The organism is Stenotrophomonas sp. SI-NJAU-1, from assembly GCF_020883215.1.
Lineage (GTDB): Bacteria > Pseudomonadota > Gammaproteobacteria > Xanthomonadales > Xanthomonadaceae > Stenotrophomonas > Stenotrophomonas indicatrix.
Genome location: NZ_CP086598.1, coordinates 3570809 through 4026393, shown reverse-complemented (window position 1 = coordinate 4026393; position 455585 = coordinate 3570809). Strand labels below are relative to the sequence as shown.

The 455585-nt window shown below is 66.3% G+C and carries 412 protein-coding genes, 1 tRNA gene, 1 other RNA gene, 2 pseudogenes and 3 riboswitches (1 of these 419 cut by a window edge); of the genes and pseudogenes, 232 read left to right on the top strand and 184 right to left on the bottom strand.

What is annotated here, in order from left to right; translation table 11 throughout:
- Nucleotides 1–323: the beginning of an efflux RND transporter permease subunit gene (locus tag LMF57_RS18315; protein ID WP_229290354.1), read on the bottom strand. It extends 2911 nt beyond the left edge of the window; only the first 323 of its 3234 coding nucleotides appear in the window; the start codon lies at nt 321–323; the stop codon falls past the left edge of the window.
- A 74-nt stretch (nt 324–397) separates the two neighbouring features.
- The gene (locus LMF57_RS18310) at nt 398–1636 is read right to left on the bottom strand and encodes an efflux RND transporter periplasmic adaptor subunit (RefSeq protein ID WP_032976663.1); all 1239 of its coding nucleotides are present in this window, start codon (nt 1634–1636) and stop codon (nt 398–400) included.
- 185 nt (nt 1637–1821) lie between these two features.
- Between LMF57_RS18310 and LMF57_RS18305 the strand changes: the two genes are divergently transcribed.
- The 13 genes from LMF57_RS18305 to LMF57_RS18245 all read left to right on the top strand — a co-directional run bounded on the left by LMF57_RS18305 (nt 1822) and on the right by LMF57_RS18245 (nt 16148).
- Nucleotides 1822–3141 carry a M20 family metallopeptidase gene (locus LMF57_RS18305; protein WP_025874644.1) on the top strand — a complete coding sequence of 440 codons (1320 nt, stop codon included), beginning with the start codon at nt 1822–1824 and terminating at the stop codon, nt 3139–3141.
- A gap of 685 nt (nt 3142–3826) precedes the next feature.
- Nucleotides 3827–4645, top strand: a complete 819-nt coding sequence (gene queF / locus LMF57_RS18300; protein ID WP_229290353.1) for an NADPH-dependent 7-cyano-7-deazaguanine reductase QueF — start codon at nt 3827–3829, stop codon at nt 4643–4645.
- A 248-nt stretch (nt 4646–4893) separates the two neighbouring features.
- Complete coding sequence (locus LMF57_RS18295; RefSeq protein WP_025878595.1) at nt 4894–5187, top strand: LysM peptidoglycan-binding domain-containing protein; 294 nt, start codon at nt 4894–4896, stop codon at nt 5185–5187.
- Nucleotides 5188–5234: 47 nt separating this feature from the next.
- On the top strand, nt 5235–5738 hold the full coding sequence (locus LMF57_RS18290) for a hypothetical protein (RefSeq protein WP_025878596.1): 504 nt from the start codon (nt 5235–5237) through the stop codon (nt 5736–5738).
- 133 nt (nt 5739–5871) lie between these two features.
- Nucleotides 5872–6741 (top strand): RHS repeat-associated core domain-containing protein, encoded by an 870-nt coding sequence (locus tag LMF57_RS18285; RefSeq protein ID WP_229290352.1) that lies wholly within the window; start codon nt 5872–5874, stop codon nt 6739–6741.
- A gap of 784 nt (nt 6742–7525) precedes the next feature.
- Nucleotides 7526–9748: an NADP-dependent isocitrate dehydrogenase gene (locus LMF57_RS18280; RefSeq protein ID WP_208081831.1), complete on the top strand. Its 2223-nt coding sequence runs from the start codon at nt 7526–7528 to the stop codon at nt 9746–9748.
- Between the two features lie 302 nt (nt 9749–10050).
- On the top strand, nt 10051–10998 hold the full coding sequence (locus LMF57_RS18275; protein WP_208081832.1) for a hypothetical protein: 948 nt from the start codon (nt 10051–10053) through the stop codon (nt 10996–10998).
- Nucleotides 10991–11539, top strand: coding sequence for an ATP/GTP-binding protein (locus LMF57_RS18270; RefSeq protein WP_025878599.1), 549 nt, complete (start codon nt 10991–10993; stop codon nt 11537–11539). Before LMF57_RS18275 ends, LMF57_RS18270 begins: the two co-directional genes overlap by 8 nt.
- Nucleotides 11532–11948 carry a roadblock/LC7 domain-containing protein gene (locus LMF57_RS18265; protein WP_229290351.1) on the top strand — a complete coding sequence of 139 codons (417 nt, stop codon included), beginning with the start codon at nt 11532–11534 and terminating at the stop codon, nt 11946–11948. The genes LMF57_RS18270 and LMF57_RS18265 overlap by 8 nt, the downstream gene beginning before the upstream one ends.
- Before the next feature lie 52 nt (nt 11949–12000).
- Nucleotides 12001–12360: a hypothetical protein gene (locus LMF57_RS18260; RefSeq protein ID WP_089237314.1), complete on the top strand. Its 360-nt coding sequence runs from the start codon at nt 12001–12003 to the stop codon at nt 12358–12360.
- Between the two features lie 145 nt (nt 12361–12505).
- The gene (gene aceK / locus LMF57_RS18255; protein ID WP_229290350.1) at nt 12506–14236 is read left to right on the top strand and encodes a bifunctional isocitrate dehydrogenase kinase/phosphatase; all 1731 of its coding nucleotides are present in this window, start codon (nt 12506–12508) and stop codon (nt 14234–14236) included.
- Between the two features lie 63 nt (nt 14237–14299).
- A complete protein-coding gene (locus tag LMF57_RS18250; protein WP_229290349.1) occupies nt 14300–15190 on the top strand; it encodes an energy transducer TonB in 891 nt (296 codons plus the stop codon).
- Nucleotides 15191–15272: 82 nt separating this feature from the next.
- A complete protein-coding gene (locus LMF57_RS18245) occupies nt 15273–16148 on the top strand; it encodes an energy transducer TonB (protein WP_324255950.1) in 876 nt (291 codons plus the stop codon).
- Between the two features lie 58 nt (nt 16149–16206).
- Here the strand turns inward: LMF57_RS18245 and LMF57_RS18240 are convergent, their stop codons facing one another.
- The 3 genes from LMF57_RS18240 to trxA all read right to left on the bottom strand — a co-directional run bounded on the left by LMF57_RS18240 (nt 16207) and on the right by trxA (nt 20369).
- Complete coding sequence (locus LMF57_RS18240) at nt 16207–17781, bottom strand: sensor domain-containing diguanylate cyclase (protein WP_229290347.1); 1575 nt, start codon at nt 17779–17781, stop codon at nt 16207–16209.
- A gap of 223 nt (nt 17782–18004) precedes the next feature.
- Nucleotides 18005–19810 (bottom strand): transcription termination factor Rho, encoded by a 1806-nt coding sequence (gene rho / locus LMF57_RS18235; protein WP_229290346.1) that lies wholly within the window; start codon nt 19808–19810, stop codon nt 18005–18007.
- A gap of 229 nt (nt 19811–20039) precedes the next feature.
- Nucleotides 20040–20369, bottom strand: coding sequence for a thioredoxin (gene trxA, locus LMF57_RS18230; RefSeq protein ID WP_025878607.1), 330 nt, complete (start codon nt 20367–20369; stop codon nt 20040–20042).
- A 512-nt stretch (nt 20370–20881) separates the two neighbouring features.
- Here trxA and rhlB point away from each other — a divergent pair.
- The 6 genes from rhlB (at nt 20882) to rpoH (ending at nt 27087) form a co-directional block, all read left to right on the top strand.
- A complete protein-coding gene (gene rhlB / locus LMF57_RS18225) occupies nt 20882–22609 on the top strand; it encodes an ATP-dependent RNA helicase RhlB (protein WP_117311562.1) in 1728 nt (575 codons plus the stop codon).
- Between the two features lie 126 nt (nt 22610–22735).
- On the top strand, nt 22736–23422 hold the full coding sequence (ftsE, locus tag LMF57_RS18220) for a cell division ATP-binding protein FtsE (protein WP_025878609.1): 687 nt from the start codon (nt 22736–22738) through the stop codon (nt 23420–23422).
- Between the two features lie 2 nt (nt 23423–23424).
- Nucleotides 23425–24372, top strand: coding sequence for a permease-like cell division protein FtsX (ftsX, locus tag LMF57_RS18215; RefSeq protein ID WP_025878610.1), 948 nt, complete (start codon nt 23425–23427; stop codon nt 24370–24372).
- A gap of 7 nt (nt 24373–24379) precedes the next feature.
- The gene (locus LMF57_RS18210) at nt 24380–25222 is read left to right on the top strand and encodes a response regulator (RefSeq protein WP_025878611.1); all 843 of its coding nucleotides are present in this window, start codon (nt 24380–24382) and stop codon (nt 25220–25222) included.
- A gap of 9 nt (nt 25223–25231) precedes the next feature.
- Nucleotides 25232–25957: a uracil-DNA glycosylase gene (gene ung, locus LMF57_RS18205; protein WP_229290345.1), complete on the top strand. Its 726-nt coding sequence runs from the start codon at nt 25232–25234 to the stop codon at nt 25955–25957.
- A gap of 254 nt (nt 25958–26211) precedes the next feature.
- Nucleotides 26212–27087, top strand: coding sequence for an RNA polymerase sigma factor RpoH (rpoH, locus tag LMF57_RS18200; RefSeq protein WP_025878613.1), 876 nt, complete (start codon nt 26212–26214; stop codon nt 27085–27087).
- A gap of 129 nt (nt 27088–27216) precedes the next feature.
- Here rpoH and purD read toward each other — a convergent pair whose 3' ends face one another.
- The 3 genes from purD to purH are packed head-to-tail and all read right to left on the bottom strand — an operon-like array spanning nt 27217 to nt 31038.
- Nucleotides 27217–28500 (bottom strand): phosphoribosylamine--glycine ligase, encoded by a 1284-nt coding sequence (gene purD / locus LMF57_RS18195; protein WP_229290344.1) that lies wholly within the window; start codon nt 28498–28500, stop codon nt 27217–27219.
- 58 nt (nt 28501–28558) lie between these two features.
- Nucleotides 28559–29437, bottom strand: coding sequence for a hypothetical protein (locus tag LMF57_RS18190; protein WP_229290343.1), 879 nt, complete (start codon nt 29435–29437; stop codon nt 28559–28561).
- Nucleotides 29438–29454: 17 nt separating this feature from the next.
- Complete coding sequence (purH, locus tag LMF57_RS18185; RefSeq protein ID WP_229290342.1) at nt 29455–31038, bottom strand: bifunctional phosphoribosylaminoimidazolecarboxamide formyltransferase/IMP cyclohydrolase; 1584 nt, start codon at nt 31036–31038, stop codon at nt 29455–29457.
- A gap of 213 nt (nt 31039–31251) precedes the next feature.
- Here purH and LMF57_RS18180 point away from each other — a divergent pair, with 213 nt between their 5' ends.
- From LMF57_RS18180 to LMF57_RS18155, 6 genes are read left to right on the top strand one after another with little or no spacing between them, the layout of a single operon-like run.
- Nucleotides 31252–31872 (top strand): CDP-alcohol phosphatidyltransferase family protein, encoded by a 621-nt coding sequence (locus tag LMF57_RS18180; protein WP_208081841.1) that lies wholly within the window; start codon nt 31252–31254, stop codon nt 31870–31872.
- Nucleotides 31873–31911: 39 nt separating this feature from the next.
- Nucleotides 31912–33663, top strand: a complete 1752-nt coding sequence (locus LMF57_RS18175; RefSeq protein WP_117311554.1) for a bifunctional alpha/beta hydrolase/class I SAM-dependent methyltransferase — start codon at nt 31912–31914, stop codon at nt 33661–33663.
- Nucleotides 33663–34997, top strand: a complete 1335-nt coding sequence (locus tag LMF57_RS18170) for a phosphatase PAP2/dual specificity phosphatase family protein (protein WP_117311553.1) — start codon at nt 33663–33665, stop codon at nt 34995–34997. Before LMF57_RS18175 ends, LMF57_RS18170 begins: the two co-directional genes overlap by 1 nt.
- Entirely contained in the window at nt 34994–35431 is a 438-nt protein-coding gene (locus LMF57_RS18165; RefSeq protein WP_117311552.1) for a hypothetical protein, read from the top strand. The genes LMF57_RS18170 and LMF57_RS18165 overlap by 4 nt, the downstream gene beginning before the upstream one ends.
- Nucleotides 35432–35443: 12 nt before the next feature.
- Complete coding sequence (locus LMF57_RS18160) at nt 35444–36073, top strand: lysophospholipid acyltransferase family protein (RefSeq protein WP_025878621.1); 630 nt, start codon at nt 35444–35446, stop codon at nt 36071–36073.
- Complete coding sequence (locus LMF57_RS18155) at nt 36070–37065, top strand: phosphatidate cytidylyltransferase (protein WP_025878622.1); 996 nt, start codon at nt 36070–36072, stop codon at nt 37063–37065. Before LMF57_RS18160 ends, LMF57_RS18155 begins: the two co-directional genes overlap by 4 nt.
- 133 nt (nt 37066–37198) lie before the next feature.
- Here LMF57_RS18155 and fis read toward each other — a convergent pair whose 3' ends face one another.
- From fis to prmA, 3 genes are all read right to left on the bottom strand, one after another.
- Nucleotides 37199–37474 (bottom strand): DNA-binding transcriptional regulator Fis, encoded by a 276-nt coding sequence (gene fis / locus LMF57_RS18150; RefSeq protein ID WP_006397198.1) that lies wholly within the window; start codon nt 37472–37474, stop codon nt 37199–37201.
- 115 nt (nt 37475–37589) lie between these two features.
- The gene (locus LMF57_RS18145) at nt 37590–38339 is read right to left on the bottom strand and encodes a DUF3426 domain-containing protein (protein WP_229290341.1); all 750 of its coding nucleotides are present in this window, start codon (nt 38337–38339) and stop codon (nt 37590–37592) included.
- 42 nt (nt 38340–38381) lie between these two features.
- On the bottom strand, nt 38382–39302 hold the full coding sequence (gene prmA / locus LMF57_RS18140; RefSeq protein WP_025878624.1) for a 50S ribosomal protein L11 methyltransferase: 921 nt from the start codon (nt 39300–39302) through the stop codon (nt 38382–38384).
- Between the two features lie 150 nt (nt 39303–39452).
- On the opposite strand from prmA, the gene LMF57_RS18135 reads away from it, so the two are divergent.
- Both LMF57_RS18135 and LMF57_RS18130 read left to right on the top strand, forming a co-directional pair.
- Nucleotides 39453–40418: a hypothetical protein gene (locus LMF57_RS18135; protein WP_117311550.1), complete on the top strand. Its 966-nt coding sequence runs from the start codon at nt 39453–39455 to the stop codon at nt 40416–40418.
- Nucleotides 40415–40789: a hypothetical protein gene (locus LMF57_RS18130; RefSeq protein WP_093818147.1), complete on the top strand. Its 375-nt coding sequence runs from the start codon at nt 40415–40417 to the stop codon at nt 40787–40789. Before LMF57_RS18135 ends, LMF57_RS18130 begins: the two co-directional genes overlap by 4 nt.
- A 145-nt stretch (nt 40790–40934) precedes the next feature.
- Here the strand turns inward: LMF57_RS18130 and accC are convergent, their stop codons facing one another.
- The 4 genes from accC to aroQ are packed head-to-tail and all read right to left on the bottom strand — an operon-like array spanning nt 40935 to nt 43732.
- A complete protein-coding gene (gene accC, locus LMF57_RS18125) occupies nt 40935–42302 on the bottom strand; it encodes an acetyl-CoA carboxylase biotin carboxylase subunit (RefSeq protein ID WP_025878627.1) in 1368 nt (455 codons plus the stop codon).
- A gap of 12 nt (nt 42303–42314) precedes the next feature.
- On the bottom strand, nt 42315–42806 hold the full coding sequence (gene accB / locus LMF57_RS18120; RefSeq protein ID WP_025878628.1) for an acetyl-CoA carboxylase biotin carboxyl carrier protein: 492 nt from the start codon (nt 42804–42806) through the stop codon (nt 42315–42317).
- A gap of 54 nt (nt 42807–42860) precedes the next feature.
- The gene (locus tag LMF57_RS18115) at nt 42861–43283 is read right to left on the bottom strand and encodes a lysozyme inhibitor LprI family protein (protein ID WP_117311549.1); all 423 of its coding nucleotides are present in this window, start codon (nt 43281–43283) and stop codon (nt 42861–42863) included.
- Nucleotides 43280–43732, bottom strand: a complete 453-nt coding sequence (gene aroQ, locus LMF57_RS18110; protein WP_117311548.1) for a type II 3-dehydroquinate dehydratase — start codon at nt 43730–43732, stop codon at nt 43280–43282. Before aroQ ends, LMF57_RS18115 begins: the two co-directional genes overlap by 4 nt.
- 388 nt (nt 43733–44120) lie before the next feature.
- Between aroQ and LMF57_RS18105 the strand changes: the two genes are divergently transcribed.
- Complete coding sequence (locus LMF57_RS18105; protein ID WP_229290340.1) at nt 44121–44948, top strand: isocitrate lyase/phosphoenolpyruvate mutase family protein; 828 nt, start codon at nt 44121–44123, stop codon at nt 44946–44948.
- 11 nt (nt 44949–44959) lie between these two features.
- Here the strand turns inward: LMF57_RS18105 and LMF57_RS18100 are convergent, their stop codons facing one another.
- The gene (locus tag LMF57_RS18100) at nt 44960–45361 is read right to left on the bottom strand and encodes a response regulator (RefSeq protein WP_117311546.1); all 402 of its coding nucleotides are present in this window, start codon (nt 45359–45361) and stop codon (nt 44960–44962) included.
- Nucleotides 45362–45551: 190 nt separating this feature from the next.
- Here LMF57_RS18100 and LMF57_RS18095 point away from each other — a divergent pair, with 190 nt between their 5' ends.
- The gene (locus tag LMF57_RS18095; protein ID WP_117311545.1) at nt 45552–46148 is read left to right on the top strand and encodes an NAD(P)H-dependent oxidoreductase; all 597 of its coding nucleotides are present in this window, start codon (nt 45552–45554) and stop codon (nt 46146–46148) included.
- Nucleotides 46149–46157: 9 nt separating this feature from the next.
- Nucleotides 46158–46760: a TetR/AcrR family transcriptional regulator gene (locus LMF57_RS18090; RefSeq protein ID WP_229290339.1), complete on the top strand. Its 603-nt coding sequence runs from the start codon at nt 46158–46160 to the stop codon at nt 46758–46760.
- 19 nt (nt 46761–46779) lie between these two features.
- On the opposite strand, the gene LMF57_RS18085 is transcribed toward LMF57_RS18090, so the two are convergent.
- Both LMF57_RS18085 and LMF57_RS18080 read right to left on the bottom strand, forming a co-directional pair.
- Nucleotides 46780–47313, bottom strand: coding sequence for a hypothetical protein (locus tag LMF57_RS18085; protein WP_229290338.1), 534 nt, complete (start codon nt 47311–47313; stop codon nt 46780–46782).
- 69 nt (nt 47314–47382) lie between these two features.
- The gene (locus LMF57_RS18080) at nt 47383–48180 is read right to left on the bottom strand and encodes a serine hydrolase (RefSeq protein ID WP_229290337.1); all 798 of its coding nucleotides are present in this window, start codon (nt 48178–48180) and stop codon (nt 47383–47385) included.
- Between the two features lie 83 nt (nt 48181–48263).
- Here LMF57_RS18080 and LMF57_RS18075 point away from each other — a divergent pair, with 83 nt between their 5' ends.
- Both LMF57_RS18075 and LMF57_RS18070 read left to right on the top strand, forming a co-directional pair.
- Complete coding sequence (locus tag LMF57_RS18075; RefSeq protein ID WP_229290336.1) at nt 48264–48818, top strand: GIY-YIG nuclease family protein; 555 nt, start codon at nt 48264–48266, stop codon at nt 48816–48818.
- 243 nt (nt 48819–49061) lie between these two features.
- On the top strand, nt 49062–49964 hold the full coding sequence (locus tag LMF57_RS18070) for a LysR substrate-binding domain-containing protein (protein WP_229290335.1): 903 nt from the start codon (nt 49062–49064) through the stop codon (nt 49962–49964).
- Nucleotides 49965–50000: 36 nt separating this feature from the next.
- On the opposite strand, the gene LMF57_RS18065 is transcribed toward LMF57_RS18070, so the two are convergent.
- Entirely contained in the window at nt 50001–50717 is a 717-nt protein-coding gene (locus LMF57_RS18065) for a transporter substrate-binding domain-containing protein (RefSeq protein ID WP_229290334.1), read from the bottom strand.
- Nucleotides 50718–50830: 113 nt separating this feature from the next.
- Here LMF57_RS18065 and LMF57_RS18060 point away from each other — a divergent pair, with 113 nt between their 5' ends.
- Complete coding sequence (locus tag LMF57_RS18060; RefSeq protein WP_229290333.1) at nt 50831–51262, top strand: VOC family protein; 432 nt, start codon at nt 50831–50833, stop codon at nt 51260–51262.
- Here LMF57_RS18060 and LMF57_RS18055 read toward each other — a convergent pair.
- Nucleotides 51242–52075, bottom strand: coding sequence for an arylamine N-acetyltransferase (locus LMF57_RS18055; protein ID WP_229290332.1), 834 nt, complete (start codon nt 52073–52075; stop codon nt 51242–51244). The two genes, LMF57_RS18060 and LMF57_RS18055, sit on opposite strands and share 21 nt — an antisense overlap.
- A gap of 202 nt (nt 52076–52277) precedes the next feature.
- On the opposite strand from LMF57_RS18055, the gene LMF57_RS18050 reads away from it, so the two are divergent.
- On the top strand, nt 52278–54815 hold the full coding sequence (locus tag LMF57_RS18050; protein ID WP_229290331.1) for a methyl-accepting chemotaxis protein: 2538 nt from the start codon (nt 52278–52280) through the stop codon (nt 54813–54815).
- An 86-nt stretch (nt 54816–54901) separates the two neighbouring features.
- Here the strand turns inward: LMF57_RS18050 and LMF57_RS18045 are convergent, their stop codons facing one another.
- From LMF57_RS18045 to LMF57_RS18025, 5 genes are all read right to left on the bottom strand, one after another.
- Nucleotides 54902–57427 carry a sulfite reductase flavoprotein subunit alpha gene (locus tag LMF57_RS18045; protein WP_229290330.1) on the bottom strand — a complete coding sequence of 842 codons (2526 nt, stop codon included), beginning with the start codon at nt 57425–57427 and terminating at the stop codon, nt 54902–54904.
- Between the two features lie 786 nt (nt 57428–58213).
- Complete coding sequence (locus LMF57_RS18040) at nt 58214–58771, bottom strand: TlpA disulfide reductase family protein (protein ID WP_229290329.1); 558 nt, start codon at nt 58769–58771, stop codon at nt 58214–58216.
- Nucleotides 58768–61158, bottom strand: coding sequence for a protein-disulfide reductase DsbD domain-containing protein (locus LMF57_RS18035; RefSeq protein ID WP_229290328.1), 2391 nt, complete (start codon nt 61156–61158; stop codon nt 58768–58770). The genes LMF57_RS18040 and LMF57_RS18035 overlap by 4 nt, the downstream gene beginning before the upstream one ends.
- Nucleotides 61155–61493: a divalent-cation tolerance protein CutA gene (gene cutA / locus LMF57_RS18030; protein ID WP_229290327.1), complete on the bottom strand. Its 339-nt coding sequence runs from the start codon at nt 61491–61493 to the stop codon at nt 61155–61157. Before cutA ends, LMF57_RS18035 begins: the two co-directional genes overlap by 4 nt.
- Before the next feature lie 68 nt (nt 61494–61561).
- Complete coding sequence (locus tag LMF57_RS18025) at nt 61562–63352, bottom strand: endonuclease (RefSeq protein WP_208082163.1); 1791 nt, start codon at nt 63350–63352, stop codon at nt 61562–61564.
- Between the two features lie 352 nt (nt 63353–63704).
- Between LMF57_RS18025 and LMF57_RS18020 the strand changes: the two genes are divergently transcribed.
- Together LMF57_RS18020 and groL are read left to right on the top strand one after the other, a co-directional pair.
- Nucleotides 63705–63992: a co-chaperone GroES gene (locus LMF57_RS18020; protein WP_025878649.1), complete on the top strand. Its 288-nt coding sequence runs from the start codon at nt 63705–63707 to the stop codon at nt 63990–63992.
- Between the two features lie 82 nt (nt 63993–64074).
- Complete coding sequence (gene groL, locus LMF57_RS18015) at nt 64075–65724, top strand: chaperonin GroEL (RefSeq protein WP_025878650.1); 1650 nt, start codon at nt 64075–64077, stop codon at nt 65722–65724.
- Nucleotides 65725–65881: 157 nt separating this feature from the next.
- Here groL and LMF57_RS18010 read toward each other — a convergent pair whose 3' ends face one another.
- Nucleotides 65882–67045 (bottom strand): beta-lactamase family protein, encoded by a 1164-nt coding sequence (locus tag LMF57_RS18010; RefSeq protein ID WP_229290326.1) that lies wholly within the window; start codon nt 67043–67045, stop codon nt 65882–65884.
- A 178-nt stretch (nt 67046–67223) separates the two neighbouring features.
- On the opposite strand from LMF57_RS18010, the gene LMF57_RS18005 reads away from it, so the two are divergent.
- From LMF57_RS18005 to LMF57_RS17985, 5 genes are all read left to right on the top strand, one after another.
- Nucleotides 67224–67724, top strand: a complete 501-nt coding sequence (locus tag LMF57_RS18005) for a MarR family transcriptional regulator (RefSeq protein ID WP_229290325.1) — start codon at nt 67224–67226, stop codon at nt 67722–67724.
- Nucleotides 67721–68458, top strand: coding sequence for a DNA alkylation repair protein (locus tag LMF57_RS18000; protein WP_229290324.1), 738 nt, complete (start codon nt 67721–67723; stop codon nt 68456–68458). Before LMF57_RS18005 ends, LMF57_RS18000 begins: the two co-directional genes overlap by 4 nt.
- Nucleotides 68459–68534: 76 nt before the next feature.
- On the top strand, nt 68535–68873 hold the full coding sequence (locus tag LMF57_RS17995) for a DUF6616 family protein (protein WP_140225405.1): 339 nt from the start codon (nt 68535–68537) through the stop codon (nt 68871–68873).
- An 84-nt stretch (nt 68874–68957) separates the two neighbouring features.
- Nucleotides 68958–69218 (top strand): hypothetical protein, encoded by a 261-nt coding sequence (locus tag LMF57_RS17990; protein WP_117311530.1) that lies wholly within the window; start codon nt 68958–68960, stop codon nt 69216–69218.
- A 252-nt stretch (nt 69219–69470) separates the two neighbouring features.
- The gene (locus LMF57_RS17985; protein WP_117311529.1) at nt 69471–70544 is read left to right on the top strand and encodes a 3-deoxy-7-phosphoheptulonate synthase; all 1074 of its coding nucleotides are present in this window, start codon (nt 69471–69473) and stop codon (nt 70542–70544) included.
- Between the two features lie 171 nt (nt 70545–70715).
- Here LMF57_RS17985 and LMF57_RS17980 read toward each other — a convergent pair whose 3' ends face one another.
- Nucleotides 70716–71333, bottom strand: coding sequence for a trimeric intracellular cation channel family protein (locus tag LMF57_RS17980; protein ID WP_229290323.1), 618 nt, complete (start codon nt 71331–71333; stop codon nt 70716–70718).
- Nucleotides 71334–71417: 84 nt separating this feature from the next.
- Nucleotides 71418–71521, bottom strand: a riboswitch (glycine riboswitch).
- Nucleotides 71522–71534: 13 nt separating this feature from the next.
- A riboswitch (glycine riboswitch) is annotated at nt 71535–71624 on the bottom strand.
- A 40-nt stretch (nt 71625–71664) separates the two neighbouring features.
- On the opposite strand from LMF57_RS17980, the gene LMF57_RS17975 reads away from it, so the two are divergent.
- Nucleotides 71665–71922 carry a GIY-YIG nuclease family protein gene (locus LMF57_RS17975; RefSeq protein WP_032952084.1) on the top strand — a complete coding sequence of 86 codons (258 nt, stop codon included), beginning with the start codon at nt 71665–71667 and terminating at the stop codon, nt 71920–71922.
- A gap of 72 nt (nt 71923–71994) precedes the next feature.
- The gene (locus tag LMF57_RS17970; RefSeq protein WP_229290322.1) at nt 71995–72420 is read left to right on the top strand and encodes a nuclear transport factor 2 family protein; all 426 of its coding nucleotides are present in this window, start codon (nt 71995–71997) and stop codon (nt 72418–72420) included.
- Between the two features lie 66 nt (nt 72421–72486).
- On the opposite strand, the gene LMF57_RS17965 is transcribed toward LMF57_RS17970, so the two are convergent.
- Entirely contained in the window at nt 72487–73767 is a 1281-nt protein-coding gene (locus LMF57_RS17965) for an NAD(P)/FAD-dependent oxidoreductase (RefSeq protein WP_117311526.1), read from the bottom strand.
- 121 nt (nt 73768–73888) lie between these two features.
- Here LMF57_RS17965 and LMF57_RS17960 point away from each other — a divergent pair, with 121 nt between their 5' ends.
- Entirely contained in the window at nt 73889–74683 is a 795-nt protein-coding gene (locus LMF57_RS17960; protein ID WP_117311525.1) for an NYN domain-containing protein, read from the top strand.
- A gap of 57 nt (nt 74684–74740) precedes the next feature.
- Here LMF57_RS17960 and LMF57_RS17955 read toward each other — a convergent pair whose 3' ends face one another.
- The gene (locus tag LMF57_RS17955; protein ID WP_229290321.1) at nt 74741–74932 is read right to left on the bottom strand and encodes a hypothetical protein; all 192 of its coding nucleotides are present in this window, start codon (nt 74930–74932) and stop codon (nt 74741–74743) included.
- Between the two features lie 78 nt (nt 74933–75010).
- Here LMF57_RS17955 and LMF57_RS17950 point away from each other — a divergent pair, with 78 nt between their 5' ends.
- Nucleotides 75011–75631 (top strand): glutathione S-transferase family protein, encoded by a 621-nt coding sequence (locus tag LMF57_RS17950; protein ID WP_025879392.1) that lies wholly within the window; start codon nt 75011–75013, stop codon nt 75629–75631.
- A 68-nt stretch (nt 75632–75699) separates the two neighbouring features.
- Here the strand turns inward: LMF57_RS17950 and LMF57_RS17945 are convergent, their stop codons facing one another.
- Nucleotides 75700–77889 (bottom strand): primosomal protein N', encoded by a 2190-nt coding sequence (locus LMF57_RS17945; RefSeq protein ID WP_162887704.1) that lies wholly within the window; start codon nt 77887–77889, stop codon nt 75700–75702.
- Between the two features lie 414 nt (nt 77890–78303).
- Here LMF57_RS17945 and LMF57_RS17940 point away from each other — a divergent pair, with 414 nt between their 5' ends.
- From LMF57_RS17940 to sppA, 4 genes are all read left to right on the top strand, one after another.
- Complete coding sequence (locus LMF57_RS17940; protein WP_117311522.1) at nt 78304–79305, top strand: hypothetical protein; 1002 nt, start codon at nt 78304–78306, stop codon at nt 79303–79305.
- On the top strand, nt 79298–79873 hold the full coding sequence (locus LMF57_RS17935; protein ID WP_117311521.1) for a DUF3106 domain-containing protein: 576 nt from the start codon (nt 79298–79300) through the stop codon (nt 79871–79873). The genes LMF57_RS17940 and LMF57_RS17935 overlap by 8 nt, the downstream gene beginning before the upstream one ends.
- A 181-nt stretch (nt 79874–80054) precedes the next feature.
- Complete coding sequence (locus LMF57_RS17930) at nt 80055–81419, top strand: MATE family efflux transporter (RefSeq protein WP_117311520.1); 1365 nt, start codon at nt 80055–80057, stop codon at nt 81417–81419.
- 114 nt (nt 81420–81533) lie between these two features.
- On the top strand, nt 81534–83456 hold the full coding sequence (gene sppA, locus LMF57_RS17925; RefSeq protein ID WP_117311519.1) for a signal peptide peptidase SppA: 1923 nt from the start codon (nt 81534–81536) through the stop codon (nt 83454–83456).
- Between the two features lie 167 nt (nt 83457–83623).
- Here sppA and LMF57_RS17920 read toward each other — a convergent pair whose 3' ends face one another.
- Entirely contained in the window at nt 83624–83827 is a 204-nt protein-coding gene (locus LMF57_RS17920) for a hypothetical protein (protein ID WP_117311518.1), read from the bottom strand.
- Between the two features lie 111 nt (nt 83828–83938).
- On the opposite strand from LMF57_RS17920, the gene LMF57_RS17915 reads away from it, so the two are divergent.
- Nucleotides 83939–84715 (top strand): SDR family oxidoreductase, encoded by a 777-nt coding sequence (locus LMF57_RS17915; protein ID WP_025879399.1) that lies wholly within the window; start codon nt 83939–83941, stop codon nt 84713–84715.
- 48 nt (nt 84716–84763) lie between these two features.
- Here the strand turns inward: LMF57_RS17915 and LMF57_RS17910 are convergent, their stop codons facing one another.
- The 9 genes from LMF57_RS17910 to LMF57_RS17870 form a co-directional block, all read right to left on the bottom strand.
- Nucleotides 84764–85480 (bottom strand): hypothetical protein, encoded by a 717-nt coding sequence (locus LMF57_RS17910; RefSeq protein ID WP_117311517.1) that lies wholly within the window; start codon nt 85478–85480, stop codon nt 84764–84766.
- A gap of 701 nt (nt 85481–86181) precedes the next feature.
- Nucleotides 86182–86889 (bottom strand): DUF4124 domain-containing protein, encoded by a 708-nt coding sequence (locus tag LMF57_RS17905; protein WP_117311516.1) that lies wholly within the window; start codon nt 86887–86889, stop codon nt 86182–86184.
- Nucleotides 86890–86932: 43 nt separating this feature from the next.
- The gene (locus LMF57_RS17900; protein ID WP_117311515.1) at nt 86933–87493 is read right to left on the bottom strand and encodes a Sua5/YciO/YrdC/YwlC family protein; all 561 of its coding nucleotides are present in this window, start codon (nt 87491–87493) and stop codon (nt 86933–86935) included.
- 121 nt (nt 87494–87614) lie between these two features.
- The gene (locus tag LMF57_RS17895) at nt 87615–90098 is read right to left on the bottom strand and encodes a DNA topoisomerase I (protein ID WP_117311514.1); all 2484 of its coding nucleotides are present in this window, start codon (nt 90096–90098) and stop codon (nt 87615–87617) included.
- Between the two features lie 222 nt (nt 90099–90320).
- Nucleotides 90321–91250 carry an RDD family protein gene (locus tag LMF57_RS17890; RefSeq protein ID WP_117311513.1) on the bottom strand — a complete coding sequence of 310 codons (930 nt, stop codon included), beginning with the start codon at nt 91248–91250 and terminating at the stop codon, nt 90321–90323.
- Nucleotides 91251–91298: 48 nt separating this feature from the next.
- On the bottom strand, nt 91299–92030 hold the full coding sequence (locus tag LMF57_RS17885) for a GYF domain-containing protein (RefSeq protein WP_117311512.1): 732 nt from the start codon (nt 92028–92030) through the stop codon (nt 91299–91301).
- A 40-nt stretch (nt 92031–92070) separates the two neighbouring features.
- On the bottom strand, nt 92071–92544 hold the full coding sequence (locus LMF57_RS17880) for a DUF494 family protein (protein WP_025879062.1): 474 nt from the start codon (nt 92542–92544) through the stop codon (nt 92071–92073).
- Between the two features lie 43 nt (nt 92545–92587).
- Nucleotides 92588–93715: a DNA-processing protein DprA gene (gene dprA / locus LMF57_RS17875; RefSeq protein ID WP_117311511.1), complete on the bottom strand. Its 1128-nt coding sequence runs from the start codon at nt 93713–93715 to the stop codon at nt 92588–92590.
- A 132-nt stretch (nt 93716–93847) separates the two neighbouring features.
- Complete coding sequence (locus LMF57_RS17870; RefSeq protein WP_117311510.1) at nt 93848–94975, bottom strand: LysM peptidoglycan-binding domain-containing protein; 1128 nt, start codon at nt 94973–94975, stop codon at nt 93848–93850.
- Between the two features lie 128 nt (nt 94976–95103).
- On the opposite strand from LMF57_RS17870, the gene def reads away from it, so the two are divergent.
- From def to LMF57_RS17845, 5 genes are all read left to right on the top strand, one after another.
- Nucleotides 95104–95616 carry a peptide deformylase gene (gene def / locus LMF57_RS17865; RefSeq protein ID WP_025879059.1) on the top strand — a complete coding sequence of 171 codons (513 nt, stop codon included), beginning with the start codon at nt 95104–95106 and terminating at the stop codon, nt 95614–95616.
- A gap of 121 nt (nt 95617–95737) precedes the next feature.
- Entirely contained in the window at nt 95738–96661 is a 924-nt protein-coding gene (gene fmt, locus LMF57_RS17860) for a methionyl-tRNA formyltransferase (protein WP_117311509.1), read from the top strand.
- Nucleotides 96662–96664: 3 nt separating this feature from the next.
- Nucleotides 96665–97996: a 16S rRNA (cytosine(967)-C(5))-methyltransferase RsmB gene (rsmB, locus tag LMF57_RS17855; RefSeq protein ID WP_117311508.1), complete on the top strand. Its 1332-nt coding sequence runs from the start codon at nt 96665–96667 to the stop codon at nt 97994–97996.
- A 22-nt stretch (nt 97997–98018) separates the two neighbouring features.
- Nucleotides 98019–99731 carry a glycosyltransferase family 39 protein gene (locus LMF57_RS17850; RefSeq protein WP_229290320.1) on the top strand — a complete coding sequence of 571 codons (1713 nt, stop codon included), beginning with the start codon at nt 98019–98021 and terminating at the stop codon, nt 99729–99731.
- Nucleotides 99732–99964: 233 nt separating this feature from the next.
- On the top strand, nt 99965–101140 hold the full coding sequence (locus LMF57_RS17845) for an O-antigen ligase (protein WP_229291409.1): 1176 nt from the start codon (nt 99965–99967) through the stop codon (nt 101138–101140).
- A gap of 25 nt (nt 101141–101165) precedes the next feature.
- Here the strand turns inward: LMF57_RS17845 and LMF57_RS17840 are convergent, their stop codons facing one another.
- A complete protein-coding gene (locus tag LMF57_RS17840; RefSeq protein ID WP_229290319.1) occupies nt 101166–101972 on the bottom strand; it encodes a glycosyltransferase family 2 protein in 807 nt (268 codons plus the stop codon).
- Here LMF57_RS17840 and LMF57_RS17835 point away from each other — a divergent pair.
- Nucleotides 101971–103029 carry a CDP-glycerol glycerophosphotransferase family protein gene (locus tag LMF57_RS17835; RefSeq protein WP_099785535.1) on the top strand — a complete coding sequence of 353 codons (1059 nt, stop codon included), beginning with the start codon at nt 101971–101973 and terminating at the stop codon, nt 103027–103029. The genes LMF57_RS17840 and LMF57_RS17835 overlap by 2 nt on opposite strands.
- Nucleotides 103030–103175: 146 nt before the next feature.
- Here LMF57_RS17835 and LMF57_RS17830 read toward each other — a convergent pair whose 3' ends face one another.
- The 4 genes from LMF57_RS17830 to LMF57_RS17815 form a co-directional block, all read right to left on the bottom strand.
- Nucleotides 103176–104717: a PH domain-containing protein gene (locus LMF57_RS17830; protein ID WP_117311504.1), complete on the bottom strand. Its 1542-nt coding sequence runs from the start codon at nt 104715–104717 to the stop codon at nt 103176–103178.
- Nucleotides 104714–105190: a PH domain-containing protein gene (locus tag LMF57_RS17825; RefSeq protein WP_117311987.1), complete on the bottom strand. Its 477-nt coding sequence runs from the start codon at nt 105188–105190 to the stop codon at nt 104714–104716. The genes LMF57_RS17830 and LMF57_RS17825 overlap by 4 nt, the downstream gene beginning before the upstream one ends.
- 112 nt (nt 105191–105302) lie before the next feature.
- Complete coding sequence (ribA, locus tag LMF57_RS17820) at nt 105303–106436, bottom strand: GTP cyclohydrolase II RibA (RefSeq protein ID WP_229290318.1); 1134 nt, start codon at nt 106434–106436, stop codon at nt 105303–105305.
- A gap of 75 nt (nt 106437–106511) precedes the next feature.
- Nucleotides 106512–107432 carry a lauroyl acyltransferase gene (locus tag LMF57_RS17815; RefSeq protein WP_229290317.1) on the bottom strand — a complete coding sequence of 307 codons (921 nt, stop codon included), beginning with the start codon at nt 107430–107432 and terminating at the stop codon, nt 106512–106514.
- Nucleotides 107433–107493: 61 nt separating this feature from the next.
- Between LMF57_RS17815 and dtd the strand changes: the two genes are divergently transcribed.
- The 4 genes from dtd (at nt 107494) to LMF57_RS17795 (ending at nt 110601) form a co-directional block, all read left to right on the top strand.
- Nucleotides 107494–107934: a D-aminoacyl-tRNA deacylase gene (gene dtd / locus LMF57_RS17810; RefSeq protein WP_117311501.1), complete on the top strand. Its 441-nt coding sequence runs from the start codon at nt 107494–107496 to the stop codon at nt 107932–107934.
- 90 nt (nt 107935–108024) lie between these two features.
- On the top strand, nt 108025–109875 hold the full coding sequence (gene rpoD, locus LMF57_RS17805; RefSeq protein ID WP_093818099.1) for an RNA polymerase sigma factor RpoD: 1851 nt from the start codon (nt 108025–108027) through the stop codon (nt 109873–109875).
- A 288-nt stretch (nt 109876–110163) separates the two neighbouring features.
- Nucleotides 110164–110481 (top strand): hypothetical protein, encoded by a 318-nt coding sequence (locus tag LMF57_RS17800; protein ID WP_229290316.1) that lies wholly within the window; start codon nt 110164–110166, stop codon nt 110479–110481.
- Between the two features lie 44 nt (nt 110482–110525).
- A tRNA-Ile gene (locus LMF57_RS17795) sits at nt 110526–110601 on the top strand.
- Nucleotides 110602–110678: 77 nt separating this feature from the next.
- Here the strand turns inward: LMF57_RS17795 and LMF57_RS17790 are convergent.
- The 11 genes from LMF57_RS17790 to LMF57_RS17740 form a co-directional block, all read right to left on the bottom strand.
- Nucleotides 110679–111032 (bottom strand): AlpA family phage regulatory protein, encoded by a 354-nt coding sequence (locus LMF57_RS17790; RefSeq protein ID WP_229290315.1) that lies wholly within the window; start codon nt 111030–111032, stop codon nt 110679–110681.
- 77 nt (nt 111033–111109) lie between these two features.
- Nucleotides 111110–111664 carry a hypothetical protein gene (locus LMF57_RS17785; protein WP_162887703.1) on the bottom strand — a complete coding sequence of 185 codons (555 nt, stop codon included), beginning with the start codon at nt 111662–111664 and terminating at the stop codon, nt 111110–111112.
- A 391-nt stretch (nt 111665–112055) separates the two neighbouring features.
- On the bottom strand, nt 112056–113003 hold the full coding sequence (locus LMF57_RS17780; protein ID WP_162887702.1) for a DUF6216 family protein: 948 nt from the start codon (nt 113001–113003) through the stop codon (nt 112056–112058).
- Nucleotides 113004–113266: 263 nt separating this feature from the next.
- Nucleotides 113267–114070, bottom strand: coding sequence for a type I restriction enzyme HsdR N-terminal domain-containing protein (locus tag LMF57_RS17775; protein WP_117311496.1), 804 nt, complete (start codon nt 114068–114070; stop codon nt 113267–113269).
- 214 nt (nt 114071–114284) lie between these two features.
- A complete protein-coding gene (locus tag LMF57_RS17770; protein ID WP_162887701.1) occupies nt 114285–115229 on the bottom strand; it encodes an aldo/keto reductase in 945 nt (314 codons plus the stop codon).
- Nucleotides 115230–115334: 105 nt separating this feature from the next.
- Complete coding sequence (locus LMF57_RS17765; RefSeq protein WP_117311494.1) at nt 115335–115520, bottom strand: hypothetical protein; 186 nt, start codon at nt 115518–115520, stop codon at nt 115335–115337.
- A 155-nt stretch (nt 115521–115675) separates the two neighbouring features.
- Complete coding sequence (locus tag LMF57_RS17760) at nt 115676–116911, bottom strand: radical SAM protein (protein WP_208083037.1); 1236 nt, start codon at nt 116909–116911, stop codon at nt 115676–115678.
- The gene (locus LMF57_RS17755) at nt 116908–118311 is read right to left on the bottom strand and encodes a hypothetical protein (RefSeq protein WP_162887700.1); all 1404 of its coding nucleotides are present in this window, start codon (nt 118309–118311) and stop codon (nt 116908–116910) included. The genes LMF57_RS17760 and LMF57_RS17755 overlap by 4 nt, the downstream gene beginning before the upstream one ends.
- Before the next feature lie 252 nt (nt 118312–118563).
- Nucleotides 118564–120708: a peptidase domain-containing ABC transporter gene (locus LMF57_RS17750; RefSeq protein ID WP_117311491.1), complete on the bottom strand. Its 2145-nt coding sequence runs from the start codon at nt 120706–120708 to the stop codon at nt 118564–118566.
- Nucleotides 120701–121984: an HlyD family efflux transporter periplasmic adaptor subunit gene (locus LMF57_RS17745; RefSeq protein WP_229290314.1), complete on the bottom strand. Its 1284-nt coding sequence runs from the start codon at nt 121982–121984 to the stop codon at nt 120701–120703. The genes LMF57_RS17750 and LMF57_RS17745 overlap by 8 nt, the downstream gene beginning before the upstream one ends.
- Before the next feature lie 554 nt (nt 121985–122538).
- A protein-coding gene (locus LMF57_RS17740; protein WP_229290313.1) for an IS3 family transposase occupies nt 122539–123698 on the bottom strand; the annotation gives its coding sequence in 2 pieces (ribosomal slippage) (nt 122539–123443 and nt 123443–123698; 1161 coding nt in all).
- 144 nt (nt 123699–123842) lie between these two features.
- On the opposite strand from LMF57_RS17740, the gene LMF57_RS17735 reads away from it, so the two are divergent.
- Together LMF57_RS17735 and LMF57_RS17730 are read left to right on the top strand one after the other, a co-directional pair.
- Complete coding sequence (locus tag LMF57_RS17735) at nt 123843–124349, top strand: hypothetical protein (RefSeq protein ID WP_229290312.1); 507 nt, start codon at nt 123843–123845, stop codon at nt 124347–124349.
- A gap of 954 nt (nt 124350–125303) precedes the next feature.
- Nucleotides 125304–125784, top strand: a pseudogene (locus tag LMF57_RS17730) (hypothetical protein).
- A gap of 590 nt (nt 125785–126374) precedes the next feature.
- On the opposite strand, the gene LMF57_RS17725 reads toward LMF57_RS17730, so the two are convergent.
- Nucleotides 126375–126722 carry a helix-turn-helix domain-containing protein gene (locus LMF57_RS17725; RefSeq protein ID WP_140225430.1) on the bottom strand — a complete coding sequence of 116 codons (348 nt, stop codon included), beginning with the start codon at nt 126720–126722 and terminating at the stop codon, nt 126375–126377.
- Between the two features lie 20 nt (nt 126723–126742).
- On the bottom strand, nt 126743–127084 hold the full coding sequence (locus tag LMF57_RS17720) for a hypothetical protein (protein ID WP_193600405.1): 342 nt from the start codon (nt 127082–127084) through the stop codon (nt 126743–126745).
- 637 nt (nt 127085–127721) lie between these two features.
- On the opposite strand from LMF57_RS17720, the gene LMF57_RS17715 reads away from it, so the two are divergent.
- Nucleotides 127722–128792, top strand: coding sequence for a hypothetical protein (locus tag LMF57_RS17715; protein ID WP_229290311.1), 1071 nt, complete (start codon nt 127722–127724; stop codon nt 128790–128792).
- 207 nt (nt 128793–128999) lie between these two features.
- On the opposite strand, the gene LMF57_RS17710 is transcribed toward LMF57_RS17715, so the two are convergent.
- The 4 genes from LMF57_RS17710 to LMF57_RS17695 all read right to left on the bottom strand — a co-directional run bounded on the left by LMF57_RS17710 (nt 129000) and on the right by LMF57_RS17695 (nt 134327).
- Nucleotides 129000–130163 carry a CfaE/CblD family pilus tip adhesin gene (locus tag LMF57_RS17710; protein ID WP_324255949.1) on the bottom strand — a complete coding sequence of 388 codons (1164 nt, stop codon included), beginning with the start codon at nt 130161–130163 and terminating at the stop codon, nt 129000–129002.
- 74 nt (nt 130164–130237) lie between these two features.
- A complete protein-coding gene (locus tag LMF57_RS17705; protein WP_279575233.1) occupies nt 130238–132880 on the bottom strand; it encodes a TcfC E-set like domain-containing protein in 2643 nt (880 codons plus the stop codon).
- Nucleotides 132881–133008: 128 nt separating this feature from the next.
- Nucleotides 133009–133515, bottom strand: a complete 507-nt coding sequence (cblA, locus tag LMF57_RS17700; RefSeq protein WP_117311483.1) for a cable pilus major pilin CblA — start codon at nt 133513–133515, stop codon at nt 133009–133011.
- 2 nt (nt 133516–133517) lie between these two features.
- Nucleotides 133518–134327, bottom strand: a complete 810-nt coding sequence (locus LMF57_RS17695; protein ID WP_229290310.1) for a fimbrial protein — start codon at nt 134325–134327, stop codon at nt 133518–133520.
- A 355-nt stretch (nt 134328–134682) separates the two neighbouring features.
- Between LMF57_RS17695 and LMF57_RS17690 the strand changes: the two genes are divergently transcribed.
- Nucleotides 134683–135408, top strand: a complete 726-nt coding sequence (locus LMF57_RS17690; protein WP_229290309.1) for a hypothetical protein — start codon at nt 134683–134685, stop codon at nt 135406–135408.
- Between the two features lie 18 nt (nt 135409–135426).
- On the opposite strand, the gene LMF57_RS17685 is transcribed toward LMF57_RS17690, so the two are convergent.
- Together LMF57_RS17685 and LMF57_RS17680 are read right to left on the bottom strand one after the other, a co-directional pair.
- On the bottom strand, nt 135427–135681 hold the full coding sequence (locus LMF57_RS17685; RefSeq protein ID WP_117311480.1) for a hypothetical protein: 255 nt from the start codon (nt 135679–135681) through the stop codon (nt 135427–135429).
- Nucleotides 135678–136022 (bottom strand): winged helix-turn-helix transcriptional regulator, encoded by a 345-nt coding sequence (locus LMF57_RS17680; protein ID WP_140225436.1) that lies wholly within the window; start codon nt 136020–136022, stop codon nt 135678–135680. The genes LMF57_RS17685 and LMF57_RS17680 overlap by 4 nt, the downstream gene beginning before the upstream one ends.
- Nucleotides 136023–136109: 87 nt before the next feature.
- On the opposite strand from LMF57_RS17680, the gene LMF57_RS17675 reads away from it, so the two are divergent.
- Nucleotides 136110–136436, top strand: a complete 327-nt coding sequence (locus LMF57_RS17675) for a nuclear transport factor 2 family protein (protein ID WP_229290308.1) — start codon at nt 136110–136112, stop codon at nt 136434–136436.
- A gap of 120 nt (nt 136437–136556) precedes the next feature.
- Here the strand turns inward: LMF57_RS17675 and LMF57_RS17670 are convergent, their stop codons facing one another.
- Nucleotides 136557–137198 carry a glutathione S-transferase family protein gene (locus tag LMF57_RS17670; RefSeq protein WP_229290307.1) on the bottom strand — a complete coding sequence of 214 codons (642 nt, stop codon included), beginning with the start codon at nt 137196–137198 and terminating at the stop codon, nt 136557–136559.
- Nucleotides 137199–137393: 195 nt separating this feature from the next.
- On the opposite strand from LMF57_RS17670, the gene LMF57_RS17665 reads away from it, so the two are divergent.
- Nucleotides 137394–137714 carry a hypothetical protein gene (locus LMF57_RS17665; RefSeq protein ID WP_117311477.1) on the top strand — a complete coding sequence of 107 codons (321 nt, stop codon included), beginning with the start codon at nt 137394–137396 and terminating at the stop codon, nt 137712–137714.
- Between the two features lie 17 nt (nt 137715–137731).
- On the opposite strand, the gene LMF57_RS17660 is transcribed toward LMF57_RS17665, so the two are convergent.
- Nucleotides 137732–138034 (bottom strand): hypothetical protein, encoded by a 303-nt coding sequence (locus LMF57_RS17660; RefSeq protein ID WP_117311476.1) that lies wholly within the window; start codon nt 138032–138034, stop codon nt 137732–137734.
- Between the two features lie 167 nt (nt 138035–138201).
- Between LMF57_RS17660 and LMF57_RS17655 the strand changes: the two genes are divergently transcribed.
- From LMF57_RS17655 to LMF57_RS17620, 8 genes are all read left to right on the top strand, one after another.
- Nucleotides 138202–138432, top strand: a complete 231-nt coding sequence (locus tag LMF57_RS17655; protein WP_162887697.1) for a hypothetical protein — start codon at nt 138202–138204, stop codon at nt 138430–138432.
- A 97-nt stretch (nt 138433–138529) separates the two neighbouring features.
- The gene (locus tag LMF57_RS17650; protein ID WP_229290306.1) at nt 138530–138787 is read left to right on the top strand and encodes a hypothetical protein; all 258 of its coding nucleotides are present in this window, start codon (nt 138530–138532) and stop codon (nt 138785–138787) included.
- A 43-nt stretch (nt 138788–138830) separates the two neighbouring features.
- Entirely contained in the window at nt 138831–139046 is a 216-nt protein-coding gene (locus LMF57_RS17645) for a hypothetical protein (RefSeq protein ID WP_117311982.1), read from the top strand.
- A complete protein-coding gene (locus tag LMF57_RS17640; RefSeq protein WP_117311473.1) occupies nt 139034–139333 on the top strand; it encodes a hypothetical protein in 300 nt (99 codons plus the stop codon). The genes LMF57_RS17645 and LMF57_RS17640 overlap by 13 nt, the downstream gene beginning before the upstream one ends.
- Before the next feature lie 77 nt (nt 139334–139410).
- Nucleotides 139411–140475, top strand: a complete 1065-nt coding sequence (locus LMF57_RS17635; protein WP_229290305.1) for a prolyl oligopeptidase family serine peptidase — start codon at nt 139411–139413, stop codon at nt 140473–140475.
- 14 nt (nt 140476–140489) lie between these two features.
- Nucleotides 140490–140906, top strand: a complete 417-nt coding sequence (locus LMF57_RS17630; RefSeq protein WP_208082826.1) for a hypothetical protein — start codon at nt 140490–140492, stop codon at nt 140904–140906.
- Between the two features lie 309 nt (nt 140907–141215).
- Nucleotides 141216–142136 (top strand): MBL fold metallo-hydrolase, encoded by a 921-nt coding sequence (locus LMF57_RS17625; protein WP_208082827.1) that lies wholly within the window; start codon nt 141216–141218, stop codon nt 142134–142136.
- Nucleotides 142137–142227: 91 nt separating this feature from the next.
- Nucleotides 142228–143181 carry an alpha/beta hydrolase gene (locus LMF57_RS17620; RefSeq protein ID WP_032976695.1) on the top strand — a complete coding sequence of 318 codons (954 nt, stop codon included), beginning with the start codon at nt 142228–142230 and terminating at the stop codon, nt 143179–143181.
- A gap of 100 nt (nt 143182–143281) precedes the next feature.
- Here LMF57_RS17620 and LMF57_RS17615 read toward each other — a convergent pair whose 3' ends face one another.
- The 3 genes from LMF57_RS17615 to LMF57_RS17605 form a co-directional block, all read right to left on the bottom strand.
- Nucleotides 143282–144163 carry an RNA polymerase sigma-70 factor gene (locus LMF57_RS17615; RefSeq protein WP_117311469.1) on the bottom strand — a complete coding sequence of 294 codons (882 nt, stop codon included), beginning with the start codon at nt 144161–144163 and terminating at the stop codon, nt 143282–143284.
- A gap of 83 nt (nt 144164–144246) precedes the next feature.
- Complete coding sequence (locus LMF57_RS17610) at nt 144247–144654, bottom strand: cupin domain-containing protein (protein WP_229290304.1); 408 nt, start codon at nt 144652–144654, stop codon at nt 144247–144249.
- A 35-nt stretch (nt 144655–144689) separates the two neighbouring features.
- Complete coding sequence (locus LMF57_RS17605; protein WP_080149780.1) at nt 144690–145169, bottom strand: carboxymuconolactone decarboxylase family protein; 480 nt, start codon at nt 145167–145169, stop codon at nt 144690–144692.
- 123 nt (nt 145170–145292) lie between these two features.
- Here LMF57_RS17605 and LMF57_RS17600 point away from each other — a divergent pair, with 123 nt between their 5' ends.
- The 8 genes from LMF57_RS17600 to LMF57_RS17565 all read left to right on the top strand — a co-directional run bounded on the left by LMF57_RS17600 (nt 145293) and on the right by LMF57_RS17565 (nt 151231).
- Nucleotides 145293–145571 carry a sigma factor-like helix-turn-helix DNA-binding protein gene (locus tag LMF57_RS17600; protein WP_229290303.1) on the top strand — a complete coding sequence of 93 codons (279 nt, stop codon included), beginning with the start codon at nt 145293–145295 and terminating at the stop codon, nt 145569–145571.
- Complete coding sequence (locus LMF57_RS17595) at nt 145568–146599, top strand: LysR family transcriptional regulator (RefSeq protein ID WP_162887696.1); 1032 nt, start codon at nt 145568–145570, stop codon at nt 146597–146599. The genes LMF57_RS17600 and LMF57_RS17595 overlap by 4 nt, the downstream gene beginning before the upstream one ends.
- A 115-nt stretch (nt 146600–146714) precedes the next feature.
- A complete protein-coding gene (locus LMF57_RS17590) occupies nt 146715–147482 on the top strand; it encodes an SDR family oxidoreductase (protein ID WP_117311467.1) in 768 nt (255 codons plus the stop codon).
- Between the two features lie 32 nt (nt 147483–147514).
- Complete coding sequence (locus tag LMF57_RS17585) at nt 147515–148012, top strand: Ohr family peroxiredoxin (RefSeq protein ID WP_117311466.1); 498 nt, start codon at nt 147515–147517, stop codon at nt 148010–148012.
- Between the two features lie 209 nt (nt 148013–148221).
- Nucleotides 148222–148674 (top strand): PA2169 family four-helix-bundle protein, encoded by a 453-nt coding sequence (locus LMF57_RS17580; RefSeq protein WP_117311465.1) that lies wholly within the window; start codon nt 148222–148224, stop codon nt 148672–148674.
- Between the two features lie 336 nt (nt 148675–149010).
- Complete coding sequence (gene cml / locus LMF57_RS17575; protein WP_117311464.1) at nt 149011–150192, top strand: CmlA/FloR family chloramphenicol efflux MFS transporter; 1182 nt, start codon at nt 149011–149013, stop codon at nt 150190–150192.
- A 36-nt stretch (nt 150193–150228) separates the two neighbouring features.
- Nucleotides 150229–150852: a Rossmann fold nucleotide-binding protein gene (locus LMF57_RS17570; RefSeq protein ID WP_229290302.1), complete on the top strand. Its 624-nt coding sequence runs from the start codon at nt 150229–150231 to the stop codon at nt 150850–150852.
- A gap of 28 nt (nt 150853–150880) precedes the next feature.
- Complete coding sequence (locus tag LMF57_RS17565; RefSeq protein ID WP_117311462.1) at nt 150881–151231, top strand: VOC family protein; 351 nt, start codon at nt 150881–150883, stop codon at nt 151229–151231.
- A 46-nt stretch (nt 151232–151277) separates the two neighbouring features.
- Here LMF57_RS17565 and LMF57_RS17560 read toward each other — a convergent pair whose 3' ends face one another.
- Nucleotides 151278–151601, bottom strand: a complete 324-nt coding sequence (locus LMF57_RS17560; protein WP_229290301.1) for a KGG domain-containing protein — start codon at nt 151599–151601, stop codon at nt 151278–151280.
- Between the two features lie 327 nt (nt 151602–151928).
- Here LMF57_RS17560 and LMF57_RS17555 point away from each other — a divergent pair, with 327 nt between their 5' ends.
- Together LMF57_RS17555 and LMF57_RS20185 are read left to right on the top strand one after the other, a co-directional pair.
- The gene (locus LMF57_RS17555; RefSeq protein ID WP_117311460.1) at nt 151929–152822 is read left to right on the top strand and encodes an NAD(P)-dependent oxidoreductase; all 894 of its coding nucleotides are present in this window, start codon (nt 151929–151931) and stop codon (nt 152820–152822) included.
- A gap of 222 nt (nt 152823–153044) precedes the next feature.
- Nucleotides 153045–155579 (top strand): methyl-accepting chemotaxis protein, encoded by a 2535-nt coding sequence (locus LMF57_RS20185; RefSeq protein WP_324255948.1) that lies wholly within the window; start codon nt 153045–153047, stop codon nt 155577–155579.
- Nucleotides 155580–155651: 72 nt separating this feature from the next.
- On the opposite strand, the gene LMF57_RS17540 is transcribed toward LMF57_RS20185, so the two are convergent.
- Nucleotides 155652–156038 carry a DUF2628 domain-containing protein gene (locus tag LMF57_RS17540; RefSeq protein ID WP_117311458.1) on the bottom strand — a complete coding sequence of 129 codons (387 nt, stop codon included), beginning with the start codon at nt 156036–156038 and terminating at the stop codon, nt 155652–155654.
- A 218-nt stretch (nt 156039–156256) separates the two neighbouring features.
- Here LMF57_RS17540 and LMF57_RS17535 point away from each other — a divergent pair, with 218 nt between their 5' ends.
- Complete coding sequence (locus LMF57_RS17535; RefSeq protein WP_229290300.1) at nt 156257–156427, top strand: hypothetical protein; 171 nt, start codon at nt 156257–156259, stop codon at nt 156425–156427.
- A gap of 57 nt (nt 156428–156484) precedes the next feature.
- Here the strand turns inward: LMF57_RS17535 and LMF57_RS17530 are convergent, their stop codons facing one another.
- Nucleotides 156485–158521, bottom strand: coding sequence for a TonB-dependent receptor (locus LMF57_RS17530; RefSeq protein ID WP_229290299.1), 2037 nt, complete (start codon nt 158519–158521; stop codon nt 156485–156487).
- Between the two features lie 494 nt (nt 158522–159015).
- Between LMF57_RS17530 and mdoH the strand changes: the two genes are divergently transcribed.
- Genes mdoH through LMF57_RS17510 form a run of 4 tightly spaced genes read left to right on the top strand, consistent with a single transcriptional unit; the run spans nt 159016 to nt 163437 of the window.
- On the top strand, nt 159016–160941 hold the full coding sequence (gene mdoH / locus LMF57_RS17525; protein WP_229290298.1) for a glucans biosynthesis glucosyltransferase MdoH: 1926 nt from the start codon (nt 159016–159018) through the stop codon (nt 160939–160941).
- A 50-nt stretch (nt 160942–160991) separates the two neighbouring features.
- Nucleotides 160992–161651 carry an alpha/beta hydrolase gene (locus LMF57_RS17520; protein ID WP_229290297.1) on the top strand — a complete coding sequence of 220 codons (660 nt, stop codon included), beginning with the start codon at nt 160992–160994 and terminating at the stop codon, nt 161649–161651.
- A 3-nt stretch (nt 161652–161654) separates the two neighbouring features.
- Nucleotides 161655–162698 (top strand): sensor histidine kinase, encoded by a 1044-nt coding sequence (locus LMF57_RS17515; RefSeq protein ID WP_229290296.1) that lies wholly within the window; start codon nt 161655–161657, stop codon nt 162696–162698.
- 10 nt (nt 162699–162708) lie between these two features.
- Nucleotides 162709–163437 carry a LytTR family DNA-binding domain-containing protein gene (locus tag LMF57_RS17510; RefSeq protein ID WP_025879008.1) on the top strand — a complete coding sequence of 243 codons (729 nt, stop codon included), beginning with the start codon at nt 162709–162711 and terminating at the stop codon, nt 163435–163437.
- Nucleotides 163438–163651: 214 nt separating this feature from the next.
- On the opposite strand, the gene LMF57_RS17505 is transcribed toward LMF57_RS17510, so the two are convergent.
- Both LMF57_RS17505 and LMF57_RS17500 read right to left on the bottom strand, forming a co-directional pair.
- Nucleotides 163652–164512: an IS3 family transposase gene (locus LMF57_RS17505; protein ID WP_229290295.1), complete on the bottom strand. Its 861-nt coding sequence runs from the start codon at nt 164510–164512 to the stop codon at nt 163652–163654.
- Entirely contained in the window at nt 164509–164802 is a 294-nt protein-coding gene (locus tag LMF57_RS17500) for a transposase (RefSeq protein ID WP_093818797.1), read from the bottom strand. Before LMF57_RS17500 ends, LMF57_RS17505 begins: the two co-directional genes overlap by 4 nt.
- Nucleotides 164803–165261: 459 nt before the next feature.
- Here LMF57_RS17500 and hemC point away from each other — a divergent pair, with 459 nt between their 5' ends.
- Complete coding sequence (hemC, locus tag LMF57_RS17495; RefSeq protein WP_033832280.1) at nt 165262–166173, top strand: hydroxymethylbilane synthase; 912 nt, start codon at nt 165262–165264, stop codon at nt 166171–166173.
- Between the two features lie 116 nt (nt 166174–166289).
- Here the strand turns inward: hemC and LMF57_RS17490 are convergent, their stop codons facing one another.
- Complete coding sequence (locus LMF57_RS17490; RefSeq protein WP_025877391.1) at nt 166290–167066, bottom strand: DUF481 domain-containing protein; 777 nt, start codon at nt 167064–167066, stop codon at nt 166290–166292.
- Nucleotides 167067–167173: 107 nt separating this feature from the next.
- Entirely contained in the window at nt 167174–167776 is a 603-nt protein-coding gene (locus LMF57_RS17485) for a hypothetical protein (protein WP_229290294.1), read from the bottom strand.
- 81 nt (nt 167777–167857) lie between these two features.
- Here LMF57_RS17485 and LMF57_RS17480 point away from each other — a divergent pair, with 81 nt between their 5' ends.
- A complete protein-coding gene (locus tag LMF57_RS17480; RefSeq protein ID WP_117311452.1) occupies nt 167858–168829 on the top strand; it encodes a YafY family protein in 972 nt (323 codons plus the stop codon).
- A 26-nt stretch (nt 168830–168855) separates the two neighbouring features.
- Nucleotides 168856–169650, top strand: coding sequence for a MetQ/NlpA family ABC transporter substrate-binding protein (locus LMF57_RS17475; protein WP_229290293.1), 795 nt, complete (start codon nt 168856–168858; stop codon nt 169648–169650).
- A gap of 69 nt (nt 169651–169719) precedes the next feature.
- On the opposite strand, the gene glpK is transcribed toward LMF57_RS17475, so the two are convergent.
- The 3 genes from glpK to LMF57_RS17460 form a co-directional block, all read right to left on the bottom strand.
- A complete protein-coding gene (glpK, locus tag LMF57_RS17470) occupies nt 169720–171219 on the bottom strand; it encodes a glycerol kinase GlpK (RefSeq protein WP_117311451.1) in 1500 nt (499 codons plus the stop codon).
- Between the two features lie 63 nt (nt 171220–171282).
- On the bottom strand, nt 171283–172767 hold the full coding sequence (gene glpD, locus LMF57_RS17465; RefSeq protein ID WP_229290292.1) for a glycerol-3-phosphate dehydrogenase: 1485 nt from the start codon (nt 172765–172767) through the stop codon (nt 171283–171285).
- A gap of 120 nt (nt 172768–172887) precedes the next feature.
- The gene (locus LMF57_RS17460; RefSeq protein WP_049464294.1) at nt 172888–173523 is read right to left on the bottom strand and encodes an OmpW family outer membrane protein; all 636 of its coding nucleotides are present in this window, start codon (nt 173521–173523) and stop codon (nt 172888–172890) included.
- Nucleotides 173524–173709: 186 nt separating this feature from the next.
- Here LMF57_RS17460 and LMF57_RS17455 point away from each other — a divergent pair, with 186 nt between their 5' ends.
- The 3 genes from LMF57_RS17455 (at nt 173710) to lpdA (ending at nt 178048) form a co-directional block, all read left to right on the top strand.
- A complete protein-coding gene (locus tag LMF57_RS17455; protein WP_025877378.1) occupies nt 173710–174279 on the top strand; it encodes a DNA-deoxyinosine glycosylase in 570 nt (189 codons plus the stop codon).
- Between the two features lie 113 nt (nt 174280–174392).
- Entirely contained in the window at nt 174393–176132 is a 1740-nt protein-coding gene (gene aceF, locus LMF57_RS17450; protein ID WP_208081801.1) for a dihydrolipoyllysine-residue acetyltransferase, read from the top strand.
- 107 nt (nt 176133–176239) lie between these two features.
- Nucleotides 176240–178048, top strand: a complete 1809-nt coding sequence (gene lpdA / locus LMF57_RS17445) for a dihydrolipoyl dehydrogenase (RefSeq protein ID WP_229290291.1) — start codon at nt 176240–176242, stop codon at nt 178046–178048.
- A gap of 459 nt (nt 178049–178507) precedes the next feature.
- Here lpdA and LMF57_RS17440 read toward each other — a convergent pair whose 3' ends face one another.
- The gene (locus tag LMF57_RS17440) at nt 178508–179326 is read right to left on the bottom strand and encodes a hypothetical protein (RefSeq protein ID WP_117311447.1); all 819 of its coding nucleotides are present in this window, start codon (nt 179324–179326) and stop codon (nt 178508–178510) included.
- Between the two features lie 496 nt (nt 179327–179822).
- On the opposite strand from LMF57_RS17440, the gene LMF57_RS17435 reads away from it, so the two are divergent.
- From LMF57_RS17435 to LMF57_RS17395, 9 genes are all read left to right on the top strand, one after another.
- Nucleotides 179823–180155: a hypothetical protein gene (locus LMF57_RS17435; protein ID WP_032952006.1), complete on the top strand. Its 333-nt coding sequence runs from the start codon at nt 179823–179825 to the stop codon at nt 180153–180155.
- 31 nt (nt 180156–180186) lie between these two features.
- The gene (atpB, locus tag LMF57_RS17430; RefSeq protein WP_025877369.1) at nt 180187–180975 is read left to right on the top strand and encodes a F0F1 ATP synthase subunit A; all 789 of its coding nucleotides are present in this window, start codon (nt 180187–180189) and stop codon (nt 180973–180975) included.
- 64 nt (nt 180976–181039) lie between these two features.
- Nucleotides 181040–181342, top strand: a complete 303-nt coding sequence (atpE, locus tag LMF57_RS17425; RefSeq protein WP_025877367.1) for a F0F1 ATP synthase subunit C — start codon at nt 181040–181042, stop codon at nt 181340–181342.
- Between the two features lie 114 nt (nt 181343–181456).
- Complete coding sequence (locus LMF57_RS17420) at nt 181457–181927, top strand: F0F1 ATP synthase subunit B (protein ID WP_025877365.1); 471 nt, start codon at nt 181457–181459, stop codon at nt 181925–181927.
- 2 nt (nt 181928–181929) lie between these two features.
- Nucleotides 181930–182457 carry a F0F1 ATP synthase subunit delta gene (locus tag LMF57_RS17415; protein WP_049464303.1) on the top strand — a complete coding sequence of 176 codons (528 nt, stop codon included), beginning with the start codon at nt 181930–181932 and terminating at the stop codon, nt 182455–182457.
- Nucleotides 182458–182501: 44 nt separating this feature from the next.
- Complete coding sequence (gene atpA / locus LMF57_RS17410) at nt 182502–184049, top strand: F0F1 ATP synthase subunit alpha (RefSeq protein WP_033832276.1); 1548 nt, start codon at nt 182502–182504, stop codon at nt 184047–184049.
- A gap of 95 nt (nt 184050–184144) precedes the next feature.
- Nucleotides 184145–185008, top strand: coding sequence for a F0F1 ATP synthase subunit gamma (atpG, locus tag LMF57_RS17405; RefSeq protein ID WP_025877359.1), 864 nt, complete (start codon nt 184145–184147; stop codon nt 185006–185008).
- A 38-nt stretch (nt 185009–185046) separates the two neighbouring features.
- The gene (gene atpD, locus LMF57_RS17400) at nt 185047–186453 is read left to right on the top strand and encodes a F0F1 ATP synthase subunit beta (RefSeq protein WP_025877357.1); all 1407 of its coding nucleotides are present in this window, start codon (nt 185047–185049) and stop codon (nt 186451–186453) included.
- Between the two features lie 112 nt (nt 186454–186565).
- Nucleotides 186566–186988 carry a F0F1 ATP synthase subunit epsilon gene (locus tag LMF57_RS17395; protein WP_025877355.1) on the top strand — a complete coding sequence of 141 codons (423 nt, stop codon included), beginning with the start codon at nt 186566–186568 and terminating at the stop codon, nt 186986–186988.
- A 100-nt stretch (nt 186989–187088) separates the two neighbouring features.
- On the opposite strand, the gene LMF57_RS17390 is transcribed toward LMF57_RS17395, so the two are convergent.
- Nucleotides 187089–187472: a GtrA family protein gene (locus tag LMF57_RS17390; RefSeq protein WP_229290290.1), complete on the bottom strand. Its 384-nt coding sequence runs from the start codon at nt 187470–187472 to the stop codon at nt 187089–187091.
- A 79-nt stretch (nt 187473–187551) separates the two neighbouring features.
- On the opposite strand from LMF57_RS17390, the gene glmU reads away from it, so the two are divergent.
- Together glmU and LMF57_RS17380 are read left to right on the top strand one after the other, a co-directional pair.
- Entirely contained in the window at nt 187552–188919 is a 1368-nt protein-coding gene (glmU, locus tag LMF57_RS17385; protein WP_229290289.1) for a bifunctional UDP-N-acetylglucosamine diphosphorylase/glucosamine-1-phosphate N-acetyltransferase GlmU, read from the top strand.
- On the top strand, nt 188888–189421 hold the full coding sequence (locus LMF57_RS17380; protein WP_229290288.1) for a GNAT family N-acetyltransferase: 534 nt from the start codon (nt 188888–188890) through the stop codon (nt 189419–189421). Before glmU ends, LMF57_RS17380 begins: the two co-directional genes overlap by 32 nt.
- A 553-nt stretch (nt 189422–189974) precedes the next feature.
- Here the strand turns inward: LMF57_RS17380 and LMF57_RS17375 are convergent.
- From LMF57_RS17375 to LMF57_RS17345, 7 genes and pseudogenes are all read right to left on the bottom strand, one after another.
- Nucleotides 189975–191336 (bottom strand): HAMP domain-containing sensor histidine kinase, encoded by a 1362-nt coding sequence (locus LMF57_RS17375; RefSeq protein WP_117311442.1) that lies wholly within the window; start codon nt 191334–191336, stop codon nt 189975–189977.
- On the bottom strand, nt 191333–192679 hold the full coding sequence (locus LMF57_RS17370; protein WP_117311441.1) for a sigma-54 dependent transcriptional regulator: 1347 nt from the start codon (nt 192677–192679) through the stop codon (nt 191333–191335). The genes LMF57_RS17375 and LMF57_RS17370 overlap by 4 nt, the downstream gene beginning before the upstream one ends.
- A 140-nt stretch (nt 192680–192819) precedes the next feature.
- Nucleotides 192820–193203, bottom strand: coding sequence for a PDZ domain-containing protein (locus LMF57_RS17365; RefSeq protein ID WP_117311440.1), 384 nt, complete (start codon nt 193201–193203; stop codon nt 192820–192822).
- Between the two features lies 1 nt (nt 193204).
- Nucleotides 193205–194419, bottom strand: coding sequence for an FtsX-like permease family protein (locus LMF57_RS17360; RefSeq protein WP_105164682.1), 1215 nt, complete (start codon nt 194417–194419; stop codon nt 193205–193207).
- A 21-nt stretch (nt 194420–194440) separates the two neighbouring features.
- Nucleotides 194441–195740, bottom strand: a pseudogene (locus tag LMF57_RS17355) (ABC transporter permease).
- Nucleotides 195741–195750: 10 nt separating this feature from the next.
- A complete protein-coding gene (locus LMF57_RS17350; protein WP_025877338.1) occupies nt 195751–196473 on the bottom strand; it encodes an ABC transporter ATP-binding protein in 723 nt (240 codons plus the stop codon).
- A gap of 31 nt (nt 196474–196504) precedes the next feature.
- Nucleotides 196505–197782 carry an efflux RND transporter periplasmic adaptor subunit gene (locus LMF57_RS17345; RefSeq protein ID WP_229290287.1) on the bottom strand — a complete coding sequence of 426 codons (1278 nt, stop codon included), beginning with the start codon at nt 197780–197782 and terminating at the stop codon, nt 196505–196507.
- A gap of 214 nt (nt 197783–197996) precedes the next feature.
- Between LMF57_RS17345 and glmS the strand changes: the two genes are divergently transcribed.
- Entirely contained in the window at nt 197997–199829 is a 1833-nt protein-coding gene (glmS, locus tag LMF57_RS17340) for a glutamine--fructose-6-phosphate transaminase (isomerizing) (RefSeq protein ID WP_229290286.1), read from the top strand.
- 442 nt (nt 199830–200271) lie between these two features.
- Entirely contained in the window at nt 200272–200703 is a 432-nt protein-coding gene (locus tag LMF57_RS17335) for a CBS domain-containing protein (RefSeq protein WP_049467102.1), read from the top strand.
- A 125-nt stretch (nt 200704–200828) separates the two neighbouring features.
- Here the strand turns inward: LMF57_RS17335 and LMF57_RS17330 are convergent, their stop codons facing one another.
- The gene (locus LMF57_RS17330) at nt 200829–201257 is read right to left on the bottom strand and encodes a VOC family protein (protein WP_117311436.1); all 429 of its coding nucleotides are present in this window, start codon (nt 201255–201257) and stop codon (nt 200829–200831) included.
- 123 nt (nt 201258–201380) lie between these two features.
- Nucleotides 201381–201899 carry a lactoylglutathione lyase gene (gloA, locus tag LMF57_RS17325; RefSeq protein ID WP_117311435.1) on the bottom strand — a complete coding sequence of 173 codons (519 nt, stop codon included), beginning with the start codon at nt 201897–201899 and terminating at the stop codon, nt 201381–201383.
- Between the two features lie 126 nt (nt 201900–202025).
- On the opposite strand from gloA, the gene LMF57_RS17320 reads away from it, so the two are divergent.
- Nucleotides 202026–203138, top strand: a complete 1113-nt coding sequence (locus tag LMF57_RS17320) for a PLP-dependent cysteine synthase family protein (RefSeq protein WP_025877326.1) — start codon at nt 202026–202028, stop codon at nt 203136–203138.
- 97 nt (nt 203139–203235) lie between these two features.
- Here LMF57_RS17320 and LMF57_RS17315 read toward each other — a convergent pair whose 3' ends face one another.
- Complete coding sequence (locus LMF57_RS17315) at nt 203236–203640, bottom strand: hypothetical protein (protein ID WP_223496636.1); 405 nt, start codon at nt 203638–203640, stop codon at nt 203236–203238.
- Between the two features lie 170 nt (nt 203641–203810).
- Between LMF57_RS17315 and LMF57_RS17310 the strand changes: the two genes are divergently transcribed.
- Nucleotides 203811–205841, top strand: a complete 2031-nt coding sequence (locus LMF57_RS17310; protein ID WP_229290285.1) for a M3 family metallopeptidase — start codon at nt 203811–203813, stop codon at nt 205839–205841.
- A gap of 168 nt (nt 205842–206009) precedes the next feature.
- Here LMF57_RS17310 and LMF57_RS17305 read toward each other — a convergent pair whose 3' ends face one another.
- Nucleotides 206010–206810, bottom strand: coding sequence for an SDR family oxidoreductase (locus tag LMF57_RS17305; RefSeq protein WP_229290284.1), 801 nt, complete (start codon nt 206808–206810; stop codon nt 206010–206012).
- Nucleotides 206807–207373 (bottom strand): DUF1415 domain-containing protein, encoded by a 567-nt coding sequence (locus LMF57_RS17300; RefSeq protein ID WP_025877318.1) that lies wholly within the window; start codon nt 207371–207373, stop codon nt 206807–206809. The genes LMF57_RS17305 and LMF57_RS17300 overlap by 4 nt, the downstream gene beginning before the upstream one ends.
- A gap of 195 nt (nt 207374–207568) precedes the next feature.
- Between LMF57_RS17300 and LMF57_RS17295 the strand changes: the two genes are divergently transcribed.
- The 3 genes from LMF57_RS17295 (at nt 207569) to LMF57_RS17285 (ending at nt 211753) form a co-directional block, all read left to right on the top strand.
- Nucleotides 207569–209035: a benzaldehyde dehydrogenase gene (locus tag LMF57_RS17295; protein WP_229290283.1), complete on the top strand. Its 1467-nt coding sequence runs from the start codon at nt 207569–207571 to the stop codon at nt 209033–209035.
- A gap of 17 nt (nt 209036–209052) precedes the next feature.
- Nucleotides 209053–210180, top strand: a complete 1128-nt coding sequence (locus LMF57_RS17290; protein WP_025877316.1) for an NAD(P)-dependent alcohol dehydrogenase — start codon at nt 209053–209055, stop codon at nt 210178–210180.
- A gap of 481 nt (nt 210181–210661) precedes the next feature.
- Nucleotides 210662–211753 (top strand): helix-turn-helix domain-containing protein, encoded by a 1092-nt coding sequence (locus tag LMF57_RS17285; RefSeq protein ID WP_229290282.1) that lies wholly within the window; start codon nt 210662–210664, stop codon nt 211751–211753.
- A gap of 38 nt (nt 211754–211791) precedes the next feature.
- Here the strand turns inward: LMF57_RS17285 and LMF57_RS17280 are convergent, their stop codons facing one another.
- The gene (locus LMF57_RS17280; RefSeq protein WP_229290281.1) at nt 211792–212274 is read right to left on the bottom strand and encodes a YajQ family cyclic di-GMP-binding protein; all 483 of its coding nucleotides are present in this window, start codon (nt 212272–212274) and stop codon (nt 211792–211794) included.
- Nucleotides 212275–212357: 83 nt separating this feature from the next.
- Between LMF57_RS17280 and LMF57_RS17275 the strand changes: the two genes are divergently transcribed.
- The 3 genes from LMF57_RS17275 to LMF57_RS17265 all read left to right on the top strand — a co-directional run bounded on the left by LMF57_RS17275 (nt 212358) and on the right by LMF57_RS17265 (nt 215109).
- Complete coding sequence (locus LMF57_RS17275; protein WP_025877311.1) at nt 212358–213254, top strand: DMT family transporter; 897 nt, start codon at nt 212358–212360, stop codon at nt 213252–213254.
- Between the two features lie 161 nt (nt 213255–213415).
- Nucleotides 213416–214423 carry a methionine ABC transporter ATP-binding protein gene (locus LMF57_RS17270; RefSeq protein WP_025877309.1) on the top strand — a complete coding sequence of 336 codons (1008 nt, stop codon included), beginning with the start codon at nt 213416–213418 and terminating at the stop codon, nt 214421–214423.
- Nucleotides 214420–215109, top strand: a complete 690-nt coding sequence (locus LMF57_RS17265; RefSeq protein WP_025877307.1) for a methionine ABC transporter permease — start codon at nt 214420–214422, stop codon at nt 215107–215109. Before LMF57_RS17270 ends, LMF57_RS17265 begins: the two co-directional genes overlap by 4 nt.
- A gap of 156 nt (nt 215110–215265) precedes the next feature.
- Here LMF57_RS17265 and LMF57_RS17260 read toward each other — a convergent pair whose 3' ends face one another.
- Nucleotides 215266–215865 carry a lipocalin family protein gene (locus LMF57_RS17260; RefSeq protein ID WP_025877305.1) on the bottom strand — a complete coding sequence of 200 codons (600 nt, stop codon included), beginning with the start codon at nt 215863–215865 and terminating at the stop codon, nt 215266–215268.
- A gap of 126 nt (nt 215866–215991) precedes the next feature.
- Between LMF57_RS17260 and LMF57_RS17255 the strand changes: the two genes are divergently transcribed.
- Complete coding sequence (locus LMF57_RS17255) at nt 215992–216309, top strand: hypothetical protein (RefSeq protein ID WP_117311426.1); 318 nt, start codon at nt 215992–215994, stop codon at nt 216307–216309.
- Nucleotides 216310–216378: 69 nt separating this feature from the next.
- The gene (locus LMF57_RS17250) at nt 216379–218475 is read left to right on the top strand and encodes a prolyl oligopeptidase family serine peptidase (RefSeq protein ID WP_117311425.1); all 2097 of its coding nucleotides are present in this window, start codon (nt 216379–216381) and stop codon (nt 218473–218475) included.
- Nucleotides 218476–218602: 127 nt separating this feature from the next.
- On the opposite strand, the gene LMF57_RS17245 is transcribed toward LMF57_RS17250, so the two are convergent.
- Nucleotides 218603–219787: a pyridoxal phosphate-dependent aminotransferase gene (locus LMF57_RS17245; protein WP_208081702.1), complete on the bottom strand. Its 1185-nt coding sequence runs from the start codon at nt 219785–219787 to the stop codon at nt 218603–218605.
- Nucleotides 219788–219987: 200 nt separating this feature from the next.
- On the opposite strand from LMF57_RS17245, the gene LMF57_RS17240 reads away from it, so the two are divergent.
- The 9 genes from LMF57_RS17240 (at nt 219988) to hslU (ending at nt 227702) form a co-directional block, all read left to right on the top strand.
- Nucleotides 219988–222120 carry a S9 family peptidase gene (locus tag LMF57_RS17240; protein ID WP_208082241.1) on the top strand — a complete coding sequence of 711 codons (2133 nt, stop codon included), beginning with the start codon at nt 219988–219990 and terminating at the stop codon, nt 222118–222120.
- 56 nt (nt 222121–222176) lie between these two features.
- Nucleotides 222177–222599 carry a YbaN family protein gene (locus tag LMF57_RS17235; protein WP_208082242.1) on the top strand — a complete coding sequence of 141 codons (423 nt, stop codon included), beginning with the start codon at nt 222177–222179 and terminating at the stop codon, nt 222597–222599.
- A 127-nt stretch (nt 222600–222726) separates the two neighbouring features.
- Nucleotides 222727–222966: a lipoprotein gene (locus LMF57_RS17230; protein ID WP_049465812.1), complete on the top strand. Its 240-nt coding sequence runs from the start codon at nt 222727–222729 to the stop codon at nt 222964–222966.
- Entirely contained in the window at nt 222959–223810 is an 852-nt protein-coding gene (gene dapF, locus LMF57_RS17225; RefSeq protein WP_117311421.1) for a diaminopimelate epimerase, read from the top strand. Before LMF57_RS17230 ends, dapF begins: the two co-directional genes overlap by 8 nt.
- Nucleotides 223807–224481: a DUF484 family protein gene (locus LMF57_RS17220; RefSeq protein WP_025877290.1), complete on the top strand. Its 675-nt coding sequence runs from the start codon at nt 223807–223809 to the stop codon at nt 224479–224481. The genes dapF and LMF57_RS17220 overlap by 4 nt, the downstream gene beginning before the upstream one ends.
- Before the next feature lie 16 nt (nt 224482–224497).
- Complete coding sequence (gene xerC, locus LMF57_RS17215) at nt 224498–225391, top strand: tyrosine recombinase XerC (RefSeq protein WP_208082947.1); 894 nt, start codon at nt 224498–224500, stop codon at nt 225389–225391.
- Nucleotides 225392–225467: 76 nt separating this feature from the next.
- Nucleotides 225468–225623, top strand: a complete 156-nt coding sequence (locus tag LMF57_RS17210) for a DUF3079 domain-containing protein (protein WP_324255972.1) — start codon at nt 225468–225470, stop codon at nt 225621–225623.
- 74 nt (nt 225624–225697) lie between these two features.
- A complete protein-coding gene (gene hslV, locus LMF57_RS17205) occupies nt 225698–226249 on the top strand; it encodes an ATP-dependent protease subunit HslV (protein ID WP_025877284.1) in 552 nt (183 codons plus the stop codon).
- A 76-nt stretch (nt 226250–226325) separates the two neighbouring features.
- Nucleotides 226326–227702, top strand: coding sequence for an ATP-dependent protease ATPase subunit HslU (hslU, locus tag LMF57_RS17200; protein WP_117311979.1), 1377 nt, complete (start codon nt 226326–226328; stop codon nt 227700–227702).
- Between the two features lie 92 nt (nt 227703–227794).
- Here the strand turns inward: hslU and smeT are convergent, their stop codons facing one another.
- Nucleotides 227795–228454 (bottom strand): efflux transporter SmeDEF transcriptional repressor SmeT, encoded by a 660-nt coding sequence (gene smeT / locus LMF57_RS17195; protein WP_025877280.1) that lies wholly within the window; start codon nt 228452–228454, stop codon nt 227795–227797.
- Between the two features lie 226 nt (nt 228455–228680).
- On the opposite strand from smeT, the gene smeD reads away from it, so the two are divergent.
- The 3 genes from smeD to smeF all read left to right on the top strand — a co-directional run bounded on the left by smeD (nt 228681) and on the right by smeF (nt 234511).
- Nucleotides 228681–229862: a multidrug efflux RND transporter periplasmic adaptor subunit SmeD gene (gene smeD, locus LMF57_RS17190; protein ID WP_117311418.1), complete on the top strand. Its 1182-nt coding sequence runs from the start codon at nt 228681–228683 to the stop codon at nt 229860–229862.
- 12 nt (nt 229863–229874) lie between these two features.
- Nucleotides 229875–233000, top strand: coding sequence for a multidrug efflux RND transporter permease subunit SmeE (gene smeE, locus LMF57_RS17185; protein ID WP_080149814.1), 3126 nt, complete (start codon nt 229875–229877; stop codon nt 232998–233000).
- 110 nt (nt 233001–233110) lie between these two features.
- Nucleotides 233111–234511, top strand: a complete 1401-nt coding sequence (smeF, locus tag LMF57_RS17180) for a multidrug efflux RND transporter outer membrane subunit SmeF (RefSeq protein WP_229290279.1) — start codon at nt 233111–233113, stop codon at nt 234509–234511.
- 376 nt (nt 234512–234887) lie between these two features.
- Here smeF and LMF57_RS17175 read toward each other — a convergent pair whose 3' ends face one another.
- The 5 genes from LMF57_RS17175 to LMF57_RS17155 form a co-directional block, all read right to left on the bottom strand.
- Nucleotides 234888–235364, bottom strand: coding sequence for a transposase (locus LMF57_RS17175; RefSeq protein WP_324255947.1), 477 nt, complete (start codon nt 235362–235364; stop codon nt 234888–234890).
- A gap of 239 nt (nt 235365–235603) precedes the next feature.
- Nucleotides 235604–236026: a low affinity iron permease family protein gene (locus LMF57_RS17170; RefSeq protein WP_025877275.1), complete on the bottom strand. Its 423-nt coding sequence runs from the start codon at nt 236024–236026 to the stop codon at nt 235604–235606.
- A gap of 72 nt (nt 236027–236098) precedes the next feature.
- Complete coding sequence (locus LMF57_RS17165; protein WP_025877273.1) at nt 236099–236425, bottom strand: hypothetical protein; 327 nt, start codon at nt 236423–236425, stop codon at nt 236099–236101.
- A 73-nt stretch (nt 236426–236498) separates the two neighbouring features.
- Nucleotides 236499–236759, bottom strand: coding sequence for a hypothetical protein (locus LMF57_RS17160; protein ID WP_080149816.1), 261 nt, complete (start codon nt 236757–236759; stop codon nt 236499–236501).
- Nucleotides 236760–236958: 199 nt separating this feature from the next.
- The gene (locus LMF57_RS17155) at nt 236959–237411 is read right to left on the bottom strand and encodes a nucleoside deaminase (RefSeq protein WP_049399252.1); all 453 of its coding nucleotides are present in this window, start codon (nt 237409–237411) and stop codon (nt 236959–236961) included.
- A gap of 80 nt (nt 237412–237491) precedes the next feature.
- Here LMF57_RS17155 and ubiE point away from each other — a divergent pair, with 80 nt between their 5' ends.
- The 5 genes from ubiE (at nt 237492) to LMF57_RS17130 (ending at nt 244246) form a co-directional block, all read left to right on the top strand.
- Nucleotides 237492–238253 carry a bifunctional demethylmenaquinone methyltransferase/2-methoxy-6-polyprenyl-1,4-benzoquinol methylase UbiE gene (ubiE, locus tag LMF57_RS17150; protein ID WP_032976541.1) on the top strand — a complete coding sequence of 254 codons (762 nt, stop codon included), beginning with the start codon at nt 237492–237494 and terminating at the stop codon, nt 238251–238253.
- Nucleotides 238254–238556: 303 nt separating this feature from the next.
- Nucleotides 238557–240485 (top strand): M1 family metallopeptidase, encoded by a 1929-nt coding sequence (locus tag LMF57_RS17145; RefSeq protein ID WP_229290278.1) that lies wholly within the window; start codon nt 238557–238559, stop codon nt 240483–240485.
- Nucleotides 240486–240611: 126 nt separating this feature from the next.
- On the top strand, nt 240612–241343 hold the full coding sequence (locus LMF57_RS17140; RefSeq protein ID WP_117311415.1) for a hypothetical protein: 732 nt from the start codon (nt 240612–240614) through the stop codon (nt 241341–241343).
- Nucleotides 241344–241402: 59 nt separating this feature from the next.
- Nucleotides 241403–241960: an HAD family hydrolase gene (locus tag LMF57_RS17135; RefSeq protein WP_229291406.1), complete on the top strand. Its 558-nt coding sequence runs from the start codon at nt 241403–241405 to the stop codon at nt 241958–241960.
- A gap of 312 nt (nt 241961–242272) precedes the next feature.
- Entirely contained in the window at nt 242273–244246 is a 1974-nt protein-coding gene (locus LMF57_RS17130; protein WP_229290277.1) for an LTA synthase family protein, read from the top strand.
- Nucleotides 244247–244428: 182 nt separating this feature from the next.
- Here the strand turns inward: LMF57_RS17130 and LMF57_RS17125 are convergent, their stop codons facing one another.
- Nucleotides 244429–245367, bottom strand: a complete 939-nt coding sequence (locus LMF57_RS17125; protein ID WP_059065157.1) for a carbohydrate kinase family protein — start codon at nt 245365–245367, stop codon at nt 244429–244431.
- A 282-nt stretch (nt 245368–245649) separates the two neighbouring features.
- On the opposite strand from LMF57_RS17125, the gene LMF57_RS17120 reads away from it, so the two are divergent.
- The 5 genes from LMF57_RS17120 to rodA (LMF57_RS17100) all read left to right on the top strand — a co-directional run bounded on the left by LMF57_RS17120 (nt 245650) and on the right by rodA (LMF57_RS17100) (nt 251645).
- A complete protein-coding gene (locus LMF57_RS17120; RefSeq protein WP_017355500.1) occupies nt 245650–246696 on the top strand; it encodes a rod shape-determining protein in 1047 nt (348 codons plus the stop codon).
- A gap of 121 nt (nt 246697–246817) precedes the next feature.
- Nucleotides 246818–247978, top strand: a complete 1161-nt coding sequence (gene mreC, locus LMF57_RS17115; protein ID WP_208081802.1) for a rod shape-determining protein MreC — start codon at nt 246818–246820, stop codon at nt 247976–247978.
- Complete coding sequence (mreD, locus tag LMF57_RS17110) at nt 247975–248460, top strand: rod shape-determining protein MreD (protein WP_117311411.1); 486 nt, start codon at nt 247975–247977, stop codon at nt 248458–248460. The genes mreC and mreD overlap by 4 nt, the downstream gene beginning before the upstream one ends.
- Nucleotides 248461–248463: 3 nt before the next feature.
- Nucleotides 248464–250536: a penicillin-binding protein 2 gene (mrdA, locus tag LMF57_RS17105; protein ID WP_229290276.1), complete on the top strand. Its 2073-nt coding sequence runs from the start codon at nt 248464–248466 to the stop codon at nt 250534–250536.
- A complete protein-coding gene (gene rodA / locus LMF57_RS17100) occupies nt 250533–251645 on the top strand; it encodes a rod shape-determining protein RodA (protein ID WP_229290275.1) in 1113 nt (370 codons plus the stop codon). The genes mrdA and rodA (LMF57_RS17100) overlap by 4 nt, the downstream gene beginning before the upstream one ends.
- A gap of 311 nt (nt 251646–251956) precedes the next feature.
- Here rodA (LMF57_RS17100) and LMF57_RS17095 read toward each other — a convergent pair whose 3' ends face one another.
- Complete coding sequence (locus LMF57_RS17095) at nt 251957–252367, bottom strand: hypothetical protein (protein WP_229290274.1); 411 nt, start codon at nt 252365–252367, stop codon at nt 251957–251959.
- A 423-nt stretch (nt 252368–252790) separates the two neighbouring features.
- Here LMF57_RS17095 and rodA (LMF57_RS17090) point away from each other — a divergent pair, with 423 nt between their 5' ends.
- From rodA (LMF57_RS17090) to LMF57_RS17070, 5 genes are all read left to right on the top strand, one after another.
- Nucleotides 252791–253867 (top strand): rod shape-determining protein RodA, encoded by a 1077-nt coding sequence (rodA, locus tag LMF57_RS17090; RefSeq protein WP_208082558.1) that lies wholly within the window; start codon nt 252791–252793, stop codon nt 253865–253867.
- Between the two features lie 191 nt (nt 253868–254058).
- Entirely contained in the window at nt 254059–254301 is a 243-nt protein-coding gene (locus LMF57_RS17085; protein WP_229290273.1) for a hypothetical protein, read from the top strand.
- 272 nt (nt 254302–254573) lie between these two features.
- On the top strand, nt 254574–255719 hold the full coding sequence (gene mltB / locus LMF57_RS17080; RefSeq protein ID WP_117311408.1) for a lytic murein transglycosylase B: 1146 nt from the start codon (nt 254574–254576) through the stop codon (nt 255717–255719).
- Entirely contained in the window at nt 255716–256960 is a 1245-nt protein-coding gene (locus tag LMF57_RS17075; protein WP_117311407.1) for a septal ring lytic transglycosylase RlpA family protein, read from the top strand. The genes mltB and LMF57_RS17075 overlap by 4 nt, the downstream gene beginning before the upstream one ends.
- A 102-nt stretch (nt 256961–257062) precedes the next feature.
- A complete protein-coding gene (locus LMF57_RS17070; RefSeq protein ID WP_032975369.1) occupies nt 257063–258280 on the top strand; it encodes a D-alanyl-D-alanine carboxypeptidase family protein in 1218 nt (405 codons plus the stop codon).
- Between the two features lie 132 nt (nt 258281–258412).
- Here the strand turns inward: LMF57_RS17070 and LMF57_RS17065 are convergent, their stop codons facing one another.
- A complete protein-coding gene (locus tag LMF57_RS17065; RefSeq protein WP_080149824.1) occupies nt 258413–259486 on the bottom strand; it encodes a lipid A deacylase LpxR family protein in 1074 nt (357 codons plus the stop codon).
- Nucleotides 259487–259766: 280 nt separating this feature from the next.
- Between LMF57_RS17065 and LMF57_RS17060 the strand changes: the two genes are divergently transcribed.
- From LMF57_RS17060 to gnd, 7 genes are all read left to right on the top strand, one after another.
- On the top strand, nt 259767–260045 hold the full coding sequence (locus tag LMF57_RS17060) for a YbeD family protein (RefSeq protein ID WP_117311406.1): 279 nt from the start codon (nt 259767–259769) through the stop codon (nt 260043–260045).
- Between the two features lie 56 nt (nt 260046–260101).
- The gene (gene lipB, locus LMF57_RS17055) at nt 260102–260746 is read left to right on the top strand and encodes a lipoyl(octanoyl) transferase LipB (protein WP_223483263.1); all 645 of its coding nucleotides are present in this window, start codon (nt 260102–260104) and stop codon (nt 260744–260746) included.
- A gap of 17 nt (nt 260747–260763) precedes the next feature.
- A complete protein-coding gene (lipA, locus tag LMF57_RS17050) occupies nt 260764–261774 on the top strand; it encodes a lipoyl synthase (protein ID WP_059065144.1) in 1011 nt (336 codons plus the stop codon).
- Nucleotides 261775–262013: 239 nt separating this feature from the next.
- Nucleotides 262014–264191 (top strand): carboxy terminal-processing peptidase, encoded by a 2178-nt coding sequence (locus LMF57_RS17045; RefSeq protein ID WP_117311404.1) that lies wholly within the window; start codon nt 262014–262016, stop codon nt 264189–264191.
- A gap of 174 nt (nt 264192–264365) precedes the next feature.
- A complete protein-coding gene (locus LMF57_RS17040; RefSeq protein WP_208081952.1) occupies nt 264366–264983 on the top strand; it encodes a DUF2242 domain-containing protein in 618 nt (205 codons plus the stop codon).
- Nucleotides 264984–265000: 17 nt separating this feature from the next.
- Entirely contained in the window at nt 265001–266239 is a 1239-nt protein-coding gene (locus LMF57_RS17035; protein ID WP_229290272.1) for a hypothetical protein, read from the top strand.
- 10 nt (nt 266240–266249) lie between these two features.
- Nucleotides 266250–267155, top strand: coding sequence for a phosphogluconate dehydrogenase (NAD(+)-dependent, decarboxylating) (gene gnd / locus LMF57_RS17030; protein WP_025878699.1), 906 nt, complete (start codon nt 266250–266252; stop codon nt 267153–267155).
- Nucleotides 267156–267488: 333 nt separating this feature from the next.
- Here the strand turns inward: gnd and LMF57_RS17025 are convergent, their stop codons facing one another.
- Entirely contained in the window at nt 267489–268532 is a 1044-nt protein-coding gene (locus LMF57_RS17025; protein WP_229290271.1) for an oxidoreductase, read from the bottom strand.
- A 188-nt stretch (nt 268533–268720) separates the two neighbouring features.
- Between LMF57_RS17025 and LMF57_RS17020 the strand changes: the two genes are divergently transcribed.
- The 4 genes from LMF57_RS17020 to LMF57_RS17005 all read left to right on the top strand — a co-directional run bounded on the left by LMF57_RS17020 (nt 268721) and on the right by LMF57_RS17005 (nt 273073).
- Nucleotides 268721–269104, top strand: a complete 384-nt coding sequence (locus tag LMF57_RS17020; protein ID WP_025878697.1) for a BON domain-containing protein — start codon at nt 268721–268723, stop codon at nt 269102–269104.
- Nucleotides 269105–269302: 198 nt separating this feature from the next.
- Nucleotides 269303–271120 carry an ATP-binding protein gene (locus LMF57_RS17015; RefSeq protein ID WP_117311400.1) on the top strand — a complete coding sequence of 606 codons (1818 nt, stop codon included), beginning with the start codon at nt 269303–269305 and terminating at the stop codon, nt 271118–271120.
- Nucleotides 271117–271557, top strand: a complete 441-nt coding sequence (locus tag LMF57_RS17010; RefSeq protein ID WP_208081819.1) for a response regulator — start codon at nt 271117–271119, stop codon at nt 271555–271557. Before LMF57_RS17015 ends, LMF57_RS17010 begins: the two co-directional genes overlap by 4 nt.
- A 4-nt stretch (nt 271558–271561) precedes the next feature.
- A complete protein-coding gene (locus LMF57_RS17005; protein WP_032975381.1) occupies nt 271562–273073 on the top strand; it encodes a hybrid sensor histidine kinase/response regulator in 1512 nt (503 codons plus the stop codon).
- 75 nt (nt 273074–273148) lie between these two features.
- Here LMF57_RS17005 and LMF57_RS17000 read toward each other — a convergent pair whose 3' ends face one another.
- The gene (locus tag LMF57_RS17000; RefSeq protein WP_229290270.1) at nt 273149–273892 is read right to left on the bottom strand and encodes a 20S proteasome subunit A/B; all 744 of its coding nucleotides are present in this window, start codon (nt 273890–273892) and stop codon (nt 273149–273151) included.
- 93 nt (nt 273893–273985) lie between these two features.
- Between LMF57_RS17000 and folK the strand changes: the two genes are divergently transcribed.
- On the top strand, nt 273986–274471 hold the full coding sequence (gene folK, locus LMF57_RS16995) for a 2-amino-4-hydroxy-6-hydroxymethyldihydropteridine diphosphokinase (protein ID WP_025878692.1): 486 nt from the start codon (nt 273986–273988) through the stop codon (nt 274469–274471).
- A 76-nt stretch (nt 274472–274547) separates the two neighbouring features.
- Here folK and LMF57_RS16990 read toward each other — a convergent pair whose 3' ends face one another.
- Nucleotides 274548–275285 (bottom strand): pteridine reductase, encoded by a 738-nt coding sequence (locus LMF57_RS16990; RefSeq protein ID WP_229290269.1) that lies wholly within the window; start codon nt 275283–275285, stop codon nt 274548–274550.
- A 59-nt stretch (nt 275286–275344) separates the two neighbouring features.
- On the opposite strand from LMF57_RS16990, the gene LMF57_RS16985 reads away from it, so the two are divergent.
- On the top strand, nt 275345–276529 hold the full coding sequence (locus LMF57_RS16985) for an SAM-dependent methyltransferase (RefSeq protein WP_229290268.1): 1185 nt from the start codon (nt 275345–275347) through the stop codon (nt 276527–276529).
- On the top strand, nt 276526–276918 hold the full coding sequence (locus LMF57_RS16980) for a VanZ family protein (RefSeq protein ID WP_229290267.1): 393 nt from the start codon (nt 276526–276528) through the stop codon (nt 276916–276918). Before LMF57_RS16985 ends, LMF57_RS16980 begins: the two co-directional genes overlap by 4 nt.
- A gap of 583 nt (nt 276919–277501) precedes the next feature.
- On the opposite strand, the gene LMF57_RS16975 is transcribed toward LMF57_RS16980, so the two are convergent.
- The 3 genes from LMF57_RS16975 to LMF57_RS16965 all read right to left on the bottom strand — a co-directional run bounded on the left by LMF57_RS16975 (nt 277502) and on the right by LMF57_RS16965 (nt 283711).
- On the bottom strand, nt 277502–279838 hold the full coding sequence (locus LMF57_RS16975; protein ID WP_229290266.1) for a family 20 glycosylhydrolase: 2337 nt from the start codon (nt 279836–279838) through the stop codon (nt 277502–277504).
- 125 nt (nt 279839–279963) lie between these two features.
- Nucleotides 279964–282588, bottom strand: coding sequence for a TonB-dependent receptor (locus LMF57_RS16970; protein WP_117311395.1), 2625 nt, complete (start codon nt 282586–282588; stop codon nt 279964–279966).
- Nucleotides 282589–282694: 106 nt separating this feature from the next.
- A complete protein-coding gene (locus tag LMF57_RS16965) occupies nt 282695–283711 on the bottom strand; it encodes a glucokinase family protein (RefSeq protein ID WP_208082321.1) in 1017 nt (338 codons plus the stop codon).
- A gap of 394 nt (nt 283712–284105) precedes the next feature.
- On the opposite strand from LMF57_RS16965, the gene LMF57_RS16960 reads away from it, so the two are divergent.
- The 6 genes from LMF57_RS16960 (at nt 284106) to LMF57_RS16935 (ending at nt 293111) form a co-directional block, all read left to right on the top strand.
- On the top strand, nt 284106–285398 hold the full coding sequence (locus tag LMF57_RS16960; RefSeq protein ID WP_229290265.1) for a sugar MFS transporter: 1293 nt from the start codon (nt 284106–284108) through the stop codon (nt 285396–285398).
- 39 nt (nt 285399–285437) lie between these two features.
- Nucleotides 285438–286505, top strand: coding sequence for a LacI family DNA-binding transcriptional regulator (locus tag LMF57_RS16955; RefSeq protein WP_025878684.1), 1068 nt, complete (start codon nt 285438–285440; stop codon nt 286503–286505).
- A 7-nt stretch (nt 286506–286512) separates the two neighbouring features.
- Complete coding sequence (locus LMF57_RS16950; protein WP_025878683.1) at nt 286513–287541, top strand: SIS domain-containing protein; 1029 nt, start codon at nt 286513–286515, stop codon at nt 287539–287541.
- Nucleotides 287541–288689: an N-acetylglucosamine-6-phosphate deacetylase gene (gene nagA / locus LMF57_RS16945; protein ID WP_229290264.1), complete on the top strand. Its 1149-nt coding sequence runs from the start codon at nt 287541–287543 to the stop codon at nt 288687–288689. Before LMF57_RS16950 ends, nagA begins: the two co-directional genes overlap by 1 nt.
- A gap of 2 nt (nt 288690–288691) precedes the next feature.
- The gene (locus tag LMF57_RS16940) at nt 288692–289759 is read left to right on the top strand and encodes a heparan-alpha-glucosaminide N-acetyltransferase domain-containing protein (protein ID WP_229290263.1); all 1068 of its coding nucleotides are present in this window, start codon (nt 288692–288694) and stop codon (nt 289757–289759) included.
- A 307-nt stretch (nt 289760–290066) separates the two neighbouring features.
- Nucleotides 290067–293111 carry an autotransporter outer membrane beta-barrel domain-containing protein gene (locus LMF57_RS16935; protein ID WP_229290262.1) on the top strand — a complete coding sequence of 1015 codons (3045 nt, stop codon included), beginning with the start codon at nt 290067–290069 and terminating at the stop codon, nt 293109–293111.
- Nucleotides 293112–293398: 287 nt separating this feature from the next.
- Here the strand turns inward: LMF57_RS16935 and LMF57_RS16930 are convergent, their stop codons facing one another.
- A complete protein-coding gene (locus LMF57_RS16930; protein ID WP_229290261.1) occupies nt 293399–293821 on the bottom strand; it encodes a hypothetical protein in 423 nt (140 codons plus the stop codon).
- A gap of 372 nt (nt 293822–294193) precedes the next feature.
- Here LMF57_RS16930 and LMF57_RS16925 point away from each other — a divergent pair, with 372 nt between their 5' ends.
- The 8 genes from LMF57_RS16925 to LMF57_RS16890 all read left to right on the top strand — a co-directional run bounded on the left by LMF57_RS16925 (nt 294194) and on the right by LMF57_RS16890 (nt 304656).
- Nucleotides 294194–295234, top strand: a complete 1041-nt coding sequence (locus LMF57_RS16925; RefSeq protein WP_117311977.1) for a S41 family peptidase — start codon at nt 294194–294196, stop codon at nt 295232–295234.
- A 3-nt stretch (nt 295235–295237) separates the two neighbouring features.
- Nucleotides 295238–295573 carry a hypothetical protein gene (locus LMF57_RS16920; protein ID WP_117311391.1) on the top strand — a complete coding sequence of 112 codons (336 nt, stop codon included), beginning with the start codon at nt 295238–295240 and terminating at the stop codon, nt 295571–295573.
- Nucleotides 295574–295623: 50 nt separating this feature from the next.
- On the top strand, nt 295624–296058 hold the full coding sequence (locus LMF57_RS16915; protein WP_025878675.1) for an SseB family protein: 435 nt from the start codon (nt 295624–295626) through the stop codon (nt 296056–296058).
- Between the two features lie 224 nt (nt 296059–296282).
- A complete protein-coding gene (gene tssI / locus LMF57_RS16910) occupies nt 296283–299039 on the top strand; it encodes a type VI secretion system Vgr family protein (protein ID WP_117311390.1) in 2757 nt (918 codons plus the stop codon).
- The gene (locus LMF57_RS16905) at nt 299029–299967 is read left to right on the top strand and encodes a DUF4123 domain-containing protein (RefSeq protein WP_117311389.1); all 939 of its coding nucleotides are present in this window, start codon (nt 299029–299031) and stop codon (nt 299965–299967) included. Before tssI ends, LMF57_RS16905 begins: the two co-directional genes overlap by 11 nt.
- On the top strand, nt 299957–302857 hold the full coding sequence (locus tag LMF57_RS16900) for a T6SS effector BTH_I2691 family protein (protein ID WP_229290260.1): 2901 nt from the start codon (nt 299957–299959) through the stop codon (nt 302855–302857). Before LMF57_RS16905 ends, LMF57_RS16900 begins: the two co-directional genes overlap by 11 nt.
- A complete protein-coding gene (locus LMF57_RS16895) occupies nt 302854–303585 on the top strand; it encodes a putative type VI secretion system effector (RefSeq protein ID WP_162887694.1) in 732 nt (243 codons plus the stop codon). Before LMF57_RS16900 ends, LMF57_RS16895 begins: the two co-directional genes overlap by 4 nt.
- Nucleotides 303586–303909: 324 nt before the next feature.
- Nucleotides 303910–304656 carry a putative type VI secretion system effector gene (locus tag LMF57_RS16890; protein WP_162887693.1) on the top strand — a complete coding sequence of 249 codons (747 nt, stop codon included), beginning with the start codon at nt 303910–303912 and terminating at the stop codon, nt 304654–304656.
- Between the two features lie 43 nt (nt 304657–304699).
- Here LMF57_RS16890 and LMF57_RS16885 read toward each other — a convergent pair whose 3' ends face one another.
- A complete protein-coding gene (locus LMF57_RS16885; protein WP_229290259.1) occupies nt 304700–305920 on the bottom strand; it encodes a multifunctional CCA addition/repair protein in 1221 nt (406 codons plus the stop codon).
- A gap of 91 nt (nt 305921–306011) precedes the next feature.
- Nucleotides 306012–307997: a transglycosylase SLT domain-containing protein gene (locus tag LMF57_RS16880; RefSeq protein WP_229290258.1), complete on the bottom strand. Its 1986-nt coding sequence runs from the start codon at nt 307995–307997 to the stop codon at nt 306012–306014.
- A 151-nt stretch (nt 307998–308148) separates the two neighbouring features.
- Between LMF57_RS16880 and LMF57_RS16875 the strand changes: the two genes are divergently transcribed.
- Nucleotides 308149–308556 (top strand): biopolymer transporter ExbD, encoded by a 408-nt coding sequence (locus LMF57_RS16875; RefSeq protein ID WP_025878672.1) that lies wholly within the window; start codon nt 308149–308151, stop codon nt 308554–308556.
- Nucleotides 308557–308927: 371 nt separating this feature from the next.
- Nucleotides 308928–311792, top strand: coding sequence for a TonB-dependent receptor (locus tag LMF57_RS16870; RefSeq protein WP_117311385.1), 2865 nt, complete (start codon nt 308928–308930; stop codon nt 311790–311792).
- A gap of 79 nt (nt 311793–311871) precedes the next feature.
- Here the strand turns inward: LMF57_RS16870 and fhuE are convergent, their stop codons facing one another.
- From fhuE to LMF57_RS16855, 3 genes are all read right to left on the bottom strand, one after another.
- Nucleotides 311872–314031, bottom strand: a complete 2160-nt coding sequence (fhuE, locus tag LMF57_RS16865; RefSeq protein ID WP_229290257.1) for a ferric-rhodotorulic acid/ferric-coprogen receptor FhuE — start codon at nt 314029–314031, stop codon at nt 311872–311874.
- A 182-nt stretch (nt 314032–314213) separates the two neighbouring features.
- Complete coding sequence (locus LMF57_RS16860; protein WP_229290256.1) at nt 314214–314783, bottom strand: M23 family metallopeptidase; 570 nt, start codon at nt 314781–314783, stop codon at nt 314214–314216.
- A gap of 43 nt (nt 314784–314826) precedes the next feature.
- Nucleotides 314827–315300, bottom strand: a complete 474-nt coding sequence (locus tag LMF57_RS16855; RefSeq protein ID WP_140225505.1) for an Lrp/AsnC family transcriptional regulator — start codon at nt 315298–315300, stop codon at nt 314827–314829.
- A gap of 72 nt (nt 315301–315372) precedes the next feature.
- On the opposite strand from LMF57_RS16855, the gene LMF57_RS16850 reads away from it, so the two are divergent.
- Nucleotides 315373–316248 carry an EamA family transporter gene (locus tag LMF57_RS16850; protein WP_025878667.1) on the top strand — a complete coding sequence of 292 codons (876 nt, stop codon included), beginning with the start codon at nt 315373–315375 and terminating at the stop codon, nt 316246–316248.
- A gap of 130 nt (nt 316249–316378) precedes the next feature.
- Here LMF57_RS16850 and LMF57_RS16845 read toward each other — a convergent pair whose 3' ends face one another.
- The 4 genes from LMF57_RS16845 to LMF57_RS16830 all read right to left on the bottom strand — a co-directional run bounded on the left by LMF57_RS16845 (nt 316379) and on the right by LMF57_RS16830 (nt 319645).
- Entirely contained in the window at nt 316379–317146 is a 768-nt protein-coding gene (locus LMF57_RS16845; RefSeq protein WP_032952088.1) for an endonuclease/exonuclease/phosphatase family protein, read from the bottom strand.
- A 22-nt stretch (nt 317147–317168) separates the two neighbouring features.
- The gene (locus LMF57_RS16840) at nt 317169–317984 is read right to left on the bottom strand and encodes a thiol:disulfide interchange protein DsbA/DsbL (protein ID WP_117311381.1); all 816 of its coding nucleotides are present in this window, start codon (nt 317982–317984) and stop codon (nt 317169–317171) included.
- A gap of 106 nt (nt 317985–318090) precedes the next feature.
- Nucleotides 318091–318741, bottom strand: a complete 651-nt coding sequence (locus tag LMF57_RS16835; RefSeq protein WP_093818001.1) for a thiol:disulfide interchange protein DsbA/DsbL — start codon at nt 318739–318741, stop codon at nt 318091–318093.
- Nucleotides 318742–318847: 106 nt separating this feature from the next.
- The gene (locus tag LMF57_RS16830; protein ID WP_229290255.1) at nt 318848–319645 is read right to left on the bottom strand and encodes a c-type cytochrome; all 798 of its coding nucleotides are present in this window, start codon (nt 319643–319645) and stop codon (nt 318848–318850) included.
- A 155-nt stretch (nt 319646–319800) separates the two neighbouring features.
- Between LMF57_RS16830 and yihA the strand changes: the two genes are divergently transcribed.
- The gene (yihA, locus tag LMF57_RS16825) at nt 319801–320403 is read left to right on the top strand and encodes a ribosome biogenesis GTP-binding protein YihA/YsxC (protein ID WP_025878662.1); all 603 of its coding nucleotides are present in this window, start codon (nt 319801–319803) and stop codon (nt 320401–320403) included.
- A 94-nt stretch (nt 320404–320497) separates the two neighbouring features.
- Here the strand turns inward: yihA and LMF57_RS16820 are convergent, their stop codons facing one another.
- The 3 genes from LMF57_RS16820 to LMF57_RS16810 all read right to left on the bottom strand — a co-directional run bounded on the left by LMF57_RS16820 (nt 320498) and on the right by LMF57_RS16810 (nt 323680).
- Nucleotides 320498–321472: an MBL fold metallo-hydrolase gene (locus LMF57_RS16820; protein ID WP_229290254.1), complete on the bottom strand. Its 975-nt coding sequence runs from the start codon at nt 321470–321472 to the stop codon at nt 320498–320500.
- A 682-nt stretch (nt 321473–322154) separates the two neighbouring features.
- Nucleotides 322155–322979, bottom strand: a complete 825-nt coding sequence (locus LMF57_RS16815; RefSeq protein ID WP_025874080.1) for a helix-turn-helix transcriptional regulator — start codon at nt 322977–322979, stop codon at nt 322155–322157.
- On the bottom strand, nt 322976–323680 hold the full coding sequence (locus tag LMF57_RS16810) for a VIT family protein (RefSeq protein WP_229290253.1): 705 nt from the start codon (nt 323678–323680) through the stop codon (nt 322976–322978). Before LMF57_RS16810 ends, LMF57_RS16815 begins: the two co-directional genes overlap by 4 nt.
- Nucleotides 323681–323833: 153 nt before the next feature.
- On the opposite strand from LMF57_RS16810, the gene LMF57_RS16805 reads away from it, so the two are divergent.
- Nucleotides 323834–325198: a glutamate--cysteine ligase gene (locus LMF57_RS16805; RefSeq protein ID WP_229290252.1), complete on the top strand. Its 1365-nt coding sequence runs from the start codon at nt 323834–323836 to the stop codon at nt 325196–325198.
- Nucleotides 325199–325327: 129 nt separating this feature from the next.
- Here LMF57_RS16805 and LMF57_RS16800 read toward each other — a convergent pair whose 3' ends face one another.
- Nucleotides 325328–326380 carry an NAD(P)-dependent alcohol dehydrogenase gene (locus LMF57_RS16800; RefSeq protein WP_093817996.1) on the bottom strand — a complete coding sequence of 351 codons (1053 nt, stop codon included), beginning with the start codon at nt 326378–326380 and terminating at the stop codon, nt 325328–325330.
- 107 nt (nt 326381–326487) lie between these two features.
- On the opposite strand from LMF57_RS16800, the gene LMF57_RS16795 reads away from it, so the two are divergent.
- Nucleotides 326488–327372, top strand: a complete 885-nt coding sequence (locus LMF57_RS16795) for a LysR family transcriptional regulator (RefSeq protein ID WP_208083207.1) — start codon at nt 326488–326490, stop codon at nt 327370–327372.
- Nucleotides 327373–327497: 125 nt separating this feature from the next.
- Here LMF57_RS16795 and LMF57_RS16790 read toward each other — a convergent pair whose 3' ends face one another.
- Nucleotides 327498–327914, bottom strand: coding sequence for a VOC family protein (locus tag LMF57_RS16790; RefSeq protein WP_229290251.1), 417 nt, complete (start codon nt 327912–327914; stop codon nt 327498–327500).
- A 112-nt stretch (nt 327915–328026) separates the two neighbouring features.
- Here LMF57_RS16790 and LMF57_RS16785 point away from each other — a divergent pair, with 112 nt between their 5' ends.
- Nucleotides 328027–328704, top strand: coding sequence for an SMI1/KNR4 family protein (locus LMF57_RS16785; RefSeq protein WP_117311373.1), 678 nt, complete (start codon nt 328027–328029; stop codon nt 328702–328704).
- A 51-nt stretch (nt 328705–328755) separates the two neighbouring features.
- Here the strand turns inward: LMF57_RS16785 and LMF57_RS16780 are convergent, their stop codons facing one another.
- Complete coding sequence (locus tag LMF57_RS16780; protein WP_208083209.1) at nt 328756–329859, bottom strand: alkene reductase; 1104 nt, start codon at nt 329857–329859, stop codon at nt 328756–328758.
- Between the two features lie 131 nt (nt 329860–329990).
- On the opposite strand from LMF57_RS16780, the gene LMF57_RS16775 reads away from it, so the two are divergent.
- The 5 genes from LMF57_RS16775 to LMF57_RS16755 all read left to right on the top strand — a co-directional run bounded on the left by LMF57_RS16775 (nt 329991) and on the right by LMF57_RS16755 (nt 334916).
- Complete coding sequence (locus LMF57_RS16775) at nt 329991–330899, top strand: LysR family transcriptional regulator (protein WP_208083210.1); 909 nt, start codon at nt 329991–329993, stop codon at nt 330897–330899.
- 56 nt (nt 330900–330955) lie between these two features.
- On the top strand, nt 330956–331231 hold the full coding sequence (gene frmR / locus LMF57_RS16770) for a formaldehyde-responsive transcriptional repressor FrmR (RefSeq protein WP_005411009.1): 276 nt from the start codon (nt 330956–330958) through the stop codon (nt 331229–331231).
- Between the two features lie 63 nt (nt 331232–331294).
- Complete coding sequence (locus tag LMF57_RS16765; RefSeq protein WP_025874089.1) at nt 331295–332404, top strand: S-(hydroxymethyl)glutathione dehydrogenase/class III alcohol dehydrogenase; 1110 nt, start codon at nt 331295–331297, stop codon at nt 332402–332404.
- Between the two features lie 50 nt (nt 332405–332454).
- On the top strand, nt 332455–333285 hold the full coding sequence (gene fghA / locus LMF57_RS16760) for an S-formylglutathione hydrolase (protein WP_229290250.1): 831 nt from the start codon (nt 332455–332457) through the stop codon (nt 333283–333285).
- A gap of 185 nt (nt 333286–333470) precedes the next feature.
- Nucleotides 333471–334916, top strand: a complete 1446-nt coding sequence (locus LMF57_RS16755; protein WP_208083212.1) for a GGDEF domain-containing protein — start codon at nt 333471–333473, stop codon at nt 334914–334916.
- A 39-nt stretch (nt 334917–334955) separates the two neighbouring features.
- On the opposite strand, the gene LMF57_RS16750 is transcribed toward LMF57_RS16755, so the two are convergent.
- Together LMF57_RS16750 and LMF57_RS16745 are read right to left on the bottom strand one after the other, a co-directional pair.
- On the bottom strand, nt 334956–335426 hold the full coding sequence (locus tag LMF57_RS16750; RefSeq protein ID WP_229290249.1) for a hypothetical protein: 471 nt from the start codon (nt 335424–335426) through the stop codon (nt 334956–334958).
- A gap of 10 nt (nt 335427–335436) precedes the next feature.
- A complete protein-coding gene (locus tag LMF57_RS16745) occupies nt 335437–335877 on the bottom strand; it encodes a universal stress protein (protein WP_229290248.1) in 441 nt (146 codons plus the stop codon).
- Between the two features lie 141 nt (nt 335878–336018).
- Here LMF57_RS16745 and LMF57_RS16740 point away from each other — a divergent pair, with 141 nt between their 5' ends.
- The 4 genes from LMF57_RS16740 (at nt 336019) to LMF57_RS16725 (ending at nt 341129) form a co-directional block, all read left to right on the top strand.
- A complete protein-coding gene (locus LMF57_RS16740; RefSeq protein WP_229290247.1) occupies nt 336019–336936 on the top strand; it encodes a LysR family transcriptional regulator in 918 nt (305 codons plus the stop codon).
- A gap of 154 nt (nt 336937–337090) precedes the next feature.
- A complete protein-coding gene (locus LMF57_RS16735) occupies nt 337091–338620 on the top strand; it encodes an MFS transporter (protein ID WP_324255946.1) in 1530 nt (509 codons plus the stop codon).
- A 20-nt stretch (nt 338621–338640) separates the two neighbouring features.
- Nucleotides 338641–339723, top strand: a complete 1083-nt coding sequence (locus LMF57_RS16730; protein ID WP_140225518.1) for an HlyD family secretion protein — start codon at nt 338641–338643, stop codon at nt 339721–339723.
- Complete coding sequence (locus LMF57_RS16725; protein ID WP_229290245.1) at nt 339720–341129, top strand: efflux transporter outer membrane subunit; 1410 nt, start codon at nt 339720–339722, stop codon at nt 341127–341129. Before LMF57_RS16730 ends, LMF57_RS16725 begins: the two co-directional genes overlap by 4 nt.
- 135 nt (nt 341130–341264) lie before the next feature.
- Here LMF57_RS16725 and LMF57_RS16720 read toward each other — a convergent pair whose 3' ends face one another.
- The 6 genes from LMF57_RS16720 to LMF57_RS16695 all read right to left on the bottom strand — a co-directional run bounded on the left by LMF57_RS16720 (nt 341265) and on the right by LMF57_RS16695 (nt 346525).
- Complete coding sequence (locus LMF57_RS16720; RefSeq protein WP_229290244.1) at nt 341265–341504, bottom strand: DUF3916 domain-containing protein; 240 nt, start codon at nt 341502–341504, stop codon at nt 341265–341267.
- A gap of 243 nt (nt 341505–341747) precedes the next feature.
- Entirely contained in the window at nt 341748–342086 is a 339-nt protein-coding gene (locus LMF57_RS16715; protein WP_093817988.1) for a hypothetical protein, read from the bottom strand.
- Nucleotides 342087–342164: 78 nt separating this feature from the next.
- The gene (locus LMF57_RS16710) at nt 342165–343106 is read right to left on the bottom strand and encodes a DegV family protein (RefSeq protein WP_025874100.1); all 942 of its coding nucleotides are present in this window, start codon (nt 343104–343106) and stop codon (nt 342165–342167) included.
- Nucleotides 343107–343201: 95 nt separating this feature from the next.
- Complete coding sequence (locus LMF57_RS16705) at nt 343202–343834, bottom strand: DsbA family protein (protein ID WP_229290243.1); 633 nt, start codon at nt 343832–343834, stop codon at nt 343202–343204.
- A 19-nt stretch (nt 343835–343853) separates the two neighbouring features.
- Nucleotides 343854–345116, bottom strand: a complete 1263-nt coding sequence (locus LMF57_RS16700) for an amidohydrolase family protein (protein ID WP_229290242.1) — start codon at nt 345114–345116, stop codon at nt 343854–343856.
- Entirely contained in the window at nt 345116–346525 is a 1410-nt protein-coding gene (locus LMF57_RS16695; RefSeq protein ID WP_140225524.1) for an amidohydrolase, read from the bottom strand. The genes LMF57_RS16700 and LMF57_RS16695 overlap by 1 nt, the downstream gene beginning before the upstream one ends.
- A 153-nt stretch (nt 346526–346678) precedes the next feature.
- Between LMF57_RS16695 and LMF57_RS16690 the strand changes: the two genes are divergently transcribed.
- A complete protein-coding gene (locus LMF57_RS16690; protein WP_093817982.1) occupies nt 346679–347455 on the top strand; it encodes an AMP nucleosidase in 777 nt (258 codons plus the stop codon).
- Nucleotides 347456–347498: 43 nt separating this feature from the next.
- The gene (locus tag LMF57_RS16685; protein WP_059065070.1) at nt 347499–348038 is read left to right on the top strand and encodes a DUF924 family protein; all 540 of its coding nucleotides are present in this window, start codon (nt 347499–347501) and stop codon (nt 348036–348038) included.
- A 120-nt stretch (nt 348039–348158) separates the two neighbouring features.
- Here the strand turns inward: LMF57_RS16685 and grxD are convergent, their stop codons facing one another.
- Complete coding sequence (gene grxD, locus LMF57_RS16680) at nt 348159–349085, bottom strand: Grx4 family monothiol glutaredoxin (RefSeq protein WP_025874107.1); 927 nt, start codon at nt 349083–349085, stop codon at nt 348159–348161.
- 60 nt (nt 349086–349145) lie between these two features.
- Between grxD and LMF57_RS16675 the strand changes: the two genes are divergently transcribed.
- Nucleotides 349146–349925, top strand: a complete 780-nt coding sequence (locus LMF57_RS16675; protein ID WP_229290241.1) for a polysaccharide deacetylase family protein — start codon at nt 349146–349148, stop codon at nt 349923–349925.
- A gap of 254 nt (nt 349926–350179) precedes the next feature.
- Here LMF57_RS16675 and LMF57_RS16670 read toward each other — a convergent pair whose 3' ends face one another.
- From LMF57_RS16670 to LMF57_RS16660, 3 genes are read right to left on the bottom strand one after another with little or no spacing between them, the layout of a single operon-like run.
- Entirely contained in the window at nt 350180–350911 is a 732-nt protein-coding gene (locus LMF57_RS16670; RefSeq protein WP_229290240.1) for a class I SAM-dependent methyltransferase, read from the bottom strand.
- Nucleotides 350912–350915: 4 nt separating this feature from the next.
- Nucleotides 350916–351533, bottom strand: coding sequence for an SGNH/GDSL hydrolase family protein (locus LMF57_RS16665; protein WP_229290239.1), 618 nt, complete (start codon nt 351531–351533; stop codon nt 350916–350918).
- A gap of 3 nt (nt 351534–351536) precedes the next feature.
- On the bottom strand, nt 351537–352811 hold the full coding sequence (locus tag LMF57_RS16660; RefSeq protein WP_117311357.1) for a pyridoxal phosphate-dependent aminotransferase: 1275 nt from the start codon (nt 352809–352811) through the stop codon (nt 351537–351539).
- Between the two features lie 121 nt (nt 352812–352932).
- Here LMF57_RS16660 and rsgA point away from each other — a divergent pair, with 121 nt between their 5' ends.
- Both rsgA and LMF57_RS16650 read left to right on the top strand, forming a co-directional pair.
- Nucleotides 352933–354033, top strand: a complete 1101-nt coding sequence (gene rsgA / locus LMF57_RS16655) for a ribosome small subunit-dependent GTPase A (protein ID WP_227416527.1) — start codon at nt 352933–352935, stop codon at nt 354031–354033.
- Nucleotides 354034–354167: 134 nt separating this feature from the next.
- Complete coding sequence (locus tag LMF57_RS16650) at nt 354168–355421, top strand: flavohemoglobin expression-modulating QEGLA motif protein (RefSeq protein ID WP_117311356.1); 1254 nt, start codon at nt 354168–354170, stop codon at nt 355419–355421.
- A 452-nt stretch (nt 355422–355873) separates the two neighbouring features.
- On the opposite strand, the gene LMF57_RS16645 is transcribed toward LMF57_RS16650, so the two are convergent.
- The 4 genes from LMF57_RS16645 to LMF57_RS16630 all read right to left on the bottom strand — a co-directional run bounded on the left by LMF57_RS16645 (nt 355874) and on the right by LMF57_RS16630 (nt 361645).
- Nucleotides 355874–358162 carry a TonB-dependent receptor gene (locus LMF57_RS16645; RefSeq protein ID WP_208083219.1) on the bottom strand — a complete coding sequence of 763 codons (2289 nt, stop codon included), beginning with the start codon at nt 358160–358162 and terminating at the stop codon, nt 355874–355876.
- Between the two features lie 176 nt (nt 358163–358338).
- Complete coding sequence (gene phbB / locus LMF57_RS16640) at nt 358339–359079, bottom strand: acetoacetyl-CoA reductase (protein WP_208083220.1); 741 nt, start codon at nt 359077–359079, stop codon at nt 358339–358341.
- Between the two features lie 25 nt (nt 359080–359104).
- The gene (locus LMF57_RS16635) at nt 359105–360433 is read right to left on the bottom strand and encodes a CitMHS family transporter (RefSeq protein WP_208083232.1); all 1329 of its coding nucleotides are present in this window, start codon (nt 360431–360433) and stop codon (nt 359105–359107) included.
- A gap of 75 nt (nt 360434–360508) precedes the next feature.
- Nucleotides 360509–361645, bottom strand: coding sequence for a porin (locus LMF57_RS16630; protein ID WP_025874117.1), 1137 nt, complete (start codon nt 361643–361645; stop codon nt 360509–360511).
- Between the two features lie 327 nt (nt 361646–361972).
- Between LMF57_RS16630 and LMF57_RS16625 the strand changes: the two genes are divergently transcribed.
- From LMF57_RS16625 to LMF57_RS16610, 4 genes are all read left to right on the top strand, one after another.
- Nucleotides 361973–362662, top strand: coding sequence for a response regulator transcription factor (locus LMF57_RS16625; RefSeq protein WP_025874118.1), 690 nt, complete (start codon nt 361973–361975; stop codon nt 362660–362662).
- The gene (locus tag LMF57_RS16620) at nt 362655–364046 is read left to right on the top strand and encodes a sensor histidine kinase (protein WP_208083221.1); all 1392 of its coding nucleotides are present in this window, start codon (nt 362655–362657) and stop codon (nt 364044–364046) included. Before LMF57_RS16625 ends, LMF57_RS16620 begins: the two co-directional genes overlap by 8 nt.
- On the top strand, nt 364043–365098 hold the full coding sequence (locus tag LMF57_RS16615; RefSeq protein ID WP_208083222.1) for an ABC transporter substrate-binding protein: 1056 nt from the start codon (nt 364043–364045) through the stop codon (nt 365096–365098). The genes LMF57_RS16620 and LMF57_RS16615 overlap by 4 nt, the downstream gene beginning before the upstream one ends.
- 72 nt (nt 365099–365170) lie before the next feature.
- Nucleotides 365171–365827: a response regulator transcription factor gene (locus tag LMF57_RS16610; protein WP_033831979.1), complete on the top strand. Its 657-nt coding sequence runs from the start codon at nt 365171–365173 to the stop codon at nt 365825–365827.
- Between the two features lie 59 nt (nt 365828–365886).
- Here LMF57_RS16610 and LMF57_RS16605 read toward each other — a convergent pair whose 3' ends face one another.
- The 3 genes from LMF57_RS16605 to LMF57_RS16595 all read right to left on the bottom strand — a co-directional run bounded on the left by LMF57_RS16605 (nt 365887) and on the right by LMF57_RS16595 (nt 370707).
- Nucleotides 365887–366498, bottom strand: coding sequence for a hypothetical protein (locus LMF57_RS16605; RefSeq protein WP_162887692.1), 612 nt, complete (start codon nt 366496–366498; stop codon nt 365887–365889).
- A gap of 319 nt (nt 366499–366817) precedes the next feature.
- Nucleotides 366818–369469 carry a PAS-domain containing protein gene (locus LMF57_RS16600; RefSeq protein ID WP_208083223.1) on the bottom strand — a complete coding sequence of 884 codons (2652 nt, stop codon included), beginning with the start codon at nt 369467–369469 and terminating at the stop codon, nt 366818–366820.
- A 68-nt stretch (nt 369470–369537) separates the two neighbouring features.
- The gene (locus LMF57_RS16595; RefSeq protein WP_208083224.1) at nt 369538–370707 is read right to left on the bottom strand and encodes a porin; all 1170 of its coding nucleotides are present in this window, start codon (nt 370705–370707) and stop codon (nt 369538–369540) included.
- Between the two features lie 331 nt (nt 370708–371038).
- On the opposite strand from LMF57_RS16595, the gene LMF57_RS16590 reads away from it, so the two are divergent.
- Both LMF57_RS16590 and LMF57_RS16585 read left to right on the top strand, forming a co-directional pair.
- Nucleotides 371039–372394, top strand: coding sequence for a dicarboxylate/amino acid:cation symporter (locus tag LMF57_RS16590; protein WP_117311350.1), 1356 nt, complete (start codon nt 371039–371041; stop codon nt 372392–372394).
- A 229-nt stretch (nt 372395–372623) separates the two neighbouring features.
- A complete protein-coding gene (locus tag LMF57_RS16585) occupies nt 372624–374915 on the top strand; it encodes an NADP-dependent malic enzyme (RefSeq protein ID WP_025874126.1) in 2292 nt (763 codons plus the stop codon).
- 491 nt (nt 374916–375406) lie between these two features.
- Here the strand turns inward: LMF57_RS16585 and LMF57_RS16580 are convergent, their stop codons facing one another.
- Entirely contained in the window at nt 375407–376153 is a 747-nt protein-coding gene (locus tag LMF57_RS16580) for a basic secretory protein-like protein (RefSeq protein WP_117311349.1), read from the bottom strand.
- Complete coding sequence (locus LMF57_RS16575) at nt 376150–379494, bottom strand: GH92 family glycosyl hydrolase (RefSeq protein ID WP_229290238.1); 3345 nt, start codon at nt 379492–379494, stop codon at nt 376150–376152. The genes LMF57_RS16580 and LMF57_RS16575 overlap by 4 nt, the downstream gene beginning before the upstream one ends.
- A gap of 437 nt (nt 379495–379931) precedes the next feature.
- Between LMF57_RS16575 and LMF57_RS16570 the strand changes: the two genes are divergently transcribed.
- The 4 genes from LMF57_RS16570 (at nt 379932) to LMF57_RS16555 (ending at nt 383387) form a co-directional block, all read left to right on the top strand.
- Nucleotides 379932–380129, top strand: coding sequence for a zinc-finger domain-containing protein (locus LMF57_RS16570; RefSeq protein ID WP_025874129.1), 198 nt, complete (start codon nt 379932–379934; stop codon nt 380127–380129).
- A gap of 15 nt (nt 380130–380144) precedes the next feature.
- Entirely contained in the window at nt 380145–381260 is a 1116-nt protein-coding gene (locus tag LMF57_RS16565; protein WP_117311347.1) for a glycosyltransferase, read from the top strand.
- Nucleotides 381241–382572: an O-antigen ligase gene (locus tag LMF57_RS16560; protein ID WP_229290237.1), complete on the top strand. Its 1332-nt coding sequence runs from the start codon at nt 381241–381243 to the stop codon at nt 382570–382572. Before LMF57_RS16565 ends, LMF57_RS16560 begins: the two co-directional genes overlap by 20 nt.
- 365 nt (nt 382573–382937) lie before the next feature.
- On the top strand, nt 382938–383387 hold the full coding sequence (locus LMF57_RS16555; RefSeq protein ID WP_117311345.1) for a transposase: 450 nt from the start codon (nt 382938–382940) through the stop codon (nt 383385–383387).
- A 103-nt stretch (nt 383388–383490) separates the two neighbouring features.
- Here LMF57_RS16555 and LMF57_RS16550 read toward each other — a convergent pair whose 3' ends face one another.
- Nucleotides 383491–384408 carry an LpxL/LpxP family Kdo(2)-lipid IV(A) lauroyl/palmitoleoyl acyltransferase gene (locus tag LMF57_RS16550; RefSeq protein ID WP_117311344.1) on the bottom strand — a complete coding sequence of 306 codons (918 nt, stop codon included), beginning with the start codon at nt 384406–384408 and terminating at the stop codon, nt 383491–383493.
- A 60-nt stretch (nt 384409–384468) separates the two neighbouring features.
- Here LMF57_RS16550 and waaA point away from each other — a divergent pair, with 60 nt between their 5' ends.
- A complete protein-coding gene (gene waaA / locus LMF57_RS16545) occupies nt 384469–385767 on the top strand; it encodes a lipid IV(A) 3-deoxy-D-manno-octulosonic acid transferase (protein WP_117311343.1) in 1299 nt (432 codons plus the stop codon).
- 233 nt (nt 385768–386000) lie between these two features.
- Nucleotides 386001–387314 (top strand): amino acid transporter, encoded by a 1314-nt coding sequence (locus LMF57_RS16540; RefSeq protein WP_229290236.1) that lies wholly within the window; start codon nt 386001–386003, stop codon nt 387312–387314.
- Between the two features lie 84 nt (nt 387315–387398).
- Here the strand turns inward: LMF57_RS16540 and LMF57_RS16535 are convergent, their stop codons facing one another.
- From LMF57_RS16535 to LMF57_RS16525, 3 genes are all read right to left on the bottom strand, one after another.
- On the bottom strand, nt 387399–388757 hold the full coding sequence (locus tag LMF57_RS16535) for a TolC family outer membrane protein (RefSeq protein WP_117311342.1): 1359 nt from the start codon (nt 388755–388757) through the stop codon (nt 387399–387401).
- 16 nt (nt 388758–388773) lie between these two features.
- On the bottom strand, nt 388774–389421 hold the full coding sequence (locus LMF57_RS16530) for a protein-L-isoaspartate O-methyltransferase (protein ID WP_032975442.1): 648 nt from the start codon (nt 389419–389421) through the stop codon (nt 388774–388776).
- Nucleotides 389422–389557: 136 nt separating this feature from the next.
- Nucleotides 389558–390238: a TetR/AcrR family transcriptional regulator gene (locus LMF57_RS16525; protein ID WP_117311341.1), complete on the bottom strand. Its 681-nt coding sequence runs from the start codon at nt 390236–390238 to the stop codon at nt 389558–389560.
- A gap of 124 nt (nt 390239–390362) precedes the next feature.
- Between LMF57_RS16525 and LMF57_RS16520 the strand changes: the two genes are divergently transcribed.
- Together LMF57_RS16520 and LMF57_RS16515 are read left to right on the top strand one after the other, a co-directional pair.
- On the top strand, nt 390363–391499 hold the full coding sequence (locus LMF57_RS16520) for an efflux RND transporter periplasmic adaptor subunit (protein ID WP_117311340.1): 1137 nt from the start codon (nt 390363–390365) through the stop codon (nt 391497–391499).
- 3 nt (nt 391500–391502) lie between these two features.
- Entirely contained in the window at nt 391503–394664 is a 3162-nt protein-coding gene (locus LMF57_RS16515) for an efflux RND transporter permease subunit (RefSeq protein WP_099589991.1), read from the top strand.
- A gap of 596 nt (nt 394665–395260) precedes the next feature.
- Here the strand turns inward: LMF57_RS16515 and LMF57_RS16510 are convergent.
- The gene (locus tag LMF57_RS16510) at nt 395261–396169 is read right to left on the bottom strand and encodes a LysR family transcriptional regulator (RefSeq protein ID WP_229290235.1); all 909 of its coding nucleotides are present in this window, start codon (nt 396167–396169) and stop codon (nt 395261–395263) included.
- Nucleotides 396170–396285: 116 nt separating this feature from the next.
- On the opposite strand from LMF57_RS16510, the gene LMF57_RS16505 reads away from it, so the two are divergent.
- Nucleotides 396286–397059 (top strand): SDR family oxidoreductase, encoded by a 774-nt coding sequence (locus LMF57_RS16505; RefSeq protein ID WP_049465737.1) that lies wholly within the window; start codon nt 396286–396288, stop codon nt 397057–397059.
- 117 nt (nt 397060–397176) lie between these two features.
- Nucleotides 397177–398256, top strand: a complete 1080-nt coding sequence (locus tag LMF57_RS16500) for a hypothetical protein (protein WP_117311338.1) — start codon at nt 397177–397179, stop codon at nt 398254–398256.
- Nucleotides 398257–398318: 62 nt separating this feature from the next.
- On the opposite strand, the gene leuB is transcribed toward LMF57_RS16500, so the two are convergent.
- The 9 genes from leuB to ilvC all read right to left on the bottom strand — a co-directional run bounded on the left by leuB (nt 398319) and on the right by ilvC (nt 407970).
- Nucleotides 398319–399380, bottom strand: a complete 1062-nt coding sequence (gene leuB, locus LMF57_RS16495; protein ID WP_117311337.1) for a 3-isopropylmalate dehydrogenase — start codon at nt 399378–399380, stop codon at nt 398319–398321.
- A complete protein-coding gene (leuD, locus tag LMF57_RS16490; protein ID WP_032977269.1) occupies nt 399370–399948 on the bottom strand; it encodes a 3-isopropylmalate dehydratase small subunit in 579 nt (192 codons plus the stop codon). Before leuD ends, leuB begins: the two co-directional genes overlap by 11 nt.
- Nucleotides 399948–401366: a 3-isopropylmalate dehydratase large subunit gene (gene leuC, locus LMF57_RS16485; protein WP_117311336.1), complete on the bottom strand. Its 1419-nt coding sequence runs from the start codon at nt 401364–401366 to the stop codon at nt 399948–399950. The genes leuD and leuC overlap by 1 nt, the downstream gene beginning before the upstream one ends.
- 59 nt (nt 401367–401425) lie before the next feature.
- Nucleotides 401426–402205 (bottom strand): class I SAM-dependent methyltransferase, encoded by a 780-nt coding sequence (locus LMF57_RS16480; protein ID WP_117311335.1) that lies wholly within the window; start codon nt 402203–402205, stop codon nt 401426–401428.
- Nucleotides 402206–402215: 10 nt separating this feature from the next.
- The gene (locus tag LMF57_RS16475; RefSeq protein ID WP_025874148.1) at nt 402216–403802 is read right to left on the bottom strand and encodes a 2-isopropylmalate synthase; all 1587 of its coding nucleotides are present in this window, start codon (nt 403800–403802) and stop codon (nt 402216–402218) included.
- Complete coding sequence (locus LMF57_RS16470) at nt 403799–404890, bottom strand: threonine dehydratase (protein WP_117311334.1); 1092 nt, start codon at nt 404888–404890, stop codon at nt 403799–403801. Before LMF57_RS16470 ends, LMF57_RS16475 begins: the two co-directional genes overlap by 4 nt.
- Before the next feature lie 96 nt (nt 404891–404986).
- The gene (locus LMF57_RS16465) at nt 404987–405238 is read right to left on the bottom strand and encodes an ACT domain-containing protein (RefSeq protein WP_025874150.1); all 252 of its coding nucleotides are present in this window, start codon (nt 405236–405238) and stop codon (nt 404987–404989) included.
- Complete coding sequence (gene ilvG / locus LMF57_RS16460) at nt 405222–406958, bottom strand: acetolactate synthase 2 catalytic subunit (RefSeq protein WP_059065039.1); 1737 nt, start codon at nt 406956–406958, stop codon at nt 405222–405224. The genes LMF57_RS16465 and ilvG overlap by 17 nt, the downstream gene beginning before the upstream one ends.
- Nucleotides 406959–406995: 37 nt before the next feature.
- Nucleotides 406996–407970: a ketol-acid reductoisomerase gene (gene ilvC, locus LMF57_RS16455; RefSeq protein WP_025874152.1), complete on the bottom strand. Its 975-nt coding sequence runs from the start codon at nt 407968–407970 to the stop codon at nt 406996–406998.
- Nucleotides 407971–408713: 743 nt separating this feature from the next.
- On the opposite strand from ilvC, the gene ggt reads away from it, so the two are divergent.
- On the top strand, nt 408714–410432 hold the full coding sequence (gene ggt, locus LMF57_RS16450) for a gamma-glutamyltransferase (RefSeq protein ID WP_229290234.1): 1719 nt from the start codon (nt 408714–408716) through the stop codon (nt 410430–410432).
- A gap of 552 nt (nt 410433–410984) precedes the next feature.
- Here the strand turns inward: ggt and LMF57_RS16445 are convergent.
- Entirely contained in the window at nt 410985–412562 is a 1578-nt protein-coding gene (locus LMF57_RS16445) for a BCCT family transporter (protein ID WP_229290233.1), read from the bottom strand.
- A gap of 247 nt (nt 412563–412809) precedes the next feature.
- Nucleotides 412810–412911, top strand: a riboswitch (TPP riboswitch).
- Between the two features lie 93 nt (nt 412912–413004).
- Between LMF57_RS16445 and thiC the strand changes: the two genes are divergently transcribed.
- The 5 genes from thiC to LMF57_RS16420 all read left to right on the top strand — a co-directional run bounded on the left by thiC (nt 413005) and on the right by LMF57_RS16420 (nt 422135).
- Entirely contained in the window at nt 413005–414849 is a 1845-nt protein-coding gene (thiC, locus tag LMF57_RS16440; protein WP_117311331.1) for a phosphomethylpyrimidine synthase ThiC, read from the top strand.
- A gap of 101 nt (nt 414850–414950) precedes the next feature.
- Complete coding sequence (locus LMF57_RS16435) at nt 414951–415622, top strand: ion channel (RefSeq protein ID WP_032976761.1); 672 nt, start codon at nt 414951–414953, stop codon at nt 415620–415622.
- 259 nt (nt 415623–415881) lie between these two features.
- Nucleotides 415882–418206: a winged helix-turn-helix domain-containing protein gene (locus tag LMF57_RS16430; RefSeq protein WP_117311330.1), complete on the top strand. Its 2325-nt coding sequence runs from the start codon at nt 415882–415884 to the stop codon at nt 418204–418206.
- A 115-nt stretch (nt 418207–418321) separates the two neighbouring features.
- The gene (locus LMF57_RS16425) at nt 418322–419221 is read left to right on the top strand and encodes a helix-turn-helix transcriptional regulator (RefSeq protein ID WP_025874158.1); all 900 of its coding nucleotides are present in this window, start codon (nt 418322–418324) and stop codon (nt 419219–419221) included.
- 49 nt (nt 419222–419270) lie between these two features.
- The gene (locus LMF57_RS16420; protein ID WP_180165907.1) at nt 419271–422135 is read left to right on the top strand and encodes a TonB-dependent receptor; all 2865 of its coding nucleotides are present in this window, start codon (nt 419271–419273) and stop codon (nt 422133–422135) included.
- Nucleotides 422136–422395: 260 nt separating this feature from the next.
- On the opposite strand, the gene LMF57_RS16415 is transcribed toward LMF57_RS16420, so the two are convergent.
- Nucleotides 422396–423517 (bottom strand): HDOD domain-containing protein, encoded by a 1122-nt coding sequence (locus LMF57_RS16415; RefSeq protein WP_117311328.1) that lies wholly within the window; start codon nt 423515–423517, stop codon nt 422396–422398.
- 151 nt (nt 423518–423668) lie between these two features.
- Entirely contained in the window at nt 423669–424205 is a 537-nt protein-coding gene (gene ppa, locus LMF57_RS16410) for an inorganic diphosphatase (protein ID WP_005410935.1), read from the bottom strand.
- A 182-nt stretch (nt 424206–424387) separates the two neighbouring features.
- On the opposite strand from ppa, the gene LMF57_RS16405 reads away from it, so the two are divergent.
- Together LMF57_RS16405 and LMF57_RS16400 are read left to right on the top strand one after the other, a co-directional pair.
- A complete protein-coding gene (locus LMF57_RS16405) occupies nt 424388–424879 on the top strand; it encodes a hypothetical protein (RefSeq protein ID WP_117311327.1) in 492 nt (163 codons plus the stop codon).
- Nucleotides 424879–425355 (top strand): hypothetical protein, encoded by a 477-nt coding sequence (locus tag LMF57_RS16400; RefSeq protein WP_229290232.1) that lies wholly within the window; start codon nt 424879–424881, stop codon nt 425353–425355. Before LMF57_RS16405 ends, LMF57_RS16400 begins: the two co-directional genes overlap by 1 nt.
- A gap of 154 nt (nt 425356–425509) precedes the next feature.
- Here the strand turns inward: LMF57_RS16400 and LMF57_RS16395 are convergent, their stop codons facing one another.
- Both LMF57_RS16395 and LMF57_RS16390 read right to left on the bottom strand, forming a co-directional pair.
- Nucleotides 425510–425764, bottom strand: a complete 255-nt coding sequence (locus tag LMF57_RS16395; protein ID WP_117311325.1) for a DUF2789 domain-containing protein — start codon at nt 425762–425764, stop codon at nt 425510–425512.
- A gap of 187 nt (nt 425765–425951) precedes the next feature.
- On the bottom strand, nt 425952–427979 hold the full coding sequence (locus tag LMF57_RS16390) for a sodium-translocating pyrophosphatase (protein ID WP_117311324.1): 2028 nt from the start codon (nt 427977–427979) through the stop codon (nt 425952–425954).
- A 305-nt stretch (nt 427980–428284) separates the two neighbouring features.
- Between LMF57_RS16390 and LMF57_RS16385 the strand changes: the two genes are divergently transcribed.
- Nucleotides 428285–428788 (top strand): hypothetical protein, encoded by a 504-nt coding sequence (locus LMF57_RS16385; protein ID WP_117311323.1) that lies wholly within the window; start codon nt 428285–428287, stop codon nt 428786–428788.
- A 93-nt stretch (nt 428789–428881) separates the two neighbouring features.
- On the opposite strand, the gene LMF57_RS16380 is transcribed toward LMF57_RS16385, so the two are convergent.
- From LMF57_RS16380 to LMF57_RS16370, 3 genes are all read right to left on the bottom strand, one after another.
- The gene (locus LMF57_RS16380) at nt 428882–429271 is read right to left on the bottom strand and encodes a DUF488 family protein (RefSeq protein ID WP_117311970.1); all 390 of its coding nucleotides are present in this window, start codon (nt 429269–429271) and stop codon (nt 428882–428884) included.
- 121 nt (nt 429272–429392) lie between these two features.
- Nucleotides 429393–430187, bottom strand: a complete 795-nt coding sequence (locus LMF57_RS16375; RefSeq protein WP_117311322.1) for a hypothetical protein — start codon at nt 430185–430187, stop codon at nt 429393–429395.
- A 165-nt stretch (nt 430188–430352) separates the two neighbouring features.
- Complete coding sequence (locus LMF57_RS16370) at nt 430353–431609, bottom strand: 6-phosphofructokinase (RefSeq protein ID WP_117311321.1); 1257 nt, start codon at nt 431607–431609, stop codon at nt 430353–430355.
- A 136-nt stretch (nt 431610–431745) separates the two neighbouring features.
- On the opposite strand from LMF57_RS16370, the gene LMF57_RS16365 reads away from it, so the two are divergent.
- The 3 genes from LMF57_RS16365 to LMF57_RS16355 all read left to right on the top strand — a co-directional run bounded on the left by LMF57_RS16365 (nt 431746) and on the right by LMF57_RS16355 (nt 434578).
- Nucleotides 431746–432309, top strand: a complete 564-nt coding sequence (locus tag LMF57_RS16365) for an adenylate kinase (RefSeq protein WP_117311320.1) — start codon at nt 431746–431748, stop codon at nt 432307–432309.
- A gap of 329 nt (nt 432310–432638) precedes the next feature.
- Entirely contained in the window at nt 432639–434003 is a 1365-nt protein-coding gene (gene mpl / locus LMF57_RS16360; protein ID WP_208082791.1) for a UDP-N-acetylmuramate:L-alanyl-gamma-D-glutamyl-meso-diaminopimelate ligase, read from the top strand.
- Entirely contained in the window at nt 434000–434578 is a 579-nt protein-coding gene (locus LMF57_RS16355; RefSeq protein ID WP_208082790.1) for an LON peptidase substrate-binding domain-containing protein, read from the top strand. The genes mpl and LMF57_RS16355 overlap by 4 nt, the downstream gene beginning before the upstream one ends.
- A gap of 144 nt (nt 434579–434722) precedes the next feature.
- Here LMF57_RS16355 and LMF57_RS16350 read toward each other — a convergent pair whose 3' ends face one another.
- On the bottom strand, nt 434723–436720 hold the full coding sequence (locus LMF57_RS16350) for a bifunctional DedA family/phosphatase PAP2 family protein (protein WP_208083048.1): 1998 nt from the start codon (nt 436718–436720) through the stop codon (nt 434723–434725).
- Between the two features lie 85 nt (nt 436721–436805).
- Between LMF57_RS16350 and LMF57_RS16345 the strand changes: the two genes are divergently transcribed.
- Together LMF57_RS16345 and LMF57_RS16340 are read left to right on the top strand one after the other, a co-directional pair.
- Complete coding sequence (locus LMF57_RS16345; RefSeq protein WP_025874181.1) at nt 436806–437468, top strand: serine/threonine-protein kinase; 663 nt, start codon at nt 436806–436808, stop codon at nt 437466–437468.
- A complete protein-coding gene (locus LMF57_RS16340) occupies nt 437465–437953 on the top strand; it encodes a DUF2867 domain-containing protein (RefSeq protein WP_229290231.1) in 489 nt (162 codons plus the stop codon). The genes LMF57_RS16345 and LMF57_RS16340 overlap by 4 nt, the downstream gene beginning before the upstream one ends.
- A gap of 47 nt (nt 437954–438000) precedes the next feature.
- Here the strand turns inward: LMF57_RS16340 and LMF57_RS16335 are convergent, their stop codons facing one another.
- On the bottom strand, nt 438001–438684 hold the full coding sequence (locus LMF57_RS16335) for a hypothetical protein (RefSeq protein WP_208083046.1): 684 nt from the start codon (nt 438682–438684) through the stop codon (nt 438001–438003).
- 107 nt (nt 438685–438791) lie between these two features.
- Here LMF57_RS16335 and LMF57_RS16330 point away from each other — a divergent pair, with 107 nt between their 5' ends.
- The 3 genes from LMF57_RS16330 (at nt 438792) to LMF57_RS16320 (ending at nt 441801) form a co-directional block, all read left to right on the top strand.
- Nucleotides 438792–439610 (top strand): NAD(P)-dependent oxidoreductase, encoded by an 819-nt coding sequence (locus LMF57_RS16330; RefSeq protein WP_229290230.1) that lies wholly within the window; start codon nt 438792–438794, stop codon nt 439608–439610.
- A gap of 93 nt (nt 439611–439703) precedes the next feature.
- A complete protein-coding gene (locus LMF57_RS16325) occupies nt 439704–440696 on the top strand; it encodes a YiiG family protein (protein WP_229290229.1) in 993 nt (330 codons plus the stop codon).
- Nucleotides 440697–440853: 157 nt separating this feature from the next.
- Nucleotides 440854–441801, top strand: a complete 948-nt coding sequence (locus tag LMF57_RS16320; protein WP_229290228.1) for a YiiG family protein — start codon at nt 440854–440856, stop codon at nt 441799–441801.
- 186 nt (nt 441802–441987) lie between these two features.
- On the opposite strand, the gene LMF57_RS16315 is transcribed toward LMF57_RS16320, so the two are convergent.
- Complete coding sequence (locus tag LMF57_RS16315; RefSeq protein ID WP_229290227.1) at nt 441988–442860, bottom strand: ion transporter; 873 nt, start codon at nt 442858–442860, stop codon at nt 441988–441990.
- Between the two features lie 63 nt (nt 442861–442923).
- Between LMF57_RS16315 and LMF57_RS16310 the strand changes: the two genes are divergently transcribed.
- Nucleotides 442924–444150 carry an acetylornithine transaminase gene (locus LMF57_RS16310; RefSeq protein WP_229290226.1) on the top strand — a complete coding sequence of 409 codons (1227 nt, stop codon included), beginning with the start codon at nt 442924–442926 and terminating at the stop codon, nt 444148–444150.
- A gap of 72 nt (nt 444151–444222) precedes the next feature.
- Here LMF57_RS16310 and LMF57_RS16305 read toward each other — a convergent pair whose 3' ends face one another.
- Nucleotides 444223–444825 carry an HAD-IA family hydrolase gene (locus LMF57_RS16305; protein WP_229290225.1) on the bottom strand — a complete coding sequence of 201 codons (603 nt, stop codon included), beginning with the start codon at nt 444823–444825 and terminating at the stop codon, nt 444223–444225.
- Nucleotides 444826–444947: 122 nt separating this feature from the next.
- Between LMF57_RS16305 and azu the strand changes: the two genes are divergently transcribed.
- Nucleotides 444948–445397, top strand: a complete 450-nt coding sequence (azu, locus tag LMF57_RS16300; protein WP_229290224.1) for an azurin — start codon at nt 444948–444950, stop codon at nt 445395–445397.
- 156 nt (nt 445398–445553) lie between these two features.
- Here azu and hemL read toward each other — a convergent pair whose 3' ends face one another.
- Together hemL and thiE are read right to left on the bottom strand one after the other, a co-directional pair.
- Nucleotides 445554–446843, bottom strand: coding sequence for a glutamate-1-semialdehyde 2,1-aminomutase (gene hemL / locus LMF57_RS16295; RefSeq protein ID WP_229290223.1), 1290 nt, complete (start codon nt 446841–446843; stop codon nt 445554–445556).
- Between the two features lie 15 nt (nt 446844–446858).
- The gene (gene thiE, locus LMF57_RS16290; protein WP_032976730.1) at nt 446859–447494 is read right to left on the bottom strand and encodes a thiamine phosphate synthase; all 636 of its coding nucleotides are present in this window, start codon (nt 447492–447494) and stop codon (nt 446859–446861) included.
- Between the two features lie 34 nt (nt 447495–447528).
- Here thiE and LMF57_RS16285 point away from each other — a divergent pair, with 34 nt between their 5' ends.
- Entirely contained in the window at nt 447529–447753 is a 225-nt protein-coding gene (locus tag LMF57_RS16285; RefSeq protein ID WP_025874193.1) for a rubredoxin, read from the top strand.
- A gap of 90 nt (nt 447754–447843) precedes the next feature.
- Here the strand turns inward: LMF57_RS16285 and LMF57_RS16280 are convergent, their stop codons facing one another.
- From LMF57_RS16280 to LMF57_RS16245, 8 genes are all read right to left on the bottom strand, one after another.
- Entirely contained in the window at nt 447844–448689 is an 846-nt protein-coding gene (locus LMF57_RS16280) for a SirB1 family protein (RefSeq protein WP_117311309.1), read from the bottom strand.
- A 232-nt stretch (nt 448690–448921) separates the two neighbouring features.
- The gene (locus LMF57_RS16275) at nt 448922–449368 is read right to left on the bottom strand and encodes a DUF192 domain-containing protein (RefSeq protein WP_127563996.1); all 447 of its coding nucleotides are present in this window, start codon (nt 449366–449368) and stop codon (nt 448922–448924) included.
- Nucleotides 449369–449389: 21 nt separating this feature from the next.
- Complete coding sequence (rpiA, locus tag LMF57_RS16270) at nt 449390–450037, bottom strand: ribose-5-phosphate isomerase RpiA (RefSeq protein ID WP_049469006.1); 648 nt, start codon at nt 450035–450037, stop codon at nt 449390–449392.
- A 24-nt stretch (nt 450038–450061) separates the two neighbouring features.
- Nucleotides 450062–450541: an EVE domain-containing protein gene (locus LMF57_RS16265; RefSeq protein WP_093817926.1), complete on the bottom strand. Its 480-nt coding sequence runs from the start codon at nt 450539–450541 to the stop codon at nt 450062–450064.
- Nucleotides 450538–451131 (bottom strand): 5-formyltetrahydrofolate cyclo-ligase, encoded by a 594-nt coding sequence (locus LMF57_RS16260; protein ID WP_229290222.1) that lies wholly within the window; start codon nt 451129–451131, stop codon nt 450538–450540. Before LMF57_RS16260 ends, LMF57_RS16265 begins: the two co-directional genes overlap by 4 nt.
- Nucleotides 451132–451214: 83 nt before the next feature.
- A non-coding RNA gene (gene ssrS / locus LMF57_RS16255) (6S RNA) lies at nt 451215–451400 on the bottom strand.
- A 97-nt stretch (nt 451401–451497) separates the two neighbouring features.
- The gene (locus tag LMF57_RS16250) at nt 451498–451794 is read right to left on the bottom strand and encodes a cell division protein ZapA (RefSeq protein WP_025874199.1); all 297 of its coding nucleotides are present in this window, start codon (nt 451792–451794) and stop codon (nt 451498–451500) included.
- A complete protein-coding gene (locus LMF57_RS16245; RefSeq protein WP_049469000.1) occupies nt 451791–452012 on the bottom strand; it encodes a TIGR02449 family protein in 222 nt (73 codons plus the stop codon). The genes LMF57_RS16250 and LMF57_RS16245 overlap by 4 nt, the downstream gene beginning before the upstream one ends.
- Nucleotides 452013–452162: 150 nt before the next feature.
- On the opposite strand from LMF57_RS16245, the gene LMF57_RS16240 reads away from it, so the two are divergent.
- The gene (locus tag LMF57_RS16240; protein WP_117311306.1) at nt 452163–452711 is read left to right on the top strand and encodes a YecA family protein; all 549 of its coding nucleotides are present in this window, start codon (nt 452163–452165) and stop codon (nt 452709–452711) included.
- Between the two features lie 5 nt (nt 452712–452716).
- On the top strand, nt 452717–454039 hold the full coding sequence (locus LMF57_RS16235) for an aminopeptidase P N-terminal domain-containing protein (protein ID WP_229291404.1): 1323 nt from the start codon (nt 452717–452719) through the stop codon (nt 454037–454039).
- Nucleotides 454040–455585 lie beyond the last annotated feature (1546 nt).

The window sequence follows — 455585 nt, the reverse complement described above, 5'->3', positions numbered from 1 at the left end:
ACGTCCTGTGCGGCGATGTCGATGTCGCGGTCCATCGAGAACTGCAGGATGATCGTCGACAACCCCGCCGAGGAATCGGAGGTCATCAGTTCCAGCCCGGAGATCTGCCCGAACTGGCGCTCCAGCGGCGTGGTCACCAGCGAGGCCATGGTGGTGGCGTTGGCACCGGGGTACTGCGTGGTCACCACCAGGCTGGGCGCATCGATTTCCGGCAGCGCCGACACCGGCAGCTTGCGGTAACCGAGGATGCCCAGCAGCAACAGACCCGCCATCAACAGCGAGGTGGCAATCGGGCGGCGGATGAAGATCGTCGAAAAGCCCACGGACTGATCCTTGCTGGCACTTCAATGGCAGCGCCGGCGGGATCGCCGGCGCGGGGAAGAGCAGGGGCCTGCGCTCAGCGCGGGCCACCACCGCGGCGGCCGCCGCCACTCTTCTGTTCGGCGGCCTTCAGTTCGGCCTCGGTCGGTGCGGCCGGGGTTTCACCCGGCTTCAGCGCGGTCACCTTGCTGCCCGGCTTCAGGCGGAACTGGCCTTCGCTGACCACGCGCTCGCCGCCCTTCAGGCCTTCGGCGATCTGCACCTGGCTGTCGCCCACTTCCACGCCACTGCGCACGGTCTGCATCTTCACCGTGTTGTCGCCCTGCACGACGTAGACGTACTCGCCGTCCGGGCCACGCAGCACTGCCTGGGTCGGGATCACCACGCCGCCGCCGATGGTGCGCAGCTGCATGCGCACATTGACGAACTGGCCCGGCCACAGGCCGTTGTCGGTGTTGTCGAACACCGCGCGTGCCTTGAAGGTGCCGCTGTCGGCGCTGATCAGGTTGTCGACCACGTCCAGCTTGCCGTCGCCGCTGAGCACGTGCGAATCGGCGCGGTCCAGCGCTGCGACCGGCACGCTGCCGGCGGCCTGCGCCTGGCGCACGTCGCCGAGCTGGCGTTCGGGCAGGTTGAACAGCACGTGGATCGGATGGATCTGGGTCAGGGTGACCAAGGCGGTACCGGCGTTGACCACGTTGCCGGCGTCGACCGCGCGGATGCCGGCGATACCGGTGATCGGCGCGGTGACCCGGGTGTACTGCAGCTGCACCTGCGCCGAACGCATGCTGGCTTCATTGGCCGCCACTGCGCTTTCGTACTGTGCCACCTGGTTTCGTTGTGTATCCAGATCGGTCTTGGCCACGAACTGGCGGTACTCCGGCGCGTTCGAACGCTGGTAGTTCGAACGTGCGGTGGCCAGCAGGGCTTCGTTCTGGCGCTTGGATGCAACGGCCTGGTCATAGCTGGCCTGGGCGGTGCGCGGGTCGATCACCGCCAGCACGTCGCCCTTCTTCACTTCCTGGCCTTCGCGGAAATTGAGGCTCATCAGCTGGCCGCCCACCTGCGGGCTGACCGTCACGGTGTTCATCGCGGTCACCGTGCCCAGTGCGCTGGCATACACCGGCACGTCCTGGCGCGCGGCATCGACCACGGTCACCGGCACCGGGCCGGCATCGGGATCTTCGCCCCCCTGGCCGGCGCCTGCCTGCTGCCCGGCAGCCTTGTCCTTGCCGCCACCGAGTACGCGCAGGCCCACCACGGCCAGCACCAGTACCGCCACGACCAGCAGCACGATCTTCCAAACACGTGACATTCAAGACTCCAAGAGGGCTGGCCGGGGCAGACCCCGGGTGACAATGCGCAAAGCATACCTGTGGCCCACCGGGTTTCCTGCATGACGGATGGGACGGGCGCTCAGACAGATGGACGACGCTGGAGGTTCCCGTAACGGCAAGGTTGCCCTACATTCAGGTGCAGACCCCTTCCGTGGAGATCGAGATGCGCCGTTCGTTGCTGCTGTCCGCCCTGCTGCTGGCCCTGCCGGCCCTTGCCCACGCCGAGGACGCACAGCGCCCGGAAGTGACTGCTGCCGCACAGCGCCTGCAGGCCAAGGTGGTTGAATGGCGCCGCGATTTCCATCAGCACCCGGAACTGTCCAACCGCGAGGAGCGCACCTCCGCCGAGGTCGCCAAGCGCCTGCGCGCGATGGGCCTGAAGCCGAAGACCGGCATTGCCCACCACGGCGTGGTGGCGATCATCGAAGGCGGCAAGCCGGGCCCGAAGATCGCCCTGCGCGCGGACATGGACGCACTGCCGGTGACCGAGCAGACCGGCCTGCCGTTCGCCTCCAAGGCCACCGCGCAGTACCGCGGGCAGACCGTGGGCGTGATGCACGCCTGTGGCCATGACGCGCACACTGCCACCCTGCTGGGCGTGGCCGAAGCGCTGGTGGCGATGAAGAAGGACCTGCCGGGCCAGGTGATGCTGATCTTCCAGCCGTCCGAGGAGGGTGCACCGCCGCCGGAAGAGGGCGGTGCGGCGCTGATGCTGAAGGAAGGTCTGTTTGCCGACTTCAAGCCCGAGGCGGTGTTCGGGCTGCATGTGTTCTCCAGCGTGCAGGCAGGGCAGATCGCGGTGCGCGGTGGCCCGCTGATGGCCGCGTCCGATCGTTTCGGCATCAAGGTGATCGGCCGCCAGACCCATGGCTCGGCACCGTGGAACGGCGTGGATCCGATCGTGGCCACTGCTGATCTGATCGGCACCGCGCAGACCATCGTCAGCCGCCGCGCCAACCTGTCCAAGCAGCCGGCGGTGCTGACCTTCGGCGCGATCAACGGCGGCATCCGCTACAACATCATTCCCGATGAAGTGGAGATGGTCGGCACCATCCGCACCTTCGACGAAGGCATGCGCCAGCAGATCTTCGCCGACCTGCGCAACGTGGCCGACCACACCGCTGCCGCGCATGGGGCCAAGGCGGTGACCGACATCTACGAATCGGAAGGCAACCCGGCCACGGTGAACGACCCGGCGCTGACCGCGAAGATGCTGCCGAGCCTGCAGGCGGTGGTGGGCAAGGACAACGTGTACGAGCCGCCGCTGCAGATGGGCGCGGAGGATTTCTCGCTGTATGCCAAGGAAGTGCCGGGCATGTTCTTCTTCGTCGGTTCCACCAGCGTGGGCATCGACCCGGCGACGGCGCCGGCCAACCATTCGCCGAAGTTCCTGCTGGATGAGAAGGCGCTGGATGTCGGATTCCGTGCGCTGCTGCAGGTGAGCCTGGATTATCTGCATGGTGCGGGCACCCCGGCGGGTTGAGGGTTGCCGGCAGGGCTGCGCCCTGCACCCGCCGAAGCGGTAGTGCCGGCCGCTGGCCAGCAACAGCAACAGCAACAGCAGAAGCGGGCTATCCGTGGGATGGCGGGGTGGGTCCGGTTGCGGGGGACGCCGTAAACCCATCCCTGGGGGCTTGGCCGCGGCATCCATGCCGCGGACACCCCCGCAACCGGACCCACCCCGCCTTCGACAGGTTTGCGCAATCTGTCGGAACGGCGTTCTGTGCGGCTGTTGGTGGGTGTCGACCTTGGTCGACACGGTAGATCCACGCCATGCGTGGATGGCAGATGCCATGAATGGCTGAAGGATCGGTTTTTGATCCTGTTTTTGATTTTGATTCTTTCCTGATCTTTCCCGTGGTGGCGCGGGAAATTGACCGTGGCCGGGAGGGTGGGTTGGCTGGGGGCGTAAGCGCCATGGGCCCGAGGCATGCCTCGGGCGGGTTGGGCAGGACGCCCAACCCCGGTCTTGCCGTGTGCGCAGGACAGCGCACACGAGCAAGGCGCGCCCGAGCCTACAGGGACGTATTCACGGCGTCCCCCCAGCCAACCCACCTTCCCGGCCAACCCGATAGACCGCTCTGCCGACCAACCCACCCACCACGGAGGGGCTCCGCCGTTGGCCGACCCGGCCGAAGGCCCGCTCTGCGCGCGATACAATAAGCACCATGAACACCCCACAGGATTCCAGCCTCGGTCGCGAGGTCAGTTACCCGTCGCAGTACGATCCCGGCCTGCTGTTTCCCATCCCGCGCGTCGGCGCCCGCGCCGAGATCGGTCTGGACGAGGCCGCGCTGCCCTTCGTCGGCCATGACCGCTGGCACGCCTTCGAACTGAGCTGGCTCGACCTGCGTGGCAAACCGCAGGTCGCCGTCGCCACCGTGCAGGTGCCGTGCACCTCGCCGCGGCTGATCGAGTCGAAGTCGTTCAAGCTGTACCTGAACTCCCTCAACAGCACCCGCATCGACAGTGCCCAAGCCCTGCGCGAGCGCCTCGTCGCCGACCTGTCGGCCTGCGCCGGCGCCCCGGTCCAGGTCACGTTCGGCCTGCCGGCGTTGCGCGAATCACCGCTGGGCGAGTTGATCGACGGCCTCGAGGTGGACATCGACTGCTATGGCCCGCCGCAGGCGGACTACCTGTCGGCCAACGCCGATGCGCTGGTGGAGGAGACCCTGGTCTCGGCCCTGCTGAAGTCCAACTGCCCGGTCACCGGCCAGCCGGACTGGGCCACCGTCAGCCTGCGCTACCGCGGCCCGCAGATCGATCGTGCCGGCCTGCTGCGCTACCTGGTCAGCTACCGCGAGCACGCCGAGTTCCATGAGCAGTGCGTTGAGCGCATCTTCAGTGAAGTGTCCGCGCGCTGCCGGCCGCAGTGGCTGGAAGTCGAAGCCCGCTATACCCGTCGCGGTGGCCTGGACATCAACCCGTGGCGCGCCAGCCCTGGCATTGCCGCCCCGGCCGCGACCTACCGCGAACTGCGGCAGTAACCGCCGCAGGCGGTTACAGGTAGCGCCGGGCCATGCCCGGCGAGCGCAGCGGCCCTTACAGGTAGCGCCGGGCCATGCCCGGCGAGCGCAGCGGCCATATGCAGAGCCGCCCGCCATGGCCCGGCGCTACCGGTTGGGCCCCGATTGTTCAGCCGCCCCGGGGGGCGGCTTCACATCGGCACCATCCCCATTTAACAACCTCTATGACACCGTGCCAGCCATGTAGTCATACAGACGGGAGTGTGTGGATGAGTACCGAGAAGAAAGCCGATTTCTCCGGCGTCAGTGGCAGCGTCGACAGTACCGCCCAGCAGGTCCCCAAGGCGGACTTTTCCGGCGTCAGCGCTTCGGTGGACAGTACCGCCGAGGTGGTCAGCGGTGGCACCTACACCGTGCAGAAGGGTGATTCGCTGTCGAAGATCGCCAAACAGCACTTGGGCGATGCCAACGCCTGGAAGAAGATCTTCGAAGCCAACCGCGATGTACTCGACGACCCGGACAAGATCTTCCCGGGCCAGACCCTGAAACTGCCGCCGAAGTAATACCGGCGATCCAATCGCCGTCCGAACAATCCTTGGAGGAACCCCGCATGATCAAGACGACCCCGCTTCAGAATGCCCTGCTGGCCGCGCTGCTGGGCAGCGTCGCCCTGGTGGGCTGCAAGAAGAAGGAAGAAACCGCTGACAACAACGCGGCTCCGGCGGCAACCACGCCGGCCGAGGCGCCCGCTCCGATGACCGGCGCCCCGCCGCCGATGGCTGCATCGGCCGTAGCGGTATCGGCGGTCACTGTCGGCAAGACTGCCGCAGCTGACAAGTCGGTGACCACCGCCGCCCTGTTCGCGCCGAAGGACGATGTCATCGTCTCGGTGAAGACCGATGGCGCGGCCAACAATGTCACCGTCGGCGCCAAGCTGACCTTCCAGGATGGCCAGGTGGCCGGCGAGCAGAACGCGACCCTGAACACCAGCGGTGCAGAGACCACCAACATCACCTTCAAGAATGCCAACGGCTGGCCGGCCGGCAAGTACCGCGCCGAAGTCATGGTCGATGGCAAGGCGGCCGGAACGCCGCAGGAGTTCGAGGTCAAGTAAGTCCCGCCGACTCTCTCCCGGTTGGACTCACGATGGACGCAGCCGCGAGGCTGCGTCTTTTTTGTTGGGCGATACTCGATCGAGGGGGACCTCGGGTACGCTGAACGGAATATGGAAACGTGGGAGGGATGGGATGCTCAACTGGATTGTTCTCACGCTGGCAATGGCGTCGACGGACGGTGAAGTAGTCACCTATGTTCATACGGATGCACTCGGGAGTCCGGTGGCTATTACGGACTCAGACGGGAAGGTGATCGAGAGATTCGCATACGAGCCTTATGGCTCTGTCGTTGGAATCGTCGCGGCAGATGGTCCTGGTTACTCAGGCCATGTGTTTGATTCCACGACAGGTCTCAATTACATGCAGCAACGATATTACTCTCCCGAAATAGGTGCCTTTCTCAGTGTAGATCCCGTCGCTGCCTATGGTGGGAAGTCTTCCCTCTTCAACAGGTACCGATACGCCAATAGCAGTCCTTACAACTTTGTCGATCCGGACGGCAGAGTTCCTGTAGTTACGCGGATGAAGGACGGTTCGGTGAAAATCAGCTTCCCAACAAAGTTTTCAGGGGATGGTGCGACACCCAAGAACATAGCGACCTTCAAAGAGCAGGTGGCGTCAATGTCAGGAACCTATGATATTGGCGGGAAGGAGACGCGCGTGACGGTCGAGGTCACTGACATTGAAAAAAGTACCCCGCGGGCCGCCCGTAATGAGATAAAGCTTGTCAACGGGGAAACCTCCCACCGCAGCGGACGGAGTTTCGCGGAGTTGGGCGGAAAGAAGGGCGAGATCAATGTCCTGGATAGATTTGACAAGGGTGTTGTTCCTCATGAAGTGTCACATCTTGGCGGTGTGGATGATCTCTATGACAAGACAACGGGGCTGCCCAATCCTGCACGCGGCGACGGAATCATGAATAGGGTTCCCGGTGTGGTTGACAGCCATACCATCGGTGGAATTGTGGACGGCGATTCGGCAGTTCAGGAACGGGAGCGTTGAGATGCTTGCACGCATTTTGGTTTTCTTCGCTTTCCTATTCCCGCTCACTTCGTGGGCCCAGGAATCTAGTCTGTGGAGCTACAGTTGCGACCACTTCCTATACGGCGCCTGTGTGCGTGTGCCGACAGACATGTCCGTGACCTACGAGGCACCTGTTGACTTTGGTCTGCACCGCATCAGGCGTGATGGTAGGGAAGTCGCCTTGATCTACGAGGGCGATGCCCCCGAAAAGCCTGTGCCAGGAAGCACGCCGGATCTGCGCTTCACGGATGGCGGATATGTCGTGTCGGGGTATGCAAGGGCGGAAGGACCTTCCACCCGGTACGACGTCTACGTTCGACCCGGATCATCTGGCGCCGGTTCGCTGCACATCCGAGGCTCTGCAGCGACGGCTGATGAACTCGCCAGTCTGGCCGCCGTCGTTGGGGGATTCCGAATCTGCAACTTCCAGCAAAGCAAGCGCTCGCAGACATTGATCTGTCCAAGGCGTGCCGAGTGGGGGCAGCGATTGTCGGAGTGGGTCATGCGTGCCTCAACGAGCGGGAAGTCGAATTAGCCATCAAGCCTCAGCTTCCTGACCGGAAGCGAGCCAAGGACGAAACACAGCGGTCCAGTACCGCCGCGTATGGCACGGCTTTGCCCCGCGCGGCTGAAAACGCGACAATGCAGGGGCTTCCCCGGCGCGCGCCCACCCTGACGGCGGCGGGGAAAGTGACACGGTTGCACGTGGCCCGGCGCTGGCGCCGGCCTTCCCCTGAGCACTGCTACAGAGTCCAAGTCCCCCATGTCCAAGATCCTCTACACGCTGACCGACGAAGCACCGTTCCTGGCCACCCAGTCGCTGCTGCCGATCGTCGACGCCTATACCTCCACCGCCGGCATCGCAGTGGAAACCCGTGACATCTCGCTGTCCGGCCGCATCCTGTCGCTGTTCCCGGAACTGCTGAGCGATGCGCAGAAGGTCAACGATGACCTGGCCGAGCTGGGCCAGCTGGCGACCACCCCCGACGCCAACATCATCAAGCTGCCGAACATCTCCGCCTCGGTGCCGCAGCTGAAGGCCGCCATCAAGGAACTGCAGGACCAGGGCTATCCGCTGCCCGATTACCCGGAAACCCCGGCCGACGACCAGCAGCGCGACTACAAGGCGCGCTACGACAAGGTCAAGGGCAGCGCAGTCAATCCGGTGCTGCGCGAAGGCAACTCCGACCGGCGCGCGCCGCTGTCGGTGAAGAACTACGCCCGCAAGCACCCGCACCGCATGGGCGCCTGGGCGTCCGATTCGAAGTCGCACGTTGCGCACATGGACGCGGGTGATTTCTACGGCAGCGAGAAGTCGGCCACCCTGGCCAACGCCGGCGCGCTGAAGATCACCCTGCACGGCAAGGACGGCAGCACCGTCGTGCTGAAGGAAAAGACAGCGGTCAAGGCCGGTGAGATCGTCGACGCGGCAGTGATGAGCCGCAAGGCGCTGGCCGCCTTCATCAATGCGCAGATCGAAGACGCCAGGTCGCAGGGCGTACTGTTCTCGCTGCACCTGAAGGCGACCATGATGAAGGTCTCCGACCCGATCATGTTCGGCGTGGTCGTCAACGAGTTCTACAAGGACGTGCTCGCCAAGCACGCCGACACGCTCAAGCAGGCCGGTTTCGATGCCAACAACGGCATCGGCGACCTGGTCGCGCGCCTGCCGTCGCTGCCCGAAGCCACCCGTGCCGCCATCGAAGCCGACCTGCAGGCCGAGTACGCGCAGCGTCCGGGCCTGGCCATGGTCAACTCGGACAAGGGCATCACCAACCTGCACGTGCCGAGCGACGTGATCGTCGACGCCTCGATGCCGGCGATGATCCGCGACTCCGGCAAGATGTGGAATGCCGAAGGCAAGCTGCAGGACACCAAGGCGGTCATTCCGGACCGCTGCTATGCCGGCGTGTACCAGGCTGTCATCGACGACTGCCGCAGCAACGGTGCCTTCAACCCGGCCACCATGGGCTCGGTGCCCAACGTCGGCCTGATGGCGCAGAAGGCTGAAGAGTACGGCTCGCACGACAAGACCTTCCAGATCGCTGCCGACGGCGTGGTAAAGGTCACTGATGACGCTGGCAACGTGGTGTTCGAACACGCCGTGGAAGCCGGCGACATCTGGCGCATGTGCCAGACCAAGGACGCGCCGATCCAGGACTGGGTCAAGCTGGCCGTCGAACGCGCGCGCCTGAGCAGCACCCCGGCCGTGTTCTGGCTGGACGCCGCCCGCGCCCACGATGCGCAGGTCATCGCCAAGGTCGAGACGTACCTGAAGGACCACGACACCACCGGCCTGGATATCCGCATCCTGCCGCCGGTGGAAGCGACCACCTTCTCGCTGGCCCGCATCCGCAAGGGCGAGGACACCATTTCGGTGACCGGCAACGTGCTGCGCGATTACCTCACCGATCTGTTCCCGATCATGGAGCTGGGCACCAGCGCCAAGATGCTGTCGATCGTGCCGCTGATGGCCGGTGGCGGCCTGTTCGAGACCGGTGCTGGCGGTTCGGCGCCGAAGCACGTGCAGCAGTTCGTCGAAGAGGACTACCTGCGCTGGGATTCGCTGGGTGAGTTCCTGGCCCTGGCCGCGTCGCTGGAGCATCTGGGCAACCGCTACGACAACGCTGCCGCCCGCGTGCTGGCCAAGGCGCTGGACGAGGCCAACGGCCAATTCCTGGACAACGACAAGTCGCCCTCGCGCAAGCTCGGTGGCATCGACAACCGTGGCAGCCACTTCTATATCGCCCTGTACTGGGCGCAGGCCCTGGCAGCGCAGAACGAAGATGCCGCACTGCAGGCACGCTTCGCTCCGCTGGCCAAGGCGCTGGCCGACAACGAGCAGAAGATCGTTGACGAGCTGATCGCGGTGCAGGGCAAGGCCGTGGACATCGGCGGCTACTACCGTCCGGACGTGGCCAAGGCCGCTGCCGCGATGCGTCCGAGCGCGACCTTCAATGCCGCGCTGGAGCAGCTGCGCGGCTGATTCATCGCCGCCCGGTTGAGACCTGGAAGGAACCCGCGCCTCGGCGCGGGTTTCTTTTTGCCCGTATGCGGCCGATGCCCGTCCACGCGCGGGCGGGAGCTGTACAAAACCGTTAAATCCATCGGCTGTCGGAATGCTGTCAACACGGCATGAAATTTGCCCGCGATGGCCGTCGCAGAACGGATGCATGCATGTTCACCACTGCCACCAATATGAGCAGTCGATCACGACGATGGCGGCAAGCCATGGCCTAGCCTTGGCGATGCGAGACCGCCGGGGAGGTGGTCGCACGGGGAACACGGATGGCACGCGTGCTCGTAGTGGGGACCGACATCCAGGGCGAACAGGCCCTGCTGCAGAGGCTGCGGCTGGCCTCGGCGCTGCCGGACGGGCAGATCCGCCGCAGCCAGGACCTGGACGACTGCGATCTGCTGGTGATCCGCGATACGCCGGCGCTGCGCAACGCGGCACTGCGCATGCGCCAGCAGCGCCCCCGCCTGCACTGCTGGATCGAGGACCTCGGCGGACAGTTGCGCGAAGGCGATGGCGGCCAGGACGTACTGGATGATGGCGCGATAGGACGGGCGCTGCGCGGCATGCAGACCGGCACCGAAGCGACACCAATCCGCCTGGCTGACGGCGCGCACGCCATCACCCGCCTGCTGCGCGAGCGGCTGCCATCGCGGCAGGGCCAGGCGCTGCTGGGCGAGGGTGGAGAACCGCTGCTGCTGCTGGATCTGGAACAGGACCAGGCGGTGCTGCTGCACGAGCCGGCTACGGTGCTGGTGGAACGGCTGGCGCAGGGCTTCGAGCACCTGTATCTGGATGCGCTGCTGCCAGCGCAGCTGCAGGCCCTGGCGGGTGACCGCACGCGACTGCCGTTGCGTCCGTTGCTGTGGCAATGGGCGCAGCGCAGCCGCCACTGGCAGGCATTGGATGAGCGCCTGCGCGGGGCGTCGGTGAAGCTGCTGCGCTGGCCGGACTTCCGCGTGCTCGGCCACGATCACGATGGCTTCCGTCTATGTTCGCTGCTGCTCAAGCGTGCCTGCACGGTGGACGAATGCGCGATGCTGCTGGATCTTCCCGCCGCCGCCGTGCGCGATTTCATCCATGCCGCCTACCTGTGCGGTTATGCGCAGCTGCAGGTCGCACCTGCAGTACCGCTGGCGGGTGCGCGTGCCAACACGGCTGACAACGGCCTGCTCGCACGCCTGTGGCGCACGCTGCGCGGGAGTGATCGCGATGCGTGAGCACAAGGTGGTGGTGCTCGGTGGCATGGGCAGCGGCAAGTCGACATTGGTACGCAGCATCGCCGCCGGTGCGGTGGTCGACACCGACGTAGCCAACAGCGACCGCGCGGGTGCCGACAAGGCTTCGACCACGGTGGCGCTGGACTACGCCGATATCGACCTGCCCAACGGCGAGAGGCTGCGCCTGTATGGCACGCCTGGCCAGCAGCGCTTTGATTTCCTGTGGCCGATCCTGCTGCAGGGTGCGCGCGGCGCGGTGTTGCTGCTGGACGCGCGCCGCGCCGGGGTGGCCGCTGAGCTGGACGCCTACCTGCAGGTGCTGCGCCCGTTCGGCCCTGCATTGGCCCTGGTGGTGGCGGTGACCCATCTTGACCAGGTGCCGGCAGCGGCACTGGATGACTGGGCCGAGCGTGCCCGGCTCGATGGCCAGCCGCTGCCGCTGCTGGCGGTGGATGCCCGTGATCGCGAACAAGGACTGCTGCTGATGGACGTACTGATGAGCGAAATGGAAGCGCATGCACTGGTGGCCGCACATGGCTGATGGACAAGGCACGCTGTTGCCGGACGCGCAGCAGCGCGAGCGCCTGCGGCCGTTGCTGCAGGACCTGCAGCAGCGGGTGGAAGGGGTGCGCACCGTGGTGCTGGCCAGCGTCGATGGCTTTGCCCTGGTCAGCGCAGGTGCGGAGGGGCGTGGCGAACGCCTGGCGGCGATGACCAGCGCGATGCTGGCCCTGGCCGCAGCAGTGGGGCGCGAACTGGCACTGGGCGATCTGCAGACACTGATGCTGGAGGCCGCCGGCGGCAAGGTGCTGATGCTGGCCATCCAGGCCGAGGCGCGCGCGCCGCTGCTGCTGATGGCCGCCTGCGACCAGCGCAGCGTGATCGGCCAGGTGCTGTGGCAGAGCAGGGAATGTGGCCAGGCGATCCTGGCCGAACTCAGCGGATCGTGAGCCCGGCCGCGGGGGAACGAGGGGCTCGAACCAACATTGAAAGGGGTGCAACGTGGCTGGATTGAATGATTCGTTGACTGCACTGATGGGTATCGATGGCGCGCAGGCCGTGGCGCTGGTCGACTACGAAAGCGGCATGCTGCTGGGCGAGGCCGGTTCGGGCATGGACATGGAAGTGGCGGCGGCCGGCAACACTGAAGTGATCCGCGCGAAGATGAAAACCGCCGCCTCGCTCAACCTCAACGATGGTATCGAGGACATCCTGATCTCGCTCGGCAAGGCGTACCACATCATGCGCCCGGTGGCGAAGAAGAAGGGCCTGTTCTTCTACATCGTACTGGACCGCGCCAAGTCCAACCTTGCCCTGGCGCGGCGCAAGGTGCAGGACGTGGAGGCCGAACTGGCGATCTGAAGGGTAGTGCCGGCCGCTTGCCGGCAACTGCCTGCATCCTCGGGGTGCCCAGACGGTGCCGGCCAGCGGCCGGCGCCGTCTGCACGCTCGACGACATCACACACGCCAGCGTATGGTGAGGTCGGTTCCCCCGGATACGTCGTGCATGTCCGATCCTGTCACCGCAACCGAACTCGCACCGCGCATCGCCGAGGCCATCCGCGATGGTTTCGAGCAGTATCACGCCCGCTTCGCCGCGATCACGGCGCGTGCCCGGGTGCGTTTCCAGCAGCGCGACTGGGCGGCGGCGCGCCACGATGCGGTCGAGCGCATTGCCCTGTACGACCAGTGCATCGCCGAGCAGATGGATGCGCTGCGGCGGCTGGCCGGTGATGCCATCAGCGAACGCGCGCTGTGGCTGCAGGTGCACGCGCACTTCAGTGCCCTGCTGCAGGGCCTGATCGACGCCGAGCTCTACAAGACCTTCTACAACACGCTGTCGCGGCGGCTGTTCGCCATCCGCGGTGTGGACCCGGAAGTGGAGTTCATCGCCTTCGATGTCGAGCCCTCCGATGCGATCACCCATCCGGTGGCGCGGCACACCTATGCGGTCCCGCCGACGCGGCCGGTAGAGGCGCTGCAACGGGTGCTGGCCGACTACCGCTTCGATGTTCCGTATGCGCACCAGCTGCGCTGTGCCGCCGCCATCGCCGTGCGCCTGCAGGATGATCTGGCGCACTGGGGCGACACGCCGGTACGCAGCATCGAACTGCTCGATACCGTGTTCTACCGCGAGCGTCGCGCCTATCTGGTCGGGCGCGTGTTCGGCGAACACCGTTTCTCGCCGTGCGTGATCGCGCTGGTCAACGACGACCAGGGCCTGCGCGCCGATGCCGTGCTGACCCGGCGTCGCGATGTGGCCCATCTGTTCGGCGTGTCGCGCAGCTATTTCCAGGCCGACCTGGGCACGGTTGGCGATGCGGTGGTGTTCCTGCGCAGCCTGCTGCCGGGCAAGCCGATCGACGAGATCTATACCGTGCTCGGACGCGCCAAACAGGGCAAGACCGAGCGCTACCGGACGTTCTTCCGCCACTTCAATGAACACTCCAACGAGCGTCTGGCGCATGCCGAAGGCACGCCGGGCATGGTCATGGCGGTGTTCACCCTGCCCAGCTACCCGCTGGTGTTCAAGCTGATCCGTGATCGTTTCGCTTGGCCCAAGACGATGTCGCGGCAGCAGGTGGAGGAGAAGTACGCCCTGGTGTTCAACCTCGACCGTGTCGGTCGCCTGCTTGATGCACAACCCTACCGGCACCTGCGTTTCCCGCGCGAACGCTTCGCTCCCGCGTTGCTGGACGAACTGCTGCAGCAGTGCGCGCAGAGCGTGCGCGTGGATGGCGACGAGGTGGAGATCGCGTTGTGCTACGTGCAGCGCCGCTTCCGGCCACTGAATCTCTATCTGCGCGAACAGGCTGGCGAGGCGGTGCGTGCAGCCGTACTCGACTACGCGCAGGCGATCACCGACATGGCGCGCAACAACATCTTCCCCGGTGACATGCTGCCGAAGAACTTCGGCGTGTCGCGCCACGGCCGTGCCGTGTTCTACGACTACGACGAGTTGTGCCTGGTCAGTGACTGCGTATTCCGGGCCTGGCCCAAGCCAAGCTCCGCAGAGGAAGCGATGGCCGATGAGCCCTGGTTCCATGTGGGGCCGCGCGATGTTTTCCCTGAGCGGTTCGGACCGTTCATGGGCTTGCCCGCGCAGGAACTGGCGGCGGTGCGCGAGCACTATCGCCACCTGTTCGATCCCGCCTGGTGGCAGGGGCTGCAGGCGCGCTTTGCGGCGGGCGACTATCCGGACACACCACCGTACTCGGCTGCGCAGCGATTGGCGTGATCGACCGCGCCGACGGCGAAGAACTCGGGTAATCTCGGTGCTTTCATCACCAAGGACTGGACAATGATGCGCTCCTCCCTGTTTCTCGCCTTCGCGCTGGTGATCGGTACGGCCGGTCCCCTGCCCAGCGCCGACGCCGCAGCGCAGACCGTGCGCGAGGTGCGTGCCACTGCCGAAGCCAGCATGGTCTTGACCGGTACCATCGATGTTGCCGCAGATGGTACGGTCAGCGGCTTGGTGCTTGACCAGCGGGCGTCGATCACACCGGCCATCGCCGTGTTCGTGGACGGCACCATCCGCAAGTGGCAGTTCGAACCCACCCTGGTGGATGGCAGGCCTGTGGCAAAACATGCACCATTGCGCGTACGCCTGCTGGGCAGGCCCGGCACCGATGGCAGCATGCAGGTGCGCATGACCAGCGTCGACTTCAGCGAGTATGACGACAAGGCCACCGACGCGGTAACCGCCAGCGGCATCAGGCCTCCGCGCTATCCGGAGGCAGCGTTCCGCATCGGCGCACAGGGCGAGGTGATGCTGCTGGTCAAGGTCGAGCGTGATGGTTCGGTCGGCGATGTCATTGCCGAGCAGGTGAACATGGGCGTGGTCGCACCCGAGCGGGACATGCAGAAGATGCGCGACATTCTGGCCAAGGCCAGCATCAACCAGGCGCGCAAGTGGACGTTCACGCCGCCGACCTCCGGGCAGGATGAAGGCGACCTGTTCTGGACCGTGCGCGTGCCGGTCACCTTCGCGCTGAGCAACAGCAGCAGGCTGCCCCCCACACCCTATGGTCGCTGGCAGGCCCATATTCCCGGCCCTCGCCAGCGGGCACCGTGGCGCACTGCGGAGGACGCCGCGCAGGTCGGCAGCGACCTGCTGCCGGCCGGTGGTGTGTACATGGTCGACAGCGCCAGCCGCGGGCTGCGCCTGTTGACGCCGCTTGCCGAGCAATGATGCCGGTCAACCGCCGCCACGTTTCATCGGCCCCCGCCCGGGGGGCAGACGTCATCATCTTCATGCACAAGGAGTGGCTGTGATGCGTTCTTCCCTTTTCATGGCACTGGCCTTTGCGGTGTCTGGCGGTGCCGCCCTGATCGATACCGCCGATGCGCAGACCGCGAGCGAGGTACGCAGGCAGGCCGAGGCCAGCATGACCCTCAGCGGTGTCATCGACATCGGCGGCGAAGGCCAGGTTGAAGGGTTCCAGCTTGATCGTCGCGAGAAAATCGACGCGGGTATTGCCGATTTCGTGGACAAGGCCGTGCGGGGCTGGCGTTTCGAACCGGTGCTGGTCAATGGCGCGCCCGTGCAGGCACGCACTGCGGTGCGCCTGCGGCTGATGGCCGACAATGCTGCCGAGGGGACCATGCGGGTCCGCCTGGTCGATGCCAGTTTCAGCAAGGTGGGTGGCGAGCGTGAGGTCAGCACCGACAGGGTGACCAGCAATGGACTGCGGGGACCGGATTACCCACCGCAGGCGGTGACCATGCAGGGGGAGGGCACGGTCATGCTGATGGTCAAGGTCGGCCGCGATGGCAGGGTGGCCGATGTGATCGCCGAGCAGACCAACCTGACCGTGATTGGCACCGCGCGCGCGATGAACCAGCTGCGCGATATCCTGGCCAAGGCCAGTGTCAATAGCGCCAAGCGTTGGACGTTCAACCCGCCCACTACCGGCGAGGACAAGGATCGGGATTTCTGGACCGTGCGCGTACCGGTGCGCTTCGCCTTCCAGGATTCGCGTGAGCGTTACGGCCGCTGGACCGCGTACATTCCCGGCCCGCGCCAGCAGGCGCCGTGGAAGACCGGTGAGGAAACCCAGGTCGCCGGAACCGATCTGCTGCCCGAAGGCGGGGTGTACATGGTCGGTCGTGCGCAGGAAGGCCCGCGCCTGCTGACCCCGCTGGGCTGATGCGTCATTGCGGGATGCGCCGGGCCTGCCCCGGCGCATCCCGATCGAATCGATGTGCTCAATCGGCGTGCGGGTACACCACCACCCGGTTGCGGCCCTGTTCCTTGGCCAGGTACAGGGCCTTGTCGGCCAAGCGCAGTGCCTGTTCCGGATCGGTATGGAAACTGGGGAAGTGGGCCACGCCCAGTGACACGGTGATGGTGCCCACCGGAGCGAACGGTTCGTCGGCGATGGCCTGGCGCAGGCGCTCGCCGGTCTGCCGGGCCGCTTCGATGCCAACGCCCGGCAACAGCACCAGGAACTCCTCGCCACCGGCGCGGCACAGCACGTCGGTCTCGCGCGAATGGCGGCGCATCTGTTCGGCGATGTGCACGATGGCCGCATCTCCGATGTCATGACCGTGGCCGTCATTGATCGACTTGAAACGGTCGATGTCCAGCGCCAGGATCGCGAACGGCAGGCCCTGCGCCTGCAGCACGTCGAGCGCCTGCTGCAACCCGCGGCGGTTGAGCAGTCCGGTCAGCGGATCGGTGCGGCTGGCGCGGTTGAGCGTGCCGATCCGGTCCTGCAGCGCATTGAAGCTGTACAGCACCGCCTGTTTCAGCTGCGCCACCTCGAAGTACCAGGCGCGGATGCCATTGACGTGGCTGATCGCGTTGCCGGTATCTTCGCCGTCCTGCACGTTGCGCGCCAGCTGCCACAGCGGCAACGAAATGCGGCGGGCGAACCACCAGGTGATCAGCAGCGACAACACGCCCAGCGGAATGGCATTCCAGATCACCGCCGACATCAGCCGTGACAGCGGCTGCAGCGTCGCCTCGGTCGGGCGCTGCGCGACGATGCCCCAGCCGGTTGCCGCGACGGGCGCGTAACCGGCCAGCATCGCTACCCGGTGGTTGTTGCGCACCTGCTGCGCACCACGCTGGCCGCGCATCACCGCTTTCACGGCCGGGTTGCTGAGCGCATACGTGCCCACTTCCTGGGGATTGATGTGGTAGATCAGGCGGCCATGGCGATCCACCACGTACAGGTAGGAACCGTCGCGGTAGTAGTGCGTACCCAGCAGGGTATTGAGCGCACTTCGCTGGCGCAGGTACAGCGTGCCGCTGACATAGCCGCGGTAGTGGCCGCTGCGGTCGAACACCGGGTGCGAGATCGAGATCAGCAGCTTGCCGGTGGCCGACTGGTAGGGATCGCTGATCATCGGCTGGCGCCGTTCCAATGCTGCCTGGTTGCCAGCGCTGCGCAGGATCTCGCCCTGCAGCTGCAGGCTCTGCGGCGAGGTCGCGATCACCCGCCCGTCATTGGCCACCACCAGCGAAGAGTTGAAACTGCTGGACTGCAGCTGCAGGCGACGGGCCTCATCCTGCGCCTGGGCCGGATCCATGTCGCTGTTGCCAAGCCGGGTGGCGGCGTAGGCAAGCTGCTGCTGCGCGGCCAGCAGAAAGTCCTGCGTGGTTTCGGCCAGTTTGGTGGCGTAAACGCGGTTGGCTTCCAGGGTGTTGCCCACCAGCTGGTCGCGCTGTACGCGATAGCTGGCAAGCAGCGTGTTGGCCAGGGCGATGACGGCGCTGAGCAGGGCCAGGGCAAGGATCAGCTTGCCCAGGTTGAGGCGGGGGGACAGCGTGCGCATGCGGTTGAAGAATCGTGCAGGGCTGGACCCGCCGGATCCTCCGGATGGGGCAACAGCGGAAATCGGCGGCCCGGCCAGCGCGGTCGGGACGGAGAGTCAGGCATTTGTCCCGCAGATTATCGCCAAATCAACGAGCCGCGAAGTGAAGCCGCTTGTCCTGCCGCCACCCAAAGAAAAAGCCCCGCACTGCGGGGCCTTTCCGTATTCCATCAATGCCGCGCGATCAGCGCTTCATCGAACCGAAGAACTCGTCGTTGGACTTGGTGTTCTTCATCTTGTCCAGCAGGAATTCCATCGCCGTCATCTCATCCATCGGATGCAGCAGCTTGCGCAGGATCCAGATCTTCTGCAGCAGCTCCGGCTCGATCAGCAGGTCTTCGCGACGGGTGCCGGAACGGTTGATGTCGATGGCCGGGAACACGCGCTTTTCAGCGATGCGACGGCTCAGGTGCACTTCGCTGTTGCCGGTGCCCTTGAACTCTTCGTAGATCACCTCGTCCATCTTCGAGCCGGTATCGACCAGCGCGGTGGCGATGATGGTCAGGCTGCCACCTTCTTCCACGTTGCGCGCGGCACCGAAGAAGCGCTTGGGGCGATGCAGGGCGTTGGCGTCCACACCGCCGGTCAGCACCTTGCCCGAGCTCGGCACGACGTTGTTGTAGGCGCGCGCCAGGCGGGTGATCGAGTCGAGCAGGATCACCACGTCCTTCTTGTGCTCGACCAGGCGCTTGGCTCGCTCGATGACCATTTCGGCCACCTGCACGTGGCGCGCGGCCGGTTCGTCGAAGGTCGAGCTGATGACCTCGCCGCGCACGGTGCGTTGCATTTCGGTCACTTCTTCCGGGCGCTCGTCGATCAGCAGCACGATCAGGTGCACGTCCGGATGGTTGGTGGTGATGGCCGTGGCCACCTGCTGCATCATCATCGTCTTGCCGGCCTTCGGCTGGGACACGATGAGCGAGCGCTGGCCCTTGCCCTGCGGCGCCATCAGGTCGAGGATGCGGCCGGTGATGTCTTCCGACGAACCGTTGCCACGCTCCAGGGTGAAGCGGCGACGCGGGAACAGGGGGGTCAGGTTCTCGAACAGCACCTTGTTCTTCGACGCTTCCAGCGGCTCACCGTTGATGGTGTCCACGATCGACAGCGCGAAGTAGCGCTCGCCGTCCTTCGGGAAGCGGATGCGGCCGGACAGGTGGTCGCCGGTACGCAGGTTGAAGCGGCGGATCTGGCTGGGCGAAATGTAGGTGTCGTCCGGGCCGGCCAGGTAGCTGGCCTCGGCCGCGCGCAGGAAGCCGAAGCCGTCCGGCAGGATTTCCAGCACGCCGTCGGCGGCAACGCCGTCGCCGTGGCGGGTCAGCACCTTCAGCAGTGCGAAGATCACGTCCTGCTTGCGGGCACGGGCCACGCCTTCGGAAATCTGCAGCTGCTCGGCGATCTCCAGCAGCTTCTGGGCCGGCATGCGCTTGAGGTCGCTCAGCGAATAGACCGGGAAGCCTTCGGGCACGTTGGCGTGCGGGCGCGGTACGAATGGCTGCTGTTCGCCGTTGTCGTTGGGCATGCCGTCGTCGCGGAAGCGACCACCGTTGCCACCGCCGCCGCCACCATTGCGATCACGGTCGCGGCGGTTGCGGAAACGGTCACGGCGGTTGCCCTGGCCCTGCTGGCCCTGCTGGCCCTGCTGGCCCTGCTGGCCCTGCTGGCCGCCCTGGTTGTAGGGGTTCTGGTTCTGGTTCTGCCCGCCACCCTGGTTGTTCTGCTGCGACTGCCGTGGCTGGCCGGATTCGCGGCCCTCGCTCCCTTCGCCGCCGCCACTGCTGGCAGGGGCCTCGGCGGCGGGTGCGCTCGGCGCGGAAGGCGCTGCAGCCGGTGCCGGCGCTTCGGGCGCGGTTGCCAGCGGCAGGGCAGGTTGCGCCGGGGCGGCGCTGGTTTCGGCGGCGGCCGGAGCGGCAGCCTTGGTCACGCGGGCTTTGCGCACGCGCTTTTCGGCGGGCGCTTCAGCGCTACCGGTTTCGGAAGTGTTATCGGACAAGAGCGTTATTCCTCGCTTGAAGGTGCGAGCGCCCGGCTGGGGCGGCGAACATTGGGAATGGGTCTGGAAGAGACTGCGTCCAGAAGATGCGGCACGCGAACGCGGCCGGATATGCCGACACTATCATCGGCCTGCGGCGCCACGCAAGGGTCGCCGGGTACGGTATTCAGTCAGGCGCGGGGGCGCCCGCCCGGCAGCCGTGGAAAACGGCTGCCGGTAACATGCGGGATCAGGCCAGGGCCTTGTCCAGCAGGCCGGCCAGCTGGGCCTTGCCAACGGCACCGATCTGCTCGCCAACCTTTTCGCCGTCCTTGAAGACGACCAGGTAGGGAATCGAACGCACGTGGTACTTGGCGGCCAGGGCGCGGTTGTTGTCCACGTTGACCTTGGCGATCTTGGCGCGGCCCTGGTAGGCATCGGCCAGTTCATCCAGTGCCGGGGCGATCATCTTGCACGGGCCACACCATTCGGCCCAGAAATCGACCAGCACCGGTTCCTTGGAATTCAGTACGGCGCTATCAAAGTCGGCATCGCCGACGTGTACAACCTTGTCGCTCATCTTGGTTTCTCGTCTTGGATTGCACCCGGCCAGGCCGGAGGTGGGTGAACTGGGCCATGCCCGGTGGCGTGACCCTCGTCGTTGCCTCGCGGCCGACTGCCACGGTGCGTTCGGCGGGATGCCTGGACGCTCACGGCCGGCAGTGTACCCCTATCGCAGGGCGGGGACAGGTGCTGGCTGGAACCCAGCGTATCGTGATCGGGGGTGAGCACGGTAGGTCTCCGGTTTCACTGTCCCTGCCTGAAATGGGGGTGCCGGTGCGATAGGCCATGGAGGCCAGCGCCGCTGTTCAAGCGCGGTACTGCGGTGTGAAGAGGGGCGTCTCCCTCTGGTGTGAGACGCTGGGTTCCGGTTTGCCGGCCCGAGTGCGGTAAACTGGGGCATTGTGCGGCGCGCGGACCCGAGGGGTCCCGGCCAGCCCGACCCGCCGCAGGGGCCGCAGTTTGCGACGGAGCCCCAGACAGATTCCAGTGCCGCCGCCCGCAGGCGCGTGGCCATACCAAGACGGACACATGAGCGACAAACCGCTGACCGATTTGACTTTTTCCTCCTTTGATCTGCATCCGGCCCTGCAGGCCGGTCTTGAAGGAGCCGGATTCACCCGCTGCACGCCCATCCAGGCGCTGACCCTGCCGGTCGCGCTGCCCGGTGGCGATGTCGCCGGCCAGGCCCAGACCGGCACCGGCAAGACGCTGGCCTTCCTGGTCGCTGTCGTGAACCGCCTGCTGACCCGCCCGGCACTGGCCGACCGCAAGCCGGAAGACCCGCGCGCACTGATCCTGGCGCCGACCCGCGAACTGGCCATCCAGATCCACAAGGATGCGGTGAAGTTCGGTTCCGAGCTTGGCCTGCGCTTCGCGCTGGTCTATGGCGGCGTGGATTACGACAAGCAGCGCGAGCTGCTGCAGCAGGGCGTGGACGTGATCATCGCCACCCCCGGCCGCCTGATCGACTATGTCAAGCAGCACAAGGTGGTGTCGCTGCACGCCTGCGAGATCTGCGTGCTGGACGAAGCCGACCGCATGTTCGACCTGGGCTTCATCAAGGACATCCGCTTCCTGCTGCGCCGCATGCCCGAGCGCTCCACCCGGCAGACCCTGCTGTTCAGCGCCACCCTGAGCCACCGCGTGCTCGAGCTGGCCTATGAGCACATGAACGAGCCGCAGAAGCTGGTGGTCGAAGCCGAGACCATCACCGCCGCGCGCGTGCGCCAGCGCATCTATTTCCCGGCCGACGAAGAGAAGATCCCGTTGCTGCTGGGCCTGCTGTCGCGCAGCGAAGGCGCGCGCACCATGGTCTTCGTCAACACCAAGGTGTTCGTCGAGCGCGTGGCCCGTTCGCTGGAGCGTGCCGGCTACCGCGTCGGCGTGCTGTCCGGTGACGTGCCGCAGAAGAAGCGCGAGAGCCTGCTCAACCGCTTCCAGAAGGGCCAGCTGGAAATCCTGGTGGCCACCGATGTGGCCGCCCGCGGCCTGCACATCGACGGCATCAAGTACGTCTACAACTACGACCTGCCGTTCGACGCCGAAGACTACGTGCACCGCATCGGCCGTACCGCCCGCCTGGGCGAGGAAGGCGATGCCATCAGCTTCGCCTGCGAGCGCTATGCGATGGGCCTGCCGGACATCGAGGCCTACATCGAACAGAAGATCCCGGTCGAAGCGGTCACCAGCGAGATCCTGACGTCGCTGCCGCGCCCTGAGCGTGCCGCCCCGGCACCGGGCGAGGAAGGCGACGAGAACGAAAGCGTCGGCCAGATCTTCCGCGAAGCACGCGAAGCGCGCGCCGCCGAGGAAGAGCGTCGTGGCGGCGGCCGTAGTGGCGGTCGTTCCGGCAGTGGCGGTGGTGGCCGTGGCGGCCGCGATGGCGAGCGCAGCGGCGAACGCCGTCCGCGTGGCCCGCGCAAGCCGCGCGTGGAAGGTGAGCAGGTTGCTGCCGCCGCAGCCGAGGGTGCGGTGACGGCTGAAGCTGCTGCCGTGCAGGCCCCGCGTCCGCCGCGCGCCGAAGCTGCGCCGGAAGGTGCGGTGGATGGCGAGCGCAAGCCGCGCAAGCGCCGTCGTCGTCGCCACGGCCGTCCGGTCGAGGGCGCCGAAGCTGTGGCAAGCAACGCCGGCAACGGCGCCAGCCCAGTTACCCCGGTGCAGGTGGTGGCCAAGCCGGTGCGTACCAGCGCCGATGCCGGCGACTCGTTCCTGACCCGTATCGGCCGCAAGATCCGCCGGATGCTGTCGGGCAATTAAGCCGGTAGCGCCGGGCCATGCCCGGCGAGCGCAGCGGCCTCCGTCCGGGGCCGCGATGCCGGAAGGTTTTCGCCGGGCATGGCCCGGCGCTACCGATCCGTCGCGCCGGTCCTGCATAATCGGGGCATGAGTGTCCTGCGCTTCGACAATGTCAGCAAACAGTACGCCGGTGGCCACGAAGCCCTGACCGATGTCAGCTTCGAGGTCGCGCCGGGCGAAATGCTGTTCGTCACCGGTCACTCCGGGGCGGGCAAGAGCACCCTGCTCAAGTTGATCCACCTGGACGAGCGGCCCAGCCGCGGCGCGGTGATGTTCGACGAGCGCAACCTGCTGAAGGTGCGCGGCGGTGATGTGCCGCGGCATCGACGCGCGGTCGGCGCGGTCTACCAGGACCACCGCCTGCTGATGGACCGCTCCATCGCCGAGAACGTGGCCCTGCCGCTGATCCTGCGCGGTACCCGCCGTGGCGACATCAACAAGCGCGTGCGTTCGGTGCTCGAGCGCATGGGCCTTGGCCACCGCGAGAAGGCGCTGCCCTCGCAGCTGTCGGCCGGTGAGCAGCAGCGCGTCGGCATCGCCCGGGCGATCGTCGGCGAGCCCAAGCTGCTGGTGGCCGACGAGCCGACCGGCAACCTCGATCCCACCCTGGCGGCCGAGATCATGTCCCTGTTCGCCGAGCTGCCCGCACGCGGCACCAGCGTGCTGGTGGTCAGCCATGACCTGCCGCTGCTGCGCCACATGCGCAAGCGCGTGCTGATCCTCGACCACGGCCGGCTGGTGGACGACATCTCGCCGCAGGATCTGGCGGAGTAACCATGGCCAAGAACGAAAACACCGAAGCTGCTGCGCCGTCGCGCCTGGGCGTGTGGTTCCAGCATCACGTGCACAGCGTGGTGTTCAGCCTCGGCCGTGCGTGCCGCAAACCGTGGGCGACGCTGCTGACCGTGATGGTCATGGCGCTGGCCCTGGCGCTGCCGCTGGGCCTGTCGATCGCGCTGGACAACCTCAAGCAGTTTGCCGGCAGCGTGCAGCAGTCGCGCGACATCAATGTCTTCCTGAAGGCGGACGTCGACGGCCCGGGTGCGTTGCGCCTGGCCGGTGAACTACGCGATCGCCCGGACGTGGCCAGTGTCACCGTGCGCACGCCGGAACAGGGCCTGGAGGAACTGCGCCAGGCCGGCCTCGGCGAAGCCATCGACGCACTCAACGACAACCCATTGCCCTCGCTGCTGGTGGTCACCCCCGGCCAGGGCCAGGACGATGCACGGCTGGCACGCGCGCTGGAAAGCCTGCCCGGTGCCGACCTGGTGCAGCACGACGCCCTGTGGCGGCAGCGCCTGGATGCCTGGCTCGCGTTTGGTGCGCGGCTGGTGCAGGTGCTGTCGGTGCTGCTCGGCGCCGGTGCCGCGCTGGTGGTCGGCAACACCGTGCGCCTGGACATCCAGGCCCGCCGCGAGGAAATCGGCGTGCTGCAGCTGCTCGGCGCCAGCGATGGTTTCATCCGCCGCCCGTTCCTGTACCTGGGCGCCTGGTATGGCCTGGGCGCCGGTGCGGTCGCGCTGGGCCTGATCGGTATTGCCGGTGCCGCCCTGCGCGCGCCGCTGGCCGAGCTGTCGCGCAGCTACGGCAGCCCGTTCGTGCTGCATGGCCTGGACCTGCTGCATGGCAGCCTGGTGCTGCTTGGCACCTTGTTGCTGGGCTGGCTGGGTGCATGGCTGGTGACCGGCCACTTCCTCCGCCAGACCCGCCCGACCGACACCTGAGACCGGCATGCAACCGCAAGCGCTGAAGCACCTTGAAGGGCCCGCGACGCGGGTGATGGTGGTTGACGGCTCCAAGCTGGTGCGCAAGCTGATCGCCGACGTCCTGCAGCGCGATCTGCCGGGCGTGGAGGTGATTGGCTGCGACAGCATCGAAGACGCACAGCATGCGCTGGCGCAGGGGCCGGTCGATCTGGTCACCACCTCGTTGACCCTGCGCGATGGCGACGGCCTGGCGCTGGCGCGGATGGTGCGCGAAGCGGCAGGGCAGGCCTATGTGCCGGTGATCGTGGTCTCCGGCGACGCCCAGCAGCACCTGGAGCAGCGCCGCTTCACCGAGTACGTCACCGACTACTTCGACAAATCGCTGGGCCACGAGGCCCTGGCGACCTTCGTGCGCGGCTACGTGCAGCCGCAGACCATTCCCGGCGCGACCATCCTCTACATCGAGGACAGCCGGGTGGTGGCCGAGGCGACCAAGCGCATGCTCGAGCGCCAGCAGCTCAACGTGATGCATGTGGTCAGCGCCGAAGAAGCGTTTACCCTGCTCACCGCCGAATCGCTGGGGCGCAGCCGCCATCGCATCGACTTGGTGCTGACCGATGTGACCCTGAAGGGAGAGCTGAGCGGCCGCGACGTGGTGCAGCGCGTGCGCGTGGACTTCGGCTACGGCAAGCGTCGCCTGCCGGTGCTGGTGATGACCGGCGATGGCAATCCGCACAACCAGACCGGCCTGCTGCAGGCTGGCGCCAACGATCTGGTGCTGAAGCCGATCGAAGAGCGCCTGCTGATCACCAAGGTGCTGTTCCAGCTGCGGCTGGCCCGGTTGAATGATGGACCCCTGTTGCGATGACGTGTTGCGATGATCGATGAAGTAGTGGACACCCCGGCGATCCAGCTGGAACCGAGCTGGAAGCAGCGTGTGGGCGATTACCTGCTGCAGCCGCAGATGCGCGAGCTGTCCAGCTTCCTGCGGCAGCGCAAGGCCAGCGGTGCGGCGGTGTTCCCGCCTGGACCGCAGATCTTCGCCGCCTTTGATGCGACCCCGTTCGATCAGGTGAAAGTGGTCATCCTCGGCCAGGACCCGTACCACGGCCGTGGGCAGGCCCATGGCCTGAGTTTCTCGGTGCAGCCGGGCGTGCCGGTGCCGCCGTCGTTGTTGAACATCTACAAGGAAATCGAGGGGGACCTCGGTATAGCCCGCCCGGACCACGGCTGCCTGATCCCGTGGGCGCAGCGCGGCGTGCTGCTGCTCAACGCGGTGCTGACGGTGGAAGAGGGCAAGGCCGGTGCGCACCAGGGGCGCGGGTGGGAAGGCTTCACCGACCATGTGGTGGACGTGTTGAACCGTGAGCGCGAGGGCCTGGTGTTCATGCTCTGGGGCGCCTACGCGCAGCAGAAGGGCAAGGTGATCGATAGCGGCCGCCATCGGGTGCTGAAAGCACCGCATCCTTCGCCGCTGTCGGCCCACCGTGGCTTCCTCGGCTGCCGTCATTTCTCGATGGCCAACGAGTACCTGCAGCGCCGTGGCCAGGCGCCGATCGACTGGTCGCTGCCGCCGCGGGCGACGCTGGCGCCATCGGCCTGAACGGCGGGCAACGCTGCCCGGTGTCGAACGGGTAAAACCACCGCCCGTTCAGCTGCCTTTGACCTGGAAAGGCCCGGTTTTCCTGGCTAGTGGGTTGAATTGCAAGGGATTGTGTATCCCGAAAAGCGCGCTCGCCACTGTCATCAAATCGCGCTACGGTAGGCTTCTGTTTGGGACCAGTGTTTCATCAGTGGAATGCTGGAACTTTTTCCTCCTTTAGCAGTCCAAATCCCGGACTGCTAAGATGGGTGCCTATGAGCCAGAACACCTCTACTGCCCTTGTGGCAAACAATCTGCCGATTCCCAGTGCGCTCGGTTCGCTGGACGCCTATATCGGTGCCGTGCACCAGATCCCGGTGCTGTCGGTCGATAACGAACAGGACCTGGCCCGTCGCTTCCGCGACGGCAACGATCTGGACGCTGCCCGTGAGCTGGTGCACTCGCACCTGCGCTTCGTGGTGCACGTGGCCCGCGGTTACAACGGCTACGGCCTTGCGCTGGGCGACCTGATCCAGGAAGGCAACATCGGCCTGATGAAGGCGGTCAAGCGCTTCGACCCCGACATGGGCGTGCGCCTGGTGTCCTTCGCCGTGCATTGGATCCGTGCCGAAATGCACGAGTTCATCCTGAAGAACTGGCGCATCGTGAAGGTCGCCACGACCAAGGCGCAGCGCAAGCTGTTCTTCAACCTGCGCAAGTCGAAGAAGCGCCTGGGCTGGATGAACGCGGCCGAAGTCAGCGCAGTGGCCAAGGACCTGAACGTGTCCGAGCGCGAGGTGCTGGAAATGGAGTCGCGCCTGTCCGGCCGCGATATCGGTTTCGATGCCCCGACCGATGAGGACAACGACCACGCGCCGCCGTCGCCGGCTGCGTATCTGGTGGCCAATGACGAAGATCCGTCGATGGCCTACGAGCGCGAGGACAGCGAAGACAACCAGATGCAGCTGCTGCGCGAAGGCCTGGCGGAACTGGATGCGCGTTCGCGCGACATCATCCGCCGCCGTTGGCTGGATGCGGACAGCAAGGTGACGCTGCAGGAGCTGGCGGACGAGTACGGCGTATCGGCCGAGCGTATCCGCCAGGTTGAAGCGAACGCGCTGAAGAAGATGAAGGCGCTGTTCACCGCATAAGGCGGCGAAGCGTTTGAGTAATGGAAAGGCCCGGCATTGCCGGGCCTTTTTTTTCCTGCTGGATCCACGCATGGCGTGGATCTACTTCGCGATCCAGTAGATCCACGCCACGCGTGGATCAGCGCGGTCTCAGATTTCCCGCGCGATCGCGCGCCAGCCGATGTCGGTGCGGTGGAACTCGTTGGCCCAGGTCACCTTCGCCACGCCCGCGTACGCGTTCGCCTGCGCCTCGCGCACGCTGTCGCCCAGCGCTGCCACACAGAGCACGCGGCCACCGGCGCTGAGCACCTGGCCCTGCGCATCCAGCGTCGTTCCTGCATGGAACACCTTGGCCGTTGCCGGCACATCATCCAGGCCGGAGATCACCTCGCCGGTGATCGGCGAGTCCGGGTACGGCCTGGCGGCCAGCACCACGCCCAGTGACGGGCGCGGATCCCACTGCGCATCCACCTGGTCCAGGCGGCCATCGATGGCCGCGTCCACAAGGTCGACCAGGTCCGACTGCAGGCGCAGCATCACCGGCTGGGTTTCCGGGTCGCCGAAACGCACGTTGAACTCGATCACCTTCGGCGCGCCGCTGGCATCGATCATCAGGCCGGCGTAGAGGAAGCCAGTGAACGGGATGCCGTCGGCGATCATGCCCTGCACGGTCGGGTTCACCACCTCGCGCATCACGCGGGCGTGCACGTCCGGGGTGACCACCGGGGCCGGCGAGTACGCACCCATGCCGCCGGTGTTCGGACCGGTGTCGCCGTCGCCGACGCGCTTGTGATCCTGCGAGGTGGCCATCGGCAGTGCATGCACGCCATCGACCATCGAAATGAAGCTGGCCTCCTCACCGTCGAGGAATTCCTCGATCACCACGCGCGCGCCGGCATCGCCGAAGGCGTTGCCCGAAAGCATGTCGCGCACCGCGTCTTCGGCTTCGGCGAGGGTCATCGCCACGATCACACCCTTGCCGGCGGCCAGGCCGTCGGCCTTGACCACGATCGGTGCGCCCTTCTCGCGCAGGTAGGCCAGTGCCGGCTCGATCTCGGTGTGCACCGAATAGAACGCGGTGGGGATGTTGTGGCGTGCCAGGAAATCCTTGGCGTAGGCCTTGCTGCCTTCCAGCTGCGCGGCCGCCGCCGTCGGCCCGAAGATGCGCAGGCCGGCAGCGCGGAAGCGGTCGACCACGCCGGCCACCAGCGGCACTTCCGGGCCGACCACGGTCAGCGCCACGCTTTCGGCCTGGGCCAGGGCGAGCAGGCCATCGATGTCGGTGACCTTCACCGCCACGTTGCGGCACTTGTCTTCGTTGGCGGTGCCGGCATTGCCGGGCGCCACGAGCACTTCAGTGACACGGGAGGACTGGGCCAGCTTCCATGCCAGGGCGTGTTCGCGGCCGCCAGAGCCGATGACAAGTACGTTCATCACGAGATTCCAGATTGCGTGGGAAGGGAAGTTCGAGGTCCCCGGCGGCGCGTGTGCGTCATTCGCAGCCTTCGCGTCGCAGTGATTCGGGGAAGGAGTAGGTCCAGGACTTCGGGTCCAGGGTGAAGCGGTGCTCCTGACGCACCCGCTTGCCGCCGCAGGTGTTGCCGGATTCCTCGATCAGCAGTGGCCAGATGCGCGCACTGCGGTCGCTGTCGTCGAAACGCAGCGCGAAATCGATGCTGAAGCGGCGGGTGCGGCAGTCTTCGGCGGCATCGGGATCGGCGGCCGCATCGACGTTCTCGCATTCGTACTGGGCGTCGTTGTCGATGTGGCTGCGCACGTTGCCGGTGCTGGTCAGGCCTTTCGGGCCCGGCAGCACCAGGGTCTGCGAGAGCAGCGAGAAGCCCTGGCCGAACCAGCCATCCTCGACGCGGAAGCCGTAGAAATCGCTGCCGGCGCGGATGATGCTGGCGGTGCCGGGCTGGCCACCACTGCCGAAGCGCTCGCCGGTCAGCTCGCTGGTTATCCCGAAGCCATCGCCCTTGGGCTGCAGCACGAAGAACTCGATCGTTCCCGGGTCGATATGCGCGCCATCGACCAGCGCACCACACACCGCCAGCAGCTGCTGCCAGCTGTCGCCGGTCACCACCGGCTGCTCGGCGCAGACCTGCCAGTCGATCGCGCGCGTTTCATCGTCCTGGGTCCAGCTGCCGCGCCATTGGCCGGAAAGCTTGGCGTCCTTGCCGTAACGCCCGGTCAGGAAGGCCTGCAGACGCGCGGTGCGACTGACATGCGCCGCCGGTTCGCTGGCGGCGGGCTTTGCCGCATCTGCCTGCGGGGCAGGTGCGGGCTCGGCAGCCGGCTTGCAGCCGGCCAGCAGGGTCGTGCCAGCGAAGGCGAGCACGGCAAGCGGTTTCAAAGAGACGGCAGACATCCGTGTCGCTCCAGCAATCAGTGGCGGAAGTGGCGGACGCCGGTGAACACCATGGCCAGGCCATGTTCGTCGGCGGCGGCGATCACTTCAGCATCGCGCATAGAACCGCCCGGCTGGATCACTGCCTTGATGCCGGCGGCGGCAGCGGCATCGATGCCATCGCGGAACGGGAAGAACGCATCGGAGGCCATCACCGAACCTTCGACCACCAGGTTCGCATCGGCCGCCTTGATACCGGCAATGCGTGCGGAGTACACGCGGCTCATCTGGCCGGCACCCACGCCGATGGTGCGGTTGTCCTTGGCGTAGACGATTGCGTTGGACTTGACGAACTTGGCGACCTTCCAGGCGAACAGCAGGTCGGTGAACTGCTTGTCGGTCGGTGCAAGCTTGCTGACCACCTTCAGTTCGTCGCGGGTCATGCCGCGGTTGTCCGACGACTGCAGCAGCAGGCCCGAGCCCACGCGCTTGTTGTCGAAGTTGTTCAGGCCGTCGCCGTGCGGGATGCGCAGCACGCGCACGTTGGCCTTCTTCTGCGCGTATTCCAGCGCGGCCGGCTCGTAGTCCGGCGCAATCAGGACTTCAACGAACTGGCGGTCCAGGATCACCTGCGCGGTGGCTGCATCGAGCGGCTTGTTGAAGGCGATGATGCCGCCGAAGGCGCTGGTCGGGTCGGTGGCGTAGGCCAGCTCGTAGGCATCGCCGTTGCCGGCGCCAACGGCCACGCCGCACGGGTTGGCATGCTTGACGATGACACAGGCCGGCGCGTCGAACTGGCGCACGCATTCCCAGGCTGCATCGGCATCGGCCAGGTTGTTGTAGCTCAGCTCCTTGCCCTGCAGCTGCTGGAAGGTGGCCAGCGTGCCCGGCACCGGATGCAGGTCGCGATAGAACGCGCCGCTCTGGTGGGGGTTTTCGCCGTAGCGCAGGTCCATCACCTTCACGAAGGTGGAATTCATCTGCGCCGGGTATTCGGCGCGCACCGGCACGGCGGCGTCGGTGGCGGTGACCGCCGACAGGTAGTTGCTGATCGCCGCGTCGTACTGGGCAACGCGGTTGAATGCGGCCACCGAGAATGCGAAACGGGTGCCGGCCGACAGCTGGCCGTCGTTGGCATCCAGCGAGGCCAGCAGTTCGGCGTACTGCGACGGGTCGGTGGCCACCGCCACGCGGGCGAAGTTCTTGGCCGCCGAGCGCAGCATCGCCGGGCCGCCGATGTCGATGTTCTCCACCGCGTCGGCCAGGGTGCAGTCGGCCTTGGCAGTGACCGATTCGAACGGGTACAGGTTCAGCACCAGCAGGTCGATGGCACCGATACCGTGCTCGGCCATCACCGCGTCGTCCAGGCCGGAGCGGCCCAGCAGGCCGCCATGCACCATGGGATGCAGGGTCTTGACCCGGCCATCCATCATTTCCGGGAAGCCGGTGACCTCGGCGACGTCCTTCACGGCCAGGCCCGCATCGCGGATCGCCCTGGCGGTACCGCCGGTGGACAGCAGCTCCACGCCGCGTGCAGCTAGCGCGGTGGCCAGCTCGACCAGGCCGGTCTTGTCGGAAACGGAGAGGAGGGCCCGGCGGACGGGCAACAGATCAGCAGTCATGGGGACAGGGCAATCGGCAGCGGAGCGGGGCCGATATTGTAGGCGGTGGGGGCCGGTGGCGGGCGCTGGTGGGGGAAATTGGCCGGTGCCGACTCCTGTCCTGGTCCGCCCGGCAGCACCTGCATGGGCCGGCATTGGGCGTAATTCGATATGTGGCGCTGTCGCAATCAGGTAGGCTGTGCCCGCACTGCCAAGGATTAGCGGGTTCAGATCGTGTCGATCTACGCATTGAAAGGACGTTTCCAGGACCTGCTGCGTCCGGCCGTACACGGCCTGTACCGCATGGGGATCACCGCCAACACGGTGACCGTGGCTGCGGCCGTGGTCTCGCTGCTGGTGGCCGCTGCGGTGTGGTGCTGCGCTCCCACCCAGCCGCTGCTGTATCTGGCCCTGCCGCTGTGGATGCTGCTGCGCATGGCCCTCAACGCCGTCGACGGCATGCTGGCCCGCGAATTCGGCCAGCAATCGCGGCTGGGCGCTTATCTGAACGAGGTGTGCGATGTGATCGCCGACGCGGCGCTGTACCTGAGCCTGCTCAGCGTACCGGGCGTGCGCCCCGAGGCACTGTGGCTGCTGGCCTGGGCCGCCGCGCTGAGCGAGTACGCCGGCGTGCTGGGCCTGATGGTCGGCGCCAGCCGCCGCTATGACGGCCCGATGGGCAAGAGCGACCGTGCGTTCGTGATCGGCGTGCTGGGCCTGCTGCTGGCGTTTGCCTGGGCAGGCGCGACCGTGGTCAGCGCGGTCGCCGCACTGGCCGCACTGCTGTGTGGGGTGACGGTGGTCCGTCGCGTACGCCAGGGATTGAAGGAAGCCGCGGCGATATCGCAGCGGTAGGCACAACACGATTACACGCCCTATCCATACGGAGATTGCATGCGTCAGGCGCAGGAACGGGAATTCCACAGCTTCGACCAGGTACCGCTGTTCTACCGGTATTGGCCGAGCACCACGGCAACCACGCCGGCCAAGGCCATCGTGCTGCTGCATCGCGGCCATGAACACTCCGGCCGGGTCACCCATCTGGTCGACGAGCTGGACCTGCCCGACACCGCGTTCTTCGCGTGGGATGCGCGCGGCAATGGTCGCTCGCCCGGCACGCGCGGCGACGCACCGGGCTTCCCGGCGCTGGTGCGCGACCTGGACAGCTTCATCGCCCACATCAGTGCCGAGCATGGCATCGCGGTGGAGGACATCGTGGTGATCGCGCAGAGCGTGGGGGCGGTGGTTGCCGCCACCTGGGTGCATGACTATGCGCCGCGGCTGCGCGCGCTGGTGATGGCTTCGCCGGCATTCAAGGTGAAGCTGTACGTGCCATTCGCACGCGCTGGACTGGCGCTGATGCAGAAACTGCGCGGCAACTTCTTCGTCAACAGCTACGTCAAGCCGCAGTGGCTGACCCACGACCCGGCACGGGTGGAAAGCTACCGCACCGATCCGCTGATCACCCGGCCGATCTCGGTGCGCGTGCTGCTGGGCCTGTACGAAGCGGCCGACCGCATCGTGGCCGACGCGCAGGCGATCAGCGTGCCGGTGCAGTTGCTGGTATCGGGCTCGGACTTCGTGGTGCACCGTGGCCCGCAGGACCGCTTCTACGAACGCCTGTCCAGCCCGATCAAGGAGCGCGTGCACCTGCCGGGCTTCTTCCACGACACCCTCGGCGAGCGTGACCGTGCACCGGCGTTGGCGCGTATCCGCAGCTTCATCCAGGCACGCTTTGCCGAACCGCTGCAGGAGCTGTCGCGGCGCGATGCGCATCGGCATGGCCCGACCTTCGAGGAATCGGAGATCCTGTCGTGGCCACCGGAGCGCAACAGCCTGGCCGACCTGCGTTGGCGCGTGGTGCGCGGTGGCCTGCGTTTCGGCGGCACGCTGTCGGAGGGCATCGCGCTGGGACTGCAGACCGGCTTCGATTCGGGCAGCACGCTGGACTACATCTACCGTGATGAGGCGCGGGGCAAGGGCCCGCTGGGCCGGATGGTCGACCGCAACTATCTGGATGCGATCGGTTGGCGCGGCATCCGCGTGCGCGGCAAGCACCTGCAGGAACTGCTGCGCGATGCCGCCCAGCGACTGCGCGGGCAGGGCGCGCCGGTGCGCGTGCTGGACGTGGCGGCCGGCCATGGCCGTTACGTGCTGGAAGCACTCGGCCAGGGCGAACAGCGTGCCGACCACATCGTGCTGCGCGATTTCAGCGATCTGAATGTAACGCAGGGCAAGGCCTTGATCGAGCGCCTCGGCGCGGCCGACATCGCCCGCTTCGAACAGGGCGATGCGTTCGATCCGGTGCAGCTGGCAGCAGTGGAACCGGCGCCGACGCTGGCGGTGGTATCCGGCCTGTACGAACTGTTCCCGGACAACGATGCGGTGCTGCGTTCACTGCAGGGCATCGCTGCGACGGTGCCGGTGGGCGGTTACCTGGCCTACACCGGGCAGCCGTGGCATCCGCAGCTGGAGTTCATCGCGCGTGCGTTGACCAGCCATCGTGGTGGCGCGGCGTGGGTGATGCGCCGCCGTACCCAGCACGAGATGGACGAACTGGTGCGCCTGGCCGGCTTCCAGAAGGTGGCCCAGCGCATCGATGACTTCGGCATCTTCACCGTATCGCTGGCACGACGGATCGCGTGATGGCGACGCTGGCGGCAACCGCATCACCCAGCGAGGCGCGCCCCTGGCGGCGCGCCCTGCTGTGGCTGGCCCTGCTCGGTCCGTTCTTCTTCGCCAGCTATGGCTTCGCCAACTGGATGGCCGGCCGCCATGCCCAGCTGCCGGTGATGGCATTTGCCTGGGAGGCGCGGATTCCGTTCGTGCCGTGGACGATCGTGCCGTACTGGTCGATCGACCTGTTCTATGCGATCTCGTTCTTCCTGTGCCGGCGCCGGCTGGAGCTGGACCGGCACGCACTGCGCCTGCTCAGCGCGCAGGTGATCGCGGTGGCGTGCTTCCTGTTGTGGCCGTTGCGCTTCAGCTTCGAACGGCCGGAAATCGGCGGTGTGTTCGGCTGGTTGTTCGACGTGCTGCTGGGCTTCGACAAGCCATTCAACCAGGCGCCGTCGCTGCATATCGTGCTGCTGATCGTGCTGTGGGTGAAGTTCGCGCAGTACCTGCACGGGGTCTGGCGGCTGGTGCTGCATGTGTGGGCGCTGCTGATCGGCATTTCGGTGCTGACCACGTTCCAGCATCACTTCATCGACATTCCCACCGGGCTGCTGGCGGGCTGGTTGTGCGTGTGGCTGTGGCCGGAGCAGGGCACGCCGCCGTTGCGCGCCTGGCAGGCTGCCGGTGACCCGAAGCGTTGGCGGCTGGCCGCGCTGTATGTGTCGGGTGCCGGCCTGCTGCTGGTGCCGGTGGTGATGCTGCGCGGCACCGCATTGTGGCTGCTGTGGCCCGTGGTGTCGTTGCTGCTGGTGTCGCTGGCCTATGCCGGGCTGGGCACGGCGGTGTTCCAGAAGCGCGCCGATGGCCGGTTGACGATGGCCGCGCGCTGGCTGCTGGCACCGTACCTGGGTGCGGCGTGGATCAACTCGCGGCTGTGGACGCGCCGCGCGCCGCAGCCGGTGCCGGTCGTCGACGCTGTCTGGCTGGGGCGCCTGCCAGGTACCGCACTGCCGGCACCGCTGGTGGGCGTGGTCGACACCTGTGCGGAGCTGTCCTGCCGCGCGCCGGGAGCAGCGTACGCCAGCGTGCCGATGCTGGACCTGGTGGTGCCCTCGGCGGCGCAGCTGCGCGCCGCGGCAGATGCCATTGAACGCCTGCGCGGGCATGGCCCCGTCCTGGTCTGCTGTGCGCTGGGGTACTCACGTAGCGCGGCCAGCGTGGCGACCTGGTTGCTGCGCACCGGCCGTGCGCGCGATGTGGCCGACGCGGTGTCGATCGTGCGTGGCGCGCGGCCGTCGATCGTGCTGCATGACGTTCATCTACAGGTGATCGCGGCCGCTGCCGCGCAGGAGACCATTGCATGAGCGCCGTGCCCGATCTGCCGATGATGCATCTGCTGCTGCGCCAGGGGCGATTGCCTGCCGCGTTGTCGCTGGGCCTGCTGCTGGTGGCCCTGTTGCTGCTGGGCATCGAGCCGGGGCTGGCGATGTTCGCCGCTGGCCTGCTGCTGCTGAGCCTGGTGGCAGGCGTTCTGCAGGCGTACTACGCGGTGCGGGTACAGTTGGACGCCAGCCTGCTGCGCCTGCTGCAGCGCGAGGGCTTGCAGGGTGAAGACGCAGCGCAGCGGGTGGACCAGGCGCTGCACACCGCTGGCCTGCGCAGGCTGGAAGCACAGGCGCCGACGCGTGGCTGGGATGCGCGCTGGACCGGCATGCGGCGTCTGCTGATGCGCCAGTACGCCGCCACGCTGCTGCAGTTCGCTGCGTTGCTGCTGGCCGTGCTGTGGCCGCAGACCTGACCGGAGGTGCCAATGTTCGCTGAACTGATCGCCCGCGCCTGCAGCGCGGCCATCCATGTGGTGACCGGCGCACGCGCGCTGTGGGTCGGCTGCGCGCCGTCCAGCGAGCACCGCGTGTACTACGGCAACCATGCCAGTCATGGTGATTTCGTGCTGATCTGGTCGTCGATGCCGCCGGCGCTGCGGCGCCAGGTGCGGCCGGTCGCCGCCGCCGAGTACTGGCAGCGCGATGGCCTGCGTCGCTACCTGATCGACGCGGTGTTCAATGGCGTGCTGGTCGAACGCGAGGCCGGCAACCGCCACCAGGATCCGCTGCAGGTGCTGCGTGACGCGGTGGACGAGGGCTGTTCGTTGATCCTGTTCCCGGAAGGCACGCGCAACATCGGTGATGAGCCGCTGCTGCCGTTCAAGAGCGGCATCTACCACCTGGCCCGGCAACGCCCGGAGCTGGAGTTCGTACCGGTGTGGATCGACAACCTCAAGCGGGTGATGCCGAAAGGGCGTTTCCTGCCGCTGCCGCTGCTGTGCACGGCAACCTTCGGTACGCCGCTGCGGCTGCAGGCCGATGAGGACAAGGCGGCGTTCCTGGCACGCAGCCGGCAGGCGCTGCTGGCCTTGGCCCCGAACGGAGGCCGTGCATGAGCTTCATGATCGATGTGTCCGGCGATCTTGCCGCGCGCAGCGTGGGCCAGCAGACAGGGCTGCTGTTCGCGGGCGTAGGCGCGGTGTTGGTGCTGGCCACGCTGGTGTCCGAAACCCTGCGCTGGCGCCAGCGTGGACAGCCCAGCGCGGTGATCGCCAACCTGGTCTCGCGCATCCGCGCGTGGTGGGTGATGGCCATCGTGGTCGGGCTGGCGCTGTTCTTCGGGCGCGCCGGAGTGATCGTGCTGTTCGCCATCATCTCGCTGTTCGCACTGCGCGAATTCATCACCCTGGCGCCAACACGATCAGGTGACTACTACGCGTTGCTGGCCGCGTTCTACATCGTGCTGCCGTGGCAGTACTACCTGGTGTGGATCGACTGGTATGGCATGTACACGCTGTTGATCCCGGTGTACGCGTTCCTGTTCCTGCCGATCCTGGCCACCATCGGTGGTGACACCACCCACTACCTGGAGCGCACGTCGAAGGTGCAGTGGGGCCTGATGATCTGCGTGTTCTGCATCTCGCACGTGCCGCTGCTGCTGAACCTGCGAGTGCCGGGCTACGATCCGGCGCGCAACGTGCTGCTGTTCGCCTTCCTGGTGATCGTAGTGCAGTCGTCGGACGTGCTGCAGTACATCTGGGGCAAGCTGCTGGGCAAGCACCTGATCGCGCCGAAGCTGTCGCCGTCGAAGACGGTGGAAGGCTTCGTGGGCGGCGTGCTCTGTGCCAGCGCGTTGGGCGCCGCGCTCTGGTGGATCACCCCGTTCACGCCGCTGCAGGCGTTCGGCCTGTCGCTGCTGATCAACCTGATGGGGTTCTGGGGCGGCCTGGTGATGTCGGCGATCAAGCGCGACCGCGGCATCAAGGACTGGGGCAACATGATCGAGGGCCATGGCGGCATGCTCGATCGGCTGGATTCAGTGTGCTTCGCCGCCCCGGTGTTCTTCCACGTGGTGCGTTACTACTGGAAGGCGGGAGGTGGCGGGTGATTCCGCCGGCGGGCCATCCACGCATGGCGTGGATCTACCAGAGCCGGTAGTGCCGGCCGCTGGCCGGCAACCCCATGAACGATGACAGCGTGTTGCGGTTGCCTGCCAGCGGCCGGCATTACCCCTGCTGCGTTTACGCGCTGATGCCGTATTCCTTCAGCTTCTTGCGCAGGGTGGCGCGGTGGATGCCCAGCATCGCCGCTGCGCGGCTCTGGTTGCCTTCGCAGTGGTTGAGCACTTCCACGAACAGTGGAATCTCCATCTCGCGCAGTACGATCTCGTAGACATCGTCCGCATCGCAGCCATCGAGGTCGCGCAGGTAACGGCGCACGGACTGGGCCACATGTTCGCGCAGCGGTGGCCGGGCAGCGCCACGACTGTTGTCAGGACGAGAAAGGACAGCGTTCAAGGGGGTTCCCGATCTGGTTGGTCCATGCACGCGGGGCGCCGGACCGGATGAGGTGATGGCGGTCAGTCTAGCGCGAGCGTGCCCGGCCTGCCACGGCCGGACGGTCAGGCCCAGGTCAAAGGAACTCGAAGGTGAATGCGACCGTGGATGCGGCGGGCTCCTGCACGCGGAAGGCGATGCGTGCGCTTTGGCCCGGTTCCAGAGGGGCCGCGCCCGGGTTTTCGCCGAGGTACTGCGCTGGTGCGAACACGCCGGTGCCGATCACACGACCATCGGCATCGGACAGCGACAGGCGCAGGTCCGGCCAGGCCTGCGGCCAGCGCGCGTCGTTGCGGATGCTGGCCTGGATCTGCAGCACGCCGGGCTGGGCCGGCAACGGGCGGATTTCACGGCTGGTCATGGTCAATGCAGTGGGCTCGCGCCAAGCGGGCAGCTCGCAGCGCAGCACGCTGCACAGCGCACTGATCCACGGCCGGGTACCGGCATCGGCGGCCAGCCGTGCACGGTCGGCAAGCACGCTCTGCAGCAACAGCAGCAGCGCCAGCGCGGCCACCAGCAGCCAATGCCAGCGAGGGGTGGGCAGCGCCCGCGGGCGCACGCCAAGGAAGCTGGGCGCATCGGCGGCGGTGACAACGATGCCGGGTCTGGCAGTGAAGTCCGGCTCGATGATTGGATCAGCGGCGGCCACCGGTTCTGTTTCGGTTGCCGCCACGATGTCCGTTGCCGGGTCGATGTCCTCGATCACCGGCGCTGCATCGCTCGGCCCCGGTTCGCGCGGTTCCGTGGCTTCAGGCGCGGCATCACGTCCCGGCGCGGTGCGCAGGAACGTGGCCAGGGGACGGCGCGGTGGGTTCGGCTCGGACATGCTCAGGGCGCGGGCTCGGATCCAGCGGTCATTCAACCACGATCAGGCGCGGCGTACGCCGGTGATGCGCATCCAGTCGCCATCCTGGGTGGCCTGCAGGTCGTCGAACCACGCCGCATAGCGCTGCAGCAGTTCGTCTTCCTGGCCATGCAGGATGCCCGACAGGGCGATGCGACCACCGCTGGCGACACGGGCGGCCAGCAGTTCGGCCAGTGCATCCAGCGCGGAGGCCAGGATGTTGGCGACCACGATCGGGTAGGTGGCGACCGGTTCGTCCTGCGGCAGGTACACCTGCATGCGTGCCTGTTCGCCGTTGCGTTCGGCATTGTCGGCGGTGGCGATCAGCGCCTGCGGGTCGTTGTCCACGCCGATGGCCTGGGCGGCACCGAGCTTCAGCGCGGCCAGGGCGAGAATGCCCGAACCACAGCCGAAGTCGAGCACGCGCTGGCCCTGCAGCTGGCCATCAACGGCCAACTGGTCCAGCCAGCGCAGGCACAGCGCGGTGGTCGGGTGGGTGCCCGAGCCGAAGGCCAGGCCCGGGTCGAGGCGCACGATGGCGGCGTCGGTGGCCTGCGCGGCTTCCGGCAGCTCGTGGTTCCACGGCACGATCCAGGTACGGCTGCCGAAGTCCATCGGCTGGAACTGGTCCAGCCACGCGCGCTCCCAGTCTTCGTCTTCCACGGCGCGGAAGCTGCCGTTGCTCCAGTCCAGCTCCGGGTCGAACGCTTCCAGCGCGGCCAGCAGCAGCAAGGCGTTGCTGTCGGCCGGGAACAGCGCGCTGAGCACCAGGGTGTCCCACAGCGGGGTCTCGCCCACGCCGGGTTCGAGGATGGCCTGCTCGTTGCTGGTGTCGGCTTCGGCATCAAGCAGGGTCACCGCCAGCGCGCCCACATCCTCCAGCGCATTCTCATAACGGGGCTGGGTGGCTTCGGTACAACGCAGGGTCAGTTCCAGGAACGGCATGGCGGTGAGGGCAATCGCGGGAAAGGGGGCCATGCTAGACCATCGGGGCGTCTCCGTATGCCTTGAGATGAACGAAACCGGTTCAGACAGGCCTCACGGGCCTTGCTAAACTCGGCGCTTTCCTGTGCGCCGTACCGCCGACCGTTGCCGATGGCTTTCGCCCCGACCCTGAAAACCTGGTTGCTCGTCCTGCCGGCCGTGGCCGTGCTGGGCGTGGCCGGTTATCGGGCCAACGGCCACAGTCGGGCCATGGACGCGCATGTCGACGTGCCGCTGGCCACCCAGGCCGGCGATGCACAGGGCGCGCTGGCACCGGTGATGCCCGAAGCGCTGGCACGCCGCCTCGCGGCTTTCGAACGTGGCACCGCGCTGCCGTCGGGCCTGCCGCTGGATATCCGCGCCGACATCGAAAGTGCCACTGATCTGTACGCCTACGCACAGCGCCTGCGCGTGCAGGCCGACCAGGGCAACCACGAGGCGCGCTGGATGCTCAGCCGGGTCTACGACTACTGCGCGCAGTACGCCGTTGACCCGGGCGGCTACCGGCTGGACAACAACGTGCTGTCCGGCCTCGGCCTGAGTGCAGCGCCGGAGATGGTGGAGGCGCGCGAACGGGTGGCGCAGCGTTGCGGTGGCTTCGTGCCCGGCGACAAGCTGGGGCCGGCACTGGTGATCGGCGAGCGCCGTCGTGCGGCCCAGCAGGGCAACCTGGCGGCCGAAGCGGCACTGTTTGCCGAAGGTGAGCCGCTGCAGGAGGACGAACAGTACCGTCGTGATCTGGTCGAGCGCGTGCGTACCTCGCGCGATCCGGAGGCCTATATGGCGCTGGCGCCGGGCATGGGACTGCGCGCGGCCGGCGACAAGGCGCTGGTCGGGATGGTTGCCGGTGAACAGCTCAGTGAACTGGCATGGCGGGTTGCGGCCTGCGAACTCGGTCTTCCCTGTGGGGCCGACAGCGTGCTGGTCAACAGTTTTTGTGCGAATGGAGGGATCTGTTCGCCGGATGGGACGCAGGACTTCCGTGATTTTGTGTATGACGCCGCGGTTTCGCGGCAAGGTGCGGGGAAAATGAAGGAATGGATCAAGCGATTGATTGGAACGAGGGACGGACGATGAACTACCGTCGATTCCTGCATGGGGCCAAGTTCTGGTTCTGGGTGGTGTTGTTCGTGGCGTACTCGGCCGGTGCCGTGGGCTTGCTGATGATCGACACCTACGAGGACCGTTACCGGCATCTGTCGAAGGTGGAACTGACCTCGGTGAAGGCGCAGGAAGATGTGCGCCGTGCCGGTGCCAGCCAGGTCGCCGCCGTGTACCGCGCGCAGAGTGGCGTGCCGTTCTCGTCGTTGCCGGCCGGCAGCACCTTCCAGGTGGTGTGGCCCGATGGCTCCAGCGAGACCATGGTGATCGTCGATCCGACCTCGCCGAACGGCGTGCGCCCTTTGCCGAATTCGCAGATTCCGGCGACCGCGGCCGACGCGCGCTGACGCCACGCCGGTAGCGCCGGCCCATGCCCGGCGGGTGGGCGGTGGCGATAGAAGGCCGCCGGGAATGGCCCGGCGCTGCCGTAAAAACGCAAAAAGGGCGGGGAAATCCCCGCCCTTTTCGTGTCCGGCGATGGCGCTCTGCCGGTCAGGTCAACGCGATCGGCTTGCTCTTGCGTTCGGCAAGGCGCTTTTCCAGGTAGTGGATGTTCTGGCCACCGGCCTGGAAGCCCTTGTCACGCATGATCCGCTGCTGCAGGGCGATGTTGGTCTTGATGCCATCGACCACCATCTCGCTCAGCGCCACCCGCATGCGGGCGATGGCGGTCTCGCGGTCCGGACCGTGCACGATCAGCTTGCCGATCATCGAGTCGTAGTTCGACGGCACGCGGTAGCCACTGTAGATGTGGGTATCGACGCGTACGCCGGGGCCGCCCGGCGCGTGGAAGCCGGTGATGGTGCCCGGGCTCGGCACGAAGGTTTCGGCATCTTCGGCGTTGATGCGGCACTCGATCGCGTGACCGGTCAGCACCACATCGCTCTGCTTGATCGACAGCTTCTGGCCGGCAGCGATCTTCAGCTGTTCGGCGACCAGGTCGATACCGGTGACCATCTCGGTGACCGGATGTTCCACCTGGATGCGGGTGTTCATTTCGATGAAGTAGAAGCGGCCGTCTTCATACAGGAACTCGAAGGTACCGGCGCCGCGGTAGCCGATGCGGATGCAGGCTTCCACGCACACCTTGCCGATCTGCTCGCGCTGCTCGGCGGTGATGCCCGGTGCCGGCGCTTCCTCGACCACCTTCTGGTGACGACGCTGCATCGAGCAGTCGCGCTCGCCGAGATGGATGGCGTTGCCCTGGCCGTCGGCCAGCACCTGGATCTCCACGTGGCGCGGGTTCTCCAGGAACTTCTCCATGTAGACCTCGCCATTGCCGAACGCGGCCTTGGCCTCGCTCTTGGTGGTCTCGATGGAGGTCTTCAGCGAGGCTTCGGCGTGTACCACGCGCATGCCACGGCCACCGCCGCCGCCGGCCGCCTTGATGATGACCGGGTAGCCGATCTCACGGGCGATCTTGGTGTTGGCGACGATGTCGTCGCCGAGCGGGCCGCCCGAACCGGGCACGCACGGCACGCCGGCCGACTTCATGGCACGGATCGCTTCGACCTTGTCGCCCATCAGGCGGATGGTGTCTGCCTTCGGGCCGATGAAGATGAAGCCGGACTCTTCCACGCGCTCGGCGAAGTTGGCGTTCTCGGACAGGAAGCCATAACCGGGGTGGATGGCCTGGGCGTCGGTGACCTCGGCCGCGGCGATCAATGCCGGGATGTTGAGGTAGCTTTCCGCCGACGCCGCCGGGCCGATGCAGACCGATTCATCGGCCATGGCCACGTGCTTGAGATTGCGGTCGACCGTGGAGTGCACGGCCACCGTGCGGATGCCCAGGGTGTTGCACGCGCGCAGGATGCGCAGCGCGATTTCCCCTCGGTTGGCGATGACGACTTTGTCGAGCATGGCAGCCGCCCCTTAGCCGATCACGAACAGCGGCTGGTCGAATTCCACCGGCTGGCCGTTCTCGCCGAGGATGGCGACGATGGTGCCCGACGCATCGGCTTCGATCGGGTTGAACATCTTCATCGCTTCGATGATGGCCAGGGTCTCGCCGGCCTTGACCTGCTGGCCGATGCTGACGAACGCCGGCTTGTCCGGTGCGGACGAGGCGTAGAAGGTGCCGACCATCGGCGAGCGCAGCACGTGGCCTTCCGGCAGCGCGTTGCCCGGCTTGGCGGTGCCGCCGGTGGAGGCTTCGGTCGGCGACTGCATCGGCATGGCCGGGGTGGCCGGCTGGGCAGCGGCCGGAGCGGCCATCATCATCTGCGGCGGGGCCTGCATCATGCCGTAGCCGGACACCGGAGCGCGCGACAGGCGCACCGACTCTTCGCCTTCCTTGATTTCGATTTCAGCCAGGTTCGACTCTTCCAGCAGGTCGATCAGCTTCTTGATTTTGCGGAGATCCATGGTGGCCTCTTTGCTCTTTGATGTCAGTGTGGTGGGAAGCGCGTTGCGCTCGGGTCAAAGCAGTTCGTAGAAGTCGCGCAGCTGCCGGGTGCGGTCGCGCGCGAGGGTGATCAGGCAGCGCATCTGTGCGCCGTTGCGCGCGGTGCCGTCGGAGTTGAGGGCATATACCGCCTGGCAGTCGTGGTCGCGCAGCTGCATCCACGCGCGCTGGGCCAGCACCAGCTGCTGCTCGGCGTCGCCGCAGTAGCTGCAACCGCCGCCGTTGGCCGGCGTACGCAGCTGCCGGCGCGCCTGTGCGTATACGGTGTTGAGTTCGACGTCGGCAGCCGCCGCCACGTCCGAGGCGCACAGGTCGCTCTCCATCGTGGTGGTCGGGTGCGCGCAGTCGATGCCTTCGTCATTGCGGTCGAGCGCGCTGGCAGCGCCGCACAGGCCGGCCCACAGCACAACGCTGGCGAGGACGCGCGACAGGTTCATGATGCGGCGGCAGCCTGCACGCGCGCCAAGGCCGCATCCATCGCATAGCGGTAGCTGTCGGCACCGAAGCCACACACCACGCCTACCGCCTTGTCGCTGAAATAGCTGTGCTGGCGGAAGGGCTCGCGGGTATGCGGGTTGGACAGGTGGATCTCGATGAACGGCACCGCCACCGCCGCCAGCGCATCGCGCAGGGCAACCGAGGTATGGGTGAAGGCGGCCGGGTTGATCAGGATGAAGGCGGTTCCGTCGGTGCGTGCGGCCTGAACGCGATCCACCAGCACGTGCTCGGCGTTGGACTGCAGGCTCTCCAGCACATGACCTGCGGCAGCGGCCTGGGCGGCCAGCGCCTGGTCGATGTCGGCCAGCGTGGTGTGGCCGTAGACCTCCGGCTCGCGGCTGCCGAGCAGGTTGAGGTTGGGGCCATGCAGGACCAGCAGCTTCGCCATGGGATCCGATTGACGGGAAAGGGCGGCAGTCTGGCGGAAGCTGAGGATGCTGTCCAGTTCGGCGAAATTAGTGGTGTTTAAAGCGATCGTTTGAAAGACGCGGTCTTCCGCGTGGTTGCATGGGGTACGGAAGCGGGGACGCTTCCTATAGATAGTAGATAGTGGGAAGCGCGCATGCCCAGCATCCCCTCGGCGTTCGCGGCTTTCCGCACCCGGTGGCCCCATCTGGCCGGGCGCCGTGCTGTCGTGGTGGGGACGCTGCACAGGACGATGTTGCAGAGCCTGCCCCCGCAGAAGACAGTGGGACCGGGTCGCGCCGCCGTGAAGCCCGCTGCCAGGTGACCACTGCGCGGGCAGCGGCCGGGGAGAATGTTTCCATCAGGAGTCCGTGATGAGTGCCGACGCCATCCGAAACCGCCGTGCCGCCTTCAGGGCGCTTCATGCCTCCGGTTGCTTCCTGCTGCCCAATCCATGGGACGTGGGCAGTGCGGTGGCGTTGGCGCGACTGGGTGCCCAGGCACTGGCTACCACCAGTTCCGGCCATGCCTGGGCCCACGGGCAGCCTGACGGGGCGATGGGCCGCAGCGAGATTCTGGCCCACCTGCACGCGATGGTGGCGGCGACCGATCTACCGGTGAACGCCGACTTCGGAGATGGTTTTGGCCGCAGCCCGGAGGCGGTGCACGAAAGCGTGTCGATGGCGATCGCTACCGGTGTGGCCGGCCTGTCGATCGAGGATTCCAGCGGCGATGCGGAGCATCCGCTGCGCAGCATCGAAGACAGCGTGGCCCGGCTGCAGGCCGCGCGGCGCGCCATCGATGACAGCGGGCACGATGTGATGCTGGTGGGGCGCGCGGAAAACTTCTTCGTCGGCCGCCCTGATCTGGACGATACATTGGCCCGCATCCGCGCCTACGCGCAGGCGGGTGCCGACTGTCTGTATGCGCCCGGCATCCGGACCGCAGAGCAGATCCGCGCCGTGGTGGAGGCCGCCGGTGGCAAGCCGGTCAACCTGCTGATCGGTGCGCCCGGCGTGATGACGCTGCAGCAGGCCGCCAGCCTGGGCGTGCGCCGGGTCAGTGTCGGCGGTGCGCTGGCCCGCAGCGCGTGGTCCGGCTTTCTCGACGCCTCCCGGCAGATGCTTGCCAGTGGATCATTCGATGCGCTGCCGGCCACCCCGTCCGGTGCCGAGCTCAACGGGTTGTTCAAGCCGTAGGTGCGTGCAGGCTAGTGCGGCGGCGTCGGCGGGGCGGCCGTCCTGCCGAGTGCTTCGCGCACCGCGCGCTGCAGGCCCTGCACATGGAAGGGTTTGGCCAGGAAGGGCGCGCGCCGATGCCTGACCGGTACCAGCTGGTCATATACCGCTGAAGCGAAAAGGTAGGGGATGCCCAGTTCGAGCAGCCGATCGGCCACAGGAAATACCACGCCATCACGAAGTTCCACGTCCAGCACGGCGCCATCGAAGTGGCCAGTGTCGAGCATGCCCAATGCCTCGAAAACGCTGTTGGCGTGGGCGATTTCGTTGCCTTCGTCGGTCAGGGCCTGTTCCATCAGATCTGCCAGATCGAGCTGGTCTTCCACAAGGAGCAGGCGGGGTAGTGGTGCGGGTCGTTCGTTGTTGCTCTGCATGGTGTGTTGTCGTGCGAATGCTGCGTTGGTCCGGCAAGCATCCGCTTACCGGCATCAAGGCCGTGGCAGCCTAGTGTGGCTGTGATGTGCACAACAGCGACCGCAGCGCGCAACAGCATTCCACCGATGGTGCTGGTGCCGGCTGCAATCGTAGTTACCATTGGTAACTAGCGAACAGCAGAGCCCCATCATGCATACCCATATTGTCGTTGCACATCCTGAACCGGCCTCGCTCACCCACGCCGTCGCTGCACGGATCGGTGAGGCCATCGTCAACGCCGATGCCGGCAATACGGTCACCTCGGTGGATCTGATGGCCGAAGGCTTCGATCCACGTTTCAGCGCCCAGGACCACGCGTTCTTCCGCAGGACCACAACGCTGCCGGCCGATGTCGCCGCCGAGCACGCCCGGCTGGATGCGGCCGATGCGCTGGTGCTGGTCTACCCGCTCTACTGGTGGTCGTTCCCGGCGCTGCTGAAGGGATGGATCGACCGTGTCTTCACCCAGGGCTGGGCCTATGACGAAGGTGCCGACGGCAAGGTGGAAAAAAAGCTGCAGCGGCTGCAGGTGCATCTGGTCGGGTTGGGCGGCGCGGGCCAGCAGATGATCGACCGGCGTGGCTATGGCGCGGCGATGAAGACCCAGATCGACCAGGGCATCTTCGACTACTGCGGGGCGCCGGTGCTGTCCTCCACGCTGCTGCTGGACGCCGACAGCGGCATGGCCGAAGCGCATCTGCAGACGGCAGTGGACATCGGACGTAAGATCGGAACCCCCGCGCCCTGACGATCTCCCTTGCCTTCCAGACCTGCCGCGCCCGAGCCCCGTCGCCGCCTGACCCGTGAACAGCGCGCCCGGCAGCTGCTGGACGTGGCGTGGGCGCTGGTTGGCGAAGAGGGCACCGATGCGCTGACCCTGGCCCGCTTGGCCGAGGCGGCCGGTGTGACCAAGCCGCTGGCCTACGACCACTTCGAAACCCGCAACGGCCTGCTGGCCGCGCTGTATGCCGACTATGACCAGAAGCAGACGGTGGTCTTCGACGAGCGCATCGGCAGTGCGAAGGCCCGGTTGAAGGATCGCGCGCGTGCCATCGCGTCGGGCTACATCGATTGTGTGCTGTCGCAGGGCAGCGAGATCCAGGACATTCTCGCCGCGCTGGCCGGATCACCGGAACTGCGTGCGGTACGCCGTTGCTATCAGCAGGATTTCATCGACAAGTGCGCGCAGTGGCTGGGCCCGTTCGCAGTAGGCGAGGCCGTGCCGGCTACCGGGCTGTGGGCCATTCTCGGTGCCGCCGAAACCCTGTCTGAAGCGGTTGCGGCCGGTGCGGTGGAACACGCGGCTGCCGAGGCCGAGCTGGAGCGCGTGATCGTCGCCATCGTCAAGCGTGGCAGCTGAATCGTGTGGGCGAAGCGGCCTAGAGTTGCTCGACGCTGACTGATGGCAGTGGCACGTCACGCGGCAGGTCCGGCAACAGCTGTCGCAGCAGCTCCGGCATTGCCTGCATGGCGGCACCATCGATGTAGCGCCACTGCGTCCCCCCTGCCGGCCGGATGGCGACCATGAAGGTGAGGCTTTTCACTGTCTGTGCGTCGGCGGTGAATACCGTGGTCCGCGGCACGAAGCAGACTTCTTCGTCGCCGGCAGCGTAGGTACGGGTCGGTTCGCCGACCTCATCGCTGATGACCTTCAGGCCCATGTCGCCGAGTGCCTTCATCGCATCGCGCGCGGCCTTTGCATACGTCGCGTCGCCGCCAGCGAAACGCTTCACGCTCGGATGCGTGCGCTCGATCATGGCATCGGTATCGCCACGCGCGAAGGTGGACAGCAGAGAACGCAGATCCTGCTGCAGCGCGTCGGTCTCGGCAGGGCTGAGTTCGCCGGCATGGGTGATTGCAGCGGCGAACATGCAGGACAGCGCAAGCATCCAGCACAACAGTCGTCGATCCATCGGTGGGGGTACTCCTTCGGGCGCTGGACTATAGAGCGCATTGCCCGTGGTGTCTGCCCAGCCTGCCGGTCACGCGCGTTGGGCGTCGGCCATTCCGGCGCTGGCGAAGCCTGCATCAAGCTGCGCACGCACCTGCTCATCGCGCGACGCACGGGAATCTGCACCCAGCACCACGGTGATCAGGCGCAGTGGCAGGGCGTGCCCAGCGCACCTGCGACGGGCGGTAGCGGCCAGGCAGAAGCCGGCCGCCTGTGTGTAACCGGTCTTCAAACCATCCACGCCGTCTTCGCCCAGCAGGGCGTTCTGGTTGGCCTTGTGCAGGGTGTGGTGCACGAAGCTGCGCTGTGCGGTGATCGCCAGCAGATCAGGGTAGCTGGCGAGCAGGTGCGCGGCGAGCATCGCCATGTCGCGTGCGGTCGACAGATGGCCCGCAGTGGTGATGCCGGACGCGGAGATGAAATGCGTGTCGTGCAGGCCCAGCGCTCGCGCGTGATCGTTCATGTGCTGCGCGAACGCCGCCTGCGATCCGGCCAGGTGACGGGCCAGGGCGAGCGCGGCATCGTTGCCGGAGACCACCATCAGGCCCTCCAGCAGTCTACCGAGGGCGATGCTTTCGCCGGGCACCAGGCCCATCCGCGTTTCATCGTCGGCCACCTCGTGTACGTCGCGCGGGTCGATGGTGATCATGTCCGACCACGAACCGCCCGACTGCGCGAGCAGGTCGTGCGCGGTGTAGGCGGTCATCAGCTTGGTCAGCGAGGCCGGTGGTCGTCGCAGATCCGCGTGCTGCTGCTGCAGGATGTCGAGCGAGATGGCATCGATCGTGATCGATGACACGGGCGGGCGAGGGGCGTGCGATGAAGGCATGGTCGCGCAAGCGTAGCCGGAGTACGCATGCCGTGGGCATTGCCTGCACATCCTGCGAATACCCGCCACGCGATCCTGTGGTCATGGATTCCGACATCCGCATCGATGGCCGCGTGTTCGCCTATGTCTTTCCGTGTGCCTGGGAGGACTACGCGAAGATCGGCTTCTCGCGCGATCCGCTGGGCCGGATCAGTGCGCTGCATCGGCGCTGGTTCGAGTTCTTCGATCTGGAAGCAGGCGCGCTGGTCGAGGCGGAATCAGAGCGGGATGCGCGTGACCTGGAACTGCAGTTGCGCCGGCCCTTCAAGCTGCATCGTGCGCCGGCACCGATGACGGTGCAGGACAAGGCCGGTGGGCACACCGAATGGGTGCGCGGGGCCAACGCTGCATTGGCCGAGGCTGTGCAAGCGCTGGCGCAGCAGGGCTATCACACCTATCCGCTGCGGTTGTGGCTGCGGGCTGCAATGGTCCAGCGCCTGGACCGGCTGCATGACTGGGCCGCAGTGCAGGTGCCGGAAGAGGAAAGCCTGCGTTCGCCCGTCGGCGTGGCCGCACTGCGCGACGCCATCAATGCGTATCGCGCGCTCGCTATCGATCCGCAGCCGTGGTTGCCCGAGCACCTGCAGCACGGGTGGTGACACTGCCCGGGGCGGCCGGGGTGTTGCCCGGACGGGGTGCCCGGCGTGCATCGGGCGCTGCGGGAACGGGGCTGGCCAGGCGCTGGGCCAGGGCAACGTTGGTCACATGACCCTGCAGGAACAACAGACCGCTGAAGATGTTCATGATCGTGGCTCCACTTGAGTGGAATGCACGATACGGGCAGCATGGCGGTGCAAAAAGCGACATTTCCGCAAGGTCGACTTGAGAGGAATTCAAGGCTTATGTCCCGCCCACCGCTGCATGCCCTGCAGGGCTTCGTCGCTGCCGCACGCCTGGGCAACCTGTCCCGCGCCGCCGCGTCGATGAACCTGACGGTCAGTGCGCTCAGCCATCAGATGCGCCAGCTCGAGGAACGCCTGGGCCAGCCGCTGCTGATACGGCAGGCACGCGGTGTGGCCTTGACCCTGGAAGGGCAGCGCCTGCTGGATCAGGTGGGCCCTCATCTGGATGCGATCAACGAAGCCTTCCAGCCCTACGCCGCGCGATCGGAGCATGTGCTCACCCTCAGCGCCGTGCCGTCGATGGCCAGCGCCTGGCTGGTGCCACGCCTGGGCAACTTCGTGGCAGCGCATCCGCAGATCGAAATCAATCTGCAGTCGAGCGAGCGACTGATCGACTTCGACCGGCAACTGCAGTTCGATGCAGCACTGCGGCTGGGCAGCGGACAATGGCCGGGGCTGGTGGTGGAACCGTTGTTCGACGAATGGCTGCTGCCCATGGCCAGCCCGGCACTGATCGAGCGCATGGGCGGCATCGGCCACCTGCCGTTGGCACAGTGGCCGCTGCTGGGAGACCCCGACGGCGCGTGGGGCGCATGGTTCGCGCTGACCGGGCAGCGCCCGCCGGCGCGGTACGTGGCGGTGCTGGATGATTCCGAAGCTCACCATCGCGCCGCACTGGACGGCGTCGGTGTCGCGCTGGGACGGGTCACGCGGGCACGGCTGCTGCTGGATTCCGGCCAGTTGGTTGCGTTGTCGGACCGGCGCCTGAAAACCGCATGGCCGCATTGGCTGGTGTATCCGCAGCGCTCGGTGCGGCACCGTGGTTTCCTGGCCTTCCGCGAATGGTTGCACGCCCAAGCGGCCGAGCATGTGCGGCACATGCAGGCCGCAGACGCGGGGTAACGCCGCGCGGCCAGGCGCGACGCCATGGAGTGAGCGTCACCGCAACAGCGTGACTGCCTGCCCGGTACGCGCGAAGGCCTCGCCCAGCAGCGGCCCGGCCTTGATCGCCTGCACTTCCGCGAACAGCGCCTGCAACGCCGCTGCGGGCCGTGCGATGGGCGCGGCAACCGCCTGCTGGATGACGGTGAAGCGATCGGCCAGCACGCGATGGCCGGGATGTGCCTGTGCCCAGGCCTGCAGGGGCTGGCGTACGCCGGCTGCTGCATCCAGCCGCTGCTGGTCGAACAGGGTGATGGCCGCGGCCGAGGTGCCGGCACGTTCAATCGTCGCGTGCCGCAGCTCACGGCTGAGGAACAGATCGTAGGCGGCGCCGCGTCCCACCGCGATGCGCAGCCCGTTGCGATCAAGGTCTACAACCCGTTGTGCTGGACTGTCATCGCGCACCAGATAGGTGCCTTCGATCTCCACATACGGCGCGCTGAAGGCAATGCGGTCGGCACGTGCCGGGTCCACCGCCAGGAAGGCCAGATCCCATGCATCGTCGCTCGCCGCTGCAACCACCGATGCGGCCGCGTCGTGGCAACTGAAGCGTGCCTGCACACCCAGCCGCTGTGCCAGCGCGGTGGCCAGTTCCACCGACGGCCCACGTGGTGAATTGGCGTCGCCCTGGGCAAGCACCGGGTTGCCCAGGTTGATGGCAACGCGCAGGTGGCCCAACGGGGCCAGGGCATGACGGTGATCGGCCAGGGACATGGGCGTTTCCAGTACGGTGGCAGGCTGTCCAGCATGCCAGTCGGGGCCGTATCGTGCAGTGCACAGGGCGGCGATGCTCCCTTTCATCCACCTGCACGCCGAGCACGATCACCATGAATCCCATCCTGCATGTTGAAGTTCCGGTCGCCGATCTCGAACGCGCCGTGATGTTCTACGAGCACTGGCTGCAGGTGCGCATCAAAGCGCCGATCGACCTGCATGACTGCCGGATGGCCTACCTGTCGTTCAACGACGCCGCCGCAGGTGCCAGCATGGCGCTGGTACACGGCGCCGACTGCGTGCCGTCGGAGCAGGGCCCGCGCATCTACCTGGGCGTGGACGATCTGGAGCGGAGCCTGCAGCGTGCCCTGCAGGCCGGCGCGGTGCTGTGCTTTGGCCCGGCCGTGGCCGGTGGCCGGTGGCTGGCGGGTAGCCGAGATCCGCGACAGCGAGGGCAACCGGATTGCTCTGCAGGCACCCGTCAACCCATAGCGGCAAGGACGGCCGCCGAACATGGCGTGGCGCTACACGGACGTGGCCCGTGATCGCTGCAGCCAGTCGGCGATGGCCGGATCCAACCGCGGATCGTCGGGGAGGCGCATGCCGAAGCCCTGCTGCAGCACCTCGCGCACATCCTGCACATCACGCAGCGGGCGCTTGGCCGGCGCCTGGCCCGGGCGGTATTCGGTGTAGTTGCCGCTGCCGATGGTGCGTCGCCAGTCCGGCCCGGTCAGTGATGCACGCAGCTGGCCGGGAAAGCTCGACTGCGGATGCGTGCACACGTACCAGTTGCCTACCTCGTTGTCGATCGGCGCCGGTAGCTGCAGGTCGAAGCGGTACAGCGCCCGCCAGTCATCCCCCGCCTCGGCGGCGAGCATGAAGTCGCCATCATCCAGCGTCCGCACGCGGTAGCGCTCATGCGGTGTGTCCTGCACTGCGGTCTCGTGCAGGCGCAGCGGTACGGTCGGGGTCAGGCTGCCGAAGCCGGTATCGACCAGCCAATCCTCTTCCTGCAGACGCACCCGCAGGAGCAGATGCGTACGCGCAGTCAGCCCGCCATCGGTGGCCGACAGCAGCACCCGTGCGCTCAGTGGCTGCGCATCGAAGCCCAAGGCCTGCAGCAGCGCCAGGAACGCGCCATTGAGTTCAAAGCAGTAACCGCCGCGCTGCGCGTGCAGCAGCTTGTGCTGGACGCTGTCCAGGTCGATCGCCACCGCGTCGCGCAGCAGGCTGGTCAGGGTTTCGAACGGCAGCAGGGCATTGTGGCGCTGCTGCAGCAGGGTCAGCCCGGCCAGGGTGAGCGGGGGCGGGGCATCCAGCTGCAGGCGCTGCAGGTAGCGGGGGACGTCGATGGGCATGGCAGGCATCACGGGCAGGGGCCTCCACTGTGATACCGCAACCGGGGTTGAGGTCAAGCGCATCCCGCCGGTGTCATCCCCCGGTCGCCTACGGCCGGTACAACAGCGACAACTGCCCGCCACTGGTGGCGGGAATCAATCCGGGGCTAAAGTTCTGCTGCAACCGGTCGATACAGGTGCGTCCTTCCGCCTGGAGTCTGTCATGCCGGCCGTCGTTTCCCACCTTCGGTCCCTGCGTAGCCGCGTTGCCGGGTTGCGTTTCCGTTTCCCTGGCCTGCTGCGCTGGTTGCAGCCCCATCGGCTGAGCGTCGCCGACAAGCTCAAGGCGACCCTGCTGGTCTGCAGCCTGGGCCTGGTGGCCATCGCCGCCGTCCATGCCTGGACCAGCCATGCGAGCACGCAGGCGGCGCGGGATCAGGCCAGCTACCAGCACGGCAGTGACCGCGTCGCTTCGCTGGCAGCGCGGGTGGCCGAGGCCCGGCGCCTGCAGACCCAGTATGCGCGAAGTTTCGACGATGCCGACCGCAGCCAGCTGCTGGCCACGCAACGGATGTTGAAGCAGGATCTGCAGGCGTTGCGTGCAATGCCGATGGATGCGGGGCGGCGCAAGGTGCTGCGGGCGATGACTGAAGCCGTCGACGCATTCTCACAGGGCATCGCCGCGTTGTTCGAGCGGGTCGATGAGATGGGGCGCGGCGACGCAGGCCTGGCCGCGCAGCTACAGCAGTCCGCCGACGCACTGCAGGCACAGGTGGACGCGCTGGAGCGCCCTGCGCTTTCCCTGCATGTACAGCGGATGCGGCGCCAGGAAGCGCTGCTGCTGCTCGATGGCGATTCCACCCACGCCGATCGCGCCAGCGAAGAAAAGCTGCCCTTCGATCTGGCATTGGCGGGCCTGCCAGCCGAGGTGCAGGAGCACGTGCGCACGGGCATGGAGGCCTACCAGGCCGCGCTGCTGGGCTATACCGCCGCGCGTGTCGGTTTGGATGTGGAAGCACAGTCGCTGCTCGAGACGGCGGCAGCCGTGGGCCCGGCACTGGCCGCATTCCAGCAGGCGCAAAGTGTGGCCCTGGCCCAGGCGCAGCTTCGTCAGCAGTCGGGCGCACGGATGGCCAGCGTGCTGTTCGTGGCCACCCTGCTGCTGGTGGCTGGTGTGCTGATCACCAGCCTGGTGCTGGTCGTCCGCGCGGTGCGTCGACCGATCCAGGACACCCTGCGTTTCGCTGGCGATATCGCCGATGATCGGCTCGACACCACGCTGCGCGTGCACAACGCCAACGATGAGATCGGCCAGCTTGCGCAGTGCCTGGTCGACATGCAGCAACGCCTGCGTGCGCGGATCGAAACCGAGCGCGCGGTCGCGCGCGGCAACACGCGCGTGCGGCAGGCGCTGGACAGCGCGCAGACCGGCTTGATGGTGGTCGACGCGGAAGGGCAGGTGGCCTACGCCAATCCAGCGCTGCTGAAGCTGCTGGATCTTCCTGCAGAGGCGTTGCTTGGCAGCGACGCGGTCCGCCTGCACCCGGTACTGGCGGGGTTGATTGGTGTCCGTCAGCGCGAAGAGCGCGAGATCGGCCACGCCGGCACCCGCTACCAGCTGATCGCCAACGCCATCGTCGAGGACGACCACTTCCTCGGCGTGGCAGTGGAATGGCGCAGCCGCGCGCTGGAGACGCTGCTGGAAACCGAAGTGGCGGCACTGGTCGACGCGGCGGCGCATGGCGAGCTGCAGGGGCGCATCGTACTGGAGGGCAAGCAAGGCTTCGTGCGCACGCTGTCGACCAGCATCAATCGCCTGCTGTCCACCTTCGAGGCCAACCTCGGCGATCTGCAGGCGCTGCTGGCCGCACTGGCACGCGGCGACCTGAGCGTGCGCCTGGAGGGCGACCTGCAGGGCGTGTTTGCCCGCATGCGTGACGATGCCAACGCCACGGTCGCGCAGCTGGGCCACATCGTCACCCGCATCCAGCAGGCCACCGTCCGCCTGGATGTGGGGGTGGGTGAAATCGTCGCCGGCCATCACGATCTTTCCCAGCGCACGGAACAGCAGGCCGCCAACCTGGAAGAAACCGCTGCATCGATGCATGAACTGACCGATACCGTCGGCCGCAACGCCGATGCGACGGAGCGCGCCGATGGACTGGTACGTGAGGCCGCCCGGGTTGCCGAGCGCGGCGGCACTGCGGTTGGCCAGGTGGTGGCCACCATGCAGGGTATCAGTGCGGCGTCGCGGCGCATCGGTGACATCATCCAGCTGATCGACGGCATCGCCTTCCAGACCAATATCCTGGCCCTCAACGCGGCAGTGGAGGCCGCGCGTGCAGGCGAGCAGGGCCGAAGCTTCGCGGTGGTGGCGGCCGAAGTGCGCTTGCTGGCCCAGCGCAGTGCCGATGCGGCCAAGCAGATCAAGGGGCTGATCGAGGATTCGGTGACGCGGGTCGACCAGGGCAGTACGCAGGCCGAGCAGGCGGGTACGACGATGGACGAGATCGTCAGCAGCGTGCAGCAGTTGGCCGGCCTGCTCGCCGGTATCCGCAGCGCCTCGCACGAACAGCATGCGGGCATTGCCCAGGTAAACCAGACCGTCGTACAGATGGAGGCCAGCACGCAGCGCAATGCGAGCCTGGTGGAAGAGGCCGGCGCGTCGACTGCGCAGATGCAGACCCAGGTGCGCGCGCTGGCCGAAGCGGTGGCCGCGTTCCGGCTGCAGCCCGAGCGCCGGGCACGGGCGGCGGCGTGATGGCCTGATCGCCTTCGCCAGGCATGGCCCGGCGCTACCGTTGAAACCCATGACGGGCAGCGCCGGGCCATGCCCGGCGATCGGATTCAATACACGTCGCGCCGGTAGCGCCCGTTCTCCAGCAGCAGTTCCACCCTTTCATCGCCCAGTGCTTCGCGCAGCACCTGGTCCACGCCTTCGGCCATGCCGTGCAGCGATCCACACACATGGATCACTGCACCTCGTGCCAACCACGCCTGCAGTTCATCTGTCGCAGCGCGCAATCGATGCTGTACGTAGCTGCCATCGTCCACATCACGCGAATAGGCCTGATCCAAGCGCAGCAGATGCCCGTCAGCCTGCCACCGGATGATCTCGTCGGCGAACAGGAAATCGTGCGCGCGCTGACGCTCGCCGAACAGCAGCCAGTGACCGTGCTCGCCCTGGTGCGCGGCTTCGCGCAGCAGGCTGCGCAGGCCGGCGATGCCCGTGCCGTTGCCGATCAGCAGCATCGGCGCGCCCGGCTGCCGATGGAAGCCCGGGTTGCGATGCACGCGGGCGGCTATCGCACCGTCCAGCGGCGCATGCAGGGCCAGCCAGCCCGAGCCCAGTCCTGCGCGGCCTGCTGCGTCGTGGACCAACCGCACCACCAGCTCCACTTCGCCATCGGCGGCGCATGAGGCGATGGAGTACTCACGCCCAGGCAGTGACGGCAGGCCCGACAACCACAGGCCTGCATCCTGCACCTGCAACGCACGGCCGGGTTCGGGCAGCACGCGTTCGCTGGCCAGTTCCAGCAGGGTCTTCGCAACGCCGTCGATCAGCTGTGGCTGCTGGGGATCCAGGCCATGCGCGCGCAGTACCGCGCTGGCATGCATCGCGTCGTGGCGGGGCGCGATGTGCAGGATGTCGCCGGCCTGCCATTCGACATCGGCCGGCGGTGCCAGGCGGATCTTCCAGATCTGGCCACCGACGCTGCCGGGGTTGAGCAGGGTGCGGCCGAGCAGGCGCCAGTCGTGCATCACCGTGGCGGCCGGCAACACGCTGTCGTCGGTGCCGATGCCAGTCAGTGCGGTCAGCTGCAGCTGCCATTGGCGCAGCGCCAGCACCGAAGCGGCATCAACGTCGATGCGGGCGAACAAGGCTTTCGCGCCCGAGCGCGTCAACCAGTCGTCGATCTGGATGCCGAACCCGCAGAACTGCGCGTACTGGTGATCACCCAGCGCGAGCATGCCGTAGCGCAGGCCGGAAAGGTCCGGACGCTGCGCCAGCAGCTGGCGCGCGCCGCGCCGTGCGTTGTCCGGTGGTTCGCCATCACCGAAGGTGCTGAGTACGAACAGCGCTTGCGTGGTGGCCTGCAGCTGCGCGGCCACCACGCGCGCAAGCGGCAGTACCTGCACCGCCTGGCCGGCCGCCTGCAGCTGCGCCGCCGCACGCCAGGCCAACTGTTCGGCCAGGCCGCTCTGGCTGGCATGCACCACCAGCCACGGCGCGCCCACGGCTTGGGGCGCTGCAGCCGGAACGCTCTGCCGCAGCGCGCGGGCGGCACGCTGGCCGCGGCGGCGGTCCAGGTACAACAGCCAGCCGGTAACGAAGAACAGGCACATGCCCAGGCTGCTGAGCATCACCACGATGCGCCCGGGCATGCCGAAGAAGCTGCCCGAGTGCAGGGCGAACATGCTGGTGGTGAGCTGGCCGCCGGCACCCTGGCGCGCGTAGGGGCGCGCGTCGAGGACCACGCCGGTGGCCGGGTCGAGCTGCAGCAGGTCATGTGCGCGGTCGTGATGGCCGCCCCGTTGTGCGGGATCAGCCGACATCACCCGTACGTTGAGCGCTTGACCGGGCTTCTCCGGCAGGCGCAGGTCGATGAAGCCCTGGCGCACGCCGGGTAGTGCATACAGCGTGGCCTCGACTTTGTGCAGATCCAGGGGCTGATCCGTGGCGACTTTGTGCTTGGCGGGAGGCGCAACACCCAGCAGCTGGGTCAGCCCGTTGCGATACCAGTCGAACGACCACCACAACCCGGTCAGTGCGCTCATCAGGTAGATCAGCAGCACCCAGGTGCCGATCACCGAATGCAGGCTCCACAGGAAGCCCCGGCCCTTGCGCGCCCATTCCACCACCAGCCAGCTGCGCCAGTGCCACCAGCGGCGTGGCCAGCGCAGGTACAGCCCGGACAGGGTGAAGAACAACAGCGCGATCGCACAGCTGCCGGTGATCCACGAGCCGCGTTCGCCGGCGACCATGTGGCGGTGCAGGTCCTCGACGAAATCGAAGAAGGCCTGGCCGCGCAGTGCGCTGAAGCGGGCGCCGCTGTAGGGATCGAAATAGACCCAGTGGTCCTTGCCGCCGGCAAAGCGTGCCACCGACGGCCGCTGGCCGCTGGCATCCACCCGCAGGCGCTGCAGCGGCCGCTCGCTGCCTGCCTGCAGCAACGGCACCAGCTCGCTCAGGGCGAGCGGCTGCTGGTTGTCGGCATGGTGCTCGGCGATCTCGGCGAAGCCGGGATTGGCCGCGCGCAGCAGTTCATCCTCGAACGACAGGACTGCGCCGCTCAGGCCCATCACGGCCAGGATGGCACCTGCGCTGATGCCCAGCAGCCAGTGCAGTTGGAAGAGGACGTTCTTGAACATCGGGATCGAGGGCCGTAGAGGCTGCCGCCCGCATCCTGCGCAACAGCAAATGAGAATTAATCTCGTAATTCTCCGGGGCGCGGGCCGCTGCGGTCAAGGAGGGCTTGCCGGCAGGGCTGCGCCCTGCACCCGCCGTAGTGCCGGCCGCTGGCCGGCAACCTCAACAGCAATAGCAACAGCAATAGCAACAGCAACAGCAACAGCAACAGCAACAGCGGAAGCTGGGTTCCTGAGAGTGGGCGGGGTGGGTCCGGTTGCGGGGGTCGCTGCAAGTACGTCCATGTAAGCTCGGTCGCCGCATCCATGCGGCTCACGCCCCCGCAACCGGACCCACCCCGCCTTCGACAGTTGTCCGCGACCTGTCGGGACGGCGTTCTGTGATGCTCTTGGTGGGTGTCGACCTTGGTCGACACGTAGATCCACGCCACGCGTGGATGCTCTTCGTTCAATTGTCGAGATATTCGATTCCGATGAAGATTCATCCACGCACGAGGTGGATCCATCAGACACCGGAAATCTGTCAGAGGTGGGGCGGTGTCGGAGTACGGGGTGTCAGCTGCATGGGCCCGAGGCATGCCTCGGGCGGGCTGGGCAGGACGCCCAACCCCGGTCTTGCCGTGTGCGCAGGACAGCGCACACGAGCAAGCCGCGGCCAAGCCTACAAGGACGTACTTGCGGCGTCCCCGCAGTCCGACACCGCCCCGCCATCCCACGGAAGCCCGCTGTAGCTGTAGCGGTTGCTGTTGCCTGAAAGCATCTGCAGGTGCAGGGCGCAGCCCTGCCGGCCTACTTCGCCCAGCCTTCGATTTCGCCGTGCGCGAACGGTCCGAGCTTGGCCTTCACCATCCGTCCCTGTGCGTCGAACAGCACGCTGTAGGGCAGAAGACCCTGCGCGTTGCCCAACTGCACGCTGGCATCGCGTGGGCCGGGGGTATCGAGCACGATGGGATAGTCCACCGGCACCCGCTGCAGGAAATCACGCACGCCGTCCGGCGTATCCAGTGCCAGGCCCAACACCTGCACGCCGTGTGCGCCCTGGCCCTCGGCAAAGCGGGCCAGTTCGGGCATCTCTTCCACGCAGGGGCCGCACCAGCTGGCCCACACATTGACCAGCAATGGCCGGCTCTTGAAGCGTTCGCGGATATCAAGCGCGTGGCCTTCAGCGTCGGCAAGCACCAGCGCCGGCAGCGGATCACCGGGCCGCAGCATCGGCAGCGCCGGTGGCGATACGGCAGGCGCTGCAGCTTCCGTCGCCGGCTCCGGCACCAGCCGGTTGCCGGCCCACAGGCCAAGACCGGCAGCCAGCACTGCTGTCCACAGCAGCGCTGGCCGTTGCCACTTCATCGCGCGGTGCGCAGCAGTGCTTCTTCCACCAGCGCCTGCGTCAGCAGGGTCGGCAGCACCGTCGGCGGGGCGCCGGGGCCGTACACCACGTACAGCGGCACGCCCACGGCCTTGTGCTCATCCAGGAACGCGGTGATCTGCGGGTCGACATTGGTGTAGTCGCCACGCATGTACACCGCGTTGGTGCGCTTGAGCAGTTCCTTGAACTCCGGGCGCGACAGCACCGCGCGCTCGTTGGCCTTGCAGCTCACGCACCAGTCGGCGGTCATGTTGACGAACACGACGCGGTTGTCGGCGCGCAGGCGGTCCAGCATCTGCGGCGAGTAATCCACCACGTTCTCGCTGCTCGCCTGCGCGGCACGTGCCGGCGGTGCCAGCTGGGTCACCGCCCACACCGGCACCAGCGCGGCGATCACCAGCAGCACGCCCAGCAGCCCGGCCGCGCGCTGGCTGCGCCAGCGGCTGCGCTCGAACAACCACAGGCCACCGGTAAGCAGCAGCAGGCCACCCAGTGCCAGCGCCATGCCATCCACGCCGCGCTGCTTGCCCAGCACCCACAGCAGCCACAACGCGGCGGCGTACATCGGGAAGGCCAGCACGTGCTTGAGGGTTTCCATCCACTGGCCCGGCTTGGGCAGGCGACGGGCCAGCGCTGGCACGAAGCCGATCAGCAGGAACGGCAGGGCCAGGCCCAGGCCGAGGAACAGGAACACCAGCATCGCCGCTACCGGCGGTGCAACGAAGGCATAGGCCACCGCCGGGCCGAAGAACGGTCCCACGCAGGCACTGCCGACCACGCAGGCCAGCACGCCGGTGAAGAAATCGCCGGCCGGGCCACTGCGTCGCGCCAGCGACTGGCCGAAGTTGCCGATGCCGCCGCCCATGGTGAACACGCCGGACAGGCTCAGGCCCACCGCGAACATGATGTAGGCCAACGCCGCGACCACGCCGGGATGCTGCAGCTGGAAACCGATGCCGACCGCATTGCCGAGCATGCGCAGGCCGACCATCAGCGCGCCGATCACCGCGAAGGCGACCAGCACGCCCAGCGTGTACCACATGGCATGGCTGCGGGCGCGCTCGGCGCTTTCACCGCTCTGCGCCAGGCTCAGCACTTTCAGCGAAAGGATCGGCAGCACGCAGGGCATCAGATTCAGCACCAGGCCACCACCCAGTGCCAGCAGCAGTACCCACAGCAGCGAGCTGTCGGTTTTCGGTACGCGGCTCGGAGCCTTGGTACGCAGCGCATTGTCCTGCTGCGCGTCGGCGGCGAAGGCATCGCGCGAGCCGTTGCTGGCGTCGGCACCACCCGTGGCGGCCGGCGCGTCGTTGGGCACGGTCGGAAGCAGGCGCAGCGCTGTGCCGTTGGCGCCCTCGCGGGTGCCGGCAGTGGCCGAAGCCGGCAGCGAACGAATCACTTCGTCGCGTGCGGCAGGTGCATCACTGGTGGTGTTGGCCTTGCCGGCGGGGATCGACAACTTCACCCGGCGGGTCATCGGCGGGTAGCAGATGCCATCGGTCTGGCAACCCTGGAAGGTCACCACCAGCGTGCTGTCGACCGCCTCGGCGCGGCTGCGGCGCAGCGGCACCGGCACTTCCACCTGGTTGAAATAGACCGCCACATCACCGAAGTGCTCGTCGCGGTGCGACTGCGCCGCCGGCCAACGCGGCTTGTCGGCCAGTACCCCGGCGCTGCCTTCCAGCTTCAGCGAGGTGCGGTCGCGATACAGGTAATAGCCCGGTGCCGGGCTGAAGCGCAGCAGCAGGGTATTGCCATCGCTGGCGATGGCATCGAAACCGAATGCCTGATCCGACGGCAGCGGCAGTGCCTGGCTGTTGCTGGTGCCCGGCAGTCGCAGGCCACCGCCACTGCCGGCGCCGGCCAGCGGGTTGTTGAATGCACTGGCGCCGGTGGCGCGTGCGGTCGGCAGCGTGGCCGCCGCACCGCCTGCACCAGGCAGGGTCACCTGCACCACGCGCTTCTGCGGCGGGTAGCACACACCGGCATCGGCGCAGCCCTGGTAACGCACTTCCAGGCTGATGGTGCCGGCGGCATCGGTGGGCGCGCCGGGCAGGGTGGCCTGCAGGCGCTCGCGGTAGGTCTCCACCTCGCCGAAGAAATCGTCGTGGTGCTTCTTGCCTGCGGGCATCTGCAGCGCGGCGGCATTGAACGCCGGATCGGCCTTCACCGTGGTGCGGTGGCGATACAGGTAATAGCCGGGGGCGATCTTGAACTGCAGTTGGATCTGGCCACGCTCGGGCGCGCTGGCGGTCAGCGCGAACGCCTGGTCCACCGGCAGCAGATCCTTCTCATCCAGCGCGAAGGCCGGCAATGAAAGCCACAACAGAGCGCACAAGGCGGCGCCACGCGCAAACAGAGTCTTCAATCAGTGTCCTCCCGGGTCTGTGCCCGGATCCAGTCCAGATACGCCGGCAGGCCGGCCCGGGTTTCGACCGCGATGCACTCCGGGAGTTCATACGGATGCAGTTCGACGATCCGGGCGATGGCTTCATCGACACGGCGTGCGGTGGTCTTCACCAGCAGCTGCAGCTCGGTGTCGGTGGTGACCTCGCCCTGCCAGCAGTAGGTCGACTGAGCGCCGTCCACGCGGGTGACGCAGGCAGCCAGGTGCTCGGCGACCAGCGCGTGCGCGATGCGCTCGGCACTGGCCCGGTCCGGGCAGGTGGTCAACAGCAGCAGGACGGGATCGACGGTCGACATGACCGTCGAGTATAGGGCCGTCGCCGGGGCAGGGCCCGGCGACGGCAGTGGACCGCAGCGTTGCGCGGTCAGTTGGCCAGCTGGCAGGTGGCCGGCTTGGCCGAGGTGAACAGGCCCGGGGTGGCCCACTCGGGGTGGTCGATGAAGGGGTTGCGGTTGCCCTGGAACGAGTAGATCACGTCATTACGCGCCTGCTCGGCGGCATCCGGCGGATCGGACAGGTGCCAGTCGATCAGGGTCGACAGCAGGCCCATGTAGGCCGGCGAGCTGCTGGTCTTGACGATCTTGCTGCGGTCGTCGGTCAGTTCCAGGTCCGGTTCGGACTGGCCGGTGGCCGCATCCTTGCCACCTTCATAGCGGATGGCCATGTACATCACCGCCCGTGCCATGTCGCCCTTGCGATGGCCCCACACCTCGAAGGTACCGGCATTGCCATCCGGCGTGCGTACCCAGTTCGAATTGCCCGGGTAGCCACCGCTGCCACCGCCGTGGCCGTTGTTGGCTTCGGTGGCACGCTCGCCGCAGTTGGCATCGCAGTTGCCGAATGGCTTGTTGCCGCGGTCGGCATTCCACTGTGCGTCGGTCAGGTACAGCATGTGGGTATCGGTGTAGGGCGCATACGGCAGGCCCTTGTCGCCGGTGGTGCTGGCAAAGCCCAGCGAGTTCGGCCAGGTGTGCTCGCGGTTGTAGGTCAGGCCACTGCCGGTTCCCGCGCGGTCACTGACCTTGGCATAGCTGCGGTTCCGGTAGGCATCCAGGATCCGGTTCGGATTGTTTGGATCCTCGTCGGCGATCTCCAGGATGGTCCAGGTGCTGGTGCCGGTACCGCTGTACGGGTACGCGGTATGGCCCTTGATGGTGGCATGCAGCGAGCAGCGCAGCTGGCTGGGGCTGCTGGTGTTGACCTTCGAGTAGTAACCGGCCGGTCCGCCGGGATTGCCCGGGTCCGGATTGCCGGTGGTGGTGGCCACGGTGAAGGCGATGCGGCTGTCGGCGGCCGGGTGTGCACCCTGCGCGTCGGTGATGCGTGCGGCACGGATGTCGAAGCGGCAGGCTTCACCGGCGACCAGCGCGGTGTTGGTCGACAGCTTCACGCTCTTGCCGCTGGCCGGCCAGGTCAGCGGCACGCTGCCCGAAGTGCCGCAGGTCAGTGCGAAGGCACCGCTGGCGAGGTTGACCGTCTCGCTGAACACCACTTCCAGGTCGGCGGCGGCAGGGAAGGTGCTGCTGCCCTGTGCCGGCGTGGTGGTGGACACCGACGGCGGCGTGTTCGGGCCCGGGGTGCTACCGCCGCTGAAGGTCTGGTTGTTGTTGCAGCTGCCGAAGGTCTGCCTGGCCGATTCGGCCCAGGTGAAGTGCGCGTACTGGCTGCCGCTGCCGGTCAGCTGCAGCGAGGTGCCCGCTACGGTGCTGTTGGTTTCGGCAACCGGAATGTTCTGGCTGGTCATGCCGGCGGCGGGGCCGCCGGAGGCGGTGATCGCGCCCTCGTAGCTGAGGAACTGGACCACCTTGCCGCTGGCGTCGACCAGGGCGATGCCGTCGTTGGCACCGTTCTGCAGGCCGTTGCTGGGGTAGGTGACCACCGCCAGGGTGGCGCTGCCGCAGCTGGCCGCGGTTCCGGCCGGCACCGCGTTGTTGGCGTAGACCGTGGCGGCCGACGGGTTGCTGCCGTTGTAGAGGTACAGGCGGTAGCCGGACAGGTCTTCGCCGGCGGTGGCGACCACTTCGATGGCTTCGCCGACGTCACCGGCAGCGGTGCTGTCGTCGTAGTGCAGTTCGTTGATGAAGACCTCGGCCTGGGCCGGCGCGGCAGCCAGGGCCAGCAGGCAGGCGGCGGCGAGCGGGGACAGCAATCGCATCGACTACTCCTTGTGATTGGGAATGCCGGGCCACCCTAAAGCCGATCCGGTGACACTTTGTCGTAAATGAACGCCAGATATCTGACAGTGCGACGGCGGTCACCAAATGGTGGCCAATTCCCCCTTGGCTTGCCGCGACGCATCCCTATAAAGGCGTCCGCGCGGGGATGGAGTGCCGCCGGGCCGCCGGGAAAAATTTCGGGGGCGGGCCTTGAAAGGCCTCCGGAGGTCTCCATCTCTGTCGTGCTCCCGACCTGTCGGGCTTTTTCACGCGCGTTGCTGGCAGTCGCCTGGTGCGAGTGCTAACATCGCCGGACTTTTTCAGACCAATCAATAACTTAAGAGGTCCCACATGAGCATCAAGCCGCTGCACGACCGCGTTGTGGTCAAGCCGATCGAAGCCGACGAAGTTTCCGCCGGTGGCATCCTGATCCCGGACTCCGCCAAGGAAAAGTCCACCAAGGGTGAAGTCGTGGCCGTGGGCCCGGGCAAGCCGCTGGACAACGGCAACGTGCGCGCTCCGTCGCTGAAGGTCGGTGACAAGGTCATCTACGGCCAGTACGCCGGCAGCTCGTACAAGAGCGAAGGCGTCGAGTACAAGGTCCTGCGCGAAGACGACGTGCTCGCCGTCATCGGCTGAGCGTCGGCGCGACCTGCTTCATCCCCTGATTCCAACACCCAGCCGCCGGGCATGGCCCGGCGCTACCAATGAGGTAAACGCAATGGCTGCCAAGGATATTCGTTTCGGTGAAGACGCCCGTTCGCGCATGGTGCGCGGCGTCAACGTTCTCGCCAATGCCGTCAAGGCCACCCTGGGCCCGAAGGGCCGCAACGTCGTGCTCGAGAAGAGCTTCGGCGCCCCGACCATCACCAAGGACGGCGTGTCCGTCGCCAAGGAAATCGAACTGGCTGACAAGTTCGAGAACATGGGCGCGCAGATGGTGAAGGAAGTCGCCTCGCGTACCAACGACGACGCCGGCGACGGCACCACCACCGCCACCGTGCTGGCCCAGGCCCTGATCCGCGAAGGCGCCAAGGCCGTTGCTGCCGGCATGAACCCGATGGACCTCAAGCGCGGTATCGACAAGGCCGTCGTGGCTGCCGTCGCCGAGCTGAAGAACATCTCCAAGCCGACCGCTGACGACAAGGCCATTGCCCAGGTCGGCACGATCTCGGCCAACTCGGACGAGTCGATCGGCCAGATCATCGCCAACGCGATGAAGGAAGTCGGCAAGGAAGGCGTGATCACCGTTGAAGAAGGCTCGGGCCTGGACAACGAGCTGGACGTGGTCAAGGGCATGCAGTTCGACCGCGGCTACCTGTCCCCGTACTTCATCAACAACCAGCAGTCGCAGACCGCTGACCTGGATGACCCGTACATCCTGCTGCACGACAAGAAGATCTCCAACGTCCGTGACCTGCTGCCGGTGCTGGAAGGCGTCGCCAAGGCTGGCAAGCCGCTGCTGATCGTTGCCGAGGAAGTCGAAGGCGAAGCGCTGGCTACCCTGGTGGTCAACACCATCCGCGGCATCGTCAAGGTCGTGGCCGTCAAGGCGCCGGGCTTCGGCGACCGTCGCAAGGCGATGCTGGAAGACATGGCCGTCCTGACCGGCGGCACCGTGATCTCCGAGGAAGTCGGCCTGTCGCTGGAAAAGGCCACCATCAAGGACCTGGGCCGCGCCAAGAAGGTGCAGGTCTCCAAGGAAAACACCACCATCATCGATGGCGTGGGTGACAAGGCTGCGGTCGATTCGCGCGTTGCGCAGATCAAGACCCAGATCGAAGACACCTCCTCGGACTACGACCGCGAGAAGCTGCAGGAGCGCGTGGCCAAGCTGGCCGGTGGCGTTGCAGTGATCAAGGTCGGCGCGTCGACCGAAATCGAAATGAAGGAAAAGAAGGATCGCGTCGACGACGCCCTGCACGCGACCCGTGCAGCCGTTGAAGAAGGCGTGGTCCCGGGCGGCGGCGTTGCCCTGGTCCGTGCGGTCTCCGCACTGGCTGGCCTGAAGGGTGCCAACGAAGACCAGAACCACGGCATCCAGATCGCCCTGCGCGCGATGGAAGCCCCGCTGCGCGAAATCGTTGCCAACGCCGGTGAAGAGCCGTCGGTCATCGTCAACAAGGTCAAGGAAGGCACCGGCAGCTTCGGCTACAACGCCGCCACCGGCGAGTTCGGCGACATGCTGCAGTTCGGCATCCTGGACCCGACCAAGGTGACCCGTTCGGCGCTGCAGAACGCAGCCTCGATCGCTGGCCTGATGATCACCACCGAAGCCATGGTTGCCGACGCTCCGAAGAAGGACGAGCCGGCCATGGGTGGCGCCGGTGGCATGGGCGGCATGGGTGGCATGGGCGGCATGGACTTCTAAGGTCCGCTGCACTGCTGCAATGAAAAACCCCGCCGCAAGGCGGGGTTTTTTTTGGGGTGGCGTGTTGCCCGCCAATGGGTTCACAGCAATGGGTCCATGCCAATGAATCCATGCCCATGGGTCCACGCCAGTAGATCCACGCCATGCGTGGATGGCGTCAGCGCACGAACACCTTCTCCGCGCCGTACTCCCAGTCCCACGGCACTCCGGTATCGCCCAGCACGAACGCCACCAGTGCCGGAAACGCCGCCTCGGCGCGGACATCGTTGCCCAGCATCACCACGCACCGTTGGCCCTGCTCGATGCACACCAGGGTGTTGCCCACCGCGTCATCGTGGCCGCCCTTGTAGAAGCCGGGCCCCTGCGGCCCGCGGAACGTGACCACGCCCAGGCCGGCTGCCAGGTCCCTGCGCCGCTCCGCTACCGGCAGTTCCGCCTGCAGGGTCGGAAACTGGCTGGCCGTGGTGATCGGCAGCTGCGGACGTACCAGCTCCTGCCGCATCGCCGCTGAAAGGCCTTCGCCGCGCACATAGCCCGCTGCGAAGTTGGCCATGTCGGCGATGGTGGTATCCATCGAGCCGGCGGCCCGCACCCGGCTGCGCTCGTCATGCGGCTCGGGCGTGCCATCGGCGGTCCAGCCGTCGGCCAGGTTGGTGGCGAAATCCCCGCGCCACATCATGCTGGTGCGGGGCATGCCGAAGCGGTCGAACACGCGGCGCTGCATCAGCGCGCCGATGTCCTGGCCAAGGCGCCCGCGTTCGAGCACGAACTGCAGCAGGATCAAGCCTTCGCCGGAATAGCCGTAGCGGCTGCCCGGATCGAAATGGAATTGCAGCCTGCCATCCGGTTCCAGAAACGCGAAGTTGGCAAAGCCGCTGCCATGATTGAGCAGCAGGCGCGGGGTGAGCCGGCGCCAGCGTTCGTCGCCAGCCAATACGCTGTAATCGGCGTAGTGCTTCGTATCGACGGGGTAGTCCGGCAATGGCTTGTCCAGATACGTGGCAATGCCGGCGTCCAGCGCGATCACCTGGTCCTGTGCCAGCTGCGCGACCAGGTGGCCGAAGGCCATCTTGGTCAGCGAAGCGGCGTACATCACGGTGTCGGTACGCAGCGGTTCGCCGGCGGCGTTGCGCTCGCCATAGGAGGCCACGTGCACCACCTTGCCGGCGTCGATCACCGCCAGCGCCATGCCACGTGCGTGTGCGGCCTGCATCAGCCGTTGCGCCTGGGCATCAATGCGGGCTGGCGATGGCAGCGGTGGTGGCGCAGCGACTACGGCCATCGGCAACAGCGTCAGCAACAACAGGACGACACGGCACATGCGTGGAACTCCTGGCGGGACGTGGCGCGATGCTACCGCAGCTTTGGCTGTTGGCGCCTGTCGACCCCATCCAGGCCCCGGCGCGGCGCCGCGTCATGCCCTGCGGCCGTCCTGCCCGGACTTGCGTCCTGCGGCGTCGGAAATATAATAAGGCGCCTAACCAGGTCGGGATTGGTAGATGATCGAAGTAAAACACGCGGCTCTCATCCAGGAGGCCGGCCGTCGCGGAGATCCCCACCTGGCCCAGCTTCGCCTGTGCTTCCAGCTGCTCTCGCTGTCCAGCGCCATCGACCGCGACTGCGCCTCACGGTTGGCGCCGCATGGCCTCAGCGAAGGCCGCTTCGTGGTGCTGTTCCTGCTGCACGGCGCTGGCGGCACCTTGCCACCGCATGCGTTGGCCGAGCGTGCCGGCGTCACCCGCGCCACCATCAGCGGGCTGCTTGATGGCCTGCAGCGCGACGGCCTGCTGCAGCGGTGCAGCGATGCCGAGGATGGCCGCCGTCTGCAGATCGTGCTGACCGCGCGCGGCGAGCGCCTGGCAGCCGATCTGTTCGACCAGCACACCCAGTGGATCGGTGGACTGTTCAACGGCCTTGATTCCGGCGAGCAGGTGCAGTTGTCGCAGCTGCTGGAAAAAGTCTGGCGACACACCGACGCAGGCCAGGAAACAGGTGCATGAGCAGCACCATCGGCACGGCACGCCTGCAGGCACTCAATGCGGGCAGCGTATCCAGCACGCACCTGGCCGAGTGCCTCGCAGTGGATTTCGCCGCGCTGCTGCAGGTGGTGGCACCGACCCTGCCCCAGGCATCCATGCAGCGCATGCGCGCCGCTGCAGGCAAGGGGATCACCCAGCGCATGGCATTGGCCGCCGCGATACTGCGCGAGGCGGGGCAGGGTGGCGTGCACTGCTGGCAGGTGCATCCCTCCGACACCGTGCGCGGATGGGCCTGCTATCTGATCGGCGGCGACGCGCAGGCGGCATTGGCCGACAAGCTGCAGGCGGTGCGTCCACTGGCAGATGATCCGCACTTCGGTGTGCGCGAATGGGCGTGGTTGGCCCTGCGCAGCGATATCGTCGCCGAGCCGCTGGAAGCGCTTGCCCTGCTGCAACCCTGGACGCAGCAGCGATCGCCCCGTCTGCGTCGCTTCGCTTGCGAGGCGCTGCGCCCCCGCGGTGTATGGGCCACGCACATCGCGCTGTTCAAGCAGCAACCCGAGCACGCGTTGCCCCTGCTGGAGGCCCTCGCTGACGATCCCGACCGCTATGTGCAGGACTCGGTCGGCAACTGGCTGAACGACGCCGGCAAGAGCCAGCCCGGATGGGTGCGCGATGTGTGCGCACGGTGGCAGTCAACGCACGACAGCGCAGCCAGTACGTACATCCGCAAGCGCGCGCTGCGCTCGCTGTAACGCCGTACCGTTCACCCCCGTTTCCCGGTAGTGCCGGGCGCTGGCCGGCAACCCCATGACCCTCAAGGAGGACCCCATGTCCCACCTTCTCATCGAGCTGTACGCCGCGACGCCGGCCTGGAAAGCGCTGCGCGCGGAACAGCGGAACGCCTTCTTCACCCGCATCGGCGCCGGCATGCAGCAATTGGACCCTGCACGCATCGCACCGTTGGCGATGGGCCGTGTGGCCAGCAACGTGTCATATGCCAGCACCGAGCAGTTCTACGCGGTCTGGAGGTGCGGCAGCCGTGCAGATGCCGATGCCTTGATGGCCGCCATCAGTGCCACTGGCTGGCATGACTACTTCACCACCACCAATGCCGTGGGCGCGGTGGATGCGATGGCCCAGCACCTTGCGGATCTCGCAGCGCTGTAACGCGGCCTGCGGTGGCACATGCGCGTGTCATCCATTCCAGGTAAAGATGGCGCTCGGCCGCATCCATCCGCAGGGAAGTCGAGCATGCAGAGCAAGATCCAGGTGACGTTGTACGGAGCGCTGGGCAGCAGTCCAGCGCTGCAGGTGCCCGGCCTGGAAGGGCCGGTGGTGGCCATCCAGGAAGCCGCGCTGCGGCAGCTGGTGTCCGATCTGTATACGGCCAGGTCCATGCTCAACCCCGAACAGCTTGATGAGGCAAGGCAGGAACTGGACCGGGTGGTCGAGCGTTGGGTCGACATCCACGAGACGCTGCTGCTGGATGTGGAAGTGCATGGCGGCCGATAGTCCGCTGAACCGCGCCCGCAGTTGCGGATGAAACAGTTGGCACCCGCCAAAACCCTGTGTTATCAATAGATCCCATGAACGCAGCCCACGCCAGCTTTTATTGGTATTACTTTCCGAAGCCCCCGGCGGAGGAAGGATTGCGCTCACCCTGAAGAAAGCTTCAGACGCATTCCCGAAAGCCGCCAGCGAACCTGGCGGCTTTTTTCATGTCGCCACGCTGCGGACCCCCACCTTCCGTAGAGACCCCCCACCATGCCCCCGCACACCGACGACCTGCGTATCCGCACCATCGAACCGCTGACACCGCCTGCCCAGCTGCTGGCGATGCTGCCCTGCGATGACGAAGCCTCCGACACCGTCAGCGCTTCGCGCGCCGCCCTGCACCAGATCCTGCACGGCCGCGACGACCGCCTGGCGGTGGTGGTCGGGCCGTGCTCGATCCACGATCCGAAAGCCGCCATCGAGTACGCACAGCGCCTGAAGCCGCTGCGCGATGCGCTGGCCGGCGAGCTGGAGATCGTCATGCGCGTGTACTTCGAGAAGCCGCGCACCACGGTGGGCTGGAAGGGCCTGATCAACGATCCGGACCTGGACGGCAGCTTCAGGATCGACAAGGGCCTGCGCATCGCCCGTGGCCTGCTGCGCGACATCAACAAGCTGGGCCTGCCGGCTGGCGTCGAGTTCCTCGACGTGATTTCGCCGCAGTACATCGCCGACCTGGTGGCATGGGGCGCGATCGGCGCACGCACCACCGAAAGCCAGGTGCATCGTGAACTTGCGTCGGGGCTGTCGTGCCCGGTCGGCTTCAAGAACGGCACCGACGGCAACGTCAAGATCGCCGCCGATGCCGTGGGCGCGGCCTCCAATCCGCATCACTTCCTGTCGGTCACCAAGCAGGGCGGCACCGCCATCGTCTCCACCACCGGCAACCCCGACTGCCATGTGATCCTGCGTGGTGGCAAGCAGCCGAACTACGATGCGGCCAGCGTGGCCGATGCCTGCCAGGCGCTGGCCAAGGCCAAGCTGCCGACGCGCCTGATGATCGATGCCAGCCACGCCAACAGCCTGAAGAACCACGAAAACCAGCCGAAGGTGATCGAAGACATCGCCACCCAGCTGGAAGACGGCGAGCAGCGCATCGTCGGTGTGATGGTCGAAAGCCATCTGGTCGGCGGTCGCCAGGAACTGGTGGAAGGCCAGCCGCTGGTCTACGGCCAGAGCATCACCGATGGCTGCATTGATTGGGACACCACCGTGCAGGTGCTGGAGCGGCTTGCCGCTGCGGTGCGCGCCCGCCGTGAGGTGAAGGTGTCCGAAGCCGCTTGAGTGCGGCACGTGTGTGGATGGCGGCCAGCGCCTGCGGGGGCGCGGCCGCGATCAGGGCCGGTCGGAGTTGGAGACCGGCCCGTCTGCACCGGCGATGCGCCTGGCGCTGTGCAATCCTGCCAGCGCCAGGTACATCGCCGGGGTGGTGTGGACTCCGGCGAACGCAAGTGCTCAATGCACTTCGTCGTGGTACACGAACTTCGGCATTTCCCAGCGGTAGTGGATGGCCAGCAGACGCACGGCGAAACCACCGCCCAGGCAGCACAGGATCGCCGTGGCATCGGCCACGCCCCAGTGCAGCAACATCAGATACACCGCACCGGTCAGCAGCGAGATGATCGCGTACAGCTCTTTCTGGAAGATCAACGGCACCTCGTTGCAGAGGATGTCGCGCAGCACGCCGCCGAACGCGCCGGTGAGCATGCCGGCGATCAGCACGATCGGCAGTGCATGGCCGGCCTCGCGCGCGATCGAGCAGCCGATCAGGGTGAAGGCGATCAGGCCCAGGCCATCGAGCACCAGGAAGGTGCGGCGGAAGTGGTGCATCCAGCGCGCCACCCAGGTGGCGATCAGTGCGGCGCACACAGTGAAGCCGAGGTACTCAGGGTGTTTCACCCAGCCCAGCGGATAGTGGCCAAGCAGGATGTCGCGCAGCGAGCCGCCGCCGAGGGCAGTGACACAGGCGATCATGACCACGCCGAACAGGTCCATGCGGCGGCGGCCGGCAGACAGGGCGCCGGTCATGGCTTCGGCGGAAATGGCGATCAGGTAGATGATGGACAGCAGCATGGGACAGGCTCCGGGCGCGGTGGGGCCGGCCATGCGCATATACCGCCACTGCCTGCGCAATGACGGGATGACGATGACCGGTGCCGCTCCCGCTGTCCTTTTGCCTGAGAGTTCAGCGGCGTGAGCCGCGTGCCCCTTCGGCGGATCGTCCCGGGCGTGCCCGGTGACCTCTCTCCAGCTCGGCGAGTCGAATGCATGGTTGGTGGGATTCCAGCCCACCGGCCTGAGCGATCATGGGAGCCTGCGCCTTCGGCGGGCGCCAGCGCGGCGCCTCTCTCCTGCATTCGGTCGCCAGTATATCCGCTGCAGTGCAGCACGGCATAATCCGGCAATGGTTTCGCCCTCCCGCCCGTGGTTCCTGTACCTGCTCGAATGCCGCGACGGCAGCTATTACGCCGGCATCAGCACCGACGTGCAGGCCCGCTTTGCTGCCCACCAGGCCGGCAAGGGGGCCCGCTACACCCGGTCGCGGCCGCCACTGCGGGTCCTGGCGGTGCGTGAGTACCCGGACCGGGCAGCGGCCTCGCGTGCCGAATGGGAGCTCAAGCGGCAGCCGCGCGAACGCAAACTGGCGTGGCTGTTGCAGTAGATCCACGCCATGCGTGGATGGGGCGCATCCGGCCATGCCATGATCGCCCAGCCCTCAGCGCTGGAGACCCGGATGTCCACCGTTGCCCTGTTGTTCGCACTTTCCGCAGCAGCAAGCCCTGCCGCCGACGCCGCCACGATCGCCGCCATCGATGCCACCTGCCATGACTACGTGGATGGCCAGCTGGAGGCCGACCCGCTGCGCGTCGCCCGTTCCCTGCATCCGGATCTGGCCAAGCGCGCGGTGCTCGGTGATACACCGGACGAGCGCCTGGGCCTGCGCCGGATGTCGAAGGAAGAGCTGGTTGCGTTGACGAAGCAGGGCGCGTTGAAGACCCCGAAAGATCAATGGGATCGCCGCTGCACGGTGCTGGACGTGACCGGCAACGTCGCATCGGTGCGGCTGGAAACCCCGTGGTTCGTCGACTACTTCCACATGGGCCGCTTCGAGCAGCGCTGGGTCATCGTCAACGCGCTGTGGTACCCGAAGCCGAAGTAGACCCACGCCACGCGTGGTCGCGCTCCATGCAGTCTGCGCAGGGATTCATCCACGCATGGCGTGGATCTACCGCTTCGGTCGCCGGTCTTCGCGGTCATCGCCGAAGATGATCCGCGCGCTGCGCTGGTAGCTCCAGTACGCCACCGCCCAGTTCAACAGCACCACGACGCGGTTGCGGAACCCGATCAGGAAGAACACGTGCGCGGCCAGCCAGAACCACCAGGCCAGCACGCCGGACAGCTGCAGCTTGCCCAAGTGCACGATCGCGGCCATGCGGCCGATGGTGGCCAGGTTGCCGAAGTCGGCGTACTTGAACGGCCCGGGTGCTGCCTTGCCATGCAGGCGCGCGCGAATCACGTCCGCCACGTACTTGCCCATCTGCTTGGCGGCAGGCGCAACGCCCGGTACCGGCTTGCCGTTGGCCTGGTTCAGCGCAGCAAGGTCGCCGGCCACGAACAGTTCCGGGTGACCAGGCAGGGTCAGGTCGGGCTGCACCTGCACGCGACCGGCACGGTCCAGCGGCACGTCCAGCGTGCGCGCCAGCGGTGAGGCAGCCACGCCTGCGGCCCAGACCACGGTGCGCGCGGGCACGAACTGGTCGCCCAGCTTGAAGCCCTGCCCATCGATGTGGCTCACCGGCGTGCCGGTCATCACTTCCACGCCCAGCTTTTCCAGCTGCCGCCGCGCCTTCAGCGAAAGCACTTCGGGGAAGGTGGACAACACGCGCGGGCCGGCCTCGACCAGCCGTACCTTGGCGCTGGCCGGATCGATGTGGCGGAATTCATTGCGCAGCGTATGCCGGGCGATTTCCGCGAGGGTGCCGGCCAGCTCGACCCCGGTCGGGCCCCCTCCCACCACGGCAAAGCTCAGCCATGCCGCCTTCTTCTCCGGGTCCGGTTCGGCTTCGGCGCGTTCGAACGCCAGCAGCAGTTTGCGGCGCAGGGCGATGGCATCGTCCAGGGTTTTCAGGCCTGGCGCATCGTCGGCCCATTCGTCGTGGCCGAAATAGGCGTGGGTGGCGCCGGTGGCCAGCAGCAGGCTGTCGTAGTCCAGCGTGCTGCCATCGGCCATGCGTACCTGGCGGTCCTGCTTGTCGATGGCCACCACTTCGCCCAGCCGCACCTCCACGTTGCGCTGGTGGCCGAGGATGTGGCGCAGCGGTGCGGCGATATCCGGAGCCGACAGCCCAGCGGTGGCCACCTGGTAAAGCAGCGGCTGGAACAGGTGGTGGTTGCGACGGTCGACCAGGGTGATGCGTATGCGTTCGCGGGCCAGCGCACGGGTGGCCCACAGGCCGGCGAAACCGCCGCCGACAACGACCAGGTGGGGGACGCGATCACGACTCATCGACTCACTCCAGGGGGGCATGGGGGAAGTGCCTGGCATCTTCGCACGGCCGCTCCTTGTCACGTCAGCGTGCATCGGGATCGGCGATACTCGGGTTCAGGCAACTGCCCGTGAGGAGTCCATGAGCGAACCGGAAAAGCGCATCGCCCTGTTGATCGACGCCGACAATGCACCGGCCTCGAAGATCGACGAAGTCCTGGCCGAGGTCGCTCGCTACGGTGTGGCCAACGTCCGCCGTGCCTACGGCAACTGGAAGAGCCCACGACTGAAGGGCTGGGAAGCGGTGCTGCACGAGTACGCGATCCGCCCGATCCAGCAGTTCGCCTACAGCAAGGGCAAGAACGCGTCGGACATGGCGATGGTGATCGACGCGATGGATCTGCTGTACGCGCGAAACCTCGATGGTTTCGCGATCGTGTCCAGCGATGCCGACTTCACTCCGATGGTGATGCGCCTGCTGACCGATGGCGTGAAGGTGTATGGCTTCGGCGAAAAGAAAACGCCGGAACCCTTCGTCAACGCATGCTCGAAGTTCACCTACCTCGAAGCGTTGGGCCAGACCCACGCCAGCGTGCAGGATGTGGAGCAGGCAGCGAACGAACAATCATCGAACGGACAGGCGCCCGGTGAGCAGGCCACCAGCGATGATGCGCGCCCACGCAAGAGCGGGGCGGAAATGCGCAGCGACACGCGTCTGGTGAAGATGCTGCGCCGTGCGGTGTCCTCGGCAGAAGGCGAGGATGGCTGGTCGCACCTGGGTCCGGTCGGCAGCCAGATCGGCAACCAGGCCTCGTTCGACCCGCGCAACTATGGTTACGGCAAACTCAGTGACCTGCTGGCGGCGATCGGTTTGTTCGAGCTGAAGAAGGACGGTAAATCCTCCTACGTACGCGCGCTGCCGAAGAAGAACCGGTAGCGCCGGGCGTTGCCCGGCGTGTGCCGGTGGCGCAGCACTGCGGAAGACACGGTGAGGCTACAGCGTACGTGCGCTGGAGCCGGCGTAGCCTTCCGCAAATCCGTTGGCGAAGTCTTCAACGCCATTGAAGGCCAGCAGCAGTATGCCGGCGCACAGCAGCATGTTGCGGTTCGAGCGCCGGTACCCGAGCACCAGCATCCCCAGTCCTGCTGCCAGAAGCGTGTAGTTCACTGCATCCCATGCGGTCATGTCGTCTCTCCCTGTGGATGGGCGTATCGTAGCGGCTCCGCGCCATCGCGGCGCACTGCTGCACGCAAGGAAACCCGCATGTTGAAGATCTGGGGCCGCCGCAATTCCAGCAACGTCCGCAAGGTGCTGTGGTGCGCCGAGGAAATCGGCCTGCCGTACGAGTCCATTGAAGTGGGTGGCAGCCACGGTGGCACGCAGTCGCCGGAGTACGTGGCGATGAACCCGAACGGCCTGGTGCCGGTGATCGAAGACCACGGCCTGCCGCTGTGGGAGTCGAACACCATCGTGCGCTACCTCAGTGCGCGCTATTCGCTGGGCACGCTGTATGCCGAAGATCCGATGGAGCGCGCCCAGGCCGAAAAGTGGATGGACTGGAGCACCTCGCGGATGGCGCCGCTGTACTCCGAACTGATCTGGGGCATCATGCGCACCGCACCGGCCGACCGCGATGAGGCACGCATCAATGCGGCGATCGTGCGCGCCGGTGATTTCCTGGCGCTGCCCAACGCAACCCTGGCCAAGCAGCCGTGGCTGTCGGGCGACACGTTCGCCATGGGTGACATCGCGCTGGGCTCGTTGATCTACGCCTGGTTCGAACTGCCGATCCAGCGCCCGGACCTGCCGCACCTGGCCGAGTGGTATGCACGCCTGCGCGAACGCCCGGCGTACCAGCGCGGCGTGATGTCACCGATGACGTAAGCGAAGGGGCGACGTTCGGGGTCAGAGCCCTTTTCTGCGGAAAGGGATCCGACCCCGGCGCATTGCCCTCAATACAGATCCGTCGGATCCACATCCAGCGACCAGCGCACCTTGCGTGCCTCCGGCAGCGCGTACAACTGCGGCACCAGCTGTGCCAGTACCCCATGCAGCGGCGGCCGCTGTGCCGCCGACAGCAGCAGCTGCGTGCGCTGATAACCGGCACGGCGTGGCATCGGCGCCGGCATCGGCCCGTAGGCCTCCACCATGTCCTGTTCACCCAGCAGTTTCCGCGCAGCGAGCAGGAAGGCGTTGGCATGCTCGACCTGCTGTGCTTCGGCACGCATCAATGCCAAGTGCGCGAAGGGCGGGAACCCGGCTGCCTGGCGCTGGTTGAGTTCGGCCTGCGCGAACGGGTGGTAGCCACCGTTGACCAGCGTCTCCAGCAGCGGATGGCCTGGATGATGGGTCTGCAGCCACACTTCACCCGGATCGCGCGCGCGACCGGCGCGGCCGGCTACCTGGATCAGCTGCTGCGCCAGTTTTTCGCTGGCGCGGAAATCGGCCGAGAACAGCCCTTCGTCGATGCCCACCACCACCACCAGCGTCAGCTTGGGCAGGTCGTGGCCCTTGGCCAGGATCTGCGTGCCGACCAGGATGCCGGGCGCGTCGCCGAGCTTGGCCAGCTGCTGCTCCAGCGCATCACGACGGGCGGTGGTGCCACGATCGATGCGCACCACCGGAAAATCGGCGAAGGCACTGACCAGATGTTCTTCCAGCCGCTCGGTGCCGATGCCCTGTGGCTGCAGGGCCAGGCTGCCGCAGGCCGGGCAGGCCAGTGGTGCCGGCTGCCGCGCACCGCAGTGATGGCATTGCAGGCGACGGCCACCGCCATGCACGGTCATCGGTGCATCGCAGCGGCTGCAGGGTGCGGTCCAGCCGCAGTCGTGGCACAGCAGCACCGGCGCATAGCCGCGGCGGTTCTTGAACACCAGCACCTGCTGGCCACGCTGCAGGTGTTCGCCGATGCCGGCCAGCACGTCGGCGGAAAGGCCATCGCGCAGCGGACGCTTGCGGACGTCGAGGATGCGCACGCGCGGCGGTCGGGCATCACCGGCGCGCTGTTTCAGGCGCAGGTGCGCATAGCGGCCGGCATAGGCGTTGTGCAGCGTTTCCAATGACGGCGTGGCGCTGCCCAGCAGCACCGGAATGCCCTGCGCCTTGGCCCGCACCAGAGCGAAATCACGTGCGTGGTAGCGGATGCCGTCCTGCTGCTTGTAGCTGCCGTCATGCTCTTCGTCCACGATCAGCAGGCCAGGTTGCGGCAGCGGGATGAACACCGCCGAGCGCGTGCCGACGATCACCCGTGCTTCGCCGCGCGAGGCCGCAGCCCAGACCCGCGCGCGTTCGTTGTCGGTCAGCCCCGAGTGCAAGGCATGCACGGCGATGCCGAGACGGCCGCGGAAGCGCGCCAGGGTCTGCGGGGTCAGGCCGATCTCGGGCACCAGCACCAGCGCCTGCCTGCCCTGCGCCAGGCAATGGATGATGGCCTGCAGGTAGACCTCGGTCTTGCCGCTGCCGGTCACCCCGTCCAGCAGGAATGCCTGGAAGCTCTCGGCGGCGGTGATTGCGGCCACCGCTTCGGCCTGCTCCGCATTGAGGGTGGGGCCGGGCAGGGGCTGGGCGTGCTGCGGCGCCACGCTCAGGGCGATGCGTTCGGCCAGGCCGCGCTTGCCCAGGCTGCGTGCGGCCACCCGCCAATCCTGCATGCGCGCGGACAGGACATCTTCGTCCACCACCGCTTCGGCCAGCAGCTCGGCCAATTGCCGCGGTCGGCTGCCGGCGCGCAGCTTCTCGCGCTGGGCATGGCCTTCGGTTGTCAGCTGCCAGCCCCAGTGATGGGTGTCGGGCAGCGGTTCGCCATGCCGCAGCGGGCCGGGCAGGGCGGTGCTCAGTACTTCGCCCAAGGGGGCGTGGGTGTAGCGGGCCAGCCACTGCAGGCTCTGCCACAACTCGCCCTGCAGCAGCGGTGTGGTGTCACACCAGGCCAGTGCCTGGCGCAGGCCCTGGCTGTCCTCGGTTTGCCCGTGGCCTGCCACCACGCCGATCAGTTCGCGGTTGCCGAACGGCACCTTCAGCCGGCAGCCGACCTCTACCGTCGGGCCTTCGCCCTGCGGTGGCAGGTAGTCGAACAGGCGCGGCAAGGGCACGGGCAGGGCGACCTGCAGGGTCGGGACAGGGCCGGATTCAGGGGCGAGCATCGGGTCAGTGTAACGGCCCGTGCAAGGGCGCATGGCAGTGGCAGATGCGACTGGCCTGCCCTCCGGCGAATCATAAATGTCACCTAAATATCGGTGTCTATTGGAGATTCAGTCTTATCCACATCTTCTGTGGATAAGTCTGTGCGTTAGCGGCTCGTGGCGCCGCATGAGGCCGATGGCGACGGCCTCACGCTTTGGTTGGTCAAAAAATAGCCACACTTTAAATTCAATTTAAATCAACAACTTAAGTGTGAAACATTGCTGAAACAGGGTGAATTCAGCCATTCACGCAGGAATCGCCCGGTTCCCGCGTGGTGCTGTGCACAACCTGCAGCAGAAAGCGTCTGCAATCGCAAGTCCTGCCGGGCAGCGATGGGCTGCCGCTATCATGCCGGCAGACCTTTGGAGTGACCGATGACGGCTGTGCCCGCCCCTGTTTCCTCGACCGCGGCCGGCGCGCTGTCGGCATTTCTGCGTGGCGTCGAACGCCGTGCCCTGGTCGTGGCCGAGCTGCAGTGCGGTGACCCCGCCCGTGCCGAACAGACGCTGGTGGCGGTGATGCGCGCCTTCGCCGCGGTCGCCAGCGACCTGCCGATGGCGCAGTGGCCCAGCCGCTTCTGGACCCTGCTGGGCCAGCGCCAGGCGCTGCGCGAGCCGGCCACCGGTCAGTGGCCACCGTCATTGGCAGCGCTGGGCGAGATGGCACCCTTGCCGCGGCTGGCCTTGCTGCTGCGGGTGGGGGGCAGCCTGGACGAGGGCATCGCCACCCGCGTTCTGGATGTCGACGAAGAAGGCTATCAGCGCCTGTTGGCCGCGGCCTGCCCACGCGATGCCGATGGCCAGCCCGACGCCGCTGCATGGCGCGCTCTGGCCGAACAGGTGCAGCTGCGTGTCCGCGACCTGCCGGCCAAGCGCCTGCAGCAGCTGCAGCAACCGTCCGCGCCAGCGGCCAACAACCAGGCGCCTGCGTCCAGCTGGCGCGCACCGCCGCGCGACGAACGCGCATCTGCAAGCGGCAAGCGTCGCCGCCCCAATGCCAAGCCGCGCTGGCGTGGCCCGCTGATCCTGTTGATCACCGTGGCAGTGCTGCTGCTGGCTGCGTTGGGCTGGCGCCATTGGCAGGGCCGTGCGCTGACTGCCGATGGCCCCCTGCCCGAAGGCGTGGTCGGCGAGGCCGGGCCAGTCACCGTCGAGGAGTTGCCAGCCAGCGATGTCCGCCCCGCTGCGGGCGGCGATGCGCAGGCCAGCGAAGATGCCGCGATGCTGGCCGACCGCGATTACCCGCTGCTGGCCGAGGCCGACATGCATGCCTGGAGTGCCGCCGGTGGCCCGTTGCCGGTGGACGAGTCACAACCCAAGCCGACCCGTCCGGAACCGGTCGGCGCAGCGCTGGAAACCTCTGCTGCCGATGAATAAGCTCCTCTTCGCCGGCCTGCTGCTGGCCCTGCCGCTGTCGCTGGCGGCCGCTCCGCAATCAGTGAACGTGCCGCTGCCCGCACCGTCGGCAACACCATCGGCCGCGCCCACTGCGGCGCCCACTGCCGCGGCGGCATTCGCGCAACTCGATCCCGCCCAGCAACGCCAGCGCCGCAGCGACTACGCCGCATGGCGGGCCCTGCCGGAGGGTGAGCGCGAACGCATCCGCCAGGCCGCCGCCCGCTTCGCCGCGTTGCCGGCCGACCAGCAGCAACGCCTGCGCGCGCAGTTCCAGGCACAGGACCAGGCCTTCCGCGAAGGCTGGCGGCTGGGCCCGCAACTGGGCGCCGAGTTCCCCAAGCTGCACGGCCTGTTCGGCTTCGTACCGCCGCAACAGCGCGACGCCGTGCTTGCTGTGCTGCGCCAGCTGAGTCCGTCGCAGTTGGCGCAGCTGGCCCTGGTCGCCCAGCGCACGCCGCCGCAGGAACGCGACAGCGTACGCAGCGCATTCCTGACGGTCCCCGCCGCCGAACGCGACACCTGGCTCAGGCACCAGGCCGGCCAATAAGCGAAAAGGGGACGGAGGGAATTAAGTCGTTTTTGGCTCGACTGTGCCGGATACGACTTAATTCCCTCCGTCCCCTTTATGGGGCAGTCATGGGAATGACCGCCCGGCGCGCGTAAGATGGCCGGCCGCAACCCGGTGCCTGTGCCCTTCGCGCGCAACCGTAGTTCGCGTCAAGCACCTTATGTCTACTGCAACCTCCACGCCGCGCTTCAGCAAGGAAGTCGGCGCTACCGGTCTGCTTGCCCTGCCGCTTGTGCTCGGGCACGTCTCCACCGGTCTGATCTCCTTCGTCGACAACGTGATTGCCGGCCACCATGCGACCTCCACCCTGGCCGCAGTGACCATCGGCACTGCGCTGCTGTGGCTGCCGATGCTGATCCCGATCGGCACGCTGATCTCCCTCACCGCCTCGGTGTCGCAGCTGCATGGCGCCGGCCGTGAGCGCGAGATCGGCCCGCTGTTCCGGCAGGCGCTGTGGCTGGCGCTGGGCCTGGGCCTGATCATGTTCACCTTCCTCACCGTGGTGCCGCCGCTGCTGCCGGCCTTCGGCATCGCCCCGGACATCGTGCCCGGTGCAACGGCCTTCCTGCATGCGGTGCGCTGGGGTGGCCCGGCGCTGACGCTGTACTTCTGCATGCGCTATCTCAGTGAAGGCATGCATTGGACGCTGCCGACCATGCTGCTCGGTTTTGGTGGCCTGCTGGTGCTCGCGCCGATGGGGTACGTGCTGGCCAACGGCAAGCTGGGCTTCCCGGAAATGGGCGCTGAAGGCCTGGGCATCGCCTCGGCGGTGATGATGTGGCTGCAGGCGATCGCCTTCGGTACCTACCTGTGGTTCACCAAGCGCTTTGCCCACCTGCAGCTGTTCTCGCACTTCGAGGGTCCGCGCTGGAAAGCGATCTGGGACCTGCTGCGCACCGGCCTGCCGATCGGCATCACCGTGCTGATGGAAGGTGGCCTGTTCATCGTCACCGCATTGCTGATCGGTCGCCTGGGTGCCAATGAAGCAGCCGCGCACCAGATCGCGATCAACGTGGCGCAGCTGTGCTTCATGATCCCGATGGGCGTGGCCGAGGCGACCACCGTGCGGGTCGGCCATGCGGTTGGCCGTGGCGATGGCTTCGGCGTGCGTCGTGCGGCGTGGGCCGGCTACGCGATCATCATGGGTACGCAGACGCTGTCGGCGGCGGCACTGCTGTTCGGCCACGACGCCATCGTCGGCGTCTACACCAACGACCTGGCCGTGGCCGGGCTGGCCTCGACCCTGCTGCTGTACGCGGCCACCTTCCAGTTCCCCGATGGCATCCAGGTGCTGTCGGCCGGCGCGCTGCGCGGCCTGAAGGACACCCGCGTGCCGATGTTCATCGCCATGTTCGCCTACTGGGGCCTGGGCATGCCGCTGGGCGCCGGCCTGGGCCTTGGGCTGGGCATGGGGCCGCAGGGCATGTGGATCGGCCTGATCGTCGGCCTGACCGCCGCCGCCATCCTGATGGGCTGGCGCCTGGGCCGCAGCAGCAAACGCATTGGCCAGTCCACGCTGGCCTGACATCACGCCGGTCCCGGGCAACCGTGACTGGCGATCCCCTGACTTGTGTCCGATGCTGCCTCACGCGGCACCGGCTATGCTGTTACCACGGCAAGAAGCCATCCGGAGTGCTCCATGAACCAACCCGTGCCGCCGCTGCCCCCGGCGAACCGCAATCCTGTCGCCAGCTTCTTCATCGGGCTGTGGGACGTGATGAATTTCACCCGCCGGTTGATCCTCAACCTGGTGTTCTTCGGCCTGTTGCTGCTGGTGCTGGTGATGTTCATCGTCGCTGCGGGCATGGGCGCAGGTGCCAGCAAGGCGCTGCAGGACCGCACCACTCTGGTGATCGCGCCGGAAGGCCGCCTGGTCGAGCAGTACAGTGCCGATCCGGTCAGCCGCGCGCTGGCCAAGGCCGTCGGTGACAACGGTGCCGAGGAAGTGCAGCTGCGCGATCTGATCCGGGTGATCGAGAGCGCGCGCGATGACAAGAAGATCGAGCGGGTGGTGCTGGAACTGGACAAGCTGCAGCCGTCCGGTTTCGCCTCGCTGCGCGAAGTGTCCGCCGCGCTGCAGGACCTGCGCGCTTCGGGCAAGCAGCTGGTGGCCTTCAGCGAGAGCATGGGGCAGTCGCAGTATCTGCTCGCCGCACAGGCCGACGAGGTCTACCTGGACCCCATGGGTTCGGTGGTGCTGGAAGGCCTGGGTCGCTACCGCCAGTATTTCCGCACCGGCCTGCAGGACAAGCTGGGCGTGGACGTGCACCTGTTCAAGGTGGGCGAGTACAAGTCGGCGGCCGAGCCGTACGTGCTCGACGCGGCGTCGCCGGCGTCCAAGGAAGCCGATCTGTTCTGGATGAACGATGTGTGGCAGCGCTACCTCGGCGATATCGCCAAGGCCCGCCGCCTGGATCCGGCACAGCTGGCGGCCGGTATCGACACCCTGCCTGAAGGCGTCGCTGCCGCCGGCGGTGACCTGGCCAAGTTCGCCCTGCAGCAGAAGCTGGTGACCGCGCTGAAGACCCGCGAGGAATTCGAGGATCTGATGATCGAGCGCGGCGTGGCTGACGAAGACGCTGACGGCGGCTTCCGCAACATCGATTTTGGCACCTATATGGCCCAGCTCGATGCGCGTCGCAACCCGGTTGATTCGCGTCCGCAGGTCGCCGTGGTGGTGGCCTCCGGTGAAATCAGCGGCGGCGATCTGCCGGCCGGCCGTATCGGCGGTGAATCGACTTCGGCGCTGCTGCGTGCGGCGCGCGACGATGACGACGTCAAGGCTGTGGTGCTGCGCGTGGACTCGCCGGGTGGCGAGGTCTACGCCTCCGAGCAGATCCGTCGCGAAGTGGTGGCCCTGCAGGCTGCGGGCAAGCCGGTGGTGGTGTCCATGGGCGACCTCGCTGCGTCCGGCGGCTACTGGATCAGCATGAACGCCGATCGCATCTATGCCGACCCGTCGACCATCACCGGTTCGATCGGCATCTTCGGCATGATCCCCAACTTCAGCCGTGCGCTGGACAAGTTCGGCGTGCACACCGACGGCGTCGGCACCACCCGTTTCGCCGGTGCCTTCGATGTCACCCGGCCGATGGACCCGGCGGTGGGCCAGGTCATCCAGTCGGTGATCAACAAGGGCTATGCCGATTTCACCGGCCGTGTCGCCGAGGCCCGCAAGAAGCCGGTCGAGGCGATTGACGAAGTGGCCCGTGGGCGTGTCTGGAGCGGTGCGCAGGCCAAGGAGCGCGGTCTGGTCGATGCCTTCGGTGGCCTGAAGGACGCCGTGGCTGACGCCGCTGGCCGGGCCAAGCTGGGCGCGACCGACAAGTACCGTGTGCGCTACATCGAGAAGGCGGCCACGCCGTTCGCGCAGTTCGTCAGCGGCTTCGCTGGCAGCCGCGCCGGCGCCTGGATGCTGGCCGATTCCGGCGTGGGCCGGATGATGCTGGCGCGGACGATGCCGGAAATCGATACGCAGCTGCGCTTTGTTGAAAATGCGGCTCGCGAGAAGGGCAACGGAGCACCGGTGAAGTCGCTGGCGTATTGCTTCTGCGGGTTCTGATGGCCCATCCACGCATGGCGTGGAACTACCGGGGATGTCCACGCATGGCGTGGATCTACTGGGGATGTTCACGCATGGCGTGGATCTACTGGGGATGTTCACGCATGGCGTGGACCAGCTGAACGCACGACGCCCGGCCTTGGCCGGGCGTTGTCATATGCGGGCATCTACTGCGCGTCGGCCTCTGCCTTGCGCCCGCGTTCGGCCGTCTCGTCCAGGGTCTTCTGCACGGCCTTTGCGCGGTCCAGCGGTTGATTGATCGCCTTGGCCACCGCCTGCGGTTGCGGTGGTCGTTCGGGATTGGGCGGTGCAGGGCGCTGGCACCCGGCCAGCGCGACGGCCGACAGCAGGACGGGAATCAGGACGCGCATGGCAGCTCTCCACGAGGGACGTGCAGCCAGTGTCGCATCCCGGGCGGCGGACGGTCGTGAGCGCGTATCCTTGCCGCATCGAAACACAGTGGGCGCGGCCCCGGAGGACATATGACCCAGCAACGGTGGCGCCTGGATGGGCAGACGGCCCTGATCACCGGTGCCAGCGCCGGTATCGGCCTGGCGATCGCGCATGAACTGGCGGGTCTCGGCGCCGACCTGATGATCGTCGGCCGCGACCTGGACATGCTCGAGAGTGCCCGCGACGAACTGCTGGATGTGTATCCGCAGCACCAGGTGCACGCATTGGCGGCTGATGTGTCCGACGACGAAGACCGCCGGCAGATCCTGGACTGGGTCGAGGACCACGCCGACGGCCTGCACATCCTGGTCAACAATGCCGGTGGCAACATCACCAAGCCCGCCACGGAATATTCCGAAGACGAGTGGCGCGGCATTTTCGAGACCAATCTGTTCTCGGCGTTCGAGCTGTCGCGCTATGCGCATCCGTTGCTCGCGCGCCACGCTTCATCGGCCATCGTCAACGTCGGCAGCGTGTCCGGCCTGACCCATGTGCGCAGCGGCGTGGTCTATGGCATGACCAAGGCGGCGATGCACCAGATGACCCGCAACCTCGCGGTGGAGTGGGCCGAGGACGGCATCCGGGTCAATGCAGTAGCGCCGTGGTACATCCGGACCCGTCGCACGTCCGGCCCGCTGTCCGATACCGACTACTACGAGGAGGTGATCGGACGCACGCCGATGCGGCGCATCGGTGAGCCGGAGGAAGTGGCCTCGGCCGTGGGTTTCCTGTGCCTGCCGGCATCGAGCTATGTCACCGGCGAATGCATCGCGGTGGATGGCGGCTTCCTGCGTTACGGGTTCTGACGGGACCACCCGCTGCGGATGGAGGCATCCACGGCGGGCGTGGATGCTCTACTTCGGTACAGGGCAGTCGCTGGCTTCCAGCACGGCCTGCAGGCGTTCGCGTTCGCCGCGCGCTGCCGGTTGGTTTTCGGGCGCAGCAAAGCGCTCGCGACCGCGTGCATCGCGGAAGCGCTGCTGCCAGCTGCCGCAGCGCTGGGCTTCGGCCACTTCGGTGCAGCGGTCCCGGACCACCTCGCAGCTGGCGGCATTCACCGGTGTCGCCCCACCCAGGCCCTGCACGTTCAACAGTTCGCAGCGGCCTGGTGCAGCCTCGTACTCATGCAGGTACGAGCTTCCCTCGCTGCCTAGGCATTGATAGATCGCCGGCAGCGGTGGCTTTGACGGTGTGGTGCCATTCCCCGACGTGACGTCGCTCGAACGTAGCAGCACCGCGCTGTCGAGGATGGCGTCGCCGCCTTCGTGCTCGACCATGCGTGCTTCCATGATCGTTCGGCCCTCACGTGGCTGCGTCGCGGCAGGCGCGGCGGCGGGGTCCACGGAAGGCAGCGCTGCAGGCGGCGGAAGGGGGCGGTCCTGCACCGGCGCAGCGGGTACTGCGGCGGCTGGTGCAGGGACGCGCTGGATCTGCTGGCGGGTGCCGGCGGGGCAGGGGGTGCGCTGCAGCGTGGGAACATCGCTGCTGCCCATGCAGCGGTAGATCACCATGTCGTCGGCCAAGGCATTGCCGGGCAACAGGGCCACCGCCAGCCAGATCAGTCTTCTCATGCGAGCAGCCTACAGCGGTGGCACATGCCCGGGTAGTTGCCAACCTTGGTTGGCACCCGCAGTACCCATGCCGTGGTTGTTGTCCACCTTGGTTGGCACCGCTGTTTGCCAGCGCCCACCAAGGTGGGCATCTACCCAAGCGGGGCACAGCCCCCAGCGCAGGGCTCAGATGCCCCGGTAGTTGCCAACCTTGGTTGGCACACGCAATGCTCCTGTCGTGGTAGTTGCCAACCTTGGTTGGCACCGCTGTTTGCCAGCGCCCACCAAGGTGGGCATCTACCAAAGCGGGGCACAGCCCCCAGCGCAGGGCTCAGATGCCCCGGTAGTTGCCAACCTTGGTTGGCACACGCAATGCTCCTGTCGTGGTAGTTGCCAACCTTGGTTGGCACCGCTGTTGCCAGCGCCCACCAAGGTGGGCATCTACCAAAGCGGGGTACAGCCCCCAGCGCAGGGCTCAGATGCCCGGTAGTTGCCAACCTTGGTTGGCACACGCAATGCTCCTGTCGTGGTATTTGCCAACCTTGGTTGGCACCGCTGTTTGCCAGCGCCCACCAAGGTGGGCATCTACCAAAGCGGGGTACAGCCCCCAGCGCAGGGCTCAGATGCCCGGTAGTTGCCAACCTTGGTTGGCACCGCTGTTTGCCAGTGCCCACCAAGGTGGGCATCTACCAAAGAGAGGGTACCGCCCCCAAGCGCAGGGCTCAGCCGCCGCAGTCCTGCGCCAGCCGCGCGTCGATGCCACGCTGCTCCTTGCTGATCGCGGTGCGCTCGCTCTGCAGCGCGCTGTTGTAACGCCGGTCCAGTTCCCAGCGACGATCACGCAGGCGTGCGCACACTTCCTGCGGGGGCAGGGCGTGGCAGGTATCGCGCACCAGGATGTTGCCGGCAGGCACGTTGACACCGACGCCCACTGACGGCGGGCGATACACCGCAGGCCCGCCGCCGATGGGGGGACCGATGGTGTTGCCGCTGCCGGCCGGACGCGGCCCCGGATGCGGTCCGGGGTGCGCACCGCCAGGATGACCATGCGGGTACCAGACCGTGGTCCACAGCGGCACCCAGCGTGGATTCCCTTCGTTGTTGTCGCTGGTGTAACGGTCGCCGTCTTCACTCACGCATTCGTACATCGGCTGTGGCGGCTGGATGTAGACATGGCGCACCTCGCGCTCGCGCATCGCTGGCGTCTGCACCGGTGCGGGCGGCGCGGTGTCGGTGCTGACCACCCGTGGCGGCGGGTCGCGCGGCCGTTGCAGGTCACGCACTTGCTGGCGGCCGGCCGTGCAGGGCTTGTCCTGCAGCGCGACGGCACCATTGCTGCCGACGCAGCGGTAGACCCGCACGTCGTCGGCGGCAAGGGCCGGCAACGACAACAGCAGGGCCAGAGACAGGACAGGGCGCAGCAGGGTCATGGGCGCAGCGTGCGCGCTCGGCAACGCCAACGCAATCGACCTGTCAGGAGCGCAGTACGTTGCCACTGAGCGCGTCGCGGATCGGCGTGGGTTGGGCCAGGCCGCCGGTCTGCCCATCAAGGATGCCGTCGAGCAGGCGCAGCAGGCGCGGGTCCAGCTCTTCGCGGCTGCGCGCAGGGGGCTCGCCGGCAAGGTTGGCGCTGGTGGAGACCAGGGGGCCACCCCAGGCCTGGCACAGCGCTGCGACCAGCGGGTGGGCGCTGATGCGTACCGCGATGCCGCTGTGTTCGCCGGTGATCCAGCCCGGCGCGCGCGTGCCGGCGGGCAGGATCCAGGTGTTGGCGCCGGGCCAGCTGGCGAGCACTGCGCGCTGGCGTGCATCGGGCAGCGCGTGCAGGCGCACCCAACCCTGCAGCTGCGACAGGTCAGCGGCCACCAGGATCATGCCTTTCTCGATCGGGCGCTGCTTCAGCCGCAGCAGCGTGTGCACCGCTGCCTCGTGCGCAGGGTCGCAACCCAGGCCCCAGACCGCTTCGGTCGGGTAGGCAATCACCCCGCCACTGCGGAGCGTGGCGACTGCGGTGTCCAGTGTGAGTTCTTTCATGGCGGCGACCGGGCCCGGCGTGGGCCTTTATTATCCCCCCGCTGCGTGCAGAGCGGGTGGAGCGGTGGGGGCGGACCGTGGGTCCGCTCACCTTGGCAGATCATCCACGCATGGCGTGGATCTACTTGGCCGCCTTCTTGACGGCCTTCTTTGCCGGTGCCTTCTTGGCCACGGCCTTCTTCGCAGCCGCCTTCTTGGCCGGCGCCTTCTTGGCAGCAGCCTTCTTCGGCGCGGCTTCCTTCTTCACTGCCGCCTTCTTTGCCGGTGCCTTCTTGGCGGCGGCCTTCTTGGCGCCGAAGCCCTTGCGCACCGGCTTGCCGGTTTCTTCCATCAACTGCTGCACCTCGGCCAGGGTCAGCGATGCCGGTTCACGATCCTTGGGGATCTTGCCGTTCATCTTGCCGTCGCTGATGTACGGGCCGAAACGACCGTTCAGCACCTGGATGTCGCTGCCGTCGAACTCCTTGATGATCCGGTTGCGCGCGATTTCTTCCTTCTCTTCGATCAGGAACACGGCGCGGGCCAGGTCGATGGTGTACGGGTCGTCTTCCTTCTTCAGCGAGGCGTAGGTGCTGCCGCGCTTGGCGAACGGGCCGAAGCGGCCGATGCCGACGCTGACGTCCTCGCCCTTGTCCTCACCCAGCGCGCGCGGCATCAGGAACAGCTCCAGCGCGTCTTCCAGGGAAATGGTGTGCATCGACTGGCCCGGCCGCAGCGAGGCGAACTTGGGCTTGTCCTCGGCATCCTCGGCGGTGCTGCCGATGGCCGCGTACGGCCCGAACCGGCCCAGGCGCACGCTGACCGGCTTGCCGGTCTTCGGGTCGGTACCCAGTTCGCGCGCACCACTGGCCTCGGCACGGTCGACCGATTCCTTCTTGTCTTCGACCAGTTCCTTGAACGGTCCCCAGAAGCGCGACATCAGCGGAATCCACTCTTCCTCGCCACGCGAGACGGCATCGAGCTCGTCCTCCAGCTTGGCGGTGAAGTCGTAGTCGACGTACTGGGTGAAGTGGCTGGACAGGAACTTGGACACCGCACGGCCGACATCGGACGGGCGGAAGCTGCGGCCTTCCATTTCCACGTACTTGCGGAACAGCAGGGTCTGGATGATCGAGGCGTAGGTCGAAGGACGACCGATGCCGTACTCTTCCAGCGCCTTCACCAGCGCCGCTTCAGTGAAGCGCGGCGGAGGCTGGGTGAAGTGCTGGTCGGCCACGATACGCTCCAGCGGCACGCGGTCGCCCGGCTTCATCGCCGGCAGCTTGCGGCCTTCGTCGTCATCCTCGGCGCTCTTGCTGTCCTTGCCTTCCTCGTACACGGCCAGGAAGCCGGGCACCACCACCGTGGTGCCGCTGGCGCGGAACACATGTTCGCTGCCGGCCGACAGGTCCACGCTGACGGTGTTGAGCGTTGCCGGGATCATCTGGCAGGCCACTGCGCGCTTCCAGATCAGCTCGTACAGCTTGCGCTCGTCGTCGGTCAGGAACCGCGCAACTTGGGCCGGGGTGCGCAGTGCCGAGGTCGGGCGCACCGCTTCATGCGCTTCCTGGGCGTTCTTGGACTTGGTCTGGTAGGTGTTGGGCTGGTCGGGCAGCGAGGCGATGCCGTAATCACGGGCAATCACGTCGCGGATTTCGGCCAGCGCGTCCTGCGACAGGTTCACCGAGTCGGTACGCATGTACGAGATCAGGCCGACCGTGCCTTCGTCGCCGCCGATGTCCACGCCTTCGTACAGCTTCTGCGCGACCTGCATGGTCTTGCGCGTGGTGAAACCGAGCTTGCGCGAGGCTTCCTGCTGCAGCGTGGAGGTGGTGAACGGCGGTGCGGGGCGGCGCTTGCGCTCCTTGCTGGCCACGTCGGTGACATGCAGGGCGCCCTGTGCAGCCTGCTGGATGCGCAGGCGGGCGGCCTCGGCGGTGTCGCCGTCGGTGACGGTGAACTGCTCGAACTTCTGCCCGTCCAGCTTGACCAGCTTGGCGTTGAAGTGCTGCGAGGGATGCGCGCACTCGGCGGCGATCGACCAGTATTCGCGGGCGATGAAGGCTTCGATCTCTTCCTCGCGCTCGACGATCATGCGCAGCGCCGGGCTCTGCACGCGGCCCGCCGACAGGCCGCGCTGGACCTTGCGCCACAACACCGGCGACAGGTTGAAACCGACCAGGTAGTCCAGCGCGCGGCGCGCCTGCTGGGCATCGACCAGGTCGCTGGCGATCTCGCGCGGCTGGCTGATCGCTTCCTTGATCGCGCGCGGGGTGATCTCGGTGAACACCACGCGCTGCATCGGCTTGTCCTTGACCAGCCCGCGCTCCTTCAGGATCTCGGCGATATGCCAGCTGATCGCTTCACCCTCGCGATCCGGGTCGGTCGCCAGCAGGATGTCGTCGGCGCCCTTTGCGGCCTTGGCGATCGCATCGACATGCTTTTCGTTCTTCTCGATCACGTCGTAATGCATGGCGAACCCGTTGTCCGGGTCAACCGCGCCTTCCTTCGGGATCAGGTCACGCACGTGCCCATACGAGGCCAGGACCGTGTAGTCCTTGCCGAGGTATTTGTTGATCGTCTTGGCTTTGGCCGGCGATTCAACGATGAGCAGGTGCTTGGGCATGGCAGCAGGGTCTGTGGGTAAGCCGCGGGGAAGGGCCGCTAGGGTGGAGCAAACGGCCGCATTAGTGAAGCGGCCACGGGCAAATCAATAAACTGAACGCCCGGGACTGTGCCGGGCGTTCAGGTTTCACCTTATTAGAGGAATCACGCCCGGCCTGCCATTGTCAAGCAGGGGGGCGTGAGGATGGCCGTCCGCGACGGCGCATTGGCCCTTGATCCGCGATCACGACGCCATGCTGGCGATGACGCCGACGGCGAAGATGATCGCGGCGAAACCGGCCAGCATCAGCAGGCCGCCCAGCACCAGGATCACGATGGTCACCGTGCCCATCTCGCGGCGCTGCAGCTGCGGCTGGTCGGTATAGGCCCAGCGGTCGACCACCACGGTGTCGCAGATCAGGTCATGCAGTCCCTGCTTGCGCTCGGTGAAGGCGGCCATCAGGTAGCCGATGCACAGTGTCAGGCCACTGAGGATGGTGGCGAAATAGCGGCCGATGCTGCGGCCCAGGGTCAGGCGATCGCCATTGCCGCGCACGACCTTGATGCCGATGGCCATCTTGCCGAGGGTGGCGCCGCCACGGGAGGCATGGAACCAGCCGTAGTAGGCGGCGGCGATGAACAGGCCGGCCAGGCCACTGATCAGCTGGGTGACCACTTCCACCGCTGTTTCGCCGCTGCCGGCAGCGCCCATGCCTGCGCCGAGCACGAAGCCCAGTACGCCACCGACCACGCCGCTGGGAATCAGCAGGACAAAGTAGTCGATGAGGTAGGCGGCAAAGCGCTTCCAGAAGCCGGCGTAGACCACTTCGCCGCCCTGTACCGGTCGCGAATGGTCACTGCCGCCCGCGCCGGGCGCGGCGTACGGCGAGCTGCTGAGGGCGCCGGTGCCCGGCAGGGGCGCGGTGCCGTTGTCGATCGCGGCGTAGTCGTTGCGCAGGTCGAAGCCACCGGTGGCGGTGGACGTGCTGGCATCGGCCAGGGTCTGCAGGCCCAGCGCTTCCACCATCTGCCGCAGCGGCGCCCACTGCCCCATGCCTTCGCGCCAGACCAGGGTGTCCAGGTTCAACTGGCCACGCTGGAAGCGCTGGCGGATCTCGGTGACCTCCAGCGGTCCCTGGCGTTGCTGTCCTTCGGCGTAGTACCACTCAGTCATTGCATGTCCCCTGTTGGGTCGTCCTTGGTGGGTTGCCCGATGCGCGGCTCAGCCGCGGCATTGCGTGGGCAGATACTTGTCGTCGCTTTCGCCGCTGCATTCCCAGCGCCCGCTGTCGCGGTCGTATTCGAGCCAGAGCAGGTCGCCATCCTGGCTCTTGCCGGGAACCGCCAGCGTCGCTTCGATGCCGCAGTGGCCATTGTTGAAGCGGCCGATATGCACGGCCGACAGGCCCTGGCCTGCGAATTGGTCCGCTGCCGGGAAGCCGGCGTCGTTGGCGCCCGGGCAGCGGCCCTGGTCATCGGCGAAGTGCTGGACCTTGTCCTTTACCGGCTGCAGCACGCTGATCGCGCCGGCGACCTTGGCCTTGATGGTGTAGTCGTTGTAGGCCGGCAGGGCGATCGCGGCCAGGATGGCCAGGATCGGCACCACCACCAGCAATGCAACGCCGCCGATGATGGCGGTCAACGCGCAGCCGGACAGGCCCTTCTTCGCGACCGGCGCAGCGTCCATCGGCGTGGTCGCGTACGGAGAGGCGGGCGGAAGGGTTGGCGGCAGAGGGGCGGCAGGCGGCGGTGGCGCAGTGGCAGCTGCATCAATAGCGGGCACGATCAGGCCCAGTTCGTCGACCACGTTGCGCAACGGCTGCCATTGCGGCAAGCCGTCGCGCCATACCAGGGTGTCCAGGGTGATCTGGTTGCTGCGGAACAGCTCGATCAACTGTTCCGAGGGCAACGGGCCTTGCTGGCGGTTGCCTTGGGCATGGAACCACTCACTCACGGGGGACGCTCCTGAATGCGCACGGCCCCCAAGTGTACGGTCAGTGCAGGGGTTCTGGCTCGTCCACGAACATCTGCGTTTCCATCCAGGCGTACGCCGCTTCGGCGCCGGGCTGGTTGAACAGCACCATCAGCACCACCCATTTCAGGTCGTCCAGGTCCAGTTCGTCCTGGTCCAGGGCCATCGCCCGGTCCAGCACCAGCTCGCGCTGGCCGGCATCGAGGATGCCGTGCTGTTCCAGGTACAGCAGGAAACCACGGCACTCCACGTCAAGCTTGTCCAGCTCGGGGCCGTGATAGATGCGCACCGGGCCATCGACCCGGGCCTGGGCCGCGCTTGGGCGCTGCGCTGCAAGGGCATCGAGCCATTCGAATGCCTTGTTGATCTCAGTGGGGCTGAAACCGGCCTGGATCAGGCCATTCTGCAGTGAGTCGCGGTCACGGATCAGGTCCGCGTCTTCGCTGAAATAGTGTTCAAACAGGTACAACAGTACATCCAGGATGCTCTCTTTCATTGCCCCTCGGCCTGCGTCGCGCGACGCTGTGGAGGTGAAGAAACTAGGGACGTCGACAGTAGCGGCCGTGTACGCACACCACGATTCCCGCAAGTTCCATGGCCAGCAGCATGGAGGACACCTCCGACGCCGTCAATCCACACTGCGTGATCAGTGAATCCATACTGATTGGGTCGTGCTGCAGCGCCCGCCACAAGCGCTGGTAGTCAGCGTCGTTCGCCCAGCATGCCGGCAGGTCCGCCGGCGCTGCCTGTTCAGTGGGGGTGGCAAGCCGGATTTGCAAGCCCGGAAGCTGGTGACGCAGTGCCGGAGCCAGCAGTTCCAGCACTTCTTCGGGGCGTTCGACCAGGGCAACCCCTTCACGGATGAGCCGGTGGCAGCCGGCGGCGCGCGGATTGAGCACCGAACCGGGTATCGCGCAGACCTCGCGGCCGGCTTCGGCTGCCAGCCGGGCGGTGATCAGGGCACCCGAGCGTTGTGCGGCCTCGACCACCACCGTGGCCAGGGCCAGCCCGGCCACCAGCCGGTTGCGCGCGGGAAAGTGGCCGGGCCGTGCGGGCGTGCCTGGCAGGTATTCGCTGAGCACCGCGCCGTCGGTGGCGATTGTTGCCTGCAGGCGGGTATGGCTGGTGGGATAGGCGCGGTCCGGGCCGGTGCCTATCACCGCGAGTGTGCAGCCGCCTGCCTCCAGCGCCGCCTGGTGGGCGGCCGCATCGATGCCTGCCGCCAATCCACTGGTCACTGCCAGCCCGGCCTCGACGAAGCAGGTGGCAAACCGGGCGGCCAGGGCACGGCCGGCGGGGGTGGGTGAACGGCTGCCGACCAGGGCCACCGCAGGACGCCAGGCGATGGCTGGATCCCCGGCAACGAACAGCGCCAGGGGCGGGTTGGGTGCATCTAGCAGGAGGGGCGGGAAAGCCGCATCGTTGCAGGCCAGCAGATGATGATCAGGCTGCTGCAGCCAGCGCTGCGCAAGCGCTAGGGCGCGGGTATCGGGACGCTCCAGTGCAGCGCATTGTTCCGGCGTGCAGCCGTGGGCCCGCCAGCCGGCAACGCCCAGCGCCAACGCTGCATCCGCATTGCCGGTGCTCTGCAGCAGGGTGCGCCTGGGGGCCAGGGAACCACCGGCGATCAACAGGCGCAGCAGCGCCTCATGTCCATGCTCAGTCATCCCCAGACTATCGGCCCCACACGACAAAGGCGCCCTAGGGCGCCTTCGCGTATTGCTGTCAGGGTATCCCGGAGGTTGCCGGCCGATGCGGTCGGCACTCCCTGCCGGGGCCGGGCGGGGCCCGGCGCTGGCTCACTTCGCGTCCGGATGCAGCGCGCTGTAGCCCACACGCACCGGCTTCACGCCCTGCATCACCAACGCATAGCTGACGTTGTCGAAGGTGCGGAAGACCATGGCATGCGCGGCGTACTCATCCGGCAGGCTGACCCGGCCGGCGCCCGTGCTGACCGAGTCGTCCATGCGCGAGGACCCCGGGAACTTCATCCGGTGCGCCACGTGGCTGCCATGGCGCCACAGCGAGAACACGGTGCCGTTGTCCACGCCCTGGGCGCGGCCAGCCGAAATCGCGATCACATCGCGCGGGCCGCCGGTGCTGAACATGTCGGTGACCGCCAGTACACGCACATCCACGCCTTCCACGCCGGCGGCGGGCACATGCGGGAAGAACTGCAGGTCGTATGGCGTGGCTTCCACCGGTACCAGACGGTCGCCGGCACGCACTTCACGGCCGCCGCTGGCGTTGTCCAGGGCCAGGGTCGACGCTTCGGTCCTGCCGCCAGCCACCTTGGTGATGGTGCCGGTGCCGACCTGTGCCAGCTCGTAACCCAGAATGCCGCGGCGGTGGTTGGGCGCGCTGAAGGCCTTCCAGAGGTTGCCGCTGCCGGGGGTGACATCGCCGTTGGCGGTCAGGTCCTCGGTGGGCTTGGGCTGGGCGTAGCGCACGGTCGGGCGGACCACGGCCCAGCGCTGCCCGGCCTGGGCGTCGGCCAGGCGCACATAGGCGGTCTGCCCACCGGTGGCGCGCAGGCGGTTGTCTTCCAGGCCGACCACATAGGGCAGCTGTTCGATGCTGTCGACCACGCTGAGCTGCTTCAGGAACGGCTCGACCTGGGCCAGCGGCACGCCGGTCACCGGGGCTTCCTGGCGCGGGCCGGGCTGGGCCGTCACCCGGTCCAGGTAGGCCAGGCTGAGGACGTCACCGGGATAGATCAGGTGCGGATTGGCGACCTGTGGATTGGCCTGCCAGATCTCCGGCCACAGCCATGGTTTCTGCAGGAATCGTCCTGCGATGTCCCACAGGGTGTCCCCTTTGCGGACCACATAGGTGTCCGGGTGCCCGCCATTCACTTCCACGGCGGTAGCATAGGCAGCCACGGTCAGCATCGCCGCGGCGACGACCGTACGAAAACGAAGCAACATAGGTGTGAAGCCCTGATTCCCCAACAGGTTCGCGCACTATAGTCCAGAAACCGGGGCGCAAGGCAAGCGTTGGAGCTAGAATCTGCGACGTATGCCGGCGTACCCCGGCCCCAACCCCGGAAACTGCCATGGCTTTACTCCCCATCCTTGAGTTCCCCGATCCGCGCCTGCGTACCAAGGCTGCGTTGATCGATGCCGCCGAAGTGACCACGCCGGCGTTCCAGGAGCTGCTCGACAACATGTTCGAGACCATGTACGACGCTCCGGGCATCGGCCTGGCTGCCAGCCAGGTGGATGTGCACCAGCGCTTCATGGTCATCGACGTGAGCGAAGAAAAGAACGAGCCGCGCGTCTTCATCAACCCGGAAATCGTCGCCAAGGACGGGGGCCAGGTGTACCAGGAAGGCTGCCTGTCGGTGCCTGGCATCTTCGCCGACGTGACCCGTGCCGACACCATCACCGTCAAGTTCCTCGACCGCCAGGGGCAGCCGCAGGAGTTGACCACCGACGGCCTGCTGGCGGTCTGCGTGCAGCACGAGATGGACCATCTGGACGGCAAGCTGTTCATTGATTACCTGTCGCCGCTCAAGCGCGAGATGGTCCGCAAGAAGCTGGCCAAGCAGCGCAAGCACGTGGCGTGATCGCTGCTCCGGGCCGCCCTTCGGGGTGGCCCGCGCCTGCGCGTGACGCGCGGGCTGCATGGCGCCGGCCGACGGCGCCGTTTTTTTTCCTGCACGATTTCATCCTGCAAGTGGGGTTGCCATGAGGATTGTCTTTGCCGGTACGCCGGAATTCGCGGTGTCGTCGCTGCGCGCGGCCGCGCGTCATCACGAGGTGGTGGCTGTCTATACCCAGCCCGATCGCCCCGCCGGTCGCGGCCGTGGTCTGGCACCTTCGCCGGTCAAGCTGGAAGCGGTCGCCCGTGGCATCCCCGTGTACCAGCCGGAAACGCTGAAGGACGAAGCGGCCCAGCAGCAGCTGCGTGACCTGCAGCCGGACCTGATGGTGGTGGTGGCCTATGGCCTGATCCTGCCCAAGGCGGTGCTGACCATTCCGACCCACGGTTGCTGGAACGTGCATGGTTCGCTGCTGCCGCGCTGGCGTGGCGCCGCACCGATCCAGCGCGCCATCCAGGCCGGTGACAGCAAGACCGGCATCTGCCTGATGCAGATGGAAGCCGGCCTGGATACGGGCCCGGTGCTGCTGCACCAGGAGCTGCCGATCGCCGCCACCGATACCGGCGGCCAGCTGCACGACAAGCTGGCCGAGCTCGGCGCGCAGGTGCTGTCCGATGGGCTGGGCCTGCTGCGCGCCGGCATCAAGCCGATCGCACGGCCGCAGCCGGAGCAGGGCGTGACATACGCGCACAAGCTGGACAAGGCCGAGGCAAAACTTGACTGGGCGCAGGACGCAGGAGCGCTGGCGCGCACGGTGCGTGCGTTCAACCCGTGGCCGATTGCCGAGGCACTGCTGGCCGGTGAGCGCGTGCGCATCCACGGCGCGGTGGCGCTGGATGTGACGCATGGCCAGGCGCCGGGCACGGTGCTGGCCGCGGGCCGCGAGGGCATCGACATCGCCTGCGGGCAGGGCGCGTTGCGCCTGCGCGTGCTGCAGCGCGAAGGCGGCAAGGCAATCACCGCTGCCGACTACCTCAATGCGCGCCGTGATCTGCGCGTGGGGGTTTGACGGGTGAGCAAGGCAAACGATTTCGCCATCGCCAAGGCGGCGCCGGGCGCGGCCACCCGCATGCTGGCTGCGCGCGTGCTTGCGCAGGTGTTCACCCGCGGCCGTTCGCTCAAGGCCGAGCTGGCCTGGGCGCTGCCCAAGCTGGCCGACACCCGCGACCGCGCGCTGCTTGAAGCGTTGTGCTTTGCGGTGCTGCGCCGTCGCAGCACCTATGACGCTGCCCTGCAGGCGTGGATGCAGAAGCCGCTGTCCGCGCGCGATGCCGACCTGCGCACGCTGCTGATGGTGGGCTTCGCTCAGTTGGATGTGCTGGCCCTGCCGGCCCATGCGGCGCTGTCGGCCACGGTCGATGCTGCGCGCGCACTCGGCCGTGAACGCCAGGCTGGCCTGGTCAATGCGATCCTGCGCCGCGCCCAGCGCGACGGTTTCCCCGAACAGCCGGCGCGCGACGCATTTCCGGCCTGGCTGGCCGAGGCCGTCGAGCACGACTGGCCGGCACAGGCCGAGGCGATCTTCGCCGCCAGCCTGCAGCCAGCGCCGCTGTGGCTGCGTGCCAACCGCCAGCTGGGCGGGCGCGACAAGATGATGGCGGCCCTGGCCGAGGCGGGCATTGCCGCCGAAGCCAGCCCGCTTAGCGCCGATGCGCTGCGACTGGCCGTACCGGTTCCGGTGAACCAGCTGCCCGGCTTCGGCGAAGGCCTGCTGTCGGTGCAGGACCTGTCGGCGCAGTGTGCTGCCGACGCGCTGGCGCCCCCCACAGGCAGCCGCGTGCTTGACGCCTGTGCCGCTCCGGGCGGCAAGTCGGCGCACCTGCTCGAGCGAGACCCCAGCCTGCGGTTGCTGGCGCTGGATATCGATGCGCGTCGTCTGGCGCGCGCCAGGGATACGTTCGCCCGCACCGGTGTGGGCGACGGCGCCCAGGTCCTGGTGGCCGATGCCAGCGATCCGGGGGCATGGTGGGACGGCGTTCCGTTCGACGCGATCCTGCTGGACGCACCGTGCTCGGCCACCGGCGTCATACGCCGGCAGCCGGATGTGATGTTCCATCGAAGGGCGGAAGACATCGATGCGCTGGTCGGCATCCAGGCCCGGTTGCTGGAAGCCTGCTGGTCGATGCTGCGCCCCGGTGGTGTGCTGCTGTATGCCACCTGCTCGATCCTGCGCGCGGAAAACGTCGATCAGGTAAAGGGCTTCCTGAAATGGCACGCGGATGCGGAAGCCGTCGCGCTGGATGACGCATTTGGTCTGGATTGTGACGGTATTGCTCGCCAGCGCCTGCCCGGTGAAAACGATGCTGACGGATTTTTCTACGCGCGTCTGCTAAAAAAGGGCTGACCCAACCGCTGTCCGAGCCCCCATGCTGAAAACCCGTGCGTCACGCCAGACATGGCTGTTCGTTGTGATGGCCCTGTTGGTGTTGGGTGCCGGGCTGGGACTACGCGATCCCTGGCCCTCGGACGAACCGCGCTTCGCCCTGGTCGCCAAGCAGATGGTGGACAGCGGCGACTGGCTGTTCCCGCACCGTGGGCTGGAGCTGTACTCGGACAAGCCGCCGATGCTGATGTGGTGGCAGGCCACGCTGTACAGCGTGGTCGGCAACTGGCGGGTGGCGTTCCTGCTGCCTTCGCTGATCGCTGCTCTCGGCACGCTGTGGTGCGTGGTCGACCTCGGCCGGCGCCTGTGGACACGCCAGGTCGGCCTGTACGCTGGCTGGGCGCTGCTGTTCGCCCTGCAGTTCACCTTCCAGTCGAAGAAGGCGCAGATCGACCCGCTGGTGGTGTTTTTCATCACCCTGGCCAACTATGGTCTGCTGCGCCACCTGCTGCTGGGGCCTGCCTGGCGCTGGTGGTGGCTGGGCTGGTTCTTTGCCGGCATCGGGGTGATCACCAAGGGTGTGGGCGTGATCGCGCTGCTGATGATCGTGCCAGCGGTGATCGGTTCGGCGCTGCACTGGCCGCGGGTGCGGCTGCATGCACGCGACCTGCGCTTCTGGTTGGCGCCGTTGGCGTTCGTGCTGGCCATCGCGCTGTGGCTGGTGCCGATGGTGATGACCGCGCTGGCCACCCGTTCCGGCGAATACCTGGCCTACATGGACGACATCCTGTTCCGGCAGACGGCCAAGCGCTATGCGCAATCGTGGGACCACCACCAGCCCTGGTGGTACTTCCTGGGCACCATGCCGTCGATGTGGATTCCCGCCTTCCTGGCGGTGCCGTGGGCGATCCCCGCCTGGCGGCGCCGGCTGCAGCGCCGGGATGCGCGCTACCTGTTGCTGCTGGGCTGGTGGGCGCTGATCGTGCTGTTCTTCTCCATCCCCGATGGCAAGCGCGACGTCTACATCCTGCCGGCGCTGCCGATGTTCTGCCTGGCGCTGGCGCCGTTGCTGCCGGGGCTGTTGCGCCGGCGCGATGTGCAATGGCTGCTGGGCGCGTTCACCCTGCTGCTGTCGCTGGGGACGTTGGCCGCCGGGCTGTCTGCCCTGCTGGGCAAGCCCGGCTTCGAAGCGCGGTTGATGCAGACGCGGGGCATCGGCAATGGCGAAATGAACGCCCTGGCCTGGGCGGCGATGGCGATGGGCGGCTGGGGTGTGGCCAGCCTGCTGCTGTTCGGGCGCGCCCGCCGCGAGCTGGCCCTGGTCTCGACCCTGACTGCCGTCTGGGTGCTGTACAGCCTGATCGGCTATCCGCTGCTGAATGATTCAAGTTCCGCCCGCGGCCTGATGCGGCACACCGGCCAGCGTATCGGCGCCGATGCCGAGCTGGGGCTGGTAGCCTGGAAAGAGCAGAATCTGCTGATGGCCGACCGCCCGGCAGCCACCTTCGGTTTCAACGAGCCTTGGGATGCACAGCTGGCTGCGGCGGTGGAATGGCAGCAGCTGGCGCCCCGCCGCCGCTGGTTGCTGGTCCACGAAGACGCGCTGCTGCCGTGCGTCGATCGCCGTCGCGCAGAACTGGCCGGTATCGCCAACCGCCGCCGTTGGTGGCTGGTACCTTCCGCTGCGGTCCAAGAGCCGTGCGTGGCCAGTGCCGCCGAGCGCGAACGTGAACGGCGATTGCAGCGTGAGGAATAAACATCCTGGCCTGCGCTTGTCCAGACTGCCCAAGCGACAGCAAAGGCAGTAAAACGTCAGCATGGGATCGGCCTTGCCGGTGATCCCGTTCATTCCGCCGGATCGCAGCGAACTTTTTCGACGTGGCAGCTTCACAGCACAATCTGGAATCCACGATCGGCGATCCGCTGGGCGTCCCTGCTGGGGGACGCCCGCGCGCGGCGCACTGGCTGGCGCAGGTCGGCCTGTTCTGCATGCCGGCACTGGTGCTGACGATCCCCATCAACCTGCTGCCCTACGCGCTGCTGCTGCTGGTCAGCACGGCGATGGTGCCCGGCCTGCTGTGGCAGGCTCGGCGTATGGACATGCAGCCGATCAAGGTTCTCAGCTGGCTGATGCTGGCGGTGCTGGTGATGGCCATCGTGTCGGTCGTGCTGTTCGAACAGGGCCTGCGCGATGTCGACAATCGATCCCGCTTCCTGGTCATCCCGTGGATCGCACTGTGGGTGTGTGCGCTGCGCCCGGACATGCGCTGGTTGTGGCGCGGTGCGCTGGCCGGGCTGGTGGGCACCTTCGTGCTTTCGGCACTGCAGGTGTTCAAGGGGGCGCCGCGCGCCGAACTGTTCACCAACGCGATCGTGCTCGCCGACATCGTGATGATGCTGATGGTGCTGCTGGTGTTCTGCCGGCCGTCGCGGCGCTGGTCGCTGGTGATCGTGGGCATGGCTGCCGGCTGCGGAACCATCATCCTGACCGGAAGCCGTGGCGTGTTCGCGGCCCTGCTGGCACTGCTGGTGGTGCTGGCACTGAGCCTGCGCTGGCGTACCGGCGTGGCGCGTCTTTCAGTGCTTGCCGGCATGCTGGCCATCGCCGCGACCCTGCTGCTGTCGGTGCCCGAACTGCGCCACCAGGTGCGGTTGTCCGAACTGCACAGCGATGTGCAGCGCATGGAGCAGGGTGACAGCGACTCTTCGGCCGGGGCGCGCGTCGAGCGCCTGCAGGTGGCCTGGGAGACCTTCCTCGATCATCCGCTCACCGGGGTAGGCATCGGCCATTTCGACACGGCCATGAAGCGGGTGCCGGTCTGCCGCGAGAATCCGCAGGAAATCCGCTGCCACCTGCGCCATGCGCACAACGATCTGGCCGAGTGGGGGGCTACCCAGGGCCTGCCGGGCGTGTTGCTGCTGCTGGCCGTGTATGGCGTACCCCTGTGGGTATTCGTGCGCCTGCACCGGCGCAGCGGGCACGCCACCTTCCGTGGCCCTGCCGCCGCCGGTGTGATGGTGGTGGTGTCCTACATCCTGTGCGGCCTGACCCAGTCGATGTTCGCGCACCAGATGACCGCCAGCTTCTACGTCACCATCGTCGGCCTGCTGACCGGCCTGTCGATCGTTGAAGGTGCGCGGCACCGGGCAGGGAACGCCGGGTAGCGTCCCGCCACGCTCGACGCCGTACTCAGGGGTTGGGCGGATCGGACACGGCCTGACCGTTGCCCAGCATCCACAGCATGATGGTCTTCTGGCGCACGTAGTTGGCGCGCACGTAGGCGTATACGAGGCCATGCCAGCCGTCGCGGAAGCCGCCACGGAACAGGAAGCCGCGCCAGAACCGCCAGGCCGGGGCCAGCACCAGCTTGCCAAGGGTGGCCCGCTTGCCGCGCGCGAAGTCGTGCTCGGCCATCATCCGTGCGTACTTCTCGGTCTTGGCCAGCTGCTGCTGCAGCGAGCGGTAGGGGAAGTGGATGAGGTCACCACGCAGGGTGCCGACCGTGCCATCGACGCTGGCCGCCTCATGGATTTCGCGCTTGCCGCGCCAACCGCCCCGGCGGCGGTCGAACAGGCGCAGCACCCGGTCCGGATAGGCATTGCCGTGGCGCAGGAACCTGCCGAAGTACTCCGACAGGCGGGCGAAGCGGTAACCCGCATGACCGGCAAAGCCGCCGTCGCGGGCCTGCTCGATGGCCGTGCGCAGTTCCGGGCTGATGCGCTCGTCGGCATCCAGGCACAGCACCCAGTGGTGGGTGGCCTGCTCGACGCAGAACGCCTTCTGGCTGCGGAAGCCATCGAACGGACGCTGCAGCACGCGGGCGCCGGCCGCCTCGGCGATGGCCACCGTGGCGTCGGTGGACAGCGAGTCCACCACCACGATCTCATCGCAGAAGGCCAGCGAGGCCAGGCAGTCGCCGATGCGCCCGGCCTCGTTGAACGCGATAATGCAGGCCGAGATGCGAGGCCGTTCGATGGGAGCGGTCGTGGAGGACATGATGGCCGGGTACCTGTTGTTTGCGACGGAGCGCTATGCGCTGCCTATTCTCGCCCCGTTGGTGCAGGCCTTGCACGCTTCCGGCCAGGAAGTGGCGGCCTGGTTCGAAGATGGCGCGGCTGGCAGCCAGCTGCCCGGCGTGCCCAACATCGGCCTGAAGCAGGCCCTGGCGATGCGTCCACGGGCGGTGTTCAGCGCGGCCAACTGGGTGCCGACCTTCCTGTCGGGGGCCAAGGTGCAGCTGTTCCATGGCTTCAACGTGGAAAAGCGCGACAGTGCGCGTGGCCACTTCCGGGTGCGCGGCATGTTCGACCTGTACTGCACGCAGGGCCCTGCCACCACCGCGCCGTTCCGCGAGATCGCGGCAGTGCAGGGCCATTTCGCCGTGGCGGAAACCGGCTGGCCGAAGCTGGACCCGCTGTTCCGCGACGACGGTGGCGACAGTGCCGCGCTGCGCAGTGCCGCCGGCGGCCGCCCGGTGATCCTGTTCGGATCCACCTTCACCGAGCGCTTGAGTGCCGCCCCGCACCTGCATGCGCAGATCGCGGCCGACATCGCCGCCGGGCAGCACTACTGGCTGCTGACCCTGCACCCGAAGTGCCCGCCGGAACTGTTCGAACGCTACCGCGCGCTGGCCGGCGCCAATGCGCGTTTCATCGAACCGGAGCAGGTGATGGCTGCCCAGCGCGCCGCCGACGTGCTGGTGTCGGATACCTCATCGATCGTTTCGGAGTTCATCGTCCAGCACAAGCCGGTGGTGACCTTCCGCAACCGCGTGCCGAAGCCGCACATGATCGATTTCGACGATCCGCAGCAGCTGCCGGCCATGCTGGCGCGCGCGCTGCATCCCGACGCGGCGTTGCAGGCGGAGATCGTGCGTTACGCCGATGCCATCCACCCCTATCGCGATGGCCTGTCCAGCGAGCGGGTGATCGCCGCTACCGAGGATTTCCTGTCCGGCGAAATGGGCGTGCTGCGTCGCAAGCCGTTCGGCAGCTGGGTGCGCGACCTGCAGATCCGCAAGGACCTGGGCTACTGGGGTCCGTCGCAGCGGTGATGTGGGTAGTGCCGGCCGCTGGCCGGCAACCACCGGAATGCCTGCGCTTGCCGGCCAGCGGCCGGCACTACCGTTGATCCACGCCATGCGTGGGTGGTGCAGTAGATCCACGCCATGCGTGGATGGCGGTTCAACGATCGGCCGCGCTACCAGCGCAGCTTGCGCCGTGCCAGCGCCGTGGCCAGTTCTTCCATCAAGGCATGTGCACGCGCCTGCGGCAGGTAGCGCAGTGCCAGTGCCACATCGCCGTGCGCACCGGCGGTGTCCAGCTGCAGGCTGGCCGTACCCAGCAGCTTGTCCAGCGGCGAGCGCTGCAGGCGCAGGCCCTGCACTTTGTCCAGCTCGGCCCAGCGCCACCAGCGCTTCCACCAGCCGCCGCGCACTGCCACGAACTGGCCATCCAGGTGCCAGCCCATCCGCGCCATCTGCCGGTGCGCGATCAACAGGCTGACCGGCAGCCAGGCCAGCAGTGCCAGGGCCGGCAGGCCCCAGCGCCAGTACAGCGCAGCGGTCAGCAACGGCACCAGCAGCAAGGTGGACAGCGACAATCGCCACCATCCGCGTTGCGGTATCGGTTGCCACTGCTGCGGCGGCCATTGCAGCTGCGGCAGCAGGTGGCGCACCAGCCCATCGCAGGCGCTTGCGCCAGCCAGCGGTGCCAGCTCGCGCAGCGCGCGGTCGTCGTCGCGCGAGGGGCCACCGGCAGCGCTGTCGATACGCAGCTGGCGCAGCCCGAACCAGCGTTGCAGCGTGCTCTCGCCCAGCGTCCACGCCTGGATGCGGCGGCGCGCAACGCTGCTGCGGGTGCGGCTGAGCAGGCCGGTGGAGACGGTCAGGCGCCGTTCGCGCTCGCTGAGGGTGAAGCCGTGGTAGCGCAGCAGCGTCAACACCACCGACAACACCCGCAGCAGCAGCCAGCCCAGCAGCAACGCGGCCGCCAACAGCACCAGCCCGCCGGTCACCCCGGCATGCAGGTGGCTGGCGTAGCCGAAGGCCTCGCGCCCGCCACGCTGGATGGCATCGTCCATCACCGGGCGCGGTACGGTCTGGAACAGGACGCCGAAGGCGGCGATCGCCAGCGCCCAGCCACGGTTGGACAGCAGGCCCATGCGCAGCACGTCCCAGCTCGACAGGCGCAGCAGTACCTGCTCGTCGTCGGATGGCACGACATCGGCAGCCGGCGCGTCGCCCGGCGTCGGCTGCGGCGCCTGTCCACGCTGGCGCACCAGTTGTTCCAGGGCCAACGCCTGGTCCAGCCGCAGCACGCGCATCTCCGCTTCCGGACGCACCCCGCCGGCCGATTCCAGGCGCAGTTCGGCAACCCCGAACAACCGGTGCAACGGGTTCTGCCGCACTTCCACGTTGTGGATGCGGGCGAAGGGAATCTCGCGCCGGTTGCGCGCCAGCAGGCCGCTGCGCACGGTGATCGCATCGTTGCCGATGCGATAGCGGTAGCTGAGGTACTGCAGCACCGACACCAGCACCAGCGCGGCGATGGCGGTCAACGGGATCACCTGTGCCCACATCGGATCGCGGTCGCCGCGCTGGCCGAACACCAGCAACGCGACCAGCGGCAGGAAATAGTGGCGCAGCTGCATCAGCAGCACGAACAGCCACGACCACGGATGCAGGCGATGCTCGTCGCCACCGTCGGGCAGCGAGGGCGGCAGGGGCGGCGGCAGGCTCACAGCGCGTCGGCGTCCTGGTCGAGCTGATGGGCCAGGGTGTCACGCAGGCGCTCGGCATCGGCCTCGTCCAGGCCGCTGACGGTGACCGCACTCAGGCGGGTGCCGGCGGTGTGCACGATCAGCGTTGCCAGGCCTGCACGCCGCTCGAGGGGCCCGCGACGCAGGTCCAGGTGCTGCACGCGCGAAATGGGGATGCGGGTCTCCAGCTGCCACATCAGGTCGCGGCGCAGGCCCAAGCCCTGTGCGTCCAGCCGCCATCGGGTGCGGGTCAGGCGCCGATGGCCGATCCAGGCGCCGAAGGCAAGGCCGACCAGCAGGCCCAGCATCGCTGCCCACGGGCCACCGGGAAGATCGAAGAACCACCAGAGGGCCGCCAGCGGTGCGCCGGGGATGAACAGTCCGCCGAAGGCGCCCTCCAGCGCCGCCAACCGGGCAGCGCGCCGCGGCAGGGGTTGCCAGTGGTCGAGGGGCATTTCGGCAGCAGCAACAGGCAAGGGCAGTTCGGTCACGCGGGCGTCCGTCGGGCAGCAGGGCGGGCAGGCGCGGTGATGGCCGCACCGCGCAGACGTTAGCAGGTCGCCCGCGTTACTGGGCGGCCTGGATCAGCGCATCGACGTCCAGCAGATGGCCGGCGCGGTCGGCCTTGGTGCGCAGGTAGTGCTCGTTCTCGGCGGTGATCTCGCCGGTGACCGGAATGCAGTCCAGCACTTCGATGCCGGCATTGCGCAGGCGCTGTGCCTTGGTCGGGTTGTTGCTGAGCAGGGCAACGCGGGATACACCCAGCCCGCGCAGCATCGCCACCGCGCTGCCATAGCGGCGCTCGTCGGCGCCGAAGCCCAGCTGCGCATCGGCGTCGATGGTATCCAGGCCGTCATGCTGGTAGCCGTAGGCGCGCATCTTCGCGGCGATGCCGGTACCGCGGCCTTCCTGGTCCAGGTACAGCAGCACGCCGCCGCCCAGTTCCTTCAGTTTGCGCAGGCCGCGCCGCAGCTGGTCGCCGCAATCGCACTTGAGCGAACCGAACAGGTCGCCGGTGAGGCAGGACGAATGCACGCGCACCGGCACCACTGCGGACAGGTCCGGTTCGCCGACGATGATCGCTACCTGGTCGCGCTGGGCGACGCCACCGCGGAACACCGCGAAGGTGGTCATGCCGACGTCGCGCAGCGGCACCGGAGAACGCGCCACCAGTTCGTAATCATGTGCGGCGTGCGCGGCGCCTTCGGCCAGATCGCACAGGGCAACCTCGGCCGCGCCATCGAACGTGGCGTCATCTGCATCCAGGCGCACGCCCACCATCGCCGGCAGCAGCAGGCCCAGCCGGGCCAGTTCCACCGCGCCGGCATCGAACGCATCGCCTGCGCTCCAGGCCGCGGGCATCGGTCCGGGTTCGCGCAGGTAGCCCAGCGAGGGCAGGGCATCGAAGGCAACGCCGGCCAGCGGCAGGCGCGCGCCCTCGGGCGCCTCCACGCCGAGCACGCGGGCGCGGGTGGCGGTCAGGTACAGGTAATGGCGCTCGCGCGCGGCACTGGCGAAGGCGGCGAAGCTGCTGGCAGTGGCGCTGTCCAGCGCGATCACCGCCAGGCGCTGGCCCTGGCCATCGTGGAGCAGGACCGGGCGACCGGCGCGCAGTTCGGCGACCGCGCGCTCGCAGCGGATCGCTGCCGGATCACCGAACAGGGAGGAAGCAGACATGGCAGGACCGGGGGAGGCGGACATCGGTGTCTCTATGGGGGCGCCAGCGTCGTATTCAACGTACTGCGGCGGTGTGTCGCAGGCCGGGTGCAGCGGCTCTCAGTGCGGATGTTCGTCGGTCGCGTACGGGTCTTCCTCGCCGCTGCCCGGTGGCCGCAGCGTATAGCGCTTGTAGGTCCACTGGTACTGCGCCGGGTCGCGGCGGGCGATGCGTTCGATGCCCGCGTTGAGCGCGGTGGCCGCCACGTGCGGGTCCGGATCGGCCACGGCCGGGTCGGTCGGCTCGATGTGCAGGGCAAATTCCATGTCCGGGCCGATGCGCTCGCACCAGCCATACAGCACGGTCGCGTCGGTGCGCTCGGCCAGGCGGTTGACCAGGGTCATGGTCAGTGCCTGCACGCCGAAGAACGGCACGAACACGCCATCGCCGGCCTTGGGCTGCTGGTCGGGCAGGATGCCGGTGGCACCGCCGTCCTTGAGCACCTTGAACAGCTGGCGCACGGCCGGGCCTTCGGCACGCACCTGCTGCACGTTGTCGCCGCCGCGCACGATCTGCAGGAAGGCATCGCTGGCCTCGTCCTCCGGCGGCTTGTAGACGATGGCGATCTGCCCGCGCGAGGCCAGCCACTGGTTCAGCAGCTCCCAGTTGCCGTAGTGCGGGGCCGCCACGATCACGCCCTTGCCGCTGGCCAGGGCCGCGTCGTACAGCGCCTGGCCGTGGCGCTCCTTCAGGTGCAGGCGCAGGTTGTCGGCGGGCTTCCGGCTCCACAGGCGCAGGGTCTCGATGGCCTGCAGGGCGGTGGAGCGCAGCAGTTCGCGCTGCAGGCGGTCGCGTGCCGGTGCGTCCAGCTCGGGGTAGGCCAGCTCCAGGTTGCGGCGGGTGACGCGGCTCTCGCGGGCATCGAGGCGCACCCACGCCCAGGCCAGGGCGCGCGCGAACCCGCGCAGCAGGGGCCAGGGCAGGCGGGCGAACAGGGTGGTGGCGCGGTAGACCAGCCGGGCTTTGCGGTGTGGATTCATCGGCCCCAGTTTAGCCAAGGGCGCTGCTATCGTGGCCGGCCCCTTGCCTGGAAGCCCGCCGATGCTCGTCCTGATTCAACGTGTCAGCCAGGCTGCCGTGCATGTGGAAGGTGAGGCGGTGGGGCAGATCGGCCCCGGCCTGCTGGCCCTGGTCGGCATGGAGCCGGGCGATACCGAGGCCCACTTGCAGCGGATGGCCGAACGCCTGCTCGGCTACCGTGTGTTTGCAGATGAGGCCGGAAAAATGAACCGCTCGCTGCGTGATACCAGCGGCGGCCTGCTGCTGGTCAGCCAGTTCACCCTGGCCGCGGATACCCGTTCCGGCATGCGGCCGAGCTTCACCAGCGCGGCACCGCCGCAGGAGGCTGAACGCGGGTTCAATCGATTTGTCGACATCTGTCGTGAAAATCACGCGCCGGGGGTGGAAACGGGCCGCTTCGGTGCCCATATGGTCGTCAGCCTGGTCAACGACGGTCCCGTGACCTTCCTCCTCAGGCCCTAGGCCGCCGGGACCACCGCCCGGCAGGCCGGGCCCCGGGCTGGTATAATGCTACGTTCCCTATTCCCCCCCAGCCGGTGGCGCGAGCACTACATGGCCAACGAACGTCCTGCCCAATCCGAAATCAAGCAACTGATCAGCAAGGGCCTGGAACAGGGCTACCTGACCTATGCCGAAGTCAATGACCATCTGCCCGACGACATGGTCGATCCGGAACAGATCGAAGACATCATCGGCATGATCAACGGCATGGGCATTGATGTCCATGAAGTTGCTCCGGATGTGGAAACCCTGCTTCTCAACGACGGCAACACGGGCAACCGTGAGGTCGACGACACCGCAGCCGAAGAAGCTGCCGCCGCGCTGAGCGCGCTCGACACCGAAGGTGGCCGTACCACCGACCCGGTGCGCATGTACATGCGCGAAATGGGTACCGTCGAGCTGCTGACCCGCGAAGGCGAAATCGCCATTGCCAAGCGCATCGAAGAAGGCCTGTCCCAGGTCCAGGCCGCACTCGGCCAGTTCCCGGTGTCGGTCGAATCGCTGTTGACCGATTACGAAGCGCACAAGGAAGGCCGCAAGCGCCTTGCCGAAGTGATCGTCGGCTTCAACGACCTGACCGACGACGTGCCGGCCCCGGCCGCTGTGGTGGCCGATGACGCGGACGACGCCGATGCCGACGCCGACGAGGAAGAAGACGACGTCGACGGCGGCGATGAAGAAGCCGCACCGACCGGTCCGGATCCGGAGGAAGTGGCTGCGCGCATGCAGGCGCTGGGCGATGCCCTCAACGCCTTCAAGAAGGCTGCCGCCAAGGGCGACAAGAAGAACCTGCCCAAGCTCCGCGAGGAGATGTCGGCGGTGTTCGTCACCCTGAAGCTGCCGCTGCCGCTGACCGACGTGCTGACCAAGCAGCTGCGCGACACCATGGGCAGCATCAAGGCCCACGAGCGCCGCGTGCTGAACCTGGCCACCGTCACTGCCCGCATGCCGCGCAAGGACTTCATCCGTTCCTGGGAAGGCAACCAGACCAACCTGGAGTGGGTGGAAGACGCACTGAAGCGCAAGCAGAAGTGGTCTTCGGCGCTGCGTGAAGTGAAGGACCAGATCGTGTCCGAGCAGCAGGCCACCATCGACATCGAGAAGGTCACCCTGCTGGACCTGGACGAGCTGAAAGAACTCAGCCGTGCCATGGCCTACGGCGAAGCCAAGGCGCGCAAGGCCAAGAAGGAAATGGTCGAGGCCAACCTGCGCCTGGTGATCTCGATCGCCAAGAAGTACACCAACCGCGGCCTGCAGTTCCTCGACCTGATCCAGGAAGGCAACATCGGCCTGATGAAGGCCGTGGACAAGTTCGAGTACCGCCGCGGCTACAAGTTCTCCACGTATGCGACCTGGTGGATCCGCCAGGCCATCACCCGTTCGATCGCCGACCAGGCGCGCACCATCCGTATCCCGGTGCACATGATCGAAACGATCAACAAGTTGAACCGCATTTCCCGCCAGATGCTCCAGCAGTACGGCCGCGAGGCTACGCCGGAGGAGCTGGCCAAGGAAATGGACATGCCGGAAGACAAGATCCGCAAGGTGATGAAGATCGCCAAGGAGCCGATCTCGATGGAAACCCCGATCGGCGACGACGAGGATTCCCATCTGGGCGACTTCATCGAGGACACCAACGTGGAGTCCCCGATCGAGAACACCACCAACATCAACCTGTCTGAAACCGTGCGCGACGTGCTGGCCGGCCTCACCCCGAGGGAAGCCAAGGTGCTGCGCATGCGCTTCGGCATCGACATGAACACCGACCACACCCTCGAGGAAGTCGGCAAGCAGTTCGACGTGACCCGCGAGCGCATCCGCCAGATCGAAGCGAAGGCCCTGCGCAAGCTGCGTCACCCGAGCCGTTCGGAGCAGCTGCGCAGCTTCCTGGATATCGATTGATATCCAGGTAGTGCCGAGCCATGCTCGGCAACGGCTTCTGTCGAGAAAAACCCCGCTTCGGCGGGGTTTTTCTTTGGGGGATCCGGTGTGGAGCCGTGGCCATGCTCGGCCGCGGTTGGCGATGACGCATCCGCCCTTTGACGTGCAGGGATGCCAGACGCACGCTGGCGATGCAGGTGCTCAACACACCTCGTGGGCGGGCCGGAATCACCGGCACCGAGGCGGACGCGCTGCGGGGACACGTGCAACGCGTGTATCTGCGGCATCACCCCTGTTGAGCATTGGAGCTTGGCCACGAAGGCTGTTGAACATGATGCGCCTGTTGTCGCTGCCCTGGATTTCCCGCCGTTGATGACGTGGCAGGACGTCATGCAGGACGAACTGGAGGATCGGCTGGGCTTCGCCCGACGGCCCACGCTGGCGCTGCTGACGCAATCGGGAGAACAGTTGGTTGCGGGGTTTGCCGATGGCAACCGGAGGGGGCTGGAGGGCGCAATGAAGGCAGTGGCGCTGTTCCAGGCGCATCTGCAGGAGATGGAGCGGTTGGCGGGGATGGCGGAGCGACGATTGCAGCGTGTTGGCGAGGCGCTTGCTGCTGCCGACTGAGTAGCCGACTCCGGCCGTGCTCCACTACACTGTGACGCTGCGCAGGGCCTATAGCTCAACGGTTAGAGCAGGGGACTCATAATCCCTTGGTTCCAGGTTCGAATCCTGGTGGGCCCACCATCGAATCAGGCACTTAGGATCATCCGCCGTGCCTTCCTCATCAAGCTAGCCCCGTCCGGTGACCGCTTGGTGACCGTTCAATGCCTAGTGGTGCCGCAGTCCACCGCCGGCATAGCCGTGTTGTCAGGCTGCCATCGATGGGCATTGCTGCGGGCCGCGATCCAGCGCTGAATGTCGCTCTGGAGCCAGTGGGTGCCGCCCCCGATTTTGTGCCTTTGCGGGAACGTCCCTTTCTCCATCTCGCGGTAGATGTAGCTCTTCTTCATCCCGGTGTGGACTTCGACCTGCTCGAGCTTCAGCACGACTTCGGGTGTGCTCTCAGCTGCGCCCATGGAGGGCCCCGTTGCTTCAAGTGCGTGTTCCAGGAGAAGTGCGGCCGATGATCCTGCGCGGGCAGTGGCTACCACATGTGCGATCTGCAGCAGATCCAAGGTCGGGTCATCAAAGGGCCAAGCCGATCTGAACTGTGGCGCTTTGCGTGGCTATCACGGCTGCTGGAGTGGGCACATCAATCGATGCCAGTGCGTAGACACTGTTTGATTCGTACCAACAAGCGCCTCAGCTCGATCTTCATTTCGAGAAGACAACGTTCCAGCGGACCGTGCAGACGGACGGAAATGTGGATCGCCTCTGTGTAGCACTGCTCCAATACATCGGCCGCCTCTGCAATTGCTGACGCGTTGAGCACGTTTGGCACCTTAGCGGTATTCAGCAGCTGATCGCAGTTTTGGTCCAACATGCGGCAAGCCTCTGCAGCATCCCGAAGAATGGGAACCAGCTTATGGTGTGGAACATCATGAAACGAAATTGCCTCGAAGTCCTTCTGGAGCTTGGCAAAGCCAAAGATGTCGCCGCCGACTGGGAAGGTCTTCCCTTCGCCAATGAACCGTCGCGCCCCCCAAGCAGCAGTCTGACTGATCGCAAGCATTTGAATATAGGTGTCGACACGCTCGCGCTTCGCAGCTCGAGCCTGTCCGAAGGCCAGCCTACCTGAGTACCAAATAGCCAGGGCCGACAGAATCGCTTGTGCCCACGCTGCCTTTGCCTCAGGCGTCCAGGTCATCCAATCCATGTGTCCTTGCCCCCTACGGAATGTATGAATCATACGGCCGCCTCAGAGCCCTGTGCATTTCGGCGAAAATTCTGGAGAGCGTATGATGATTCCCGCCTTCTTTAGCCTGGACGAGACAACCCACCACCTGTAGTTGGGAAGGAAAAGACGGGTCCATCAGGTGCCAAGTCGACGGCAGCGTCTGGAAGGTCTGGAAGGACGGCTGGTCCCGTTGGGTTAGCAACAGCGAGGTGACCTGATGTCGGCATTGGCCGCGCACGCGTGGCTCTGATGCCTACCGGGCTGGGGTATGGCCTTTGCGAGAGGATCCGTAGTTCCTCATGGCCTTTGCCTCAAGCGAGGATCGCTGACCGGCCTATTTCATCTGTGGAGCGTGTCTCTACTAATGCTTGGTGCGATGGTAGAAATTAGCCTCAGTTGTTCCGTAGCTCAGATAGATTGACTTGCCGATTCGTAAAACGAGTCGTCGGCTCTGGCCAGAGCGCGGCGTCGCCGACACCGGCGAGGAATGAGCGGGTGCTCGCCGTTCTAGCTTGCGAATGGCGTTTCGCCTGGTCAGCGCCTGCAGGAAACCAACGAGAGCCATAAGGCATAGCAGCGCCACCGCGCCGAAAGCGGTACGTTGCTGTGGAAGTGCGTCGATGAGCTCCTTCCTCTCCGAAGGCGAGGTCCAAATCGCGCACAGCACTGACAAGTTATAGCGAGGTTCGTTACCGACGAAAGGTTCAATTGCCCCCGTATTGGGTGGCTTCTCGCATTCCGCTTGCGAGAACGCCATATTCCTCCTCCTGAGAATCCCGCGCGCGGCACCCTCACCTTCCTTCGCAGCCACCCAGAGCACCGTATTGGTTGCTCGAACTCGGATCAATATGTCGTCCGCAAAGGTTCCGGCGAGAAAGCACGCTGTGGCAAGGTAGCTGACCAGAAGCCCCATGCAGATCATCCCGTCTACCCCTCTGCGGGGCGATCTTCCGGGCTTAACAGCAAACTCTGATCGATCGAAAGCACTCCCGGCGATGCCAATTAGGTGGAGCGGGATATCACGAGACTCCGCCTTAGCAATGAGAGCTTTGACCTCAGACGCCGTGTCTAGATGGATGCCGTATATCATTGCAAAAGAAACGACTGCGGAGCGGTCGGAAAGGCTGTTTCTAATTGGTCCTGGCTCAATGTCCTCGCGACCAACAAAGAGGCGCGTGAGACGATTTCGGAGTGGGTGGAGCGTGCCCGACTTGTAGCAAAGATAGAGCGAGACTAATGAAATGCCCACGATGGGCACAGTGGCGCTAGCTAACGTGGCAATTTCGTTCCAGCTTGCAACCGTTCCCATCGCGCCTCCATTCCATGCAGTATCGGTAGGTCGGTAGCGGCTCGAACCTGGAATTCTTGAACGTGTTCTCACTGAGCTACCGTTTGGATAGCCTGGAGGAATTCCAAACCCATCCGGCGCGGATTCTCTTGGGTCTGGGGCACGTTTTACGGTCTGCAGTTCGCGCGGCATGGCGCCCGGCCGAGTGGCCGGGCCTGCCTGTGGCGTGTGATGTCTTGTGGCGTATAGAATTGGAGACAAGCGACGCCGCGGATGCGCAGCTACTAGTTCACGGCTGGCTCCTGCGCAATCTCGGGCGACGAGCTCTTCTTTGATTGCGCCTTCGCATTTTTGGAGACAGCTTTCCGAATACGCTGCTGCGCATCCTTTACCTTCTCTCCGTCAAGCACTTCACGCTTCAGAATTTCATTATTGAGAAGCTCAACAACTGCCTCCGACTCGATCTTCAGTTCCGGGAACAGGCGGCGAAGCTCTCGGCGGATGACAGAAACGACCGGCTCTCCGAGAACAACCTGCGCAACCGTGAACTTGTTGAGCACCGAGATGTGCTGGTGATACAGGCCCATCGCGTCAGAGGTGATTCCTTCTCTACAGAGTAGGAACAATTTGCGCTGGTCTTCTTCGTTCTTTAGGTTGACATCTGCTATGCAGAACGATGAGACGAGCTCGTACTCGATGGGTTGGCCGAACTTGATTCTGTAGAGGCGCCACTCCAACGCGTTGGTGAGCACGATCCATTCGATGCCCTCGTGGGCGCCATAGTTGATGGCCTGGCGCAGATGGGTCTCGTTTAGCGAGATTGCCGCTGCTTTCACTTCGATCAGAACCCTGATCTTGCCATCGATCTTTACCGCCAGGTCGCAGAACGTTCCCCTGATCTGCTGCTCGCTAGTCAGTTCGTTGTACTTGTCGTAACCGAAGATGTCGGCAAGCATGTCCTTGACCAAGGTCACCGTATCGGCTTCAGACACATCCTTGGTCTTGTGGGAAACGGCGACCGAGACCAGCGATCTTACCGTTGTCGGCCATCTGTCCGAGACCTTCTTTGGAATCTTCAGCACATCCATGCTCCTTCCCGTTGTCGTCTGCGAATACTGATGCTTTGAGCAGTCCTGCGCAATGGAGGGCAAGGGGCAGGGCCCTCCAGTTGCTTATCCCATGACGCCTGTACCAACAAGGCGGATGAGATTGCAGTGTTTGAAGCAAACTACTGAGGGCCTTGACAGCTAACAGATGACCGAGTCGTGCCGTCTCTCCCGACTCCTTCGATGGCGCATGAGATCAGCACTGACCCAGCGAGTGCAACTCCAGCCACAACTCTGGTGTGATGGAGCTCGCGACGTCTACTGATTTCAAACATTCGGCTAGTTGCGCGCCCCCCGAACAGCCAAGCAGGACGCTACTGACGAGCCTGTTTCGCAAGCACCACGCAACGGCAAGCTGGGCGCGAGATACTCCCAGAGCCTTGGAAATTCTCTCGATGCCTTTTGCAGCTTCGACCCATCGCAGGAACTGTGCCTCACCCGCACGATCCCTCAACGTCGTGAAGTCCCGGAAGGAAAGTCTCGAGCCAGGAGGAATGCCCTGGTCGTAGCGACCAGCGAGTATGCCCTGCTTCAATGGCGACCAAGTGAGCAACCCCATGCCATATCGATCAATCAGGTCTGGTAGATCTTCCTCTACAGCTCTGGTGGCGACTAGGTTGTACTCAGGCTGCTCGACCGAAGGGCCAATCAGATGATTGGAAAGAGCGAAATCATGCGCCTCCGCCACCAGTTCAGCAGGCCACTTCGACGTCCCCCAATGCATTACCTTGCCTTGCATAATCAACGAGTGCATCGTCCATACGATCTCTCCGACACTCACATTTGCATCCTGTGAATGGCAAAGATAGATATCCAAGTACTCCATGCCCAGTCGTTTCAGCGCAGCATCACACTCCTCCACCAGATGCTTGCGGCCCAACCCGCGCTGAGTCGGCTTGAGCTGATCGTCAGGCTTTGCTCCGTAGAAAGCTTTGCTACAGATGGAGTAGGTGTCGCGCTGCCAGCCGGCATCTCTTATCGCGCGCCCCAACTCACTCTGTGCCTGACCCCAGCCATAATTCTGGGCGGTATCAAACAGATTGATGCCCCCATGGTAAGCCTGCGATAGCAACCTGGCGCCATCCGAATTGCTCAGCCGCTGACCAACACTAAGCCAGGTGCCCAGGCCGAGTACAGACACGCTCAGGCCCGTCCTTCCAAGATATCGATATTGCATGCAAGTACCGGTAAAGACGGGGTGGCCATAGGACACCCCGTCATGCAACAAGATTAGAAGTTAAACATCTCAGGAAATGCTAGGATTCGTGCACTTCTGGTCATATCCGCCGCTTTTCTGGTCGAATCTGCAATACCCATTTCCATTCTGCGCATAGGTCTCGAACCCACCGCCAGCAACGGCATCGGTCTCTTGCGGCGTCAGCAGCCGCGCGACCAACTCTTCACCCTTTGACTTCTTGTCGCTTGCATTCATCGCGAACTCCTTTCTGATTAGAGATCAACAATTGACCGCACTTCCCTTGATTTCCGTCGACCGCGGTCGGGATCGACAGGCACAACAGGCATGAGCCTCGGTGAGGCGAGAGAGCAGGATTGCCAAGAAATCACCCTTCAGGTCCTGCACAATCCTTAGATCGCGAAGGTGGGCTGCATGACCTCGTCAGCCTTCAGGCGCTCCTGAATCGCCGCCTCCGGGTATCCGTTCTCGATAAGAAAATCAACTACGTGTGAGTAGTACTTCTTCAGGCCGGCACAGTAGACGCTTGGATTATCGAACTGCCGCGCACGACTAAAGCGATTCTCCAGTGCGCCCCCTCCACATATTTTCACCCACCTACAATTGACACAGTCATCGGGGAGGTTTGCTCGCGCCCGATCAAGTACCACAAGGCCTGGATCATTGACGAAGCTATAGAGCGATGAACTGAAGATCGAGTACGAACGCTGCGAGGATCGCCACTCCAGTGCAGGAATCAACGAGTCATCGCAACTGACTTCGCCCGTGCTTTGGATCACCACCACATGGGTTCGTTTGTCGAATACATCCGTGGCTACGGTGCGTGCTGGTACATACTCTTGAAAGTAGCGAATTACCTTAGTTACTTCTCTCACAGAGATGTCCTGATGGCTCAGCCACTTATTGAAGAGGCCTATCAGTAGATCTCCGTACTCGCCTGGGGTCTCTCCATCGACGAATGGTTCATCATGACTCCTGTCCGGCAATAGGAACCCCATATGACGGAACTTGAGCTCCTCAACGAAGTGATCAAATGTCTCTTCAATCGGGATGTCGCGTCCAAGCACACTCAGTACGCCGATTGCACTGATCTTTCGCTCGGTCTCCAACTCGTGAAGTCGCCCAACCGTGCGTGCGATCTTCTCATGCGATCCCTTTCCCTTATGGGTCACACGGAATCTATCGTTGTACTCAGCTGGACCATCAAGACTGATTCCAACGGAAATATTGAACTCGGAGATTAGCTCTTCCCACTCGGCTGTAAGGTGATATCCATTTGTCTGTATGCCAAGGCTCAGCCCGCATATCGGGGCCAACGTCTCACATAGAGCAGACACCAGCCCCCTGAAATCGCGGGCTCTCATGAGGGTGGGCTCCCCGCCGTGGAAGACGATGTTTACATTCCTAATCCCCAGATCCTCGACGCCACGCTTGATGTAATCAGCGACGGCTGAGAACTTGTCAGGCTTCATGATTGGATCACGGTCCTTGTAGGAGTCATCGCCCATGAAGAAGTAATAACAGTAGCTGCAAGCAAGGTTGCAGCGCTCGGCGATCTTGATGATGACCTGCAGCTCATGTAGCTTCTGAATCGGGGAAGATGCGTCGCTGTTGAGTACGTCGATCATGGTTGCCCCCTAGGCGTGATTCGAGAAAGATGAAACGGCGTGTACAGGGATCTTGGGGGGGATTGGCACGACACGATCGACGGTTTCGCGGAGCTGTCGGAATAGTCAATGCTCACTGCTCCTCCATTCCGGCAAGCTGAAATCCATGCAGATCGAGCCTCCAACACATGCTCTCTAAAATCAAACCCGTCAACTGCCACGGGTTTTTCACCAGGCCTCAGAGAGCTGCAGGTCTTCAATTCGGGATCAAGCACAATCACTCCGCCACCGGTAAACAGACCGTAGTTCCCGTGGCAGTCGTTGCGTGAAACCTCTCGCATCAGTTCTGCGGCAATGCGGAACTGCTGGTCCTTGCTCAAGCCGCTGATCGTTTCGCGAAGCGCGTAGCCATTCTGGGCGAGAAGTTCGATCATGGCGTTCTGCACCGGCGATCGCGCACCGAATGCTTCATTGAAGTCGGTTCTTCCATTGAAGCGCGACGAGGAGTTGTCTTGCAGAGTGCTTTTCCAGAACGCGCCTAGAGCGGCTGCTGGATCAGAATCTATCCGGATGAGGTTGATGAAGGTGTAGACCATCCCGCAGGAGTAAGCAAGTTGATACTCGCCCCCACTGATCAGGTCATTCAGTGGTCGTTTCTTGTACTCTGCCTGGTCGATACATGACTCTGCAGCTGCGCCTACGTCACGCGTGATCCCTTGCTCCTTGCTCCCGGTCACCTCCGACAGAAACAAGCTCGCTGCCATTTCTGCCCCGCCCTCGAGCAGCATAATTCTGCTTTCCTGCGGTAGTGACTCCATCATCTGCACATCTTGATTCCATTGATGAAATGCTTCATGGGCAATGAAGTGAGACAAGTCATTTGGAAAGCCTTTTGAGGTGTCCAGGCAGCCCGCACGAAGGCCAATCAGCAGCAGCCCGGGCAATGAGCTTCCGCTGAAGCGGCAGCCCTGCTGGGTATTGGCGCCCTGCTCAAGCAAGAAGATTACAGAGCTCACGCTGTGCGGCTCAGGTCCCAGGGCACGCCTATAGAACGTCTGGGCCTTCTCCAGCCAATCCTGATATTGGCTCCTGAACGCCTGTGGCACGCCTTGATCCGCTAGCAGCGTTGGAACTGGTATTGGACGCCCATCGCTGAAGAATGCGTAACCTTCGAACACCGTCACTGGAGAGCTTGCTGGATGCTGTGAGGTTCCTGGATCGATATCGCCACATAGGCGTTCAAACTGCGAATCATCAGGATTGATCAAGGGCTGGAGGTTGATCGCGACAGTAGAGGGCGCCAACCTGATGATCAGCGGATACTTTCTTCCTTCGGGAAGCAGGCTCCTGCTGATATCCAAGGTGTAGACGTGTTCGTCCGAGCGGGAGCGCTTCGACGCTTGCCACTCCTGCAGGTTCAATTTGGGCGTACTCCGCGCTGTCACTCGCAAAGTCGCCTTTGACATGGCTGTGTCGACCTCAAGGCCGGACGCGAGGCAATCACGCGTCCCGGCCCATGCGTTTGCCGTGAGGACAGCCCACAGGAGCAAGGCTGCCATCAGAGCCCATGGCTTTGGAGCTATGGGCACCAGTCGAATGAAAGCCTTGCCCGCAGTTTCGCGCATATCATCCCTTCCACAGCCACTTCCCTGAAGCCTCGCACTCAGCATTGCTCAGCCCTCCCGGTGGTTCATCTCGAACCGTTCGTCTGCACTTTGAATTGTCTCCAGCCGATGGGCGATCACCACCCGGGTCATGCTCGACATCTTCACGGCCGCATTGACGCGTCGCTCACACTCGAGGTCCAGATGGCTGGTTGCCTCATCCAGTACCAACAGACGAGGGCGGCGATACAGCGCCCGAGCGAGGATCACTCGCTGCTTCTGCCCTCCAGACAGGCTGGAGCCCATGTCGCCAACCAGAGTTCTGTAGCCCATTGGCATCGCCTCGATATCGTCGCTCACTGCAGCGAGTGCCGCCGCTTCCCTGATGCGCTCATCGGTTGCGTCCTGATCACCAAAACTGATGTTGTCCCCGATCGTTCCGGCGAACAACTGATCTTCCTGCATGACTGCGCCGACCAGGCTTCTGAATCGTCCGTGACCCAGATCATCAATTTTCTGTCCTCCAAAGATCACCTCTCCTTCGCTAGGCTTCAGTAGGCCGAGCATGATCTTGGCGAGTGTCGTCTTGCCGCTCCCCGACACTCCAGTGATGGCGATTGAACGGCCCGATTCCACTCTAAAGCTACAGTTTCTCAACACCCAGGGCTCTCCGTCGGAGTAGCGGAAACTGACATTCTTGAATTCGACACTCGACTCGGCCGGCACATGGCACGAGTCGACGCCGTCGGCGTTCTCCTGTTCGCTGAGGGCGATATCGGACAACCGCTCCGCGTGCAATCTAAGCATCCTGAAATCCACCCACTTATCCGCCAAAGAGGTGGATCTATGAATAAACATGTCTGCGAAGGCGACAAATGCAACCATCATTCCAACAGAGAACTTCTCATCCATGACCAGAGAGGCGGCTATCCAGATCAGTGCGACTCTGCCCAGGCCAAAGATAAGACCGTTGGCAATTCCGAAAGAAATATTCAATTGCTGAATTCTGATTCCACGGTTTATCACCTGAACCGATGCATTGGCATAGCGTGCACGTCGCGCATTCTGCTGATTGGCCAGCTTGATCGGAAGTATTCCCCGGATGCTTTCCAGGATTTCGCCCTGCTGGCGTGCGGCATGAACAATCTGATCTTCGTTTGCCCTCCACAACGGAGCAAAAAACGCCCATCGGAGCAACGTGTAGAGTAGAAACAGGCCCGCTACCAGCGCCGCCAATCCAGGGCTGTAGAAGGTCATTATCAAAAGAACGACAAGTGACATCAGCCCATCCAACAGCGAGCCGATGAATTGGATTGTCAGCGTACTTTGTATGATCTGGACTGAGCCAAGTCGCGAGACGATGTCACCCACCTGCCGCTTCTCAAACCAAGCCAGGGGCAGCCGAAGGAGATGCCCAACCATGTTGCTCATCCACTGCGCGGATGTTGTTGCACTGATCCAGCTGATTAGCCAGGCGCGTAGTGCCGTGATGACAACCTGGAAGACCGCAACAATTGCGAAACCAATTGCCAGCAGCGAAAGAAGATCTCTATCAGCGGATACGATGACCTGATCCATCGTCCACTGGAGATAGAATGGTCCAACGAGAATGAACGCCTCTAGCGCCAGTGCAAGGCCCAGAACTTGGAGGCCAGCCGGCACGAGTCCTCGGACGGTACCTACCAGCCGCCAAAGTGAGATAGATTGGGGCCTGTGCGCTGGACGGAAGTCGGCGCCTGGTATGAGCTCCAAGGCGACACCGGTGAACTGGCTTGACACCTCCAGAAGATCGAGCTTTCGGACACCTCGTGCCGGATCGTGAATTACAGCCGATCGAGGGCCAATCTTGCACAGCACGACGAAATGACTCATTCCCCAATGCAGGATGCAGGGCAGCTTCAATCTGGACAGATTATCAAGATCGAGCTTCAGCGGACGCCCCTCCATGCCGAGTGCCGTCGCCACATGCATCATCTGCCTCAGCGTGACACCCTTCTGGGAAGATCCGAATTTCGCCCGCATTCCCAGCATATCTACATGATGACCGTGGTACCCGGCGACCATGGCCAGACAGGCTAGTCCACATTCTGCGGTTTCTGCCTGCAGGATCAATGGCGTTTCGCGGCGCCATCCAAAACGGAGTCCGGCCCGGACGTCCGCTCGCGAATGTCGATCGGGGCGCCTCTGCTCTGCCGATGCGGAGCCATCAGCCATTGGGATTTTCCTCAAGCACACGGCTCTGGATGCCAAAAAGCGGCTCAAACAGCCATTCGATAAGACGTCTCCGCTCTATAAGAACATCTGCTTGTAGCGCCATCCCAGGCCGGATCGACTCCTTGATCCCATATGCGGGAACGTACTGCCGGTCCAGTTCGACATCCACCCGATAGAGTGGTCCTTGATCCGCGGGCGGTAGTCGGCCAGTCAAGGCGGACTGTTCCGCCGGCGTCAGTGCGCTTCGTGAGACGATGGATACCCTTCCGTACTGCTGACCAAATTTCTGGTACGGAAATGCCTCGTAGCGGAGGATGACGCGATTGCCTGGAGAGATGAATCCAATCGCACGACTAGGAATAAGGAGCTGCGCCTGCAGCTTCGCGTCGCCGGGCAATATCGTCATCATTGGCTGACCGGCACTCACCATTTGACCGGCCTTAACAAGTAGGGCCGCGACGACACCGCCTTGCCCTGCTCTAAGTAGTGTGCCGCGCTGCAGATCGTTCTGGGCCTGCGACTGCGCGACGTCAGCAAGGTCTCGCACGATTGCGTTTCGACGAGTTGCGTCCTCTAACGGAAGTTTTGCCAAGGACTCCTGGGCGGCAGCAAGCTGTTGCTGGAGTTCGAGCCCCTGCCGCTGCAGGTCTGCCTTGCGGGAGCGTGCGGCACGTACCACCGCTTGCTGGCGCTGGATTTCAAATACAGAAATGTATCCACCCTCTCCCAAAGGTTCGATCCGCGCCAAGAGCGCCTGCGAGCCTTCAACTTCCTCGCCCTGCAATGCAACCTGTTGATCGACTTGATCAAGCTGTCGTCGTATGAGCGATTCACGAGCAACCAGTGCCTCTCGTTGATGCCGAACGACGGAGTCCTGGGAAACGAGATCGGCCCTGTAGCGTCCCTCCTTTTCCGCAAGCTTCTCGTCAATTGATGCTCGGGTTGCACCAAGACGAACCGTGTCCTGTTCGCTTGATATCTCCATCAGGACCTCGCCTGCCTGTATGGATTGGCCGTCTTCCACATGCAGTCGTGCCACCGTCCCCGCGCTAAGAGCGGTGATGCTGATCAGTCCGCTAGCGGGCACCAGTTGACCCGTCACCGTTTCTCGATGGGTGTATTGGCCTAGGATCAGGAATAGGCCCATAGCAGTCGTTAGCAGAAGGATCAGGCAAAGCCATAGCCAGCGAGAAGGTGGTCCGACAAGCAGGATCTCGCCGAGGCCACTATGCTGATCTTCAGGTGAAGCCTCTCTGCGAAAGAGGTTATCTGCCACGGTATGCCTCGCGGCATTGATGCACAGCCGCGATGTCACTCAGCCTCGAAATGGGGCAATGTACGCAATCCATTCCACTGGGTATGAATCCCCCATCGGGGTATCTGTCGCCATTGGCGTCGGGTCTAGTCCAGCCCCGCCGGTCCTTGGTCGCTGCGCACGCGAAAACAGGAAGTGCCCCCATCGCAGATCTCCGCCACCATCCATGGATGTCAATTCTTTATAGAAATATTTACATGGCGTCAACCCCCCTTCGGCGTGAAGCGTGGGGCGGGGTGCATCGAAGATAGTGGCAACGCTTGGAGCTAATAGTCACCTTCGGCGTCGCGGTGTACGCAGGTGAGCGCCAAACTGGCGAAATGCGACACCATGGCGAGGGTGTGCGTGGATCCCCGGTCGCCGTTGATGCGCAGGAGCTGATGAAACGGTTGGCGGCCAGTACCCTGTAGTGGGCATGCCATGGAATTAGAGCCGCTGATCTGAGATGCCGTAGCGATCAACCACCAGGACATCGGAAGGAGCACGACGTGGACCGGCCAGACTTCCGTAGACATTCATGAGCCGCTTTGCGCGTAGCGCCGTTCAAACTCTACAGGGGCCAGGTTGCCAGCGAAACCGTGGCGTCGGATTGGGTTGTAAAACATCTCGATGTAATTGAATACATCCGAGCGCGCCTCGTCCCGGGTCGGGTAGATTCGTCGCTTGATCCGCTCCTTCTTCAGTGCACTGAAAAAGCTCTCAGCCACCGCGTTGTCATGGCAGTTTCCACGCCGGCTCATGCTTGGAACCACGCCATGCTGCTTCAGCAACGATAGCCAATCGCTGCTCGTGAACTGGCTGCCTGGGTCAGAGTGGATGATCAGGCCCGCAGCAGGTTTTCGCTTCCATACCGCCGATACCAGTGCCTGTAGCACAAGGTCGGTGGTCATCTGGGACTGCATCGCCCAGCCAACCACTTGCCGTGGGTAAAGGTCGACGATCACTGCCAGGAAAATCCAGCCCTCGTAGGTGCGGATGTATGTGATGTCGGTGACCCACACCTTGTTTGGTGCAGCGGGCGAAAAGTTGCGATTGACGACGTTTTCAACCATCCCAGGCGGACCGCCTCGATGGCGCGGCTTGGTGCCGTAGCCAATTTCTGCCCTTATTCCCTCTGCCTTCATCAGACGTCGAACACGATGGCGGCTGCAACGTTCACCGGCCTCACGAAGTTCCCGGGTGATCTTGCGGTAGCCGTACACCGTTCCACTTGCCAGCCAGGCGTGCTTGATAAGACCGCGCAGACGATCATCCTCACGACGACGCGGCCTGCCCGAATTGCCCGCCCATGCATAGTAGCCACTGCGGTTAACCCCAAGCACTCGAGACATGGCCGTCAGCCTGAACTCGCCCAAGTGCTCACGCATGAAAGCGTACTTCGCCATCACCCCTTGGCGAAGTACGCCGCGGCTTTTTTTAGGATGTCGCGCTCTTCAGTCAGGCGTTTCACCTCGGCCTTCAACTGACGCACCTCGGCTGAGTCCCTGGGCGTCGGCAACATCGACCCCTCTGGCGTGCCCGCCAAGGCCTCGCGCTTGGCCTTGCGGAGCCATTGGTAAAGGCTGTGGGATGAGACCCCCAGCCGCTTGGCAACCTCGGCTACAGCAAAGCCTCTTTCGGTAACCTGCTTGACCGCCTCGGCCTTGAAGTCATCGGTGTACTGCTTGCTTGCCATAGACACCTCTCTCGCTTCCATTGATTATGGCTCTGTGATGTCTACGAAATCCTGGCCGGTCCAGTTGGGGGTGTCCATGTGAGCCTCCATCGACAGTGAGTGGAATAACGGTAATAGTGGGTTGGCCCCATTTGGACCCGAGCTTTGAGCATCCTCAACGTTCTGCTGCGCGCTGACCAGCTTCTTGTTGCGGTCGACACTTTGGCCGAGGAAGCGCTTACCGGAGCGCCCTCAGCGGGGGCCAAACTGCTACTGATCCCCCAGCACAACTTGGTACTGGCGACTCGCGGGAGTGCGCAGTTCTTCCTGCGTATCTATGAGTTGGCTCTACAGGCCAGCTTCCGCGCGGACTTCACCATGGAACAGCTTGGCAGAGAGCTGGGTCTAGTCGTTGACCAGTTGTGGCCGAACTACGAGAAGGCGGCAGTCGAGGCGGGTCTTCCGCTCGAACAGCTCGGGACCGAGTTGGTGCTTGGGGGCTGGTCGCCGAAGAACGGCAGGATGGTGGCCACGGCGTATGCCAAGAGCGACAGTTCGCGCAAAACATTGGTTCAACCCCTGGAGGGAGGCTTGGTTTCGCCCGGAGAGCCGCTGGCTGGTAGGCCGGATAGCTTTGCCGAAGCCGATTTGCTTGCAGCCGGAAAGATCTAAGCCGCTTGGCTCAACGGTCGGGTGGGGCGAGAGGTGGCTGGCGGTCGGTTGCTGGCTGGATTCCTGCAGAAGAGCCAAGCCGTCGTGAAGGACCTCGGGGCGATATGAAATTGGCAGGGGGGTATAAGCAAGTGTCCCCGCTTGCGCGGGGACTGTAGGCTCTGAAACGGTCAGGCGTCCTGCGTCAGTCTACTGCTGGCAGTAGAACTCGGCTGAGACTTCGTTAACCCGGTCATAATAGTCATTGGGCATGTTTCCGTTACCGGAATACACAAGCTCTGCGCGTCGCATGTAGCTTATGGCATAGGTCCCAGGCACGTTACACGTTGCCGGAATAGCACCCGTGTACGTTTGACCACCAAACGTGTGCGAGTACTCGGTGCAGGAGTACCCTCCGCCAAGATGTTCGGGCTCGGGCCTGCAGTAGCCAATGCTCCCGGCGTAATTTGCTGCCCAGCCGGTGTTTGCGTCGGAGGAGCACGAGCCCAGTCCCTCTGGACCCCAGTCCCCGTAGGTGTAGAAGCCCGAAGGTCCTTCCACTCCGCCTTGGCACGTGTTGGTCCACGACACGATGTAAGGCGCTATACCTTCCGAATCTAACAGTAGCACCCGGCCAGTTTGGACCCACTGGCCCGCGAACGCATTTTGGGCAAGGCCGGCTGACATCAGGCAAAGAGACGCGCCCAGTAGTGAGCGGCGAAGGGTTGATCTGGCAGTTCTGACGTCATTTCGTTTCGATTTCACTTCCATCTCTCCATGAGTAGGGTGGTAGTGCTGCACTGCCCGCGCACGGTCGCAACACCCCGGCATAGGCGCAATCGGAAAACCGACCGGAACGGCGTAGGTAAAGCCCCACGGCGGCGAGGTATGTGACGCCTGTCGAGGTGTGAGCGATTCAGGTCGGTGGATGGCGCGTTCGCAGGATCTGCGATGCCAGGCCGTATCCTTCCATCCATGCTCCCGATGCACGGCTACCAAGGCTTCCGCTCAGCACCACGCCCATCTGGCTGGGTCCAGACCGGTGAGCGCTGGGCGCTCTGGTACAACGGCCGGGAGACAGCAAGCGTCCCCCCTGATGATGGTCCCGGGGTCCGGCTGTGGATGGAAGGCCAGAAGATGTGGCACGTGAAGGAAGTGCGCGCGGCCAACGTCCGGCAGGCGAAGCGCTACGCCGAGCGCTGGTGCGCGGCCAGGCTGTATCCCGACCTGCCTCTGCGTGGGGCTGTCGCCCGGCTGACCGACAGCATGCCGATCCAGTTGCCCCCGCCACTGCATGTCTCCAACCCGCGAGCAGCAGCAACATGTCCGGCGCTTGGCCGAGGCTGGGGCTGGGGAACTTGCGCGAATAAGGGCAGCACTGGGGCCATGCAGACCTCCAGCCGAAGCCAAGCCTAGGGCCGCAGTAGCTGCAGGTCGAGTCAGCGCGTGGCGATGATCCCGGCAAAGGCTTCGATCTTCGCAACATTCAGGAGCTGGGTTAATCCGTGCGGACACCACATTGGGTGACGGCCTCGGTGTACCGAGCCTGTCGACGCTTCAGGAACTTGCTGTAAAACTTGATATAGCTTCCCCCACCAGTTCGAGGGGCGACTTCAACAAACTCCATCGGTACGCCGCCATTGGAGGTCGACACGGAGTAGCCACCGGAACGGGGCTCAAGCACATACTGCCATCGCGATCCTCCAATGCTCACCTCTCCCCATGCGTCACGGACACAAGTGGCGGCGGCCAAGGGGTCCTGATTGGACGAGAAAGTGGCTACAGGTCCGGTACTGCGTATGTCGCCAACAGAGGTGCAGGCTGCCAGCAGCATAAGTGTGATTCCGGCTGTTGCCATCCTGAGATGTTGAGTCATTCCGTGCATGCGGCAGCTCCGTAGTAAGTGGCGAACTGTGACGCAATAACGAGAGGGCTTCAACAGTGTAGTAGTCAGGTAAGCCATTTGCCGGCGTTGGCCTGGATCAACGTGAAGGACCCGCTGAAATCGCAGGCAGCGGCCGCTGCCTAGCCACCGGTTGCCTCAGGTCAGTGTCCGCCTTGGCCCTTTAACTTCTTGGAGCGAACGAACGGCCTCTTGCTGATCGTCTTAGATTTCTTGGTGCCCAGTAGGGCCTTGAGTCGCTCGTCAGCATCGAAGATCTGCGGGCTCTCGAATGGTACTTTCGGGAAGGTCGGTACAGTTGGGGGCACGTAACGCGAGCGTTGCCACCATGCTTCCAGGTCGTCAGCATGGATTCGATCCGATTTCGCACTCTGCCCCAGACGCATCGCGGTGAGGTGTCCATCATTGATCGCCCTTCTAAGGGTTCGTGGGTGGCATGCACAAAGCTCAGCTGCCTGAGCGAGTGTCATCAGCTTGTCGGCAAGATCCATCAGCCTTTCCCCTTCGTTGGTCAAAACGCCTTAGTCGGGCAAGAGCCTGCTCTCCATCTCGGAGGAGGTTGCCACCAAACTAGGAGCGAAAGTTGCGGATGGCCGCGACCAAGCCTTGGCGCCGTAGATTGCCTGATAGAGGCCGCTTTCTCATAGAGCTTCTTGCCCATGAAATTACGTGGCTCGAGCTCGTATTCATGTGCCCTGGCATTGAACTGGCTCGCCGACACGCCGCAATAGTGCGCCGCCTCGTCAACAGTGAGCCACTCCTTGCCTAAAATATCGAAACGAAGGACCGCCAACTGCTGGCGAAGAGCTTTGATCTCGTCCTGCAGGGAAATGTCGGGTTCAGAAGTGTCCATCTAGATCTCCGCCAACGTGTCCCCGGCCACCCTGCCACAGTGCGGGCCGTGCCGGAAGCCAAGAAATCGGCCAACGGGGGGTCATGGACAGTCGTCGCAAAAGCGAGTCAGTTGGCGAGTCAACGGGGCCTATTCGTTGGCAGGTATGCACTTATATCAATAGCTTGCACTGGCAATTCGGTTGCTGGTGGGCCACCATTGCATTCAATGGCTTAGACCATCAAAAAGGGCACCGCCATGCGGTGCCTTTTTCGTTTGGTGCCTACTTGGTGGCTGCATTCCCGGCAGTGCCCATGCCGCTGTTGGGAGCTGCCATTCTTCGCGCCCCCCTGCTGCACTTCGGGGCTGAGCCAGCGCAGCCTTCTCCCGATAGATCCTCATCCTCGAAATCCACAATCCTGATTCGTTGTGCGCAGCCCGGTCAGCATCTCCTGCTCTTGTCGTTGGAGCCTGGGCTCGCTGATGCCGAAGATGGATCTCCTTCGGTTCGCCCGCTTCATTCAATGGGATACGCGTCGGCAATCTGCCCAGGGTTGTGAAGAGGGGAGGGACCTGCCAGCCCCTGCCGATGGTCACGTTGTGGAACCTTCGGCGGCATGCTCGAATCGGTCCACCCGGTCGTCCAGGAGCATGTCGGATGTCACTCAGGTCGCAGGCAGTGCATTTCGTGTGCGTCGCCGTTCTTGTGCTGGCGCCCCAGTGGGCCCGTGCCGGGTCGGGAAGCTCGACACTGCAGGTGCCCCCAATGGTTACGGTGGGCTACGACGAAGCCTTTGATCTGTTCAATCTGTTGGACAACCTGCCCGATTGGCTGCCAGGCTATACAAACGCGATCTACCAGCAGGACTGGGAGCGCAGGTTCGGGTTGGACGCGGAGGATCGTGCTGCGCTCGAGGCTTATGCACGGTTTCGTCAACGCACTTCCCCGATGGCCCGTAATGACGAGGGGAAGCGGCCTCTGGCAGACAGCCTGTTTGCCGGCAGCGATACACGCATTGGCGACCCATACACGGGCTACTTCCAGAACGCGACATCATTCTCCGCCGCCACCGAGGCCGCCATCGCCGGACAGGCCGCTGGTGACCGGGAACTGTTGAGGCGTTTCTATGCACGCTTTGTGCCCCGTGCACGCGCGCTCCTGACCGGGACGGCGCGCTTCAGCCAGCAACAGGAGACGTTGACCCGGGAACTTGCGGCGCCGGAGGCCGCTGCATTTGCCGCGCGCCTGCGCACCTTCTACGGTGCGGAGGCCGCGCCCCTCTTCCAGGTGCGATTCGTGTGGTGGCCGTATTCGAACCGCACCCAGGCCAAGCTGCGCGGTGGCTCCATTGTGCTGTTCTCCGAGCAGCACGTGCAGGATGACTGGGCGCCGATCGTGCTGCACGAGTACGCGCACTTCCTGTCGGCGGGGCAGCCTGCTGCCAACCGGGAGGCGATGGCGGCAGCGTTCGCGCAGCTGTGCCCCAGTGCGCTGGCCCTGCCCAATCCGCTGAACGCACTGGAAGAGCCGTTGGCCATCTACTGGGGCCAGTACCGGTTCGAACGGGACGTGCGTGGGAAAGCGCTGTCCAGCGATTCGTCATGGTATGCCCAGCCGCACGCTGACCGCGCAGCCAAGGCAATCGCGGCTGCATTCCCGGCCGAGCGCCCGGCGCCAGCGCTTGCCGTGGGGCCGTTGCTGGAGGCAGCGGCTTCCGTCTGCGAATGAACTCGAGCGATTGCCGTATCCCCGTCGTAGTGGATTGCCAACTTCATTGGCACCAATCTGCGGTTCGCTGGCAAGTACATCCGAGCCAGTGGGGTCCAGATATCAAGCCGCCGCCGGACATGCTGACCGAAGCGCGGCAGCAGCGCGCCTTCGCATGCACGCTGAGCAGCGCGCCGTAGCGATGCGCCCGCTACTGCGGAACGTGCATCAAAGGCTTGAAGAAGACGGGCTGAACGTTACTGTCAGAGTGCTGCTGTAGCGGCCAGGGCGCTTGAAAGCCGACTGGACCTTTGGGGTTTCCAGGGTGAGTGGCGTAGGCGTGCACACAACCGGCACCGGAATACCTGGCAACGTTACCGTGCGGCCGGCGCTGTTGTTCACGCTCTGCAGGCGGACGACCTGATTGTTCGGCAGCTCGGTCCTCTTTCCCCCGTACTTCAGGCTGGCGTTGTAGTCGATTCGGGACGCATAAGCGCCGCTTCTGTCCGAGTCCAGAAGCACCGAGTAGCTGCCACTGTCGCGCCTGTCTATTGTCAGGTTGTCACTCGCAGATACGTCGAACCAGGCGCTTTGGGAGTTGTAGCCATCGTACAGGCACATGTCGATCGTCGACGTGCCTGACATCATGGCGCCATTGGGCAGCTTCATCAGCTGCAGATCAATCGTAGGCGTCGACGTGCCGGCTCCTGGAAGATAGATCTGGATGTTGTTCCTGTCGGTGACCTTCAGCTTGATCGCCGCCTGGAAGGTGGCGATTACTGGATTACTCCCGCCCCACAGCCGCAGATCGAGCTGCAGGTTGGCTTTCCAAATGCCACCTGAGGGAAGCTTCGCAATCTCTGTGGCAGGAATTTTGACGAAGAGGCTTCGCCCGTCCCAATGGCGGCCGGTGCTGCAGGTGCCGATTTCTGCCAGCTGCGCCTGGTGGATTGCAACGCGGGTGGCCGCCACGGTCTCTGGCACGTCCTTTCCGTCGCAATCGGCGTGGCGGCTATACCCATTTTCTCCGATCAAGCCCAGAACTGCCGAGGCGCCGGTCGTTTCCTCCGTAAAGGAAAGCCGGATGGGGGTCGGCCCGCCACCGCCGTTCCAGACTGGCGAGGTCGGGCAGGCACCCGCCGCTGTATCAGTGGCAGATCTACAGGTCCAGGTATTGCGCCCCCACTTTGCTGCGTCGTCAGTGTCGTAGCCACCCGATGCCGCATTGAATACGAGAACGTCGCCCAGCGGTTCTCCTCGATCCCGGATCGATTCCACCGAATCGTTGCGGTTCGCTGGCGCTTGTGACCCTGCCGAGGCATTGAGCGAAAATGTACTCAATGCCACCGCCAGGGTGATCGCCAGAATGCTGCGGTCACTGGATAGAGTCATCTGTCTGCTTACCGTTCTGCATGCATGCATGCATGCGGGCTGGCCTTGGACGGGCCGGGGAACATCTTGCTCATTCAATGGCTTACGCCTGATCCTCTTTCGTCTCTCTGCGTGCTGGTGACATATCGCTGTTCCAGCAGCTTCTGCACGCGTGCCTGCGACCGCAGAATCTCTGGAAGTGCGTTGACCGTAGCCATTTCGCACTGCACCTTGCCAACAATCATCAGCACGTCCTGGCGGCGCTTTACATGAAGCGGGCAGCGCATCAATGTCGAGCCCTCAATGACGAAAAGGTTGTCTTCCTTGCGATCGAGTTCGGCGATGAAGCCGCCTTCGGCGTCAAGTGATGGCATCGCTCCATTGAGAATTACGCCGTCCGCCAGCGGCCTTCCGTTGATGTCGACCGCTTGGCCGACATAGGTGTAGATGATGCTTGCGCGCACGGTACGGGTCATGAGCTGGCCCGGCACCATGAACACGGCCTGCCGGCCCAGGCCATCGATCACGCTGGTAGCGTTCGTCGAAGACCCGACGCCGGCATCGCTCACTTCGACGGTGGCCGGGGAGAACGCGGTCACAGGAAGCAACGTGCGCTGTCCAAACCCGATCTTGATGTTCGAGCTCGAACCCCCACTCACCTCCGCAGCCATTCCAGCTGCTTCATCATTTTCCGTTACCTTTACCGCGTACCCCGCCAGCGGATCGGCCTGCGACGCAGAGGCGCCCACATACAGACCCGACCGGGAGGCGGCAAATGTTGACGAATAGCTGCCCGACAATGACGGGCTGGATGCAGGACCGCCATTGCGATAGGTGTTTGTAATGGATGCAGCCGCATCACCATAGCGCCCGTTCCATCTGCCCTGCAGGCCGCCAGTCAGGCTGTCCGAGCCATTGCCCGACAGGCCAAGCGCGATCTCGCGTTGACTCTGTCCCTGCCAGGACCAGTTTCGATTCAAGGCGTAGCTTTCCAACGTCTTCTCGCTGTCGCCACGCACCTCGACCCCTGCCGATGTGAAGGTGGCAACCGCGCCCGAGCGCGCCGCCGGGTCGGCCATCGACAGCGTCGCGCCGATGTAGCCGCCATATACAGTGTTTCCTCCGGCGCTGCGGTTGGCGAATACGCCTGCGCTGAAGTTTGCATTGAATGTCCTCCAGGTTGCCGAACGCGAAACCGAGAGCTGAACGGCACGCGCAACGTCGTCCACCCGGCGTGCATCGATAGGCAGCCAGCGGCTGTCCGTGTCGGCGATCGGCCAGCCGGGAACCCGCCCGGCGCTTCTGTTGTACGTATAGCCAAGCATTGTCGACCAGTCCCCCATCGGGATGGAGACCGTTGCGTTCAGCATGTCGTAACACCCGACATCGCGATGGGATAGCGATTCGCCATCGCAGGCGGCTCCGCGCATCCTGTACCGGTAGATGCTCCACGCGATGGTGTTGGAGAAGGAGAGCTGCTGCGTGCTGCCACGCGAGCCATCATTGCCAATCGACAACGAGGCAGTGGCCGAGAGCAGCCCGCGACCCACGGCGTGGCGCCAATCGAACTCCGTTTCACCGTAGCTGCCACCATCCACATGGGCAACACCGGTCGTTATCGAAAGGCCATCGGTCACAGGATATCGGACGCCCGCAGCCACGGTTGCGGTGTCGTTGCCGTTCGACTCGGCTGTGCGACCCGCCTGCGCGAACCACTGGCGGCTGCGGAAGCCGACGCCGCCACCGGTCTTGGTGAATGGTGTGGTCTGCGTGCGGGTCAGCATGTCGCTCTCGAATATTCGAAGAAGAACCGGATAGGTGCCCTCGGGAAATCGAGAGGTATCAACCGAGTTCACCCCGGCCCTCATGTAGAAGGTGCCGAGCAGCTCATTGCCGCGATACGCGTCGATTCGCGAGTCGCGGGACAGAAGCACGGTTACGGGCGTGCCCTGGACGGCCGACTCCGGATTGGCATAGGCCAGGGTCGTACCGATGCGGACGCCATCAAACGCCCCGACCGGAAGCATCGAGAATCCGAAATTTCCACCGAGCGGGCTTGCGAGATTTCGATTGTCCATGCGCCCGACCTGGACATAGTGCTGCCTGCCGACATCATTGCGGAAATAGATGTCTGAGAGCTCGGTGCGGTTGTTGGATCTGCCTGAAAAACTGCTGTGCGTGAAGTTCCAGTTTGCACCTATGAAGCTTCCGGGCGTGAGCCCCAGCGCACCGGTGCCGGAGACGGCCAGGCTCTTGTAGCCCCGCCCGCCGGAGTAGTTCAGGGTCTGCTGATGGATCAGTGCATTGCTGGAATCGGACGTGGGATCGCGGAATCGGATGTCGCGCTCTTCGCTGCCCAGCCACTCCCGTGAGAGAAACAGATCGGCATTGCCCTCCATCTCGTTGTAGATGAGCGCTGCGCTATCAGTGTCCACATAGCCACACCCATCTGCACCGGCCAGGCCGGCACAGGCCAGGCTTCCATTCCGCGGCATTGGCGCCGATAGCGATTCGATGATCGTCGACGGGTCTACAGCCGCGGAAATCTTTGTCCCCAACTTGCGCAGCAGGTCCTGAGGATCTTCAATGCGCAGTGTGTCGGGGGTTACAAATACGCGGAACAGTCCGAGCGATTCGCCAAGGAATGTGATCTCAACGCGTTCGTCATGCCCCGCTGCGATGCTTTCGAATCCATCCGGCACCGCCGAAGCGGCGCCGGCATTGGACGCGATGCTCATCGCATACATCACGGCCAAGCACGCAGCGACGGTTTTCCTGGTATCTGATGGGATCATTGAGCGGGGCAGCATTCGCAAAGAGTCGGGCGCGCCTCCAGGGCGCGCCCGGCGTGGCAACACGTGGCAGGTCAACCGCCCGATGCGGCACTCTGGGTCAGGATCACGCTGACCACGCCCTGGTAGCTGCCAGCTTCGGTGAGTGCGCCTGCCTGCTTCTGCGCCACCGACAGCGGCAGCGCGTTCGAGCCATTCTTGATGTCGCCAGAGAAGATCTCTGCCGCACTCAGGGTCTCGGCCTTGGTGGTCAGGTTGGCGTTACCGAACTTCACTGCCAGCGGAACGTCCGGTGCACCCGGGTTGGTGGTGTTGCGCAGGGCGGGATCAGCCGACAGGCGTACCTGGAGGTCCTTCTTGACATCATTGGTGAAGATCTTGGTCATTACCTGCGCAGTCTGCAGGCCCTGGCCCGGCAGGTACTGCATCTGCATCGTCGTCGGCAGGGGGGAGCCGTCGGCAGAGAGGATCTCCAGCGAGGTGTCGACATTGGCGGTTACGGTGATGTCCTTCTGCACCGCATGGGCGGACATCGAGATCGACATCAATGCAATGGCGGCAACGGGAACAAACTTCAACATGATTAGTCCTTTTGACTTATGGAAACAACGGGCTGACCCGGAATGGTCAGATTGAGCGCGCTATGCGAGTCCATCGCGTCGGCCGGATGCGCAGGCACAACTCTCTGCTGCACGTCCGGCATTCCTTCGACGCGATATCGGATCCGCACATAGCGTGCGGGGCTCAAGCCATCCAGCTTGAACTTCTGGTCTGGATAGACGCTGCGTTCGAACGTCTTCCAGTTGCAGGCCGACTCATCCCGCGCGGTTGGGCAACCGCCGGCATCCAGAAGGCCTATTCGCACATTTCCCGTATTGATCACTACGCCTTCCGACACCTGCAGATCAGGTGCCGGGTGCTTTGGCAGTACCCGCACCAGCGGCGCCCATACCAGGTTGAAGTTGATCTGCCCGGCTGTCGCGCTGTCTGCAGCGACATCCTCGCCGGAGGGGGGCGCGACCGGCTGCAGGTAGACCCGGTAGAGCACTTCCTTCTCGGGAGTGCTCAAGGGGATTATCCGGATCAGTCGTGCGCCGCCTGCAGGAAGCACAAACTTGGCGGGAGATACTACGACCGGATATTCGCCTGATACCGCGTCGCTTTCCTCGCGCTCATGATCGGTCGCTGGATCGACCACCCGCTGTACTGTGGCCTTCACATACTGTGTCTGTTCGGACTTGGAGTAGACACGAAGCTGAGCTGCCGAGTTGCCGTCCGGCCCTATCGACGCGGCCATCGGATAGACCAGCATGTTTGCTTCGGCAGCGGGAATCATCAGTGCCAGCGCCCCCGCGCAGAGCAGGACTCTGCATGGGGTGGTGATCAACTTCATTGCAGCTACTTGCATTCGTAACCTCGGTGCAGATGTGCAGGTCGAGCCCAGCGATAAGCGGCCGCGCTCGGTCCCACATCCCGTAGGTGTTTGAGAGTTCAAGCGTCCAGATCCACCTGTATCGTGTTTGCCAGAGGCGCGCGGGTGCCTCCGGTCGCGCCAGGCGTTGTTGCGCTTGGGATGAATCGACCGGCCGCTAGTCTGTTTCCAGCAGGGTCAGCGATACATCAGACGTTTCTTAAATGCGGGACAGGCCGACGGCACCGCACTTCGCAGGCTTGCCCGGACAGCCCGCACGCTACGAGAAGCAAGCGGGGCCGGTGATTGCCTTGGGTCGGGGAGGCCCCGGCACCCGTTGCCTGGCCCCGGCCGTGATCCCGGCTTCACGCGCCGCACGCTATCCACGGCGGTCATGGACCTCATACGATTGCTGCGATCGCTGGAAGAATTCCTCTACGAGCTGGTCGGCTGGCTGGTGTTCTATCCGCGGATGTTCTGGCGGGTACTGATTCACCCCGGCGAGGTCGCGCGCTACACCCGCATCGAGCTCGGCAAGGATCCCGACCAGAGGTTCTCCGATGCGATCAGCCCGGTGCTGATGCTGATTCTGTCGGTGGCCATCGCCCATGCCCTGGAGATGGCGATGCGCATGTCCTCGCCCCGGCTCAGTACGCCAGTAGGGCAGCTGCTTTTCAGCAGCGAACAAGGACTGCTGCTCACCCGCTCTGCGGTGTTCTGCGTGTACGCGCTCGGCGCGGCACTGGGCACGCTTTGGCGCCAGCGGCTGCCCGTGAACCGCGAGACGTTGCGCGAGCCTTTCTCCATCCAGGCGTTCATCGCATGCCCGTTCGTGGTGACACTCGCACTATCGCAGGTGGCAGCCGCGTCCCCGGCACAGGCTGGCCCGTTCACCGCGACCTGCATCAGCGTGCTGGCGGTGGCGTGGTACCTGTGGGCCCGCATGCGGGCCTTCGTGGCCTTGAATGGAGGATCAGCGCTGCGTGCGCTCGGCGCGGTAGTGGTCTCGTTCCTGCTGACGACGATCGGGGTTGTCGGCCTGTTTGCTGCCGTCATCCTCTGATCTTCTACAGGGCGGCGATCACTCGAAAACGTGATCGGACTTGCGCGGCGGCACCGCCGTGGCCTCACCGCGCTGCAGGAGGTCGAAGACGTCCACCGCCTCCGCCGCCAGCGCATCGTGGGCGGCGGAATCCCAGTTCTGCTTGTACTCGTGGGCGAGCAGATCACAGGCGGCCTTGGCCTGCTGGCAGGTCTGCGACTTCTCCCCGCGATCGGCCAGCTGGTCGCGGTGGATCTGGCGCAGCAGCATGGTGGCTGCGCTGAAGTTGGTCATGCCAATGGCTCTCCTGCCGCTGGCTTCTGCTCCTGCCACAGCAGCAGCGCGTCCAGTGCCGGGCACAGTGCCTGTCCCCACGCACTGAGTCGATACTCCACTTTCGGTGGCACCTGCGGATACACCGTGCGCAGCACGATGCCGTCGCCTTCCAGCGCACGCAGCTGCTGCGCCAGCATCTTCTGCGAAATGCCGGGGATGAGCCGCTCCAGGTCGGAATAGCGCTGCACCTTTCCGTCGAACAGGTGGAAGAGGATCAACAGCTTCCAGCGGCCTTCCAGCAGGGCGAGTGCACGGGCCACGTCCGCGGCGGCGGTCTCAGGGGTATAGGCCTTTCTCATGGGGTGGGTCACTTACCTTCAGGTGCGTTCTTGTGGCGGCCAGGGTGCGGTCCGAGAATAGCGCCAGTCCCGCCTGGAGTGCCTGCGATGTCGATTGATCTTCCCGCGCCGTTGTCCCGCTATTTCCTGCTGGCCAATGGCGAGCCCGGAACCCACGTGGAGCAGTGCTTTGCCGCAGGCGCGACGGTGGGCGATGAGCGCCAGCGGCACCAGGGACACACGGCGATTGCCGCCTGGGTGGCGCAGACGCGTGCGGCCTACCAGCAACACGTGGTCCCCCTGCAGCTGCAGGTGCAGGACGGTCGCCACATCGTGTCTGCACAGGTCAGCGGCACGTTCCCGGGCAGCCCGGTGGTGCTGACACACGCGTTCACCCTGGAAGGGGATGGCATCGTCGCGCTGGACATCCACTGATCCAGTGGCGGTTGCTTCCGTAGATCGGGTGGCACGCGGATGGCTGCCGATTGACGCGTAGCAGTACCAATGGATGGCGAACTCCACGCATGGCGTGGAGCTACTGGGAGCGGCGTGGAGCTACAGGTTCTGGAACACCGCCAGCTGTGCGGCGAAGGCGCGCTGGTAGGCCGGCCGCGCGGTCGCGCGGTCAACATAGGCAGCAAGGTCTGGATACTCGCCGACGATGCCGCTGCTCTGCAGCCGCAGCAGCACCGACACCATCAGCAGGTCGCCGGCGCTGAAGTCTCCGTCCAGCCACGGTGCATCGCCCAGCCGGGCGGACAGCTGGCTCAGCCGCCGGCGCACGCGCTCGTCCAGCATCACCAGCCGTTGTGCGTACCAGGGCTGTTCGCGTTCCAGCACCCACGCCATGGAGCGTTCGACGATCGGCGGCTCCACAGTGTTCAGCGCGGCGAACATCCAGGTGATCGCGCGCATGCGCGCACCCGCGTCGGCGGGCAGCAACCCGGGGTGCTGTTCGGCCAGGTGCAGCAGGATCGCGCCTGATTCAAACAGCACTACGTTGCCATCCTCATAGGTGGGAATCTGACCGAACGGATGCCGCGCCAGGTGCGCCGGCTGTTTCATCTCCTCGAAGGAGAGCAGATGGACGTCGTAGGCGAGGCCCAGCTCTTCCAGCGCCCAGCGCACGCGCATGTCGCGGGCCAGCCCCTGGCCACGGTCCGGGGAATGCTTGAATGCGGTCAGGATCGGGGTCATCGGGATGTCCATCGGCGTTGGCTGCCACGTCGGCCGGCCTTTCTTCTCTCGACGCGCGGACGGCGCGGGAATCGACACGCCTCCGCGGACCGAGGGCCCGGCATCGCCGGCCCGGATGAACGGTTCACGTCGAACGATTCGCACGGGAGGGTCGGTGACGCGATACTGACGTCCTGCACACTCCGGGGGAAGTATGTGAGCACGTCCAGACTGCCGCGCATCGTTGGGTTCGACGTGCCACGGCTTCACCAGCAGGTCGATGCGACTGCCGATGAAGCCATCACCGCGCTGCTCGATCAGGCACCCGACGAACAGTGGACCGGCCGCTTCCTGCAGCACTGCGCGACGCTGGCGTCGCAGCTGTCATTGGCGGAAGTGAAGGTGGAGGGCACCCGCATTGCCTTCCACGGCTCCATCGCCGATGCGCGTGCCTTGGCCGATGCGGTCATCGCGCTGGTGAACCGGTTGAATGATCAGCTGATGCAGGAAGGCAACCAGCTCGCGGGCGAGGAGTGATCTGCCCGCAGCCGGTGTCAGCCCGCTTGCGTGGCCAATGCCGGCCCGGAAAGGCGCGCCCAGCAGCCCATCGCCATTTCCGCCGACCCCGGGTGGCCACGCAGGCTGGTGCGCAGCGCGAGCCGTGACTGCAGATCGGTGAGCCATGCCGTGCGCGTGCCGTGTGGGTTGCGGACATAGATGTCGCACGCCAGGCGGATGACCGGTGCGACCTCGTGGCGGAAGTTGATGGCGGGCAGATCGCCCGTCTGGAACGCGGCCTGCCAGTGCTGCAGCTCGCGCTCGACGTCAACGAAGTCCTTGTTGGTAATGCGTTCCATGAGACTTCTCCTGTTGGAACGCCAACGTACACCTGTGCATGTCAGGAGCCTGTGTGCGCGCAGCGCTGTTCATGGTGCCCGTTCATTAATCTCCGGCTTTCATGCAGCTGCGTAACCGGCCCGCGCCCACAGTGGCGCTGCAGCAGATCGCTGCGGTGGAGCAAGACATGAACAACAATACGCCGCAAGGCCAGACCGACCGCACCAACGCCCCGACCGGCATCAAGCAGGCCGCCCAGCACGGCCAGGCTGATGACAACGCAATGGGCGGCGACCGGAAGCAGGACGGCAGGCAGCGCCAGCAGGAGCAGCAGGTCCAGCAGGATGCAAAGCCGGTCGGCCCGCAGAAGTCCGGGCAGGAACAGAAAAGCGAGCCGGGCCGTGACACCCGTCGCTGAGCAGTAAGCGAAGAAGAGGCCGCGCGTTGCGCGGCTTTCCTCTGTCCAACGTTCGGGAAGAGCGCTGATGCCATCCCATGCCCGTGCGGTAAGCCTGATGACGAAGATCATGTACCAGTGCCGTCCGGCAGGAACGACGACGATGGCGCGCTGCCGCGCCTGCCAGGCCCCCAGTCCGGGTGGCATGGAGTGCGCGCGCTGCCTTACCGAAGAACTCGGGGTCGTGATCGGCAACCGCGGTGCTGCGGCACGGTGGCTGGATTCGTTCCTGAAGGTGCAGCAGGACGAGGCGTTCGTTTTCGTGTGCGCCAAGCGGGTCGAGGAAACCGCGTCGGCGGGTCGCAGTCTGGAGTGACATCGCGCAGGCGTATGCTCGAGCTCCAATGGGAGCGAGCGTCATGTCTTTTCAGATCAACCTCTATGACAGGGATGGACGCGGGCTTCGCCTTCCCGATGGATGGTGGATCGACCTGCACACCGATCCCCCCGCGCTGGTCAACGGCGCTGTCCGCATCGATCTGCCGGCGTCCACGCGCAACGAGCATCCTGATCTGCAACCGGACGTCCTGAACCATCTCCGCCGCCGTATTGAAGGTGCGCAATGGCTAACCTGACCTACCATCCGCCGCTGGGCGTGCGCTGGCTGACGTTCCGCCTGCGCAACGGTCAATCCATCGGCCCGGAGAAGCTGCGGGCCGTGTGGTCCGATGCCGCGGAAACCAACAACTGTTCGGTCCGCCGCGAGTACGTGGAGGGCGCCGGCTTTGTTTATGCGCTGTACGCACCTAGCGGGCTGTGTGTTCCGCGCCGGGCCGAACTGCGCATGCGGCTGCTGCTGGAGGAAGCGGGCTACGCGTTCTCGATGGGCGTGCTTACCGGCAGCCATCCTGCCTACGGTTGAGCGCAGGGTGACCTGATCGGCCCCGAGGTTGCTAGACTGCGCGCCCCGCGCGTTGCCGCAATCACGGAAGATTCCCCATGCCGAAGCTGTCTGCTCTTGCTGTTTTCCTGGCGCTCGCTGTCTGCGCGCCGACCGCACACGCCGAGGAACAGGACAGCGCCTCGACCATCGCGTTCAAGTCGATCGGTCCGGTGCTGAATGCCCTGGTCAATGCCGACGATGCGCAGGACCTGATGGAGCGGGCCGAGGAAGACGACGCCACGCTGCTGCAGTCGCTGGCGCTCTATCTGGCCGCAACCCGCGAAGACGCCACGTTGGTGCAGGCGCCGTACCACGCAGCGGCATTGTTCGCACGCCGCGGTGACGATGCGCTGGCCGAGCGTTATCTGCGCCAGGCCGATGAGCGTGGCATGTGGTTCGCGCCCGCGCTGGCCGACAACGATGACTTCGAGCACCTGCGCGGAACACCTTTCTTCAAGCAGGTGCTCGCCAATACGCAGGCACGCTACGCGAAGGTATCGGTCGGCAAGGTGGGCGCCATCTCGGTGCTGGCCCCTTCTAAGAGCGTTGCGATGCCGGCCTGTGCGCCGGTGCTGGTGTGGCTGCACGGCTACGGCATCAACGGCCACCTGGACAGCAGCGAGCAGCCTCTGGCCGATGCTGGTGTGGTGTTGCTGGGCATCAACGGTACGGAGATGCGCGAGTCGTTCGACAGCTTCAGCTGGACCGGCCCGTATGAGGGCACGCACAAGGTGGTGCAGGCGGGGCTGGAGCAACTGGCCGCGCGCCAGTGCATCGACCGCAAGCAGGTGTACCTGATGGGTTTCTCGCAGGGCTCGCAGCATGCCGGCGCGCTGCTGGCGCAGCATCCGGATGACTATGCCGGTGCATTGCTGGTGTCGCCGGGTGGCTGGCGCCAGCCGGTGCCCACGCAGAGCAGCGCGCACGGCAAGCGGGTGTTCGTCATCAACGGCGAGCAGGAAGGGCCGGCGAACCAGAAGATGAGCGCGGATTTCCGCGCCCTTTTCAGCGATGGCAACGAGCTCCGGTCGCGTACCCATGAGGGTGGTCATTTCTATCCGGACGACTGGAAGACCTCGTTCCCGCAGGCCATCCGCTGGATGATGGGCACGGACGGCTGAGTCAGGGAGCAACAATGCGTCTGCGTGGAAACCGGCTTCAACGGCTGCATGCCCAGCGTGCTGCGCTGCTGGCCGAGATCAATGTCGAAGCGGCCCGGCTTGCTGCCAGGCAACTGCCCGCGGGGCAGTTCGCGGAGGCGCTGATGCCGTTGTCGCTGCGCTTGCAGGCAGTTGACCAGCAGATACTGCGGACAACACCCGCGCGGGAGCTGATCAAGCGCCTGCGCGAGGTGGAGCGGCAGTTGTACGATCCACAGCAGCGCGATGCGAGTGAACGTCGCGCACTGGAAGCGGAGGTGCGCGATCTACGCCTGCACGTCAGCAACCCGCGTCGTCGACCCCTGACTGTCAGGGTTGTACTGATCCTGTCGGTTGCTGTCGCCGCGGCGTTGTTTCTTCCAAAGGCCATCGTGGCGCTGCTTGCGTCCTGACTGAGCGAGCGGCCGCCGCCTGCCGAAGCGGGCAACGTGTCCACTGCTTCCCAAAAGGCAACGCCGCGAGCCCGCCTGCGGATCTACTGCGCACTGCCTGCGTTGCCTACGCTGATCCCACACGGCCCTTGCCGTGCTCCGGGTCCACTGCAGCTCGTGGATCCCGTCTTCAATCGAACCAGCGGCGCTGTGCTGCAGGGCATTGCTGCCCGGCAACGCCATGCCCTGCGCCGTGCGAAGGCGTAACCCCGGAACTGTCCGCCGGCCCTGCTTCACTGCCTGCCAGCCAACCTTCGTGGAGATCGCCTCATGTTCAGCCTGGAAAACACCATTGCCCCTGCCGCGCCTGCGCTCGACGAGCTTGTTCCCTCGCGCTATGCCCTGAAAGTCGGTGACATCGACGTGCTCGTGGTCAGCGACGGCGTGCTGCCGTTGCCGACGCAGATGCTCGGCCATAATGTTCCCGCATCCGAGCGTGCCGAATGGTTCAATGAGATGTACCTGCCACAGGATGCGTTCGACTGGGCGTTGAACGTGATGGTGGTGCACAGCGGTGAGCGCTCCATCCTGATCGACGCCGGCCTGGGCATGGACCCGGACCTGCAGCTGCCGCGCGCCGGCCAGCTGATCCGTCGCCTCGGCGCTGCCGGTATCGACCTGCGCGAGATCACCGATGTGGTCATCACCCACATGCACATGGACCACATCGGCGGCCTGCTGGTGGACGGAGTGAAAGCACAGCTGCGGCCGGACCTGAAGATCCACGTCGCAGCGTCGGAAGTGGCGTTCTGGAAGTCGCCCGACTTCACCCGCACCAACATGCCACAGGGGTTCCCGGACGCGCTTCGCGCAACGGCCACGCATTTCTGGGCCGAGTACGGCAGTTTCGTGCACACCTTCGAGGATGAGCATGAGATCGCACCGGGCGTAGTCGCGCGCCGCACCGGCGGCCACACGCCGGGCCACTGCGTGGTGCGCGTTGCCTCGGCGGGCCAGGCGCTGACCTTTGCTGGCGATGCCGTGTTCGCCGTCGGTTTCGATCAACCGAACTGGCACAACGGTTTCGAGCACGACCCGGAGGAGGCGGCGCGGGTGCGCATCGAACTGCTCAATGCGCTGGCCGGCACCGGCGAGATGCTGGTGGCCACGCACCTGCCGTTCCCGTCGGTGGGCCGGGTGTCCCGCGAGGGCGAGGCGTTCCGCTGGGTGCCGGTGTTCTGGGATTTTTGATCAAGTTTTCTGGACTTCACGTCACCAATGGTCCCGGGCAGGGGCGCAAAGTAACCCCTGTCGAAACCCACCCATCCTCTGGAGGTCCACCATGAACACCGTTACCCGCACCCTCGCTGCAACTGCCCTGGCCCTGTCGATGCAGGCGGGCCTGTCCGCCCAGGCCGCCGCGCCGGCACACCCGTCCGCACCCAGCGCTGTCACGCGCACCGCCAGCACCATCACCACCGCCGATGGTGTGCAGCTGTACTACAAGGACTGGGGCCCGAAGAATGGGCCGGTGGTGACCTTCAGCCATGGCTGGCCGCTGGATTCGGACAGCTGGGAATCGCAGATGATGTTCCTGGCGGACCACGGTTACCGGGTGGTCGCACACGACCGCCGTGGCCACGGTCGTTCCAGCCAGCCCTGGGATGGCAACGACATGGATCACTATGCCGATGATCTGGCCACGGTGATCAATACGCTGGACCTGAAGGACGTCACGCTGGTGGGCTTCTCCACCGGCGGCGGCGAAGTGGCGCGGTACATCGGCCGCCATGGCACGGGACGGGTGAAGAAGGCCGTGCTGATCAGTTCGGTGCCGCCGTTCATGCTGAAGACCGCAGACAACCCCGGTGGCGTTCCGATCGAAGTGTTCGACGGCATCCGCAAGGCGCAGCTGGAGAACCGGTCGCAGCTGTACAAGGACATTCCGTCCGGGCCGTTCTATGGATTCAACCGACCGGGCGCGAAGGTCAACCAGGCGATGGTCGATGCATGGTGGGCGCAGGGCATGCTGGGTGGGCAGAAGAACACCTACGACTCGATCGCCGCGTTCTCGGCGACCGACTTCCGCGCTGACCTGCAGAAGTTCGATGTGCCGACCCTGGTGATCCACGGCGACGACGATCAGATCGTGCCGATCGACGTGGCGGGACGGATGTCGGCCAAGCTGATCAAGGGCGCCAGGCTGATCGTCTATCCGGGTGCGCCGCATGGTCTGACCGAGACCCACAAGGACAAGGTCAACCAGGACCTGCTGGCCTTCCTGCAGCAGAAGTAACCACGAGGGCAGCCATCAGGCAGCGCGGAGAACCAGTAGAGCCACGCCATGCGTGGCTTTGCTGTGCATGAAGGCAACCGCATCCACGCATGGCGTGGATCTACTGGATCGAGGTTGGCTGGTGCAGGCCCTGCAGCTTGTGCGGGTTGCGCTGCACCAGGATCTGCACGATCTGCTCGCCGTTGGTATCGAAAGCCATTGCCGATTCCAGCACGTCGTCGAAGTAACGCAGCAGCCCCAGTCGTCCATTGATCATGCTCGGCACCATGCGCAGCTGGTCCTTGCGCCGCAGGTGCGGGGCGTACAGCAGCTGTGCGATGCGTGCGCCGCCGACCATCGGTCTCGGGAAGCTGGTGACGATGCCGCCGCCATCGCCGATCAGCACGGCCGATTCGGCCATCAGGGTTTTCATTGTCCTGAAGTCGCCATTGGCGATGGCCTCTGCGAAACGCCGCATCAGTTTCTGGTGCACGTCCTGCGGCACGTTGTAGCGCGGTCGCTCCTGCCGCAGCTGCAGGCGCGCGCGGTGCACGATCTGCCGGCAGGCGGCTTCGGTCTTGTCCAGCGTGCGTGCCACCACGTCGTAATCCTGGTCGAACACATCGTGCAGCAGGAACGCGGCACGCGCGTCCGGGGCCAGCCGCTCCAGCACGTTGAGGAAGGCCACCGACAGATCACTGGCCGTTTCCAGCATGTACTCGGGTGTGCCGGTGTCTTCGGTGAGCAGCGGCTCGGGCAGCCACATGCCGACATAGTGCTCGCGCGTGCGCCGGGCCAGGCGCAGGCCATCGATGGCGCGGCGGGTGGTGGTGGCCACCAGCCAGGCTTCGGCGTTCTCGATGTCCTGCTGGTTGGCGCCATGCCAGCGCAGCCAGACATCCTGCACCACGTCCTCGGCCTCGTGCGAGGAGCCGAGCATGCGGTAGGCCACGCCGAACAGGCGCGGGCGTAGTCGGGTGAACAGTGCGGTGGGGTCGTCCATGCCAGCAGAGACGGGACAGGTCCGCCGATTGTGACACCGGCGGACCTGTGGGAGTGGCGGGTACTGCCCCGGACCGGTGGCGGTCAGCGTGGTGGCAGTACCGCCGGCTTGCCGATGTCCTTGATCAGGAACACGACGAATGTCGCCGGCTCGGTCTGGCTGGCATTGTGGCCGACGGTGTGCAGATCGTCCGGGCCTTCATGGAAGGCCTCTCCCGGGCCGAGGGTAACCTCGCGGCCGCCAGCCACGCCCATCACGATGCGGCCCTGCAGCACATAGACGAAGCCGTGGGCGTCGTGCCGGTGCACGGGATCGGCGCCGCCGGGTGGGTACTGCACCGTCAGGATCAGTGCTTCCTTGCCCGGCTGTTCCGGCAACGGACGGGTCATGACCTCGCGCACGATGGGCTCGGGTGCGGTGGGCGGCGGTGTTGCGGCGATGCTGGTCAACGGCAGCAGGGCCAGCAGCGCCAGGGAACGGAGAGAACGCATTGCAGGTCTCCAGCAGTAAAGTGTGCAGTCGACGCTCAGGCCAGACCGGCCTTGTCCAGGCCAAAGGCCTGGTCCAGCGAGCCGGGTTGCGTACGGAAGGCGACGTTGGCGCGGTTCCAGGCATTGATCGCCATCACCGCGTAGGTCAGATCGACGATTTCCTGTTCGGACAGCTGACTACGCACGCGCTCATACACGTCGTCCGCAACCCCCTGCGCAGGGAGGTGGGTGAGTACGTCGGTCCACGCCAGGCAGGCACGTTCGCGCGCACTGAACAGGTTCGATTCACGCCACGCCGCGACATGGTGCAGGCGCAGTGCGCGCTCGCCACGGATCGTCGCTTCCTTCACGTGCATGTCCAGGCAGAACCCGCAGCCGTTGAGCTGCGAGGCGCGGATGTTGACCAGGTCGATGATGGCCGCTTCGATCGAGCTGTTGTGCACGGCATGGGAGAAGGTGCCGAGCTTCCTGAAGAGTTCGGGCGACTGTGCGGCGTAGTCCAGGCGTTGGCTCATGACGGTGTTCCGATGGGAGTTGAGGGACGCAGCGAGGCTAGGCCCGCTGCGCGTGGGGCGGTAGGCGAGGGCAGGGCTGCACGGTGTTGCACGAAAAACACCAATGGCCTGTCACAGCGGCGGATGCTCGCCCGTCTGCCGGGCATGGACACCTCATCCGCCCCGAACCGCGCAGCAGCCTGCCCCGCCAGTGAGCGGGTCTGGCAGGCCTTCCTTGCCGCATTGCACGAACTGCCACCGGACATGCGGGCCGTGCTGTTGCTGCATGACGTGCTGGGCGCGGGCTTTGAAGACATCGCGCCGCTGCTGGGGCTGGAGCTGCCCGCATGCCGCCAGCGACTGGCCCATGCACGCGCCCACCTGCTTGCCCGACGCGAATTCCAGGAGCCCGGAACACCATGAACGTCATGCCGCAGTCCTGCCTGGCCAGCGACGGCCGCGATTCCCTCACGGCGTCCTTCTCCGCCAGCTATGCCGGGGTTCTGGCATTCATCGCGGTAGCCGCCGAGGGCAGCTTCGCCCGCGCCGGTGATCGCCTCGGCATCGGTCGTTCGGCCGTCAGCCGCAGCGTGCAGAAGCTGGAGGGACAACTGGGCGTGCGCCTGTTCCTGCGCACCACGCGCTCGACAACACTCACCCGCGAAGGCGAGCTGTTCCTGGAGGGCTGCAGCCCGGGCGTTGCCAGCATCCTGCAGGCGCTGGATGAAATGCGCGACCTGCGCGAAGGACCGCCGCGCGGGCATCTGCGGATCAGTGCGACCCATGGCTTCGGACGCCGGGTGATCGCGCCGCTGCTGTCTGCGTTCCGCGCGGAGTATCCACAGGTCTCTGTGGAGCTGCTGCTGGACGAGCAGGCACCGGACCTGGCCGCCGATCGCATCGATGTAGCGTTCCGCGATGGCGTGCTGGAAGACAGCCAGGTGATCGCCAAGCAGCTGGTGCCGATGCAGCTGGTGGTCTGTGCGTCGCCCGCGTATGTGCAGGCACATGGCCTGGCAGACACTATCGAAGCGTTGTCCACGCATGCCTGCATCGGTCGACGCCTGCCTGGTGGGCGCCTGCAGCGCTGGGACTTCCGTGTGGACGGCCAGGATGTGAATCTGCAGCCGCCGGCGGAGGTGGTGTTCAATGACGCCGATCTTGTCCTGCAGGCCGTGATCGACGGGCTTGGGGTCGCCCAGTTGCCCAGCTACCAGGTAAGTGATGCGCTGCGCTCAGGCGCTGTAGTGACCTGCCTGGACTGCTACGCGCCGCACGATCGTGGCCACTACCTGTGCTATCTCAGCCGACGCCAGCTGCCCAAGCGGATCCGCGCGTTCATCGATTTCAGCACCCAGCGCATACGCGCGCTGGATCTGGATGTGTTCTCGCACTGGGAAGCGCGGCAGCAGGCGGCAGCGCAGCGCGATTCGGTCCCGGCATGGGCATGACCGCATTGGTGCCGATGCGGCAACAGTGCGTGGCCCACTACGGATCTACTGCGCCGGCCAATGCGTTCCTAGCATGCGGCCACATCCGAACTTTCCACGTTCCAGGAGACCTGTCATGAAGATCCTCGTCATCGGTGGCACCGGCCGCATCGGCAGCAAGGTGGTCGACCGCCTGCATGCGGCTGGCCACGAGGTCGTCGTCGCTGCACCCTCCACCGGTATCGATGTGCTGAGCGGCGAGGGCCTGGCCGCTGCGATGGCGGGTACCGAGGTGGTGGTCGACCTGGCCAACTCGCCCTCGTTCGAAGATGCGGCGGTGCTGTCGTTCTTCGTGACTGCCGGCCACAACATCCTGGCGGCCGCGGCGCAGGCAGGCGTACGCCATCATGTCGCGCTGTCGGTGGTGGGTACCGACAAGTTGGCGGCCAGCGGCTATTTCCGCGGCAAGATCGCCCAGGAGCGCTTGATCCGCGATTCGGGCCTGGCGTACACGATCATCCACTCGACGCAGTTCTTCGAGTTCCTGCCGGGCATCCTCCAGGCAGCCGGTGACGGCCAGACCCTGCAGCTGCCGACCGCCGCAGTGCAGCCGATCGCCGCCGAGGATGTGGCCGATGCGGTTGCGCGCATCGCGCAGCAGGCACCAGCCAATGGCGTGGTGGAGATCGCCGGCCCGGAACGCGAATCGATGGCGGTGCTGGCGCAGCGCTTCCTGCAGGCAACCGGTGACGCGCGTGAAGTGGTTGGCGATGCCCAGGCGCGCTACTTCGGTGCGCAGCTGCAGCAGGACACGCTGGTGCCGGTGGGCCAGGCATGGCTCGGCTCGATCGGCTTCGAGCGCTGGTTGCAGCAGTCCGGGCTGGCACAGGGCCAGCCGGCCTGATCGGCGGTGGACGCTGACAGCAGGAACCTGCGATGACCGGGCTGAAACCGCCTCCGCACAGTGTGCTCGACAAGTACCACGGTGATGAGGTGCGCCCGCTGTACACCGGGCGGGTGCGGGTCAGGGGGGGCGTGGCACAGCACGGCCGCGCGTCGGGCGTGGTGCGGTCCGATGATGGTGCGCTGTCAGTGGACCTGCGGTTGCCCGCTGAGCTGGGTGGACCCGGTGGCGGTACCAATCCCGAGCAGTTGCTGGCGGCGGGCTACGCCGGCTGCTTCCACGGTGCGATGGTGCTGGTGGCTGCGCGTGCGGGAATGGAACTGGTCGACCCGAGCATCGACGTAGCGGTGACGTTCGCGCGAGATCCCGTGGACGGCCTGTACCTGCTGTCGGCCGAGATCGTGGTGTGCCTGCCTGGCATGGACCCGATACGTGCAGCCGAACTGGTGCGCAACACCGAACGGGTCTGTCCGTACGCGAAGATGTTCCATCGGGGCATCAGCCACGTGGTGCGGGTAGCGGTGGACTAGACATGCGGTGCGGATGACCGTGCAGGTCACTGCCAGGATTCAGAGGCGGTGAAGACGCCGCGTCGCCCGCGTGAGTGGGTGGGGCGCCGTTGGGCAGCATGATCACCGCATCAATCGATGCTCACCCGCGAACCACACCCGGTCGGCCAGTCTGGGCTCGCAGGCAGCGGATTCCACTGTTGCCCCTTTTCCCCCAGAGGAGACTACACATGAGCACCCAGTCCACCATCGAGCATCGCCTCAACGACCTGATCGAGATCGCACGTGATGGCAAGTCCTTCTACGAGGAAGCCGCAACCAAGGTGAAGGATGCCGAGCTGTCGGCATTGTTCATCCGCATCGCCGGCGTGAAGGGCCGCATCGTGTCCTCGCTGAGCAGCTCGGTGGCCGCTACCGGCGGCAAGCCGGCCGAGCACGGCACCATGGTCGGTTCCATGCAGCAGTTCTACGGCAAGGTGCGCGCGGCCTTCGGCGACACCAATTACGGTTACGTGGCCGAACTTGAAGAGTCCGAGGATCGCCTGCTGGGCGCGTTCAAGGACGTGCTGAAGGACAACGACCTGCCGCCGGCGGTGCGCCAGGAAGTGACCCAGTGGCTGCCGGAAGTGCAGGAATGCCACTCGGTGATGCGCGCCCGCAAGCATGCGATGAAGGCTGCCTGATCGCATCCGGCGATCATCCCCCACGTCGCCGCGACCAGGGCAGCCCAGTGCTGCCCTGGTCGTTTCTGCATCTGCCATCTGCCATCTGCGATCAGGCGCGTGGCCTGAGCAGGGCAATGGCCAGGCTGGCGCCAGCGTCGCTGCTGCGGCCGCGGCCTTGCTACACTGGGCACAATTCGATCTTCCACCGGATCATCAGATGAACAACGGGAACGGTCCGCAGACAGTCCGCTGAGCCGCAACAACGGTACGCACGTTGTTGCGGTGATCTTGTCCTGCGATCTCCACGCACTGGGTTGATCACCGCCGGATTCCCTCCTGAGCGGATGTTTCCCCATGTCTGATCGAAAAGCCCTTCGCTGGGCCCATTCCCTGCCGGGCGCCATCGCATTGATGGCGCCCTTCGACCTCCTGGCCTCGCTGGCCATGGATATCTACCTGCCGGTCGTATCGGCCATGCCGCAGGCACTCGACACGTCGCCCGCCCTCATCCAGTTGACGCTGAGCCTGTACATGCTCGTGCTTGGGCTGGGCCAGTTGATCTTCGGCCCGCTGTCGGACCGGATCGGGCGACGGCCGGTGCTGCTGATGGGCGCGCTGTTGTTCACGCTGGCGTCTTTCGCGCTGGCCGCGTGTAGTGGTGGTGCGGCATTCCTTGCATGGCGCGGCGTGCAGGCGGTTGGGGCGTCGGCCGCACTGGTGGCCACGTTCGCCACGGTGCGCGACGTGTATGCCGATACGGCCGAAGGCGCCGCGCTCTATGGCCTGTTCGCCTCGATGCTGGCGTTCGTGCCGGCGCTCGGTCCGATCCTCGGCGCATTGATTGCCTACGCGCTGGGCTGGCGGGCCATTTTCATCGCGCTGGGTGTGCTGGGGCTGCTGGCGGGTGTACACGCATGCCGCGGCTGGCAGGAAACACGGCCACCGCAGCATGTCCACGCATCGCCAGCCTTCGCGCGCATCCTCGGCAATGCGGGTTTCTGGGTGCATGCATTGGGATTCAGTGCGGCGATGGGCACGTTCTTCGTCTTCTTTTCGATCGCGCCACGGGTGCTGATGGGGAGGGCCGGCTATTCGCCGATGGGCTTCAGCCTGGCCTTCGCGACGGTGGCGCTGGTGATGATGGTCACCTCGCGCTTCGCCGCTCGATTCATCGGGCGATGGGGCATTGGTGGCAGTTTCCTGCGGGGGCTGATGGTGATGGTCGGCGGCACGCTGGTCATGGCGATGACGGCGATGCTGCCGCCGTCATTTGCCAGTGTCGTGTTGCCGATGTGGCTGGTGGCCATCGGCATCGTGATGGTGGCTGCGGTGGCGGCCAACGGTGCGCTGCGCGATTTTGCCGATGCCTCCGGCACGGCAGTGGCGCTGTACTACGCCGTGCAGAGCGTGATCGTGGCAACGCTTGGCACGCTCGCGACGCTGCTGCTGCCGGGCGATACGGTCTGGCCGCTGGTGGCCTTTGGGCTGCTGCTGCCGTCGTTGAGCCTGGGTGGCCTGGTGATGCTGAGGCGGTGAACTGTGCAATCAGCATCAGAAAGACAAACGGCTGGCGTGATACGGTCGCGCGTCGGGCAATTGAACAGTGGCTGCCCGGATCGGTTCCGTCTCCATGCTGTCCTTCCGTTCGGTTACCCAGGTCGCTCCATGACACCAACCTCCCGCAAGTCCTTCCGCAAGCCCCAGATCGCCATCCTGGGGAGTGCCGATCCTGGCTCACCGGCGTTCGACCTCGCTGCACAGGCGGGCAGGTTCCTCGCCGAAAATGGAATCACCCTGGTCAGTGGCTGTGGCAGCCCAGCCACGCGGGTGGCAGCCGAGCATGCAGTCGCAGCCGGCGGCACGGTGCTGAGCGTGATCCCGGAAGGCAACATGCCCGCAGCAGACTGGCCGGCAACGGTGGTGGTGCCCTGCGGCATGGGCGATGCCCGCAACCTGATCATGGCTTTGGCCGGCGATGCCTGCATCGTCATCGGCGGGCGCGCGGGCACGATTTCCGAAGTATGCCTGGCCTGGCTGCACAAGCGGCCTTTGCTGCCGCTGGTGGGGGCAGGCGGCTGGTCGGATGGCCTTCCGGGCAACCCTCCCGATGAGCGCGGGAACTCGCCGATACTGCCGTGGCACGACATTGCGGAGCTGCGCGCGCAGCTGCGTGATCTGCAATTGCTGGCAGGCTGACCCTGCTATCTTCCACCTGGAGTGCTGTGTGGCCGTCAAACGCGTCGTCGCCAACATTGCCACTACCGATCCTGCGCAGGCGGCCGCGTTCTACGCCGACATCCTGGGCATGGACATCGTGATGGACCATGGCTGGATCGTCACCTATGGCGGGCAGGCCGCTGCGCTGGCACAGCTCAGCGTTGCCAGCGAAGGCGGGTCCGGGGCGCCGGTGCCGGATCTTTCAATTGAGGTCGACGATCTGGATGAGGTGCTTGAACGCCTGCGGCAAGCCGACATTTCCCTTGAATATGGCCCGGCCGAAGAGCCCTGGGGGGTGCGTCGCTTCTTCGTGCGTGACCCGTTCGGGCGCCTGTTGAACATCCTCGCCCACCGCTGACCGGCAGAATGCGGCTCAGCCGCCCTGCGACGGTGACGGTGGTCGCTCAACTCTGTTGGCTGCCGTCAGGTTGGCCGGGCATATCCTGTTGCTGTTGCTGTTGCTGTTGCTGTTGCTGTTGCTGTTGCTGGCGGCTGCTGGCGTGCCGCGCATGGCCGCCTTCACGGCCGATCGCGGCCATGTGCTGGCGGTCCTGGCTGATCGCCTCACCGCCCTTCCGGCCCGCCACCCGGGCCTCGGCCGGGCTGAACTGGTGCGCATTACCGGATGCGTGGGCAGCACGTCCCCCTTTGGCCGCGATCGCGCGCTGTTTGTCTTCGTCCATCGAGGCAAAGCCCCGATTGCTGTTGCCATTGCGTGAGCTGATCATTACCGGTCTCCGGGTGTGAACACGGGGTGTTGCCATCAGTGACGGTCCGTTGTTGCACAGAGCAGGCTAAAGACAGGTCGAAGTGGGCTGCACGAGGCTCACATGGCCTACGCACGCGTTTGACGACCGGTTACCGTGCTCGACGCGCCGGGATCTGCAACCGGTCATCGCAGTCACCAGTGGCGCCCCGGCAAGGGAGACTTCGAGCCGTCGGCCGTATGTGGATGGCATGCAGAATGTCATCGTCTGCTATCGCCGATGCCATCGTGCATGCCTAGAATCAAGCCATCCCGGTAGGTCCCGGGCGCTGTCGAGTGAATGGATTCAATGAAGATTCTGTTGACCGGAAGTTCCGGGCGGATAGGACGGGCGATCTTCGGTGCGCTGGCCGCTGCCAATGAGGTGGTGGGGCTGGATCGCAGTCCGTTCGCCACCACGCGGGTCATTGCCGATGTCACCGATCGCCGGGCGCTGGAACGCGCCGTGCAGGGGGTCGACGCGGTGATCCACACCGCGGCCCTGCACGCCCCGCACGTGGGCCTGGTACCTGACGCGGTGTTCCAGCAGATCAACGTGGAGGCCACCGCGAACCTGCTGCAGCTGGCGCGCGAGGCCGGCGTGCAGCGCTTCGTGCTGACCAGTACCACGGCGCTGTATGGTCACGCCGTGGTGTCCGGCGGCTGCCGTTGGATCGACGAGGACACCGAGCCGCTGCCGCGCACGATCTATCACCGCACCAAGCTGCAGGCCGAAGCGTTGGCCGAAGCGGCGGCCAGCGCAACGTTCACCGTGCGCGTGCTGCGGATGGCACGTTGCTTCCCCGAGCCGCCTGACCGCATGGCGATGTTCCGCCTGCACCGTGGTATCGACGCGCGCGATGTTGCCAGCGCGCATGCCGCGCTGCTGCACGATGAAGGCGCGGCCTTCCAGCGTTACCTCGCCTGTGCACCGACGCCCTTCCGGCGCGAGGACTGCCTGCAGCTGGCCGCCGATCCGCGCCAGGTGCTGGCGCGCCGCGCACCGCAGCTGCTGGCCGAGTTCGAGCGCCGTGGCTGGCCACTGCCGCTCAGCATCGATCGGGTCTATGACAGCAGCCGGATGCGTGCAGCGCTGGGCTGGCAGCCCCGTTTTGGTCCGGAGGACGTGCTGCAGCAGTACGCCGCGGGCAGCATCGAGGTCCTGCCCCGTGCGGACTGGATCCGCGACCGCGTCGCCGAATAGCACAGGCGAGCAGCGCGGGCCTGCGTCGACGGCCGCAGCTGAGCGGGTTCAGGTTTTGTGCGTGCGGCGAGCCTCAACCTCGCCCGGCCATGGCCGCTAACCCGGTGCGCGCCTTCCCGCGCCGGGTTCCGATCCGGCCGGCAGGCGGCCCGCGCGACGGACCGCGCATCTGCGCGGTGCCCTGGTGGCACCGGTCGACCTGAACTGCCTGCGGATCCTCCCATGTCTTCTTCCCGTTCCGTCGCTGCCCGCCGCCCCGGCAGCATCGCCCACAAGCTGATGCTGGGCACTGCGGTGATCGCGTTGCTGTGCTTCGGCGCGACCGCGTTCCTGATCTATCACCAGGCCAGTTCGGCGCTGGTGTCGTCCTCGCGGCAGACCATGGCCAGTGAAGCCCGTGCCGAGGCGCGGCAGGTGGCTGCCGACCTGGGCACGGCCTTTGCCAGCAACGATGCGATGGTGGAAACCGTGCTGGCCCAGCGTGCCCGCGGTGATGCCCCTGATCGCGCCAGCCTGGCCAATGTCATCGGCGAGCAGTTGCACGCGCACCCGGAATGGCTGGGCAAGAGCACCATGTGGGAGGCCAATGCCTTCGACGGCAAGGACGCCGAGTTCGTCAACAGCGAGGCGCACGACGCCACCGGCCGCTACATGAGCTACTGGGCCTGGCAGGACGGCAAGCCGCAGCAGTCGACGATGACCGACTACACCGAGACGCCCAGCGGCTCGGGCAACTGGTACATGGTGCCCAGCCGCGACAAGCTGCCGCTGGTCAGCGAACCGTATGCCTACGACATCGGCGGCAAGCAGGTGCTGATGAGCACGCTGAGCACGCCGATCGTCGAGAACGGCACCTTCCTCGGTGTCTTCACCGTCGACTTCTCGCTGGAGGCGCTGCAGAAGCACCTGGCCACGCTGACGCCGATGGGTGCCGGCCGCGTCGAACTGCTGTCGCCGAAGGGCGTGGTGCTGGCCTCGGCCGATGCTGCCGAGATCGGCAAACCGCGTACCGATGCCGCCACCCTCGGCATGCTGGCGCAGATCGCCGCCGACAAAACCTACGAAGCGTTCGAGCCCGACGCCGCCGGCAACGTCCGCCTGTACGTGCCGCTGCAGGTGGGTGACGCGCCGCAGCGTTTCGCGCTGGGCGTGGTGGTGCCGCATGCGGTGATCATCGCGCAGGCCCGCGAGCTGCTGTGGATCATCCTGCTGGTAGGCGTGGTGGCTGCGCTGGTGCTCAGTGGCGGTGTCTACCTGTTGCTGCAGCGCCTGGCGGTGCGGCCGCTGGCGCAGGCGGTGCGCATCGCCGGCGACGTGGCTGCGGGCAAGCTGGACACCGCCATGCCGGCGCTGGGCAACGATGAAGTGGGCCGCCTGCTGGGTGCGATGCAGGGCATGCGAGGCCAGCTGCAGGCGGTGATGGCCGCACAGGCGGAGATGGCGCGCCGCCATGATGCCGGTGAGATCAGCTACCGCATGGACGCGTCGGTGTTCCCGGGCGAGTACGGTCGCATGGTGGCCGACAGCAACCAGCTGGTAGCCGACAGCAATGCGGTCACCCAACGCCTGGTCGAGGTGATGCAGCGCTACGCGGTGGGTGACCTGAGCGTGGACATGCAGGCACTGCCGGGCGAAAAGGCAGTATTCACCGCTGCCATGGCAACCACCAAGGCGAACCTGGCGGCCATCAACGAGCAGATCCAGCAGCTGGCCGCTGCTGCGGCGGCAGGCGATTTCGCGGTGCGTGGCGATGCGCAGCGCTTCGAGCATGACTTCCGCCGCATGGTGGAAACCCTCAACACCATGATGCAGGTCAGCGACCAGAACCTGGCTGCGCTGTCGACGCTGCTGCGTGCCATCGCCGCCGGTGACCTGAGTACACGGATGGAAGGGGACTTCCACGGCGTGTTCGCGGTGATGCGCGACGATGCCAACAGCACCGTGCAGCAGTTGACCCGGATCGTCGGCCAGATCCAGCAGTCCGCTGCCAGCATCCGCCTGGCTGCAGGCGAGATCGCATCGGGCAACAGCGACCTGTCACGCCGTACCGAGCAGCAGGCGGCCAACCTGGAAGAGACCGCAGCGTCGATGGAGGAACTGACCTCCACCGTGCGCCAGAACGCCGATCATGCCCTGCAGGCCAACAAGCTGGCGGCCTCGGCCGCAGGCGTTGCCAGCGAAGGCGGGCAGGTGGTCAGCCAGGTGGTGCAGACCATGGAGCAGATCGAGACCTCTTCGCAGCGCATCGCCGAGATCATCTCGGTGATCGATGGCATCGCGTTCCAGACCAACATCCTGGCCTTGAACGCGGCGGTGGAAGCGGCGCGCGCCGGTGAACAGGGCCGTGGCTTTGCGGTGGTCGCCAGCGAAGTGCGCGCGCTGGCACAGCGCTCGGCGGGCGCGGCCAAGGAGATCAAGGAGCTGATCGACGCCTCGGTCGCCCATGTTGGCGCCGGCGCGCAGCTGGTGCACGGTGCGGGCCGCACGATGCAGGAGATCGTCGGCCAGGTCGGCCGGGTCAACGAGATCATGGCCGAGATTTCGGCCGCCTCGCGCGAGCAGTCGGCCGGTATCGAGCAGGTCAACCAGACCGTGGTGCAGATGGACGAGACCACCCAGCAGAATGCGGCGCTGGTGGAAGAAGCCACCGCTGCGGCGCGGGCGATGGAAGAACAGGCCGAGCAGCTGGCGGTGGCGGTGTCACGCTTCCGCCTGCAGGCCGACACCCGACCGGCTGCCGCGTTGCGCGCCGCCTGAGCCGGGGCATGAACGACGACGCCCGGCCAAGGCCGGGCGTCGATGTGCCACTGCGTATGTGGTGCGCTGGGCTTAGAACATGCCTTCGAAGGGGTTCCAGCTGGTGTTGCCCTTCACCTGTTCCAGGTAGTAGCTGTAGTTGGTGCTCGAGGCGACCAGGAAGTTCATTGCGATGAACAGTGCGCGGGCCACGATGTCCGGCAGCACCAGGCTGACCGCGATCAGCACGACGTTGATGCCGATCACCACCAGCGCCTTGCGCCACATGCCCAGGATGAACAGATAGATCGCGCCGAAGAAGAAGGCGAAGAAGTTCAGGTTGATCTTCAGGCGGTCGCCGAAGGACAGCGCCTTCCAGGCCTGCTTGAAGCCGGGCTCCTTGGGGGCGCCGTGCTGCTGGAAGAAGTTGAAGCGGAACTGCCACTTCGGGCTGAAGCGGGTCAGGTCGACGGTGTTCATGTGAGTAGGGACGTCCCTGTTAGGAAAACGTTTTCATGATAAGTCAGTCACATTCAGCAAACCAGCTTGGACCGTCAAAAATGTGACGTTCCTACGGCAGAGGGCTTGCGTCCTGGTGCCGCACCGTCACCCACCCGCCTTGTTTTTAGGATAGGGTGCGCAGTTCCGCTGCTACCCCGGCTGTTTGCGGGTAGCGGCGGTATGTCCATGGAGGTTGCATGACCACACCTGCTACACCGGAAAACGCACCCGGACCGGTGCTCCTGCCGACACCCGAAGTGGTGCAGGCACAACAACTGCTCGCCCGCCAGCAACTGGCGGTGGCGATGGATCGTGCACGCATCGCGGCCAGCCGCGACGATGCGCCGGCGGTGCTGGAAAACGACTGAGCCCGGGAAACCAGCCTTGATCGCGCTGGCCTGTTGCCAGCGCGATCGCAGTGCGCATCAGAAGCGCGCGGTCATGCTGAGGAAGTAGCTGCGGCCGGCGACGAAGTAGTCGGTAGCGCCGTCGGCGTACAGCTTCTTGTCGGCCAGGTTGCTCACGCCGCCACGCAGGGTCATCACCTCATTGACGTTCCATGCAGCGGTCAGGTCATACAGCGTGTAGGCCTTCAGGAAGGTATTGACCACGCCGGTCTGCTTGCCGGTGTACTGCGCTGACAGGCTGCTGGAGAACGTGGTATCCGGGGTCCAGTCCAGCGACGAATAGCCTGAGAACTCCGGGGTGTCGATCAGGTTGCGGCCGGTGGTCAGGTTCCTGGCTTCCTTCATCCAGGTCGCCGACGTGCGCCAGCGCCAGTGATCGCCGAAGCGGAAGTTGAGGTTGCCTTCCATGCCGCTGGTGCGCGCGCGCTGCACGTTGCTCATGCGCGTCCACCAGTAGCCGTTGAAGAAGCCCAGCGCTTCATACTCGATCTTGTTCCTGAAGTCGGTATGGAAGTAGGTCAGGCCGGCGTCGAGCAGATCGTTGTCGAAGCTGACGCCGATCTCGCGGTTGGTGCTGGTTTCCGGGTCAAGGTCCGGATTACCTGCCATGTAGCAGCCGCCACGTACGTAGCCCAGCGGGATCAGCGAGGTGCAGCCGCGGCCACCGGACTGGGTCGCCGCGCTGGGCGAATTCTCGGTCAGGCTCGGCGCGCGAAAGCCCTTGGACACGCCGCCACGGATCGTCCACTGCTCGCTCGGGTGCCAGACCAGGTAGGCACGCGGACTGACATGGCTGCCGAACTGTTCATGGTGGTCCAGGCGCGCGCCCAGGGTCAGGGCCAGGGTACGGTGCAGCTTCAGTTCGTCTTCGACGAACAGCGCCCAGGTATCCACTTCCAGTGCAGAGCCGACCACCGGGTTGCCGGCATAGTCCACCGGCGCCCGGCCGATGGTGTCGGTGTTGATCAACTCCTGCCGCTTCCATTGGCCGCCCACCGCGAACTGGTGGCCAACGCCCAGGGTGAAGGGCGTGCTCAGGCTGCCTTCGATGATCGTATCGGTTGCCTCGGAGCGGCCGGTCGGGCCGATGTCGTTCTTGTATTCGGTCCAGTACGCGCTGAGCTTGGAAGTACCGAAATCCCACTTGCCGTCGTGGTTCAGCGCCAGCGAACTGCGCTTGAGCTCACTGGCACCCCAGGCGCCTTCGTCCTGCTTTTCCAGCGCCTGGGCGATGAAGGCCTGCTGCACGCCGTGGCCAGCTTCCAGCGACACTTCCTGTGCCTCGCTCAGCTTCCACTGCAGCAGCGCGTCGACATTGCGGTCCTTCTCACCGGCGTAGGCGTTGCCGTACACGCCGCCGTTGGAGCGGTCCGAGTCGCGGCGCATGCTGTTGGCACCGATGCGCAGGCCGAAGCGCTCGCCCAGCGGGCCGGAGAAGGTCGCGCCGATCTGCTGGGTATCGCCACGGTCGCCATCCTGCGGCCGGGTGTAGCTGTGGGTGGCGCTGCCGTTCCAGCTGTCACCGATGCGCTTGGTGATGATGTTGATCACCCCGCCCATCGCGTCCGAGCCATACAGCGAGGACATCGGGCCACGCACCACTTCGATGCGTTCGATCTGGTCGGGGGAAATCCAGTTCAGGTCCTGGCGGCCCAGGTCGGGGCGATAATTGGTCGAGGCCGAGCTGCCCATGCGCTTGCCGTCCACCAGTACCAGCGTGTAGTTGGACGGCATGCCGCGCAGCTTGATCTTGGACTGCTCGCCAACGGCGCTGAGCCCACCGGTCACGCCCGGAATACGGCTGAGCAGGGTGGCCAGGTCGTGCACCGGCTGGCGTTCGATGTCTTCGCGGCTGATCACACTGATGCTGGCCGGGGCATCCTTGATCCACTGCTGGTTGCCCGAGGCGGTGACCACCACGGTATCCAGGTCCTTGGTCGAGGCGTCGGCGCTGGCTTCAGCAGTGGCCAGGGCAGGCAGGGCCAGCAGGCAGGCGGCGGCCAGGGCGCTGGCCAGGCGGGTGCGCGACAGGCGCGCGGAACGGAAAGGGGACATGATGGCTTCCAAGGGAGAGGAGAGACCCGGTGGAAGCAGCAGGCGCACGCAGACAGCAGGCAGCCAACCCCCTCCCTGGGTCGTCGGGCGCTCGGAGGGTCCGGCGCAGCTGGGTGGGTCCGGTGCGCGGAGCGCGGCGACCTGCCTGGTTAGCGTAATGATAACCGTTCTCGTTTGTTACGATCCAGTACTTTCCGGGATGGATCGACACCCGCGGACGCATGGCGTCGTTCGCCTGCTGATTGCTGAATGGGGAGATTTTCCGGCGTAGACCTTCGCACCCGGCTTACATCCGGGGCCATAGACTGGGCCGCATTTTTCGATTCCGCCCCGTTGGAGATCGTGTGGGTTCCGGTAGTGACAGACATCGACTGCGCGGCATGACGTCGTGGCAGACAGGACAAGTGCGGGCGCCGGGAACGCGTACCAGGAACCTTGGTGCACGCAGCCCGGCCGGGACGGCTGGTCCTGCGGCCTGCAGGGAGTAGGCGGCCATGGGGAGTGAAACCATCGACGCGGAGCCGGTCACGGCCGGTCCCGACGCGGGCTGGGCCCTGCTGCCGGCCGAATCGCCGCTGGTGATGCCCGAACAGACGCTGCGCCAAGGCAAGCTGAAGGTCCGCCGCCATCGCACCTCGCCGCGCATGATCGGCCTGCGCCGCCTGTACATCCTCGGCGGCACCGCGGCAATGACCGCCGTGGCCACCCGGATGATGTGGCGGGTGCTGTCCGGCAACGGCATCAGCGTGCTGGAGGCCTGCCTGCTGGTGCTGTTCGTCGGCCTGTTCGCCTGGATCGCGCTGTCCTTTGCCAGTGCCGTGGCCGGCTTCCTGACGGCCGTGTTCGACCGGGGCTACCGTCTGGGCATCGATCCGGACAAGCCGCTGCCGACCGTGCACAGCCGCACCGCGCTGCTGATGCCCACCTACAACGAAGACCCGCGCCGGCTGCTGGCCGGCCTGCGTGCGATCTACGAATCGGTGGCGGCCACCGGCCAGCTGCAGCGGTTTGATTTCTTCGTGCTCAGCGATACCCGTCGCGAGGACATCGCGCGGGCCGAAGAGCAGGTGTTCGCCGAGCTGCGCGAGCTGGTGCCCGATGGGCGTGCGCGACTGTTCTATCGCCGCCGTGGCGACAACAGCGCGCGCAAGGCCGGCAACATCGCCGACTGGGTACGCCGCTTCGGCGGTGCCTACCCGCAGATGCTGATCCTGGATGCCGACAGCCTGATGACCGGTGACAGCATCGTGCGCCTGGTCGCCGGCATGGAGCACAACGCCGACGTCGGCCTGATCCAGACCCTGCCATCAGTCATCGGCGGCCGCACCCTGTTCTCGCGCATGCAGCAGTTCGGCGGGCGCGTGTACGGGCCGGTGATCGCCCGTGGCGTGGCCTGGTGGCACGGTGCGGAAAGCAATTACTGGGGGCACAACGCGATCATCCGCACCCGTGCCTTTGCCGACCACGCTGGCCTGCCGGAGCTGCCGGGGCGCAAGCCGTTCGGTGGCCACGTGCTCAGCCATGATTTCGTGGAAGCGGCGCTGATGCGCCGTGGTGGCTGGGCCGCGCACATGGTGCCCTACCTGGGCGGCAGCTACGAGGAAGGCCCGCCGACGCTGACCGACCTGCTGGTGCGCGACCGCCGCTGGTGCCAGGGCAACCTGCAGCACGGCAAGGTGGTGGGCAGCCGTGGCCTGCACTGGATCAGCCGCGTGCACATGCTGATCGGCATCGGCCATTACTTCACCGCACCGATGTGGGCGATGCTGATGCTGATCGGCATCGCCATCCCGCTGTTCCAGGAAGGCATCGATTTCAACGCCCTGCTGCACCTGTCGCCCAGCGTGTACTGGCGTGCGCAGGATGAGGAACAGGTGGTGCGCCTGTTCGCCGCCACCATGGCGGTGCTGCTGATGCCCAAGGTGCTGGGTTACTTTGCGATGCTGCTCGATCCGGTTGAACGCCGTGGCTGTGGTGGCGCGATCCGGGCGTTCCTGTCGATGCTGGTGGAAACCGTGCTGGCCGCGCTGATGGCGCCGGTGGTGATGTACGTGCAGTCGCGCGGGGTGGCCGAAGTGCTGTCCGGCCGCGACTCGGGCTGGGATGCACAGCAGCGCGATGACGGTGGCATCTCGTGGATTTCGCTGGTGCGCGGCTACGGCGGCCTGGGCGTGTTTGGCGCCTTCATGGGCGTGCTGGCGTGGGCGGTGTCGCCGTCGCTGGCGGCCTGGATGGCGCCAGTGGTGATCGGCATGGTGCTGGCGGTGCCGGTGGTGGCACTGACCTCGCTGCGCGGGCCGGGTGCCTTCCTGCATCGCCTGGGCCTGCTCGACATTCCCGAAGAGAACATTCCGCCGCCGGTGCTGGTGCGCGCCGCACAGCTGCGCCGGGAAGCGGCCGAGCAACCGCCGCTGTACTGATCGCACCGTGCCAGCGGCATAATGCGGCTCGAACGTACAGGAGCCGCAACATGCTGCAAACGGTGGAACAGGAAACCGGCGCCTCGCCGCAGTGGTCGGTGATCTGGCTGCACGGCCTTGGTGCGGACGGCCATGATTTCGCGCCGATCGTGCCCGAACTGGTGCGTCCGCACTGGCCGGCGCTGCGCTTCGTGTTCCCGCACGCACCGGTGCGGCCGATCACGATCAACAACGGCGTGCCGATGCGTGGCTGGTACGACATCGTCGGCATGGACTTCCGCTCGCGCGCCGACATGGCCGGCGTGCAGGAGTCGGTGGTGCAGTTGGATGCGCTGATCGCCCGTGAGATCGAACGCGGTGTCGCCGCTGATCACATCTTTCTGGCCGGCTTCTCGCAGGGCGGGGCGGTGATCCTCAGCGCCGCGCTGGCACGCACTGCTCCCTTGGCCGGCCTGATCGCACTGTCGACCTACCTGCCGGAGGCCGAAAGCGCGTCGCGCGTTGATGGTGCGGTGGATGTGCCGGTGTTCATGGCCCACGGCAGCAGCGATCCGGTGATCCCGCAGGCGGTGGCCGCGCACAGCGCCGAGACGTTGCGCACGCTCGGGCTCGACGTGCAGTGGCACAGCTACCCGATGGCCCACCAGGTCTGCGCCGAGGAAATCGACGCGTTGGGCGACTGGCTGCAGGCACGCCTGGGCGCCGCCTGACCCATGGCCGCGAGCGCTGCCACCCCGTGGATGCCGGAGCTGTGCCGCTTGCCGCGGTTGGCAGCGATGCTCGGCCTGGCCGAACTGGTGGTGGTGGTGCTGGCGCTGGCGCCCGATGGCAGCCGCCACTGGACGATGGGGGAACTGGCCTCGGCCAGCGGTTTCGCGCTGTGGCTGGCGCTGGCGGTCACCGCCAGCCTGTGCCTGCTGCGGCAGGCGCTGTCGAAGCTGCCGGAACTGCTGGGCGCCGTCGCCGCCGTCGGCCTGGCCGCGCTGATCGCCATCCTGTGCGCGGGCATCATCCATGCCCTGTATGGCGTGCTGGGCGACAGCTTCGCACGCGGCATCGGCTTCTGGCGCTTCACCCTGGGCAGCGCGGCCACCACGGCGCTGATCACCGCGTTGGCGCTGCGCTACTTCTATGTCAGCGACCGCTGGGCGGCGCAGGTACAGGCCAATGCCCGCGCGCAGGCCGACGCCCTGCAGGCGCGCATCCGCCCGCACTTCCTGTTCAACAGCATGAACCTGATCGCCAGCCTGCTGCATCGCGACCCAGCGGTGGCCGAGCGGGCGGTGCTCGATCTGTCCGATCTGTTCCGTGCCGCGCTGGGCGCAGGCGAGGGCGATTCGACCCTGCGCGATGAGTGCGAACTGGCCGAACGCTATCTGTCGATTGAGTCACTGCGCCTGGGCGACCGCCTGCGGGTGCATTGGCAGCGCGATGAACCCCTGCCCTGGGACCTGCCGATGCCGCGGTTGGTGCTGCAGCCGCTGGTGGAAAACGCGGTGTTGCACGGCGTCTCGCGCCTGCCCGAAGGCGGCACCATCGAGCTGCATCTGGCCTGTGTGGGCAGCGAGCTGCAGATCCGCGTACGCAATCCTGCACCGGATCCGCAGGTGCCCGGGCTGGCCCTGGCCCAGGGGGCAGGCCACGCCCAGCACAGCATCGGCCATCGCCTGAGCTGGCGCTTCGGCCGCGCCGCGCGGATGACGGCTGGCTGGAGCGAGGGCTACTATGCCTGCCAGGTGACAGTGCCGATCCAGTGAGGGGACGATCGTGAGGGTAGTCATCGCCGATGACGAACCGCTGGCGCGCGAGCGCCTGCGCAGCCTGTTGGCCGCGCAGGAAGGGGTGGACGTAGTGGCCGAGGCCGGCAACGGCGAGCAGGCCCTGCACGCGTGCGCCGAACTGCAGCCGGACCTGGTGCTGCTGGATATCGCCATGCCCGGCCTGGACGGGCTGGAAGCGGCCCGCCATCTGGCCAGTTTCGAGCCGAGGCCGGCGGTGGTGTTCTGCACCGCCTACGATGCGCACGCGCTGTCGGCCTTCGAGGCAGCGGCCATCGATTACCTGATGAAGCCGGTGCGCGCCGAGCGGCTGGCAGCGGCGATCGCACGCGCCCGCACCTTCCTGGCCGGCCGTGACGGGCAGCCCCAGCACACCGGCGGCCAGGCCCGCAGCATGCTGTGTGCCCGCCTGCGCGGCAGCCTGCGATTGATTCCGCTGGACGATATCCACTATCTGCAGGCCGAAGAAAAGTACGTGGTGGTGCATCATGCGCGTGGCGAGGACCTGATCGAGGAATCGTTGAAGTCGCTGGAGGAGGAGTTCGCCAGCCGCTTCGTGCGCATCCATCGCAACTGCCTGGTGGCGCGCCACGAGCTGGTGGAGCTGCGGCGTGGCAGCGGAGGGCAGGTGCAGGCGGTGCTGCGGCATGGCAAGCAGCCGCTGGAAGTGAGCCGGCGCTGCGTGGCGACGCTGAAGCAGGAATTGCGGCATCTGTAGGTTTTCCGCGCGGCCTGCGGCCGCGACTGCTTCGACATCAACAGCAACAGCAACAGCAACAGCAACAGCGGGTCATGGCTCGGTGTTGCTACGTGCTGGGTTGGGCCGGGGTGGGGTGGCGGGACACGCCGTAAACCCATCCCTGGGGGCTCGATGGCGCCATCCTTGGCGCCAACTGATCTGGCTCCCTGAAAACGGACGCCATGAAGCCGTTTCAGGCGGCAGCCCTGAGCTGCCGGGCGTAGGCATTGGGCGATTGATAGCCCAGTGCCGAGTGTAGCCGGGCGGGATTGTAGAAGCCGTGGATGTAGGTGGCGATGGACTGGCTGGCCTGCTCCCGGCTTGAGTAAGGATCAGCGGCCTCTTCGGCCTTGAGCGTGGCAAAAAAGCTCTCGGCTACTGCGTTGTCCCAGCAATTGCCAGGCCGGCTCATGCTTTGGACCACCCCGTGGGATTGCAGGAGCCGGCGAAACTCATTGCCCCAGTATTGCCCGCCCCGATCCGAATGGAAGATCAGGCCAGGCCGTTGTGGATGCAGGGCCCAAGCGTTGGCAAAGGCTTTCACCACCAGGTCCTCGGTCATCCGGTCGGAAGTGCTGTAGCCCAGCACCTGGCGGGTCTGGACGCTGATGACCACCGCCAGATGCAGCCAGCCCTGACGGGTGGCGACATAGGTGATGTCTCCGACCCACGCCGTCGGCCCGGCACCAGGAGCGAATTTTCGATCCAGCAGATTCGGGGCGAGGGTCGAACTTCCGGCCGAAGCGTTGCGCCGCCAGCGCCCCTTGGTCTTACCCTGGATGCGCTCCTCGGCCATCAGCCGCGCCACGCGCTTATGGCCGATGTGATGATTCCGGTCGCGCAGGGCCCTGACCAGCCGATGTCGTCCATAGCTGCGCTTGCTGGCCGCATGGATAGCCCGAAGCTCGGCACGGAGTGCTGCATCGGGGTCGGTGGCTGCGCCGGACTGTCGGCGCAGATAGTCATGGAATCCAGAGACGGATACTCCGAGAACACGGCACAGTAACCGGGTCGGGTAGCGAGTCCTATGGCTGGCGACGAAGGCGTACCTCACTTGGACTCTTTGGCAAAGAACGCCGCCGCTTTTTTTAGGATTTCCCGCTCCATCCTCAGGTTGGCGTTCTCGGCCCGCAGGCGGCTGATCTCGCTTTCCAGGTCGGTGGCCGGTCTACGGGCCTCCGAGGTCAGCGACCGGCCGGCCCGAACAGCGTCGACCCAATTGGCCAGCGTTTTGACCGACATCTCCAGTTGTCGCGCCGCTGCGGCTGGGCCGAGTGACTCGGCCAGCGCCACAGCCTGGTGCTTGAACTCATCGGTGTAGCTACGGCGGGTGATACGGGACATAAAAGGACCTCCAAGTGCGATCAAAGTATCGCTTCTTGGCGTCCGCTCATGGGGAGCCAGATCAAACGGTCCCGCCACCCCACCCCGGCCCAACCCTCTCGTTGTCCACTGCGTCGGACGGCAAAGGCATTGTTGTTATCGGGTGGGAAAGAGGGGTCAGATCCCTTTTCCTGCGGAAAAGGGATCTGACCCCGGAAGCCGTCGGCTGTTGTTTCTGCTTCTGCTCTTTCTTTTTTCTTTTGATCTTCCGTGGCTGACGCACACGGAAACTGTCAGAGGCCGGGCGGGGTGGGCTGCGCAGGGGCGTGAGCCGCATGGATGCGGCGACCGAGCTTACATGGACGTACTTGCAGCGACCCCTGCGCAGTCCACCCCGCCCGGCCAAGCACAGCTGTTGCTTCCAGCCACGAGGGGCTCCGCCGTTGGCCGTATCCCGCCGATAGGCGCGATAATGAAAGGATGGAAACCGTCCGCATCGCCACCCGCAAGAGCCCGCTCGCCCTCTGGCAGAGCGAACACGTCGCCGACCGCCTGCGCCAGGCACATCCCGATCTGCACGTGGAACTGGTGCCGATGAGCACCCGCGGCGATGAAGTGCTTGACCGCTCGCTGGCGGCCATCGGTGGCAAGGGCCTGTTCCTCAAGGAGCTGGAGCTGGCCATGCTGCGTGGCGAGGCCGACTGCGCGGTGCACTCGTTGAAGGATGTGCCGATGGAACTGGATGCGCCGTTCGCGCTGCCGGCAATGCTGACCCGCCACGATCCGGCCGATGGTTTCGTCTCCAACCTGTATGCCTCGCTGGATGCACTGCCGATCGGTGCGCGCGTCGGTACCTCGTCACTGCGCCGCCAGGCCCAGCTGCGTGCGCTGCGCCCGGACCTGGAGCTGCTGGACCTGCGCGGCAACGTCAACACCCGTCTGGCCAAGCTCGACAACGGCGGCTACGACGCCATCGTGCTGGCCGTGGCCGGGCTGGAACGGCTGGGCCTGGGCAACCGCATCGTCGCCCGCCTGCAGCCGCCGCAGTGGTTGCCGGCACCAGCACAGGGCGCAGTGGCGGTGGAGTGCGATGGCGGCAATGCCGCGCTGATGGCGCTGTTTGCAGGCCTGGATGACGCCGCCACGCGCGCCTGTGTGGAAGCGGAGCGGGCCATGAACCGCGCGCTGCATGGCAGCTGCCATGTGCCGGTGGCGGCGATCGCGCAGTGGCAGGGCCAGGACCTGCACCTGCAGGGGCTGGTCGGCAGCGCCAGCGACGGCCGCGCGGTGCGTGCCGACGCCGTGGGCCCGGCCAGCGACCCGGAAGCGCTGGGCCAGCGCGTGGCGAAGATGCTGCTGGATGCGGGTGCTGGCGAGCTGTTGAACGTCTGAGCCACCGCAGGTAGTGCCGGCCGCTGGCCGGCAACCTCATGAGCCCGATGGAATGCAGTTGCCGGCCGGCGGCCGGCACTACCAAAAGCAGAACGGGCGCCAGGCGCCCGTTTCGCTTATTTGAACTTGTAGACCACGTTCATCGTGGTCAGCGTATCGGTCTTGCGCTTGTCCTCGGCGACGTCGCTGTTGTAACGCGCCTGCCAGCCGGCCTTCAGCGCCAGGTGCTCGTTCATGCTCACCGATACGCCGAAATCGTTCTGGCCGAAGGTGTTGTACGAACCCGATTCGACCAGCAGCGTGTTGATCAGGTCGGTGTTGTCGGTCAGCGAGTACTTCAGGTCGAACAGGCCACGACCGATCAGGCCGGTGCGGGTGCGGTCATCCTCGGTGCTGTGGGTGCGGCGCACACCGGGGCCGATCTGCGCGTCGAACGAGAAGCGCTCGGTGTTCCACAGCCGGGTGCCGTAACCAAGACCGAACGAGCTCTGCCGGTCGTAGGTGGCGAAATCATCACGCTCGGTACGTACCGTGGCGGTCAGCTGGCGATGTTCGCCCAGCTGCAGCGCGCTGCCCGCACTGCCGGTATAGCGGTTGGCAGTGGTGTTGTTGCGGCGCGTGGTGGTGCCGTCGTCGCTGGTTTCGGTCACCTTGGAGCTGGAGCGCAGGCCGAACAGGTCCATGCTGTGCACCCAGTCGCCATCGGTGTAGCGCAGCCGCAGGCGGCCGTTGAAGCTCTCGGTGCTGCTGTTGCCACGTGCCGACGCGAAGCCGAGTTCGCCACCACTGCCGCTCCACGGCGAGGACATCGCCGCCAGTTCGGAGGCATCCTGCGCGTACGCCAGCGGGGCGCAGAGCAGCAAGGGGACCAGCAGGGACACGCGCAGGGACATCGAGGCTTCTCCGAAGCGGTTGGCAGCCAGCGATGATACTGGAAGCGTGATGACCGTCCGAATCGCCTGTCCCGCCTGCTTCAGCAGGCGTTGTTGGCCAGGCCCATTCAGGGCCGATCGATCTGCAGGGCCGGATCGTTGAAGCGCGAGTACCGCAGCCGCAGCTGGAAGGGCTTGCCGTTGTTGTGGCCGCTGCGCACGATCTGCCGCGGCAGGCCCTGCGCATCCACCCAGTACTCCAGGCGTTCACCGGCGGTAGCGCCACGCAGGCGGTAGTGGCGGGTGCTGACGCCCTCCAGCGTCTGGTTGCCCAGGTCTTCGGCCTGCAGGGCCTGTGCAGGGATATCGGCAGGCAGCGGGCTGCGCCATTGCTCCAGCAGCCCCGGCGGGGTCGGCACCTGGCGGATCGCATCGTCGGCCTGCAGGAACATGGTGTCGCCGATGATCACCTGTGGCCCGGCAGGGGTCTGCACCCGGAAGCGGTCCGGGGCGACGAAGTCCATCGCGGTACGCACCGGCTGCTGCGCGCCCAGCACCTCCAGCTCGGCATGGAAGCTGCGCAGGGCGGCAAAGCGCTGGCTGGCAGACAGCACCGCCTGCGCCGGATCGGCAGCGGGGACGGGCGTCGCAGCGTCGGTTGGCGCCGGTGCGCGGTCGCAGGCGGCCAGCAGCAGGCAGGCCAGCAGGGGCAGGACAGACAACCGGCGCATCGGGCGCTCCACGGGTCAGGGGGCGCCCACGATAGCCCAATCGTCCGCCACAACGCCCGAGACTCGGACATAATCGGGGGCATGGACCGATACGAACGCATCACCGCCCTGCATCGTCTGCTCAAGTCCGCACGCTATCCGGTGACGGTGGCGACCCTGCAGGACAAGCTCGGTTGCTCCCGGGCCACCGTCTACCGCGACCTGGCGTTCCTGCGCGATGCGCTGATGGCGCCGATCGAGGGCGATGGCGAGGCCGGCTTCCGCTACCTGGCCGACGAGAGTGACCGCTTCGAGCTGCCCGGCCTGTGGCTGAGCTCGGAGGAGCTGCACGCCCTGCTGGCCTCGCAGCACCTGCTGGCCCGTACCGGCGGCGGCGTGCTGTCTTCGGTGCTGGCGCCGCTGCAGCAGCGCATCGAGAGCCTGCTCGCCGCCCAGGCCGGTGTTTCCAGCTGGCCGGTGGATCGGGTGCGGGTGATTCCGCACCGTGGCCGCAAGTTCGATGAAGCCAGCTTCCGTTCGGTGGCCTCGGCGGTGCTGGAGCGCAAGCAGCTGGGCTTTGAGTACCGGGCCCGCTCGACCGACGAAGCGACCAAGCGCACCGTATCGCCGCAACGGCTGACCCATTACCGCGACAACTGGTACCTGGACGGCTGGGACCATGATCGCCAGGCCCTGCGCAGCTTTGCGGTGGACCGCATCTACAAGGCGCGGGTGATCGACAGCACCGCCCGCGATGTCGCCGACAGCGAACTGGACGAGCAGCTGGGTGCCAGCTACGGCATCTTCTCCGGTGCGCCCAAGGGCTGGGCAACCATCCTGTTCAGTGCCAAGGCCGCGCGCTGGGTGGCCGACGAGCACTGGCACTCCAAGCAGCAGGGACGCTTCCTCGCCGATGGCCGCTACGAACTGAAGGTGCCCTACAGCGTGTCGCGCGAACTGTTGATGGACGTGTTGCATTACGGGTCCGATGCCGAGATCGTCGAGCCGATGATGCTGCGCGAGCAGGCCAAGGCACTGCTGGAGCTGGCCCTGACCAACTACGAAAAATCCTGACACCTCCCCCGAGATCGATTGCGCCCATGAAGAAGACCCTGTTGCTGCCCCTGTTCGCCGCTGCGCTGGCCCTGACCGCCTGCGGCAAGTCCGGTGAGCCTTCGCAGAAGCTGGTGGTGGCCGCCACCGCCGTGCCGCACGCCGAGATCCTGGACGTGGTCAAGCCGATCCTCAAGCAGGAAGGCGTGGAGCTGGACGTGCGCGTGTTCAACGACTACGTGCAGCCCAACGACCAGCTGGTACAGAAGCAGGTGGATGCCAACTACTTCCAGACCGAACCGTACCTGGACGCCTACAACCGTGATCGCAAGACCGACCTGACCAAGGTGGTGGGCGTGCACATCGAGCCGTTCGGTGCCTACTCGCGCAAGATCAAGTCGCTGGCCGAACTGCGTGAAGGGGCCGAAGTGGTGATCCCCAACGACCCCAGCAACAACAGCCGCGCACTCATCCTGCTGCACAAGGCCGGCGTGATCGAGCTGAAGGATCCGACCAACGCACTGGCCACCCAGCGCGACATCGTCTCCAACCCGAAGAACCTGAAGTTCCGCGAGCTGGATTCGGCCATGCTGCCGCGCGTGCTCGACCAGGTCGATCTGGCCCTGATCAACACCAACTATGCGCTGGATGCCGGCCTCAACCCGACCAAGGACGCGCTGGCGATCGAGAGCAAGGACTCGCCGTACGTGAACTTCCTGGTCGCCCGCCCGGACAACAAGGACGACGCCCGCGTGCAGAAGCTCGCCAAGGCGCTGACCAGCCCGCAGGTGAAGACCTTCATCGAGACCAAGTACAAGGGCGCGGTGCTGCCGGCGTTCTGATGTTGGGTAGCGCCGGGCCATGCCCGGCGGAATGGGTGTCTCGCCGGGCATGGCCCGGCGCTACCGCCGTCAGTCGACGTGGAAGGCGAGGGTGGCGGCCACGGCCTGCTGCCACCCTGCGTAAAGCTTCTCGCGCCGGGCCACCGCCATCTGCGGTTCGAAGCGGCGATCCAGCCCCCACTGTGCCGCGATCTGTTCGCGGCTCTCCCAGAAGCCGACCGCCAGTCCGGCCAGGTAGGCCGCACCCAGTGCAGTGGTCTCGGTCACCCGCGGTCGCAGCAGGGGGACGCCGAGGATGTCGGCCTGGAAGCTGGCAAGGAAGTCGTTGCCGATCGCGCCGCCATCGGCGCGCAGTTCACTGAGCGAGATGCCCGCATCGGACTGCATCGCATCCAGAACGTCGCGGGTCTGGTAGGCCATCGCCTCCAGCGCTGCGCGCACGAAGTGGGCCTTGCCGGTGCCACGGGTCAGGCCGAACATCGCACCGCGCACGTCGCTGCGCCAGTACGGTGCACCCAGGCCGACGAAGGCCGGCACCAGGTACACCCCCGCGCTGTCCGGCACCTGTGCGGCCAAGGCCTGGCTGTCAGCAGCGCGATCGATCATGCGCAGGCCATCGCGCAGCCACTGCACCACCGAGCCGGCGATGAAGATCGACCCCTCCAGCGCGTATTCCACCTTTCCTCCCAGGCCCCAGGCAATGGTGGTCAGCAGGCCATTGCGCGAGCGCACGGCCTGCGTGCCGGTGTGCATCAGCATGAAGCAGCCGGTGCCATAGGTGTTCTTGACCATGCCTGGCTGGAAGCAGGCCTGGCCGAACAGCGCGGCCTGCTGGTCGCCGGCGATGCCGGCAATCGGGATCGGATGGTCGAAGAAGAACTGCGGGCGCGTGTGCGCGTATACCGAACTGGAATCGCGCACCTGCGGCAGCATCGCACGCGGGATGTCCAGCAGGGCCAGCAGGTCCTCGTCCCAGTCCAGGGTATGGATGTTGAACAGCAGCGTACGCGCGGCGTTGCTGTAGTCGGTCACGTGCGCCTGGCCGCCGCTGAGATTCCACACCAGCCAGCTGTCGATGGTGCCGAACAGCAGCTCGCCACGTTCGGCCCGCTGCTGCGCGCCTTCCACGTGGTCGAGGATCCAGCGGATCTTGGTGGCCGAGAAATAGGCATCGATCAGCAGGCCGGTACGCTCGCGGATCAGCGCTTCGTGGCCGCCGGACTTCAGCCGCTCGCAGATCGCCTGGCTCTGCCGCGACTGCCAGACGATGGCGTTGTGGATCGGCTGGCCGCTGGCACGGTCCCAGACCACGGTGGTTTCGCGCTGGTTGGTGATGCCCAGTGCGGCGATGTGGCGGGGATCGATCTGTTCGCGGCTGAGCAGTTCGGTGATCGTGGCGTAGACGCTGGTCAGGATCTCGCGCGGGTCATGCTCGACCCAGCCCGGCTGTGGAAACAACTGGGCAAACTCGCGCTGCGCGCTGCCGACGATGTCGCCGGCACGATCAAACAGGATCGCGCGCGAACTGGTGGTTCCCTGGTCGATGGCCAGCACGTAGCGGGGCGTCATGCAGCGTCTCCGGTGGCGATGTTGGGATCGTAATGCATCAGCGGCGCCGGGCCGCGCGCGGCATTACCGGCGATGTGAATCCATCCAGGCCTGCAGCCGTACTGCCTGCGCCGCGTCCATCTGCAGCCCCAGCTTGCTCCGCCGCCACAGTACATCCTCGGCGTTGCGGGCCCACTCGTGGTCGCACAGGAACGCCACCTCGCGTGCGTGCAGGCCCACGCCAAAGTCTTCGCCCAGATCGAACAGGCTGCGTGCGCCGTGCAGCAGATCGATGCTGCGACTGCCATAGGCGCTGGCCCAGCGCCGCAGCGTGGCCTCCGGCAGCCAGGGGGCCTGGTGCCGAAGCTGTTCCCGTGCCTGCCCGGCATCGCCCCAGTCGCTGCCGGGCAGTGGCTCGCCTGCCGCCGTCCAGGCGGGGCCGGCGTGCGGCAGATGGGGGCGCAGCAGGTCCAGTGCCTCCTCGGCCAGTACCCGGTACGTGGTCAGCTTGCCGCCCAGCACGTGCAGCGCAGGCGCACCTTCGGCGTCCAGTTGCAGGCGATAGTCACGGCTCAGTTTGGCCGCGCGCGGGTCCGGGTCGGCCAGCAACGGGCGCACACCGGCAAACTGCCAGACCACCTCGGCAGGTGCGACTGGATCGCGCAGGTAGCCGTTGGCAGCGCTGCACAGGTAGTCCACTTCCGTGGGCAGCACACTGCAGCGTGCGGGGTCGCCGCGATAGTCGGTGTCGGTGGTGCCGATGAGCAGGTGGTCGTGGAAGGGCAGCAGGAACACCACGCGGCCGTCGGGCTGCTGCAGCAGGCAGGCGCGGTCGTTCGGCCAAGCGCGGCGCAGCACGATGTGGCTGCCCTGGACCAGGCGCAGCGCAGGTCCGCCGCTGCGGGCGTGCATGCGCTCCAGCAGACCGCCGGCCCAGGGGCCTGCGGCGTTGACCACCGCCTGTGCCTGCACGGTTTGCTGATGGCCTGCGGCGTTTTCCAGCACGGCGTGCCAGCGTCCGTGCCCGCGTTGCAGGTCCACGCAGCGCGTGCCGGTCAGGATGCATGCACCCCGCTGCGCAGCGTCGAGCGCGTTGAGGACGACCAGCCGCGCGTCATCCACCTGCGCGTCGGCGTAGCTGAAGGCGTGCTGCAGCTGTGGCGACAGCAGCGCGCCGAGTGGATCGTCGTGCAGATCCACGGCGCGCGACGCAGGAAAGGCGGGACTGCGCCGGCCCAGATGGTCGTACAGCCAGAGCCCGAGCCGCAGCATCCAGCGCGGGCGCAGGTGCGGCTGCCACGGAAGCACGAAGCACAGCGGCCGCACCAGGAACGGCGCCTGCCGACGCACCACTTCGCGCTCGCCCAGTGCCTTGCGCACCAGGCTGAACTCGCGCTGTTCCAGGTAGCGCAGGCCGCCATGGATCAGCTTGCTGCTGGCGCTGGAGGTGTGTGCTGCCAGGTCGTGCTGTTCGCACAGCAGCACCTTCAGGCCGCGGCCGCTGGCATCACGGGCGATACCGGCGCCGTTGATGCCACCGCCGATCACCAGCAGGTCGACCTCGTGCATCGCGCCTCCGCATCCCGTCTGTGTAGATCCGACTGTCAGTCGACTCTACAGAACCCGGGTGACGGAAACGACGACGGGCCCCGTAGGGCCCGTCGCGGTACAACAAAGACGCAGAAGCGCTTAGAAGCGGGCGCCGATGCCGAAGCCGACGGTCCACGGATCCATCTTCGCTTCGCCGATCTTCTCGCCGCCGACCTTCACGTCCGGACGCGAACGCATGTAGCGGGCGTCGGCACGGGCGAACCAGGTCGAGTTGATGTTCATGTCCACACCGACGGTGCCGATCACGCCCTTGGCGTCCTTCAGGCGGATGTCCGAATCGCTGCCGTCGGCCAGGGTTTCATTGCTGAAGGCCGACTGGAAGTAGCCCACGCCCACGAACGGACGGAACACGTTGTCAGCCTGGCCGAAGTGGTACTGGCCGCTCAGCGCGACCGGCTGCTGCTCGACGCTGCCGAGGCGGGCATTGCCCGGGCCCTTCACCTTGTGGTCGAACTTGTCTGCAGCGCCCCACAGTTCAACGGCCCAGTTGTCGTTGATGTAGTAGCTGAAGCTGACGGTCGGTGCCGGGCCGCCATCGACCTTCTTGATGCCGTCGATCGGGTCATTCTTCGGCTGCAGCAGCGAGACGCCGCCAACCACGGCAAAATGCTTGCCAGAGGCGGTATCGGTGGTGCTGCTGTCCTGCGCGAAGGCAGCCGGTGCGAACGCGGCGGAGGTCAGCAGGGCGAGGCTCAGGATACGGATGGAGCGCATGGGGGAATCTCCTAATGTTTCTTGTTTTGGGCCCCCGGTTGCGGGGCGAGCACACCGTAGTCGCCCCAACATGAATCGAATCCGACGCGCGTTAAAAATTAGTTCGCACTGTTCAGCGAACAGCGCGGAATCCCTGTTTCCATGCGGTTTCTGCCCTCCCGGAATATTCATGCAGTTGGAGAAGATGTGAGCGCTGCAACGTTGTGCATCGGCCTCCCTGCGCAGGTGAACGCGGATTGCCGGGTGTTGCTGCTGGGTTCAATGCCCGGTATCGCTTCGTTGCAGGCACAGCATTACTACGCGCACCCGCGCAATCGTTTCTGGCCCTTGCTCGGCGATCTGTGCGGCTTCGACCCGGCAATGCCGTACGCGCAGCGACTGCAGGCGCTGGCAGCCAATGGTGTCGGCCTGTGGGATGTGATCGGCCGCTGCGAACGACGCGGCAGCCTGGATGCGGACATCGTGCGTGGCACGGAAGTGGCCAATGCACTTCCCGCACTGATCGCCGCACTACCTGACCTGCAGCTGATCGGCTGCAACGGTGGCGCGGCGATGCAGGCCTTCCAGCGCTGGGTGCAGCCGCAGCTGGCCACGTCGGCCAAGGTGCTGGCGCTGCCGTCCACCAGTCCGGCCAACGCAGCGTGGTCCTTGCCGCGCCTGCGCCAGGCCTGGCAGCCGGTGGCCGTCGCACTGGCGACATCAAGCGGACATCGGCAGGACAATACGCTACCGACTGGAAGCGCCGGCGGGCCATGAGCAACAGCGTGTCCCGGCTGCGTGCGTACTGAAAACACCTGTAACGGTTGGCGCTGGCTCCCGCTGGCCGCACAATAGACGTTTCCCTACACCAGATTGCCGGAGTTCTCCCCATGGCCGAAATCAAGGAAGCACGTGTCCCCGATATCGGTGACTACAGCGATATCCCGGTAATCGAGGTGCTTGTTGCCGTCGGCGATACGGTGAAGAAGGACCAGGGCCTGGTCACGCTGGAAAGCGATAAAGCGACCATGGAGGTGCCGTCCTCGGTGGCCGGTGTGGTCAAGGAAATCAAGGTCAAGCTGGGCGACAGCCTGTCCGAAGGCAAGGTCGTGGCACTGATCGAAGTGGCCGACGGCGAGGCTGCCCAGCCGGCCGCTGCTGCCGCACCTGCCGTTGCACCCGCACCGGCCAAGGCCGCTGCTCCGGCCGCTGCCACCCAGGCTGCTCCCGCTGCTCCCGCTCCGGCCGCTGCTGCCGCCCCCGCTGCCAGCGGCGGCGCGGTGGAAGCCCTGGTGCCGGATATCGGCGATTACAGCGGCATTCCGGTCATCGAAGTGCTGGTCGCCGTGGGCGATACGGTGAAGAAGGACCAGGGCCTGGTCACGCTGGAAAGCGACAAGGCCACCATGGAAGTGCCGTCGTCGGTCGCCGGCGTGGTCAAGGAGATCAAGGTCAAGGTCGGCGACAACCTGTCGCAGGGCAACGTGGTCGCCATCATCGAAGCCGAAGGCGCTGCCGCCCCGGCCCCGGGCAAGGCGGCCGCCGCTGCTGCCCCGGCTGCCGCCGAAACCGCCACCAAGGTCGAGCCGGTCGCCGTGCCGGCCCAGCCGGACAAGCTGGCCGCCCGCGAGATCGCCAGCGCCCCCTCGGCCGGCGCGCCGACCAGCCCGCCGGTACAGTTCAACGCCGATGGCGTGCTGCCGGCCAAGGTGCCCTACGCATCGCCGGTGGTGCGCGTGTTCGCCCGTGAGCTCGGTGTCGACCTGCTGCAGGTCAGTGGCAGCGAGAAGGGCGGCCGCATCACCAAGGCCGACGTGCAGAAGTTCGTCAAGGCCGCGCTCAGCGGCGGCGCTCCGGCAGCTGCCGGTGGCACCGTGGCTGCCGGCGGTGGCCTCAACCTGCTGCCGTGGCCGAAGGTTGATTTCAGCAAGTTCGGCGACGTGGAAGTGCAGCCGCTGTCGCGCATCAAGAAGATCTCAGGTGCGAACTTGGCCCGCAACTGGGCGATGATCCCGCACGTCACCCAGTTCGAGCAGGCCGACATCACCGACCTGGAAGGCCTGCGCGTGGCGCTGAACAAGGAGAACGAGAAGGCCGGCATCAAGCTGACCATGCTCGCCTTCCTGATCAAGGCCAGCGCCGCGGCGCTGAAGAAGTTCCCGGAGTTCAACGCTTCGCTGGATGCCAGCGGCGAGAACCTGACCCTGAAGAAGTACTTCAACATCGGTTTCGCTGCCGATACCCCGAACGGCCTGGTCGTTCCGGTCATCCGCGACGTCGACAAGAAGGGCGTGGTGCAGATCGCGCAGGAAACCGGCGAGCTGGCCAAGAAGGCGCGTGACGGCAAGCTGGGCCCGGCCGACATGAGCGGCGGCTGCTTCTCGATCAGCTCGCTGGGCGGCATCGGCGGCACCGCGTTCACCCCGATCGTCAATGCCCCGGAAGTGGCCATCCTCGGCGTCTCCAAGTCGTCCATCCAGCCGGTCTGGAATGGCAAGGAGTTCGCTCCGAAGCTGATGCTGCCGCTGTCGCTGAGCTACGACCACCGCGTCATCGATGGCGCCCTGGCCGCACGCTTCACCACGTACCTCTCGCAGGTGCTGGCCGACATGCGCCGCGTGCTGCTGTAAGGCACCGCTTCGCCCCCACCGTGCGGCCGCTGCCCCTGGCGCGGCCGCCTGTCGAAACGCAGTGACAGCCCGCCGGCCACGCCGGTCGGGCACGAGGAAAACCCACCATGGCCACGATTGAAATCAAGGTTCCCGACATCGGCGATTACAGCGATGTGCCGGTGATCGAAGTGCTGGTCGCCGTTGGCGATACGGTGAAGAAAGACCAGGGTCTGGTGACCCTGGAGTCGGACAAGGCGACCCTGGAAGTGCCGTCCTCGGCAGCCGGCGTGGTCAAGGAAATCAAGGTCAAGCTGGGCGACACGCTGTCCGAAGGCGCGGTCGTCGTGCTGCTGGAGACCGAAGGCGCCGCTGAAGCGCCGGCCAAGGCCGCTGCGCCGGCCCCGGCGGCCGCCGCCCCGGCCAGCAAGCCGCCGGTGACGCCGTCGCACCGCGCCCCCGCCGAGCCTGCAGCACCGAAGCCGGCGCTGGCCAGTGGCAAGGCCGCCGACATCGAGTGCGAAATGGTTGTGCTGGGCTCGGGCCCGGGCGGCTACACCGCCGCCTTCCGCGCCGCCGACGTCGGCCTGGATACGGTGCTGGTCGAACGCTACGCCAGCCTCGGCGGCGTCTGCCTCAACGTCGGCTGCATCCCGTCCAAGGCACTGCTGCACGCCGCTGCGGTGATCGACGAAGTCGCCCATGCCGGTGATTTCGGCGTCGAGTTCGGCAAGCCGACCATCACCCTGGACAAGCTGCGCCAGTACAAGGAAAAGGTCGTCAACCAGCTGACCAAGGGCCTGGCCGGCATGGCCAAGCAGCGCAAGGTCCGCAGCGTGCAGGGCGTGGGCAAGTTCGTGTCCGCCAATGAGCTGGAAATCACCGCCGCTGACGGCAGCACCCAGCTGCTGCGCTTCCAGAAGTGCATCATCGCCGCCGGTTCGCAGGCGGTGAAGCTGCCGAACTTCCCGTGGGACGACAAGCGCGTGATGGACTCCACCGACGCACTGGAACTGGCCGAAGTGCCGGGTTCGCTGCTGGTCGTCGGTGGCGGCATCATCGGCCTGGAAATGGCCACCGTGTACGGCGCGCTGGGCAGCAAGGTCACCGTGGTCGAGTTCATGGACCAGCTGATGCCGGGCGCCGACAAGGATCTGGTCAAGCCGCTGGCCGACCGCCTGAAGAAGCAGGGCATTGACGTGCACCTGAAGACCAAGGCCTCCGGCGTCACCGCCGATGCCAAGGGCATCACCGTGACCTTCGAAGCCGCCGAGGAAGGCCAGGCGCCGGCATTGGCGCAGGGCACCTTCGACCGCGTGCTGGTGGCCGTGGGTCGTTCGCCGAACGGCAAGAAGATCGATGCTGAAAAGGCCGGCGTGCAGGTGACCGATCGTGGCTTCATTCCGGTCGACCGGCAGATGCGCACCAACGTGCCGCACATCTTTGCCATCGGCGACATCGTCGGCAACCCGATGCTGGCCCACAAGGCCACGCACGAGGGCAAGCTGGCGGCCGAAGTGGCTGCCGGGCACAAGAAGGAGTGGGTGGCGCGGGTGATTCCGTCGGTGGCCTACACCAACCCGGAAATCGCCTGGGTTGGCGTCACCGAGACCGAAGCCAAGGCCAAGGGCCTGAAGGTGGGCGTGGCCAAGTTCCCGTGGGCCGCCAGCGGCCGCGCGATCGGCATCGGCCGCACCGAGGGCTTCACCAAGCTGATCTTCGACGAGGACAGCCACCGCATCATCGGCGGTGCGATCGTCGGCGTGCACGCCGGTGATCTGCTGGCCGAGATCGGCCTGGCGATCGAGATGGGTGCCGAGGCCGAGGACATCGGCCACACCATCCATGCGCATCCGACGCTGAGCGAGTCGGTGGCGATGGCCTCGGAAATCTACGACGGCACGATCACCGATCTGTACATGCCGAAGAAGAAATAAGGCGCCCGCGCCTTTGCGAACGAAAAACCCCGGCATCGCCGGGGTTTTTTTGTTTATGCGCTCCGGATTCTTGCGAGCTGTAGGGCCGCTGCGCGGGCGGCAGGCATTTCGACAAATGTCCCCCGTCGCCCGCCTTCGGCGGTCGCCTCCTCCTTTACTTTGTCGAAACGCCTGCCGCCCGCGCAGCGGCTCGGCTTGCGGAAGGCGGAGCCACAACCACCGCCACCGCAGCGGCTGTCTGGATGCCTGACACGCGGAGGGAGAGGGGGCTGGGTGCGAAGTAAAGGAGGAGGTGACGGCCGCAGGCCGGCGCCGGGGGACATCCGCACCCCGCCCCCTCTCCCTCCAGCGCTCGACCAACCCGCTTCTGCTCTTCTGTCAGGAAGCCACAAAAAACGCGGCCCCCGATGTTCCGGAGGCCGCGCCAGGAGAGAGCTTGTCGTGGAAGGGGAGCAGGGGTCAGAAGCTGACGCTGATACCCGCCACCGGGCCCTTGAATTCCTGCTTCAGGCCGATGGTGCCGTCGCTGCCCTTCTTGTCCGCGTCCAGCTTGAACCAGTCGTAGCCGGCGAACACACCGAAGTTGTCGGTGAAGCGGTAATCGACGATGGCGTTGGCGCGGCTCAGGTCGCCCTTGTAGTCGTCGAAGCTGCCCCAGCGCGTGTTGAGGTACTGGCCCTGCAGGGTGATCATCCACTTTTCGGACGGGGTGAAGCTCAGGCGTGCACCCACCACCGGCGCCACACCGTCGGTCTTCTCGTCCAGGAACTGGCCTTCATACACCGTGCCCAGGTCGGCGTAGCCCTTGGTGCTGACCTTGGCGTATTCGGCACCCAGCTGCAGGCCGAGGTCGAACTTCTCGGTGTCCACCACCGAGTAGTCATACACCAGGCTGGCCACCTGGTACTTCAGTTCGGCCTTGACGAAGCTGTCGGCCGGCACGTTCACGTTGCCGAAGGAAATGTCCTGGCCGAGCGTCTCGCGGCGGTCCTTGTCGTACTTGAAGTAGTTGAACAGCAGGCGCTGGCGGTTGCTGATGCGGAACATGCCGTCGATGCGCGGCTCCCATTCCTTGCCACCCAGCTTGAAGTCCTCGGAGAAGCCGATGTCCTGGCCGGCGACATTGGTGTTGCCGCGCAGGGTGTTGTCCGAGTCGATGTTCATCGCACCCAGGCGCAGGGCGAAGCGGTCATCGCCTTCGGCGGCATGGGCGGAGGAGGCGAACGACGCGCCGGCGGCGAGAAGCGAGAGGGCGAGCAGGGTGGGGACGGAGCGCATCGAAAGAGTCCTTGCAGTGGTTCATCGGAATGAAGGCCACTTTGCCGGACGTCGCTGTCCACCATTCGTGAAGGTATGGTCCACGCGATGTGGACGGTTCAGCGCTGTCGGCGCCCTGCGAAAAGATGGCCCCGGAGCGGCGCTTCGGGGCCATCATGGGGACCTGCAGGCGAAGCGTCGACGAGGTAGCCGCAGGCAGGTCGGAAGATGGGACCACTGCCGTCGGCGGAAAGTTCCGCCACCTGCGACCAAAGTTCAATGCGTTGCACCGCAACATCGCGCAGATGGCATTGTCCCCGTGGTGGGCTGCAAAACCGCAGCCCTTACCGCAACTTCCGCTGTTCCGATATGAACAGGCAGCGGTTGTCTCGCAAATTGTCCCATTGCTATAATTTGGCGGCTCGATGAGGCCCCCCTGCTGTAGTCGCCTCAGCCATCCACTTGTAACCACGCGGGACGTCCTGTGCTGAACTCCGTAGAAACGGGTCGGCGACTGATGCTGCGCGCCGCGGTCTACCCGCTGGCCGCGGTGGCTGTCCTGGCTCTGGCCTTCCTGCTGGTGGGGCCGAAGTATGCCCTTGGTGCCCTGGCATCCGGTGTGGCGGTTTCGGCCGGTGGTTGGGTGGCGGCACGGATGGCGCTGGGTGGTGGTGCGCTGGGGGCCGGTTCGGCCATGGCACGCCTGATCGTTGCGATCGTGGCCAAGTGGGCGCTCGTTTTTGGTGTCCTGATGGTGGGGTTCCTGGTCTTCAAGCTGCCTGCACTGGCGCTGTTGGCCGGTATCGCCGTCGGGCTGATGTTCCAGGTCCTGGCCATGGCCAGGCGCTAATCGAATTCATTTAACTTAAGGTTCCGGACACATGGCAGGCGAGGCGCTTACACCCACCTCCTACATCCAGCATCACCTGCACAATCTGACGGCAGGTCATGGCACCCCGTGGGCGATCCACGTGGACACGCTGGTAACCTCGCTGCTGATGGGCCTGGTGATGGTCGTCGCCTTCTGGATGGCGACCCGCAAGGCCACCTCCGGGGTGCCGGGCAAGTGGCAGGCATTCGTCGAGATCTGCCTGGAGTTCGTTGACCGCCAGGCCAAGGACACCTATCACGGCACCAGCAAGCTGGTGACCCCGATCGCGATCACGATCTTCTTCTGGATCCTCCTGATGAACCTCATCAAGATGATCCCGGCCGACTTCATCGCCAAGCCGCTTGAACTGATGGGCGTGCCGTACTGGAAGCCGGTCCCCACCGCCGACGTCAATGCCACCCTGGGCATGTCGATCAGCGTGTTCTTCCTGATGCTGTTCTTCGCGTTGCGCGCCAAGGGTATTGGTGGTTTCACCAAGGAATTCCTGACCGCACCGTTCGGCAAGTGGATGATGCCGTTCAACCTGATCCTGAACATCGTCGAGTGGCTGAGCAAGCCGATTTCGCTGGCGATGCGACTGTTCGGCAACATGTTCGGCGGTGAAATCGTGTTCCTGCTGATCTGGGTGCTGGGCGGTGCAGGTATCGCCGGCATGTTTGCAGGCGCGTTCGCCGGCTTCGGCTGGATGCTGTTCCACCTGCTGGTGATCCCGCTGCAGGCCTTCATCTTCATGATGCTGTCCATCGTGTACCTGAGCCTGTCGGAAGACGCTCACTGAGTTTCGCTTCACCCTTCATCCGTTTGTTTCTAAACCCTTAGCAATCAAGTTCCTGGAGAAAACCATGTACTTCGCCGTCCTGACCAATCTCGCCCAAGTTCAGAGCTCCACCGTCCTCGCCGTCGGCATCATGATCGGCCTGGCCGCGCTGGGCGCCGGTCTGGGTCTGGCCATCATGGCCGGTAAGTTCCTGGAGTCGGCCGCGCGCCAGCCGGAACTGATCCCGGTCCTGCAGGTCCGCATGTTCATCACCGCCGGCCTGATCGACGCCGCCTTCATCATCTCGGTCGCCGTGGGCCTGCTGTTCGCCTTCGCCAACCCGCTGGTCGGCGAGTTCGTCTCGCGCCTGCCGGCAATCGCTGGCTGATCCAGCGAAAGTGAAACGACCGGGCGCCGCAGGCGCCTGGTCGCGGATGAAGGTTCGGAGGCGCCGCCCGTGTGGCGGCGCATCCATCCCGTCACAACCGACTGAGCGAACCCCATGGATATCGGTTTTACCCTCATCGCCCAGGCCCTGGCCTTTGCCGCCCTGATCTGGCTCATCGCGACCAAGATCTGGCCGCCGCTGATGAACGCGATCGAAGAGCGCCAGCAGAAGATCGCTGAAGGCCTCGCTGCTGCCGACCGCAGCCAGAAAGATCTGGCCCAGGCGCAGGACAAGGTCAATGAAGCGCTGAAGGAAGCCCGCACCAAGGCCAACGAGATCATCGACCAGGCCCACGCGCGTGCCAACCAGATCGTCGACGCGGCCCGCAACGAAGCTGTTGCCGAAGCCACCCGTCAGAAGGACCTGGCCCAGGCCGAAATCGACGCCGCCGCCAACCGTGCCCGTGAAGATCTGCGCAAGCAGGTGTCCGCGCTGGCCGTGACCGGTGCCGAAAAGCTGCTCAAGCGCGAAATCGACGCCAACGCCCACAAGGCGCTGCTCGACGAGCTGGCCTCGGAGATCTAAGGATGAGCCAGGCCCTCACGCTTGCCCGCCCGTACGCCCGCGCCGCCTTCGCGACCGCGCGTGACGAAGGCGCGTTCGCGCCGTGGTCGGACGCTTTGGCGTTCTCCGCCCACGTCGCCGCCGACCCGCGCGTGGCGGCCCTGCTCGCCAACCCGGAGCTGGGTCGCGATGACGCCATCGCCCTGCTGGCGCCGGAGTCCCGCGGCGAGACCTACTCGCGCTTCCTGGCTGTGCTTGCCGAATCGCATCGCCTGCCGCTGCTGCCGGAGATCGCCGGCATGTTCGACGCCCTGCGCGCCGAGGCCGAGCACGTGGTCAAGGCCACGGTGACCTCCGCGGCCGAGCTGTCGGTTGCCGAGCTGGACGCGATCAAGGCCGCGCTGCGCAAGCGCTTCAACCGCGAGGTCGAAGTGACCACCGCGGTCGACGCCTCGCTGATCGGCGGCGCTGTGATCGACGCCGGCGACGTGGTCATCGATGGTTCGCTGAAGGGCAAGCTGGCCCGTCTGCAGACCGCGCTCGCTAACTGAATTCATTTAACGTCCGGCCCCGCTGCCGGCACTAGGACTTGACGATGGCAACCACGCTCAACCCCTCCGAAATCAGCGAACTGATCAAGAACCGCATCGAGAAGGTCAAGCTGGCCGCGGAATCGCGCAACGAAGGCACCGTGACCAGCGTGTCCGACGGCATCGTGCGCATCTTCGGTCTGGCCGACGTGATGCAGGGCGAAATGATCGAACTGCCGAACAACACCTTTGCCCTGGCCCTGAACCTGGAGCGCGACTCGGTCGGCGCCGTGGTCCTGGGTGGCTACGAGAACGTGCGCGAAGGTGACGTCGCCAAGACCACCGGCCGCATCCTGGAAGTGCCGGTCGGTCCGGAACTGCTGGGCCGCGTCGTCAACGCGCTCGGCGAGCCGATCGACGGCAAGGGCCCGCTGGCCACCCAGCTGACCGCTCCGGTGGAGCGCGTTGCTCCGGGCGTGATCTGGCGCAAGTCGGTCGACCAGCCGGTGCAGACCGGTTACAAGTCGGTCGACTCGATGATCCCGATCGGCCGTGGCCAGCGCGAGCTGGTCATCGGTGACCGCCAGACCGGCAAGACCGCACTGGCCATCGATGCGGTGATCAACCAGAAGGGCACCGGCATCAAGTGCGTGTACGTAGCGATCGGCCAGAAGGCCTCGACCGTTGCCAACATCGTGCGCAAGCTGGAAGAGAACGGCGCCCTGGCGCACACCATCGTGGTGGCTGCCACCGCGTCCGAATCGGCCGCGATGCAGTACATCAGCGCCTACTCGGGCTGCACCATGGGCGAGTACTTCATGGACCGCGGCGAAGACGCGCTGATCGTGTACGACGATCTGTCCAAGCAGGCCGTGGCCTACCGCCAGATCTCGCTGCTGCTGAAGCGCCCGCCGGGCCGTGAAGCCTACCCGGGTGACGTGTTCTACCTGCACTCGCGCCTGCTGGAACGCGCTGCCCGCGTGTCCGAAGAGTACGTCGAGAAGTTCACCAACGGTGCGGTGACCGGCAAGACCGGTTCGCTGACCGCGCTGCCGATCATCGAGACCCAGGCCGGCGACGTTTCCGCGTTCGTTCCGACCAACGTGATCTCGATCACCGACGGCCAGATCTTCCTGGAAACCGATCTGTTCAACGCCGGCATCCGCCCGGCCGTGAACGCCGGTATCTCGGTGTCGCGCGTCGGTGGTTCGGCGCAGACCAAGATCATCAAGAAGCTGTCCGGCGGCATCCGTATCTCGCTGGCCCAGTACCGCGAGCTGGCTGCGTTCGCGCAGTTCGCCTCGGACCTGGACGAAGCCACCCGCAAGCAGCTTGAGCGCGGCCAGCGCGTCACCGAGCTGATGAAGCAGAAGCAGTACGCGCCGATGTCGATCGCCAACCAGGCGCTGTCGATCTACGCCGTCAACGAGGGTTACCTCGACGACGTGCCGGTCAGCAAGCTGCTGGCGTTCGAAGAAGGCCTGCACGCGCATTTCGCCAACACCCAGGGCGAACTGATCGGCAAGGTCAACGCCACCGGCGGTTGGGACAACGACATCGAAGCTGCCTTCAAGAAGGGCATCGTCGAGTTCAAGACCACCGGCAGCTGGTAATCGAGGTCCTGTAGAGCGGAGCGATGCTCCGCTGGACCAGACGATCAAACGGTTGAACAACGTGGGGCCCCGGCCCCGCGCCACGGGAATAAGAGATGGCAAGCGGACGCGAAATCAAAACCAAGATCAAGAGCGTGCAGAACACCCGCAAGGTGACGCGCGCCCTGGAAATGGTCTCGGCCTCCAAGATCCGCAAGGCGCAGGATCGGATGAAGACCTCGCGTCCGTACGCGCAGGCGATGAAGCAGGTGATCGGCCACCTGGCGCAGGCCAGCACCGACTACCAGCATCCGTTCCTGGTCGAGCGTGAGCAGGTCAAGCGGGTCGGTTTCATCGTGATCTCCTCCGATCGCGGTCTGGCCGGCGGCCTCAACAACAACCTGTTCCGCAGGATGCTTGGCGAAGCCAAGGCCTGGCAGGACAAGGGCGCCGAAGTGGACCTGGTGACCATCGGCCAGAAGGCATCGACCTTCTTCCGCCGGGTCAAGGTGAACATGGTCGGCACGGTGACCCACATCGGCGACACGCCGAAGCTGGAATCGCTGATCGGTGTGATCAAGGTCATGCTCGACGCCTTCACCGAAGGCAAGGTCGACCGCGTGTACCTGGTCTACAACCGCTTCGTCAACACGATGACGCAGAAGGCCAGCTTCGATCAGCTGCTGCCGCTGCCGGCCGCTGAGAAGCAGGTTGCGCACCACGACTGGGACTACCTGTACGAACCCGATGCCGCGACCGTGCTCGAGCACGTGATGACGCGTTACATCGAGTCGCTGGTGTACCAGGCGCTGCTGGAAAACGTCGCTTCCGAGCATGCCGCGCGCATGGTGGCGATGAAGTCGGCCAGTGACAACGCCAACAAGCTGATCGGAACCCTGCAGCTGGTCTACAACAAGGCCCGCCAGGCAGCGATCACCCAGGAAATCTCCGAAATCGTCGGCGGCGCGGCAGCAGTCTGACCGCGTTCGTTAAAAGCACACATTTAGAGGATGCAGCAATGAGTCAGGGCAAGATCGTTCAGATCATCGGCGCCGTCGTCGACGTCGAATTCCCCCGCGAGTCGGTGCCGAAGGTGTACCACGCGCTGAAGGTGGACAACACCGAAATCACCCTGGAAGTGCAGCAGCAGCTCGGTGACGGCGTGGTCCGCTGCATCGCGCTGGGCTCCACCGATGGCCTGAAGCGCAACCTGGTGGCCACCAACACCGGCCGCGGCATCTCCGTGCCGGTCGGCGCTGGCACCCTGGGCCGCATCATGGACGTGCTCGGCCGCCCGATCGACGAAGCCGGTCCGGTCGCCTCCAGCGACACCTGGGAAATCCATCGCGCTGCTCCGTCGTATGAAGACCAGTCCCCGGCCACCGAGCTGCTGGAAACCGGCATCAAGGTCATCGACCTGATGTGCCCGTTCGCCAAGGGCGGCAAGGTCGGCCTGTTCGGCGGCGCCGGCGTCGGCAAGACCGTCAACATGATGGAACTGATCAACAACATCGCCAAGGCGCACAGCGGTCTGTCCGTGTTCGCCGGCGTGGGTGAGCGTACCCGTGAGGGCAACGACTTCTACCACGAGATGAAGGACTCCAACGTCCTGGACAAGGTCGCGATGGTGTACGGCCAGATGAACGAGCCGCCGGGCAACCGTCTGCGCGTCGCCCTGACCGGCCTGACCATGGCCGAGTACTTCCGCGACGAGAAGGACGAGAACGGCAAGGGCAAGGACGTGCTGCTGTTCGTCGACAACATCTACCGCTACACCCTGGCCGGTACCGAAGTGTCGGCACTGCTGGGTCGTATGCCGTCGGCAGTGGGTTACCAGCCGACCCTGGCCGAGGAAATGGGCGTCCTGCAGGAGCGCATCACCTCGACCAAGAATGGTTCGATCACCTCGATCCAGGCCGTCTACGTGCCGGCCGATGACTTGACCGATCCGTCGCCGGCGACCACCTTCGCCCACCTTGACTCGACCGTGACCCTGTCGCGTTCGATCGCTTCGCTGGGTATCTACCCGGCGGTCGATCCGCTGGACTCCACCAGCCGCCAGATGGACCCGCTGGTCATCGGCCACGAGCACTACGACACCGCCCAGCGCGTCCAGCAGACCCTGCAGAAGTACAAGGAACTGAAGGACATCATCGCCATCCTGGGCATGGACGAACTGTCCGAAGAAGACAAGCAGGCCGTGTCGCGCGCCCGCAAGATCGAGCGCTTCTTCAGCCAGCCGTTCCACGTGGCCGAAGTGTTCACCGGCTCGCCGGGCAAGTACGTGTCGCTGAAGGACACCATCCGTGGCTTCAAGGCCATCGTCGATGGCGAGTACGACCACCTGCCGGAGCAGGCGTTCTACATGGTCGGCAGCATCGAAGAAGCGGTCGAGAAGGCCAAGAAGATGGCCGAGAAGGCCTGATGCGGCGGGGACGGGCACACACCCGTCCCGACCGTGACACGGGGTGGGCCTGCGCCCACCGCTGCGGAATCCCTGCGGTGGGTTCGACCCGCCCCCTAGCGAAGAGAGTTACATGAGCACCATCCGTTGCGACATCGTCAGCGCCGAGCAGGAAATCTTCCGTGGCGAAGCGACCCTGGTCGTGGCCACCGGTGAGCTGGGCGAACTGGGCATCGCGCCCAAGCACGCACCGCTGATCACCCGCCTGAAGCCGGGCAAGGTGGTAGTGACCACGCCGAGCGGCGAGCAGCTGGATTTCGCCATTTCCGGCGGCATCCTGGAAGTGCAGCCGCAGGTGGTGACCGTGCTGGCCGACACCGCGATCCGCGCACAGGACATCGACGAAGCCTCGGTCCGCAAGGCCAAGGAAGAAGCCGAACGCATCCTGGCCAACCGCGGCGAAGCGATGGAAGTGGCCGAAGCCCAGCAGAAGCTGGCAGAGGCCGTTGTCCAGCTGCAGGCGCTGGAGCGCCTGCGCAAGACCCTCAAGCACTGAGGTCCAGCGCCATCAAGCAGGAACGCCGGCCCAGTGCCGGCGTTTTTGTATGTGTGGGGACTCTGTAGTGCCGGCCGCTGGCCGGCAACCACGGCGGGATTCAGCGGTACACCACCCACCGCATCAACACGAAAGACAGCGCTGCCAACCCGCCTTCCACCAGCGGCTTTGACAGCCAGGCGTAGCGCAGGCCCAGCGCATGGTCGGCGGCGGCCACCAGCAGCGTGCTGGCCGCGGTCAGCAGCAGCCACAGCGGCAGGAATCGTGCGAAGCGGCGCCAGCCCAGGCGCTGCCCGTTGGCGTCGGCGAAGGTGATGCGTCCATTGAGCCAGAAACCCAGCAGCATGCCGGCCACGCGCCCGCAGATGTTGCCGGGCGCCGTGGGCATGCCGGCCGCCGTCGCCAGCACGAACACCGCCCAGTCCAGCAGCAACTGCAGCAGGCCGACGATGAGATAGGAACGGCCTTGGCGAAGCAGGCTCATGCTGCCGGGGTCATGATGGGGGCTCCATGTTAACGGCCCCCGTTCTAGAATCACCGCCATCGAATCGTGGACCGCCCGCATGACCCAACCCCTGCACGTGATCATCCTCGCCGCTGGCGCCGGCAAGCGCATGAAGTCGGTGCTCCCCAAGGTGCTGCAGCCGATTGCCGGCCAGCCGATGCTGGCGCATGTGATCGCCACTGCGCGGGAACTGCAGCCGGCTGCCATCCACGTGGTGTACGGCCACGGCGGGGATCAGGTGCGGAGCTGTTTCGCTGACCAGCCGGACCTGTTGTGGGCCGAACAAGCGCAGCAGCTGGGTACCGGCCATGCGGTGGCCCAGGCCATGCCGGAGGTACCCGACGCCGCCCAGGTGCTGGTGCTGTACGGCGATGTGCCATTGATCCGTGCGCAGACCCTGCGCGAGCTGCTGGCCCAGCCGGGCCGGCTGGCCGTGCTGGTGGCCGATGTCGAGGATCCCACCGGCTATGGTCGCGTGCTGCGCGATGCCGAAGGCAAAGTCGGGGCGATCGTCGAGCAGAAGGACGCCGATGATGAACAGCGCCGGGTGCGCATCATCAACACCGGCATCATCACTGCCGAATCGACGGCGCTGCGCCGCTGGCTGTCCCAGCTGTCCAACAGCAACGCGCAGGGCGAGTACTACCTGACCGATGTGTTCGCCTTTGCCGCCCGCGAGTTCACTCCGGCGGAGATGGCCCTGGTGGCCGATGCGCAGGACGCCGAAGGCGCGAACGATCCGTGGCAGCTCTCGCAGCTGGAACGGGCCTGGCAACGGCGCGCGGTGCGCGCGCTGTGCATCCAGGGCGCGCGCGTGCGCGATCCGGCGCGGGTGGATATCCGGGGTGAGGTGATCGTCGGCAGCGACGTGATGATCGATGTCGATGTGATTCTTGAAGGCAAGGTGGTGCTCGGCGATGGCGTGACCATCGGCCCGTTCACCCGGCTGAAGGACGTCACTCTCGGCGCGGGCACCGAAGTGCGTGCGCACTGCGATGTGGAAGGCGTGATCAGCGAGGGTGCGGCCCAGATCGGCCCGTTCGCGCGCCTGCGCCCGGGCACCGTGCTGGCTGATGGCGTGCACGTGGGCAACTTCGTGGAAACCAAGAAGGTCACCCTGGGAGTGGGCAGCAAGGCCAACCACCTCACCTATCTGGGCGACGCGGTGATCGGCAGCAAGGTCAACATCGGCGCGGGCACCATCACCTGCAACTACGACGGCGTGAACAAGTCGACCACCACCATCGGCGACAACGCTTTCATCGGCTCCAACAGTTCGCTGGTGGCGCCGGTGCTGATCGGTGAAGGCGCGACGATTGCTGCCGGTTCGGTCATCACCCGCACTGCGCCGGACGGCAAGCTGACCGTAGCCCGTGCGCGCCAGGAAACCATCGATGGCTGGCAGCGCCCCATCAAGAAAAGCTGAGCCGAGGCCACCGCGCGTCGACGAGCTCGACGCGTTGCCCCGCATCGAACAGCGTGCGGGCGAACTGCTGCGCGGGCACGAGGCGTACCCGGTGTTCGCCGGCCATGGACTGGACCTTCCCACCTTGCAGGCCGGACTGCGGCGTGGCCTGTTGTGGATCATCGAAGGCGCCGATGGCTGCATCGCCGGCTACCTGCTGGGTGGGGCGCTCGACGGCGATTTCCATGTGCTGCAGATGGATGTCGATCCCAATCATGCTCGCCGTGGCTACGGACGGGCGTTGCTGCAGCACGCACTCGCCGAGGCCAAGGCGCTTGGCTATCCGGCGGCGGTGCTGACCACGTTGTCGGATGTACCGTGGAATGCGGCTTTCTATGCCAGCGAAGGATTCACCCTGCTCCCGGAGTCAGAGTGGAGCGCGGGCCTGCGAGGGGTGATGGCCGAGGAAGCCGCGTTGGGATTCCCGATGCACCTGCGGGTGGCGATGCGGCGGGGGCTTTAGTTTTGCTTCTTCTGTTGATTGCTGAAGGTTGATGATTGTTCATGGGTGTCACTTTTCTTTTCGCGCGAAAAGAAAAGTAACCAAAAGAAACGCGCCGCCAGTCCGCGAGCCGTCGTGCTGCGCACGCCGGTACCCTGCGCTCCCCGGTCCGTCGAGGGACGGCGCGGGAACTCGCTTCGCTCAGACACCCGCGCCTCTTCGCCCTCGCCGGCCCTGCGGTGCTCGGCTCGCTTCAAGGCGGACCCAAGTCAAAGGCCACAGCTGCACCCAGTAGATCCACGCCATGCGTGGATGCTTTTGCTCTGCTTCTCAAGTCCGCCTTGAAGCGAGCCGGCACCGCAGGGGAATCAGGGGCGGAGAGGTGCCGATGTCTGAGCGCAGCGAGTTCGGCACCGCCCCCTGATTCGCCGAGGAGCGCAGGGCACCGATGCGCAGCATCGGCTCGCGGCCGGCGGAACGTTTCTTTTGGTTACTTTTCTTTGCGTACAAAGAAAAGTGACACCCATGAACCGTGATCAACCTTCAGCCATCAACAGAGGAAGGAAGAACAAACCTACCCCCCCGGCAACAGGATCGACACGCACAGCCCGCCCTCGGTGCGGTTCTGCAGTGATACGCGGCCACCGTGCGCCTCGACGATCTCGCGGGTGAGGGCCAGCCCCAGCCCGGTGCCGTTGCGCTTGGTCGAATAGAACGGCATCAGCGCATTCTGCAGTACCTGCTCGTTCATGCCCTTGCCGCGGTCCAGCACATCCAGCCGCAGCCACTGCGGCAGCCGGGTCAGCTGCACCTGCACGTCGTCGTTGGGCGGGTCGGCTTCGGCGCAGGCCTCGTGTGCATTCTTCAGCAGGTTGAGCAGGGCCTGGCCGAACTGGGCGATGTCGATCCGGCTGCTCAGTTCCGCGTCGGGTGCACGCACCATCGTGAACGGAATCTGCTGGCACAGGCTGGACAGGAACGGCGCCCAGTGCACGGTCTGCAGTTGCGGCTGCGGCAGCTTGGCGAAACGCGCGTAGCCGCGGATGAAGCCTTCCAGGTGGCGGGCCCGGTCTTCGATGGTGGTGAAGATCTCCGGCAGCCGGTCGAAGCGCTCGCGCTTGACCAGTTCGCCACCGGAGTGCGCCAGCGAGGCGATCGGCGCCAGCGAGTTGTTGAGTTCGTGGCTGATCACCCGGATCACCTTCTTCCAGGTCTGTACTTCCTGCCGGCGCAGTTCGGCAGTGAGCTGGCGTACCAGCAGCAGGTCATGCGGGCGGCCGTTGAGCTGGAACGCGCGCCGCGACAGGTGATAGACCTGTTCGTCGTCCTCGTCGCCTTCCACACCGTCTTCGCTTTCCGACTTCACCGCAAACAGGCTGTCGCCGCCGCGGCCGATGGCATCGCGCAGTTCCACCGGCAGCTGCTCGAGCACATCCTCCATGCGCTGGCCTTCCAGCTTCCAGCCGCTGTGCAGCAGCTTGCGCGCGGCCAGGTTGGAGAACACCACGCGGGAAATGCCATCGCCACCGGCGGCGATCAGCAGCATCGCTACCGGAGTGTTCTGCACCATGGTGTCCAGCAGCAGTTCGCGCTGCACCAGGCCTTGGCGTTGTGCGCGCAGCACCTCGCCCAGTTCGCGGTGCGCCTGCACCAGGTCACCCAGTTCGTCATTGCCGGGCCAGTAGATGCCGAAGTTGTACTCACCGTCGCGGTAGCTGCTGGTGGTCCCGGACAGCGCCCGCATCAACGAGCGCACCGGTGCGGTGGCGCGGCGCAGCGTCCACCACATCAATGACAGCAGGATGATCGTGGAGACCGTGGTCACCACCCAGCCATGGTCCATCCAGTAGGCCAGCAGCCACGGCAGCGCGGCAGCCAGCGCCAGCACCGGCAGCAGGCGCAGGAACAGGCGGAAGGTGAAGGAGCGTCGCTTCATTCGCGTGGGATGCCGTGACGGTCCATGCGCCGGTACAGCGCCTGCCGGCTCAGTCCAAGCTCGGCAGCGGCCTGGGCGATGACCCCGTGGTTGCGCGCCAGCACGTCTTCGATGCGTGCGCGGTCGGGATCATTGCCGGCGCTTGGCGTCGGGCGTGGTGCAGCAGGTGCACGCGGCAGGTTGAGATCGGCCACTTCGATGCGGTTGCCGGTGGCCAGCAGTTCGGCACGCTGGATCACGTTGCGCAGCTCGCGCACGTTGCCCGGCCACAGGTGGCGCTGCAGTGCGGTGGCCGCCGCGCTGGACAGCGGCTTGCCGATGCTGAGGAAATGCTCGGCCAGCGGCACGATGTCGCCGGGGCGGTCGGCCAGCGGCGGCAGCGTCAGTTCCACCGTGTTGAGCCGGTAGTACAGGTCTTCGCGGAACGTACCTTCGCGGATCATCGCCGGCAGGTCGGCATTGGTCGCGCTGACCACGCGCACCTTGACCTGGCGTTCGCGGTTGGAGCCCAGGCGCTCGAAACGTCCGGTTTCCAGCACGCGCAGCAGCTTCATCTGCCCACCCAGCGACAGGTTGCCGATCTCATCCAGGAACAGCGTGCCGCCGTCGGCTGCCTCGAACTTGCCTTCGCGCGCCTTGTTGGCGCCGGTATAGGCGCCGGCCTCGGCGCCGAACAGTTCGGCCTCGATCAGTTCGGAGGGCAGGGCGCCGCAGTTGACCGCCACGAAGGGGCCCTTGGCCACCAGCGAGTTGGCCTGGATGATCTGCGCGATCTTCTCCTTGCCCGCGCCATTGGGGCCGGTGATCAGTACCGGCAGCTCCGAGCGCGCGACCTGGCAGGCCAGGGCGATCACCCGCTCGCTGGCGGGGTCGGCGAACACTGCACCACACAATGCGTACTTGTCTTCCAGCGCATGCCGCTGGCGCTGTTCGCGCTGGCGTCGCTGGTCCAGTTCGCGCCGCGCTTCGGACAATTCCAGCAGGTTGTTGACCGTGGTCAGCAGCTTGCGGTCATCCCAGGGCTTGGCCAGGTAGTCGGCGGCACCGGCCTTGACCAGGTCCACCGCGCTGCTCAGGTGGGTCCAGGCGGTCAGCAGGATTACCGGCAGATCGGGGTGGCGTTCGCGGATCTGCGCGAACAGGGCCTCGCCTTCCTCGCCGGAAGTGGTGTCCTCGCTGAAATTCATGTCCTGGATCACCAGGTCCACTGGCTGAGACTCCAGCAGCGCCAGCCCTTCGGCCGGGCTCTGCGCCTGCAGCGTGTCGATGTCATGCAGGGAGAACAGCACATCCAGCGCGGTACCCACGCTGGCGTTGTCGTCGATGATCAGGATCGCAGGCATGGGTCGCAAAGAGGGTAGCGCCGGGCCATGCCCGGCGGGGCGGGTGCAGTTGCAGCGGCTGGAACCGCCGGGCATGGCCCGGCGCTACCGGGCCGCTCTGCAATATAGCGAAACCAGCGGTAGCGCAGGGGCGTCCGGACTCAGCGCCGTGGCGGGGGCGGCGGTGGCGGTGGTGCTGGCGGGTTCAGCGCCGCCCGCCACGCCGACACCGCCACCGGTACCGTGAGCATCCGGCCATCGCGGCGCAGCAGAAGGTAGACGGTGGGCGTCGATGCCGCCCGTATTGCGTCGGCGAGCTGTTCGATCTGCCGCACCGGCGAGTCGTCCACGCGCAGGATGCGGTCGCCATGGCGCACGCCGAAGCGCGCCTCCGGGCTGGCCGCATCCACCCTCACCACGCCTTCGGTCGAGCGCAGCGCCAGCCGCGCATCGTCCTGTCGCCACTCCAGCGTCTGCGCGCTGCTGCTTCCGGCGAGTACCGGCAGCGGCAGGGCCAGCAACAGCACCAGCAGGCTGGCGCGCATCTCACGCCCCCCGCGTGGCGACGGCCGGGGGCACCGCAGCGGCGCGGCGGGCCGGGCCGAACACGGCGATCTGCCCCAGCAGCCACAGCAGCGCTGCGCCCAGCGGCAGGTACAGCAGCGGCATGCGCGGCAGCTCGTACATGTTCATCAGGGCCAGGTTGATGGCGTACGCCGCCAGCATGCCCAGCACGATGCCCAGCGTGGCCAGCAGGAAGTTCTCGGTCTGGAAATAGCGCAGGATCTGCCCGCGGGTGGCGCCCAATGCGCGGCGGATGCCGATCTGCTTGCTGCGCTGCTGCACCCAGAAGCTGGCCAGGCCGACGATGCCCAGGGCGGTGACAACCAGCAGCGCCACGCAGACCGTCACCAGCAGGCCGACCATCGAGCGGTCGTTCTTGAAGTAGTCGGCACGCTGTTCCTGGTAGGTCAGTTTCTCGCGCACCAGGCGGTTGGGGTCGTTGTGCTCCAGCGCGGCCAGCGCACCCTTCAGCACTTCATCGCGGCGTTCCGGTGAGGTGCGCAGCATGTACGGGCCGCGGGTGAAGTCGGTACGTACCGGCAGGATCATCGACAGGGTGCTGTTGTCGTTGTAGTCGGTGGGGGTGGCCAGATGGGCGACCACACCAACCACATGCAGGGCCTGGTTGCCCATGTAGAAGGTCTTGCCCAGCGCACTCTGGTCCGGGTACATCTTGGCGGCGACCTGCTGGTTGATGATCACCGGTGCGGCGCGGTCGGGCTTCGGATTCTTCTGTGCTTCTTCCAGGTCGATGTACTCGCTGGGCTGGAAGTCGCGGCCGGCGACCAGCTGCAGGCCGAGCGTGGACAACGCGTTCTCGCCAACCATGTACTGCGACACGAAGGCTGTCGGCCGTTCCTGGTCACGCTCGCGCGAGATGCTGGTGTTGCTCGAATTGCGGCGGAACGGCAGCTGGTTGACCTTGGCCACGCTGGTCACGCCGGGGATCGCGCGCAGCGATGCCAGGTCTTCGTTGGTGCGGGCCATGGCGTTGGCCTGCTTGCCGATGCCGCTGACCCGGACCATGACCAGTTCGTTCTCGGCCAGGCCGCTGGGCTGACTGATCTTTTCCACGCGCTGGGTGACCAGGAACAGGGCATTGCAGACGATGGCGCAGGTCAGGGCGATTTCCAGCACGATCAATGCGGCTGCGGTCTTGTGCCGGCGCAGGGTGCTGAGGATGGGGCGGATGTCCATGGGAAGTCCTCGTTCTGGTGCTTACTGCGACTTGAGCTGGATGGCCGGGGTGACCTGCACGCCAGGCGGGCAGGAAGCCGGCAGCAATGCTGGCCAGCAGGGTCAGGCCGAGGGCGAGCAGCAGCATGCTGCCGTCGAGGTGGGCCAGCTTGGCGTAGTCCACCGGCTGCTGGCGCACCGCGTACAGGCCCAGCAGTGCCAGGCCGATGCCGAGCACGCCACCGACCACGCCCACCGCGCCTGCTTCAACCAGGCACTGCAGGAAGATCTGCCCGCGGCTGGCGCCCAGTGCGCGACGCACGCCGATCTCACCGCTGCGGCGCAGGAACTTGGCCAGCAGCAGGCCGACCGTGTTGACCAGGCAGACACCGAGGAAACCCAGTGCCAGCCACATCTGCAGGCGCACGTCGCTGGGTACCGCGTTGTTGAAGGTCAGCCACTCCATCACGGTGCGCAGGCGCACGTTGGCCGGGCGCTCGAACCGGCCGGCAGCCCGCTGCTGGTCCGAATAGTTCACCAGGTAGCGGCGATAGTCCTCGGCCTTGGACGGGTCAAGCTCCACCCAGTACTGGATCCAGGTGCACGGCGCGTTGATCGAATTGCTGTCGTCATCGGGTGCGCCGTCGCGGAAGCAGTTCATGTTGCCGTTGCTGCCGAGCTTGAGGTCCATCGCGGTGGACAGCGGCATCATCAGGTCCTCTTCGCGCCCGTAGTTGCCCACAGTCAGGTCGAAGAAGTGCGGTTCCGGATTCCAGGTATCCATCACCCCGATCACGCGCAGCGAATGGCCCTCGACCCGGATCTGGCGGCCGACACTGTCGGCGCCCTGGAACAGCTTGTCATTGATCACCTTGGACAGCACCACCACGCGGGAGCGACCGTCATCGTCGCTGGCCGTCCAGGCGCGGCCATACAGCATCGGCACGTTGAACATCGGGAAGAAGTCAGCCGAGGTCCAGCGGGTGTCGATGTTGAACGGCTTCAACGTGCTGCCTTCCGGCTCGACGGTGACGGCGCCAGCACTCATCATCGCCTGGCGCTCGCCACGCTTCTCGCGCAGCAGCGTCTCGGCATCGAAGCGGGTCATCTGGGTCTCCGGCTCTTCGCCGGTCAGGTAACCCGAGCGCGGGCGCGGATCGACCTGCACGTAGAACAGGCGGTCGCTCTTGTCAGGGATCGGGTCGCCGGACAGCACGTGGAACACGGTCAGGGTGGTCATCGAAGCACCGATGCCCAGCGCGATGGCCACCACCATCAGCGCGGTCAGTACCTTGTTGCGGCGGAAGCTGCGTACCGCCAGTCGGGCGTAGTAGGCGAACATGATCGTGCCCTCACTCGTTGACGGCGACGATGCGACGCGGGGTGGCCAGCACCGGCTCGCGCACCAGGTCGGTGACCTGGCCGTCGACGATGTGCACGTTGCGCTGCGCGCGTGCGGCCAGTTCCGGGTCGTGGGTGACCATCACGATGGTGGTGCCGGCGGCGTTGATCTCCTCCAGCAGTTCCATCACCCCGCGCGCCATCTGCGTGTCCAGGTTGCCGGTCGGTTCGTCGGCCAGCAGCAGGCGCGGGCTGCCGGCCAGGGCACGGGCGATCGCCGCGCGCTGCTGCTGGCCGCCGGAGAGTTCGTTCGGGTAGTGCTTCATGCGCGAGCCCAGGCCAACCTGGCTCAGCGCCTTCTCGATGCGCTCGCGGCGCTCGCCGGCGCTCATCCTGCGGTAGCGCAGCGGCACGTCCACGTTGTCGAACAGGTTGAGGTCCGGAATCAGGTTGAAGCCCTGGAAGATGAAGCCGATCTTCTGGTTGCGCAGGCGGCTGCGGGCATCATCGCCGAGCTTGCTGACGTCCTGGCCATCAAGCATGTAGGTGCCGCTGGTGAAGGTTTCCAGCAGGCCGGCGATGTTGAGGAAGGTGGTCTTGCCGGAGCCGGACGGGCCGGTGACGGCGACGAACTCGCCTTCCTTGACCTGCAGTTCCAGTGAACGCAGCGCGTGGGTTTCCACCTGTTCGGTACGGAAGACCTTGGCGACCGAACGCATTTCGAGCATGTACATGGGGTGTCCTCTCTCCAGGATGTATGAGTTGTCAGTTGACGGAGACGCGTTCGGCGTCCTTGAACAGGTCGCTGCCCGAGACCACGATGCGGTCCCCCGGCTGCACACCCGACTTGATTTCCACTTCGCCCAGGCTGCTGACGCCCAGTTCGATCGGACGACGCACCGCGGTGCGGCCATCCATTACGTAAGCCACGCCGTTGCCCTGTTCCACGAACGGGCCGCGCTCGACCTTCATGACGTTCCTGCGGGTATCCAGCAGCACCCGCACCGACATCCGCTGGCTCTGGCGCAGGCTTTCAGGCTGGGCCGCAGCGAAGCGGACGCGGGCGTTGACTTCACCATTGACCACTTCCGGCGACACCGCACTGATCTCGCCCGGGAATGGCTGGCCATTGCCACCGGTCAGCTGCGCCGGCATGCCGATCGCCAGATCGCGCGCGAAGCTCTCCGGCACCTTGATCTCGACTTCGAACTTGGACAGGTCGACCACGCCCAGCACCGGCGCGTTGGCGGCAAGGTTGGTGGCCTGGGTGGCCTGCACCTGGCCGACCTGGCCATCGAACGGTGCACGCAGGGTCAGTGCGTCCACCTGGCGCCGCACTTCAGCCACTACGGCCTTCTGGCGGTCGGCCAGCAAGCGCTTGTTGCGTGCGTCCAGGTCCGCGCCCTGGCTCTGCAGGCGTGCATCGGTGGTGGCATTGACCAGGCTGATGTCGGCCTTCTTCAGGGCGTCCTGGGCCTTGGCCAGATCGATCTGCGGCACCGCACCGCCATCGAAGCCGCGCTGGTAGCGCTGCAGGTCGCGGTCGGCGGCCTGCCGCTCGATGCTGGCCTGGTCGGTTTCCTTGCGCGACTTGGCCCGGGCCAGGGTGGCATCCAGGGTGGCGCGGCTGGCCTCGGCTTCCAGACCGGCCAGGGTGGCCTCCTCCTGGGCGAGCTTGCTGCGCAGCTCGGGGCTGTCGATGATCGCCAGCTCCTGGCCTTTCTTGACCACGTCACCGGCCACCACCTTCAGGTCCACCGTGCCGGCGGAGATGGCGTACAGCACCGGGCTGTTGGCGGCGATCACGCGGCCGTCGGCGGCGATGTCGCGCACCAGGTCGCCGCGCTGCACTTCGGCGATGCGCACCCGGCTGCTGTCGAACGAGCTGCTGGCATTGGACCACGCATGCACGGCCCAGCCGATGCCGGCCAGCAGCGCGATACCCGCCAGCGCCGGCCAGCGGTAACGGTGCCACGCGGCCTTGGGGGCACTGGCTGAAGCGGAGGAAACGATCTGGTCCTGGGCGGAGGTGTCGCGGATCATCGGGTTCGTGCCTGTCGGTGGTGCCAGAGTGGTGTCAAGGACAAAGCACATAGCGTGCCAACTTTATTTCCTTTTCCATCAATGAGTTGAACATGTGTCGCTACTGTCCGGGTGTCCGCGGACACCTTTCCGGACACTTTCATTAAGCGGACAGGAGGGGGCTGGCGGACACGCAGGCTAGAATGCGGCGACCGTCTTCAAGGAAATGCGTGACATGTGTGGAATCGTGGGTGCGATCGCCGGGCGCGACGTGGTGCCGCTGCTGATCGAAGGACTGAAGCGACTGGAATACCGCGGCTACGATTCCTCCGGCATCGCCGTGATCGATCAGGCCGAACGGCCCGAGGTGCGCCGCGTACGCCGCACCGGTCGTGTCTCGGAGATGGCCACTGCTGCCCAGGCTGAAGGCTTCAACGCCAGCCTCGGTATCGGCCACACCCGCTGGGCCACCCATGGTGGTGTCACCGAGGCGAACGCGCATCCGCACATCAGCCATGGCGTGGCGCTGGTGCACAACGGCATCATCGAGAACCATGAGGAGCAGCGCGAGAAGCTGCGCGCGCTGGGCTATACCTTCGAGTCGCAGACCGACACCGAAGTGATCGCCCACCTGATCCACCACCATCTGAAGAAGGGCGATGACCTGCTGGTCGCGCTGCAGCACACGGTGAAGGAACTGACCGGTGCCTATGCGCTGGCCGTGGTCAGCCGTGCCGAGCCGGAACGTTTCGTCTGTGCCCGCATGGGCTGCCCGCTGCTGGTGGGGCTGGGCGAGGGCGAGAACTTCGTGGCGTCCGATGTGTCGGCGGTGCTGTCGGCCACGCGCAAGGTGATCTTCCTGGAAGAGGGCGACACCGCCGAGATCCGCCGTGATGGCGTGAGCATCTTTGACGGCAACGATCAGCCGGTCGAGCGCGATGTGCATCTCTCCGATGTCTCGCTGGCCTCGCTGGAGCTGGGCCCGTACCGCCACTTCATGCAGAAGGAGATCCACGAGCAGCCGCGTGCGCTGGGCGACACCATCGAAGCGGCGATCGACGCTGGCGGCTTCCCGGCCGAACTGTTCGGCAAGAATGCCGAAGCGGTGCTGTCGGGTATCGAGGGCGTGCAGATCCTGGCCTGTGGCACCAGTTACTACTCGGGCCTGACCGCGCGCTACTGGATCGAGGCCATCGCCGGCCTGCCGTGCAGCGTGGAGATCGCCAGCGAGTACCGCTACCGCGCGGCCTACGCCAATCCGAGGCATCTGATCGTGACCATCTCCCAGTCCGGCGAAACGCTGGACACGATGGAAGCGCTGAAGTACGCCAAGTCGCTGGGGCACATGCACACGCTGTCGATCTGCAACGTGCCGGAAAGCGCGATTCCGCGCGCCAGCGAACTGGTCTGCTACACCCGTGCCGGCGCCGAGATCGGTGTGGCCTCGACCAAAGCGTTCACCACCCAGCTGGCCGCGCTGTTCCAGCTGACCGTGGTGTTGGGCAAGCTGCATGGCCGCGTTGATGCCGCACAGGAAGCGGACTACCTGGAGCAGCTGCGTTTCCTGCCGGGCAGCGTGCAGCATGCGTTGAACATGGAACCGCAGATCGCCGCATGGGCCGAGCGCTTCGCACGCAAGAGCAGTGCGCTGTTCCTGGGCCGTGGCCTGCACTACCCGATCGCCCTGGAAGGCGCGCTCAAGCTGAAGGAAATCTCGTACATCCACGCCGAGGCGTACCCGGCCGGCGAGCTCAAGCACGGGCCGCTGGCGCTGGTGGACGAGGACATGCCGGTGGTGGTGATCGCGCCCAACGACAGCCTGCTGGAGAAGGTCAAATCCAACATGCAGCGTGCGCGTGGCGGCGAGCTGTTCGTGTTCGCCGACCAGGACAGCAACTTCAGCGAGTCCGAAGGCGTGCACGTGATCCGCACCCCGCGCCATGCCGGCGTGCTCAGCCCGGTGGTGCACACCATCCCGGTGCAGCTGCTGGCGTACCACACCGCGCTGGCGCGCGGCACCGACGTGGACAAACCGCGCAACCTGGCCAAGAGCGTGACGGTGGAGTAACACTCGGGTCCATTGGATGCTGCATGCGAAAGGGGCCCACGTGGCCCCTTTCGTTTACGACGGTGGCGCTTCCAAGTGGGACAGCTGCCGGGCTTTCTGTCCGCAGTCGGCAGCAGGCAATCAATCTTTAATGCGCGACATCGCCTGTATTCAGCGGCGGTTTCAGCCGCGGTGCCATTCTCTGGATCGTCAGTTGGTTCCTACGACGAACTGTCCCATCGATGCCGCTAGTGACCGATGGTCGCAGTCGTAGAATCGAGTTGACCGAGATCCGGGTTGAGCCGTTGAACCCCCTCGTTCGTGTTGCAGCACGACGTCTGCCGATCCATTCCAAGCGGCAGGTGGGTGCGCCAGACGTGCACTGAAAGGTCTGTTCCCGGGGAGGGGGCGAATCGGCAGAGCACACTTTTTTGACTTGAGTGACCTGCACCAGGAAACAAGAATGAACGTCCGCGAGCTCCTGCAATCCAAGAAAGAAGCTGTCATCACCATCGACACGGAAGACACGATCGGTGCCGCCGCGCACAAGATGAGCGCGAATAAAATCGCCGCACTGGTAGTGATGAAGGATGATGCCCCGGTCGGCATCATTTCCGAAAAGGACATCGTCCGCAGCCTGGCCGATGATGGCCCGCAGGCCGGTCGCCGGGTGATTTCCAGCCTGCCGTCCACCGGCCTGGAAGGCATCGCGCCGGACGCCACGTTGAAGCAGGCCATGTCGCTGATGACCTACTCGCGTCGTCGCCACCTGATGGTCACCGATGGCAACCAGCTGGTCGGCATCCTCAGCCTGGGTGACATCGTGAAGAACCTGCTGGGTGAGCTGGAGCTGGAAAAGGCCGTGTTGCAGGACATCTACATGGCGGCCCACTGAGGCCTGCGCTGTGTGATAAAACGAAGCCGGGCATTGCCCGGCTTCTTCGTTGGTAGCGCCGGGCCATGCCCGGTTTCATTCGTTGGTAGCGCCGGGCCATGCCCGGCGAGCGCGTAGCGCAGGAATCAGAAGCTGACCTTCACCGAGTCGGCGCTGTAGTTCGCCGGGCCGTGGTAGACGACCTCGATGTTGTTGCCATCCGGATCGAGCACGAAGGCGCCGTAGTAGCCGGGATGGTACGGGCGCTCGCCGGGCGCGCCGTTGTCCTTGCCGCCAGCCGCCAGCGCAGCGCTGTGGAAAGCATCGACGGTGGCGGTATCGCGTGCCTGGAACGCCAGATGGTGGCGACCGGTCAGCTGGCCGGCGGCGGCACGGCTGCTGGCGCTGGAAATGAACAGCTCGTCGGCCCAGAAGTAATCATCGCCTTCGCCGGCGATCGGGATGCCGATGGTGTCGAACACCGCCTGGTAGAAGCGGCGGCTGGCGGCCAGATCACGCACCACCAGCTGGATGTGGTCGATCAGGCGGCCACGGTGCAGTTCCATCGTTTCCATGCCAACCTCACAAAAAAGGGAACGGAGGGGATCAAGTCGCTCGCGGCACCATCGTGCCATGAATGTCGGCGCAAGGTCGCCGGGCATGGCCCGGCGCTACCGGAACGGGGCCCTTTCTGCCGGTCAGGCGTTGGCGATGATCTCGACCCAGTAGCCGTCCGGGTCCTTGATGAAGGCCAGGTTCTTCATGCGGCCGTCGGTCAGGCGCTTCTGGAAGGTCACACCCAGGTCTTCGAAACGCTGGCAGGCCGCCTCGATGTCCGGCACCGACACGCAGATGTGGCCGAAGCCGCGCGGGTCGCTGTTGCCGTCGTGGTAGACCGCGCCGTCCTGGGTTTCGGTGCCGTGGTTGTGGGTCAGTTCCAGCACGCCCGGCAGGCCGGCCATCCACAGGCGGCGGGCGTTGTCATCTTCCGGCACCGTGACGCCAGCGGGCACGTAGGCCAGGAAGTACAGGCTGAACTGGGCTTCGGCGAAGTCGCGCTTGTCGATCAACTGGTAGCCCAGCACGCGGGTGTAGAAGTCCAGCGAGGCGGTGGCGTCCTTGACCCGCAGCATGGTGTGGTTGAAGACGAAGCCGGTGGTCTCGGCCGCGGCCTGGGTGGTGACGCCGGGGACATCGCGCAGGGCGGGAATGGTCATGGGGGAGGTCCTTCAGACAGGGCCGTTGCCGGCCGGATGGGTGTCATTCTACGGGCCGGCAGCTGACGGCACCGCGACGTACAATGGCCGGATCGCACCGTTCCGTCCTGATGACCATTGCCCGCCATGTCGCAGCGTGAATGGGTGGCCGCCGCCATCCGCAAGATCGAAGCCGATTTCAACCGTTCCGCCGATACCCACCTGATTCCGCTGGCGCTGCCCGGGTTCGAGGGCATCGAGGTGTACCTGAAGGATGAATCGAGCCATCCCACCGGCAGCCTCAAGCACCGGCTGGCGCGTTCGCTTTTCCTGTATGCGCTGGCCAACGGCTGGCTGCGTGAAGGGCGGCCGGTGATCGAGGCCTCCAGCGGCTCCACCGCCGTTTCCGAGGCCTACTTCGCGCGCCTGCTCGGCCTGCCGTTCATCGCAGTGATGCCGGCCACGACGTCGCCGGAGAAGATTGCCGCGATCGAGTTCCACGGTGGCCGCTGCCATCTGGTCGAGCGCGCCTGCGACCTCAACTGCGATTCGGAAAAGCTGGCCCGCGAAACCGGCGGCCACTTCATGGACCAGTTCACCTATGCCGAGCGCGCTACCGACTGGCGTGCCAACAACAACATCGCCGAATCGATCTTCAAGCAGATGGCCGAGGAGCCCAGCCCGATTCCGGACTGGATCGTGTGCAGCCCTGGCACCGGCGGTACCGCAGCAACGCTCGGGCGCTACGTCAGCTATCGTCGGCATGACACCCGCATCCTGTGTGCGGACCCTGAAGTCTCGGTGTTCTACGATGGATACCAGGCTGCCCTGGCCGGCGGCAACGAGTGGCGCGGCATGACCTGCAACGGCGGTTCGCGGGTGGAAGGCATCGGCCGGCCGCGGGTGGAGTCCAGCTTCATCCCGACCAGCGTCGATGCCATGGTGAAGGTGCCCGACGCCTTGAGCCTGGCCGCGATGCGCCACGTCAGCCGCCAGCTGGGACGCCGCGTCGGTGGTTCCACCGGCACCAATTTCATCGGCGTGCTGCAGGCTGCGCAGTGGATGCGCGAGGCCGGCCGCCAAGGCAGCATCGTCAGCATTCTGTGCGACAGCGGTGATCGCTACGCGCACAGCTATTACGACCCGGCCTGGTATGTGCGGCAGGGAATCGATGTGGACGCTGCCGACGCGCAGGTAGCGGCGGCGGTGGCCGGGCAGGGCCTGCCTGGATTGCCGTGGTGCAGCCTGGAAGCACTGTAAGCCCGTCAGGCATCCGCCGGGCATGGCCCGGCGCTACCAGGACAGGTCGGCAGCGCCGGGCCATGCCCGGCGAGCGCAGCGGCGCATTGGATCGCGCTCAATACCCCGCGGCCATGAAGGCCTCCAGCACCGCATCGCGCAGGGCATCGGGCAGGGCCTCGATCTCCACGGCGCGGTCGTCCAGGTGCAGGCGCGGGTCCAGGCTGCTGGCCCGGCCCTGGGCCAGGGCCTGCAGCCACAGCAGCACGCAGATGACGAACTCGCGCTCGTGGCCCAGCCGCACCTGGCTGGCACCGCGCTCGATCACTTCGAACGGATACCATTCCTGCTCGTCGCTGAACCTGCCGCCCTGGCGCTGCAGTGCCTGCAACTGCTGGAGGTGGCGCGGCGCATCATCGCCCGCATCGCACAGCGCGGCGATCCAGGCCAGTTCAGTCGGGCTGGCCGACAGCGCCAGCGACGGTGAACGTACTGCGGATGGAGCTGGAGCCAGACCTTCCATGTGGGGCCTCCTCGATACGTTCCGCTGCGGTCTCCCCCGCGCCGCAAGCTTCAGCCGGCGGCCGTCAGGCCGACGTGAACAATGGCCCGCCGCCCCTTGTCTGTCGGCCCGGCCAACGCCATATCGATCTGGCTGCCCGCGCTGCCGGGCCCGTACCCTGGAGACCTGCCGTGACCGTTGCCAACCCCCTGCTCGATTTTTCCGGCCTGCCGCGCTTCGAGGCGATCCGCCCCGAGCATGTGGCGCCGGCGCTGGACGTGCTGCTGGCGCAGGCCGAAGCAGCGGTCAGCGCTGCCGAGCAGGTGCAGCCGGTAACCTGGCAGACCTTCGTCACCCCGCTGGACGACGCCACCGAACGCCTTTGGCGCGCCTGGGGCCTGGTGGGCCACCTGCAGGGCGTGGTCAACACGCCGGAGCTGCGTGAGGCCTACAACAGCAACCTGCCGCGGGTGACCCGCTTTGCCAGTGCGCTGGGCCAGAACCTGGCGTTGTACCGCCAGTACCAGGCGCTGGCGGCCAGCACCGAAGCGGCCGGTTTCGATGAGGCGCGCCGCAAGGTGCTGGACAACACCCTGCGTGATTTCCGCCTCGGCGGTGCTGAACTGGATGCGGACGCGCAGCAGCGTTTTTCCGCCATCAAGGAGGAACTATCGGCGCTGTCGGCGAAGTTCTCGCAGAACGTGCTCGACGCCACCGATGCGTGGTCGCTGATCGTCGAAGACCCGGCGCGCCTGGCCGGCGTGCCGGACGACGTGAAGGCTGCTGCACGCGCCGCTGCGGAAAAAGACGGCAAGGCAGGCTGGAAGCTGACCCTGCAGATGCCGTGCTACCTGCCGGTGCAGACCTGGGGCGAGGACCGCGACCTGCGCGAGATCCTGTACCGCGCCAGCGCGCAACGCGCCTCCGAGTTCGGCGACGATGCGCTGGACAACGGCGGCAACATCGATCGCATCCTTGCACTGCGTGCCGAGCTGGCCGCGCTGCTGGGCTTTGATTCCTACGCCGATTATTCGGTGGCCACCAAGATGGCCAGCGACCCCGCCGAAGTGCTGGGCTTCCTGCGTGACCTGGCGGCGCGCGCCAAGCCGTTCGCCGCCAAGGACCGCGCCGAGCTGGAGCAGTTCGCCCGCGAGCATCTCGGTATCGACAGCCTGCAGGCCTGGGATCTGGCGTTCGCCGCCGACCGCCTGAAGCAGGCGCGTTACAGCTACTCCGAGCAGGAAGTGAAGCAGTATTTCACCGAACCGAAGGTACTCGGCGGCCTGTTCTCGGTGATCGAGCAGTTGTACGGCCTTCGGGTGCAGGAAGACAGTGCGCCGGTCTGGCATGAGGACGTGCGCTTCTTCCGCCTGGTGGATGCGCAGGGCGCCCTGGTGGGCCAGTTCTACCTGGACCTGTACGCCCGCGAGGGCAAGCGCGGCGGCGCCTGGATGGATGATTGCCGCAACCGCCGCGAGCGCGCCGATGGCAGCGTGCAGACGCCGCTGGTGTACCTGGTGTGCAACTTCGGCCGGGGTGCCGATGGCAAGCCGGCAACCTTCAGCCACAATGAAGTGACCACGCTGTTCCATGAAATGGGCCATGGCCTGCATCAGCTGCTGACCCGCATCGGCGAACTGGGCGTGGCCGGCATCAACGGCGTGGAGTGGGATGCGGTGGAGCTGCCCAGCCAGTTCATGGAGAACTTCTGCTGGGAGTGGGACCACCTGCAGGGCATGACCTCGCATGTGGAAACCGGCGAGCCGCTGCCGCGCGACCTGTACGAGCGCATGCTGGCCGCACGCAACTTCCACAGTGGCATGGCCACCGTGCGCCAGTTGGAATTCGGTCTGTTCGACATGCTGCTGCACAGCCAGTTCGAGGCGGCGCAGGACAGCGTGCTGGCACTGCTTGAGCGGGTGCGTGCGGAAGTGGCGGTGAACCACCCGCCGAGCTGGAATCGCTTCCCGCACCAGTTCAGCCATATCTTCGCCGGTGGCTATGCCGCCGGTTACTACAGCTACAAGTGGGCCGAAGTATTGAGCGCCGATGCCTACGCCGCGTTCGAGGAAGCACCGCAGGCGCTGGCCGCAACCGGCGCGCGTTTCCGCGACGAGGTGCTGTCGCGCGGCGGCAGTCGCCCGGCCGCCGAGAACTTCAAGGCCTTCCGCGGCCGTGCGCCGCAGATCGACGCGCTGCTGCGCCATTCGGGCATGGCGTAAGCAGATTGCCGCCATCCACGCATGGCGTGGATCTACCGGAATGCTCCGGCATGGCGTAAACGCAAAAAAGGGCAGCGCTCCGGTAGCGCCGGGCCATGCCCGGCGAGCACGTAGCGCGGCGTAGGAAAGCCGCCGGGCATGGCCCGGCGCTACCGGGGCGTCCCGCTTTCACTCGGCGTAGATCATCTTCCGGGTCATGCCGCCGTCGACGATGAAGTCCTGGCCGGTGCTGAAGCCGGACAACGAGGACAGCAGGTACACCGCCAGTGCGCCGATGTCCTCGGGTTCGCCAACGCGGCCAACCGGATGCTGGGCGTGGTCGGTGGCCGAGTACTGCGGCACGTGCCGGCGTGCCGGCGCCTGCCAGGCATCGGTGCTGATCCAGCCGGGGCTGATGCTGTTCACCCGCACCGCCGGTCCCGCACTGATGGCCAGTGCATGGGTGAAGGCCACCAGCCCGCCCTTGGCCGCAGCGTAGGCTTCGCTGTGCGCCTCGGACTGCCAGGCGCGCGTCGATGCGATGTTGATGATCGCGCCTGCGTCGGCCGACAACGCCGGCAATGCGTGCTTGCTGCACAGGAACGCGCCATGCAGCGATGACAGCCGGCGCTGCCATTCTTCCCAGTCCATGTCCTGCAGCAGGGTGCCGTGCGGCCCGGCGATGCCGGCATTGTTGACCAGGCCGTCGATGCGCCCGAAGCGTTGCAGGGCCGCCGCGATGAAGTCGCGCACGCTGCTTTCGTCGGTGATGTCCAGCCGCTGGAACGCGGCATCATCGCCGCGCTGCCATTCGGCCAGGCAGGCCTGGCCCGCCTCTACGTCCAGATCGCCGATCAGCACACGGCCGCCGGCCCCGAGCACCGCCTGGGCGATGCCGCGGCCGATGCCGTTGGCACCGCCGGTGACCAGCACCACCCTGCCGTGCAGCGGCGCAGCCGGCCAGGTGGCAATCGGCGGCACCGTGCTCATGACAGGTCATCGCCGCGCAGGCGACGGTGCCAGCCCTCGACACCGATCCGGTCCAGGGTCTGGATGTTGCGCTCGACGATCACGTCCGGGTCCGGGTAGACATCCACCGCGCGTGCCACGCTGTCTTCGCGCAGCAGGTGCAGGGTGGGGTAGGGCGCGCGGTTGGTGTAGTTGCTGGCGTCATCGGCGGCGACGCCATCGAACTGGTAGTCCGGATGGAAGCTGGCCACCTGCAGGATGCCCTGCAGGTCCAGCGCCTCGATCGCCGCATCGGCGTTGTCGAGGAAGTCGTTGTAGTCGAGGAAGTCGGTCAGTACCTGCGGATGCACGATCAGGGTCGTATCGATCTGCTCGGCCGGCGTGTCGCGCAGCAGCACCAGTTCCTCGGCCAGTTCTTCCACCAGGGCTTCGGGTGTGGTCGCGTCGCTCAGCACGATGCGGACCTGGTCCTTCACGTACACCGCCTTGGCGAACGGGCACAGGTTCAGGCCGATGACGATGCGCTCCAGCCACAGGCGGGTGGCGGCGATCGGGTCATCGGTGGGCAGGGGGGTGTCGGTCATGGCGGGCGCATCGGCTGGCGGGGGTGGCCATTGTAGGCGGGCCGCTGCAGGGGCGCCGTTCACTGTGCAGGAACTGGACAACGGCGATGCTGGAAATTCCCATCGATTCAATCCCTTGCCGATATCACGCCAATGGCCGATTGCCGACGCTGCGGGCCAAGCGTGCAATGGCGGCACGACACAGGAGGACTTTTCATGACTGCATCTTCCCCATGGCTGCCGGACGCACTCTGGTCAGGCGCCTTCTTCGACGGTCAATGGAGCGCCGCTGCACAGCGCCAGCCGGTGATCGAGCCCGCCACCGGGCACTCGCTTGGCGAGATCGGCCTGGCCGATGCGGCGCAGGTCGCACGTTCGGCGGCCGCGGCGGCGCAGGCACAACAGGTATGGGCGGCAGCGCCGTACGAACGGCGCGCCGAGGTGCTGCGCAAGGCTGCACGCCTGGCCGAAGAAAACATCGATACGCTGGTCGACTGGCTGGTCCGCGAAAGTGGCTCCACCCGCCTGAAGGCCGGTTTCGAGGCCAAGGTGACCATCAAGGCGCTGCATGAGGCCGCCGCGCTGCCTTCGCGCAGCGTGGGTGAGATCCTGCCGTCCGAGCCTGGGCGGCTGAACCTGGCGCGGCGCCGTCCGCTGGGTGTGGTGGGGGTGATCTCTCCGTTCAATTTCCCGCTGTACCTGGCGATGCGCGCGGTGGCGCCGGCGATCGCGCTCGGCAATGCCGTGGTGCTCAAGCCGGACCCGCGCACGGCGGTGTGTGGTGGTGCGGTGATCGCACGCCTGTTCGAGCAGGCTGGTCTTCCGCAGGGTGTGCTGCAGATGTTGCCCGGCGACGGCGCCGCCGGTGCCGCGCTGACCAGCGACCCGCATGTGGCGATGATCCAGTTCACCGGCTCGACGGCGGCCGGACGCAAGGTTGGCGAAGCCGCCGGCAAGCACCTGAAAAAGGTGTCGCTGGAGCTGGGCGGCAAGAACGCGCTGATCATCCTTGACGATGCGGATCTCGACCTGGCCGTGGCCAACACCGCCTGGGGCGTGTACCTGCACCAGGGCCAGATCTGCATGGCCACCGGCCGTGTGCTGGTACAGCGCAGCATCCACCAGGCCTTCCTGCAGAAGCTGGTGGCCAAGGCGAAGTCGCTGAAGGTGGGTGACCCGGCACGCGAGGATGTTGCGCTGGGTCCACTGATCAATGCCGCGCAACGCGACCATGCAGCGCGTGTGGTCGACGACGCGGTGAAGGCGGGTGCCACGCTTGAAACCGGCGGCACCCACCAGGACCTGTTCTTCGCACCCACCGTGCTCGGCAACGTCAGTGTCGACAATCCGGCGTTCAACGAAGAGATCTTCGCGCCGGTAGCGGTGGTGGTGCCGTTCGATGACGACGACGAAGCCGTGCGCCTGGCCAATGACAGCGAGTACGGCCTGTCGATGGCGATCGTCTCCCGCAATGTCGGCCGCGCGCTGAAGCTGGGCGAGCGCCTGCGCACCGGTCTGCTGCACATCAACGACCAGACCGTGAACGACGATGTCATCAATCCCTTCGGCGGGGTAGGGGCGTCCGGCAACGGCACCAGCATCGGCGGCCCGTCCAACGTGGAGGAATTCACCCAGTGGCAATGGATGACGGTCAAGGGCGAAGCCCCGGCCTATCCCATCTGATCGAGGAGAACGCAACGATGAGCAGCAACAGTGGATCGCGTGACATCACCGCAGCGGTGGTGCGCGGCAAGGAACAGCCCTTTGTCATCGAGCAGGCGCGCCTGCGCGGCCCGCAGGACGACGAAGTGCTGGTGAAGATCGTAGCGACCGGCCTGTGCCATACCGATCTGATCGTGCGCGACCAGTACTATCCGGTGCCGCTGCCGGCGGTGCTGGGCCATGAGGGTGCGGGCATCGTCGAAGCGGTCGGCCCCAATGTGCGCGAACTGAAGGCCGGCGACCATGTCGTGCTGACCTACGGCCAATGCGGCCACTGCAATCCCTGTCGTGGTGGCCACGGTGCGTACTGCCGCGATTTCTTCGCGCTGAATTTCGGTGGTGATGATGGCCACGGCCATACCGCCATCACCGATGCACAGGGCCAACCGCTGCACGATCACTTCTTTGCGCAGTCGTCGTTCGCCACGTTTGCGCTGGCGCGCGAGATCAATGCGATCAAGGTGCCTGACGATGCGCCGCTGGAGCTGCTCGGTCCGCTGGGCTGCGGCATCCAGACCGGTGCAGGTGCGGTGCTCAACTCGCTGCAGGTGCGATCAGGCAGCAGCTTCGCCAGCTATGGCGCCGGTGCGGTCGGCCTGAGTGCGGTGATGGCGGCCAAGGTCGCCGGTGCCACCACCATCATCGCCATCGACGTGGTGCCCTCGCGGTTGCAGCTGGCCATGGAGCTGGGCGCCACCCATGTGGTCAACAGCCGCGAGACCGACGTGATCGAGGCGGTGCGCGCGATCACCGGTGGTGGCGCCGATTTCGCGCTGGAATCGACCGGTCGCCCGGAAGTGCTGTCAGCCGGCATCGAAGCGCTCGGCGGGCTTGGCATGATGGGCGTGGTCGGTGCGCCGAAGCTGGGCACCACTGCCAGTTTCGATGTGAACAACCTGCTGCTGGGTGGCCGCAGCATCCGTGGCATTGTCGAGGGCGACAGCGTGCCGCAGGTGTTCATTCCGCAGCTGGTGACGCTGTACCAGCAGGGGCGCTTCCCGTTCGACAGGCTGGTGAAGTTCTATCCGCTGGAGCAGATCAACCAGGCGGCCGAGGACAGCACGCGGGGGATTACGCTGAAGCCGATTCTGCGGATCGCGGCGTGAGGTGAGGGTGGGGTGGGTTTGCAGGGCTGCGCCCTGCACCTGCCGAATCAACGGCAACGGCAACGGCAACGTCAACGTCAACGTCAACGGCAAAAGCGGGCATTCCGTGGGATGGCGGGGTGGGGCCGGTTGCGGGGGACGCTGCAAGTACGTCCATGTAAGCTCGGTCGCCGCTTGCTCGTGTGCGCTGTCCTGCGCACACGGCAAGGCCCGGGTTGGGCGTCCTGCCCAACCCGCCCGAGGCATGCCTCGGGCCCATGCGGCTCACGCCCCCGCAACCGGACCCACCCCGCCTTCGACAGGTTCCCGCTGCTGTTGGTGGGTGCTGACCGTTGGTCGGCACGCGGCTGTTGGTGGGTGTCGACCTTGGTCGACGCGTAGATCCACGCCATGCGTGGATGAATGCCCGACGAAAATGGAAACGCTCCGTTGTTGGCATGTAACGCGGTCATGGCGTGTGCGGGTGTACGCTGCATGCATGATGGCCACGACAGTCGGGCAACAGCAGCTGGTGGCGGCTCGGGCCGCCTTCGCCGAGGGCGACGTGCAGTCGCTGGCGATGCTGCCCTTGCCGTTGCAGCAGTCCTGGCAGCGCTCGCATGCGGCGGGTGTGCGCCCCGGGCAGGAGCCGTATTACCCGCCGTTGCAGGGCAATGGACACCGCTTGGAGTCCCGCGATGACCGCCGCCTGGCGCGTTGCGTGCAGCCGGAACTGGAGCAGTTGTGGGCCGCGTTTGGTGCGCGTGGATGGACGATGTTCTGCGCCAACCGCGACGGCATGGTGATCGTGCATCGCGCCCATGGCCTGGAAGATGCAGCGCTGCTGCGGCCGATCCAGGTGGGCCGGCGGCTGGGCGAGGCCGAGATCGGCACCACCGCGCCTGCGGTCAGCCTGGCCGACGACCTGCCCGCGCTGGTACGCGGCAATGAACACTATCTGCAGCGGTTCGCCCCCGTGTTCTGCCTGAGTGAGCCGCTGCATGACCTGCAGGGGCAGGTCTGCGGTGCGATCGACATCACTGGGCTGGGGGAACGCGATCCGGCGTTGCTGCAGGGCTATTTCCGGCAGGCAGCGCTGGCCATCGAGAACCGCTTGATCCACACGCTCAGCGATGTGCATCTGCTGGCGGTGCAGCATGATCTGCGCTGGTTGGCATCACCGCTGCAGGGCCTATTGGCGGTGCAGGAAGACGGCCAGTTGCTTTGCGCCAATCGTGTCGCCCGGCGCCTGCTCGGCCTGCCGCGGCGTGGGCCGCTGCCGCTGATTTCGCTGGACACGCTGTTTGCCGGCGCCAGCGCAGCACAGCGACGTCGACTGCTGCAGCCCGGCCCTGCGCATCGGGTGCGACTGGGCGAGGGCAGTGCGGTCCATCTGCAGCATCTGCAGGCACCGCGCGCCGCACGGACACGTTCACCGGCGAGGGCCGCAGCGCCCATGCAGGCGGCACCATTGCGTGACCAGCAGCGCGATGCGGCAAGGCGAGCTGCCCATACCGCCGACGGCAACCTCAGCCTCGCCGCACGCCAGCTCGGCATCTCGCGGACAACGCTGTACAAACTGCTGCGCGAGTGAGGCCGGCCACCGAGGCCGGCGCTACATCGCGGTGTCGATCAATCGCGGAAGTTGTTGAACTGCAGCGGCAGTTCGAACTTGCCGGCTTTCAGCGCGGCGATGGCATCCTGCAGGTCGTCGCGCTTTTTGCCCATCACCCGCAGCTTGTCGCCGTTGATCTGGGTTTCCACCTTCAGCTTGGCTTCCTTCAGCGTCGCCGCGATCTTCTTGGCGATCTTCTGCTCGATGCCCTGCTTGACAGTGATCTTCTGCCGGGCCTGGGCCAGGTTGGTTTCCACGTCGCCGAATTCCAGGCTGAGCACGTCGATGCCGCGGGCGGCCAGGCGAGCGCGCAGGATGTCGTTCATCTGCTTGAGCTGGAACTCGGTCGGTGCGGACTGGGTGATCACTTCACCCTCGCGCTCGAACTTGGCGTCCACGCCCTTGAAGTCGAAACGGGTGGCAAGCTCGCGGTTGGCCTGGTCGATGGCGTTGGTCAGCTCGTGGGTGTCGACTTCGGACACGACGTCGAAGGAAGGCATGGGCGTTACTCCGCAGAAATCAGTGGCGGCCATTCTATCGCGCCGGTCGCGGCGGCAACGCCCGTGGTCGGCGATAATGGGCCATGAACGTGCAACGCTCCCCTTCGCGCGCCGTGGCCTGGATGGTCGCCGCTGTCGCCTGTTTCTCGCTGATGGACGCCGGCATGAAGCAGCTCTCGGCCGGCTATCCCTCGCTGCAGGTCACCTTCCTGCGTGGCGCGGCGTCGCTGCCCTTCGTGCTGGTCTGGGTGCTGGCCAGTGCCGGGCCACGCTCGCTGATCCCGCGCCGCTGGGGGCTGCACCTGCTGCGCGGCGGGCTGGGCATGGCGATGATCGGCTGCTTCGTGTTCGCCCTGCGCGACCTGCCGCTGTCCACCGCCTACACCATTTATTTCGTCGCGCCGCTGCTGATTGCCGCACTGTCGGTGCCGCTGCTGGGCGAGCGGGTCGGGCCGCGGCGCTGGGTCGCCATCGGCATCGGCCTGGTCGGCGTGCTGGTGGTGCTGCGGCCGGGCGTGGGCGGTTTCATCTCGGTGCCGGGCCTGATGGTGCTGGCCGCCGCCACCGCCTATGCCATCGCCGCGATCACCGTCAGCCTGTTGACCCGCACCGATACCTCGCAGTCGATGGTGGTCTGGTTCCTGGTCATCATGGCCATCGGCGCCGGGCTGCTGGCTATCCCCGGCTGGGTGCCGCTGCAGATGGCGCATGCGCCGTTGATCGCCGGCATGGGCCTGGCCGGGGCGCTGGGCCAGATCGCGCTGACCAAGGCCTTCCAGCTGGGTGAGGCATCGATGATCGCACCGCTCGAATACAGCGGCCTGGTCTGGGTAATCGGCTGGGACCTGGCCTTCTGGGGGCAGCTGCCGGATGGCTACACCTGGGCGGGCGCGGCAATCATCGTCGCCTCGGGCCTGTACCTGCTGCACCGCGAACGGGTGAACCGGCAGGAGCCGCCGAAGCCGTTGGACCATCCCTGAACCGATCTGGCAGGGGAAGGGGCTCTGACCGCCGCCGATGTGCCGATGCGGGCGCCTTAGAACCAAAAGGAATAACATTCTGGCCCATGGCGCGGGCGCGCGAGCGCCGGCGCTGGTAGGCTGCACGCCCCCTTCCATCGCCCTTCCGGTGAGCTGATCCCGTGATCGAGTTCCAGCGCCTGCACAAATCCTATGCCGTTGCCGGCCGCGCAGTCAGCGCGCTGCAGCCGCTGGACCTGACCATCGAGGCCGGCGAGGTATTCGGCATCATCGGTCATTCCGGTGCGGGCAAATCGACGCTGATCCGCATGATCAACCGCCTGGAGGAGCCCAGTGGTGGCCGCCTGCTGATCGCCGGCGAAGACGTCACCGCGCTTGATCCGGAAGGCCTGCGCGCGCTGCGTCGGCGCATCGGCATGATCTTCCAGCACTTCAACCTGCTGTCCTCGCGCACGGTGGCCGGCAACGTCGCCTTCCCGCTGGAGCTGGCCGGTACGCCGAAGGCCGAGATCGATGCCCGCGTGGCCGAACTGCTGCAGACCGTGGGCCTGCAGGCGCATGCCGACAAGTACCCGGCGCAGCTGTCGGGCGGCCAGAAGCAGCGCGTGGGCATCGCCCGTGCGCTGGCCACCCGCCCGCAGATCCTGCTGTGCGACGAGGCCACCAGCGCGCTCGATCCGCAGACCACGGCGTCGGTGCTGGCACTGCTGTCGAAGATCAACCGCGAACTGGGCCTGACCATCGTGCTGATCACCCACGAGATGGACGTGATCCGTCGCGTCTGCGACCGCGTGGCCGTGCTTGATGCCGGCCAGCTGGTCGAGACCGGCCCGGTAACGAAGGTGTTCCTGCACCCGCAGCACCCGACCACCCGCCGTTTCGTCAGCGAATCGGAGCAGGTGGACGAGGGCACCCTGCACCGCGATTTCGACGCGGTCGGTGGCCGTGTCGTGCGCCTGACCTTCCTTGGCGCCGACACCTACGAACCCCTGCTCGGCAGCGTCGCGCGGCAGACCGGGGTCGACTACAACATCCTGTCCGGCCGTATCGACCGGATCAAGGACACCCCGTATGGCCAGCTGATCGTCGCCCTGGTGGGCGGTGACCAGTCCGCCGCGCAGGCCGCATTCGTGGCCGCCGGCGTGCATGTTGAGGAACTGCGTCGATGATCATCGCCACCGCCGGCGGCTTCTTCCGTCACCTGGATGCAGGCAAGTGGGCCGACATCGGCCAGGCCACCATCGACACCCTGCTGATGCTGGCCGGTTCGCTGCCGCTGACCCTGGCCATCGGCCTGCCGCTGGGCGTGCTGCTGTACCTGTTCGGTGCGCCACAGCTGAAACGCCGGCCGGTTGCCTACGGCGTGCTGGCGCTGGTGGTGAACCTGCTGCGCTCGGTGCCCTTCATCATCCTGATGATCGTGCTGATCCCCGTCACCCTGTTCATGATGGGCACCTCGCTGGGCGTGCGTGGCGCGATCGTGCCGCTGGTCATCGGCGCTGCGCCGTTCTATGCGCGGCTGGTGGAAACCGCGCTGCGTGAAGTGGACCGCGGGGTGATCGAGGCGACCCAGGCAATGGGTGCCACCACCTGGCAGCTGGTCACCCGCGTGCTGCTGCCCGAAGCACGGCCGGGCCTGATTGCCGGTGCCACGGTGACCACCGTGGCCCTGATCGGCTTCACCGCGATGGGCGGTGCGATCGGTTCCGGTGGCCTGGGCGACCTGGCCTTCCGCGACGGCTACCAGCGCTCGCACACCGACGTGGCGCTGGTCACGGTGGTCCTGCTGCTGGTGCTGGTGCAGCTGCTGCAGATGCTGGGCGACCGCCTGGTCGCGCATTACAGCCGCAGATAGCAGAATGCCGGGCGGCGCCCGGCATCGTTCAGGGTGGTGCCGGTCGCTGGCCGGCAGCTTCATGTCTGGTAGTGCCGGCCGCTGGCCGGCAACCTCATGAACGCGGGAAGCACCGTGCAGTTGCCGGCCAGCGGCCGGCACTACCGCCGTGTGCAGTCAACGCACGTTCGGTACTTCGTAGCCCAGCTTGCCCACCTGCTCGGCGTGCTGCGGCACGCGCTTGAGCTTGTCGGTGTTGACCCCGTACTCGTCACGCAGGCGTTCGGCCAGGTCCTTGTACAGGGCCTTGTCCATGTCAGGCGTGCGCGCGAAGATCCAGGCCATCTCGCGGCCCGGGTAGCCGATCAGCGCCCAGGAATAGTCCGGCGCTACTTCCAGTACCCGCGAGTGGGTCGGCACGACCCGGTAGAACCAGGTGCGCCAGCCGTGGTTGCCACTGTCGGGATCGACGCTGGCGCGCGCACGGATTTCCTGCAGCGGTTCACCGAAACCATCGCGGTAGCGATAGGTGATGGCGACTTTGTGGTCCTCGCGCAGCTCGTACTGGTTGACGCTGGCGACGTGGCCGCGCTCGATGAAGTTCGGCACGCGGCCGATCACGTACCAGGTCCCCATGAAGCGCTGCAGGTCGATCACCCCATCTGCAGAGGCTTCCGCGGCGCTGTTGCGGGACGAGGGTGGGGAATTGGCAGCCACTGCCGGACCGCCCAGGGACAGGGCCAGCAACACAGCGCAGAGCGGGCGGATCGAGGTCATGCGGGAGCGGGCTCCAGTGGGCTTGCCCGCGCATGGTCACTGTGTGCACGCCATCCGTCAATGGTGTCGCAGCCGGTGAGAAGCCCCGCAGCCAAGCTGACCGCCATCGACCACCGGAGAATCCGCATGCGCACACGTCCCCGCCACCGCCTGCCAACTGAACGCGTCAGCGAACGCGCCGATCCGCGCCTGTTGCGGGTGGTGCCGCAGCTCGCCCTCGCTGGCCTGGCCGTGGTGCTGGCGTGGCCGGCCGCGCGCGGCAGCAGTGCCTGGCTGGGCTGGTTGCCGCTGTGGCTGGTCGGCATGCCGTTGGCGGCCTGGTGGGCACTGCTGCGCTGCCCGTTGCCAACGCTGGCCGCGTTCCGCTCGCTGCGACGCGACCATGGGCAGGCCCGGCGGCGCTCCCCCACACGTACGCGCAAGGCGCACACCGCCACGGCCTGACCTTCGACACGGGGGCGGCCCCGGTGATCCATGCTAGCGTTCCACGGCTAATGACTGCCTGGAGCTGCAATGTCACGATTCGCTTCCGCCTGCCTGCTGGCCGGCATGATGACCGCTGCCTCGGTGGGTACCGCCGTGGCCGCTGAAGACACCGACCGTTACGCCTGGCTGGAGGACGTCACCGGCGACAAGCCGTTGTCCTGGGTCAAGGAACAGAACGCCAAGTCCGAGGCGCGCCTGGCGCAGACCCCGGCCTTCAAGCAGATGGAGAGCAGCATCCGCGAGGTGCTCGACTCGGACGCCAAGATTCCCGGCGTGCAGAAGATCGGCGATTACTACTACAACTTCTGGAAGGACAAGCAGCACGAGCGCGGCCTGTGGCGTCGCACCACCCTGGCCGAGTACCGCAAGGCCTCGCCGACCTGGGAAACCGTGCTCGACCTGGATGCGCTGAACAAGGCCGAGAACGAGAACTGGGTCTGGCACGGCGCCGACTGCCTGCGTCCGGACTACAGCCGCTGCCTGATCGCGCTGTCGCGCGGTGGTGCGGACGCCGATGTCACCCGCGAGTTCGACCTGACCAGCAAGAGCTGGATCAAGGACGGCTTCTTCCGTCCCGAATCGAAGGGCGGCCTGAGCTGGATCGACCGCGACACCGTGTTCGTCTACACCGATTTCGGCAGCGGCTCGATGACCACCTCCGGTTACCCGCGCGTGGCCAAGCTGTGGAAGCGTGGCACGCCGATGTCCGCCGCCAGCCTGGTCTACGAAGGCAAGCCGGAAGACATGTACATCGCGGCGATGCACGATGACACCCCGGGCTTCGAGCGCAACCTGGTCAGCCGTACGCTGGCCTTCTACAACAACGAGATCTACCTGCGCGGCGACGATGGCAAGCTGACCAGGATCGATGCGCCGAACTCGGCCGAGAAGGGCCTGCACAAGCAGTGGCTGACCCTGGAACTGCGCGACCCGTGGACCGTGGGTGGCAAGACCTACGCCTCCGGCGCACTGCTGGTGACCAAGCTGGATGATTTCCTGGCCGGCAAGCGTGACTTCGAGGTGCTGTTCACCCCGACCGCGACCACCTCGCTGGCCAGTGCCTCGTGGACCAAGAACCACTTGGTGCTGAACGTGCTGGACGACGTCAAGAACCGCCTGTCGGTGCTGACTCCGACCGCCAAGGGCTGGCAGAAGAGCGATTTCGTCGGCGCGCCGGCCTTCGGCACCCTGGGCGTCAGTGCGGTCGACAGCAATGACAGCGATGCGGTGTGGCTGACCGCCACCGACTACCTGACCCCGACCACCCTGGCCATCGCCGACATCGGCAAGGCGCCGGAAGTGCTCAAGACCATGCCGGCGTTCTTCGATGCCGACGGCAAGGTGATCGAGCAGCATTTCGCCACCAGCAAGGACGGTACCCGCGTGCCGTACTTCGTGGTGCACGACAAGGCGATGAAGCTCGACGGCTCCAACCCGACCCTGCTGTACGGCTACGGTGGTTTCGAGATTTCGCTGACCCCGTCGTACTCGGGCGGCATGGGCCGCGCCTGGCTGGAAAAGGGCGGCGTGTACGTGGTCGCCAACATCCGTGGTGGTGGCGAGTACGGCCCGCGCTGGCACCAGGCGGCGCTGAAGCAGAACCGTCACAAGGCCTATGAAGACATGGCCGCGGTTGCCCAGGACCTGGTCACCCGCAGGATCACTTCTGCCAAGCACCTGGGCGTGCAGGGCGGCAGCAACGGTGGCCTGCTCACCGGCAACATGCTGACCCAGTACCCTGAGTTGTTCGGTGCGGTGGTGGTGCAGGTTCCGCTGCTGGACATGAAGCGTTACAGCCACCTGCTGGCCGGCGCGTCGTGGATGGCCGAGTACGGCAACCCGGACACCAGCGACTGGGAGTTCATCAGGACCTTCTCGCCGTACCACCTGTTCGACGCGAAGAAGAGCTACCCGCCGGTGCTGTTCACCACCTCCACCCGCGATGACCGCGTGCATCCGGGCCACGCCCGCAAGATGGCCGCGAAGATGATCGATGCCGGCAAGGACGTGACCTACTACGAGAACATCGAAGGCGGTCATGGCGGTGCAGCCAACAACGCGCAGGCCGCGCACATGTCCGCACTGGCCTACAGCTTCCTGTGGGAGCGGTTGGGCGGTAAATGATGAAATGAAAAACGCCGCCCTTGGGCGGCGTTTTTCGTTGGGTACTCGTTGAACGGTAGCGCCGGGCCATGCCCGGCGGCTCCTTTGCCGCGTCGCGCGGCAAAAATCCGCCGGGCACGGCCCGGCGCTACCGGAAATGTTTCAACCCGCGCGCGATACGCTCCACCGCTTCCTGCAGCCGCGGCACTTCCTGGGTATAGGCCAGGCGCACGTGCTGGTTCGATCGATGGAAGCCGAAATCCAGGCCCGGGGTGAACGCCACATGCTCGGTCTCCAGGAAGTGCGCACAGAATGCCTGCGCGTCATCGGTGAACGCGCTGACGTCGGCGTACAGGTAGAACGCACCCTTCGGTTCCACTTCGATGCGGAAGCCAAGCTCGCGCAGGGCCGGCAGCAGGAAGTCGCGGCGCTGCTGGAAGGCCTGGCGGCGCTGCTCGAAGATCGCCATCGCCTCGTCGCTGAAACAGGCAAGGGCCGCGTGCTGGGCGATGCTCGAAGCGCTGATGTACAGGTTCTGCGCCAGCTTCTCCAGGTCGGGTACCGCCGCCGGTGGCGCCACCAGCCAGCCCAGTCGCCAGCCGGTCATGCCGAAGTACTTGGAGAAACTGTTCAGCACGAACGCGCTGTCATCGACCTGCAGCACGCTCGCTGCATCCAGGCCGTAGGTCAGGCCGTGATAGATCTCGTCGACCACCAGGTGGCCGCCGCGCGCATGCAGCGAAGCCGAGAGGGCCGCCAGTTCATCGGCTGACAGCACTGTGCCGGTGGGATTGGCCGGCGACGCCACCAGCGCGCCGACGCTGTCGGCGTTCCAGTGCTGCTGCACCAGCGAAGGGGTCAACTGGTAGGCCGTTTCCGGGCCGACCGGAACGAGCTGCGCGCCGCCTTCCACCAGCCGCAGGAAGTGGCGGTTGCACGGATAACCGGGATCGGCCAGCAGCCAGTGGCGGCCGGGGTCGACCAGCAGGCTGCTGGCCAGCAGCAGCGCGCCGGAGCCGCCGGGCGTGACCAGGATGCGTTCGGGGTCGATATCCAGGCCGTAATGACTGCGATAGAAACCGCTGATCGCCTGGCGCAGGGCGGGCAGGCCGTGCGCGGCGGTGTAGCGGGTGTGGCCGGCGGCCAGCGCCGCCTGGCCGGCACGCACGACCGGCTCGGCGGTGGTGAAGTCCGGTTCGCCGATCTCCAGATGAATCACATCGTGACCGGCCTGTTCCAGCGCCTGTGCGCGGGCCAGCAGGGACATCACATGGAAGGGAGCGATTTCGTGGCTGCGCCGGCTGTAGCCCGGCGTGTGGGGCAGGGTACTCATGCCCCACATGGTACGCCGGGTGTCCCGGTAGTGCCGGCCGCTGGGCAACCTCGGGATGAACAGTCTGCTGCGGTTGCCGGCCAGCGGCCGGCACTACCCCCGCGCGTCCATGACGATCCGCAGGGTTGCCCGCAGCCCCCCTGCCACCCAGACTCAGGCGCAAGGACGCCATTGCATTGCCGATCAAGGAGCCTTATTTCATGAAATCCACTCTCTGCCTGTTGCTTGCGAGCCTGATGACCAGCACCGCTACCGCCGCCACCCCGCCCGTTCCGCCGGATGTTGAGAAGCGTCCGCACGTGGTCAAGGCGCCGTTCGGCGCCACCCGCAACGATGACTACTACTGGCTGCGCGACGACAAGCGCGAGGACAAGGCCATGCTGGCCTACCTGCAGGCCGAGAACGCCTATGCCGACCAGCTGCTGGCACCGCTGAAGCCGCTGGAGGATGCGCTGTACGGCGAGATCGTCGGCCGCATCAAGCAGGACGATGCCAGCGTGCCGGCGCGCGAGCGCGGCTACTGGTACTACAGCCGCTACGAGACCGGCCAGGACTATCCCATCCATGCGCGCCGCAAGGCCAGCATGGACGCGCCGGAAGAGGTCCTGCTCAACGTCAACACGATGGCTGCCGGCAAGGGCTATTTCAACGTCGGCTCGATGGAGGTCAGCCAGGACAACCAGCTGCTGGCCTGGGCGGATGATGACGTGGGCCGCCGCCAGTACGTCATCCGCTTCAAGGACCTGCGCACCGGCGCGGTGCTGCCGGATACGATCACCGGCACCTCGGGCGATCTGGTCTGGGCCGATGACAACCGCACCGTGCTGTATGTCGAGAACGATCCGGAAACCCTGCTGACCGTGCGGGTGAAGAAGCACGTGCTGGGCACCCCGGCCAGCACCGACACCGTCGTCTACGAAGAGAAGGACGACAGCTTCTACATGGGCATCGGCCGCACCCGCGACGATCGCTTCATCACCATCGGCGTGCACAGCACCGTGTCCTCCGAAGAGCGCTACGCGCCGGCCAGCGACCCGACCACGTTCACCGTGCTTGCCCCGCGCCAGCGCGACGTGGAGTACGACGCCGACCACCATGACGGCCGCTGGGTGATCCGCACCAACGATGGCGCGAAGAACTTCAAGCTGGTGACCGCACCGACCGATGCCACCTCGCGTGCGCAGTGGAAGGACTGGATCGCCCATGACGATGCGGTGTTCATCGAAGGCTTCGAACTGTTCGATACCTACACCGCCATCGCCGAACGTTCCGAGGGCTTGGAGCGCGTGCGCCTGCTGTTCAAGGACGGCCGCACCGATTACGTGAAGGCCGACGAGCCGGCCTATTCGATGGGCCTGGGCGACAACACCGAGGCTGACACCACGTGGCTGCGCTACGTGTACACCTCGATGACCACGCCGACCACGGTGTACGAACTGAACACCGCCACCGGCGAGCGCCGCCAGCTGAAGCAGCAGCCGGTGATCGGCTATGACGCCTCGAAGTACGAGACCGACCGGGTGTGGATCACCGCGCGCGACGGGGTGAAGGTGCCGGTGTCGCTGGTCTATCGCAAGGGCTACAGGAAGGATGGCACCGGCGCGCTGTTCCAGTACGCCTACGGCAGCTACGGCATGTCGATGGACCCCTACTTCAACCAGACGGCGGTGAGCCTGCTCGACCGTGGCGTGGTGTACGCCATCGCCCACATCCGCGGTGGCCAGGAAATGGGCCGCGACTGGTACGAGAACGGCAAGCTGCTGCACAAGCAGAACACCTTCAACGACTTCATCGACGTCACCCGTGGCCTGGTGGCACAGGGCTGGGCGGCGAAGGATCGTGTCGCCGCGTCCGGTGGCAGCGCCGGTGGCCTGCTGATGGGCGCCATTGCCAACCAGGCGCCGCAGGACTACCGCGTGCTGGTGGCCCAGGTGCCGTTCGTGGACGTGGTCACCACCATGCTCGACCCGACCATCCCGCTGACCACCAACGAGTATGACGAGTGGGGCAACCCCGAGCAGAAGCCGTACTACGAGTACATGCTGTCCTACTCGCCCTACGACAACGTGAAAAAGCAGGCCTATCCGTCGCTGTTCGTGGGGACCGGCCTGTGGGATTCACAGGTGCAGTACTGGGAACCGGCCAAGTGGGTGGCCAAGCTGCGTGATGACAACACCAGCCCCTTCCCGATCCTGTTCCGCACCAACATGGAAGCCGGCCACGGCGGCAAGTCCGGGCGCTTCCAGCGTTACCGCGAACTGTCCGAGTCGTATGCGTTCGTGCTGCAGCAGTTGGGCATCGAAACGCCCGCGGCCGGTGCTGCGACGGAATGACGCATCGTGGCGGCGGTGATATCGCCGCCGCCACCTGCGCTCGGTATCCTTGCGCGATGCGCACGCCCGAACCGCCCGCCACCAAGGATCTGCCAACGCCCGCCCGGCCGGTGCGGTTCCGTTGGGCGTGGTGGCTGCTGGCCTACGCCAGCCTGGGCACCGGCATCGTCGGCATCTTCGTGCCGGGGCTGCCTACCACCGTATTCATCCTGATCTCGGCCTGGGCCGCCTCGCGCGGCTCCGAGCGCCTGCACGCCTGGCTGCTGCAGCACCCGCGCTTCGGCCCGGCCATCACCAACTGGCAGGCCCACGGTGCGGTCAGCCGCTACGGCAAATGGATGGCCACGATCACCATGGCGGTGTGCGCCGGCATCATGCTGTGGTGCGTACCGGTGGCCTGGGTGAAGTGGTTCTCCATCGGCAGCATGACCGTGGTGGCGATCTGGCTGTGGACCCGGCCGCTGCCGCCGGCCGATTGATCTCTCCCGCCGGGCATGGCCCGGCGCTACCAGGGGCCGGGTTGCGGCAGCGCCGGGCCATGCCCGGCGGATGCGTGGCGCGGCACCCTGCACCAACCGCTCAGCCGCCAATGGCTATACTCGGGGCATGAACATCCCCCATCGCAATGTCATCCTGATTCCGCTGGCAGCGGCCTCGCTGCTGTTCCTCGCCGCATGCGGCAACAAGGGCCCGCTGGTGCTGCCGCAGAAGCCGGTGCCGGTGGAAGAAACCGTCGAACCGGCCACCGATACCGACACCACGCCCGCTGCCACCCAGGACCCCCGCGACGGCAGTCCGTCGGTGACCCCGGACCCGGTCAAGAAGGTGGACGACGGGAATGAGTAAGGCGGTTTCCAACGGCCTGCGCTTCAGCAAGATGCACGGCGCGGGCAACGATTTCGTAGTGATCGACCTGCGCGACGGCACCCCGCCGCCCACCCCGGAACTGGCCGCGCGACTGGCCGACCGCCATACCGGCGTCGGCTGCGACCAGATCCTGACCATCGAGCCGCCGCGTGCCGAAGGCTCGGTTGCCTCGTACCGCATCTGGAACGCCGACGGCTCCAACTCCGAGCAGTGCGGCAACGGCGCGCGCTGCATCGCGGCCTGGCTGGTGCGCGAGGGCAGTGCGCAGGGCGATCGCTTCGTCATCGACAGCCCGCTGGCCAGCCACGCCGTGGACGTCCTGGGCAATGGCCAGTATGCGGTGGCGATGGGCGTGCCGGTGTTCGATCCGGCGCAGGTGCCGCTGATCGGCTTCGCCCACCCGCGCGAGGAATACCTGCTGCCACTGCAGGGTGAGACCGTGCGCTTCGCGGCGGTGTCGATGGGCAATCCGCACGCGGTGATCGAAGTGGGCCTGGTCGATGCAGCACCGGTTGAGCGCGTGGGCGGATTGCTGCAGCAGCATGCTTCGTTCCCGAAGTCGGTGAACGTGGGCTTTGCCCAGGTGATGGGACCGGAACATGCGCGCCTGCGCGTGTTCGAGCGCGGCGTGGGTGAAACCCTGGCCTGCGGCAGTGGCGCCTGCGCGGCGGCAGTGACCCTGATGCATCGCGGCCGCCTGCAGCGCGATGCGCGCATCAGCCTGCCTGGTGGCGACCTGCGCATCCAGTGGCCCGGCGATGGCCAGCCGGTGGTGATGGCGGGCCCGACCGCATTCGTCTTCGAAGGGGAGTGGATCGCATGACTGAGACCGTCGACAAGCTCGGTGCCCATGAAGTCGCGGCCTGGTTGCGGCGCCATCCGGGCTTCCTCAAGCAGTTCCCGGACCTGGCGCTGACCCTGGTGGTGCCACGCGATGACGGCCCGACCGCATCGCTGGCCAGCTACCAGCTGGAAGTGCTGCGCGAGAAGAACCGCGAGCTGGCGCGACGGTTGGCCGACCTGGGCGCGACCGCGCAGGTCAACGAGCGGCTGGCGGTACGCACACATCAGCTCACCCTGGCCCTGATGAAGCAGGACAACGCCGCCGACACACTGCGCGCGATGGCGGCGTCACTGCAGGAAGATTTCGCCGGCGATCTGGTGCGGCTGGTCGTGCATGCGCCGGTGGCCGGGCTGGAGCAGGCCGAGTGGCTGCAGGTGCTGGCTGCCGATGATGCGCAGCTGGGCCCGTTCCGCGACTGCCTGAAGGATGGTGAGCCGATCTGCGGCCGCCTGCACAGCGACAAGAACGCGGTGCTGTACGGCGCGCGCAGCGAGGAGGTGCAGACCACCGCGCTGCTGCCGCTGCCGGGTGTTGGCCTGATCGCGGTGGGCAGCCATGATCCGAACCGCTTCTATCCCGGCATGGGCACGCTGTTCCTGCGGATGATGGGCGAGGCCCTGGTGACCGGGCTCAAGCGCTTCGCGGATTGAGCGAGAAACGACGGCGATGAGCGCGGTGCAGGCGTTCCTGCAGCACCTGCAGGTGGAGCGGCGGATGTCGGCGCATACGCTCGACGCCTACCGCCGCGATCTGGAGGCGTTGTCGGTGTGGGCCGAGCCCCGCGGGGTGGCCGTGGAGGCACTGGATGCCGACGCGGTGCGCCAGTTCGTTGCCGATGAACACCGCCGTGGCCTGTCGGCCAAGAGCCTGCAGCGCCGGCTGTCGGCCTGCCGCAGCTTCTATGCCTGGCTGCTCAAGCATGGCCGTATCGAGGCCAGCCCGGCAGCGACGCTGAAGGCGCCGCGTGCGCCACGACGGCTGCCGCAGGTGCTCGACGCCGATGAAGCCGTGCAATTGGTTGAACTGGAACCGGAAGGCGAGCTGGGCCGTCGTGACCGCGCGCTGCTGGAACTGTTCTATTCCTCCGGCCTGCGCTTGAGCGAAGTCTGTGCGCTGACCTGGCGCGATCTGGATTTCGCCAGCGGCCTGGTCAACGTGATGGGCAAGGGCAACCGGCAACGTCGCGTCCCCTTCGGAAAACCGGCACGCGAAGCGCTGCTGACCTGGCGCAGCGAAAGCGGCGGTGGCGCTGCCACACCGGTTTTCCCCGGTCGCAACGGGCCTATCAGCCAGCGCGCGGTGCAGATCCGCATCCGCCAGCTGGCACAGCGCCAGGGCCTGTTCAAGCACGTGCACCCGCACATGCTGCGGCACAGTTTCGCCAGCCACATCCTGGAGTCCTCCGGTGACCTGCGCGGTGTGCAGGAACTGCTCGGCCATGCCGACATCGCCACCACGCAGATCTACACCCACCTGGATTTCCAGCATCTGGCCAAGGTCTACGATGCCGCGCATCCGCGCGCGAAACGTCGCAAAGACCCGCCCGACACGGTGGGGTAGCGCCGGGCCATGCCCGGCGGCTGTGCGATCCATGTGTCGTGTACGCGACACCGCCCGCGCGGCGCGCTCGCCGGGCATGGCCCGGCGCTACCGTTACTGCGCTGCCGACACACTGGCCTGTGGCAACGGCTCGGGCCGCACCCAGCACCCGATCGAGACGCAGGATGAGGACTGGTACGTGGCGTGGGGCATTGAACCCAATCCGGACCGGCCAACGCATGCCAAGCGCTGAACGGCAGCTATCGGTGCGGGCTTGATCGCTTCGGCGGCTGTCCCCATGTCCCGTGAACAGCTATCGGAGGCCGCATGGACCCCAGTCAGAATCCCACCGTTTTCCACGCCACCACCATCGTCTGCGTTCGTCGCGGCGAGCACGTGGCCATTGCCGGCGACGGCCAGGTCACCCTCGGCCACACGGTGATGAAGGGCAACGCGCGCAAGGTCCGCCGCCTTGGCCGCGATGGCCAGGTGCTGGCCGGCTTTGCCGGTGCGGCCGCCGATGCCTTCACCCTGTTCGAGCTGTTCGAAGCCAAGCTGGAAAAGCATGGCCAGCTGCAGCGTGCCGCGGTGGAGCTGGCCAAGGATTGGCGCACCGAGCGCCGCCTCGGCAAGCTCGAGGCGCTGCTGGCGGTGGCCGACAAGGAAACCTCGTTGATCATCAGCGGCACCGGCGACGTGATCGAGCCGGAGGACGGCATCATCGCCATCGGTTCCGGTGGTTCGTATGCGCTGTCCGCTGCACGCGCGCTGATGGCGCACACCGAACTGGATGCACGCACCATCGCCAGCGAAGCGATCAACATCGCCGGCGACATCTGCATCTACACCAACCGCAACGTGGTGGTCGAGGAGTTGTGACGGGGAACCGTCACACGCATACATGAGCCGCCGGGCATGGCCCGGCGCTACCGACAACGCATTCGTGAGCACATCCATGCCGCACAAGATCGAAGTTTCCTCCGCCACCATGACCCCGCGCGAGATCGTGCAGGAACTGGACCGGCACATCGTCGGCCAGCACGACGCCAAGCGCGCGGTCGCCATCGCCCTGCGCAACCGCTGGCGCCGCATGCAGCTGCAGCCCGAACTGCGCAACGAGGTCATGCCCAAGAACATCCTGATGATCGGCCCGACCGGCGTCGGCAAGACCGAGATCGCGCGCCGCCTGGCCACGCTGGCCAACGCGCCGTTCGTGAAGGTCGAAGCGACCCGCTTCACCGAAGTCGGCTACGTCGGCAAGGATGTCGAGCAGATCATCCGTGACCTGGCCGATACCGCCGTCAAGCTGTACCGCGAGCAGGCCAAGGCGCGTGTGCGCACGCAGGCCGAAGAGCGCGCCGAAGACCGCATCCTCGATGCACTGCTGCCGCGCCGTAGTGGTGGCATCGGCTTCGATCCGGAGGCGGCACGCAACGAGCCGTCGGCGCAGGACAACGAGACCCGCATCAAGTTCCGCAAGATGCTGCGCAACGGCGAGCTGGACGATCGCGAGATCGAGCTCGACCTGACCGCCAACGTCAGCATGGACATCATGACCCCGCCGGGCATGGAGGAAATGGGCCAGCAGCTGAAGTCGATGTTCGCCAACCTCGGTGGTGGCGCCAAGGCGCACAAGCGCACGCTGACCATCAAGGCCGCGCGCCCGCTGCTGCAGGAAGAAGAAGCCGGCAAGCTGGTCAACGAGGACGATATCCGCACTGCTGCGATCGAAGCCTGCGAGCAGCACGGCATCGTGTTCATCGACGAGATCGACAAGGTCGCCAAGCGGGGTGACAACGTGGGGGGGGGCGATGTCTCGCGCGAAGGCGTGCAGCGCGATCTGCTGCCGCTGGTGGAAGGTTCCAACGTGTCCACCAAGTACGGCACGATCAAGACCGACCACATCCTGTTCATCGCATCGGGCGCCTTCCACCTGGCCAAGCCCAGCGACCTGATCCCGGAACTGCAGGGGCGCTTCCCGATCCGCGTGGAGCTGGGTGCGCTGAGCAAGGCTGATTTCGTGCGCATTCTGACCGAGCCGAAGGCCGCGCTGACCAAGCAGTACGAAGCGCTGCTGGCCACCGAAGGCGTCAAGGTCAGCTTCACCACCGATGCCATCGACCGCCTGGCAGAGATCGCCTTCCAGGTGAACGAGCGCCAGGAGAACATCGGTGCGCGCCGCCTGCATACCGTGCTGGAGCGCCTGCTGGATTCGCTCAGCTACGAAGCACCGGACCGCGATGGTGAAACCCTGGCCATCGACAGTGCCTATGTCGATGCGCACCTGGGTGAGCTGGTGCAGGACCCGGACCTGAGCCGTTACATCCTGTAACCGGGAATGCGAAAAGGCCGCCGAAAGGCGGCCTTTTCGTTATGCAGGGTGGCCGAATCTGCGGTAACGCCGGGCCATGCCCGGCGGCGCCGTCACGCCTCCGGCAGCGGCTCGGGTACCGAACCCGGTACGAACACGCCTTCCTTCACGTAGGCGGCCAGGGTCATGTCCAGCGCCAGCATGCCGTCGCGCTTGAGGTCCATCAGGTCCGGTTCGACCATCGCCCCGTGCAGCACGCCGAGCACGGTGGCGTGCAGCATGCGCGCGGCGATCTTCGGGTCGGCGCCGTCGCGCAGCTGGCCCAGGTCCTGGGCACGGCGCAGGGCGCGTTCCATCCGGTCCAGGGCATCGCGGAAACCGCTCTGCTGCAGTTCGGTCAGCACCCTGGTGTCGGCCGAGGCATCGCTGCGCAGCATGATCTCCATGGTCTTGCGCAGGCGCTCGTCCTCGGACAGCTCGATGAACGAGTGGATCATCACCGCGCGCAGGTCATGCACCGGCGTGTCGCGCTGGTCGGTGGAGGTGCGCTCCAGCTCCTGCATGAAGGGCAGGTGCACCCGTTCGACGATCGCGGTCAGCACCTCGCCCTTGTTCTTGAAATGCCAGTACACGGCGCCGCGGGTGTAGCCGGCGCGGGCACCGATCATCTCCAGCGTGGTCCGGGCTACGCCGTGTTCGTGGAAACAGGCTTCGGCGGCATCCAGGATGCCTTCGCGGGTTGCCTGGGTGTCCTCTTTGGTTTTGCGGGCCATGAGCGGGTACGAGTGCGGGTGAAACGTGGCTGAATTGTACCGCTTTACAAACAAACACGCATGTATGTATATTTCCGTCCCATCATTCCCGTCGTGCGCGTGGCAGGCCAGTCCCGGCTCCCACTTCACGCGGGTGGGCGCTGTTCGCGCGGACTTACTCCTGCAAGGGGAGGGTCCGTCGTATCAGCACCTGCTGAGATCCCTCCCTTCAAGAGCCATTCCCATCATGTTGCTGAGCCGAATCCGACCCTTCGCGTTGTCGCTGGCGATCGCTGCCACCGTCGCTGCCTGCGGCGGCCAACCCCAGGCGCCCGAACAGGGGCCGGGCCAGGTCAGCGTGGTCACGCTGAAGTCCGAGACCGTCGGGCTGACCCGTGAGCTGCCGGGCCGCACCAACGCCTTCCTGGTGGCCGAAGTGCGCCCGCAGGTCAATGGCATCGTCGCCAAGCGCCTGTTCACCGAGGGTGGGATGGTCAAGGCCGGCGAGCCGCTGTACCAGATCGAGGACGCCAGCTACCGCGCCCAGGCCAACAGTGCGCGTGCACAGCTGGCCCGCGCCGAAGCCACTGCCAATGCAGCGCGGCTGAGCGCCAAGCGCATCACCGAACTGGCCAAGGTCGACGCGGTCAGCCAGCAGGATCTGGAAAACGCCGTGGCCGCGCAGAAGCAGGCAGAGGCCGATGTCGGCGCCGCCAAGGCCTCGCTGGATGCCGCCAACGTGACCCTCGGCTATGCGCGCATCACCGCGCCGATCAGCGGCCGCATCGGCAAGTCCAGCGTCACCCAGGGCGCGCTGGTCAGCGCCGGGCAGGCCACGGCGCTGGCAACCGTGCAGCAGCTGGACCCGATCTACGTCGACCTGACCCAGTCCTCGGCCGAGCTGCTGCAGCTGCGCCGCGAACTGGCCGCCGGCCGCCTGCAGGACAACCAGCAGACGCCGGTCAGCATCCTGATGGAAGACGGCAGCACCTTCGAACACAAGGGCACGCTGGAGTTCTCCGAAGTCAGCGTCGATCCGGCCACCGGCAGCTTCGCGCTGCGGGTCAAGGTCGACAACCCCGATGGCCTGTTGATGCCGGGCATGTATGTGCGCGCGGTGATCGGCGGCGGTGTGCGCAGCGATGCGGTGCTGGTGCCGATGCAGGGCATCGCCCGCGATCCGAAGGGCGATACCAGTGCGATGGTGGTCGGCAAGGACAACAAGGTCGAAGTGCGCCCGGTCAAGGTCAGCCGCACCGTCGGCGACAAGTGGCTGGTCGAGGACGGCCTGAAGGCCGGCGACAAGGTCATCGTCGAAGGCCTGCAGAAGATCGGCCCGGGCATGCCCGTGAATGCCACCGAACAGGGCGCCGCCCCGGTCAAGCCGGCCGCCGCCCAACCTGCAGCTGCGGCCGCAGGCGCGAAGTAAGCGGAGAACTCCATGGCACGTTTCTTCATCGATCGACCCATCTTCGCGTGGGTCATCGCGATCATCATCATGCTCGCCGGCGGCCTAGCCCTGTTCAAGCTGCCGATCTCGATGTACCCCAACGTCGCACCGCCGGCGGTGGAAATCAGCGCCAGCTACCCGGGTGCTTCGGCCAAGGTGGTCGAAGACTCGGTGACGCAGATCATCGAGCAGAACATGAAGGGCCTTGATGGCCTGATCTATTTCTCCTCCAACAGCTCGTCCAACGGCCAGGCCACCATCACCCTGACCTTCGAGAGCGGGACCAATCCCGACATCGCCCAGGTGCAGGTGCAGAACAAGCTGCAGCTGGCGATGCCGCTGCTGCCGCAGGAAGTGCAGCGGCAGGGCATCAACGTGGCCAAGTCCAGCTCGGGCTTCCTGAACGTCATCGCGTTCGTGTCCGAAGATGGCAGCATGGATGCCAACGACATCGCCGACTACGTCGGTTCCAACGTCGTGGACCGTCTCAGCCGCGTTCCGGGCGTGGGCAACATCCAGGTGTTCGGTGGCAAGTACGCCATGCGCATCTGGCTGGACCCGAACAAGCTGCACACCTACGGCATGTCGGTGCCGGAAGTGGTCGCTGCGGTGAAGGCACAGAACGCGCAGGTGGCCATCGGCCAGCTGGGTGGTGCGCCGTCGGTGAAGGGCCAGCAGCTCAACGCCACCATCAACGCGCAGTCGCGCCTGCAGACCCCGGAACAGTTCCGCAACATCATCGTGCGCGGTGCGCAGGACGGTGCCGAACTGCGCCTGGGCGATGTAGCCCGCGTCGAGCTGGGCGCCGAGTCGTACGACTTCGTCACCCGCTACAACGGGCAGCCGGCCAGCGGCCTGGCGGTCACCCTGGCCACCGGCGCCAACGCGCTGGATACCGCTGCCGGTGTCGATGAAACGCTGAAGGAACTGGAAGGCTTCTTCCCGGCCGGCCTGAAGGCCGAGATCCCGTACGACACCACCCCGTTCGTGCGCGTGTCGATCAAGGGCGTGGTGCAGACCCTGCTCGAAGCGATCGTGCTGGTGTTCGTGGTGATGTACCTGTTCCTGCAGAACTTCCGCGCCACCCTGATCCCGACCATCGCCGTGCCGGTGGTGCTGCTGGGTACCTTCGGCGTGCTGTCGGTGCTGGGCTTCTCGGTGAACATGCTGACCATGTTCGCGATGGTGCTGGCCATCGGCCTGCTGGTGGACGATGCCATCGTGGTGGTGGAGAACGTCGAGCGCATCATGTCCGAAGAGGGCCTGTCGCCGCTGGAAGCCACCCGCAAGTCGATGAGCCAGATCACCGGCGCGCTGGTGGGCATCGGCCTGGTGCTGTCGGCGGTGTTCGTGCCGATGGCCTTCATGAGCGGCTCCACCGGCGTGATCTACCGGCAGTTCTCGGCGACGATCGTGTCGGCGATGGCGTTGTCGGTGCTGGTCGCGATCGTGCTGACCCCGGCGCTGTGCGCGACCATGCTCAAGCCGCTGAAGAAGGGTGAGCACCACGTCGCCCACCGCGGGTTCGCCGGTCGCTTCTTCAACGGCTTCAATCGTGGCTTCGACCGCACCAGCGAGAGCTACCAGCGCGGCGTGCGCGGCATCCTGCACCGTCCGTGGCGGTTCATGGGCATCGTGGCCGCGCTGTTCCTGCTGATGGGCGTGCTGTTCGTGCGCCTGCCCAGCTCGTTCCTGCCCAACGAAGACCAGGGCGTGCTGATGGCGCTGGTGCAGGCGCCGGTGGGCGCAACCCAGGAGCGCACGCTGGAATCGATCGCCGCGCTCGAAAAGCACTTCATGGAAAACGAGAAGGGTGCCGTCGAATCGGTGTTCTCGGTGCAGGGCTTCAGCTTCGCCGGCATGGGCCAGAACGCGGGCATGGCCTTCGTCAAGTTGAAGGACTGGAAGGATCGTGACGCCGACAACGGTGTGATGCCGATCACCGGACGTGCGATGGCCGCGCTGGGGCAGATCAAGGATGCCTTCATCTTTGCCTTCCCGCCGCCGGCCATTCCGGAACTGGGCACGGCCTCCGGCTACACCTTCTTCCTGAAGGACAACAGCGGCCAGGGCCACGAGGCATTGCTGGCGGCCCGCAACCAGCTGCTGGGCCTGGCGGCCGGCAGCAAGAAGCTGGCCAACGTGCGACCGAACGGCCAGGAAGACACCCCGCAGTTCCGCATCGATATCGATGTGGCCAAGGCCAGCTCGCTGGGCCTGTCGATCGACCAGGTCAACACCACCCTGGCCACCGCGTGGGGCAGCTCGTACATCGATGACTTCATCGATCGCGGCCGCGTCAAGCGCGTGTTCGTGCAGGCTGACCAGCCGTTCCGCATGGTGCCGGAGGACTTCGATCTCTGGTCGGTGAAGAACGACAAGGGCGAGATGGTTCCGTTCAGCGCCTTCGCCAGCAAGCACTGGGACTACGGCTCGCCGCGCCTTGAACGCTACAACGGCGTGTCGGCTACCGAAATCCAGGGCGAGCCGGCCCCGGGCGTGGCGTCCGGTGATGCCATGGCCGAGATCGAACAGCTGGCCAAGCAGTTGCCGGCGGGCTTCGGCGTCGAGTGGACGGCGATGTCCTACCAGGAACGCCAGGCGGGCTCGCAGACGCCGCTGCTGTACACCCTGTCGCTGATGATCGTGTTCCTGTGCCTTGCCGCGTTGTATGAAAGCTGGAGCGTGCCGACCTCGGTGCTGCTGGTGGCACCGCTGGGCATCCTCGGTGCGGTGCTGGCCAATACCTTCCGTGGCATGGAGCGCGACATCTATTTCCAGGTGGCGATGCTGACCACGGTGGGCCTGACCAGCAAGAACGCGATCCTGATCGTCGAGTTCGCCAAGGAGCATCTGGAGAAGGGCGCGGGGCTGATCGAAGCGACGATGCACGCGGTCCGCGACCGTCTGCGCCCGATCATCATGACCTCGCTGGCCTTCGGCATGGGCGTGCTGCCGCTGGCAATCTCCAGCGGTGCCGGCTCCGGCGCCAAGCAGGCGATCGGCACCGGCGTGCTCGGTGGCATGGTGGTCGGCACCGTACTCGGCGTGTTCTTCGTGCCGCTGTTCTTCGTCGTGGTGCAGCGCGTGTTCAAGAAGCGCAACGCCACCAGCTGATTCGAAACGGTAGTGCCGGCCGCTGGCCGGCAGCTGCTGCTCGCTTGATGTGAATCCAATGAGGTTGCCGGCCAGCGGCCGGCACTACCTCCTGCCATCCGGCAGTACCGATGGAAGTCATTCCAATGAAAAGTGCATCTCTGTTCCTCTCCATCGCGGCGGCACTGGCGCTTGCCGGCTGCGGCACCCTGGCGCCGAAGAACACCGCAGTGGCCCCGGCCATTCCGTCGCAGTGGCCGGCCGAAGCAGCGCAGGGCGAAGTGGCCGATGCGGCCGCGGTCGGCTGGCGTGACTTCTTCACCGACGAGCACCTGCAGCAGGTGATCGGCCAGGCGCTGGACAACAACCGCGACCTGCGCGTGGCCGTGCTCAACGTCGAAAAGGCGCGCGGCCAGTACCGCGTGCAGCGCGCAGACCGCGTACCGGGCGTGGCGGTGACCGGGCAGATGGACCGCCGCGGTGGCGATGTGCCGGTCACCGAGCAGTTCAGCGCGGGCGTCGGCGTGGCCGAGTTCGAACTGGACCTGTTCGGCCGCGTGCGCAACCTGAGCGAAGCCGCGCTGCAGCAGTACTTCGCTGTAGCCGCCAACCGCCGCAACGCGCAGCTGAGCCTGGTGGCCGAGACCGCCACCGCGTGGTTGACCTATGGTGCCGACGCGCAACAGTTGAAAATCGCCGAAGCCACAGTGAAGACCTATGAGGATTCGCTGCGCTTGGCCGAAGCGCGCCATGAGCGCGGTGGCAGTTCGGGGTTGGAACTGACCCAGACCCGCACCTTGGTGGAAACAGCGCGTACCGATGCCGCACGCCTGCGTGGGCAGCTGGCCCAGGACCGCAACGCGCTGGCGCTGCTGGCCGGTGGCCAGCTGGATCCGGCGCTGCTGCCGGACAGCATCGCACCGCAGGTGCTTGCGTTGGCACCACCGCCGGCTGGCCTGCCCAGCGACGTGCTGCTGCAGCGCCCGGACATCATGGCCGCAGAGCATCAGCTGTTGGCTGCCAATGCCAACATCGGTGCCGCACGCGCTGCGTTCTTCCCCAGCATCTCGCTGACCGGCAGCATCGGCAGTGGCTCGGGTGAATTGTCCGGCCTGTTCGACAGCGGTACGCGGGTGTGGAGCTTCCTGCCGAAGATCACCTTGCCGATCTTCCAGGGCGGCAAGCTGCGCGCGAACCTGGCCGTGGCCAACGCCGATCGCGATATCGCGCTGGCGCAGTACGAAAAATCGATCCAGAGTGGTTTCCGCGAAACCGCCGATGCGCTGGCATTGAATGTCAGCCTGGATGAACAGGCGGCCTCGCAGCAGCGCCTGGTGGAAGCGGCCGAGCAGGCCAACCGCCTGTCGCAGGCGCGCTATGACGCGGGCCTGGACAGCTTCGTCACCCTGCTGGATGCACGTCGTACCGCCTACAGCGCGCAGCAGAGTCAGCTGCAGACACAGCTGGCGCAGCAGGCCAACCGCATCACGCTGTACAAGGTGCTGGGCGGTGGCTGGCACGAGCGCGGGTAAGTCGCTCTGATCTGGTAGCGCCGGGCCATGCCCGGCGGCTTTCCCGTTCGGTGTTCATGGTGTCTGCTGCGTTCCGAGCTTGCGGGTAAGCCGCTCCGATTCCGGTAGCGCCGGGCCATGCGCGGCGGCTTTCTCGTTCGGTGTTCACGGTGTCTGCTGCGTTCCGCGCTTGCGGCTAAGCCGCTCCGATTCCGGTAGCGCCGGGCCATGCCCGGCGGCTTTCCCGTTCGGTGTTCACGGTGTCTGCTGCGTTCCGAGCTTGCGGGTAAGCCGCTCCGATTTCGGTAGCGCCGGGCCATGCCCGGCGGCTTTCCCGTTCGGTGTTCACGGTGTCTGATGCGTTCCGCGTTCCGCGCTCGCCGGGCATGGCCCGGCGCTACCGCATCGGCCAGCGGCACCACGCAAAGGGATACTCATCCCATTGGCTGGTGAGTCCCGCCCGAATGGGATTGCCCAGGATGTAGAGAGCGTGACGCCTCAAGGCTTCCTCATGACGCACCGCATGGTCAAAGTAGCTGGGCTGCCAAAGCGGTGTATCCACTCCGAACTGTTGCCCCAAGTGTCTGCTGCTGCGTGACTTCACCGTTCCCATCAGTCGGGCAAGTGTTCCACTGCGCAGTTGCACCAGCCAATGGAGATGATCGGGCATGATGACCCAGGCAAACGAGTGGCTCATGCCTGCACGTTCCACGAACCGCAGCGCTTCCAGCAGGCATGCGGCATGGTCGGGGTCTTCGAAAACCCGACGCCGCTGCCGTACGACAGTGGTGAGCACATAGCAGCTATCGACCCGGGAATCGCGGCCACGAGCAAGATGACGACTGGACATGAAGCCAGTCTGTTGGAACAGCATGTCTGCTGGCATCGGCAATCGCCACTGATTCTTGTGGGGATCCTCCAGTCTGCGCACTGGTTGAGCGCCATCCGTATGGGGACACTGCGGTAGCGCCGGGCCATGCCCGGCGGCTTTCCCGTTCGGTGTTCACGGTGTCTGCTGCGTTCCGCGCTTCGCGCTCGCCGGGCGTGGCCCGGCGCTACCAGAGGGGGGAATTCCCGGTGGCGCCCGGTCATGCCCGGCGAGCGTTGCTACCGTCACACCGCTTCGTCGTCGCGCCGCTCGGTGCGGCAGGCGCGTACCCGCGTCAATGCGTCGCCGGCTTCGCGCGCCATCCTTTCGTACTCGGCGCGGATCTCTTCGAGGCGCTCTTCGTCCAGCTCTTCCAGATCCAGCAGCTCGTTGTTGGCCTCGGCGGTGGCGCGGATCAGCTCGTCCAGCTTGATCTGCATCGCCGCGGTGTCCGAGTTCTGCGTGTGCTGGATCAGGAACACCATCAGGAAGGTGATGATGGTGGTGCCGGTGTTGATCACCAGCTGCCAGGTGTCGTTGAACTTGAATATGGGGCCACTGATGCCCCACAGCACGACGATCGATACTGCGGCCAGGAAGGTCCACGGCGAGCCGGTGGCGGCCGCGGCCTTCTTGGCGATCGTATTGAACAGGTTCCTTGCGCTCATCGTCATCGTTCCACGGGAATGGCGATGATCATCGGCACATGGCCGTGCAGGTGCCGTGCAGCAGGCATGGACTCAGGCGCGCAGGCGCGGTGCTTCCTGGCTGCGCACCGGGCTGGCCAAGTAGACATGCTGCCAGCAGCGTTCGACGAATTCGCGGGCCTGCGCTTCACTCAGGCGCGGCATGATCTGCAGGGCGTACTGGGTCTGGAACAGCTCATCGCGCTGGGCGTTGCTGGCGCGTGGTTGGGTGATCAGCGAATCACAGGCGAACTTGATCCACGGGACATAGGTGCCGAACGAGGTGTGCGCGAGTGCGCCATCGGCGTGCTGGCGGCGCCAGTAATCCAGCTCCGCATCGACATTGATGACAGGGGGAATGGCGGGAACTTCAGCGTGCATGACGATCCAATCGGTTGGAGGTGAAGGGAGTGGGGCCCGTTACAGTGTGGCCCGGGCGGCGGTGCATGCCGCGTCAGCGCGATGTGCAGCCAGCGTGGCGACGGCGCAGCAGCTGCGCGTGTTCAACCGCGCCCAGCTGTTCGGCCATGGCGGCCATCGCATTGCACAGGCGCACCAGGTCGCGGGGATGGTCGTGCAGCAGATCCTGCTGCATGTCCTGGTAGGCGCTCCAGAACGGGGCACTGCGCTGGTGCAGTGCGTACTGCTGCTGCAGTCGGCTCCAGATCGCGGCCAGCGCCGGGTCACTGCGAGGACGTACGGCATGCGCGTGCATGGTCGGCTCCAATCCGGGGCGGGGGCCCGGTTGCATTCCACCCTAGACGTCGCTGCGCAGCAGGATGTTAGTGGCGCGTGTTGACTGCACGCAGCTGACTGCGCAGCAGTTCACGTTGAAGCGTGCAGACGCTGCCGGCACAAGGCTGTGCCGGCACTGAAGCGTTCATCAAAGCGGGCTCATCAGCCGTGGCGGATGCTCATTCGCCGATGTCTTCGTTCCAGATTTCCGGATGTTGCGCAATGAAACCGCCGAGCAGGTCCACGCATTCCTGGTTGTCCAGGTCGATCACGTTGACGCCGTTTTCCCGCAGCCAGTCGATGCCGCCCTGGAAAGTGCGCGATTCGCCGACCACCACCGTGCCGATGTTGAACTGCCGCACCAGGCCCGAGCAGTACCAGCACGGGGCCAGGGTCGTGACCATGATGGTGTCCTGGTAGCGGCGCTGGCGGCCGGCCTTGCGGAAGGCGTCGGTCTCGCCATGCACGGACGGGTCACCTTCCTGCACGCGGCGGTTGTGGCCGCAGCCGAGCAGGCGGCCGTCGTTGTGGTACAGCGCCGCGCCGATCGGCACGCCGCCTTCGGCCAGGCCCTGGCGGGCTTCGGCAATGGCGGTCTGCAGCAGGGCCTGGTAGTCGGGCGTGGTGATCATGCGGGGCTCCGGTAGGTCGTGGGGCGCCATGATACGGCCAGCGTTCCCCGCAGGGGCCCGGCGGTGCGATAATCGGGGGCATGAGCGAATCCCCCTACAAATCCGGTACCACCCATTTCGGGTTCCGCGACGTTGACGCCAAGGACAAGCAGAAGCTGGTCGGCCAGGTGTTCACGTCGGTCGCGCGCAACTACGACCTGATGAACGACCTGATGAGCATGGGCGTGCACCGGGCATGGAAGCGCTACTACGTCGCCACCGCGCAGGTGAAGCCGGGTGACCGCGTGCTTGATCTGGCCGGTGGCACCGGCGATATCGCCGCGCTGCTGAAGGAGCGCGTCGGTGCCGAGGGCTCGGTAGTGCTGGGCGACATCAACGCCGGCATGCTGTCGGTCGGCCGTGACCGCCTGACCAACCGCGGCTTGGTGCTGGGCCTGGACTACGTGCAGTGCAACGCCGAGGCCCTGCCGTTCCCGGACAACAGCTTCGATCTGGTGACCATCGCCTTCGGCCTGCGCAACGTGACCGACAAGGACGCCGGCCTGCGCGAGATGTACCGCGTGCTGAAGGTAGGCGGCCAGGCCCGCGTGCTGGAGTTCTCCGAAGTCACCGCCGACTGGTTCAAGCCGATCTACGACTTCCACTCGTTCAAGATCCTGCCGAAGCTGGGCAAGCTGTTCGCCAACGATTCGGACAGCTACCAGTACCTGGCCGAGAGCATCCGCAAGCATCCGCCGCAGGAAGAACTGAAGGCGATGATGGGGCAGGCCGGCTTCGAGCGCTGCCACTACAAGAACCTGACCGGCGGCATCGTCTCGATCCACTCCGGCTACAAGCTGTAAGCCTTGACGGTCGCCGGGCATGGCCCGGCGCTACCACGCAACGTCCCGGCACGGTCCTGGTAGGTGCCAACCTTGGTTGGCACACGCCCGTCCGCGAGCGCTGCCCGGTCCGTGCCAACCAAGGTTGGCACCTGCCAGAAGCAGCAAGGTCGGCACGTGGCGCGAGCAATGATGGATCCGTGCCAACCAAGGTTGGCACCTACCAAAGGGTGGCGCCACGCCGCCATTACCCCGCACCGCGCAACGCTTCCCGGTCGGGGGAGAGGTACCATTGGGGTTTGTTCCCCGTAACGGTCCCGATTCATGCGCAATCCGCTGATGCTCCTTCCGCTGGCCGTGGCCCTGGCCGCCGGCTGCTCCCAGGAGGCGGCCGCACCCGCCGCCACCCCGACTGCCCAGAAGGCTCCCGCCGCCCCCGTGAACGCCGAAAACCGCAGCCACGATGAAAGCTCGTACGCCGAGCCGGACAAGGTCGTCGTCAAGGACATCGCGCTGGACCTGAAGCTGGACTTCGACCAGAAGCAGATCGGCGGCACCGCCACCTACACCCTGGAATGGAAGCAGAAGGACGCCAAGCAGCTGGTGCTGGACACCCGCGAGCTGAGCATCGCCAAGGTCGAAGCGATCGCCGCTGACGGTGCGCGCAGCCCGCTGCAGTTCGTGCTGGCCCCGGCCGACAAGGTGTTCGGCAGCAAGCTGACCATCGAAACCCCGGAACAGCCGGCCAAGGTCGAAGTGACCTACCACACCGCACCGACCGCTTCGGGCCTGCAATGGCTGGCGCCGTCGATGACCGAGGGCAAGAAGCTGCCCTTCATGTTCAGCCAGTCGCAGGCGATCCACGCCCGTTCCTGGGTACCGCTGCAGGACACCCCGAGCGTGCGCTTCACCTACAGCGCGCACGTGGTCTCGCGCCCGGACGTGATGGTGCTGATGAGCGCCGACAACGATCCCAAGGCCGCGCGTGACGGTGACTACACCTTCAAGATGCCGCAGCCGATTCCGTCCTACCTGCTGGCCATCGCCGCCGGCGACCTGGTGTTCGAGCCGATCTCCGGCCGCTCCGGCGTCTGGGCCGAGCCGACCATGGTCAACAAGGCCGCCAAGGAATTCGAAGACACCGAGAAGATGATCGGTGCCGCCGAGAAGCTGTACGGCGAATACCGCTGGGGCCGCTACGACATGCTGGTGCTGCCGCCGTCGTTCCCGTTCGGCGGCATGGAAAACCCGCGCCTGACCTTCGCCACTCCGACCGTGATCGTCGGCGACAAGTCGCTGGTCTCGCTGGTCGCCCATGAACTGGCACACAGCTGGTCGGGCAACCTGGTGACCAACGCCAGCTGGAAGGACATCTGGCTCAACGAAGGCTTCACCACCTACGTCCAGGGCCGCATCACCGAAGCCCTGTATGGCAAGGAGATGGCCGAAATGGAAAAGCAGATCGACCAGACCGATCTGCTGGCCGAAGTGAAGGACATGAGCCCGGCCGACCAGGCGCTGGCGCTGCCGCCGCTGAACGAACGTGACCCGGACGAAGCCCTGAGCCAGGTGGCTTACGTCAAGGGTTCGTGGTTCCTGGAATTCCTGGAACAGCGTTTCGGCCGCGAAACCTTCGACCCGTTCCTGCGCGGCTGGTTCGATGACCACGCCTTCCAGAGCGCCAACACCGACCAGTTCGTCGAGTACCTGAAGAAGAACCTGCTGCCGAAGAATCCGTCGGCGGTGACCGAGGCCGAACTGAAGGCGTGGCTGGACGAGCCGGGCATTCCGGCGTTCGCAGCCAAGGCGCAGTCGCGCAACTTCAGCAGCGTCGATACCGCGCGCATCGCTTTCGCCAGCGCCGGCACCGTGCCGAGCAGCCAGGTGATTGCCGAGTGGAGCACCCAGGAGTGGGTCCGCTTCATCGACGGCCTGGGCGCCACCCAGCCGCTGGACAAGCTGGCCACGCTGGACAAGACGTTCCACTTCACCGGCACCCCGAATGGCGAGATCGCCATGCGCTGGTACCCGCTGACCATCCGCAGCGGCTACGAGCAGGCCAATGAAGCGGCCGCTGCGTTCATCGAGCGTGTCGGCCGTCGCAAGCTGATCCTGCCGATCTACGCTGAACTGGTGAAGACCCCGAAGGGGCTGGAGCTGGCCAAGCAGGCCTTTGAGAAGGCCAAGCCGGGCTACCACCCGATCACCACCGCCTCGGTGCAGGACATGCTGGCCAAGGCTGAAGCCAAGTAAACGGTAGTGCCGGCCGCCGGCCGGCAACCTGATGCTGCTTCACCAGCAACGGCGGGGAAACCCGCCGTTGCTGTATCCGCTTTTCGCTGCCGATAGAATCGGAATGCACCCGTAAAGGACTCCGCCATGAAACGACTGATCCTGCTCACCGCATGCACCCTGGCCCTGGCCGCCTGCAGCAACCCCGAGGAAGAACGCAAGGCGCAGGAAGCCGCCGCGGCCGCCGTGCAGGCGCAGAAGGAGGCCAAGGCCGAAGACGTGGCCAAGCAGTACGACATGGCCGTGGCCGCGCAGGACTGGGAGCGTGCGCGCCTGCATGGCGCCTCGCTGCTGGACCAGTACAAGGACACCGCCGCCGCCGGGCGCATCGCCGCCGGCTTCGACGAGGTCAAGGCCAAGGGCGATGCCGCGCGCGATCTGCGCCGCATGCAGGCGCTGTGGCAGTACAACCAGATTCCGGTCGGCAGCAAGGGCAACCAGCTGTCGGCGCAGATCTTCAGCAAGGAGCGGGTGGATGTGGATGGCAGCGGCGCCAAGCCGGTGCAGCTGGTGTTCCGCGACCACCCCGAATGGAAGCGTCATGCCTACCTGGTGCTGCAGGCCGGCGATTTCCGTTGCCCGCAGTGCACGGTGAAGGTCACGGTGGACGGCGGCAAGCCGGTCTCCATGGCGGCCTGGCGGCCGAAGACCGACGAGGCGATCGCCATGTTCATCACCGACCAGAAGGCGTTGTGGAAGCTGGCAGCCAAGGGCAAGTCGATCAGCATCGAGTTCCCGGTCAAGGCCGGTGGCACGCGCACGGCCGTGTTCGAGACCGGTGGCGTGGATGCCAGCCGCATGCCGGCGTGGTGGCGTTGACCGTGCAGGCACCGGCGGCTGCGTCGTCGCTGTCGGCGATCCGCCACTGGGTGTTCGACATGGATGGCACGCTGACCGTGGCGGTGCATGATTTCGCGCGGATCAAGCGCGAACTGGCGATTCCGCAAGAGGATGACATCCTCACCCACCTGGCCGGGTTGCCGGCCGCAGAGGCCAGCGCCAAGCACGCTTGGCTGCTGGCGCACGAGCGTGCGCTGGCCGCTGCTTCCCAGCCGGCAACGGGAGCGGTGGCGCTGGTACGTGCGCTGCAGGGCGCCGGCTGCCGGCTGGGCATTCTGACCCGCAACGTGCGCAGCCTGGCGCAGGTCACCCTGCAGGCGATCGGGCTGGGCGACGTCTTTGCCGAAGACGACATCATCGGCCGCGACGAGGCCGAGCCGAAACCCTCACCGGCCGGCCTGCAGTACTTCCAGCAGCGCTGGCAGGTGGAGCCCGCGCAGGTGGTGATGGTGGGCGATTACCGCTTCGATCTGGAATGCGGCCGCGCGGCGGGCAGCCGTACGCTTCTGGTCAACGCTCCGGACAACCCGTGGCCGGGCATGGCCTGTTGGCACCTGCCCGATTGCGGGGCGGTGCTGGAGCGCTGGCGGCACTAGCGCGGCGCTCTGTGCGCGCGCTGGCAGGCAGCCAGGGGCCCCGCACCTGCAGTCAACTGTCGACTGTCATCACAGTGTATTGTGCGCGGTCGGCGGGACGTTCTTCGAATGACCCGCCGGGGCTGAAGCGGAAGCGGTTGCTGAACCGCCGCCGCGCACTGCCGCAGCCCGGTTGAAGCTGAGGTGGATGCTGAAGGTGCCGGCGGGAAGTTCCGCTGCGCTGGCAGTTGTGTCGGGTAACACGTTGTCCGGTGTGGCCCGCTGCCAAGGATGGGGCATGGGTGTCCTTTGCTCCATTTCTGGATTCCTTTCATGCTCCGAGCTGCGTGGGTGTCGCTGTACCGGCGTCTGTGTCCGATCGCCGCCTTCTTCCTGTTCGGCCTGGTCGCCCTGTCGTTGTCGCGGCTGGGGCTGTCGCTGTGGCATGCCGCGCGGGTGAGTGCTGCCGACGGCTGGTCTACAGTGTTGCTGCAGGGGCTGCGGGTGGATGTGTCGACCCTGTGCCTGCTGTACGGCATCCCTGCGGTGCTGGCGCTGCTGTTGCCGCTGGAGGGAGGCGTGGGCCGCGCGTGGCGCCATCTGTTGCGGTGGTGGCTGATCCTGGCGAGCGTGCTGCTGGTGTTCATGGAACTGGCCACGCCGAGCTTCATGGCCGAGTACGGCCTGCGCCCCAATCGCCTGTTCCTGGAGTATCTGATCTATCCCGAAGAAGTCGGGATGACGCTGTTGCGCGGCCATCTGCTGGCCGTGGTGATCGAAGTTGCCGCTGTGATCGTGCTGTTCTGGGCATTGCTTCGCGGGTCGCGGCGCTGGGTCGGCAACAGCACGACGCTCGCAGTCGAAGCCGGATGGCTGTGGCGGCTGCCATTGGCGTTGCTGGTGCTGCTGCTGGCGGCGCTGGGCGTGCGTTCCAGCCTGGGTCATCGTCCTTTGAATCCGGCGCTGGTGGCGTTCTCCTCCGACCCCACCGTCAACGCGTTGCCGTTGAATTCGCTGTACACCGTCGGCCATGCCGCGCGGCAACTGGCGACCCGCAGCGAAACCTCGCGCGTCTACGGTGACCTGCCGCTTGCCGAGGTGGTCAGCGAACTGCGCGCCAGCAGCGGCCTGCCGGCATCGGCGTACGCCTCCGACGCGTTGCCGAGCCTGGCGCTGCGTCCGCCGCAGTACCAGGGCAGTCCGCGCAATCTGGTGATCGTGCTGGAAGAAAGCCTGGGCGCGCAGTTCATCGGCAGTCTCGGTGGACGACCGTTGTCACCCAACTACGACCGCCTGAGCACACAGGGCTGGGCGTTCGAACGGCTGTATGCCACCGGCACGCGTTCGGTGCGCGGCATTGAGGCGGTCCTGACCGGGTTCCCGCCGACCCCGGCCGAATCGGTGGTGAAGCTGCCTGCCAGCCGCCAGCGCTTTTTCACCCTGGCCGATGTGCTGGGGCGGCATGGCTACGACACCGGCTTCTACTACGGCGGCGAAAGCCACTTCGACAACATGCGCGAGTTCTTCCTCGCCAATGGCTTCACCCGCATCGTGGACCGCAAGGATTACCGCAAACCGGCCTTCGTCGGCTCCTGGGGCGCGTCGGACGAAGACCTGTTCGCTCGCGCCGACCAGCAGTTCCGGCAGCTGAAAGCGCAGGGCACGCCGTTCTTCGGCCTGGTGTTCACTTCCAGCAACCACGATCCCTTCGAGTTCCCCGACGGCCGAATCGACCTGTACGAGCAACCGAAGCAGACCCGTGACAACGCCGCCAAGTACGCCGACTACGCGCTGGGCGAGTTCTTCCGCAGGGCGATGGCCTCACCGTACTGGGAGGACACCGTGTTCCTGGTGGTGGCAGACCATGATTCGCGGGTGTTCGGCAGGAACATGGTGCCGATCGGCAACTTCCATATTCCCGGGTTGATCCTTGGCGGCGGCATCGAGGCGCGCCGCGATGCCCGCATCGTCAGCCAGATCGATCTGCCACCGACGCTGTTGTCATTGCTGGGCATTGCCGATGCCACCCCCACCGTTGGACAGGACCTGACCGACCTGCAACGGCTGCAGCCCGGACGCGCGCTGATGCAGTACGACCGCAATCTGGCGTGGATGGAGGGCAACGATGTGGCCATCCTGCAGCCGGACAAGCCAGCGCAGGGTTTCCGCTACGACCCGGCCAGCGACCAGCTGCAGCCACGGCCGCTGCGGCCGGAACTGGCACGGCGCGCCCATGCCTACGCGATGTGGGGCACGCTGGCCTACGAGAAAGAGCTGTACCGCTTGCCGGAGAAGGCCAGGCACTGAGCCGGAGGTAGCGCCGGGCCATGCCCGGCGAGCGCGCAGCGCGGGCTGCACCCGGAATGGAAGGTGTCTGATCGGAAAGCCGCCGGGTGTGGTCCGGCGCTACCACGACAGTGTCGACCAAGGTCGACACCTACCAGTAGCACTCCCCCCGGCGCATCGGGTGGAATGCGCGGGCAGTTCGATTACGCGTTCAACGCGTAGCCGAACTGCTGCTTGAACTGCTCGTTGAACTCATCGAAGGTGAAGCGCTGGTTCTGGGTGCCCGGGTGCTCGACCTTCAGCGCGCCCATCAGGTTGCCCATGCGGCCGATGGTCAGCCAGTCGAAGCCCTTCTGGATGCCGTAGATCAGGCCAGCGCGGAACGCATCGCCACAGCCGGTCGGATCAACCACGCGGCGCTCGTGCGCCGGCGGGATGTCGTAGCTCTTTTCCGGGGTGTGGATCACCGCGCCCTTCGGGCCGCGGGTGGTGATGTAGGCCTTGACCCGGCTGACGATCTCTTTTTCGTTCCAGCCGGTGCGTTCCTGCAGCAGGTTCGACTCATAGTCGTTGACCACCACGTAATCGGCCTGCTCGATGAACTCGCGCAGTTCCGGGCCGTTGAACAGCGGCATCGCCTGGCCCGGGTCGAAGATGAACGGCACGCCGTCTTCGTGGAATTCCAGCGCATTCTGGATCATGCCTTCGCGGCCGTCCGGGCCGACCAGGCCCAGGCTGACGCCCGGCACGTCGCGGACGTGGTTTTCGTAGGAACGCATCATCGCGCCCGGGTGGAAGGCGGTGATCTGGTTGTTGTCGTGGTCGGTGGTGATGAACGCCTGCGGGGTGAACAGCTCATCGATCACGCGCACGCGGGTGAGGTCGATACCCAGCGCATCGAAGTGTTCGCGGTACGGGCCGAAGTCCGAACCCACCGTGCCCATCGGAATCGGGTCGCCACCCAGCAGGTGCAGGTTGTAGGCGATGTTGCCGGCGCAGCCGCCGAACTCGCGGCGCATGCGCGGCACCAGGAATGACACGTTCAGGATGTGCACCTTGTCCGGCAGGATGTGATTCTTGAACTGGTCCGGAAACACCATGATGGTGTCGAAGGCAAGAGAACCACAGATCAGAGCGGACATCGATGTAAGCCTATGCGGTGAATTTTGGGGTGGGCCGGCCCACTTCGGCAGGCAAGCAAACGGCGCCCTTGGGCGCCCGACGGCGCAAAGGTTACCCGCTGGTGCCGCTCAGGGCCAGAACCGGGTGATGCCCGATCAGGCCGAAAGCCTGTGAAGGCGCGGGTTCAGCTAGTTTTCTCCTTGCTCGGCGGCAGGCGGGTTGCTAGGCTTGTCGACCTCGATTTCTGCCCATTTTTTCGCCATCCCGCGTTGGGCGCGACACCCCTCAGGATCAACTCCCAGATGTTCAAGAAACTGCGCGGCATGTTCTCCAATGACCTGTCCATCGACCTGGGCACGGCCAACACCCTCATCTATGTGCGTGGGCAGGGAATCGTGCTGAACGAGCCGTCCGTGGTCGCCGTGCGCCAGGACCGTGCCATCGGCGGTACCCGCTCCGTGGCTGCCGTCGGCGCCGAGGCCAAGCAGATGCTCGGCCGTACCCCGGGCCACATCACCACCATCCGCCCGATGAAGGATGGCGTCATCGCCGACTTCACCTACACCGAGGCGATGCTCAAGCACTTCATCAAGAAGGTGCACAAGTCGCGCTTCCTGCGCCCGAGCCCGCGCGTGCTGGTCTGCGTGCCGGCCGGTTCGACCCAGGTCGAGCGCCGCGCCATCAAGGAATCGGCCGAGGAGGCCGGTGCCCGCGACGTGTTCCTGATCGAAGAACCGATGGCAGCCGCGATCGGCGCCGGCATGCCGGTCACCGAAGCCCGTGGTTCGATGGTCATCGACATCGGCGGCGGCACCACCGAAGTGGCGGTGATCTCGCTCAACGGCATCGTCTATTCCGCCTCGGTGCGCATCGGCGGCGACCGCTTCGACGAGTCGATCACCAACTACGTGCGCCGCAACCACGGCATGCTGATCGGTGAAGCCACCGCTGAACGCATCAAGGTCGAACTGGGCTGTGCCTACCCGCAGGCGGAAGTGATCGAGATGGAAATCTCCGGCCGCAACCTCGCCGAGGGCGTGCCGAAGATGATCAAGATCAGTTCCAACGAGGTGCTCGAAGCCCTGCACGAGCCGCTGTCGGGCATCGTCAGCGCGGTCAAGCTGGCGCTGGAGCAGACCCCGCCGGAACTGTGTGCCGACGTCGCCGAGCGCGGCATCGTGCTGACCGGTGGTGGCGCCCTGCTGCGCGACCTGGACCGCCTGATCTCCGAGGAAACCGGCCTGCACGTGCAGGTGGCCGATGACCCGCTGACCTGCGTGGCCCGTGGTGGCGGTCGTGCGCTGGAACTGGTGGACATGCACGGCAACGAGTTCTTTGCGCCGGAATAAGCCGTCCCGGCTGCTTGCGCCCGCAGCGCCCCTCCGGGGTGCGGCCCGCCACGTTGGCGGGTCGGCACCGGCGGGGCGCCCGCGTGTTTCCCTTCCGCCTTCTGCCAGTTGAATCGTTGCCGTGCCGCCCTACGCCGGACCTCCCGTCGCTTCCCGATCCGGTGATGCCGCCAGCCCGCTGCGGCTGCTGGCCTATCTCGCACTGGCAATCACCTTGATCGTCCTCGATGACCAGGCCGGCTGGCTGGCGCGCCTGCGCGAGCAGGCCAACAGCCTGGTGCAGCCGGTGTGGGCGCTGGCCGGCCTGCCCGGCAAGCTCGGCGGCCAGGTGCGTGACACCGCTGCCAGCCACGGCCAGCTGGTGACCGAAAACCGTGAGCTGCGCAACCAGCTGCTGCTGGCCAACGCCCGCCTGACCCGCCTGCAGACCGCCGCTCTGGACAACGCGCAGCTGCGCGAACTGCTGAACGTGGCCGAGCGCAGTGGCCTGGACGTGCAGCTGGCGCCGATCCTGGACATCGACCTGGACCCGGTCAAACAACGGCTGGTGCTGGACGCTGGCAGCCGCGAAGGCGTGCACGTCGGCCAGGCGGTGATCGACGCCGGTGGCCTGATGGGGCAGGTGATCAGCGTGACCGGTGGCAACGCCACCGTGCTGTTGTTGACCGATCCCGACCATGCGGTGCCAGTGACCGTGGCCCGCAATGGCGTGCGCCTGATCGTCTACGGCCGCGGTGACAAGCTGGAACTACGTGACATCCCGCTCAGCGCCGGCGTGGAAGTGGGCGACGAGATCGTCACGTCCGGTCTTGGTGGCCGGTTCCCGGCCGGGTTCCCGGTCGGCACCATCACCGGCCTGCGCCCGGACGATACCCACGCCTTCCTGGTGGGCGAACTGAAGCCGGCCGCACAGCTTGATCGCGGCCGCGACGTGCTGCTGCTGCGCCCCGGCGCGGCGATCCGTATTCCGCCGAACCTGCGCCTGCAGATGGAACAGGCCGCTCCCGGTGGCCCGGCCGATGCCACAACGCTGCCGACCGGCACCGCGCCTGCAGCAACGCAGGCTACCCCGGTAGTGCCGGCCGCTGGCCGGCAGCCGTCCTCGTCTGCGACGAGCCCGGCTGCCCGCGCATCCTCCCTTACCCCCGCGCCTTCGGCGCGCCCCCCTCAACAAGAGGGGGGCTCTCCCCCAGCCAGCTCCCCGGTAGTGCCGGCCGCTGGCCGGCAACCGCAGCAAACTCAACCGCAGCCCACCCAACCGCAGCCGGAGGCGCAGCGATGAGCCGCCTTCGCGACAACCGCTGGGTGCTGCCGGCCAGCCTGGTGGTGGCCCTGCTGCTGGGCCTGCTGCCGTTGCCGGCGCTGCTGCAGCCGCTGCGTCCGTACTGGCTGGCGCTGGTGCTGGCCTACTGGGTCATCGAAACGCCCGAGCGGGTCGGCCTCGGCATCGCCTTCGCCAGCGGTGTCGTCGCTGACCTCCTGTATGGCGGGGTGCTGGGCGAACAAGCGCTGCGCTTGGTGATGCTGGCCTTCATCCTGCAGCGCTTCCGCGCGCGCATCCGCTTCTTCCCGATGTCGCAGCAGATGCTGGCCATCGGCGGCCTGCTGTTCAACGATCGCATCGTCAGCGCGCTGGTCCATATCCTGGTGGGCGAGCCGACCCTGCCGTGGTCGTACTGGTGGGCACCGTTGCTGGGCATGGGCCTGTGGCCGCTGGTGTTCGTGCTGCTGGACGCGGTGCGCTTCGGCAAGCGCGGACGCTGAGCCATGCTGCCGCGCCGCCAGGTCAAGAATCCGCACGCAGAAGCCGAACAGTTCCGGCGCCGTGCGGCGTTGGGCTTCTTCGGCGTACTGGTCTGCCTGCTGGGCCTGGGCGGCTGGTACTTCAAGCTGCAGGTGCTGGACCACGACATCTACGCCACCCGCTCCGAAGCCAACCGCATCAAGCCGCGGCCGGTGGTGCCCGGGCGCGGCATGATCTACGACCGCAACGGCCGCCTGCTGGCCGAGAACGTGCCGGCGTTCCGCCTGGACATCACCCCGGACAAGGTCAAGGACATGGACGCCACCCTGGAAGGGCTGGCGAAGATCATCCAGATCAGTCCGGAAGAGCTGGAAGCGTTCAACAAGTCGCGCAAGGCGCGCCGCAAGTTCCTGCCGGTCACGCTGAAGCTGCGCATGAGCGATGAGGAAATGGCGCGCTTCGCCGTGGACCGCTGGCGCTTTCCCGGCGTCGAGCTGGAACCGTACCTGACCCGTCGCTATCCCTATGGCGACCTGTTCGCGCACATCATCGGCTACGTCGGCCGGGTCGACGACAAGGACCTGGAGATCCTCGGCGAGGGCAATGCCGCGCTGACCCACATCGGCAAGTCCGGCCTGGAGCGCTATTACGAGCAGGAGCTGCGCGGCAAGGTCGGCTACGAACAGGTCGAGACCAACGTGCAGGGCCGCGCGATCCGCACCATCGGCCGTGTCGCCGCGCAGTCCGGCGCCGACCTGCGGCTGTCGATCGATGCCGACCTGCAACGGGCGATGGTGGCCGCCTTCGGCGAGTTCGAAGGTGCCGCGGTGGCGATGGACCCGCGCACCGGCGAAGTGCTGGCGATGGTCAGCCTCCCGTCGTACGACGCCAACCTGTTCGTCAATGGCATCTCGCACGCCGACTTCAAGGCGCTCAATGAGAATCCCTCGCGGCCGCAGTTCAACCGCCTGGTGCTGGGTGGCGTGGCCCCCGGTTCGACCATCAAGCCACTGATCGGCCTGGCCGGCCTGGACAGCGGGGTGCGCCGGCCCGAAGACAAGATTCTTTCCACCGGCATGTTCTACCTGCCCGGCACCTCGCGGGGCTGGGGCGATGCCAACCGTGGCGGCCATGGCTGGACCGATCTGCGCAAGTCGATCACCCAGTCGGTCAACACGTACTACTACAAGCTGGCCCTGGACATGGGCATCGAGCGTTTCGACCACTACATGGGCTACTACGGCTTCGGCCAGCCGACCGGCATCGACCTGACCGGCGAGATCGGCGGCATCCTGCCGTCGCCGGCATCGAAGTACAAATCACGCAAGGAGCGCTGGTATCCCGGCGACACCGTCAACGCCAGCATCGGCCAGGGCGACTGGAAGGTCACCCCGTTGCAGCTGGTGCACGGCGTGGCCGGCATTGCCAACGGGCAGCTGCGCCAGCCGCACCTGGTGATGCAGCAGCGCGCCGGCTTCGATGCGGACTGGACGCCCATGCCGCAGGGCGAGAGCAAGCCGATCAGCCCGACCCCGAGCAACCTGCAGGCCGTGCGCGAGGGCATGATGGGCACCATGCAGCCCGGTGGCAGCGGCGCGCGCGCAGCGGCCGGCGCACCGTATGTGATGGCGGGCAAGACCGGTACCGCACAGGTGATCAGCCGCCGCGGTACCGCCGCGGTGAATCCGAAGAGCCTGCCGATGCACCTGCGCCATCGCGCGCTGTTCGTCGGCTTCGCACCAGCCGACAACCCGGTCATCGCCGTGGCGATTGCCGTGGAGGGCGGCGGCTACGGTGGTTCGGCAGCTGCGCCGATCGCTCGCAAGGTGTTCGATGCCTGGCTGCTGGGCAAGATGCCCGAAGGCATGCAGCCGCTGGACAGCGAACGCGGTACGACCGCGATCGGCGCCACCGCGTTCGACAACGAAGACGTGGGTGCGCGCCAGGCCGGCGACGCGGCTGCGGCGCAGCTGGGCGAGCATGCGGTCGTGGTCGGTGTACCGCCGCCGGCACCGGCACCTGCTCCGGCCACGCATCCTTCTGCGGCACTGCCGGCCACGTCACGTCCCACGGTTGCTGCGGAGGGCGCCCGATGAGCGCGTTCCTGCGCTGGGCCGGGGAAATGCTGCAGCGGTTCTTCAGCAGCCTCGACTGGCTGCTGTGCCTGGCCCTGGGCGCGCTGATGGTGATCGGCCTGGCGACGTTGAAGAGTGCTGGCGGCGATGGCCTGGTGATGGCGCAGGGCGTGCGTTTTGCCGTGGGTCTGGCGGCGATGTGGGGCATTTCGCGGGCGCCGATCCTGCGCATCCGCTCGGCCACGCCACTGATCTACGCCATCTCGATGATCCCGTTGCTGGCGGTGTTCGTGCTGGGCACGGGCAAGTACGGCCGGCAGTGGCTGGACCTGAAGTTCTTCTACCTGCAGCCGGCCGAACTGCTCAAGGTCAGCCTGCCGATGATGGTGGCCTGGTACCTGCACAGGATGCCGCTGCCGCCGCGCTTGAACACCGTGCTGGTGGCGATGGTGATCATCGGTGTGCCGACCGGGCTGGTGATGCTGCAGCCGGACTTCGGCACCGGCGTGCTGATCGCCGCCAGTGGTGTGTTCGTGTTGCTGCTGGCGGGCCTGCCGTGGTGGTGGGTGGGACTGGGCGTGGGCGGTGTGGCAGCGGTGGCGCCGGTCGCCTGGTTCTGGCTGCTGCGGCCGTACCAGAAGGACCGCATCATGATGTTCCTCGACCCGGAAATGGACGCGCTGGGCGCGGGCTGGAACATCATCCAGTCGAAGATCGCCATCGGTTCCGGCGGTTTCGACGGCAAGGGCTGGGGCGAAGGCTCGCAGTCGCACCTGAATTTCATTCCCGAGCAGACCACCGACTTCGCGTTCTCGGTGTTGAGCGAGGAGTTCGGCTGGATCGGCGTGGCGCTGGTGCTGACGTTGTATCTGGTGGTGATCGGGCGCTGCCTGTGGATCGCCAGCCAGTCGCGCGATTCGTACTCACGCCTGCTGGCGGGTGCCACGGGTCTGGCGTTCTTCGTCTATGTGCTGGTGAACGGCGGGATGATTTCCGGCCTGCTGCCGGTTGTGGGGGTGCCGATGCCGTTGATCAGTTACGGCGGTACGTCGGCGGTGTCGCTGCTGGCGGGGTTCGGGTTGGTGATGGCGGTGCGTCGTCACAATCCGGTGCATGGCGGTTACGGCTAGTTTCCAGCCATCGGCGCAGCCCCTCGTGGGTGGTTGCTGAAAGCAACAGCCGTGGTTGGCCGGGCGGGGTGGATTCGCGGGGGACGCCGTGAACCCATCCCTGGGGGCTTGGCCGCGGCATCCATGCCGCGGACACCCCCGCGAACCCACCCCGCCCGGCCTCTGACAGTTTCCTGCGGTGGCCACCCACGCAAAGAGAAATAAAGCAGAGCAGAAGCGGGTCGCTTCGCTCTTTGTAGTGCCGAGCCATGCTCGGCTCAGGGCCGGCATGCGCTGTACGAGAGGCAGGCGAGGGCACAGCGACGTGCGCATTACGCGGCCTGCAACTGCACATTCACATATTCCGACAGGCCTCGGCAGGCCAGCAGCAGGCCTTCGCGGGCGTCGTCGGGCAGATGCTGCGTGTCGTCCCCGTCCACGCGCACGCGTTCGCTGGCGTGCAGTAGTTCCAGCAGGAAGGTCAGCCCGGCATTGGCGCGGTCGATGCGCGCCATCGCCATGCACTGCGCCTGCGTTCGCCCTTTGCTCGGCCACGGCTGGCCATCTGCCGCTTCCACCTGGCGGATGCGCTGCAGGCAGTCCAGCAGGGTAGGGCCGCCGGGCGCGTTGGCGGCCTGCGTTGCCGTGAGCGTGGTTTCCAGCGCGCGGGCGATGTCATGCGGCAGCTGGTGAGCAGCCTCGCCCAGCGTGGCGAACAGGTACGGGTAGGTGGAAGCGGACATGGCGAGGTCCTCGTGCGGTCGGCAAGGGCCACCCCGCGTGGAGGCGAGGGTGGCAGGCGATGCGTGGCTCCAATACCGGTGATAGACGCTGGAACGCCGCCGGGCACGAGGCCCTCCACGCACCGCCCGCCAAAGACGCACGGACGGATTGCCAGCCGACGCCGCTCAACAAGGAAAAAGCGACGCCGGCTGGCAAGCGTAAACAACGCATCTATCAAACGGGATTGGAGTCCCGTGCCACCCGTTGTCGGTGGCCGCACATGATGTGCACGGGGCCCTTGCGGCTCCAATCAGAATTGCTTGAAACCCGGAAAATCCGGGCGCCCAAGGCAGTTGTCGCCGAAGGAGTCGATAGCGTCAAACAGCGCTGACAGCTTCGCGAAAGCGCCGGTTGCTACCGTGCCGCCGGTGAAATGGAAACGAATGCTTGGTGGCTGCCGTGAGGCGCTGCGCACGATCGATCTGCCGTTGCTGATCGCGTTGTTGATCCTGATGGGCGCAGGCCTGGCGGTGCTGCACAGCGTGAACGGGCCGGTGCACGGGCAGGCGATGCGCTTTGCCGGTGGCCTGGTGGCGATGTGGCTGCTGTCGCGGGTTTCGCTGCTGCGCCTGCGCGCGTGGACGCCGGCGATCTATGCACTGTCGATGCTGCCGTTGATGGCGGTGTACGTGATCGGCACCGGCAAATACGGGCAGCGCTGGCTCAACCTCGGCGTGTTCTACCTGCAGCCTTCGGAACTGCTCAAGCTCAGCCTGCCGTTGATGATGGCCTGGTATCTGCACCGCCAGCCTCTGCCGCCATCGCCGCGCACGGTGCTGACGGCCGCAGTACTGATCGGGGTGCCAGCGCTGCTGATCCTGATGCAACCCAATCTCGGTACCGCCACCCTGGTCACCGCCAGCGGCGTGTTCGCCCTGCTGCTGGCGGGCCTGCAGTGGCGCTGGGTGGCGGCCGGACTGGGCGCGGTGTCGGTGGCTGCGCCGTTGGCCTGGTTCGGGCTGCTGCGGCAATACCAGAAGAATCGCGTGCTGACCTTCCTGGATCCGGCTGCCGATCCGTTGGGCACCGGCTGGAACATCCTGCAGTCGCGCATCGCCATCGGCTCGGGTGGCCTGCAGGGCAGGGGCTGGGGGCACGGCACGCAGGCGACGTTGGATTTCCTGCCCGAGTACACCACCGATTTCGCGTTCTCGGTGCTGGCCGAGGAATTCGGCTGGATTGGCGTGGTGACGGTGTTCGCGCTGTATCTGTTCGTGGTCGGGCGTTGCCTGTCGATCGCGGTGCAGGCACGCGACACGCACGCGCGGTTGTTGGCAGGCAGCCTCGGCCTGGCGTTCTTCGTGTACGTGCTGGTCAACGGCGGGATGATTTCCGGCTTGCTGCCGGTGGTGGGCATTCCGATGCCGTTGATCAGTTATGGCGGCACCTCGGCGGTGTCGTTGCTGGCGGGGATCGGGCTGGTGATGGCGGTGCGGGGGCATCGGCCGGTGCACGCGTAGGTTTCCAGCCAACGGCGCAGCCCCTCGTGGGTGGGGGCGGGTGGGTCGTGGAAAGCTGGATTGCTGAGGGCTGGCCGGGCGGGTGGATAGTGCGGGGACGCCGTGAACCCATCCCTGGGGGCTTGGCCGCGGCATCCATGCCGCGGACACCCCGCACTACCCACCCGCCCGGCCAACCCTGGATGAATCGCTTGGCGCCCACCCACGAGGGGCTGCGCCGTTCGCCGACCTTCGCCGCCGATGCGCGCATGAATCTGCGCAAGCGCATTTCTGTAATCGTTCCCACAACGCCGCACAGCAGCATCGCCGCTGACGAAGTTCCATTAAAAGTGGGCGCCAATTCACATTTTGACGCCGCGTTGATCCTGATCAATGGACTTGTCGCAATCGGCCTGCACAATGGCGGCCCGTTCGGCATGGCGCGCCGTCTTTGATGCAGCGCGAGGGGCGTCGGATGGGAAAGCAGTACTGATCCAACGGGTACAGGGAGCGCGGAGTACTGCCACTGGGGAGCGGCAGCCGCGCAGGTACCGACCGGGTCCGGCGGCCGGTTGCGTCTGCGGGGATGGGGACGCAACCGGCAACCTCTGCCTGAATGGGGCAGGTCAATCACAACGTCTTCACATTTCGCACTGAACGCGTGCAAATCGTTGTGATTCATGGTGTTAGGGGTTTTAATTCATCCATGACCTGCTAATCTGCGGTGATGATTCGACGTTCTCTGGCCTGCATGCTCACCCTCGGCCTGGTCGCCTGCGCGACCCAGCCGACGTCCCCACCGACTTCGCCACAGGCCAGCAGTACGCCGCGCCACCCGGCGGCCAAGCCCCACGGCCCGGCCGAGGCCGCGCCGGAAGCGACCGCGGCCACGGCAGCACCGGTCGATCTCACCCCGGTGCCGTTCGAAACCGCGCGCGCCAGATTCATTGCCGACACTGCCAAGCGCTACGGCCTCAAGCCCGACGAGATCCGCAACGTGCTCGACCAGGCGCAGGTGCGCCAGCCGATCATCGCCGCCATGTCGCGGCCGGCCGAACGGGTCAAGCCGTGGAACGAATACCGGCCGATGTTCATCAGCAAGGCACGCATCGATGGCGGCAAGGCGTTTCTTGCCCAGCATCGCGCCGAACTGGACCGTGTGCAGCAGCGCACCGGCGTACCGGCGGAAGTGATCGTGGCGATCATCGGCGTGGAAACCAGCTACGGCAAGAATGCCGGCAGCCATCGCGTGCTCGATGCGCTGTACACCCTGGCCTTCTATTACCCGCGCAGTGGCGACCCGGCCAAGCTGGAGCGCGAAGTGCGCCGCGAGCTGTTCTTCCGCGATGAACTGGCCAAGCTGTTCGAGCTGGGCCGCGAGGAAAAGCTGGACATCACCACGCTCAAGGGCAGCTACGCCGGTGCGATGGGCATGGGCCAGTTCATGCCCTCCAGCTATCTGGATTACGCTGTGGACGGCAACGGCGATGGTCGCCGTGACCTGTTCACCAGCTACGACGACGTGTTCTCGTCCATCGCCAACTACTTCGTGAAGAAGGGCGGCTGGGTGCGCGGCGGCCAGGTTGCCGTGCCGGCCACGCTCGCCGCCGGCCGCGAGGAGTTCAACCCGACCGAGTGGATGCCCACCTGGTCGCTGGCCGACCTGGCCCAGCGCGGCTACCAGCCCAGCGCGGCGGTGCAGCCCGGTGCCACCGCCACCCCGATCACCCTTGAAGGCAGCACCGGCAAGCAGTACTGGCTGGGCTTCCAGAACTACTACGCAATCACCCGCTACAACCTCTCGAAGATGTACGCGATGGCCGTGTTCCAGTTGTCGCAGGCCATTGCCGGACAGGAGCTGCCCCCGGCATGAACATCAGATGGCTGGTCCCTGGATTGATCGTCCTCGCGCTGGCCGCCTGCAGCAGCGCGCCGAAAAAGCCGGCGACCGCCGGCCACGGTGGCAAGCCGTCCGGCACGGTGGTGCAGGGCAAGGATGGGCGTCCGGCGCATTGTCCGGAGGGCTCGCCGTACGCGGCGGCCACCGAGGACCTGTCCACCCGTGGCAACTACACCGCCGGTGGCCTGTACAAGCCCGGCGTGAAAGACACCACGCCCAGTTACGTGCCCAACGTGGCCTGTATTCCCGAGCCGGTGGTGACCAATGAGGATCGCTCGGCGATCGGCAACAAGTCGCCCTACGTCGTGCTGGGCAAGCAGTACAAGGTGCTCGACGACACCCGCAACTACGTTGAACGCGGCACCGCTTCGTACTACGGCGCCAAGTTCCATGGCCGCCTGACCTCCAACCGCGAGGTCTACGACATGTACCAGTTCACCGCTGCGCACAAGACCCTGCCGCTGCCCAGCTTCGCCCGCGTGACCAACCTGGACAACGGCGAATCGGTGATCGTGCGCGTCAATGATCGTGGCCCGTTCCACGATGGCCGCGTGGTCGATCTCAGTTACGCCGCCGCTGTGCGCCTGGGCATCACCCAGCGCGGTACCGGCAACGTGGAAGTGCGCGCGCTGCAGCCGGGCGAAGGCAACCTGATGGCGCAGAAGCCCTCGCGCCGCGAACGCCGTGCTGCGGAAGCGGCTGCGGCCACCGCTGCCGTCGCCAGCGCGCGCCCTGTACCCGCCGCACGCGCAGTTGCCGACAGTGACATCGATCGCCTGGTCAAGCGCCTGCCGGCCGACGCCGCTCCCGAGCGCGGCCAGCCGGCTACCACCCAGGCCGCTGTCAGCACGATGCCGGAAGTGGCGGTCAGCAGCCTGCCGCCCAGTGCACCCGCGTCGCGTCCGGCAGCGCCGGTCGTGGCCACCGCCATGCCGCGCAGCCCGGCCCCGGCCAGCAGCCCCAGCTTGTCGCAGAAGGTGGTGGGCGCGGTGATGCTGCAGGTCGCCAGCTTCTCCAACCGCGACAACGCCAACCGGGCGATGGGCCAGCTCAACGCTGCCGGCATCGTCGGTGCCACCATCAGCGACATCGCTGCCGGTGGTCGTACCCTGTGGCGCCTGCGGGTACCCGCCAGCGACCATGCCAGCGCGGCGGAACTTGCCGGGCGCATCTCGGGTCTGGGCTTTGGCTCGCCACAGATCGTCAAGGACTGATTCCGCCCGGGCCGGTGCTGCCGGCCCTTGCCACCTCGGCCTTACAATGGCCACCTCGCCCCATCCTTCATTTTCCGGCCGTCCCCTGGAGCCTGCTGTCCCATGAATTTCCGTTCCGCCGCCACTGCCCTGGCCGCCACCCTGGTGGTGGGCCTGGCCTCCGCCCAGACGCCGCTGCCGACCCCGGCCACCCCGGCGCCTGCCGCCGCTGCTGCCCCCGCCACCGTGGCCACGCCGCCGGCGCCTGCACCCAGCGTTTCCAAGGCCTGGGTGCTGATGGACTACGCCACCGGCCAGGTGCTGGCAGGCGAGAACATCAACGAACAGCTGGCCCCGGCCAGCATCACCAAGGTGATGACGTCGTACGTGATCGCCGCCGAGGTCAAGAACGGCAAGGTCCGTCCCGATGACCAGGTGATGATGAGCGAACGCGCCTGGCGCGAAGGTGGCGCCGGCACCGACGGCAGCTACAGCGGCTTCCCGGTCAACCAGACCGCACGCCTGGAAGACATGGAAAAGGGCATGGCGATCCAGTCCGGCAATGACGCCGCGATCGCCCTGGCCGAGCACGTGGCCGGCAGCGAAGAAGCCTTCGCTTCGCTGATGAACAGCTACGCCGCCAAGATCGGCATGAAGAACTCGCACTTCGTGAACGCCCACGGCCTGACCGCCCCGGGCCATCACAGCAGCGCCTACGACCTGGCCCTGTTGGGCCGCGCGATGGTGCGCGACTACCCGGAAACCTACGCGTACAACAAGATCAAGGAATTCCAGGTCGGCACCATCAAGCAGCCCAACCGCAACCTGCTGTTGTGGCGCGATGGCAGCGTGGACGGCATCAAGACCGGCCACACCTCCGAGGCCGGCTACTGCCTGATGAGCTCGGCCCAGCGCGGTGACCAGCGCCTGGTCGCGGTGGTGCTGGGTGGCGCGTCGGAAAAGCAGCGCGCCGATGACAGCCTGGCCCTGTTGAACTGGGGCTTCCGCTTCTTCGAGACCCACCGCCTGTACGAGCCGGGCAAGGCCGTGGCCGAGCACAAGGTATGGAAGGGCACCACCGACAAGGTGCAGCTGGGCGTGGCGCAGCCGATGCTGGTCAGCGTGCCGCGCGGTCGCTACAACGACCTGAAGCCGAGCATCGACGTGCCCAAGACCCTGGAAGCGCCGTTCACCGCTGGCCAGCAGATCGGCACCGTCAAGGTCACCCTGGATGGCAAGCTGGTGGCCGAAGCGCCGCTGGTGGCTGTGGCCGCCGTCGAGCAGGCCGGCTTCTTCAAGCGCCTGTGGGACAGCTTCTGGATGTGGTGGGAATCGGAATGATCCGCAGCCTGCTGCGGTGAATGGAAAAGGCCGGCGAATGCCGGCCTTTTTCGTGGGATCCCGCCGGGCATGGCCCGGCGCTACCGGCGATCGGGTAGCGCCGGGCCATGCCCGGCGGACGCAGCCCCTCGCTTACAGCGAGCGGCTGATGGTGAAGCTGCCGAACACCGGGGCTTCGCGCTGGCCATTGAACTCGCGGGTGCTGTGGTAGCGGGCTACCGCGAACTTCCAGCGGCCGCGCATCACTGCCACGCCGTAACCGCCGTAGGCGACCACGTGGCGCTTGTCCACGCTGTGGCTGTTGCGGAACGTGTTGCCGTCCAGGGTGATATCGCGGATCACCCACGCCGCATCGGTGGTGGCGAACATGTGCCACGACCAGCCACTGGGCTTGCCCCCCCGGGTCGGCGCGGTGTTCTCGCCGGCCGGGCGCAGCGGGGTGCTGCCGAAGTCGTCGGGCAGCTTCCAGCCGAAACGCACTTCGCCGCCGACGTTGGCCTTGGTTTCCAGGTTGCCGATCGAGCCGCCGTAGTGGCTGATCGCATCCCAGCCCCAGCCATCGGCATTGATGCTGGCATCGCCCGGCCAGCGGCGCATGCGCTCGTGGGTCAGCATGAACACCGGTTCGTTGTGCAGCTGGTTGTCCCAGCCCTGGAACTTCTCATCCCCCAGCACGTCGTGCACCGCGTTCTGCACCTGCCGGCCCTGCGCCCACGGGCCCACCACGCCCAGGGTCAGCTGGGTGGTCTGCAGGTGGTCGCCGCTGCGTGCGTTGTAGCCGAAGCTGGCCACCAGCACGCCCGCATACGGGCGGTCGTCTTCGATCAGGTCCTTCCGGGTGAAATCGGTGGGGGTGAAGATGCCCTGGGCCAGGCTGAAGATCATGTTCTGCTGTTCGAACCTGCCCGGGTGCAGTGCCTCCAGGTGGCTGTTCACCCAGCGCGCCAGGCGCGGCAGGCACGGGTCGTCGGTGTAATCGACCAGGTTGGGCGAGACCAGGGTCAGCTGGGCGCCGTTGGTATAGCCCTGGTCCTGGTGGCGGCCGCCGAACAGGTCGTTGTCGACGCGGAAATTGACCTGCGGCGGATGCTCGCGCATCGCGTCCGGGCCGCATTGCTCGGCTGCGTAGGCGGAAAGGGGGAGGGCGGTGGCCAGCAGGCCGGACAATCCAAAGGATGCGAGGTGGCGCATGGATGGGATGATCATCGGGAAGGGGGCTTTTGTCTGTCGTTTTATGCAACGACACGGTACTCCCGGCGCTGTGATGGAACGAGCGCGCTGGGATCACTTGTCTGTTCCGAAAACAACATTGTCTGATCGATACAATCGGTTACCGCAGGTGAAGCCGCAGCGATGGGGCAGGGGCCCTCGGAGGTGGGTCCAAGCCTGAATGGATGTTCAGCTGCAACGCAGCGGCCCGCCCGCAGGGCCGCCGGCTTACATGAATACTCTTGGGTTTGTTGCCCTGCGGCCCGATAATGGGCGCATGGAAATCAAGTCCGACAACCCCGAACACGGCTTCCAGTTCCCCGGTCAGTTCGAGCTCAGCGCGATGGGCCCGGCCAACCGCGGCCTGGAGCATGAACTCCCCCGCCTGCTGCTGGCTGCTGGCGTTGACGTGGTGAACGAGCGCATCAGCTGGAAGCATTCGTCCAACGGCAAGTACGTCTCGGTGCGCCTGGTCTTCCGGGCCGAGAGCCGCGAACAGTACGACGTGGCCCACCAGGCCCTGCGCGACCACCCGGAAGTGAAGTGGACGGTGTAGCCGTCAGCTGTCCCGCCGAAGCGGCCGCCCCCGAGGCGCGTCCGCCGCGCCCGGCAGTGGTGCGCGACCTGGGGCGCCAGGCCTACGAGCCGGTCTGGCACGCCATGCAGCGTTTCACCGACCAGCGCGACGACGACACGCTGGACGAGCTGTGGGTGGTCGAGCACGATCCAGTGTTCACCCTGGGCCAGGCCGGCAAGGTCGAACACGTGCTGGCGCCGGGTGAGATCCCGGTGGTCCACGTCGATCGCGGCGGCCAGGTGACCTACCACGGCCCCGGCCAGATCGTGATCTACCCGCTGCTGCGCCTGCCGCGGCTGGGCATCGGTGTGCGCGACTACGTATGCCGCATCGAGCAGGCCATCATCGACACCCTGGCGGAATGGAACATCGGTGCCGAACGGCTTGACGGCGCCCCGGGCGTCTACGTCGGCGGCGCCAAGATCGCCGCGCTCGGCATCCGCGTGCGGCGCGGCTGCACCTTCCACGGCCTGGCCTTCAACGTGGCCATGGACCTCGATCCTTTCCACCGCATCAACCCCTGTGGTTATGAGGGGTTGCAGGTGACCACGGTGCTAGACTTGGGCGGTCCGTCCGGGATGGACGCCGTCAAGCCGGTGCTGCTGGACCACCTGGCCCGCCAGTTCGGCCTGCTGCTGCAGCCCGTGCCTGAACTGCCTGATCTCTCTGCGGCCGCCTGACCGCCCCCGGAAACGCCATGACTGAAACCACTGCCCGCACCATTCCCCTGCAGATCGTGCAGGCCGAGCTTCCGTCCACCGCGCCGTTGCAGGCCGGGGTCAAGCAGATGGGTGGGGACAAGATCAACCGTTCGCCGGTGCAGTTCGCCGACGTGCCGGTGCTGCGCAAGCCCTCCTGGATCCGCGTGCGCATTCCTTCGGGCAATGCCGTGCAGAACCTGAAAGCCAAGCTGCGCGAGAACCGCCTGGTGACCGTGTGCGAGGAAGCCAGCTGCCCGAACATCCACGAATGCTTCGGCCACGGCACCGCCACCTTCATGATCCTGGGCGAGGTCTGCACCCGCCGCTGCTCGTTCTGCGACGTGGCTCACGGCCGGCCGAAGCCGCCCGATGCCAACGAGCCGGCCAGCCTGGGCCAGACCGTGGCCGATATGGGCCTGAAGTACGTGGTGGTGACCAGCGTCGACCGCGATGACCTGCGCGACGGCGGTGCCCAGCACTTCGTCGACTGCATCACCGCCATCCGCGAGAAGTCGCCGGGCACCCGCATCGAAGTGCTGACCCCGGATTTCCGCGGCAAGGGCCGCATGGAGCGCGCGCTGGAGATCCTCGCGCAGAACCCGCCGGACGTGTTCAACCACAACATCGAAACCGTGCCGGACCTGTACCGCAACGTGCGCCCGGGCGCCGATTACCAGTGGTCGCTGAACCTGCTGAAGAACTTCAAGGCGCAGCACCCTGACGTGCCGACCAAGTCGGGCATCATGCTGGGCCTGGGCGAAGACTTCGAACAGATCAAGGCCACCATGCGCGACCTGCGTGCGCACAATGTGGACATGATCACCATCGGCCAGTACCTGCAGCCGACCGCGCACCATCACCCGGTGCTGAAGTACTGGACCCCGGACGACTACAAGGCGCTGGAAGTCTACGGTTACGAGCTGGGCTTCAGCCACGTGGCCTCTGGCCCGATGGTGCGCTCGTCGTATCACGCCGACGTACAGGCCAAGGGCGCCGGCGTCCAGTAAGGCGGTTGCCGCCGGGCATGGCCCGGCGCTACCCCGTGCGCGCGGTGTCGGTAGCGCCGGGCCATGCCCGGCGAGCGCAGCGGCGGCCTTTGCCTGCATTCACAATTTGCTACACCGGCCCCGCTAGGCTGGTTTTCCACCGGAAGTGGGCGGGTGACAAACCCGGCAACTTTCGGCACTGTCGTGGTGTCTGAACACCCTGCAGTCTCCCCCTTGGCAAGGCGCCTTCGAGCACGTCAATGAAATTCAAAGCCCCCGCATTCCTGATGGCCTTGGCGCTGGTCGCGCCGTTGGCGCTGGCGGCCAAGGCCGACTCGCCGGCATTGCCGGCGGCGGCTACCGCCGATCAGGTGACCACCTCCAAGCTGGTGTACGGCCTGTTGTCCGACAGCCGCTACGCTTACCGTCCGCGTGCGCTCGATGAAGCCACCTCCAAGGATGTGTTCAAGCGCTACCTGGAGACGCTGGACGGCGGCAAGCAGTACTTCACCCAGGCCGACATCACCCGCTTCGCGCCGTTCCAGGCCGGCATTGCCAATGCCATCCGCGGCGGCGAGCTGGAGCCGGCCTTCCAGGTGTTCGCGGTCTACAAGCAGCGCGTCGGCGAGCGCGTGGCCTATGCGCGCAAGCTGCTGAAGCAGGAACCGGATTTCACCACCGACGAGCGCTTCGAGTACGACCGCAAGGACGTGCCGTGGGCAGCGTCCAACGCCGAGCTCGACGAGCTGTGGCGCAAGTCGGTGAAGAATGACTGGCTGCGCCTGAAGCTGGCCGGCAAGAAGTCCGATGACATCCGCAAGACGCTGGACAAGCGTTACGCCACCCTGGAAAAGTCGGTCAACGAGCTGAAGGGTGAAGACACTTTCCAGTTCTTCATGAACGCCTACACCAGCGCGGTTGATCCGCACACCGATTACTTCACTCCGCGCACCGCCGAGAACTTCAACCAGGCGATGTCGCTGTCGCTGGAAGGCATCGGCGCGCAGCTGCAGCGCCAGGACGACGTGGTGGTGATCCGCGAGATCATCGCCGGTGGCCCGGCGGCCGTGGATGGCACGCTGAAGCCGGGTGACCGCATCGTCGGCGTCGGCCAGGGCACGTCCGGGCTGGTGGAAGATGTGATCGGCTGGCGCATCGATGATGTCGTAGCCAAGATCCGTGGCGCCAAGGACACCCAGGTGAAGCTGGAGTTCATTCCGGCCGAAGCGGGCGTCGACGGCAAGCACCACACCTTGGTGCTGACCCGGCAGAAGGTGCGCCTGGCCGAACAGGCCGCCAAGGGCGAGACCATGACCATTCCGGCCGTCAATGGCGAGCCGGCACGCAAGGTCGGCGTGATCAAGCTGCCGACGTTCTACCAGGACTTCGAAGGCCGTCGTCGCAACGCCACCGATTACGCGTCGGCCACCCGCGACGTGGCCAAGCTGCTGGCCGGTTTCAAGGCCGACAAGCTGGACGGCGTGGTGCTGGACCTGCGCAACAACGGTGGCGGTTCGCTGGATGAAGCCATCGAGCTGACCGGTCTGTTCATCGAGCAGGGTCCGGTGGTGCAGGTGCGCGAATCCGGTGGCCGAGTCACCGTCAACAGCGACCGCAACCAGGGCGTGGCATGGGACGGTCCGCTGGCCGTGCTGATCAACCGTGGTTCGGCCTCGGCATCGGAGATCTTTGCCGGTGCCATCCAGGACTACGGCCGCGGCCTGGTCATCGGTGAAACCAGCTTCGGCAAGGGCACGGTGCAGAACATCGTCGACCTCGACCGTTGGCCGAGCGGCGAAGCCCAGCGCTTTGGCCAGGTCAAGCTGACCATCGCCCAGTTCTTCCGCATCAGCGGCAGCAGCACCCAGCACAAGGGTGTGGTGCCGGATCTGGCGTTCCCGGCCAGCGTCGATGCCACCGAGTTCGGCGAGAGCACCTACGACAATGCCCTGCCGTGGACCCGCATCGCCGCGGTGCCGCACACCCAGTACGGCAACTTCGCGCCGCTGCTGCCCAAGCTGGAAACGCGCCATGACGCGCGCATCGCCACCGACAAGGAATTCCAGTGGTGGAACGAGGATGTGGAGCAGTTCCGTGCCGAAGCGGCGAAGAAGTATGTTTCGTTGAATGAAGCCACGCGGCGCGCCGAGCGCGAGCGCCAGGATACCCAGCGCAAGCAGCGCCAGATCGTGCGCAAGGAACTGGGCCTGGCCCTGGATCCGCTGGCCGATGACAGCAGCGACGACGGCCTGACCGGCAACGAGCGCGACATCGTCAAGGATGCCGCCCGCGAGAAGGCCGCCGAGAAGCGTCCGGATCCGTTGCTGCGTGAATCGGCCTCGATCCTGGCCGACGCGGTGAACCTGCTGGAGGCCGACCGTCCGCTGTCGGCGCAGGTGCTGCCGCAGTCCACCGCCGCAGGCCGCTGGGCCGACTGATTGACCGAAAAAGGGGACGGAGGGATCAAGTCGTTAGTGGCACAAACGACGTGGTCCTTCCGTCCCCTTTTTGCATGAACCGGGTACAACGGTGGAGGACGAGCCCGCTGGTTTCGACCCGGCGCACACGTGCAGGGGGCTACCCTCACCGATACCGTCTTCGCAGGAGTACCCATGCGGGCCTCCCTTCTTTCTGCTTCCCTGCTGGCAGCCACCAGTGCCCTGACATTGACCGCCTGTGGCGGTCGTGCCGCCGACAGCAGCCTGTTGCGGGAGTCCTTCGACTCCGGCGACACCTTCTCGCGCACCGTCGATGGCCGACCGGCCGAAGCCTGCGAAGCAGCCCGGCGCACCCTGCTCAGCCAGGGCTATGCCATCGCACGCTCGGACGATGCGCAGGTGGAAGGCAACAAGAACTTCCAGCCGCGCGAGGATGACCATGAACAGCTGGTGCTGCGTATCTCGTGCGCGCCGCGTGGCAGCCAGGCGTTGGTGTTCGTCAGCGCCGTGCAGGACCGCTATGCACTGAAGAAGAGCCCGACCTCGGCCAGCGTGGGCGTCGGCGCGCTGGGCTCGGTGTCGCTGCCGTTCGGCAGCAATGACGACTCGCTGGTGAAAGTTGCCAGCAGCACCATCACCGATGCCGAGTTCTATCGGCGCTTCTTCCAGCGCCTGCAGCAGTACCTGCCAGCGGCAGCGAAGCCAGAGCCGCAGCCGCAACCGGCCGCGTCGCCGCAGCCTCCTGCCGGGCCTGAACCCGAACCAGCGCCGGCAGCAACGGACCAGGGCTGAGCGTGCGCGGCAGGGTGATGGCGTGGGCCCTGCTGCTGAGCTGGCCCCTGAGCACGCTGGCCGCTACGGCCGAGTGCAGCCAAGGCCTGCTGCAGCGGCTGGGATGGCGCTTTGAAACCGCAGCGATCACCACGCCACAGGTGCAGGGTGGGCCGGTGTGTACGCGTGCCTCGCTGGCCGAGGCGCAGGCGGCTGGTGATCTGCGCGTGCGTTGGCCGGCAGCGCTGGCCGAGGCCGACCGGCAGGCCCTGTTGCAGCAGTTGCTGGATGACCCGGCCACGGTCTGCGCCTACGCCTTCGAACTGGGCGCTGCCGTGCAACGCGCTACGCAGGCACTGCAGGACAATGAATCCTTCCGCTTCACCGGTGTGCAGCTGGGTTGGATCGGCTTTGGCGCACGCGGCGCCCCGGCACAGGGATGGCAGCGGGTGCGCAGCTTCGGCCGGGGCTATGTGCCGGCCACCAGCAACAGCCGCGCACTGGACGCCTTCTATACGGGCCACGTGCGCGCCGAGTGCGGTGTCGGCCGCCAGGTCGCGCAGCTGGCCACGCAGCGCGAACTGTACGGCGATACGGCCTTCGATGCGGAATTCGCGCCCGCCGAACTGTCCATCGGCACGTTCCTTGGCCTGCACGACACCGACAGCATCCTGCTGGGCGCGCAGGCCGGCCAGTTCATGGCCGACGGCAAGGCCGTGCGCACGGCGGCGATGGGGCGGCAGGCCTTTGCCGGGCTGCCGGGCTTCATCGAACACGTCTTCGACAAAAGCACGCTGGACGATCTGAGCAACCAGGCGGAGAATTTCGTGGTGGTGGAGGTGGGCGAAGGCGCGGCGCAGGCACTGGCGGAGCACGGTGGCCTGGCCTGGTATGACCAGCGCAACCGTGCCCTGTGGCAGCTGGCGCAGGGCATTCCGCGTGTCGGCCAACGCTATTTCGAGCGGTTGCTGTACGAACGCGATCCAGCGCTGCGTGCGCAGCTGGCCCCGCGCTATCGTGACGTCGTGCAGCAGATGGACCAGTTGCTGGACGATCCGTTCTACCAGCAGTTCGTGATCTACGCGCACCCACGCGGTATACGTCCTGTCGGCTACCACATCATCCGCCTGCTCGACCGGAATCCGCGCACGCCGTTTTCCATCGACCTGGCGTTGCACAATCTGCATACCACGCTCTACCGGCGTTGGCGCGAGGCGCAGTTGCGCCACTGCGCAGCCACCGGCAGGCCAGGCAGCCTGACCCTAGACCCCAACTGAAGGTGAAACAATGGATATTGCAATGATCGGCCTCGGCCGGATGGGCGCCAACATGGCCCAGCGCCTGCACCGCGGTGGCCACCGCGTGGTCGGCTACGACCCGGGCGAGGGCGCCCGCCAGCGCGCCGCCGAGGCCGGCCTGGAGGTGGTTGATTCGCTGGCCGCAGCAGTGGCCGCGCTGCCGGTGCCGCGCGTGGTGTGGCTGATGGTGCCCGCCGGCGAGACCGTGGACCAGACGCTGGGCCAGTTGACCCCGCACCTGGCCGAAGGTGACATCGTCATCGACGGTGGCAACTCCAACTACCAGGACTCGATCCGTCGCGCCAAGGCGCTGGCCGAAGATGACCTGGGCTACGTGGACTGTGGCACCAGCGGCGGCGTGTGGGGCCTGCAGGAAGGCTACAGCCTGATGGTGGGTGGCGATGCAGCGGTGGTCGAACAGATCGCACCGCTGCTGCGCACGCTGGCACCGGCCGAGGACCGCGGCTGGGCGCGCGTCGGCCCTTCCGGCGCAGGCCACTTCACCAAGATGGTCCACAACGGCATCGAGTACGGAATGATGCAGGCCTACGCCGAAGGCTTCGCGTTGATGGAGCGCAAGCAGGAGATGGAACTGGACCTGGCCCAGGTGGCCGAGGTCTGGCGCCACGGCAGCGTGGTACGTTCGTGGCTGCTGGACCTCAGCACCGAAGCACTCAAGCGCAATCCCTCGCTGGATGGCATTGCACCATACGTGGAAGATTCCGGTGAAGGCCGCTGGACCGTCGCCGAAGCGATCGCGCTGGACGTACCTGCCCCGGTGATCACCCTGTCGCTGCTCGAACGCCTGCGTTCGCGCGAATCCAATTCGTTCACCGACCGCCTGCTGTCGGCGATGCGCAACGAATTCGGCGGCCACGCCATCAAGAAGTCGTAAGCACTGGTTTTATGTAGATCCACGCATAGCGTGGATCTACTGTGTCGACCAAGGTCGACACCCACCCAGAGCAGGCCATGCCGTGTCGACCAAGGTCGACACCCACCAAGAGCAGCGGACAACTGTCGAAGGCGGGGTGGGTCCGGTTGCGGGGGTGTCCGCGGCATGGATGCCGCGGCCAAGCCTCCAGGGATGGATTCACGGCGTCCCCCGCAATCGGGCCCACCCCGCCATCCCACGCATAGCCCGCTTCTGCTGTTGCTGTTGCTGTTGCTGTTGCCGGCCAGCGGCCGGCACTACCGCTTCGGCGGGTACAGGGCGCAGCCCTGCCGATCACCCCACCTGCACCCGCCGCCCTTCGCGCGCGCTGTCCGTCCCCGCCTGCAGCAGCCGCATCACCTGCAGCGCCTGCAGCGCGCTGACCGTCGGCTCGCCCTCACCCTGCATCGCCGCCGCGAAGTCGGCATACAGGCGCCGGTAGTCGCCCGGCAGGTTGTCCACGGTGCTGCGCTGGATGTTGTCTTCCGCGTCGCAGTGCAGCAGTTCGCCGTGGCGCGGGTCGATACCCCATCCCGGCGCACCTGGAGCGATGCCGCGACGCAGCTGCGCTTCCTGCACGTCCAGGCCCTGCTTGATCCAGCTGGCGCGCGTGCCATGCACGGAAAAACGGGGGGCGGGCGCGGCGACCAGTGAACCGGCATGCACGATCGCGCGATGGCGCGGGTAGTGCAGTACGGCGTGGAAATAGTCGATGCCGCTGCCGCCTTCGCGCTGCACCGCAAGGTCCGCATCGATCGCCTGCGGACAGCCGAACAGCACCAGCATCTGGTCCAGCAGGTGCGGCCCCAGGTCGTACCACAGGCCGCTGCCCGGCCCGTCCTGCTCGCGCCAGCGTTCGCGCACCTGCGGACGATAGCGGTCGAAATGTGCGTGGCATTCGGCGATGTCACCGAGCGTGCCGTCGGCAAGCAGCGCCTGCAGGGTCAGGAAGTCCGCATCGAAACGCCGGTTCTGGAACACGGTGGCGATGCGTGCAGCGTCCCGCGCTGCGGCCAGCACCTGTTCGGCTTCGCGCACGCTCACCGCGAACGGTTTGTCCACCAGCACATGCTTGCCGGCGGCCAGCGCGGCGATGGCCAACGGTGCGTGCTGTTCGTTCGGCGTGGCGATGACCACCGCATCCACTGCAGGGTCATCGAAGACCTCCTGCGCGGTAGCGCGTACGTGGACATCGGTGAAGGTGCGCAGCAGCGTATCGCGCTGCGAACTGACGACGCTGTGCAGGGCCAGCCCCGGCGTGTGCTGGATCAGCGGGGCGTGGAAGACGCGGCCGGCAAGGCCGTAGCCGATCAGGGCCAGTTGCAGCTCAGGGCGCATGGGAGGACTCCGCGCAGATCGTGAAGTGCAGGACAGGAACCTCAGGGTAAACGAGATGACTACGCGCCCGGAAGCTGAACCATTCCCGCTGCGGCTGCGCCCATTCACGTGAGCGTGACCGCAGCGCTACGCCTGCACTACAAGCACTTGGCGACACTGGGCACACCAACCAGTAGGAGAACCAAACGATGAGCACCACGACCCGTACGCTGTTGGCTTCCGCCCTCACCCTGGGCCTGGCGCTGTCCTCCTCGGCCGCATTCGCCCAGGACGCTGCAGCGAAGAGCCCGCCGAAAACCGATCATTCGGCGATGACCCATGCAGACCGCCATGATTCCAACGAGCCGGTCACCGACAGCTGGATCACCACCAAGGTCAAGGCCGATCTGCTCGCCAGCAGCAATGTGCCGGGTACCGAAGTAAAGGTGGAGACGGTCAATGGCGTGGTCAGCCTGAGTGGCACCGTTGCCACCAAGGCCGAGCATGACAAGGCCATCGCCACCGCCAAGGGCATCAAGGGCGTGACCCGCGTTGATGCCGCTGCACTGAAGGTCAGCGCCGCCAAGCGTTGATCGGCGCCGCAGGTTGTCGACAGGGCGCTCCCGCGGGGGCGCCCTGTTTTGTGCTGTGGCGCCTGCTCGATACGTGCTGGTGGGCGCCCCGCCGAATGACCCATTGCCCCAGAGATTTGACCGGCTGCGCTATATTGCCGGTTCCGCCGTGGCCGGTCCTGCCCGGATCGCACTCCCCGGCTGAGCTGACGAGGAACTATGGCGCTGGTTTTCAGTGATGACATATGGGATCGCTGGCGAATGCCTGCTCTGGCACTGGCAGCGGCAGCCATCATCGTGGTCCCGTGGTTGACCCTGCGCAAACTGCAGCAGGACAACGAACTGGCCATGGGCTGGGTGACCCATACCCAACAGGTGACCGTAGCCCTGCAGCAGCTGCAGACCGACGTGCGCGACATCGAGTCGGCGGCGTTGACGTTGTCCAAAGGCGTGGACGCGCCGGGCCTGCGCGAGCGCATGGCCAAGGCCAACGACATTCCCGAGCGCCTGGCCGAACTGGGCCGGATGACCCGCGACAATCCCGACCAGCTGATCCGCATCGGCCGTATCCAGTCGATGCTGGAAGGCCGGCTGGGGGTAGCGCGTGAGCTGGCGAAGTCCGAGCCGAACAGCGACCAGCGCGAGCTGGTGCAGGACCTGAGTACGCGCTACCCGATCCGCGGCCTGGTGGAAGAGCTGCAGGCCAGTGAGGAAGCGCTGCTGGCCCAGCGCGCCGCCCAGGCGGAGCGACAGAAGCGGCAGACCAACTTCGTATCGTGGAGCTCGCTGCTGGTGCAGCTGGCGCTGCTCGGCCTGGTGCTGTGGCTGCTGCAACGCCAGATCGGCCGCCGCCTGCAGGCAGAGCGGCAGTCGCAGCGCGCGGCCGCACGCGCGGCGTCGGTGCTGCAGACCGTGCGCGAACCGATCGTGCTGCTGGATCGCGAGCTGCGCGTGCAGCTGCACAATCCCGCGTTCTCGGAGTTGTACGGGCTGCAGGATGAGCGCGCCGACGGCCTGCTGCTGGAAGACGTAGGCGACGGTGCATGGCGTGACCCGGTGGTGCGCCAGCGTCTGGCCGACGTGTTGCTGCGCGGCCGCGAACTGTGGGATTTCGAACACGAACAACGCACCGTTGACGGCATGTCCCGTTACATGCTGCTCAACGCACGGCGCATGCCGCTGCCTGACACCGACGATGAAGTGGTGCTGCTGACCGTCAGCGATGTGACCGTGCAGCGTGCGGTGCAGACACGTGTTGAAGAACTGAACCGGCAGCTGGAGGGCAAGGTTGCCCAGGTCTCGGAGGTCAACCGCGAACTGGAAGCGTTCAGCTACTCGGTGTCGCACGACCTGCGCGCGCCGCTGCGCCATGTCGCCGGGTTCTCGGACAAGCTGTCGCGCCATCTGGGCGAGGCTGCCGACGAGAAGAGCCAGCACTACCTGGGGGTGATCTCCGGTTCAGCGCGGCGCATGGCCACGTTGATCGACGACCTGCTGGTCTATTCGCGCCTCGGCCGCGTGGCGATGCGCCAGCAGACCGTGGACATGCAGTCGCTGGTGGCCGATACGCGCGCGATGCTCGACGCGAACGTGCAGAGCGAAGCCGAGAGCAGTGGCCACGCCCATCAGGTGGAGTGGAGCATCGCACCGCTGCCGATCGTGGTGGGCGACGAAAACATGCTGCGCCAGGTCTGGCTGAACCTGCTGGGCAACGCGGTGAAGTATTCAGCCAACCGCGAGCCGGCCAAGGTCCGTGTGGACTACCAGCAGCAGCCCGATGGCGGTCATCAGTTCACGGTCAGCGACAATGGTGCAGGCTTTGACATGGCCTACGCCGGCAAGCTGTTCGGTGTATTCCAGCGCCTGCACAAGGCCAGCGACTATCCCGGCACCGGTATCGGCCTGGCCAGCGTTCGCAGGGTGCTGACCCGCCATGGCGGCCGCATCTGGGCCGAAGCCGCACCGGATGCCGGCGCCACCTTCCACTTCTATCTTCCCCCCGTGCTCGACGCGGACAAACAGGGCCCCATCGCATGACGACGCTGCGCACCATCCTCCTGGCCGAAGACAGCCCGGCCGACGCCGAAATGGCGATCGATGCGCTGCAGGAAGCGCGCCTGGCCAATCCCATCGTGCACGTCGAAGATGGCGTGGAAGTGATGGATTACCTGCTGCGCCGTGGCGCCTTCGCCAGCCGCGAAGACGGCCTGCCGGCGGTGCTGCTGCTGGACATCAAGATGCCGCGCATGGATGGCCTGGAAGTGCTGCGGCAGATCCGTGAACACGATGAGTTGAAGCGGTTGCCGGTGGTGATCCTGTCCTCCTCGCGCGAGGAGAGCGACCTGGCCCGCAGCTGGGACATGGGCGTGAACGCGTACGTGGTCAAGCCGGTGGACGTGGACCAGTTCTTCGGCGCGGTGCAGACCCTGGGCAAGTTCTGGGCACTGATCAACCAGGCTCCGGAGATCGAGTAGGCCCATGCCCCTGACCGGTCCCGCGCTCGGCGCATTGCGCATCCTGCTGGTGGAAGATTCCCCGGAGGATGCCGAGCTGATGTCCGAACAGATGCTCGATGCAGGCCTTGAGGCCACCTTCGAGCGTGTCGAGAGCGCGGACGACCTGCGCCATGCGCTGGCGCGCTTCCAGCCGGACATCGTGCTGTCCGACCTGAGCATGCCCGGTTTCTCCGGCGACGACGCGCTGCGCATCGTGCGCGATGCGTTGCCGGAGGTACCTTTCATCTTCGTCTCCGGCACCATGGGCGAGGAGAATGCGGTGGCGGCCCTGCAGAAGGGAGCCAACGACTACATCATCAAGCACCAGCCGGCGCGCCTGCCGTCGGCCGTTGCGCGCGCGGTGCGTGAGGCACGCAGCGCCATCGAGCGCTCGCGGGTGGAAACCGAGCTGATGCGCGCGCAACGGCTGGAAAGCCTGTCGTTGCTGGCCGCCGGGCTCAGCCACGATCTGCGCAACATCCTGCAGCCGCTGCTGATCATGCCGGACCTGCTGAAGGCGCGTACCGAAGATCCGCAGCTGCACCACCTGGCCGACGTGATCGCCGAGTGCGGTCGCCGTGGCCATGAGATGGCCGAATCGATGCTGTCGTTCGTGCGCGGCTCGCGCAAGGCCAGCGAACGCATCCACATCGATGACCTGTTCCAGGCCGTGGCGCTGCTGTTGCGCAGCAACGTGCCCGATGGCGTCCGCCTGGACCTGGTGGTCGAGGATGAGGGGCTGGTGGTCGATGCCAACTACACCGAGTTGCAGCAGGTGTTGTTGAACCTGGCGCTCAACGCGATCCAGGCGATGCCCCAGGGTGGCAACCTGAGCCTGACCGCCAGCCATGGTGGCCAGCGCGATGGCGAGGACTGGCTGCGCATCGCAGTGGTCGATGAAGGCACCGGCATGGATGCGGACACGTTGTCGCACCTGTTCAATCCGTTCTTCACCACCAAGGCCGATGGCACCGGGCTGGGCCTGATTTCCTGCAAGCGCATCGTTGAAGGTGCCGGGGGCAGCATCCACGTCGACAGCCAGCTGGGGCGGGGCACCTGCTTCGAGCTGCGCTTGCCGATGCATGCCAGCGCCGAGGGCGGCGAACCGATCGAACAGCTGGTGGCACTGGGCAGTGGCCAGTCGATCCTGGTGGTCGATGGTGAAGCCACCCGCCTGTCGCTGCTGGGCAATGCACTGTCCAGTCAGGGTTATCAGCTGCAGTTGGCCTCCGATGGCCCGGCTGCGCTGCGCTGGATGCAGCAGGAGGCGATGCCGGCGCTGGTGATTGCCGATGCCGGCTCCAAGCTGTTGTCGGCCAGCCAGCTGCTGGGCGAAATGGCCACGCTCGGCTACCGCGGCCCGGCGCTGGTGCTGGAAGACGCTGCCGGGGAGATGCCGGAAGATGTGTTCCCCGCTGGCATCGAGGTGCACCTGCTGCGCAAGCCGCTGCAGATGCAGCAGGTCTTCCGCGCGGTGGCCGACGCGCTGGGCTGAAACAGGGGTAGTGCCGGCCGCTGGCCGGCATCTGCGTGTGGTCGGATCATTGCGGTTGCCGGCCAGGGGCCGGCACTACCGGACCTGGGGTTCCCACGGGAACCGCGGCAGGCTTTCCACCGCCTGTTCCAGCCGTCGCGACCAGTTCTGGTGGATGTCGGCATACAGCGGCGAATCGGCGCCCAGCCGCAGCTGCTGGCTGATCCGCAGTTCGCCGGCGCGCAGCAGCGCCAGGTCCACCGGCAGGCCCACCGACAGGTTGGAACGGATGGTCGAATCCAGCGAGACGATCGCCGTGCGTGCGGCATCTTCCAGGCGCGTGGACGGGGTCAGGATGCGGTCCAGGATCGGCTTGCCGTACTTGGACTCACCGATCTGCAGATAGGGCGTCTCCGGCGAGGCGGCAATGGCGTTGCCCAGCGGATAGACCATGTACAGGCCAGGCTGTTCACCGGCAATCTGTCCACCGAAGATCAGCGTCGCCTGGGTGTTCACCCCGTCGTGGCCATGCTCGGTGTGCTGGCTCTGTACCTGGCTGTCCACCAGCAGGGAGCCGACGTAGGCCGCAGCCTCGAACAGATGGGCCATGTCGCGCAGGTTCGGTGTGCGCCGCTCCTCGGCATCGCGCTTCAGTCGCGACACCAGCAACTGGGTCGTGGCCAGGTTGCCAGCGGCCATCACCACATAGGCAGCCTGGCCGGGATATTCGAACACGTGCAGTTTGCGGTGCACGCGGACATCGTCCAGCGCGGCATTGGTGCGGGTGTCGGCGGCGAAGACCAGGCCCTCGTCCACCTCGATTCCAACGCAATAGGTCATGTCGGTGCCCTATCATATGCGTCCCGGATTGTAGGCAGGCCGTTGTGACGATGGCATGCCCGCGCTCCACCTGATTGCCGTCACCGGAACCGCATGACCACCGTGCTCCTGAGCCTGGGCAGCAACGTCCATCCCCGCCGCTACCTCCACGCTGCGGTGGCGGCCCTGCGCGAGCGCTTTGGCGCGCTGCAGGTGTCTGCCGCCTACCGCACCGCTGCCGTCGGTTTCGACGGCCCGGCCTTCCTCAACAACGGTGTTGCCCTCGAGACCGACCTGCCGCTGCAGGAACTGGATGACTGGCTGCATGCGCTGGAAGATGCGCATGGTCGTGACCGCAGCGGCCCGCGCTTTTCCGACCGGACCCTGGACGTCGATGTGGTGTTCTATGGCGACCTGGTGGTGGAGGGCCCCGGCCATCTGCGCATTCCGCGCCCGGAACTGAAGCATGCCTTCGTGCTGAAGCCGCTGGCTGACATCGCCCCGGACTTCGTCGATCCGGTCAGCGGCCTGGACCTGGCCACGTTGTGGCGCGCGCACAAGCAGTTTGGCGAAGCGTTCGAGGTCGTGGACCTGGAATGATGGGTTGTTGTTGCCGCTGCGCTCGCCGGGCATGGCCCGGCGCTACCGGTGGTGCCGGCCGTTGGCCGGCAGCATTTCAGCTGACCGTACGCCCACCATCCACGCGCAGCGTGTGGCCGGTGACGAAGCTGGCCTCGGCCGCCAGCCAGTACACCGCTTCGGCGATTTCCTCGACCGTGCCGATCCGCGCCAGCGGCGTGCGCGCCAGCAGCGCCTCGCGGGCGAAATCGTCCTTGCCCTGTTCCGGCCACAGGATCGCACCGGGGGCCACCGCGTTCACCCGCACCTTCGGCGCCAGTTCCAGCGCCAGCGAGCGGGTCGCCATTTCCAGCGCCGCCTTGGCCATCGTGTAGGCGACGTGGTCGCGCATCGGGTCGGTGCCGTGCAGGTCGGTCAGGTTGACGATGCAGCCGTGCTGGCGGCGCAGATAGGGCGCGGCGGCCTGGGCCAGCAGCAGCGGCGCGCGCGCGTTGACCGCGTACAGCTCATCCATCGCCTGGGCGGTGACCTGGCCGAGCGGGGTGGGGAAGAAGTTGGAGGCGTTGTTGACCAGCGCATCCAGGCGGCCGAAGTGGGTGACCGCCTGCTCGACCAGATCGGCCAGGGCCTCGGCGTCGCGCAGATCGGCCTGCAACGCCAGCACGCTGCCGGGGCGCGCGTTGTCCAGGTTGAAGGCGGCCTGCTGCAGTTCGGCGCTGGAGGTATGGGCGTGCAGCACCACCGACCAGCCACAGGCGTGGAACTGGCGGGCGATGGCCGCGCCGATCCGGCGTGCGCTGCCGGTGATCAGGGCCACGGGGGCGGTGTCACTCATCGAGGGTCCTCCAAGGCTCGGCTATCCTGTGCACCATTGTCACCGCATTCGAAGACGCCATGCAGCCTACCTTCCCCCTGCCCGAAGCCGATGCCCTGGCCCACAGCGATCAACTGGCCGCCGCCCTGCGTGCCGAGATCCTCGCGCAGGGTGGGGCGATGCCGTTCTCCCGCTTCATGGAGCTGTGCCTGTACGCGCCGGGCTGGGGCTATTACAGCGCCGGCGCCAGCAAATTCGGCGGCAGCGGCGATTTCACCACCGCACCCGAGCTTGGCAGCCTGTTCGCCGGCAGCGTGGCCAATGCGCTGGCGCCGGTGTTCGGCCAGCTGGATGTGCATGCACGGATGCTGGAACTGGGCGGCGGCACCGGGGCCTTCGCCGAGGCGGTGCTGCTGCGCCTGGCCGAGCTGGAGGCGCTGCCGGCCCGTTACGCGATCCTCGAACCCAGTGCGGACCTGCGCCAGCGCCAGCAGGAGCGCCTGCAGCAGAACCTGCCGCCTGAATTGGCCAGCCGGGTGGAATGGCTTGATCGTCCGTTCGAGGACGACTGGGACGGCGTAGTGTTCGCCAACGAGGTGATCGATGCGCTGCCGACACCGCGCTTCCTCATCAAGGACGGCGAGGTATATGAGGAAACCGTCGAACTGGACGGGCAGGGCAACTTCATCCGGGGCGCGCAGCCGGCCGACCTCCTGCTCAACGGCGCGGTGCGCCATCTCGAACGCTATCTGCAGAAGCCCTTTGCCGACGGCTACCGTTCCGAAGTGCTGCCGCAGCTGCCGTACTGGCTGCAGGCGGTGGCCGGTGGCCTGCGGCGTGGCGCGATGCTGTTCGTGGACTACGGCTACAACCGGGGCGAGTTCTACCAGGAAGAACGCGATGACGGCACCGTGCGCGCGTTCTACCGTCACCACGTGCACAACGAGATCCATCGCTGGCCGGGCCTGCAGGACATCACTGCGTCGGTCGATTTCACTGCCATGGCCGAGGCCGGCCTGCACGGCGGTTTCGAACTGGCCGGCTACTGCAGCCAGGCCAGTTTCCTGCTCGGCAACGGCCTGGACCAGGTACTGACCCTGGCCGAGGAGCGCACCGATGAAGTGGGCCGCATCCAGTTGCGCGACCAGGTGAAGAAGCTGACCCTGCCAACGGAGATGGGCGAGCGTTTCCAGGCCCTTGGCCTGCAGCGCGACGTTGATTTCGAACCGGCCTTCGAACTGGGCGACCTGAGCTGGCGCCTGTGAGTGCAGCGTTGCCGGTGATCAAGCCGCTGCGGCGGCCACGACTGTGGACCGCGTTGTGGGTGTTGGCGGTGCTGACGGTGATCGTGGTCTGCCTGATTCCGCCGCCGCCGATCCCGCTGCCGGAAAACAGCGACAAGGGTGAGCATTTCCTGGCTTATTTCATCCTGGCCGGAAGCGCGGTGCAGCTGTTCCGGTGTGGCCGCCCGCTGCTGTGGGTGGGTGCTGGCCTGGTGCTGATGGGCGTCGGCATCGAGTTCGCGCAGGGCGCGTTGACCAGCAACCGCATGGCCGATCCGATGGATGCGGTGGCCAACACCGTTGGCGTGTTGGCGGGGATGGCTACCGCATTGACCCCGCTGCGCGACATGCTGCTGCGCTGGCGGGGGTAAGGCAGCCAGGCATGGCCTGGCGCTACGGTAGATCCACGCCATGCGTGGATGGATCTCGCCGGCGCCAACCAAGGTTGGCGTCTACCAAGGCAGCCAGGCATGGCCTGGCGCTACGGTAGATCCACGCCATGCGTGGATGGATCTTCCCGGCGCCAACCAAGGTTGGCGTCTACCAAAGCAGCCAGGCATGGCCTGGCGCTACGGTAGATCCACGCCATGCGTGGATGAATCTTCCCGGCGCCAACCAAGGTTGGCGTCTACCAAGGCAGGCAGGCATGGCCTGGCGCTACGGTAGATCCACGCCATGCGTGGATGGATCTCGCCGGCGCCAACCAAGGTTGGCGTCTACCAAAGGCAGCCAGGCATGGCCTGGCGCTACGGTAGATCCACGCCATGCGTGGATGGATCTCGCCGGCGCCAACCAAGGTTGGCGTCTACCAAGGCAGGCAGGCATGGCCTGGCGCTACGGTAGATCCACGCCATGCGTGGATGAATCTTCCCGGCGCCAACCAAGGTTGGCGTCTACCAAGGCAGGCAGGCATGGCCTGGCGCTACGGTAGATCCACGCCATGCGTGTCCGCCGCTATTTCCCCAGCGTCACCTCATCCAGCACCCACATCGCCGGGCGCGTGTCGCCGGTGAAGTTGATGCACAGATCACCCGTGCCCAAGGTGCCCTTCGGCAAAGCCGCACGCAGGGTCACGAAGCCGTCGGCATCGGTCTGCGCCGGCAGCGGCACCTGCGCCAGTACCTTGCCGGTGCAGTCACCGCGGCGGATCTGCATTTCGCCGTGCGCGCTCCGGGCCTTTTCGAAGCGACGCTTCGGCTCGTCGTGGGCCAGCTGGAAGTAGTACGGAATGCGGCCTGCGCGCACTTCCACGCTGCCGATGCCATCCAGCTGTGCCTGCGGCCAACGCCAGCACGGCTGGAAGATGTCGACGGTGAACACCGCACGCGCACCTTCGCGCGGACCATCATCTTCCAGGCGCAGGACAAGGCCCTTCTCGCCGACGCAGCTGCGCAGTGCTTCGCTGTGCCGCGACAGCAGCGACTGCGCGGTGTACGCCGCCACCGTCGGCTTCGCGGCCAGCGGCTTGCCCTGGTAGAAGGCGGCAGCCTGCACCGTCGCCGGCAGCGTGGACGTCAGTGGCTGCCGGTACAGCGGCGATTGCGCGGTCACCGGCTTGCCGTCGCTGCTGTAGCGCACTTCATAGCCCAGAGGATTGGCCAGCGACACGGTCACCGTGTTCGCCGCGCGGTCATCGGTGTAGGCCACGCCTACTTCGAACGGCGTCTGCGCGTAGGCCAGGCCCCAGGCCTGATAGCGCTGCAGCTGCGAGGGCAGGCGGGCCAGGAAGTCGCGGAAATCGCGACGCTCCGGCGTGCTCCAGCCGGTCTCGGCCACGGCGGCCAGGCGCGGGAACAGGTTGTGCTGCAGACGCGCGTAGGTGCGCGTGTGCTCGGTGAACATGTTCGCCTGCAGGCCGAGAATGTGCCCGCGCTTGTCGGCGGCCAGTTCGGCCGGCACCGGTTCGTAGTTGTAGAGCTTGGCCAGGTTCACCTGCGTCGGCCGGCCCGGCGGCTCGTTCGGCGAGGCCGTCTGCAGGTAATCCAGGTACAGGTGGCTGACCGGCGACATCACCACATCGTGGCCGGCGCTGGCCGCAGCAAGGCCGCCTTCGGTGCCGCGCCAGGACATTACCGTGGCCTGCGGCGGCAGGCCGCCCTCAAGGATTTCGTCCCAGCCGATCAGGCGACGGTCGTGTTGTTCCAGGAACGTCTCCAGGCGCTTGATGATGTGGCTCTGCATGGCCATCTCATCCTTGATGCCCAGCTCGCGCATGCGCCGCTGCACCTGTTTTGATGCCTCCCACTGGTCCTTCACCGCCTCGTCGCCACCCACATGCACATACCTGGCCGGGAACAGGGCGACGACTTCTTCCAGCACGTTTTCCAGGAAGGTGACGGTACCGTCCTCGACGTTGAACAGGTTCGGGAACACGCCCCATTCGCTCAACGGTTTCAACGGCGCGTCGATCGTACCCAGTTCCGGATAGGCGGCGATGGCAGCGGTGGCGTGGCCGGGTACATCGATCTCCGGAATGACCTGGATATGCAGCTTGGCGGCGTAGGCGATCACTTCGCGGATCTGGTCCTGCGTGTAGAAGCCGCAGTACGGATGCTCCTTGCCACTGACCGGATCGATGCCGCCATCACCGGCCGGAAGGCGGCAGCTGCCGACTTCGGTCAGCTTCGGGTAGCGCTTGATCTCCATGCGCCAGCCCTGGTCGTCGGTCAGGTGCCAATGGAAGGTATTGAGCTTGTGCGCGGCCATCGCATCGAGCACGCGCTTGATCTCGTCCAGGCTCTGGAAGTGCCGTGCCGAGTCGAGCATGAAGCCACGCCAGCTGAAGCGCGGCGCATCCTGGATCTGCACGGCCGGCAGCACGCCGTTGCTGCCGCCGGTGGCGAGCTGGGCCAGGGTGGTGGCGCCGTAGAACAGGCCGGTCTCGTTGCCGGCCTGCACCAGCACGCCCTGCGCGGTGCTTTCCAGCGTGTAGCCCTCGCCGCTGTCGCGGAAGGTCGGCACGATCTGGAAGCGGATGCTGTTGCCCTTGGCGGAGGCATTGCCGTTGGCCATGGCCAGCCGCGGCCCACCACTGCGCGCCAGCAGGTCGGCGAACTGTGCGGCCACGCGCTGTGCGGCTTCGCCATCGGCATGCAGCACGGTAGCGGCGCCCACGGTGATGCCCGCGCCGTTGCCGCGCTGCACGTTGGCCGGTGCGGGAATCAACATCAGGCTGCCGGCGCGCAGCTGCGGGCCAGGGCCGGTATCGAGTGCCGGGGCATCGGCGGCCCAGGCGGCGGGAAGCAGCGCCAGGCCCAGCAGCATGCCGGCAATGGGAAAGGGTCGCATCATCTCACTCCTGTGGTGGGCGGCTCGCTGTGCCGCGCGTGGCCGCCGCGCAGGCGGCGTTTCCAGACTCCCATCGTACGACGGGCCCGGAAATCCGGGCCCGTCGCGATGTGCAGCTGGGTGCAGGCTTAGAACTTGAAGTGCAGGGTGGCCATGTAGCGGCGGCCGCTCTTGTACTTGCCGGCCAAGTGTTCCTTGTCGCCCAGGTACTGGAAGTAGGTTTCGTCCAGCAGGTTCTGCGCATCCACCGTCAGCGACCAGTTGTCGTTGAAGGTGTAGCCGAAGCTGGCGCCCAGTTCTGCGTAATCGTCCACGCTGGAGGGGGCCGCGCCGGCCACGTAGCCGCCGGCCAGATAGCTGTCACGCCAGTTGTAGGTCAGGCGCGCATTGATCGGGCCCTTCTCGTAGTACGGGCTGAACGCAATGGCATTGCGCGACTGGTACGGCAGCGGGTCGCCGGTGTTGTTCTCGCCGTTGGCGTAGGTGTAGTTGCCGGTCAGGCCGAAGCCGCTTTCACCGAAGGGCTGCTGGAAGCTGATGTTGAAGCCCTTGACGTGGCCGCTGCCAGCGTTGCGCGGGCGCTGGATGCTGTAATCGCAGTAGCCATCGGCGGTGCAGCCGTTGCTGCCGACGATATTGGCCCAGGTGGCAGGCGAGGTGTCGCGGATCGAGTTGTACTGGCGCTCGATCGTAGCCGAGGTATCGATGTAGTTGTCGATCTTCTTGTAGAACACCGACCAGGCCACCACGGCCTGCGGCGCGTAGTAGTACTCGGCGGAGGCGTTGAAGTTCCACGACTCATACGGCGACAGATCGGCGTTGCCGCCCGAACCGGTCAGGGTGGTGTCGTTGAGGAAGGTGTTGTTGACCATCTGGTTGTACGGCGCCCAGGCGATCACCTTGGCTGCAGCAAAGCGGAACACCCAGTCGTTGTCGGTGTCCCAGGCCACGTTCAACGACGGCAGCACGAAGTCTTCCTTTTTGGTGCGGGTCTGCCACTTGCTGTCCAGGTCGGTCAGCGAGGGCGTGCCACCGTAGACGAAGCCGCTGCCTTCGGTCTTGGAATCGACGTAGCGCACGCCCAGGTTGCCGCGCAGCGGGCCGTTGGAGAAGTTCAGCTGCGCATAGGCGGCATTGTTGGTCTGGGTCAGCGCCCAGCTGTTGTTGAGGTAGCTGGCCGGATCGGGGTTGCTGTAGTCGATAGGGCTGTTGCGCACCCAGTTCAGCACGTTGTTGCGGCCGGCCTGCACGTGGCGGCCCTGGTCGGGGGTGAAGCCCTGGATATCGGTCAGGCCGATGGTGCCCACGTCGGCCAGCGTGCCCGGGGTGACGCCGCCATACACGTTGAGGGTGAAGGCTTCATCGTGCTTGCCGTGGCGCACGCCGAACTGCAGCTGGTTGAAGATGCTGTCGAACTGGACGTTGAAATCGAGCTGGGCGTAGGTGTCCTTGCTCTCGGTGGAGAACACGCCGTTGTTGCCGAACCAGCCACCGGCCGAACCCCAGTTGGCCGGATCGCGCGCGCCGGCCGGATCGTCGAAGGTGATGCCCTTGTCCATGTTCCAGCTGTAGCCGCCGTTGTAGAACGGCTCGATGAAGTACTGGGCCAGATTCTTGTTGTCGGACTTGCTCTGGCCGACCTGACCGGTCATGCCCCAGCCCTCGCCCTTCCACGCGCCGCGCAGGTCCACGCCCTTGGTGACCACTTCGGACAGGCGCACGTTGTTGTCATAGATCAGCGTACCGCTGTTGGCGGTGGCGCTGGCGTTGGAGTGGCCGCTGGTGGCCACGCCATTGCGCACGTCGCCAAGCTGGTTGACTGCGTTGACGGTGCCCGGGTTCCAGGTCAGGAAGGAATAAAGCGACTGGTTGTAGTTGTCGAACTTTTCCTTGATGTACATGCCGCTGAGGTTGAATTCCAGTTCATCGGTCGGCTTGAACTGCAGGTTGACCACGGCACTGTCACGCTTGCGCTCCTGCTGGAACCAGGCGGCGTTGAAGGAATTGGGCACGTCCACGTCGGCGGCCACGCCGGTGGCATTGGGGAAGGTGCTGGCCTTTGTGTAGCCGAACACTTCCTTGCCCTGGCGGTCGACGGCTTCTTCGTAGTGCTGGGCCGACACGGCCACGCCGAAGGTTTCGTCGTTGTTCTTCCAGCTGTACAGCACGGCGGCGTTCGGCTTGCCTTCGCTGGCCTGCTGGCTGTAGCTGTAGCCTACCGAGGCGGCCACTTCGTTCTGCTTCAGGTCCAGTGGCTGGCGGGTATGCATCAGCACGGTGCCGCCGAGGCTGCCTTCGGTCAGGCGCGCTTCGGACGACTTGAGGATCTCGGCGCGGCCCAGGATCTGGGGGGCCAGCAGCGTGTAGTCGAAGCCGCGGTTGGGTTGTTCGCCGTACAGCCAGATCGCCTGCGCCACCGGGTGGTTGTCGAGGAAGGACAGGTTGAGGCTGGGGTCGGTGCCGTCGATGCTGACGCGCTCGCCTTGGCCGAAGCGGCGGTCGAGGGTCACGCCCGGGATCTGCGACAGTGCTTCAGCAACGTTGGTGCTGGGGAACTTGCCGATGTCCTCGGCAGTGATCGCTTCGGACACACCGACGTTGTTGCGCTTGGTGTCCAGCGACTTTTCCAGGCTGGCGCGGATGCCCACCACCTGCACGGTGTCCAGGTCCTGCGGGCTCTGGTCCTGTGCGTGCGCCGAGAAGGCGAGGCAGCCGACGATGGCTGCCGAAAGCAGAGTCTTGCGGGTATTCATGATGTCTCTCCTCATCACTCGTTGGGTGCCGGCGGCGGCATGCGGATTGCGATTACGGCATGGAACGGAACGACGTGCTGCGATTGCGTTGAAGCCGATTGCAGGTTCAGGCGTCGGCGTGGAGCAGATACCAGCTGGCAGCGCCGATCACGCCCAGCTGTCCGTGCTCGACCACCTTCACCGGGATGCGTGCCAGCGCCTCGCCCATCGGCCCCTTCTGCAGGTAGCGTTCGACGAAGGTGCTGGTGCGCAGGTACTCGCGGATCTGCGGCAGGATCCCGCCGGCCAGGTACACCCCGCCGTGCGCGCCGTAGAACAGGGCCATGTCGCCGATGGTGCTGCCGAGCAGGCCGCAGAACACATCCAGCGCCTGCCGTGCCAGCGGATCGGTGCCAGACATCGCCGCAGCGGTGACCGCATCGGGGCTGGCCAGCGCCGGTGCCTGCCCCTGCAGCGCGCAGATCGCGCGGTACAGGTTCATCAGGCCGGGACCGGAAAGGGCATGTTCGATCGACACGTGCGCGCGGTCGCGCTGCATGTGGCGGACGATCGCCATTTCCAGCTCGGTGCTGGCGGCCAGGGTCGGCTGGCCGGCCTCGGTGGCGAGCACCACCGGGCCGTTGGCGGTGGGAATCCACAGCGCTGCGCCCAGGCCCGTACCGGGGCCGACCACCAGGGTCGGGCCGCGCGGCGCCGTTTCCGGGCCGCACAGGTGCAGCACGCCGCTGGCATCGACCTGCGCGGCCGCGTAGGCCACCGCTTCGAAGTCATTGACGATGTGCACCCGCTGCAGGCCGAGGTCGGCCTCGATCTGCCGCGCCGACAACGGCCACGGCACATTGGCGGTGATCACCGTGCCGTCTTCGCGGGCGTAGCCGGCAGTGGCGACCACGCAATGCGACGGGCGCGGGCCTTCGGCCAGGAAGTCGGCGAGGATCGCGCTGAGCCCGGCGTGGTCGGCGTTGCGGTACTTGCGGTAATCGAGCACCTGCACCGGATGGGCATCGTCGCCGCTGGCCTGGACCCGGGCGACACGCACATGGGTGCCGCCAACGTCGGCAGCCAGGAACGACGGCGCGACGCGGGACAGGACATGGGCCGGGGCGGGATGGCTGGCGGTCACGCGGGCTCCTGCTGCAGGTGGGGCCGGCCCTGGGAAGGGCAACGATGGAGCCGGCGATTGGGCGGAGTCTGTAACCGCGTTGACAACGATGTCAACGAGTTCGTGACACTTTCGTTGCTGCGCCGCAACGAATGCAGATCGCCGTAAACGTTTACATGGCGTGAGTACTGCATCCCGGGCGGAACCGTTGCAGCAAGGGGCTTCAAGGGCCAAGCGCATTCAGCGGATGGCCGTGCAACGCGCTTGCGCAGTGCAACATGAGGTGTGGTGACTCGTGCAGGGAAGTTGACAGAAGTTGACAAACGGTCGCTGTCCATCGAAAGAATGTGACAACGTTGTTCCCAGCCACTCTCCGACGCCGTGTTCTGCGGCCGTCGCCGCAGGAGCCTTCCTGATGTCAGCCGTCCCCGCTGCAAGCGCACGCCCGAACGTGGCCTCGTCCATCGCCATCGTCGGCGTGCTGTTCTTCCTGATCGGCTTCTTCACCTGGCTCAACGGCCCGTTGATCACCTTCGTCAAACTCGCCTTCGAGCTGAGCGAGGTCGGCGCCTTCCTGGTGCTGATGGTGTTCTACCTGTCCTACTTCTTCCTGGCCCTGCCGGCGTCGTGGATCCTGCGCCGCACCGGCATGAAAAAAGGCCTGAGCCTGAGCCTGCTGGTGATGGCCGGTGGTGCGGCGTTGTTCGGTGAATTCGCCACCCAGCGCTGGTATCCCGGTGCACTGGGCGGCCTGTTCGTGATCGGTAGCGGCCTTGCGCTGCTGCAGACCGCGATCAACCCGTACATCTCCATCCTCGGCCCGATCGAAACCGCCGCACGGCGCATCGCGATGATGGGCATCTGCAACAAGATCGCCGGCATCCTTGCGCCGATATTGATCGGCACCCTGGTGCTGCATGGCATCGGTGATCTCGACGCTCAGGTGCAGGCCGCCGATGCGGCCACCAAGGCCACGCTGCTCAACCAGTTCGCGGCCAAGATCCACGCGCCGTATCTGGCCATGGCTGGTTTGCTGGTGCTGCTGGCGGTGGCGGTATTGTTCTCGCCGCTGCCCGAAATCAAGGCTTCCGAGGCCAATGCCACACCGGCCGGCGTGCCAGGCAAGGCCGAGCGCAGCAGCATCTTCCAGTTCCCGCATCTGTGGCTGGGCGTGCTCTGCCTGTTCGTCTACGTCGGCGTGGAAGTGATGGCCGGAGATGCCATCGGTACCTACGGTCATGGCTTCGACCTGCCGCTGGACCAGACCAAGATGTTCACCGCGTTCACCCTGTTTGCGATGCTCATCGGCTACGTGGTCGGCCTGGTGTTGATCCCGCGAGTGGTCTCGCAGTCGCGCTACCTGACCGTCTCGGCGGTACTGGGCGTGCTGTTCTGCCTGGGCGCCTTCTTCACCCACGGCTATGTGTCGGTCGCCTTCGTGGCACTGCTGGGCTTTGCCAACGCGATGATGTGGCCGGCGATCTTCCCGCTGGCGATCCGTGGCCTGGGCCGCTTCACCGAAACCGGTTCGGCGCTGCTGGTCATGGGCATCGCCGGCGGCGCGATCATTCCGCAGCTGTTTGCCGTGCTCAAGCAGCACATCGACTTCCAGCTGGTGTTCCTGCTGCTGATGGTGCCCTGCTACCTGTACATCCTGTTCTACTCGGTGGTCGGCCATCGCGTCGGCCTGCCGCAGGACAAGGGCTGATCGGCGATGATGGACGGCAGCCAACCCCAGGAAAAGCCGATGCGCAGAGCGACCATCAAGGACGTTGCCGAAAAGGCCAAGGTATCGCTGAAGACGGTGTCGCGGGTGATCAACAACGAGCCCTCGGTGATGCAGGCCACCCGTGCGCGGGTGCTGCGTGCCATCGCCGAGCTCGACTACGAACCCGATCCGTCGGCGCGCAACCTGCGCAGCGGCACCACCTTCGTGATCGGGCTGGTGTACGACAACCCCAACCCGTACCACATCATCGGCGTGCAGAACGGCGTGCTCGCGGCCTGCCGCGAAACCGGCTTCGGCCTGCAGATCCATCCGTGCGATTCCAGTTCGCCGCTGCTGGCCGATGAACTGGCCGACTGGGTGCAGCGCTCGCGCCTGGCCGGGCTGGTGCTGACCGCACCGATGTCCGAACGTCGCGACCTGGTCCAGGCGCTCACCGCGCGCGGCATCAAGCTGGTGCGGATCATCGCCGCCACCGAAGATCCGGCTGATGGCGCCTGCGTGTTCGTCGACGACCGCGAAGCCGCCTATGAAATCACCGAGCACCTGATCCAGCTGGGCCACCAGCGCATCGGCTTCCTCTGGGGTGGCACCTCGCACCGTTCTTCGGGCGAACGCTACGCCGGTTACGAGGCCGCGCTGAAGGACTACGGCATGACCGTGGACAAGCATCTGGTGGTGCAGGGCGACTACACCTTCGACGATGGTTTCCGCGGTGCGCGGCGCCTGCTGGCACTGCGCGAACCGCCCACCGCCATTTTCGGTTCCAACGATGAAATCGCCGCCGGCGTGCTGGCCGCAGCGAAGTCGGCCGGCATGAACGTCCCCTACGACCTGTCCATTGCCGGCTTCGAGGACAGTCCGTTCTCGCGCCAGTCGTGGCCGCCGCTGACCACCGCCAAGCAGGCCACCGAAGACATCGCCCGCCATGCCGCGCGCCTGCTGATCGCACAGCTGCGCAGCGATGCCTACGACGATGCGCCGGCGCCGCTGCACAACCAGGGCTTCGTGCCGCAACTGGTGGTGCGCGGCTCGACCGCACCGATGCGTCCTGCCGCCGCTCGTCCCCTCCCTTCCGATCCTTCCTGAGCCTGCCATGTCGCTGTCCGATCCCACCGCCACCCTGATGTTCGCCGAGGCTGCCGAAGCGGCCGAGGTCGTTGCCCGCCAGTTCGCCCGCAACCACGCCGTGATGGAGACGCTGGCAGCCAGCCTGCGCGCTGCGCCGCCGCCGTTCGTGGTGACCTGCGCACGTGGCAGCTCCGACCATGCCGCCACCTACGGCAAGTACCTGCTGGAAACCCAGCTGGGCCTGGTCGTTGCCTCGGCCTCGCCATCGGTGGGCTCGGTCTACGCGGCACCGCTGCAGCTGCGCGGTGCGTTGTTCATTGTCATCTCGCAGTCCGGCAAGAGCCCGGACCTGCTGCGCAATGCCGAAGCGGCCAAGGCCGCTGGCGCGCGCGTGGTGGCGCTGGTCAACGTCGAGGATTCTCCGCTGGCACAGCTGGCCGACACGGTCATTCCGCTGCATGCCGGCGTGGAGAAGAGCGTGGCGGCGACCAAGAGCTACCTCGCTTCGTTGTCCGCGCTGCTGCAGCTGGCCGCGTACTGGAAGCAGGACAGCGCGCTGCGCAATGCACTGGACCTGCTGCCCGATGCGATGCGCGAGGCTTGGCAGTGCGACTGGAGCGCGGTGACCGATGGCCTGGTGGAGGCCAACAACCTGTTCGTGCTCGGCCGTGGCCTCGGCCTGGGCGCGGCGCAGGAAGCAGCGCTGAAGTTCAAGGAAACCTGCAGCCTGCATGCCGAGGCCTACAGCTCGGCCGAGGTCAAGCATGGTCCGATGGCGCTGGTCGATCGCGGCTTCCCGGTGCTGGCCTTTGCCCAGCCCGATGAGACCGGCGCCGGCACCCGCGCCGTGGCTGAAGAGTTCACCGCACGTGGCGCCAAGGTGTGGCTGGCCGGTGCCGGCGGCAACCTGCCGGTCGCTGCCGCGCCGCATCCGCTGTGCGCGCCGCTGCTGACGGTGCAGAGCTTCTACCGCGCGATCAATGCACTGGCGCTGCGCCGCGGCTTCAACCCGGATCTGCCGCCGCATCTGAACAAGGTGACGGAGACGGTGTGATGGCAACCGTCCTGCGCAATGCCCGCATTCTTGCCGGCGATGAGTTCCGCGATGATCTTGCGGTGGTGATCGAAGACGGCCACATCAGCGCGCTGCTGCCCGACGCGGCGCCGCAGCTGGGTACGGCCGACGAACAGCTGGATCTGGGCGGTGGCTGGCTGCTGCCCGGCTTCATCGATGTACAGGTCAACGGCGGTGGCGGCGCGCTGTTCAACAACACGCCCGACGTCGAGTCGCTGCGTACGATTGCCCGTGCGCATCGTCGTTTCGGCACCACGGCGATGCTGCCGACCCTGATCAGTGACGATGTGGTCGTGATGCGCGAGGCCATCAGCGCGATGCGCCAGGCCATCGCACAGGGCGTGCTTGGCGTGATCGGCATCCACCTGGAAGGCCCGTACATCGCACCGGCGCGCAAGGGCACGCACGATGCCAGCAAGTTCCGCGTGCCGGACGAGCAGGAAATCGAACTGGCGTCGTCGCTGGACAACGGCGTGACCCTGCTGACCCTGGCGCCCGAGCGCGTGCCGCTGGAGACCATCCGCGCGCTGGTCGAGCGTGGTGTGATCGTCGCTGCTGGCCATACCGCCGGTACCTATGAAGAAATCCGTGCCGGCCTCGATGCCGGCATTCGCGGCTTCACCCATCTGTACAACGCGATGTCGCCGCTGCAGGGCCGCGAACCCGGCGCGGTCGGCGCGGCGCTGGAAGATCGCGACAGCTGGATCGGCATCATCGTCGATGGCGTGCACGTGCATCCGGCCAGCCTGCGGGTGGCGCTGGCGGCCAAGCCGCGTGGCCGCCTGCTGCTGGTGACCGACGCGATGCCGCCGGTCGGTGCCGACGATCCGAGCTACGTGCTGTATGGCGAAACCATCACTGCCGTCGACGGTGTGGTGCGCAACGCGGCCGGTTCGCTGGCCGGTTCGGCGCTGGACATGGCCACTGCCGTGCGCAACACCGTGCAGTTGCTGCACCAGCCGCTGGCCGAAGCCGCGCGCATGGCATCGACCTATCCGGCGCAGTTCCTCAATGTCGATGATCGCCTGGGTTACATCGCCGAGGGCTACCAGGCCGACCTGGTGCTGCTGGACGACGCGCTGCAGGTGCGTGGTACGTGGATCGCCGGCCAGTACGAGGCGGCCTGACGATGAGCAGCGCGCCGCCACGCCGGTTGGGCTCGATCGACGCCCTGCGCGGCATGACCGTGGCGGCGATGCTGCTGGTCAACAACCCAGGGGACTGGAGCGCGGTGTTCGCACCGCTGCGCCATTCGGACTGGCACGGTTGTACGCCGACCGACCTGGTGTTCCCGTTCTTCCTGTTCCTTGTTGGCGTGTCCATGGCCTTCAGCGTCGCACCGCGCGCGCTGGATCCGGCCGCACGGCCTGCGCTTGCACGTGGCGTGCTGGAACGCGCGCTGCGCATCGCCGTTGCCGGTGTGCTGCTGCACCTGCTGGTGTGGTGGGCACTGCACACGCACCATTTCCGCATCTGGGGCGTGCTGCAGCGCATTGCGCTGTGCGCGGCCGTGGTGGGCGTGCTGGCGGTGCATGCGCGCCCGCGCGTGCAGGCGGCCGCGCTGGTGGCGCTGCTGGTGGGTTACGCCGCGCTGCTGCTGGGCGTGGGTGACCTGGCGCCGTGGACCAACCCGGCCAGTCGCCTGGATACCACCTTGTTCGCGCCATGGATCTACCAATGGCAGGCCGATACCGGTCTGGGCCATGACCCGGAAGGATTGCTGAGCAGTCTCGGCGCATTGGCCAGCACCGTGCTGGGCCTGCTGGCCGGTGGCCTGCTGCGCAGTGGCCGCGCCGGTGCATTGGCCGCGCTGGGTGCGGTCACCGCCGTGTTTGGCCTGCTGCTGGCGACCGTTCTGCCACTCAACAAGCAGCTGTGGACGCCCAGTTACGTGCTGTGGACTGGTGGCCTGGCCGCGCTGGCATTGTGGCTGGGGCACCTGCTGATCGACCGCAAGGGATGGCCGGCGCTGGGTCGGCGCTTCGGCGTCAATGCCATCACCGCCTATCTGGGTGCCTCGGTGATGTCGGTGATCCTGCTGGCCACCGGCGCCTGGGGTTGGGTCTGGCACCAGTTGGCCGCAGCGATGCCCCAGGCGCTGGAGCTGGCCTCGATGCTGCAGGCGCTGGCGTTCGTCGCGCTGTGGTGGGGCGTGGCGTGGTGGTTGGACCGACGTCGCATTTATCTGAAGATCTGAGCGCGGCAAAGATCGTGGAGAACGGCCCCTCCACGCATGGCGTGGATCTACTGGGCATGGCCCATCCGGGTGTGGATCCATGGCTATCCAGGCGTGGCATGCCCGCTGTAAATCCACCATCCGGGCGATGGGCAATGAATCGGTTCATCGACATGCGGGCTGCGTGACTACTTCCCGGTTTCACAACGAAAGCGTGACCGACTGCCGATAAGTTCACCTATCGAAACCATTCATGGCAGGGCAGACTGCATCAGCAGTGTCGTACAGAGCATCCGCAGTTCCTGATCCCCCGACCCAGGAGTGCTGTATGTCCCATGTCGTCCCGCGCGGATTCCGCCAGCGCCGCTTGACTGTTTCCCTGCTGCAGATCCTGGCGATGCCCTCGCTGCTCGCCCTGTCCGCCCCTGCCGCCTGGGCCGGGTGCGATGCGACGGCTCCCGTGGCCGGGCAGACGGTCACCTGCAGCAGCACCGCCCCCAATCCCGAGACAGCAGCCATCAGTGCCACTGGCGCGACGGGCATCACCGTGAATGTTGGCAATGGCGCGCAGCTGCAGCAGGCCGGCGCGGGCAGCGCCATCTCCCTGCTCGGCGCGGGCGGGCACGTGCTCACCAATCTCGGTGCCATCAGCTCGGCGAGCGGTACCGCGGTACAGCTTGGCGGCGGCAGCCGCGTCGACAACACCGGCAGCATCAGTTCCGGCAGCGGTATCGCACTGCAGTTCAGCGGTGCCGGCGACAGCGAACTGGTCAACCGCGGCACCATCAGTGGCAGCAGCGGCGTGCAGTTCGGTGCCGGCAACGATCGTCTGCAGATGCTGGCCGGCAGCATCAGCGGCGGCGTGCAGCAGGGCGATGGCAACGACGTGCTGCTGCTCAGCGGCGGCACCATCGACAGCCTCGACCAGGGCAATGGCGATGACCAGCTGACCGTCAACGCCGGCACCATCACCGGGCTGGTGACGCAGGGCAGTGGCCGCGATGATTTCGTCATGACCGGCGGCACCATCGGCGCCCTGCAGCAGGGCGACAACATCGACACCTTCCGCATGAGCGGTGGCCGCATCGTTGGCGCGTTCGAAGATGGCGACCAGGCATGGATGACCGGCGGCCGCATCGGCCGCGTCAACATGAAACTGGACAAGAACCTGTGGGACATGTCCGGCGGCACTGTCGACGGCAACGTGGTCACCGGCTTCGACACCGACACCATCATCATCTCCAACGACGCCTACATCGGCGGCAACATCAGCGTCAGTGGCGGCGCCGACAGCGTCACCATCACCGGTGGCACGGTGCGTGGCCAGGTGCTGCTGAGTACCGGCAACGACACCTTCAACTGGAATGGCGGCGGCATTGTCTACGGCGCCATCGACATGGGCCCCGACGATGACGTCGCGACCCTGGGCAATCTCAACCAGGCCAACCTCGGCGCTGTACCGCTGTTCGATGGTGGCACCGGCAGCGATCGCCTCAGCTTCAACAACCTCAAGACCGCTGGCGTCGGACGCTTCCAGAACTGGGAAGCGATCAGCCTGGCCAGCAGCACCGAGCTCACCTTCGATGGCGACCTGGTGCTGGGCGACAGTGCCACCGGCACCGGCAGCTTGAACGTGGACGAGACCAGCACGCTGTTCGCGGGTGGAGGCAACCATGCGATCCGTCCGTTCGCGGCAGCTGCGCTGGTGAACATGGTCAACGCCGGACGCATTGATCTGACCAACAACAGCGGCGCCAGCGATGCCTTCACCATCCGTGGCAACTACCGCGGCGACGGCGGCGGCGTGTACCTGCAGACCGTGCTGGGTGCAGACGACTCAGCCAGCGATCGCCTGGTCTTTGATGGCGGCACCACCACCGGCAGCACCGGCTTGGGCATCATCAACACCGGTGGCGGAGGAGCGGCCACGCTGGTCGACGGTATCCTGGTGGTGCAGGCGCTGAACGGCGCAACCACCGCGCCAGGTGCGTTCTCGTTGTTCGCACCGGTCTCGGCCGGTGCCTACGAGTATTTCCTGTTCAAGGGCGGCGTCAGCGCCGGCACCGGCGAGAACTGGTACCTGCGTTCGACATTGGCGGCCGGGCCGACGCCCGCGCCGAACGGCGGCGGCGAAGTACTGCCACCGCCACCGCCGACGCCCCCGGTGGCGCCACCACCGCCGATTCCCCCGGCACCCCTACCGCCGCCAGAGGGCGCCACCGATCCGGACCTGACCGCAGGCGAAGCCGCACCGCCGCCGCCGCCGCCGGAACCTGCACCCGTAGCGCCGCCCAGTGATCCACCCGTACCGGACGTGCCGGTGGCCGGTGGCAGCCTGCCCGGTACCGGTTCGCCGCCGCCCAGTGCGGGGGCAAGGCCCGCCGCGCCGAACGAGAACGGCCTGGTGCCGCTGTACCGCCTGGAGACCGCGGCCTACGCCGTGGTGCCACCGCTGCTGCGCGAGACCTCGCTGGCCAGCCTGGGGACCTTCCATGAGCGCCAGGGCGAACAGCGCCTGCTGTACAACCAGGGCGCCTTCCGCACGGCATGGGGACGGCTGGTCGGGCAGAGCAGCGAGATCCACTGGAAAGGCGATGCACGGCCCGGCTTCGATGGTGACGTGATGGGTGTGCAGGCAGGCCTGGATGTGTGGGCTGCCAGCGGTGACAGCCACCGCAACCAGATCGGCGTGTTCGTCGGCCGCACTCGCGCCGATGGCAGGATCACCGGCCTGGCGGTGGGCTGGGACAACGTGTTGGTCGGCCAGAGCCGGTTGGACGACAAGCACGTGGGCCTGTACTGGACGTTGACCGACAGCAGCGGCGGCTACATCGACGCGGTGGCGATGCAGAGCCGCTACGACGGCCGCACGCGCTCCTCGCGCGGGCTGGGCATCGACCTCAAGGGCGATGGCACCACGCTGTCGCTGGAAGCGGGCAAGCCACTGCTGCAGTTCGGGCAGTCATCGTGGTGGCTGGAACCGCAGCTGCAGGTGATCTGGCAGCGCAGTTCACTGGATGACCAGCGTGATCTGGTGTCCACCGTTTCCTTCGACAACGACAACGCCTGGACTGGCCGCGTCGGCCTGCGCCTGGCGGGCGATTACCAGTTGGCCGACAACGGCTGGCAGCCGTACTTCAAGTTGAACTACTGGCATGGCCGTTCGGGCGAGGACCGCATCCTGTTCGACAGCGACGCGATCATCAATTCGCAGCGCTCGCGTGCTGTGGAGGCCGGTGTCGGCGTGGTCGGGCGCTTCAACCGCACGATCAGTGCGTATGCCGTGGCCGACTACACCCGCGAGGTTGGTGGCAGCGACAACGGCAAGCGCCGCATCATCGAAGGCAACATCGGCCTGCGCGCGGACTGGTGACGATCGCCGCTTGGGTGGGTGTCGACCTCGGTCGACACGAATCCCTCCAGCGCCATGACCTGCTCTGGTAGGTGTCGACCTCGGTGGACACGAAGCCCTCCAGCGTCATGACCCGCTCTGGCGGGTGTCGACCTCGGTCGACACGAATCCCTCCAGCGCCATGACCTGCTCCGGTGGGTGCCGACCTGGGTCGGCACGAATCCCTCAAGCGGCATGACCCGCTCTGGTAGGTGTCGACCTCGGTCGACACGCCTTTCCACCAATCAAGCAATCCCAACGCCGCTTCATCACAACGGCGAACGCCCCAGCAACGCGCCCGCGTGATCGGCCAGCAGCTGTACCGCATGCAGCAGCCCTTCCTCCGTCAGCGGCGGGCACTGCGCTTCCGCGTCGTCCAGTTCACGCGCGGCCTGCGTCGCCAGCAGCACACCCGCCAGCGCCGACAACGCCAGCAGGCAACGCGTGGTGCAGGCCAGATCGCGCGCACGCGCCGGCGTGATGCGCAGTTCCGTCCACGGCTCGCCGTCAGCGGCGTGGCAGCGCGTGACGTCGCGCAGCCGCTCGAAGAAGGCGGGCGTGGGGGCAGCTTCATCGGCTTCGGTCAGCGCGTCTTCCAGCGCCTCGGCGGTGGCGTTGGGCAGCTGCAGGTCGGGCAGGGCATCACCCAGCAGTGTGTGCAGGCGCGGATAGGTGGGGTAGAGCGTGGTCATGGCAACAACCTCATAGGGCTGGGCCACCTGCGGGATGCAAGGTGGCGGGCGGTGCGGGTTGGCGTGCCGGTCAAAATCCAAGCGAAAAAGCCGACGGATCGCGAGGATCCCCACGCACCGCCCACCATGGGCGAGCAGGTGCATTGTCGTGATTGCCGTTGAAGCGGCAACGCGATCGCTTGAATGTTTGATTCAGGACGCCAATCCCGGCCAGCGCAGGTGGCGCCGGCACAGCGACCTTCGCGCGTTTGCCAGCGTGCCGACATGGGCAAAGTTGTAAATCGCAGTCCGATCCTGACGTGCCTGATGCGACACGCCGCGCGGCGGCCAAGGCGTTATGCTTCGCCTTCATTCAACGACAGGGAGATGTCGATGCGGAACAGCAAAGGATTGCCGGGGCGTGCCCTCCTCATCGCCGCGCTGCTGGCAACGACCGCTGCCACTGCGGCCGACGCCATCGAGATTCCATCACCCGCCGCACAGGCACAGCTGCTGGACATGCTTGAACGCGAGGCGCTGTACCGAGGCAGGGTCGATTGGCCTGCCACGCGCACGCGGCTGAAGGATGCGCAGGGCGATCCGGCCAAGGTCCGGACCGTCCTGGCCGAGGCCATCGGTCGCAGTTCAGGCGGTCACGGCAGCTGGATGACCCCGCAACGACAGCAGCAACGTGTGGAGCGTTTCGCCCGCGAAAACGCCACCGCCGCTGCCCGCAGCGAAAGCGACGCCGCTCGCGCACGTGACCCGCGTATCGGCCAAGTGCTGATCGAGGGCTATGCGGCAGACCCCGGTGCGCCGCCGCAGCAGCTGCAGCAACAGAACATCCAGCGTGCGGTGCGTTGGCAGAACATCATCCGTGAAAAGGACAGCACGCCTCGCTGTGGCTGGATCGTCGACCTGCGCGACAACACCGGCGGCAACATGTGGCCGATGCTGCTGGGCGTTGCGCCGCTGCTGCGCACTTCGGCGATGGCTATCGAGGACGTGGGCTCATTCGAGACCGCCGACGGTCCGGTACGCTGGCAGACCACTGCCAGTGGCGTGCGCATGGGCGAGGCGACGCGCCTGGATTTCGGCCAGCCCGGCTATCTGCCCCGCCAGGTTGGCGCGCCGGTAGCGGTGTTGACCGGCCCGCGCACCGCCAGTTCCGGCGAAGCGACCGTACTGGCGTTCCGAGGCCGGGCGCAGACCCGCAGTTTCGGACAGCCCACGGCCGGTGTATCGACGGCCAACGTGGTGCGCCGGCTGGTGGACGGCAGCGCCTTGGTGCTGACCACCAGCGTCATGCGCGATCGCAACGGAAATGGCGATGGGCGGAAGATCGTGCCGGACCAGGCCACCGCTGGCGATGACGCCACGGTAGCGGCGGCCGAAGCCTGGTTGCTGGCCCAGCCGGCCTGCAAGGACGGCTGAGCCATGCTGCTGATCGGCCAACACGAGCGGGTGCTGATTGTCGGCCCCACCGAATCCCACCACTGCCTGCGCTGCCAGACCGAAACCGAATTCGCCCCGCAGCTGCGCTACAGGATGGCGCGCATCGACCTGCTGTTCGGCTTCGTCTACCAGCGCCGCTACGAGATGGCCTGCACCGGCTGCGAGCACGGCTGGGTGCTGGATACCGAAAGCATGGACCAGCAGCTGGGCGGGGTGCCGATCCCGTGGCGACACCGCTTCGGCCTGCCGGTGATGCTGGTGGTAGTAGCCGGGCTGGCGGTGGCGGGGTGGATGTGGCGGCATGGACACGTCGCTTGAAGACGCGGCCTGCTAAAGTTGCAGCCAGCAACCACGTACCGGAACCGACCATGGACCACGAAACGCCGTTCGAACCAGCCAACGACCTGGAAGTGCGCCTGCTGCAGGCCCAGGACGGAACCCTCACGGCCTCGCAGTTCCTCGACGGCCTGCTGACCGCGCCGGTGTTCGTGCTGCTGGACAAGGCCATCGGCGAAGACGGCGCCTGGGACGAGAGCATTTCGCCGCTGGTGCTGACCAGCGAAAGCGGCGAGCCGATGTTTGCGGTGTTCACCGCGCCCGAGCGCGCGGAGATCTGGCACGAGCAGCTGCCGCAGTTTGCCCACGCCATGCCCATCGCGGTGCATGCGCTGCTGTCGGGCATCGGCGAGGGCGTCGGCCTGGTGCTGAACCCGGGCCTGGACGTGGGCATGGAGATGATCCCCGATGCGGTGGAGCAGTTGAAGCAACGCGCGGCGGCGATCACCCGTGGGATGGCGCACTGAGAGTCCCCGCGCCCAGCTCGCTGCCGTTTTCAGACAGGCCACTTGGCAGATGCAGTCCTCCTGTTCCGGTCCTGGTCGGCGTTTCGTATTTTTCCTAGCGAGCGCGGCACGTAGGTAGCGCCTGCGTTTCGCGGTAGACCTGTCTGCCGCGTCGCGTTTGCCTCTTCATCGGCGCCCATTCCCGCAACACGCTCATGATCCCTTGATCCTGTGCGCGTTGCCCCATGGATGGCTCCGTTCCTTCTTCGCAATGGTTTGCCCTGCGCTCGGCGTTGGCGACGCCCGGGGATGCGCATCGCTTCCTGAGACTGCATACATCGTGTGGCCCGGATGCGCTGGTGGCCGAAACCCTTGATGGCATCGAGCAGATCGACGGCATCGGTTTCCAGTGGACGATCACCGCCCTGTCGCTGGACGCCGGCCTGGCGCTGGCGCCGCTGATCGGGCAGGGCGCGCTGCTGCAGCTGCAACAGGCCGACGGCAGCGTGCGCCCGCTGCATGGGCGCATCACCGCCGCCGAGCGGCTGGGCAGCAACGGCGGCCTGGCCCGCTACCGGCTGCGCCTGCAGCCGTGGCTGGCATTCCTGTCGCAGCGGGTGGACAGCTACGTCTTCCACGACAAGACCGTGGTGGAGATCGTCGAGGACCTCTTCGCCGACTACGGCACGCTGGCGCCGGCCTGGCGCTGGTCGCTGGCGGACGCCAGCCAGTACGCGCGGCGCAGCCTGACCACCCAGTACCAGGAAAGCGACCTGGCCTTCGTCCAGCGCCTGCTGGCCGAGGAAGGCATCTATTACTGGTTCGAGCATGCCGGCGAGCCCGGCGGCGCGGACTTCGGCACGCACACGCTGGTGCTGGCCGACCACAGCCATGACACCGCCGACCTGGGCAGCGTGCGCTTCCATCGCCGCGACGAGAGCGAGCGCAGCGACAGCGTGCAGCAGTGGTCCACCGCGCACCGCTGGCGGCCGGGCAAGGTCGAGCGCGCCACCTGGGACTACCGCACCCTGGAGCGCCGCCAGGCCAGTGCTGAGGCCGGGCAGGGCAACGATCTGGGCATCGTCGACCGCGATACCTGTGGCCCGTATGGCTGGCAGGACAATGCCCGCGGCCAGCGCCGCGCGCAGCAGCACCTGGATGCGCTGCGCGTGCGCGCGCACACCATCGAGGGCGCCGGCCAGTGGCGGGCACTGGCCCCGGGCGCACGCTTCGGCCTGTCGCAGCATCCGCAGGTGGGCGAGGGCGCACAGTTCCTGTGCCTGTCGGTGCGGCACCAGGCCCGCAACAACCTGGATGCCGACGTATTCGATGCGCTGGAGCAGACCCTGGGACCGGCCAGCGTGGCCGCACCGGCGTTGCCCGGCGCGCTGTCCGGGCTGGCCTACGGCGATGCGCCCGGCGAGGTGTCCACCGCGTTCTATGACAACCGCTTCGTCGCCATCCCGTCCGAGGTGACGTACCGGCCGCAGACCGAGGACGGCCACGGCGTGCACCTGCATCCGCGGCCGACCATCACCGGTACGCTCAGCGCGATCGTGGTCAGCGATGGCGATCCCCTGCTGTCCGACCGCGACCACCGCATCAAGGTGCAGTTCCCGTGGCAGCGTGGCGGCAACGCCAGCAGCGGCCTGTCCCATCCCGGTGGCGACGACAATGCCCCGGCCAACGGCGGCGCCTGGACCTGGGTGCGGGTAATGACGCCCTGGGCCGGCGACAACTGGGGCGGCGTGGTGCTGCCGCGGCGCGGGCAGGAAGTGCTGGTGGCGTTCCTGGAAGGCGACATCGACCGCCCGGTGGTGGTCGGTGCGGTCTACAACGGCCGCGGCCAGCAGGATGCGCAGCACAACCAGATCAACGGCGGCGGCGCCAACGCCACCGGCAACGCGGCGGCCTGGTTCGAGGGCAACGACCACGCGGCGGTGTACACCGGCTTCAAGAGCCAGGCGCTGGCCGACAGCCAGGGCGGTACCGGCGGCTACCAGCAGCTGCGGTTCGACGACACGCCCGGGCAGGGCCGCGCGCAGCTGTCCACCACCCAGCACGAGACCACCCTGACGTTGGGCCACCTCAAGGGCGGCCAGGACAACGTGCGCGAAGGCGAGCGCGGCTTCGGCGTGGAGCTGGCCACGCAGGCGCAGGGGGCACTGCGCGCCGGCCGCGGCCTGCTGCTCACCACCGAGCAGGGCACGCCACAGATGGCCGCGCCGCAGGCACTGGGCCAGCTGCAGGAAAGCCAGCAGCTGCTGCAACAGCTGGCCGAGTCCGCAGCCAACCAGCAGGCACAGCTACCCAGTGACCCGACCGAGCTGCCGGTCGACACGACCCTGACCGAACTGCAGGAAGCGCTGCGCGCCACCCATAGCGGCAGTGCGGCGGGCAGCATCGCCGGCGGCGATGGCGAAGCGCCGGGCTGGAGTTCACCGGTGCTGCTGGGCAGTGGCGTGGCCGGCGTGCTGAGCCTGACCCCGGCCGACCAGGTCTGGGTGAGCGGCACCCATACCACCCTGGCCAGCGGCGTGGCGCTGAACTGGATGACGCAGGGCTCACTGACGATGGCCGTGGCCGGTGGCCTGGTGCTGTACACCGCCGGCGTGCAGCCCAGCGCCGGGAGCCCGAACCAGGAGCGCGGCATCGCGCTGCACGCAGCGCAGGGCAAGGTGAGCGCGCGTGCGCACAAGAACCAGGCGATCGTGGCGGCCAGGACGCAGGTGCGTATCGCCAGTACCGAGGCGGACGTGCAGCTGTCGGCACCGAGCAAGCACCTGCTGGCGACAGCCGCCGGGGCCTACATTCGCATTGAGGGCGACAACATCGAGCTGGGCGCGCCGGGGAAAGTGGAGTTCAAGGCGAGCCAGCGGGAGTGGGTGGGGCCGGCGAGCATTTCCGGCGAGGCAGGCGTTCCAGCTGGGCAGTTCAAGGGGTGTGAGCCGCACTTGAACGCTGCAGCGCGCCGACACGAGGGGTACGCCGATGTCGGTTGAATCGTTGCGCGAACAGTTGGTCAGTATCGACCGCAGCAGTGCGGGGCAATGCCACCTGCTGGTGCAACCGGCAGATGATCGATGCGAGGGGGATGAGGCCTTCGACGCGTTGCTGGAATCGGTCGGGATAACGCCGGTTCCCGTCGCCATTCGACAGATACCGTCGACCCTGTGGCCGTCCCTGATCCCCCTCGACCTGGGCAAAGGCGAGCACTCCCTGCTGTCCGGCAAGGCGGTGGAAATGGCGATGGCGCAGCGCTCGGCATCGTCGTTGCTGGCCGCGCGCCCACAACGTGCGTGTGCGTGGGTATGGACGCCGTTGCTGACACGACAATTGGCCAGGCAGCTGGCCGAGCGTGCGGTCGCGCATTGCCCGCATGCGCAGGGCCGGAAGCGATGGCTGCGCTTCTATGACCCGATGGTGACGGATCTGTTCCTGCAGTGCTCATCGCGACCGCAACGGGCGTATCGGTTTGAAGGTGTGACCACGTGGATGTTCCTGGATCGATGGGGAGAGTGGGCCATCAGCAACGCCGTCGCACCTGCACTGCCCGGTGACCCTGCGGTGTTCTGGCCCGAGCTGGAATGTATTGGTGCATTGAACCAGGCGTGGATCGGCGCGCTGCGAGCCGGAAGTCCGCCGGATCGCGCCACGCTCGCGCAGGTGCAGCGCAGTGTCGGAGAGGGGCGCCGTTGTGGTGTGTCCAGTGGTACTGATCTGGATCTGTTCGCCACGCATGGGCTCTCCATTGGCCCTCATTTCCACAGGCATCCGACGATCCAGGCATTGCTGACGCAGATCGCGCACGGTGGGCGGTATGGCGAGCTAATTCGACGGATTGGAGACACGGAGTGGCAGGACATCCGCATCGCGGCGTCCGCACATGCAAGTGCGATCAAGGGAGGCAGGACACGTGATGCGCGATAGCAGAGATGGGTTCGACACAAACGGGCCCTTCACCGGTGGCAGCAGTGTGGGGGTCCGCAGCACGGGTAGTCCAGACATCGTCGATCTTCCGACGGTTACCGCCACGCTGCCGGATGCGACAGAAAGATCAGCCTGCGACGTCTGCCGCTCCGCCGGGCTGGCCATCCTGCCGGTGCGCTACACGGTGGTGCCTGCCAGCTGCAACGTGGACCTTGGTGGCCTGTCACCCGCACACGCCAGCGATGTTGATGTCAGTGCAGCGGGATACACCTACGCGCTCAGAACATTGCGCCAGGGTCTGTTGTACCTGTACTACGAGCAGGGCCCCTACGGCCCGCAATACTGGGAATGCTACGCCATCGCCGAGAACGGCACCCTGTGGCGACAACCCACCGCTTACAGTGCGCGCGCCATCGCAGGTGGCGGCCTGCCCCGATGCGGCCGTAGTGGCCACGATCCGATGCGCACCGAGTTCATCACTATCCAGCGCCCGTATCTGTGTGGAACGGTCTGGCTGGCCTACTCCCAGCATCCCTGGACGCCCGCAACGCTGGAGCGCTACGGATCAGACCCGGTCCTTCGCGCTGAACGCATGCAGGCCATCGAGCCCGACAGATGGATCGCGTCGGCGAGAGCGGAAGGAGACCAAGCGCCATTGAGCGACGCAAGCGCGTTGGCCTCGATCATGGAGTATCGATGGCTGGACAATCCGTCAGGAGACCCGCAAGACCTTCCGTACAGCAGTGCGCTCCCGGTTGCCTCCAATCCGGACGGAGGGCTTCGCAAGGCGCGGCTGCACGCGCATGGCACGCGCTACCCGTGGTCGCGGCGGGACTACCCACGCAGCGACGGTGTCGACCCGCGCCAACAGCGTTTTGAACGTCTGCAGCAGCACAGCAGCAATGGGCGCATCGGCAGTGATCGCCAGGAGTACCCGCCCATGTTGCTGGGCCTGTGGGATGCGGTTGGCGTCGTGCACGAGCTCAGTGGCTACTGCAATGACCTGGTTGCCTGCATCAACCAGTTCAAGAGCGAGCGCGAGCTGGAAGTCAGCGCTGTTGACCAGATCGAACAGATCTCGCGCCTGCTGGAGCTCAATGGTGCTGTGATGGCAGGAAACTACGCAGAACAGACGGTGCGTGAGGTGGAGCGGCAGCGTCGCCTCGGCAATCCCTCGCTTCCCTCATGGGATCCCAAGGTAGAGCTTTCCGAGGAGGAGAAGCGAGAACTCGCGCGGGAATATGAGCGCCAGTTCCTGCCGCTCTATCTGCAGGACGCCCAGGACGCGTGGAAGAACAAATACTGGCCACTGATTGACGAGCCGCGTTTCACCGCGTTCAAGAAGAACATGGACGCGATGGCGCAGCAGGTACTCGACCGGATGGCGCCGAAGATGCGTGTGCTGGTTGCCTGGCTCCGCCATGATCTGCTGCTGGTGACGCTGGAGGACTTTGATGGACAGTCCGCTGCGCAGGGAGTGTGGTTTGAGGAGATCATCACTGAGGCGATCGCGGTGCTTGGCATGCACGAGATCGGCCGAACGCTGTTGACTGAACTGGCTGGCGATCTGGCTGTGACCGGCAGATCGTCCCTGCTGTGGCGAGTCATTGCGCAGAACCAGGACGCTGCCCGGCAAGAGCTGCAGCAGACGCTCAAGGCGGCTGAGGCCGGGGCCAACACCATTCTGTCCGCCGCAGGTGCGAGCTGGGCGGCATTTGTGTCCGGGACGGCGCATCTGAAGACCTTCATCTCCAACTATCGCAAGCTGGAAGCCGCGCAGAAGGAGGCAGTGCCATCCACCGCCAGTGCCCGCATCCTTCGAGACAGTGGCGTTGATCGCTTCGTCACCACCGCCGGTGCGTTCCTGCTGAATCGGTTCCCGCTCAATGGCATCCAGGACACCGCCGGCAATGCCATGGTCCGGTTTGTGCTTCTGACCCGGTCGTTGATGGAACGCGATGAGGCCATCAGCCTGGTCGCCGAAGAGCTCAGTAGTGGCCAGCAGGGCAAACGCTACTTTCTGGAGCGCATCCAGTTCTATCGCGCCAAGGGCAGTGCACTGCCGATGCAGTTCGCGCTTCGGGACTTGGAGCTGCACTACGGCGCGCTGGCGATGCGCAAGCGTTGGCAGGCCGCGGCAGAGAGCAGTCGCAACGTGGTGCGCCTGAATTCGCTGACCGGCGTGCTGGAGATGGTGAACTTCATCCATCTGGCCACGAAGGTGGATAAACAGACGCGGGACTACGCGACGCTATTGGCCTCTGGAATGTCGCTTGTGGCCGTGTATACCGGTGTGCACGAGACTGTGGCGAAAGAGTTTTTTGGAGCGGGCAGTGTCAGTGCCGTACGGATGAAGGTTGCCGGGAGTGTGATGGCGGGGGCGGGTAGCTTAATTGGGGCGTATTACAGCCTGGAAGAAGCTGATGGGACTGTGAGGAAAGGCAACTACGCTCATTTCACAGCGCTCTTGGTCAAGGGCGGGGCGGCAGGAGCAGCTGGATCTGCTCATTTTCTGACGGCGCTTGCTTATTCTTCCCCGGTGATCGAACGGACTGTTGGGAGAAATGCACTAACTTTAGGTCTGAGGGGGCTGCATGCTGGACTTGAAGTTGCCGCAGGAAGGGAGGGCGGACATATAGTCGCATCGCAAGCAATGAAACGTGTCGGCGTATGGACTTTGCGACTGAGTGGCTGGGAGGTGGCTTTGATTCTGCTGGCTATAGAGGCGCTGATCTGGGCGATTAGTCCAAACGAGCTGGAGAAATGGTGCGCGTCCAACTCCTTCGGAAAAAGGGATGAGAAGAAGGGTGGAAGTTCTTATGCAACAGCGCGGGAGCAGCAGCTGGCGTTTGAGAAGGCGCTCGGTGCCGTGTCTGCGAGGGTGCAATGAGCACTGAAATTCAGGTAGATCCTACTGGCAGTGGCCCGCTTGAAACTGAGGTTGGAACAATTGTGGATCTGAGGGTTCAGCATTACGTCAAGAACGTATTCTGGCGGGAGGGTGATCGGGAGGGGATGGCAGCCACCGGTGCATTCGCAGCGGCGCTAGGCCTTAGTGGACCAGCAGCAGGCATGGCTATGATGTCTGCGGAGGAAATGGAAGAGCCAGTTACCAAAGTTGAGTTCAGACTTGGTGAGATGGCTGTGGAAGGGCTTCTCTGGAACTGGCCTTTTAACGAGGGTGACATTGTTCGAGTTGTTGGTGCACGGAACGACGAAGGAAGATTTTTTGCTATCTCGGTTCTTGATGAGGATAGAAGGCTGATTGTTTCCTATCCGCATGTCAGTGCTGGTACGTTGGCGCATTGGATTTCAGTGCTTAAATATTCGCTTGTGATTTCAATTCCGTGGTGGGGGCTGGTAATAGCTTTCTATGCATGGAAATTTTATGCGCCATTTCACCTGTTGGTTCAGTCCTATTTGGTGGGGGTTCTTGTTTTTTGTGTGATTGGGTATCGAGTTGGTCGTAGATTTGTCAGTTATGCCAAATTGGCGGATTCAGTTTTTTCTACGCTTGGGTGGAAGGGGCCTAGGGGAATAAATCTTCGTAGAGTGACCAAGAGGAAGCGACAGGCAGGTGATCATGTCGCTCTGGGTGATACCTATTTCAGATATTGAATTCTCTACATCAGTGTTGGGGTGATGGCCGGCAGATGCTCGATCGGTTGACCTGAAAGTAGAATTCCGCTTGATACGGAGGCTGGTGTGGTCTCAGAGCTTTTTGTTGAGCATGCGTTCGAGGATATTCTGTGCTGTTCTGTTTGCCGAGCTGGATTTGAGCGATCCTAAAGAGATCAATCTCAGGTCCGGAAGGTTGGCTCGAGCGCGAGAAGGTGATGGCTCCGGTATTAGGGACACCTATTTCAGATACTGAAAATCTTTTGATGATTTCGATGGCGGATGCGCATCTGTTAGCTTGTGAAATTTTCCAGGTGGATTGCAGTGAATAGTAAACGTAAGCCGGGCTCGACCGGCAAGGTGCTGTTCGAGACCGAAACCGGCATCATTTCCAATCTGCGGGTCAGGCATGTGGTGCAGAACGTCTTCTGGCGCGACGGGGATCGCGAAAAAATGGCCGCCACGGGCGCCGCTGCCGCCACGCTGGGCCTTAGCGGGCCCGCCGCTGGCATGGCGATGATGTCCAATGAGGAAACGGAAGAACCAGCTACGAGGGTGGAATTTCGGTTCGGCGAAATGCTGGTGAAGGGGCTGTTCTGGAATTGGCCCTTCAAAGAGGGCGACTCCGTGCGGGTGGTCGGGCGTCGGGACAAGGCGGGGAACTTCATTGCCTTGTCTGTGCTCGATGAGAAGAAGAGGCTCATCGTTTCCTATCCGTATGTCAGTTCAGGTAGCTGGGCCCACTGGATCGCGGTGGCCAAGTACTCGCTGGCGCTATCTGTTCCCTTGTACATGATCCATGTCGCGTTCTTCCTGATCGACGCTCTCACGGGAGACGGACTGGCACCCTTGGAGATGATCGCGGATGCATACTTGATATGCGTTCTGGTTTGCCTCTACCTTGGATACAGAATTGGCCGCCATTTCACGCGGTTCGCAAAGATGGCCGATGCGATATTCGGAACGCTCGGTTGGCCCAATGCAAAGCGCATCAATCTGCGACGCATCACCAAGCAGAAGCGTCAGCCGGGCGACCACCCCGCCTTGGGCGATACCTACTTCAGGTACTGACAGCGGCGTCTAGCGCCACGCTTCCCCAGCAAGCCGCGCATCCCTACCGCGCGGCCGCAATCGCCTTCACCCGCGCCCTCGCCAGTGCCTCGCCCACCGCTGGGCCTTTCAGTTGGCGCAGGTCCAGATCCCGCGCCTGCACTGACAGCGCCGCCCGGTGCAGGCGCTTGAGCGTTTCGCCCTGCGGGTAGTCGCTGTCCTCGAAACCGAGCCGGCCGCGCTTGTCGGCCTCGCAGCACAGCGCGATGCGTGCCACCCGCTCCGGCCGGCGCAACGCATCGCAGCGGCCCAGCAGCTCCAGCACGGTGGCGTCGCGCAGTTCGTCGATGCGATGCACGTTCAGATGCTCGCGGCAGACCGCCTCGGCCAGCTGCTGGTGCTCGGCGGGGATCTTCAGGCGCGCGCACAGTGCTTTCAGCGGTTTGATGCCGCGCTGCTCGTGCATGATGTGGCGCGGCCATTCCTCGGCCGGGGTCAGGCCCTTGCCGAGGTCGTGGGTCAGTGCTGCGAAGCCGACCAGGTCATCACCGGGCGCCAGCGTCGCCGCCATGTCGCTGACCATTTCCTGGTGGATGCCGGTGTCGACTTCCGGATGGAATTCCGCACGCTGCGGTACGCCGTACAGCGCTTCCAGCTCTGGCAGTATCGGGCCAAGCGCGTGCGCGTCGTGCAGGGTGCGCAGGAACGCCGATGGGCGTTCGCACACCAGTGCCTTGCGCAGTTCCTGCCACACACGTTCCGGCACCAGCGCGTCGAGTTCGCCATTGGCGGCCACCTCGCGCATCAGCGCCATGGTTTCCGGCGCGACGGTGAAGCCGAGCGAGGCGAAGCGGGCCATGAAGCGCGCCGCACGCAGGACGCGTAGCGGGTCTTCAACGAATGCGGGACCGACATGGCGCAGCACGCGCTGCTCGATGTCGCGCGCGCCGCCATAGGGATCGACCAGCGTGCCGCTGTCTTCATCGCAGGCGATGGCATTGATGGTGAAGTCGCGGCGCTGCAGGTCTTCTTCCAGCGTCACCGCCGGATCGGCATCGACCACGAAGCCGCGGTAGCCACGGCCGGATTTGCGTTCGGTGCGGGCCAGCGCGTATTCCTCGCCGGTCTTCGGGTGCAGGAAGACGGGGAAATCACGGCCCACGGCGGTGAAGCCCTGGGCTTCCATCTGCGCGGGCGTGGCGCCGACGACGACCCAGTCACGGTCGCCGGCAGGCCGCTGCAACAGGCGGTCGCGCACGGCGCCGCCGACAAGATAGATCTTCATGGGGGGGATGATGGCACGGTAGCGCCGGGCCGTGCCCGGCGGAACACATGGCGTTCGCCGGGCATGGCCCGGCGCTACCGATACAGCGTGATCAATCGCCGCCCTGGTCGGCGTTGGCGGCGCAGGTGAAGGCCTTGCGCTTGTCCACCAGGCGGCCCATCAGGCGGTCGCTCAGCGGCAATGCGTCGCCATTGAGTCGCCAGTCGTAGATCACGCTGAAGGCCAGCACGCGGGCGACATACTCGCGCGTTTCCTTATAGCTGATGGTCTCGATCCACAGGTCCGGATCGAAGCCCGGGCGCTGGGTCTGCCAGCGTGCGGTCGGCGTCGGGCCCGCGTTGTAGGCGGCGATGGTCACGTAGGGCAGGCCGTCGTACTTGTTCATCAACTGCCGCAGGTACGCGGTGCCGATGGCGATGTTGGTATCCGGGTCGTACAGGCTGTCAGCGCCGCCGTAGCCGGTCAGGCCGATGGACCTGGCCACGCCGGCGCCGGTCGCCGGCAGTACCTGCATCAGGCCCATCGCATTGGCAGGCGAACGCGCGCGCGGGGTGAAAGTGCTTTCGGCGCGGATCTCGGCGGCCACCCAGGCCGGGTCGATGGCATTGCGTGCCGATTCACGGCGGATCGTGGCGTCGTGGTGCAGCGGGAAGCGCAGGTCGTACAGGCGTTGCTCCTGCGGCTGCTTGCCGAGCGCGAACACCGCGCGGTCGAACCAACCATTGTCCTGCGCTACGCGCACGGCGAGGCGACGCTGGGTGTCATCGAAGCGTGACAGCGCATTGTTCCATTCGGCCACCGCCCAGCCGGTGCGGTCGATCTGATACAGCGCCATCGCCCGCTGGATGGCCGGATCGCGGGCCACCGCGGCCTGCGCCTGCGCGCTGTCGTTGGGCTTCCACGGGCACAGCGTGTAGGGCTGCTGCAGCTTGTCCGCAGCGAGGAAGCCATGGAACGTCGGTGCGCGCGCGGCTTCGCGGAACAACGGCTGCGCCTGCTGTGCCTGGCCGGTCTTTTCCAGCATGCGGCCTTCGAAATAGCGCCAGCGCGAATCGTTGCGCTGGGTCGGGCCCATCTTGCGGATCGCTGCCAGCGTCGCCGGCCAATCGCCGCGCGACATCGCCTCGCGCGCGCGCCATTCGTGCAGGCGCTCGTCATAGGCCGAATCGGGCACGGCATTCAAACGGCGAGCCGAGTCGGGCAGGTACGACGCCACCGTCCACAGGGCGATCTGGTAGCGCACCTGGCCCTGCTGTTCGGCGCTCAGGCCCAGCGCCTGCGCGTACTGCGGCAGCTGCTGTTCGGTAGCATCCGGGTCGGCCTTGGCCAGCTTGGCCAGGCCGTCGGTGGCGATGCGCCGGCTGCGCTCGTTGCGCGGCCAGTTCAGGGCGCTGGCATTGGGCTTGTCGACGAAGGCGGCGTAGGTGTTGGCCAGGGCCAGATCGCTGGCCGGCAGGCCGCGTGCGGCCGAACGCATCACCGCCGGCTGCTGTGCATCGGCAGCGGCATCGATGCGTTCCCAGCGCAGCGCATCGCTCATGCCACCCTGCGCCTGCAGCACGGCGAACACGGCGTCGCAGGCATCGGGCAACGACTTGCCGTTCTTGCGCCACAGATCCTGGGCTTCACTGATCCACTGCGGGTCCAGCTTGCCGGTGGCCTGGCGCGCTGTCAGCTGCGCACAGCGCAGGCCGAGGTTGTCGGTGGGAGCCCAGTTGGCCAGCAGCGTCGGCCAGTCCTGGCGGCGCGCGACTGAGGGCAGCCAGGCGCTGCGGAAGCTGTTGGCCACGGCCTGGCCCTGGTAACGCTTGAGGAAGGCCTGTGCCTGCGCCGTATCGACGGTGTCGATGTTGCGCCGCAGGTTGGCGAACTCCAGCCAGCCATATGCGGGGTGGCGACTGAGCGCGGCGGCCTGGCCGGGATCGAACTGGCCACGTTCGGCGGCGGCGATGGCGGCCTTCAGCTGGGCGTTCTGGGCATCGAGGGACTGGGCACTCGCGCAGCCGATCAGCAGCGTGGTGGCCAGCGGGAGCAGGGACAGGGCGGTCGAAGATCGTCGGGTCATGGCGACCAGCATAGCGGGCAGTGGCTGAATTCAGTTTCGCATCGTGTACACGGCCGAAGACGGCAACGACAGCTGAATGATGGCGGGATCCGCACTGCCGCGAGGGCGGTTGTCCGGCGTAGGTTTGGGCTGGGGCGACCGGCCCTGCTGCAGGGAGCGGCACATGGCATTCAGTAGCGCAGGAAGAAGCGGCCCGCTGGCGGACATCAACGTCACGCCACTGGTGGATGTAATGCTGGTGTTGTTGATCATCTTCATCGTGACCGCGCCGATGTTGTCACGGCCGATCAACGTGCAGTTGCCGCAGGCCACCGATCGCGTGGTGGATCGCCCCGAGCCGCCGCCGCCGATCGAGCTGCGCCTGGATGCGTCCAGCCAGTTGAGCTGGGACGGACAGCCGATGGCCATCGGCGATCTGCAGTCGCGCCTGCAGGCGCAGGCCAGCGAGCATGCCGGCAACCTGCCGGAGCTGCGCATCAGCACCGATCCGTCGGCCGAGTACGACGGCATGGCCAAGATCCTGGCCGCCGCCGAAGCCACCGGCATGCAACGCATCGCGTTCGTGCAGTGAGTGGATCACCGGTGCGGCCTTCCCAAGGGAAGGCCGCACGTGCACCGGTAGCGCCGGGTCATACCCGGCGGCAGACCTGCGATGCGCACCGGGCTTGGCAGAGACGTGTTCGACAATTCGCCGGGCATGGCCCGGCGCTACCGTGACCCCGGCGGGAGAATGACCCAGCGCTACGGCCATGTTGTCGTACGCGCATTTCGGTGAATACGTAGGTAAATGACGTTATCTGCTTTCAGAATCGTCAAATTCGCGTGAAAGAGTGTCGGGCATCACGCCGCGATGTTTACAGCTTGTTTACAAAGGAGACGCTGCCGCCATGCAGGGGGGAGCGCGGCAGTCCATGTCCCGACATTCCTTTGGAGAGAGAGCGAATGAATTACCTGCATCACCGCCCCTTGGCGGTTGCCGTCGCGCTGTGCGTGACCGCACTGGCCCCGTTGGGGGCTGCTGCCCAATCGGCCACCACCGACCTGGATCGCGTCGAAGTCACAGGTACCCGCATCAAGCGCGCTGAAGTGGAAGGCCAGGTGCCGGTCCAGACGCTCAACCGCGCCGACATCGAACGCACCGGCCTGACCTCGATCGGTGAAGTGCTGCAACAGCTCACCGGCTCGGGCTCGGCGCTCAATGCCAAGTTCAATTCGTCGGGCAACTTCGGTTTCCCACCCGACGGCAGCGGCGTCGGCGCGGGTTCGGCGCAGGTGGACCTTCGCCATCTCGGTGCCAAGCGCGTTCTGGTGCTGGTCGATGGCATCCGCTGGGTCAATGAATCCTCGGCCTCGGGCGTGGGCTCGGCCACCGACCTCAATACCATCCCGCTGGCGATCGTTGAGCGCATCGAAGTGCTGGAAGACGGCGCATCGTCGCTGTACGGCTCCGATGCCATCGCCGGTGTGGTCAACATCATCACCCGCCGCGATTTCGATGGCGGCCAGGTGACGATGAACTACGGCCAGTATGGCAAGGGCGATGGCACGCAGAAGGGCGTGGACCTGGCCTGGGGCAAGAGCGGCGACCGTTACAGCCTGTTCCTGGGGGCAAGCTGGACCAAGCAGGACCCGGTGTATGCGAAGGACCGCGAGCAGTCGCGCTTCCCGATCCCCGGCACCGGTCTGGCCTTCGGCAGCGGCGGCATTCCGCAGGGGCGCTTCGCCTTCGTCGATCCCAACACCGGTGCCGAACAGGACATCGTGCCCAACACCGGCGTGAGCAGCCCGCGTTACGACGGCAGCGCCGGCTGCAACCGCACCGACGACTACCACTGCTTCACCAGCGCCGACCGCTTCAACTTCGCCGAATACAACATGGTGCTGACACCGTCGGAGCGTAAGGGCCTGTTCGGCCAGTTCCGGTTCGACATCACCGACAACGTGCAGTGGTACGTCAAGGCACTGGGCAACCGCCGCGAGTCGACCAACCAGGCCGGCCCGGAACCGCTGTTCTTCGGCCCTGATGGTGCCACCGGCAATCCGCTGGCCGACAACATCGTGGTCTCGGCACTGAACCCGTACAACCCGTTCGGCTTCGACCTGGTGTCGTCGGGCAACATGAGCCTGATCGGCCGCCGTCCGGTGGAAGGCGGCGCGCGCGTATTTGAACAGCAGGTGGACACCACGTACTTCGCCACCGGCCTGGTCGGCAACTTCCAGGCCGCTGACCGCAGCTGGTACTGGGACGTCAACGGCATGTACAGCAAGAACAAGGCCGAGCAGACCAACTACGGCAGCTACAACATCTACAACGTCAACATGGCGCTGGGCGATCCTGCGGTGTGCGCAGCGACGCCGGGCTGCGTACCGCTGAACATCTTCGGTGGCGCCGGTTCGATCACCCCGGACATGCTGCGCTGGATCCAGCCGGTGGTTCGCGACCGCAGCCAGAACGAGCTGAGCCTGTTCACCGCCAACCTGTCCAGCGATCTGTTCACCCTGCCGGCCGGCCCGGTGTCCTTCGCCACCGGCCTCGAACACCGCAAGTACAAAGGTTCGTACCAGCCTGACCCGCTGACGGTGATCGGCCACTACAACGGCGTACCGTCGCAGCCGACGTCCGGCTCCTACGACGTCAATGAAGCGTACCTGGAGCTGAGCGTGCCGATCTTCGCCGACTCGGCACTGGGCAAGAAGCTGGACCTGAGCCTGGCTGGCCGCTACTCGGATTACTCGACCTTCGGTGGCGAGTTCACGCCCAAGTACGGCCTACGCTGGCAGGTGACCGATGACTTCGTGCTGCGTACCACCTACGCCGAAGGCTTCCGCGCACCGTCGATCGGCGAGCTGTACGGCTCGGCCGCGCGCGCCGATCTGCAGTTGTTCGATCCGTGCTCGGTGGGCCTGGGTGGCACACCGCCGCGTGGCAGTGCGGCCAACTGCGCATCGCTGGGCGTGCCGACCGGCTTCCAGCAGGCCAACTCGCAGATCTCGGTGACCACCGGCGGCAACCGCGAGCTGGAGCCGGAGCAGTCACGCAGCTTCAGTGCCGGTTTCGTGTGGAGCCCCTGGTTCGGCAACGACGCATCGTGGTCGGAGCGCTTCGACGTGGAAGTGACGTTCTACCGCCACAACATCGATGGCGCGATCCAGGCGATCAACGCGCAGACCCAGCTGGACCTGTGCGTGGATACCTTGGACCCGATCTACTGCGACGGCATCACCCGTGCCAGCACCGGTGCGGTCAGCAGCTTCAACAACCGCCTGACCAACCTGGGTTCGATCAAGACCGACGGCTGGGATGTGGACCTGTTCTGGACCCTGCCGCAGAGCTCGATCGGCCAGTTCAAGCTGGGCTGGAAGAACACCTTCGTCGGTCGCTATGAGGCCACCGGTGCTGCCGGCCAGCGGCAGCCGCAGAAGCCCGGCGTGGAAGTGGCTGACAGTTCGATTCCGGAGTGGACCAGCAACGCCAGCATCGGCTGGACGCTGGACAACTGGAGCGCCAACTGGACGGTACGCCACATTTCCGAACTGACCGAAGACTGCGGTGACGCCGTGGCGTTCCCGGTGTGCAGCAACCAGGCCGCCGGCACCAACACGCTGTCGGCCACCACCTTCCATGACATGCAGGTGGGCTACAGGATCGACTGGATGAAGGGCCTGCAGCTGACGGCGGGCCTGAACAACGTGTTCGACAAGGACCCGCCGATCTGCCTGTCGTGTTCGTTGAACGGCTATGACGCCTCGACCTACGACATCCCGCGTGGCCGTTACTGGTACCTGCGCGCGGACCTGCGGTTCTGATGTGAGTACAGCAGCGCCGGAGAGATTCCGGCGCTGCTGTTGCCGCGGTAGCGCCGGGCCATGCCCGGCAACGTTTCCTTCAGAACGACCAGGTAAACGTCAGCGAGCCGTTGCGACCATCGCCATACGCACCGTAGCCATTGATCTGTGAGAGGTACTTCTTGTCCAGCAGGTTGTTGAGGTTGGCCTGCACGCTGAACTCCGGCGAGATGCGGTAGCGCACAAAGGCGCTGACCAGTGCGTAGCCGCTCTGCTCGATGCGGCCATAGGCCGGCACCGGGTAGTAGATGCGGTTCTGCCAGTTGGCACCGCCACCGACAGTCAGTTCCTGCAGCGACTGCGGGGTGTAGCTGGTGAACAGCTTCAGCGCGGTCTGCGGCAGGTTGGTGTTGATGTCGGCATCGTTGGCATCCTTGGCCACGTAACGGGAGGCGCCGAACGTGGCGTTCCAGCCCGGTGCCAGTTCGCCGTTGAGCTCGAACTCGAAGCCACGGCTCACCGTGCCGCGTGCGGCGCGATAGGCGAATTCGTTCTGGCTGCCGGGCACCGGCTCGCCAGTGATCTGGCCGACGTTGTCCTGTTCGATGCGGAACACCGCCAGCGAAGCATTCAGGCGGTTGTCGAACCAGGCGCCCTTGACGCCCACTTCGTAGCTTTTGCCATCCACCGGGTCCAGATAGCTGCCGTTGCGGTCCTTCAACGTCTGCGGCTGGAAGATCTCGGTGTAGCTGGTGTACGCCGAGTAGGTGTCGTTGATGTCGAACACGAGGCCGGCATACGGCGTGGTCACTTTGTGCTGGCGATCCGCGCCTTCGCCCTCGCTCTTCCAGTCGGTGTAGCGCGCGCCGACGATCAGCTTCAACGGATCGGCCAGCGACAGGCGTGCGGCGGCATAGCCGGCCTTCTGGGTGATGGTGCCCTCGCTGGCCAGCGCCAGCGGATTCCAGTCCGGCTCGCTGATGTTGCCCGTCCAGTTCAGGTAACTGGCGAACGGGTCCCAGCTCTGGCCGGCGCCGCCGACCTGGTAGTCGCCGTAGTTGGCGTAGTCGCGCTTGTTGTAGCTCAGCCCGGCCATGAACTGGTGCTCGCGGCCGAACAGCTGGAACGGACCATCAACGTAGCCATCGACACCGGTGATCTTGCGCTCGGTGTTGTAGAAGCCTGCGGACGGCGAAATGCCCGCACCGGTGGTCTTGTCGAAGTTCGACGCGCCGGTGGTCCAATCGTTGTACGCGGGGTAGAACAGCTTGTCGTCGGCCTTGGTCTGGTCATGCGTTGCGCCGATCTTGAACTTCCAGCCGTTGCTGAAGGCGTGCTGCAGGGTGGCGAACGCGCGCTTGCTGGTGGTGTCCCAGTAGGTCCAGTCCGGGCTGGCGTTGAACGATTCGTCGTACGGGGTCGCGCTGCCGTCGGAGTACAGCATCGGGAAGCCACCCCAAGTCGCGCCGTTGGCGCGCTTCTGCTGGTAGTCGTAGCCCACGCTGAGCTGGGTATCCGGGGTCAGGTCGGCGTCGATCACCGCATAGCCCAGCGTCTTGCGCTGGTTGTAGCGGTCCATCTGCCCATCGGTGTCCAGGTAGCTGCCGATCACCCGGCCGCGCACAGTGCCGCTGGCGTTCAGCGCGCTGCCCACGTCCACGGTGCTGCGGGTGCGGCCCCAGCTGCCGACGTTGACCGACACGCTGCCGGTCAGTTCCGCGCTGTCGGCGTGCTTGCGGATCAGGTTCACCGAGGCGGAAGGATTGCCGGCGCCGCTGAGCAGGCCGGTGGCGCCACGCACCACTTCCACGCGGTCATACAGGGCCAGGTCCAGGCCGGAGTCACCGTAGCTCCAGTTCTGCACCATCTGCGTGGGCAGGCCATCGAACTGGTACGCATCGATGTAGAAGCCGCGCGCATAGAACTCGGTGCGCTCGCTGTCGGACTGGGTGCTGGTGACGCCGGTGGTGTTGCCCAGCACGTCGATGATGTCGTCCAGCTGCTGATCTTCGATGCGCTGGTGGCTGATGATGCTGACCGACTGCGGGATCTCGCGCGGCGCTAGGTCGAAACGGGTGCCGGCCGAGGTACGGCGCACCGAATAGCCTTCGGCGCGCTCGCCCTTTACTACGACCTTGTCGAGGGTGGTCGGGTCGGTGGTGGTTTCGGCGAAGGCGGTGGGTGCGACGGCGCAGAGCGCGACGAGCACGGCAACGGACAGCCGCTGCGGCTGCGGGGTACGGAAGGCGGGACGGATCATGCGGATTCCTGCAACGGGCACGCGCGTTCGGCCGTCATCCAGGAGTCGAGGCGCTACGGGTAGGGGAAGGGCGGGCAGGCCGTCCTGGCACCACCGGAAACGAAAGAAATGGTAATACGAACTATTCCTATTTACAAATCATGAACAAACGCGTGCGGCCTCGAGGCTCGGCTCGGTTGCCGTCAGCGGGTGCCCTGCGGTTGCAGCAGCGGCAGCGGGTCCCGCGCGCCGTCGGCGCCGTAGATGCCCCAATGCAGATGGGGCGGCGTGCCCTTGGCGTTGCCGCTGTTGCCGACATGGCCGAGCAGGTCGCCGGGTTGCACCACCTGGCCGCGCGCCAGGCCATCGGCCCAGTCTTCCAGGTGCGCGTAGTAATAGCGCTCGCGTCCCGGCCCGATCACCCAGACCTGGCGGCCACCGAGTCCGCTGTCGCGGATGTCGGCGACAACGCCGGGGGTAGCGCTGCGCACCGGCGTGCCGCGCTTGCCGAAGATGTCGATACCCGCGTGCGTGCGGTCGCGCCCGCGCGGTGCGCCGAAGGTATCGGCGATCTGCCGGGGCCGCACGCCGTCCACCGGCACTGGCAGTTGCGTGGCCGGTGGCATGCGCGAGAGTGTCCACAGCATCTTCGGTGCGGCAGCCCACGGGCTGTTCCAGAAGGCCATCGCCGCGATGACCAGGATCAGCAGGACGGCGCCACGCAGCAACCAGCGGCGCAGGCGTCTGGCGTTGGAGGGGGAAGCGGTGTTCATGCGTCACCAGTGTAGGAGCAGGACAGGCTCGACGGCATCTGCGTCATGTCAGCGGCACGTCGAACCCGCGCTTCAACGTGCCCAGCACCACCGACGTGCGGAAGCGCTCGATGTTGTCATCACCGCCGAACAAGCGCTCGGTGATCGCCTCGTATTCCTCCATCGATGCCGCCGAGAGCAGCAGCAGGAAATCGCCGTCGCCGGTGATCGCGTAACACTGCTGCACGGCAGGATCGTTCTGCACGCGGCGGCGGAACGGGGCGACCTTCCCGCGCTGTTCGCTGACCACGCGCACCTCGACGATGATGGTCAATGGCCGGCCGATTTTCGCAGCGTCGATCACCGCCACGTTGGCGGCGATCACCCCGCTGTCCTGCAGGCGCCTGATCCGCCGCTGCACCGCCGGCGTGGACAGGTGCACGGCTTCGGCGATCTGCCGCTGGGGCAGGGTGTTGTCCTGCTGCAGGAGGGCGAGGATGGCGCGGTCGAAGCTGTCCAGCACGGGGGCGGTGGCCATGGTGAGCAGAAGTTGCGCGGACGGGCCGTCAATTGAGCCAAGTGCTCGCCGCCGACGCAATAGACTGGCGGCATGCAGACTTCTCGAATCGCGCCGATGTTGCCGGCGCTGGCGGTGCTCGGCTCGGTCACCGCACTGGCCATTGGTACCTCCTACGCCAAGCAGCTGTTTCCGTTGATCGGCGCGCAGGGCACCAGCGCGCTGCGCGTGGGCTTTTCGGCGTTGTTGCTGCTGCTGTTCTGGCGGCCATGGCGCTGGAAGACCAGCCGCGTGGATGCGGTCACCATCCTGCGTTACGGCCTCACCCTGGGCCTGATGAACCTGTTGTTCTACATGGCCTTGCGCACGATCCCGTTCGGCATCGCGGTGGCCATCGAATTCACCGGCCCGTTGACGGTGGCGATGCTGTCGTCGCGGCGGCCGATCGATTTCCTGTGGGTGGGTTGCGCGGCGGTCGGGCTGCTGTTGCTGCTGCCGATCGGTGGCGGCCCGGCACTGGACCCGGTGGGCGTGCTGTACGCCATGGGGGCGGCAGCGTGCTGGGGCCTGTACATCGTGTTCGGCAAGCGCGCCGGCCACCTGCACGCCGGGCATTCGGTGTCGCTGGGGCTGCTGGCCGCGTCGCTGGTGGTGGTGCCGGTGGGCGTGGTGCATGCCGGCGCGGCGTTGCTGGAGCCGAAGATCCTGCTGGCCGGGCTGGTGGTGGCGCTGGTGTCCAGCGCGATCCCTATGTCACTGGAAATGATGGCGCTCAAGCGCCTGCCCAAGGAGACCTTCGGCATCCTGATCAGCATGGAACCGGCGGTCGCTGCGCTGTGGGCGATGCTGCTGCTGCATGAGCACCTGCATGGCCTGCAGTGGCTGGCCATCGGCTGCACGGTACTGGCCTCGGTGGGCAGCACGATGACCGCACGGCGGTTGAAGGTGCCGGTGGCGCAGGCGGGGTAGCGCTGGGCCATGCCCGGCGGAGAGCGTGCGGACCAACGGTCCGCACCCACCAGGGCAGCGTGCCAACCGGGGTTGGCCCCTACCTGGGGCGGTAGCGCCGGGCCATGCCCGGCGAGCGCAGCGGAAGCGCTCAGCGCAGGGCGTCGGCCGGGACGTCGATTGCCATGGCCAGGGCAAGATGGTCGGAGAACGCCGCGGGCACCGCTTCCACGGTGCGGGTCTGCAGGCCGCTGCTGACCAGGATGTGGTCGATGGCGCGGTCGGGGCGCCAGCTGGGGAAGGTCGGCACGATGCAGCCGGGTGGCTGCAGCCGGGTCTTCTGGTACAGCACCTGCATTTCCGGACGTTCGGCCAGGCAGTTGAAGTCGCCCATCAGCACCGCATTGGGATGGTCGGACAACAGCTCGGCAATGAAGCCGAGCTGGGCCATCCGCGAACCGGCGCCCAAGGACAGATGCGCTACCGCAACGGCCAGGCCATCGCGGCCATCGCCGAACTTGGCCAGCAGCACGCCGCGCCCGCCGATACGGCCGGGCAGGGCGTGGTCCTGCACTTCCACCGGTTCCAGCTTGCTCAGCAGGCCGTTGGCGCTGGAGGCGACGCCACCCATGCGCCGGTTCGGCTGGTGGCTCCAGTAATTGAAGCCGGCGCGTTGGGCCAGGTAATGGGTCTGGTTGGTGAAGCCCGAGCGCAGGCTGCCCGGGTCGGCCTCCTGCAGGCCGACGATGTCATGACCGCGCGCCAAAGTGGCAATCGCGTCAAGGCTGCTGCGCTTGCGACCCGCCGGCAGCGCATGTGACCAGCTGCGGGTCACATAGTCGCTGTAGCGGCGGGTACTTGAGCCGGCCTGGATGTTGGCCGTCAGCAAGCGCAGGGTCCGTGTTGTGGGGGAAGTCACGGCCGGGAAAACGTCTCTTTGATCAGTGAGCCTGGGCCGCACCGCGTTCGCGGGCGATCAGGTGGTCGGCAATGCGCAGCATGTCCGGGAAGCTCTTGCCCTTCACCAGGTACTTGCCGTTGACGATGATCGACGGGGTGCCGCTGATCTGGCTGCGCTGGGCGAACTGCTTGGCCGAGTTGGTCTTGGCATTGACCGCGAAGCTGCCCATGGTGGCGGCGAACTGCTTCGGATCCACGCCGTAGGCACCGTAGAACTTGGCGATGTCATCGACCGAATCAGCACCGCGCTCGCCCTTCAGGGTCTTCTGCGAGTGGATGGCCGAGTACAGCGCTTCGTGGGTCTTCTCCTGCACGCCCAGGGTCTGTGCGGCGTAGAAGGCACGGGCGTAGTTGTCCCAGGTGCCGCCGAACATGGCTGGCACGTAGACGAAGTTCACATCGCTCGGCAGGCCGGCCTTCCACGGGCCGACCAGCGGCTGGAACGCAGCGCAGGCCGGGCAGACGTAACCGAAGATCTCGACCACTTCGACCTTGCCGGCGGCCGGCTGGAACGGCTGGCCGTTCGGGATCAGCTGGTAGTCGGCGCCTTCCACCGGGGCCGGGCCGGTCAGCGCGGCGGTGGTCGGGGCCGGCGCGGCGCTGGCAGCGGTCTTGTCACCTTCGGCAGCCGGGGCAGCGGCTTCGCCGCCTGCGGCCGGCGCGGCCGGTTCGGTGCTGGCCGGGGTCGCTGCCGGTTCTGCCGGGGCGGTGGTGTTGGTGGTGCCATCGTCGGCCTTGCAGGCCGCCAGGATCGGCAGCAGCGCTGCGAGGGCGAGGGCGGCGAAACGGGTCTTCATGGAAGCGTCTCCAGCATCTGGAAAGGTGGGGCCGGCGTCAGGCGCCGGCCAGAGGGAAATGATGACATGCGGCGGCGACAGCGCCGTGTCGATGGTGTGTGTTGGTTCAGCGGCCGCGGGCGGCGCGGGCCTGGGCGATCAGCGCCGAGGCGATGCGCAGCTGGTCGTCGAAGCTCTTGCCACGGACCAGGTACTGGCCGTTGATGATGATGGCCGGGGTTCCCGGCACCTGGGTGCGCTGGGCGAAGGCACGGGCGGCATCGACCTTCTTCTGTACCGCCTCGCCGCGCAGGGCCTGCGTGTAGCGCTCCGGGGTCACGCCGTAGGCCTTGTAGAAGCTGGCGAGCTCATCGGCGGAGACGTTCTGCATCGGCAGCGTGCCGTCATCGTGCAGGGCCTTGAACACAGCGGCGTGGCTGCGCTTGGCCACGCCCACTTCGTCGGCGGCGTAGTAGGCCAGTGCCCAGGCATCCCAGGCACCGCCGAAGGCGGCCGGGACCGGGGTGAAGCGCACGTCGGCCGGCAGCTTGGCGGCCCAGGCGGCCAGCTGCGGTTCGAAATGGGCGCAGTGCGGGCAGGTGTAGCCGAACACCTCGACGACCTCGATCTTGCCGGCCAGCGGCTGGAACGGGCCAGGCTGGGCGATGCGCTCGTAGTCTTTGCCTTCGACCAGCGGGGCGTTCGCGGGGGTGGCGGCGCAGGCCGCCAACGGCAGCAGCACCAGCAGGGACAGCAGAAGGCGGGGAATCAACCTCATCGACACGCATCTCCGTTGAAAATGACAACGCCGGCGCAGCCGCCGGCGTGAAGGAAACATACCGCAGCGACGGGCCGTCGTGGCGACCGGCGCCGACCAGTGGCGGTCAGGGGGCGGCAGCCGGTCGCGTCGAAGCGCTTTCGGCGGCGAGATCGTCGGCCTTGTTGTGCAGGCCCTGCAGGTAGCTGGAAAGGGCCTGCACCTCCTGCTCGGTCAGCTTCTGCGCCACCGTGGCCATGATCTGGAAGTGCGCCTTGTCGGTCTCGTTGGTCTGTCCGGCCTGGTACTCCTGCAGGCGCCGGGCGACATAGCTGGCGTGCTGGCCGCCGATGTGCGGGTAGGCCGGGCCGGGGTTGCCGGCGCCGCTGGGGCCGTGACAGGCCATGCAGGCCGGCAGCCCGCGCTGGGCATCGCCGCCGCGGTAAAGCTGCTGGCCGATCTGGTAGAACTTCATGCCCTTGTACGGGCCCTCGGCCACCGGCGTGTCGTCGGCGATGCCGGCGTTGGCCTTCTGGGTGGCGAAGAACGCGCCGATATCGCGCATGTCCTGCGGGGTGAGGTTCTGCACGAAGGGCACCATCGCCACGGCGGCGCCGGAACTGCGCTGGCCATTGGCGATCAGGGCCATCTGCTGGGCGACGTAGCGCTCGCTCTGGCCGGCGATGCTGGGATACATCTCCACCGTGGAATTGCCATCGGCACCATGGCAGGCGGCACACGCGGTGGCCTTGGTCTGGCCGGCCTTGGCGTCGCCCCAGGTGGTCTTGCTGAAATCCACCTCGAGCGAGGCGGTCTTGATCGGGCCGTTGTCGGGCAGCGGGGTCAGCGTGGTCTGCGCAAAGGCAGCAGCGGCAACAACGGCAGTAGCAAGGGCGGATACGGCAAGAACGCGAGCGTGGCGCATGCTGAAGCTCCGTATGGACCGGCCGGGCGGCGGCGGCCGGCATCGCCCGGATTATCAACGCCGTTTCCTTGCACGGTCAACGCAGCAGTGCAGCATTTTCCCGCGGGAAGGCCCCGGGCCGGGCGCGCGGCGCCGCAACATGCGATCCTATGCGCATGTCATTGCTCATCGAACGCGCCCAATACCACCTCTCTGCCCACAACATGGGGCAGCTGCCGCCCGATGAAGGTTCTGAAGTGGCCTTTGCAGGTCGCTCCAACGCCGGCAAGTCCAGCGCGCTCAATGCGCTGACCCGCCAGAACAGCCTGGCCCGGGTCTCCAAGACGCCTGGCCGGACCCAGCAGCTGGTGTTCTTCCAGGTTACCCCGGACGCCCATCTGGTCGATCTGCCCGGTTACGGCTACGCCAAGGTGCCGCTGGACCTGCAGGCGCACTGGCAGGCCTTCATCGACCGCTACTTCCGCACCCGCGAGGCCTTGAAGGGGCTGGTGGTGGTGATGGACATCCGTCATCCGCTGAAGGACTACGACCGGCAGATGCTGGCCTATGCCGTGCAGCGTGGCCTGCCGGCGCATGCGCTGCTGACCAAGGCCGACAAGCTGAGCCGCAGCCAGCAGATGCAGACCCTGCAGAAGGTACGCAAGGAACTGCATTCGTCGTTCGGCGATACGGTGAGTGTGCAGGTGTTCTCCGGCTCGGCCCGTACCGGCGTGGATGAAGCCCGCGGCATCATCGGCGGCTGGCTGGGGCTGGAATAAGGCGCTCCACTGCGCTCGCCGGGCATGGCCCGGCGCTACCCTGGTGTTTTCCGTCACCGCGATGCGGTAGCGCCGGGCCATGCCCGGCGGCACTTCATTTCAGTGGCGAGTATTCCGCCGGTACCCACGCATAGGCCTGGCCTTCGCTGCGCACGTGCCCCAGCCCGGGGAAGGGCAGGTGCGCGCCGGCAACCCACCAGCCCTTGGCGGTGGCTTCCTGCAACAGGCTGCGACGGCTGGCCGTAGCCGCCGTGCGATCCGAATCGGCCTCGAATGCTGCTTCCGGGTGTGCGAACTGCACCGCATGGAAATGCAGCACATCGCCCCACACCAGCAGCGACTGGCCCTGGCTGTCGAAACGGTAGGACACATGCCCCGGCGTGTGGCCGTGGGTATCCATCGCCACCGCGTGCCCCGGCAGCGCGTCGCCAGGCTGGAAGGTGTGCAGGCGACCGGCGGCCTGGTACGGCGCGATCGCGTTGCGTGCCAGCGCGAAGGCAAAGCGCACGCCCTGCGGTGCCGTGGCTTCGCTGGCCGGGTCGAGCCAGTAGCGGGCATCGGCCTTGGACAGCCACACCGTCGCATTCGGATAGGCCGGCTTGCCCTGTGCATCGAGGATCCCGCACAGATGATCGGGATGCGCATGGGTCAGCAGCACCTCATCGATCTCGGCCGGGTCTACGCCGGCCGCACGCAGGTTGCCCAGCACCTGGCCCTGGTCAGGGCCGAAGCACTGCGCGGTGCCGGCATCGACCAGGGTCAGGTGCTTGCCCTGGCGCACCAGGAAGGCGTTGATCGCGGTCTGCAGGCCCTTCTTGTCTTCGGGCACATAGCGGCCTTCGAGCAGGCGGCTGACCAGCGTTGGCGGCACGTCGACCACTTCCTGCCGGCCGAGCGCAACCACGCCGTCGAACAGGGCCGTGACCTGCAGCGCACCGATGCGCTGGTGTTGCACGCCCGGCACCTGCTGGATGGGGGCGGGCGAGGTGGCCTCGGCCAGCGCGGCCAGCGGCAGGGAGGACAGGGCCAGCAGCAGGGCGGCGTGCAATGGCAGATGACGCAGGGTCATGACGGTTCTTCTCGGTGAGTGATGGGCAGGCCCGTTGCGCACAGCGTGCCGTGTTGCGCGTGCGTGCGGCGCTCAAAGCACTGCGCGGAATGCTCAATGGGGGGTTATCGGCAGGGCTGCGCCCTGCACCCGCAGAGGCAACAGCAACAGCAACGGCAACGGCCGAAGCAACAGCAGAAGCTGGCTTCCTGTGGGGAGGCGGGGTGGGTCCGGTTGCGGGGGACGCTGCAAGTACGTCCATGTAAGCTCGGTCGCCGCATCCATGCGGCTCACGCCCCCGCAACCGGACCCACCCCGCCTTCGACAGGTTTCTGCGATCTGTCGGGATGGCATGGCCTGCTTTTGGTGGGTGTCGACCTTGGTCGACACGTAGATCCACGCCATGCGTGGATGCTCTTCGAATTCAATTCGGAATCATCGAAATGAATCGAATGAAATTGGAGGAAATCATCCACGCATGGCGTGGATCTACGGGCCACCGGGAAACTGTCGAAGGCGGGGCGGTGTGGGTATGCAGGACCGTTGGCGCCATGGATGGCGCCATCGAGCCCCCATGGATGGGTTTACGGCGTGTCCTGCATACCCACACCGCCCCGCCATCCCACGGAATGCACGCTGTTGCTGTTGCTTCGGCTGTTGCCGTTGCCTCTGCGGGTGCAGGGCGCAGCCCTGCCGAACAACCCTAGATATCTGTGGGAGCCAGCCCGTACTGCTCGGCGAAGCGCTTGCTGAAACTCGCTGCGGAACGATACCCCGCGCGTGCTGCCACGGTCTTCAGCGGCAGATCGGTGGTGTACAGCAGCTGCATGCCATGGGCCAGGCGCGCTTCGGTCAGCAGCTGGCGCAGGCTGGTGGCTTCGGCGGCCAACCGCCGCCGCAGGGTCGCGCCACTCAGTGCGAAGTGCGCTTCAACGTCGCGCGACTGCCAGTCGCGGGCCGGCTCGGCGGCGATGCGGTCGCGGATCTGCTCGCCCAGCGTCGGTGCGTGCGGCAACAGCAGGTTGCCGTGGCCCTGCCGGCACCACGCCAGCACCAGCGTGGCCAGCGCCAACCGCGCTTCGCTGTAGTGGCCGTCCTGCAACGACTGCCGCCAGCTGCGCAGTACCGTGGCGTGATCGCCCAGCGCCTGCCGGGCCAGCGCCGCGCCGGCCGTTGGCAAGGCCTCGCTCCACAGCGTGCGCGCCGCCGCCAGGACTTCCGTGCACAGCGGCACGATCGCGCTGAGGTAGCGTCCGGTCTGCGGGTCCGGTGTGTTGACCACGTCGATGCGGCAGCGCTGGGTGATCAGCAGGATGTCGCCCGGGACGAAGGTCAGCGACTGGTGGGCGGTACGTACCTGCTTGCGGCCTTCCAGCAGGATGGCGAACTGTGGCTGGGGAATCTCCACCGAACTGGCACCATGCTCGCGGCGGGCGGTGATGCAGGCATAGCCCTCAGCGCGCTGGCAGCCGGCCAGGCTGGCCATCTCCGCCAGTAGTGCCATGGCGGTGGGGGGCATGCCGGTCATATGACGTGCGCGCTCAGCAGGCGACCGACCGCGGCCGCGGCGGCCATCGCCAGTGCACCCCAGAACATCACGCGCAGGGCGCCGCGCGTGGGTGATGCGCCACCGGCGCGTGCCGCCATCGCGCCGGTCAGGCACAGGCCGGCCAGCGTGCTGACCGTGGTGACCGTGGCGACGTGCTGTACCGGCGTCAGCAGTGCGGTCAGCACCGGCAGCGCGGCGCCACAGGTGAAGGCGGCGGCCGACGCCAATGCGGCCTGCAACGGCCGCGCGCGCAGTTCCTCGGTGATGCCCAGTTCGTCGCGCGCGTGGGCACCCAGCGCGTCGTGGGCGGTCAGCTGTTCGGCAACCTGGCGCGCCAACGCCGGCTCCAGCCCGCGATGGCGGTAGATCGCGGTGAGTTCGTCCAGTTCGCTGTGCGGGTCTTCGTGCAGCTCGCGCTTCTCCATCGCCAGATCGGCATTTTCGGTATCGGCCTGGGTCTGCACCGACACATACTCGCCGGCGGCCATCGACATCGCGCCGGCCACGGTGCCGGCCACGCCGGTGGCCAGGATCGTGCTGGCCGAGGCGCCGCTGGCGGCCACGCCGACCACCAGGCCGGCGACCGAGACAATGCCATCGTTGGCGCCCAGTACGGCGGCCCGCAGCCAGCCGACGCGATCGGCACGGTGCAGCTCGGGATGTCGTGAATGGCGGCTCATGGCCCTGAGTGTACGAGGGTCAAGAGGGTGTCGGTAGGATGCTGAAACCCGTCACCGTCGCATGACGTAACGAGCCGCCACGCTATAGTGCGCCCTTGCGATGCAAGGCTCCCAGCCCCACATCCCCTGCCACCGTCCAGCGAGCCCCCCCCCTTGTCGAGCCCCAGCCACGTCGCCGATACGCCCATTACCGACCGCTCGCAACTGGTGGCGGAGATCGCCTCCGGCGAGAAGCCCCGTTCGCAGTGGCGCATCGGTACCGAGCACGAGAAGTTCGGGTTCCGCCTGGATGACCTGCGCCCGCCGACCTTCGATGGCGAGCGCGGCATCGAGGCACTGCTCAACGGCCTGGTCCGCTTCGGCTGGACGCCGGTGCAGGAGAACGGCAACACCATCGCCCTGCTGCGTGATGGCGCCTCGGTGACCCTGGAGCCAGCGGGCCAGCTGGAACTGTCCGGCGCGGCGCTGGAAACCATTCACCAGACCTGCGTGGAAACCGGTACCCACCTCAATGAAGTGGCGCAGGTGGCCGGCGAACTGCAGCTGGGTTTCCTCGGCATGGGCTTCCAGCCGAAGTGGACGCGCGATGAAATGCCGTGGATGCCCAAGGGCCGCTACAAGATCATGCGCTCGTACATGCCCAAGGTCGGTTCGCTCGGCCTGGACATGATGACCCGCACCTGCACCGTGCAGGTGAACCTGGATTACGCCAGCGAAGCGGACATGGTGAAGAAGTTCCGTGTGTCGTTGGCGCTGCAGCCGATCGCCACCGCACTGTTCGCCGACTCGCCGTTCACCGAAGGCAAGCCGAACGGCTACCTCAGCTACCGCTCGCACATCTGGACCGATACCGATGCCGACCGTACCGGCATGCTCGACTTCGTGTTCGAGGACGGCTTCGGTTACGAGCGCTATGTCGACTACCTGCTCGACGTGCCGATGTATTTTTCCTACCGCGATGGCATCTACCACGATGCCAGCGGGCAGAGCTTCCGCGACTTCATGCAGGGCAAGCTGCCGGTGCTGCCGGGCCAGCTGCCGACCCTGCGCGACTGGTCGGACCACACCACGACCGCGTTCCCGGAAGTGCGGTTGAAGAAGTACCTGGAAATGCGCGGTGCCGATGGTGGCCCGTGGAGCCGGCTGTGTGCGCTGCCGGCCTTCTGGGTGGGCCTGCTGTACGACGACACGGCGCTGGATGCGGCGTGGGATCTGGTGCGTGACTTCAGCCTGGCCGAGCGCCATGCGCTGCGTGATGGGGTGCCCAAACATGCGATGGGCCTGCCGTTCCGCAATGGCACCGTGCGCGACCTCGCCCGCGAGGCGGTGAAGATTTCGGTGGACGGGCTCAAGCGCCGTGCGGCGCGCAATGCCGATGGCCAGGATGAAAGCAAGTTCCTGGACGTGCTGCAGGAAATCGTCGAGTCCGGCCTGACCCCGGCCGAGCGCAAGCTGGCGCTGTTCCATGGCCGCTGGCACGGTGACGTGGATCCGGTGTTCCGCGAGTTCGCGTACTGAAAATGCGCCCGCCGGGCATGGCCCGGCGCTACCCGCCACGAATCCGGTAGCGCCGGGCCATGCCCGGCGGGTGGCGTACGCAAAAAACCCCGGCAATGCCGGGGTTTCTTCATTCCATCAGCGCAGCGATCAGGCCTTGATGGTGGCCATGTCGATCACGAAGCGGTAGCGCACATCGTTCCTGGCCATGCGCTCCCAGGCTTCGTTGACGTTCTTGATGTCGATCATCTCCACGTCGCTGACGATGCCGTGCTCGGCGCAGAAGTCCATCATCTCCTGGGTTTCGGCCATGCCGCCGATCGCCGAGCCGGTCAGGTTCCTGCGACCGAAGATCACGCTGCCACCGGTCAACGGCGGGTCCAGTTCGGTCAGCACACCGACCAGGCACATGGTCGCTTCGCGCTTGAGCAGGCCCATGTACGGGTTGGTGTCATGGCTGACCGGGATGGTGTTGAGCAGGAAGTCGAAGCTGCCGGCATGCGCCTTCATCTGCTCGGCATCGCGCGAAACCAGCACTTCGTCAGCGCCCAGGCGCTTGGCATCGGCACCCTTTTCCGGGGTGGTGGTGATCATCACCACGTGCGCGCCGAGCGCCTTGGCGAACTTCACGCCCATGTGGCCGAGGCCGCCCAGACCGATCACGCCGACCTTCTGGCCCGGGCCGACCTTCCAGTGGCGCAGCGGCGACCAGGTGGTGATGCCGGCGCACAGCAGCGGCGCGGCTGCCTTCAGGTCCAGCGTTTCGGAGACCTTGACCACGAAGCGCTGCTCGACCACCACGTGGTCGGAATAGCCGCCGTAGGTCGGTGCGCCGCTTTCACGCTCGCGGCCGTTGTAGGTCCAGGTCGCACCTTCGGCGCAGTACTGCTCCAGGTCGTGCTGGCAGGCATCGCAATGGCGGCAGGAGTCGACCATGCAGCCGACACCGGCGTGGTCGCCGACCTTGAAGCGGGTGACCTCGCTGCCGACTTCGGTGACCCGCCCGATGATCTCGTGGCCCGGCACCATCGGGTAGATCGAGCCACCCCAGTCGTCGCGGGCCTGGTGCAGGTCGGAATGGCAGATGCCGCTGTACAGGATCTCGATGCGCACATCGTTCGGGCCGACCGCGCGGCGCTCGAATTCGAAGGGCACCAGCGGGTCGGTATGGGTGTGGGCGGCGTAACCACGGGCGAGGGACATGGGGAATCCTTGGCAGGGTTTGTCGAAAGGCGTTTTACAATACGCTCCGTACCTCGGGGTAAGAAGCGTATATATCGGCATGATTCATCAAGGCAGACTGCACAATCATGGCCACTGACAACCTGACCCACCTGGCCGCCTTCGCTGCGGTCGCCCGCCACCGCAGTTTCCGCCGCGCCGGTGCCGAACTGGCCCTGTCGACCTCGGCGGTCAGCTATGCGATCCGCGCGCTGGAGGAACGGCTGGGGGTGGGCCTGTTCCACCGTACCACCCGCAGCGTGGCCCTGACCGAGGCCGGGCAGCGCCTGCTGGAGCGCCTGCAGCCGGCGCTGGGGCAGGTGCATGACGCGCTGGAGGAAATGAACCACTTCCGCGCGGTGCCGGCCGGCCTGCTGCGGATCAATGCGACGCGGGCGGCGGTGGCGACCCAGTTGGGGCCGCGGCTGGCGCGGTTCCTGCACGCGCATCCGGACGTACGGGTGGAGCTGACCGAGAACGATGGCCTGGTCGATATCGTTGCCGAGGGCTACGACGCTGGCGTGCGCCTGCACGAGTTCGTGCCCGAGGACATGGTGGCGGTGCCGATGGGGCCGCCGCTGCGCGGGCTGATCGTCGGCTCGCCGGACTACCTGCGCAGACGCTCGGCGCCGCAGCATCCGCGCGACCTGGCCATGCACGAGTGCATCCGCTTCCGCTTCGCCAGCGGCCATCTGTACAAGTGGCAGTTCGAGCGCGAAGGGCAGGCGCTGGAGATCGACGTGCCGGGGCGGTTGACCCTGGGCGAGCAGGGCACCGTGGTCAGTGCCGTGCTCGATGGCATCGGGCTGGCCTATGTGCTGGAAGACACCGCGCGGCCTTACATCGATTCGGGACAGATGGTGGCGGTACTGGAAGACTGGAGCGAACCGTTCGCGGGATTCGCGTTGTATTACCCGAAGCAGCGGCAGATGCCTGGCGCGCTGCGTGCGTTCGTGGACATGTTGCGCGAGTGAATGGTGGTGGGGCGCATCCACGCATGGCGTGGATCTACTGCGGAACGACACCTCCACGCGTTGCTTGAAGCCGATCAGTAGATCCACGCCATGCGTGGATTGGCGCCCGCTACGCAGCCAGCAATTCATTCGACCAGCGCGTCATACCCCTCGTCGCTGAACTGGATCAGGCAGAAGCCATGGCCGAACGGATCGGACAGCACGGCGATCGTTCCCCAGCGGCGTTCCCTGATGGGACGTTCGAGCGCGGCGCCGGCCGCAACCGCGCGGGCGAGCGCCGCGTCGACGTCAGCGACCACCCAGTCCAGATGCACCGGCGTCCAGTGGCGCTGGTAATCGCGCACATCGCCGTCTTCGGTCGCTGCACTGCCGGCATCGTTCTGCAGCAGGTACAGCGGCGTGGGACCACCGAGCAGTTCCAGCGCGCCGGGGCCAAGGCGGCGGCCGCTACGCAGGCCAAAGGCCCGGGTGTAGAACGTCTCGGCGGCGGCCAGGTCGGGGACATCAACGTTAACGATGAAGGTGCGGGCAACGGAATCCATGTCAGAGGTCTGCGGTGGCCGGTTGCATGCAGTCTAGCCCTGGAGCAGGACGCGGGTTCATCTCCGGCCAGGCTTCAGGCAAGCTGGGCGGCCTCTGTCGACAAGGACATCCATGAGCGCGCTATCTGACATCGAACAGGCCACCGGCCAGTCCTTCCCGCCGTTGTTCAGGCAGCTGCAGGCAGCAGGCCGGTTGAGCTGGGGTAGTCCGCATCCGGAATGGTCCGAGGTGGTGTTCCCGACGCTGCAGGCAGATCCACCGGTGCTGTTGTACGCCCAGGAATACGAACCGCTGGAACTCGATGAGCTGCTCGAGGCGTGGCAGGAGCTGACCGCCGAGGACCACTACAATCCCCTGCGCCCCGACCTGCAGCTGCTGCCGTTTGCGCGGACAGGCGGCGGCGACAGCTACTGCTTCTGGAGCAACGCCCCCGGTTTCGCCGAACCGCCGGTCGTGCTGGTGTGGCATGACGACGACCGCGCGGATGTGCTGGCCGCCAGCTACCAGGATTTCCTGTTCCGCAAGATGGTCGAAGCCGTTGCCGACTACCAGCCGCCGTACACGCTGCTGTCGCATGGCGAGCTGGCCAGCAATCTGCAGCGCTGGCTGCAGACCCACCAGTCCTTCCTGCGCGGCGACCAGTACGCAGCGTTGCAGCGGCTGTTCGCCCGCGTTGACGATATTGCTGAAGGAAGTGTCAGCGACGACGACGCGCAGGCCATCGTCGCTGCGGTGATCGGCTTTGAGAGGTTGGACGATTCGTTCGCCTACGTGCGCGAAGACGCCTGAAGTTCGGATGCTCGGAGCGCAGCCATCGGCCGTGCTCCGGCTCCTGCGTGATCAGCCTGCGGCCGGGTAGTCGAGGTAGCCCTCGCTGCCGCCGCCGTAATAAGTGCTGCGGTCGGGGATGGCCAGCGGGACATCGCGTTGCAGGCGCTCGACCAGATCCGGGTTGGCGATGAACGGTTGGCCGAAGGCGGCCAGATCGATGATGCCTTCCTCGACCAGCCGCAGGGCGCGTTCGCGGGTCATGCCGCCGGCCAGGATCACCGTACCGCCATAGGCCTGCTTGAAGGCCTTGAGGAAGGCCTCGCCGATCGCCGGTGCGCCATGCAGGTAGTTATCGTTCAGATGCACATAGGCCAGCCCGCGCTTGCCCAGTTCCTCGGCCAGGTACAGATAGCTGGCTTCGTTTTCCGCATAGGCGGGCATGTCGAAGACCTGGCTGTTGGGCGCAAGGCGCACGCCGATGCGGTGCGCGCCGATGCGCGCGGCCATCGCATCCACGGTGTCCAGGATCAGCCGCGCGCGGTTGCGCAGCGAACCGCCGTACACGTCCTGACGGTCGTTGGTGACCGGGTTGAGGAACTGCTCGAACAGATAGCCGTTTGCCGCATGCAGTTCGATGCCATCGAAGCCGGCGGCGATCGCGTTGTCGGCCCCCTGCACGAAGTCGGCGACGATGCCCGGCACTTCTTCCGTGCTGAGTGCACGCGGCGGTGTCGGATCGGCATGGCCACGGCTGCCGTCGTCCAGATACACGAACGAGGTGTTCTTCGGGTCGCTCGCCACCGGCCGCGTGCCGGCGCTTACCGGCTGGCCGCCGTCGGGCTGCAGCGAGGCGTGTGACATGCGGCCGACGTGCCACAGCTGCGCGAAGATCGCGCCCTGCGCAGCGTGTACGGCGTCGGTGACGAGCTTCCAACCGGCCACCTGCTCGGCCGACCAGATGCCGGGCACGTCGATGTAGCCCTGGCCCTGCGGTGAGACCGGGGTGCCTTCGCTGATGATCAGGCCGGCGCTGGCGCGCTGCCGGTAATACTGGGCGGTCAGCGCATTGGCGACGGCGCCGGGGTTGCGGGCACGGGTCATCGGCGCCATCGCGATGCGATTGTGCAGGGGTAGTCCAGCGAGGTCGAAGGGGCGGAACAGGGCGGCGGTCATGTCAGTCATCTCGGAGCGGGGGAGGGCGCCAACGGCGCGACAGCACCATGATGGAGTTGACATGCGGGCACATAAAGGCGGTAGATTTCCCGTCAGGCGGGACAATCTGTCCCCAATAAGCGAGCGTGCCGATGCTTCCCGTCGAATCCCTGAATGGCCTGGCGACCTTCGTCACCACGGCGCGCTCGGCCACCTTCACCGAGGCCGCCGACGCGCTGGGCATCTCCCGCTCGGCGGTCGGCAAGGCCATCGCGCGGCTGGAAACGCGGCTGGGCGTGCGCCTGTTCCATCGCACCACCCGGCGCATCGCGCTGACCACCGACGGCGAGGCGTACTACGCCTCCTGCGCCGCGGCCCTGGATGAAATCGCGGCGGCCGAAGCCTGCCTGGGCTCGGCTGCGCATCTGCCGAGCGGCCGCCTGCGCATCGACATGCCGTCCTCGTTCGGTCGGCTGGTGGTGCTGCCAGTGCTGCTGCGCATGTGCAATGAACACCCGGACCTGCAGTTGACGATGACCTTCACCGATCACTTCGTTGACCCGGTGGAAGAGGGCATCGACCTGCTGATCCGCTTTGGCGGCCTGCATCACGCCGAGCACCTGGTCGCGCGCAAGCTGGCCAGCCAGCGCCTGGTGACCTGCGCGTCGCCGACCTACCTGCAGGCCTATGGCGTGCCGCAGACGCTGGACGAACTGCGCGACCATCGCAGCGTGGTCGGCTTCCGTCATGGCCAGTCGGTGGCGTGGCGGATCGGCAGCGAGGGCACCAACGGCAGCTTCATCCCCAGTGCCACGCACCAGCTCAACGATGGCGATGCGGTGATCGAGGGGGCGATCGCCGGGTTGGGGATCTGCCAGATGCCGATGTCTCTGGTGCGCCATCATCTGGAATCCGGGGCGTTGCAGTCGGTACTGGACCACTGCACGCAGCACCATGTGGACATCCACGCGCTGTGGCCACAGACGCGGCATCTGCGGCCGAAGGTGCGTTACGTGGTGGAAGAGCTGACCCGGCTGGCCGCAGAAGGGGCCTTTGATTGAGGTCCGGATCGGCTCCTGTATACTATCCCCCAGTATAGTTCCGAGGCCGGCCCACGATGCCGCACTCTCCCGAAGAGAAAAAGAAGGTTCTGGCGCGTGTGCGCCGGATTCGCGGCCAGTGCGATGCGCTGGACCGCGCGCTGGAAGCCGGCGCCGACTGCGGGCCGGTGCTGCAGCAGATCGCCGCCATCCGTGGCGCGGTCAACGGCCTGATGTCCGAAGTGATGGAAGCGCACCTGCGCGAGGAGTTCGGCCAGCCCGCCGCCTCCGATGAACAACGCGCCGAACGCGTGCGCGACATGAGCGCGTTGATCCGCTCGTACCTGAAATGAACGACGGCGCGACACCGCGCCGCGCATCCTGTTTTCCGCAAGCCCTTTCTGGAGAGTGCCATCATGAAATCCCGTGCCGCCGTCGCCTTTGGTCCCGGCCAGCCGCTGCAGATCGTCGAGATCGACGTCGCCCCGCCGAAGGCGGGCGAAGTGCTGGTCAAGATCACCCACACCGGTGTCTGCCACACCGATGCGTTCACCCTGTCCGGCGATGATCCGGAAGGCCTGTTCCCGGTGGTGCTGGGCCATGAAGGCGCCGGCATCGTGGTGGAGGTGGGCGAGGGCGTGACCAGCGTCAAGCCGGGTGACCACGTCATTCCGCTGTACACCGCCGAATGTGGTGAGTGCCTGTTCTGCAAGAGCGGCAAGACCAACCTGTGCGTGTCGGTGCGTGCCACCCAGGGCAAGGGCGTGATGCCGGACGGCACCAGCCGCTTCAGCTACAACGGCGAGCCGATCTACCACTACATGGGCTGCTCGACCTTCAGCGAATACACCGTCGTTGCCGAGGTGTCGCTGGCGAAGATCAACCCGGAAGCGAACCCGGAGCATGTCTGCCTGCTCGGCTGCGGCGTGACCACCGGCATCGGCGCGGTGCACAACACCGCCAAGGTGCAGGAAGGCGACAGCGTGGCCGTGTTCGGCCTGGGCGGCATCGGCCTTGCGGTCATCCAGGGTGCGCGCCAGGCCAAGGCCGGGCGCATCATCGCGGTGGACACCAACCCGTCCAAGTTCGAGCTGGCCCGCGAATTCGGCGCCACTGACTGCATCAACCCGAAGGACTTCGACAAGCCGATCCAGCAGGTGATCGTGGAGATGACCACCTGGGGCGTGGACCACAGCTTCGAGTGCATCGGCAACGTCAACGTGATGCGTGCGGCGCTGGAATGCGCCCACCGTGGCTGGGGCCAGAGCGTGGTGATCGGCGTGGCCGGTGCCGGTCAGGAAATCTCCACGCGCCCGTTCCAGCTGGTCACCGGCCGCAAGTGGATGGGCACCGCGTTTGGTGGCGTGAAGGGCCGCAGCCAGCTGCCCGGCATGGTCGAAGACGCGATGAAGGGCGATATCGAGCTGGCCCCGTTCGTTACCCACACCATGGACCTGGACAAGATCAACGAGGCCTTCGACCTGATGCACGAAGGCAAGTCGATCCGTTCGGTGGTCCACTACTGAGCCGCGCCGGGCGGCAGGCGCTTGCCTGCCGTCCCTCGGGAGGAAACCTCATGGAACGTATCGAACACCGTGCCTGTGCCGGCGGCTGGCAGGACGTCTACCGCCATCATTCCACCACGCTGGGCTGCGACATGCAGTTCGCCGTGTACCTGCCGCCGCAGGCCGAAACGCAGAAGCTGCCGGTGCTGTACTGGCTGAGCGGGCTGACCTGCACCGAGCAGAACTTCATCACCAAGGCCGGCGCGCAACGCTATGCGGCCGAGCACGGCGTGATCATCGTCGCCCCGGACACCAGCCCGCGAGGCGATGACGTGGCCGATGCAGAGGGCTATGACCTGGGCAAGGGCGCGGGTTTCTATCTCAACGCCACACAGCAGCCGTGGGCCAAGCACTACCGCATGCACGACTACGTGGCTCACGAGCTGCCGGCGTTGATCGAGGCGGGTTTCCCGGCAACCGACGCACGAGGCATCAGTGGCCATTCGATGGGCGGCCATGGCGCGCTGGTGATCGCGCTGCGCAACCCCGGCCGCTACCGCAGCGTGTCGGCGTTCTCGCCGATCGTCGCACCCAGCCACGTGCCGTGGGGGCAGAAGGCATTCGCCGCCTACCTTGGTGACAACCCGGCCGACTGGGCGCAGTGGGATGCCTGCGAACTGGTGGCCCACGCCAGCGAGCGCCTGCCGCTGCTGGTTGACCAGGGCGAGGGAGATGAGTTCCTGCACAGCCAGCTGCAGCCGCATCGCCTGCAGCAGGCCTGCGATGCCGCCGGCCATCCGCTGAGCCTGCGCCTGCAGCCCGGCTACGACCACAGCTATTACTTCATCGCCAGCTTCATCGGCGAGCACATCGCCCACCACGCCCGCGCGCTGCACGCCTGACGTTTTGCTGGTAGTGCCGGCCGCTGGCCGGCAACCTGCAGACCCGTGATTCCCTAAAGTTGCCGGCCAGCGGCCGGCACGACCAGCGCGTGTGCCCGGAGTTTCGTTTTGCCGCAGTGGATCACGCCGCGGTGGCGTGCCGGCGCGCTATTGTGCCGGCATACGGCCTTGCGCATGGGGGATGCATGCTGGTTGTGCTGGCGCTGATGTTCGTGATCTGTCATGGCGTGGTCGTGGCGTTCTGGCCGGGTGCGGCTGGTGAGGGATCGTTCGTGTTTCTGACTGCGGCACCCCTGCTGGCGGCCGCGGCCTGCCTGTGGCGCGGCCAGCACGACCGTGCTGCACTGGGCTGGCGCGCCACCGCGCTGGCCCTGCTGCTGTGGGCCGGTGGCATGGCCTTCAACATGGTCGACGCAGTGGGGGCGGGACGTGCCGACCTGACTCCCCGGGTCAGTCTGCTACTGTACGTGCTGTACGGCGTGCCGCTGGTGTTCATCCTGGCCCGCGCCCGTCGCGAACGCTGGACCATCAGCCTGATCGACGGCGTGATGGCCGCCCTGCTGGGCGTGTTGTTCTTCGTGCATACCCAGTTCTTCGCCGACCGCATCGATATCGATGACCAGGCGATGTCGAACATGCAGCACATGTTCGACATCCAGAACCTGTGCATCGCCGGTTTCGCGGTGGTGCGCTGGCTGGCGGGCGACGTGCCCGAACGGCGCAGTTTCTTTCGGGCACTAGCGTTGTTTGCGCTGCTCTACCTGCTGGTGGCTTACTACATCAACCATTACACCGCCGAGCAGTCGTTCGGTGCCTACAACGACACGCTGATCGATCTGCCGTTCCTGCTGCTGGCCGTGCTGGCACTGCGGCAGGCGCCAGCGCCCGGTTTCTCGCTGCATCCGCGTCTGTCGCGGCTGGTGCAGGCGGGTGGGCCGATCATCCTGCCGTTGCTGCTGCTGGTGGTCGGTACCCTGGTGGTGGACCACGCGCGGCCGTTGGCGCTGACCGGGTTCGTGGTGGCAACGCTGGGCTTCAGCCTGCGCAGCACGTTGCTGCAGCTCGACCTGCTGGAACGGCAGGCAGGCCTGGATCAGCTGGCGCGGCAGGATGGCCTGACCGGCGTAGCCAATCGCCGCCAGTTCGATACGCTGCTGCTGGCCGAGTGGAACCGGGCGCGTCGCAGCGGCAGCGAACTCGCATTGCTGCTGGTGGACATCGACCATTTCAAGGCATTCAACGACGAGCACGGTCATCCCGCCGGCGACCGCTGCCTGCAGGCGGTGGCCGCGGTGCTGCAGGCCACCGCCGGGCGCGCGGCCGACAGCGTGGCGCGCTATGGCGGCGAGGAATTCGCGGTGATCGTGCCCGGCAGCCCGCTGTCGGGTGTGCTGGCGCTGGCCGAGCGCCTGCGCGAGGCGGTGGAAGCGCTGCCGCTGCCGGAAGGCCGCGTCAGCATCAGCGTGGGCGTGGGTTACCTGCATCCGCCGGCGCTGGCTACCGCCGAACAGTTGCTGGCCGATGCCGATGCCGGCCTGTACGCGGCCAAGCGTGCGGGCCGCAACCAGGTGATCCTGCACGCACACGTGCTGGACGACGACAGCGGCGCGCACGACACGCTGGACTGTTGAGCACGCCTGCGCGACTGTCGCAGCAAGCTGCGTGGTCGATCAGCGTTGGCGCAGCCACCCGGCCGGATCCAGCAGGCGCAGGCCCACCGGTGACAGCGATCGTTGCCGCAATGTCAACTGCGTGGTGTGCACGGCCGCTGCACAGTGCGCCAGTTGCCGACGCAGCGGCGCCAGTTCATCGTCCTCGCGTGGGCGTGCGTGCCGCCATTGGGCGATGCGCAGCAGACAGACCAACAGGTCCAGTTCGCTGGCAGAAATGAAGGGCGACCCGGGACGCAGCAGATCGATAGGTGCCTGCGGCGCGGCCAGCAGCGGCAGCAGCTCACCGAAGGCGTCGCGACCTTCAGCGTCGACACCGAGCGCGGCCAGTTGCGCCATGCCTTCATCATGCAGGGCGGGGTCGCGCAGTTGCCGCAGCGCAGCCAGCAGCATCTGCTCGCCCCGGCTGAATTGACGGCCGAAAGCGCGATAACTCACACGGGTGGGAAATACAGGGGAACGTGAGGCCATGCAGGCGTACCTACCGATCGCGTGTTTCCACCAGCACCGGGCAGGGCGCATGGTCGATCGTCCATTGCCCCACCGAGGGCTCGAACAGGCGCTGCAGGCGTGACAGATGGCGGTGGCCGATGACGATCAGGTCGCATTGCAGGCGACGCGCCTGCACGCTGATTACTTCGCCAGGATCGCCTGAAGGCAGCTGTGCGATGGCGTCCACGCCGCGCTCGCGCAGCTCGGCCAGGGCGTCGGCCAGTACCGCTTCGGCATGCGCCTGCTGCCGGGCGGCGGCGGGATACTCACGGCGGTCGGCATCGGTGGCACCTGCGGCCAGTGCGAATTCGGGGTCAAGCACGCACAGCAGGTGCAGGCGGCTGCGGGGGCCGGCCATGGTGGCGGCCAGGTCCAGCACGCGGTCGTGCTGGGGGCCGCCATCAAGCGCGACCAGCAGGGTGTTGAACATGGAAAGCTCCTTTGCAGGGCGCTGATGGTCGCTGATGTCGTCGCGCACACCCATGCCGTGCGCCGCAGTCAATGCGTGCGTACAACGCAATTCTGGATGGTCTGGATTGCAGTAGAGTCATCCCATTTGCGGGAGACTGCCATGCCCTTGCCGGACCTGAACCTGTTGCTGGCACTGGATGTGCTGATCGACGAATGCAGCGTGGCGGCCGCTGCGCGACGGATGAATCTCAGTGCGCCGGCGATGAGCCGTACCCTGGGCCGGGTACGGGTAGCCCTGGGTGATCCGGTGCTGGTGCGCGCCGGCCGTGGGCTCGCCCCCACGCCACGCGCGCTGGAACTGCGTGAGCAGGTGCGCGATGTGATCGAGCAGGCACACCGCGTGTTCAATGCGGGCCGCGAGGTCGACATGGCCACGCTGGAACGAACGTTCAGCGTGCGCGCCAACGATGTGTTCATCGGCAGCTATGGCGGCCGCCTGCGTGATGTCTTCCGCCAGCAGGCACCGCGCTGCATGCTGCGCTTCGTGCCCGAAGGCGATACCGATGACGATGCGATGGTGCAGGGGCGGATCGACCTGTACATCAGCACGGCCGGCAAGCACAGCCCGGAAACCAAGGTGCAGCACCTGTTCACCACCTCGCTGCTGGGCGCGGCACGCGAGGATCATCCGTTGTTCGACGGCGACATCAGTGTCGAGCGCTTCGCCGCGTGCGACCACATCGCCGTGTCCCGGCGCGGGCTTGCGCATGGCCCGATCGACGAAGAGCTGGCAGCGCTCGGCCTGCAACGGCGGGTGGCGGTGGTCATCCCTACCTTCCATGGCGCGATCTTTGCTGCCGCCGATTCGGACCTGGTGCTGCCGCAGATGCCAAGCGTGATGCTCTACCGCATCACCCGCATGGGCCTGCCGCTGCGGATGTTCCCGCTGCCGGTGCCGGTGCGGACCGTAGCGCTGGTGCAGGCCTGGCACCCGCGCATGGACAACGACCCGGCCCACCAGTGGCTGCGGCGGGCGATCAAGGGCATGTGCGATTCGGTCGAGGCGGCCCACCACTGATTGCCCGCGGGCGTGCGTTGCACGCACGCCTGCGATGCCGGGCACGCCATTTTTCGCAGGCAACGGCCTTTCTAGACTGCGCTCCCGAAAGTTCCACTGAGCGCAATCCAATGTCTCCATATATGCCGTGTACTGCACGGATCGGCAGTCGGCAGTGAGCACGCCGGCCGCCATGCCCGCGGCGCCGGCAGTGCCCCGGCCCGTCGCTGCCCCCGGCTTCGACCGGCGCATCCTGGTTGGGCTGTGCGGTGTGCTGCTGGCAGTGCTGGTGTCGGGTTTCAACGAGAACGTCACCAAGGTCGCGCTGGCCGACATCCGCGGTGCGATGGGTTTCAGCGTCGATGACGGCAGCTGGATCGTGGCGCTGTACAGCGCCATGTCGGTCAGCGCGATGGCATTCGCACCGTGGTGCGCAGCCACCTTCTCGCTGCGCCGCTTTGCGCTGGCGATGATCGGCGGCTTCATGGTGCTGGGCGTGCTATGCCCGCTCGCCCCCAACCTGCAGACCTTTCTGCTGCTGCGCGCATTGCAGGGCCTGTGTGGGGGCGCGCTGCCGCCGCTGCTGATGAGCGTGGCGCTGCGCTTCCTGCCGCCGGGCATCAAGCTGTACGGCCTGGCCGCCTACGCACTGACCGCCACCTTCGGCCCGAGCATGGGCACTCCGCTGGCCGCATTCTGGGTGGAGCAGGTGGGCTGGCACTGGGCGTTCTGGCAGATCGTGCCGTATTGCCTGGCGGCGATGGCGATGGTCGGCTGGGGCCTGCCACAGGATCCCCTGCGGCTGGAGCGCTTCGCACAGTTCGACGGCGTCGGCCTGATGCTCGGCCTGCCGGCGCTGGTGCTGCTGGTACTGGGTTTGGTGCAGGGCCCGCGCCTGAACTGGTTCGACTCGTCGTTGATCACGCTGATGCTGGGTGGCGGTGCGGGTCTGCTGGTGCTGTTCTTCATCAACGAGTGGTTCCATCCACTGCCGTTCTTCAAATTGCAGCTGCTGGCCAACCGCAACCTCAGCTACTCGCTGATTACCCTCGGTGGCGTGCTGTTCGTGCTGCTGGCGGTGATCTCCATTCCTTCCGGCTTCCTCGCCAGCGTGCAGGGCTATCGCCCGCAACAGACCGCGCCGATGCTGCTGTGGGTGGCGGTGCCGCAGGTCATCGCGCTGCCGTTGGTCGCCGCACTGCTGAACATCCGTGCGATCGATTGCCGTTGGGTGCAGGCCACCGGCCTGGCCCTGCTGGCGCTGGCCTGCTGGCTGGGCGCGCATCTGGACGTCAGCTGGATACGCGACAACTTCCTGTGGGTACAGCTGCTGCAGGTGTTTGCGCAGCCGATGGCGGTGCTGCCATTGCTGATGCTGGCCACCGGCGGCCTGGCGCCACAGGACGGCCCCTTTGCCTCGGCGTGGTTCAACACGGTCAAGGGCTTTGCTGCGGTGCTGGCCAGCGGCGTGCTGGAAGCGGTCGCGCAGGGACGCCGCCATTTCCACTCCACCGTGCTGGTCGAGCGGCTTGGCGAACAGCCGTGGCTGGCCGAAGGGCCGCAGCTTGGCGCGCGCCTGCACGCGCAGGTGCAGACGTTGACCTCGGCCGATCTCTACCTGCTGGTCGCGTTGGTCGCGCTGGCCTTCATTCCCCTCATTGCCTGGATGCCCACCCGCATCCATCCGCCACGTGCCGTGGCCTGATCCCTTCGCAGGAACTCCCCATGACAATCAATCGAACGTATCTCAACGCCGGCCTCGGCCTGGGCGTACTGCTTCTGGCCGGTGCTGCCTGGTTGCTGCTGCGCGATGGCCGCCACCAGACCACCAACAACGCCTACGTAGTTGCTGATTACACCGTAGTCGCACCGAAGATCGCCGGCTTCGTCAGCGCGGTGAACGTGGAAGACAACCAGGCGGTGAAGGCCGGTGACGTGCTGGCCCGCATCGATGACCGCGACTACCAGGTCGCGTTGCTGGCCGCCCGCGCCGACCTGGCCAATGCGCGCGCGCAGCTGGCCAACGCGCAGGCGGCGCTGGCACAGCAGGGCTCGCTGATCGAACAGGCTAAGGCGAGTGTGGATGTCAGCCGCGCCGAACTGACCCTGGCCAGCGCCGACCAGCAGCGTTACCGCGAGCTGGCCCGCGACGGTGCCGGTACCGTGCAGAACGCGCAGCAGGCGCAGTCGAAGCAGGCCGTGGCCAGTGCACATCTGCAACAGGGACAGGCCGCGTTGTCGACCGCACGCCAGCGCACCGACATCCTCGCTGCCGGGGTGCAGGCCGCACAGGCGGCCGTGCAGCGTGCCGAAGCCGCACAGGCGCGCGCCGAACTGGATCTTTCGCACACCGAGCTGCGTGCACCGATCGATGGCGTGGTGGGACGCCGCGCAGTGCGCGTCGGCGCCTACTTGACCCCGGGCACGCCGGTGGCCGCGGTGGTGCCGTTGCAGCGCGCCTTCGTTGTCGCCAACTTCCAGGAAACGCAGATGACCCGGATGCAGCCAGGGCAACAGGTTGAGCTGACGGTGGATGTATTTCCCGGCACGCGGCTGCGTGGCCATATCGACAGCATCGCCCCGGCCACTGGCGTGACGTTCGCCGCGGTGGCGCCGGAAAACGCGACCGGCAACTTCACCAAGGTGGTGCAGCGCATTCCAGTGAAGATCGTGCTGGAGCCGGAGCAGGCATTGCTGGGCCAACTGCGGGCCGGCATGTCGGTGGAAGCCAGCGTGGACCTGCAGCGTCCGCAGCGGGTGCAGAGTGCGCAGCGCGAGCGGCACCGCACGGGCGGGGAAGGCGCATGATCCGCGTATTCCCGCGTGTACTGGCTGCAGCGGCACTGTGCACGGCGTTGACCGCCTGCACGCTGGGCCCGGACTTCGTGCGCCCGCAGGCCGACCTGCCCACGCAGTGGCAGGGCGAAGCGGTGGCTTCAGCGGCGCTGGATGACGACGCCAGCTGGTGGTCCGGTTTCGATGATCCGCTGCTGGGGCAACTGGCGACGCAGGTACTGCAGGCCAATCTCGACCTGCAGCTGGCCGCCAACCGGGTGCAGCAGAGCCGCGCCGCGCGTGGCGTCACCGCGGCCGACCGGCTGCCCAGCGTCGGCGCCACTGCCAGTGGCGTACGCGCGCGCAACAGCGAGGTAGGCCTGAACGATCCGTCCGGTAATGGCGGTCGCGATGACTATGGGCTGTTCCAGGCCGGCATCGGCATGAGCTGGGAACTGGATCTGTGGGGACGCGTACGCCGTCAGGTGGAAGCGGCCGACGCACGCGTGCAGATGGCTGAGGAAGATGCACACGCGGTGCGCATCGCTCTGCTGGCCGAGACCGCGCGTGATTACCTGCAGTTGCGCGCGACGCGCCAGCTGCTGGCCATCACCGAGGACAACCTCAGCATCGCCCACGACATCAAGCGGCTGACCGAAGCGCGCCAGCGCCAGGGCGTGGCCAGCACGTTGCAGGTCTCCAGTGCGGCGGCGCAGGTCGCTTCGCTGCAGGCCCGCATTGCGCCGCTGCGGCACCGCGAATCGCAGCTGCGCAATGCACTCGCGTTCCTGCTGGCACAGCCGCCGCAGGCGCTGGATGCGCAGCTGCAGAGCGCGCGCCGCGATTGGCCCGCGTTGCCGACCGTGGCCGTGGGCGTGCCCAGTGAACTGGCCGAGCGTCGCCCGGATGTCCGCCGTGCCGAGGCTGCGCTGCATGCTGCCACGGCGGGAATTGGCGTGGCCAAGGCCAGCTTCCTGCCGCGCATCACCTTGAATGGCGATGCCGGTTTCCAGGCCAGGCAGCTGGATGATCTGGATGGCTGGAACGCGCATCGCTTCAGTATCGGCCCGTCGATCAGCCTGCCGATCTTCCAGGGCGGACGCCTGAAGGCCAACCTGGCGCTGAGCAGGCTGCAGCAGCAACAGGCGGCCCTGCAGTTCCGCCGTACCGTGCTGCAGGCCTGGCATGAAGTGGACGATGCCATCGACGGCTATGCCGCCGAACAGCAGCGTGCCGCGCAGCTGCACGTGGCGGTGGATGAAAGCGAGACGGCGCTGGGTGCGGCGCGTCGGCAGTACCGGGCCGGCGTGGTCGACATGCTGGATGTATTGAGCACCCAGCGCATCGCGCTGGATAACCAGGCCGCGCTGGCCAACAGCCAGGCGACCGCCGCGATTGCACGCGTAGAGCTGTATCGCGCCCTGGGCGGCGGTTGGTAAGGCGCAGGTTGGGTAGTGCCGGCCGCTGGCCGGCAGCTCGGCAAGGTGAAGCCGGTAGTGGCCAACCTTGGTTGGCACTTTCCAAAAGGCTGCCAACCAGGGTTGGCATTTACCGGAACGGGTCGGTCTTACCCATCACGGCCGGTCGGCAATCTCGCCGAAGAACCAGTATTCCTGTTCCATCCCCTCGTGGTCATCGGCAGGTGGGATGCGCACCTGCACGCCGCGCTCTTCGATACCGTTGGGCAAGGCGAGTCCCCATTCGGCAGCAAGGCTGCGCGAGGTGATGGCGGTGACCTGTCCATCTGCCGTGGTGGCGACATGTCCCTGGAAATAGTCTTCGTCCAGGTAAAGGCATATCTCGCTGGAGAACATGCCAGTCACCCGGCCAGGCACTCGCGGCCAGAAGATTGGGTCTGTGTTTCTCATCGCGCCAGTGTGCCAGTCACATGAGCGATGTGCCGGGAAGTACCAGCCAAAGTTGGCACCTACCAAAGCACGGTCATCACTACCGGGCTATTTGCGACAATTCGGAGGCGCAGAGTCGGTAGATCCCAACCTTGGTTGGCAGCCTTCGGGAAAGCGCCAACGAAGGTTGGCGCCTACCAGAGCCGGAACTCAGCGCACGTCGCGCAGTTCCCAGTGGTGCCCTGCCAGCAGGCGCAGGCGCTGCTTGAACACGTCACTGTCGATGCGGGTGGTGGCCACCAGGTTGATGCGCAGATCCTTCTGCTCACCGGTCACGGTGGCTTCGGGATCGGTCGCGCCCCACTGCGGCTCCACCGCATCCGGGTCCGGCTGCTTGTCGCGCCAGCGCTCGAACAGGCTGCCATTGCGCAGCGCGTTCTGCAGTTCTTCGGCGAAGCCGGCAGCGCCCTGCGAATGGAAAGACAGGTCGGGGTCGCTGCCGCGGGCCTTGGACGGTTCGGGCAGGCTGATGTGGTACTGCGCAGGCATGTTGATCTCCTTGAGGTGCGGCTAGGCTGGCATAGGCACGGTGGAATCGATGTGCAGATTCCAGAGCGCGGTTGGCCTTCATTCAAACCGATGCGGCCCATCGGCGAAGCCCACGGTGACCGCACCCTTGCCGACGTTGACCATGCCGGTCAGGCTCATCACCGATTCGTACACGGTCACGCCATGGTCGGCGCAGACCTCCTTCATCTGCGCATAGCCGGGCAGGGCACGCAGCTCGTCCAGTTCGCCGCCGTAGCTGACGCACACGGTTGGCGTCATCAGGCCGGCGCGTACGCGCTGGCCGACCACGCCGAACAGCTTCAGCACGGCATTGTCGAAACCCTTGATCTTCGCCACTGGCCCGGTCTGGCCGCGATAGCCATGCAGCACCGGCTTGATGTCCAGCGCACTGCCCAGTGCGGCGCTGAGCAGGCCGACGCTGCGGTCGCCCTTGTGCCGGGCGCGGGCACGCATGTAGTACAGGTCGCGGGTGACCATGTAGCCGTGCACGTTGCCGGCCAGTTCCTCCAGCCGCTCGCGGATCTGCTGCACGCTGGCATCGCTGGCACGCAGGCGCACCGCTTCCACTGCCGTCACCGCCTGTGCGGCGAACAGGTTCTGGGTATCCAGCACGCGCAGCGCGAACGGCGAGTTGAAGCCTGCCGCCTGCCGCACCGGCTTGTAGTCGTTGAGGATGGCGAAGCTGGCCTGCAGTGCGTTGTCGTGGATCGGGCTGCGGGTCTTGGTGATGGTCATGCAGAACACATGGTCGTAGTCGATCACCAAGCGTTGCAGGAACAGGTCGCGGATCTGGTTGACGCTGAAGGGGATGGTCTCCGCTTCGGCGCCGTGCTCGGCGACGTGCGCGTGCAGGAAGCTGAGCGTTGCCTGCTCGTCGCGGTGGTCGGCGAGCACCGCTTCGCCGATCCGCACGGTGATCGGCAGCAGCACGATGTTGTGCTCGGCAATGAAGTCCTGCGGCAGGTCGCAGGCCGAGTCGACGACGATTCCGATGCGCATCCGCGGCTCCCCCTCCAGGGCGGTTGTTGGTTCGGAAATGTGAAAACTATCTCAAAACGGGACCGGGCGCGCGAGGGAAACGCGCCACTGCCTGTTCAGCGACTACGCTGCACCGCCACCGGCAGGGCCACCGCCTGCTGCCAGTCCGGCCGGTCCAGCAGGCTGGGGTCGTCCAGCACCGCTGCCATCAGCGGGTGGGTGTCGTTGCCCCAGAACAGTTCGCCGTCGATGGCCAGGGTCGGCACGCCGAACACTCCGGTCTCGATCGCCGCCTGGGTGTTGCGACGCAGCTGCTCCTTGATGGCCGGCTCGCCAATGGCCGCTTCTACGTCGCTGATACCCAGCCGGTCGGCGGGTTCGCGCAGGGCCTCGGCCGTGTCGCCGGCGTGGCCGTCGCGCCAGATCCAGTCGAACAGTACGTCCACTGCCGCAGTGCTGGCACCGGCGGCCAGGCACAGGCGCAGGGCCGCCAGCGGATTGAACGGGTGTCCGGGCGGGAAGCGCAGAGGGGTGCCCTCGGCCTGCGCAGTCCACAGCAGCTGGCGGTACATGAAGCGGCGCTTGGCCGGGATCTCCGCCGGGCCCAGGTTGCCCAGATGGTGCAGTACCGCACCAAAGGCGATGGGCACCGGTTGGATGCGCCCGAACTGCGGCAGCTGCTTCACCTTCTGCCAGTGCAGGTAGGAATAGGGCGAGACGAAGTCGAAATACCAGCGCAGGGTGGGCATCGATGGCTCCTGGTGATGGTCAGGGCTGCGCGTTGCGCTGCAGGTAGCGGTCGCGCAGTTCGGTCTGGCGCGAGCGCATCGGCATCGCCCGGCCGCCCAGCCAGACCTGTTCGGCATAGTGCGCCACATCCAGCGGATCGCCTTCCCACAGCACCAGGTCGGCACGCTTGCCCGGCTCGATGCTGCCGATCTGGTCGGCCACGCCCAGCACCTCGGCCGGTACCCGGGTCAGCCCGGCCAGTCCGTCGGCCCAGGGCAGGCCGTTGGCCACCGCATTGCCGGCCAGCTGGCGCATCTTGCGTGCATTGTGCGAGGCGTCATCGCGCTGGGCGAAGGCCACCGGTACGCCCGCGCGCTGCAACCGCGCGGCGTTTTCCAGGGTGGCGCCGATCTGGTCGAAGGTCGTCGGCAGGTTTCCCAGCGCGTCCACGAATACCGGTACCCTGGCCGCTGCCAGTTGCGGTGCCAGCTGCCAGGCCTCGGCACCGCCGGCAATGGCGATCTTCACCTTCTCGCGGGCCGCCCAGCGCAGCAGCTGGCGGATGTCGGCCGCGCGGTCCACTTCCACCACGATGCGGCCCTGTCCGGACAGATAGCGGGCCAAGGTGCGGCGGCCGGCCGGGGTCAGCAGCGCATGCGGTGAATCGGCGTCGACCTGGCCGCGTGCCTCGTCCACCATCTGCTGCAGCAGCATCCACTGCGCTGCGCGCGATTGACCGGTCAGTTCAGATGCTGCAGCACCCAGGCGCAGGAACAGCGCGCGCGGGCCGATCGGGTCGGCACTGCCATCGAAGCGCACCACGCCGCCCTGGCCGGCGACGAAGCCGCCGCCGGTGGCCGCGCCCAGCGCCGTGAAGCCGATGCCGTCCAGGCGTGCCACCGGAATCAGCACCGATGCGGGGTTGTATGCCAGCGTCACGTCGAATTCAGGGCGCAGCGGCTGCTCGCCGATCTTCAGCGCGCTGTCGACCGTGCTCGATTCACCGGATACTTCCTCGATGCCGATCTCGGTGATGCCACCGAACAGGGCAGGGGTCAGCATGCGTCCCTTGGCTTCGACCACCGGCACGCCGGCCGGTGCGGACAGGCCCCGGCCCACCGCACGGATGATGCCGCCCTGCACCAGCACATCGGCATCTTCCACGTTGCCACGTGCGCTGGCGGTAGCGACGGTCGCACCGCGCAGCAGCAGGTCCTGCGCCGAGGCTGCGGTTGTCAGCAACAACAGCGCAACCAAGGTGGCGCCGGGCCATCCCCGGCGGCGCTTGTTCAACATGCCCATCAGCGCAGCTCCTGTCCAAGCTGGAAATCCGACCGCGGCGTTGCCGGTGGCGTGCTGCGGTCGTACACACGGCGGCCATCGACGAACACCTGCTCGGCCAGTGCATACGAACTGAAGGGATTGCCGTTCCAGATCACCACGTCGGCCATCTTTCCGGCCTCCAGCGTGCCGGTCTGCGCCTCGATGCCCAGCGCCTTGGCGGCGTTGGCGGTCATCCAGGTGATCGCGCGTTCCGGCGCGATCTCCGGCATGTGCGCGCGGCGCGCGGCGGCCATCACCTTGGCTGCCTCCTGGTTCAGGCGCTGGATGCCCTCGGGCGAGTCGGAGTGGACGATGGCGCAGCTGTTCTTCGGCCGGTCGACCAGCGCGATGTTCTCGGCGATGCCGTCGAAGGCTTCCATCTTGAAGCCCCACCAGTCGGCCCACAGTGCCCCGCATACGCCTTCGGCCGCCAGCCGGTCGGCCAGTTTGTAGGCCTCCACGCCGTGGTGGAAGGCGGCCACCTTGAAGCCGAATTCCTTGGACAGGTCGAGCATGGTGGCCATTTCATCGGCGCGATAGCAGTGGATGTGCACGCGGATATCGCCCTGGATCGCACCGGCGAGGGTATCCAGCTTGAGGTCGCGCTTGCCGCCGGCATCACCGGCGCTGTCGCCCTTGTCGCTGCCGAACCAGCCCTTGCGCTTGGCCGGCTTCGGCGTGTTCTTGGCGATGTAGTCGGCCGCGTCGATGAAGGCTGCGCGGTAACCGGCCACGTTGCCCATCCGCGTTGCAGGTGCCACGCCCTTGCCGCCACCGTAGACGCGCTTGGGGTTTTCGCCGCAGGCCATTTTCAGGCCCCACGGCGCGCCGGGGAACTTCATCGCCTGGTAGGTGGTGGCAGGCACGTTCTTCAGCGTTACGCCGCGGCCACCGACCAGGTTGGCCGAGCCGGGCAGCACCTGCATGCTGGTCACTCCGCCTGCCAGTGCCGCCTGGAAACCGGGGTCCTGCGGCCATACCGAATGCTCGGCCCAGACGTTGGCGGTGACCGGCGCGGTCATCTCGTTGCCGTCGCTGTGCGCGCCGACACCGGGGCTGGGATAGACGCCCAGGTGCGAGTGCACGTCGATCAGGCCGGGCGTCACCCACTTGCCGTCGGCGTTGATGCGGGTGACGCTGGCATCGACCTGCAGCGCATCGCCGACGGCGACGATGCGGCCATCGCGCAGCAGCACATCGGCGTTGTCGAGGCGCTGGCCGGTGCCGGTCAGCACCGTTGCGTTCTGGATCAGCAGCGGCCCATCGGGGTGCGCCTGGTAGGTGCTCGGGTAGGGATCGGCCACGAAGCGCGAAGCGCCCACGGCCGGCGCCGTGCTCAGCGATACCAGCGCCAGACCCAACCCGGCGCGCAACAACGTCGATGTCATGCAGATCCCCTTGGCAGCGTGTTCAACCCACCGACGCTAGCCGGGGAGCGGCGTGCTTGCCAAGTGTCCTTTTTCACGGGTCGCCATCGGCCATCTCGACGGCAACGACCGCCTCCCGGAAAATGGTGCTCCCCACGCCGTACCGGAGCGCCCATGAAGAGCAAGCAGGACATCGTCGACAACTGGCTTCCGCGCTATACCGGCGTGCCTCTGGACCAGTTCGGCCAGCACATCCTGCTGACCAACTTCGGGGGCTACCTGCATACGTTCTCCGCGCTGACCGGGGCGCCGGTGATCGGCCTGGACCGGCCGATGGCCAGCGCCACCATCGACGGCATCACCATGATCAACTTCGGCATGGGCAGCCCCAATGCCGCGATCATCATGGATCTGCTGTCGGCGGTGATGCCCAAGGCCGTGCTGTTCCTGGGCAAGTGCGGCGGGCTGAAACGCAAGAACCAGCTGGGCGACCTGGTGCTGCCGATCGCCGCCATCCGCGGCGAGGGGACCTCGGGCGACTACCTGCCGCCGGAAGTGCCGGCCTTGCCGGCCTTCGCCCTGCAGCGTGCGGTTTCGACCATGATCCGCGACCTCGGCCATGATTACTGGACCGGCACCGTCTACACCACCAACCGCCGGGTCTGGGAGCACGACGAGGCCTTCAAGGAGCGGCTGCGGGCGATGCGCTGCATGGCCATCGACATGGAAACCGCGACGATCTTCGCTGCGGGCTTCGCCAACCATATTCCCAGCGGGGCCCTGCTGCTGGTTTCAGACCAGCCGATGATCCCGGACGGGGTGAAAACCGAGGCGTCCGACGCCAAGGTCAGCTCGCAGTTCGTGGAAAACCATATCCAGATCGGCATCGAGGCGCTTAAGCTTATCCGGCGCAACGGCAAGTCGGTCCGCCACCTGCGCTTCGACGAATGATGATGATGGCCTGGCGCGGCGCGCCGGCCCTGGGGAGTAGGTGATGGACGTTGCCGCGCAAGTGGTGGATTTCTGGAAAGACGCGGGCCCTGAAAAGTGGTTCACCCGTGATGATGCGTTCGACGCGCGGTTCCGCACGCTGTTCGCGGACGAACACCACGCTGCCGCATCGCGCGCGCGCGAGCACTGGCTGGGCAGCGCCGAGGGCGCGCTGGCGCTGATGCTGCTGCTGGACCAGTTCCCGCGCAACTGCTTCCGCGGAACCGCCCATTCCTATGCCACCGATGGCCTGGCCCGGCACTACGCCACGCGCGCGATCGAGGAGGGGCTGGACCTGCAGCTGGTCCCCAAGCTGCGCGCCTTCATCTACCTGCCGTTCGAGCACTCCGAAGATCCGCTGGACCAGGACCGCTCGGTCGCGATGTTCGACGTGCTGGGTGACAAGGAATACCTGCAGTACGCCGAACTGCACCGCGACATCATCCGCCGCTTCGGCCGGTTCCCGCACCGCAATGCGGTGCTTGGCCGCATTCCGTCGCCGGAAGAACTGGATTACCTGGCCGAAGGCGGGTTTGCCGGGTAACCGGAACGTCAGCCCCCGCGCCTGGGACACGGAAAGAGTAGATCCACGCCATGCGTGGATGGGCTCAACAGAAAACGCCGGCTTTCGCCGGCGTTTTTCCTATGTATCAAGCGCCGCCGATCAGTACTTCGGCACGCCGTTGTCCACTTCGTCCGACCAGGCATCGATGCCGCCGGTGACGTTGAACACCTTGCTGAAGCCCAGCGCACGGAACTGTTCCGCTGCCTGCGCGCTGCGGCCACCGTGGTGGCACAGGAAAGCCAGGGCGGTGTCCTTGGGCAGGGCTTCCAGCTCGGCGCGGCCGTTGCCATCGAAGCTCTTGAACGGCACGCCGACAGCGGCGATGGCGCGTTCTTCCGCCGGGCGCACGTCCACCAGCATCACGTTGCCGGCACGCACCAGGTCGTCGGCATCACGCACGCTGATTTCCTGCACCGGCTTGGGCGCGTTCGGGTTGTCGATCGCCAGGCCCTTGCCACGGATGTCGTCGACCCAGTCGATGGTGATGCCATCGGCGCGGCGGGCGCTGGCCAGGTCGAACTGCACGCGCAGGCCGTTGGACTCGGCGGCGATCGCGCCTTCATCGTACGGGGCCAGCTGGAAGTTCGGCTGGAAGCGGGCATCGATGCCCAGCTGCAGCGACGCACCCGGCGAATCGGCCAGCGCGCCCTTCAGCATTTCCACCGCGGCCGGGGTGACGGTGATGCGCGGCGGGGTGCGGTCCGGTGCAGCCAGGCCCAGCACGCTGCTCAGCTCACCGCTGGCGGCCATCTGCAGCACGATGTCGCTGCCGCCGACCAGTTCGCCGTCGATGTACAGCTGCGGGATGGTCGGCCAGTCGCCATAGGCCTTGATGCCTTCACGGATCTCCGCGTCAGCCAGCACGTTGACGTGGGCGAACTCCACGCCCAGGTCCTGCAGGGCACCCACGGCCTTGGCCGAGAAGCCGCACTGCGGCATCGACGGCTGGCCCTTCATGAACAGCACGACGCGGTTGTCGTTGAGGATGGTTTCGATGCGCGAACGCAGGGCGGGATCGAGGGACATGGCAGTCATGGGTCCGAAAAATTCGAATCATCAATTCTACCCCCCATGGCATCATGGGGCATGACCAACGCAGGAACATTGCATCGCATCCCGACCCGGCCCTGGCGCTGGGTGCCCTGGCTGGTGCTGTCGCAGCTGGCCGTGATCCTGGTCTGGGTGCTGGCGGGCTGGCACTGGGGCCTGGCCCTGATGGTGGCAAGCCACGCGTTGTTCATGGTGCCGGTGTTCCTGCCCAACAGCCGCTTCTATGCGCCGGTGCTGAGCCGGCTGCCCGAGGCCGGCAACAGCGTCTGGCTGACCATCGACGACGGCCCCAGTGAACAGACCCCGGCGGTGCTGGATCTGCTGGACCGGCACCAGGCGAAGGCGACCTTTTTCCTGGTCGGCGAGCGTGTATTGGCGCATCCGGCCCTGGTGGAGGAGATCCTGCGTCGCGGACACGACCTCGGCAACCACAGCCACAGCCATCCACAGGCGCGCTTCTGGCGGCTGGGCCCGGGCATGATGGCGGCGGAGATCGAGGGCTGCCAGCAGACGCTGCAGGCGGTGAGTGGGCGACCGGTGCGCTGGTACCGCTCGGTGGTGGGCATGACCAACCCGTTCGTGGCGCCGGTACTGCGCAAGCTGGGCCTGGTGCGCGTGGGCTGGAGCGCCCGCGGTTATGACGGCGTCGGCTGCACCCCGGATGGCGTGCTGGCGCGTCTGCTCCCGGACCTGCGCCCGGGCGCGATCGTGCTGCTGCATGAAGGTGCCGCACATGGCCACAACCTGGCCATCATCGAACGGGTGCTGCAGGTGCTGGACGAGCGCGGCCTGAAGGCCGAACTGCCGGCCAGGTGACCGGTAGCGCCGGGCCACGCCCGGCGAGCGCGCAGCGCGGCAAGAGCGAAGCGACCCGCGTTTGCCCTTCGCTTTTCTCTTGTCTTCCGTGGTGGACGCGCCCGTAAACCGTCCGTGCCCGGGTGGGATGGGCTGCGCGGGGTATCCGCGCCATGGATGGCGCGGCTAAGCCCCCAAGGAGGGGTTCACGGCGTCCCCGCGCAGCCCATCCCGCCCCGGGCAACCCCCGTAGACAGCCGCCCACCACGAGGGGCTCAGCCGTTGGCCGCAGTTCCCGGCCGCTCGGCCACCAGCAACCAGCTGTTGAACGGCGTGCGCCCATGCAGCGGACGCAACGGAGCCACCTGCATGCCGGCAGCTGCCAGCGTGGCCTGCAGCCGCTGCGGATCCGGGTAGTGGCGAGGTCGCGTGCCCATCCAGCCGACCAGCCAGGCCAGGCGGTCAGCCACCCGCGTGGTGCGGTCGCGGCGGTCGCCGGTCGCCAGCGGCGTGCGCAGCAGCAGGCGGCCACCGGGCGCGACCCGCGCGCTCACCGCGCGCAGCAGCTCCAGTTGCGGCGCTTCGTCCAGATACTGCAGCACATCCAGCAGCAGCACATGCCCACCATGCGCCGGCAACGGCGCCTGCACATCCAGACAGTCGAACCGTACGTCGGCCAGGCCGCTGCCGGCGCGCTGCGCACGGGCGATCTTGTCGCTGTCCACGTCGACCCCGAGGTACCCCTGCTGGCGGCCACGCTGGCGCAGCACATGCGCGAACAGGCCCAGCCCGCAGCCCAGGTCGAGCACCGGCTGGCCGTCGTCGGGAAGGTGCCGCAGCACGCCGTCATACAGCGGGTCGCTGCCCAGCTTGCCGCGCGTGTAGTAGTAATCGCGGCGGCTGCCCCAGGCCTGCATCGGCCGGAAGGACTCGGCGATCAGGCGCGCCTGCCCGGCATCAAGCGGCGAACAGGGCAGGGGCGTGCCGTTCCGTGGCGTGCCGTCCATCGTCTCAGTCCGTTCCGCCCAGCAGGTGTGCGGCCACCGGCAGCGCACGCGCGCTCCACAGCGCATACATCCGGGCGGACGGGTGCAGGCCATCCTCGGCGATCATCGCCGGGTCAGCGCCGGTGTCGCGGCTGATATCGGTGATGTCGACGAAGGCCACGCCCTGCTGGGTGCTGATCACCTCGGCGGCAGCGTTGAACTCGTCGGTTTCCAGTTCGATCTGGCCCAGGTCGCGACCGCTGCCTGCACCGTACGGCGTGGTGCCCCAGTCCGGGAAGGACAGCACCAGGACCCGGTCCGCACGGCCGCCGGCAAAACCAATCGCGCGCTGCAGCAGGGCCTGGAACTGCACCTGGTACTCGTCCAGCGGACGCCCGCGATACTGGTTGTTGACGCCGATCAGCAGGCTGACGAAGTCGAACGGCCCTTGCGGCGCAACGTCGTCGATGCCGGCGTCGAGCTCGTCGGTGGTCCAGCCGGTGGTGGCGATGGTCTGCGGGTCGTCCAGCGCGATGCCCTGCGCGCGCAGGGCGGCGGCGAGCTGATGCGGCCAGCGGCCGTCGACCGCGACCGCTTCACCGATGGTGTAGGAATCGCCCAGGGCCAGATACGACAAGCCCATCGATCAAGCCACCGACCGGCGGGGCTTCAGCGGCACCACCTTGGTGGCGTCTTCAGCACGGCGGGCGAGGGCGCGGTCGATACGGGCGAACACGTCGCGCATCACCGACGCCTCCGGCAGCAGGGTCACGCGGAAGTGATGGCGGTAAGGCACGTTGAAGCTCGAGCCCGGCACCACCAGCACGCCGTCGTTGTTCATCAGGTCCAGCGCGAAATTATGATCGTCGAAGCCCTTGGCAGCGGCACCGACCACGGCCGGGAACGCGTACAGCGCGCCGGCGGGGGCAACCAGCGACAGGTGTTCGCTGGCCGCGCAGGCTTCGATCACCGCACGACGGGTTTCATACAGGCGGCCACCCGGTGCGCACAGCTCCGAAATGGTGTCCGGGCCGTTCACTGCGGCGTCGATGGCGTACTGGCCCGGCACGTTGGCACACAGGCGCAGCGCGCCCAGCAGGTCCAGCGCGGCACGGAAGTCGCCCAGCCGCGCGTCGTCGCCGCTGAGGTGCGCCCAACCCACGCGCCAGCCGCAGGCGCGGTGCACCTTGCTCAGGCCGCTGAAGGTCAGGCAGGGATGGTCGCCTGCCAGCGGTGCGACCGGCTGGAACACCGCGTCGTCGTACAGGATCTGGTCGTAGATCTCATCGACCAGCAGCAGCAGGTTGTGGCGGCGTGCGATTTCGACCACCTGCTCCAGCAGCTCACGCGGGTAGCTGGCACCGCTGGGGTTGTTCGGATTGATCAGCACGATGGCGCGGGTGCGCGAGGACACCAGCGTCTCGATCTCGCTCGGGTCCGGCTGGAAGCCGTTCTCGGCGGCGCAGCGGTAATACACCGGGCGGCCGTCGTTGAGGATGGTCGAGGCCGACCACAGCGGGTAGTCCGGCGAGGGCACCAGCACTTCGTCGCCCGGGTTGAGCAGCGCACGCAGCGACAGGTCGATCAGCTCGCTGACACCGTTGCCGACGAACACGCGGTCCGGATGCGCATCCGGTGCGCCACGGCGGGCGTAGGCAGCGGCGATTGCCTCGCGGGCGACCGGCAGGCCCTGCTGGTGGGTATACGGATCGGTGCGGCCCATGTCATCGGCGATCGCGCGCTGCAGGTGTTCCGGTGCACGGAAACCGAAAGCGCCGGGATTGCCGATGTTGAGCTTGATCAGCTTGTGGCCCTGCGCTTCCAGCTCCCGGGCTCGCCGTGCCAGTTCTCCGCGGATTTCGTAGCGCACTTCGGAAAGGCGCTCGCGGATGACCAGGGGCTTGGGCGAGGGAGTGGACATGGGCGGTGGGCCGCAGAAGGCATGGGGCTTCCATGGTAGCGGAATTGCTGCAGCGCATGGCAAGGGCCGCAGGGCCCGCCAACATTGGGCTGGGCGGCACCACACGGGTAGAATGGCGGCGATGACCCAGACCCCCGATTTCACCGCTCTGCAGACCATTGGCTGGCCCTGGCCGGGCCCGCCGCAGCAGGCCGACTGGCAGGCTGTGATGGCCGCACACCCGCAGGCCCACCCGGCGCGGGTGATCGAGCAGCATCGCACCCACTATGTGGTGGCTGATGGCCCGGAGGCATCGATCAAGGCCGAATCGCTGCCGGAGTGGCAGCGTCCGCGCTTCCCCAGCCACGAACGGCCGGCGGTGGGCGACTGGGTGCTGCTGGATGGCATCCGCATCGTTGCCCTGTTGCCGCGACGCACCGCCATCAAGCGTGGCGCTGCCGGTGAGCATTACCACCAGCAGGTGATCGCCGCCAACATCGATACCGTCTTCATCGTCTGTGGCCTGGATGCGGACTTCAATCCGCGCCGTATTGAACGCTACCTGCTGCTGGTGGGCGGTGGCGGTGCCGAACCGGTGGTGGTGCTGACCAAGGCCGACCAGACCGAGTACAGCGAAGATGCGCTGGCGGTGCTGGAAGAACTGGAGATGCAGGGCATCGCCCTGCACGCGATCAATGGCCTGGATGCCGACAGTGTTGCAGTGCTGGAGCCGTGGCTGGGCCCGGGCCGCACGGTGGTGCTGGTGGGTTCTTCCGGTGCGGGCAAGTCGACGCTGACCAACACGCTGCTGGGCGAACAGCGGATGAAGACCAATACGGTGCGCGCCAACGATTCGCGCGGCCGCCATACCACCACCCACCGCGCACTGATGCCGTTGCCGATGGGCGCCTGCCTGATCGATACGCCGGGCATGCGCGAACTGAAGCCGACCGGCGAAGAAACGCTGGCCGAAGGCGGTTTCGCCGACATCGAAGCGCTGGCCGCGCAGTGCCGCTTCCGCGACTGCATGCACCAGCAGGAACCCGGCTGTGCCGTGCGTGCGGCGATCGATGCCGGCGAGATCGAAGAGAGCCGGCTGCTGAACTACTTCAAGTTGAAGGAAGAAGTGGCCGCCGCCGCCGCCAAGCTGGCCGTGCGCCAGGCCGAGACCGCGCAGGAACGCGGTGGCAGGAAGGGCAAGAGCCAGCAGTTCCGCCCGGCGGGCAAACCGCGCCGGCGTTGACCCCGCGGTGCCGGAAACCCGCTTCCGGTAGGTGCCAACCTTGGTTGGCACGGAGGTGTCCAAAGCCCGCCGTCGACGGATGCCAACCAGGGTTGGCACCTACCAACGCGCGGGCAGGGCGTTATAGTCCGCCCATGGAACCGACCGCGACGCTGGACCGTGACGTGGCCCACCATGCAGCGCTCGATGCGCGCCTGGTCGAGGCCGTAGGAGGCATCCGCCTGCTGGGCCTGACCAGCTGGCCGGCGACACTGCAGGCACCCTTTCTGGACAGCGTGGCCCGTGGCCAGCCGACGCTGCCGGTGGTCGACTACCCGAAGCTGGACTTCAGCGACGAGCGTCGCGCGCTGGCCGCGCTCGCTGCCGAGTGTGACGACAGCCATCCGCTGGGCCATTACGTGCGGCAGTCCGCGCAGAGCTGGGATCTGGCGGCGCAGCTGCTGGAAGGCCTCGGCACCGCAGCCGTCGATGCCTGTTCGATGCAGTTGTTCGGTTCACCCGAACAGCCTTTGCCGGGCAATGGACCGAGCACGCGCGATGCGGCGCGCCACTTCATCCAGATTGCTGCCGAACTGGATCACGAGCTGCTGGCACCGGAAGAGCAGGTGCCGATCTCGGCGATCGCCCTGCAGCTGCAGCTGCAGAATGATCTCGATGCGTTCTTTGAATCACGCATCATCCAGGTGCAGCTGGACCCGGAGCTGGTCTCGAAGGCGGCTGCCGGACCGACCCGCATCCGCCTGCGCACCAGCGCGCGTTTCAGCGCCTACGACCGCGCGCAGCTGTTCCACCACGAAGCGCTGGTGCATTCGTTGACGGCGTTGAACGGTCGCGCGCAGCCGGTGCTGCCGAGCCTGGCGCTGTCCTCGCCACGGGTGACGGCCACCCAGGAAGGACTGGCGACGTTTGCCGAGCAGATCACCGGCAGCATCGACATCGAGCGCCTGAAGCGCATCAGCCTGCGTACCGAGGCGATCGCGATGGCGCGCGAAGGTGCGGACTTCATCGAGGTGTTCCGCTACTTCTGCGATGCCGGGCAGAACCCGGAAGAGAGCTTCGCCTCGGCGCAGCGGGTGTTCCGCGGTGTGCCGCCGAGTGGCGGCCTGGCCTTCACCAAGGACACGGTGTACCTGCGCGGTCTGGTGTCGGTGCATACCTTCTTCCGCCATATGCTGGCCGAGGATCGCCTGCAGGTCTGCCGCTGGTTGTTCGCCGGCAAGATGAGCCTGACCGATGCGATTGCGTTCGCCCCGCTGTTCGAATCGGGTGTGCTGAAGCCACCGCGCTGGCTGCCGCACTGGATGAGCCGGGCCAATGGCCTGGCCGGCATGCTGGCGTTCTCGCTGTTCGCCAACCGCATCCGGATGGACCAGCTGGCGCCGGAATGAAATGCGTTGGCGGGATGATGCGCTGGCGCCTCGATTGATATCGGTTGGCGGCGGTGGGGCACCCTGGCCAGGACACGCCGTAAACCCATCCATGGGGGCTCGATCGGCGCATCCATGCGCCTCACGGTCCTGGCCAGGGTGCCCCACCGCCGCCAGACAGTTTCCCGCGCGGGCGGCAGCACATCACCGCGCCGAAGGGATTGCGCTTGGAAAGCAAAGAGCCGGGCACTGCCCGGCTCTTTGCTTTTGCTTTTGCTTTTGCTCTTGCTATCCATTGCCTCCGCGCCGGCGCGGGGAACTGTCCAGCGCGGGTAGGCAGGCCCATGCAGGACCGTTGGCGCCATGGATGGCGCCATCGAGCCCCCATGGATGGGTTTACGGCGTGTCCTGCATGGGCCTGCCTACCCACGCCATGCAGGAACAATCAACGCGCCGCAGCGCCCGCTTTCGACTTAGAACTCCGCCGCCACCGTCATGAAGATCTGCCGCGGCGCACTCGCATGGATTGCATACCGCGTGCCCTTCGGATCGGTCGGTGCGAACGAACTCAGCTGGCCGGCATAGCGCTTGTTGGTCAGGTTGGTCGCGTTCAACGACACCCGCACGTTGCGCAGGCCCATGCCCGGGCCGAAGTCGTAGCCGGCGCCGGCATCGAAGGTGGTCACGCCCGGCACCGACTGGTCGTTGGTGTAGGTGTAATAACGCTTGCCGGTGTACTTGGCGCGCAGGCTGGCGAAGAAGCCATCGCGGTTCCAGCTGATCTCGCTGGACGCCATGCGCTGCGGCGTATCCACGGTGATCTTGCCGGCCACCGGTACGATCGCACCGCCCGAGGTGTAGTCATCCTCGTAAGTGGTCTTGTTCCAGGACAGCGCGTTGTACCACTGCAGGCCATCGACCGGCTTGAGGATGAAGGTCAGCTCTGCGCCATGGCTCTTCACCGAACCGACGTTGATGAAGCGCGTCACGCACTCCGGACGCGTGCCTACCTCGATGCTCGAGCACGGGTTCAACGACAGCAGACGGTTGTCGAACTTCACGTTGTAGGCCGCGATCGATGCCTGGTATTTCTCGCCGAAGGTACGGAAACCAGCTTCCAGGCTCTTGGACTTCTCCGGCTCCAGGCCGGCGCTGGCCGCGAACGATTCCGGCGACACCTGCAGCGGACCACCGCTGCCGCCGCCGACGAAGGCGGCGATGTTCTCGGCGTACGAGGCGAACACTTCATTGTTGGCGTTGAGCTTGAAGCCCACGCCCAGCTGCGGCAGCACTGATTCCTTGGCGGTCAGCGTGCCCGAGGCGATGCTGGTTTCCACACCTGGCTGGGCCTTGGCAGTCATGCGCGTGTTGGGGCTCTTGATGCCCACGTCCACGGTCAGGCGCTGGTCGAGGAAGCGCATGCGGTCCTGCACATAGAACTGGCGGGTGCGGATGTCGAAGTCCTGGTTGAACAGGCGACGGTCCGGATTCTGCAGGTACAGGTCGTCCAGGAACGGGCCGCTGATGTAGTAGAAGTTGCGTGAGACGTTATGGTCGTTCTGTTCGTACCACACGCCGGCTTCCAGTTCGTGGATGCCCAGCGTCCACGACAGCGCAGCGGTCACGCCATCGCGGTTGATGGTGTAGTTGGTGCTGCGGATCGAGATCGGCAGCATCCTGGCGGTGCCCGGGTAGGACGGCTGGCCCGGTGCCCACCAGTGGCCCTGGCCACGGTTTTCGTGGTGGTAGCCCAGTAGTTTCAGGCGGCCCTGTTCACCCAGGCGGATGTCGGCGTCGATCGAGTACAGGTTGTCATCGCGCAGCGCACGGCTCTGGTAGTAGGCATCGTCGATGCTGTTGACGCCGCCGCTGAATGCACAGCGTGCCTTGTTGTAGGTGCCCGGTGCGCAGTATGCAGCCGCGACGGCGCGATCCCAGTCCGGTGCATAGATGTTCCAGTCATAACCCAGGCCGCGCGCCAGCATGTCCTTGGACAGGTAGGCATAGTTGGCCTGGCTGGCGCGCGAGGTGGCGACAAAGGCACCGAAGCGGTTGTCGCCCACGTTCCATACCGCCTTGGCATTGAACTGGCGGGTGGTCTGGTTCTGGTACGGCGCGGCCCACATGTCCTGGTCCTGGTGCACGCCGGACACGTAGGCCGAGAAGCCGTTGATGTCGCCGGTGTCCACCCGCAGGTAGCCGCGGCGCTGGTTGTCATCGCCGACGGTGATGCTGGCGCGGCCGCCGAATTCGGTGGACGGGTCCATCGAGAAGTACTGGATGGTGCCGCCAAGGTTGCTGGTCGAGGCCACGCCCAGCGAGCCGATGCCCTGCGACAGCTCGGCGCCGGCCAGGTTCTCGGCGATCAGTGCACGGGCGATGCTCAGGCCGTTGTAGTTGCCGTAGCTGTTGTCGCCCAGCGGGATGCCGTCCAGCGTGTAACCCAGGCGGCTCTTGTCGAAGCCACGCAGGCTGATGGTCTGCGATTCCTCGTTGGCACCGAATGCATCGTTGGACTGCACCGACACGCCGGGCAGGCGGTCGAGGATCTTCTGGCCGCTGGTACCCGGCGGCAGCACCTGCTTGTCGACGGTGGTGATGCGCTGCACCTGGCGGGTCTCGCCCTGGCCGATGACCGAGACGGTATCCAGCGTCTGCGCGCTCAGCGCGGTATCGGCGGTGGCGTCGGTGGCTTCAGCGGCGTGGGCGCTGGCGGCGGAAAGCGCGATCGCCACGGCGATCGTCAGGTATCGGGTCTGCATGATGGTCCGTTGCATGGGGGATGGTCACCGGCCCGGGGGCGTGGTGCACGGCCACTATGCGAACGGAACATGAAACCTTGTTTACGGAAAACCAACGAACGGCGTCGTGGGGGAAGCCGCGCAGGGCGTGAATCTGCCGGGGGAGGGAAGCAGACCCACGCCCTGCGTGGAGACTACTAGCCCATGTACAGGCCACCGTTGACCGGATAGTCGGCACCGGTCACGTAGGAGGCTTCATCCGAAGCCAGCCAGGCACACAGGCCGGCCACTTCATCCGGGCGACCCAGGCGCCGCACCGGTACCGACGCGGCCAGTCGATCCAGCACGTCCGGTGGGAAGCTGCTGATCGCCTGGCTGGCGATGTAGCCTGGCGACAGCGTGTTGACGGTGACCCCGCGCGAGGCGACTTCAGCGGCCAGCGCACGGCTGAAACCGTGCATCGCGGCTTTTGCCGTGGCGTAGTTAACCTGGCCGATCTGGCCCTTGTGGGCGCTGACCGAACCGATGTTGATGATGCGGCCCCAGCCGCGCGTGGCCATGCCATCGACCACCTGCTTGGTCAGGTTGAACAGCGAATTGAGGTTGGAGGCGATCACTGCATTCCAGTCCTCCACCGTCATCTGCCGGAACAGCAGGTCGCGGCTGCCGCCGGAGTTGTTGACCAGCACGTCCACCTCGCCCACTTCGGTGCGGACCTTGGCGAAGGCCGCCGTGGTCGACGCCCAATCGGTGGCGTTGCCTTCGGAGGCGATGAAATCAAAGCCCTGTTCGCGCTGCTCGCGCAGCCAGTTGGCCTTGCGCGGCGAGTTGGGTGCGCAGCCGGCAACCACGGTATGGCCGGAACGGGCCAGGCTCTGGCAGATGGCAGTGCCGACACTGCCCATCCCGCTGGTGACGTAGGCGATGCGAAGAGTCATTGCAGAACGCTCCTTGGTAAGGAAATCAGGCCGTGAAGGGATAGAGCCCGAACAACAGGCCGCCGGTCATCAGCAGCAGCGAAATGGCGATCGCCCACTTCAGGGTGAATTTCTGGTGGTCGGCGAACTCAACCTTGGCCAGCCCCACCAGCAGATAGGTGGAAGGCACCAGCGGGCTGAGCAGGTGCACCGGCTGCCCGGCCAGCGACGCGCGGGCCATTTCCACCGGGGTGATGCCGTAGTTGCCGGCCGCCTCGGACAGGATCGGCAGCACGCCGAAGTAGAACGCGTCGTTTGACATGAAGAAGGTGAACGGCATCGAGGCCACGGCGGTGATCACCGCCAGGTACGGGCCCCAGCTGTCGGGGATGATCGCCAGGAAGCTGTGCGACATCGCCTCGACCATGCCGGTGTTGTTGAGGATGCCGGTGAAGATGCCCGCGGCGAAGATCAGCGCCACCACCGACAGCACGCTGCCGGCGTGGCTGACCACGCGGCGGCGCTGTTCGGCCAGGTTCGGGTAGTTGATCACCAGCGCGATGGCGAAGCCGATCATGAACAGCACCGGCATCGGCAGCACACCGATGATGAGGGCGCTCATCAAGGCCAGGGTCAGCACCAGGTTCACCCACAGCAGCTTGGGGCGCTTGGTGTCTTCGGCGTTTTCCACGGTCGGCAGCGTGTTGCCGTCATCGGACACGCTGTTGTCCATCCAGCTGCCGCCCTTGGGCAGGGTCACCACGCCCAGGCGACGACGCTCCTTCAGGCCCAGGTACCAGGCCAGCAGCAGCACGCCAGCGCAGGCGATCACCATCGAGGGAATCAGTGGCACGAACACATCGGCAGGATCCACGTGCAGAGCGGTGGCCGCGCGTGCGGTCGGGCCGCCCCACGGGGTCAGGTTCATCACGCCACCGGCGAGAATGGTCACGCAGGTCATGTTCAGCGCGTTCATGCCCAGCCGCTGGTACAGCGGCAGCATCGCCGAGACGGTGATCATGTAGGTGGTCGAGCCATCGCCGTCGAGCGAGATCAGCATCGCCAGCACGGCGGTGCCAAGCACGATCTTCATCGGGTCGCCCTTGACGAAGCGCAGGATGATCCGCACCAGCGGATCGAACAGGCCTGCATCGATCATCACGCCGAAGTAGAGGATGGCGAACATCAACATCACGCCGGTCGGCGCGATCTTCTTGATGCCTTCCAGCATCATCTCGTCGATGCCGGCGGCGAAGCCACCGATCAGGGCGAAGATGATGGGAATGGTGATCAGGGCAACGAGCGGCGACAGTCGTTTGCTCATGATCAAGTACATGAACGTAATGACCATGCCAAAGCCGAGGATGCTCAGCATCATCTGCGGACTCCTAGAGGAAACAGGACGTGGGACGTGGAAGGGGCCCGAGCGTGCGTGCCCGGGGAAAACGCGTCAGAAGTCGAACTGCAGGCGCCCGGTGACCGCGCGCGTGCGATCCACCGTGGTGCCGGCGAGGCGGTCGCGATTGCGGCTTTCGATCACGTTGAGCATGAAGCGCAGGTTGTCGCGCAGGTACCAGTTGCCGCCCAGCGTCCAGCCTTCGGTGCTGCCACGACGCAGGTCCGGCGCACCATCGAGGTGCTGCGCGCCCCACATCTGGTCATAGCGCAGGGCCACTTCGAAGGCACCGGCCTTGTGGCGGATGTTCTTGACCCGGGCGAAGCGACCGGTCTTGCGGTCGTAGGCGCGGCTTTCGCCGGTAACGAACCAGCTGAGCATGCCGTAGGCGGCCATCACGTCGCCGCGCTGGGCGCCATCATCGAAGGTGGCACCGCTGAACTCGCCCTGCCATGACAGCGGGCCGCGCACCTGCGCATATTCCAGCGACCACTTGTTGACGTCGGTATCGCGGCCGGCGGAGAAGTCGACCAGGGTCAGGCGGCTCTCGTCGGACAGATGGCCGGCCGGACGCGGACGGATCTTCAGGCCCGGCGTGCCGTTGCCGCCCGGGTTGTCATAGGCCTCGCGGGCCAGCGACAGGCCCAGGTGCAGCACGTCGCCCTCGCTGGGTGACGGCGCCCAGGTGACGCGTCCACCCGCAGCGCGGCCCTTGACCTGCCAGGCGTCGATGCTCTCCAGGCTGTACACGCTGGCCGCCCAGGTGAAATCGCCCGGATTGGCCTGCCAGGAGGCACCCAGCCGGTACAGCGGCGCCAGCGTGGTGCCGGCGTTGCCGCGCTCCAGGAAGCTGCCGTAGTTGGAACCGGTGCGGTCGTCCAGCGAGAAATACTGCTTGAACTGGCCCACGGTGAGGCGGCCGGCATCGCCGAAGCTGCGGCTCAGGTAGACGTCCTTGGCCTCGACCCGGTCGCCGGAGAAATCAGCTTCCAGCTTGTAGTCGACCACGAAGAACTTGCCGGACACGTCAACCCAGGCGCGGCGGATCTCGGTGTCGTCCTTGTTCGGCGTACCCCGGTTGTCGTTGTCGAAGGTGGCGAAGTCCAGGTGCAGGCGGCCGCCCACCGTGGCGGTCACTGGACGCTCGTCTTCGGCGAAGGCCGGCGCGGCCAGCGCAGCCAGGGCCATCATGGCGGCAGGACGCCGCCAGGCAATGCTCAATTCCACAAACCCTCCCAGGTGCGCGCCAGGCGCGCGGCAATCGTGGGCACCGGACGGTGCACGGCCGCAGTCTGTGTCGCGCAAGCTGTCATCGTCCTGTCAGCGGTTTGTGCGGTGCAGCGTAAATGGTCTCCGCTGCGCTCGCCGGGCATGGCCCGGCGCTACCCGGCGACGATGCCCCCGGTGGCGCCGGGCCATGACCGGCGGAACAGGTCAGCATCGGTGGCGCCCGGCCATGCCCGGCGAGCGCAGCGGCGCCATGCGGTAGCATTCGTTTCCCCTCCCACTGTCGTGCCCATGCGCCTGCTGCTGGTCGAAGACAACCCGGACCTGGCCGATGCGATCATCCGTCGCATGCGCCGCAGTGGTCACGCGGTGGACTGGCAGGCCGACGGCCTGGCCGCCGCCAGCGTGCTGCGTTACCAGAGTTTCGATCTGGTGGTGCTGGATATCGGCCTGCCAAAACTGGATGGGCTGCGGGTGCTGGCCGGCATGCGCGAACGTGGTGACAGCACACCGGTGCTGATGCTGACCGCACGCGATGGCATCGAGGATCGTGTGCAGGCACTCGATGTTGGTGCTGACGACTACCTCGGCAAGCCATTCGACTTCCGTGAATTCGAAGCGCGCTGCCGCGTGCTGCTGCGACGTGCACGCGGGCAGGCCAGCGAAGTGGTGCAGATCGGCGGCTTCCAGTTCGACAACGCTGCGCACCGGGTGACCCTGGATGGCGAGCCGATCGAGCTGCCCAACCGCGAGTATCGGTTGCTGGAGATCCTGGTCGGGCGCTTGGGCCAGGTGGTGGGCAAGGATGAGATCGGCAATGGCCTGTTCGGCTTCGATGACGAAGCCGGGCCGAATGCCATCGAGCTGTACATCGGTCGCCTGCGCAGAAAGCTGGCAGGCGCGCCGCTGCGCATCACCACGGTGCGTGGTGTCGGCTATCTGCTTGAAGCCAGCGACGGCCCGGCCGATGCCGATGGCTGACGCGCGCAGCGCAAGTGCCGCCCCCGGGTCGCTGCGGCGCACCCTGCTGCTGTACCTGGGCGCGTTGCTGGCGGTGTTCGCGGTGGCGCTGCTGTTCGCTGCACGCGACTACGGCCAGCGTGCCGCCAACCGCTCCTACGACCATCTGCTGGTGTCGTCGGCCCTGTCGATCGCCGATTCGGTGGCATTGGTCGATGGCCAGTGGCAGGTGGACCTTCCGTATGCCGCGCTGGACCTTCTTGCGATGGCGCCGGAAGACCGCGTGTTCTACCGGATCGCCGACAGCCGCGGCAACCTGATCACCGGCTACGGTGACCTGCCTGCGCCGCCGCGGCGGCCGGGCACGCAACCGCAGTTGTTCGATGCGCCCTACAGCGGCGAGATCGTGCGTTTCGTGGTGGTCGGCCGCAGCTTTGCCGCGGCCTCCGCGCAGGGCGAGGTGCAGGTGCAGGTGGGGCAGACCCGGCGTGCACGTGAAGCGGTGGCGCAGGAACTGGTCACCCGCGCGCTGTTGGCCATCGGCGTGCTGTCGGGATTGCTGCTGGCACTGGTGGCGTTCGGCGTGCACCGCGCGTTCCGGCCGCTGGTGCGGGTCGAGCGCGAACTGTCACGCCGTGAGCCGTCCGACCTGAAACCGCTGGATGCGCGCGTGCCACGCGAGATGGACCAGATGGTGGCTGCGCTGAACCGCTTCATGGAGCGCCTGTCCAGCAGCAATGAAACCCTGCGCGCGTTCATGGCCGAGGCCGCGCACCAGATGCGCACGCCCTTGGCCGCGCTGCGTGCGCAGGCACAGCTGGCGCTGGACGACGACGATCCGGAAGACATGCGGCGCAGCCTGCAGGCGATCGAGCGCAACGCCACCCACATGAGCCGGCTGCTCAACCAGCTGCTCAGCGACGCCAGTGTGATCCATCGGTCACATCTGCAGCGCTTCGCCACCGTGGACCTGGCCGAGACCGTGCACCAGGCCCTGCATGAAGCGCTGCCGCAGGCAGGGCCCGCCCCGCGCGTGCAGCTGGCGATGACGGCCGAGCCGGTGCAGGTGCATGGCGACGCGCTGCTGCTGCGCGAAGCCATCAAGAATCTGGTCGACAACGCGCTGAAGTACGGCGGTGATGGCCCCTTGCAGATCGCGCTGACCGCTGAAGGCGGACAGGCCGTGCTGACCATCGCCGACCACGGCACCGGCATCGCCGCCGCCGATGCCGAACGCGTGTTCGAGCGTTTCGCGCGCGGCGAAGGCGCACCCTCCGGCGGTGCAGGCCTTGGTCTGGCCATCGTCAAGCGGGTGGTCGACAGCCATGGCGGCCAGATCGATCTCAGCAATCGACCGCAGGGTGGCCTGGTCGCCACCATCCGCCTGCCACGGAGCAGCACATGATCCGCCTGTTCGTCGTTGTTGTTGCCCTGTTGCTGGCCGTGCCGGCACTCGCTGCACCGGGCGATGTACGCCGCTTCCCCGCCCAGGGCGCTGCCACCGCACAGCTGCGCATCCACGGCACCACCGATATCGAGGTCTTCGCCGAGGTCATCGCCGACTACCAGCGGCTGCATCCGGGCAGCGAGGTGGTGTACGAAGACATCATCACCCAGGACCTGTACGCGCGTTACCTGCGCGACCGCAGCGGGCCTGCGTCGCCGGACCTGCTGATCTCCAGCGGCATGGACCTGCAGACCAAGCTGGTCAACGACGGCCACGCGTTGCCACACCGCTCGCTGCAGACCCAGGCGCTGCCAGCGTGGGCGCAATGGCGTGGCGAGGCATTCGGCATCAGCTACGAACCGGTGGTGATGGTCTACAACACCCGCAGTCTGCCGGCGGCGAAAGCGCCGCACACGCGTCGACAGCTGCTGGACCTGCTGCGCGCGGAAGGGGCGCCGTTGCGCGGCAAGGTTGGCACCTACGATATCGAACGCAGCAGCGTGGGCTACCTGCTGGCGACCCAGGACGCCCAGCGCGGCAGCATCGCCGGTGCGTTGCTCGGTGCGCTGGGCGACAATGCGGTGGTGCGCGAGGAGCGTACCGGGGTGCTGCTGGACCAGGTGGCCAGCGGCCAGTTGTCGCTGGTCTACAACGTGCTGGGCTCGTATGCGCAGGCGCGTATCGATGCGGGCGCACCGCTGGCCATCGTCGAGCCGGAAGACTACACGCTGGTGGTGCTGCGTACGGCGGTGATTCCGCGTACCGGCGCGCACCCGCAGGAAGCGCGGCGTTTCCTCGACTACCTGCTGTCGCCGCGCGGCCAGCAGGTGCTCGCGCGGGAAGCGCGGCTGATGCCGATCGTGCGCAGCGATGCAGGCGGCGGGGATGCCCCTGGCCGCAGCCGTCGCCCGATCCAGCTCGGCCCCGGCCTGCTGGTCTACCTGGATGCGCTCAAGCGCCGCCAGTTCCTGGATGCATGGCGCAGCAGCGTGGAGCCGGCGGGGCGGTAGCGCCCGTACTGGTGCTCCGGTAGCGCCGGGCCATGCCCGGCGGAGGCAGTTCGCTGCCCGTACAATGGCCGCATGAGCGAATACACCATCCTGATCGCCGATGACCATCCGCTGCTGCGTTCGGCGGTGGTGCAGTCGTTGCGGCAGAGTCTGCCGCTGGCGCAGGTACGCGAGGTTGCCAGCGCCGAAGCACTGGCCACTTCGCTGGACGCACAGCCCGATGTGGATCTGGTGCTGCTGGACCTGACCATGCCGGGCGCACATGGATTCTCCGCGCTACTGCACGTGCGCGGTTCGCACCCGGACATTCCGGTGGTGATCCTGTCCTCCAACGACCACCCGCGGGTGATCCGCCGCGCGCAGCAGTTCGGCGCGGCGGGTTTCATTCCCAAGTCCGCGCCTGCCGAAACCATCGGTGAAGCGGTGGCAGCGGTGCTCGATGGTGGCCTGTGGTTCCCGGCGATGGCCGCTGAGCGTTCCGAGGCCGACGCGTTGCTGGCCAGCCGCCTGGCGCAGCTGACGCCGCAGCAGTTCCGGGTGCTGCTGTGCCTGGCCGACGGGCTGCTCAACAAGCAGATCGCCTATGAACTGGGCTTGGCCGAAAACACGGTGAAGGTGCACGTGACCGCCATCCTGAAGAAGCTCGAATGCCACAGCCGCACGCAGGCGGCAGTGCTGGTGAAGGCACTGGAGCCGGAAGGCGATGCGCGCGTTGGATTGGATGGCTGACCGAGACGGGACGTTGGCGCATGTACTGCGTCGTTGTGGATGCTGTTCCGCTTTCCTGATCAGTTCCCGCTGATCGAATTCAGTTCGGGATCGGTAGAGAACATGAATCTGTTCTCGTATCCCGCGCCGAGCTTCTCAGATACTTCGGTGTAGCTGTATGTGGGAGATGATCGGTCTGACGCCAGTCTGTGGCCCCATGCTTCGTGGTCGGCACTGCTTTGGGCGCGAGCGATACCAATGCATATGCTCAGGCCGCACGCCAGGCGATCAAGAACCCCGTCCTGACCCATTGCGCGCTCGAGAGATGATCGATAGTGCCTGGTCAGGTCCTGGGCATCAGGGCTGGATGCTGCGTCGATGGTCATACGGTCGATTGCATCAGAGCTGCTGCGGCTGGATCGCAAAAGGGTTTCAGCTGCTTGGTTCGAGATGCCCCCGTTTGCCATGAATCCGGATTCGACTTGAAGGTACTCGAATGTGCGTTCTCTACGATTGCTGGCCGAAGCTGAAACAGCTTCATTCGAAGACGTTCGGCCGGACCGGCCCGCTGGTTCGGGTAGGTCCGGATGAAAGTAATTGATGCCGCCTTCTTCTGTGGATCTCTGTTGATTGCGGTCTGCTGTTTGTGATTTGCCATCGACGCATCCGCTGCAGTACAGGCCGAGAAGCATTGCCGCGATCAGGCCGAAGTGTCTTGTAGATGCAGGGGGCACGGGACGAGGGAGCACGGTTGTTGCCTCTGGTCTGGCTGGCCGGTTGGCCCGGGCACGCAATTGTCTGATCTTCAGCAACGTTGGTAAGTAGGGCGATTGCTCGTTTGTTGTTCGGACTATGCCCATGCTTCGTCACGGGTACGTCGCTTCCCATCCTCCTCTCAAAGAGCGGATGGCAAGCGAAGGATGTCTGGCCATCAAGTGGCGGAGCACCCGCTCACGTCAGAGCGTGAACGCTCTGACGCGGGCCGACGGCCCTCGCTCAGGTGTGACTGGCTTACCCGCGATGCCGCAACAGCAGCTGCGTCATCAACGCCCGCAGCGCCGGCGGCCGCACGGGCTTGAGCAGGAAGCCCCAACCGTTCTCGGCAGCATGCACTTTCAGCGCATCATCGCGCTCAGCGGTCACCAGGATCACCGGTGGCCGCGCCTTCCACAGCGTGCACAGCGCTTCATACAGGTCCGGTCCGTGCCATTGCCCCATGCGTACGTCCAGCAGCAACAGCTGCGGCACGTTCAGCGCACTGGCGATTTCCAGTGCCCCCTGGGGGCCATCGGCAAGTTCCACATGGCAGCCCCAGCGTTCCAGCAGAGCACGGGTTGCCGCACAGACGTGGGGGTCATCATCGATGCTCCAGACCCGACATTCGCGCAGCGGGCTGTCATCGGACGGTTCGGTCGCGACGACCGGCGCCGTCGGCGGCGCAATCACCTCGTCGGCGCGCCCGAGTGCCACGCTCACCGCGAATACGCTGCCCTTGCCCAGCGCGGAACGCAGGCTGATGCGGTGGCCAAGCAGTCGACCGATGCGTTCAACGATGGCCAGGCCCAGGCCGGCGCCCCGTTCCTGCTCCACGCCGTCGTTCAGGCGACGGAATTCTTCGAAGATCTCGCCCTGCAGGCTTTCCGGAATACCTGGTCCCTGGTCATGCACCTCGATGCGCAGCTGGTCGCCTGCACGCCGGCAGCCGATCAGTACGCGGCCACGTGGCGTATAGCGCAGCGCATTGGACAGGAAGTTCTGCAGGATGCGCCGCAGCAGTGCTTCGTCGCTGACGATCACCGCACGGGTGTCCACCCAGTCCAGCTGCAGGCCGCGGCTCTGTGCGGCGATGCCGAACTCGCGCGCCAGCGTTTCCAGCAAAGGAGAAAGCGCGAATGCGCGCACCCGTACCTGCAACGACCCCGACTCCAGCCGTGAAATATCCAGCAGGCTGTTGAGGATGGCGTCCTGCGCGGCCAGTGCGGCGTCGATATGGTCGCTGGTCTGTTGCTGTTCGGGGTCGGTGAGCTTGCCGCGCAGCACCGACACGAACATGCGCGCGGCGTTCAGCGGCTGCAGCAGGTCGTGCACGGCCGAGGCGACGAAGCGGGTCTTGTAACGGTTGGCCTGCTCGGCTTCGCGGCGGGCTTCGTCCAGATCCTGGGTGCGTTCGGCCACGCGGTGTTCCAGCGCATCGGCCAGCGAGCGCAGTTCGCGCGCGGCGTTCTTGTAGCTGGTGATGTCGGCATAGCTGGTGACGAAGCCGCCGTCGGGCAGCGGGTTGCCGCGGATCTCCAGCACCGTGCCGTCGTCCTTCTCGCTCTCGCGCATGTGCGGGCGGCCACTGCGCAGGTGGGTCAGACGGCGTTCGATGGCCTCGTCGATCGGGCCGGGCCCCAAAAGGCCGCGACGTGCGTTGAAGCGGAACAGTTCCTCGATCGGGCGGCCCACCCGCACCAGCCCCGCCGGGAAGCGGAACAATTCCAGATAGCGTGAATTCCACGCGACCAGACGCTGTTCCTTGTCGATCACCACCACGCCCTGGGGCAGATGTTCGAGGCTGCGGCTCAAGCCAACGTCGGCATCGGTCGCGGCTTCCAGCAGGCCGTCCTGGGCGGTCCGCAGTTCCTGTGCATGCTGCTTGAGCAGGGTTTCCAGTTCACGCCGGCTGCGCTGGCGGTGCTTGGACAGACGACGCCGTTGCTGCACGAACAGCACCAGGAAACCCAGCGCCAGCCATGCGGCGGCGCCGGCCACTGCCGCGCCGCGGCCGGCGCTGATGGCCGCGCTTGCGTCGTGCAGCAGGTGCAGGCTCCAGTCTTCGTCGGGCAGCGCCAGCGTCTGCCACAGCATCGCCTGCGGCAGTGCCGGGTCGAGCAGGCGCACCATGCGGCCGCCATCGGCCAGCACGTCCTCGGTGCGCACGCGCAGCGGCTGCAGCGAGCGGTCGGCGTACTGCCGCGCCGCGCGCATCTCGCGGCGTTCCTCCGTGCCGAGCGGGCGCAGCAGGCGGTAGCGCCAGGCATCGCGGTTGGCCAGGAACACCACGTCGTGGTTGTCGCTGGTCAGCACCACATCCGGGCTGTTCAACCATTCCTGTTCCAGCGCCGACAGCTCGATCTTGATCACGATCACGCCGATGCGCTGGCTGTCGGCATCGAGGATGGCCTCGGACATGAAGTAGCCGGGCACGCCAGTGGTCATGCCGATGCCGTAGAAGCGACCACGACCATGGGCCAGCGCCTGCTGGTAGTACGGACGGTAGCTGTAATCCTCGCCGACGTTGCTGGTCGGCTGGTCCCAGTTGCTGGCGGCCACGGCCACGCCATCGCGGCCGACCAGGGTCAGTGTCGAGGTGCGGGTAACCTGATTGGCGCGCTGCAGTTTGAGGTTCAGGCGCTGCCGCTCGGCGGGCGAGGGCGGCACCTGCAGTGCGTGCAGCAGGTCCGGGTCCAGCGCCATCACCTGCGGCAGGGTGCCGAACCGGTCGATGCGCTGTTGCAGGCCCTGGCCATACAGCTGCAGCTGGCGCTGCACCTGCGCGCTTTCGGTGCCCAGCGCGCGACGCCAGGCATAGTGGCCTGCGGCGGCCGCGCACAGCACGGTGCCGGCCACCATCACCAGAACGGTCAGCAACTGCAGGCGGTGTCGGCTGAGCCAGTACATGGCGGCAGTCTACGCAGGGCCGGCGGGCGTGGCATGCACGCCCGCCGGGATCTGACGCGTGGAAGGGATCAGAAGTGCATCTGCGCGCGAAGTTCGAAGATCTCCGGGGTGCTGCGCGCACCCCGACGGCTGGCGTCGACCTTCACGTAGTTGGCCTGGAACTTGAAGTGGCTGGTCAGGTACCAGTTCGCGCCCAGGGTCAGGTCGTGCTGGCGGCCACCAAGGATGCTGCCGTCGTCCAGGTCCAGGCGGCTGTAGCGGGCCACCAGTTCCACCGCACCGTAGTCGTGCGCCGGCTTGATGTTGGCAACGGCGCCGGCGTTGTACGGGCGTGATTCGCCGGTCAGCACCCAGCTGGCCATCGCGTACTGGCCGTGGCCGGTGTAGTCGGGCTTGCCATCATTGCGGGTGACGGTGGCCTGCAGCGCTTCGGCCTGCAGCGAGAACGGACCGCGGATCCAGATGCCTTCCAGGCCGGTGCGGCGGATCTGGTCGGCGGTGACCAGGGCCCCCGAATCGACCAGGCGGATATCGGTCAGGCCGGCTTCCGGACGGGCCCGCAGGCGCGCGCTGGCTTCGTGGTGCACGTCGCGGCCATCGTGGTAACCGCGCGGATTTTCCTGCGAATAGGCCAGGCCGAGGTGGATCACATCGCCCGGTGCCTTCACCGGCGTCCACACCGCACGCACTGCCTGGGTGGTGCCGGGGTTGTCGCCCTGCAGGTCCTTGCCGCCATAGGCGCCGGCCTGCAGCAGGTACTGCGGACGCTCCAGCACCCATTCCACGCCGGTGCGGCGGCCTGCGTAGAACGCCTGCACGGGCAGCGCGGTTTCCAGGAAGCTGCCGGCGCGCGAGGAGGTGTTGGCATCCAGGCCGACCGGGGTCTTCATGTAGCCGAAGCGGAAGCGGCCGACATCGCGGCCGAAGAACGCCTTGCTCTCCAAGCGCACGAACACGTCCAGCCAGGTATCGGCCTGGAAATCGTAGTAGACCATCGCGTCGTACACGCCCTTCTTTTTCAGGGTCGCGCCGAACTCCTTGCGACGCACCGCATCGTCATCCTCGATGCCGCTGGCGGACGAGAAGTCGTTGTAGTCGTAGGCGATGTTGGCGGTAGCGGCCAGCTCGGTGCCGTCGCCGAAGGCGTACTTGGTCGGCCAGTTGTCGAAATCCGCAGCGGATGCGAAGGCGGGGAGGGCGGCCAGGGAAAGGGCCAGCAAGGTGGGAATCGGGCGCATGGGTGGTGCGGCTCTCTCGGATTGCGTGTGGACAGGACAACAACGGCCGCGATGGCCGGAACTTTCGCAATGACGCGCCCGGCCGTTCAGGTCGGGCCACCGGCGTCCCCGCGATCAGGGGTGCGGCGCCAGTGTAGGCAGCGCAGCCGCCTGAACCGGGGGGCTAGTACCAATAGGTTATCTGCGCTGGCGTGCCCGGCGCGTACAAAGGCGTCCATTGGTCGCACCCCTGCGCCTGCAGTCACGGGGCGTGCGGTCAGTTTCCACGGTAACGGTTCCCGTGCAGTTCCGGGACCGTACGTGCCTGAAAACGCCCCTTCCGGAGTCCGCCATGCACATCCCGACCGCTGCGCCGGTGCCAAGCAAGCCGTTGCCGCTCTACCGCCAACTGTATTTCCAGGTGATCGTGGCGATCGTCCTGGGTGCTGTCCTCGGCCACTACGAGCCGCTGCTCGGCGCGAAGATGAAGCCGCTCGGCGATGCCTTCATCAACCTGGTGAAGATGATCATCGCCCCGGTGATCTTCCTGACCATCGTCACCGGCATCGCCGGCATGACCCACCTGCGCACGGTGGGCCGGGTGTTCGCCAAGGCGATGGCGTATTTCCTGTTCTTCTCCACGCTGGCGCTGATCGTCGGCATGATCGTGGCGCACGTGGTGCAGCCCGGCGCCGGCATGAACATCAATCCGGCCGAGCTGGACCAGACCGCGGTGCACAGCTATGTCGAGAAGTCGCACGACCTGACACTGGTCGGCTTCCTGATGGACATCATCCCGAAGACGCTGATCAGCGCCTTCGTCGACGGCAACATCCTGCAGGTGCTGTTCGTGGCGGTGCTGTTCGGCATCGCGCTGGCCTCGGTGGGCGAGAAGGGCAAGCCGATCCAGAACTTCCTGGAAGCGCTGGTCGCGCCGGTGTTCAAGCTGGTGCACATCCTGATGAAGGCTGCGCCGATCGGTGCCTTCGGTGCCATCGCCTTCACCATCGGCAAGTACGGCGTCGGCTCGCTGGTCAACCTGGCCTGGCTGGTCGGCTCGTTCTACCTCACCGCGTTCCTGTTCGTTGCGGTGATCCTGGGCGTGGTCTGCCGCCTGTGTGGCTTCTCGGTGTTCAAGCTGGCCCGTTACCTGAAGGCCGAGCTGCTGCTGGTGCTGGGCACCTCGTCGTCGGAGTCGGCGCTGCCGTCGCTGATGGAGAAGATGGAACGTGCCGGCTGCAGCAAGTCGGTGGTCGGCCTGGTGGTCCCCACCGGTTACTCGTTCAACCTGGACGGCACCAACATCTACATGACCCTGGCCGCGCTGTTCATCGCCCAGGCCACCAACACCGAGCTGACCCTGGGCCACCAGATCGCGCTGCTGCTGGTGGCGATGCTCAGCTCCAAGGGCGCTGCCGGCGTCACCGGTGCCGGCTTCATCACCCTGGCCGCCACCCTGGCGGTGGTGCCGGAAGTGCCGGTGGCCGGCATGGCGCTGATCCTGGGCGTGGACCGCTTCATGAGCGAGTGCCGCTCGCTGACCAACTTCATCGGCAATGCGGTGGCCACGGTGGTGGTCTCGCGCTGGGAAGGTGCGCTGGACCGCGACCGCCTGAAGCTGGCGCTGGATGGTCGCGAAAGCGAACTGCCGCCGCCGGTCGATGCCGTGCCGCTGGCGATGACCGAGGCGCTGCCCGCCAAGGGCTGATCCGGGTGTGTGGTACTGCGGGGCCGGTCACGACAGTGGCACGGCCCCGCAGCGTTTCAAGGCGTCCCACGGCTGTCATCGCCAGCGCCGAAGCTGTGCTCTGGTAAGGTCGCATACGCCATGGAATTGTGCGGTCGCAGCATCGGTGCGACAGCATAGCGACAGGTCCGACCGCTCCAACGGGGGTATGATCCCCTGTCCCTTCTGCCCATTCATGTAACCCACATCGATGTCCAACGAAGATTTCAAACAGGCCGCCCTCGATTACCACCGGATGTCTCCGCCCGGCAAGATCAAGGTTTCCGCTACCAAGCCCATGCTGACCCAGCGCGACCTGTCGCTGGCGTATTCGCCGGGCGTGGCGTACGCCTGTGAAGCGATCAAGGCCGATCCGCAGCAGGCCAGCGAGCTGACCGCCCGCGGCAACCTGGTGGCGGTGATCTCCAACGGCACCGCGGTGCTGGGCCTGGGCAACATCGGCGCGCTGGCCGGCAAGCCGGTGATGGAAGGCAAGGGCGTGCTGTTCCAGAAGTTCGCCGGCATCGATGTGTTCGACATCGAAGTGGACGAGAACGACCCGGACAAGCTGGTCGACATCATCGCCTCGCTGGAGCCGACCTTTGGCGGCATCAACCTGGAAGACATCAAGGCACCGGAGTGCTTCATCGTCGAGCGCAAGCTGCGCGAGCGCATGAAGATCCCGGTGTTCCATGACGACCAGCACGGCACGGCGATCATCGTCGGTGCTGCGGTGCTGAACGCCATGGCGATCACCGGCAAGAAGATCGAAGAAGTGAAGCTGGCGACCACGGGCATGGGCGCGGCCGGCATTTCCTGCGTGAACATGCTGGTGCAGCTGGGCCTGAAGCCGGAGAACATCCTGGCCTTCGACCGCGAAGGCGTGATCCACACCGGCCGTACCGACCTGGACCCGGAAAAGCTGCGCTATGCGCGCGACACCGACAAGCGCACCCTGGCCGAGATCGTCGATGGCGCGGACATCTTCCTGGGCCTGTCGGCGCCGGGCATCCTGACCGCCGAGATGGTCAAGACGATGGCGCCGGACCCGGTGATCTTCGCCCTGGCCAACCCGACCCCGGAAATCATGCCGGAACTGGTGCGCGCTGCGCGTCCGGACGCGATCATCGGTACCGGCCGTTCGGACTACCCGAACCAGGTCAACAACGTGCTGTGCTTCCCGTACCTGTTCCGCGGTGCGCTGGACGTCGGTGCGACCGCGATCAACGAGGAAATGAAGATCGCCTGCGTACGCGCGATCGCCGCGCTGGCCCGCCGCGCCGCCACCGACATGGGTTCGGCCTATGGCGGTGAGACCCCCAGCTTCGGCCGCGAATACCTGATCCCGCGTCCGTTCGACCGTCGCCTGCTGGTGGAGCTGTCGGCCGCCGTGGCCCAGGCCGCAATGGATTCGGGCGTGGCCGCCCGTCCGATCGCCGACATGGAAGCCTACCGGCAGAAGCTGTCGCAGTTCGTCTACCGCACCAGCCTGATGATGAAGCCGGTCTATGATCGCGCGCGCAGCGACAAGCAGCGCGTGGTGTATGCCGAAGGCGAAGAAGAAGTGGTGCTGCAGGCGGTGCAGAACGTGGTCGACGACGGCCTGGCACATCCGATCCTGATCGGCCGCCCGGAAGTGATCGAATCGCGCATCGAGCGCCTCGGCCTGCGCCTGAAGATCGGCGAGAACATTGAAGTCACCAACATCAATGACGACCCGCGCTTCAACGAATACTGGCAGTACTACCACGGCCTGACCGGCCGTCGTGGCGTCACCGTGGCCGCCGCCAAGAACCTGATGCGTTCGCGCCCGACCCTGATCGCTGCGGTGATGGTGGCCCGTGGCGAAGCCGATGCGATGCTGACCGGCATCGTCGGCCGCTTCCACAAGAAGCTGGGCTATGTGCGCAGCGTGCTGCCGCTGGAATCGAAGGTCACCTCGACCTCGGCGATGACCGGCGTGATCAACCAGCAGGGTGTGTTCTTCTTCGTCGATACCCACGTGCAGGAAGACCCGACCGCAGAGCAGCTGTGCGAAGCGACCCTGCAGGCCGCGTACCGCATGAAGTTGTTCGGCGTCGAACCGAAGGTGGCACTGCTGTCGCACTCCAACTTCGGCAGCCACGATTCGAAGGATGCGCTGAAGATGCGCCAGGTGCGCGAGCTGCTGCTCAAGCGCAACCCGCGTCTGAACGTGGACGGCGAAATGCAGGGCGACACCGCATGGGATGAAGCCCTGCGCCAGAAGCTGCTGCCGGGCTCGACCCTGCAGGGCCGTGCCAACCTGTTCGTGCTGCCGAACCTGGAAGCGGCCAACATCGCCTACAACCTGGTGCGCGTGTTCACCGATGGCGTGGCGATCGGTCCGATCCTGATGGGCGTCAACAAGCCGGTGCACATCCTGACCACCAGCGCGACCTCGCGCCGGATCCTGAACATGACCGCGATCGCCGCGGTGGATGCGCAGATCCGCAAGCAGATCGAAGCGGAAAAGAAGGCATAAGCCTTCGTTCCGCTGCGATCTGCAGAAACGCGCCCCACGGGGCGCGTTTCTGTTTCCGCAACGCGGAAACCGGATCGGGTAGCGCCGGGCCATGCCCGGCGAGCGCGCAGCGCGGCGCGTCTTGTATTCCGCCGGGCACGGCCCGGCGCTACCGGAGAAGCAGTGCGGGAACGGTAGTGCCGGCCGCTGGCCGGCGAGCGCGCAGCGCGGCGCTTCCCGTGTTCCGCCGGGCATGGCCCGGCGCCACCGGAGAACTGCAGCCGCCCGGTAATCGCCCTGCAACCTTGCTGCGGCCCAATACGCCTACGCGGCCTGGCCGTGGGAAGGGACCGGACCGGCCTTCCCACCCTGGGCCCGACCAACTTTCCATGGGCGGAGCAGTGTCATGCGCAGTCGAGTGAGCAAGCGGTACTTCCAGCAGCTGTTCGCGCTGTACGCCGGCTTCGTGCAGTCGCGTTGAAGGCCGGGGCATCGCCCCGGCGACGTCGAGCCTACCGCCGCTTCGCGGGCGGCGGCGCAGGGGCCGGGGAGCGTAGCTTGGCGTACTCCGCCCACAGCGCCGGCAGGGTCTTGCCGGTGTGCTTCTGCCAAAGCGCCGGCGCATAGCGCCCGTCGCGCAGATCCTTGTCCAGTGCCAGCACCAGTCCCGGGTGCGCCGCTTCGGCCCACTTCAGGAAGGCGCCGGTTACCCGGTAGCCGCTTTCCACCGTCTGGCCCTGGCTCAGCTTGTCCGGCAACGCCCAGCCGGCAGCGGCGTTGTTCATGCCGTAGCGATCGCGGGCGTAGTCGGCAATGCCCTCCACCAGCCAGCCCGGCACGCGCTTGTCGCCATAGCTGGGGTAGCCCTGCACGATGTGCATCGCTTCGTGGGTGACCAGATCGATGTCATCCGGGTGCTGGACCAGCCAGCCCGGATTGATCGTGATCGTGCTGGCCTTGTCCTTGTCGCCGACGAAGGCGACGCCGTTGTACGCCGGATCGATCACGATGCGCACTTCGTTCGGCGCGGCCGGGCGGAAGTCCGCACGCTCGCGCAGGTAAGCAAAGTAGAACGTATCGATGATGCGCTTGCGCACCGGCGCGGCCAGCGCGCCGGTGGCATCCTGGTAGTACAGGGTCACCCCGTCACGGCTGACCTGGCCATCGAAGGCCTGGGTCTGCGGTTGTGCGTGGCTGAGGCTGGGAAATACAAGGGCGGCAAGAGCGAGGGGGAGCAAACGTAGGCGCATGGACGTCATTGTAGGGGGGAGGGCGCCAACAGTTCGATCTCGGCCAGCTGCAGGCGCCCCGGCGCAGCCAGGCGCAGACGGTACTCGGCGTAGCGTGAGGGCGAGGCGATACGGAACGGGCGGGTCTGCCGCGCCGAGGTGAAATCTTCGCCGCGTCGCTGGTCCAGCGTTACCCAGCGCCCGTTGCCGGCACGCGCTTCCAGCGTCCACTCACCGCCACGGATCGTGCCGTCACCGCTGGTCAGCGTGTACATCGTCGGTACGTCGTCGCCCACGTGGCTCAATGCGATGGTCACGCCACCGCCCAGCGGCACGGCCGTGTTGGCATCGTCGTCGATCAGCGCGGGCAGGGCACGGCCATCAGCCAGTGCCGCCTGCGCGCCATTGCCGAGCAGATCATGCAGCAGCTGCGGGCGCTGGCCACGGGCGGTCAGCGAGCGCGGTACATCATCCACGCCGCTGCCCCAGCGTGACGGCTGCGGGCCCATCACGAAGTCCAGGGTTGCACCCTTGGCGATCACTTCGTGCGGCACCCAGGTCTTGCTCCACGGCTTGCCGTTGATCTTCAGCGACTGCACGTACACGTTCTCCGGCGAATTCTGCGGTGCATTGACGGTCAACACCGCGCCGCCCTGCAGCTCGACGCGCGCATGCTGGAACGCCGGCGAACCAATCACGTACTCCGGCGCACCCATGCGCAGCGGATACAGGCCCAGCGAGGCCAGCACGTACCACGCCGAGGTCTCGCCGTTGTCCTCGTCGCCCGGATAGCCCTGGCCGATCTCGCTGCCGACATACAGCCGCGACAGGATCTCGCGCACATGCTGCTGGGTCTTCCACGGCTGTCCGGCATACAGGTACATCCACGGGATGTGGTGTGCCGGCTGGTTGCTGTGCGCGTACATGCCCATGCGTACGTCGCGCGCTTCGGTCATCTCATGGATGGTGCCGCCGTAGGAGCCGGCGAATGCGGCGTCGGCGGTTTCCGGGGTGGCGAAGAAGGTATCGAGCTTGGCGGCCAGCTTGTCGCGGCCACCGTACAGCGCGGCCAGGCCTTCGCCATCGTGCGCGGCGGTGAAGGCGAACGTCCAGCCATTGGATTCGGTGTAGTCGTGGCCCCACACGCGCGGGTCGTAGTCCTTGGCCTGCAGGCGCCAGCTTCCATCGGGCCTGCGGCCCTGGAAGAAGCCGGCGGCCGGATCGAACAACGTCGCGTAGCTGCCGGCGCGGTGACGGAAGTAGTCGGCCTCGGTGGCGTAGCGTTCGCGCGCGGACGGTGTGGTCGCGCGCTTGGCCAGGGCATCGGCCATGTTGGCGATGCCGAAATCATTGAGCGCACCTTCCATCGTCCACGACATGCCTTCATGCACGTCGGCGCTGGCATAGCCGCGGAACGTCGAACGCTCCATGCCCTTGCGGCCGACGTGGCGGTCCGGCGGCACCACGGTGGCGTTCTTCAGCGCTGCGGCGTAGGCCTCTTCCGGATCGAAGCCACCGATGCCCTTCAGCCACGCATCGGCGAAGGCGACGTCCGAGCTGGTGCCGACCATCAGGTCTGCGTAGCCCGGCGAGGACCAGCGCGCGACCCAGCCACCGGCGCGGTACTGTTCGATGAAACCCTGTACCAGCTGCCCGGCATCATCCGGGGTGAACAGCGCATACGCCGGCCAGGTGGTGCGGAACGTGTCCCAGAAGCCGTTGTTGACGAAGACCTTGCCGTCGCGCACCGGTGCGAAACTGCGCGTCGCGCTGCCGTGGGTGTTGTCATCGGCGGCGCTGGCCTGGCTGGCATAGCGCCACTCGGGCGCGGCGGCGGTGCCCGCATTCTCGTGGCCGGAATTGGGGTACAGGTACAGCCGGTACAGGCTGGAGTACAGCGTGGTCTTCTGGTCGTCACTGGCATTGCCGATGTCGAAACGGCCCAGGCGCGCATCCCACGCATCCTGTGCACGGCCTGCCACGCTTTCCAGCGTATCGGCGGCGGCGATTTCCAGCGCCAGGTTGTGCCGCGCCTGCTCGACGGAGATCAGCGAGGTGGCGATGCGCATCGTCACCCGGCGCTCGCTGCCCGCGTCGAACTTGATGTAGCCGGTCGGGCGGCCGGTGCCGATCTGGCCGCTGCTGCGCCACGGCTTGTCGAAGCTGGCGACCACGTACATGCGGGTAGCGCCGTTGGACAGGCCGCTGCGGGTATCGGTGTAGCCGGTCAACGTCTGCGTGGCGACATCGAGGGTGAGTCCGCCGCGGGCATCGACGTTGTCGAACAGCAGGTTGGCGTCGCCACCTTCGGGGAACTCGAAGCGGAACAGCGCGGCATGGTCGGTGGGGGCGATGGACGCGGCGATGCCGTTGTCGAAGCGCACGTCGTAGCGGTACGGGCGCGCGTTTTCCTGCGTGCGGTTGAAGGACAATGCCCGCTTGCTGCGATCAGCCTCAGGCACACCGCGCGTGGCGGAGGGCATCACCTGGAAGGTCTGGCGGTCGCCCATCCACGGGCTGGGCTGGTGGCTCAGCGCCAACGCCTGCAGCTGCGGCCGGTTCTTCGCATCGTTCTGCTCGTTCCAGCGGTACAGCCAGTTCAGGGCGCCGGCATCGGTCACCGGCGTCCAGAAGTTGAAACCGTGCGGTACCGCAGTGGCCGGGAAGTTGTTGCCGCGCGAGAAGGTGCCGTTGGCCTGGGTTCCGCGCGTGGTCAGTACCCAGTCGGAGACCCGCTGCGGCGCCTGCCGTGGCTGCTCGTCCAGGCGCACGTCGTCGATCCAGCCCGACGCCGGCGCGCCATTGGCGCTGGCCACCTCGAGCTCGATGGCCAGCACGCGGCGGCCCTTCAGCGCCGGCATGTCGCCCAGCCTGACCGCCTTGCGCGCCCACTGCTGCGGGTACAGCGTCTTCGAATCGCCCTGCGCCCGTGCGCCCAGCGCTACGCCGTGCTGGTCGCGCGCGCCGCTGGCGGAGACGCGGCTGCCATCGTCCAGCAGCAGGTCCAGCGAGACATAGGTGGAGGCCACGGTGTCCTTGCCGACGATCTCCGGCAGTACCAGCCAGGACAGCGTGGTGTCGGTGCCGATGGGCAGATCGGTCTTGAACAGTTCGCGGCGTGCCTGGCCGCCACTGGCGCTGTAGTGCAACGCATGCAGGCCGCTGTAGCCGACGTTGCGCTTGGCCGCGTACGGCGCGCCGGGGCCGCTGCCGACTTCGACGGACAAGGTGCCATCGGACCTGGCCGGCGCCGGTTCGCCCGGCTCGAAGGAGGTCTGCAGCCCTTGCGCCAGCACCGGCGTCGCAGTGGTCGCACAGGCCAGGGCCAGGGCGAGCGGAAGCAGGGCGCGGCGCGGATCGGACAGGGTCATGCAGGGTCTCCCGGTAGGGCAGGCGGCAGGCAGAACCCGCATCGGCGAACACCACGGACAGCATCGCCCCGTCCGCCGCAGGGCAGTCGGGAGGCGATGCAGGTCCGGTGGGGGGCGGGCCATGCGATCGGGTCAGGAATGGATCGCTGCCGATGCTGCAACAGCCGGCAGCGCCCTGACAAGTGCCATTTAGTTCGATCCAAATGCGGGAAATTCGAACGACGACCGATTCCGCGCGGAATTGACTGGCCTGCCTGGGATTTCCCGCCGATGGGGGCAGGGCGACGGCAGCGCGGGAGGGGCAGGGCGGTCGCACGTGGCTGCACCGGTGAAGGCTGCAAGCGGGCCGCCGCGCGCAGCGGCCACGCCGCGCACGGTGTTTGCCGGGCCCAGATGCTAGAATCGCAGGCCTCGCAATCCGTTCATCGACATCCGCCATGAGCCATACCGCCACCGCGCCCGCCAACGCCGAAAAGCGCTACACCGTGCACCGCAGCGATCTGCCGCTGAGCTGCCCGACCCCGGAAATGGCGCTGTGGAACTCGCATCCGCGCGTGTACCTGCCGATCGAAGACGAACCCAACGGGCAAGCGCAGTGTGCTTACTGCGGCGCCGTGTTCGTGCTGGCCGACTGAACGGCTGCCCCCTCGATGCGCCGATTGACCGTGGTGCAGTTGCTGCCGGCGCTGCACTCCGGCGGTGTCGAGCGCTCGACCCTTGAAATCGCCGCGGCCCTGGTCGCTGCCGGCCATCGCGCGCTGGTGGTGTCTGCTGGTGGTCGCCTGGTGCAGCCGCTGCTCGACAGCGGTGCCGAGCACCTGACCCTGGATATCGGCCGCAAGTCGCTGCTGACGCTGCGCCATCTGCCTACCCTGCGTCGCCTGTTCACCGAAGTGGGCGCCGACATCGTCCACGCCCGTTCGCGCCTGCCGGCGTGGCTGGGGCTGTACGCGATCCGCGCGATGCAGCCGGCGCAACGCCCGCATTGGGTGACTACCGTGCATGGGCTGAATTCGCCCAGCCGCTACAGCGCGGTGATGACCAGCGGCGAACGCGTGATCTGTGTGTCCAACAGCGTGCGCGACTACGTACACACCCATTACCCGACGGTGCCGCACGCCAGGCTGCAGGTGATCCCGCGTGGGGTGGATGTCAGCCAGTTCCCGCGTGTGGCACGCGCCGATCGACGGCCTCGGCTGGCGCTGGCGGCGGACTATCCATGGCTGGCCCAGGTCGATGGACCGCTGTTGCTGCTGCCCGGTCGCGGCACCCGGCTGAAAGGCCACGCCCACGCGCTGCAGCTGCTTGCCGATGTCCGTGCAGCAGGCGTGCCGGCACAGCTGTGGATGCTGGGCACCGACGAGCCTGGCCGGGAAGCCTATGTGGCAGAGCTGCGCAGGCAGGCAGACCTGCTTGGTGTGACCGGGGCCGTGCACATCAGCACGCCGACCGCGTGCATCGCCCAGGCCTACGCCGCCAGCGATCTGGTGCTGCAGCTGTCGGACAAGCCGGAAGCCTTCGGCCGCACCGTGGTCGAAGCGTTGTCGGTCGGCAGGCCGGTGCTGGGCTGGGACCACGGCGGCGTCGGCGAACTGCTGCAGCAACTGCAGCCCAGTGGCGCCGTGCCGCTGGGCAATGCGCGGCTGCTGGGTGAACGTGCGCTGGCCCTGCTGGCACAGCCACCGTCCTTGCCGACCCGCATCCCGTTTACCCTGCAGGCCATGCAGCGCGATACCCTCCGCCTTTATGCCGACCTCGCTGGCTGACGCCACGCCGCCCCTGCGCGATGAGCGCGCCGGCCGCTGGGCACCCTGGTGGGTGCTGGCCTACGTCGCGTTGTGGCCACTGCCAGGTATCGCCGAAACCGTGCTGGGCCTGGGGGCGTTGTATGCCGCCGCACGCATGGTCATCCGCCGGGTGCAGCATCGCCCTCATCTGCTGAGCCCGGCAGCGTGGGCACTGACATCGATTCTTTTCCTCGGCTACTGGTTGCCGCAGGCGTTCTCGGCCTTCGATGCCGTGGACCCGTCGGCGTCGTGGACCAAGGCTGCGGCCGGGCTGCGCTATCTGCCTTTCATGTGGCTGGTGGCGATCGCCGTGGCCACCCCGCAGCGGCGGCGCCTGACCCTGGGTGGATTGGCGGTGATCACCGGCCTGTGGACGCTCGATGCGCTGGTGCAGGCACTGGCAGGCACCAGTCCCTGGTTCTGGTCGCTGCAGCAGATCAAGCTGGCCATCAGCGGCCACGCGTTGTGCCCGGCCGAGGAAGCCGCGTTGGCGGATCGTCTCAGCGGCGCGCTGGGGCCGTGCAACCTGAAATTCGGCCTGGTGCTGGCTAGTCTTTCGCCGTTCCTGTTGTTGCCGGTGGCGCGCCGTTTCGGCAATGCGGGCTGGTTGCTGGCCGCTGCTGCGGTGGGCGTGGTGCTGTTGCTGGCCGGCTCGCGTGCCTCATGGATCACCTTCGGCCTGGTGGTCGCCTACAGCGGAGTGCGCCAACTGGGATGGAAGCGGCTGGGTCTGCTGGCACTGGCCGCTGTGCTCACGGCGGGCGTGTTGACGGCCAGCGTGCCGCAGCTGCGTGAGCGTGTGGCGCGCACGGCAATGGCCTGGGACGGTGGCGAGGACGGGGTCGAGCAGGCCCTGTCCGGCCGTACCCGCATCTGGAGTGCGGCAGCCTGCATGATCGAAGCACATCCGATCAATGGTGTCGGTGCACGTGGCTTCCGCGACGCCTATCCCCACTGCGTTGCCGATGAAGGACCGGCGGTGTGGGGCACGATGCCCGCGCTGCACGCCCATCAGATCGTGCTGGAGATCCTGGCCGAGACCGGTTCGCTGGGGCTGCTGCTGTGGCTGGCGGCGGTGGCACAGGCGTGGCGGGCATGGCGTTTCGCCCCGGCCCCGGCGCGCGAACGTGCACGCCCGGCCATGCTGGCCCTGGCGGTCACCGTGTTCCCGCTCAACACCCACCTGGCGTTCTACTCCGCGTTCTGGGGCGGCCTGACCGTCCTGCTCGCCGCGCTGTTCGTCGGCACGTTGCTGGTGCGCGAACCGGACGATCAGCCGGGCGCCGGGTAATCTCCGCATCCACGCATGGCGTGGATCTACTGGATTGTGCGGGGGTGGCTGGTCGTATCCACGCATGGCGTGGATCTACTTGCGTGTGCGGGTTGGGGCCTATCCACGCATGGCGTGGATCTACTTGCGTGTGCGGGTTGGGGCCTATCCACGCATGGCGTGGATCTACTGGATTGTGCGGGGTGGCTGGTCGTATCCACGCATGGCGTGGATCTCCGGGGACGTGTCTGGCGGGGGAGCAGTAGATCCACGCCATGCGTGGATGGGCTTTCCCATGAACATTGGCCGGTGTCGCGGCTTTTCCCGACCGTCCGCAGGGTGGTCCGCCAATGCAAGGATGACCGGGCAAACCGCAGTCTGTCCCCATGGCAAGCCCCAGACTCCGCTACGGTCGCTACTCCCGCACGGGAAATGTCTATTCCCTGACCACGACAACACAAGGCCGGGAGCCATTCTTCTCCGACGCAGGCAATGTCGCTGTGCTGGTGGACGCGCTGCGCTTCGTCGAACGCAGCGGCATCAGCCACAGCCTCGCCTGGGTGGTGATGCCCGACCACCTGCACTGGTTGATGGAGCTGCAGAAGGGAACGCTGGCCCAGTGCATGGCGTTGCTGAAATCACGCAGCAGCCGGCAGCTGAACCGGATATCGGGACGAAAAGGGCCGCTCTGGCAGCACGGCTATCACGACCATGCGGTGCGTACCGATGAATCCCTTCATGAGACGGCGATGTACATCCTGGGCAATCCGGTGCGGGCCGGATTGGCTGGTGGGCTGGGGGACTACCCTCACGCCTGGTGTCGTTGGCCGTTGTAGATTTCCGCATCCGAAGGAAGAGCATCCACGCATGGCGTGGATCTGCTGATCGGGATTCCCGGTAGATCCACGCCATGCGTGGATGAGCCATCCAAATCTCACGTCACTTGTAGAAATCGCTGCGCCCACCAGGCTGGCGCTTGAAGCGGCGATGGATCCACAGGTACTGGTCCGGTGCCTCGCGCACCATCTGCTCGATGGCCTGGTTGACCCGCGCGGTATCGGCTTCGACGTCCTCGCTGGGGAAATTCTCCAGTGCCGCGCCGATCTTCAGGAAGTACTTCCCGCCTTCGCGGCGATGGAAGTAGGGAATGACAGCACAACCGGTCATCCGCGCCAGCTGGTGGGTGGCGGTGATGGTGGAGGCGGTGTGGCCGAAGAACGGCACGAACACGGTGTCCTTGCCGCGCATGTCCTGGTCGGGGGCGTACCAGAGGAAGCCGCCCTTCTTCAGGTGGCGCACCGTCGCGCGGATGTCCTCGTTGGCGTACATCGCCTTGGCATAGCGCAGGCGGCCGAACTTCACCGCCCATTCGTACACCGGGTTCTTGTGCTTGCGGTACATGCCGGACAGGTCGACGTGGTCGCACAGCAGGCGGCCGCACATCTCCAGGGTCATGAAGTGGCCCGAGACCAGCAGCACGCCGCGGCCTTCGGCCTGCATCTGCTTGAGGTGCTCCAGCCCTTCGATGTGCACCTGCGGGCGGATGCTGTCGATGCTGCCCCACCAGGAACGCGCGCATTCGAAGATGCCCACACCCAGGGCGTCGAAGCTGTCGCGCACCAGGCGCTTGCGCCAGGCCTCGTCCTTCTCGGGGAAGCACAGCTTGAGGTTGACCTCGGCGGCATGGCGGCGGCTGCCGGCCAGGCGCCAGGCGATCGAGCCGACCCCGCGGCCCAGCACGCGCTGCAGCGTCCACGGCAGCCGGGCGATCCCGAAGGCAGTGAACATGACGGCAAACATCGGCCAGTTGCGTGGGTCACGCAGCGACGGACGGACGGCGGTGGTGGCATCGGACATGCTGCCATTCTACCAACCCGGCCGCGTGTCTTTCCCGGGGGGCTCCCGTATCCTTGCCGCATGCGTAAAGACCCTGTCGAATGGATCCTGCGTGGCCTGTACTCGGCCGTGCTGTACCTGCTGCTGCCGATCACCGTGTACCACCTGGTCTGGCGCGGCTTCCGGGTCCGTGAATACTTCCGGCGCTGGGATGAACGCTATGCGTCCTATCCGCAGCCCAGCGGCCAGCCCCGGGTCTGGCTGCATGCGGTCTCGGTGGGCGAGGTCAACGCCGCTGCGCCGCTGGTCAACGCGCTGCGCGCGCAGCGGCCGGACATCCGCTGGGTCATCACCACCATCACCCCGACCGGCTCGGAACGGGTGCGCGCGCTGTGGGGCGATGCGCTGGACCATGTGTACCTGCCGTACGACGTGCCGGGCAGCGTCAACCGCTTCCTGGGGCACTTCCAGCCCAGCCTGGCGCTGATCCTGGAAACCGAACTGTGGCCGAACATGCTGTTCGGCTGCCGCGACCGTCGCATTCCGGTGTACATCCTCAATGCGCGCCTGTCGGCCCGATCGCTGCGCGGCTACCGCGTGCTGGCGGCGTTGATCCGGCGCGCGCTGCGCACGGTCACCTGCGTGGCCGCACAGTCGCAGGATGACGCTGCGCGGTTCGTGCAGCTGGGCGCGGCGCCGGAACAGGTGCAGGCACTGGGCAACCTGAAGTTCGACATCGCCACGCCGGACGTGCAGCCCTTCATCGAACAGTTCCATGCCCATGTGCCGGCCACGCGCCCGGTGTGGATCGCGGCCAGCACGCATGATGGTGAAGAGCAGGCAGTGATCGACCTGCACCGCCGCCTGCGCCAGCAGCATCCAGACCTGCTGCTGCTGTGGGCGCCGCGGCATCCCGAGCGCTTCCCCAGGGTGGAGGCGCTGGCCCGCGAGCAGGGCTGGAACGTGTCGACGCGGCGCGCCCAGCAGTGGCCGGACGCGCGCAGCGATGTCTTCGTCATCGACACGCTGGGCGAGCTGATGCCGTTCTATGGCTGTGCCCAGGTAGCCTTCGTCGGTGGCAGCCTGCAGGCCATCGGCGGCCACAACCTGCTGGAACCGGCGGCGATGGGCACCGCAGCGGTGACCGGCCCGCACCTGCACAACTTCGCCGAGATCTCGCGGCGCATGCGCGAGGCCGGTGCACTGCTGATCGGCGAGGACGTGCAGGCGGTGGGTGATCTGCTGCTGCACCTGCTCGACGACGTGCAGGCGCGCGAAGACATGGCCCGCGCCGGTTGCACGCTGGTCAGCAATGGCCGCGGCGCGCTGCAACGGACGCTGCAGCTGGTGGCTCCGCATTTGCCGCCGCCGCTGGCCTGAGACCCGGCCTGTCGCCATCAGATGTTTCAGGGGCGCTTCGCCTGCGCTGTCGTGAACGCCTGCATCAAGTCTGCTTGATGATGTTGAATCTGTCGTAGTTGGACCGCTACCGCCGTCCACGGCGTGCAAGCTGTCACATCATCGTTCGTATGGCGCAGATTCCGATTCCGCCTGCCGCGTCAGGCTGCCAGCCTGTTGTCGACCACGCTTGGGCGGCATCAAGGGAGCTTTGAATGAGCGGCGAGAACGGAGACGCGCTGCACGCCAGCGCGAAGACCGGGAGGCTGGGCACCGACCATCTGCTGGTGGTGGCGCTGACCCTGCTGATGGGCGGCAGCGTTGTCGCCCTGGTCGGCCAGCACACGGCGGCACAGGCGGGCCCCGCCATAGTGCTCAGCCTGTTGCTGGCGGCGTTGGGCGCAGTACCGATGCTGTATTGCCTGCGCATGGCGATGCGGCGCGTGCCGGATGCTTCGGGTCTGCACGGCCTGCTCCGTGCCGCCTGGGGCAGGCTGCTTGCCGATGTACTGGTGATAGCCCTGCTGCTGGAACTGACGGCGACCCTCGCAGGGCTGGCGCAATCGACGGCGCGCCATCTGTACGCTGCTGCGGAGGTCATCGACGCCACTCCCGCGCAGTGGCTGCCCTTGCCGCTGGCGGCGGCGATCCTGGTGCTGCTGCTGGGAGCTGCCACTGCAGTGCTGCGGACGCCGCGCGCGCTGTTGCTGGCCAGTGCACTGTTGACGGTGAAGCTGGGCGTGGGCCTGCTGCTGTTGTTGCTGGCAGCACGCCATGTGCACTACGCGCATTGGATTCCGTGGCTGCCATCGGCTACCGCGCCCTATCGCTTCGGGCTGGGGGGCGTGCTGGCGGCGGGCGTGGCGTTGCTGGGTGTCCTGCTCGGTGCAGGCCTGCTGGCAGGGTTCTGCGGGCGGGTGCCGCGCCCTCGTGCGCAGGTTTCCAGAGCCGCCGGCGCAGCGGTGCTGATGGCGATGTTGTGGCTGATGGTATTGGCTGCGCTGCAGTCGGGCCTCGTCGAGTTTGCCGCGTTGGCCAGCACGCGGCCGCTGTCGGTGGCGTTGCAGGGTGTCCCGCAGCTGCAGTGGTTGCTGCCACTGTTGCCGTTGGCGGGCGGCGCGGGGCTGGCGGCCCTGCAGTTGGTACTGCTGCTGTTGGCCGCGCGGTTGGGGGGGGAAGTCTGGCCGCCGAAGTCCGGCGAAGTGGGCACCGGTGCGCCTCTGCTGCTGGCGCTGACCGTGCTGTCGGCGGCGTTGGCGCTGTCGCTGCCGGAGGGGTGGCTTCCACAGCTGCCGGGGCCCGCAGGTCTGCTGGTCCTGGCTGCCGTATGCCTGGGCGTTGCGCGCAGTCATTGGCGGGCGACGGATGCGGATGATCGGCGGCTGATGCCGATGGTGCTCGCCCCTATGGCGACCGCACTGTGCCTGTTGCCGGCAGTCACGTCGCGGCTGTTCGTACCGGTGCTGGTGGTGCTGGCGGTCGTGTTGGCAGGCGTCCTGTTGCGTCGGCGCGCCGGACGTTCGCGCTAGCGCCTCACACACCGCAGGCCATCTGCAATCCACAAAAAAAGCCACCCTCGCGGGTGGCTTCCTGGTCAGGCCGGTCGCGCCGACTCAGTTCGTGGTCGTCGCCGGGTTGCCCGCGTCCTGGGTCAGCAGGCGGTTGATGTCCTGCAGTTCGGCGACATCCAGGCCACCCACGGCTTGGCTCAGCAGCAGGCGGTTCTGCAGGAAGTTGTAGCGGGCCTGCGCGTAATCCAGCTGTGCGGAGAACAGGATGCGCTGGTTCTGGATCACGTCCAGCACGGTGCGGGTACCCACTTCCAGGCCAACCTGCGAGGCATCGTAGGCGCTCTGCGCGGAAACCACGGCCAAACGGCGCGCTTCCACTTCGCTGATGCCCTGCACCAGGGTCTGGTAGGCATTGCGGGTGTTGCGGTCCAGTGCGCGCTTCTGCTGCTCGAAACCGTCCTGGGCGATGTCACGCTGGGCCAGCGCCTGGCGTACGCCGGACTGGGTGGCGCCGCCGGAGAAGATCGGCACGCTCAGGGTCAGGCCGATGCTGTTGGTGCGTGCATCGGGGGAGAGCGAACCGGCACCGACGCTGTCGCCCCAGGTTGCGCTCTTGCCCCAGCTGCCGCCCAGCGACAGGGTCGGGTAGTGACCACCACGGGCGGCCTGCACGCTGGCTTCGGCGGCACCGACCTTCAGCTCCTGCGCCTTCAGCGCCGGATTCTGCGTGGTCGCCTGCTGCACCAGCTGGTCCAGGTTGCCGCGGTTGGCCGGCACTTCCGGACGGAAATCGGCCGGCAGGCCCTTCAGGTTCATCACCGGCTGGCCGGTCAGTTCGGTCAGGGCCTGGTAGTTGTCGGCCAGGGTGTTCTGCGCAACGATCGTGTTGGCGCGCGCCTGGTCGTACTGGGCGCGGGCCTCGTGCACGTCGGTGATCGGCGCCAGGCCCACTTCCAGGCGCTTGTCGGCGAAGTCGAACTGCTTTTTCGCGGCCGCTTCATTGGTCTGTGCGGCGTTCAGCGATTCGATCGCCACCAGCACGTTGAAGTAGGCCGCCGAGGTGCGCACGATCAGGTTGTCGTTGGCCGAGTCGAGGGTGAAGTCCGCCGCCTTGCTCAGCTCGCGCTGCGAACGCAGGTTGTTGATCTGGGTCCAGTTGAACAGCGTCTGGGTGCCATCAACGGTATAGCTGCGGCGCTTGCTGGTGAACGAGCCGGAATTGGCGTCAGCGTTCGGCTCGCTGCGCGTGCGGTTCAACTGCGCTGTACCGTTGATCTGCGGCAGCAGGGCAGCACGCGCCTGCACGGCGCCTTCCTTGTCATACAGCCGGGTGGATTCGGCGGCGGACAGCTGCGGGTCACCATTGCGCGCCATTTCATAGACCTGCAGCAGGTCGGCGGCATGGGCGGACAACGGCAGCAGGGCAGTGGCCAGCGCAACAGCGAGGGATCGGCGGATCATTGCGGCTTCCTTGGACTCAGAGGTGGAACTGGGGGGCCGGGGCGGCACCACGCAGGTAATCGATATCGGTCTCGAACAGCGACTCGGTGCTGCCATCGGCCTTCACCAGCAGTGCTTCCATTGCCGGCGAACGGCCCTGGATGACATACAGGCGACCACCCGGACGCAACCACGAAGCAAACTGTGACGGCACCACGTCGACGGCGCCAGTGACACAGATCACGTCGAAGCGGCGTTCCGTCTGCCAGGCCAGGCCATCGGCCACTTCCACGCGCACGTTGGTGCCCAGGCCGGTGGCATCCAGGCGGGCGCGCGCAGCAGCGGCCAGTTCCGGATCGATTTCCAGGCTCAGCACGTCGCGCGCCAGCGCGCCGATGCAGGCCGACAGGAAGCCGCTGCCGGTGCCGATTTCCAGCACTTCGTCACCCGGCTGCAGATCCAGTGCCTGCAGGGTACGGCCCTCGATGACCGGCTTCATCATCTTCTGGCCGTTGCCGATCGGCAGTTCGACATCGGCATAGGCCAGCGCCCGGTGCGCGTCGGCGACGAAGGCCTCGCGCGGCAGGCGGGCCAGGACGTCGAGCACCTTGATGTCCAGCACGTCCCAGGGACGGATCTGCTGTTCCACCATCAGTTCGCGGGCGTGGGCGTAATCAATCGTCATGAGGTTCAAATCCAGCGCAGTGGGCCGGCCATTTTACCGGTGCCGGGGGCCGGCGGCGCGCCCAGAGCATCAGCTGCAGGGTGGCCGGGGTCGCAGTGCCGGAAGTCATCGCGACCTCCGGTTCGTTCAGTTTTGGTTATCCAGCGTTCCCGGCCCCCCGCGGCGCGTAGGCGCGCAGGAAGAAATCCACGCTGGCGGCCACGTGTATCGCAGCATCGGTCTCGACGGGGGACAGTGGCATGCCGCACATCATATGCATGTGCACTTCGCCCTTCACCAGGGTCAGGAACTGCTGGCCGGCGATGTAGCAGTCGGGGATATCCAGTTCGCCGCGCTCGGCACGCGAACGCATGAAGTCGGCCAGTGCCTCGCAGGTGCGTTGCGGGCCCGCCTGCCAGAACAGTTCACGCAGGCGCTCGTCGGTCTCCGGCGCCATCATCATCCGCTGGATCGACAGGGCCGCGTCGGAGGTGATCATCTCGAAGAACGCCATGCCGATGCCCAGCAACTGGTCACGCAGAGGGCCTTCGACGTCGGCCACGAACAGCGCGTCGGGCAGCATCTCGATGCACTTGGACTGCACAGCTTCGGAGAACAGGGTCTCTTTGTCGCCGAAATGGCTGTAGACGGTCAGCTTCGATACGCCGGCCTGGGCAGCAATGCTGTCCATGCTCACGCCGCTGTAGCCCTGCTCGATGAACAGTGTCTTGGCTGCCTCGAGTATCGCCGCGCGCTTGCCCAGATCCTTGGGGCGCCCGGGACCGGCAGCCTTGGCAACGGGCTTGGCCGTCGGCTTTCGGGAAGTGGGAGAACTCATTCCGCTAATACTAGACCAAGCGGTTCGATATTTATACTATACCGGCTGGTTCACTAATGTCCGCGTTGCAACAGTATGTTGCCGGCGCGTTCCCCCCCGGATTTCTTTTCAGGTCCTGTACCTCATGAAAAACATGCGTTGGTTGGGCGTAGGCGTACTGGTCGTGGTGTTGGCAGCGTGCGGCAAGCAGGCCGCCGAGCCGGCGGCGGCCATCCCGGTGCTGGTGGTGCATCCCACCACGCAGGATGGACAGGCCGCGGCCGCCTACCCCGGCGAGGTGCGTGCCCGCCAGGAAAGCCCACTGTCGTTCCGGGTTGGCGGCAACCTGGTCAGGCGCCTCGTCGACGCAGGCGAGCGGGTGAAGAAGGGCCAGCTGCTGGCCGAGCTGGATGCGGCCGACTACGCCTCGCAGGCGGCGGCGTCGCAGGCGCAGCTGGCGGCGGCCGAAGCAGACCTGGTGCGCGCGCGCGATGACCAGAAGCGCTATGCCAAGCTGGCGGAAGACCAGCTGGTGAGCCGCTCGGCACTGGACCAGCAGACCGCTGCGTTCAAGGCCGCGCAGGGCCAGGCCAACGCGGCCCGGGCCAACCTCGCCGTGGCCCGCAACCAGGCTGAGTACGCGCAGCTGCGCGCACCCGCCGATGGGGTGATCGCCAGCCGCCAGGCCGAAGCCGGTCAGGTCGTGAGCGCGGGGCAGACGGTGTTCACCCTGGCCGCCGATGGTGGCCGTGAGGTGCTGATCGCGCTGCCGGAAAGCAGCATCCGCGACTACAAGGTCGGCCAGTCGGTACAGGTGGAACTGTGGAACCGTCCGGGCCAGCTGCTGCCGGGCACCCTGCGCGAGATCGCCCCGGCCGCCGATGCACAGGCGCGCACCTATGCCACGCGCGTGAGCCTGGCGCCGGAAGCACTGAGCGAAGTGGAACTGGGCCAGAGTGCGCGGGTGTTTGCCAGCGCCGGGCGCAGTGGTGCGTTGCAGCTGCCGCTGGCGGCTGTGCTGCGCGGCAGTGATGGCAAGGCCAGCGTGTGGGTGGTCAATCCGTCCAACGGTGCATTGAAGGCAACGCCGGTGCAGGTGGGTGCCTACGGCGCGCAGGCCGTGCCGGTCGTGTCCGGCGTGGGCGCGACGGACTGGGTGGTCGCTGCCGGCGGCCATCTGCTGCGCGAAGGCCAGGTGGTGACGCCGGTCGACCGCCAGAACCGCCCGGTGCTGGCACCGTCGGCCGCCAAGCCGGCGCCGGCCGCAGGCAAGGGGCACTGACCCGTGCGCCGCTTCAATCTCTCCGAATGGGCGCTGGGCAACCGTGCGCTGGTGTTGTTCGCGATGCTGGCGTTCGCCGTCATCGGTGCCTGGTCCTACAAGCACCTGGGCCAGTCTGAAGATCCGCCCTTCACCTTCAAGGCGATGGTGGTACGCACGATGTGGCCGGGCGCCACCGCCGAGCAGGTCTCGCGGCAGGTGACCGAGCCGATCGAGAAAGCGCTGATGAACACCGGCGAGTACGAATTCATCCGTTCGTACTCGCGGCCGGGCGAATCGCAGGTGATCTTCATGGCGCGCGACAGCCTGCGCTCCAAGCAGATTCCGGACCTGTGGTACCAGGTGCGCAAGCGCGTGGGCGATATCCGCGCGACGCTGCCGAGGGAGATCGTCGGGCCCTTCTACAACGATGAGTTCGGCGACACCTTCGGCAACATCTATGCGTTGACCGGCGAAGGCTTCGACTACGCGGTGATGCGCGACTATGCCGACCGCATCCAGTTGGAGCTGCAGCGCGTGCCCGACGTCGGCAAGATCGACCTGGTCGGCCTGCAGGACGAGAAGGTGTGGATCGAGTTGTCCAACACCAAGCTGGCCACGCTGGGCGTATCGCTGCAGCAGGTGCAGCAGGCGCTGGCCGACCAGAACGCGGTCAGCGCCACCAGCTTCTTCGAAACCCCGACCGACCGCGTGCAGCTGCGCGTGACCGGTCAGTTCGATTCGATCGAGGACATCCGCAGATTCCCGATCCAGGCCGGCGAACGCACGCTGCATCTGGGCGACATCGCCGAGGTCAAGCGTGGCTTTGCCGATCCGGCCTCGCCGAAGATGCGCTTCATGGGCCAGGATGCGATCGGCCTGGCGGTGGCGATGAAGGACGGCGGAGACATCCTCAAGCTCGGTGCCACCCTGGATGCCGAGTTCGAACGCCTGCAGAAGACCCTGCCGGCCGGCATGCAGCTGCGCAAGGTGTCCGACCAGCCGCATGCGGTGGAAGAGTCGGTGGGCGAGTTCGTGCAGGTGCTCACCGAAGCGGTGGTGATCGTGCTGCTGGTCAGCTTCTTCTCGCTGGGCCTGCGTACCGGCCTGGTGGTGGGCGTGACCATCCCGTTGGTGCTGGCGATGACCTTCTTCGTCATGCACTACTTCGATATCGGCCTGCACAAGATTTCGCTGGGTGCACTGGTGCTGGCACTGGGCCTGCTGGTGGACGATGCGATCATCGCGGTGGAGATGATGGCCACCAAGATGGAGCAGGGCTACGACCGCCTGCGCGCGGCCAGTTTCGCCTGGGAATCCACCGCCTTCCCGATGCTGACCGGTACCCTGATCACTGCCGCTGGCTTCCTGCCCATCGCCACGGCGGCATCCAGCACGGGTGAGTACACCCGTTCGCTGTTCCAGGTGGTGACCATCGCGCTGGTGGTGTCGTGGATCGCGGCAGTGCTGTTCATCCCGTACCTGGGCGACAAGATGCTGCCGGACCTGTTCAACCCGCAGCTGCCGAAGCCGGACAGCTTGGCCGGCCGCTGGCGCGCCAAGCGCCTGCAGTGGGCCGACCGGCATCCGTCACTCGCGCGCTGGATCGCACCGAAGGAGCATGCGCACGATCATGATCCGTACCAGCGGCCGTTCTACACGCGCTTCCGGGCGTTCCTGGATACCTGCCTGCGCCATCGCTGGTGGGTGATCGCTGCGACCATTGCACTGTTCATCGGTTCGTTGATGCTGTTCCGCTTCGTGCCACAGCAGTTCTTCCCCGACTCGACCCGGCCGGAACTGATGGTGGACATCGAGCTGGCCGAAGGTGCGTCGCTGGCCGCGACCCAGGCTCAGGCCGACAAGCTGGAGAAGCTGCTGAAGGGCCGCGAAGGCATCAGCAACTACGTGGCCTACGTCGGCACGGGTTCGCCGCGCTTCTACCTGCCGCTGGACCAGCAGCTGCCGGCCACCAACTTCGCCCAGTTCGTGGTGCTCACCGAAGACGCCAAGGCCCGCGAATCGACCCGCGATTGGATGCTGAAGGACGTGATCAGTCAGTTCCCGGATGTACAGATGCGGGTGACGCGCTTGGAGAACGGGCCGCCGGTCGGTTATCCGGTGCAGATGCGCGTGTCCGGCGAGCACATCGCGCAGGTGCAGGCGATCGCGCGCCAGGTCGAGGCCAAGGTGCGCGAGAACCCGCACGTGATGAACGTGAACCTGGACTGGAGCGAGCCGAGCAAGGTGGTGCGGCTGGTGATCGACCAGGACCGCGCCCGCGCGCTGGGCGTCAGCAGTGCCCAGGTCAGCCAGTTCCTCAGCAGCTCGTTGTCGGGCATGAGCGTGAGCACCTATCGCGAAGGCAACCGCCAGATCGAGATGCTGCTGCGTGGCCCGGACAACGAGCGCGCGCAGCTGGACCTGCTCGGCAGCCTGGCGATTCCGACCAGCAGTGGCACTGCGGTGACGCTGTCGCAGGTCGCGCGGCTGGAATACGCCTTCGAGGACGGCATCATCTGGCACCGCAACCGTCTGCCGACGGTGACCGTGCGTGCCGACATCAGCGATGGCATGCAGCCGCTGGACGTGGTGCAGCAGATCGTGCCGACCCTGGATGGCATCCGTGCCGACCTGCCCAGCGGCTACCTGCTGGAGACCGGCGGCTCGGTGGAGGATTCTGCGCGCGGGCAGAACTCGATCAAGGCCGGCATGCCGCTGTTCCTGATCGTGGTGGCCACGTTGCTGATGCTGCAGCTGCGCAGCTTCTCGCGTGCGGCGATGGTGCTGGTGACCGCTCCGCTGGGCATCATCGGCGCGACGCTGTTCCTGTTGCTGTTCCGCGCGCCGTTCGGCTTCGTGGCGCTGTTGGGCACCATCGCGCTGGCGGGCATGATCATGCGCAACTCGGTGATCCTGATCGACCAGATCCAGCAGGACATCGATGCCGGGCATGACCGCTGGCATTCGATCATCGATGCCACGGTGCGGCGTTTCCGCCCGATCGTGCTGACTGCGCTGGCGGCGGTGCTGGCGATGATCCCGCTGTCGCGCAGCGCTTTCTATGGCTCGATGGCGATCTCGATCATGGGTGGCCTGATTGTCGGTACGGTGCTGACGCTGGTGTTCCTGCCGGCGCTGTATGCGGCGTGGTTCCGGGTCAAGCCGGACGAATCCGGGGCGTGATGCCCCGGGTTTCCCGGCCACCGGGCTGAGCCCCCTCTGCGGTGGGTTCAGAAGCGGGATCGCTGGTCTGGGCCGGGTGGGTGGGCTGTTCGGGGGACGCCGCAAGTACGTCCTTGTAGGCTTGGCAGCCGCTTGCTCGTGTGCGCTGTCCTGCGCACACGGCAAGACCGGGGTTGGGCGTCCTGCCCAGCCCGCCCGAGGCATGCCTCGGGCCCATGCGGCTGACACCCCCGCCCAGCCCACCCACCCGGCCCCTGACAGTTTCCTGTGGCCTGCACCGCAGGAAGAAAAAGAAGAAGAGCGAAAAGCAACAGCAACAGCAACAGCCGCGTGCTGATGGTTGGGGTCGGATACACCTCATCCACGCATGGCGTGGATCCACCAACCGTCACCGGGAAATGATCGGAGGTGGGGAGGGGGCAGCTGGCGGGACCGTCCACGGCATGGATGCCGTGGCCGAGCCTACAGGGACGTACTTGCGGCGTGTCCCGCCAGCTGCCCCCTCCCCGCCAACCAAGCAACAACCCAGAGCCGCTCCGGCTTTTGCAGTTGTAGTTGCAGTCGCCTCTGCGGGCGCCGGGCAGCCGCCCGGCCGATCACCCTTGTAACTGCAGCTGCTCACGCAGCAGCGGCACCAGCCAATCCAGGAACACCTGCACACGTTGCGCGCGATGCTGCCGGTGCGGCAGCAACAGGGTCACCGGCAGCGGCTGCGCCGCGTACTGGGGCATCACTTCCAGCAGTGCACCGGTTTGCAGTTCGGCCTGCACGTCGTAGCGTGGAATCTGCAGCAGTCCCAACCCCGCGACGCAGCAGGCAATCGACGCCTCGGCGCTGTTCACCCGCACCCAGCCGGGCATCGGCAGCGTGCGCAGCTGGTCGCTGTCCTGCCATTCCCACGGCTCCACCCGCGCCGTGGTCGGCGACGCATAGTTCACCGCGCGGTGCTGCTGCAGGTCGGCAGGATGCTGCGGCACGCCGTGCGCATGCAGGTACGCCGGCGCGGCAACGTTGACGAAGTCCAGCTGGCCCAGCGTGCGGGCCACCAGGCTGGAGTCACCCAGCTGGCCCACCCTCAGCACCGCATCGCAGCCGTCCTCGATCAGATTCACCGCGCGATCGGTCATGCCCAGTTCCAGCTCGACCTGGGGGTGCCGTGCGAAGAAGTCCGGCAGGGCCGGGGCGATGATGCGGCGGCCGATCCGGCTGGGTACATCGATCTTCAACAGGCCACTCGGCTGTGCGTCGTCCTGGCGGAACAGCGACTCGGCATCTTCCATCTCGGCGATCAGGCGCAGGCAGCGCACGTAGAAGGTGTCGCCGTCGTGGGTGGTGGAAACCCTGCGGGTGGAGCGCTGCAGCAGGCGCGTGCCCAAGCGCTGCTCGAGTTCCGCCACAGCCGCTGAGACGGTGGAGCGGGGCAGGCCGAGCTGGTCGGCGGCGCGGGTGAAGCTGGTGCACTCCACCACCCGGGCAAAGATGCGGAAACGCTCGATCCGGTCCATTGTTCGCCCGCTTTGGAAAGTTAAGTCAATGTTGCGGTCTTTATCCGCAATTTCTGCACGATATCGTCGTCGGCACAGGGTTGCCAGCCCGGCAGCCTCTTCCCGAGACCGATGCCATGACCGACCACCGTATCCAGGGCAAGACCGTGCTGATCGCCGGCGGTGCCAAGAACCTAGGCGGGCTGATCGCCCGCGACTTCGCCGAACAGGGCGCCAAGGCCATCGTCATCCACTACAACAGCGCCGCCACCCAGGCCGATGCCGAGGCGACCGTTGCGGCGGTGCAGGCCGCAGGTGCCAAGGCCGTGGCGTTGCAGGCCGATCTGACCTCGGCCGCTGCGATGGAGCGGCTGTTCGCCGACGCGGTCGCCGCCGTCGGTCGCCCCGACATCGCCATCAACACCGTCGGCAAAGTGCTGAAGAAGCCGATGCTGGACATCAGCGAAGCGGAGTACGACCAGATGAGCGCGGTCAATGCGAAGACGGCCTTCTTCTTCCTCAAGGAGGCAGGACGCCATGTCAACGACGGCGGCCGCATCTGCACGCTGGTCACGTCGCTGCTGGGCGCGTTCACGCCGTTCTATTCCAGCTACGCGGGCACCAAGGCGCCGGTGGAACACTTCACCCGCGCGGCATCGAAGGAGTTTGGCGAACGTGGAATCTCGGTGACCGCGATCGGCCCCGGGCCGATGGATACGCCCTTCTTCTATCCGGCCGAGAGTGCCGATGCGCAGGCGTATCACAAGACCGCCGCGGCGCTGTCGGCATTCACCCGTACCGGCCTGACCGACATCGCCGACATCGTGCCGTGGATCCGCTTCCTGGTGACCGACGGTTGGTGGATGACCGGGCAGACCATCCTGGTCAATGGTGGTTACACCACAAAGTAGAGGCACGCGAGGCTTGGGTTCGTGCAGCAGCATCCACGCCATGCGTGGATGCTGCTGGCTTCCAATCAGGGCGTTCACGGGCACAATAGCGGGCTGTCCCGGGGCCGGAGCGCCTGCATGTTCCCTCGCACGATCCGCGCTTGCGTGCTGATGCTGGTTGCCTGCTGCGGTCATGCCGATGCAGAGCCGGCTCAGACCGAGGCCCTGCGCTTCCAGCAGAACCTGCTCGCCGTGCTCGAATGCCGTGCCAGTGCAGATACCCGGCAGACCGTCGCCAGCACCCTGCGGGCGGCACGCTACGGCGATCCGGCCGGTCGCCCGTTGCATCTGCGTGACTGGCATTTCGAGCAGGCCGGAGACGCCGACGCTGCTTCGGTGACGATCATCGATATGCCGGTGCCGTTGACCGCGCAGGGCGTCCGGACCCAGCGCGTTTTCGCAGGCGCGCAGGGGTTGTCCATTGCCATCGACGCTGCAGCGCGTGATCGTATCGTTGCACGCCACGGCCTGCAGCTGCAGTCGAGCACGCTGCGTGAACCCTTCCGGGTGTGGTCCGCACGATCGGTTGATGGCAACACGTCGGCCACGTCGATCATGGTGAGCAGCGATGGCGATGGCGACGGCTATCGGTTGGGATGTACTGCCGCAGCTGCCAGCACGCAGGGAACGTTGCCACTGGATCGGCAGCAGCGTGCAGATGCCAATGACCTTGCAGCGGCCATCGAGTGCCGTGCCGACGATGCGGCCCTGCGCCGCGTCGGGCGCTTGCTGCAGCAGATGATGGAACAGCCGCAGAGCGAATGGCCGGCAGAGGTGCACGCAGTGTCGGCACGCACGCATGCGATCAACGGCACGGTGCTTCCCGTCTTCCAGATCGAACTGCAGACGCCGCTGCAGATCCAGGGAATCACCACCGACAAGGTACTGGCCGCACCGGCCGGCCTGATCGCTGCAGACCTTGGCAGAATCAACGTCGCAAGCGTGTTGCTCGATGCCGGTCTGACAACGGCTCACCAGCAGGCCGGCGTGCAGGTCTGGCAACGCGAAGCGTCGCGCAGCGGCTTGCCTTCAGGCAGCATCCGAATCCATGAACGCGTGGTGGCCAGAGCTGACGACGGCACTGTCCTGACCGGATGCAGCAGCTCGCAGATGCGCGCGGCCGCGAGCGATCCGCAGAGCGCGAACATCCCGCACTGAGTGAGTCAGTGCGGGATGCGCAGAGAGAACGGGTACCGGACGCCGTCCGGTACCCCGATCACTCATCCCAGTTTGGCCAGCACCGCGTCGGTGGCCGTCGCCGTGCTCACCGCGTGGCCCTTGGCGGCCAGGTCTGCGGTGAAAACGCCATCGTCCAGCACCGCGTGCACTGCCGCTTCCACTGCTGCTGCTTCGTCTTCCAGCCGCAGCGAATGGCGCAGCAGCATCGCCGCGCTGAAGATCGTCGCGTACGGGTTGGCGATGCCCTTGCCGGCGATGTCCGGTGCCGAGCCGTGGATCGGCTCGTAGATGCCCACCGCACCCGGCTCGCCCAGCGATGCCGATGGCAGCAGGCCCAGCGAACCGGCCAGCATCGAAGCCTCATCGGTGAGGATGTCGCCGAACATGTTCTCGGTCACGATCACGTCGTACTCGCGCGGCTTGGCCAGCAGATGCATCGCCATCGAATCGACCAACTGGTGTTCCAGCGCGACGTCCGGGAATTCCTCGCGGCCGATGCGCGCGGCCACGTCGCGCCACAGGCGTGAGGTTTCCAGCACGTTGGCCTTGTCCACCGACGTGACCTTGCCGCGACGCTGCTGCGCCAGCCGGAAGGCACTGCGCAGCACACGCTCGATCTCGGCCACGGTATAGCGGCACAGATCGCTGGCGCTGTCGGCATCGCGGGTCTTGTCGCCGAAGTAGATGCCGCCGGTCAGCTCGCGCACCACCACGAAGTCCACGCCCTGCAGCAGCTCGGCCTTGATCGGCGAGGCGTGCAGCGCGGCTTCATGGGTGCGCACCGGACGCAGGTTGGCATACAGGCCCAGCGCCTTGCGGATCGCCAGCAGGCCCTGCTCCGGGCGCACCTTGGCGTTCGGGTCGGACCACTTCGGCCCGCCCACGGCGCCCAGCAGCACAGCGTTGGCCGCTTGGCAGGCGGCCAGGGTCGGCGCCGGCAGCGGTTCGCCGTGGCGGTCGATGGCGATGCCACCGATGTCGTGCTCGCTGAAGGTGAAGGTGTGGTTGAAGCGCTTGGCGACGGCGTTCAGAACGGCGACGGCGGCGGCGGCCACTTCCGGGCCGATGCCATCACCGGGCAGAACAACAATTTCAGCGTGCATGCTCACTCTCGTAACGTTCGATTTCAGGGACACGGCCCAACAGATACCCCAGTTGATCGACGCCTTCCAGCAGGCAGGTCTGCGAGAAGCCGTCCAACGGGAAAGAGTAGACGCGGCCATCGGGCGTGCGCAGCTCGCGCGCCGCAACGTCGATGGTCAGCTCATCGTCCGGGCGCTGCATCAGCAGCTGCACGTCGGCCTCGTCCAGTACGATCGGCAGCAGGCCGTTCTTCAGCGAATTGCCGCGGAAGATGTCGGCGATCTCGCTGCTGACGATGGCACGCAGGCCGAGATCGGTCAGTGCCCACGGCGCGTGTTCGCGCGATGAGCCGCAGCCGAAGTTGCGCCCGGCCAGCAGGATGCTGCGGCCGGCGTTGTGCGGTTGGTTGAAGGCGAAGTCCGCCACGGGCGAGCCATCGGCCTGCCAGCGCCAGTCGTTGAACGCATTGCGGCCCAGGCCAGCACGTTCGGTGGTGGACAGGAACCGCGCCGGAATGATCTGGTCGGTGTCGATGTTGGTCTGGCGCAGCACCACGCTGGCCGAGCTCAGGGTGCGGAAGCCGCTCATCAGGCCACCTCCTGGGCGAACAGCTCACGGGCATCGGCGACGTGGCCCTGCACCGCGGCCCAGGCAGCACTCATCGGCGAGGCCAGCAGCGTGCGAGAGCCCGGGCCCTGGCGGCCTTCGAAATTGCGGTTGCTGGTGCTGACCGCCAGTTGGCCGGGGGCGACCAGGTCGCCATTCATGGCGATGCACATCGAACAGCCCGGTTCCCGCCATTCGGCACCGGCCGCGCGCACGATCTCATGGATGCCTTCGGCCTCGGCCTGGCGCTTGACGATTTCAGAACCAGGCACCACCAGCATGCGCACGCGCTCGGCGACGCGACGGCCGCGCAGCACCTGTGCCACTTCGCGCATGTCGCTCAGCCGGCCATTGGTGCAGGAGCCGACGAACACCACGTCCACCGGCGTGCCGGCCAGCGTCTGTCCCGCCCGGAAGTGCATGTAATCCAGGCCCTTCTGCGCGGCGGCATCGTTGGCCGCCGGGATCGGCGCATCCACCGCGATGGCGGTGCCGGGGTGCGTGCCCCAGGTCAGGGTCGGGCGGATATCGGCGGCATCGATGTGCACCTCGCTGTCGAAGCGCGCGCCTTCATCGCTGCGCAGCTGCGTCCAGCGGGCAACGGCAGCGTCGAAGTCGGCGCCCTTGGGGCCACGTGGCGTATTGGCAACGAAGTCGAACGTCACCTGGTCGGGAGCGACCATGCCGGCGCGTGCACCGGCTTCGATGGACATGTTGCACAGGGTCATGCGCTGTTCCATGTCCATCGCTTCGATGGTGCTGCCGCGGAACTCGATCACGTGCCCGGTGCCACCATTGACGCCGATCACGCCGATGATGTGCAGGACCACGTCCTTGGCGCCGATGCCCGGCGCGAGCTTGCCATCGACGGTGATCGCCAGCGTCTTCGCCTTGCGCTGCAGCAGGCACTGCGTGGCCAGCACATGGCCGACTTCGCTGGTGCCGATGCCGAAGGCCAGCGACCCGAATGCGCCGTGGGTGGAGGTGTGGCTGTCGCCGCAGACAATGGTCATGCCCGGCTGGGTGAAGCCCTGTTCCGGTGCGATCACGTGGACGATGCCGCGGTTGTCCGAGGCCATGTCGAACAGTTCGATGCCGTGCTCGGCGCAGTTGCGTGCCAGCATCGCGACCTGTGCTTCGGAGGCGGCACTGGCATAGGGCAGCGTGCCGTCGGCGGTGGCCGGCAGGGTTGGCGTGGAATGGTCCATCGTGGCCTTGGTCCGATCCGGACGGCGCGGCCTCAGGCCACGCTCGCGCAGCTCGGTGAAGGCCTGCGGCGAGGTCACTTCATGGATCAGGTGCAGGTCGATGTACAGCACGGCGGGCGCGCTGTCGGTTTCTGGAACCACCACGTGGGCGTCCCACAGTTTGTCGTACAGGGTGCGGGGTGCGGAAGTCATGCGTTTGCCTGGCAGGAGTACGGAGTAACGGGCATCGAAGAGAAAGTAACAGGAGCGGGTCAGCGGCGCCGCGCGAGCACGCGCAGGCGCACGTAGTCGGCCAGCGGCTGGCCGGCGGCATTGCGCGGCAGGTCGGCCAGCAGGGCCGTGGCGGCATCGCGCACCGTGGCGCGCACCTCGGCCGGCAGGTCGTCCAGCAGTGGAGCGGCGAACACCCGCAGCCAGCCGGCAACGCCGGTCGGCAGCGCGGTCGGACGCGGCAGGCATTCGATCAGCTGCACCTGGAAGCCATGCTGGCGCAGGCGGTCTGCGTAGGCATCGGCGGTGGGGAAGTACCAGTGGAATGCGCTGGCGCCATGACCATGGGCCACGCGCGCGGCCTGCACGGCAGCAACGATCGTGGCCACGTTGCCATGGCCGCCGAACTCGGCGACGAAGCGGCCGCCGGGGCGCAGGGCGCGGCGCACGCCCTCCAGCACGCGATCCGGGTCGGGCATCCAATGCAGGGCTGCGTTGCTGAACACCGCATCGAACGCACCGTCGAAGGCCAGGGCGTGGCCATCCATCACCTGCGCATCGACGCCCCGCGCACGCGCGGCGATCACCATTTCCGGCGAGGCATCGACGCCCTGCATATGTGCGCCGCTGAGGGCCAGTTCGGTGGTGAGCACGCCATCGCCACAACCCAGGTCGAGAATGCGCTCGCCGGCACGCGCATCGAGCAGGCGCGCTACGGCGCCACCGAGGGTCGGCACGAAGCCGGCATCGATCGCATAGTCCTGGGCATTCCACTGCTGGCCAGCGCTGCTGGTGGTGGTTGCGGTGTCGAAGGCGCTCATCTCACTTTCCTCAGGCGGTGGCGGTGGCAGGTGATTCAGTACTGATGCCGGCGTTGGCCTGGCGCTGGCGCAGCAGGCGGTTGGCCACGTCCAGCCAGGCCAGCGCGGATGCTTCGATGATGTCCTTGCTGGTACCGGTGCCGTCGTACTCCACGCCCTCGTGGCGCACGCTCAGGTTGGCCTCGCCACGCGCATCGGCGCCGATGCCGACGCTGTGCACGTGGTAGCTGTCCAGCATCAGCTGCACGCCGGTGGCGGCCGACAACGCGCCGAACAGCGCATCGACCGGGCCGTCGCCCTGCGCGGTCTCGGCCACGCGGTTGCCGTCCGGGTCGGACAGTTCGACCAGCGCGTTGGCACGGCTGCCGACATCGCTGATGGTCATTGAAGCCAGACGGTAGCCCTGGGCATTGGAGCCGCCCTGCATCAGCGTCTGCAGGTCAGCGTCGGTGACAACACGCTGCTGCTCGCACAGCCCCTTGAACTGCTCGAACACCAGCTTCAGCTCGTCTTCTTCCAGCCAGAAGCCCAGTGCGCGCAGGCGTGCTTCGACGGCGGCGCGGCCACTGTGGCGGCCCAGCACCATCTGCGAATCTTCCCAGCCCACGTCCTCCGGACGCATGATTTCGTAGGTGCCGCGGTGGCGCAGCATGCCGTGCTGGTGGATGCCCGACTCATGGGCGAAGGCATTGGCACCCACGATGGCCTTGTTGCGCTGTACCGGCATGCCGACCAGGCGCTGCAGCAGCTGCGAGGTGCCGACGATGCGCGGGGTATCGATGGCGGTGTCCTGCTCGTAGAAAGCCTGGCGCACCTTCAGCACCATCGCGATCTCTTCCAGCGAGCAGTTGCCGGCGCGCTCACCGATGCCGTTGACGGTGCATTCGACCTGGCGCGCGCCGCCTTCGATGGCGGCCAGCGAGTTGGCCACCGCCAGGCCCAGATCGTTGTGGCAGTGGGCGCTGAAGATCACGTTGGCTGCGTTCGGCACATCGGCGACGCCAGCGATGACCTGCTGGAACATCGTGCGGATCTCTTCCGGCGTGGTGAAGCCGACGGTGTCGGGCAGGTTGATGGTGGTGGCGCCGGCAGCGATCGCCACGCGCGAGACCTCGATCAGGTAGTCCAGTTCGGTGCGGGTGGCGTCCTCGGCGGAGAACTCCACGTCATCGATGTAGGAGCGGGCCAGCGCTACGTGCCTGCGTACTGATTCCAGTACCTGCTCGCGGGTCATCCGCAGCTTGTGCTCACGGTGCAGCGGGCTGGTCGACAGGAACACATGCAGGCGCGGGTTGGCAGCGGCTTCCAGCGCACGCGCCGAGGTTTCGATGTCGGCCTGCAGGCAGCGCGACAGCACCGCCAAGCTCAGGCTCGGGCGGCGCAGTTCGCGGCCGATCAGGGCCATCGCTTCGCGGTCGGACTGCGAGCTGGCCGGGAAGCCGGTCTCGATGATGTCCACGCCCAGTTCGTCCAGCGCACGCGCCATCACCAGCTTCTGCGGCGGGCTCATGCTGCAGCCGGGGGACTGCTCGCCGTCACGCAGGGTGGTGTCGAAGATGCGGATGCGCGGGGTGGTAATTCGTTCGATGGTGGTCACAGGGAAATCTCCTCGACAGCGGGTGCGACGGCTTGCAGGGGGGAAGGGGAAGGCGTGGGAAAAGCGGTGGCGGTCGCCTTGCCGGGCGAGCGCGGGGTTTCTGCCCGGCGCCGGCGCGGCTTGCGTGGCGGGCGTGGACGGATGTCGGTGAGCAGGCCGGCGAGCACGCCGGCATCGATGTTGCCGCCGGAGACGACCGCGCACTTGCGGCGCCCGGCGACGCGACGGCCGGCAGCCAGTGCCAGCGCACCGGCGCCTTCGGCGATGATGTGTTCTTCCAGTGCCAGCCGCACCAGGGTCTCGCGCAGCTCGGCTTCGCGCACGATCACCACGTCGTCCAGCAACGAGGTACACAGGCGGCGGGTCAGGAAACCGGGGATCTTCACCCGCACGCCATCGGCCAGCGACGGCACGGGATTGATCTCGCGCACGTCGCCGCGGATCGCGCGGGCCATCGAATCGACCCCCTCGACCTGCGCGCCGACGATGCGCACGCCCTGCGACTTCAGCGCCAGGGCGACGCCGGATGCCAGGCCGCCACCGCCGATCGGTACGATCACCACGTCCGGCGCGTGTGCGGCCAGCTCGATGCCGACGGTGCCCTGGCCGGCGATGACATCGGCATCGTCGAAGGCGGACAGGAATCGGTAGCCGTGGCGCTGCGCCAGTTCGACGGCGAACGCATAGGCCTCGTCATAGCTGTTGCCGTGCTGGCGCACCGTTGCACCCCAATGGGCGACGCCAGCGATCTTGGTGGCCGGTGCGCCATGCGGCATCACGGTGATGGCCGGCACATCCAGGCGATAGGCGGCCCAGGCCACGCCCTGGGCGTGGTTGCCGGCCGAGGCGCAGATCACCGGCCGGGCATCGCCACGTTCGCGGGCGGCCAGCAGGGCATTCAGCGCGCCGCGCACCTTGTACGAGCCGGTGCGCTGCAGGTTTTCCAGCTTCAGCCAGGTGCCGAAGCGCTCGGCATGATGCAGCGGCGTAGGCGGCAGGAAGCGGCGCAGGCGGGCCTGCGCGGCCAGTACGTCGGCAACGGTTACGTCGCCGCCGTCGCTTTCCTTGCTGGTGTCAGCGGCCGGCATGGGCCACCAGCAGGGTGTTGCCGACCACCGCATGCGGGCACGGGCGGCGAAGAAGACGCCTCCGTACCGGCACCGTGTTGCATACGGTACGGGCGTTCATGCGGATGCTCCTTCCAGTGCGGTCATCTGCACCGAAACGCAGTCGTAGATCTTTTCCATCTGCCGGCACAGCGTTTCCGGCGGGCGCTGGCTGTCCACCACCAGTTGCAGGTGCCAACGGCCATCATCGGCGGCCACCGGCGCACCGGTGATCGCGCGCGGCGCGAAACCGCGGCGTTCGGCCATGCCGATCACGCGCAGCAGCGCGCCCTCGGCCGGTTGCAGCACCAGGTCAAGCCGGTATTGCATTGGGGATCTCCTGGCGTGCATGTGCAGGGTTGCTTTCCAGCATGGTGCTGTTGGCGGTATTGGGCGGTACCAGCGGCCACACGTTCGCGCGTGCATCGATGGCCACGTGCAGCAGGGCCGGGCCGGGTTCGGCCAGCAGCGCGGCCAGGCCACCTTCGACGTCATCACGTGCGTCGATGCGCGTGGCCGCGATGCCGAACACCTTGGCCAGGGCGACGAAGTCCGGGTTGTCGGACAGGTCGATCTCGCTGTAACGCTCGGCAAAGAACAGTTCCTGCCACTGCCGCACCATGCCCAGCGAACTGTTGTCCAGCAGGATGATCTTCACCGGCAGGCGGCAGCGGGCGATGGTCGCCAGCTCCTGCACGTTCATCATGAAGCTGCCATCGCCGGACACCAGCACCACCGTGCGCTCGGGGCAGGCGAACTGCGCGCCCATCGCCGCCGGCAGGCCGAAGCCCATCGTGCCCAGTGCGCCGCTGGTCAGGTGGTTGCGCGGATGAGTGAAGCGGCAGTGCTGCGCAACCCACATCTGGTGCTGGCCGACGTCGCAGGCGACCACCGTATCGGCCGGCGCCAGTTCGCTCAGGCGCTTCAGCAGCGCCGGGGCGTAGATGTGCTGGCCGGGTGCGTCGTAACGCGCGGCGAAGCGATCGCGATGCTGGGCGCAGCGCTTGCGCCATGCATCCTGGTGGGCCTTGGGGGAGGGGAAGGCCGCACGCAGGGCGCGGATGGCGTGGCCGACGTTGCCGGGCACGGCGACATCGGCGCTGCGCAGCTTGGAGATCTCGTACGCATCGGCATCGATGTGCACCACGCGGGCAAACGGTGCGAACTCGGCCAGCTTGCCGGTCGCCCGATCATCGAAGCGCGCACCCAGCACCAGCAGCAGATCGCTTTCCTGCACGGCCATGTTCGCCGCGCGGGTGCCGTGCATGCCCAGCATGCCCAGCGACTGCGGGTGCTGGGGAGGCAGCGCGCCCAGCCCACGCAGGGTCATCACGGTGGGGATGGCGCTGGCTTCGACGAATTCGCGCAGGTCCTGCACGGCATCGCCCAGGGCGATGCCACCACCGGCGTAGACCACCGGCTTCTCGGCCGCCGCCAGAGCCGCGATGGCCTCGGCGATGGCCGCGTCGGCGGGGGCCGGCGGCGGTTCCACATTGGCCGGCACATGCGCCGGCAGGTGGCTGGCATCGGCCAGCTGCACGTCCTTGGGCAGATCGATCAGCACCGGGCCGGGACGGCCTTCGCGGGCGATGCGGAAAGCATCGGCCACCACGCGCGGCAGGTCATCGACGCTGCGCACCAGCCAGCTGTGCTTGACGATCGGCATCGTCAGGCCGAACACGTCCAGTTCCTGGAACGCATCGGTGCCCAGCAGCGGCGTGGCGACCTGGCCGGTGATGCAGACCATCGGCACCGAATCGAGCATCGCATCGGCGATGCCGGTGACCAGGTTCGACGCGCCCGGCCCGGAGGTCGCCACGCAGACGCCGACCTGGCCACTGGCGCGCGCAAAGCCGTTGGCGGCCAGTGCCGCGCCCTGCTCATGGCGCACCAGGATGTGCTTCAGCGACGAATCCACCAGCGCGTCGTAGAACGGCATGATGGTGCCGCCCGGATAGCCGAACAGCGTACGGACACCCTCGGCCTCCAGCGCCTGGGTCAGCCAGCGCGCGCCGTTGGGCGGCGCGCTGCGGTGTGTGGGAGAGTTCATGGGGGAACCTTGCAGAGCGGGTGGGGGTGCCGCGTTGTTACGCGGCTTGACCTTGCAACCAGACCATCTTGGCGCGCAGTTCCTTGCCTACCTTCTCGATCGGGTGCTCCAGGTCGGCCTGCTTGAACTTGTTGTAGTTCGGCAGGCCCGCCTCGTACTCGGCCACCCAGTTCTTGGTGAAGGTGCCGTCCTGGATGTCCTTCAGCACTTCCTTCATGCGCGCCTTGGTACCGGCGTCGATCACCCGCGGGCCGCTGACGTAGTCGCCGTACTGCGCGGTCTCGGAGATGAACTCCAGCATCCGCGAGATGCCGCCTTCGTAGAACAGGTCGACGATCAGCTTCAGTTCGTGCAGCACTTCGTAGTAGGCGATTTCCGGCTGGTAACCGGCTTCCACCAGCGTCTCGAAGCCCGCCTGCACCAGTGCCGAAGCGCCGCCGCACAGCACCGCCTGCTCGCCGAACAGATCGGTTTCGGTTTCTTCCTTGAAGGTGGTCTGGATCAGGTTGGCGCGCGCACCACCCAGGCCGGCCGCATAGGCGAGCGCGTACTCGGCGGCCTTGCCGCTCTTGTCCTGGTAGACCGCCCAGATGCATGGCACACCGCGGCCGATTTCATATTCGCGACGGACCAGTGCACCCGGGCCCTTCGGTGCGACCAGCACGACGTCCAGGTCTTCGCGCGGCTTGATCATGTCGAAGTGCACGTTCAGACCATGCGCGAACAGCAGCACCGCGCCCTGCTTCATGTTCGACGCCAGCACGTCCTCGTACAGCTTCTTCTGCACCATGTCCGGGGTCAGTACCGCGACCAGGTCGGCATCCTTCACCGCATCGGCCGGTGCCTTCACGGTGAAGCCATCGGCCTGTGCCTTGACCTCGGTGGGGCCGCCCGGACGCAGGCCTACCACCACATCGAAGCCGGATTCACGCAGGTTCAGCGCGTGCGCGCGGCCCTGGCTGCCGTAGCCGATGACGGCGATCTTGGTCTGGGGCAGTTCGTTGGTGCTCATGGGGGAGGTTCCTTGCGGGTGGGAAGAAAAAAGACGGCCGGCAGTCGAAGCGACGTACCGGCCGGTCAGGGAAAAGTGGGGAGAGCAGCGCCGCGCATCGCACAGGTACTGCCACCACGAGAGTTCGTGGTGCAGCAGGTCCAGGTTGTGGAGGAGGCGGTGGTCATGGTGGTTGCGTCTGAAACCAGGTCCTGAAATGAAAAAACCCGCACCTGGGCGGGTGCGGGTTTTTGAAGAGTTCCGGTGTGTTTGTTGCTTACACGCTGGCTCGTCCCGCACCTGTTGGTTGGGTAATAAGTACGAGCACAAGAATCGAACGCAGCGAGGCGGCGCCGGTGTCGGCGGCTTCGATGTGGGTTCGCGGTGGTGTGTTGTGATGCAACATGTGATCGAGAAAAACACAGCCATTTCCGCCGTGTCAACCCTCGCAGCACTATTTCCGTCAGTTTCCGCTGCATGCAGTGCAATCGCTTGTGGCACAAGGATGGTTGCTGCTGAAAGTGTTTCGGTGAACCCGAATTCACTCTTTTCAACGGGTTTTTTGCGCGGATTCCGGCGATACCAGCTGCGCTCGCTGGGTCGTGCAGCGCCCCGTGTGCCGCGGGAGGTTCGGCGCGCATTGCGAGGCGTTCGTGGCAATGGCGCCCGTGGCTCCATGAGGCGCCCCATGACCTATGCCCGATGGCCCCCGGTCGCGGTAGCGGCGAAGATCGGGTCACCACCCCTTCCCTCGGAACCTGACCGTGTCCCGACGTCTTGCCCGTTCCCTGCTGGCAGCTGCCGTGCTGGCTGCCGTGCCCATGCTGTCCCAGGCCGCCGACCGCATTACCGGTCACACCTTCGCCACCCGTTCGGAGGTGATCGCCCCGCATGCGATGGCCGCCACCTCGCAGCCGCTGGCTACCCAGATCGCGCTGGACGTGATGAAGGCCGGTGGCTCGGCCGTCGATGCCGCCATTGCGGCCAACGCAGCGCTGGGGTTGATGGAGCCGACTGGCAATGGCGTCGGCGGCGACCTGTTCGCCATCGTGTGGGACCCGAAGACGCAGAAGCTCTACGGCTACAACGGCTCGGGCCGTTCGCCGAAGTCACTCACCCTGGCCGAGTTCCAGCGTCGTGGCCTGAAGGAGATCCCCGCGACCGGCCCGCTGCCGGTATCGGTTCCGGGCGCGGTTGATGGCTGGTTCGCGCTGCACGAGCGCTTCGGCCGCAAGCCGATGGCCGACAACCTGGCCCCGGCCATCCGCTACGCGCGCGACGGTCATCCCGTTGCCGAAGTGATTGCCTATTACTGGGATCGCTCGGTGCCGAAGCTGTCGCAGTATCCGGGTTTCAAGGAACAGTTCACGATCGATGGCCACGCGCCGCGCAAGGGCGAGATGTGGAAGAACCCCAACCTTGCCGACACCCTGCAGAAGATCGCCGACGGCGGCCGTGATGCCTTCTACAAGGGCGGCATCGCCCATACCATCGGCGATTACTTCAAGAAGAACGGCGGCTACCTGAGCTACCAGGACATGGCCGACCATCACGGCGAGTGGGTCGAGCCGGTCAGTAGCAACTACCGCGGCTACGACGTGTGGGAGCTGCCGCCCAACAGCCAGGGCATCGCCGCGCTGCAGATCCTCAACGTACTGGAAGGCTACGACTTCTCGAAGATTCCGTTCGGCTCACCCGAGCACGTGCATCTGTTCGTGGAAGCCAAGAAGCTGGCCTTCGCCGACCGTGCGCGCTTCTACGCCGACATGGCGTTCCAGCCCGCGCCGGTACAGAAGCTGATTTCCAAGGAGTACGCAGCGCAGCGTCGCGCGCTGATCTCGATGGGCAAGGCGCTGAAGGAAGTGCAGCCGGGTACGCCCAAGCAGCTGGAAGAGGGCGACACGATCTACATGACCGTGGCCGATGCCGACGGCATGATGGTGTCACTGATCCAGTCCAACTACCGCGGCATGGGCAGCGGCATGGCCCCGCCGGGGCTGGGCTTCATCCTGCAGGATCGCGGCGAGATGTTCGTGCTGCAGAAGAACCATCCCAACGGTTACGCACCGGGCAAGCGTCCCTTCCAGACCATCATTCCGGCCTTCATTACCAAGGGCGGCAAGCCTTATGCAAGTTTCGGCGTGATGGGCGGTGCGATGCAGCCGCAGGGGCACGCACAGATCGTGATGAACCTGGTGGACTTCGGCATGAACCTGCAGGAGGCCGGTGATGCCCCCCGCATCCAGCATGAGGGATCGACCGAACCGACCGGGCAGGCGACGGCGATGACCGATGGTGGCGAGGTCAATCTGGAAACCGGGTTCCCGTACGAGACGGTGCGGGCGCTGATGCGCAAGGGGCACCGGGTGGTGTTCGCCGATGGTCCGTATGGTGGTTATCAGGCGATCCTGCGTGATCCGGAAACGGGTGTGTACTACGGCGCGTCGGAGAGCCGCAAGGATGGGCAGGCGGCGGGGTATTGAGGTTTCCCGGCCACCGGGCTGAGCCCCCTCTGCGGTGGTGGCAGCAATGCTGTGGTTGGCCGGGTGGGTAGGTTGCCTGGGGGACGCCGCAAGTACGTCCTTGTAGGCTCGGGCGCGCCATCCATGGCGCTCACGCCCCCAGCCAACCTACCCACCCGGCCACGGACAGTTTCCTGTGGCCGCCACCGCAGTAAGAGAGAAAGAAGAAGATCAAAAGCAAAGGCAGCAGCAACAGCCGCGCGCTGTGTGTTGGGGTCGGATCCGTTTTCCTTTGGAAAACGGATCCGACCCCTCCTTGTTTTCCGATACACCTCATCCACGCATGGCGTGGATCCACCAACCGTCACCGGGAAATTGTCGGAGGCGGGGAGGGGGCCGATGGCGGGACCGTCCACGGCATGGATGCCGTGGCCGAGCCTACAGGGACGTACTTGCGGCGTGTCCCGCCATCGGCCCCCTCCCCGCCAGGCAAGCAGCAACCCAGAGCCGCCTTGGCTTCGGCCGTTGCCTTTGCCTGAAAAAAGCGGTGCAGCCGCAGGCTGCAAAACATCCTCAATCCTGATCCTGCGCGTGTGCCGCCTCCGCCTGGGTCTCTTCCTGCGCTGCCATCTCGCGTGCGATCCACGCATCGATCATGCGTCGCTGGCGCTGCGCCTGCCGCCGCTCGCGCGTGTATTCCTGGTCCAGCACCCGGTACAGCGACACCATCACCAGCACCATCAGCAGCGCGAACGGCAACGCGGCAATCGTGATCATGCCCTGCAGCGCATCCAGCCCGCCCGCCAGCAGCAATGCCGCCGCAATCAACGCTACCGCGATGCCCCACGCCAGCTTGCGCTTCAGCGGCGGATCCCCGGCTTCGTCGGTGGACATGCTGGCCAGTACCAGAACCGCCGAATCGGCCGAGGTCACGAAGAAGATCATCAACAGCACCAACGCCACCGCCGACAGCATCAGCGACGCCGGCAGGCTGTCGAACAGGGTGAACAGCACCGTCTCATAGCCATTGCCCAGTGCCTGCACAAGGTCGGCGTGGCCAAAGATCTGCGCCCACAATGCCGTTCCCCCGAACACGGCGAACCAGAAGAACCCGAGCAGGGTCGGTGCCAGCACCACGCCGATCACGAACTCGCGCACGCTGCGGCCGCGCGAGATGCGCGCGATGAAGGAACCCACGAACGGGGCCCACGAAATCCACCAGGCCCAGTAGAAGATCGTCCAGTCGGCCACCCACGTGCTGCCGGAGAACGGCGACATGCGCAGGCTCATGGTCACCAGCTGGTTGAGGTAGGAACCCAGCGTGGTGGTGAACGTATCGAAGATGAAGCCAGTCGGCCCCAGCACAAGTACGGTCGCGGCCAGCAATGCAGCCAGTGCCAGGTTGAAGTTGGACAGCCACTTCACGCCGCGCTCCACACCGCTGGCGGTCGAGGCCATGTACAGCACGAAGGCAATGGCGATGATGGTCATCTGCACCGGTACAGTCGCCTGCAGACCAAATACGCGCTCCACGCCTGCAGCGATCTGGATGGTGCCGAAGCCGAGCGTCGTCGCCACGCCGATCGCCGTGGCGACCACCGCCGCGATGTTGACGACACGGCCGATCCAGCCGCGATGGTGGCGGCCGATGATCGGCTGCAGCATATCGCTGACCAGCCCGCGTCCATTGCGGTTGAACTGGAACCAGGCCATCGCCAGGCCGATCAGTGCATAGATCGCCCACGGATGCAGGCCCCAGTGGAAGAACACGTAGCGCATGGCGGCACGCGCAGCGTCCATGCTCTGCGGTTCAATGCCTTCCGGTGGCTTGGTGAAGTGTGAGATCGGCTCGGCCGCGCCCCAGAACACCAGGCCGATGCCCATGCCGGCGGCGAACAGCATCGACATCCAGCTGGCGCGCGAAAATTCGGGTTCAGCGTCTTCGCCACCGATGCGCAGGTTGCCGAAGCGGCCGAAGGCCAGGTACATCAGGAATACCAGCGCCAGGAACACCACCAGCAGGTACAGCCAACCGACGCTGCGGATGACATCAGCCAGCGCCGCCTGCACGACGGTATTGAAGGGACCGGGCGCGAGGCCGGCCAGCAGCACCAGGGCAAGCACCAGTGCGATGGAAATGCGAAACACCATGAAGGAGCTTCTCCGATCAAGGGATTGAGGGGAGCGAGCGAAAGCTTGCAGGGAGTAGGCCGGCGGCAGTGTGCGCGCACCGGACAGGCACCGCGATGGCGGCAGGGAAAGCACCGCGTGCAACGGTGCGGCGCGCGTGCACGTTACTGAATGCGACGTCACGGTTCCGTTAACGCGGCTGCGGCAGATCTGCGCCCTGCGTGGATGGACGGCCAGGAGGTCGAGTGGTTTCTATGCTCTAATGCCCACCAAGAAGCGGGGGTACCGCGGCCTTGTGGCCACGGTTGAGATAGTCCCTTGGAACCTGATCCGGCTCATACCGGCGTAGGGAAGCTTTGCAATGCAGCCGTACCCGGAACCTGCCCAGGGAGCGCCTTGGTGCCGTCCGGGCGCGGGTGCAGTGCGCCGCCGCTTCGTCCCTGACCTTCCTGGACGATGCCCGATGAACGCACAGCTCTCCGCCCTGCAGCAACAGGCCCAGCAACTCTCCGAATCCGTGACCCGGCCCATTCCCGGCTCGCGCAAGATCCACGTGCCTGGCTCGCGCCCGGACCTGCAGGTGCCGATGCGCGAGATCGCGCTGACCCGCACGCCGACCGTGTTCGGCGGCGAAGAGAACGCACCGGTCACCGTCTACGACACCTCCGGCCCATACACCGATCCGGACGTGCGCATCGACCTGTCTGCGGGCCTGCCGGCACTGCGCCGTGGCTGGGTGGAGGAGCGCAACGACACCGAGCAGCTCGACGGCCTCAGCTCCTCGTTCGGCCGCGCGCGCGAACATGATCCGAAGCTGGACCCGGTGCGTTTTCCCGCGCGCAGCCTGCCACGTCGCGCGCGGGCCGGCGCCAACGTCACCCAGATGCACTATGCGCGCCGCGGCATCATCACCCCGGAAATGGAATTCGTGGCAATCCGCGAAAACCAGCGGCTGGAAGCGATCCGCGATGCCGCACTGCTGCAGCAGCATCCGGGCGAAGCATTCGGTGCGTCGATCCAGCAGATCATCACCCCGGAATTCGTGCGCGAGGAAATCGCCCGCGGCCGTGCGGTGCTGCCCAACAACATCAATCACCCGGAAAGCGAGCCGATGATCATCGGCCGCAACTTCCTGACCAAGATCAACGCCAACATCGGCAACAGCGCGGTGTCCTCGGGCATTGCCGAGGAAGTGGAAAAGCTGGTGTGGGCGATCCGCTGGGGCGGCGACACGGTGATGGACCTGTCCACCGGCAAGCACATCCATGAAACGCGCGAATGGATCATCCGCAATTCGCCGGTGGCGATCGGTACGGTGCCGATCTACCAGGCGCTGGAGAAGGTCGATGGCCGCGCCGAAGCGCTGACCTGGGAGATCTTCCGCGACACCCTGATCGAACAGGCAGAGCAGGGCGTGGACTACTTCACCATCCATGCCGGGGTACTGCTGCGCTATGTGCCACTCACCGCCAGGCGGGTTACCGGCATCGTCAGCCGCGGCGGTTCGATCATGGCCAAGTGGTGCCTGGCCCACCACAAGGAGAACTTCCTCTACACCCATTTCGAAGACATCTGCGAAATCATGAAGGCCTACGACGTGACCTTCTCGCTGGGTGATGGCCTGCGTCCTGGCTGCATCGCCGATGCCAACGATGCGGCGCAGTTCGGCGAGCTGGAGACGCTGGGCGAGTTGACGAAGATTGCGTGGAAGCACGACGTGCAGACCATGATCGAAGGCCCTGGCCATGTGCCGATGCAGCTGATCAAGGAAAACATGGACAAGCAGCTGCGCGAGTGCGGCGAGGCGCCGTTCTACACGCTCGGTCCGCTGACCACCGACATCGCGCCGGGCTATGACCACATCACCAGCGCGATCGGTGCGGCGATGATCGGCTGGTTCGGCACTGCCATGCTCTGCTACGTCACGCCGAAGGAGCATCTGGGCCTGCCCAACCGGCAGGATGTGCGCGACGGCATCATGGCCTATCGCATCGCCGCCCATGCTGCTGACCTGGCCAAGGGGCATCCGGGTGCGCAGGTGCGTGACAACGCGCTGAGCAAGGCGCGCTTCGAATTCCGCTGGGAAGACCAGTTCCACCTCGGCCTGGACCCGGAGAAGGCCAAGGAATTCCACGACGAGACCCTGCCCAGGGACGCGCACAAGCTGGCCCACTTCTGTTCGATGTGCGGCCCGCATTTCTGTTCGATGAAGATCACCCAGGACGTGCGCGAGTACGCCGAGAAGGGCATGCAGGAAAAGTCCGAGCAGTTCCGGGCGGCCGGCGCCGAGGTGTACCAGCAGGGCTGATCGCAGATGGGCGGTGCCGGGTCATGCCCGGCACCGCCCAGTCACCCAACTCACCGACATGCCGCTATCCTCGCCCCATCGTTCCCCGGGGACACGGAACCATGCCCATTGCCGTCACCACCCGCTGGCTGGCCATCGCCCGCCGTCATCCCTCTGCCTGGCTGCTCGGCGCACAGCTGCTGTCGGTACTGCTGTACCCGGCGTTGGACGAAACCGCTGCCGGGCGCGCGGCAGTAGGCGTATTCGGCATGGCCGTGCTCGGCCTGGCACTGTGGGTGGTGCAGCGCAGCCCGCTGGGGACATGGCTGGCGTTGGTGCTGGCCATCCCGGCGGTGGTGTTTTCCCTTTCGGCGGCCCTGCTCGACCGGCCTGCACTGGGCATCACTGCGCAGCTGCTGGAAAGCCTGCTGTATTTCTACACCGCCGGTGCGCTGATCGCTTACATGCTGCAGGACCACAAGGTGACGCGCGACGAGCTGTTCGCCGCCGGTGCCACGTTCACTCTGCTGGCATGGGCATTCGCTTTTACCTTCGCCGTATGTCAGCAGTGGTATCCGGGCAGTTTCCAGGGCGCCAGTGGCGGCGCGCAGCGCACATGGATGGAGCTGCTTTATCTGAGCTTCAGCTTATTGTCAGGGGTAGGTCTCAGCGACGTCGTGCCACTGCATCCGCAGGCCCGCGCGCTGGTAATGCTGGAGCAGTTTTCCGGCGTCATGTACGTAGCGCTGGTGGTTTCGCGGCTGGTTGGCCTGACCATGCTGAAACGCTTCTGAAAATGAACGCCAGATAAAAATATCGCGCCCAAAAGGGCGCGAATGATGATGCGTATTATGTGAATGCGTCGGCGAGAGAGAGCCTGATGTCGACCACGCGATAGGCGAGGTAACTCGCATAGGCTAATATCCGGAGGCTTCGTTTTTTTTGCGGTATGCGCCGATGCTTTGTGCGGAATCTGGCTTCTTGCTGTGCCAAGGATGGGAAGGGATCGATGGTGAACAGTGTTTGCGGCCTGTTTCAGCCCCATAGCAACGAATGATCAACAGCGAAATCCAGTCGCCTGAATCCGACCGCGTCCGCGTCGGTGAGTGCATCGTTACTTTGTCCTCGCGTGAGGTCGAAGTCGCCGGTGCCCGCCGTACACGCCGTTTGACGCCCAAGTCGCTGGGCGTGCTGCGCGTGTTGATGCGGCAGCCGGGGCGCGTGGTGACCCGTGACGAGCTGTTCGCCGAAGTGTGGCCGGACACGCTGCCGACCAACGATGTGCTGACCCAGGCCGTGACCCAGCTGCGCAAGGCCTTCAGCGTCGACGACGACAACGGCCAGGCGTACATCGAAACCATCGCCAAGACCGGCTACCGCCTGCTTGTGCCGGTGCAGCCGCTGGCGGACCACGAGACCGATGCGATCGCCGTTGCAGAGGACTCGACCGCATCACAGCCGCCTGCGCCGGATGCCGTAGCTCCCGCCGGCGTGCCGGTGGTTGAACGCGGAAGCCGCCGCTGGCGCCGTCTGCGACGTCGCCTGCTGCTGGCACTGGGCGTGGTGATGCTGCTTGCGCTGGTGGTGTTGAGCGTACTGCTGCTGCGCCGCCCGGCGCCGGTGAATTCTCCGGTGGATGCGGCAGTGGAGAACGGCACGCGGGTGATCGGAAGCCCTGAGCGGCCGTATCGATTGATTACCGCAACGGCCGGTTTTGAGACCTATCCCACACTTTCTCCTGATGGATCGCAGGTCGCCTACGAAGGCGCCAACGACGATGGCACCGGCGGCAACGCCATCAAGGTGCAGACCTCCGGCAATGCCCCCGCGCGCCAGCTGCTATCGCCACCGGCAGGTGCCAGCGACCGCTTTCCGAACTGGTCGCCCGATGGCCGCGAAATCGCCTTCGCCCGCTTTGGTGCCGATGCCAGCTGCCAGGTGCTGATCGCCAGCGCCACCGGCGGCGCCGTGCGCCAGGCCACGCGCTGCGACGGTACCGAGCTGCTCAGTTTCGACTGGACGCCCGATGGTCGTGGCCTGGTCTTCGGCAGCATGGTTGGTCGCTATGCCCATCGCGGCATCCGCGTGCTCGATCTGGCCACCGGCCAATGGCGTGCGCTGGAGTACGCTGTCGACGAGGATGATTTCGACTACGCCCCGCGCTATTCCCCGGATGGCCGATGGCTGGTGTTTGTCCGCAACCCTCAGCTGGGCGACCTGTGGCGGATGCCTGCCAGCGGCGGCACGCCCGAGCAGTTGACCACCGAATCGGCCGAGCTGCGTGGTTGGGCATGGCTGGGCGACGGTCGGCATATCGTGTTCGGTCGCCGCGTGGACAGCGAAGCACGCCTGTACTACCTCGACGTCGAGCGCCGCACGCTGCGCGACGCCGGGCTCGACGATGCGCAGTGGCCGGCAGTGTCCCGCCGCGGCGACATGCTGGCGTTCGTGCATCGGCGCGCGCAGTTCGGGGTGTTCAGGATGCCCGCGCAGGGCGGTGCCGGTGAGCGCCTGTTCGCCTCCAGTGGCCGCGACGGGCAACCGATGGTGGCACCGGATGGGCGGCAACTGGTGTTCAGTTCCGATCGTTCCGGCAGCTTCGCCCTGTGGTGGGCCGACATGCAGCGGCCGGAATCGCTGCGGCCGATCGAGGGGCTGAAGCCCGAGGCACGGCAGGCGCCCGACTGGTCGGCCGACAGCCGGCATCTGCTGGTGGTGGGCCGCGATGAGCATGGCGAAGCGGTTGTCTACGAGATCGCACCGCGCGATGAACAACTGCATCGCCTTCCGGTTCCCGCCGAGCAGCCATTGCAGGCGTTGTACGGCGTAGACGCAGAGCAGCTGCTGGTGGTCGAACGTGATGCCGACCAGCACACCCGCTTGAGCCTGTTCGACCGCAGCGCGCAGCCATGGCGGCGGTTGGCCAGCCTGGAGGGTGTGTCGCAGGCGCGTTTCGACCGCAGTACCGGGCGGGTGCTGTTCACCCGGCTGGCAGCCGGTGGGCTGTGGTCGGTGGACGCGGCGTTGACCCCTGCCAGCGTGCAGCAGGTCAGTGAGGACCGGCCCAGCCGTTGGCGCTACCGGACCTGGACGGTGGCCGGCAACGGCAGCATCGACTACCTCGGCAGCAGTGCCAGCTGTGGCACGACCCTGGTCCGTATCCAGTCCGGACGCGAAGAAGCCGAGCGCTGCCTGGACGCCCAGCGGCTGAGCGCGGGCAATGGACTGAGCGCCAGTGCCGACGGAAACAGCCTGTACCTGGCCCTGGCCATCAGCGATGGTGCCGACATCGGGGTGATGAGGCTGCCCGAGCAACCGCCCGCGCTCTTCCCGGCATTCTCCAAATTATTGATCTTGAACGAGAAAGGGCCTTCGTAATTTCTTCGTGACGATCTCGCCGCGAATTCGTGGCGATCTCGGCAGTCTTTCCTGACGTGCTGCCACCTCATTTGGCAAAACGGAGGCCTGTACTTGGCAAATCCGTGGTGCCCCTATGCGTCAACTCTCGCTGGCTGATCGTGGCCAAACCGTATCCCTGGACAAGGCGATCGATGATGTCGCGCCGACCTGCATGGGGGTTGCCCGCCTCGGCAGCCTGCAGACCGCCGGCACCAGCTTCAGCGTCTGGATGCAGGTGCGCGGCACCTCATGGGTGGAAGCCAAGGAAGGGCGGTTCCGGCTTCGCCAGGGCGAGTGGATCGCGTTCGAGAAGGAGTCCAGGCCGCTGGTCCAGGCCGGACGCAACGGCTTGTGTGTGGGCATGAACCTGAACGTGGAAGCGCTGCGCGTGCTGACCGAAATGGCCGACTGCGGCCTGTACGCCGGTCGTGGCCAGATGAACCGCGCTGATGCGCGGGTGGCGCTGCGCCTGTGGCGTGACGCCCTCGCCAGCGGGCAGCCGGCGCAGGCACTGCGTCCGTTGCTGCTGCATCTGGCCGGTCTGCAGCGCAGCCTGGCCGACAACGTACAGCGTTGCCCCGGCCGCTCGCGCAGCCGCAAGCGCCAGGTGTTTGGTCGCATGCAGCGCGCGCGCCTGTATCTGGAAGGCAACAGCCACCGTGTGGTGCGCATCGGCGAACTGGCCGAGCTGACCAACTTCTCCAGCTGGTATCTCTCCAAGACGTTCCAGAGCCTGTACGAGGAAAGCCCGCAGTCGCTTTCGGCACGGTTGCGCCTCGAGCGCGCGGCCGATCTGCTGCGCGATACCGACATGATGGTCGGCGAAGTCGCTGCCGCCAGCGGTTTCGACAACTGCTGCAGCTTCGCGCGTGCCTTCCGCGCCCGCTACGGCCAGTCCGCCTCGCGCTTCCGCGAGAATGACGGACAGCTTCCGCCACACTCCGCAAAGTCTCCGGTTGTGTCGCGCAAATACAGCGCTGCAACGCAATCGTAACGTGCTACGGCGTTTTAACACGCTACTAACACGTACCTTGGAGAGATTGATGAACGTTCGTATTCCTGCAGTGCGGCTCGGCTTGTTGCCGGCCGGCATTGCGCTTGCCTTGGCACCGTCCTTCGCTTCGGCGCAGGACGCAGCTGCCGGCGGCACGACCGACCTGGACCGCATTTCGGTCACCGGTTCGCGCATCCGCCAGGCGAGCATGGAAACCGCGCAGCCGGTGATCGCGCTGCAGCGCGCCGACATTGAAAAGCAGGGCTTCACCAGCGTTGCCGACATCGTGCAGAACCTGTCGGCGACCGGTTCGCCGGCGATCAGCCGCGCCGATGCCCTGTCCTCGGGCGAAGAAGTCGGCGGCCAGTACGTCGACCTGCGCAACCTCGGCCCGCAGCGCACCCTGGTGCTGCTGGACGGCAAGCGCATGGGCGTCAGCTCCGGTGGCTACACCGATCTGGCCTCGATCCCGACCTCGATCGTCGAGCGCGTGGAAGTGCTGACCGACGGCGCATCGGCCATCTACGGCTCCGATGCCATTGCCGGCGTGGTCAACATCATCACCCGCAAGAACTTCGATGGCCTGGAAGCCAGCGTCTACCGCGGCCAGTACGGCCAGGGCGACGGCGACAAGGAGACCTACAACTTCGTCTACGGCATGACCAATGACCGTGGCTCGTTGACCCTGGGTGCAGAGTACAGCGACGAGAAGCCGGTGCTGGCCAAGGACCGCAGCTTCAGCGCCTACGCCAACGGCCCGCGTCATGCGTTCCCGACCGAAGACGATGCCAATGGCTGGTCGGCGATCACCGAGAAGGGCGTGCTGGTCACCGGCGGCAACAACTACGTCGTGAACCCGGGTGCCGATCCGACCGATTTCGCCAACTACCACGAGCTGACCAACGCCGACCTGTCCAACCCGTCGCAGCAGATGTATCTGTCGACCGGGATCAAGCGTCGCTCGGTGTTCGCCAACGGCCAGTACGATTTCACCGACAACATCCGCGGTACCGCCAACGTTCTGTACACCGAACGCGAGGCGCTGCAGCAGATTGCCGGTTACCCGTACCGTTCCAGCGCCTACGGCACCAAGCTGTCCAAGGACAGTGCGTTCAACCCGCTGGACCAGGATGTCGACTTCATGCGTCGCACCTGGGAAATGCCGCGCCAGACCAAGTCCGAGCTGAACACCTTCCGCTTCTCGGCAGGCCTGGAAGGCTCGTTCGAGTTCGGCGACAAGTACTTCGACTGGGATGTCGGTTACGTCTACAACCGTAACAAGGGCACCAAGACCGGCACCGGCAACCTGTTCATCCCGAACGTGAAGAATGCCGTCGGCCCGTCGTTCGTCGAGAACGGTGTTGCCTACTGTGGTGCCCAGGGCGCGGTCATCGCCGGTTGCACCCCGTGGAACCCGCTGCTGGGCTATGGCGTCGAAGGCGCTGGCTCGCTGTCCAACCCGGATCTGCAGAAGTACCTCTTCCTGCCGACCCACGACACCTCGCTGACCACCTCCAAGGTCTACAGCGCCAACCTGTCCGGCGCGCTGTTCACCCTGCCGGCGGGTGACCTGTCGTTCGCCGCTGGCTATGAGCACCGCGAAGAGGAAGCCGAGTACAACCCGGATGCCCTGCTGCAGTCGGGCCTGAGCACCGACCTGGCCGGTGCCTCCACCGCGGGTGGCTACAAGCTCAACGAGTTCTTCCTCGAGCTGAACGTGCCGATCCTGGCCGACCTGCCGTTCGCCAAGGAACTGTCGGTCGACATGGCTGGCCGTTACTCGGACTACAACACCTTCGGCAACACCTTCAACAGCAAGTTCGGCCTGAAGTGGAAGCCGATCGACGACCTGCTGGTGCGCGGTACCTACGCCACGGGCTTCCGTGCGCCGACGGTGGCCGATCTGTACGGCGGCACCTCGCAGACCTTCGACAAGTACACCGATCCGTGTGACACCCTGTTCGGTGCTGCGGTACGCAACCCGCAGGTTGCCGCGCGCTGCGCCGGCGCCGTCCCGGCCAACTTCCGCCAGGAAGCATCGGGCGGCATCGATGCCACCGGTCCGGGGTCGCAGTCCAACTACGCCTACCTGTCGGGTTCCAACGCCGAGCTGCTGCCGGAAACCTCCAAGACCTGGACGGTCGGCCTGGTCTACAGCCCGAACTTCGTCCAGGGCCTGGACATCAGCCTGGACTGGTGGAAGATCCGCATCGACAACGTGATCGCGGCCGAATCGGTGACCTCCATCCTCAACCAGTGCTACATCCTGGGCAACGCCAATGCGTGTGACCGTGTCACCCGCGATCCGGAGAATGGCTCGCAGGTGACCGACGTCACCCGCACGCTGATCAACGGCGGCTACCAGGAAACCGCCGGTTACGACCTGGGCATCAAGTACCGCCTGCCGGAGTTCTCCTTCGGCAACATCGTCATCGACTGGAAGACCACCTACGTCGATTACCTCGAGTACAAGCGTGACAACGAAGAGCAGACTGCCGTCGAGCAGCACACCGGCTGGGGCACTGGCGACTGGGGTGGCAACTTCCGCGTGCGCTCGAACCTGAACATCGATTGGAGCCTGGGCAACTTCGGTGTCAACTGGGGCATGCGTTACTACTCGGGCCTGAAGGAAGAGTGCTCCTACGACCGCACCGGCGGCGCCGAGTGCAACAACCCGGACTTCTCCTCGGCCTACACCCTGGCCATTCCGGTCCGCAACACCGGTTCGAACACCTTCCACGACCTGCAGGTGCGTTACAACACGCCGTGGAACGCCACCATCTCGGCGGGCGCCAACAACGTGTTCAACCACCAGGGGCCGATCATGTACAGCCAGCCGAACTCGAGCTTCTCGTACTACGGTGGCTTCGACATCGGTCGCTTCTACTACATGAAGTACACCCAGCGCTTCTGATCCATCGAAGCGTGACAGCAGAAAGAGGAGGGCGGGCCGCAAGGTCCGCCCTTCTTGTTTGTGCGGTCGGCCAACGCCGACATCCACGCCGCGCAGTGGTGCACATCCGATCACAATCGATTGCTCCACACCCGCGCCAACGCGCCTCTGGTCACCTCCAGTAGATCCACGCCATGCGTGGATGAATGCTCCGCACAACGAAAAAAGGCAGGCCACCTGGCCTGCCTTTCGTCCCATTCGTACCCGCCTGCCGCTGTGCCTCAGGCCTCGCTCGGCACCAGCCCCATCAGGCTGTTGGCGTGCTCGCGCCACTGCGGCAGCTTGTTCAGCACACCGGCGCGCTGCAGATACTCTTCATCCACCGGGTCACCGTTGACCAGCGCCAGTGCCACGTGCACTGCACCGGTCACCCAGAAGCTGCGTGTATTGGCGCGCTGCGGCTGCAGATGGAACGCCACCGCCTCGATGATCGGCATCGGCAGGCCCCACAGGCCCAGCAGATAGGCGCCGGCTTCGGCATGCCCGGGGCGATCATCATCGGCCGGCTCCGGCTCGCTGCGCTCGTTGCGTACGCCCGGCAGCAGCAGGCCGATGTCGGCCAGCAGGGCGGCGGTGGCACCGAGTTCGGCGCTGGAGTCGGGCAGCAGGCGTGCGGCCAATCGCGAGGCCATCAAGGCACGCTGCTGCAGCGAGTTGCGTTCGGCCCCGGACAAGGTAGGCGCGGAGAACACCTCACTGGCCAGCACCAGGTCACGCAGCGTGGCCAGGCCCAGCCGGGTCACGGCGGTGCGCAGGTCGGCAATGGTGCGGCCCTGGCTGAAGAACGCCGAATTGGAAAGCTGCAGCACCTTGGCCGCGATCGCCGGGTCGGCGGCGACCAGCTTGGCGACATCGGCGCTGTCGGCGTCGTCGTCATGTTCCAGTGCCTGGGTCAGGCTCAGGTACAGGTGCGGCGGCGAAGGCAGCTTCTCGATGCGGCCGATGGCATCGCGCAGGCGCGGGCTGTCCAGCACTTCGCGCAGCTCTTCCAGGCTGGTCAGCGCTTCCAGCAGTACTTCCGGTGCCAGCGGCAAGGGCAGGAAGCGATGGGCGACACCGATCAGGCGCGCCGGCGGCGGCCGGTTGCCATGCTGTGCATCGACCAGTGCGATGCGGATGGTCTCCGGGCGCAAGGTGCGGATCTGTCCCAGCAACGTGGTCGCGTTGAGATCAGGCAACTGCGGGCAGACGATCACCGCGTCCACGCCCTGGCTGGCAACCGCGGTCATCGCGGCATGGCCATCGGTGGCGGTCAACGGCTGCCAGTCTTCCCCAAGATCGGCAATGAATTCGGTCAGCTCAGCCGGCAGGCTGGCTGTATCCCCAACAAGCAGAATACGCACGACACATTCCCCTGGCTGTCTCGACGGTCGATGTCGATGACGTGTGAAGTGACGCAATTTACCTAATACGGCGGCAAAGGTGATGTGCCGCCGTCATGAAACGTGACCCGCATCGCTCCGACGCCGTGCGCCGGAGCAATGCTGTTCAGTCTCAGGCCTTGCTGTCGAGGTGGCGCTGGTGCGCCTCGATCAGGATCTGCTTGGCCTCGGCCGCGCCGCCCCAACCGTCCAGCTTGACCCACTTGCCCTTCTCCAGGTCCTTGTAGTGCTCGAAGAAGTGGCCGATGCGCTCCAGCCAGTGGCTGGACACCTGGGCGATGTCCTCGACGTGGGCATAGCCGCTGAAGATCTTCGACACCGGCACGGCCAGGATCTTCTCGTCGCTGCCTGCCTCATCGCTCATCTTCAGCACGCCGACCGGACGGCAGCGCACCACCGAACCCGGGACCAGCGGCAGCGGCAGCACCACCAGCACGTCGGCCGGATCGCCGTCGCCGCACAGGGTGCTCGGCACGTAGCCGTAGTTGCAGGGGTAGCGCATCGGGGTGGAAAGGATGCGGTCGACGAAGATCGCGCCGGTTTCCTTGTCCACTTCGTACTTCACCGGCTCGGAATCCTTCGGGATCTCGATGATGACGTTGATTTCTTCCGGCGGGTTCTTGCCGGGCGAGACGAGTTCCAGACCCATGGTGTGCTCCAGGTGGGGGATGTAGACGGATAGCTCTCCATTTTATGCCTTTGCCGGTCGCTGTGCAGGGTGGGGCGCCGACGGGCCGTCGCGGTAGCCGACGACCGGCCAGGACGGGGTTCCCCGATGGGGCCGGCCGGGCGACCGGGGCAGGCTGGAACCCTGAACCGAGGAGTCCTGCCATGAACTGGAACCGTTGGCACTGCGGAGTCCTGCTGTTGCTTGCCCCGCTGGCCGCGCTCGCGCGCGGGACGCATGTCGACCTGATCCACTACCCGACCCGGGAGGCCGGGTGGGACAGGGCCTACGCGCTTGAGGGAGCGCTTGCACAGGCATTCGACCGCGTGTGCGCCGATACCTTCTGCGAAGGCGATTACAGCAACTACCGGGTGATGGAGTTCCGCTGTGCAGTGCTGGCCCACCGGGGCACGGTGCAGCGGTGTGTCTGGGTGCTGGCGGCCAGCGAACTGGTGGTGCAGGGTGACACCGGCCAGGTGCAGGTCGACAACGGTCGCTGGACCTGCCCGGTGGAGATGCGGCCCGGGGTGCCGGTTGAAGCCTTCTTTGCCGCGCTGGAGGCGCCGGATGGGCTGATGGCACCGCTGCCCGGGCTCGATCATGGTCTGTTCGACGGGCTCGCCGATTGCCTGCGGGCGCAGGGGAGGGGCGCCTGATGCGCACGTTCCCGGGACGATGGCTGCTCTGCGGCCTGATGGTGGCTGGCGCTGCGCAGGCCGCGCCGACGTTCGTGGACGCCCGTGACCATCCCGATCCAGCGACTGGCCGGGAGCGGTTCCTGGCCGCCGAACGGATGCTGGTGCGCGGGTTCGATGATGTCTGTGGCGACACGTTCTGCGAGGGGCAGTACTACAACCTGTGGGCCATGCGCCTGCGCTGTTCGGTGGAGCGAGCGACAGGTGTGGTCGGCAGCTGCATCTGGACCTTCGCCGGCAGCGATACCTGGGTGCAGAAGGACGGCCGGATCGACATCGACCATGGCAGCTATGCATGTGTGCTGCCGCTGGCATCTGGAACCCCATTGGAGCAGCTCCTGCAGGTCTGGCAGGCGGGTTCCGGGCATGAGGCGATCCACGCGCCGTTGCCTGGTACGACCACGAGCGTCTATGACGGGCTGACAGACTGTCTTTGAAAGCTGGATCGGCGGGTGCCGGGCGTGATGCCGGCACTGCGCCGCGCCGCGCGTCTGGCCTCTCCCTGGCGGTAGCGAGTGACCCTATTCGAAAGCGGGTGCAGGCCGGGTGGGTGCGGACGCCGGGCCCGCACCGATGCCTGCGACCGGGTGCTTAGTGTCCCGCGTCCTTCACCGACGCTTCGTGCAGCGCTTCGTTCAGTTCGTCGACCACGGTGGTCCAAGCCGCGTCAGCCTGCAGCGACTCGGCCAGGAACTGGCGCTGGGCGTTGTTCCAGTACGGCGCATCGGCCACTTCCACTCCGGCCGCGAGCTGGTGGCCGGCGATGAACCGGGCAATGCCTTCGGCACTGGCATCCAGGCCCAGCTGCAGAAAAAGGTTGGTCATGCGCGGTTCGGTGGTGATCATCGGTGCGGGCTGGTGATGGAAAGGAACCGTATTATCAACGCAAGCACGGGCGGGGGAACTCCCGCATGATTCGTCTGGGCAGTGCCTGCCCTGGCACGGCCTGCGTCGGTCGATGCGCGCAGGCATCGACCGACGTGAGGAAAGGTGCGGCCGACGACCATCATGATGGCCATCAGCCGCACACCTGCTAAAGCAACGGCACCAGCAGCAGCGCCACGATGTTGATGATCTTGATCAGCGGGTTTATCGCCGGGCCGGCGGTGTCCTTGTACGGGTCACCCACGGTGTCGCCGGTCACCGCTGCCTTGTGCGCCTCGCTGCCCTTGCCGCCGAAGTGGCCATCCTCGATGTACTTCTTGGCGTTGTCCCAGGCACCGCCGCCGGTGGTCATCGAAATGGCCACGAACAGCCCGGTGACGATCGTGCCGATCAGCAGCCCGCCCAGCGCGCGTGGCCCCAGCAGCAGGCCGACCACCACCGGCACGGCCACCGGCAGCAGCGACGGCACGATCATTTCGCGGATCGCCGAGCGGGTCAGCATGTCCACCGCCTTGTCGTACTGCGGCTTGGCCGTGCCCTGCATGATGCCGGGGATCTCGCGGAACTGCCGCCGCACTTCCTCCACGACCGCGCCGGCCGCGCGACCGACGGCTTCCATTGCCATCGCGCCGAACAGGTAGGGAATCAGGCCGCCGATCAGCAGGCCGATGATCACGGTGTGGTCGCTGAGGTCGAAGCGGAACTCCTGGCCGGGATTGGCCGCCTGCAGGTTGTGCGTGTAGTCGGCGAACAACACCAGTGCGGCCAGTGCTGCCGAACCGATGGCATAGCCCTTGGTGACCGCCTTGGTGGTGTTGCCCACCGCATCGAGCGGATCGGTGATGTCGCGGATGTCCGAAGGCAGCTCGGCCATCTCGGCGATGCCACCGGCGTTGTCGGTGATCGGCCCGTAGGCATCGAGTGCGACAATCATGCCCGCCATTGACAGCATTGCAGTGGCGGCGATGGCGATGCCGTACAACCCGGCCAGTGCGTGCGCGCCCCAGATCGCCGCGCAGACGGCGATCACAGGTAGCGCGGTGGACTTCATCGAGATGCCGAGGCCGGCAATGATGTTGGTGCCGTGCCCGGTGGTCGAGGCCTGCGCCACATGCTGCACCGGCTTGTACTGGGTACCGGTGTAGTACTCGGTGATCCACACGATCAGGCCGGTCAATACCAAGCCGATCAGCGCACAGCCATACAGCGCCATCGGCCCGTGCACGTTGTCCGCCATCAGCCCCGTGGTGATCGGATAGAACGCGATCGCTGCCAGCACACCGGAGACGATCACGCCCTTGTACAGCGCGCCCATGATCGAGCCACCGGGCTTCACCTTCACAAACAGCGCGCCGATGATCGACGCGATGATCGAAACACCGCCCAGCACCAGCGGATACAGCACCGCATTGGCGCCGGCCTCGGCCAGCATCAGGCTGCCCAGCAGCATGGTGGCGATCACGGTGACCGCATAGGTTTCAAACAGGTCGGCGGCCATGCCGGCGCAGTCGCCCACGTTGTCGCCGACGTTGTCGGCGATCACCGCCGGGTTGCGCGGGTCGTCCTCGGGAATGCCTGCTTCGACTTTGCCGACAAGATCGGCGCCGACATCGGCACCCTTGGTGAAGATGCCGCCGCCCAGGCGCGCGAAGATCGAGATCAGCGATGAACCAAAGGCCAGGCCCACCAGCGCATGCAGTGCCTGTTCCATCGGCAGGCCCAGGCGCAGCAGCAGCGCGTAGTAGCCGGCCACGCCGAGCAGGCCCAGGCCGACCACCAGCATGCCGGTGATCGCACCGCCGCGGAAGGCCACGTCCATGGCCGCGCTGATGCCGTGGCGCGCTGCCTCCGCGGTGCGCACGTTGGCGCGTACCGACACGTTCATGCCGATGTAGCCCGCGGCACCGGACAGCACCGCACCGACCGCGAAGCCGATCGCGGTGTACCAGCTCAGGAAGACGCCGACCAGCACGAACAGCGCCACGCCGGCGATGCCGATGGTCAGGTACTGGCGGTTGAGGTAGGCACGCGCACCTTCCTGGATGGCCATGGCGATGGCGACCATGCGCTCATTGCCGGTGGGTTGGCGCAGGATCCAGCGCGCCGAGACGATTCCGTACAGGATCGCGAGAATGGCGCAGCCCAGCGCCAATGACAGCCCGTGACGTTCCAGCATTAGACCCCTCCGCAGAATGGATGGACAAGCATCCAGTGGCGATGAACGCACCACGAGGGGGACGACGGGCTGCAGCCTGGAACCAACCCGTACCGACCTTGGCGGTCGTCCGACGTATGGCGGTGTTCAGCATTCCCTGGTGCCAGCAGTATGCGTGCACCCGCGCCCGGATGGTAGCGCCAGGCCGCGCCCGGCGAGCGCAGCGGTTGCTGCACCGACGCGATATCCGTCGTTCCCATCGCCACCTTTGCACCCCGTTAAGCCAACCTCTGCAAGCCTGCGCGCAGTCCCGTCGGAGAATCCCCATGCGCCTGTCCCTGTTGATGCTTGCCGTTCTGGCCCCGGCCCTGCCTGCCTTCGCGGCGGAAGCACCGGAACTGCAGCGAGCGGTAGGTGCACCACAAGCAGTCGGCGCGGTGCACACGCTGCGGCAGATTCCCGAAGCCTGTGCCCGCCTGGAGGGCGCGTTCACCGGCCAGGCCGCAGAGCCCTATCGTTTCTCGGCGGTGCGCACCAGCGAGCAGTGCCAGCCGCGTGCCCGCTTTGTCGACTACGGCAAGGCGCAACCGAGCGCGGACAAGGGCTGGAAACTCAATGATGTGATCCGTGTTCCGAATGCCGCCTGCCCGGCGCAGCAGGCGGTGGTGCGTGTGTGGCGCCTGCCGGTGAACAACGCCCAGGCGCTGGATGGGCAGGGACAGTCGCGCATCTATCTGGAAGAAGCCAGGAAGCAGGCCGCCGCAGGCAAGATCCCGCAGGTGACGATGTTCGCCGCGCAGCTGCAGATGGAAGGCAAGGCGTGCAATTGAGGCCGAGCATCTGAGGCCGAGCATCCACGCATGGCGTGGATCTCCTGGATGGGAGACCTGGGTAGTGCCGGCCGCTGGCCGGCAACCGATGGATTACTCCGCCAGTTTCGCCCCACGCGCCACCAGCAGCTCGCGCAGCGCCGATCGATGGCAATGCGCCTCGTCCTCGCAATAGCAGCCCACCGCGATATCGCTGTGCTGCGACAGCGCTGCGAGCAGATCCAGCGCATGCGCCGCATCAGGGGCCTTCATCTCGGCCCTGTAGTGGCGGAAGAACGCATTCCAGTCGGCGGCGGTCTTTGCCTCGTGCGCCTGTTTCACCAGCGCGGCGCTGGGTGACAGTGCCGGGAACCACACGTCATACCAGTCCTGCCGGGCGAACTCGCTGCGCGGCACGCCGCGCGGCGGCCGCCGTACGGTGCCGATGCGCAGTCCCTCGCCGGGCAGGCGCGCACTGCCGAGACGAACCACATGCAGGGCCATGATGATCTCCAGGCGGGGCAATCCATCTTCCTGCGATGCACGTGCGACAGACGTGAACCGTGTGGGAAATGAAAAGGCCCGGATGCTTGCGCACCCGGGCCTTCGCCCATGCCGGCAGCGGTCAGTTGCCGCGGCAGTCCTTCAGCCACAACACACGGCCGATCTGGTCATAGCTGTCGACCACGCCGGTCAAGGTCACCTTTTCGCGCGGGCGCAGGGCCAGCGCATACGCGGCCTGGTTGGCGGCGAACGAACAGGAAATAGCCACTCGCTCATAGTCGATGCTGCCATCGCTGGGCAGGTCGAAGCTGGTGTTGTAGGTGCCGCCGCTGCGCAGCACCGTGGTGATGCGGCCGGTGATGGCGTAGGTCTTGCCCTTGTAGCGCGGCTCGACCGCAGCCGGATTGTCCTTGTTCTGGTTGCGCAGCTGGAAGCCGAAGCGATCAGCAGCGATGGTCACCACCGAAGCCTGCGGGGCGGTCCTGGCCGCCTGTTCGCCGGCCTTGCCCGGCTTGACCTGGTTGAGCAGCTTGCACATTTCATCGCGCACGCCGTCTGCCGAAGCAATGGCACCTTTGTTGACCTTCACCACCATGCCGACGGTGCCCTGGCCGCCTTCGGAGGTGGCGCTGATGATGATCGGAATCGGCTTGTGGGCCATGGTTTCCGGCTCTTCGATCAGCATGGAGCCGCCTTCCGCATCCTCGCTGAGAACATCCATGTTGGCGTTCTTGGCGATCACCCGCATCTGGCCGATGGCGCTGGCCACGGTGAGGTCAGGGTGGGTGACCGATGAGGTGAAGGTGGTGCCGACGAAGGGATTGCCCTTCTTCTGGAAGTTGCTTTCGCACGTCGCAGCGAAGGCCGGCGCAGCAGCGCCGCACAGCAGTGCAGTGATCAGGATCGGGTGCTTCATGGTTACAGTCCTTGTGAAATGGCAGCACGGGCCCGTGCCGTGCGGCCGGGCAGCGTCGAATCTGGCTTGCGGCGACCCCTTGTGCCCCGGGCCGGAGCCCGATTGTGGAGCGCTTCGGCTGCCGCCGCAATGCGCCCTGCGCTCCGCGCAGGGCGCAGGCGGGCTTCAGCCTTCGAACGCCGGCAGCTTCTGCTTCACCGCCACGTTCTTCAGCGTCACGTACTTCGGCAGGCCATCGGTGCCATACGGCAGCGGGGCTTCGCCCTTGATCAGCGGTGACAGGTAGGCGCGTGCCTTGGCGGTGATGCCGAATCCATCGCGACGGATGAAGCCGGCCGGCATCTTCTTCTCGTGGTTGGCGATCTTCGACAGCGGTGCCGCTTCGATCTTCCAGCGATACGGCGCATCGCTGCTGCGCACGATCACCGGCATCACCCCGTTCTGGCCCTTCAGCGCCAGCTGCACCGCGGCCTTGCCCACCGCCTGGGCCTGTTCCCAGTCGGTCTTGCTGGCCAGGTGGCGGGCCGATCGCTGCAGGTAGTCGGGCAGGGCCCAGTGCACCTTCAGCCCCAGCTGGTCCTTGACCCGCCCGGCCAGATGCGCGGCCACGCCGCCCAGCTGCGAATGGCCGAAGGAGTCCTTGCCGCCGCCGGCGTCGGCGACGAAGCGGCCATCGGCGGTGGCGATGCCTTCCGACGCCACCACCACGCAGTAGCCCACGCGCGCGACCACCGCCTTGACCTTGGCCAGGAACGCGGCCTCGTCATAGGCACGCTCGGGCAGCAGGATGATGTGCGGGGCGTCGTCCTCGCCGGTGCCGGCCAGGCCGGCGGCCGCGGCCAGCCAGCCGGCGTGGCGGCCCATCGCCTCGTAGATGAAGACGCGGGTGGAGGTCTCGGCCATCGCCGCCACATCCAACGCCGCTTCGCGCACGGACACGGCCGTGTACTTGGCCGCCGAGCCGAAGCCGGGACAGGTGTCGGTCACCGCCAGGTCGTTGTCGATGGTCTTGGGCACGCCGATGCAGGTCAGGTCGTAGCCGGAGCTTTTTGCCAGCTGCGACACCTTCAGCGCGGTATCGGCCGAGTCGTTGCCGCCGTTGTAGAGGAACCAGCGCACGTCATGGGCGCGCAGGACCTCCAGCAGGCGGTCGTAACGGGCACGGTCGGCCTCCAGCGATTTCAGCTTGACCCGGCACGAGCCGAACGCGCCGCCGGGGGTGTGGGCCAGGGCGCGGATGGCCGCAGCACTCTCCTTGCTGGTGTCGATCAGCTCCTCGCGCAGGGCGCCGAGGATGCCGTTGCGCGCAGCCAGGACCTTGATTCCCTTGGCGCGGGCCTGTTCGATCACCGCCGCGGCCGTGGCGTTGATGACGGCGGTGACGCCGCCGGACTGGGCGTAAAGGAGGGTGCCATTGCGCATGCTTCTACCTGTTCGGGGGAGGGGACATTGCAGGGACATTACCCGGATGCGCTAAAGTGGCGCTATTGCGGTGCAGCGATACCGGACCGTCCGGGGCGCGAACCTTCTTTATTTTCAACACGTTGGAGTCAGGTCAATGCGATTGGTTCTGTTGGGACCGCCCGGTTCGGGCAAGGGGACACAGGCGACGCGCCTGAAGGAAAAGCTCGAGATCGCCCACATTTCCACCGGCGACATGCTGCGCGCGGAAATCGCCGCCGGCTCGGAGCTGGGCAAGCAGGCCAGGTCGGTGATGGACGCCGGCAACCTGGTGTCCGATGAGATCCTGCTGGGCATGCTGAAGTCGCGCCTGGCCCAGGCCGATGTCGCCAAGGGCTTCATCCTTGACGGCTATCCGCGCAATGTGGCCCAGGCCAACGCGCTGGACGGCATGCTGGCCGAGATCGGCCAGCCGCTGGATGCGGTCGTGCAGCTGGACGTGGCCACCGAGCTGCTGGTCGAGCGCATCGCCGGTCGTGCGCAGGAGCAGGGCCGCGCCGACGACAATCCGGAATCGGTGCGCAAGCGCCTGCAGGTCTACACCGAGCAGACCGCTCCGGTGGTCGACTTCTACGCCGGCCGGGGCACCCTGGCCCGCGTCGATGGTGTTGGCGAACTGGACGAGATCGAAGCCCGCATCCTGGCGGCGATCAAGCGCTGACCCGCTTGGCCGGTCGATGCCGGCCACCGCAGGCACAAAAAAAAACAGGCCTGATCCGCGAGGATCAGGCCTGTTTCGTTTCATAGGTGCCAGCAAAGGGCTTGCTCAGGGCCCCCACAGCATGAGCTCCCTTGGGGATGGCCTCTTGGGGAGTAGGACCGGTTCGGGTACTGCGGCTGGCAGCCTGAATTGTGTCCGGGTTCACAGAACATCGCTATCAGGAATTCCCTGACATGCCGTTGGAGTTTTCTCACAGCAGCTGTAGGGGTTCTCTTACCCCTGTGCTGACAATGGCCCTATACGGCCGTGATCGGTCACAATCCCCGGTCATGAGCAGCGTACATATCCTTGCAATCGCCGGCACCTTCATGGGTGGCGTGGCCGCCCTGGCGCGGGAACTGGGCCATACGGTCAGTGGCAGCGACCAGGCCATCTATCCGCCGATGTCGACCCAGCTCGAGCAGCTGGGCATCACTCTGGACCAGGGCTACCGCGCCGACAGCGTGCCGAAGGGCACCGGGCAGGTGGTGATCGGCAACGCGCTGTCGCGCGGCAATCCTGCCGTCGAAGCGGTCCTGGATGCCGGCCAGCGCTACATTTCCGGCGCCCAGTGGCTGTCCGAGCAGGTGCTGCCGGGCCGGGACACCCTGGCCGTGGCCGGTACCCACGGCAAGACCACCACCACCACCATCCTGACCTGGCTGCTGGAGAATGCCGGTCGCTCCCCCGGTTTCCTGATCGGTGGCGTCGCCGAGGATTTCGGCGTGTCCGCCCGCTTGGGCCAGGGCCGCGAGTTCGTTGTCGAAGCCGACGAGTACGACACCGCGTTCTTCGACAAGCGCAGCAAGTTCGTGCACTACCGGCCGCTGGTGGCGATCCTCAACAACCTCGAATACGACCACGCCGACATTTTCCCCGATGTGGCGGCGATCCAGCGCCAGTTCCACCACCTGGTACGTACCGTGCCGGCGCGTGGCCGCCTGATCGTCAACGGCGAAGACGCGCACCTGGCCGAAGTGCTGGCGATGGGCTGCTGGACCCCGGTCGAACGCTTCGGCTTCGACCCCGCGCTGGAATGGCATGCCGAGCTGTTGGCCGCCGATGGCAGCGCGTTCCGCGTCCATCATCGCGGGCAGGCGCTTGGCGATGTGCACTGGTCGCTGCTGGGCCGGCACAATGTGCTCAATGGCCTGGCTGCACTGGCCGCTGCGCACGCAGTCGGTGTCGCGCCGGCCGAGGTGATCCCGGCGCTGGCGCGCTTCCGCAGCGTCAAGCGGCGCATGGAAGTGATCGGCAACCACGATGGCATCACCGTCTACGACGACTTCGCCCATCACCCGACCGCGATTGCGACCACCCTCGAAGGCCTGCGTGCCAGGGTCGGTGATGCCCGCATCGTGGTGGCGATGGAGCCGCGCAGCAATTCGATGCGGTTGGGCGCCCACGCACAGGCGCTGGCACCGTCGTTGGCACTCGCCGATGAGGTGGTGTTCCTGCACCGCCCGGAGCTGGCCTGGGATGCGGCAGCGGTGATCGCCGCGGTGCGCGGACAGGCGCATGCCGTGGCAGACACCGATGCGCTGTTGGCGCAGCTGCAGGCCGACGTGCGCAGCGGCGACCATGTGGTGTTCATGTCCAACGGCGGCTTCGACGGCGCGCCGCGCCGCTTCCTTGCAGGGCTGCAGGCACGATGAACAGCGAGGGTTCGCTGCCGCTGTTCCCGCTGCATACGACGCTGCTGCCGGGCGCGGCCATCGGCCTGCGTGTCTTCGAGCCACGCTACCTGGATCTGGTGCGCGAAACCGGCCGCAGCGGTGAAGGTTTCGGTGTCTGCCTGATCCTGGAAGGAAACGAAGTGGGAGCGCCGGCAACGCCGGCCGCCTTCGGCGTGCAGGTGAAGATCGAGGATTTCGATGTCGGCGCCGATGGCGTGCTGCAGCTGCGATTGCGCGGCACCCGTCGCTTCCACGTCGAGCGCACGCGCGTGCGCGACAACGGGCTGGTGGTTGCCGATGTGCGTTGGTGCGATGAGGATCCCGATGACGAACTGCGCCCGCAGCATGCGTTGCTGGCCACGGTACTGGACCACATCATCGAGCAGGCGGGCACGGCGTTCGCACCGGCCTCGCCAGCCTTGATGGACCAGGCCAGCTGGGTCAGCTGGCGGTTGGCCGAGCTTCTGCCGCTGAGCGAGCAGCAGCGCCTGCAGCTGCTGCAGCTGGACGACCCGCACCAGCGCCTGCAGCAGCTGCTGGGCTGGATGCCGTAAAAAACCGGCCGCCGTGCTCGCCGGGCATGGCCCGGCGTCGTCGGTGGCTGCCAGCCTTGGTTGGCGGCCTTTCCCGAAAGCGCCAACCAAGGGTGGCAACTACCAGAGCGGGACGGTAGCGCCGGGCCATGCCCGGCGGCTCCGTTACGGCGTGGCGGTCTTCAACCGCAGTACCGGCAGCCCGGTCTCCGGCTGCACATCCTCACGCTGCGGCAACGACTGCACCGCTTCCTTGACCGCATTCAACGCCGGGTCGATGCCCCGCACCGGGTGCCACATGCCGATCCATTGGAAGTGGCGCTCGTAGCGCAGGGTCTGTGCGCTGCCCAGCCACAACGGGGTGTCGCCCGGCTGCAGCTGCGCCGGCGCCTGCCACAAGCGCAGTACGTAACGCTCGTCGGCCTGCGCGCCCTGGCGCACCATCAGCAGCGCTTCAACGCGCGTATCCAGTGTCGCCGGCAGTACCGGCAGTTCATTGGCGCCGGTGTTCTTGTCCAGCATCAGCAGCGCTTCCTGCCAGCCGGCCTGGGCCTGCACCTGCCAGCCGCGCGCTTCCAGCTGCGCCTGCAACGGCGCCAACGGACCGGCCACCTGCACGTCCAGTGGCCAGCGCTGGTCATCGTCGAATTCGTTGCGACGCGCCGGCAGCTTCGCCCAGTCGTGCTGCCACCAGGCCTGCGCGTCCATCGCCAGCGGCGCCGGCAGGGTCGGCTCGAAGCGTTCCAGCTTGATGGCGATGTTGCGCGGCGCGTACCACATCGCCGCCACCACGAAGACGCCGTAGAACAGCCATGCCACCGGCTTTACCCAGAACGAGCGGTTGAAGCGGCGGCGGTAGGCGATGCCCAGCACCAGCAGCCAGAAGGTGCCGAACAACATGCCGCCGATGACATCGCTCAGCCAGTGCGCACCCAGGTACAGGCGCGCAAAGCCGATCAGGCTGACCACGATGCCCGACACCAGGTAGGGCCAGACGCGGGTGCGGCCGGGCATTTCGCGGGCGATCAGCACCGCGAAGAAGCCGAAGGTGATGGTGGCCATGGTCACCGACACCGACGGGAAGCCGAAGCCGCTGCTGGCATCGATCGGGCGCACCACATCGACGGTGGTGCCCAGCAGTTTGGTCAGAGCCAGGCCGAAGGCCAGTGCAGCCAACCAGTGGGCAGCAGCCATCCAGCGCCGGCGCCAGACCAGATAGCCCAACGCGGCCGCGGTTGCCGGCAGCAGCACCTGCCACGCGCCGAGCGAGGCCAATGCAGCCATCGGATAGTCGGCCAGCGGATTGCGCAGGGCCAGCATCGCCTGGTGCACCAGCAGGTCCACCGCCAATGGCTCGCCATGGGCGACCACCACCGTCAGCAGCGCGAACCAGCCCCAGCCCAACAACAGCAGCATCAGCGCCAGCATCGCCAGCGGCACCGATTCGCGGCGCTTCGGGTCGAGCACGCCCACCGTGTAGCGGCCCAGCGTCGGGTGTCGGTTGGACCAGTCGAGCAGGCGTGCCAGCCAGCTGTCCATGCGCGCGGCCGACCAGCGATAGCCGTACAGCACGATGGCCCAGACCAGGCTGAGGATCACGGCCAGCAAGCCCACCACCACCACCAGCCGGCCGGCTACAGCAGCGACGGCATCATAGGCTTCGCCGAGAATCCAGCCCGGTGCCAGGAACAGCACGGCCCAGGAAATGCTGGCGATGCCACTGGCCTGCACGTAACGGCTGGCGGGCATTTTCATCATGCCGGCGATGGCGGGCACGAATGGCCGGATGGCACCGACATAGCGGGCGATCAGGATGCTCTTGAATGCATTGCGGCGGAACAGGTTCTCGCCCCGGTCAAGCAGCTGCGGGTAGCGGCTGAACGGCCAGACGCCACGCAGGCGGTCGCCCCAGCGCCGGCCTATCCAGTAGCTGATGCCATCACCGGCGAACGCACCCAGTGCCGCAGCGGCAACCGCATACGGCCCGGATATCTGGCCCAGGCCGATGAACACGCCAACGGCGAACAGCAACGGCAGCGCCGGCACGATGGCGCCAAGAATGATGACCGCATCGCAGAAGGCGATCAGAAAGATGACCGCACCCGCCAACACGGGATGAGCGGCAATCCACGCGAGGGTGGCGTCGATCCATGAAGAGTCCATTGCCCGATTATAGGGGCGTGAAGGTGACTGGTTCCCAGCCGCTTGGTGACCGTTTGCAACCGGCGCCATCGCCTAGAATGTGGCCATGCCTGTATCCAATGACGCGCCAACGCATGCACTGAAGGCCGACAGTTTCGGCCGGATCCTCCTCGTGCAGGGGCCTGAAGGCCCCTTCGTGCGCCGCGATCTGGGGGCCACGCCGCTGTGGCTGCGGTTGCCTGCGTGGTGGTTGGCGCGACGCGAAGCGCGCGCATTGCGCCATATCCATGGCATGGCCGACGTGCCGCAACTGCTGGACTGGGATGGCCGCCACCTCGACCGCAGCTTCATGGCCGGCGATGCGATGTACCAGCGCCCGCCGCGCGGTGACGTGGCCTGGTTCCGCGCCGCACGCCGCCTGCTGCAGCAGCTGCATCGGCGCGGTGTGGCCCACAACGACCTGGCCAAGGAAGCCAACTGGCTGGTGACCGAGGACGGTCGACCGGCCCTGATCGACTTCCAGCTGGCAGTGATCGGCGACCCGCGCTCGCGCTGGATGCGCCTGCTGGCACGCGAGGACCTGCGCCACCTGCTCAAGCACAAGCGCATGTACTGCCGGGAGTCGCTGACGCCGGTGGAGAAGCGCGTGCTCAAGCGCACCTCGTGGGTACGCGATCTCTGGTTCGCCACCGGCAAGCCGGTCTACCGCTTCGTCACCCGCCGCATCCTGCATTGGGAAGACAACGAAGGGCAGGGCCCCAAGCCGTGAGCGCCCAGCTAAGCGAAGGCAGCGTGCTGCGTTCGCAACTGCCGGGTGCCGATTTCGTCCATGCCTGCCAAGAGGCGGCGCCGCGCAACGGCCGTTCGGCGCTGCAGGCCTACCGCGATATGGCCGCGACGGTGCCCGGCTGGTTCGATGGACTGATGGCGCTGCGCAACAGGGGCATGCGGCTGCTGGGCATGAAGGATCTCGGCTCGCTGCGCGGAGTGCAGCAGACCGCCGATCCGCAGCCCGGGCAACGCCTCGGCATCTTCACCCTGCAGGCGCTGGACGAGGATGCCATCGTGCTGGAAGACAACGACCGCCATCTGCGCGTGCAGCTGGCGCTGCAATGGCACGGCGATATGTTGGAAGTGGCGACGGTGGTGCACACCCACAACGCGTTCGGCCGCCTGTACATGCTGCCGGTGACACCGGTGCATCGATGGATCGCGCCGCACCTGCTGAGCAAGCAGGTGCGCGGATATCAGTAGATCCACGCCATGCGTGGATGCGCGTTGCCGCATGGCGCGGCAAACCCCTACGGCGTTACCGGCACCACCTGCTGGCCGATGAAGTTGCGCTTGCCATCGAAGTCATAGCCGATCTGCAGCTGGCCCACGTCCGGGCACGCATGGCAGTCGCGCAGCGGCGTGCGGTACAGCAGGCGGATGCCACCCCCGTCCAGCGCTGCGGTACCCGCGGCCTGCGCCGGTGCGAACGGCGTGGCCTGCGGATGCGCCTTGAGCACCTCCTGCACGCCGGGATCGGCGCGCAGCGTGTCGTCCAGCTGCACCGCATCCACGTCGATACGCTTGCCTGCGGCATCGACCAGGCGCGTGCCTTCGTTGGTATTGGCGCGGAACGGATACTCGACGGTGGCCACGCCCAGTCCGTCGTGTTCATGCCAGGCGGTCACGTAGGCCAGTTCGCCACCGGTGGACAGCTGCTCGGCTGCAGTGACCGCATCAGCACTGGCCCCACCGGCACGCATCGCATCGCGCAGGCAATCGCGGGTGGCCGCGCTGTCGCCCTGGCGGCAGGCGTTGAGGTCACCATCCCAGACAACGGCCTCGCTCCAGCGCAGCTTGCCATCACCGGTGGCCTTGTCGACGCTGGCGGCGTCATCCTTGGCCGGCGCGCTGCCGGGTTCGGGCGAGCGGCCCTGGCAGGCGGTGAGCAGGGCCAGGCCCAGGGCAGGCAACAACAGACGGGAACAGCGCATGGCATGGACCTCGTGCAGTGACCGGAGCGCCAGTATCGTCAACGTGCGGTGAACTCCGCGTCGGCGCGGCATACTAGCGGCTCATTGCATACGCTGGAGTGTGGAACGTGGGCAGTCTGCAGGGCAAAACCCTTTTCATCACCGGTGCCTCGCGCGGCATCGGCCTGGCGATCGCGTTGCGCGCCGCGCGCGACGGTGCCAACGTTGCCATTGCCGCCAAGTCGTCGGTGCCCAATCCGAAGCTGCCGGGTACCATCCACATTGCCGCCGAGGCCGTCACCGCAGCCGGTGGCCAGGGCCTTGCGCTGAAGTGCGACATCCGCGAGGAAGAGCAGGTGCAGGCGGCCGTTGCTGCCGCCGTGGACACGTTCGGTGGCATCGACATCCTGGTCAACAACGCCAGCGCCATCTGGTTGCGCGGCACCCTGGATACGCCGATGAAGCGCTTCGACCTGATGCAGCAGGTCAATTCGCGCGGCAGCTTCCTGTGCGCGCAGGCCTGCCTGCCGTACCTGCTGCAGGCGCCGAACCCGCATATCCTGACCCTCGCGCCGCCGCCAAGCCTCGAGCCCAAGTGGTGGGGCGCGCATACCGGCTACACGCTGGCGAAGATGGGCATGAGTTTTGTCACCCTCGGCCTGGCCGCCGAGTTCGGCCCGCAGGGCGTGGCGGTCAATGCGCTGTGGCCGCGCACGGTCATTGCGACCGATGCGATCAACATGATTCCCGGCGTGGACGTCGGTGGCTGCCGCACGCCGCAGATCATGGCCGACGCTGCACACGCGGTGCTGGTGCGCGAGGCGGCCGGTTTCCACGGCCGTTTCCTGATCGATGACGAGGTGCTGGCCGAAGCCGGCGTAACCGATCTGTCGGGATATGCGGTGGATGCGTCGCGGCCGCTGCTGCCGGATCTGTTCCTGGATTGACCCTGCCGGTGGGAAAAAGGCCGATGGCTGCCGACTTCGGCCGGCTGCGCTAGAATGCGCGGCTGTAATCGTTTTCAACAGGGATGTGAGCCCATGTCACGTACTCTTTCCATCGCGGCGCTGGCCGCTTCGCTGTCGCTTCTTCTGGCTGCCTGTGGTGGCAAGGCGCCCACAACCGCAGCCGACGCGGGTTCCGCCGGCAAGCCGGAGGCCAGCACGGCGCCGGCCGACGCCCAACAGCAGTTGACCGCAAAGCTCAACGCCTACATTGGCTGCTTCAACGCGCTTGATTCGAAAACGCACGGCAGCATCCAGTCCTACACGCGCTGGATCAAGGACGTGGATGCCGGCCCGAGCGGGCGCGAGACGAACGTGCACGGACCGTTCGAGATCGGCGATTACGACATGAAGCAATGCGACGCCCCCGTGACCGAGGCGATCGCTGCCAAGCCGGCGCTTGCCGATCTCGATGCCGCTGCCGGCCACTACCAGCAGGCGCTGAAGGCGCTGGTGCCGATCAGCAAGGAAGCCCACGACTACTACGAGCGTCAGGACTTCGAAGACGACAAGTTTGCCAAGGGCAAGCAGCTGCACGCGCCGTTGATGACCGCCTTCAAGGATTTCGTGGTTGCCAGTGAAACATTCAACACCGAACTGGAGCGCCAGAACGACGCTGCCCAGCGCGAACAGCTCAAGGCGCTGGAGCAGGCCGAAGGACGCACCCGCGAGTACTACCGACTGGCGATGATGCTGGAAGCGAAAGCGATCATGGAGATGATGGGCGAGGACGACTTCGACGTGACCCGGGCACAGGAGCGGCTGGACGCCTTCAACCGCATTTCCGACGAAGCGCATGCCAAAGTGGCCGATCAGGAGCCGGGCAAGCTGGACTGGAACAGCTTCGAACGCGAGGCCGAGAACTTCCGCCGCGAAGGCAAGGAGCGCCTGCAGCGCGTCAGCGCGAACACGCCCTACACCGACTTCGAACGACGCATGCTTGATTCGCCCTCGATGGCGCCGAGCGGCTCGGCCGGGCGACTGCTGCACATCTACAACGCACTGGTGTTCCAGAGCAACCGCCAGTAATCCGGCGCACTGCCCCCACTTCTGTCGCATTCGAGCAGGCTGATTGCGACGTGAAGGAAGGGGTGCCCCGTGGTCTCGATGGCATCGGCGTCCGCGTATGCGGGCTGTTCCACCGCGCGCGAGAATGTGCGCCGTCTCATATCTGCAAGGAACCGGTTTGAATTCTTCCGCGCGTGTACTTTCTCTGCTCATGCTCGGCGCTGCCGCCGCCCTCTCTGGTTGCAACGGATCGACAGGGCTGGCGGTGGCCGATCCGGGCCTGCAGAAGATCAACGCCTACATCGAGTGCTACAACGGCGTCGAACAGCCCATCCACGAGGGCTTCCAGACCTATACCGGCTGGATCAAGGATCCCGAAGCGGGGCCGACGGGCAAGGAAGCGCAGCCGCGCTCGCCGGGCAAGGTGCTGTCGCATCGTGTCGAGTACTGCGGCCAACCGCTGACCGATGCATTGGCCCGGACGCCGGCCACGCCGCTGGATGAGCCGGTGCGGCAGTACCAGACGGCCTTCCAGTCGTTGTATGCGCTGATCGAACGCGCTGATGGCTATTTCACCCGTGAGGACTATCGGCGCGACAACGGCGAAGGCATGCGCGCGCAGCATGCGCCGCTGATGCAGGCCTACGCTGACTTCTTCAAGGCCAGCGAGGCCCTGGACGCGGCGCTGGAGAAGAACGAGGAGCAACGCCGTGCCGCGCAGCTCAAGCAGATCGAAGCGGACGAAGGTCGTTCACTGGCGTACTACCACCTGCGCATCATCGGTGACGGCAAGCGCCTGGCACTGTCGCTGCAGGGAGAGGCGCCGGACCTGCAGGTGGCGCGCACGCAGCTGGCCGACTACCAAGCGCTGGTCAAGGAAATGCAGGATGCAGGGGTGGGTAGGGACAACCCGCTGTGGGCACATGTACAGCGGTCGACGGACGTGCTGATCCGGGATGCCGGGCGCCGCGTCGAGCGCCTTGCATCAGGCAAGGCATTCACCGAACGTGAGCGCGAGGAAGAACGGACATCCAGTGGCCGTGTCGGATCGGCGCCTGCGGGCTCGGAGGCGGCAGTGATGGCCGCCTACAACGATCTGGTGACCACCAGCAATCGCATGAATTGAGCCAGTGGGTCGACTGCGATGGATGGATGCGGGATGCCGCATTCGTCCATCGCGCGGATCTGCTGTGTGCCTTTGGTGGGTGCGGACCTTGGTTCGCACCGCGATGGCTCCGGTGGGGTTCATCCACGCATGGCGTGGATCTACTGTGCTGGCTTCGGTGGGGCCGGCCGGCGGCCGGCCTCATCATCAGTGGCTGAACGTGTCCGGCAGCGGTCCGCCGCACTTGCGGCAGTGCCGTGCATCCGGCTCGTGGCCTTCCAGCCCGCAGTGCGGACAGCCACGTGCATCGCGGCGCGCGGCCAGTTCGGCATCGCGCATGGTGCTGGCCAGTTCGGCGGTGTAGATGCCGGTGGGCACGGCGATGATGCTGTAACCGATCAGGATCAGCACCGAGGTGACGAAGCGGCCGAGCACGGTCTGCGGCACGATGTCGCCGAAGCCGACCGTTGCCATCGTCACCACCGCCCAGTACATGCTGCTGGGAATGCTGGTGAAGCCATGGTTCGGTCCCTCGATCACGTACATCAGCGTGCCGGCGATGATGGTGATGGTGACCACCGTGAACAGGAACAGCAGGATCTTGCGCCGGCTGCGCCACAGCGACTGCATCAGCACGCCGCTTTCTTCGATGTAGCGGGTCAGCTTGAGGATGCGGAACACGCGCAGGATGCGCAGCGCGCGCACCACCAGAAGGCTCTGCGCACCGGGAATGAACAGCGACAGGTAGGTCGGCAGGATCGAGGCCAGGTCGATGATGCCCCAGATGCTCACCGCATAGCGCAGCGGGCGCTTGACCACCGCCAGCCGCAGCACGTATTCGGCGGTGAACAGTATCGTGAACCCCCATTCCAGCACGTACAGCCAGTCGGCATAGGCGATGTGGAAGCGCTGCACGCTGTCGAACATCACCACCAGCACGCTGGCGATGATCGCGTAGACCAGCAGCAGGTCGAAATTGCGCGAGGGCCGGCTGTCGTGGCGGTAGATGATGTCGAACCAGCGGCGGCGCCAGCCGGTCTCGGTGGCGGGGTTCAGCTGGGGGGCGGAAAACGGTCGCATGCGTGCATTGTGCCGCACGGGTTCCAGCGCGAGAATGGGCATTCCTGAACCCTGCTGACCGCCATGACCGCCGCTACCGATCCGCTGATCTCCCTGTCGCACTACTACCTGCCGGTGTACAAGCCCCGCCAGGTGGTGCTGGAGCGAGGCCAGGGCGCCCGCGTGTGGGACAGCCAGGGCCGTGAGTTCATCGACCTGGCCGCCGGCATTGCCGTGTGCGGCCTGGGCCACAACGACCCGGACCTGGTCGCCGCGCTGGTCGAACAGGCCGGCAAGCTGTGGCACACCAGCAACGTGTTCTACAGCGCGCCGCCGCTGCACCTGGCCGAGGAACTGGTGAAGGCCAGCCGCTTCGCCGAGCGCGTGTTCCTGTGCAACTCCGGCGCCGAAGCCAACGAAGTGGCGATCAAGATGGTCCGCAAGTGGGCCTCCAGCCAGGGCCGCCCGGCCGACAAGCGCGTGATCATCACCTTCCGCGGCAGCTTCCACGGCCGCACCATGGGTGCGGTGACCGCCACCGCGCAGCCGAAGTACCAGGAAGGCTACGAGCCGCTGCCGGGTGGCTTCCGCTACATCGACTTCAACGATGAAGTGCAGCTGGAAACGGCGATGGCCGCCGGCGACGTGGCGGCGGTGATGCTGGAGCCGATCCAGGGCGAGGGCGGGGTGATGCCGGCCAAGTCCGGGTTCCTCAAGCGCGTGCGCGAACTGTGCGACCAGCACGACGCACTGCTGGTGCTGGACGAGATCCAGGCCGGCATGGGCCGTACCGGTACCCTGTTCGCGCATTGGCAGGATGACGTGGTGCCGGACATGGTGACCCTGGCCAAGGCGCTGGGGGGTGGTTTCCCGATCGGCGCGATGCTGGCCGGCCCGAAGGTGGCCGAGACCATGCAGTTCGGTGCCCACGGCACCACCTTCGGCGGCAATCCGCTGGCCGCGGCCGTCGCCCGCGTGGCGCTGCGCAAGCTGGCCTCGGCCGAGATCGCGGCCAATGTCAGCCGCCAGTCGAAGGCGCTGCGCGATGGGTTCGCCCGCATCAACGACGAGTTCAAGGTGTTCAGCGAGGTGCGCGGTCGCGGCCTGATGCTGGGTGCGGTGCTGAGCAAGGCGTTCGCCGGCCAGGCCGGTGCCATCCTCGACCACGCTGCGGAGCAGGGCCTGTTGACCCTGCAGGCCGGCCCGGACGTGCTGCGCTTCGTGCCGTCGCTGAACATCACCGACGAAGAAGTGGCGGAAGGCCTGAAGCGCCTGCGCGCGGCGATTGCCGCGTTCGTCGCAGCGCGCTGATCATTGACCAAGGTAGCGCCGGGCCATGCCCGGCGTTGCTTTTCCGCTGCGCTCGTCGGGCATGGTCCGGCGCTACCGCACCCCGTAGCGCCTCAGCACCTTCCCCAGTCCGCGTCCGTCCTGCACGGTTTCCGCGTGCAGGCCGGCTGCGCGCGCACCGCGCACGTTGACGAACAGGTCATCGACGAACAGCGTGTGCGCCGGTGCCACCTCAAGGGCTGCGAGCGTGCGCAGGAACACCTCCGGCGCCGGCTTGCGCAGGCCGAAGTCCGCGCTGCAGAACACCCGGCCGTGCAGCATGGGATACAGCTCCGGCAGCAGCGTCGGCAGCGCCTGCGTCATCAAGGCACCATTGTTGGTCAGCACCGCCATCGGCACCTGCAGGGCATGCAGCCGTTGCAGCACGGCGTGTTGCGGGTGGCTGGCCGCGTGCCGGGCGGCGATCCAGGTGTGCAGCGTTACCGTTGTGCCGAGCCGTTCGCCCAGCTGGGCCAGATAGCGCGCGCCATCCAGCGTGCCGCTGTCGTGTGCCACTTCGAGCCCGCTGTCGTACAGCGCGGCCTGCACGTGCGCGGTCGGCACGTCCAGCGCCTGCGCCAGATGCAGCACGCGCTGTGCGCGCTGGTAGTGCAGCAGCACGCCATCAACATCGAGCAGGAGAAGATCGATCCGCATCGGTCGAGCATGCCATTGCCGTATCCCCGCGCAAACCCTGGACCACCCCTGCGACACACGGTCGCAGCCGGGTGCCCAGGTGTCTGCCTAGAATGACCACCGAACCTGCAGGAGACGCGACGATGAAGGCTTGGATGGTAGCGGTGGGGCTGGGTGCGCTGATGCTGGCACCATCGGCGATGGCGCGCGTATGTGCGGTGAGCATCGACAGCACCGACCAGATGAGCTTCAGCAGTCGGGAGATCAAGGTGGCTGCCGATTGCAGCGAAATCGACCTGACCCTGCGCCACACCGGCAGGCTGGCCGCCACCGCGATGGGCCACAACTGGGTGCTGACCCGCACCGCCGACTACCAGCCGGTGGCGATGGCGGGCATGCGCATGACCCTGGCCGACAGCTACCTGCCGAAGGCCGACAAGCGCGTGCTGGCCCATACCAAGGTGATCGGCGGCGGCGAGACCACCCGCGTGCGCTTTTCCACGAAGGGCATGCAGAAGGGCGGCGATTACACCTTCTTCTGCTCGTTCCCCGGCCACTTCGCGATGATGAAGGGCAAGTTCGTCTTCGGTTGAGTGCGCAGCAGCCACGCATGACGTGGCTCTACTCCAGAGACGCGGCTCAGTAGATCCACGCCATGCGTGGATGAGGCACATCGATCCAGTAGATCCACGCCATGCGTGGATGAGGGCCGGCAGTGCCGACCAGGGTCGGCACCTACCATGCCGGGGTCAGCCCTTGGCCGCCTTGAATGCCACGCGTGCTGCGGCCAGCGTGGCCTCGATCACGTCATCATCGTGTGCGCTGGACAGGAAGCCGGCCTCGTACGCCGACGGTGCCAGGAACACGCCCTGGTCCAGCATCGCGTGGAAGAAGCGGTTGAACGCCGGGATGTCGCAGGCAGTGGCCTGGGCGTAGGTCTCCACCTTCTCACTGGTGAAAAACAGCCCGAACATCGCGCCCACCTGGGTGGTGGTCACCGCCACGCCCGCATCGGCGGCGGCAGCTTCCAGCCCCGCGCACAGGCGTGCGGCGCGCGCGCTCAGATCGTCGTGGAAACCCGGCTGCTGGATCAGCTCCAGCATGGCCAGGCCGGCGGCCATCGCCACCGGATTGCCGCTGAGCGTGCCGGCCTGGTAGATCGGGCCAGCGGGTGCGATCTGCTGCATCAGCTCGCGGCGGCCGCCGTAGGCGCCCACCGGCATGCCGCCACCGATGATCTTGCCGAAGGTGGTCAGGTCCGGGCGGATGCCGTAGTGCGCCTGCGCACCGCCAAGGGCAACGCGGAAGCCGGTCATCACTTCGTCGAAGATCAGCAGCGCGCCGTGCTGGGTGCACAGGTCGCGCAGGTGCTGCAGATAGCCGTCGCGCGGCGGAATGCAGTTGGCGTTGCCCACCACCGGCTCGATGATCAGGCCGGCGATCTCGCTGCCGCGTGCCTCGAACAGCGCGGTGGCCGCCTCGAAGTCGTTGTAGGGCAGGGTCAGGGTCAGTTCGCTCAGGCCGGCCGGCACGCCGGGCGAGGTCGGCACGCCCAGGGTCAGCATGCCGCTGCCGGCCTTGACCAGGAACGAATCGCCGTGGCCGTGGTAGCAGCCCTCGAACTTGACGATGCAGCTGCGGCCGGTGGCACCGCGCGCCAGGCGGATCGCCGACAGGGTGGCTTCGGTACCGGAGTTGACCATGCGCACCATCTCGCACGACGGCACCAGCCGGGTGATGGTCTCGGCCATGGTCACTTCCGCTGCGCACGGCGCACCGAAGGACAGGCCGTTGTCGATCGCCTTCTTCACCGCCTGGCGTACGGCGGTGTGGTTGTGGCCGACGATCATCGGGCCCCACGATCCCACGTAGTCGATGTAGCGGTTGCCGTCGACGTCGTACAGGTAGGCGCCGTCAGCGCGCTCGACGAAGAAGGGTTCGCCGCCGACCGACTTGAACGCGCGCACCGGTGAGTTGACGCCGCCAGGCAGCAATTGCTGGGCGCGGGAGAACAGGGCGTGGGACTGGTCGTGGTTCATGGGGTTTCCTGGGGGTTACTGCTGCGTATCGAATCGGGCGAGGTAGGCGCGCTGGGTCGCGACCGGGTCCTGCGCGGCGTAGATGCCGCTGACCACGGCCAGCAGGTCGGCGCCGGCATCGATGATGGGACCGACATTGTCCGGGCTCAGGCCACCAATCGCCACCCGCGGCACGCCCAGTGCGGCGCTTTGCCGCAGCAGGTCGGGGTGGGCGCGGCTGCTGGTGACCTTGGTGGTGGTGGGGAAGAACGCGCCGAAGGCCACGTAGCTGGCGCCGGCCGCCACGGCACGCTCGGCGTTGGCCAGCTGGTCGTAGCAGGAGGCACCGATGATGGCGTCAGGGCCGAGCAGGCTGCGTGCGGCGCCGATATCGCCGTCGGTGCCGCCCAGGTGCACGCCCGCCGCGCCGATGGCCTGGGCAAGCGCCGGGTCGTCGTTGACGATCAGCGGCACGCCGTGGGCGGCGCACAAGGCCTGCAGCGCCGTGGCCTGTTCCCGCCGCAGGGCGTCGCTGGCGGTCTTGTTGCGGTACTGCAGCCAGGTGGCGCCGGCGGCGAGCAGCGGCGCGGTGCGCGCCAGCAGGCGGGCGGTATCGGGTTCATCCGGGGTGATCAGGTAGACGCCGCGGGGCGCCGGGGAAGCAGAAGTCATCGATGGCTACCGGTGAGTGGACCGCGATGGGACAATGGCGGCCCGTGAATCCAGCCCTGATTATCCGATGAGCGAAGCCACCCCCACCACCCTGCGTACCTGGATGTGCGTGGTCTGCGGATTCCTTTACCGCGAAGCGGATGGGCTGCCGGAAGAGGGCATCGCCCCGGGCACGCGCTGGGAAGACATTCCCGAGACCTGGACCTGCCCGGATTGCGGTGTGACCAAGGACGATTTCGAGATGGTCGAGATCGATTGATCGCAATCGCCGCCGGGCATGGCCCGGCGCTACCGGTGGGGCGGATCGTTGGCGGTGGGTGCGGACCGTTGGTCCGCACACCGGACAACCTCAATGCAGCCGCGGTACCGGTCCGCCCAGGTCGATCAGCTTCTCGCGCAGCCATTGCGCGTCGCTGGCCTCGGGGTTGCGCTTGAGGTACAGGCCCAGGTCGTTGCGCGCGCCGGCCAGGTAGTCCAGCTGCAGGTAGGCCAGGCCGCGATCGCGCAGGGCATCGTCCTGTTCGGGGGCAAGCTTGAGCAGGCGGTCGGCACTGCGCGCGGCACGATCCCACTCGCTGGCCTCGGCATAGACCCCATGCAGGTTGCGCAGCATGCGGATCAGGATCGCGCGGCTCGGTGCAGGATCGAGGATCTGCGCCAGCACCTGGTCGTCGGGCATCTGACCGCCCAGGTGCGATCTGGCGCGTTCGCGCAGTTCGTCCACGTCCAGCGGCCGGCCACCATTGAACGGGTCCATCACCAGCACGCCATCGTCAACCGGCAGGCGCACCAGGAAATGCCCGGGGAATGACACGCCGTCCAACGGAATGCCCAGCCGTCGCGCCACCTCCATCTGCACCAGTGCCAGCGAGATCGGATTGCCCAGACGGCGCTCGAAGACCTGGTTGAGGTAGCTGTTGCGCGGGTCGTAGTACTCCTGGTGGTCGCCGCTGTAGCCCAGCTCATCGAACAGATGCCGGTTGATGGCCGCCATCTTCAGCGGGCTGTGCTCGATGCTGTCCACCTCGGCGCGCAGGTGCTCGACGTGGCTCTGCACCAGCGCATCGTAGGTCGACGGCTGCAGATCGGGATATTCATCGCGCGCGATCAGCAACGCGGTCGGCAGCAGCGGCAGCGCCTCGTCGTCGAAGTCGGCCAGTGCATCCCAGTCGGGGAGTGTGATCCGGTCCTGCATGTCCACAGACTGGCGGCAATCGCAGGCGGTTTCAAGCAGTGCGGCGTGAATTCGTCACGTCGCCGTCCTTCCATCCACGCATGGCGTGGATCTACCGTGTCGACCAAGGTCGACACCCACCAACAGCGGCAGGAAGCTGTCAGAGGTGGACCCACCGCGCCATCCCACGGATAGCCCGCTTTTGACGTTGATGTTGATTCGGCGGGTGCCGGGCACTGCCCGGCCGCATCGTTTATTTTTCGATGCCCGGGCCGAAGATCAGCTCGGTGCCATCCTTCAGCTTGAGCTTCTCCGCCTGGCCGGCATTGAGTTCCAGCACGAAGCGTGCCGGGCCACCGCTGGGGTAGGGCGGACACATGTCGCCGGCCGAGCACGGTGGCACGTCGCGCTGCTGGCTCACCAGCCGCCGCTCGCTGTCGAAGTACAGGATATCCAGCGCGATCTTGGTGTTCTTCATCCAGTACGCCTGCATTTCCTCGCGGTCGTGCACGAACAGCATGCCGTGGTCCTCGGCCATCTGGTCGCGGAACATCAACCCGCGCGCACGGGTTTCATCGTTGGTGGCCAGTTCAACGTCATAGCGTGCGCCGCCCAGTTCCACCCAGTGGCGGGCAGCATCGGTGGCGCAGCCGGTCAGGGCCAGCAGCGGGAGCATCAGCAGTGAGCGCAGCAACGACATCGTCAGGGTCCTTGGAAAGGGTCAGAGCACGATCGGCGGCTCGCCGCCGACGATCACCACATCGGCACGGCGGCGTGCGAACAGGCCGACGCAGACCACGCCCGGCAGCTGGTTGAGCTCACGCTCGAGCTTTTCCGGATCGGTGATCTGCAGGTTGTGGATGTCCAGGATCTGGTTGCCGTTGTCGGTCACCACGCCCTCGCGCCAGGTCGGCTGGCCGCCGGTCATGTCGCGGATCTGGCGGGCAACCAGGCTGCGTGCCATCGGGATCACTTCCACCGGCAGCGGGAACCTGCCCAGCACGGGCACCTGCTTGCTCGGGTCGACGATGCAGACGAAGCGCTCGCTGGCCTCGGCGATGATCTTCTCGCGGGTCAGCGCAGCGCCACCGCCCTTGATCAGGCACTTGTTCGGATCGCACTCGTCGGCGCCATCCACGTACAGCGACAGGGTGCCGGTGTGGTTCAGCTCGATCACCTCGATGCCATGCTGCTTCAGGCGCGCGGTGCTCTGTTCGGAACTGGACACCGCACCCTTGATGCGATGCTGGATGCGGGCCAGCGCATCGATGAAATAGGCGACGGTGGAACCGGTGCCGACACCGACGATCATGCCGTCTTCGACGTACTCGATGGCCTTTTCGGCGGCCAGGCGCTTGGCTTCAGACATTGCGGAGAGCTCTCAGGCAGGGAATCAGGATTTCTTTTCCAGCGACAGCAGCAGCTTCCACTGCGCAGCGGTCACCGGGAACACCGACAGGCGGTTGCCCTTGGCAACCAGCGGGAAGCCTTCGCCGAGTTCCTCGGCATGCAGCTTGATCTCGTCCAGCGCGATCACCTGCTTCAGCTTGCGGTCGAAGGCCACGTCCACCAGCATCCAGCGCGGGTTCTCGCGCGTGCTCCTGGGGTCGTGGTAGTCGGATTTCGGGTCGAACTGGGTGTCGTCCGGGTAGGCCGCGCTGGCCACCGTGGCCAGGCCGACGATGCCGGGCACCTTGGTATTGGAGTGGTAGAACAGGATGCCGTCACCGACCTGCATGCCATCGCGCATGAAATTGCGCGCCTGGTAGTTGCGCACGCCGTTCCAGGGTTCAACCTTGACCTTGGCCAGGTCGTCGATGGAAAAGGCGTCCGGTTCGGACTTCATCAGCCAGTAGCGCTTGCGGGCGGTCATGCGTTCACGGGGGCAGCGGAAGGGAGCAGGGTGCCGGCTTCAGTGCAGATCGCATCCACCGGCACGTCCCAGGACGCCACCGGCAAGGACTCGACCTGCTGCACCGAGAATGCCGCGCCGACCAGCCAGGGTGGCGCCGGCCGATCATGGCGGAAGGCGAAGCTGCGATCATACCAGCCACCTCCCATGCCCAGCCGCCGGCACCGTGCGTCGAAGCCCACCAGCGGCGTCACCACCAGGGCCATCTGCGCCGGTTCCAGCGTGTCTTCGAGGGCGATGTCCGGTTCGGGAATGCCGTAGCGGTTGCTGGTCAACGGTTGGCCGGGGCGCCAGGGCGCGAAGCGCAGCACGTCGCCGTGCAGCACCGGCAGGCAGTAGGTCAAGCGATCGGGCAGCTGCAGTTGCCAGCGGTGCAGGGCGATCTCGCCATCCAGCGCCCAGTAGCCGGCCACGGCGCCTTCGCGCGGGGCGAACGGCAGTGCCAGCAGCGCATCGGCCAGCGATTCGGCAGCGGCGATACGGGTGGGGGCGGAAAGGTCGCGGCGGCGTTGCCGCAGGTCGTGGCGCAGGGCCTGTCGCGGGTCGGTCATGGCAGCATGCGGCAAGGATCAGCCGTCATTGTGCCGGAAAGAACAAGGGCGACGCCCGAAGACGCCGCCCTTGCTGGAATATTGCATTCTCCGCAATGTCGATGCATGCGAAACGACCTTGAACCCGGGGGCTCAAGTGGGAACGCTGGAGAGCCATCGGGCTTCCCGCTGCAAGGCGGACCTGCACTCCCGGCGCTGTCGCGCTCCCGGTGTCGTTCTTAAGGGACAAGGCGAATGTTTGCACATGCCGTCGAGTACCGCAGAGAACGCGTGGCCATTATAGCTACCGCGCGTGATCTGGATAGGCCGTTCGTCGGCAACAGTGCGTGCCAATTCAGAAAAGAGAAGGCGCATTCCGCGCCCATCTCAGGTGCTGCTGTCGATCGCGCGGTCCAGGCGCCGGTTCAGGTCGGCCAGGGTCTGTTGCAGGGCGACCGCCTGGCGGGCGTTCTCGTCGCGCAGCAGCTGCAGTTCGTGTGCCAGGTTGAGCGCGGCCAGCACCGCGATGCGGTCCACTGCGGCCATCCGGTTGCTGCCGCGGATCTCGCGCATGCGCGCATCCAGCAGGCGGGCGGCCGCCATCAGGCTGTCGCGTTCATCGCCACCGACGCCGACCGTGTATTCACGGTCGAGGATACGGACGCTGACCGGTTCGGCACTCATGTGTGCTGCTCCAGGGATTTGAGCCGGGTGATCATCGCTTCCACCCGCGAACGCGCCTGCTCGTTCTTGGCCAGCAGCGTCGAGCGCTCGGCCACCAGCTGCTCCTGCTGGTGGCGCAGGCTGCGGTTCTCCTCGGCCAGCCGCAGGTTGCGGTCGAGCAATGCCTCCACACGGGCGGCGAAGGCCTGCAGCTGGGCAAGGGGATCGGCGGGTTCCATGCCCGCACGATAGGCAAGCCGGGTCAGGCCGGTCAAGCACTGTCGCAGCAGGCCCCGGCGGCCACGGAGAGCAGGCGGACACATTGCTACACTACCCGGCTCACGGGCGCGCGCGCGCTCTGCCGTTTTCCCTTCCGAACGAGCCGCACGATGACCGAACTTCCCTCCGTCGACGACGTTACCCGCGCCAGCCAGGAACTGGGCCTGGGCGCCACTGCTGCCGAGCTGCATGGCGGGCTGTGCGGCTGGCTGGCCGCTGGCGGTGCCCCCGGCAATGACTGGCCGGCGCGCGTGCTGGCCGACGACAATCTGCCGCAGGCAGCTGCCGACAGTGTGCTGGCGCAGTTGCTGGAGGCCACCATCAAGCAGCTGGAAGACCGGGACTTCGCCTTTGAGCTGCTGTTGACCGACAGCAGCGACGTGGCCGCGCAGGCGGACGCCATGTTCAGCTGGACCCGTTCCTTCCTGGGCGGCTTCGGCCTGGGCAGTGGCGGCCACCGGCCGGCCCTGTCCGAAGAAGGCGAGGAGGCGCTGAACGACCTGGCCAGCCTGGCCCGCGCCTCGAGCGAGGATTTCGAAGCCGGTGGTGATGACGACGACGAAGCCCTGTCGGAGATCGAGGAGTTCATCCGCGTGGCGGTGCTGCTGCTGCACGGTGACGTGGTGCTGGCCGCGCGCCATCGGCAGCGCCTGAACTGATGGATATCAAGCAGCGCACCGGCATCGCTGCCGGCGAGTACAAGCGTCGTCGCCGGCAGTTGATGGACATGGCGGGCGAAGACGCGATCCTGGTGCTGCCGGCGGCATCTGAGAAGGTGCGCAGCCTCGATACCCATTATCCGTACCGGCAGGATTCGGATTTCCAGTACCTGAGCGGCTTCCCGGAGCCGGAAGCGGTACTGGTGCTGATTCCCGGCCGGCGCCACGGCGAAGCGATCCTGTTCTGCCGCGAGCGCGATCCCGAGCGCGAAGCCTGGGATGGCGGTCGCGCCGGCCAGGAAGGCGCCGTGGCGCAGTTCGCGATGGACGATGCCTACCCGATCACCGACCTGGACGACATCCTGCCGGGCCTGCTGGAAGGGCGTTCGCGGGTGTACTACCACTTCGGCCGCGATGCGGATTTCGACCTGAAGTTGATCGGCTGGGTGAACCGCGTACGTTCGCAGGTGCGTCATGGTGCGCAGCCGCCGCATGAGTTCCTGGAACTGGGCCATCTGCTGCACGAGCAGCGGTTGTTCAAGTCCGGTGCCGAGGTGGCGTTGATGCAGCGTGCGGCCGACATCAGTGTGCTGGCGCATCGCGCGGCCATGCAGGGTGCGAAGGCGGGCATCCACGAGTACGAACTGCAGGCCGAACTGGAGCGGGTGTTCCGTGCCAACGACGCGGTGCCTGCGTACTGCAGCATCGTTGGTGCCGGCCGCAACGCCTGCATCCTGCATTACCGCGACAACAACGCGCGTTCGCGCGACGGCGAACTGGTGTTGATCGATGCCGGCGCCGAATACCGCGGCTACGCCAGTGACATCACCCGTACGTTCCCGGTCAATGGTCGTTTCAGCGCCGAGCAGCGCGCGCTGCATGATCTGGTGGGTGCCGCGCAGGCGGCGGCGCTTGCCCAGGCCAAGCCCGGCGTAGCGTACGAAATGGGCCATCTGGCGGCGGTGCAGACCCTCACCGAAGGGTTGCTGCAGCTGGGCCTGTTGAAGGGCACGCTGGAAAAGAATCTCACCGAAGGCTTGTATCAGCGCTTCTACCGGCACAAGACCGGGCACTGGATCGGGCTGGATGTGCACGACGTGGGGGACTACCGCCTGGCCGGCGATTCGCGCCTGCTGGAGCCGGGCATGGCCTTCACCATCGAGCCGGGGCTGTACATCGGCGTGGACGACACGACGGTGGAACCGCGCTGGCGCGGCATTGGCATCCGTACCGAAGATGACGTGCTGATCACCGACGACGGGCATCGGGTGTTGACCGAAGGCCTGGAACGCGGCGCCGACGAGATCGAAGCGTTGATGGCGGGATAAGGGTGTTTCTGCAGGGCTTGCAGCCCTGCACCCGCTACAAGCCAGAGCAACGGCAACAGCAACAGCAACAGCAACAGCAACAGCGGCATTCCGTGGGATGGCGGGGTACTGTGGGTTTGCGGGGCCGCCGCAAGTACGTCCTTGTAGGCTTGGTCGCCGCATCCATGCGGCTCACACCCCGCAAACCCACAGTACCCCGCCTTCGACAGTTTTCCGCGGCTGTTGGTAACGGCGGTTGTCGGCACGCGCGACTATTGGTAGGTGTCGACCTTGGTCGACACGGAGCGAGCGCAGCAAGCGACCCGCTTCTGCTTTTCTTTTTTCTTTTCCGTGGTTGGACGCGCGCAAGGAACTGTCGAAGGTGGGGTAAGAGGGGTTTCTGCAGGGCTTGCAGCCCTGCACCTGCTACAAGCCAGAGCAACAGCAACAGCGGCATTCGGTGGGATGGCGGGGTACTGTGGGTTTGCGGGGCCGCCGCAAGTACGTCCTTGTAGGCTTGGTCGCCGCATCCATGCGGCTCACACCCCGCAAACCCACACTACCCCGCCTTCGACAGGTTGGTAACGGCGGTTGTCGGCACGCGGGACTATTGGTAGGTGTCGACCTTGGTCGACACGGAGCGAGCGCAGCAAGCGACCCGCTTCTGCTTTTCTTTTTTCTTTTCCGTGGTTGGACGCGCGCAAGGAACTGTCAAAAGCGGGGTAAGAGGGGTTTCGGCAGGGCTTGCTGCCCTGCACCTGCAGAGGCCACAGCAACGGCAACAGCGGCATTCGGTGGGATGGCGGGGTACTGTGGGTTTGCGGGGACGCCGCAAGTACGTCCTTGTAGGCTTGGTCGCCGCATCCATGCGGCTCACACCCCGCAAACCCACAGTACCCCGCCTTCGACAGTTTTCCGCGGCTGTTGGTAACGGCGGTTGTCGGCACGCGCGACTATTGGTAGGTGTCGACCTTGGTCGACACGAAGCGAGCGCAGCAAGCGACCCGCTTCTGCTTTTCTTTTTCTTTTCCGTGGTTGGACGCGCGCAAGGAACTGTCAAAAGCGGGGTAAGAGGGGTTTCGGCAGGGCTTGCTGCCCTGCACCTGCAGAGGCCACAGCAACGGCAACTGCGGCATTCGGTGGGATGGCGGGGTACTGTGGGTTTGCGGGGCCGCCGCAAGTACGTCCTTGTAGGCTTGGTCGCCGCATCCATGCGGCTCACACCCCGCAAACCCACAGTACCCCGCCTTCGACAGTTTTCCGCGGCTGTTGGTAACGGCGGTTGTCGGCACGCGCGACTATTGGTAGGTGTCGGCCTTGGTCGACACGGAGCGAGCGCAGCAAGCGACCCGCTTCTGCTTTTCTTTTTTCTTTTCCGTGGTTGGACGCGCGCAAGGAACTGTCAAAGGTGGGGTAAGAGGGGTTTCGGCAGGGCTTGCTGCCCTGCACCTGCAGAGGCCACAGCAACGGCAACAGCGGCATTCGGTGGGATGGCGGGGTACTGTGGGTTTGCGGGGACGCCGCAAGTACGTCCTTGTAGGCTTGGTCGCCGCATCCATGCGGCTCA

Bases quoted from the DNA above. Each gene is read 5' to 3' on its own strand.
- LMF57_RS18310 (WP_032976663.1), bottom strand. From the start codon at position 1,636: ATGTCACGTGTTTGGAAGATCGTGCTGCTGGTCGTGGCGGTACTGGTG.
- LMF57_RS18305 (WP_025874644.1), top strand. From the start codon at position 1,822: ATGCGCCGTTCGTTGCTGCTGTCCGCCCTGCTGCTGGCCCTGCCGGCC.
- queF (WP_229290353.1), top strand. From the start codon at position 3,827: ATGAACACCCCACAGGATTCCAGCCTCGGTCGCGAGGTCAGTTACCCG.
- LMF57_RS18295 (WP_025878595.1), top strand. From the start codon at position 4,894: ATGAGTACCGAGAAGAAAGCCGATTTCTCCGGCGTCAGTGGCAGCGTC.
- LMF57_RS18290 (WP_025878596.1), top strand. From the start codon at position 5,235: ATGATCAAGACGACCCCGCTTCAGAATGCCCTGCTGGCCGCGCTGCTG.
- LMF57_RS18285 (WP_229290352.1), top strand. From the start codon at position 5,872: ATGCTCAACTGGATTGTTCTCACGCTGGCAATGGCGTCGACGGACGGT.
- LMF57_RS18280 (WP_208081831.1), top strand. From the start codon at position 7,526: ATGTCCAAGATCCTCTACACGCTGACCGACGAAGCACCGTTCCTGGCC.
- LMF57_RS18275 (WP_208081832.1), top strand. From the start codon at position 10,051: ATGGCACGCGTGCTCGTAGTGGGGACCGACATCCAGGGCGAACAGGCC.
- LMF57_RS18270 (WP_025878599.1), top strand. From the start codon at position 10,991: ATGCGTGAGCACAAGGTGGTGGTGCTCGGTGGCATGGGCAGCGGCAAG.
- LMF57_RS18265 (WP_229290351.1), top strand. From the start codon at position 11,532: ATGGCTGATGGACAAGGCACGCTGTTGCCGGACGCGCAGCAGCGCGAG.
- aceK (WP_229290350.1), top strand. From the start codon at position 12,506: ATGTCCGATCCTGTCACCGCAACCGAACTCGCACCGCGCATCGCCGAG.
- LMF57_RS18250 (WP_229290349.1), top strand. From the start codon at position 14,300: ATGATGCGCTCCTCCCTGTTTCTCGCCTTCGCGCTGGTGATCGGTACG.
- LMF57_RS18245 (WP_324255950.1), top strand. From the start codon at position 15,273: ATGCGTTCTTCCCTTTTCATGGCACTGGCCTTTGCGGTGTCTGGCGGT.
- LMF57_RS18240 (WP_229290347.1), bottom strand. From the start codon at position 17,781: ATGCGCACGCTGTCCCCCCGCCTCAACCTGGGCAAGCTGATCCTTGCC.
- trxA (WP_025878607.1), bottom strand. From the start codon at position 20,369: ATGAGCGACAAGGTTGTACACGTCGGCGATGCCGACTTTGATAGCGCC.
- rhlB (WP_117311562.1), top strand. From the start codon at position 20,882: ATGAGCGACAAACCGCTGACCGATTTGACTTTTTCCTCCTTTGATCTG.
- ftsE (WP_025878609.1), top strand. From the start codon at position 22,736: ATGAGTGTCCTGCGCTTCGACAATGTCAGCAAACAGTACGCCGGTGGC.
- ftsX (WP_025878610.1), top strand. From the start codon at position 23,425: ATGGCCAAGAACGAAAACACCGAAGCTGCTGCGCCGTCGCGCCTGGGC.
- LMF57_RS18210 (WP_025878611.1), top strand. From the start codon at position 24,380: ATGCAACCGCAAGCGCTGAAGCACCTTGAAGGGCCCGCGACGCGGGTG.
- ung (WP_229290345.1), top strand. From the start codon at position 25,232: ATGATCGATGAAGTAGTGGACACCCCGGCGATCCAGCTGGAACCGAGC.
- rpoH (WP_025878613.1), top strand. From the start codon at position 26,212: ATGAGCCAGAACACCTCTACTGCCCTTGTGGCAAACAATCTGCCGATT.
- purD (WP_229290344.1), bottom strand. From the start codon at position 28,500: ATGAACGTACTTGTCATCGGCTCTGGCGGCCGCGAACACGCCCTGGCA.
- LMF57_RS18190 (WP_229290343.1), bottom strand. From the start codon at position 29,437: ATGTCTGCCGTCTCTTTGAAACCGCTTGCCGTGCTCGCCTTCGCTGGC.
- purH (WP_229290342.1), bottom strand. From the start codon at position 31,038: ATGACTGCTGATCTGTTGCCCGTCCGCCGGGCCCTCCTCTCCGTTTCC.
- LMF57_RS18175 (WP_117311554.1), top strand. From the start codon at position 31,912: ATGCGTCAGGCGCAGGAACGGGAATTCCACAGCTTCGACCAGGTACCG.
- LMF57_RS18170 (WP_117311553.1), top strand. From the start codon at position 33,663: ATGGCGACGCTGGCGGCAACCGCATCACCCAGCGAGGCGCGCCCCTGG.
- LMF57_RS18165 (WP_117311552.1), top strand. From the start codon at position 34,994: ATGAGCGCCGTGCCCGATCTGCCGATGATGCATCTGCTGCTGCGCCAG.
- LMF57_RS18160 (WP_025878621.1), top strand. From the start codon at position 35,444: ATGTTCGCTGAACTGATCGCCCGCGCCTGCAGCGCGGCCATCCATGTG.
- LMF57_RS18155 (WP_025878622.1), top strand. From the start codon at position 36,070: ATGAGCTTCATGATCGATGTGTCCGGCGATCTTGCCGCGCGCAGCGTG.
- LMF57_RS18145 (WP_229290341.1), bottom strand. From the start codon at position 38,339: ATGTCCGAGCCGAACCCACCGCGCCGTCCCCTGGCCACGTTCCTGCGC.
- prmA (WP_025878624.1), bottom strand. From the start codon at position 39,302: ATGCCGTTCCTGGAACTGACCCTGCGTTGTACCGAAGCCACCCAGCCC.
- LMF57_RS18135 (WP_117311550.1), top strand. From the start codon at position 39,453: ATGGCTTTCGCCCCGACCCTGAAAACCTGGTTGCTCGTCCTGCCGGCC.
- LMF57_RS18130 (WP_093818147.1), top strand. From the start codon at position 40,415: ATGAACTACCGTCGATTCCTGCATGGGGCCAAGTTCTGGTTCTGGGTG.
- accC (WP_025878627.1), bottom strand. From the start codon at position 42,302: ATGCTCGACAAAGTCGTCATCGCCAACCGAGGGGAAATCGCGCTGCGC.
- accB (WP_025878628.1), bottom strand. From the start codon at position 42,806: ATGGATCTCCGCAAAATCAAGAAGCTGATCGACCTGCTGGAAGAGTCG.
- LMF57_RS18115 (WP_117311549.1), bottom strand. From the start codon at position 43,283: ATGAACCTGTCGCGCGTCCTCGCCAGCGTTGTGCTGTGGGCCGGCCTG.
- aroQ (WP_117311548.1), bottom strand. From the start codon at position 43,732: ATGGCGAAGCTGCTGGTCCTGCATGGCCCCAACCTCAACCTGCTCGGC.
- LMF57_RS18100 (WP_117311546.1), bottom strand. From the start codon at position 45,361: ATGCAGAGCAACAACGAACGACCCGCACCACTACCCCGCCTGCTCCTT.
- LMF57_RS18095 (WP_117311545.1), top strand. From the start codon at position 45,552: ATGCATACCCATATTGTCGTTGCACATCCTGAACCGGCCTCGCTCACC.
- LMF57_RS18085 (WP_229290338.1), bottom strand. From the start codon at position 47,313: ATGGATCGACGACTGTTGTGCTGGATGCTTGCGCTGTCCTGCATGTTC.
- LMF57_RS18080 (WP_229290337.1), bottom strand. From the start codon at position 48,180: ATGCCTTCATCGCACGCCCCTCGCCCGCCCGTGTCATCGATCACGATC.
- LMF57_RS18075 (WP_229290336.1), top strand. From the start codon at position 48,264: ATGGATTCCGACATCCGCATCGATGGCCGCGTGTTCGCCTATGTCTTT.
- LMF57_RS18070 (WP_229290335.1), top strand. From the start codon at position 49,062: ATGTCCCGCCCACCGCTGCATGCCCTGCAGGGCTTCGTCGCTGCCGCA.
- LMF57_RS18065 (WP_229290334.1), bottom strand. From the start codon at position 50,717: ATGTCCCTGGCCGATCACCGTCATGCCCTGGCCCCGTTGGGCCACCTG.
- LMF57_RS18060 (WP_229290333.1), top strand. From the start codon at position 50,831: ATGAATCCCATCCTGCATGTTGAAGTTCCGGTCGCCGATCTCGAACGC.
- LMF57_RS18055 (WP_229290332.1), bottom strand. From the start codon at position 52,075: ATGCCCATCGACGTCCCCCGCTACCTGCAGCGCCTGCAGCTGGATGCC.
- LMF57_RS18050 (WP_229290331.1), top strand. From the start codon at position 52,278: ATGCCGGCCGTCGTTTCCCACCTTCGGTCCCTGCGTAGCCGCGTTGCC.
- LMF57_RS18045 (WP_229290330.1), bottom strand. From the start codon at position 57,427: ATGTTCAAGAACGTCCTCTTCCAACTGCACTGGCTGCTGGGCATCAGC.
- LMF57_RS18040 (WP_229290329.1), bottom strand. From the start codon at position 58,771: ATGAAGTGGCAACGGCCAGCGCTGCTGTGGACAGCAGTGCTGGCTGCC.
- cutA (WP_229290327.1), bottom strand. From the start codon at position 61,493: ATGTCGACCGTCGATCCCGTCCTGCTGCTGTTGACCACCTGCCCGGAC.
- LMF57_RS18025 (WP_208082163.1), bottom strand. From the start codon at position 63,352: ATGCGATTGCTGTCCCCGCTCGCCGCCGCCTGCCTGCTGGCCCTGGCT.
- LMF57_RS18020 (WP_025878649.1), top strand. From the start codon at position 63,705: ATGAGCATCAAGCCGCTGCACGACCGCGTTGTGGTCAAGCCGATCGAA.
- groL (WP_025878650.1), top strand. From the start codon at position 64,075: ATGGCTGCCAAGGATATTCGTTTCGGTGAAGACGCCCGTTCGCGCATG.
- LMF57_RS18010 (WP_229290326.1), bottom strand. From the start codon at position 67,045: ATGTGCCGTGTCGTCCTGTTGTTGCTGACGCTGTTGCCGATGGCCGTA.
- LMF57_RS18005 (WP_229290325.1), top strand. From the start codon at position 67,224: ATGATCGAAGTAAAACACGCGGCTCTCATCCAGGAGGCCGGCCGTCGC.
- LMF57_RS18000 (WP_229290324.1), top strand. From the start codon at position 67,721: ATGAGCAGCACCATCGGCACGGCACGCCTGCAGGCACTCAATGCGGGC.
- LMF57_RS17995 (WP_140225405.1), top strand. From the start codon at position 68,535: ATGTCCCACCTTCTCATCGAGCTGTACGCCGCGACGCCGGCCTGGAAA.
- LMF57_RS17990 (WP_117311530.1), top strand. From the start codon at position 68,958: ATGCAGAGCAAGATCCAGGTGACGTTGTACGGAGCGCTGGGCAGCAGT.
- LMF57_RS17985 (WP_117311529.1), top strand. From the start codon at position 69,471: ATGCCCCCGCACACCGACGACCTGCGTATCCGCACCATCGAACCGCTG.
- LMF57_RS17980 (WP_229290323.1), bottom strand. From the start codon at position 71,333: ATGCTGCTGTCCATCATCTACCTGATCGCCATTTCCGCCGAAGCCATG.
- LMF57_RS17975 (WP_032952084.1), top strand. From the start codon at position 71,665: ATGGTTTCGCCCTCCCGCCCGTGGTTCCTGTACCTGCTCGAATGCCGC.
- LMF57_RS17970 (WP_229290322.1), top strand. From the start codon at position 71,995: ATGTCCACCGTTGCCCTGTTGTTCGCACTTTCCGCAGCAGCAAGCCCT.
- LMF57_RS17965 (WP_117311526.1), bottom strand. From the start codon at position 73,767: ATGAGTCGTGATCGCGTCCCCCACCTGGTCGTTGTCGGCGGCGGTTTC.
- LMF57_RS17960 (WP_117311525.1), top strand. From the start codon at position 73,889: ATGAGCGAACCGGAAAAGCGCATCGCCCTGTTGATCGACGCCGACAAT.
- LMF57_RS17955 (WP_229290321.1), bottom strand. From the start codon at position 74,932: ATGACCGCATGGGATGCAGTGAACTACACGCTTCTGGCAGCAGGACTG.
- LMF57_RS17950 (WP_025879392.1), top strand. From the start codon at position 75,011: ATGTTGAAGATCTGGGGCCGCCGCAATTCCAGCAACGTCCGCAAGGTG.
- LMF57_RS17945 (WP_162887704.1), bottom strand. From the start codon at position 77,889: ATGCTCGCCCCTGAATCCGGCCCTGTCCCGACCCTGCAGGTCGCCCTG.
- LMF57_RS17940 (WP_117311522.1), top strand. From the start codon at position 78,304: ATGACGGCTGTGCCCGCCCCTGTTTCCTCGACCGCGGCCGGCGCGCTG.
- LMF57_RS17935 (WP_117311521.1), top strand. From the start codon at position 79,298: ATGAATAAGCTCCTCTTCGCCGGCCTGCTGCTGGCCCTGCCGCTGTCG.
- LMF57_RS17930 (WP_117311520.1), top strand. From the start codon at position 80,055: ATGTCTACTGCAACCTCCACGCCGCGCTTCAGCAAGGAAGTCGGCGCT.
- sppA (WP_117311519.1), top strand. From the start codon at position 81,534: ATGAACCAACCCGTGCCGCCGCTGCCCCCGGCGAACCGCAATCCTGTC.
- LMF57_RS17920 (WP_117311518.1), bottom strand. From the start codon at position 83,827: ATGCGCGTCCTGATTCCCGTCCTGCTGTCGGCCGTCGCGCTGGCCGGG.
- LMF57_RS17915 (WP_025879399.1), top strand. From the start codon at position 83,939: ATGACCCAGCAACGGTGGCGCCTGGATGGGCAGACGGCCCTGATCACC.
- LMF57_RS17910 (WP_117311517.1), bottom strand. From the start codon at position 85,480: ATGAGAAGACTGATCTGGCTGGCGGTGGCCCTGTTGCCCGGCAATGCC.
- LMF57_RS17905 (WP_117311516.1), bottom strand. From the start codon at position 86,889: ATGACCCTGCTGCGCCCTGTCCTGTCTCTGGCCCTGCTGTTGTCGTTG.
- LMF57_RS17900 (WP_117311515.1), bottom strand. From the start codon at position 87,493: ATGAAAGAACTCACACTGGACACCGCAGTCGCCACGCTCCGCAGTGGC.
- LMF57_RS17895 (WP_117311514.1), bottom strand. From the start codon at position 90,098: ATGCCCAAGCACCTGCTCATCGTTGAATCGCCGGCCAAAGCCAAGACG.
- LMF57_RS17890 (WP_117311513.1), bottom strand. From the start codon at position 91,250: ATGACTGAGTGGTACTACGCCGAAGGACAGCAACGCCAGGGACCGCTG.
- LMF57_RS17880 (WP_025879062.1), bottom strand. From the start codon at position 92,544: ATGAAAGAGAGCATCCTGGATGTACTGTTGTACCTGTTTGAACACTAT.
- dprA (WP_117311511.1), bottom strand. From the start codon at position 93,715: ATGACTGAGCATGGACATGAGGCGCTGCTGCGCCTGTTGATCGCCGGT.
- LMF57_RS17870 (WP_117311510.1), bottom strand. From the start codon at position 94,975: ATGTTGCTTCGTTTTCGTACGGTCGTCGCCGCGGCGATGCTGACCGTG.
- def (WP_025879059.1), top strand. From the start codon at position 95,104: ATGGCTTTACTCCCCATCCTTGAGTTCCCCGATCCGCGCCTGCGTACC.
- fmt (WP_117311509.1), top strand. From the start codon at position 95,738: ATGAGGATTGTCTTTGCCGGTACGCCGGAATTCGCGGTGTCGTCGCTG.
- LMF57_RS17850 (WP_229290320.1), top strand. From the start codon at position 98,019: ATGCTGAAAACCCGTGCGTCACGCCAGACATGGCTGTTCGTTGTGATG.
- LMF57_RS17845 (WP_229291409.1), top strand. From the start codon at position 99,965: ATGCCGGCACTGGTGCTGACGATCCCCATCAACCTGCTGCCCTACGCG.
- LMF57_RS17835 (WP_099785535.1), top strand. From the start codon at position 101,971: ATGATGGCCGGGTACCTGTTGTTTGCGACGGAGCGCTATGCGCTGCCT.
- LMF57_RS17840 (WP_229290319.1), bottom strand. From the start codon at position 101,972: ATGTCCTCCACGACCGCTCCCATCGAACGGCCTCGCATCTCGGCCTGC.
- LMF57_RS17825 (WP_117311987.1), bottom strand. From the start codon at position 105,190: ATGCCCCTCGACCACTGGCAACCCCTGCCGCGGCGCGCTGCCCGGTTG.
- ribA (WP_229290318.1), bottom strand. From the start codon at position 106,436: ATGTCCGCCTCCCCCGGTCCTGCCATGTCTGCTTCCTCCCTGTTCGGT.
- LMF57_RS17815 (WP_229290317.1), bottom strand. From the start codon at position 107,432: ATGAATCCACACCGCAAAGCCCGGCTGGTCTACCGCGCCACCACCCTG.
- dtd (WP_117311501.1), top strand. From the start codon at position 107,494: ATGCTCGTCCTGATTCAACGTGTCAGCCAGGCTGCCGTGCATGTGGAA.
- rpoD (WP_093818099.1), top strand. From the start codon at position 108,025: ATGGCCAACGAACGTCCTGCCCAATCCGAAATCAAGCAACTGATCAGC.
- LMF57_RS17785 (WP_162887703.1), bottom strand. From the start codon at position 111,664: ATGACCTGGACGCCTGAGGCAAAGGCAGCGTGGGCACAAGCGATTCTG.
- LMF57_RS17780 (WP_162887702.1), bottom strand. From the start codon at position 113,003: ATGGGAACGGTTGCAAGCTGGAACGAAATTGCCACGTTAGCTAGCGCC.
- LMF57_RS17775 (WP_117311496.1), bottom strand. From the start codon at position 114,070: ATGGATGTGCTGAAGATTCCAAAGAAGGTCTCGGACAGATGGCCGACA.
- LMF57_RS17765 (WP_117311494.1), bottom strand. From the start codon at position 115,520: ATGAATGCAAGCGACAAGAAGTCAAAGGGTGAAGAGTTGGTCGCGCGG.
- LMF57_RS17760 (WP_208083037.1), bottom strand. From the start codon at position 116,911: ATGATCGACGTACTCAACAGCGACGCATCTTCCCCGATTCAGAAGCTA.
- LMF57_RS17750 (WP_117311491.1), bottom strand. From the start codon at position 120,708: ATGGCTGATGGCTCCGCATCGGCAGAGCAGAGGCGCCCCGATCGACAT.
- LMF57_RS17725 (WP_140225430.1), bottom strand. From the start codon at position 126,722: ATGGATCTTGCCGACAAGCTGATGACACTCGCTCAGGCAGCTGAGCTT.
- LMF57_RS17720 (WP_193600405.1), bottom strand. From the start codon at position 127,084: ATGGACACTTCTGAACCCGACATTTCCCTGCAGGACGAGATCAAAGCT.
- LMF57_RS17715 (WP_229290311.1), top strand. From the start codon at position 127,722: ATGTCACTCAGGTCGCAGGCAGTGCATTTCGTGTGCGTCGCCGTTCTT.
- LMF57_RS17710 (WP_324255949.1), bottom strand. From the start codon at position 130,163: ATGACTCTATCCAGTGACCGCAGCATTCTGGCGATCACCCTGGCGGTG.
- LMF57_RS17705 (WP_279575233.1), bottom strand. From the start codon at position 132,880: ATGAGCATCGCGTCCAATGCCGGCGCCGCTTCGGCGGTGCCGGATGGA.
- cblA (WP_117311483.1), bottom strand. From the start codon at position 133,515: ATGTTGAAGTTTGTTCCCGTTGCCGCCATTGCATTGATGTCGATCTCG.
- LMF57_RS17695 (WP_229290310.1), bottom strand. From the start codon at position 134,327: ATGAAGTTGATCACCACCCCATGCAGAGTCCTGCTCTGCGCGGGGGCG.
- LMF57_RS17685 (WP_117311480.1), bottom strand. From the start codon at position 135,681: ATGACCAACTTCAGCGCAGCCACCATGCTGCTGCGCCAGATCCACCGC.
- LMF57_RS17680 (WP_140225436.1), bottom strand. From the start codon at position 136,022: ATGAGAAAGGCCTATACCCCTGAGACCGCCGCCGCGGACGTGGCCCGT.
- LMF57_RS17675 (WP_229290308.1), top strand. From the start codon at position 136,110: ATGTCGATTGATCTTCCCGCGCCGTTGTCCCGCTATTTCCTGCTGGCC.
- LMF57_RS17670 (WP_229290307.1), bottom strand. From the start codon at position 137,198: ATGACCCCGATCCTGACCGCATTCAAGCATTCCCCGGACCGTGGCCAG.
- LMF57_RS17660 (WP_117311476.1), bottom strand. From the start codon at position 138,034: ATGGAACGCATTACCAACAAGGACTTCGTTGACGTCGAGCGCGAGCTG.
- LMF57_RS17655 (WP_162887697.1), top strand. From the start codon at position 138,202: ATGAACAACAATACGCCGCAAGGCCAGACCGACCGCACCAACGCCCCG.
- LMF57_RS17650 (WP_229290306.1), top strand. From the start codon at position 138,530: ATGACGAAGATCATGTACCAGTGCCGTCCGGCAGGAACGACGACGATG.
- LMF57_RS17645 (WP_117311982.1), top strand. From the start codon at position 138,831: ATGTCTTTTCAGATCAACCTCTATGACAGGGATGGACGCGGGCTTCGC.
- LMF57_RS17640 (WP_117311473.1), top strand. From the start codon at position 139,034: ATGGCTAACCTGACCTACCATCCGCCGCTGGGCGTGCGCTGGCTGACG.
- LMF57_RS17635 (WP_229290305.1), top strand. From the start codon at position 139,411: ATGCCGAAGCTGTCTGCTCTTGCTGTTTTCCTGGCGCTCGCTGTCTGC.
- LMF57_RS17630 (WP_208082826.1), top strand. From the start codon at position 140,490: ATGCGTCTGCGTGGAAACCGGCTTCAACGGCTGCATGCCCAGCGTGCT.
- LMF57_RS17625 (WP_208082827.1), top strand. From the start codon at position 141,216: ATGTTCAGCCTGGAAAACACCATTGCCCCTGCCGCGCCTGCGCTCGAC.
- LMF57_RS17620 (WP_032976695.1), top strand. From the start codon at position 142,228: ATGAACACCGTTACCCGCACCCTCGCTGCAACTGCCCTGGCCCTGTCG.
- LMF57_RS17615 (WP_117311469.1), bottom strand. From the start codon at position 144,163: ATGGACGACCCCACCGCACTGTTCACCCGACTACGCCCGCGCCTGTTC.
- LMF57_RS17610 (WP_229290304.1), bottom strand. From the start codon at position 144,654: ATGCGTTCTCTCCGTTCCCTGGCGCTGCTGGCCCTGCTGCCGTTGACC.
- LMF57_RS17605 (WP_080149780.1), bottom strand. From the start codon at position 145,169: ATGAGCCAACGCCTGGACTACGCCGCACAGTCGCCCGAACTCTTCAGG.
- LMF57_RS17600 (WP_229290303.1), top strand. From the start codon at position 145,293: ATGCTCGCCCGTCTGCCGGGCATGGACACCTCATCCGCCCCGAACCGC.
- LMF57_RS17595 (WP_162887696.1), top strand. From the start codon at position 145,568: ATGAACGTCATGCCGCAGTCCTGCCTGGCCAGCGACGGCCGCGATTCC.
- LMF57_RS17590 (WP_117311467.1), top strand. From the start codon at position 146,715: ATGAAGATCCTCGTCATCGGTGGCACCGGCCGCATCGGCAGCAAGGTG.
- LMF57_RS17585 (WP_117311466.1), top strand. From the start codon at position 147,515: ATGACCGGGCTGAAACCGCCTCCGCACAGTGTGCTCGACAAGTACCAC.
- LMF57_RS17580 (WP_117311465.1), top strand. From the start codon at position 148,222: ATGAGCACCCAGTCCACCATCGAGCATCGCCTCAACGACCTGATCGAG.
- cml (WP_117311464.1), top strand. From the start codon at position 149,011: ATGTCTGATCGAAAAGCCCTTCGCTGGGCCCATTCCCTGCCGGGCGCC.
- LMF57_RS17560 (WP_229290301.1), bottom strand. From the start codon at position 151,601: ATGATCAGCTCACGCAATGGCAACAGCAATCGGGGCTTTGCCTCGATG.
- LMF57_RS17555 (WP_117311460.1), top strand. From the start codon at position 151,929: ATGAAGATTCTGTTGACCGGAAGTTCCGGGCGGATAGGACGGGCGATC.
- LMF57_RS20185 (WP_324255948.1), top strand. From the start codon at position 153,045: ATGTCTTCTTCCCGTTCCGTCGCTGCCCGCCGCCCCGGCAGCATCGCC.
- LMF57_RS17540 (WP_117311458.1), bottom strand. From the start codon at position 156,038: ATGAACACCGTCGACCTGACCCGCTTCAGCCCGAAGTGGCAGTTCCGC.
- LMF57_RS17535 (WP_229290300.1), top strand. From the start codon at position 156,257: ATGACCACACCTGCTACACCGGAAAACGCACCCGGACCGGTGCTCCTG.
- LMF57_RS17530 (WP_229290299.1), bottom strand. From the start codon at position 158,521: ATGTCCCCTTTCCGTTCCGCGCGCCTGTCGCGCACCCGCCTGGCCAGC.
- mdoH (WP_229290298.1), top strand. From the start codon at position 159,016: ATGGGGAGTGAAACCATCGACGCGGAGCCGGTCACGGCCGGTCCCGAC.
- LMF57_RS17520 (WP_229290297.1), top strand. From the start codon at position 160,992: ATGCTGCAAACGGTGGAACAGGAAACCGGCGCCTCGCCGCAGTGGTCG.
- LMF57_RS17515 (WP_229290296.1), top strand. From the start codon at position 161,655: ATGGCCGCGAGCGCTGCCACCCCGTGGATGCCGGAGCTGTGCCGCTTG.
- LMF57_RS17500 (WP_093818797.1), bottom strand. From the start codon at position 164,802: ATGTCCCGTATCACCCGCCGTAGCTACACCGATGAGTTCAAGCACCAG.
- hemC (WP_033832280.1), top strand. From the start codon at position 165,262: ATGGAAACCGTCCGCATCGCCACCCGCAAGAGCCCGCTCGCCCTCTGG.
- LMF57_RS17490 (WP_025877391.1), bottom strand. From the start codon at position 167,066: ATGTCCCTGCGCGTGTCCCTGCTGGTCCCCTTGCTGCTCTGCGCCCCG.
- LMF57_RS17485 (WP_229290294.1), bottom strand. From the start codon at position 167,776: ATGCGCCGGTTGTCTGTCCTGCCCCTGCTGGCCTGCCTGCTGCTGGCC.
- LMF57_RS17480 (WP_117311452.1), top strand. From the start codon at position 167,858: ATGGACCGATACGAACGCATCACCGCCCTGCATCGTCTGCTCAAGTCC.
- LMF57_RS17475 (WP_229290293.1), top strand. From the start codon at position 168,856: ATGAAGAAGACCCTGTTGCTGCCCCTGTTCGCCGCTGCGCTGGCCCTG.
- glpK (WP_117311451.1), bottom strand. From the start codon at position 171,219: ATGACGCCCCGCTACGTGCTGGCCATCGACCAGGGAACCACCAGTTCG.
- glpD (WP_229290292.1), bottom strand. From the start codon at position 172,767: ATGCACGAGGTCGACCTGCTGGTGATCGGCGGTGGCATCAACGGCGCC.
- LMF57_RS17460 (WP_049464294.1), bottom strand. From the start codon at position 173,523: ATGCGCTCCATCCGTATCCTGAGCCTCGCCCTGCTGACCTCCGCCGCG.
- aceF (WP_208081801.1), top strand. From the start codon at position 174,393: ATGGCCGAAATCAAGGAAGCACGTGTCCCCGATATCGGTGACTACAGC.
- lpdA (WP_229290291.1), top strand. From the start codon at position 176,240: ATGGCCACGATTGAAATCAAGGTTCCCGACATCGGCGATTACAGCGAT.
- LMF57_RS17440 (WP_117311447.1), bottom strand. From the start codon at position 179,326: ATGCGCTCCGTCCCCACCCTGCTCGCCCTCTCGCTTCTCGCCGCCGGC.
- LMF57_RS17435 (WP_032952006.1), top strand. From the start codon at position 179,823: ATGCTGCGCGCCGCGGTCTACCCGCTGGCCGCGGTGGCTGTCCTGGCT.
- atpB (WP_025877369.1), top strand. From the start codon at position 180,187: ATGGCAGGCGAGGCGCTTACACCCACCTCCTACATCCAGCATCACCTG.
- atpE (WP_025877367.1), top strand. From the start codon at position 181,040: ATGTACTTCGCCGTCCTGACCAATCTCGCCCAAGTTCAGAGCTCCACC.
- LMF57_RS17420 (WP_025877365.1), top strand. From the start codon at position 181,457: ATGGATATCGGTTTTACCCTCATCGCCCAGGCCCTGGCCTTTGCCGCC.
- LMF57_RS17415 (WP_049464303.1), top strand. From the start codon at position 181,930: ATGAGCCAGGCCCTCACGCTTGCCCGCCCGTACGCCCGCGCCGCCTTC.
- atpA (WP_033832276.1), top strand. From the start codon at position 182,502: ATGGCAACCACGCTCAACCCCTCCGAAATCAGCGAACTGATCAAGAAC.
- atpG (WP_025877359.1), top strand. From the start codon at position 184,145: ATGGCAAGCGGACGCGAAATCAAAACCAAGATCAAGAGCGTGCAGAAC.
- atpD (WP_025877357.1), top strand. From the start codon at position 185,047: ATGAGTCAGGGCAAGATCGTTCAGATCATCGGCGCCGTCGTCGACGTC.
- LMF57_RS17395 (WP_025877355.1), top strand. From the start codon at position 186,566: ATGAGCACCATCCGTTGCGACATCGTCAGCGCCGAGCAGGAAATCTTC.
- LMF57_RS17390 (WP_229290290.1), bottom strand. From the start codon at position 187,472: ATGAGCCTGCTTCGCCAAGGCCGTTCCTATCTCATCGTCGGCCTGCTG.
- glmU (WP_229290289.1), top strand. From the start codon at position 187,552: ATGACCCAACCCCTGCACGTGATCATCCTCGCCGCTGGCGCCGGCAAG.
- LMF57_RS17380 (WP_229290288.1), top strand. From the start codon at position 188,888: ATGGCTGGCAGCGCCCCATCAAGAAAAGCTGAGCCGAGGCCACCGCGC.
- LMF57_RS17375 (WP_117311442.1), bottom strand. From the start codon at position 191,336: ATGAAGCGACGCTCCTTCACCTTCCGCCTGTTCCTGCGCCTGCTGCCG.
- LMF57_RS17370 (WP_117311441.1), bottom strand. From the start codon at position 192,679: ATGCCTGCGATCCTGATCATCGACGACAACGCCAGCGTGGGTACCGCG.
- LMF57_RS17365 (WP_117311440.1), bottom strand. From the start codon at position 193,203: ATGCGCGCCAGCCTGCTGGTGCTGTTGCTGGCCCTGCCGCTGCCGGTA.
- LMF57_RS17360 (WP_105164682.1), bottom strand. From the start codon at position 194,419: ATGGACATCCGCCCCATCCTCAGCACCCTGCGCCGGCACAAGACCGCA.
- LMF57_RS17350 (WP_025877338.1), bottom strand. From the start codon at position 196,473: ATGTACATGCTCGAAATGCGTTCGGTCGCCAAGGTCTTCCGTACCGAA.
- LMF57_RS17345 (WP_229290287.1), bottom strand. From the start codon at position 197,782: ATGATCCGCGACACCTCCGCCCAGGACCAGATCGTTTCCTCCGCTTCA.
- glmS (WP_229290286.1), top strand. From the start codon at position 197,997: ATGTGTGGAATCGTGGGTGCGATCGCCGGGCGCGACGTGGTGCCGCTG.
- LMF57_RS17335 (WP_049467102.1), top strand. From the start codon at position 200,272: ATGAACGTCCGCGAGCTCCTGCAATCCAAGAAAGAAGCTGTCATCACC.
- LMF57_RS17330 (WP_117311436.1), bottom strand. From the start codon at position 201,257: ATGGAAACGATGGAACTGCACCGTGGCCGCCTGATCGACCACATCCAG.
- gloA (WP_117311435.1), bottom strand. From the start codon at position 201,899: ATGACCATTCCCGCCCTGCGCGATGTCCCCGGCGTCACCACCCAGGCC.
- LMF57_RS17320 (WP_025877326.1), top strand. From the start codon at position 202,026: ATGTCGCAGCGTGAATGGGTGGCCGCCGCCATCCGCAAGATCGAAGCC.
- LMF57_RS17315 (WP_223496636.1), bottom strand. From the start codon at position 203,640: ATGGAAGGTCTGGCTCCAGCTCCATCCGCAGTACGTTCACCGTCGCTG.
- LMF57_RS17305 (WP_229290284.1), bottom strand. From the start codon at position 206,810: ATGAGCACGGTGCCGCCGATTGCCACCTGGCCGGCTGCGCCGCTGCAC.
- LMF57_RS17300 (WP_025877318.1), bottom strand. From the start codon at position 207,373: ATGACCGACACCCCCCTGCCCACCGATGACCCGATCGCCGCCACCCGC.
- LMF57_RS17295 (WP_229290283.1), top strand. From the start codon at position 207,569: ATGACTGCATCTTCCCCATGGCTGCCGGACGCACTCTGGTCAGGCGCC.
- LMF57_RS17290 (WP_025877316.1), top strand. From the start codon at position 209,053: ATGAGCAGCAACAGTGGATCGCGTGACATCACCGCAGCGGTGGTGCGC.
- LMF57_RS17285 (WP_229290282.1), top strand. From the start codon at position 210,662: ATGGCCACGACAGTCGGGCAACAGCAGCTGGTGGCGGCTCGGGCCGCC.
- LMF57_RS17280 (WP_229290281.1), bottom strand. From the start codon at position 212,274: ATGCCTTCCTTCGACGTCGTGTCCGAAGTCGACACCCACGAGCTGACC.
- LMF57_RS17275 (WP_025877311.1), top strand. From the start codon at position 212,358: ATGAACGTGCAACGCTCCCCTTCGCGCGCCGTGGCCTGGATGGTCGCC.
- LMF57_RS17265 (WP_025877307.1), top strand. From the start codon at position 214,420: ATGATCATCGCCACCGCCGGCGGCTTCTTCCGTCACCTGGATGCAGGC.
- LMF57_RS17260 (WP_025877305.1), bottom strand. From the start codon at position 215,865: ATGACCTCGATCCGCCCGCTCTGCGCTGTGTTGCTGGCCCTGTCCCTG.
- LMF57_RS17255 (WP_117311426.1), top strand. From the start codon at position 215,992: ATGCGCACACGTCCCCGCCACCGCCTGCCAACTGAACGCGTCAGCGAA.
- LMF57_RS17250 (WP_117311425.1), top strand. From the start codon at position 216,379: ATGTCACGATTCGCTTCCGCCTGCCTGCTGGCCGGCATGATGACCGCT.
- LMF57_RS17245 (WP_208081702.1), bottom strand. From the start codon at position 219,787: ATGAGTACCCTGCCCCACACGCCGGGCTACAGCCGGCGCAGCCACGAA.
- LMF57_RS17240 (WP_208082241.1), top strand. From the start codon at position 219,988: ATGAAATCCACTCTCTGCCTGTTGCTTGCGAGCCTGATGACCAGCACC.
- LMF57_RS17235 (WP_208082242.1), top strand. From the start codon at position 222,177: ATGCGCACGCCCGAACCGCCCGCCACCAAGGATCTGCCAACGCCCGCC.
- LMF57_RS17230 (WP_049465812.1), top strand. From the start codon at position 222,727: ATGAACATCCCCCATCGCAATGTCATCCTGATTCCGCTGGCAGCGGCC.
- dapF (WP_117311421.1), top strand. From the start codon at position 222,959: ATGAGTAAGGCGGTTTCCAACGGCCTGCGCTTCAGCAAGATGCACGGC.
- LMF57_RS17220 (WP_025877290.1), top strand. From the start codon at position 223,807: ATGACTGAGACCGTCGACAAGCTCGGTGCCCATGAAGTCGCGGCCTGG.
- xerC (WP_208082947.1), top strand. From the start codon at position 224,498: ATGAGCGCGGTGCAGGCGTTCCTGCAGCACCTGCAGGTGGAGCGGCGG.
- LMF57_RS17210 (WP_324255972.1), top strand. From the start codon at position 225,468: ATGGCCCGGCGCTACCGTTACTGCGCTGCCGACACACTGGCCTGTGGC.
- hslV (WP_025877284.1), top strand. From the start codon at position 225,698: ATGGACCCCAGTCAGAATCCCACCGTTTTCCACGCCACCACCATCGTC.
- hslU (WP_117311979.1), top strand. From the start codon at position 226,326: ATGCCGCACAAGATCGAAGTTTCCTCCGCCACCATGACCCCGCGCGAG.
- smeT (WP_025877280.1), bottom strand. From the start codon at position 228,454: ATGGCCCGCAAAACCAAAGAGGACACCCAGGCAACCCGCGAAGGCATC.
- smeD (WP_117311418.1), top strand. From the start codon at position 228,681: ATGTTGCTGAGCCGAATCCGACCCTTCGCGTTGTCGCTGGCGATCGCT.
- smeE (WP_080149814.1), top strand. From the start codon at position 229,875: ATGGCACGTTTCTTCATCGATCGACCCATCTTCGCGTGGGTCATCGCG.
- smeF (WP_229290279.1), top strand. From the start codon at position 233,111: ATGGAAGTCATTCCAATGAAAAGTGCATCTCTGTTCCTCTCCATCGCG.
- LMF57_RS17175 (WP_324255947.1), bottom strand. From the start codon at position 235,364: ATGCTGTTCCAACAGACTGGCTTCATGTCCAGTCGTCATCTTGCTCGT.
- LMF57_RS17170 (WP_025877275.1), bottom strand. From the start codon at position 236,026: ATGAGCGCAAGGAACCTGTTCAATACGATCGCCAAGAAGGCCGCGGCC.
- LMF57_RS17165 (WP_025877273.1), bottom strand. From the start codon at position 236,425: ATGCACGCTGAAGTTCCCGCCATTCCCCCTGTCATCAATGTCGATGCG.
- LMF57_RS17160 (WP_080149816.1), bottom strand. From the start codon at position 236,759: ATGCACGCGCATGCCGTACGTCCTCGCAGTGACCCGGCGCTGGCCGCG.
- LMF57_RS17155 (WP_049399252.1), bottom strand. From the start codon at position 237,411: ATGATCACCACGCCCGACTACCAGGCCCTGCTGCAGACCGCCATTGCC.
- ubiE (WP_032976541.1), top strand. From the start codon at position 237,492: ATGAGCGAATCCCCCTACAAATCCGGTACCACCCATTTCGGGTTCCGC.
- LMF57_RS17145 (WP_229290278.1), top strand. From the start codon at position 238,557: ATGCGCAATCCGCTGATGCTCCTTCCGCTGGCCGTGGCCCTGGCCGCC.
- LMF57_RS17140 (WP_117311415.1), top strand. From the start codon at position 240,612: ATGAAACGACTGATCCTGCTCACCGCATGCACCCTGGCCCTGGCCGCC.
- LMF57_RS17135 (WP_229291406.1), top strand. From the start codon at position 241,403: ATGGATGGCACGCTGACCGTGGCGGTGCATGATTTCGCGCGGATCAAG.
- LMF57_RS17130 (WP_229290277.1), top strand. From the start codon at position 242,273: ATGCTCCGAGCTGCGTGGGTGTCGCTGTACCGGCGTCTGTGTCCGATC.
- LMF57_RS17125 (WP_059065157.1), bottom strand. From the start codon at position 245,367: ATGTCCGCTCTGATCTGTGGTTCTCTTGCCTTCGACACCATCATGGTG.
- LMF57_RS17120 (WP_017355500.1), top strand. From the start codon at position 245,650: ATGTTCAAGAAACTGCGCGGCATGTTCTCCAATGACCTGTCCATCGAC.
- mreD (WP_117311411.1), top strand. From the start codon at position 247,975: ATGAGCCGCCTTCGCGACAACCGCTGGGTGCTGCCGGCCAGCCTGGTG.
- mrdA (WP_229290276.1), top strand. From the start codon at position 248,464: ATGCTGCCGCGCCGCCAGGTCAAGAATCCGCACGCAGAAGCCGAACAG.
- rodA (WP_229290275.1), top strand. From the start codon at position 250,533: ATGAGCGCGTTCCTGCGCTGGGCCGGGGAAATGCTGCAGCGGTTCTTC.
- LMF57_RS17095 (WP_229290274.1), bottom strand. From the start codon at position 252,367: ATGTCCGCTTCCACCTACCCGTACCTGTTCGCCACGCTGGGCGAGGCT.
- rodA (WP_208082558.1), top strand. From the start codon at position 252,791: ATGCTTGGTGGCTGCCGTGAGGCGCTGCGCACGATCGATCTGCCGTTG.
- mltB (WP_117311408.1), top strand. From the start codon at position 254,574: ATGATTCGACGTTCTCTGGCCTGCATGCTCACCCTCGGCCTGGTCGCC.
- LMF57_RS17075 (WP_117311407.1), top strand. From the start codon at position 255,716: ATGAACATCAGATGGCTGGTCCCTGGATTGATCGTCCTCGCGCTGGCC.
- LMF57_RS17070 (WP_032975369.1), top strand. From the start codon at position 257,063: ATGAATTTCCGTTCCGCCGCCACTGCCCTGGCCGCCACCCTGGTGGTG.
- LMF57_RS17065 (WP_080149824.1), bottom strand. From the start codon at position 259,486: ATGATCATCCCATCCATGCGCCACCTCGCATCCTTTGGATTGTCCGGC.
- LMF57_RS17060 (WP_117311406.1), top strand. From the start codon at position 259,767: ATGGAAATCAAGTCCGACAACCCCGAACACGGCTTCCAGTTCCCCGGT.
- lipA (WP_059065144.1), top strand. From the start codon at position 260,764: ATGACTGAAACCACTGCCCGCACCATTCCCCTGCAGATCGTGCAGGCC.
- LMF57_RS17045 (WP_117311404.1), top strand. From the start codon at position 262,014: ATGAAATTCAAAGCCCCCGCATTCCTGATGGCCTTGGCGCTGGTCGCG.
- LMF57_RS17040 (WP_208081952.1), top strand. From the start codon at position 264,366: ATGCGGGCCTCCCTTCTTTCTGCTTCCCTGCTGGCAGCCACCAGTGCC.
- LMF57_RS17035 (WP_229290272.1), top strand. From the start codon at position 265,001: ATGGCGTGGGCCCTGCTGCTGAGCTGGCCCCTGAGCACGCTGGCCGCT.
- gnd (WP_025878699.1), top strand. From the start codon at position 266,250: ATGGATATTGCAATGATCGGCCTCGGCCGGATGGGCGCCAACATGGCC.
- LMF57_RS17025 (WP_229290271.1), bottom strand. From the start codon at position 268,532: ATGCGCCCTGAGCTGCAACTGGCCCTGATCGGCTACGGCCTTGCCGGC.
- LMF57_RS17020 (WP_025878697.1), top strand. From the start codon at position 268,721: ATGAGCACCACGACCCGTACGCTGTTGGCTTCCGCCCTCACCCTGGGC.
- LMF57_RS17015 (WP_117311400.1), top strand. From the start codon at position 269,303: ATGGCGCTGGTTTTCAGTGATGACATATGGGATCGCTGGCGAATGCCT.
- LMF57_RS17010 (WP_208081819.1), top strand. From the start codon at position 271,117: ATGACGACGCTGCGCACCATCCTCCTGGCCGAAGACAGCCCGGCCGAC.
- LMF57_RS17005 (WP_032975381.1), top strand. From the start codon at position 271,562: ATGCCCCTGACCGGTCCCGCGCTCGGCGCATTGCGCATCCTGCTGGTG.
- LMF57_RS17000 (WP_229290270.1), bottom strand. From the start codon at position 273,892: ATGACCTATTGCGTTGGAATCGAGGTGGACGAGGGCCTGGTCTTCGCC.
- folK (WP_025878692.1), top strand. From the start codon at position 273,986: ATGACCACCGTGCTCCTGAGCCTGGGCAGCAACGTCCATCCCCGCCGC.
- LMF57_RS16990 (WP_229290269.1), bottom strand. From the start codon at position 275,285: ATGAGTGACACCGCCCCCGTGGCCCTGATCACCGGCAGCGCACGCCGG.
- LMF57_RS16985 (WP_229290268.1), top strand. From the start codon at position 275,345: ATGCAGCCTACCTTCCCCCTGCCCGAAGCCGATGCCCTGGCCCACAGC.
- LMF57_RS16975 (WP_229290266.1), bottom strand. From the start codon at position 279,838: ATGATGCGACCCTTTCCCATTGCCGGCATGCTGCTGGGCCTGGCGCTG.
- LMF57_RS16970 (WP_117311395.1), bottom strand. From the start codon at position 282,588: ATGAATACCCGCAAGACTCTGCTTTCGGCAGCCATCGTCGGCTGCCTC.
- LMF57_RS16960 (WP_229290265.1), top strand. From the start codon at position 284,106: ATGTCAGCCGTCCCCGCTGCAAGCGCACGCCCGAACGTGGCCTCGTCC.
- LMF57_RS16955 (WP_025878684.1), top strand. From the start codon at position 285,438: ATGCGCAGAGCGACCATCAAGGACGTTGCCGAAAAGGCCAAGGTATCG.
- LMF57_RS16950 (WP_025878683.1), top strand. From the start codon at position 286,513: ATGTCGCTGTCCGATCCCACCGCCACCCTGATGTTCGCCGAGGCTGCC.
- nagA (WP_229290264.1), top strand. From the start codon at position 287,541: ATGGCAACCGTCCTGCGCAATGCCCGCATTCTTGCCGGCGATGAGTTC.
- LMF57_RS16940 (WP_229290263.1), top strand. From the start codon at position 288,692: ATGAGCAGCGCGCCGCCACGCCGGTTGGGCTCGATCGACGCCCTGCGC.
- LMF57_RS16935 (WP_229290262.1), top strand. From the start codon at position 290,067: ATGTCCCATGTCGTCCCGCGCGGATTCCGCCAGCGCCGCTTGACTGTT.
- LMF57_RS16930 (WP_229290261.1), bottom strand. From the start codon at position 293,821: ATGACCACGCTCTACCCCACCTATCCGCGCCTGCACACACTGCTGGGT.
- LMF57_RS16925 (WP_117311977.1), top strand. From the start codon at position 294,194: ATGCGGAACAGCAAAGGATTGCCGGGGCGTGCCCTCCTCATCGCCGCG.
- LMF57_RS16920 (WP_117311391.1), top strand. From the start codon at position 295,238: ATGCTGCTGATCGGCCAACACGAGCGGGTGCTGATTGTCGGCCCCACC.
- LMF57_RS16915 (WP_025878675.1), top strand. From the start codon at position 295,624: ATGGACCACGAAACGCCGTTCGAACCAGCCAACGACCTGGAAGTGCGC.
- tssI (WP_117311390.1), top strand. From the start codon at position 296,283: ATGGATGGCTCCGTTCCTTCTTCGCAATGGTTTGCCCTGCGCTCGGCG.
- LMF57_RS16905 (WP_117311389.1), top strand. From the start codon at position 299,029: ATGTCGGTTGAATCGTTGCGCGAACAGTTGGTCAGTATCGACCGCAGC.
- LMF57_RS16900 (WP_229290260.1), top strand. From the start codon at position 299,957: ATGCGCGATAGCAGAGATGGGTTCGACACAAACGGGCCCTTCACCGGT.
- LMF57_RS16895 (WP_162887694.1), top strand. From the start codon at position 302,854: ATGAGCACTGAAATTCAGGTAGATCCTACTGGCAGTGGCCCGCTTGAA.
- LMF57_RS16885 (WP_229290259.1), bottom strand. From the start codon at position 305,920: ATGAAGATCTATCTTGTCGGCGGCGCCGTGCGCGACCGCCTGTTGCAG.
- LMF57_RS16880 (WP_229290258.1), bottom strand. From the start codon at position 307,997: ATGCTGGTCGCCATGACCCGACGATCTTCGACCGCCCTGTCCCTGCTC.
- LMF57_RS16875 (WP_025878672.1), top strand. From the start codon at position 308,149: ATGGCATTCAGTAGCGCAGGAAGAAGCGGCCCGCTGGCGGACATCAAC.
- LMF57_RS16870 (WP_117311385.1), top strand. From the start codon at position 308,928: ATGAATTACCTGCATCACCGCCCCTTGGCGGTTGCCGTCGCGCTGTGC.
- fhuE (WP_229290257.1), bottom strand. From the start codon at position 314,031: ATGATCCGTCCCGCCTTCCGTACCCCGCAGCCGCAGCGGCTGTCCGTT.
- LMF57_RS16860 (WP_229290256.1), bottom strand. From the start codon at position 314,783: ATGAACACCGCTTCCCCCTCCAACGCCAGACGCCTGCGCCGCTGGTTG.
- LMF57_RS16855 (WP_140225505.1), bottom strand. From the start codon at position 315,300: ATGGCCACCGCCCCCGTGCTGGACAGCTTCGACCGCGCCATCCTCGCC.
- LMF57_RS16850 (WP_025878667.1), top strand. From the start codon at position 315,373: ATGCAGACTTCTCGAATCGCGCCGATGTTGCCGGCGCTGGCGGTGCTC.
- LMF57_RS16840 (WP_117311381.1), bottom strand. From the start codon at position 317,984: ATGAAGACCCGTTTCGCCGCCCTCGCCCTCGCAGCGCTGCTGCCGATC.
- LMF57_RS16835 (WP_093818001.1), bottom strand. From the start codon at position 318,741: ATGAGGTTGATTCCCCGCCTTCTGCTGTCCCTGCTGGTGCTGCTGCCG.
- LMF57_RS16830 (WP_229290255.1), bottom strand. From the start codon at position 319,645: ATGCGCCACGCTCGCGTTCTTGCCGTATCCGCCCTTGCTACTGCCGTT.
- yihA (WP_025878662.1), top strand. From the start codon at position 319,801: ATGTCATTGCTCATCGAACGCGCCCAATACCACCTCTCTGCCCACAAC.
- LMF57_RS16820 (WP_229290254.1), bottom strand. From the start codon at position 321,472: ATGACCCTGCGTCATCTGCCATTGCACGCCGCCCTGCTGCTGGCCCTG.
- LMF57_RS16815 (WP_025874080.1), bottom strand. From the start codon at position 322,979: ATGACCGGCATGCCCCCCACCGCCATGGCACTACTGGCGGAGATGGCC.
- LMF57_RS16810 (WP_229290253.1), bottom strand. From the start codon at position 323,680: ATGAGCCGCCATTCACGACATCCCGAGCTGCACCGTGCCGATCGCGTC.
- LMF57_RS16800 (WP_093817996.1), bottom strand. From the start codon at position 326,380: ATGTCCCTCGCCCGTGGTTACGCCGCCCACACCCATACCGACCCGCTG.
- LMF57_RS16795 (WP_208083207.1), top strand. From the start codon at position 326,488: ATGGCCACTGACAACCTGACCCACCTGGCCGCCTTCGCTGCGGTCGCC.
- LMF57_RS16790 (WP_229290251.1), bottom strand. From the start codon at position 327,914: ATGGATTCCGTTGCCCGCACCTTCATCGTTAACGTTGATGTCCCCGAC.
- LMF57_RS16785 (WP_117311373.1), top strand. From the start codon at position 328,027: ATGAGCGCGCTATCTGACATCGAACAGGCCACCGGCCAGTCCTTCCCG.
- LMF57_RS16780 (WP_208083209.1), bottom strand. From the start codon at position 329,859: ATGACCGCCGCCCTGTTCCGCCCCTTCGACCTCGCTGGACTACCCCTG.
- LMF57_RS16775 (WP_208083210.1), top strand. From the start codon at position 329,991: ATGCTTCCCGTCGAATCCCTGAATGGCCTGGCGACCTTCGTCACCACG.
- frmR (WP_005411009.1), top strand. From the start codon at position 330,956: ATGCCGCACTCTCCCGAAGAGAAAAAGAAGGTTCTGGCGCGTGTGCGC.
- LMF57_RS16765 (WP_025874089.1), top strand. From the start codon at position 331,295: ATGAAATCCCGTGCCGCCGTCGCCTTTGGTCCCGGCCAGCCGCTGCAG.
- fghA (WP_229290250.1), top strand. From the start codon at position 332,455: ATGGAACGTATCGAACACCGTGCCTGTGCCGGCGGCTGGCAGGACGTC.
- LMF57_RS16755 (WP_208083212.1), top strand. From the start codon at position 333,471: ATGCTGGTTGTGCTGGCGCTGATGTTCGTGATCTGTCATGGCGTGGTC.
- LMF57_RS16750 (WP_229290249.1), bottom strand. From the start codon at position 335,426: ATGGCCTCACGTTCCCCTGTATTTCCCACCCGTGTGAGTTATCGCGCT.
- LMF57_RS16745 (WP_229290248.1), bottom strand. From the start codon at position 335,877: ATGTTCAACACCCTGCTGGTCGCGCTTGATGGCGGCCCCCAGCACGAC.
- LMF57_RS16740 (WP_229290247.1), top strand. From the start codon at position 336,019: ATGCCCTTGCCGGACCTGAACCTGTTGCTGGCACTGGATGTGCTGATC.
- LMF57_RS16730 (WP_140225518.1), top strand. From the start codon at position 338,641: ATGACAATCAATCGAACGTATCTCAACGCCGGCCTCGGCCTGGGCGTA.
- LMF57_RS16725 (WP_229290245.1), top strand. From the start codon at position 339,720: ATGATCCGCGTATTCCCGCGTGTACTGGCTGCAGCGGCACTGTGCACG.
- LMF57_RS16720 (WP_229290244.1), bottom strand. From the start codon at position 341,504: ATGTTCTCCAGCGAGATATGCCTTTACCTGGACGAAGACTATTTCCAG.
- LMF57_RS16715 (WP_093817988.1), bottom strand. From the start codon at position 342,086: ATGCCTGCGCAGTACCACATCAGCCTGCCCGAACCGTCCAAGGCCCGC.
- LMF57_RS16710 (WP_025874100.1), bottom strand. From the start codon at position 343,106: ATGCGCATCGGAATCGTCGTCGACTCGGCCTGCGACCTGCCGCAGGAC.
- LMF57_RS16705 (WP_229290243.1), bottom strand. From the start codon at position 343,834: ATGCCCACCCTGCGCTGGTATTTCGACTTCGTCTCGCCCTATTCCTAC.
- LMF57_RS16700 (WP_229290242.1), bottom strand. From the start codon at position 345,116: ATGGGCATGTTGAACAAGCGCCGCCGGGGATGGCCCGGCGCCACCTTG.
- LMF57_RS16695 (WP_140225524.1), bottom strand. From the start codon at position 346,525: ATGACATCGACGTTGTTGCGCGCCGGGTTGGGTCTGGCGCTGGTATCG.
- LMF57_RS16690 (WP_093817982.1), top strand. From the start codon at position 346,679: ATGAAGAGCAAGCAGGACATCGTCGACAACTGGCTTCCGCGCTATACC.
- LMF57_RS16685 (WP_059065070.1), top strand. From the start codon at position 347,499: ATGGACGTTGCCGCGCAAGTGGTGGATTTCTGGAAAGACGCGGGCCCT.
- grxD (WP_025874107.1), bottom strand. From the start codon at position 349,085: ATGTCCCTCGATCCCGCCCTGCGTTCGCGCATCGAAACCATCCTCAAC.
- LMF57_RS16675 (WP_229290241.1), top strand. From the start codon at position 349,146: ATGACCAACGCAGGAACATTGCATCGCATCCCGACCCGGCCCTGGCGC.
- LMF57_RS16670 (WP_229290240.1), bottom strand. From the start codon at position 350,911: ATGGACGGCACGCCACGGAACGGCACGCCCCTGCCCTGTTCGCCGCTT.
- LMF57_RS16665 (WP_229290239.1), bottom strand. From the start codon at position 351,533: ATGGGCTTGTCGTATCTGGCCCTGGGCGATTCCTACACCATCGGTGAA.
- LMF57_RS16660 (WP_117311357.1), bottom strand. From the start codon at position 352,811: ATGTCCACTCCCTCGCCCAAGCCCCTGGTCATCCGCGAGCGCCTTTCC.
- rsgA (WP_227416527.1), top strand. From the start codon at position 352,933: ATGACCCAGACCCCCGATTTCACCGCTCTGCAGACCATTGGCTGGCCC.
- LMF57_RS16650 (WP_117311356.1), top strand. From the start codon at position 354,168: ATGGAACCGACCGCGACGCTGGACCGTGACGTGGCCCACCATGCAGCG.
- LMF57_RS16645 (WP_208083219.1), bottom strand. From the start codon at position 358,162: ATGCAGACCCGATACCTGACGATCGCCGTGGCGATCGCGCTTTCCGCC.
- phbB (WP_208083220.1), bottom strand. From the start codon at position 359,079: ATGACTCTTCGCATCGCCTACGTCACCAGCGGGATGGGCAGTGTCGGC.
- LMF57_RS16635 (WP_208083232.1), bottom strand. From the start codon at position 360,433: ATGCTGAGCATCCTCGGCTTTGGCATGGTCATTACGTTCATGTACTTG.
- LMF57_RS16630 (WP_025874117.1), bottom strand. From the start codon at position 361,645: ATGATGGCCCTGGCTGCGCTGGCCGCGCCGGCCTTCGCCGAAGACGAG.
- LMF57_RS16625 (WP_025874118.1), top strand. From the start codon at position 361,973: ATGCGCCTGCTGCTGGTCGAAGACAACCCGGACCTGGCCGATGCGATC.
- LMF57_RS16620 (WP_208083221.1), top strand. From the start codon at position 362,655: ATGGCTGACGCGCGCAGCGCAAGTGCCGCCCCCGGGTCGCTGCGGCGC.
- LMF57_RS16615 (WP_208083222.1), top strand. From the start codon at position 364,043: ATGATCCGCCTGTTCGTCGTTGTTGTTGCCCTGTTGCTGGCCGTGCCG.
- LMF57_RS16610 (WP_033831979.1), top strand. From the start codon at position 365,171: ATGAGCGAATACACCATCCTGATCGCCGATGACCATCCGCTGCTGCGT.
- LMF57_RS16605 (WP_162887692.1), bottom strand. From the start codon at position 366,498: ATGCTTCTCGGCCTGTACTGCAGCGGATGCGTCGATGGCAAATCACAA.
- LMF57_RS16600 (WP_208083223.1), bottom strand. From the start codon at position 369,469: ATGTACTGGCTCAGCCGACACCGCCTGCAGTTGCTGACCGTTCTGGTG.
- LMF57_RS16595 (WP_208083224.1), bottom strand. From the start codon at position 370,707: ATGCGCCCGATTCCCACCTTGCTGGCCCTTTCCCTGGCCGCCCTCCCC.
- LMF57_RS16590 (WP_117311350.1), top strand. From the start codon at position 371,039: ATGCACATCCCGACCGCTGCGCCGGTGCCAAGCAAGCCGTTGCCGCTC.
- LMF57_RS16585 (WP_025874126.1), top strand. From the start codon at position 372,624: ATGTCCAACGAAGATTTCAAACAGGCCGCCCTCGATTACCACCGGATG.
- LMF57_RS16580 (WP_117311349.1), bottom strand. From the start codon at position 376,153: ATGACGTCCATGCGCCTACGTTTGCTCCCCCTCGCTCTTGCCGCCCTT.
- LMF57_RS16575 (WP_229290238.1), bottom strand. From the start codon at position 379,494: ATGACCCTGTCCGATCCGCGCCGCGCCCTGCTTCCGCTCGCCCTGGCC.
- LMF57_RS16570 (WP_025874129.1), top strand. From the start codon at position 379,932: ATGAGCCATACCGCCACCGCGCCCGCCAACGCCGAAAAGCGCTACACC.
- LMF57_RS16565 (WP_117311347.1), top strand. From the start codon at position 380,145: ATGCGCCGATTGACCGTGGTGCAGTTGCTGCCGGCGCTGCACTCCGGC.
- LMF57_RS16560 (WP_229290237.1), top strand. From the start codon at position 381,241: ATGCCGACCTCGCTGGCTGACGCCACGCCGCCCCTGCGCGATGAGCGC.
- LMF57_RS16555 (WP_117311345.1), top strand. From the start codon at position 382,938: ATGGCAAGCCCCAGACTCCGCTACGGTCGCTACTCCCGCACGGGAAAT.
- LMF57_RS16550 (WP_117311344.1), bottom strand. From the start codon at position 384,408: ATGTCCGATGCCACCACCGCCGTCCGTCCGTCGCTGCGTGACCCACGC.
- waaA (WP_117311343.1), top strand. From the start codon at position 384,469: ATGCGTAAAGACCCTGTCGAATGGATCCTGCGTGGCCTGTACTCGGCC.
- LMF57_RS16540 (WP_229290236.1), top strand. From the start codon at position 386,001: ATGAGCGGCGAGAACGGAGACGCGCTGCACGCCAGCGCGAAGACCGGG.
- LMF57_RS16535 (WP_117311342.1), bottom strand. From the start codon at position 388,757: ATGATCCGCCGATCCCTCGCTGTTGCGCTGGCCACTGCCCTGCTGCCG.
- LMF57_RS16530 (WP_032975442.1), bottom strand. From the start codon at position 389,421: ATGACGATTGATTACGCCCACGCCCGCGAACTGATGGTGGAACAGCAG.
- LMF57_RS16525 (WP_117311341.1), bottom strand. From the start codon at position 390,238: ATGAGTTCTCCCACTTCCCGAAAGCCGACGGCCAAGCCCGTTGCCAAG.
- LMF57_RS16520 (WP_117311340.1), top strand. From the start codon at position 390,363: ATGAAAAACATGCGTTGGTTGGGCGTAGGCGTACTGGTCGTGGTGTTG.
- LMF57_RS16510 (WP_229290235.1), bottom strand. From the start codon at position 396,169: ATGGACCGGATCGAGCGTTTCCGCATCTTTGCCCGGGTGGTGGAGTGC.
- LMF57_RS16505 (WP_049465737.1), top strand. From the start codon at position 396,286: ATGACCGACCACCGTATCCAGGGCAAGACCGTGCTGATCGCCGGCGGT.
- LMF57_RS16500 (WP_117311338.1), top strand. From the start codon at position 397,177: ATGTTCCCTCGCACGATCCGCGCTTGCGTGCTGATGCTGGTTGCCTGC.
- leuB (WP_117311337.1), bottom strand. From the start codon at position 399,380: ATGCACGCTGAAATTGTTGTTCTGCCCGGTGATGGCATCGGCCCGGAA.
- leuD (WP_032977269.1), bottom strand. From the start codon at position 399,948: ATGAGCGGCTTCCGCACCCTGAGCTCGGCCAGCGTGGTGCTGCGCCAG.
- leuC (WP_117311336.1), bottom strand. From the start codon at position 401,366: ATGACTTCCGCACCCCGCACCCTGTACGACAAACTGTGGGACGCCCAC.
- LMF57_RS16480 (WP_117311335.1), bottom strand. From the start codon at position 402,205: ATGAGCGCCTTCGACACCGCAACCACCACCAGCAGCGCTGGCCAGCAG.
- LMF57_RS16470 (WP_117311334.1), bottom strand. From the start codon at position 404,890: ATGCCGGCCGCTGACACCAGCAAGGAAAGCGACGGCGGCGACGTAACC.
- LMF57_RS16465 (WP_025874150.1), bottom strand. From the start codon at position 405,238: ATGCAATACCGGCTTGACCTGGTGCTGCAACCGGCCGAGGGCGCGCTG.
- ilvG (WP_059065039.1), bottom strand. From the start codon at position 406,958: ATGAACTCTCCCACACACCGCAGCGCGCCGCCCAACGGCGCGCGCTGG.
- ilvC (WP_025874152.1), bottom strand. From the start codon at position 407,970: ATGAGCACCAACGAACTGCCCCAGACCAAGATCGCCGTCATCGGCTAC.
- LMF57_RS16445 (WP_229290233.1), bottom strand. From the start codon at position 412,562: ATGGTGTTTCGCATTTCCATCGCACTGGTGCTTGCCCTGGTGCTGCTG.
- thiC (WP_117311331.1), top strand. From the start codon at position 413,005: ATGAACGCACAGCTCTCCGCCCTGCAGCAACAGGCCCAGCAACTCTCC.
- LMF57_RS16435 (WP_032976761.1), top strand. From the start codon at position 414,951: ATGCCCATTGCCGTCACCACCCGCTGGCTGGCCATCGCCCGCCGTCAT.
- LMF57_RS16430 (WP_117311330.1), top strand. From the start codon at position 415,882: ATGATCAACAGCGAAATCCAGTCGCCTGAATCCGACCGCGTCCGCGTC.
- LMF57_RS16425 (WP_025874158.1), top strand. From the start codon at position 418,322: ATGCGTCAACTCTCGCTGGCTGATCGTGGCCAAACCGTATCCCTGGAC.
- LMF57_RS16420 (WP_180165907.1), top strand. From the start codon at position 419,271: ATGAACGTTCGTATTCCTGCAGTGCGGCTCGGCTTGTTGCCGGCCGGC.
- ppa (WP_005410935.1), bottom strand. From the start codon at position 424,205: ATGGGTCTGGAACTCGTCTCGCCCGGCAAGAACCCGCCGGAAGAAATC.
- LMF57_RS16405 (WP_117311327.1), top strand. From the start codon at position 424,388: ATGAACTGGAACCGTTGGCACTGCGGAGTCCTGCTGTTGCTTGCCCCG.
- LMF57_RS16400 (WP_229290232.1), top strand. From the start codon at position 424,879: ATGCGCACGTTCCCGGGACGATGGCTGCTCTGCGGCCTGATGGTGGCT.
- LMF57_RS16395 (WP_117311325.1), bottom strand. From the start codon at position 425,764: ATGATCACCACCGAACCGCGCATGACCAACCTTTTTCTGCAGCTGGGC.
- LMF57_RS16390 (WP_117311324.1), bottom strand. From the start codon at position 427,979: ATGCTGGAACGTCACGGGCTGTCATTGGCGCTGGGCTGCGCCATTCTC.
- LMF57_RS16385 (WP_117311323.1), top strand. From the start codon at position 428,285: ATGCGCCTGTCCCTGTTGATGCTTGCCGTTCTGGCCCCGGCCCTGCCT.
- LMF57_RS16380 (WP_117311970.1), bottom strand. From the start codon at position 429,271: ATGGCCCTGCATGTGGTTCGTCTCGGCAGTGCGCGCCTGCCCGGCGAG.
- LMF57_RS16375 (WP_117311322.1), bottom strand. From the start codon at position 430,187: ATGAAGCACCCGATCCTGATCACTGCACTGCTGTGCGGCGCTGCTGCG.
- LMF57_RS16370 (WP_117311321.1), bottom strand. From the start codon at position 431,609: ATGCGCAATGGCACCCTCCTTTACGCCCAGTCCGGCGGCGTCACCGCC.
- LMF57_RS16365 (WP_117311320.1), top strand. From the start codon at position 431,746: ATGCGATTGGTTCTGTTGGGACCGCCCGGTTCGGGCAAGGGGACACAG.
- mpl (WP_208082791.1), top strand. From the start codon at position 432,639: ATGAGCAGCGTACATATCCTTGCAATCGCCGGCACCTTCATGGGTGGC.
- LMF57_RS16355 (WP_208082790.1), top strand. From the start codon at position 434,000: ATGAACAGCGAGGGTTCGCTGCCGCTGTTCCCGCTGCATACGACGCTG.
- LMF57_RS16350 (WP_208083048.1), bottom strand. From the start codon at position 436,720: ATGGACTCTTCATGGATCGACGCCACCCTCGCGTGGATTGCCGCTCAT.
- LMF57_RS16345 (WP_025874181.1), top strand. From the start codon at position 436,806: ATGCCTGTATCCAATGACGCGCCAACGCATGCACTGAAGGCCGACAGT.
- LMF57_RS16335 (WP_208083046.1), bottom strand. From the start codon at position 438,684: ATGCGCTGTTCCCGTCTGTTGTTGCCTGCCCTGGGCCTGGCCCTGCTC.
- LMF57_RS16325 (WP_229290229.1), top strand. From the start codon at position 439,704: ATGTCACGTACTCTTTCCATCGCGGCGCTGGCCGCTTCGCTGTCGCTT.
- LMF57_RS16315 (WP_229290227.1), bottom strand. From the start codon at position 442,860: ATGCGACCGTTTTCCGCCCCCCAGCTGAACCCCGCCACCGAGACCGGC.
- LMF57_RS16310 (WP_229290226.1), top strand. From the start codon at position 442,924: ATGACCGCCGCTACCGATCCGCTGATCTCCCTGTCGCACTACTACCTG.
- LMF57_RS16305 (WP_229290225.1), bottom strand. From the start codon at position 444,825: ATGCGGATCGATCTTCTCCTGCTCGATGTTGATGGCGTGCTGCTGCAC.
- azu (WP_229290224.1), top strand. From the start codon at position 444,948: ATGAAGGCTTGGATGGTAGCGGTGGGGCTGGGTGCGCTGATGCTGGCA.
- hemL (WP_229290223.1), bottom strand. From the start codon at position 446,843: ATGAACCACGACCAGTCCCACGCCCTGTTCTCCCGCGCCCAGCAATTG.
- thiE (WP_032976730.1), bottom strand. From the start codon at position 447,494: ATGACTTCTGCTTCCCCGGCGCCCCGCGGCGTCTACCTGATCACCCCG.
- LMF57_RS16285 (WP_025874193.1), top strand. From the start codon at position 447,529: ATGGCGGCCCGTGAATCCAGCCCTGATTATCCGATGAGCGAAGCCACC.
- LMF57_RS16280 (WP_117311309.1), bottom strand. From the start codon at position 448,689: ATGCAGGACCGGATCACACTCCCCGACTGGGATGCACTGGCCGACTTC.
- LMF57_RS16275 (WP_127563996.1), bottom strand. From the start codon at position 449,368: ATGTCGTTGCTGCGCTCACTGCTGATGCTCCCGCTGCTGGCCCTGACC.
- rpiA (WP_049469006.1), bottom strand. From the start codon at position 450,037: ATGTCTGAAGCCAAGCGCCTGGCCGCCGAAAAGGCCATCGAGTACGTC.
- LMF57_RS16265 (WP_093817926.1), bottom strand. From the start codon at position 450,541: ATGACCGCCCGCAAGCGCTACTGGCTGATGAAGTCCGAACCGGACGCC.
- LMF57_RS16260 (WP_229290222.1), bottom strand. From the start codon at position 451,131: ATGACCGACCCGCGACAGGCCCTGCGCCACGACCTGCGGCAACGCCGC.
- LMF57_RS16250 (WP_025874199.1), bottom strand. From the start codon at position 451,794: ATGAGTGCCGAACCGGTCAGCGTCCGTATCCTCGACCGTGAATACACG.
- LMF57_RS16245 (WP_049469000.1), bottom strand. From the start codon at position 452,012: ATGGAACCCGCCGATCCCCTTGCCCAGCTGCAGGCCTTCGCCGCCCGT.
- LMF57_RS16240 (WP_117311306.1), top strand. From the start codon at position 452,163: ATGACCGAACTTCCCTCCGTCGACGACGTTACCCGCGCCAGCCAGGAA.